Origin of the sequence: Mesorhizobium sp. ES1-4 (genome assembly GCF_020164745.1) — a bacterium.
In the GTDB taxonomy this organism is placed as follows: Bacteria; Pseudomonadota; Alphaproteobacteria; order Rhizobiales; family Rhizobiaceae; genus Mesorhizobium.
The window spans coordinates 1-434,691 of the sequence record NZ_JAIUGV010000005.1; the positions used below are offsets into that span (position 1 = coordinate 1).

Consider the following 434,691-nt stretch of genomic DNA (forward strand, 5'->3'; position numbering starts at 1 on the left):
TTGTCGCTCTTGATTGCCCTGCTTCAAATCCGGCCGAAGCCGGTCGCCGCTTAGGGCTCGGATTGTTCACGGTCGACGATTTGATGCGGTAGTCGCCTATGAGCGGTCAAAACGAACGCAGCTGGTTCGCCGATCGACCAAACGGCGAGCGCACTGTGCTTTGCTCAGACCGCCACCGAGTGCCTCGCCGTTCCCCCTTTGAAATATGTATCGAACTTGGCCGCGATGGTTCGAATGAAGGGGCGACTTTCAGTCCGTACGAGGAAACTGTCACCATCGAATTCAAGCGCTCGGGCAGGATCGTGGAGTGCGATGGACCTCGAGCGATGAAGGAGCTGCTCGCCGGCTTTGCCGAACCGCTCCACCAGGTCGACTGCCGAGAAGGCAAAATCACACATCAGCCGCTCGATGATCCAGCCACGGACGCGATCGTCGTCGGAAAGGGCAACGCCGCGGACGGCAGCCAACCCGCCATCCGCAACCATGCGCCCGTACCCGGCAGTCGAAGCCATGTTCTGCACGTAGCCTTGGCGAAAACGACCGATGGACGAAGGGCCAAGTCCGATCAGTGTCGGGCAGCGATCCTCAGTGTAGCCCTGAAAATTGCGATGCAAAACCCCTGCGCGGGCCGCTATGGCCAGCGCATCGTCGGGCTTCGCGAAATGATCGAGTCCTATTGCCTCATATCCCTTGGCGACAATTGCCCGCGCCGCGAGTTGAGATTGGGCGAAACGCTCAGTGGGACTCGGCAGCCATGCCTCGTCGATCATCGTCTGATGCTTCTTGAACCAGGGCACATGTGCGTAGCCGAACAGGGCCATCCGGTCTGGCTCCAAGGTCAGTGCCTGCGCCACCGTGGAACAGATCGTCTCGCGTGTCTGATTCGGGAGCCCGTAGAGCAGGTCCAGATTGACCGATTCGACGCCCCGCGAACGAACCCCGTCGACGACTGCCTTGGTCTGCAAAAAACTCTGCTCACGATTAATTGCTTTTTGCACTTGCGGATCGAAATCCTGCACGCCGAGGCTCGCCCGCGTTACGCCGATTTGAGCAAGTGCATCAAGGCGCGCCTTGTCCATGTCGTTGGTTTCGATTTCGATGCTGACCGTAGCATCCGGGAGAAGGTCGAAGCTGTCCCGCAAGGCCGCTCCAAGAGCAACCATATCATCGGGCCTCAGAATAGTTGGCGAACCGCCACCGAAGTGGATTGCACGGACATGTGCCTTGCCGCTCACCAGACCGGCAATCGTGACGATTTCGGCATTCAGCGAGCGCAGATAAGCGGCCACCGGCTCATATTGGTGCGTCTGCTTGGTGTGGCAGGCGCAGAACCAGCAGAGCTTGTCGCAGTAAGGAATGTGCAGGTACAGCGAGATTTCGTCGCCGCTTTCCAGCGTCTCCAACCAGCCACGGTAAATGGCAGCATCGATCCCCGAATGGAAATGCGGCGCCGTCGGATAGCTGGTGTAGCGTGGGACGTTCTCGCTGAGTTTGACAGCTATTTCCGATTGCATCTCGCGTTCACCGTGTTGCCCGCCGGAACACTGCACGCATCGCTGAAGCAGACCCTGATCTCGATCAGCCGCGCTCATGGACAAACCGCCGCAGGATTTCTCTACCCTGGATGGGTATCCTGCCGGCAGTTAGGATCGGGTAAGGCGAACGCATGACCTTTCGGCAAGACATTCATAGTTCCGGCATTCCTGTTCTTTGCTTCCCTTGCGAGGCACGGCGTCGCGGTGTCTGCGGTGCGCTCGATCCAGACAATTTGGTTGGGCTCGCCAAGACTTGCTCGCGTCGCCGGATCGAGTCAGGAATGGAGTTGACCGGCGAGGCACAGAACGTCGACAGCTACTCCAACGTGCTTTCAGGCGTGGTAAAGCTATCAAAGAGCCTGTCGGATGGGCGCCAGCAGATCGTCGGTCTCCAGTTTGCACCGGATTTTCTGGGACGTCCTTTCAAGGAGGAAAGCTCGATCAATGCGGAAGCGGCAACAGCAGTCACGCTGTGTTCGTTTCCGCGAGCGGCCGTCGAACGGATGATGAAGGCGTCACGGGAATTCGAGCATCGCCTGCTCAAACAGACGCTGAATGAACTCGATGAGGCGCGCGAGTGGATGGTGACGCTGGGGCGCAAGACAGCTCCGGAAAAGGTGGCGACTTTTCTCCTCATGATGGCCCGGAATATCGATTCCAGTCTCGATGCGGCTTCCGGGTCGGCCTCCTTCGATCTGCCGCTGACGCGTGCCGAAATGTCTGATTTCCTTGGAATCACCAGCGAGACCGTGAGCCGCCAACTGACGCGATTGCGGGCTGACGGGGTGATTCGGATTGAGAACGCACGCCATGTGACGGTGGACAGCATAAGCCGTCTGGAGAAGCGCTGTGGCGGCGGACGCGAGCGGCCCTAAGCGGCGAGGCCATGTCGCATGACTCCGGGGCGGGCCGTGTTTGCCTTTTAATGCGATGTCGCCGCGCCTTCGACGAAGCGGCGTCACGGTTGTCGAGACAAACAGCTTTCGGGCTTTGATAGGAACGTGACCAATCGCCAGGTGTGTTTCGGCACATACCGGCGAAGCATGGTCCTTAATCTGCCACGGCTCGGCGGAACGATCGCGTTCGTTTCCAATGGGATCCGAACAACGTTTGGCAGGGCATCGGCAATAGCATCCAACGCGCGCAGAGCCTCAGCTTTCGCCTCAGCGATCGCGTCTGCGCCCGCCCAACCCAGGGAACGCCTTCCATGAGGGAGTGAGCCCGCGCTGCGTTCCTCGTTCATTCGCCACCTGCTGATTGCGCCGCACAAAATCGTGCGGCCTGACATAGATCAGGGCGAGGGGGCGGCGGCTGCGCGATTAGTGCGCTGCGGATTTGGCATCCACCAGATTCGAGATCGGGATCTGCAATGAAATTCGGCACAGAGATCGTCCTTCTAAGCGTGTTCGCTTTTGCGGCCCTGGTGGCCGCCGGCTTCGGCGTGGATGAACCTTTCCGCCGACACATGTGGGTGTTGTTCTTCGCAGTGGCTGGTTTCACTGCGATCCTGTTGCGCAACACGGAGTTCAGGCCAGCAGCTCCGATTGACCCATCCGCTTACATGGATGGTCCGATCCGCTACGGCGCGATCGCCACCGTGTTCTGGGGTGTCGTCGGCATGCTGGTCGGCGTGGTGATCGCGCTGCAGCTCGCCTACCCCGATCTCAACATCCAGCCCTGGTTCAATTTCGGTCGTTTGCGGCCGTTGCACACATCCGGTGTCGTTTTCGCCTTCGGCGGCAACGCGCTGCTTTGCACGTCTCTGTATGTCGTGCAGCGCACCTGCCGCGCGCGCCTCTTCGGCCGTGATCTCGCCTGGTTCGTCTTCTGGGGCTACCAGCTGTTCATCGTCATGGCCGCGACCGGCTACCTGCTCGGCATCACCGAGGGCCGCGAGTACGCCGAACCCGAATGGTATGTGGATGTCTGGCTGACCATCGTCTGGGTCGCCTACCTCATTCTGTTCCTTGGCACGATCCTGAAGCGCAAGGAACCGCATATCTACGTGGCCAACTGGTTCTACCTGTCGTTCATCGTGACCATCGCGATGCTGCATGTGGTCAACAACCTGTCCATACCAGTCTCGTTCCCGGGCTCCAAGAGCTACTCCGCCTTTTCAGGGGTCCAGGACGCCTTGACGCAATGGTGGTACGGCCACAACGCGGTCGGCTTCTTTCTCACCGCCGGCTTCCTCGGCATGATGTATTATTTCGTGCCCAAGCAGGCGAACCGGCCAGTCTATTCGTACCGGCTGTCGATCGTCCATTTCTGGGCTATCATCTTTCTCTACATCTGGGCCGGGCCGCATCACCTGCACTACACCGCCTTGCCCGATTGGGCGCAGACGCTCGGCATGGTGTTCTCGATCATGCTGTGGATGCCGTCCTGGGGCGGCATGATCAACGGCCTGATGACGCTGTCCGGCGCCTGGGACAAGCTGCGCACCGATCCGATCATCCGCATGATGGTGATGGCCGTCGCCTTCTATGGCATGTCGACCTTCGAAGGCCCCATCATGGCGATCCGGGCGGTCAATTCGCTGTCGCATTATACCGACTGGACCATCGGGCACGTCCATTCGGGTGCGCTCGGCTGGGTCGGCATGATCTCGTTCGGCGCGATCTACTACATGGTCCCGAAGCTCTGGAACCGTCAACGGCTCTACTCGCTGAGGCTCGTCACCTGGCACTTCTGGCTGGCGACACTCGGGATCGTCGTCTACGCCGCGGTGATGTGGGTGTCCGGCATCATGCAGGGCCTGATGTGGCGCGAATATGGCGAGCAGGGCTTCCTGGTCTACTCCTTCGCCGAAACCGTCGCCGCCATGCACCCCTACTATGTCCTGCGCGCCATCGGCGGCGCCATGTACCTCTCCGGCGCCCTGATCATGGCCTGGAACATCACCAGGACCATCCTCGGCCACCAGCGCGAGGAGGAGCCGATGCCGAGCCCCGTCGCCATCCGACCTGCGCGATCAGGAGCCAGGTAATGGGCTTGATGGACAAACACGCAATCATCGAGAAGAACGCCACGCTTCTTCTCGTTGGCTCGCTGCTCGTGGTGACGGTCGGCGGCATCGTCGAGATCGCGCCTCTCTTCTATCTCGACAACACGATCGAGAAGGTGGAAGGCATGCGCCCCTATTCGCCGCTCGAACTTGTCGGGCGCAACATCTATATGCGCGAGGGCTGCTACCTCTGTCATAGCCAGATGATCAGGCCGTTCCGCGACGAAGTTGAGCGCTATGGCCACTACAGCCTGGCTGCCGAGTCCATGTACGATCACCCCTTCCAGTGGGGATCGAAGCGCACCGGGCCGGATCTCGCCAGAGTTGGCGACCGCTACTCGAATGCATGGCATGTCGCGCATCTTACCGACCCGCGCTCGGTGGTGCCGGAATCGATCATGCCGAGCTATGGGTTCCTGAAAGACACGCCGATCGACGTGAAGGATTTCTCGACGCATCTGGTCGCCAACAGGCTTGTAGCCGTCCCTTACACCGATGACATGATCGCCCACGCCAATGCGGATCTGGCGGCGCAGGCCGATCCCAATGCCGACACATCAGGCCTTGAGGCGCGTTACCCAAAAGCCAAGATCGGCGACTTCGACGGCAACCCGCAACAGGTCACCGAAATGGATGCCCTGCTCGCCTACCTGCAGATGCTTGGCACACTGGTCGACTTCAAAAATTACGACGAAGCCGCCGGCTACCGCTGAGGAGAACGCTGATGACCTACAATTTGATGCGGGCGTTTGCCGACAGCTGGGGCCTGGTTGCGATGGCGCTGTTCTTCGTGGGGTGCATCGCCTTTGCCCTACGCCCCGGCAGCCGAAGGCTGGCCGACGAAGCGGCCCGCATTCCGCTCGAGGACGAGTGATCATGAGCGACGAGCATATCGATGAAATCTCTGGCGTCTCGACCACCGGCCACGAATGGGATGGTATCCGGGAGCTGAACAACCCGCTTCCCAGATGGTGGGTTATCACTTTTTACGTCACCATTGTCTGGGCGATAGGCTACACCATTGCCTATCCAGCATGGCCTCTGTTGCACTCGGCGACAACGGGTGTGCTCGGCTATTCCAGCCGCAACGAGGTCAGGAACGAGCTGACCGCGGCTGAGGCCGCCAAGGGCAAATATATCTCGGCGGTGGAGTCCAAGAGCGTCTCGGAAATCGCCGCGGACGACGGCCTGCGCGAATTCGCAATCGCCGCCGGTGGCGCCGCTTTCAAGGTCAATTGCGTACAATGTCATGGCTCCGGCGCCCAGGGTTCCAAGGGCTTTCCCAATCTCAACGACGACGACTGGCTGTGGGGCGGCAAGGCCGAGCAGATCCAGCAGACGATTACGCACGGCATCCGCTTCGCATCCGATCCGGACACGCGCCTGTCGGAAATGCCGGCCTTCGGCGACATCATTACCGCCGACCAGATCGCACAAGTCAGCGCCTACGTGGCCAGCCTTTCCGGCAAGGTCCGCGATGCAAGTCTGATCCAACCCGGCGCCAAGGTCTTTGCCGAGAATTGCGTGGCCTGTCACGGCGACAATGCAAAAGGCAACAGGGAATTCGGCGCCCCCGACCTGACCGATGCGATCTGGCTCTATGGATCCGGTGAGACAGCCATCGCCGCACAGGTCCGTGCGCCAAAACAGGGCGTCATGCCGGCCTGGGTTGGCCGTCTCGGCGAGATCAAGGTCAAGGAACTTGCAGTTTATGTCCATTCGCTTGGCGGCGGAGAATAGGAATGGAAGGTCCTATTCTTCGGTCCCCCCTGCCAAGCGGACGAGGCCCGGCGTGAGCCGGGCCTCGACACCATCCCTAATGCGATCTGCACAACCCGGCAAGGCTATCCTACGGCGAGGCTTTACGACAGGTGCCCCTGACATTGGCTGGGAAAGTGGAGTTGCACATGCGTGACAAGACGCAGTTGACAGGGCTCGAAACAGAAACTGTCAATTCCGCCAAAACCCGCAAGCCGCTTTATGCCGCGCGTCAAAAGATCTTTCCGAAGCGCGCCTCGGGCAACTTTCGTCGCTTCAAATGGCTGGTGATGACGATCACACTTGGCATCTATTACCTGGCTGCGTGGCTGCCTTGGGCTCGCGGTCCATTTGCCCCGGACCAGGCAGTCCTGCTCGATCTCGCGAACCGGCGCTTCTACTTCTTCTTCATCGAGATATGGCCCCAGGAATTCTTCTATGTGGCCGGCCTCCTGGTCATGGCGGGCGTCGGTCTTTTCCTGATCACCTCGACTGTCGGCCGTGCCTGGTGCGGCTATGCATGCCCTCAGACGGTGTGGGTCGATCTGTTCCTCGTCGTCGAACGTGCGATAGAGGGCGACCGTAACGCTCGCATGAAACTCGATGCAGGCCCCTGGACCGCCCGCAAGCTGATGCTGCGCTTATCGAAGCACGCCGTCTGGCTGGTCATCGGTGCGGCGACCGGCGGCGCCTGGATTTTCTATTTTGCCGATGCGCCGACGCTGGTTGGCGAACTCTTCACCGGCACCGCGCCACCCGTCGCCTACATCACTGTCGCCGTGCTGACGGCTACCACCTACACGTTCGGCGGTCTGATGCGCGAGCAGGTCTGCACCTACATGTGCCCATGGCCGCGCATCCAGGCAGCGATGCTCGACGAAAGTTCTCTCACCGTCACCTACAATGACTGGCGCGGCGAACCGCGTTCTCGCCACGCCAAGAAGGTCCTTGCCGCAGGGCTGCCGGTCGGTGACTGCGTCGACTGCAATGCCTGCGTCGCGGTCTGCCCGATGGGGATCGACATCCGCGATGGCCAGCAGATGGAATGCATCACCTGCGCGCTGTGCATAGACGCCTGCGACGGGGTCATGGACAAGCTCGGCAAGGAGCGCGGGCTGATCTCCTATGCGACACTGTCCGACTACAACGCCAACATGATGCTGGCGACCGCGGGCGGCTCCAGTTCAGTCAACCCGTCGCAGGTCAGGACCGCTGATGGCCTGTTCTCCGACAAGGTGGCGCATTTCCATATCCGCAAGATCTTTCGGCCACGCACCTACGTCTACATGGGTATCTGGTCGCTGATCGGCCTGGGTCTGCTCTATTCGCTGCTGACGCGCGATCGGCTCGAAGTCAACGTGCTGCATGATCGCAATCCGCAATTTGTCACGCTGTCCGACGGCTCGATCCGCAACGGCTACACCGTCAAGCTGCTCAACATGATCCCCGAGCCAAGGACGATCGTTGTCGCGATTCAAGGCTTGCAGGGCGCCGAGATGAGCGTGGTCGGCGACGACATCCCGGAAGGCCGTTCTTTTGCCATTCCGGTCGAACCCGACCGCCTGAAAATGCTGAAGGTCTTCGTGCGCCAGCCGGCGGATCAAATCCAGGGCACAGCGCAGACCTTCAAGTTCCGTGTCGAGGACAAGGCGAGCTTCGAGGCGGACGAATACACCGCCACCTTCAACGCGCCGGAGACTGCCAGATGACCGCTAACGCTGAAAAACCCCGCGTATTCACCGGCAGGCACATGCTGGCCATCATCCTAGCCTTTTTCGGGGTGGTCATCGCGGTCAATCTGACGATGGCAACGCTCGCCAACACGAGCTGGACCGGCCTTGTCGTCGAAAACACCTATGTGGCGAGCCAGCAGTTCAACAAGAAGGCCGAGGAGGGGCGGGCGCAGGCAGCGCTCGGCTGGACCGGCAAGCTGACCATCGCATGGGGCGAGGTCCGCTATAGCCTTACCGACGCCGTCGGCAAGCCGATTGCCTTGCATGGCGTCAAGGTGCTGTTTCGCCATCCCGCCTACGAGAAAGAGGACAAGGCGGTCAACCTCGCCCTCGCCTCCGGCCAGGAATTCGCAGCCCAGCACATGCCGAAGGATGGCGTCTGGATCGTCGAAGTCGACGCTGACGCCGGTCTGGCCGAGCCCTACCGCGAAGTCCGCAGGATCATGATTTCCCATGGAGCGCTGAAATGAGTTGTTGTGCACCGGGCGCCGAAATGGCGCTTGATCTGGGCAGCACCACGTCGGTCCTGCCGTCTAGTCAAGAGATCAGGCTGGCGAGCCGATCGCTTGGAGATGATCTCCGCCAAACCGATCTTTCGGTGCCGAGCGTTCATTGCGCAGCTTGTATCCAGACGATCGAGACGGCGTTGGGAACGCTCGATCGCGTCGAGAGCGCCCGCGTCAACCTGTCGACGAAACGGGTCTCGGTCCGCTGGCGTGGCGACGAGGTTCCACCGTTCGTCGCCGCGCTTGGACGGCTCGGCTACCAGGCGCATCTCTTCGCCCCCGAGATTGATGAAAAGGACAGGACGCTTTCGGAGTTGATCCGCGCCGTCGCGGTTGCCGGGTTCGCGGCGGGCAATATCATGCTGCTTTCGGTCTCTGTCTGGTCCGGGGCCGAAGGGGCTACCCGCGACCTGTTTCACTGGGTCTCCGCATTGATCGCCATCCCAGCGCTCGCCTTCGCCGGCGGCATCTTCTTCCGCTCGGCCTGGAATGCACTGCGCCACGGCCGCATGAACATGGACGTGCCGATCGCGGTCGGAGTGTCGCTCGCTTACGCCATGAGCCTCTATGAGACGATCAACCATGGCGACCACGCCTATTTCGACGCGTCGGTTTCGCTGCTTTTTTTCCTTTTGATCGGCAGGACGCTGGATCACGTGATGCGCGAACGTGCCCGCACCGCGGTGAAAGGCCTGTCGCAGCTGGCCGCACGCGGCGCCATGGTGCTGCGCGGCGATGGCGCGCGCGACTATCTGCCGGTTGGCGAGATCGAACCGGGGATGCAGCTGCTGATCGCGGCCGGTGAAAGGATCCCCGTCGACGGCAAGATCATCCACGGAGCGTCTGATCTCGACTGCTCGCTGGCCTCAGGCGAAAGCGCGCCGAAAAACGTGGCGCCGGGCGAAGCCGTGCAGGCCGGCGTGCTCAATCTTACCGGCCCGCTGACGATCGAGGCGACCGCCGCCGCGAAGGATTCGTTCCTCGCCGAAATGGTTCGGCTGATGGAAGCCGCAGAGGGCGGTCGCGCGCACTATCGCCGCATCGCTGATCGCGTGTCGGCACTCTACGCGCCCGTGGTTCATCTCACCGCCTTCGTGACATTCCTGGGTTGGATGGCGGCGACGGGCGACTGGCACCGGGCGATGACGATCGCCATTGCCGTTCTGATCATCACCTGCCCGTGCGCGCTCGGCCTCGCCGTACCGATCGTTCAGGTGGTCGCCGCGCGGCGTCTGTTCGAGAACGGCATCATGGTCAAGGACGGTTCGGCCATGGAGCGCCTGGCGACGATTGATAACGCAGTGTTCGACAAGACCGGAACGCTCACGCTCGGACAACCCCGGCTCCTCAATGCATCGTCGATCGATCCGGCCATGCTGGCAATCGCGGCAGACATGGCCGCGCACTCGCGTCACCCGTTTTCAAAGGCCATAACCGGCTTTGCCGCTCCTGGCGGGCAACACAAATTCGATGCCGTCACAGAGCATCCGGGGTTCGGGATCGAAGCCACTGTCGCCGGAAGCATCTGGCGGCTGGGTCGACGCGGATGGGCTGGATGGAAGGCCCGGACCGGTGGTGAAGGCAACCATGGCTATGGCGGAACGGTGCTGACAAAAGACGGGTTCATTGTCGCGACCTTCGATTTCGAGGATGCGCTGCGCGCCGACGCGGCGGCGGCGATCAAGCGATTGAACGATACTGGGGTGTCGATGCAAATGCTGTCGGGCGATACCGCAGGTGCCTGCGGTGAAGTTGCAAGAATGCTGGGTGTCGAGGACTTCGTTCCGTGCCTGCTGCCGTCGGGCAAGGTCGAGCGCATCGAGACCCTGGCGAAAGACGGACACAAGGTTCTGATGGTTGGCGACGGCCTCAACGACACGCCGGCGCTGAGCGCGGCGCATGTCTCGATCGCTCCGGCCACCGCCGCCGACATTGGCCGCAATGCCGCCGACTTCGTATTCCTGCGCGAAAGCCTTCTGGCAGTGCCTCTCGCGCTGGACGTCTCGCGCAAGGCGGGACACCTGATCCGCCAGAACATCGCGATTGCGATCGTCTACAATGCCGTCGCCGTGCCGATCGCCATCCTGGGCCACGCCACGCCTTTGTTAGCGGCGATTGCCATGTCTGCCTCATCGGTGCTTGTTATTGGAAACGCATTGCGCTTGCACGGCTTCGGGGCGAATGCGACGCTGCAAGTTATTCAAAAAGTCGGACGCTCCGCAGTCAGCTATTCGGCATAATCCTCGTGACGACGTTGCTCTATCTCATACCAGTGGCCCTTTTTCTGGGTGCACTGGGTGTGTCCGGCTTCGTCTGGGCATTGCGAAGCGGTCAATACGAAGATCTCGACGGAGCCGCCGAGCGGATACTAATTGATCGGGACGACAAACCGGAACGCTGATTTCAATCCGCTGTGCATAAGATGCGCGGATCGCGCTCGTCAGTCGAGCCGGCTCGGTCGGGAACAAGCTGTCCATGCTCCATGCTCCATGCTCCATGCTCCATGCTCCATGACCATCTTGACCTAAGCTGCACACTACATTTGTGAAAAGCCTCTGTCGTGCGAAGGACTGCCTCCCATTGCACCCAGTATGAGGCGTGTGATGCCACGAGAGTACCTCGCGTGGCCGGACGAGAGCTTGGCAATGTGCGCACGGGTTCCAAAGTGGAACGTCACGGTCGATCACCTGACCGTGAACCGCCAGTGCCGATTGGTCATGTCTGGCTGATCCAGATCAGGGTCATACTCATCGGCGTGGTCTATTGACCAGTCTTCGACGGAGAAATGCATGACTTACGGAAAGATTGGTCGTCATTATCAGCACCTTCACGGTTCTGGGTTTTCTGTCGTGTGGTCGGCCATGCCTTGTGCTTACGGCGCAGCCATTAGCTGACCGGCGTCGTGTGTATCTCGCTTGCTGGCTGACCATCCGCGTGGCTTGCGCGGACAGGGGGCCGATCAACAGCTTTCGCCTTTGATGGGTTGTGTGCGTCGTTGCCGATCCATCCCGATTCCCGGCCCGCGCCTTGAGGCTATGCGACGGTACCGGAACCCAGCGCACGTCACGCGGTTCCGCGCGCGTGGTGTCCGCTCGTCACGACGATGAACGAACAAGCGGCTGGAGTACCATGAACACCGTACACATCATCGACTGCCACAATGCAAATGACTACTTCGCCGACAGGCAAGAGGGACCGATCGTGCAGCACTTGTTAAAGGCTGTCAACATCCGCGCGGAGCTCCAAATGGCGTTGAACCGAACGAAATTTGGTGAGGCTGTAGTACGAGCGATGGAGGCGGAGTGCGACGTGCTTCACATCGCCGGGCACGGCAATGGTGACGGGATCGCTTCGTCCAGTGGGCGAAGTGGCCTTCTTTGGGCTGACTTCGTAAAAATGTTCCAGGGCTCGCATCCAGCGCCGAAGATCCTCGTGATGTCAACGTGCTGCGGAGCATCATCGGGGTTGGGACGTGCGTTTTCGAAATCGATCAACCGTCCGAAGTTGATCATTGGTTCGAGTGACGCGCGCTATTTCGACGACTATGTCGCCGCGTGGGCTTTGCTCTATCGGCGACTGAATTGCAAGGACATCGACATCGAAGCCATGCAGCAGGTTCTTGATGAGATATGCGCGGTCGTGGATAAAAGTTTCCGCTACCTTGGCTGGGATGACGAGAGAGAGCGCTACGTTCGATACCCTCACCCTCGCAAGAGAGCCCGCTTCGACGTCGTGGAGCGTGAGTAGTATGCGCAAGGGTTCCAGGTGGAATGTGGCGATCGATGCGGCGCGGCCGTCGCTGACCAGCGTCGCGAGTGTCTCGCTTGCTGGCGGCGATCTGCGCGGCTGCGCGGCGAAAGGGCGGGATCGGTTAGCCGCATCCACCTCTGAGCGCTTTGAGTGCTTCGTTGCCGATCGATGCGAATCTCCCGGCCCAGCGCCTTTAGGCAATGCGGCGGGCACGGAGCTCATGTCACTCGGCTCAGTTCCACCGTTACACGAGGATAGGCGACCGGATGGCGGCACGCTGATGGGCTCTGACGATAATTTTGACATCGTTGTCGTTGGAGCCGGCCCGGTCGGCCTTTCGTTCGCTGCGTCGCTTGCCCAAAGCGAACTCAAGGTGGCAGTTGTTGAACAGAACACATTCGATAGTCTGGCGAATCCGGCTTTCGATGGTCGCGAAATCGCGCTGACCAACGCTTCGATCAGAACCCTTCGCGAGCTCGGCGCCTGGGATGTCATCCCGGCTTCGGACAAATCAGCACTTCAAGGCGCGCGCGTGCTCAACGGCTCGAGCGCATTCGCTCTTCGTTTCGATCCTCCCAGCAACTCTGGAGAACCGCTGGGGGTTTTGGTTCCAAATTGCCGGATCCGCGAGGCGCTGTTCAAAATCGTCCGCTTGCAGGATCGCGCCCGGCTGTTGTGCGGCCACTCGGTCGTCGATGCAACAAACAGCCAAGAAGGAGCAGTCGTAACGCTCTCTAATGGCGCGCGTTTAACTGCTCGGCTGGTTGTTGCCGCGGATTCGCGTTTGTCCGCCACGCGTGATCTGCTAGGCATCGGCGCCGATATCAACCGGCTTGGCCACTCGATGCTGATTTGCCGAGTGAGGCACGAGCGCGCCCACCACCAGATCGCCATCGAATGGTTCGATCACCATCAGACGATAGCGATATTGCCCCTCGCGGAGGGCATGTCGTCGCTGCTGCTCACATTGCGCTCAAACGAGGCCTATAGACTGCTTGCCTTCGATGATGATTTGTTCCTGTCGGAGTTGACGAAACGGTGTCGAGGGCGCCTTGGAAAAATGACCTTGGCAAGCAAGCGCCACACCTATCCGCTGGTCACGACCTGGGCGCACAAATTCCGGGCGCCGAGCGCCGCACTCATCGGCGACGCTGCCATCGGCATGCACCCGGTGACCGCTCACGGATTCAACATCGGTCTCAGCAGCCAGAAGCAACTCGCCCGTGGAATCATGACTGCGTGCCGCGACGGCCGCAATGTTGGCGACCCCGACATGCTGCATATATACGAAAGGCGGCTGCGCCTGTCGGCGGCGCCGCTCTACCATGCAACGAACATATTGGTTGGACTCTACTCCAGAGACCACCTGGCGGCACGGCTTGCAAGGCATCTGGGGCTTCGCTTTGCCCAACATGTTCCCCTTGTCCGGCATGGGATTTCGGCGGAGCTCCAGCGGTGATACTGCACCAGCAGTCGCATTTTTGCGCGTGCTGGGCGAGCGATGAGAGAGTGCATGATGCACCGGAGTAATCCTGCTCCCCGACGCTGATCTCCGATTGAAGAATTAACCCGTCCTTCAGGGGGGCTGCATAGGCTGCGGACAAGCAGGAGTAAGCAAGCTGACCCGTCCAGCCTTGGAAAAAGAAGATCCGCTGGAGGCGAGAATCCTTCAGGACCAGCTCGCTGATCTGAGGGCAGGCCTTTTCGTCTCAATGCCGATAAGCATTGTGCTGTCCGGGCTGATTTTGACCGTGCAGGCCCTTTCCGGGAACGGTCTTGCTGGCGCGGCCTGGTTTTCGGTCGTTAATGCGATAAATGCCGCCCGCCTTGCACTCGCCCGTCATCAGCTGAAGGAACCCGGAGTCCAGGATGATCTGACACGGGTTTGGCTGCGGCTTCGCTGGTTTGGCAGGCTTGCTCTTCTGGCGGGATTCACCTGGTCATTCCTTGCCGTCCTAACGGCTGGATACACGACGTCTCAAGCATCGCTGCATCTAATAATTCTGGCGGGCATTTCAGCTGGCGCGGTCACGTACGGCAGCTCATATGCTGCGGCAGCGATATGCTTCATCACACCGCCACTCCTCATTGCCGCCGCATGTTTGCTGACGAAGGGAGCCCCGGAAAACTACATTCTGGCTTTTGCCGTCCTGCTTTTCGAGGGCGGCCTGGTTCGATCCTCGTTCGTTGGACAAGCGCGCTTCCGTGACGCGAGCCGCCTGAGACATCAAGCCGAGCGGCTTGCCGCGGAAATGGAGCGCAATTCCAGGGAGGACCATCTTACCGCGCTCCTCAACAGGCGGGGCCTCGAACATGCAATCGATCAGTTTGAGAACACCGATGGACCCTTTGTGGCCATGCTGATTGATCTGGACGGGTTCAAATCTGTCAACGATACCTACGGTCACAGAACGGGTGACGAGCTGCTTGCCAGGATCGCCCGCCGAATAGAGGAAGAAGCACCGGAGGGCTCAACGCTCGCCCGCATCGGTGGGGATGAATTCGTGCTGGTTTTTTCTTCGCGAAAGAATTCTCCTTCTCCCACCAATCTCGCGTCCAATCTCATAGCCAAGCTTGCTCGCCCCTATCCTGGGATCGCATCAGTCCGCATTGGAGCGTCTATAGGAATCTACTTGGCTGAAAACCCCGGACTAACGGAAATGTTGTTGCGGGCCGACATCGCCCTTTACACAGCTAAGCGCCGCGGCAGGAATGAATTTTGTCTGTTCGATGCCGAGCTAGCCCGGGAGTTGCAACGCCGCCAGTCAATCGAACGCGATCTTCATTCGGCGATAACGATGAGAAGCTTGGTCGCTTGGTTTCAGCCAATCGTAAGACTCGAAACTGAAGCCGTCGTCAGTTTTGAAGCCTTGCTAAGATGGTCTCACCCGCTTCACGGTCCCATTTCTCCGCCCGAGATCATGACAGCGGCACGCGAAACTGGAATGCTTCAGCTGCTAACTCAAACGGTATTCGCCGACTGTTGCGCTCTTATCGAGGGCTTGGTCAAAGCTGACCGTCGTGATGTTCGTGTGGCGATGAATGTTTCACCGTGCGAGTTGGAAGCTGGCGATATTGACGAGATGATTCTTAATGGTCTGGCGGCAAAAGACCTCCCTGCAACGATGTTCGACATCGAGATTACCGAAGAAGCCCCAGTGGATCCGGACAGAGTGGATGAAAAGCTCGCCCGGCTTTCACATGCTGGCATTTCTATCGCGCTCGATGACTTCGGCACCGGTTTTTCGACGTTGGCATCGCTCAAGGACAGTCGGATCAGGAAGGTGAAAATAGATCAGGGCTTCGTTCGCGGCTTAGCCAAGTCCCGGGAGAATCGGCTGCTTGTCAAAGCGGTGATTGATCTTGGTAGGACGCTCGGGATCGAGGTCATGGCCGAGGGCGTTGAAACAGAGGCAGATCGGCAAACTCTGTACAAGCTTGGCTGCAGAACCGCGCAGGGCTTCCTGTTCTCTAAGGCAGTGCCTCTCCATTTGGCACTTGATTCGGTAGTAAAAGAGCACGCGAAGGAGTTGTGACCGGCCTCTCCGTCCGTGCTGCTCGCGGAACTTTCATGTGGGGTGGACCTGACGCGCGAAAGCCGTTTCGGACGGTAGAGTTATTACGGGGGCGAAACTGAGCACGTGGTTTGGATAGCAGCAATCCGGTCCACCGGCGCACATGCAGCGGCTTCATACAAGCGTTCAAGTTGCGAGATGAGCTTGAGTGAACGACGTCGGAGAATTGCGTCCTTTGGACGCTGGTTTCGCGGTTCCCGTAGGATTCGATTACGGGAAGCGTTCTTGGCTGCTTCTCGGCTCAGCGCTCATCGGGATGAACAACGTACCCGCGGTCAAGGTCTTCGCGACCTCAACCCAGTCACCATCCCGCAACAGCAGCGGTCGGGTCCTGATCAAGCGCTCAGCCTCAGCACAGGTGCTGGAGCAACGGTAGAGCGCGGAAAACGTGTATCGGAATGCGCTGGCTCACCATAGGAAGCTGCCACGGCATGTCGAATGTCCCCAGGGGGCGGACCGTTCCCTTGCATTTGTCTCGATGACGGGCTCTCAAAGCTAAAGCCAAGAGAGCTTTATAAAAATCGCACCCGATCGGCTGCGCAACGACGACCAGCTGAGGCCCGATCGGGTGCTAAGGTCGTGCCAAAAAAGGCGCGTCACTGTCGCATTTCTAGCCGGCTTGCGATCGGACGTCATCTCTTGGCGATCGCTGCCCCTTCTCTCAAATGCGCTTAGCGGCGCCGATGGCGAATAGCGCAAGCTTTTCCACCCGTTTCTACTCCACTACCGAGACTCGTCACCAACCTCCTTTTATTCGCTTCCATATGGCCCATCCTGTCTCCAATCGAGGAGGAGCGCGAACATGGGCCAAGCCGTAGAACGTCTCAGTCTCGGGAATTCTTCTGCTCGCCAAACTGCCGTTGTCGCCGGCACCATATTTGGCAGGGTGACAGTGCACGACAAGATATCAGGCGTTCTTGTCTGGGCTGAACTATGCTTGCAAGCCATAACCCAAAAATCGCCGATCCCTTTGAATTCGAGCCGGATGAATGGGTGTTTCAAAATTTTTGGCGGTTTTAGGCAGAACCCTCCGATGGCCCGCGTACCGGTCAAGCTTCGTGAGCACTTTAGGTTCGTCGATCAGGCATAGGTTTCTTTCCCATGCCACATGCTGGCCGTTTGCCTAGTTCGGAAGCCCTCGAGAGGCGTTGCTCGTCTTGGTATGGCGTCGCCCCTTTTTCCGATCCATCGGCCACGGAGCTAGAATGGTGTCTAGCTGTTGCCGCCTACTTGGTCATCCGGCATGGAGATGCCTATATACCGACCTTCGAAAGGCTGGAATACGAGGTCGAACAAATGCGGCGGAAGCTCGGAAATCGCGAGCGAGCGCAGCGCGTGCTGGCCACGCTCAACCTAAATGGCTCGGACAGCTGGAGCCGTGAGGTTGGTTCTCAAGGCCTGGATGGCGCCGCAATCACATTCGCCCGGGCGGGGTAAAAGCGATTTTTTGGAGCCACTCGCGCTTTTGCGCTAACGAAGGTCCCGCGCCGTATTTGGGCCGGATCCATTTGTGGCCCATCAGAGAAGCAATTACCTTCTCCGGCGCCTCAACTGCCGTCAGCCGGTCCTCGAAAGTGTGTCGCAGGCTATAAAGACTATGCTCGGAAGTCGGCAGAAGTTCCTTGCTGGCGAGCACCTTGTTGACGAGCGCTGAAAGTGACGCGGCCTTGTCGCGATAACGAGGAAAGCCGTCCGGATGGAGCTTGATGGCTGCAAGTGCGCCGCCAACCAAGGGAATGTCACGGGCTGAATGACCGGTCTTCAAGCGACGGCCATTGGGGCGCACCCGCACATGCGGGATTTCTCGATCGAGGTGGATTGTTTCGGTGGTGAGGTTTGCCGCTTCAGAAAGCCTGAGTCCGGTATCGGCAATCACATAGATTAGATGGCGGGCTTCGTCATTGAGTCCGTCGAGCGCGCCTTCAGCGAGTATCTTCTCCTGAATGAACTCCGCTGTGAACGCAGCGCGTTGCCCGGGGACGGCGCCGGAAAGACGCAGGTTTCGAAAAACCGGCTCCAGCTTGAGCTGGTGAGTCAGATCGACGACGCGCAGCATTTTCGAAACATGGCCGATGTCCTTGTTGGCCGTACCGATATCAAGTCCATCCTCAACGATCCGCTTTTGCCACCACTCGCGGAACGCGATTGCGTCGTCCCGAGTGAGGCTTGCGATCTCCTTGTCGCCAATGACTCCAACCAGATTGGCAACTGCGCGCTTTTTGGGGTTACGCCATTTCTTGATTTGGTTGGGCGACATGGTCAGCAAGTTCTGTTGCTCGATCGTCTCGAATTCCTTGATAAGACCGCTCAGGCGGACCGCTGGCCGCTTCTCCCCACCCATGACGGCCGAGACGTCCTGCGCGTCCTCGATCGATTTTTTGTCGAGGAGCAGCTTGATACGGGCCATGAGTTCGTCGAGCGGCCCCGCTGCTAGTTCCTCGTTAGTGCGATAGGCCAATCCAAATGACCGCGCGCGCTTCCTCGCGGCTTCGAAACGCAGCCCCGCCTCGGCGGATTGGCCTTCCCGCAGTCTACGCCAATACGCCTCCAGCCCCGCGCCGAGGCTTTGCACTGCATCTCGCGCCCGTACACCGCGGGGATCGTCAGCCACGGCGACGCCCGTGGAAATGCGTACTAGGCAGCGGCGATCAAACGCCGCGAATTCCTTCGGCACCCTGCGGACGAGATACCAGATGCCTTCACGTTTATGCGGCTTTGGCGCTGCGGAACGTCGCATTATCTTTCTCTAATGTTACACAGTTTGTTACACAGTCTAAGATATGTTTCGCTTCGTGCTGGTCAAGCGCAACAAGGAAGCTTTTGAAAGGAAAGGATTTTTATGGAAGCTAAATGGCGGAGAGGGAGGGATTCGAACCCCCGATGGGCTTGCACCCATGCCGCATTTCGAGTGCGGTGCATTCGACCACTCTGCCACCTCTCCGCGGTCATGGTCGGCCGTTGCCGGCGCGGCGCACTAGATAACGGCTGAACGTGCAGGTTACAAGGCCAAATCCGCCGATATTTGGCTTGCCGGACAGACAGTGGGCGCCAGCCTGTGTCCGCCACTCATCGGCGGCTGCGGCGCAGGTGGCCAGCGCGCCAATAACCGCCTCGGCAACGGCTGTTTGCCTTGACTCCCGCGCAACCTTCGGTTAGGGACAGCGCGCAATCGGCGTGGAGGGGTCTTCCGCGCCGCTTGTTTTTTTGAACCCGCAGACTGACAAAAAGACGGCCGAACCGCCAGACGCGGTTCATCAAGGCCGACCGAACAGCGAAAGGCAAAAAATGTTCGCAGTCATTAAAACGGGCGGTAAGCAGTATCGCGTCGCCGCCAACGATCTCCTGAAGATCGAAAAAGTCGAAGCCAATGTCGGCGACATCGTCGAGATCGGCCACGTGCTCGCGCATGGCGAGGGCGAGAATGTCACGTTCGGCGCGCCGTTCGTCGATGGCGCCCTGGTCACGGCCGAAGTCGTCGAGCAGGGCAAGAACCGCACGGTCATCGCTTTCAAGAAGCGCCGCCGCCAGAATTCGCGCCGCAAGATCGGCCATCGCCAGCTTTTGACCACCGTGCGGATCTCCGAGATCCTGCTGGGTGGCGCCAAGCCGGCCAAGAAGGCCGCAGTGAAGGCGGAAGCCAAGGCCGAGGTTGCTCCCGAGGCCGCGCCGAAGGAAGCCAAGGCCAAGAAGGACGCCCCCCCCAAGGAAGAAGCGAAGGCCGAGGCCGCCGCGCCGCTGTTCAAGGCGCCGAAGGGCGAGCCGGACGACCTGACCGTGATCAAGGGCATCGGCCCGGTCGCCGCGAAGGATCTCGCCGAGCAGGGCATCATCACCTTCGCGCAGCTCGCCAAGCTCTCCGACAAGGATGTCGCCAAGATCGACGAGCACATGCCGTTCAGCGCCGACCAGATCAAGGACTGGCGCGATCAGGCCAAGGAACTGGCGAAGAAGTAATTTTTCCGGCGGGACATCAGCCGGATCGGACTTGAAACGGAACGCGAACGCGTTCATAAGGCCTTTCAGGCGCCTTGCGGCGCAACGGAGTTAGTTAGATGGCACACAAGAAAGCTGGCGGCTCGTCGCGCAACGGTCGCGACTCGCATTCCAAGCGTCTGGGCGTGAAGAAGTTCGGCGGCGAAGCCGTCATCCCGGGCAACATCATCATTCGTCAACGCGGCACCACCTGGCATCCCGGCGTCAATGTCGGCATGGGCACGGACCATACGCTTTTCGCGCTCGAAACCGGCGCCGTGACGTTCAACAAAAAAGCCAACGGCCGAATTTACGTATCGGTCAACCCGATTACCAAAGCCGCGGAGTAGCCGGTTCCGCACTAGAACACCGGCGCCCATCTCGGGAACCGGTGTCTGGCAAAACCAGGAAAAGGATCAGGGGAGATGGGTTTCCATCTCCCCTTTTTCTTGTGCCTGGAGGACTTTCAAATGGTTGCCGAAGCGGAAGACTCGGAAGACGAAAGTTACGCGATAGATTGCCCGGTGCTGGTGACCGAACGGCTGGTGATGCGCGCGCCCCATGAGCGCGATATCGCGCAACTGGTCGAGCTTGCCGACAACCGTCACGTCGCCGAGATGCTGGCGCGCATGCCGCATCCCTATGGCGAGGCCGAGGGGCGTGCTTTCCTGGCCATGACCAAGGCGCGCCGGGCCGGCATCGGCTATGCGCTGACGCTGGCCGGCACCGGCACCTTCGTCGGCTGCGCCGGGCTGAACACCACCGATCGCGGGCTGGAACTCGGCTACTGGATCGGCGAGCCCCACTGGAAGCGCGGCTATGCGACCGAAGCAGCCCACGCACTGGTCGACCTCGCCTTCCAGAAGACATCGATCCAGGTGCTGCACGCCTCGACCCGGGTCATCAACCCGGCCTCGCGCAGGGTGATCCACAAATGCGGCTTCCAGTATGCCGGCCAGGGCATGCTGAACTCCATCGTCGCCGGCCAGGTGCCGGTCGAGCGCTACAGGCTCGACAGGAAGACGTGGACCAGCCTGCGCAACTGGATCCACTTCTAGGTGCGTCGATATTCAGGTGAGGCCGGCCTGACCTGAATCTCGACACACCTCGGGGATGTAGCTTGATACCGACGGTTCCGGGCCGGACTGGGCTCAGCCCATTTCCGCCCAGACCGGCAGATGGTCCGAACCGGTCGCCTTGTGGTCGACCCACAGGCGCTTCAGGGATCTGGCTAGCGAAGCGCTGGTGAAGACGTAGTCGATGCGCTTGTGGCGGCTGGTGTCGGTGGGGTCCTTGGGGTCTACCCAGGAGACGAGATCGTCGCCGGCGGCATCGAGGCGCACGGCGGCATCGACGGCGAAGTCGGCGGTCAGCGGCATGCCGAATTCGTGGTCCGGCCGGCCGGCAAGTTCGACATATTCGGGCGAGCCGGCCAGCATGTTGAAATCGCCCATCCCGACAAAGGCTTCCGGATGCGGCAGTTCCGGCAGGCCGATCTCGGCAACGCCGGACAATGCGCCGCCTTCGAGCGCATAGTTCAGCAGGCGCTGGCGCAGGAACTGGATCTGGTTGGCGCGCTCGACCGGGCTGCGGTGATCGAGATGGATGGAATAGAAACGGATGAAACCAAGCGGCGTCTCGATCAGTGCTTCCAGCGCGCCGCGCTGGAAGTTCATCACCTCGAAGCTGCGGCTGCGCGGCAAAAGCAGGTTGCGCGACAGATGAATGGGAGTCTTCGACAGCACCATGTTGCCAAGCTGGAAGGTCGTGGTGATGGCGCGGCCATTCTCGACGCGCGAGCCGATATTGGCCTCGAAATTGCTGCCATAGACGGCGAAATAATCGGGCAGCGCCTCGCCGATCTCGGCGACCATGTCGCGGCCGCCGTTCCTGGGGTTGTTGCGGGTGACTTCCTGCAGCGCGATAACGTCGGCGCCGCGCACGGCGTCGGCGATGCGCGCGACATCGTACTGCCCGTCAAGGCCGATGCCGTACTGGATGTTGTAGGTTACAAGCTTCATTCCGCAATCTCTTTGGCCAAGCCCGCGCGGCCATCGTCACAAAACGGCCTCGCCCTTCGCCGCGCCTTGGGTTAGAGCAAGGCCTTAGGTTTAGAGCAATGCCGCAAGGCCAATAAAGAAACCGCGATCCCATGAAATTTCTCGATCAAGCCAAGGTCTATGTCCGCTCCGGCGACGGCGGCGCCGGTTCGGTGTCGTTCCGCCGCGAGAAGTTCATCGAGTTCGGCGGGCCGGATGGCGGCGACGGCGGCCGCGGCGGCGATGTCTGGCTGGAAGCGGTCGACGGCCTGAACACGCTGATCGATTACCGCTACCAGCAGCATTTCAAGGCCAAGACCGGCGTCCACGGCATGGGCCGCAACATGACTGGCGCCAAGGGTGCCGACGTCACGCTGAAAGTGCCGGCCGGAACGCAGGTCTTCGAGGAAGACAATGAAACCATGATCTGCGACATGACCGTCGTCGGGCAACGGTTCCTGCTGGCCAAGGGCGGCAATGGCGGCTTCGGCAACCAGCATTTCAAGACCTCGACCAACCAGGCGCCGCGCCGCGCCAATCCCGGCCTGCCGGGCGAAGAACTGAACATCTGGCTGAGGCTGAAGCTGATCGCCGATGCCGGACTGGTCGGGCTGCCCAATGCCGGCAAGTCGACGTTTCTCGCAGCCGTCACCGCGGCCAAGCCGAAGATCGCTGACTACCCCTTCACCACCCTGCATCCCGGCCTTGGCGTCGCCCGCATAGACGGCCGCGAATTCGTCATCGCCGATATACCGGGCCTGATTGAAGGCGCGCATGAAGGCGTCGGCATCGGCGACCGTTTCCTTGGCCATGTCGAACGCACGCGGGTGCTGCTGCATCTGGTTTCGGCGCAAGAGGAGAATCCGGGCAAGGCCTACAAAACGGTACGCGGCGAGCTCGAGGCCTATGGCCACGGCCTGACCGACAAGGCCGAAATCCTGGCGCTCAGTCAGGTCGACACGCTCGATGCCGATCAACGCAAGAAAAGGGTCGCCTCCTTGAAGCGCGCCGCCGGGCGTGCGCCGATGCTGTTGTCCGCAGTCACCGGCGAGGGCGTCGAGGCGGTGCAGCGCGCGCTGATGACGGTGATCGCCGAGGCGCGCGCACAAATTGCCGCCCCGGTCGAGACACGCTGGGAAAAGTAAGGCCATGCAGTCGCTCAGGAAATACCGGCGCATCACCGTCAAGATCGGCTCGGCGTTGCTCGTCGACCGCGCGGCAGGCTTGAAGCGCGACTGGCTGGACTCGCTCGCCGACGATATTGCCGTGCTCGCCCAGGGCGGCGCCGAAATCCTCGTCGTGTCCTCCGGCGCCATCGCGCTCGGCCGCACCATACTTGGCCTCGGCAAGCGGGCGCTGAAGCTCGAGGAAAGCCAGGCGGCGGCGGCCGTCGGTCAGATTGCGCTCGCCGGCGCCTGGTCGGACGCGCTCGGCAAGGGCGGCCTGAGATCGGGACAGATCCTTTTGACCCTCGGCGACACCGAGGAGCGCCGCCGCTACCTCAATGCCCGCGCGACGATCTCGACGCTGCTCAAGATGAAGGCGGTGCCGGTCATCAACGAGAACGACACGGTGGCGACCTCCGAAATCCGCTATGGCGACAACGACCGTCTGGCCGCGCGGGTGGCGACGATGATGGGCGCGGACCTTCTGGTGCTGCTGTCCGACATTGACGGGCTCTACACAGCGCCGCCGGCGCGCGATCCCGATGCCAAATTCATTCCCGTGGTCGACCGGATCACGCCTGACATCGAGGCGATGGCGGGAGCCGCCGCGTCCGAGCTGTCGCGCGGCGGCATGCGCACGAAACTCGATGCCGGCAAGATCGCCACCGCCGCCGGCACCGCGATGATCATCACCTCGGGCACCAGGCTGTCGCCGCTGATGGCGATCGAGCGCGGCGAGCGCGCCACTTTCTTCAAGCCCAGTGCCAATCCGGTCAAGGGTTACAAGACCTGGATCGCCGGCCAGCTCGAACCGGCCGGGCGGCTGACGGTCGATGCCGGCGCGGTCGGCGCGCTTGTTTCGGGCAAGTCGCTGCTGCCGGCCGGGGTGAAATTGGTCAGCGGCAATTTCTCGCGCGGCGATACGGTGGCGATCCTGTCGCCCGAGGGCCGCGAGATCGCGCGCGGGCTGGTTGCCTACGATGCCGCCGATGCCGTAAGGATCGCAGGCCTGAAGACGGCCGAGATCGAAACCGTGCTCGGCTACGAGGCGCGTTCGGCGATGATCCACCGCGACGACCTCGTGGTGAGTCGTTCTAGTCACGAAGTACGGGCTAGTGACGAAGTACGGGCTAGTGACGAAGTACGGGCCAGTGACGAAGTACGGGCTGGTGACGAAGTACGGGCTGGTGACGAAGGACGGGCTGGTGACCAGGCACGGGTCATTGACCAGCTGTTGGCCGGTGGCGACACAAGCGGAGGATGAGCCATGCTGAAGCTGCATGAAGGATCCGGGGATGACACCGTGGCACTGATGGCCGATATCGGCCGCCGCGCCCGTGCCGCCGCCCGGCCGCTGGCCATCGCCCCCGCCGCCGCCAAGAATGCAGCGCTGCTCGCCATGGCCGACGCGATCATCGCCCGCGAACAGGACATTCTCGACGCCAACGCCATCGACGTCCTGAACGGCAAGCAGTCGGGATTGTCCGTGTCCTTCATGGACCGGCTGAAACTCAATCCGGCGCGCATCCGCGCCATGGCGGACGGCATCCGTGAAGTTGCCGCGCTCAAGGATCCGGTTGGTGACGTCATCGCCGCGTGGGAGCGGCCGAACGGCTTGCATATCGAGCGCGTGCGGACGCCGCTTGGTGTCGTCGGCGTCATCTATGAAAGCCGGCCGAACGTGACGGCGGATGCCGGCGCGCTCTGCCTCAAGGCCGGCAATCCCGTCATCCTGCGCGGCGGCTCGGATTCACTCAATTCCTCCTCGGCGATCCACGCCTGCCTGGTCGAGGGACTGAAGGCGGCCGGCCTGCCCGAGGATGCCATCCAGTTGGTGCCGACCACCGACCGGGCCGCGGTCGGCGAAATGCTCAAGGGGCTTGGCGGCAATCTCGACGTCATCATTCCGCGCGGCGGCAAAAGCCTGGTCGGGCGGGTGCAGAGCGAGGCGCGAGTGCCGGTCTTTGCCCATCTCGAAGGCATCTGCCATCTCTATATCGATCGCTCCGCGGCGCTCGACATGGCGGTGCGGATCGCGGTCAACGCCAAGATGCGGCGCACCGGCGTCTGCGGTGCCGCCGAGACCCTGCTGGTCGACCGCGCGGTGGCATCCACCCATCTGGTGCCGATCCTCGACGCGCTGCGCACCGCCGGCTGCGAAATCCATGCCGATGCCGAAGTGATGAAAGTGTTCTTCGACGCCAAGCCGGCGACCGACGCCGACTGGGTGACGGAATATCTCGACGCCATCATCGCGGTGAAGCTGGTCGACGGTATCAATGGCGCGATCGACCATATCGAGACCTTTTCCTCGCATCATACCGAGGCGATCGTCGCCGAGGATGCGAAGACCGTCGAACGGTTCTTCAACGAGATCGATTCGGCGATCCTGCTGCACAATGCCTCGACGCAGTTCGCCGATGGCGGCGAGTTCGGCATGGGCGCCGAGATCGGCATCGCCACAGGCAAGATGCATGCGCGCGGGCCTGTCGGCGTCGAACAGCTGACCTCGTTCAAATACCGCGTGCGCGGGTCGGGGCAGGTGAGGCCTTGAAGCTGTTCGTCGCCAGAGCCTGAAGCGATGTTGGCTTCTTCCGAACCGGTAGCACCATCCCGCTATCTGAAGATGCCACATGCCGAGAAGGGGTTGGCCGTCGGCCTGTTCGGCGGGTCGTTCAACCCGCCGCATGCCGGCCATGCATTGGTTGCCGAAATCGCCTTGCGGCGCCTTGCGCTCGACCAGTTGTGGTGGATGGTGACGCCGGGCAATCCGTTGAAGAGCACCGGGGAATTGGCGCCGCTGGCCGAGCGGCTGCAGCTGTCGGAGCGGATCGCGAAAAACCCGAAGATCAAGGTCACCGCCTTCGAGGCGGCACATCACGTGCGCTACACCGCCGACACACTGGCTCTGGTCAAGGCGCGCAATCCCGGCGTCGACTTCGTCTGGATCATGGGCGCGGACAGTCTGCGCGATTTCCATCGCTGGCAGCGCTGGCGCGAGATCGTGCTGACCTTCCCGATCGCGGTCATCGACCGCCCGGGCGCCACGCTTTCGTTCCTGTCGTCGGTCGTTGCCAAGACCTTCGATTATGCCCGCATCGACGAGGGTGACGCGCCAAAGCTTGCGCGGATGAAGGCGCCGGCCTGGACCTTCATCCACGGTCCGCGTTCCTCGCTGTCGTCGAGTGCGATCCGCGAGATGGCGAAGGGATAGGCTTCTCCGCAGCGGCAAGAGCCAGCGCTTCAGACGCCCGACATGTCGCTTTTACAGCGGTGTTTTCCCAACCAATCAGCGATGCTGGCCGGACATGGCAATTCAAAGCAAAACCCAATCCAAAGTCGATCCCGAACCGGGCGGTGCACCCGCGCCGCTGATCGCGATTGCCAGCGTCATCGTGTCGATGGCGCTGATCGCCATCGGTAACGGGCTGATGTTCGCCTACATCCCCGTTCGGCTTGGGGTGGAGGGTTTCGACCCGACCTGGGCCGGGCTGATCGTCACCGGGCTTTCGGCCGGCGGCCTCGCGGGCTGTATACAGACCGGACCGCTGGTGCGCAGGGTCGGCCACGCACGCGCCTTCATGGTGCTGTCGGCGCTGATCGCGCTGTCCAATGCCGCCATCGGCGCCGGGCCGCACCCGCTGCTGTGGATCGCGGCGCGCGCGCTTTACGGCTTTGCCATATGCGGCCTGTTCATCGTCGCGCAGAGCTGGCTCAACGACGCGCTGCCGAACGCCATACGCGGCCGGGTGATGGCGGTGTTCTACGTCGCCTACATTGCCGGTCTTGGCGTCGGCTATGCCACGCTTGCCGTCATCGACATTCACACGGCGGCCGCGTCGCTGATCGGCATCACCTTTACCGCCCTGTCGATCCTGCCCGTCGGCATGACGCGCCTCGCCCAGCCGCCGGCGCCGCAGGCAGCCTCGGTGGCGTTGCGCCAGGCCTGGCGGATTTCGCCGGTCGGGGTCGCCGGCATGCTGGCGGTCGGCGGCCTGTCGATGATCATCTCGGGCTTCGCGCCTATCCACGCCACCGCCAAGGGCTATAGCCAGGCCGATGTCGCCCTGCTGCTGTCGGCAATGCCGGTCGGCACGCTGATCCTGCAGATACCGCTCGGCTGGCTTTCGGACCGCACCGACCGGCGCTACGTGCTTGCCGGCACCGCCGCGCTCGCGGTGGTCGCCAGCGTGCTCGCCGTCGTCTTCGACGGTGGTGCGCTGATGGGCCTGGTGGTGATCTACCTGATCTGGGACGGGGCGGCGGAATCGATCTACGCGCTCTCCAGCGCGCACGCCGCCGACCGCGCCAAGAAGGAAGAACTGCTTGCCCTGTCGAGCTCGATGCTGTTTGCCTGGTCGCTCGCCGGCTTCATCGTGCCCGGCATCGTCACGGCGCTTTCCGCCGTCTTCGGCACGGCAACCTTCATCTATGTCGGCATCGTCATCGCCTCGGCATTCTGCCTGTTCGTGCTGTGGCGCGTGACCGCGGCGGGGCGCGTTCCGGCGGCCGCCACCGGCAGTTTCGCGCCGATGTCGGCGCAAGCACCCCTGCCGGTGGAACTCGCCTTCGCGCCCGACCAGGAGGTCCGCCACGGAGGCGACTGATCATTGCTTGCGGGCCTCGGGCGATGGCGCTTCCGGTGGGGGCAGCGGAATGGAAATGCCCTCGCTGTCGAAAGCCTGCTTGGCGCGTTTGGTCATGTCGATATTCGTGGAGAAGTAGTCGGCCGCCGAGGTCCAGTAGCGCAAGGTGAGCGAAACGCTGGTGTCGCCGAGGCTGGCCACGAAGGCGATCGGCGCCGGTTCGCGACGGATGCGCTTCTCGGCACGGGCAATGGCAAGCAAGGTCTTCTGCGCGCCGTCGATGTCGTTCCACGAACCGATGCTGAGCGTGATGTCAGTGCGGCGCACGCCGTTGCGCGAAAAATTGCGCACCGGCTGGTTCCATAGTGTCGAGTTGGGCGCCAGGATGTAGACGCCGTCGGCGGTCCTGAGCTTCGTGGCAAAGAGGCCGATTTCCTCGATCGAACCTGATATGGAACCGACCTCGACGGATTCGCCGATGCGGAACGGCCGCAGCGCCAGAAGCATGATGCCGGCGGCGATGTTCTGCAACGTGCCTTGCAGCGCCAGCCCGATGGCGAGGCCGATGGCGCCGATCGCGGCGATGATCGAGGCGGTCTGCACGCCGAACTGGCCGAGCACCATGATGACGACGAGAATCAGGATGGCGTAGCGGACGATCTTCGAAAAGAAATGCCGCAATGTCTGGTCGAAACCGTGGATGTGGCCGAGGCCGGCAAAGATCGAACGCTCCGCGAGACCGGCGACGATGTAGCCGACCACCAGAAGGATGATGGCGCCGATGGCCGACAAGGAATAGGAGACGATCAGCGTGCTGAGCTGCGCGAGGCCCGCCTGGACGGTGAGGAGCGTGTTTTGCGGATCGATCGGCATGGCGGGATTCCGGTTGGTCGGTCAGCCGATAACCGCCGCGGGACGCGTGGGTTCCGATCTTTTTTTCCTGCCGCATGGAACAACCCGGCAATCAACGAGTTCGCGTGAGTCTGAGCTCCGTCTTGAAACTGCAACGGAACTCTGCCTATCTAAGTGGTGTCACCCGCTTTCAGGGTGATTTGGTTGTTCTTGCTGCGAAAGGAAATACACTGAGAACAGCACTGCGGAAGAAGGCCGATATCATGCCTTCGCCGGCCAGGATCAGCGTAGACGACGCCGTGTCCCGTGCCATCAAGACAGTCCTTGCCAGTCTGGAAGACTCCAAGGCCGAAAACATTGTCTCAATCGACATTCAGGGGAAATCGAGCCTCGGCGACTACATGGTCGTTGCGTCGGGCCGATCGCACCGTCATGTCGCGGCTGTCGCCGATCATCTCCTCAAGGCGCTCAAGGATGCCGGCCTCGGCACGGCGCGCGTCGAGGGGCTGTCAGGCGCCGACTGGGTCCTGATCGATTCTGGCGATATCATCGTCCATGTCTTCCGCCCCGAAGTCCGCGAGTTCTACAATCTCGAAAAGATGTGGCAGGCGCCGGATCTCGAGGAAGAGACCCTCCACTGAGCCGATTTTATCTTGATGCATGTCGTTGGCCAAAACCGGTTCCCGCCTGGTGACATGCATTAGCGGCTCATAGAGGCGAGGATGAAGATTTCAGTTCATGCCGTGGGCCGAATGAAATCCGGCCCCGAGCGGGAGTTGGCCGATCGCTATTTCGAGCGCTTCGCCAAGAGCGGGCCCGCGGTGGGGCTCGAATTCGCCGGGATAACCGAGATCGCCGAGGGGCGCGCGCAAAGCGCCACCGAGCGCCAGCGCGACGAAGGCTCGCGGCTCCAGGGGCAGCTGCAGCCAGGCACGGCCCTGATCCTGCTCGACGAAAGAGGCAAGAGCCTGTCCTCACAGGATTTCGCCGGCCGTATCGGACAGTTGCGCGATGGTGGACGCAAGGCGCTGGTGCTCGCCATTGGCGGCGCCGACGGCCACGATCCGACACTGCGCGACCACGCCGAACTGGTGATGTCGTTCGGGGCGCTCACCTGGCCGCATCAACTGGTGCGTGTGATGCTGGGTGAACAACTCTACAGGGTGGCGACGATCCTGTCGGGCCATCCCTATCACAGATGCTGAAACCCGCTGGTCGCACCGAATTTGGCCCCAATGCCACGTAAGATTCGCCGTGGGGCTGCTTTTGCTTTGCAACCCGTTATTGCGACCCCCTTGGGCGACGGGCGCTAACATGGCTGATGATTCGTTAACGAGCCGCGGATAGAATCGATCGCGGATGTCTGAAGGCTGGAAATCGACGACGAGCTCATCGACTGGGGGCTCCTGGCGCGCGCGCTGCGGCATCGCGGCGGCGGTGGTGCTTGTGTCGCTGCATGCGGTGCGGGCAGAGAACACGCTCGACACGGCGCCCGATCCGGATCAGAGCCGCGCCGAATACGAGCAGGTTTCCAAGCAAATAACGCTGTCGTCGGAACGGCTGGCGAAGCTCGCCGCCGAAATCGCCTCGGTCAAGAAGGATCACGCCTCGATCACCGCCGCGCTGATCCAGTCGGCGATGACCGAGCAGAAACTTGGCCAGGACATCGAGGATATTGGCGCCAAGCTGGAAGGGCTGAAGGGCCAGCAACAGAAGATACGCGCTTCGCTGGCCGCGCGGCGCGACGTGCTGGCCGAAGTGCTGGGCGCCCTGCAGCGCATGGGACTCAATCCGCCGCCGGCGATCCTTGTCAAGCCGGAGGACGCGCTGTCGTCGGTGCGCAGCGCCATCCTGCTCGGCGCCGTGGTGCCGGAACTGCGCCAGCAGACCGAGAGCCTGCTGGCCGACCTCAAGGAACAGACCCGGGTGACAGCCTCGATCGAGGCCGAACGGGCGCGGCTGACGGCAGCGGTCGGCGACCAGACGGCGGAAAAGAAGCGGCTCGGCATGCTGCTGGAAGCCAAGCAGAAGCTCGAGGCCGACACGCGCGCGCAGATGGCGGCCGAACAGCAGCGGTCCGAGCAGTTGGCGGCCAAGGCCAGCAGCCTTAAGGACCTGATCGCCTCGCTCGAAGCGCAGGCGGACAAGAACCGCAAGGCCGCGGATGCCGCGAAGGCCGCCGCCGCGGGCCAGGACGGCGGCACCGAAGCCAGTAGCGGCCAGACGGCATCGCTGCCGGTTCCCGAAGCCAATCGGTTGACCGCGGCGGCGCCTTTCTCGGCACTGCAGGGACAGGTCGCCTTGCCGGTCACCGGCCGCATCAAACGCCGGTTCGGCGCCGACGACGGTAACGGCGCCTTGATGCTTGGGGACATGGTTGCGACACAATCGGGAGCCATCGTTACCGCGCCGGCGGATGGGAATGTGCTTTATGCGGGGCCGTTTCGCTCCTATGGTCAGCTCTTGATCCTCAATGCCGGCGACGGTTATCATGTCGTCTTGGCTGGGATGAGCAGAATCAGTGTCGCAACTGGCCAGGCAGTGCTCGCAGGAGAGCCGGTCGGCGCGATGGGAGAAGCCCGGGTGGCAAGCACCTCGGTTTCGAAGAATGAAAATGCCACGCCGGAACTCTATGTAGAGTTCCGCAAGGATGGAAAACCCGTCGATCCGGCCCCATGGTGGGCGGACCGTTATTCTGGAAGGACGTGAAATGATGCGGAAACTGTCGCTTCTGTTTGCCGGTGCGCTGATGGGCGCGTCCGCCATGAGCCTTGTCTATGGCGCACCCGGCTCGGCGGCGAACGCCGCAGGGTCGGAGACCTACAAGCAACTGGCGATCTTCGGCGATATCTTCGAGCGTGTGCGGGCGCAGTATGTGACCCCGCCCGACGACAAGTCGCTGGTCGAGAACGCCATCAACGGCATGCTTTCCTCGCTCGACCCGCACTCTTCCTACATGAACGCCGAACAGGCGCAGGATATGCGCGTTCAGACCAAGGGCGAGTTCGGCGGCCTCGGCATCGAGGTCACCATGGAAAACGACCTGGTCAAGGTGATCACGCCGATCGACGACACACCGGCCGCCAAGGCGGGCGTGCTGGCCGGCGACTACATCGCCAAGATCGACGGCGAGGAGGTTCGCGGCCTGACACTGAACGACGCGGTCGACAAGATGCGCGGCCTGGTCAACACGCCGATCAAGCTGACCATCCTGCGCCAGGGCGCCGACAAGCCGATCGAGCTGACCGTCGTGCGCGACATCATCAAGGTCAAGGCAGTCAAGTTCCGGGTCGAGAACGACATCGGCTACATGAAGATCACTTCCTTCACCGAAAAGACCTATGACGACCTCGAGAACGCAATCGACACCATCAAGAAGCAGGTGCCGGACGACAAGCTCAAGGGCTATGTGCTCGACCTGCGCCTCAATCCGGGTGGTCTGCTCGACCAGGCGGTGAGCGTGTCCGACGCGTTCCTGAAGCGTGGCGAGATCGTGTCGACGCGCGGCCGCGACCCGAAGGACGTTACCCGTTTCGACGCCAAGCCCAAGCAGGTCGACGACATCAACGGCAAGCCGATGATCGTGCTTGTCAATGGCGGCTCGGCCAGTGCTTCTGAAATCGTCGCCGGCGCGCTGCAGGACCTGCGCCGCGTCACGGTTGTCGGCACGCAGTCCTTCGGCAAGGGTTCGGTGCAGACCATTATTCCGCTCGGCGAGAATGGCGCGCTCAGGCTGACGACGGCGCTCTATTACACGCCGTCGGGCAAGTCGATCCAGGGCAAGGGCATCACGCCCGATATCAAGGTAGACCAGCCGTTGCCGCCGGAACTGCAGGGCAGGGACCTGACGCGCGGTGAATCCGATCTCAAGGGCCATATCAAGGGTGCCGACGAGAGCAAGACCGGCTCCGGCTCCGCGGCCTATGTGCCGCCGGATCCCAAGGACGACCTGCAGCTCATCTATGCCGAGCAGCTGCTGCGCGGCCAGAAGACCGATCCGGCCTTCCCGCCCAATCCGGAAAAGGCCGTGCTCAACCAGTAAGGCCGGCAACCGGTCTGGCCGGTTGAAGGAAGCAATGCCATGCTGCCGGGACCGAAAGGTTCCGGCAGTTTGATTCGGGGGCAGGACCAGGCCTCCAGATACGGCGCCAAGGGCGCCAGGATTGATGAATTCGTGCATGTCTTCCCGAAGGAGATCGCCTTCGGACCATGCACCGGGGACAGGGCTTGGCTGATATCGGCAAGGACATCGAACGCCCGCTTGGACAGACTGTCCGGGTGCCGCGTGCGGCCGGCAAGGTCAGCGTGGGCGTGATCGCGGCGAGCGCGGTCGTGCTGGCCGTGGTCGGCGTCTCGGCGACGATCGCGCTCAGGGAAAAGCCGTTTCGAAAACCGCAGGAAGTCGCCGTTTCGACGCCGAAGGTGACCGCGGCGGCCGAGCCCGCCGCCTCGCCCCCCGCATTGGCCCCGGCAGCGACGCCAAAGGTGGAGACGCCGGCGAAGACGGGCGGTCCGCAGATCATCCATGTGCAGACGGAAGGGGGCGATGGCCCGCCCAGGGCGGCAATCGTCATTCGCGACCCGTCGACCGTCGGCCAGAATCTCAAGATCGCGCATATTCCCGACAGGGCGCTGATCGAAACCAGTGAGACCGGGCCCCTGCCGATACGCTCCGCCGATGGCCGCCGGCCGTTCGACGTCTATGCGCGGCCATGGTCCGGCACGCGTGGCGCACGTGTGGCGATCGTCATTGGCGGGCTCGCCGTTTCACAGACCGGCACCCAGGCGGCCATTGCCAAGCTGCCGGCGGAAGTGACGCTGGCCTTTGCGCCACAGGGCAACAGCATCGGCCGCTGGATGCAGGCCGCCAGGCAGAGCGGGCATGAGATCGTCATGCAGGTGCCGCTCGAACCGTTCGACTATCCCAATGTCAACCCCGGCCGCAACACGCTGACGGTTGCGGCCACCCCCGAAGAAAATTTGAAGAACCTGCGCTGGGCGCTGTCGCGGACGACGAACTATACCGGCGTCATGAATTATATGGGTGCGCGTTTTTCCTCCGACGCGGCGGCGATGCAGCCGTTCATGGCCGAGCTCGGCAAAAGGGGCCTCGCCTATATCGACGACGGCTCGTCGGCGCGCAGCCTGGCACCGGACATGGCGCTGAAGGATGGCGTGCCCTTCGTCGCCGGCGACACGGCGATCGACGCGTTGCAGGATCGCGGCGCCATCCTGAAGAAGCTCGACAGTCTCGAAGCGACGGCGCGTGCCAAGGGCACGGCCGTCGGCATCGGCTCGGCTTTCGACCTGACGGTCGACACGGTGTCGTCATGGGTGGCCGAGGCCAAGAAACGCGGCATCGAGATCGTGCCGATCTCGGCGGTGGCCGTGGATCCGCAAAAAGGCTAACAGCCATCTTGATAGTAGTTGCACTCCGGCGGGCATCTGGCGGCGCGTTCCGCGCTTCCAGTGCTCGCGTACTTTAAGTACGCTCCGCTCCGGTTCTCGAAATCACTCGCCGCCTGCCTCGCCAGAGCGAATTCTCAAAACGGCTGGAACCTCACCTATGGCCAAAAAAGTCGACCGTGAAACGATGCCCTACCGCCCCTGTGTCGGGCTGATGATCCTCAATGGCGAGGGCCTGGTCTGGGTCGGGCACCGCATTGCCGAACCCGACAGCGAATTCGCCGGCGCGACGCAGCTCTGGCAGATGCCGCAAGGTGGCATCGACAAGGGCGAGGAGCCGCTGCAGGCGGCGGAGCGTGAACTCTACGAGGAGACCGGCATGCGCAGTGTCTCGCTGCTGGCCGAGGCGCCGCATTGGATCAACTATGATTTACCCGACGAGGTCCTCGGCGTCGCCCTGAAGGGCAAGTATCGCGGCCAGACGCAGAAATGGTTCGCGTTCCGCTTCCATGGCGATACCAGCGAAATCCGGATCAATCCGCCGCCGGGCGGCCACACCGCCGAATTCGACACTTGGTCGTGGCGGCCGATGGGGGACCTGCCCGGCCTGATCGTGCCGTTCAAGCGCAAGGTCTATGAAGACGTGGTGGCGGCGTTCCGGCACCTGGTGCCATAGCCGCGTCGGGCGGGGTTCGGAGGGCCGCTGTTGCCGTGCCGGCCCGGCAGCCCTATTGATATCCATCCGCTACAAGGAGGGTCGCCATGAACGACGCCCCCACAAGGTCGCTACCCGATGATGCCGCTGCCGTAAGCGAGGCGGCCGCGGGGGCGGTCCTGACCATCGATCTCGGTGCGATCCGCGAAAACTACCGGCGACTGAAGGCAAGTCTCGGCGGTGTGCGCTGCGCCGGCGTGGTCAAGGCCGACGGTTACGGTCTCGGCGCGCGTCAGGTGGCACTGGCGCTGGCAAGGGAAGGCTGCGACATCTTCTTCGTCGCCCTGCTGGCCGAAGGCATCGCGCTCCGCAAGGCGATAGGGGACGGACCTGAGATCTACGTGCTGAACGGACTGCCGCCGGGCTCCGAGCCGGAAGCGGTCTCGTCCGGTCTTTGCGCGGTCGTCAACAGTGGCACGCAGTTGAAAGCCTGGCGCGCGGCTGCCCATAGCGTCGGGCGAAGGCTTCCAGCCGCCATCCAGGTCGACAGCGGCATGTCGCGGCTTGGCATGGCGCCTGCCGAGGTCGAGGCGATTGCTGCTGATGCCGCCGCGTTCGACGGTATCGGCATCAGGTATGTGATGAGCCACCTGGCCTGCGCCGACGAGCCGCGCCACCCCGCCAATGAACAGCAACGGCTGGCCTTCGAGCGGTTGCGCGCCATGCTGCCAGAGGCGCCCGCCTCGCTCGCCAACTCATCCGGCATTTTTCTCGGGCCGTCCTACCATTACGATCTCGCAAGGCCGGGGGCGGCGCTCTATGGCATCAATCCGACGCCTGACAAGCCCAATCCGATGCTGCCTGTCGTGCGGCTGCAGGCCAAGGTGGCGCAGACGCGCAGCGTCGGAAAAGGCGCCGGCATCGGCTATGGCCACACCTACCGCGCGGACGGCCCGCTCGGCCTGGCGACGATCTCGTTCGGCTATGCGGATGGTTGGCTGCGCCGGTCCGCGTCGGCCGCCTGGTTCGAGGGAACGCGCCTGCCCTTCCTCGGACGCGTATCGATGGATTCGATCATTCTCGACATTTCCGCCCTGCCGCCAGGCAGGCTCCGCGAAGGGGATCTCGTCGAACTGCTCGGCCCTTCGCAAAGCGTCGACGACGCCGCCGGCCATGCCGGCACCATCGGCTACGAAATCCTGGCCAGTCTCGGCTCGCGATTCCACCGGCACTATCTGCGCGGCTGAGCGGTTTGGCCGCGCTTGACAAGCGGACGTCTGTCGGCAAGGTTCGGGGCATGAGCAACCTCGCTTATATCAGAACCTTGTTCAGGGTCTGCCCGATCGCGGGATCGTAGCCCCGGCGCGGCCGCCTTCCGGCGTTCGTCCGTACCGGGGCATCCATACATCCACAATCGCCATCAAGCCGCACCGCCTCTCCGCGGTTGCCGGCTTTCATAAAGCCGCCGTCAGTACGGCGGCAGGCGCGCATCCGTGCGATGCGCCGATCCATGAGGTTTGCCATGCAACATGCAACGGGACTGCGTCGATCCGCCCATCTAATCAGCGACACCGACCATGACAGGTTGACCAGTCTGGCGAGGACCGTGCTCGACCGCGCACCCGAGATGGCCGAAGAGCTGCTCGCGGAACTGGACCGGGCGGTGATTGCCGAAGCAGCGGCAATGCCGGCAAGCGTGGTGCGAATGGGGTCTACGGTCACGGTCCGCAGTGAAGGCGGTGACATCAAGCGCATCACGCTGGTCTATCCCGGCGACGCCGACATTGCCGAAAACCGGATCTCGGTGCTGACGCCGATGGGAACGGCGCTTGTCGGCGTCAGCGTCGGGCAGATGGTGTGCTGGAGCGGCCGTGGCGGCCGCGAACTGTCGATGACCGTCGAGGCCGTCGATACGCTCGCCGGCGGCGAGCACTGATCGTGGAGGGGGTGATGAAAAACAGGAGCTGCCGCCTGACGACGAAGGACTTCGCCGTCCTGGAAGTGATGCTTGAGCGCCGGCGGGCATTCGCCGATCCGATGGTTCGGATGATCGAAGAGAAGCTTTCCAGTGCCGGCGTCGTGGCGATCGAGTCGATCGAACCGGATACCGTGACGCTGAACAGCAGAGTGGTGTTCTGCGTCGATGGCGGTGCGGCCGAGACGCGCACCCTGGTGCAGAACGAAGTGCGTGGACCGGTCGGCTCCAGCCTGTCGGTGGCAACCAGGCGCGGGTTGTGCCTGCTTGGCATGGCGCAAGGCCAGACGGCATGGCTCGAGCACCCCGACGGCAGGCGCGAGTCGATCCGGATCAAGGCGGTGCTCTATCAGCCGGAAGCCGCGCGGCGGGCAGCCCGGGAAAAAGCCGCCGCTGGCGGACCGCGGCCGCACGGGCTGACCCTCGTCTACAGCGCCGGCGCTTCGATCCGGCCTCTTGGCGAGACGGCGGGAATGCGGCAGACAGAGATAGATGACGATCCCGGTCCGTCGGCGGCGTGAACATCGCGCATGGTCGGAGATCGGAATCGATTTTCGGTGGGGATCGTGCGCAAATCGCGGATGCGGCCGTGTCCATCGGTGTGCCGAAGGACAGGGCGTAAGGAGTGAACGATGAAGATCATGGTGCTGGGCAGCGGCGTCATCGGGGTGACCACGGCCTACTATCTCGCCGAGGCCGGCCATGAGGTGACGGTGATCGACCGCCAGAAAGGTCCGGCGCTGGAAACCAGCTTTGCCAATGCCGGGGAAATTTCCCCCGGCTATGCCTCGCCCTGGGCAGGCCCGGGCATTCCGCTCAAGGCGATCAAGTGGCTTTTGATGAAGCATGGCCCGCTGGTGGTCCGACCGGCCTTCGACCCGCATATGTGGACATGGCTGGTCAAGATGCTGCGCAACTGCACCGCCGAGCGCTACGCCATCAACAAATCGCGCATGGTGCCGCTGGCGGAGTACAGCCGCGACACGCTGAAGGCGCTGCGCGAGGCGACGGGCATTGCCTATGACGAGCGGACCCAGGGCACGTTGCAGCTGTTTCGCACGCAAAAGCAGCTCGATGGCACCGGGGGCGATGTCGAGGTGTTGAAGAAATATGGCGTGCCCTATGAAGTCCTCGATCCCGAGGGCTGTATCGCGGCAGAGCCGGCGCTGGCCGGGGTGCGCGAGAAGTTCGTCGGCGGTCTCAGGCTGCCGCATGACGAGACCGGCGACTGCAAGATGTTCACCGACAGGCTGACCGAGCTTTGCGTGGCGCGCGGTGTCAAGTTCGAGTACGACGTGACGATCTGGCGCGTTATCCGCAGCCGCAATCGTGTTGCCAACCTGAGCACCAGCAAGGGTTGGAAGGTGGCGGATGCCTATGTCATGGCGCTGGGCAGCTATTCAGCGAACTTCATGCGCCGGATGAAGCGGTCGATCCCGGTCTATCCGGTCAAGGGCTATTCGATCACGGTGCCGATAAAGGATGCCGCCCTGGCGCCGGTGTCGACGGTGATGGACGAAACCTACAAGGTCGCGATCACCCGGCTCGGCGACCGCATCCGCGTTGGCGGCACGGCCGAGATTTCCGGCTTCGATCTCAGGCTGCATGAATCGCGGCGCCGCACCCTCGAATACTCGGTCGGTGACCTCTTTCCGGGCGCCGGCGCCATGCGCGACGCGACCTTCTGGTGCGGGCTGCGGCCGATGACGCCGGACGGACCGCCGCTGATCGGCCGCACCGAACTTTCCAACCTCTATCTCAACACCGGCCATGGCACGCTCGGCTGGACCATGGCCTGCGGCTCGGGGAAGGTGCTGGCCGACATCATCTCGAACCGGGTGCCCGACATCGATGTGCGCGCCCTGGCGCAGGAGCGCTATCTTAAATAGCCGCCCGCGCATCCGGCTGACGCGCTTTGTCTTTGCTTTGATGCATGTCGTTGCCCCAAAACCGGGGCCACTTTTGGGCGACATGCATCAGAACGCCTGCCTGACCCACGCCTCGTCGAACAGCAGCCGGTAGGCCCACGGGATCGTGACATTGGTGGAAACCGGGTTGGAGCGGGCGAGGTAGTCGTCATAGACCGGCTTCATCCTGGCGTAGAAGGCAGGGTCGAGCACCATCATGCCGTTCTCCGAATCGTGCAAGAAGCTGCGGTTGTTGAGGTTGACCGAGGAGATGGCGACCAGCCTTTCGTCGATCATCATGATCTTGGAATGCAATACCACGTCAGGCGCCTTGAATTCGCGGATGTCGATGCGGTCGCCATATTTCTCGACGAACAGCTTGTTGAGCGCTGTGAGGAATTTGCCGCCGATATCACCCTTGAGGTCGATGCGGCCGACAATGTCGATCTTGACGCCGCGCGCCAGCGCGCGGTCGAAGGCCAGGGCGAGGCTCGGCGTCAGATTGAGGTAGGGATTGACGATCTGGATATGGTGCTGGGCGGCGTCGACCAGTTCGACGAAATAGGCCTCCAGCGCATGGTCATCCTCATAGGGCACCGAGATGAAATGCCGGGCATTGCCTCGGGGGCGCCCGCCGCGGACCGGTATGGAGAAGGGGCGGGCCAGGTTTGTGTCGGCGTCGCGCAACCATATCGTCGACAGATGCGCGGCGAGCGTCTCGACCGTCGCCTGGTCGGCGAACTCGATGTCGAAGTCGCTCCAGTTCGAATAGTAGTTCAGCGAAAAGCCGTCGGTCTTGCCGTATTGCTCGAGGTCCGGGTAACGCGACAGGTCGATCGGCTGATGGAACAGGAAGCCGTCATGGATGTTGCGGCCGCCGATGATGACGCGCGAGCGCGCGGGGTCCCGCGCCAGCGTCGCCAGCATCTTGACGTGATGGACCTTGTGCAGTTGTGAAAGCTGCTCGTCGATCGGCGCGCCATGGTCCGCTCGCCAGCGATATTCCTGCAGCTCGACATTGGGGAATTCAGCCGCCAGGCGGTGCAGCATGTCGTCGTCCTTGTCGCGCTCCAGCACGTCGGTGACCATGATGCGCACCTTGGTGCCAAGCGCCGCATGGTGACGGATCAGCCGTTCGATGACGCGCCCGGAAAAGTCCGCCTTGAACTCGAGCGAGGACAGGTAGATCAGCTTCAGCCTTGGCGCCTTCGAGAAATCGAGCGGCAGCTCCGGATCGCCCTTGTCTATTGCCGCATCGGACAGCGGCGCGCCCATCAGCGCCTCGACCTTGGCGTTGAAACCATCGCGCGACTTGCGCAGCAGCCTGGGCTCGCCGATCGGGATGGCGCAAGTCTGCGACAGCCAGCGGCCGGCGTAGAAGGCGCGCTGGAGTGCATCGAGGCCGGCGCCGTTGGGGACCGGGCAGCGCTGATATCGGCTGTCCAGGCTGGCGAGCGCCGGATCGGCGGTCTCTTCGCGCCGGATGATGAGCGACGCGCCGTTGGGCGCAAGCCTGGAGCGGATCCTTGCCGTGCAGCGGTTCAGGCTGTCGCCGGGGAACAGGCTGACCGTGTCGGCCTCGCCCGACAGGCGGAAGTGGAATGCCGCGCCGGCGGCAACGGTGCGTGAGGCTCCGGCGGCGCGAAGCGCCAACGCGCCGTCGCAACTGCCTTCGATGTCGGCCGGCTCCTCGCCGGCCTGGCGCACGACGATCTCGGTGCTGCGCGCCTGCAAGCCGGAGAAATCGAAAACCTTGGGTGCCGAGGGCCGCGCCGCGGCGTCGATGTAGAGCGTCTGCTGCGACACCCGCCAGCGGCCGTAGAAATGGCCGTCGCCAGTGCTCCCGCCGGTTGGCGGCAGATGTGCGTTGGCGACCGGTCCGGCCAGTTGCCGCAGCGTCGAATATATCGCCTGGAAATCGCGGTTCTGGACGTCGCGGCGGTTGCGTCCGAACGGACCGGTGCCGTTGGCCCGGTCCATGGCGCCGAGCTGATTGTGGGCAAGCAGCGCCAGGAACCGTCTTTCGTAGTCGCTGTCGCCGGCTTTGCCGAAGAACTGCGCCGCCGCGACCTGCTCCCCCGGTGTGCTGGCCGACAACGAGGGCCGCGCGCAGGCCTCCTGCCCCGCCAGGAGGTCGCAGGCATTGTGGCCCGCACCGGCACAACCGGCAAGCGCGGCCAGCCCGAACAGGGCGAGGACGAATGCCGTGCGGACCTTCACCCCGTCGCTCCGGGCTTCATGGCACTCAGCTGCGCCGGGTCGCGCGGCGGCATGATACCCTGCGGAAAAACCTTGCAGACAGGGATGGCGAAGGTGGCGATCAGCAGTTCCGCCTCGCTTCGCATCTTGCGCGGCGCCGTCTTGTCGTCGCGGATTGCCCGCGCCGAGGCGACAAGGGCGCCATCGCAGCCGCAATGGTCGCGGCGGGCGATGTAGCAGATGTCATGGGTTCGGCAAACGGCGTCGAGGCGGTCGACCGGCCGGGCCGACAGATCGCCGGTGCGGGTGCCGGGACCGCAATAATTGCCGATGACGAACGGCGAGGGGCGCGCCATGACGTAGCGGATCGGTTTGGGCAATTCGGCTTCCGGCACCCTGGTCCAAGGATTGGCGCATGCGGAGACAAGAAGCAGCGGCAGGATGGCAAGAACGGCTCGCATGTCTATCCGCGCCAGCTTTCTGAAAGATTTCCCCACCCGGCCACCTGTCATCATGGCCGACAGCCGCACGCCTGATGCCACACTGGCTGGTTTTGTGGCAAGGAAAAGGCGGCGTGCGAGGGACCTGGCCGCGTTTTGCGGTGACTCGCTTCTACACGAACAGGCTCCGCTCCCGCTCCACCGCCTTGGTGATGAAGCTGGCGACGATCTGGACGCGACGCAGCGGCCTGACCGATTCGTGATAGACCAGCCAGTAGGCGCGGCGGATTGGCGCGACCACGTCGACGGCCATTAGTTCCGGCATCGAGCGCGCGACGAAGGTGTGCAGGATGCCGATACCGGCGCCCGAGCGCACCGCTTCGGCCTGGCCGAGCGCCGAGGAGATGGCGAAGCTGGTGCGCCAGTCCGCGCTGAATTCCGCGGCATAGTCAAGCGAGGGACTGACGATCAGGTCCGGCACGTAGCCGATGAGAGTGTGCCGGCCTAGTTCGACCGCGGTCTTCGGCAGGCCATTGGCTTCGGCGTAAGCGCGCGACGCGAACAGGCCGAGCGAATAGTCGACCAGCTTTCCCGCGACCAGTCGCCCCTCGACCGGCCGTTCGACGGTGATCGCGATATCGGCCTCCCGCCGCGACAGCGAGAAGGAACGCGGCACCGGCACGAGCTGGATGGTGAGTTCGCGATGAAGGGCGGTGAGTTCGCCCAGCCGTTTGGCCAGGAAGGCGACGCCGAAGCCGTCGGGTGCGCCGATCCGCACCGTGCCGGATACGTCATCTCCTTCGCCCGATATGATCGAGCGGGCGGCGATCATGTCGCCCTCCATGCGCTCGGCGATATCGAGGAAGCGCTCGCCGGCCGGGGTGAGCTCGCTGCCGGTGGTCAGCCGGCGGAAGAGCTTTGTCCGCAGTGCTTCCTCGAGGCCCGCGATGCGGCGCGAGACGGTGGCATGGTTGAGCTCCAGCCGCCGCGCCGCGCCAAGGATCTGGCCGGCGCGCGCCACGGCGAGGAAGATGCGGACGTCATCCCAGTTCATGGCGCTTCCCCAACAGCGAACACACCCGTCATTTGCGAGATTTGATGCTCTTCCGTCAATCGTTATCTATTTTCCGCACAACGGTTGCGTTCTCCCTCGCGTTGCCTTCGCCGCCGCAAAGGCGGACAATGCGCCCATCACAAACAAAGGGAGAGAAACCATGATCGACTACGGTCATTTCATCGGCGGCAAGCGTGTCGCCGGCACCAGCGGCCGCAAGCAGGACGTCATGCAGCCGATGGACGGCTCCGTGCGCGGCACGGTGGCACTGGCGTCGCAGGCGGAACTGCGCGCCGCAGTCGAGAATGCCAAGGCGGCACAGCCCAAATGGGCCGCGACCAACCCGCAGCGCCGCGTGCGCGTGCTGATGAAATTCCTCGAACTGGTCGCCCGCGACTATGACGAACTGGCCGACATCCTGGCGCGCGAACATGGCAAGACCATCGCCGACGCCAAGGGAGATATCCAGCGCGGCCTCGAAGTGGTCGAGGTCTGCATCGGCGCGCCGCATATGATGAAGGGTGAGTTCACCGACGGCGCCGGCCCCGGCATCGACGTCTATTCGATGCGCCAGCCGCTCGGCGTCGTCGCCGGCATCACGCCGTTCAATTTTCCCGCGATGATCCCGCTGTGGAAGATCGCGCCGGCCATCGCCTGCGGCAATGCCTTCATCCTGAAGCCTTCGGAGCGTGATCCGGGCGTGCCGATGCGCATTGCCGAACTGTTCATCGAGGCCGGCCTGCCTGCCGGCATCCTCAACGTCGTCAACGGCGACAAGGATGTCGTCGACGCCATCCTCGACGATCCCGACATCAAGGCCATCGGCTTCGTCGGCTCGACGCCGATCGCTCATTACATCTATTCGCGCGGTACCGCGGCGGGCAAGCGCGTGCAGTGCTTCGGCGGCGCCAAGAACCACATGATCATCATGCCCGATGCCGACATGGACCAGACCGTCGACGCGCTGATCGGCGCCGGCTACGGCTCGGCCGGCGAGCGCTGCATGGCGATCTCGGTGGCGGTCCCCGTCGGCAACGACACCGCCAACCGGCTGATGGAAAAGCTGATTCCGCGCGTCGAGAGCCTGAAGGTCGGTCCATCGACGGATTCGGCCGCGGATTTCGGCCCGCTGGTGACGGCGCAGGCGCTGGAGCGCGTCAAGGGTTACGTCGACACCGGCGTCAAGGAAGGCGCCAAGCTCGTCGTCGACGGCCGCGGTTTCAAGATGCAGGGGTACGAGGACGGCTATTACATGGGCGGCTGCCTGTTCGACAATGTCACCGCGGACATGCGCATCTACAAGGAAGAAATCTTCGGGCCGGTGCTCTCGGTGGTGCGCGCGCCGACCTACGAGAACGCCATCAAGCTCGCCAACGACCATGAGATGGGCAATGGCGTTGCCATCTTTACCCGCGACGGCGACGCGGCGCGTGACTTTGCTAGCCGCGTCCAGGTCGGCATGGTCGGCGTCAACGTGCCGATCCCGGTGCCGATCGCCTATTACACGTTCGGCGGCTGGAAGGCGTCTTCCTTCGGCGACCTCAACCAGCATGGGCCGGACGCATTCCGCTTCTACACCAAGACCAAGACGGTGACCTCGCGCTGGCCGTCCGGCATCAAGGACGGCGCCGAGTTCGTCATCCCGACGATGAACTAGCCGGACGCTTCTCTCGTCTGCGCGTCCTCGCCTTCGGCTGCGGGCGCGCGGGCGGGCATCAAGGACGGCGCGGAGTTCGTCATCCCGACGATGAACTAGCCGGACGTTTTTCTTTCGTTTGCGCGTCCTCGCCTTCGGCCGCGGGGCGCGCTGGCCGGCATCAAGAATGGCGCAGAGTTCGTCATCCCGACGATGAACCAGCCGGACGAGAAGACACGGTTTTTACTCAAGGCCTAAGTCCCGGACTTAGGCCTTTTGTTTTGCAAACGCTAATGTGATGGAACCGGCGGGGCTCGCGGGACTTAGAGCTGAAATCCCGCCGTGGAGGAGGCACGGCAGACAACCAGGGCGCCGACTACGGGCCGGTGGCATCGCATGGTCGGGCGCAAGGAGGTGTCAGATGACACGACGTCTTTTGGCGACAACGGTGATTGCGGCGATGGCGATGTGCTTGGGCGCCGCTCAGGTAAATGCGGCCGGCCAATGCGCGGCACGCGCCGATATCGTGAAGGCGCTCGGCGAGAACTTCCACGAAAGCGAAGCCGGGCGTGGCTTGATCAATCCCAATGTGGTCCTCGAAGTGTTCGTTTCCGACCAAGGCAGCTGGACGGTTCTGGCTTCCGACACGAAGGGCCGGAGTTGCATCCTGTCGGTCGGCGAAGGCTGGGACAGCCCAACGATCAAGGCAGCCTTGCCGGCCGCCTGAGCTATTTGACCTGGCCGTCAGCGTGTGGCGGCCACCTCGGCATGGCCGCGCAGCAGCGCCATCAGTTTTTTGGCGTCCTTGGCGGCGCTTTCCTCGTCCCCGTCCAGGATCGAGCGGATCAACGCGACATGATGCTCGGCGGATTCCGCAAGCCCGGTGTCGGCCTTGTAGCGAAACCAGAAGCGGCGGCTGTGGGTCTGCAAGGGGGCGGCCAGCCGGGCGGCGAAGGGGTTGTCGGCGGCCAGCGCCAACGCCTCGTCGAGCGCCTTGTCGGCCTGTATGAAGGCGAGAACATTGCCTGATATCACCGCTTTCTGCATGGCAAGCGCCGCTTCGTGAAACAGGTCGGCGGCCTCGCGGGTGACGAAGCGGGCGGCCGAACGGGCGAGCACGACCTCCACGCCGCGCCGGGCGTCCAGCACGCGCAGCCAATCACCGGGATGCAGCGGCGCGATCGCGATGCCGGCACGCGGGCGGACATCGAGCAATCCCTCCCAGGCCAGCCGCTGGATCGCCTCGCGCACCGGCGTGCGACCGAGCGCCAGCCGCTCGATCAGGGAGCCCTCGGTGACAAAACTCGCCGGGGCCAGTTCGAGCGTCACGATCATGTGTTCGAGGACACGGTAAGCCTTTGTCGCCGCGGGCTCGGACACGGTGCTTGCTTCGATGGATATCAAAGGCGGTCTCCTGATATATCTAAAATATATCATAACGAATTCCGCATTGACAGCGGCTTTCCCAACAGATATACGGCTGATATATCAGATGGAGAGATAGCCATGTGGACCGGAGTTTTCCCCGCCGTCACGACCAAATTCACCGCCGACGACCGGCTCGATCATGCCGAGATGGAACGTTGCTTCAACCTGCAGATGGAGGCCGGCTGCGACGGCATCATCGTCTGCGGTTCGCTCGGCGAAGGACCGATGCTGTCGCCTGACGAGAAGATCGAGGTGCTGAAGACCGCGCAGAAGGTCGCCGGCAAGAAGCCGGTGCTGCTGACCGTAAACGAGGCCGGCACCCGCGAGGCGGCAAGCATCGCCAGGCGCGCCGCCAAGGAAGGCGCCAACGGCCTGATGGTGGTGCCAAGCCCGATCTACCACACCAACGCGGAAGAGACGGTGGCGGCGTTGCGCGCCGTGGCCGAGGCCGGCGACCTGCCCGTGATGATCTACTCCAACCGGCTCGCCTATCGCGTCGACGTCACCGTCGACCAGATGGAGGAGCTTGCGTCGGACACGCGGTTCGTCGCCATCAAGGAATCTTCCGACGACATCCGCCGCTCGACCGAGATCATCAATCGTCTGGGCAGTCGCTACGATCTGTTCACCGGCGTCGACAATCTCGCCTTCGAGGCGCTGTCGGTGGGCGCCATCGGCTGGGTGGCCGGCCTGGTCACCGCCTTCCCGCGCGAGACCGTCGCCATCTACCAGCTGATGAAGCAGGGCCGCCGCGACGAGGCGCTCGCCATCTACCGCTGGTTCCGGCCCTTGCTCGATCTCGATGTCTCGACCTATCTGGTGCAGAACATCAAGCTTGCCGAAGTGTTCGCCATCGACACCAACGACCGCGTCCGCATGCCGCGCATGCCGCTGTCGGGAGAACGCCGCAAGGCGGTCGAGAAGATCGTCAAGGATGCGCTGGCGGTACGGCCGACGCTGCCGCGGTTCTGAGGAGAAGATGCCGGTAGCCAGGTGAGGGGCAGCGCCTACGTGACAGGACATTCCAGGTCGACTGCAGGGGAGCGCCGCCCCTCATCCGCCCATCGCGCACCTTCTCCCCGCGAACGGGGAGAAGGTGAAGACATCGCCATCGTCGGCGGCGGCATCATCGGCATCTGCGCGGCGGCCTTCCTTGCCGAGGCCGGGCTTGACGTCACGGTCTTCGACCGGACGGGCGTCTGCGAGGAGACGAGCTCCGGCAACGCCGCCGCCTTCGCCTTCTCCGATGTGCTGCCATTGGCGCACAAGGGCATGATCCGGCAGCTGCCAAAATGGCTCGCCGATCCGCTCGGTCCGCTCAGCATCCCGCCGGCCTACCTGCCGAAGCTGCTGCCTTGGCTGATCCGGTTCTGGCGCGCCGGCGAAATACGAGGCGAGCCTGGCGGCGCAGGCCGGCATGATGAAGCTTGCCGAGGCCCAATGGATGGGGCTGCTCGATCGTTCCGGAACACGGCCGATGCTGCGCGAGGACGGCTCGCTCGAACTCTACGAGAGCGAAGCGGAATTCCGCGCCTCGCTGTCCGGCTGGGCGGCGCGCGAGCGTTTCGGCATCGGCTTCCGTCATATCGAGGGCGAGGACCTGGCGGGCTTGCAGCCCGGGCTGTCACCGCGTTTCGTCAAGGGCACCTTCGTACCGGGATGGAAGACGGTCGCCGATCCAAAACTGCTCGGCAAGGCAGTATGGGCTTACGCGCAGTCCAAGGGCGCCCGCTTCGAGATGGCCCGCATAGACCGCGTCGCCGCGGATCAGGATGGCGCCGTGCTGACGCTGGCCGACGGCACTACGAGGCAAGCCGGGCGCCTTGTCGTCGCGGCCGGCGCCTGGTCGCACCTCCTGGCGCGGCAGCTCGGCGATCGCATTCCGCTGGAAACCGAACGCGGCTACAACACCACATTGCCCAGCAGTGCCTTCGACGTGAAGCGACAGCTGATCTTCTCCGGCCACGGCTTCGTCATCACGCCGCTCGATACGGGCCTGCGCGTTGGCGGTGCCGTCGAACTCGGTGGCATCGAGCGGCCGCCCAACTTCAACAGGTCGAAAGCGCTGCTGCGGAAGGCGCGACAGTTCCTGCCGGGGCTCGACGCTTCGGGCGGGCGCGAATGGATGGGGTTCCGGCCCTCGCTGCCGGACTCGGTGCCTGTCATCGGCAAGGCGCCGGGAGCCCCGTCGGTGGTGTATGCCTTCGGCCACGGCCATCTCGGCCTGACCCAGGCGGCGGCGACCGGGCGGTTGATCCGCGAACTCGTCCTGGGGCAGGATGCGTCTGTTGATCTGGCCCCTTTCAGCCCACAACGGTTTTGATCTTCGAGGAGCGACATGGCCAAGAAATCCTTCTTCTGCATCGACGGCCACACCTGCGGCAACCCGGTGCGGCTGGTCGCCGGCGGCGGGCCGCTGCTGCACGGCTCGACGATGATGGAACGGCGCGCGCATTTCCTCGCCGAATATGACTGGATCCGCACGGGCCTGATGTTCGAGCCGCGCGGCCACGACGTGATGTCGGGCTCGATCCTCTATCCGCCGACACGCGAGGATTGCGACATCGCCATCCTGTTCATCGAGACTTCCGGTTGCCTGCCCATGTGCGGCCACGGCACCATCGGCACGGTGACGATGGCCATCGAGCACGGGCTGATCAAGCCGAGGACGCCGGGCGTGCTGCGGCTCGACACGCCGGCGGGCCTGGTCATCGCCGAATACAAACACGTCGGCGAGTATGTCGAGGAGGTGCGCATCACCAATGTGCCGTCCTTCCTTTATGCCGAAGGCCTGACGGTGGAATGTCCCGGACTCGGCGAGATTACCGTCGATGTCGCCTATGGCGGCAATTTCTACGCCATCGTCGAACCGCAGGCGAACTATCGCGACATGGCCGATCATTCGGCCGGCGATCTCATCGCCTGGAGCCCCGTGGTGCGGCAGCGCCTCAATGAGAAATATTCCTTCGTGCATCCGGAGAATCCCGGCATCAACCGCCTCTCCCATATGCTGTGGACCGGCAAGCCCACCGTGGACGGGGCCGACGCCCGCAATGCCGTCTTCTACGGTGACAAGGCGATCGACCGTTCGCCTTGCGGCACCGGCACATCGGCGCGCATGGCGCAGCTTCATGCCAAGGGCAAGCTCGGCGAAGGCGACGCCTTCGTCCATGAATCGATCATCGGTTCGCTGTTCAAGGGCAAGGTCGAAAAGGAGGTAACAGTGGCTGGTAAGCCGGCAATCATCCCATCGATCGGCGGCTGGGCGAGAATGACCGGACTGAACACGATCTTCATCGACGACCGCGATCCGTTCGCACATGGTTTCGTGGTCAAGTAGGAGAATCTTGAGCTCGCGGAAAGGAGGGCGACGAAAAAGCGAACCGTGTCAGCAACGCAACGATTCTTCTCATCACCTAATTTTGACGGTGGTTTCTTCGAAACGGAGCGCATGATGCGGCTCAATCGTCAAAGACATTGCGTTATGCCAATGATAGGGTCCGCGATAGTCCAGGGGCGGGTGCGAAAAACGGGCGATCGGGAAGACGTGACTTGCAAACACGCGGAGCGGTCAAAAAAATCACGTTGCAATCCGGGCTCGAAACTTTACGACTAGGGGAAATACGAAAAGGAATGCGTCTGCATGGGCGACATTCCAGGGGAGCCATGTACACATGCAGTACTTTGTCCAGCAGCTTATCAATGGGCTGACGCTGGGATCGATCTATGGGTTGATCGCGATCGGCTACACGATGGTCTACGGCATCATCGGCATGATCAATTTCGCCCATGGCGACATCTTCATGGTGGGCGCTTTCACGGCGCTGATCGTCTTCCTCATCCTCGGCGCGCTGTTTTATTCGGTGCCCGTGGTCATCGCGCTGCTGGTCATGATGATCGTGGCGATGCTGCTCACCAGCCTCTACAACTGGACGATCGAGAAAGTGGCCTACCGGCCGCTGCGTGGTTCGTTCCGGCTGGCGCCGCTGATCACCGCCATCGGCATGTCGATCGCGCTGTCGAACTTCGTCCAGGTGACCCAGGGTCCGCGCAACAAGCCGATCCCGCCGATGGTCAGCCAGGTCTACAACATCAATGGCGTCAGCGTGTCGCTGAAGCAGATCATCATCGTCGTCGTCACAGCCCTGCTGTTGGCGTTGTTCTGGTACCTGGTCAACAAGACATCGCTTGGCCGGGCGCAACGCGCCTGCGAGCAGGACCGCAAGATGGCCGCACTGCTCGGCATCGACGTCGACCGCACCATCTCGATCACCTTCATCATGGGTGCGGCCCTTGCCGCCGTCGCCGGCACGCTGTTCCTGATGTATTACGGCGTCATCGCCTTCTCGGACGGCTTCGTACCAGGCGTGAAAGCCTTCACCGCCGCGGTGCTTGGCGGCATCGGCTCGCTTCCGGGCGCCGTGCTCGGCGGGCTGCTGATCGGCTTCATCGAGAGCATGTGGTCGGCCTATTTCTCGATCGACTACAAGGACGTCGCCGCCTTCTCCATCCTGGCGATCGTCCTGATCTTCCTGCCTTCCGGCATATTGGGCCGGCCAGAAGTCGAAAAGGTCTGAGACCATGGCCGTGACCGTTTCTCCAGAGCGCGACATTGTCGCCAGCCCCGTGCAGCGCGCGCTGCGCGAGGGCTTCTATGCCGGCGCCATCGCGCTTGGCCTGTTCGTGCTGTTCATCGGCCTCAAGACCGACCAGAACATTTCCAACGAACTGGTCCTCGTGCAGCGCTGGGGCCTGCTTGCCGCGGTGGTGATCGCCACCGCCGTCGGACGCTTCCTTTACGTTGCCTATGGCCAACCCTTCATTGCCAACCAGAAAATCACCGACGCGGCCACCGGCCTGTTGCCGGCCAGCGTGGCATCGCGCTTCTTCCAACTGCCCTGGTTCATCGGGGCAATCGTCGCCGCGGTGCTGTTGTTCGTGTTCAACGGCTCGCTTGAAGGATGGGTGGGCGCGGCGCCGGCAGGCTATCTGCAATTCCTGCGCGCCCTGGCGGTCATCTATGCGCTGGCCTGTGTGATCTATTATTACCGCGGCTTCATCCACGCCAACTTCACCAAGCTCGGCATTGCCGCCCTGGTGTTGTATCCGATCATCGTCGTCGTCGTGCTGTCACTGATGTCGTGGTCGTTCGTCGGCGGCCTGCAAGGGTCGCTGAAATGGGTCGACAATTTCGGCATCCAGATCCTGATCTATGTGATGCTGGCCTGGGGCCTCAACATCGTCGTCGGCCTCGCCGGCCTGCTCGACCTCGGTTACGTCGCCTTCTACGCGGTCGGCGCCTATGCCTATGCGCTGCTCGGCACGCATTTCGGGCTGTCGTTCTGGATCCTGCTGCCGGCGGCCGGCGCCATGGCCGCGTTCTGGGGCGTGCTGCTCGGCTTTCCGGTGCTGCGCCTGCGCGGCGACTATCTGGCGATCGTGACGCTCGCCTTCGGCGAGATCATCCGCCTGGTGATCATCAACTGGCGCGACGTGACCAACGGCTCGGCCGGCATTTCCGGCATCCCGAAGGTCACGTTCTTCGGCCTGATGAGCTTCAACGTCTCGGATCCGAATTACATCGGCAAGGTGCTGCACATCGCCACCTCGAGCGCCTACTACAAGATCTTCCTCTATTACCTGATCCTGGGGCTTTGCATGCTCACCGCCTTCGTCACCATCAGGTTGAGGCGCATGCCGGTCGGTCGTGCCTGGGAAGCGCTGCGCGAGGACGAGATCGCCTGCCGCTCGCTCGGCATCAACACCACCACGACCAAGCTCACCGCCTTTGCCACCGGCGCCATGTTCGGCGGTTTCGCCGGCTCCTTCTTCGCCGCCCGGCAAGGGTTTGTCAGCCCGGAATCCTTCGTCTTCCTGGAATCGGCCATTATCCTGGCCATCGTCGTGCTTGGCGGCATGGGATCGCTGGTCGGCATCGCCGTTGCCGCGATGGTGATGATCGGCGGCACCGAGGCGCTGCGCGAGCTCGACTTCCTCAAGCAGGTCTTCGGGCCCGATTTCACACCGGAACTCTACCGCATGCTTCTGTTCGGCATCGCGATGGTCGTCGTCATGCTGTGGAAGCCGCGCGGCTTTGTCGGCAGTCGTGAACCAACCGCCTTCCTCAAGGAGCGAAGGGCTGTCTCAAGCTCCTTCACCAAGGAGGGGCACGGCTGATGAATGCGAATCCGCAAATGAACGATGCCATCCTGCAGGTCGATCATCTGTCGATGAAGTTCGGCGGCCTGGTCGCCATCGGCGACCTCTCCTTCGCCGCCAGGCGCGGCGAGATCACCGCGCTGATCGGCCCCAACGGGGCCGGCAAGACCACCGTGTTCAACTGCATCACCGGCTTCTACAAGCCGTCGGAAGGCATGATCACGCTCAACCGGGCCGACGGCTCCAGCTACCTGCTGGAAAGGCTGCCCAACCATGAGATCCCGGCGCGCGCCAAGGTGGCGCGGACCTTCCAGAACATCCGCCTGTTCTCGGGCATGACGCTGCTGGAAAACCTGCTCGTCGCCCAGCACAACAAGCTGATGAAGGCATCCGGCTATACGATCCTGGGCCTGTTCGGCTTCAGCGGCTACCGCAAGGCCTCGGCCGAATCGGTGGAGCTTGCCAGGCACTGGCTGGAAAAGGCCGATCTCGTCGATCGTGCCGATGATCCGGCCGGCGACTTGCCCTACGGCGCGCAGCGGCGGCTCGAGATCGCGCGCGCCATGTGCACCGGTCCTGAGCTTCTGTGCCTCGACGAACCGGCGGCCGGGCTCAACCCGAAGGAATCGGCCGCGCTCAACGAACTGCTGATGGGAATCAAGCATACGACCGGCACCTCGATCCTCTTGATCGAGCACGACATGTCGGTGGTCATGCAGATTTCCGACCACGTCGTGGTGCTGGAATATGGCCGCAAGATCTCCGATGGAAATCCACAGTCGGTGCGCACCGACCCGCGCGTCATCGCCGCCTATCTCGGCGTCGACGACGAGGAGGTCGAGACCGTGCTCACCGAAGTCGGCGACGAGGACGTCATCGAACAGCTCGATACCGGGCCGGACGCAGCACACGGCCCGAGGAATTCCGCCTCGATGATGGCGGGGCCGGTTTCCGATAGTGTCGAGCACGCCGACGAGGGCGAGCGAGTCACGGTATCGAAGGGCGCCTCGAAAGCCGCTCAGGTCGACGCGCGCGCGGCGTCCGTGGCCGGCAAGCCTGTCGCGCCGCCTGCCAAGTCCGCCAAGCCGGCCGCCAAGGCAAGCGCCGCCAAGAAGCCGGCCGCCAGAGCGCCTGCCGCCAAGGCCGAAGGCGTTTCGAACCGCCTCGCCGCTCCCCGGGGCGGCAAGGCCGACAATCTGACCCGCATCAAGGGCATCGGTACGGTCAACGAGAAGAAGCTCAACGAACACGGCATCTTCCACTTCGACCAGATCGGCGCCTGGAAGAAGGCCGACGTCGAAGCGGTCGAGGCCTATCTCGCCTTTGACGGACGCATCGCGCGCGAGGAATGGGTGAAGCAGGCGAAGCTGCTCGGCCAGGGCAAGGACACGGAGTTCTCGCGCCGCGTCGATGCGGGCAAGGTGGCGACCAGCCATGTCTCCGGCAAGGCCGCAAGCACAGGCAAGCCCGCTCAGGGCAAGCGTGGAGGGGGCAAGTGATGGCCGCGACAACGCTGCTCGATATCAAGGGCGTGGAGACCTATTACGGCAACATCCGTGCCCTGAATGGCGTCAACGTCAGCGTCAAGCAAGGTGAGATCGTGGCGCTGATCGGCGCCAACGGCGCCGGCAAGTCGACGCTGATGATGACCATCTTCGGGGCCCCACGCGCCCGCACAGGCACCATCGCATTCGCCGGGACCGACATCACCCAGTTGCCGACGCACGAAATCGCACGCATGCGGATTGCGCAGTCACCCGAGGGCCGGCGCATCTTCCCGCGCATGACGGTGATGGAAAACCTGCAGATGGGCGCCAGCCTCGACAACCTCAAATACTATGGCGAGGATGTCGAGAAGGTGTTCACGCTGTTCCCCAGGCTGAAGGAGCGCATCGCCCAGCGTGGCGGTACGTTGTCGGGCGGCGAGCAGCAGATGCTGTCGATCGGACGCGCCTTGATGGCGAGGCCGAAACTGCTTCTGCTCGACGAGCCGTCGCTGGGTCTGGCGCCGCTGATCGTCAAGCAGATCTTCGACGCCATCCGCGAATTGAACCGCACCCAGGGGCTGACCGTGTTCCTGGTCGAGCAGAACGCGTTCGGCGCGCTCAAGCTCGCCACGCGCGGCTATGTCATGGTCAACGGCAATGTGACGATGAGCGGCACCGGCAAGGAGTTGCTCGCCAATCCGGAAGTGCGCGCCGCCTATCTCGAAGGCGGACATCACTGATCTCAGGAGTCTTCACCATGCAAGGCATTCTCTACGAGGAACCGTCGATCTGGCAGTTCTTCTTCGTCACCTGCCTGCTCGGCGGCTGGGCGGCCTGGATGACCGGCAAGGCCAGCGCCCAGACCTGGCGCAGCTTCGTCCACCTGTTTGCCTATCTGCTCGGGCTCGGCATCGGCATCCGCTTCATCCATCATGCGCTGTTCAACGGCACGATGTTCTCGCTGCATTACTATGTCGTCGACACAATCGTGCTGATGATACTGGGCTTTGTCGGCTATCAATACACACGAACCAACCAGATGGTCACACAATATAATTGGCTCTATGAAAGAGCTTCAATCTTGAGCTGGAAACCGAAAGGTTGAGGTTCATCATTAACGCCGCGTCAGGGATGAATCGGCGTGACAAGTGCCTGAAAATCGGCAAACTATGCTTTCTGCGATAAGGGTGGGCATCGCATGAAAGCTTCATTCACGCCCACTCCGTTAATGGGAGCGTTTAAATGAAAAAGTCACTTTTGTCCGCCGTGGCCCTGACCGCGCTCGTCGCGTTCAGCGGCAACGCGTGGGCTGATGTATTGTTCGGCGTCGCCGGTCCGATCACCGGCCCGAACGCGGCCTTCGGCGCACAGCTGCAGAAGGGCGCCGAGGCAGCCGTTGCCGCTATCAATGCCAAGGGCGGCATAAACGGCGAACAGATCAAGCTCGAAGTCGGCGACGACGTCTCCGATCCGAAGCAGGGCATCTCGGTTGCCAACAAGTTCGTCGGCGATGGCGTCAAGTTCGTGATCGGCCACTTCAACTCGGGCGTGTCGATCCCGGCCTCGGAAGTCTACGCCGAAAACAACATCGTCGAAATCACGCCGGCCGCGACCAATCCGAAGTTCACCGAGCGCGGCCTGTGGAACGTGTTCCGTACCTGCGGACGCGACGACCAGCAGGGCGCCATCGCCGGCGCATACATCGCGGCGAATTTCAAGGATGCCAAGGTTGCGGTCATCCATGACAAGACCCCTTATGGCCAGGGCCTCGCCGACGAAACCAAGAAGGCGATGAATGCCGCCGGCGTCACGGAAGTGATGTATGAAGGCGTCAATGTCGGCGACAAGGACTTCTCGGCGCTGATCGCCAAGATGAAGGAAGCCGGCGTCACCTTGATCTACTGGGGTGGCCTGCACACCGAAGCCGGCCTCATCATCCGCCAGTCGGCGGATCAGGGCCTCAAGGCAACGCTGATGTCGGGTGACGGCATCGTGACGGACGAACTCGCCGCGATCGCGGGTGACGCCGTCGCCGGCACACTCAACACGTTCGGCCCCGACCCGCGCCTGATCCCGGCCAACAAGGAACTCGTCGAGAAGTTCCGCGCGCAGGGCTTCGAGCCGGAAGCCTACACGCTCTACGCCTATGCCGCCGTGCAGGTGGTCGCCGAGGCGGCCGCCGCCGCCAAGACGAACGATCCGCAGGCCGTCGCCAAGGCGATGCATGAAAACGGCCCGTTCCCGACCGTTCTGGGCGACCTTGCCTATGACGCCAAGGGCGACCCGAAGCTGCCGGGCTACATCATGTACGAGTGGAAGAAGAAGGACGACGGAAAGTATTCCTGGTTCCCGAAATAAGCTGCTCGGACCATTTCGAGACCACGATGCCCGGCGCTCGCGCCGGGCATTTTTTTGCGCCGGCATGCTCCCGGATGGATCGCGAGGGCTGCGGCATGGCCGAGCTTTGACAGCGATCGATACCATTTGAGGAAGGCTTGATGCCATTGCGGCCGGCACCGTTTCACGCTTTCCCCAATTGGTTTAGCCGCGAAACGATCATGTCTTGAACGGTGGCACCGGCGCTTTGCCGTGCATTTGACCGGATGCGACCTGACTTGGCGCAAAGAATCGATTTCAACCGATTGAATCCTGCGTCAATTCTGTTTGCGCTGCAGCATTTTCACGCTAATCATTGCACCGATTTCCCGTTCCTTCCGCTGCTGGAGCCCAGTCCTTGGCCATCACGAAGATCCTCGTCGCCAACCGGTCAGAAATCGCCATCCGCGTCTTTCGCGCGGCCAACGAACTGGGCCTCAAAACCGTGGCGATCTGGGCTGAGGAGGACAAATACTCACTGCACCGCTTCAAGGCCGATGAGAGCTATCAGGTCGGGCGTGGCCCGCATCTCAACAAGGACATGGGGCCGATCGAGAGCTATCTGTCGATCGAGGAGGTGATCCGCGTCGCCAGGCTTTCAGGCGCCGACGCCATCCACCCGGGCTACGGGCTGTTGTCGGAAAGCCCCGAATTCGCCGAGGCCTGCGCGCAAGCAGGCATCACCTTCATCGGCCCGAAACCCGACACAATGCGCCGGCTGGGCAACAAGGTCGCCGCGCGCCATCTCGCCATCGAGGTGGGCGTGCCTGTGGTGCCGGCCACAGATCCGTTGCCGGACGACATGGAGGCTGTCAAGGAACTCGCCAAGACGGTCGGCTATCCGATCATGCTGAAGGCATCGTGGGGTGGCGGTGGCCGTGGCATGCGCGCCATTCGCTCGGAGGCCGATCTCGCCCGCGAGGTCATGGAAGGCAAGCGCGAGGCGAAAGCCGCCTTCGGCAAGGACGAGGTCTATCTCGAAAAGCTGATCGAGCGCGCCCGCCACGTCGAGGTGCAGGTGCTTGGCGACACGCATGGCAATGCCGTGCACCTGTTCGAACGCGACTGCTCGATCCAGCGCCGCAACCAGAAGGTCGTCGAGCGCGCGCCGGCGCCTTATCTCAGCGAGGACCTGCGCCAGGAGCTTTGCGGCTACGCACTGAAGATCGCGCGGGAGACCGGCTATATAGGTGCCGGCACCGTCGAATTCCTGCAGGACGCGGACAGCGGCAAGTTCTATTTCATCGAGGTCAATCCGCGCATCCAGGTCGAGCACACCGTCACCGAGATGGTGACCGGTATCGACATCGTGAAAGCGCAGATCCATATCCTCGACGGCTTCGCCATAGGCACGCCGGAATCGGGCGTGCCGGCGCAGAGGGACATCCGGCTGAACGGCCATGCCTTGCAGTGCCGCATCACCACGGAAGACCCCGAACACAATTTCATTCCGGACTATGGCCGTATCACCGCCTATCGCGGCGCCACCGGCTTCGGCATCCGCCTCGACGGCGGCACGGCCTATTCCGGCGCGGTCATCACCCGCTTCTACGATCCGCTGCTGGAGAAGGTCACGGCCTGGGCACCGACGCCGGCCGAAACGATCGCCCGCATGAACCGCGCCCTGCGCGAGTTCCGCATCCGCGGCGTCGCCACCAACCTCACCTTCCTCGAAGCGATCATCAATCATCCGAGCTTCGCCGACAATTCCTATACGACGAGGTTCATCGATACGACGCCGGAGCTGTTCCAGCAGGTCAAGCGCCAGGACCGCGCGACCAAGCTGCTCAACTACCTGGCCGACGTCAGCGTCAACGGCCACCCCGAGACGCGCGGCCGGCCGACGCCAAAGGCGGACGCGGCGGCGCCGGTGGTGCCCTATCTCAACGGCAATGTGCCCGGTGGCAGCAAGCAGAAGCTCGACGTGCTCGGGCCGGAGAAGTTCGCCGCCTGGATGCGCGAGCAGAAGGAAGTGCTGGTCACCGACACGACGATGCGCGACGGCCACCAGTCGCTGCTGGCGACCCGCGTGCGCACGCATGACATTGCCGGCATCGCCGGCACCTATGCACGCGCCCTGCCGCAGCTCCTGTCGCTCGAATGTTGGGGCGGCGCCACGTTCGACGTCGCCATGCGCTTCCTCACCGAGGATCCGTGGGAGCGGCTGTCCCTGGTGCGGGAAGCCGCCCCCAACCTGCTCCTGCAGATGCTGCTGCGCGGCGCCAACGGCGTCGGCTACACCAATTATCCCGACAACGTCGTGCAGCATTTCGTCAAGCAGGCGGCGGCGGGCGGCATCGACCTGTTCCGCGTCTTCGATTGCCTGAACTGGGTCGAGAATATGCGCGTCGCCATGGACGCCGTGGGCGCCGAGGGCAAGCTGGTCGAAGCGGCGATGTGCTATACCGGCGACATTCTCGATCCGGCGCGGGCCAAGTACGACCTGAAGTACTATGTCGGGCTTGCCACGGAATTGCAGGCAGCCGGCGCCCATATCATCGCGGTCAAGGACATGGCCGGCCTGTTGAAGCCATCTGCTGCCCGCGTGCTGTTCAAGGCGTTGCGCGAGGCGACCGACCTGCCGATCCATTTTCATACCCACGACACGTCGGGCCTGTCGGCGGCGACGGTGCTGGCGGCAGTAGAAAGCGGCGTCGACGCCATCGACGCGGCGATGGACGCCTTCTCAGGCAACACCTCGCAGCCATGTCTGGGTTCGATCGTCGAGGCGCTGAAGGGCACCGAACGCGATCCGGGCCTCGACCCGCAATGGATCCGCAAAATCTCGTTCTACTGGGAAGCCGTCCGCAACCAGTACGCCGCCTTCGAGAGCGACCTGAAAGGTCCGGCGTCCGAGGTCTATCTGCACGAAATGCCGGGCGGACAGTTCACGAACTTGAAGGAACAGGCCCGTTCGCTGGGGCTGGAGACGCGCTGGCACGAGGTGGCGCAGGCCTATCACGACGTCAACCTGATGTTCGGCGACATCGTCAAGGTGACGCCCTCCTCGAAGGTCGTCGGCGACATGGCGCTGATGATGGTGAGCCAGGAGCTGACGGTTGCCGATGTCGAGAATCCGGCCCGCGACATCGCCTTTCCGGACTCGGTCGTCTCGATGCTGCGCGGCGACCTCGGCCAGTCCCCGGGAGGTTGGCCGCAGGCGCTGCAGAAGAAGGCACTGAAGGGGGACAAGCCGATCACGGCGCGGCCGGGTTCGTTGCTGAAGCCGGCCGACCTCGGCAAGAGCCGCAAGGAGATCGAGGCCAAGGTCGAGCGCAAGCTGTCGGAATACGAGTTCGCCTCGTGGCTGATGTATCCGAAGGTGTTTTCCGACTTCGTCGTTGCGCAGGAGACCTACGGCCCGGTCAGCGTTCTGCCGACACCGACCTATTTCTACGGCATGAAGCCGGAAGACGAGATTTTCGTCGATATCGAGAAAGGCAAGACGCTGGTCGTGCGTTGCCTGGCCATCGGCGATGTCGACGAGAAGGGCATGGTCACCGTGTTCTTCGAGCTCAACGGCCAGCCGCGTCGCGTGAAAGTGCCCGACCGTGCGCATGGCGCCTCCGCCGCCAAGGCGCGCCGCAAGGCCGAACCCGGCAACGAGGCGCATGTCGGGGCGCCGATGCCTGGCGTGGTTTCGGCACTCGCGGTCGCCGCCGGCCAGGCTGTGAAGGCCGGCGACGTGCTGCTCTCCATCGAAGCGATGAAGATGGAGACGGCACTGCACGCCGAGCGCGACGGCACGGTCGCCGAGGTGCTGGTCAAGGCCGGCGACCAGATCGATGCCAAGGACTTGCTGATCGCCTTCAGCTAGGGCGCGAATAGCGTCGTCCTGCGCTTCCGGTGCTCACGAACTTTAAGTACGCTCCGCTGCGGTTCTCGGAAGCCACCATTCTCGGCTCGGCCTGAGGTGAATCTCGATAGGCCCAAGCCGATGTCGGCGAGATGGTTTTCGGCTTCTGTCGGCAGGCCCTTGGTGAGCTGTTCGATAACCGCTTGACCCCGTGCCCCCGGTCGGGCATCGAACCGCTGAAATTCGCCGCCGGCTGTTTTCCGAGTCGCGGCGCGGAGCCAATCCTTGGAGAAAAACATGGCCGACGATATTACCGAGACCAGCCAGACTGTTGCCGCCGGCCAGCTGCGTGCCCTCATCGAACGCATCGAGCGGCTCGAGGAAGAAAAGAAGACGATTTCCGACGACATCAAGGAAGTCTTCGCCGAGGCCAAGGGCACCGGTTTCGACACCAAGGCAATCCGCACCATCATCCGGTTGCGCAAGAAGGATCAGGCCGAGCGCCAGGAGGAGGATGCCATCCTCGACCTGTACATGGCGGCGCTCGGCATGGTGTAGCACTAACCGGCCCGGCGCCGACGTGGTTGCCGGAGATGCGCGGGTCGAACCCATATGAGTGAATTCGACTTCGGCGGCCGCCGCGCCTCGGAATTCCGCCATCGCGGCTTCTGGTCGCTGTTCGCTGAGCGGCATCCGGAAGAAAGAGCCCGGCTGGCGCGGCGTGGCCCCTGGTTCTGGCAGCGCGGGCTGCCGGACTTCGCCTTGGTCATTTCGATGTATGTCGCGCCGGCGCAGAACCATGTCGGGGTCTTCTTCGGCCGCAACGAGAAGTTCGGCGCCACGCAAAGCTGGTCCCGGCTGAAGCCGTTCCAGCCGGCGATCGAAGACAGGCTGAAGCTCCGGCCGGAACAAAGCTGCGAGGGTCTCGGTATCAACTCGATGTGGCGCGTCAACTGCTATGCCGAGGACAACTGGCCGGCGATCACCGACTGGCTGGTGACGGAATGCTCGCGTGTCGAGCGCGCCGTCATTGAGGTGCTGGGAGACGAAGGCCTGCCGCGAATCTGACGCGCTCCGCTCCTGCCTCGCCGCTCGGCTTCAGTTCGGCCGCTCATCTTGGCCAATTTCGTCCAGATGCTGCTGCAGAGCCAGTCGATCGAGCGATCCTATCGGCAGATTCACGAACAGCGCGATGCGGTTGCTCATCATGCGAAAGGCCTCGGCGAAGGCGAAATGCCGCTCGGCTTCGGTGCCGCCGGCCTTGGCCGGATCCGGCACCGCCCAAAGTGCAGTCATCGGATGACCGGGCCACACCGGGCAACTTTCATTCGCCGTGCTGTCGCAGACGGTGAAGACGAAGTTCATTTCCGGTGCGCCGGGTTTGGAAAACTCGTCCCAGCTCTTCGACCTGGCGAAGGACGTGTCGTAATTCAGGTTCTCCAGCAGCTGCAGCGTACGGGGATTGACGGTTCCCTTTGGCTGAGAGCCGGCGGAAAAGGCCTTGAAGCGGCCGGCGCCGAGACGATTGAGAAGTGCCTCGCCCATGATCGACCGGGCCGAGTTGGCGTTGCAGAGAAAGAGAACATTGTAGACATGGTCGCCCATTGCGAACTCCTCCGTGATGACTGTGCAATAAACAGAAACAACAAAGCTTCGGGAAAACGGTTGCCTTGATGGCAGATTTCCATGTCATGCTCGTGTCGCATTTCTGACCGGGGTCGCTTCGGCATATTATGGATGCCCCGCACTTGAAACTTGATCTCGTGGGCGAACCAAAGCCGGCGCACACGGTGATCCCGGCCGACTTCTCACGCGCCCTGGCGCGACGCGGTGCCGCTCGACCGCTTGTTCTGGCGCGACACGGTCGTCGGCGCCACATCAGCATCGCCTCATCGGTGGCGGCACTCGTCGTGCTCGGCCTGAAGCTGCCGTGTGGCGGACAGCCAAGAAAGCTGGCGGCGCCAAGGCTTCGCTTGTCATGCTGGGTTCGGCGCACTGCCTGATCGCGGCGGTCGTCGTCCGACGCGGCTGCCCGAAAATAAGAAAGGGCGGCCGGAGCCGCCCTTTGCAAGATGTGTCGACCGCGCCTCGTTCAGGCCGCCGGCTCGAATTTCAGCGCTACGCCGTTGATGCAGTAGCGCAGGCCGGTCGGCGGCGGGCCGTCCTCGAAGACATGGCCGAGATGGCTGCCGCAACGCGCGCAGTGGCATTCGGTCCGGACCATGCCATAGCTGCGGTCGACCGTGTTCTCGACCGAGCCCGGTACCGGATCGTTGAAGCTCGGCCAGCCGGTGCCGCTCTCGAACTTCAGCGTGGATTGGAACAGCGGCTGGTCGCAGCCGACGCAGGAAAAAGTGCCGGCACGCTTCTCATAGAGCAGCGCGCAACTTCCCGGCCGCTCGGTACCGTGATTGCGCATGACCGCGTATTGCTCCGGCGTCAGCCGGGCGCGCCATTCGGCGTCGGTTCGGGTGACGGGGTAAGTGTGGGTGTCCATCTGATCTCCTCAGCCTTGGCGGCTCGTTCTTGGTTGCAACGGGATATTCGCACAAACATAGGCATTTGTTACAGCGATATTCAGGTGAGGCCGGCCTGCAAATGGCGGCGTCCTCCGCTTCCGGTGCTCACGTACTTCAAGTACGTTCCGTTCCGGTTCTCGAACGCCACCTTTTTCGACTCGGCCTGACCTGAATCTCAGCCGCTCAGCCGGCAGATCAATGTTTTCTCGAAAGCTGCTTCGTCGCGCCTTCAAGCCCCGCCAGCGTCAGCGGGAACATGCGGCCGCCGAAGATGTCGCGGATCATGGCAATGGAATGGGTAAAGCCCCAGTTCTTTTCGCTCTCGGGGTTCAGCCACACCGCGTTCGGCCATTGCCGCAGGAGGCGGCCGAGCCAGACGCTGCCCGCCTCGGGGTTCCAGTGTTCCACCGAGCCGCCGGGGTGGGCGATCTCGTAAGGGCTCATCGAGGCGTCGCCGACGACGATGACCTTATAGTCGGGGCCATATTTGTGGAGGAGGTCGAAGGTCGGGATCGTCTCGGCATGCCGGCGGCGATTGTCCTTCCACACGCCTTCGTAGAGGCAGTTGTGGAAGTAGAAATATTCGAGCTGGCGGAATTCGGCGCGAGCCGCCGAAAACAGCTCTTCGACGCTTTTGATATGGTCGTCCATCGAGCCACCGACATCGAAGAACATCAGGAGCTTCACCGCATTGCGGCGCTCGGGCCGTGTCCGGACATCGAGATAGCCGTGCTCGGCCGTGGCGTGGATGGTTCCGGGCAGGTCGAACTCTTCCTCGGCGCCTTCCCGCACCCAGCGGCGCAGGCGCTTCAGCGCGATCTTGATGTTGCGGGTGCCGAGTTCGACGGCATCGTCGAAATTCCTGAACTCGCGCTTGTCCCATACCTTCACCGCGCGGCGGTTGCGGCTTTCGTGCTGGCCGATACGCACGCCTTCGGGATTGTAGCCATAGGCGCCGAACGGTGAGGTGCCGCCGGTGCCGATCCATTTCGAGCCGCCCTGATGGCGTCCCTTTTGTTCCTCCAGCCGCTGTTTCAGCGTCTCCATCAACTTGTCGAAACCGCCAAGCGCCTCGACCAGGTTTTTCTCCTCCTGGGTCAGGTGCTTTTCGGCGAGCCGGCGCAGCCACTCTTCGGGAATATTGGCGGCGTCTACCGCGTCAGGCCCACCCAGTGCCTCGATACCTTTGAAGACATGCGCGAACACCTGATCGAAGCGGTCGATATGACGCTCATCCTTCACCAGGGCGGAGCGGGAAAGGTAGTAAAATCCCTCGACGTCGTAGTCGACCAGTCCGGCTTCCAGTCCCTCCAGCAGCGACAGATATTCCCGCAGCGAAACGGGAACACGCGCTGCCTTCAGTTCGAGGAAGAAGGGGAGGAACATCTTCTATCTACAGCAGATCATACTCGATGAAACCCGTCCTGCGGGCGACATGGTCGTAGAGCTTGCGCGCGGTGGCGTTGGTCTCGTGCGTCATCCAGTAGACGTTCTTGACGCCGATCCTGGCCGCCTCATCCTGGACGGCCTTGATCAGGGCGGCGCCGATGCCCTTGCCGCGCACCTCGGGGTCGGCGAACAGGTCCTGCAGATAGCAGTTGTTTTTCTCCGACCAGCCGGAGCGGTGGTAGAGATAGTGGGTGAGGCCGACGGCCTTGCCGTCGAGGGTAGCGATAAAACCCTTCGGCTCGAATTCGCCGTCCGTGAACAGCCGCTTCCAGGTGACGGTGTAGACCTCTTCCGGCAGCTTCGTCTCGTAGAACGTCAGGTAGTCGGTCCACAGGCGGCGCCAGTCGGCATGGTCGGATTGAGCGAGCGGGCGGACAACGATCTCGGACATTTTTTATCTCCTCCGAAGGGTTCTGGCCGAAGCTGACGTGCTCTTCGGCCGGCGGCAACGGTCCACAGCCGGGGAAAGCGCTGCTGCTGGCCTCTATTGCTGTCTTCTGGCCATGAAGGCCAACCGCTCGAACAGATGCACATCCTGTTCGTTTTTGAGCAGCGCGCCGTGCAGCTTGGGCAGCGCGTTCTTGGGGTCGGCGCGCAGATCCTCGGGCGCGATGTCGTCAGCGACCAGAAGCCTTATCCAGTCCAGCGCCTCGGATGTCGACGGCTTCTTCTTCAGGCCGGGCACGTCGCGGATCTCGTAGAACTGGGTGAGGGCCGCACGCACCAGGTTCTGCTTGATGCCGGGATAGTGCACGTCGACGATCCTGTGCAGCGTGTCGACATCGGGGAAGCGGATGTAGTGGAAGAAACAACGGCGCAGGAAGGCGTCGGGCAGTTCCTTCTCGTTGTTTGAGGTGATGATGACGATCGGCCGGACGGCGGCGCGGATGGTCTCGCCGGTCTCGTAGACGAAGAACTCCATCCGATCGAGTTCCTGCAGCAGATCGTTGGGGAATTCGATGTCGGCCTTGTCGATCTCGTCGATCAAAAGCACGACCTTCTTGCCGGCCGCGAACGCCTCCCAAAGTTTGCCGCGTTTGATGTAGTTCTTGATGTCGTTGAACCTGCTATCGCCGAGCTGGCTGTCGCGCAGCCGCGACACCGCGTCGTACTCGTAAAGACCCTGCTGTGCCCGTGTCGTCGACTTGACGTGCCATTCGATGAGGTCGAGGCCGAGTGCCGCCGCCACCTGACGGGCAAGTTCCGTCTTGCCCGTGCCGGGCTCGCCCTTGACCAGCAAGGGCCGTTCCAGCGCGATGGCCGCATTGACCGCCACCATCAGATCCTTGTCGGCGACGTAGGCCGCCGTGCCTTCGAAACGCATTTTTGCTCCTCGGTTGGTGGTCGCGACCGTAAGGACGCTGCCGTGGCTGTGCAAGGGTGCGCCGGCTGCGACGAATGGCTTGAAACTCCGGACGGAAATATCCGTTTCCATGCGCGTGGTCACTCGGCGAGCCGAAGGGCGGTAGCACGAATAAGCAGACATCCGGGAAGACGGCGCTCCAGATCGTCGTCGGATATTGGCGGCAACGCCGGTCCTGGTGGGCATGGCAGGTATCGTGTCCGGCCCGGAATTCCTGCATGTCGCCGCTCCATGGCTTGTCGATCTCGACAGCCATTCCCCTTTCTGTCCGGGTTTTTCCTGGCCATTGGCCTCGCCTGGTACGGTTGCGTTCCCAGCATCGAAACCAAGACGGAACGGTTCCGGCTGCTTGCCGCCTGCACGTTTGCCGGTGGCTTGGCCCGGCTTGTCTCACTGCTGTCGGCCGGCACGCCATCGCCGGGTCACATCGCCGGTCTCTGCGTCGAATTGCTGGCGGTACCGGCACTGGTCTGGTGGCAGGGGCGCATTGCGAATAAAGCCATCGGAAAAAGCCAACTCTCTGGCGCTTGAGCCACCGGCGGCCTATATTGGCGATGACGGTCTGCGCTTCCCGGCAGGAGACACTTTTCCCCGGGGCCTTAACGATCCTTAGGGAGCTGTCCCTGGGAAGACCCGTGGGTTTTCTCACACGGCGCCCACCTACTTTGTAGGCACCCGGGATCGACCTCTCCACCGGTTGTGTGGATCGTCACTCATTGCCCATTTTCCGCGCATTCCGGCGGATGATGCGGTAGAAAACGTCGTTCCTAAAACGCCACCAAGATCTGACCTTTTCTATCGTCTTCGCATGACATCCTCAAAAGACCTGAAAAAACAGCTGCGCTTCGAGGCACTCGCGCGCCGCGACGCGCTCGATGAATTCTGGCGGGTGGAGGCGGCACTCGAAATGGCCGAGACGGCGCGCGATCATCTGCCCATCGAGCCTGGCCAGATCGTCTCCGGCTTCTGGCCGATGCGTTCCGAAGTCGACGTGCGGCCGTTGATGTTCGCCTTGCGCGAGAAGGGCGCACGGCTCTGCCTGCCCGCCATTCTCGACAAGACCACCATCGTCTTTCGCGAACTGGTTCGTGGCGCACCGATGGTCGACATGGGCTTTGGCACTGTCGGGCCGCACGCGGAGGCCGAAGTTCTCGACCCCTCCGTCATGCTGGTGCCGCTCGCCGCCTTCGATGCGCGCGGCCACCGCATCGGTTATGGCGCCGGCTATTACGATCGCGCGATCGCGAAGCTCGCCGACAAGGGGCATGCGCCCCGGCTGATCGGCATTGCCTTCGACTGCCAAGAAGTTTCGCAAGTTCCAGACGAGTCCCATGACGTGGTCATTGCGGAAATACTCACCGAGAGCGGGTTGCGCCGCTTCGCGCCGAAATTGTAGATAGTTCTTTGTAACGCATGATCTTTGCCGAAAAGTCATGCAACTTTTCGGGATCGGGCATAGATGAGACTTCTCTTCCTCGGGGACATGGTCGGCAAGACAGGCCGCACTGCGGTGTGGGAACAACTGCCTGGCCTGATCTCCGACTTCAAACTCGATTTCGTCATCGTCAATGGCGAGAACGCCGCTGGCGGCTTCGGGATCACCGAAGAGATCTTTCGCGACACGATCGCGGCGGGTTGCGATGTCGTGACCACCGGCAACCATGTCTGGGACCAGCGCGACGCACTGGCCTTCGCGCCGCGTGAGCAGCGTTTCCTGCGGCCCTCCAATTTTCCCAAAGGCACGCCCGGGCGCGGCTCCGGCGTCTACATCGCCAAAAATGGCGCGCGCGTGCTGGTCGCCAACATCATGGGCCGGGTGTTCATGCATCCCGAGCTCGACGACCCGTTCCAGGCGGGCGAGCGCGAGCTTGCCGCCTGTCCGCTCGGTGAACAGGCCGATGCCGTGGTCATCGATTTCCACGCCGAGGCAACTTCGGAGAAAATGTGCTTCGCGCATTTCGTCGATGGCCGCGCCAGCCTTGTTGTCGGCACCCACACGCACCAGCCCACGGCCGATCACCAGATCCTCAATGGCGGCACCGGCTACCTCTCCGACGCCGGCATGTGCGGTGACTATGATTCCTCGCTCGGCATGGACAAGGAAGAACCGCTCAACCGGTTTCTGTCGAAAGTGCCCAAAGGGCGTTTCGAAGCCGCGACGGGGCCGGCGACATTATGTGGCCTCGGCGTCACCATTTCCGACCGCACGGGCCTGACCGAGAAGATCGCGCCGTTTCGTCGCGGGCCACGGCTGGAAGAAACGGCTCCATCCTTCTGGGCATGACATTGATATGCCGAAGTATCATACCTAACTGGCGACGAAACTGCTCTAGATCGTAGAGGGGACGACCTCCATGCAGCTCGTTGAATTCCTGGCGCCGCATTTTCAATTCGTTTCTGATCCAACCGCCTGGGTGGCGCTATTGACGCTGGTGGTGCTCGAGATCGTGCTCGGCATCGACAATCTGATCTTCATCTCCATCCTGACCAACAAGCTGCCGGAAGCGCAGCGCGCCCGCGCCCGACGCCTCGGAATCTCCGCGGCGCTGATCATGCGGCTGGTGTTGCTCGCCACCATTTCCGTCATTGTCCAGTTGACGGCGCCGGTTTTCACCGCGTTCGGCCATGGTTTCTCCTGGCGTGACCTGATCCTGATCGCCGGCGGCCTGTTCCTGGTGTGGAAGGCGACCAAGGAAATCCATCACACCGTCGACCCCGTTGACCACCAGGACACGATGCTGGGCGAAACGCTCAAGATCTCGCTTGCCGGCGCGATCTTCCAGATCCTGCTGCTCGACCTCGTCTTCTCCATCGATTCCATCATCACCGCCGTCGGCATGACCGATGAGATCGTCATCATGTACATCGCGGTCATCGCGGCCGTCACGGTGATGATGCTGGCCGCCGGACCGTTGGCGGACTTCATCGCCAGGAACCCCAGCATCGTGATGCTGGCGCTGGGCTTCCTGCTGATGATCGGCATGACGCTGATCGCCGACGGCATGGGTTATCACGTGCCCAAGGGCTACATCTACGCGGCGATGGGTTTTTCGGCGCTGGTCGAGGGGCTCAACATGCTGGCGCGGAACCGGAAGAAATCGAAATCCGGCGAAGGGCACTGACAGCAAAAAGCTCAGCCGGGACAAACGCGATCAGTTAGCCAAGCTGGTCGTCTTGCCTGACGGGCGAAACGTCCGGCCCAGAATTGGAGCTAAGCCCGCCACGGCGCTCACCAGGCGTCGGGTTCGCGCACCATGTGAACGATGTTGGCCGGATTGGTGATCCAGCCACCACGGAAACCCTCGCCCAGCGGTTCGATGGCGTCGCAGCGTACGACACCGGCCTCGGCGAGATGCTCGGCGGCGCCCGGAAAATCCTGCGTGAAGAGTTCCAGCCAGACCTCGGCCTGGCTCATCGTCGGCGCCGCGTCGATCCATAGCCGGTTGGGGCCAAGTTCGAAGCCGATCGCCGGCGCCTTATCGGTGAATGGCTTGAGGCCGACGACGTCGCGGTAGAAGGCGACCGTCGCTTCGTACTGGTGGGTTGGCACCTTCATGGCGATGTTGATGCCGCCGGTGATCTTCGAAGTCATTGCGCACGTCCTTTGTCGCGGGAAGGTTGGGTTGTCAGCTTGCGTTCCGTCAGGGCAGATTGATCTGCCATGAGACACCGAACCTGTCGTTGAGCCAGGCAAAACGCCGGCTGAAGCCGTAATTGTCTGGCGGCATCAGAAACCCGCCGCCTCTGGAAAGCGTTTCGACGATGCGGTCCAGATCCTGTTCGGAGGAACAGTCAACGTAGAATGAGACCGAAGGTGTGAAGGTGAAAGCGTGGTGAACCGGGCTGTCGTAGACCATCACCTCCAGGCCGCTGATGGAGAGGCGCGCCAACTTGAGCGTTCCTTCAGGGCCGTCTTCGCCGGCGCCATAGCGTTTGACGTCAAGGACTCTGCTGCCCGGAATGGTCTCGCAATAAAGGGTCATCGCCTCTTCGGCTTTGTCTTCGAACATCAGGAATGGCGTTACTTTCGTCATTACGGGTTTCCCTCTTTCCTGTCGTCACTCAAACGTTGGTCTCGCTGGCGGGCTCGCCCTTCATCTCACTGCGGTAATAGCCGTCGCGCAGGTTGATGCCGTATTCGACATAGGCCTTCATGCAGGCCAGCATCTGCGACCATCCCTCGCAATTGAGATAGGACTTCTTCAGGCCGGCCGCGCCTTCCTGCCAGCCGCTCTCGGCGATGGTGACGAAGGTGCCGCCATCGTCGAGCGGCTCGAAATTCATCTCGATTCGGGTCTTGTAGGCCGGCTTTCCCTCGGCATCGGTGGCGTCCCAGCGCAACACGATGCGGCTGTCCTTGACCACCTCGTCGACCTCGACCGGCACCTTGCTCCACCAGACGACGCCCGAACCGGCGACCAGTGGCGCGCTGGCGCCGCCGATGGTGGTGAAATAACCGCTGAGCTTCTTAGGATTGACGACCGCGTCGAAGACTTCGGCGACCGGTTTGCCGATGCGGCCGGAAACCTTGAACCCAAGAGACATATCCACAGCTCCTTGCTTGATCGCACAAACGATATGTTATAGAAACATAACATGTCAAGCCGATCGAAGGACGACAATGTTTTCAAGGCGCTGGCCCATCCGCGCCGGCGTGAAATGCTCGATCAGTTAAAAGACGAGCCCAAGACCACCGGCATGCTGTGCGATGCCTTTCCCGATATCGACCGCTGCACCGTCATGCTGCATCTCAAGGTGCTGGAGGAGGCGGATCTGATTGTTGCGCGCCGTGACGGACGCGAGCGCTGGAACCATCTCAACGCGCTGCCGATCAAGCAGATCCACGACCGCTGGATCAGCCAGTATGCCGGCCATGCGCTGAGCATCATCGACCGGCTGAAATCCGATCTGGAAGCATAGGCACGGACGGGATCGCCGTAGCGCGGCGCGGCTGGACGAATTGAGCCGATTTATCTATAAGCCGGCCATTCCGACAGGAGCGCCGCGCGTCCACCCGGACGCATCAGGGACGTTCTGAAATTTTGAATTCGAGCCTTTTGCAAAGGCGAGATGACGCATCTCGCGGCAAGACGCTCTAGCCGAACACGACAGGGGTGCCATGGCTGGCCATTCACAGTTCAAGAACATCATGCACCGCAAGGGCCGACAGGATGCGGTGCGGTCGAAAATGTTTTCCAAGCTGGCGCGCGAAATCACCGTTGCCGCCAAGAGTGGGACGCCGGATCCATCGATGAACCCGCGCCTGCGCCTAGCGATCCAGAACGCCAAGGCGGTGTCGATGCCGAAGGACAATATCCAGCGCGCCATCAACAAGGCCTCGATGGGCGATGCCGAGAACTACGAAGCCGTGCGCTACGAAGGGTATGGGCCCGGTGGCGTCGCCGTGATCGTCGAGGCGCTGACCGACAACCGCAACCGTTCGGCATCCAATGTCCGCGCCGCCTTCACCAAGGCCGGCGGCGCGCTTGGCGAAACCGGATCGGTGTCGTTCATGTGGGATCGCGCCGGCGAAATCTACTATCCGGCCTCGGTCGGCGGTGCCGACAAGATCATGGACGCGGCGATCGAAGCCGGCGCCGACGATGTCGAATCGGATGAGGAAGGCCACACGATCTATTGCGCCTTCGAGAATCTCGGCGAAGTGTCCAAGGCGCTTGAAGCCTCGCTCGGCGAGGCCGAATCGGTCAAGACGATCTGGAAGCCGCAGAACAATGTCCCGGTCGACGAAGAGCGGGCGCAGTCGCTGATGAAGCTGGTTGCGACGCTCGAGGACGATGACGACGTGCAAAGCGTGTACGCCAACTTCGAAGTCGACGACGAGACCTTGGCCAAGCTCAGCGCGGCGTGAGTGACGCCCGATACGACATGAGCAAAGCTCAGTTGCCCGCCATCCGCATCACCTACTGCACGCAGTGCCAGTGGCTGCTGCGCGCCGGCTGGATGGCGCAGGAGCTGCTCTCCACCTTTGGTACCGATCTCGGCGAGGTGACGCTGGTGCCGGGCACTGGCGGCATCTTCACCATCTCGTGCAACGATGTGCTGGTCTGGGACCGCAAGCGCGACGGCGGGTTCCCGGACGCGGCCAAACTCAAGCAGCTGGTCCGCGACGTCCTCGATCCGGACCGTGACCTCGGTCACGCCGATCGCAAGGCGAAGAGCTGATATCCTCTCGCCAAAGCTGGACGGTCATTTGCCGCGCCTCTTTCCCAACACAGCCCCGATCCCGGCACCGATTGCTATGCCCATGCCGATGCCGACGGCTGGGTCATCCATCGCCGCGCCAAGGGCGGCGCCGAGGCCGACGCCGACCGCAATGCCCACTGCCATGGTCGAATAAGGATCATTCATGGCTCTTCTCCCGATAATGCTCGTGACCGCCGCGGTGCCCGGATGCGGCGACCCGGAAACCTGTCAACGCGCCGCGAACCAGAAGGATGCCATCGCCATGATGGCTGTGACGGTGCGGACATGGTTCCACATCACCCAGTCCCTGAGAAAGTCGGTCCAGACGCCGGCGCCATTGCTGCTGGCCGGATCGACGGCGGCCAGCGCGCCGTTGAGCGGCACGTTGAAGACCATGGTCACGATCGGGTTGCCGACGAGATAGATCAGTGCGCCGGCGAGAAGCCAGAGCGAACCCGGCTGACCCCAGCCGATGATGGCGCCGGCGATAAGCACGAGGCAGATCAGGCCGGTGCCGAAAAGGGCCGTCATGAACATTGGCGTGATGACGGCGACGTTGATCGAATTCATGGCGGCGATGCCGCCCGCCGCGGGCAGCCGGGCGAGCGCCGGCATGACGAAATTGGAGAAGGCGAAGAACACGCCGCCGACGACGCCGGCGCCGATCGCGGCGATAAAGGTGAGGGTGGGAAGAAATTTCGAGATCATGTCGAGTTCCTCCGTTGAAATATGAGTAATCCTCATATTTGTAAAACGTGATAAACTTTCGTATTTTACGAGTCAAGCCATTCGAGGCGATTTTGCCGAGCGCGATTGTTGAGACAGATTGTTGGAGACAGCCATGGAAGGCACGCGGGCCAACGAGCAGATCGCTTCGCCGCGCCGGGCACCGAGCCAGCAGCGCAGCCGCGAACGGGTCGAGCGCATGCTGGCCGCCGCCTCGGCGCTGATCGCCGAGCAAGGCAGCGATGCCATGCGCATGGGCGAAGTCGCCGAACGGGCTGAAGTGTCGATCGGGTCGCTCTACCAGTTCTTTCCGGACAAGCGGGCGATCGTCTGGGCGCTGGCCGAGCGTTATACCGTGGAAAGCCAGGCCTGCATCTCGGCGGCACTCAAGGATGTAACGGATGCAGAAGGGCTGCGGCGCGCGTTTTCAGAGCTGGTCGATATCTATTACAGGCTGTTCCTGGCCGAGCCGGTGATGCGCGACGTCTGGTCGGGCACACAGGCCGACAAGGCGTTGCGCCGGCTTGAACTCGCCGACAGCCGCGCCAACGCCGAATTCCTCGTCGCGGTGCTGAAGCGGCTACGTCCCGGCGCCGACCCCGTCTCACTGGAGACCACGGCGTTCCTCGTCTGGCAGATGGGCGAGGCGGCCATGCGGCTGGCGATCTCGGTCGAGCGGCAGGAGGGCGACAGGCTGGTCGCCGCCTACAAGCGCATGGCGCTGCGGGAATTGCTGGCGGAATAGGGACGCCTTGAGCTTCCGGTAGCGTTCACAGTTGGCGAAACCCGTCAGGGAACGGAGCCCCCTCTGCCCCTATAGAGACGGGGACAAAGGAGATGGTTTTGCGCAATAAAAAACCCGCCACGACGGCGGGTTTTTCAAATTCTGCAGGGGTGACTGGCCTTAGAGGCCGAAACCCTCGAAGCGCTTCTTGAACTTCGACAGGCGGCCGCCGCGGTCGAGCAGGGTCTGCTGGCCGCCGGTCCAGGCCGGGTGGGTGGTCGGGTCGATGTCGAGGTTCATCGTGTCGCCTTCCTTGCCCCAGGTCGAACGGGTCGTGTATTCGGTGCCGTCGGTCATGACGACCTTGATGGTGTGGTAGTCGGGATGAATAGCGCTCTTCATGGCTCGGTTCCTGGCTTGCTGGCGCGGCGGACGGGCATAAGCCTGCGTCGATGCGCCCCTTTTTAAAACTCGAAGCCGCAGCTATTGAGGAGCCACGGCTTCTAAAACGGTCGGCGTGCCTATACATCAGCCGGAATTGAATCACAAGCGGCGGCGAGCGCATATTGAGGCGCATATGCCGAGGCGGCCAGAGGAAACATCGAGATGGCGCAATCCAGCAGCGCAGACGAGCGCCGCCGCTCGCTCAAGCCGCTCAGACGCCTGTTCCCCTATATCGGGCACTATCGCACGCTGGTCGTCGGCGCCATCATCTCGCTGACCATCGCGGCGGCAACGACATTGACGCTGCCACTGGCCGTACGACGCATGATCGATCACGGTTTCTCGTCGTCCAGCACCACCTTCATCGCCGAATACTTCGCCGCGCTGGTGGTGATGGCCGCCGTGCTGGCGGCGGCATCGGCCGGCCGTTATTATTTCGTCATCACGCTCGGCGAGCGCGTCGTCGCCGACATCAGGCGCGATGTCTTTGCCCATGTGACGACGCTGTCGCCGGCCTTCTTCGACACCGCCCAGTCGGGCGAGATCGTGTCCCGGCTTGCCGCCGACACCACGCAGGTCAAGTCGGCGGTAGGCGCCACGGCCTCGGTCGCGCTGCGCAACGTCATCCTCGGCCTCGGCGCTGTCGGAATGATGGTCGTCACCAGCCCGAAACTGTCGGGGCTGGTCATAGCGGCCATTCCAATCATCGTGCTGCCGCTGGTCGCCTTCGGCCGCTCCGTGCGGCGCAAGTCAAGGCAGGCGCAGGACACGCTCGCGGAGGCGACAGCCTATGCCAGCGAGCAGATCGGCGCGGTGCGCACGCTGCAGGCCTTCACCAACGAGAAACTGGTCACCGGACGCTTCTCGGGCGCGGTGGAAGCCGCCTTCGATGCGGCGCGGGCCTCGATCTTCGCGCGCTCGTTCCTCACCTTCTTTGCCATCTTCACCATCTTCTCGTCCGTCGTGGCGGTGCTGTGGTTCGGCTCGCGCGACGTGCTCGACGGCACACTGTCACCCGGTACGCTTGGGCAGTTCCTGCTTTATTCGGTGTTCGCCGCCGGTGCGCTCGGCGCGCTGTCGGAGGTCTGGGGCGAACTTGCGCAAGCGGCGGGCGCGGCTGAGCGGCTGACCGAGATTCTTGCCGAGACGCCGGCGATCCGGGCGCCGGCCGAGCCGAAGCCGATGCCGGCGGCCGCCAAGGGCGCGATCGCCTTCGATGACGTCTCCTTCTCCTACCCGGCAAGGCCCGACCGCGCCGCCGTCCATGGCTTGAGTTTTTCCGTCAAGCCCGGCGAGACCGTGGCCATCGTCGGTCCCTCGGGTGCCGGCAAAACCACCGTCTTCTCGCTGATCCTGCGCTTCTACGATCCCGAAACCGGCAAGATCCTGATTGACGGCGTCGACGTCCGCGAAGCCGATCCAATTTCGGTCAGGCAGCGCATCGCCATCGTGCCGCAAGACGTCACCATCTTCGCGGCGAGCGCGCGCGACAATATCGGTTTTGGCCGGCCAGGCGCCAGCGAGGCCGAGATCGAGGCGGCTGCGAAGGATGCGCTGGCCGATCAATTCATCCTCAAGCTCGAGAAGGGCTACGACAGCGAGGTCGGCGAGCGCGGTGTGACACTGTCCGGCGGCCAGCGCCAGCGGGTGGCGATCGCCCGCGCCATCCTGCGCGATGCGCCGATCCTGCTGCTCGACGAGGCGACCTCGGCCCTCGACGCCGAAAGCGAGACACTGGTGCAGACGGCGCTCGAGCGGCTGATGCAGGGGCGCACCACCATCGTCATTGCCCACCGGCTGGCGACGGTGCTCAAGGCCGACCGGATCCTGGTCATGGATGGCGGCCGCATCGTCGAGGAGGGCACGCATCAGAGCCTGGTCGCCAAAGGCGGCATCTATGCGAGGCTGGCCAAACTGCAGTTCGAGACCGGCGCCAGCGCCTTCAGGGGCGCGGCGGAATAATCCGCGACCGCCTTACAAGAACGTCGCTATGTCCTTGAGCGGACGCTTTTCCAGCGCATGCGCCGGGATGGTCGCACCGTCCTTTGGGTAGCCGACAACCATCAGTATGTATGGCTTGTCATGCGGGTCGCGCCCGCAAATCTGGTTCAAGAAACTCATCGGATTGGGTGTGTGGGTGAGCATGACGAGGCCTGCCCGGTGCAGTGCCGCGATCAGGAAGCCGGTGGCGATGCTGACCGATTCCGGCACATAGTAATTCTTGCGCAGCACGCCGTCGGCCGAGCGGCTCTTGCGCTCGCCGAAGATGCAGATCAGCCACGGCGCTTCTTCCAGAAACGGCTTGTTCTCGTCCGTTCCGAGCGGGGCCAGGGCTGCAAGCCATTCCTCTCCGGCACGGCCGGCGTAAAAGGCGCGCTCCTCGGCTTCAGCCGCATCGCGAATCTTTTTCTTGATCGTCGGGTCGCCGATCACGGCGAAATGCCATGGTTGATGATTGGCGCCGTTCGGCGCGGTGCCCGCGGCCAGGATGCAGGTTTCGATAACATCGCGCGGCACCGGCCTGGATGAGAAATCGCGCACCGTGTGGCGGGCGCGCAGCTCGGCATAGAAGGCGTCGGCATTCGCGCGCATCGTCTCGAGCGGGAGTTCGCGATAGTCGGGCAGGGGGACAGGTGCGTAGGAGACGTTCATCGGAAACTCGCGGCTACGTTGTCCAACAATATTGTCGGACAATCCTATTGGATGCAAGCTGGAATGCGGGGTATGGACCGACAGGCCTGTCGGTCATGGCGGGCTAAAATGCTCGTCGGAAAGCGACTGGACCAGAAGGCGTGATGCATCGATGTGGTGGCGCATCGCGGCTTCGGCCGACGCAGCGTCACCGGTGAGGACCGCATCGACGATTCGCCGATGCTGGGTATTGCTCCGGAAGACGTTCTCGCGGTCGATCAGCAAGCGGAACTGCAACCAGTAGATCGAGTTGGAAAGACGCAGCAGTGACTGCGTCAGAAGTACGTTGTCGGCAATATGCGTAAACATGGCGTGGAAGCGGTGGTTCAGATTGGAGAAGGCGGTCATGTCGTTGGCTTCAACCGCCTGGTCCATCTCGTCCTGCAGGTCGAGCAGCCGGCGCGGGGCGGCTTGCAATGCCGGCACCGCCAGGCCAACCGCAAGCGCCTCCAGGGCGCCGCGAACCCGGAAGAGATCGTTGACCTCCTTGCGCGACAATTGGCGAACCACGACGCCGCGATGCGGCTCGAGGGTCAGCAGCCCGTCGGCGGCCAGCCGTTGGAAGGCTTCACGCACCGTTGAGCGCGACACGCGGTGACGGCGAACGAACTCGGCCTCGGTGAGGCGTTGGCCCGGCGCCAGATGACCGCCCCTGACGGCGGCGGTGATGGCGAACGCCACTTGCTGGACGGTTGAAGCGCTATCCTGGTCGGCCAATGGTTTCCCCCCCACCCGCACTCCGCATCACAAAGAGTTTCAGGCCGCGATGCATCTTGCCGGCGCCCGGCCTGGCTCAGTTCGCCTCGGTCTCGGCATAGGCGAAATTGTAACTCCAGAACGAGTTGTCGACCATCTTCCTGCGGGACTTCAGATAGGAGCCGATGTCCTTGGCCGGAACCCGATCGCCGATGGTCTTCAGAAACCAGTCGACCTGAAATTCGGTCGGCGTGCTCGACCAGCGCGCCTTGAAGGCGACATAGGGCGTGATCACGTCGTCGGATTTCTCGGGTCCGGCAAACTTCGCCTTCAGGTTCCTGACGATGCATTGATGACGCTTGAACATCGGGCTGCCGAGCCAGACCGGCCCGGTCCGGCCAACCATGTCCGGCTGCGGCAAATTGCCGATGCCGACATCCGCCTTCAGCGGAAAATCCTTGGCGAGATCATCCTCGTCGAGAGCCTCCGGCGGCAACTGGTAGGCTTCGACCGTCGTGACGATGTTGCCGTCGCGATCGTCCCGTGTCGCCAGCGGCGCCAGACTGGCCATCCCGGGATACTGGCGGTTGTAATACTGGAGATAGTCATCGGCGAGCTTGTTGGCCGATTGCGAAACCAGCCTGTAGCGCATGCTGTCGGCGTCCGCGTCCCGGTAGGTCGTGGTGACCGTCAGCTTCAGCGCCTCGCCCTTGCTTTGTGGGAAGTCTAACGCCTCGCTGACGAAGGTCGTCGGCTGGAAAAGCTCCTTACGTTCGATCCGTTCCATCCGCGCGCTGCCGGCGACGATCGGCAAGGCAAAGCCGTAGTCGGGCGGAACAAGATTCTCGGCCCTGCCGCCCTGCAGATAATTGGTCGCATCGATCCAGTATGTCTGGCTTCTGATCGAAGCCTTGACGATGACATGGTCGAAAGCGCGGATCGTCGGCAGCATGTCGCCAAGCGCCAATCCATCGTCGAGATCCGTCAGGGCCGGATCGGCCTGGACGCCGAGGCGGCGCAGGCTGGAGGCAAGGAGCAGGGCCTTGTCCTTGCAGTCGCCAAAGCCGCTGGCGATGACGGTGCCCGGGGAGCGGGGAATATAGGAGCCGCGGCCCATCGACAGGCTCACATAACGGATGCTGTCCTGAACCAGCCGCATCGCCTCGATCATCCGGTCTTCCGGCCTGGCGTATCTGGCGGCGATGTCATCGAGCTTGGCGGCGAAGGCGGCCGGCAATTCCTGATCGAGCCGGTAGTAAGGCAACATCGCGTCGACGACATCCTGCCACCTATCCGTCGAGGAAACCTGCACCGTCGGATAGGTGAGGAAATCCGCCGGCAGGTTCTCCTCGGGCTTGACCGGGAGAGGATTGATGCTTTGCCAGGTGTAGGTTTTGAACGCACCTTCGGTCTTGATATCCGGCTGGATGTCGGTGCGGACCTGGCGAATGTTCAGGGGCTGGCTTGCCGGCCAGATGACCTTTTCGCGGATCAGCGCGATAGGCTCGCCCCAAGCCACGGCGACCGAGTGGAAAAACAGATCCGCGCCGACGATCGGTGTCCTGATGGTGGTCTTGCCGTAGTCGATGATATCGCCGACGCGGACATCGTCGACATTGACATAAGCGGTGAGCCAGCCATCGAACAGGCCCTTCTCCGCATCCTTCTCGCGCCGGAACACATCGAAGCTGGCCCCTGGCAACCGCTCGATCACCACGCCGTCGCGGATGATGTTCAGCCAGTTCATCGTGACTTGCGACGTCGCCGGGTCGAATTCGAAATTGACGGCGGCGCCCTGCTCGAGCCCGGTGCGGTCGACTATTCTGTAGGCATAGTGGTCGAACGCCTCGATGCCATCAGGCCGATGACGGATCTGATACTCCGAGACAAGATTGGAGATGCCGCTCTTGATCTGGCTGTCGAAGCGCGGGTCGGCCCTGGGAAGCTCGATCCGCTCGATCCAGCCGCCGGCGGCGCCCTTGTGGATTTCGGCGTCCGCCATGGCCGGCGCGCAGAACATCGCGAAGGCAATCAGCAAGAAAAGCCGTGTGATCGCAGAAGATGACACCGGAAAGCACCCCGCCCGTATGATCCCAACGTCTTGCCAGATACCGTCGGATACCACCAGTGATAGAAAAATGGACGCGAGCTAGCAAGATCGCCGCCGTGCGGGAAGCCCGGCGGCGATCTTGGTTCGTCGGCAGCCGCCTGCGCCCAGATGAGGACGGCACGGCGGCCGGCCTCATCCACCGTAGCGCTGCTTCAGGTGATTGACGAAATAAACCGCATTGAGTTTTTCGCCGGTGGCGCGTTCGAGCAGGTCCGGCGTCGACCAGCGTGACCCCTGCGACCAGATCTTCCCGCGGCGCCATTCATTGATTGCCGCGAAATTCCCCTTCGCGAGATCGTCGTCGGCTGAAGGATGCTCGCGCGCCAGCGCGGCCCATTGCTGCGCCGCCATCATCGCGCCGAGCGTGTAGGAAGGGAAATAGCCGAAAGCGGCACCCGGCCAATGCACGTCCTGCATCGGCCCATCGGCCGGATTGTCAATGGTGGAGAGGCCGAGATAGTCGCGCATCTTGGCATCCCAGGCTTCGGGCAGATCAGCCACCTCCAGCCTGCCGGAGACCATCTGCTGCTCCAGTTCGTAGCGCAGGATGACATGCAGGGGATAGGTCACTTCGTCGGCGTCGACGCGGATCAGGCCGCGCTCGACGCGATGCACATGCGGCAGGATATCGTCGAGCGACCAGGCTTCGCCGAGATGCTTTTCCACCACCGGCAGTGCCCAGCGCCAGAAGGCAGGATTGCGGCCGATCTGCTTTTCGACGAACAGGCTCTGGCTCTCATGCACAGCCATGCCGCGGGCCTTGCCGAGCGGCCAGTGCGCCCATGCCTTGGGCAGGTTCTGCTCGTAGAGCGCGTGGCCGGTCTCGTGCAGCACCCCCATCAGCGCCGACAGGAAATCCGATGTCTTGTAGCGGGTGGTGATGCGCACGTCGCTGGGTACGCCGCCGCAGAACGGATGGTGCGACACCGACAGCGAGCCGTGCGTCAGGTCGAAGCCGACCGCGGCCATCATGGCAAGGCCGAGCTCGCGCTGGCGATCGATCGCATAGGTGCCCGAAAGCGGCTTCAGCGGATGCTTGCGCAGCCGCGCTTCCTGGATCGCCAGCGCTTCCGGCACGAAGCCTTTGAGGAAGGTCTTCAGATCGGCGAAGACAGGCGTGATCTCCGCCGTGCGGTTGCCGGGATCGAATTGCTCCATAAGCGCATCATAGGGTGCAAGGCCGAGCACGTCGGAACGCAGGGCGGCCTCTTCGCGCACCAGCGCCACCACGCCCTCGAGCGCCGGCTGGAAGCCGGCCCAGTCGTTCTTGGCGCGCAGGTCGCGCCATAGCTGCTCGCAACGCATGCGCGCCGTCGTCTGGCGCTCGACGAATTCGACCGGCAGGCAGGTCAGATTGGTATATTGCCGCCGCAGTTCGCCCGCCGCCGCGCGCTGCTCGTCGTCCAATGCCTCGCTTTCCGCAGCGGCGATCCAGTCCGAGATTTCCGGCGCGGTCGCCCTGGTATGATACATGCCGGCCAGTGCCGCCATCGCCTCGGCACGCTTCTCGCCGCCGCCGACCGCCATATGCGTTGCTTCGTCGGCGCCGAGGATGGCCAGCGCATGCTCAAGCGCTTCGAGCTTGTGGCCGAGGTCGTCGAGTTTTTTAAAGGACATGGCGGCTTCCGTGATTGAGGACGGCGCGAAAAGACACCAACGCAAAAGCGTTGGCAACCCTCGGATATCATCCGGCAGATGCAGCTTGCGCGGCCGAGGTCGAGCATGAAATGCTGCCGGCGACGCATGAAGGGGGAGCAGAATGATCGGCAACATCCTGGTCGGGCTGGTGGCCTTGATCCACGTTTACATCGTCTATCTCGAGATGGTCATTTGGGACACGCCGCGCGGGCACAAGACATTCCGCCTGACGCCGGAATTCGCCAGCGCCTCGAAAGTGCTCGCTGCCAATCAGGGTCTCTATAATGGATTTCTCGCCGCCGGCCTGATCTGGGGGCTTTACCTCGGCGCCGCCGGTTTCCAGGTCAAGGTCTTCTTCCTGTTGTGCGTGGCCATTGCCGGCCTCTATGGCGCCGCGACGGTCGGCCGCAAGATCCTGTTCATCCAGGCCGTTCCGGCGGTGGCCGCCCTGATCGCGGTCTGGCTCGGCTGGTAGGCGAGATGGGCCGGCAAGGCAAAAGGACGCCCGCGGGATTGGGGTCCCGAAGGCGCCAGTTGGTCCCTTCCTCTCGGACCTTTACAGGCGGGTGGCCTCAGCCGTTCGGATAGTTTCCGCCGTCGGCGCCGTCGCCCACCATGAAGCCGCTGCCGGTTTCGACCATCAAACGCTGATCGACATTGTCGAGCCGGCGCAGCAGCTCATGGTACCGCGCGGACGGTATCCTGCCGTGATCCGACGTGGCTATCGTCTCGGCGGCCTGACTGATGCGGGCGGTGCGCATTTCCAGGCGCTCCGCGGCGGCCGGGGTGATGGTGTTGGCGTCCCTGGCGTCCACGATACCCTGGTGGACGCCTTGAACCTGTTCAACGAGCGCCTCGACACGCGGTCCCGTCATGTCGGTCGGGTCGGTCGCGTCCATCGCGCCACCTTTGTGATGGCCCGCGGCATAAGCGCCGGCAAGCGGGGCGGCGATCAGAACCGCGGCAAGGGTTGCAGTCTTGAGAGATGCTGAAGAGCGCATGAAGGCGCCTCCTTTTGCTGGAAAGGGAGCGGGCTTGCCACTCCGCGTTCCGGATGTGAGCCGTCCGGTTCCGTCGCGTCGCGATGGGAGAGTCATCGCCGGCGGTTCTCGGCCCTGGGAGCAGGCTAGGAGCGCTCCGGCGCGAAGTGTAATTAAAAAAAGATAATCTTTTCAGGTCTTGCCGGCCACCCTCTGCGCCCTAGAGTTGAGCCGACAAACAATTTCGCGTGAGATCGCGTGATGACGGATCAACGTTCGGTGAGCTTCAGCTCAATGCGGCGGTTCTTGTTGCGCGCCTCGTCGGTGTCGGCGGGATCGAGCGGCTGGAACTCGCCGAAGCCGGCGGCGACCAGCCGATTGGCCGGTACGCCGTTCTCGATCAGGAACTTGACCACCGAGGTCGAGCGCGCCGTCGACAGTTCCCAATTGTCGCGGTAGCGGCCATTGCCGGACAGCGGCTTGTTGTCGGTGTGGCCGTCGACGCGCAGCACCCAGTTGATCTCCGGCGGAATCTCTTTCTGCAATTCGATGATGGCGTCGGCGAGCTTCTTCATCTCGACCTTGCCGGCGTCGTTGATCACTTCTGAGCCGGTCGGGAACAGCACTTCCGACTGGAACACGAAGCGGTCGCCGACAATGCGGATGTTCTCGCGGTCGGCGAGGATTTCGCGCAGGCGCCCGAAGAAATCGGAGCGGTAGCGGTTCAACTCCTGCACACGTTGCGCCAGCGCCACGTTGAGGCGACGGCCGAGATCGGCGATCTTGGTGTTGGAATCGCGGTCGCGCGTTTCTGATACGTTGAGGGCATCTTCGAGCGCGCCGATCTGCTTGCGCAAGGCCGCGATCTGCTGGTTGAGAATCTCGACCTGGCTCAGCGCCTGCTGGCTGATCTGGCGCTGGCTGTCGAGCTCGCCCGACAGGGCCGTCGCGCGCTGGTTGGCGGCGTCGCCGGCGCCGGCACCTTGCGCCAGCAACTGTTCAAGCCGGCTCTTTTCCGCCTGGGCCGCCGACAGGGACGCCTGCAGATTGGCGAGCGAATCCTCTTTGTCCTGCGCCGTCGAGCGCTCCAGCGCCAGAAGCTGGGTCAGTTCGTTGATCTGCGAATTGAGGCGCGACAGTGCCGTGTCCTTGCCGGAGATTTCGCGGCCGAGCAGGAACTGCGCCAGCACGAAAACGGTGAGCAGGAACATGATGGCGAGCAACAGCGTCGACAGCGCGTCGACGAAGCCTGGCCAATAGTCGATGCGGCGATCGGCGCGCCGGCTCCTGGCAAGCGCCATGCTAGTGCACCCCGGGCTTCTTCAGCGCGTCGGCGATCTTTTCCAGCGTGTTGCGCATCGCCTTCTGCTCGTCGGACTGGGCCTCGACCCAATCGCGCATGATCTGCTGCTCGGAACGCATGTTCTTGACCAGGCCGGAAATGCCGTCGGCGAGATTGGCCATGGCGGTGGCGACGCGCGGGTTGGAGCCGCCGCCATTCTCCTGCATGCTGCGCAACCGCTCCGACAACAGGCGGATTTCGTCGGAGGGTTCGGTCTTGGCCGGGTCGGAAACGACGATGTCGGACGACAGATCGGTGACCGAGGACAGCCAGTTTTCGAGTTCGGTGTAGAAGCGCGTCTGGGCGCGGCCGGCCTGCAGGTCGAGGAAGCCGAGCACGAGCGAACCGGAGAGGCCGAACAGCGACGACGAGAAGGCGGTGCCCATGCCGGCCAGCGGCGCCGACAGGCCCTGCTTCAGCGAGTCGAGCACCGCAGCTGCATCACCCGTGCCGGGATCGAGCGATCCGATGGTCTCGCGGATCGAGCCGATCGTATTCAAAAGGCCCCAGAAGGTGCCAAGCAGGCCGAGGAACACCAAAAGGCCCACCAGGTAGCGCGAGGTGTCGCGGCTTTCGTCAAGGCGCGTAGCGATGGAATCGAGCATGGTGCGCATCGATGAGGTCGAAAAGGCCATGGATGAGGAACGACCGATCATCGCCTTCATCGGCGCCAGCAGCACCGGTTCCGTGGTTTCCGAGCCGGCGCGGAAGGAGTTGACCCAGCGCACCTCCCGAAACAGCCGCCCGACCTGCGTGAAGGCCAGCAGGATGCCGACGACGAGCACGCCGACGATGAGGCCGTTGAGTCCGGGATTGGTGACGAACGCAGTCGAGACCTGCCGGGTCAGGATGGCGACGATGAAGGCGACGATGGCCAGGAAGATGACCATCGTCAGCAGGAAGACCTGCGGACTCGACAATTTATGCGGATCGTAGATCAGGACGTCGGAGCGCCTGCCCATGCCGAAGGATCTGAGAAAAGCCATCCGTGCCCCGTTTCCGATGCCGCTGCCGCCGATCACGTAGTCGGCGACTCTAAACGGAATTGTGACCAAATTGAATGGTGCTTGGCAATATTGCCACAGGCGGCCTTCGGAGCCTGCGCTTCAAAGGCGGTTGATAACCAGGCAATCGACCATGGCTGCCAGATGCAGGCCGGCGCCGGTGACGACGAAGCCGTGCCACAGGGCGTTGTGGAAGCGCAGCCCCTTCCAGGCGAAGAAAATCACGCCGCAGGAATAGACGACGCCGCCAGCGACGATGAGCATGATCGATGTGGTTGGCAGCGTCTCGACGAGGGGTTTGACAAGGACGATGCCGCTCCAGCCGATGGCAAGGTAGAACACGATCGCCAGCCGGTCGAAGCGGCCAGGGAAAAACACCTTGATGGCGATGCCTGTCGCGGCCGCGGCCCAGACCAGAAAGATCATCCAGCGCGCCAGCGGCGAGTTTCCCAACTGGGCGAGAAAGGGTGTGTAGGTGGCGGCGATCAAGAGATAGATCGCGGCATGATCGAAACGCCGCAAGATCCATTTCGCCGGCGAGGTCACCGGCCACAGATTGTAGGCCAGCGATACCGAGAGCACGGTGAGCAGCGAGGCGACATAGAAGACGGCGGCGACGTATTCGCCTGGCCCGACCCGGAAGGCTGCGAGCGCCAGCAGCGCGGAACCCGCCGCGATCGCCAGTACGATGCCCACCGCGTGGACGATCCCGTCGGCGATCATCTCGGCGCGCGAATAGTGCCAGCGTCCGATGAACGGAATCTCGATCTGTGGCGGCGTGTTGGTCATCTGTTGTCCTGCATCACCCCAATCTGGGTAACCGCCGGACAGTATTTCAAGCTTTGTTTGCGGTTTTGCGACTGCGGCGGTTCAGCGCGGCGGGAGCGGCTTTTTCACCGTCTTCAGGAGCGCGCGCTGGATAATCTCGTTGCCGGCCACCACCGAGCCGTTGTCCAGCATGTCCTGTCCGCCATCCATGTCGGAGACGAAGCCGCCGGCTTCGCGGATCAAGAGCAGGCCGGCGGCGATATCCCATGCCGACAGCCCGACTTCCCAGAACCCGTCCATGCGCCCGGCCGCGACATAGGCGAGATCGAGCGAGGCCGATCCCAGGCGCCGGACGCCGGAGACCTCGGCCATGACATGGCGCAGTTCGATCAGGAAGTTGCCGTGCTGGCCCCGTCCGAGATGCGGCACGCCGCAGCCGATGACGGTGTCGACGAGCTTGGCGCGGCCGGCGACGCGCAAGCGGCGGTCGTTGAGGAAGGCGCCGCCGCCGCGCTCGGCCGTGTAGAGTTCGTCCATGGCCGGATTGTAGATGACGCCGGCAACGATCTGGCCCTGGCGCTCGAGCGCGATCGAGACGGCGAAAAGCGGAATGCCGTGCAGGAAATTGGTGGTGCCGTCGAGCGGATCGACGATCCAGCGGTGCTGGCTGTCATCGCCGGCGACCGCGCCGCGTTCTTCCATCAGGAAGGCGTAGCCCGGGCGCGCCTTCGACAGTTCGGCAAAGACGATGTCCTCGGCCTTGCGGTCGGCCTGGCTGACATAGTCGCCGGGGCCCTTCATCGAGACCTGCAGGTTCTGGACCTCGCCGAAGTCGCGCGACAGCGAGCGGCCGGCCTTCATTGCGGCCTGGACCATGACGTTTAGGAGGGCGGAGCGTGCCATAGTGCTTCTTCCTGGTGCGGCGCTTCAGGTTCTGTCTCGATGCATGTCGGTGTACCCAGACCGGGTCACTTCCGCCGACATGCATCAGTCGGCGCGGCGCACGTAAGTGATTTCGTTGGTGTCGACGATGATGCGTTCGCCGGCGCCGATGAAGGGCGGCACCAGCACCCGAATGCCGTTTTCCAGCACCGCCGGCTTATAGGATGACGCCGCCGTCTGGCCCTTCACCACGGGATCCGCCTCGGTGATGGTCAGCGTCACGTAGTCGGGCAGGGAAATGCCGATCGGCCTCTCCTCGTAGAGCTGAACGGTCACCATCATGCCGTCCTGCAGGAACGCGGCGCGGTCGCCGACGAAATCCTTGTTCAGTTCGAGCTGCTCGTAGCTTTGGGTGTCCATGAACACCAGCGCGTCTTCCTGCTCGTAGAGGAAGGAAAAATCCTTCAGGTCGAGCCGGATCTGTTCGACCGTCTCCGCCGAGCGGAAGCGCTCGTTGAGCTTGGTGCCGTTGATGAGGTTCTTCAGTTCGACCTGGTTGTAGGCGCCGCCCTTGCCGGGCTTGACGGTGTTGGTCCTGACCGCCACCCAGAGGCCGCCATCGTGCTCGATGACGTAGCCGGGACGGATTTCGTTGCCATTGATCTTGGCCATGATTATGGGATCCGGGATGCTGCCAACAGCCAGCCGTTGGCATGGGATGTTCGCTGGGAAAGCGATTTCGGGCTCCCAAGACCACAAATCACCCGAAGAGGCAAGGGAGTGGGCAGGTTGGGCCGGGCGACGGAGCCGGCGCCGGTCGATTTCGCCAGCCGCCGTCAGGGCAACCGGTTCGCCTTCTGCAGGGCCTGCCTGGTCTGGTCGTCGCCCAGACCTTGCAGGAAATCGTCCATCTCCTGATCGATGAGGCCGGCGCGGCGGGCGACGATGTACCAGGCGCCGGCGAGCACGAGGTCCGGATCGGTGCCGATGCCTTGCATATAGAGCTTTGCCAGGCGGTTCTGGGCCGCGACATTGCCGCCTTCGGCGGCCTGCTTCGTCCAGGCGAAAGCCGATTTCAGGTCGCGCGGGCCGCCGCGGCCCTCGATCATCCAGGCGGCGAGATCGATCTGCGCGGTGTCGTAATTCTGACGGGCGGCCTGCGCCAGCAGCCGCCGTGCCTGCGCATCGTCGCGCGGCTTGCCGCCGACGCCGTTGGCATAGATCTGCGACATGGCGTACTGGGCGTCGGCGAGGCCGGTCGCGGCGGCGCGCTCATAATAGGGAACCGCCTTTGCCAGGCCCGCATCACCGGGGTCCTGCTGAACCAGCATCTGCGCGAAATTGAATTGCGCCAGCTGGTTGCCGGCTTCGGCGGCGGCCTGCATCAGGGCATAGGCGCCCTTCTCGTCCTTCTTGACGTAGCGGCCGTCGAGTAGCATCAGCGCATACTGGAACTGCGCTTCCGGCACGCCTTGCTCCGCGGCTAGCGCGTACCATTTCGCGGCCCCGGCCGCGTTCAACGGCACACCCAACCCATGCGACAGAATCTCGGCCACCAGCGTCTGCGCCGCCGGGTCGCCGTTCTGCGCACGGACCAGCGCCAGATTATAGGCCGTCTTGTAGAGCCCACGCTGGAAGGCGCCATAGGCGGCGTCCGCCGGCTTGGCGCCGAAGCGGTCGGGATTGATGGTGTCGGCCGACGGCAGCGGCGCGGGCTCGGACGTGGTGGCGGGCTGCGGCAGCTGCTTTTCGATCGGCTTGTCGGTATGCACGCCGGCTTCCGGCCTAGCCTGTGGCAAGGGTATGGTTTGAGCGGCGGCGGCCTGAATCATCGCCGCCGCAAGCAGGGCCTGAAGGGAAAGCCTTGCCAGGGACACGTCAATCCTCGAAGCGCGGCGCTGTTTCATCGAGCAGCGCATTGGCCCGGGCGATCGCCGCCTTCGGATCGACACCGTCGGCGAACACGGCGCTCGACAGCGCGACGAATTCGGCTTCGGTGGCGGCCACCGTTTCGACGGAGGCAAGATCGGAACCGGCCTCGACGATGCAAGGGATCTGGATCATCTGCGCCCACCATTGCCCCAACGACAGGTTGCGCGGATGCGGCTCGGGCTTGTTGTCGTAGCCGAAGCGGCCGAAGAAGATGTAGTCCGGCCGTGTCTCGCCAAGCTCGAGCGCGTCGTCGCGCGTCTTGGCGCCGCCAGCGCCGACCATCATCTTGGCCTGGAAATGCTCGATCGTCTCGGCAAGTTCGGCCTTGGAAACCTCGACATGGATGCCGTCGGCCTGGACCCGGCCCGCGATGCGGGTATCGCCGGCGATGATGACGGCGACGCCAGCGGCTTGCGCGGCCGGCACGATCTGTTCGGCAAAGGCCTGGAAGGAGGCCTCGTCCATGCCGTTCTCGGGAAGGATCAGCGAGGCGACGTCGCCGCCGTCGAACGCGGCCGCAATACGGGCAGCCGGCACGCCGGGCGGCGCGATCAGTACGATGCGGCAGCGGTTGGGAGGCGTTGCGTCATTCATGGTTCTTCGATCCCGGGTTTCGCCTATGCCGGGCGAAGATGGTTGGATTGCGGCATAGAGCAAACTGCCCGCTTTGAACAGGCGGGCAGCCATGGTCGATGGCCGCAACGGTCGGAAGACGGCAGCAAAGCCGTGTCATGGACCCCGCGGTGGCCGCCTCGCGGGCTTGACTTGGCATGGCCATGGTGGGAAGGCGCGGCCCCAGTGCACCAAACGAGCCTTCCGCCAGTTGCAGTCTGATGAGCGAGAAAAACATGGCGCAGAATATCTACGATCAACCGGATTTCTTCGCGGGCTACAGCCAGCTCGGCCGCTCGGTCAAAGGCCTGGACGGCGCCGCCGAATGGCCGGCGCTTCGCGCGATGCTGCCTGATGTCGCAGGCCTGAGGATCGTCGATCTCGGCTGCGGCTTCGGCTGGTTCTGCCGCTGGGCGCATGAACAAGGGGCGGGCGACGTCCTCGGGCTGGACTTGTCGGAAAAGATGCTGGCCGGGGCGAGAGCCGCCGGCCCCGATACCGGCATCACCTATGAAAGGGCCGACCTCGACCAGCTCAGCCTGCCGCGGGGAGGCTTCGATCTCGCCTACAGCTCGCTCGCCCTGCACTATGTCGAGGATGTTGAGCGCCTGTTCAGCACCGTGCACCAGGCCCTGTCGCCTCGCGGCCGTTTTGTCTTCTCGACGGAACATCCGATCTATATGGCGCCCACCAATCCGGGCTGGTCGATCGATGGGGAGGGGAGAAAGACCTGGCCTGTCGGCCGCTATCTGGTGGAAGGGCCGCGCAGGACCGACTGGCTGGCCAAGGGCGTGGTGAAACATCACCGCACCATCGGCACCACGCTCAACACGCTGATCCGCACGGGTTACACGATCGAGCATGTCGAGGAATTCCGCCCGACGGACGCGCAGATCGCGGCCCTGCCGGACCTCGCGGAAGAGCTCGAGCGGCCGATGTTTCTCCTGGTTTCGGCGCGCCGATAGGTTTTCGAAGCCGTCGGCCCGATAGGTTCGCGGGCAGCCCATATTCGCGGTCGCCGAGCAGGCGATTCTGGGCTATTCAGGGCACCGACGCGCTTTCCCTCCAGACCAGTCCCCACCCATGTCAGGCCTGCTTCTCGATCCGTGGTTCTACGCGGCCGCCGTCCCCGCGGTCATTCTGGTGGGCCTGTCCAAGGGCGGCTTTGGCGGCGCCATCGGCTTTGTCGGCGTGCCCCTGATGGCGCTGACCATGCCGCCGGTGCAGGCGGCTGCCATCCTGCTGCCCATCCTGTGCCTGATGGATATCGTCTCGGTGTGGACATGGTGGGGTGTCTATAACGGAAAGATGCTCGTCGACATGATGCCGGGTGCGGTCATCGGCATCGGGCTTGGCTGGCTGACGGCGGCATTCGTCACCGAGGAAGTAGTCCGGCTGATCATCGGCGCCGTTGCGATCATCTTCGTGCTGCGCTGGCTTTACCTGCAATTTCGCCATGGGTCCGACCACGCGGCCGCGCCCAATCGCGTGGCCGCAGCGGTATGGGGCACGGTCGCCGGGTTCACCAGCTTCGTCGCCCATGTCGGCGGCCCGCCCTTCCAGGTCTACGCCTTGCCGATCCGGCTCGACCCGAAGGTCCTGTCGGGCACTGCCGCGATCTTCTTCGCGGCCACCAACGCGCTGAAGCTCATCCCCTATTTCGCGCTCGGCCAGTTCGACACCGCCAATCTGACGGCGTCGGCCGTGCTGATGCCGCTGGCGCCACTGTCGACCATCGCCGGCGCGTGGCTGGTGCGGCGCATGCGGCCGGAGATTTTTTATCCCTTCACCTATGCGACCGTGGCGGTCGTGGCCGTGAAACTTCTGTGGGACGGGATTGCCGGCCTGATGTAGGCCGGCGCCTTTCAGCGATACGCTTTGATCAGGCGGCGCTGGGCGCCATGCGCCTTGCCCGGCCGAGCGCCATTGTGGCACCGGCGGCAAGGACCACCACCATGCCGGCGAGAACCGCGACGTCGTGCAGGGTCGGCTTCAGAACCATGTCGGTAATGATGACGAGCATGACCGCATAATCGAAGCGCGCCGCCAGCAGGATGCGCTGGCCATAGGCAAGTGCCGCGGGCGTCACGCCGTCCCTGGCGATCATCGCGGCCATGCGGTCGGCCGTCGGCTTGAAAACAAACATACCGATGCAGAAGGTCGTGGCGTAGCCGGCCAGGCCGATCAGGATCCAGAGGTCGGAGAAGCCGACCCAGAACCAGCACATGATCAATCCGAAGGCCAGTGTCAGCATCGACATCGGCGCGAAGAAGCGGTTGCCCAGTTCGCCGGTGGCGCGCATCGCCTGCAATGTTGCCTGCGTGTTGCCGGCACGATCCGCCAGCGTCGCCAGCACCATCAGCGTAAAGCCACCGCCGACCCAAAGCGTCGCCGAAAGGATGTGCAGCAATTTGACGATGGAATACAAATCCATGGCTCTTCTCCCCGATGCCCAATGGTTGCTGGCGAGGGCGGGCCATTGCCGGTCCGCCGCTTCGCCGCCGCAGCGTTTAGCGCCGCGGCTGTTTCGGAACGATGTCGTGGAAAAGCCCGCTGTGTTTCAGAGTGCCCGAAAACGAGGAGCGACTAATATGATGAACGCACCGCCAATTTTCTGCTATGTCGGCAGTGTCGGGAGGCGTGACATCGTCTGGAAACAATGTCGATGCTAGTGCCGTCGCCGGAAGTCCGGCGACGAGAGGGCTCGCCTGGCAATCAACCCATTCCCAGCTTGGGAAAAGGCAATTCGGGGGACTAATATGCAAGGGGTAGCACGGAATTTCTTTACGTTGGCGATCATCTATGCGCTGTGCGGCATGGCACTCGGCATCCACATGGCCATCAGCCAGGACCATGGCCAGATGCCGACCCATGCCCACACGATGGTGGCTGGCTGGCTGATGTCGGCGGTCTTCGCATTTTTCTACCACCTGTTTCCGGCTGCCGGGCAAAAGACGCTGGCACTCGTCCATTTCTGGCTGACGGCAATCAGCGGTATCGGGCTCATGATCGGCCTTTATATACTGCTTGCCGGAAACCCGGGGATCGAGCCGTTGCTGGGGATATCCTCGATCGGCTTCTACGCGGGCATGCTGCTGTTCGCCTTCATCGCCTTGCCGGTGGTGTGGAAAAAGGCCTGAGTGAAGGCTGAAACCTGGCCTGTGCGGCTGTGCTGTTACGGCACAGAGCACGGCGTTGGGTTGAAAACTATCGGGAATGTTAAGGGTCTATTAAGCTTTACAGGCGTTTACTATGTCCATCCAGTGATCTGGATTCTTACCGAGTGGTTGGAGCCACTTTGTTTGACGCCTCCCTGTTAAACTCCTGAGAGCCGCCTTATCCGCGGCTCTTTTTTTGTCTGCATTCCGGCGGCATTCCGCACAGCCGGTCGCCGTTAACCTTCTGTTAAACATGTGCTTGCCTTCACCCCGGACGAAGCGCATTTTCAAGCTTCAGTCTTATAGGGTCCCGGGTGTATCGGCAGAGAGCCGAATCGGCCGGTTGCAAGTGCAGGGGCGTTATCCATGAACGAGCCTTCGAAGGGCATTGCGAAAACCGTCAAGCTGGCGGAGCGTCGGGTTTTTTCGCACTCCTTCAAACCGCTCTACCAGGAAGGCATGGGGCTCGTCGAACAGGCGGCGGAGTATCTCGACGGCAAGGGCCGGGCCGAAGCCAAGAAACTGTCGCGGCTGGCGGCAACGCTCTACGCGGCCGAATCGATGCGGCTGACGACCAGGCTGATGCAGGTTGCCTCGTGGCTGCTTTTGCAGCGCGCGGCGAACTCCGGCGAGATGACCCGCGACCAGGTGGCTTCGGAAAAGTCCAAGGTGCGCCTCGACACTGCTTCCGCTCATGAAGAGGCGGCGGGCTGGGCCGAACTGCCGAACGATTTCCTCGACCTCGTCAACCGGTCGCTACGCCTGCAGGCATTGGTGCGCCGCATGGACGAAGAGATCTATGGCGCCGGCGCCGTGGTCGACATGCAGCCCATGGCTCGCCGGCCCAATCCGGTTTCGGACCAGATCAGCCTGCTCAATACGGCGTTCGCCCGCAATTAGTCGGTCTCAAGATATTCTCCCGGCCTGGCAAGGCTGTCGTTTCCGGTTTGTTCACATTTCGCTGGCATCGCTGCCGGTGGAAGGTAGAGTGGCTGGATGGGGGACGCGATTCGCATCATTGGCATTGATCCGGGGCTCAGGCGCACCGGCTGGGGCATCGTCGAGAGCCTCGGCAATTCCTTGCGCTTCGTCGCGTCCGGCACCGTGCGCTCCGAGGACAAGGCGGCGCTGGCGACGCGGCTCTGCCAACTGCATGACGGGCTCGCCGAAATCCTCCATGAGGCCATGCCGCATGAGGCCGCGGTCGAACAGACCTTCGTCAACAAGGACGCCGTTGCGACGCTGAAGCTCGGCCAGGCGCGCGGCATCGCCATGCTGGTTCCGGCACGAGCGGGACTCGTCGTCGCCGAATATGCGCCCAATGCAGTGAAAAAGGCTGTCATTGGCGTCGGCCACGGCGACAAGAAGCAGATCCACATGATGGTGAAGGTGTTGCTGCCGAAAGCGATTTTCGACACCGAACATGCCGCCGACGCGCTGGCTATCGCGATTTGCCACGCGCATCACCGGCAGAGTGCTGCCTATCGGCTGGCGGCGTTGGCATCATGAGAGGCTGTCGGGGATGATCGGCAAGCTCAAGGGCACGCTCGACGAGGTCGACGAAGACTATTGTCTCGTCGATATCCACGGCGTCGGCTACGTCGCCTATTGTTCGGCACGCACGCTGGCCGCGCTGCCCTCGCTTGGCGAAGCGGTGGTGCTGTTCATCGAGACCTATGTGCGCGAGGACATGCTGCGACTCTATGGTTTCCAGTCGCAGCTTGAGCGCGAATGGTTTCGGTTGCTGATGAACAACGTGCCGGGTGTCGGCGCCAAGGTGGCGCTGGCCATCCTGTCGACGTTGGCGCCGGCCGACCTCGCCAATGCCATTGCCCTGCGCGACATCGCCATGGTTTCCCGCGCCCCTGGCGTTGGCAAGAAGGTGGCCGAGCGCATCGTCACCGAGTTGAAGAACAAGGCGCCGGCCTATGCGGGCACCGCCACCGGCACCATTGGGCTCAAGCAGGAACTCGGTGAGGGCGTAGCGCCGGCGCCGATCACCGACGCTGTCTCGGCCCTGGTCAATCTTGGCTACTCGCGCGACACCGCCGCAAATGCGGTGGCGGCGGCCCTAAAGACTGCAGGTGAGGGTGCGGATGCCTCGAAGCTGATCCGCTTCGGGCTGAAGGAACTGGCGCGGTGAGCCATTGCTTGTCCGGGGCGCTACCCTGTGCAAGGAAGGTCCCATGAGCCTTTCCCCCCGTCTCATTGCACCGGAAAAGCGCGGCGAGGATGCCGAGCAGACCTTGCGGCCGCAGACGCTTGACGATTTCGTCGGCCAGGCGGCGGTGCGGGCCAACCTCAAAGTCTTCATCGAGGCGGCCAAAGGCCGCAAGGAGGCGCTCGACCATGTGCTGTTCGTCGGGCCGCCGGGGCTGGGCAAGACGACGCTGGCGCAGATCATGGCGCGTGAACTCGGCGTCAATTTCCGCTCGACCTCCGGGCCGGTCATCGCCAAGGCAGGCGATCTCGCGGCACTGCTGACCAATCTCGAAGAAGGCGACGTGCTGTTCATCGACGAGATTCACAGGCTCAACCCGGCGGTGGAGGAGATCCTCTATCCGGCGATGGAGGATTTCCAGCTCGACCTGATCATCGGCGAGGGGCCGGCGGCGCGTTCGGTCAAGATCGACCTTGCCCGTTTCACGCTGGTGGCAGCCACCACGCGGCTCGGCCTGCTCACCAATCCGCTGCGCGACCGCTTCGGCATCCCGGTGCGGCTCAATTTTTACACGGTCGAGGAGTTGGAGCAGATCGTGCGGCGCGGCGCCCGCATCCTGCAGATGCCGCTTGGCGACGACGGCGCACTGGAAATCGCCCGGCGCGCACGCGGCACGCCACGCATTGCCGGGCGGCTGCTGCGGCGCGTGCGCGATTTCGCCTCGGTCGCCGGCGACGGCCATGTCGACCGCCTGGTCGCCGACGAGGCCTTGACCCGGCTCGAAGTCGACGCACTCGGGCTGGATGCGCTCGACCGCCGCTATCTGTCGATGATCGCGCGCAATTTCGGCGGTGGGCCGGTCGGCATCGAGACCATCGCCGCCGGCCTGTCCGAGCCACGCGACGCCATCGAGGACATCATCGAGCCTTATCTGATCCAGCAGGGCTTCATCCAGCGCACGCCGCGCGGCCGCATGCTGACCGCCAACGCCTGGCGCCACCTTGGCCTCGATGCGCCGAAGGATCTGGCGCAGCAGCAGATCAATCTGTTCCAGGAAGAGTAGCCCCGACGCGGCTTTTCACCCCGCCGATCAAGCATCAGTGAACGGACCTGCGCAAATTCTCCTCATCTTCGTCGGCTTGCGGGCGTATTCCTGGATTGTATCAGCTCGCTGCCTCCACGCATGTCGTCCTTCCAAACCGGAATCACTTTTGGGCTACAGGCATCAGCGCATGCCGAAATGAGGTGCCGGAGCCACTTTAATGATAAGCAGACGCGGATTCCTGCGCTTCATCGGCGGATCGTTCCTGTCGGTCGCCTCGTTCAGTGCCTACGCCGTCGGCATCGAGCCGATGTTACTGACGCATGTGAAGCGCTATGCGCTGACGCCACCGAATTGGCCGGCCGGATTGAAGCTGCGCATCGTCGCGCTCGCCGACATCCACGCCTGCCGGCCGTGGATGTCGCCCGAGCGGATTGCCTCGCTTGCCGAAGAGGCAAATGCACTGCAGCCGGACCTGATCGTGCTGCTCGGCGACTACATCTCCGGCATGCGCCTTGTGTCACGCAGGGTGACGCCACCGGAATGGGCCGGCGCCCTGTCTGGCCTGAAGGCTCCGCTCGGCGTGCTGTCGATCCTCGGCAATCACGACTGGTGGAACGATGGCTTCGCACAGCGTGCGGGAGTTGGCCCGACGATCGCGCGCAAGGCATTGGAGAAGGTCGGCATCCCGGTGCTGGAGAATGACGTCGTGCGGCTGGAAAAGGAGGGACATGGCGTCTGGATCGCCGGCCTTGCCGACCAACTGGCGCTGTTGCCGAAAGAAGAGGCCGACGGTTTCACGGGACTGGACGATCTCGATGGCACGCTGGGCAAGATCGGCGACGCCGCGCCCGTCATCCTGCTGGCGCACGAGCCGGACATCTTTCCGAAAGTGCCGTGGCGTGTGTCGTTGACCCTGTCGGGACACACCCATGGCGGACAGGTGCGGTTGTTCGGCTATTCGCCCGTCGTGCCGTCGCGTTACGGCAATCGCTATGTCTATGGCCATGTCGTCGAGAGCGACCGCAATCTGATCGTCTCGGGCGGACTTGGCTTCAGCAAGCTGCCCATCCGTTTCGGAATGCGCCCGGAAATCCTGTCGATCGACCTCGGCTGACCGCACTTCAGGGCAGGCTTCGGATTGCGTCCATCACGTCAGGCTCGGCCTTGTCGCCATTGAAGGACAGCACGACCGCCATCAAGGTCTTGATCATCGTGGCCAACAATGCCATCGGGTTCATGCGCCAAAAATACCTGCCGCGTCGGCATCCAAAAGGGAAGCGCAATGGGCGATCATGGTGAATCCGCGGCATTGCTGGCCGGGCTTTCCGGCGCGCTGACCGAGTTCGGCCACCGATTGATGGCGCGGGTCTATTATGCCGACACCGATTTCTCAGGCGTCGTCTATCACGCGCGCTATCTTGAATTCCTCGAGCGCGGCCGCTCCGACTATCTCAGGCTCACCGGAGTGCATCATACTGAACTCGCCGACGGCAAGCATGGCGAGAAGATCGTTTGGGTGGTGCGCCGCATGGAGATCGATTTCCGGATCCCCGCCCGGATCGATGACATCCTGACTGTCGATACCCGCACGCAGGACATCTCGGGTGCACGCATCTTCATGGCGCAGCAGCTCAAGCGCGACGACGATGTGCTGGTCGAGGCCAAGGTCGAGGCGGCGATCATCGGCGCGAACGGCCGGCCGCGGCGCTTCCCCCGGGAATGGGTCGCAGCCTTCATGCCTCGGGCACGCTGACGTCCTGGGGCAGGGCCCTGGACCGACGCCCTTGGGAGTTGGGCGCGGCAATGCGCCGCGCCTTATACACTAACCCATCCTTAACCATAACGGTTCATGAAGAGATTGGTGAAGATTGGCGTTATTCGACGCCTTCCTTTCACCAATATTTGCCCCGAAAAGGCCGCTAACGGCACGGTTTGGGGTGTCCGGTAGCTTCGTGCGCACCGACCACAAGGGATGCCATGGGCCAGCCGCCAGCTTCGCCCGGAAATCTTAAGGACGTAACGATGGAAAATATCGCACTCGCCGAACCGGGCGCGCAATTGTCGATTTGGGCCTTGTTCATGCAGGCCAGCTGGGTGGTCAAGCTGGTCATGATCGGGCTGCTCTGTGCCTCGGTGTGGACCTGGGCGATCATTGTCGACAAGCTGGTCGCCTATGGCCGCATGCGACTGGCGCTGAACCGCTTCGAGCAGGTTTTCTGGTCGGGGCAGTCGCTGGAGGAGCTCTACCGCACGCTCGCCGACCGCAAGACGACAGGCATGGGGGCCATTTTCGTCGCCGCCATGCGCGAATGGAAGAAGAGTTTCGAGAAAGGCGCCAAGTCGCCGCTCGGCCTGCAGACCCGCATCGACAAGGCCATGGACCTGGCGCTGACCCGGGAGATGGAGAAGCTGGAGGGGCGCCTCGGTTTCCTCGCCACCACCGGCTCGGCTGCACCCTTCATCGGCCTGTTCGGCACCGTCATCGGCATCATGACCTCGTTCCAGGCCATCGCCGGCTCCAAGAACACCAGCCTCGCGGTGGTCGCGCCCGGTATCGCCGAAGCGCTGCTGGCGACGGCCATCGGCCTGCTCGCCGCCATTCCGGCGGTCATCGCCTATAACAAGCTGTCATCGGATGCGAGCAAGATCGCGGTGCGCATGGAGGGGTTCTCGGACGAGTTCTCCGCCATACTCTCGCGCCAAATCGATGAAAAAGTCGCGCCGAAGGCCTGAGGAGTAACGAGATGGGTATGTCCGTAGGCATGGGCGGGAGAGGCGGGCGCGGCCACCGGCGGCGCGGCCGTCACCATGCGCTGATGTCGGAGATCAACGTCACGCCGATGGTCGACGTGATGCTGGTGCTGCTGATCATCTTCATGGTCGCCGCACCCATGCTGACGGTCGGCGTGCCGATCGACCTGCCCGACACGCAGGCCAAGGCGATGAATGCCGATACCCAGCCGATCACCGTCTCGATCGATGCGGCCGGCAAGATCTTCCTGCAGGAAACCGAGATCCCGATCGAGGAGCTGGTGGCCAAGCTGCAGGCGATTTCCAAGACCGGCTACGAAGAGCGCATCTTCATCCGTGGCGACAAGGCCACCGACTACGGCACGGCGATGAAGGTGATGGCCCGTATTTCAGCCGCGGGCTACAAGAACATCGGCCTGGTTTCGCTGCAGGAACAGGATCAATAAACGGAAGATGAAGACCGGCCTCACCACATCGGTGATCTTGCATGCGGCGGTGCTGGTCTTCGGCCTGTTCACCCTGTCGGCGCCGGCCGCGCTTCCGTCCGTTGACGTGGAGTCGGTCGCTGTCGACATCGTGCCGATGGAGGCCATCGCGCAGACCTTGCAGGGCGACAAGAAGGCCGTGATGCATGAAAAGCCGGCGCCGTTGCCGACGCAGCGTCCCGATATCGTGCCGAATGCGCAGAAGGTGGGCGAAAACAGCGTCGACACGGAAAAGCCGATAACGCCGGAAGCAAAGCCGAAACCGGTCGACACGACCTCGGCTCCGGCGCCGGCGCCGACCCCGAAGGAAATCTCGAAGACCGAGGACGTGCCGAAGCCGCGGGAAAAGCCGAAGCCCATCCCCGCGACGGAAGTGGCGCCCGCGCCGCAGCCCAAGGAAGACGTGAAGCCCGAGCCGGTCAAGCAGACGGAGCCCAAGCCGACGCCGGCCAAGCCGGCGCCGACTCCGCCGCCGCAGGACAAGACCGCGGCTATCGATCCGACGCCCGAGGTCAAGCCGGATGCCGTCGCCGAGGCCATTGCCAAGGAGCCGCCGCCCGAAGAGACCCCATTGCCGAGTTCAGCGCCGGCACCGGAAGCCCGGCCAAAGCCGCAGCAGGCACAGGCAGAAAGCGCCAAGGCGCCTGAACGCAAGGATGCCGACAAGCCGGTCAAGGAAGCGTCATCCAAGCCAAGGTCCGACGACAAGCAATTCAACGCCAATGAGATCTCGGCCCTGCTCGACAAGCAGAAGCCGTCCGGAGGCGGGGCCAAGCGCTCGACCCAGCAGGCGTCGCTCGGCGGCGACAAGGATCAGGGACAGAAGTTGTCGAAGTCGGAGCAGGGCGCCCTGGAAAGCCAGTTGGGCGGTTGCTGGACCTTGCCGGCAGGCCTGGAAGGTTCGGAGAATTTCGTCGTCGTGGTCCGTTTCACCCTGAACACGTCCGGCAAGCTCGACAGCCGCCCGTCCGTGGAGAAATCGAGCGGCAATCGGCAGTTCGATGAAAGCGCCGTGCGCGCCGTCCAGAAATGCGACATGGCGGGCCTGCAGGTTCCCGCCGGCAAGCAAGACATCTGGTCCGACATCCGGGTCACGTTCGACCCAAGGGAAATGCTCGGCCTCTAGGCCTGGCGTCCACCCAATCAAAGAAGAGAAGCGAGACGATATGCGATCTTTCCTCAAGCCGCTCCTGACGATTGCAGCCATGGCGCTGGGCATGACAGCCATCGTTCCGGTGCCTGCGTGGGCGCTGGTCGAACTCAACGTCAACAAGGGCAATGTCGAGCCGCTGCCGATCGCCATCACGGATTTCCAGGGCGGCGATGCGCTTGGCGCGCAAATTTCCCAGATCGTCGCCGCCGACCTGAAGCGCTCCGGCCTGTTCGCGCCGATCGACAAGAGCGCCTTCATCGAGAAGATCACCAACCCGGACGCAGCGCCCCGTTTCGACGACTGGAAGGTGATCAACGCGCAGGCGCTGGTCACCGGAAGCGTCAGCAAGGAAGCAGACGGACGCATCCGCGCGCAGTACCGGCTGTGGGACACCTTCGCCGGACAGCAGATGGCCGGCGAGCAGTTCTTCGCCAACGACGCCAATCAGCGCCGCGTCGCCCACATAATCGCAGACGCCATCTATGAGCGGCTGACCGGCGAGAAGGGCTATTTCGACACGCGGATCGTCTTCATCGACGAATCCGGCGCCAAGAACGCGCGCAAGAAGCGCCTTGCCATCATGGACCAGGACGGCGCCAATGTGCGCTACCTCTCGGATGGCCGGTCGATCGTGCTGACGCCACGCTTCTCGCCGAACCGTCAGGAAATCACCTACATGTCCTATGAAAGCGGCCAGCCGCGGGTCTATCTCCTGCAGATCGAGACCGGACAGCGCGAACTGGTCGGCAATTTCCCCGGCATGACGTTCGCGCCGCGCTTCTCGCCCGACGGCCAGAAGGTGATCATGAGCCTGCTGCGCGACGACGGCAATTCCAACATCTTCGCCATGGATCTGCGCAGCCGTTCGACCACGCGGCTGACCAACTCGACCGCCATCGACACCTCGCCCTCCTATTCGCCCGACGGCAGCAAGGTGGTGTTCACCTCCGACCGCGGCGGCCGCGCCCAGATCTATGTCATGGGCGCCGACGGCTCGGGCCAGACCCGCATCTCCTTCGGCGACGGCGTCTATTCGACGCCGGTGTGGTCGCCGCGCGGCGACCTCATCGCCTTCACCAAGCAGACCGGCGGCGAATTCCAGATCGGGGTCATGAAGACCGACGGCTCTGGCGAGCGCATCCTGTCCTCCGGCTTCCAGCAGGAAGGACCGACCTGGGCGCCGAACGGCCGCGTGCTCATGTTCTTCCGTGACTCGAATGGCGGCCCGAAACTGGTTTCCGTCGATCTCACCGGCCGCAACGAGCAGCCGATTCCAACCGCCAATTTCGCTTCCGATCCGGCCTGGTCGCCGCTACTGGAATAAGACGGATTTGGCGAATTGAAGAATTGACGAGATGGAGAAAGCAGAAGGCTACGTTAGGCGAGCAAAGGATCTGGAGGTCTACAAGCGCGCTTACGTAGTCTCTCTCGCGGTTCACAAGGCCACGCTCGCTTTCCCCAAAATAGAGCAATATGCGCTTGCCGATCAGCTGCGGCGTTCCAGCAAAGGGATTTGCGCCAATCTGGCCGAGGGCTTTGCCAAGCAGACCCACTCCAAAGCCGAATTCGCCCGGTTCATTTCAATGGCCATGGGGTCATGCAGCGAAGTGGAGACATGGATTTCGTACGCGTCCGACCTTGAATACATCGGGCACGGGCAACGCGACGAGTGGCTGCAATCTTATACCCATATCTATGGAATGCTGGTGAACTTGAGAGAGAAGCTGAGGTGATCTCTCACGTCAGTTCTCCAATTCATCAATTCTCCAATCCTGCAAATCTTCAATTCCGTTTTTCCATACCTTGGTCGCGTTTTGGCCGCATTTCCGCCTAGGGTCCGCGCCAACTGTGGCTTACGGCCAAACGGCTGCGGACGGGCAGTCTAAACCAAACTTTAACCGTGTTTCTTGAATGCCGGTTAACCCAAACGTGGTTACTGGGTGATCAACGAAATCACTCGAATACGAAGGAGAGGCGGCATGGGCCGTATCGCAGCACTTACCAGAAATCCGGTCATGATCGCGCTGGTGGCGATGCTCGCCGTTGCCGGGTGCGCCTCGAAGAAGACGCCGAACAGCGCGGCCGATCTCGGTCTCAACGGCGCGGGTGCCGCGACACCGGGCTCGGCGCAGGACTTCACCGTCAACATCGGCGACCGCATCTTCTTCGATACGGACTCGACCTCGATCCGTGCCGACGCCCAGACGACGCTTTCGCGCCAGGCACAGTGGCTGAACCAGTACAAGCAGTATGCCATCGTCATCGAAGGCCATGCCGACGAACGCGGCACGCGTGAATACAATCTGGCGCTTGGTGCCCGCCGCGCCGCTGCCACTCGCGACTTCCTGGTCTCCAAGGGCGTTGCGGCCAGCCGCCTCAAGACGATTTCCTACGGCAAGGAACGGCCGGTCGCCGTATGCGACGATATCTCCTGCTGGTCGCAGAACCGCCGCGCCGTCACCACGCTCAGCGGCGCCGGCTCCTGACGCACGACCGAAGATCAAATTCGGTCTTCGGAAACGATCATGCGCGGGTAACAAACGGCTGCGGCGTCCCGTTGCGCGTCCACCGACGCGGCGTCCGTAGGCGGCAAAAATACAACACCTCTTTGCGAAAGGCGGCCTGCGGGCCGCCTTTTTCATATCCTGAGGCCAGAAACAAAATTTGGCCGAAGTCTCGCGCCCTGCTATGAGCCGAGGGCGCTTGGCTGGTCTCAGATCGATTGGAAGGCGCAAACAAGCTAACGATTGGACGGCGAGAGGCACATGCATTTGAGATCGGTTCTGAGCGGCACGCTTGCGCTGCTGCTTTTATCAGGCGTAACCGCCTTGGCGAGCGGCACGGGGCAATCAACCGAGAGCGGTTTTTCCTTCCATCTGCCGACACTTGAGTTGCCCAGCCTTTTCGGTGAGAAGAAAAAGCAGGATCAGGTCCAGCTCGCGCAGTCGAGTGGTGCCGGCGGGACCGGGCTCGAGGACCAATTGCGCCAGTTGAACGGCAAGGTCGAGGAACTTAATTTCCAGGTCCTGCAGATGCAGGAACAGATCCGCAAACAGCAGGAAGACAACGAGTTTCGCTTCCAGCAGCTGGAAGGCGGCTCGCAAGGTGGACAGCCGCCGGCGCAGAAGAAATCGGATGCCACCACCGGAACCAGCACCGATGTGGCCTCGGCCCCGGCAACCCAGGCGCCGGCTGATGCCGGCGCCGCGTCCGGCAGCGATCAATCCGCGGGCGGCAAGACGGTCGAGGACGTCATCGTCGAATCACCCGATGGCGACCCCGGCAAGGTGATCCCCGGTAGGGGGGCGCCCGAAAAGACCTTTGGCTCCATCACCGTCGACAAGAATGGCAATGTGATCGACGCCGGTGGCAGCACGCAGTCGACCTCGGCGGCACAGGACACGGCGCCAGCCACTGGTGCACCCGCCAAGGCCGGCAAGTCCGCCGGCACGGTGGTCGCGGCTCTGCCCGCCACCAACAATCCCGAAGAGCTCTATCGAAATTCCTACCAGTTCATCCTCTCGGGCGATTACGGCACCGCCGAGCAGGGTTTCCGCGATCATATTTCCCGCTTCCCCAAGGACGCCAAGACGGCGGACGCGCATTATTGGCTCGGGGAATCGCTGCTAGGCCAGCAGAAGTACCGCGATGCGGCGGAAGTCTTCCTCGCCGCCAGCAAGGACTATCCCAAGGCCAAGAAAGCACCCGACATGCTGTTGAAGCTCGGCGTGTCGCTGGTCGGCCTCAAGCAGCATGATGTCGCCTGCGCCACCTTCAGCGAGGTCGGCAAGCGCTATCCCGACATTTCAAACACACTCAAGGAACGCGTCAAGCAGGAGAAGGCCCTGGCCGCGTGCTGATATTTCCCGGGCATGTCGTGGCCCCCAACCCCGGGCGACATGATGCCCGACGCCGAGCCTGATCTTTCGACAAGATTGTTTTCGCATATCGATTTTACCAACGGCGCCGTTGCGGCCGTCTCGGGCGGCAGTGACTCGACCGCGCTCCTTCTCCTTCTCAAACAGCATCTCGACCGAACCGAACCGTCCGCCAGGCTGCTGGCCGTTACGGTCGATCACGGCTTGCGGCCGGGTTCGGCTGCCGAGGCGCGTGCCGTGGCGAAGCTTTGCGCGGAACGCGGCGTCGCACACCGCGTCCTGGCCTGGTCGGGAGAAAAACCGTCGACCGGCCTGCCGGCGGCAGCGCGCGAGGCGCGCTACCGGCTGCTGGCCAGCGCCGCCCGGGCGGAAGGCATTGGCCTGATCGTGACCGGACACACATTGGACGACCAGGCCGAGACGGTGTTGATGCGGCGCGAGCGCAGCGATGCGGCCCGCGAAGAGGGGCGTGGCCTTGCCGGCATGGCACCCGCCACCTTGCATGACTGGCGCGACTGGATCGTGCGGCCGCTTCTTGGCGTGAGGCGCCATGCGCTGCGCGATTACCTGCGGCGCCAAAAGGTCGGCTGGGCCGAGGACCCGACCAATGCCGACGAAGCCTTCGAGCGGCCGCGCATGCGGGCAACCCTTGCCGGCGAGGCCGGCGCACAGCGCATGAACGACGCGCTGGCGTTGGCAGCACGGGAGGCCGACGTCCGCACGCGGCTTGGCGCCGAGGCCGCCTCTCTGGTCGAACGCTTCGCCAGCCAGCCGACGGCAGGCCTCATCCGTCTCGATCCGGCCCTGCTCAGCGCCGGCGACGACAGGGCGGCCGTCTACGCACTGCGCATTCTGCTGGCGACATCAGGGGGAATTGCCTTGCTGCCGGACCAGGCTCGCAGCGAGGCGCTGCTTGTCCGGCTGAAGGCCGGATTTCTTTGCGCCACATTGTCGCGGACGGTGGTCGATTTCAGGCGCGCCGGCATCTTTCTGCGCCGCGAGATGCGCAACCTGCCGGCGACAGTGGCAGCGGTCGACGCCGCCATCTGGGACGGTCGTCGCCAAATCACGTTGAACGACGCCAGCGGCACATTGTTGATCGCCCCGTTCGGGGCGGCGGCGGCGAAGCGGCGGGTTGTTGATCGGGGTGAAGCCCCGCCAAGCCTCGTTCGGGCGGCGTTGGCAGCTGAACCAGTCTCGCGGCAAGCCGTCGAGAAGACCGGCCCAGCGCCCGATTGGCCGACATCGCAAGGGTTCGCGGCCGTGCCGGTCGTTGCTCCCTTTGCCCGCTTCCTGCCGTCCTTCGATCTGGCCCCGGCGCGTGCCGTCGCCGCGCTAACCGGCGCGACGCCCCCACCTGCCTCGCCATTGCGTGGCCACAGTGCCGGTTGATGCTGCGCGAAAGCTTAACCCAGACATGCTGTTCTGCTTGGCAAGGGGGGACGCTCTCCCTATGTTAGGCCCAAGTTTCCTCTCATGATGCAGTCCGCTCGCGGGCTCCAACGGGACAATTGATGAATCCGAACTATCGCAACCTCGCGCTCTGGGCGATCATAGCGGTCCTGCTCATCGCCCTCTTCAATCTGTTCCAGACGCCGCAGACGCGCGGAGCTTCGAGCGATGTGCCTTATTCGCAGTTCCTGCAGGATGTCGCGGCCGGCCGGGTCAAGACGGTGACCATCGCGGGTGCCCGCATCACCGGCACCTATACCGACAATTCCAGCGGCTTCCAGACCTATTCGCCCGGCGATCCCCAACTGGTCTCGCGGCTGCAGGACAAGAACGTCACCATCAATGCGCGGCCCGAGACCGACGGCTCCAATTCGCTGTTCGGCTACCTGATCTCGTGGCTGCCGATGATCCTTATCCTCGGCGTGTGGATATTCTTCATGCGCCAGATGCAGTCCGGCTCCGGGCGCGCCATGGGCTTCGGCAAGTCGAAGGCCAAGCTGCTGACCGAGGCGCATGGCCGCGTCACCTTCCAGGACGTCGCCGGCGTCGACGAAGCCAAGGAAGATCTCGAAGAGATCGTCGAGTTCCTGCGCGATCCGCAGAAGTTCCAGCGCCTCGGCGGCAAAATTCCGCGCGGCGTGCTACTGGTCGGCCCTCCCGGCACCGGCAAGACGCTGCTTGCCCGCTCGGTCGCCGGCGAAGCCAACGTGCCGTTCTTCACCATTTCAGGTTCGGATTTCGTCGAGATGTTCGTCGGCGTCGGCGCCAGCCGCGTGCGCGACATGTTCGACCAGGCCAAGAAGAACGCGCCCTGCATCATCTTCATCGACGAAATCGATGCCGTCGGCCGCCATCGCGGCGCCGGCCTCGGCGGCGGCAACGACGAGCGCGAGCAAACGCTGAACCAGCTGCTCGTCGAGATGGACGGCTTCGAATCCAACGAAAGCATCATCCTTATCGCCGCCACCAACCGGCCCGACGTGCTCGACCCGGCGTTGCTGCGTCCAGGCCGTTTCGACCGCCAGGTGGTGGTGCCGAACCCCGACATCGTCGGCCGCGAAAAGATCCTCAAGGTGCATGTGCGTAACGTCCCGCTGGCGCCGAATGTCGACCTCAAGGTCGTCGCTCGTGGTACCCCCGGCTTCTCCGGCGCCGACCTGATGAACCTGGTCAACGAATCCGCGCTGATGGCGGCGCGGCGCAACAAGCGCCTCGTCACCATGGCCGAGTTCGAGGACGCCAAGGACAAGATCATGATGGGCGCCGAGCGCCGCTCGTCGGCCATGACCCAGGCCGAGAAGGAGCTGACCGCCTATCACGAGGCCGGCCACGCCATCCTGGCGCTCAACGTGCCCTCGGCCGATCCGCTGCACAAGGCGACGATCATCCCGCGCGGCCGTGCGCTCGGCATGGTCATGCAGTTGCCGGAAGGCGACCGCTACTCCATGAGCTACAAATACATGGTCTCACGCCTTGCCATCATGATGGGCGGGCGGGTCGCCGAGGAGTTCAAGTTCGGGAAGGAGAACATCACCTCGGGCGCTTCCTCCGACATCGAGCAGGCGACCAAGCTGGCTCGCGCCATGGTCACGCGCTGGGGCTTCTCCGACAAGCTCGGCCATGTCGCCTATGGCGACAACCAGGAGGAAGTGTTCCTCGGCCATTCGGTGGCGCGTACGCAGAACATCTCGGAAGAGACCGCGCAGATCATCGACGGCGAAGTGCGCCGCCTGATCGACGAGGCCTATTCCACGGCGAAGGCGGTGCTGACCAAAAAGAAGAAGGAATGGATCGCGCTGGCGCAAGGCCTGCTCGAGTACGAGACGCTGTCCGGTGACGAGATCAAGCAGCTGATCGCGGGTGGGAAGCCCGCGCGCGACCTTGGCGACGACACGCCGCCGAGCCGTGGTTCGGCCGTGCCGAAGTCCGGCGGCCGCCGCAAGAAGGGCCCCGAGCCCGAAGGCGGCATGGAGCCGCAACCGCAAGGCTAGAGCGGTTCAGCGTTTGATAGAATCGCTGCACCGCTCTAACTCTTTGTTTTCACGCAATTCCGGACGGAAAACCGCTACGCACTTTTCCTGGAATTGCTCTAGGTATCGAACGTACGTAGGAGCATCATCCTCGGGCTTGACCCACTGCTGTCCAATCCGCTTAACCGGACAGCAGTGGAATAAGCCCGAGGATGACGACTCGCCGTCTGCGGGCGGTGAATAGCCGTATCCGCCGTGTTCGATCGTTATGACTCAGCTTTCAGCCGCGCATTGCAGAGGCTGTAATAGCCGCCGCCCTTCTGGATCCAGCGAAGGCCGTTCAGCGTACCTGCGTCCTTGTTGCCGTGGTAACCCTGCAGGCAGGTCTTCATCCGCGCCTTCGCGGGTTTTTCGGTCTTGAACTCCGCGGCGAGGGTGGTCGGGAATGTCACGCCCGCCGGCGCTACCGTGGGGGCGACCGCCGCGCTGGCTTCCTTTTTCGGCTGCGGCTCAGTCTTGATCGTATCCGCGCTGACACTGTCTGTAGCGGGCGTCGCGCATTTCTCCTTGCGGAAAGCGGCCCAGTCCATGCCGTCCAGAGTGCCGCCTTCCTTAGCTGCCCTGTAGGTCTCTCCGCATTCCTTCATAGTCAGTGCGCTTGCAGGGGCGACGCCCCAAGCGATCAATGCGGTCACACCCAATATCGCCAACTTCAAACTGGACATAAATCCTCCTGATTGCTACGAGTCCGATGTCTTTTTGTATACTGTTTGTTCCTTATATGTTCAATCGGAATCTTTGCGAGCTACTTATAGGCCCGGCGGAGGGAAGTGGGTTGATGATGCCGGTCGCTCCCGCCAGATGCCGATGCGAGCAGGGGCCGCGGCATCTTCGCGAGCAACAAAAAGGCCCGCGCACGTCACGGTGCACGGGCCTTCCTTCTTCGAACAATTAGGCGATCAGCCCTTCAGCTTGGCATTGCAGAGGCTGTAGAAGCCGCCGCCCTTCTGGATCCACTTCAGGCCGCCGAGCGCATTGGCGTCCTTGAGGACATAGTACTGGTCGAGGCAGGTGTGCATGCGGCCCTTTCCGGGGGTCTCGCTGGCATACTTGGCCGAGATCGCGGACGGGAAGGTGACGCCCTTGGGCGCTACGGTCGTCGGCTTCGCCGGTTCCTTGGTGTAGTTCGCCTCGCTCGGAGCGGGCACGCTGTCGTCTTCCGAGGCGCTGGCGCCGCATTCGCTCTTGCGGAAGTCGTTCCACTTCATGCCCTTCAGCGTGTTCGCCGTCTTGGCCGCCTGGTACTTGGTGCTGCACTCGGCCATGCTCAGACCCTTGCCTGTGGCGGCCGGTGTGGTGGTGGTCGCAGCCTTGGTGGTCGCCGGCTTGGTGGTGTCGGCTGCGGCTGCGCCAGCGGCGCATTCGGCTTTGCGGAAGTCGTTCCACTTCATGCCGTTCAGCGTGCCGGCCGCCTTGGCCGCCTGGTACTTGGTGCTGCATTCCTTGGCGGTTAGGCCCTTGGCCGTGCTGTCGGCAGCTGCGGCGGCAGCCTTGGTTGTCGTGGCAGGCTTCGTCTCGGCCGCCTTGGTTGTGGCTGCCTTGGTTGTGGCTGCCTTGGTTGTGGCCGCCTTGGTGTCCGTGGTGGCCGCGGCGTCGGTACCGCATTGCGCCTTGCGGAACTGGTTCCAAGTCGCCCCGGCAAGTGTCCCCGCGTCCTTGGCGGCGTTATACTTCGTGCTGCACTCGGCCATCGTCAGCGCGTTGGCTGGCGCGGCCAGGAACAACGTCGCGACGGCTAGGCCGGTCAGAGTGGCAATTCGGTGGATGAGCATAGCGTTTCTCCATGGCTGCAGCCCATTGTACGTCCCGGCAAATCAATAACGCTCAACGGTCGGTTGCGCCAGATGCCAAGTGGCGTATATATCACCGAAAGTCGTGTTCTAACGACAAGGTGATGAAATCATTCGGCCTTACGGCCTTCGGGACAAGAATTTCCGGTGTGCAACCGCGGCGCACGGCTCGCAAAACTGGTATATGTGGCGCAACAGTGTCCCATGAACGGCTGCGGCCATGTTGTGCGCATTGCACAACAATGATTTTCTAAGGATTGGTAACATACAATCACACAATGTGATCAATGCGCGGCCGCCAATTGTGGCAAGACGTGCCGGCTAAGGACAATCGGGGATACTGGCTAGAATGGCAGGAAATTACTTCGGCACGGACGGCATTCGCGGGCGCGCCAACAAGTTTCCGATGACCGCCGAAATCGCCATGCGGGTCGGCATGGCCGCCGGCCTTTCGTTCCAGCGCGGCAGCCACCGCCACCGCGTCGTGCTCGGCAAGGACACCAGGCTTTCCGGCTACATGATCGAGAACGCGATGGTGGCCGGCCTTTGCGCCGCCGGCATGGACGTATTCCTGCTTGGCCCGATCCCGACGCCGGCGGTGGCCATGCTGGTGCGTTCGCTGCGCGCCGACATCGGCGTCATGATCTCTGCCTCGCACAATCCCTACTACGACAACGGCATCAAGCTGTTCGGGCCCGACGGCTATAAGCTCTCCGACGAGATCGAAGAACGCATCGAGAGCATGCTCGACAAGGACATCGAACTGGCGCTCGCCGATTCCGACGGGCTTGGCCGCGCCAAGCGCGTCGACGGCGTGCATGACCGCTACATCGAATTCGCCAAGCGCACCTTGCCGCGCTCGATGTCGCTTTCGGGCCTGAGGATCGTCGTCGACTGCGCCAATGGCGCGGCCTACAAGGTGGCGCCCGAGGCGCTGTGGGAACTCGGCGCCGAGGTCGTGGCCATCAATGTCGAGCCCAACGGCTTCAACATCAACAGGGAATGCGGCTCGACCCATCCGGCCGGGCTGCAGAAGAAGGTCCACGAAGTGCGCGCCGACATCGGCATCGCGCTCGACGGCGATGCCGACCGCGTCGTCATCGTCGACGAGAACGGGGCTATCGTCGACGGCGACCAGATCATGGCGCTGATTGCCGAGTCGTGGCACCAGAGCGGGCGGCTGGCTGGCGGGGGCGTCGTTTCGACGGTCATGTCCAATCTCGGCCTCGAACGCTTTCTCGGCGACATGAAGTTGCAATTGCACCGCACCAAGGTCGGCGACCGCTATGTCGTGGAGCATATGCGCGCGCATGGGCTCAATGTCGGCGGCGAGCAGTCGGGCCACATCGTGCTGTCTGACTTTTCGACCACAGGCGACGGTCTGGTCTCCGCACTGCAGGTGCTGGCCTGCATCAAGCGGCAGGGCCGCCCGGTCAGCGAACTGTCGAAGAAGTTCGAGCCGGTTCCGCAACTTTTGAAGAACGTTCGCATCGCCGGCGGCAAGCCGCTGGAGGAAGCCCAGGTCAAGGCCGCGATCGAAGACGCCCGCCACCGTCTCGGCAAGGCCGGGCGGCTGGTCATCCGTCCATCCGGCACCGAGCCGCTGATCCGTGTCATGGCCGAGGGCGACGATCCGCAACTGGTCGAGGCTGTCGTCAACGACATCGTCGGGGTCATCTCGGAAACCCGCAGCGCCGCCTGATCTCCGCTTCGACCCGAAGACGTCGCGCCAGCGCGCGCTGGTTGCATCGAAGCCCGCCCCCCGCGGGCTTTTTTGTTGGCCGGAGAGCCGGTCGCCTTCTATCGAAAATATCGCCGATCCCTGGAATTTTAAAGATTCGTGGTTAATCGACAGGGTTAAACGCCTTTTAACCTTTGCGATTCATTATCCACGCCTGAAAGCCAATCTCAGTCGGGCGCGATCGCGTCCCGAGGGTTCTTAGGGGTGACAAGCATGTTCAATACAGCAAGAAAGGCCCTGTTCGCCGCACTGTTCGCGGGACTGGCGTGGCCGGTGTTCGCAGCCGACCTTCCGGAGCCGCAGGTCGAAGAGGCGCCGCCGCCGGTCTATGAGCAACCCGTCGATGTCGGCGGCTGGTATATCCGTGGCGATATCGACTATCACAAGTCCGATGTGCGCGGCATCGACTACATGACCTACACCGTCGATCCCTGCAACTGTTCGGTCACGCCGGGCAGCAAGAGTTTCGACTACGGCAAGCTCAAGGGCGGCTTCTCGCTCGGTGGCGGTGTCGGCTACAAGATCAACGATCATTTCCGCACCGACCTGACCGCCGACTACTGGTTCAAGTCGAATTTCAACGGTGGCACCTCGGATCTCACCACGACCTCGACCGAAGTGTCGAAGATGAGCGCTTTGCTGCTGCTGGCCAACGCCTATGTCGATATCGGCACCTGGCACGGCATCACGCCCTATGTCGGCGCCGGTATCGGCGGCGCGCGCGTCAAGTGGGATACTGTCTACGATCCGAACACCACCGAGACCAATCCTGGCGCGTCCAACTGGCGCTTCGCCTACGCGCTCATGGCCGGTGCCTCCTACTGCCTGACCGACAAGATCATCCTCGATGCAGGGTACCGCTTCTCCCATATCCAGGGCGGCCGTATGTTCGAGTGGGATGCGAGCAGCTCCGGACCAGGGTTCGACCGCGGCATCAACACACATGAAGTGCGTGGTGGCCTGCGCTACCAGTTCGGCGGCAACAATGGTTGCGCCGCACCGGTGGTGGCCTACCAGCCGGAACCCGAACCGATCTACACCAAGTAATCGCCTCGAAGTTCCAGGAATTCTTCGACCGCCCGGCATCAGCCGGGCGGTTTCGTTTTGAGATGATCTCCCGTTCGAAATCAATTCGCTAACGCCCTGTTAGCCTTAACCGGCACTTAACCACTATGGTTAACAATGCTCCTTGAAACGATGGCTGCCGCCGTGATCGCAGGTATCGCCAAATTCGGGAGTCGGGGATCATGACACTCATATCGCGCATTGCGTTGGCACTTGCCGGACTTGGCCTCCTGCCACTGACATCGGCACTCGCCGCCGACTACGATCCGCCGATCTATGTCGACCAGGCGCCGGACTATGTGCCGGTGGAAGTCGGCTCCGGATGGTATCTGCGCGGCGACGTCTCCTACCTGGTGGAGAAGAGCTTCAAGGACGATGATTTCGCTTTCACGCCGGCGAGCTTCGACGAGAAACAGGACCCGATCTTTGCCAGCATCGGCTTCGGCTACCACTTCAACGATTATCTACGCGCCGATCTCAATCTCGGCTATCTGCCAGGCAACAAGATCGGCATCGGCTATGACGATTCCGCGACCGTGACACTGCCGGCAACGGCGACCGTGGCGTCGGCGTCCTTGAAGAATTACGCGTACTCGCTGATGCTCAACGGCTATGTCGATCTCGGCACCTATGTGGGCATCACACCCTACCTCGGCGCTGGTCTGGGCGTGGTGCAGAGCAAGCGTCAGCTTTCGGCGAGCTATTTCACCGAGAACAGCGACCCTACCGACGATTTCACCCAGCAGGACAACAGGACCAAATACTCACTCGCCTACACGCTGAATGCAGGCTTTGCCTACCAGGTGTCGAAGAACGTTTCCATCGATCTGGGCTATCAGTATTTCTCGGCACCCGACGCCGAATACGTGACGGCCGAAAGCCTGACCTCCTATCCGGTCCACAAGGGGATCAGCAATCACCAGGTGAAGCTCGGGCTGCGCTACGACCTCTGGTAGGTCTGGGACAAATCAGGGTTTGACGGCGGATCCTCGTGGTCCGCCGTTTGCGTTTGAAGTTCACGCGATCCTGATCGCGGACAGTTCTTGTTTGAGGCATGTCGTTGTCCCAAAACCGTAGCGCACTTTTGGGCGACAGGCGTGCGGTATCCCGGCAGCGACAAAAACTTTCCTCTTGACGCCCGATGCCTGAACGCATATCGCCGTCCGTGGGCCACCCCTCCCCAACGAGGGGCCACTATCTGGAAGGATAGACCACGATGACGACTCCTACGAAGCCCGGACTCCGTCCGGCAAATCCCAATTTTTCCTCAGGTCCCTGCGCAAAACGTCCCGGCTGGTCGGTCGAGGTGTTGAAATCCGCCGCGCTTGGCCGTTCCCACCGCGCCAAGATCGGCAAGACCAAGCTCGAGCAGGCGATCGCGTTGACGCGCGAGATTCTCAAGGTCCCAGCCGACTACCGAATCGGCATCGTGCCAGCCTCGGATACGGGTGCTGTCGAAATGGCGATGTGGTCGCTGCTGGGCGAGCGCGGCGTCGACATGGTCGCCTGGGAAAGCTTCGGCTCGGGTTGGGTCACCGACGTGGTCAAGCAGCTGAAACTCGCCGATGTCCGCAAGATCGAGGCCGGCTACGGCGCGCTGCCTGACCTGACCAAGATAGATTTCGACCGCGATGTGGTCTTCACCTGGAACGGCACGACCTCGGGCGTGCGCGTGCCGGACGGCGACTTCATTCCCGCCGATCGCAACGGCCTGACCATCTGCGACGCCACGTCCGCGGCCTTCGCGCAACGGCTCGATTTCGAGAAACTCGACGTCGTGACCTTCTCCTGGCAGAAGGTGCTGGGCGGCGAGGGCGCGCATGGCATGCTGATCCTGTCGCCGCGTGCCGTCGCGCGGCTGGAGAGCTACAAGCCTTCATGGCCGCTGCCGAAAATCTTCCGCCTGACCTCCGGCGGCAAGCTGATCGAGGGCATCTTCAAGGGCGAGACCATCAACACGCCGTCGATGCTGTGCGTCGAGGACTATCTCGACGCGTTGAACTGGGCGAAGTCGATCGGCGGCCTCGATGCGCTGATCGCCAGAGCCGACGCCAATGCCGCCGTGCTCGACCGGTTCGTGGAAAGATCGTCCTGGCTCGGCCATCTCGCCGCCGAACCGGCGACGCGGTCGAACACCTCGGTCTGCCTCTCTTTCACTGATCCCGATATCGCGGCGCTCGATGCCGACGCGCAGGCGGCTTTCGCCAAGGGGCTGGTCTCGATGCTCGACAAGGAAGCCGTCGCCTACGATATCGGGTCCTATCGCGATGCGCCGCCAGGCCTGCGTATCTGGTGTGGTGCAACGGTCGAGACCTCCGATCTCGAAGCGCTGTTGCCCTGGCTCGACTGGGCCTTCGCCAGCCAGAAGGCATCGCTGAAAGCGGCTGCCTGAAATCTTGGTGGCGGCCCGCGGGCCGCCCATTCCCGGATCAATCCCATTTTCAAGGAGGCCGCCATGGCGCCCCGTGTTCTCGTCTCTGACAAACTTTCTCCCACTGCCGTGCAGATCTTCAAGGATCGCGGCGTCGAGGTCGACTACCTGCCCGATCTCGGCAAGGACAAGGAAAAGCTGCTCGAAGTGATCGGCCAGTATGACGGCCTCGCCATCCGTTCGGCGACCAAGGTTACCGAGAAGCTGATCAACGCCGCCACCAATCTCAAGGCTATCGGCCGCGCCGGCATCGGCGTCGACAATGTCGATATCCCGGCGGCGAGCCGCAAGGGTATCATCGTGATGAACACGCCCTTCGGCAATTCGATCACGACGGCCGAACACGCCGTGGCGATGATCTTCGCGCTCGCCCGCCAGATCCCGGAAGCCAACGCTTCGACCCATGCCGGCAAATGGGAGAAGAACCGCTTCATGGGCGTCGAGATCACCGGCAAGACGCTGGGCGTCATCGGCTGCGGCAACATCGGTTCCATCGTCGCCACGCGCGGCGTCGGGCTGAAGATGCATGTCGTCGCCTTCGACCCGTTCCTGTCGGACAAGCGCGCCGAGGAACTCGGCGTCGACAAGGTGGAACTGGACGAACTCTTCGCCCGCGCGGACTTCATCACGCTGCATACACCGCTGACCGACAAGACCCGCAACATCATCGATGCGGCGGCCATCGCCAAGATGAAGAATGGCGTGCGCATCATCAACTGCGCCCGTGGCGGGCTGGTGGTCGAGGCCGACCTGGTCGCGGCGCTGAAGAGCGGCAAGGTGGCGGGCGCCGGCATCGACGTGTTCGAGGTCGAACCCGCCGAACAGAACGCGCTGTTCGGCATGGAGAACGTGGTGGCGACACCACACCTTGGCGCCTCGACGGCGGAAGCGCAGGAGAACGTCGCGCTGCAGGTCGCCGAGCAGATGTCCGACTACCTGATCAAGGGCGCCGTCTCCAACGCCATCAACATGCCCTCGATCACGGCGGAAGAAGCGCCGCGACTGAAGCCGTTCGTCAAGCTCGCCGAAGTGCTCGGCGCCTTTGTCGGCCAGGTCACCGAGGATCCGATCAGCGAGGTCGAGATCCTGTTCGACGGCTCGACCGCGACGATGAACACGCGCGCGCTGATCAGTGCCGCGCTCGCCGGCCTGATCCGGCCTCAGGTCGCCGATGTCAACATGGTGTCGGCGCCGATCATGGTGAAGGAGCGCGGCATCATCGTGGCCGAGGTCAAGCGCGACAAGTCGGGCGTCTTCGACGGCTACATCAAGCTGACGGTCAAGACCGAGCACATGACGCGCTCGATCGCCGGCACCTGCTTTTCGGACGGCAAGCCACGCTTCATCCAGATCAAGGGCATCAACCTCGACGCCGAGGTCGGCCAGCACATGCTGTACACGACCAATGCCGACGCACCCGGCATCATCGGCTTGCTCGGCACGGTGTGCGGCGAGAACGGAGTTAACATCGCCAACTTCCAGCTTGGCCGCAACCGGCCGGGGGGCGACGCCATCGCGCTGCTCTATCTCGACGCGCCATTCCCGGAAAAAGTGCTGGAGCAGGTGCGGGACCACAAGTCGATCGACTCGGCAAAGCGGCTGCGGTTCGACGTGGGCGCAATCTGACCTGTCCGCCCGCATCTCGGCGGTGACAGGCAATGCCATTAGGACGCCCCGCTTGCCGGCACGCGCATGCTGGGCGTTGCCGTCGGCGCTGGAATGGCTCGGCGGATTGTGCCTCATTGGTTAGTCGCCAATACATTAGCGAATGACGATAAGAAGAGGGCTGGCCTAATCTAACGATTTTGTGATCCGCTTGACGATCCTGTTTTCTTTCCGCACGCTGACACCAGTTAGTGGACATGACTTAACTCAACCGATTTCGTCATGATTTTGCGCGCGACTTCCGGCGCGCCTCTGTTGCTGTCGGGGTGCCTTCGATGGATCGTCACAATACTGTCCGACTGAGCCGTCGTCTTTTCCTGTCTTCGGTAGCGATGTTTACGGTAACGGCGACATCGGCAAGCTTTGCCCGATCCTTGTCGGGCTCGCTGCCTTGGGCGCCGCTGTCGTCCGATCCGCCGACGCAGGTCGTGCCCGGTGGCTGGCAGTTCTTCACGCCTCGGGAGGCGGCGCTCGTCGAGGCCATCGTCGATCGCATCGTTCCCGCCGACGAACTCTCGATGGGCGGCAAGGAGGCCGGCTGCGCCGTCTATATAGATCGTCAGCTGACGGGTGCGTTCGGAACGTCGAGCCGGCTCTACACCAAAGGACCGTTCCTGCCCGCATTGCCCACGCAGGGTTACCAGGGCGAGGCAAATCCCGCCCAGCGCTACCGCTCCGGCCTTGCCGCCATCGACGCTTTCCTGAAGCAGCGCGACGGCAAGACATTCACCGAACTCCAGCCGGCCGACCAGGACGCGTTCCTGACCGCCATGGAAGCCGGAAAGGTCGAATTGCCCGATGGCGTCAAGGCTGCCGGCTTCTTCGGACTTCTGCTGCAGAACACGATGGAAGGGTTCTTTGCCGATCCGGTCTATGGCGGCAACAAGGACATGGTGTCGTGGCGCATGCTTGGTTTCCCCGGCGCGCGCTATGATTACCGGGACCACGTCAGCAAGCACAATCAACCCTATCCGCGGCCGCCCGTCTCCATCGAGGGCAGCCCGGAATGGCTCGTGAAAAGGAGCTGACCATGACGACGATACTACCTCGCAAGGATGTCGTGATCGTCGGCCTCGGCTGGACAGGGTCCATCCTCGCGCATGAACTGACCGATCAGGGCCTGGACGTGCTGGCCATCGAGCGCGGTCCGTGGCGCGACACGGCAACGGATTTCAACATCGGCTACGCACAGGACGAGTTGCGCTACAGCGTGCGGCGCGACCTGTTCCTGCAGCCTGCAGTGGAAACCCTGACCATGCGCAACGACCCCTCGCAGACGGCGCTGCCGATGCGCGATTTCGGCTCGTTCCTGCCCGGCAACGGTGTCGGTGGCGCCGGGGTGCACTGGAACGGCCACACCTGGCGGTTCTGGGATTCGGACTTCCAGATCAAGACCAACCTGACCAAGAGGTATGGCGCGGCGCGGATCGCCGATCTCCAGATCGAGGACTGGGGGCTGACCGGCGCCGAGATGGAGCCTTATTACGACCAGTTCGAATATCTGGCGGGAATCTCGGGCAAGGCCGGCAACATCAAGGGCAAGCTGCAGGAAGGCGGCAACCCGTTCGAGGATCCGAGATCGCGGGACTATCCGAACCCGCCGATGGAGATGACCTACGCGCCGACCCTGTTCGCCAACGCTGGCCGATCGATGGGGCTGCATCCGTTCCCGACGCCGTCCGCCAACATGTCGCGGACCTATGTCAATCCGCTCGGCATCACCATGGGGCAGTGCACCTATTGCGGATTCTGCGAGCGGTTCGGCTGCGCCAACTATTCCAAGTCCAGCGCACAGACGACCATCCTTCCGGTCCTGATGAAGAAGGCCAATTTCGAGGTCCGGACCGACAGCGAGGTGCTGCATGTCGATCTCGCCCCCGGCGGCAAGTCGGCGCGCGGCGTGACCTATGTCGATACGTCGGGACAGGAATTCTTCCAGCCGGCCGATCTCGTGCTTCTGTGCGCCTACGGCCTGCACAATGCCCGACTGATGATGCTGTCGGGCATCGGCAAGATCTACGATCCCGTTACCGGCGAGGGCACGGTCGGGCGTAACTATTGCTACCAGACCAATGCCGGCACGCAGGTGTTCTTCGACGACAAGAACTTCAATCCGTTCATTGCCGCGGGCGCGCTTGGCCAGACGATAGACGACTATAATGGCGACGCCTTCGATCACGGCGGGCTCGATTTCGTCGGTGGCGCGGGCATCAACTGCATCCCCACCAATGGACGTCCCATCGGGACAAGGCCGACCTTGCCCGGTACGCCGAAATGGGGCAGCGCCTGGAAGAAGGCAACCGTCGCGGGTTACAAGAGCACGCTTGGCTTCTCCTCGCAGGGCAGCAGCTACGCGACACGCACCAACTACCTCGACCTCGACCCGACCTACAAGGACCGCTTCGGCCGGCCGCTGATGCGCATGACCTTCGATTTTCCCGACAATGACATCCGGATGTCTAATTATGTCGGCGACCGGATGGAGGAGATCGCCAAGACGCTTGGCGGCAAGCAGTACAATGTTGGCCGCCGCAAGAAGGGCTGGGACAGCGTCCCTTATCAGAGCACCCATAATACGGGTGGCGCCATCATGGGAACGGACCCGAAGAAAAGCGCGGTGAACACCTTCCTGCAAAGCTGGGACGTCCCCAACGTCTTCGTCATCGGCGCGTCGGCCTTCCCACAGAACGCCGGCAAGAATCCGACGGGAACGGTCGGAGCGCTCGCCTACCGCGCCGCCGACGGTATCCGCAATCACTATCTGCGCAATCCGGGCGCGCCGCTGGTGCAGTCGTGAGGGCGCTCGCCGCCACCGCCGGCGCGGCCCTGCTGGCGATCACGCCGGCACTGGGCGCCGATCAAGCCGACCAGATCATGCATGGCCAATACCAGGCCGTGCTCGGCGATTGCGCCGGCTGTCACACGAGGCCGGGCGGCAAGCCGCTGGCCGGTGGCCTGCCGCTCGAAACGCCTTTCGGCGTTCTGGTGCCGCCCAACATCACGCCCGACCACGAGACGGGCATCGGCAACTGGTCAGAGACCGAGTTCCGCAACATGATGAAGACCGGTGTCGGGCACGATGGCGTGCGGCTCTATCCCGCCATGCCGTACCCCGCCTATACCCGGATGACCGAGCAGGACATCTCCGATCTGTGGGCCTATATGACCACGGTCGAGCCGGTCTCGAACAAGGTCGAGGCCAACCAGTTGCCGTTCCCCTTGAACATCCGGCTGGCGATGTGGGGTTGGAACCTCCTGAACTTCAGCGAGGCAAGCTTCCAGGCCGATCCGTCCAAGTCGGCGGAATGGAATCGCGGCGCCTACATCGTCCAGGGGGCCGGGCACTGCGGCACCTGCCACACGCCCAAATCCTTCCTGGGCGCCGATCAGGACAGCAGCTTCCTGCAAGGGGCGTCGCTGCAGGGCTGGTTTGCGCCCGACATCACCAACAATGCTCAATCCGGCCTCGGAAAATGGTCGCAGGAGGATGTGGTCGCCTACCTCAAGACCGGCGTCAACGCGCATTCGATCGCGTCCGGTCCGATGGCTGAAGCGGTCGAGAATTCGACCTCCAAAATGACGGATCCCGACCTCAAGGCCGTGGCCGTCTATCTCAAGAGCCTGGGGACCGACACCGGCAATGCGCAGGCGCCCAAGCCCGACGAGGCGCGGATGGTGGCGGGCGAGGCGATCTACCGTGACAATTGTTCGGCCTGCCATGGCGGCGATGGCGCCGGCGCCGGCGCGCTGTTTCCAACCCTTGTCGGCAATTCCATCGTCGCGCAGGGCAATCCCGAAACGCTTGCCCGCGTCGTCCTCGCCGGAAGCCAGGCCGTGCACACGGCCGGCGCGCCGACGACGCCCGCCATGCCCTCTCTGGCGTGGCGGCTGAAGGACCAGGAAATCGCCGACGTGCTGACCTATGTGCGCGGCAGCTGGGGCAATTCCGCTCCGGCGGTCTCATCCGACGATGTCGCGGCCGTGCGCAAGGAATTGGTGCAGTGATCCCGGCGCGCCAGTGTTGTCAGGGCCTGGAAGCTGTCTTGCGCCCGCTGTGCTCGGCGAGCCCGATGCCGCCCAGAACGAGTACCAGCGCCAGCGCCTGATAGAGCTGGAAGGTCTCGCCGACGATCAGCACCGAAAGCAGCGTGCCGAAGATCGGCACCAGATTGATGAACAGGCCGGCGCGGTTGGCGCCGATCAGCTCGTTGCCCCTGATGTAGAGGATCTGCGAGATGACCGAGGCGCCGATCGCGGTGTAGACGATGACAGCCCAGCCGCGCGCATCGGGCACGATCACCTTGCCGGCGGCTGCCTCCCACAGGAAGAAGGGCAGTGAGGTGACGAGTGCCGCGAACGACATGGCTAGCATCAGGCTCTGCCAGCGCATCACCGGCTTCAGCCGCAACCCGACCGAATAGCCGCTGTAGAGAACGACCGCGACCAGCATGATGGCGTCGCCGAAATTGAGCTCCAGCGTCAGCAGCCGGCGCGGATCGCCATGGCAGGCGGTCAGGATGACGCCGAAGATGGTCAGTGCCACGCCGGCGATCTGCGCCCAGTTCACGCGCAGACGGAAGAAGATGAAGTTGGCTGTCATGATCAGGATCGGCATCGCCGCCTGTTCGATCGAGACATTGATCGCCGTGGTGTAGTTGAGCGCGGTGTAGAAGATGGTGTTGAACAGAGTGAAGCCGCTGGCGCCAAGCGCCGCCAGCACGAACCAGTGCCTGCGCACGGCAGGCCAATCCTCCTGGATCGTGCGCCAGCCGATCGGCAGCAGGATCGCCACGGCCAGCAGCCAGCGCAGGAAGACCAGCGTCATCGGCGAGACGTGGCCGACCGCCAGCTTGCCGGCCACCGAATTGCCGCCCCACAGCAAGGTGGTGAGCAGCAGGAATATGTAGGCGCTTCGATGCATCGCGGGCTTCCGGCCGCGGGATGGGCCGCGGTGTTTGCCGGCCTATTGCCCCCGTCGGCCCAAGTAAATGATGTCAAAGCCGAAAATTGTTGTGCCTCGGGCCATTTTCGGCGGCAAAGAAAGGTCGCACTCGCGAGGTCTTGACGTTATAGAGGCCTGTCGTTTCGAACCATATCCAAGCCGCATGGCGGCGTCTCAAGGGAAAAGAAACATGGCCAATGTGGTGGTCGTCGGCTCGCAGTGGGGCGACGAAGGCAAGGGCAAGATCGTCGACTGGCTGTCGGAGCGCGCCGACGTGGTGGTGCGTTTCCAGGGCGGCCACAATGCCGGCCACACGCTGGTCGTCGACGGCAAGGTCTACAAGCTGTCGCTGTTGCCTTCGGGCGTCGTGCGGGAGGGCAAGCTGTCCATCATCGGCAATGGCGTGGTCTTCGATCCGCATGCTTTCGTCGCAGAAGTGGAGAAGCTTAAGGGCCAGGGCGTCGAAGTGACGCCGGATCGCCTGAAAATAGCCGAAAACACCGCGCTTATCCTGTCCGTGCACCGGGAGCTGGACGGATTCCGCGAGGATGCCGCTTCGAATTCCGGAACAAAGATTGGCACGACCCGACGCGGCATCGGCCCCGCCTACGAGGACAAGGTGGGCCGGCGCGCGGTTCGGGTGATGGATCTGGCGGATTTGGAAACTTTGCCCCTGAAGGTCGACAGGCTGCTCACGCACCACAATGCGCTGCGTCGCGGGCTCGGCCATGGCGAAGTCACGCATGACGCGATCATGCAGGAGCTGACCTCGGTCGCGAACAATATCCTGCCCTATATGGACCGCGTCTGGAAGGTGCTCGACGACAAGCGCCGGGCCGGCGAGCGCATCCTGTTCGAGGGCGCGCAAGGCACGCTGCTCGACATCGACCACGGCACCTATCCGTTCGTCACCTCGTCCAACACTGTCGCCGGGCAGGCCGCCGCCGGCTCCGGCGTCGGTCCGGGCGCCATCGGCTACGTGCTCGGCATCACCAAGGCCTACACGACGCGCGTCGGCGAAGGTCCGTTCCCGACCGAGCAGAAGAACGAGATCGGCGAGTTCCTCGGCACGCGTGGCCATGAATTCGGTGTCGTCACCGGGCGCAAGCGCCGCTGCGGCTGGTTCGATGCGGTGCTGGTGCGCCAGGCGGTCGCCGTCAATGGCATCAAGGGCATCGCGCTGACCAAGCTCGACGTGCTCGACGGGCTGGACGAGATCAAGGTCTGTACCGGCTACAGGCTCGATGGCGAGACGATCGACTATCTGCCGGCAAGCCAGGGCGCGCAGGCTCGCGTGGAACCCATCTACGAGACGCTGGAAGGCTGGAAAGGCACCACCGCCGGCGCACGCAGCTGGAACAATCTCCCGGCCCAGGCCGTCAAATATGTCCGATACATAGAAGAGTTGATCGGCGCGCCGGTCGCGCTCCTCTCCACCAGCCCGGAACGGGACGACACGATACTTGTGACCGATCCGTTTCAAGACTAGTTTCTGAAGCCTTTCCGGGCATAACGGCTGACTTGCGGGGGCCGGCGCGGAAGCAAAATACAGGTCGACTGAAGCATGGCAGATTTCGTTGCTGTTCTGAAAAACGCGTTCGAGAAGCATGGCGACGAGACGCCCGAGAAGCGTACGCGCATCTATAACAGCGTTCGTGCCATGCTGGGGAAGAAGCTTGCGGAGTATTCGCCGCCGCTGGCTCCCGAGGCCATCGACAAGCAGAAACGCTCGTTGGAGGACGCCATTGCCGGCGTCGAGCGGGACTATGTCAAGCGTGTGCCGGAGACGGATCCGCTCGCGGAACTGGAACACATCTTTTCCTCCATCGACCGCAACAAGAATCAGTCGAACCACGTCAAGCAGCCGGCCAAGGCGGAGGCTGCCGCCATTCCGGCTCCGTCCCCCTATCGGCCAGCCCCGGCCACAGGCACACCAGGGCCCTACACGCCGGCACCGCCCTTGCCAAAGCCCGAGCGTTACATACCCGTTCCAACCGCCAAGGCCGAGCCTGGCTGGCAAAGGCAGACGCCGGTGCAGCCCGCTCCGGATTTTTCGGAAAAGACCTTGCCGGGGATGGACGCGGATCGGGAAGCCGACCAGGACGACGTCTTTGCCGATGACGAAGCGCCGACCGCCGCCGACACTTTCGAGCGTTTGCGCCCGGCCGAACGCAAGCGCAGCTATGGCGGGTTGATCGCTGCCGTGGTCGCGTTGCTGGTCGTTGCCGGCGGCGGTTACGGCATCTGGCTGAACAAGGACGCCTTCGGCAAGATGCTTGGCCTGAACGGCAGCAAGGTTGTTGCCAAGGTCGAACCCGTGAAACCGGCGCCGGCCAAGCCGGCGACCGATGCCGCGGCCACGCCACCGGCGCCCGCGACAGGCGCCGAAGGCACGAAATTCACGCAGCGGCTGACGCCTGGAGGCGGCGAAACCGACCCCGGCCCGGCGGGCGGGCAGAGCGGCATAGGCGAGGGCGAGTCCGTCGCGGCGCTGACGACACGGCCAACGGCAGCGAATGCGCCGGCCACGGCAGCGCCGGCGGTTCCGGCGCCGGCTGCCAGTACTCCCGCTGCCAGTACGCCGGCTGCCAGTACGCCGGCTGCCGGTACGCCTGCGGCAGGCACCACGCCCGCGGCGGGCACCCCACTGGCGACATCTCCCGCCAACGGAACCGCGCCCGCGCCGACGGGTGCGGCCGCTGCCACACCGCCCGCACCGGCAGGCGCCGCGCCGGCAACTCCGGCCGCGGCTCCGGCGCAAACCTCGGTTCCGGTCGGCCAGAAGGCGATCTTCTATGAGGAGCGCACCAGCACCCAGCAAGGATCGGCCGAGCCCGGCAGCATCGTCTGGTCGCTGGTGCAGGAATCGCCCGGCGGCGACCTGCCGCCCGAGCCGGCGATCCGCGCCGAGGCCACCATTCCCGGCAAGGACATCCAGTTGCGCATGACCATCCGCCGCAACACCGACCAGACCCTACCGGCCAGCCATATCATCGAGATGATCTTCCTGACGCCTGACGGCTTCGAGGGCGGCGGCGTCGACAACATATTGCGCGTCGCCATGAAGAGTTCGGAACAGGATGCCGGCAGCCCGCTGATCGGCATCCCGGCCAAGATCGCGGATGGCTTCTTCCTCGTTGCGCTCAACGACACCAAGGCCGACGAGGACGCCAACATGACTCTCTTGCGCGGCCAGGACTGGATCGACGTGCCGGTCGTTTACAAGACCGGGCGACGGGCGCTGCTGACCATGGAAAAGGGCATTCCCGGCGAGAAGGTGTTCGACGAGGCGATCAAGGCCTGGCAGGCCAAGACGGCGGGTTGAGACGGGTGGCGTAACGGTCGACGCCGTTCAGAATCCCTGGAACAGCGTGTCGAGCGCGGCAGCGATGTCATCATGATGCTTCGCCAGGTTCAGCCGGCTTTCAACCAATTCGCTTGCCGGAACGGTGGCGATCAGGTGTGTCGCCATGACCAGCTTCCGTCCATTGATCTCGAAGATCGGATGAAGCTTTCGCATCGGCGGCGGCACCGTTGCGACCGGCAGAAGCGGGACGACAACCCGCGTCTTGAAATTGTCGAGCAGCTCGGATTGGACGTCGAGCACATAATTGCCTTCAACGCGACCGGCGAAGACATCATAGCGGGGCATCAGAACTGCCGATGTTCTTCCAACGGGATGCCGCTTTTGTCGATGTAGTCGTTCCACGCATCCATCGTGGCGCGGTTCTCAAGCTTCCACAGCCGCGTCTTTTCAGCTGCCACCGCCTCCGCGATGCCGGCCTCCGCAGCGCGCGAGACATTCACGTCAAGCCCCTTGGCTTCCCGCATGAGGTTCGAGTCGATCGACAGATTTGCTGGCTGACGGATCGCATTCAAGGCAATCTTACGCATAATGGCCTCCGCAACATGCGCATAATGTATGCGCATTCTGATACGGGGCAATGCTCAGGCAACTCTGGCGGCAGACGGCGCGCCCCGCAATGGCTGCGGGCATTCGTCGCTTCAATCGACAAATCGTTGTCGCTCGATCGGCCTACGGCCGACCGCTCCTCACCCTTCCATCTCTTCGCGCAACATCTCCAGTTCCAGCCATTCTTCCTCGAGCGCCGCCAATGTGGCGCGTTCCTTGTCGAGGGCGGCGATGGTCTTCTGGAAGGAGGCCGGATCGCGCTCGTAGTAAGCGGGATCGGCGATGTTGTTCTCCAGCCGCGAGATCGACGCAGTCACCGCCTCGATCTTCTTGGGTAAGGACTCCAACGCGAACTTCTGCTTGAACGACAATTTCTTCGCCGGCCCTTTTGGCGCCGCGGTTTCACCCTTGCCAGGCGCCGGCGCATCGGAGGCTTCGGTCCTGGCACGCGCCTTGTTGCGATCGTCGAGCCTTGTGCCGCCGCGCTGCGCCAGCATGTCGGAATAGCCGCCGGCATATTCGACCCAGCGGCCGCCGCCGTCCGGCGCGATGATGCTGGTGACGGTGCGATCGAGGAAGTCGCGGTCATGGCTGACCAGGATGACGGTGCCGGCAAAACCGGCGACCAGTTCCTGCAGCAGTTCCAGCGTCTCCATGTCGAGATCGTTGGTCGGCTCATCGAGCACCAGAAGGTTCGCCGGCCGCGCCAGCACGCGCGCCAGGATCAGTCGCGCCCGCTCACCGCCGGAAAGCTCGCGCACGGGAGTACGGGCCTGCTCCGGCTTGAACAGGAAATCCTTCATGTAGGAGACGACATGGCGCTGTTCGCCATTGATGACGAGGTTCTCACCACGGCCGTCGGTGAGATATTGCGCCAGTGTCTCCTGCGGATCGACCGCCTCGCGCTTCTGGTCGAGCGTGGCGATCTCCAGATTGGTGCCGAGCCGCACCGAGCCGGCATCCGGCGCCAACTCACCGGTCAGCATCTTCAGGAGCGTGGTCTTGCCGGCGCCGTTCGGCCCGACGAGGCCGACGCGGTCGCCACGCTGGATGCGGGTCGAGAACCCCTTGACCACGGTGAGATCGCCAAAGCTTTTCTCGATGTTTTTCGCCTCGATGACCAGCTTGCCGGATTCGGCGGCCTCGCTCGCCACCATCGTCGCTGAGCCCTCGGCGCCGCGATGGCCGCGAAAACGCTGGCGCATGGTCTGCAGTTCGCCCAACCGGCGCATGTTGCGCTTGCGCCGCGCCGTCACGCCATAGCGCAGCCAGTGCTCCTCGCGCACAATCTGGCGGCCGAGCTTGTGCTGCTCGCGCTCTTCCTCTTCCAGCACCAGGTCGCGCCATTCCTCGAAATGGCCAAATCCCTTGTCCAGCCTGCGGGTCTGGCCACGGTCGAGCCAGACGGTGGCGCGCGAAACGCGTTCGAGGAAGCGGCGGTCGTGCGAAATCACGATGAGCGCCGAAGAGGTCCGGACGAGCTCTTCTTCCAGCCATTCGATAACAGACAGATCGAGATGGTTAGTCGGCTCATCAAGCAGCAGGATATCGGGCTCGGGCGCCATGACGCGGGCAAGAGCGGCGCGCCGGGCCTCGCCGCCGGACAGGTCGCCCGGCCGTTCCTCGCCCGACAGGCCGAGATGCTCCATCAGGTAGCTGGCGCGGTAGGTGTCGTCGGCCGGCCCGAGCCCTGCCTCGACATAGGCGCGCACAGTGGCAAAGCCGTCCATGTCCGGCATTTGCGGCAGATAACGCACCGTTGCCGAAGGCTGGCGGAACACCTCGCCGTCCTGCGGTTCGATCAGGCCGGCGGCGATCTTGAGCAGCGTCGACTTGCCGGACCCGTTGCGGCCGACCAGTGCGATCTTGTCGCCGGCCGAAGCGGTCAAGGCGGCGCCGTCGAGCAGCGGCGTGCCGCCGAAGGTCAGTCTTATCCCGTCGAGATTGAGAAGAGGCGGGGCCATGTCAGCTTTCGGGCAATGGATGGGGATGGGCGAGCAGCAGCGCGCGGCCGTGGCCCAGCGCGATGTCGAGGCGGCCCTTGACCTCATTGGAAATGGTCAGCGACGAGCCGAAAGCCACCTTGACCCTGTCGAGCGGCCATTTGGCGCCGGTGACGGTCAGGCCGGAGAGTTCGGAAAAGCCGAGAATCGAAAACAGCGTGCCGTCGGGATAATCGAAGCCGGCCCTGCCTAGCAGCAAGGGGACGCCTTCCTGGGCGCCGCTGGTCAAAAGCACATCCGTTCCGGCCTCGGCCAGCCGCAGGCCAAGCGCCAGATGCAGGAAGGCGTGGTCGGCGCGCTTGCCGCCGAAGGCGCCCGCCAGCACAAGGCGGGTCGCGCCGCGCTCCAGTGCGGCTGCTATCGCCAGTTCGCCGTCGGTCTTGTCCTTTTCCGCCGGAAAGGTTTGGCGCGGCACGGCGGCGAGGTCGGCTGGGAGACCAGCCGGTACCGAATCGAAATCTCCGACCCAAAGTTCCGGCACAAGGCCAAGCAACCTTGCATGGCCGATGCCGGCGTCGGCGGCGATGACGCGCGAGCCTTCGACCTGGCGGTCGAGCCGGGGCGTGCGGATGAGATCGCCGCCAAGCAGAATGGTGAATGTGCTCATATCCCGTCGCCCTTACCAGCCCGGCACGGGAAACGGAAGGCGGCAAACTCCCACTTGCGCGGGTCATCGGCCCGGCTTATGTGTCGAAACGCTCTAACGGGGTGCCGGACGCGAATTTCGTGGACCGGCTGAGAGGCAGTCTCGCCAACCCGCTGAACCTGATCCGGTTTGTACCGGCGGAGGGATTAGACGTTTCGGACGATCCGACGCCTCAATTCCTTTCAACGCGAACGAAGGAGGCGCCGATGCGCACGTTTTTATATTCTCTCATCGCAGCCACGGTGGCGACCCTGTCCGGACCGGCTTTGGCCAAGGACAAGCTCACCATCTACACTTATGAGAGTTTCACCGCCGACTGGGGTCCCGGTCCCGTGGTCAAGAAGGAATTCGAGGCCGAATGCGGCTGCGATGTCGCGTTCGTCTCGGTCGCCGATGGCGTGGCGCTGCTCAACCGCGTCAAGCTGGAGGGCGCCTCGACCAAGGCCGATATCGTGCTCGGCCTCGACACCAATCTCACCGCCGATGCAAAGGCCACCGGCCTGTTCGCACCGCATGGCGCGGTGAGCGACGTCACGGTGCCGGGCGGCTGGAGCGACGACACTTTCGTCCCCTTCGACTATGGCTATTTCGCCGTCGTCTACGACACCGAAAAGCTGAAGATGCCGCCGAAAAGCCTGAAGGAGCTGGTCGAGGGCAGTGCCGACGACAAGATCGTCATCCAGGATCCGCGCACCTCGACACCCGGCCTCGGCCTGCTGTTGTGGGTGAAGTCGGTCTATGGCGACAAGGCGCCGGAGGCCTGGGCCAAGCTCAAGACGAAGGTGCTGACCGTGACGCCGGGCTGGAGCGAGGCCTATGGACTGTTCACCAAGGGCGAGGCGCCGATGGTGCTGTCCTACACCACCTCGCCGGCCTACCACATGGTCGCCGAGAACACCGAACGCTACCAGGCCGCGTCCTTCGAGGAGGGCGAGTATCTGCAGATCGAGGTCGCCGGCATCACCACGACCGGAGCCAAGAATCCGCTGGCGCAAAAATTCATGACCTTCATGACCGGGCCGAAATTCCAGGATGCCATCCCGGAAACCAACTGGATGTTCCCGGCCGGCAAAACCGACAAGCCGCTCAACCCAGCCTTCGACAAACTGGTCAAGCCGACCAAGACCTTGCTGTTCAGCCCTGAAGTGGTCGCGGCCAACCGGAAAGCCTGGGTCGATGAATGGCTGGCGGTGATGAGCAAATAGGCAACGCGATGGCGCTGGCGCATCCCACGGACCCTCGTGTCGGCGCCGGCATCATGGCGCTTGCCGCAATCGCGCTGCTGATCGGCGGCGCGTTTGCCGGGCTGCTTGTCGAAGGCGCTGGCGACCTTTCCGGCGCCTGGGCAGCGTTCGATCCGTACCTCCTGCGCGTCGTGCGTTTCACGCTCTGGCAGGCGGCTCTGTCGACGCTGCTCTCGGTCGGGCCCGCCCTGTTCGTGGCACGCGCGCTGTCGCGGCATCCCCATTTCCCCGGCCGCGCCTTCATCCTGCAGCTCTTCGCCGTGCCGCTGGCGCTGCCGGCGATCGTCGCCGCGCTCAGCATCCTAGCGCTCTATGGCCGCGCCGGCTATTTCGCCGGCCTGTTCAGCGCGATTGGCGGCCAGGGCTGGCCCGGCATCTACGGCCTGTCCGGCATTCTCGTTGCCCATGTCTTCTTCAACCTGCCGTTGGCCACAAGATTGTTCCTGGAGGCACTGCAAACCATTCCCTCGGACCAGTGGCGGCTGGCGAGCCAGCTCGGCATGGGGGCGCGGCCGGCGTTCCGGCTGATCGAATGGCCGACGCTGCGCGCAGCCTTGCCTGGCGTCGCCGGACTTGTCTTCATGCTCTGCATCACATCCTTCACCATCGTGCTGACGCTCGGCGGCGGGCCGGCCGCGACCACGCTCGAAGTCGGCATTTACCAGGCATTGCGCTTCGATTTCGATCCGGCGAGGGCTGTCGCGCTGACATTGCTGCAGATCGGCTTGACCTTCATCGTGGTGCTGGCGCTGGCGCGGCTGGGCGCCAATGTCACCGGCGACGCCAGCCTGCCGGTCGCGCCGCGCCGCTATCTCTCCGTCGACAGGACCGAGGCCTCGCTGAACGCCACGCTCATCGTTCTGGCTTCGCTCTTCGTGGCCGGGCCGATGGCGGCGACCGTGGCGGCCGGATTGGGCGCCGATCTCGGCCGGCTGGCCGGCGAGGCCACGGTCCGGCAGGCGACGCTGACCAGCGCCGTGCTGGCCTTCCTGTCGGCGCTGCTTTCGGTGATGCTCTCGCTGGCGCTGACCGTGGCGCGCCGGGCGCTGGTGCTGAACCGCCGCTCCGGCCCGAGAACACTGCTCGAACATGCAACCGATACCGGCGCCGGCTTCGTGCTGGTGGTGCCGCCGATCGTCATCGGCGCCGGCTGGTTCCTGCTGCTGCGCCATGTCGGCGATGTCTTTGCCATCGCCCCGATCATGGTCGTCACGGTAAATGCCGTCATGGCGATGCCTTTCGCGCTGCGCGCCGTCCGTCCCGCCTACGATGCGGCAAGCGAGCGTCACGAACGGCTCTGCGCGCAGCTCGGCATTTCCGGCCTGGCAAGGTTGCGGCTTGTCGACTGGCCGTCGCTGCGGCGGCCGCTCGCCACGGCCTTTGCTTTCGCCATGGCGCTGTCGCTTGGCGATCTCGGCGTCATCGCCTTGTTCGGCAGTGATTCCGTGCAGACATTGCCCTATCTCCTCCTGGCGCGCATGGGCAGTTACCGCACGCAGGACGCCGCCGGCCTGGCGTTGTTGCTTGGCCTCGTCTGCCTGGCACTGGTGCTGGCCGCGGACCGACTGGGAAAGGGGATGGCCCGCGATGTCTGACAAGGCCGCCGACGGCAAGGGTGTTCCGGTGCGGCTGGACAAGGTTTCGTTTAGTTATGGCGAGGCATTGTTCGCCTTCGATGTCGAATTCGCCGCGGGAGAAATCACCGCCATCCTGGGGCCGAGCGGCTCGGGAAAGTCGACGCTGCTCAATCTGGTGGCCGGGTTCGAAACGCCGGGATCCGGCCGCGTGCTGATCGGCGGAGCCGATATCAGCGGCGAGCCGCCGGCCGTGCGGCCGGTGTCGATGGTGTTTCAGGAAAACAATCTTTTCGCCCATCTTTCCGTCGAGCAGAATGTCGGGCTCGGCCGTTCGCCATCGTTGCGGCTGGCCGATGCCGACCATGCCGATATCGCGGAGGCGCTTGCGCGCACCGGCCTTGCCGGCAAGGAGAAGCGGCTGCCGCGCGAACTCTCGGGCGGTGAGCGCCAGCGCGTCGCCCTGGCTCGCGTGCTGGTGCGTGACCGCCCGGTGCTGCTCCTCGACGAACCCTTCGCCTCGCTAGGGCCCGCCCTGCGCGACGACATGCTGGATCTGGTTTCCGGCCTTCATGCCGAGCGTGGCATGACGGTGCTGTTCGTCACGCACCAGCCGCAGGATGCCCGCCGCGTCGGCCAGAAGGTGGTGTTTCTGGACAACGGCGCCGTCGCCGCCACCGGCACCACGGACGATTTCTTTGCCGGGGCTGGTCCGGAGGCGTTCCGGCGCTACATCGGTGCGGGTGCTGGGGATGCCTTATCACGAGATATTGCCCGGAAGCGGACATAATTTACGCTCAAACCGGCCCGAGGCGATGTGGCGCTTGCTTGCCATGACTGGAGTAGTGTGGCTAGGTCCGCTCGAAACCGGTCCGGCGCAGTCCGTGATTTGCCTACAGCATCCGCCGTACGCCGAGGGTCGCGTACGGAAGTCGTAGCAGTTTATTTGCGCTTGACGTGGTCACGCGCAGGACCTGAAAGGAAGCCGTCCTGACGATAGGCGTTGACAAGCTACGAATGAATCCGCTGGCGCGCTTTCTGGCGCTGGCGGGTTTTGCCGTGGCGCTGGCAAGCTGCCAGATGTTCACACCTCCGGAGATCCAGGAATCCGGCTTCCAGCCGTCCGACAAGCCGATCACGGTCGACAATGTCGCCGCCAACAACAAGCTCGCGGAACTCGCCAAGGCACAGCATCCGCGCATCCTGGCGACCTATGGCGGCGAGTATTCCGATCCCAAGCTCGAGCGCATGGTCGCCAAGGTCGTCGGCAACCTGACCGTGGTCTCGGCGAACCCGACCCAGACTTATCGCATCACCATCCTCAATTCGCCCAACGTCAACGCCTTCGCGCTGCCGGGCGGCTATCTCTACATAACGCGCGGCCTCTTGGCGCTGGCTAATGATTCGTCCGAGCTTGCCGCCGTCATCGCGCACGAGATGGGCCACGTCACGGCCAATCATGGCTTGCAGCGCCAGCAACTGGAAGCCGAGGAGGGCCTGGCGACGAAGGTGGTCTCGGATGTGCTTGGCGACAGCCCGACAGCCAAGGCGGCGCTTATCCGTGGCAAGCTCCGGCTGGCGCAGTTCTCGCGAAACCAGGAACTGGAGGCGGACGCCATCGGCATCAAGTCGATCGGCGAGGCCGGCTATGACCCTTATGCCGCCGGCCGCTTTCTGCAGTCGATGTCGGCCTACACCGATTTCCGCTCGATCAGCGGCGCCACGGACCCCAGCCTCGACTTCCTGGCCACGCATCCCAGCACGCCCCAGCGCATTGATCTGGCGCAGCGCCACGCCCGCCAGTTCGGCGCGCCCGGCGTGGGCACGCGCGACCGCGATTCCTTCCTCGCCGGCATAGACGGCCTGCTCTATGGCGACACGCCCGATGAAGGCTATGTGCGCGGCGAGACCTTCTTGCATCCGCGCCTTGGCGTGTCGTTCACGGTGCCGGACGGTTTCGTCATCGACAATTCGGCGGCGGCGGTTACGGCAACCGGGCCCGGCGACATCGCCATCCGCTTTGACGGCGTGTCGATCGACAAGAACCGTGCCTTGACCGACTATATCAGAAGCGGCTGGGTGGCTGGCCTCGACGACAGCACCGTCAAGCAGGAAACGATCAACGGCAACGAGGCTGCGACGGCGCATGCAGGCGCGTCAGGCTGGCAGTTCGACATCGCGGTGATCCGCGCCGGCGGCCAGGTCTACCGGTTGCTGACCGCGGCCCCCTCCGCCAGCACTTCGCTGGACACGGTGGCGCGCTCGGTCAGCGGCTCCTTCCGCATCCTGAGCCCGGCTGAAAAAGCGGCGCTGAAGCCACTGCATATTCGTGTGCTCACCGTGCAGCCGGGACAGACCATGGGCTCGCTTGCCGCGCAGATGGTGGGCGTCGACCGCAAGCTCGACCTGTTCCGGGTGCTCAACGCGCTGTCGCCGGGGGCCGCTGTTTCGGCCGGCGACAAGGTCAAGATCGTTACCGACAAATAAGTGCTGTTACGGGATTAGGCGGCAGTCGCCATGAATTCCGGGTTCTGCTTCACCAGCGCGACCTTGAGCTTTTCCATGGCACGCACCTCGATCTGGCGGACGCGTTCCTTGGAAATGCCGAGCGTCTCGCCAAGTGCCTCCAGCGTTGCGCCCTCGTCGGTCAGCCGGCGTTCCTCGATGATGCGGAGTTCGCGGGCGTTGAGAGCGGCGAGAGCTGCTTTCAACCATAGCGCACGGCGCGCGACGTCGATCTTGTTGCCGACAATCTCGTCGGGCAGGGGATCGTCCGAGACCAGGAAGTCCATCCGCTCGGTGGCACCCGCATCGTCGGCAAGCGGCACGTTGAGCGAGGAGTCGGGGGCCGAAAGCCGTGAATCCATCATCTCTACATCAGCTTCGGAAACCCCGAGTGCAACCGACACCTCGCGGTAGAGCGTCTCGTTGGAGAGCGGTTCGGCCCCGTTCGCGAGCCGGGCACGCAAGCGCCGGAGATTGAAAAACAGGGCCTTTTGCGCCGAACTGGTGCCTCCGCGCACGATCGACCAGTTGCGCAGGATGTAATCCTGCATCGAAGCGCGAATCCACCACGTCGCGTAAGTCGAAAACCGCACCTCGCGCTCGGGCTCGAAGCGGGCGGCGGCCTCCAGCAGACCGACATGGCCTTCCTGGATCAGGTCGCCGAGCGGCAGGCCGTAATGACGAAATTTCGAGGCCATTGAAATGACCAGGCGCATATGGGCGACAGTAATGCTGTGCAACGCGTTCTGGTCGTTGTCCTCTTTCCAGAGCAATGCCAGCCGGTGCTCCTCGTCGCGCTCGAGATACGGAGCCCTCATTGCCGCGCGGACCATGACCCGACCTGCCGTGTCTTCCATCATAAGGCGCTCCTGGTTCAGGCGGTGCGGATGACAGGCCCGGCTTGAAATGACGGCGCCGCGCCCTACAACAGCCAAACTGCCATGCGCGGGAAAGGTTCCGCTGGCGCGGGCGGGCGGTCTACGACGACCGGGCAATTACGGTACGACTGCCCGGAAGGGTAATGCGGCAAGATTGCTCCTGCTGGAGTATTTGATTTCTGAAAACAGCCCTGTTTGGAATGTAATTCCTTATTTTTCCGAGCTGCATCTGTCATTTTCCACCCTCACAGCATGCCTGATGATCAGGCCAAGGACGGGATCACATAAAAATGAAATGGCTCAAGTCGCTTATCATCGCCGGAACGCTGCAGGCCCTGGCGGTCGCATCGGGCCATGCCGGCGCCAATCTCGACCAGATCAAGCAGGCCGGCGTCATCAAGATCGGTACGGAAGGCACCTACGCGCCCTTCACCTACCATGATGCCTCCGGAGCGCTGGTCGGCTTCGACGTCGAAATCGCCAAGGCGATCGCCGACAAGCTCGGCGTCAAGGCGGAGTTCCTCGAAGGCAAGTGGGACGGCCTGATCGCCGGCCTCGACGTCAAGCGATATGACGCCGTCATCAACGAAGTCGGCATCACGGATGCCCGCAAGGCCAAGTACGCTTTCTCCGATCCCTACATCGCCTCCAAGGCGGTGCTGATCGTGCGCGGCGACAACACCGACATCAAGAGCTTCGCCGACCTCAAGGGCAAGAAGGCGGCGCAGTCGCTGACCTCCAATTTCGGCAAGCTGGCCGAATCGAATGGCGCCGAATTGGTCGGCACCGATGGCTTCGACCAGTCGATCCAGCTGCTTTTGACCGGCCGTGCCGACGCCACCATCAACGACAGCCTGTCGTTCCTCGACTTCAAGAAGCACAAGCCTGACGCCAATGTGAAGATCGCCGCCCAGGAAGAGAATGCCGATTATTCCGGGGTCATCGTGCGCAAGGGCGATCCGGAGCTGGTCGCGGCGATCAACAAGGCGCTGGCCGACATCAAGGCCGACGGCACCTACCAGAAGATCGCGGACACCTATTTCGGCCAGGACGTCTCGAAGTAATTTCAGGAAGAGGGCCGGCTGCCGGTCCTCGCAATATCGAGCGGCGAGCGTCTTTGACGGCTCGCCGCTTTTGTCGTGATATGGCTGACGCATTCGCGCTTCGATGACGCCGCTCGTCCATCCGGAGGATACTTCGTGCCGCACTGGCTGCAACTGATGCTGGATTCGCTGCCCTCGCTGCTGTGGGCCGCGTTGATCTTCACCGTGCCACTGACGCTACTGTCTTTCGTGCTTGGGCTGACGGTGGGGCTGGGCGCGGCGCTCGGCCGGTTGTTTGGCCCGAAGCCCGTGGTGGCGCTCGTGCGCTTCTATGTGTGGATATTCCGCGGCACGCCGCTGCTGGTGCAACTGTTCCTGATCTTCTACGGCCTGCCTTCGGTCGGCATCCTGCTCGACGCCTTTACCGCTGCGCTGATCGGCTTCACGCTCAACATCGGCGCCTACACGTCGGAGATCATCCGCGCGGCGATAGGCTCGGTGCCGAAAGGCCAGTGGGAAGCCGCCTATTCGATCGGCATGACCTGGAGCCAGGCGATGCGGCGCACCATCCTGCCGCAAGCCGGCCGGGTGGCGGTGCCGCCGCTCTCGAACACCTTCATCTCGCTGGTCAAGGACACGTCGCTGGCCGCCGCGATAACCGTGCCGGAGATGTTCCAGGCGGCGCAGCGCATTGTCGCCACCACCTATGAGCCATTGATCCTCTATGTCGAGGCGGCGATCCTCTATCTGGCGATGAGCTCGGTGCTTTCGGCCTTGCAGACGCGGCTGGAGGGGCGGCTTAACCGCTATGGCGGCTTCCTGGAGGCACGCTCATGATCGGCCTTGCCAACATCGGAAAGCGCTTTGGCGACAATCTCGTGCTGAAGGGCGTGACGGTCGCCATCGCCGAGGGCAGCGTCACCGCGCTGGTCGGACCCTCGGGTGGAGGAAAAAGCACGCTGCTGCGCTGCATCAACCTCTTGGAAATCCCGACCTCGGGCACAGTGCGGATCGGTGACGAAACCCTCGAGTTCCGCCCGGGCGTGAGGGTGCCCACGGCGGACATCAGGCGCCTGCGGCTGCAGACCGGCATGGTGTTCCAGAATTTCCAGCTGTTTCCGCATCGCACCGCCATCGAAAATGTCATGGAAGGCCTGGTCACCGTGCTCGGTTGGTCATCCCAGAAGGCGCATGAACGGGCGCTCGCGCTGCTGGAGAAGGTCGGCATGGCGCACAAGGCGGATGCCTGGCCGGCCACGTTGTCGGGCGGCCAGCAGCAGCGCGTGGCGATCGCCCGGGCGCTGGCGCCGTCGCCGAAGGTGCTGTTGTGCGACGAACCGACCTCGGCGCTCGACCCGGAGCTGGCGCAGGAGGTGGTCGATGTGCTGGGTCAACTCGCCAGCGAGGGAACGACCATGGTGATGGCGACACATGATCTGCGCCTGGCCTCCAAGATCGCCCAGGAAGCGGTGTTCCTCGATGCCGGCGTCATCGTCGAGCAGGGGCCATCCGCCACGCTGTTCGGCAATCCGGAGCGCGAGCGGACCAAGCGGTTCATCGCCACGCTGAAACAGGAGGCCGCGGACAAGGAGGCCGGCGCATAGAGCGGTAATCCGCGGCACTCCCCAGAAACGAAAAACCCGGCGCGTGGCCGGGTTTCGTTAACGCGTGAAGGCGAAAAGCTCAGGCAGCTTCTTCCTGCTCGGCTTCCTCGTTGTCGGCCTTGGCGCCGCGCTTGGGGCCTTTGTTGAGGTTGACCTCGATCAAGCGCACGGCTTCGGTTTCCGACATGCGGTTGACCGCCGCGATCTCGCGGGCCATGCGGTCGAGAGCCGCCTCGTAGAGCTGGCGTTCGGAATAGGACTGCTCGGGCTGGTTGTCGGCGCGGTAGAGGTCGCGCACGACTTCCGAGATCGAGATCAGGTCGCCCGAATTGATCTTCGCGTCATATTCCTGGGCGCGGCGCGACCACATGGTGCGCTTGACGCGGGCGCGACCCTGCACGACCTTCAGCGCGCGCTCGACATAGTCTTCCTCCGACAGCTTGCGCATGCCGATGGAGGTCGCCTTGGCGACCGGCACCTTCAGGCGCATCTTGTCCTTCTGGAAGTCGATGACGAACAGTTCCAGCTTGTGGCCCGCCACTTCCTGCTCATCGATAGAAACGATCTGGCCGACGCCATGCGCCGGATAGACGATGTACTCGCCGGTCTTGAAACCGTGACGCGCGGCTGTGGACTTCTTCTGCGGGGTTATCGTTGCCATTACGCCCTGAACTCCTTGTTGTGGGCCGGCGGCGGTGCCGGCTGAACTCACGTGATCGGGGTCACCGATCATTAGCCGCACAACAGATGAACCCACCGGAAAAGCCGGACCGGCAAACCGCATGAATTGCGACCGCCTGGCCCAGATCGCTCTGGTCCGGAATGGGATTTTCACCTTTCAGTGATTTGGGGCGTCTGCGCCATAAATCGACGTTGTGTCACCGGCATGTTTCGTTGATGTAACACAAAAAGTCGGAAGAATCAAGGTTTTGCTGCGTAAGCGGAGGCCATAACCGATCGCCGCCTGTCAAGGCGGTTAATCCGACCTACCTGTTACGCTGCGTCATACAAACCTTTACAGCGGCGTTGTCAATCACCTTCGCCGGGCTCGGCGGAGAAGTATTTCTCGAACTTGCCGGCCTCGCCATCATAGGTCTTGGCGTCGGCCGGTGGCTCCTTTTTGGCGGTGATGTTGGGCCATTTCTCGGCATATTCGGTGTTGATCTGCAGCCATTTGTCGAGGCCGGACTCGGTGTCGGGCTTGATCGCGTCGGCCGGGCATTCCGGTTCGCAGACGCCGCAGTCGATGCACTCGTCGGGATGGATGACGAGCATGTTCTCGCCTTCGTAGAAACAGTCGACCGGACAGACCTCGATGCAGTCCATATATTTGCATTTGATGCAGTTGTCGGTCACGACATAGGTCATCGGTCGGCTCCGGACGTCCCGTTTTTGTTGGCTTTTTCCGTGAGGTAACGCCTTTATCGGTCGCTTGCAAGGGTAGCAATTCCCGGTAGTGTCGGCGTTTGAGAATGGAATTCCAGATGGACGATGCCGCAAACGCCCGGCATGCCTCGCGGATCGTCCCGTTCGCCGGTCCGGTTTTGCTTTTTGTGTCCCGTTGCCCCCGGCAAATACAAACCGCATTGGTCGAGAGGGCTTCAATCTTCGTCACGCAATCGGTCGGTCTGGCGACGCTCTTTTTTGGTCGGGCGGCCGCTGCCCGCCTCACGCAGCGCCGGAATAGCATCGGGAAGCACGTCGCCCTTCGGTGCGGGCGGCGGCGACATGTCTTCATAAAGCGTACGGGCTTCTTCGGCGGGGCCGCGCCTTACACCCGCGCCGAGCACCTTCCAGACGAAGATGCGCCGGTCGAGCGTGATGGTCAGCACGTCGCCCGGCTTGACCAGATCGGAAGCCTGCGCTGCTTTGTCGCGATTGATGCGGACGCGGCCCGCTACCACCAACTTGGCCGCCAGCGAGCGCGACTTCACCGCGCGCGTGAAGAACAGCCATTTGTCGACGCGCTGGCGGCCTTCAGCAACCATCGACCCGAGCCGGACCTAAAGCGTGTCGCGTCTGCGACGCGCTTCAGGTCCTTGTCCGATGCATGCCGTTGTCGCAAACCCGGGTCTACCATTGGGTGACATGCATTACTTCTTCAACTGGTCGCGCAAGGCGGCGAGCTTGGCGAACGGCGAGTCCGGGTCGAAACGCACCGGGCGCTCCTCACGCGGCTTGGGCTGGAAGGCGGGCTTTCCGCCTCCCTTTTCACGATCGGCCCCCTTGCCTTCCGGCCTGCCGCCCTTCCAGTCTGGCCGGCCTTCGCGGCGCTCGGGGCGATCGCCCTGCGGGCGGCCGTCGCGGCGCTGCTCGCCTTCACCTTGCGGCTTGGGTTTGAACTTGGAGCGGTCGAAACGCGGCTTGCCCGTGCCGTCGCGGCGTCCCTCATGGGCGGGGCGGTCTGCGGGCGTGCCTGTCGCCTGTTCGCCGCCGGCATCTGCCGATGCGTTGCTTCGGCCGCGCGCTTGTCCGTTTTGGGGGCGGTTGTTGCGGCCGTCGCGATGGCGCGGACGTTGGTCAAAGCGACCTTGGCGCCACAACAGGATCGGCTTTGGCGCTTCGGCTTCCGGCGCGGGTTCGCCGGCGACTTCCTGCACTGCAACCGGTTCGGCGGCATCCGTCGGCGCGGAGGCCTCGACGGTTGGCTCGGTCGCCACGGCTGCCTGCGTGGGCGTGGCGTCAGTCTCGGCTTCAGGTTCGGCCGTTGGTTCAACCGGCGCCGACTCGGCGGGTTCAACAGCGGCTTCGGCTACAGGCGCTTCTTCATCCGCGACTTCAGCCGTGGCTTCCGTCTGCTCCTGCACGACAGCTTCCGCTGGCGCGTCCGCCACGATTTCGGCTGGCGCGTCTGCCGCGACTTCGGCTGGCGCGTCTGCCGCGACTTCGGCTGGCGCGTCTGCCACGACTTCGGCTGGCGCGTCTGCAGCGACCTCGGCTGCAACCTCCGTCTGCGCGGCGGTTGCCGCGTCCGGCACCAGTTCCGATTCCTCGGCGGCCGGCGATGCTGCCTCTTGCGCTGCCCTGGCCTGTTCCGCGCGGGCTGTCTCTTCGGCTGCCTGCCTGGCCGCGGCGGCTTCCCGCGCGGCGGTGTCCTGCGCTTCCAGCCGTGCCTTGACTTCCACCGCCGGCTTCGGCTCCGCGCGATAGCCGAGACCCTTGAGGATCTCTTCCATGTCGTCGGCGGTGGCGCCGAGGATCGACATCATCGGCGGCGTCACCATGAAGGACTGGCCGTCATAGGCGCCGTCCGGGCGCTGGCCGAGGCCGGGCTTCCAGTTGGTCGCCGGGCGGATCAGGTCGGCCAGCCGCTCGAGAATGTCGATGCGCACGGCGCGGCGGCCGAGATTGCGGTAGCCGGCAAGCTTGTAGAACGCCTTGTCGAAGGCCGGATCGATGACCACCGAGGTACGGCCCGATGCCAGCGCATGGACGACGTCGCCGAAGCCGGGCTTGTCCTTGCCATCGTTCTTCAGCGCCCACAGCAAGGTCACCAGTCCGGCGGGGGCCGGCTTGATCAGCGCCGGTACGAAGACGTGGTAGGCACCGAAGCGCACGCCGAGCCGGCGAAGTGCCGCGCGGCCTTCCTGGTCGAGCGACTTCATTTCCTCGGCGATGTCGCGACGGTTGAGGAGGCCGAAATTCTCGACGAGCTGGAAGGCGATGCCGCGCCCGATGCCGGAAATCTGCTCGGCATTCTTCAGGTCGACCAGCGGCTTCAGCAGGGATTCGATCTGGAAATTGACAAAACGTTCGGCGCGCGCGGCGACCTTGTCGCGGGCCGGGCCGGTAAGCTGTTCGTCGGCCAAAAGCACCAGGCGTGGCTTCAGCGCATCCTCGCCCGAAACCAGCGTGCCGATCGGCGCACCGATCCAGCGCAGCGTGCCGTCGGAACCGAGCGCGAGATCGCCATTGGCGCAGGCGCCGAAGCGCTCCGCACGTGCATCGAATTCGGCGGCCAGCGCCTTTTGCGCGGCCGTGCGCACGGCCTTGGCGTCCTCGCCGCCGGCGGTCTGGTCGGCGGTGAAGCGGAACCCCTGCAACTCGCCGACGTGATGGCCTTCGACAAGGACGGTTCCGGTAGGGCTGATTTCGGCTTCAGGCATGGTATTTTCTCTAAGGCGCCGCATGAGGACGGAAGTCCTGCGGTCTACGAAGCGTTTCGTCAACCGCTCATGCAGCGCATCCGACAATCTGTCTTCGATTTCGCGCGTCTTTTCCTGCCAGTGTGCCTGATCGGCCAGCCAACCGGGCCGGTTCGACACGAATGTCCAGGTGCGGATCTGGGCGATGCGGTGCGACAGCGTGTCGATGTCGCCCTCGGTGGTGTCGGCGCGGCGCACCTGCTCGGCCATGTAGTTCTCGTCGACATGGCCATGCCGGGCGAGGTCCATATAGATCGAGGCGATGAGGTCGGCATGCTGGGCGGGCGCAATCTTGCGATAGTCCGGCAGCGCGCAGGCTTCCCACAGCAGCGCCACGCGCTTGGCGTTCGTCGCCAGCGCGCGGATGCCTTCGTCGCGAGACAGATGCTCGAGCGCTTGTGCATCGACAGCCGGCAGCGCGCGCGTCAGGCCCTCGACCGGAGCGTTGGTTTCGATAGAGCGCTTCAGGGCATCGAGGCTGGCGAAATCGAATCGGGCGGTACGCCACTGCAGCACCTTCACCGGGTCGAATTCATGGCTCTCGATCTTCTGGACCAGATCCTCGTCCAGCGGATCGACCTGGCCGGTGACGCCGAACGTGCCGTCGCGCAGATGCCGGCCGGCGCGGCCGGCGATCTGGCCGAGCTCGGCGGCCGTCAAGTTACGGTACTGGTAGCCGTCGAACTTCCGGTTCTGGGCAAAGGCGACATGGTCGAGATCGAGGTTGAGCCCCATGCCGATCGCGTCGGTGGCAATGAGATAGTCGACATCGCCCGACTGGAACAGCGCCACCTGGGCATTGCGGGTACGGGGCGACAGCGCCCCGAGAACCACCGCCGCACCACCCTGCTGGCGGCGGATGAGCTCGGCGATGGCGTAGACCTCATCGGCGGAGAAGGCGACGATCGCGGTGCGCCGCGGCAGGCGGGTCAGTTTCTTGGAGCCGGCATAGGCCAGATGCGACAGCCGCGGCCGCGTCACCACCGAAACGCCCTTCAACAATCGCTGGAGAATGCCGTGCATGGTGGCCGCGCCGAGCAGCAGCGTTTCCTGGCGGCCACGCAGATGCAGGATGCGGTCGGTGAAGATATGGCCGCGCTCGAGGTCTCCGGCCAATTGCACCTCGTCGATGGCGACGAAGGCGGCGTCGGTCTCGCGCGGCATGGCTTCGACGGTGCAGACCGAATATCTGGCGCCCGGCGGCTGGATCTTCTCCTCGCCGGTGATCAGCGCCACCTTGTGGGCGCCGACCTTCTCGCAGACGCGCGTGTAGACCTCCCGGGCCAGCAGTCTCAGCGGCAGGCCGATGACGCCGGTTTCGTGCGCCACCATGCGCTCGATGGCGAGATGGGTCTTGCCCGTGTTGGTCGGGCCAAGCACGGCAGTCACGTCGCGGCCCGACAGGATCAGCGGCTCGGTGTGTTTGTGCTGGATGTTCATCGGCTCGGAAATAAGGCTTTCTGGCCTCTCGTTGTCGGGAGCGTGCCTGGACGGCGCGTGTGACAGCCGACACATAGGGATTTCGGGCGCGAAGCGAAAGCGGAATGTTCCAGCCGGGTTCCGACGACGCCGTGTCAAGCCGCGGATCAGTCCCAGTTTAACAGTTGGAACGAGTCTGGAACGAATCGGCGACGAATCGCTGACTCCGGCAGATTCAGCTTTTGTTCACGGCTAGATATGGATTTTGAGACCGTGAGTCTCACCACATGCTGAATCGCCGAACTGGCCCGTTTTATGCTAGGGAGCCTTGCCGTTAACTTTTGCCGGAAAACGAGGGGAACGGTCCGGTACGCTCCGCTCAAGATTATGAAATTGTTAATCTTTCTGAATCGGGGGTAAAGAAATTGCAGGCGATTCCTGCTCATTAACGTTAAGTTCCGCTCAAAGCCGGAACGAATCGGCGACGAAACAGCGCCAACCGCATTTTCCCTTTTTGTTCCGCCGATATCATTGTTGTGAACAGCTTATCCACCGAGAATCCACAGGCTTACTCACAGGTTCCCGGACAGGCTTCACCCACGCCCCCTTCAACCTTGCGCGCCGGATGGGGCATCGCGCCACAGCTAAGCCTTGCGAGGCTTCACGCGTCATTTTGAGCGGACCAGTTTACCGGTCCGCCTGTCACAGGGCACGAGTCGATCCTCAATCCCGGCCCGGGGTGAGAAGAAGACGCCTCAGGCCAGGTACTGGCCGCCGTTTGCCGTGAGGGTCGAGCCGGTGATGAAGCCGGCATCATCGGAAGCGAGGAAGACGACGCAGCGCGCGATCTCTTCCGGCTCGCCGAGGCGGCCGACCGGGATCTGCGGGATGATGCGCTCGTTGAGCACCTTCTCGTCGATTGCCTTGACCATCTCGGTGGCGATGTAGCCTGGGCAGATGACGTTGACGGTGATGCCCGCGCGGGCGCCTTCCTGGGCAAGCGCCTTCGAGAAGCCGATGTCGCCGGCCTTGGCCGCGGAGTAATTGACCTGACCCGCCTGGCCCTTCTGGCCGTTGATCGAGGAGATGGTGATGACGCGGCCGAACTTGCGGTCGCGCATGCCGCCCCACAGCGGATGCGTCATGTTGAAGACACCGGACAGATTGGTATCGATGACCTCTTTCCACTGCTCGCGCGTCAACTTGTGGAACATGGCGTCGCGGGTGATGCCGGCATTGTTGACCAGCACCGAGACCGGGCCGAGGTCGGCCTCGACCTGCTTGATGCCGGCGGCGCAAGCGTCATAGTCGGCGACCGACCATTTGTAGACCGGAATGCCGGTCTCGGCCTTGAACTTCGCCGCCGCGTCGTCGTTGCCGGCGTAGTTCGCGGCAACCGAATAACCGGCATTCTTCAAAGCGATCGAGATCGCCGCGCCGATACCGCGCGATCCACCCGTGACGATTGCAACCTTGGTCATGCGTTTCCCCTTTTGATATCGCCCTGTTGTCGGGCTTGGCAGGCACTGGATGTGAAACGGGCGGCCCAGCCGCCCGTTCAGTCTTCTTTGTCAGAGCGCTTCGATGCACATTGCGACGCCCATGCCGCCACCGATGCACAGGGTGGCCAACCCTTTCTTGGCACCGCGTCGACGCATCTCGAAGACAAGCGTGTTGAAGATGCGGGCGCCGGAGGCGCCGATCGGATGGCCGATGGCGATGGCACCGCCATTGACGTTGACGATCGAGGGATCCCAGCCCATGTCCTTGTTGACGGCGCAGGCCTGTGCGGCGAAGGCTTCGTTGGCCTCGACCAGGTCGAGATCACCGACCGACCATCCGGCCTTTTCCAGAGCGCGCCTCGAGGCCGGGATCGGCCCGGTGCCCATGATCGCCGGGTCGACGCCGGCGGTCGCCCAGGATGCGATGCGCGCCAGCGGGGCGATACCGCGCCTGGCGGCTTCCTCCTCGCTCATCAGCAGCGCGCCGGCCGCACCGTCATTGATGCCGGAGGCGTTGGCGGCGGTCACCGTGCCGTCCTTGTCGAAGGCCGGCTTCAGCTTGATCATGGCATCGATCGTGGCGCCGTGGCGGATGTATTCGTCCTGGTCGACAACCGTATCGCCCTTCTTGCCCTTTATGGTGAAGGCGACGATCTCGTCCTTGAACTTGCCGGCCTTCTGCGCGGCCTCGGCCTTGTTCTGCGAGGCCAGCGCGAACTGATCCTGATCATCGCGGGTGATCTGGAACTGGCGGGCGACGTTCTCGGCGGTGTTGCCCATGTGGTAGCCATTGAAGGCGTCCCACAGCCCGTCCTTGATCATGGTGTCGATCATCTTGTAGTCGCCCATCTTGACGCCGGCGCGCAGGTGCTCGGCGTGCGGCGACAGCGACATGGATTCCTGGCCGCCGGCGATGATCACCTTGGCGTCACCGGTGGCGATCTGCTGCATGCCGAGCGCGATGGCGCGCAGGCCCGAACCGCAAACCTGGTTGAGGCCCCAGGCGGTGGTCTCCTTGGGCAGTCCGGCAAGGATCGAGGCCTGCCGGGCCGGGTTCTGGCCTTGCGCGGCGGTCAGCACCTGGCCGAGGATGACCTCATCGACCTCGGCCGGTTCGACGCCGGCACGCGACAGCAATTCCTTGATGACGACTGCGCCAAGTTCATGCGCGGGCGTGGCGGCGAAGGCGCCGTTGAAGGAGCCGACGGCCGTGCGCGCGGCGCTGGCAATGACGATGGAATCGGACATTTTCTTCTCCAGACTTCAAGGGTGTTGTTGAGCCGTTGAGGACTTTTCTTGCCCTTTCCCAACCCCAAGTCAAACCGGAAATCGGCATGGCGCGCATGCGCCGCAAGCAGGGCATGCATCGTGGTGCCGGCGGTCTGGCCGGTGCTGCGCAGCATATTTAGCCTGCCATGCAGCATTATATGATCCCGCACTGCACAAACTGCTTGGAATTATGAGGCTTTTGCGCATATCCTCAAAAAAGGCGCAATCGTTACCGGCTGCTTACTCAAGCGCGCCGGTGTCCGGGGAGGATGCAGATGGCCGCAAAAGACGACCCGATCATTATCAAGAAATACGCCAACCGCCGCCTCTACAATACGGGGACGAGCACCTATGTGACGCTCGAGGATCTGGCCGAGATGGTCAAGAAGGGCGAGGAGTTCACGGTTCAGGACGCCAAGACCGGTGACGACATCACCCATCCAGTGCTGACCCAGATCATTTTCGAACTGGAGAACAAGGAGGGGCAGAACATGCTGCCGATCCCGTTCCTGCGCCAGCTGATCGCCTTTTACGGCGACCAGATGCAGATGATCGTCCCGAGTTTCCTCGAACAGTCGATGATCGCCTTCTCGAAGGAGCAGGAGCGGTTCCGCGAGCAAATGAAGGGCGCCATCGGCAAGTCGCCGCTGGATGTAATGAAGATGGCGACGCCGATGAAGGCGCTGGAAGAGCAGACCCGCCGCAACATGGAAATGTTCCAGAATGCGATGCGGCTGTTCACGCCATTTCCGCCGGCCGGCTCCGCACCCGCCGCTGCTCCTGCCGAGCCGGCCAGGAAGGAAACGCCGGAAAAGCAGGACGATCTGCAACAGTTGAAGGACCAGATCGCGGCCATGCAGCGCAAGCTCGACACGATGTCGTAAGCGCACGGCGCTCACGCAATCTATGGCAACAACCCCTCGTAGCGGCCGCGCGGCCGGATGACGCTGCCGCTTACGATCTGTTCGACCATGTGCGCGGCCCAACCGATGCTGCGCCCGAGTGCGAACAGGAGGAACGGCGCATCGCGCGGCAGGCCGAGGACGCGCGTCAGAACGGCCAACGCAAAATCTATGTTCGGTTGGGCGCCGGTCGCGGCAATGGCGGCGGTTTGCAGTGACCGCAATGTCTCGTCGGTGTTCCCGATGGCTGCCAGAAGTGCCGTGGCCCGGGGATCACCCTCGGGATAGAGCTGGTGGCCGAAGCCCGGCAGTGGCCGGTCGTGGCCTAGCCAGCGCCGGATCGCGGCATCGGCGCCGTGCCGCGCCGCATCCTCGGCGAGTTGCATCACCGCCTCGCCTGCGCCGCCGTGCCGTGGGCCGGACAGTGTCGCCAGGCCGGCAAGCAGACACGCGGCGGGCGAGGCTCCTGTCGAAGCCGCGACGCGGGCCGCGAAGGTCGATGCGTTAAGTTCGTGATCGGCGAGCAGGACGAGGGCGCGGCGGATTGCTTCCGCGCCGCGGTCATCGACCGACCAGCCCCGCGCCAATCGCTGGTGCACCGGGTCCGATCCCGCCGCGGCACCGAGGGCGCCAGCCAGCACGCCGATCGCGTGCGAGGCATCGGTGCAAAGCGAGGCGGCACTTCGTCCAAGAGAAGGCCGCGCATGGCCGGCAAGCAAGGCGAGTTGCGCAAAGGCCGGGGCGCGGCCGATCTGGGGCGATGCATCTGGTGGCGCTTCGAAACGGACCGGCTCAGGCAAGGCCCAGAGCAGGCCGGCTGTCCCTTCCAGCGTAGCATGGTCGGACAGGGCAACGGCGTCCCGGCCCCGATAGACGAGACGGCCGTGCCAGACGGTCGAGATCGCTGTGACAATCGACGGCTCGCCCCAGGCGATCGCGCTTTCGGCGATGGCCGAGGGGCTGCGCCCGCGCGCCCTTCGCGTCGCCAGTGCCGCGATGTCGTCGGCGCGGTACTGGCTGCGGCGCGGATCGTCCCGGTCCGGACGCATGCCGATGCGCCCGCGACTGACATAGGCATAGAGCGTCTGCGGCCTCACCCGGAGCCTTTGCAGCGCCTCTTCACGCGACAACCATTCGGACATGTCGGTCCTTATATTGATTTAGTTGATCAAGATTGATGCCTATGTTGCCCACCCTTATCTCTCAGGGCGAAAAGCTTCAAGGAGACAAGACCATGGCGAACGGGCTCGATAACGTTGTTGCGGCCGAAACCGTGCTGTCCGACGTCGACGGTCTGGGTGGCCGCCTGACGATCCGCGGCCATTCCTTGCCGGAACTGGCCGGGCGATGGAACTATGCCCAGATCGTCCAGCTGCTGCTGGACGGGTTCTTCGACGATCTGCCGGGGGACGCCGAAATGGCGGCAAGGCTGGGCGAGGCACGCGTCGAGGTCTTCGACCGACTCGCGCCTGCGCTGCCCTTGCTGGCACCGCTCGATGTCTACAGCGCCATGCGCGCCGGCATGGCCTTGCTGCCGGACGGCGAAACGTTGACGGACGCCTTGCGGCTGATCGCTGCGCCCGCGGTGCTGACGCCGGCCCTGCTGCGCCTGCAGCGCGGCGATCAGTCGATCGCCCCCGACGGCAAGGCAGATCATGCCGCCGACATGTTGAGGATGCTCAGGGGATCCGTTCCCTCACCGGCATTGGCAAAAGCGCTCGACACCTATCTGGTGACCGTCTGCGACCATGGCCTCAACGCCTCGACCTTCGCCACCCGCGTTGTCGCGTCGACCTTGGCCGGCCTGACATCCTCGGTGCTGGCGGGCCTCGGTGCGCTCAAGGGGCCGCTGCATGGCGGCGCGCCCGGTCCTGTCATCGAGATGCTCGACGCCATCGCCGTGCATGGCGACGCGGCCGGCTGGCTGCGCGAGGAGATCGCGCGTGGCGAACGCATCATGGGCTTCGGTCATCGCATCTACCGCGTGCGCGATCCGCGTGCCGATGTGCTGAAAGCGGTGGTGCGCGAGCTTGGCGGCGAGGGCGACACCGGCCGCCGGCTGGCTTTCGCCGAGACGGTCGAGCAGACCGCGCTCGAGGTGCTTCGGATCGCCAAGCCGCAGCGCCCGCTGCAGACCAATGTCGAGTTCTACACCGCGCTGGTGCTGGAGGCGGCGGGATTTGCGCCGCAGGCCTTCAGCAACGTCTTTGCCGCCGGGCGCGTTGCCGGCTGGGTCGCGCACGCACGCGAGCAGCAGACGACCGGACGGCTGATCCGTCCGCAATCGCGCTATGTCGGCCCCGTGCCGGACCTCGTCGCCTAGCTCCGCGCCTAATCAGAAAAGCCTCCGCGCTTACTGCTGCGGGGGCTTTTCGCATGGCCGAAATTTCATGTGATCACGCGACCGTGTTCGTGTTCTTGCCTTGGTCCATCCTTATATGCTGCACTGCAACATAAACTGCCGGCAACCGCTTCCTTCCGACGACGTTGGGGCAGGCCGGCGCATTGGTATGACAGGAACGCCATGACGAAGAACGACAAGGCGGAGGAAAAGAAGAAGATCAACATCGCTCTCCAGGGCGGCGGCTCGCACGGCGCCTTTTCCTGGGGCGTGCTCGATCGGTTGCTGGAAGACGGCAGGTTGGAGATCGCCGCGGTGTCCGGTACCAGCGCCGGCGCCATGAACGCGGTAGCATTGGCTGACGGTTTCGTGCGCGGCGGGGTCGAGGGGGCGCGCAAGAAGCTGGACGATTTCTGGCACGCGGTGGCGGCGAAGGGGCGGTTCAGCCCGGTGCAGCGCACGCCGTGGGATGTCGCCTGGGGCAACTGGTCGATCGAGAACACGCCGGGCTATCTCTTCTTCGACACCATGTCGCGGGTGTTTTCGCCCTATGTCGCCAACCCGCTCGGCCTCAACCCGTTGCGCGACGTGGTCGCCCGCGAGATCGATTTCGGGAATGTTCGCGCCTGCAAGTCGATGGAACTGTTCGTCTCCGCCACCAATGTCGAGACAGGCCAGTTGCGGGTTTTTTCCGATGGCGAGATCGATCTCGACACGGTGATGGCCTCGGCCTGCCTGCCGCAATTGTTCCGCGCCGTCGAGATCAAGGGCGTGCCCTACTGGGATGGCGGCTATGGCGGCAATCCGGCGCTCTATCCGTTCTTCAAGACGGCGGCGACCGAAGACGTGCTTCTGGTGCAGATCAATCCGGTCGTGCGCGAGGGAACACCAAGAAGCGCCAACGAGATCCAGAACCGCATCGACGAGATCACCTTCAATGCCGGCCTGCTGCGCGAGTTCCGCTCGATCGCCTTCGTCAAGGAACTGATCGCCGCCGGGCGACTGCCGCATGGCGAATATCGCGACATCCGCATGCACCGCATCGATGCCGACGAGGCGTTCAAGGATTTGTCGGCGTCGTCCAAGGTCAATGCCGAATGGGCGTTTCTCGCCTATCTGCGCGACCTCGGCCGCACCGCGGCCAGCGATTGGCTGGAGGAGAATTACGACGCCGTCGGCAGCCAAGCGACGCTCGATCTCTCGGGCGAACTCGACGACGGCTTCAAACCGGTACACGGTCCCGCACCCGGCCGCCGGGTGAAGGAGTTTCTCGCCGTTCGTAAGAATCCGCAGGCGGAGCGTCGACGAGCCTGAACCCGCCGACGCCGACTCCCGCAGGCGGCGCTGCCGGCAGTCATGAGCGGGTCTTCCTCCGGAGCGGCGCGCAGTCCAGCGCCGCCGGCACGACGGCAACCCTGGCGTGCGCAGGAGCCGTCATCATGCTGACGTCTGCTGCCACTGACGATCGGATGACGCCGATCCCGGGGCGTTCCGGGGCGTCGGCCGCGACGCTCGATATAGAATTGCGAATGGAACGATATAGCCCCGGTGTTCCCGCACCTGTCTCGCGCCGAGCCCGATGTCTCACGCGTCAGGACACGACGATCCGGACGAGCGCGTTGGTGGTTGAGCATTTGGTTTGGCGTCGGCGCATTGCGCTCGGCGCGCCTGAGCCGAAGGCGCTTCTATGGCTCTTTTCATAGCGATTCCAACATTTTGACCGAGTGTCGTGGCGCCGCTGCCATTGTCCCTTGCCGGTCGTATTGACGCGGATCGGTGGTCCGCGCCTGCGCTTCAATCAGCGAAGCGATGCGGATCGCGGCCATGTTCGGCAGGCGGTCCATGGCGAGGGGCTGGTCGCCCGTGACCGCTGTTTCAGCGTCAGATCGTGAGCCGGCGAGATGCTTCGTCGAGCAGCCCGGCAAGTCAGGAAGGGCCGCTCACGGCAGCCACGCCTTGCCCGGCCGCGCAATGCTGTTGCAACTTTCGGACTATATTGCGATGCAACTTTGATGTAGAAGCGCGCTCGCCTATCACGGCAATTTGAAGATGGTCAGGCGCGCACCCATATCGGCGACGCGCCAGCGCTACGAAGGCGCGGTGCTGGCCGAACCCGCAGTGGAAAAATGACGATGCCTAAAATCAGGTTTCACAAGCTTGCAGCCATTGTTGTGCTCATCGGTTTCGCCGCGTGGATGGGGACAGGCGAGTTCTCGTCCGTCGGCAGCGTAGCGGCCGACAAGGCCAAGGCCGCCGAGGTCGAACAGGGCAAGACACCGGACGCGGGCAAGCCGAAGACGGCGGAAGCCGAACCCAAGGCGCCGTTGCGCACCGTCGCGGTAGTGACACCGCCGCGCAAGACCTATGCGCGCGCGATCCGCATTTCCGGGTTGACCGAGGCCGACAAGCGCGCGGTGCTGGCAACCCGCGTCGCCGGCATCATCGACAAGCTGCCTGTCAAGCAAGGCGATCACGTCAAGACGGGCGATCTGGTGCTGATGCTGGCGGCGGAAGAAAAGCTCTCGATGGTCGACAACGCCAAGCAGCTTGTGGTGCAGCGCACGGCCGAGCTTGATGCCGCCGAGCGGCTGGCCAAGACCGGCAATTTGCCCAAGCTGCAACTCGATACCGCCCGTTCCAATCTGACCCTGGCGCAATCCCAGCTGGATACCGCGCAGGCAGAGCTCGACCGCAACGAAGTGAAGGCGCCTTTCGACGGCGTCATCGATCGGGTGCCGGTGGAACTGGGCAGCTCCATCATGCAGGGCGGCGAGGTGGCGACCATCCTCAAGCTCGATCCGGTGATCGCCCGCGGCGAGGTCAGCGAGCGCGACCTTGGCTATCTCAAGATCGGTGACAAGGCCAGCGTCCGGCTCGTCGGCGGCCAGACCGTCGAAGGCACCGTGCGCTATATCAGCCGCGACGCCTCGTCGGCGACCCGCACCTTCCGTATCGAGATCGCCATCCCCAATGCCGACGGCTCCGTGCCGGCCGGCATGACGGCGGAAATCGGGCTCAGCGCATTGCCGACCGACGCCGTCATGCTGCCGCGCTCGGTGGTGACGCTCGACGACAAGGGCGATCTGGGTATCCGCGCCGTCGGCAAGGACAACAAGGTGGCGTTCTTCCCGATCGACCTCGTCGACGACACGCCGACCGGTCTTGTGCTTGGCGGTATTCCTGCCGATGCGCGCATCATCGTCGCCGGCCAGGAACTGGTGAAGGAAGGCGATGAGGTCCAGCCGGTCGAGGCCGACCAGGCGACCATAAACAAGCTGATCGGCGAAGCCACCGCCGGCACGCAGTAGCGCAAGGGGCGCCGACGCCGGGCCTTGCCCGGCGACGTCGGTCCGTCGCCACTCCCGAAAGCAACAGCAGGCACAAGTCATGGATATCGTCAGACTCGCAATCAACAATGCCCGCCTGACCATCTCGGTCCTGGTCTTCCTGCTGATCGCAGGCTGGGTCGCTTATCAGTCGACGCCAAAGGAAGCGGAGCCCGACGTTCCGATTCCGATGATGTATGTCAGCCTGATCTATCAAGGCATTTCGCCGGAGGATTCGGAGCGTCTGCTGCTGCGACCGATGGAAAGCAAGCTGAAAAGCCTGAAAGGTCTCAAGGAGATGCGCTCGGCCGCCTTCCAGGGTGGCGGCTATGTGCTGGTCGAGTTCCAGCCGCAGACCAACCTGGCGACGGCGCTGCAGGATACACGCTCCAAGGTGCAGGACGGCAAGGCCGACCTGCCGCAGGCCGCCGAGGAACCCGTCGTCACCGAGGTCAATATTTCCGAGTTTCCGGTGCTCGTCGTCACTCTGTCCGGCGAACTGCCCGAGCGCGTGCTGGCGGCCGCGGCGCGCGAACTGCGCGACCGCATCGAGGAAGTGCCCGGCGTTCTGGAGGGCTCGCTGCAGGGCTCCCGCGACGATCTCGTCGAGGTCGTGATCGATCCGATGAAACTGTCGTCCTATGGCTTGCAACTCGACCAGCTGATCGGCGCCGTCGGCGCATCCAACAGCCTTGTCGCCGCCGGCAACATCGAAGGCTCGCAAGGCAAATACGCCGTCAAGGTGCCGTCGCTGATCGAGACGCCCGAGGACGTGGCGGCACTTCCCGTGGTCGCCGGTCCGAATGCCGTGGTGCAGGCCAAGGACATTGCGACGATCCGCTCGACCTTCGCCGACGCCACGACGATCACGCGTCTCAATGGCAAGCCGGCCATCGCCATCGAAGTCAAGAAGCGTATCGGCGCCAATCTGATCGACACGCTGACCAAGGTCAGGGAGGTGTCCGACACCTTCGTCAAGACCATGCCCGAGGGCATGCACGTCACCTACACGCAGGACAAGTCCGTCTTCGTCAATCAGCTGCTCGGCGATCTGCAGAACCACGTGATGATCGCCGTGATCCTGGTGTTCATCGTCATCCTCTACGCGCTGTCGGGGCGAGCCTCGCTGCTCATCGGCCTGGCCATTCCTTCATCCTTCCTGATCGGCATCCTGCTGCTGGCCATGATGGGCTACACGATCAACATGATCGTGCTGTTCAGCCTCATCCTGGCGGTCGGCATGCTGGTCGACGACGCCATCATCGTCACCGAGTTCGCCGAACGACGGATGAGCGAGGGGATGCCGAAGCAGGAAGCCTTCGCGCTTGCCGCCAAGCGCATGGCCGGTCCGGTCATCGCCGCGACGATGACGCGCATCGCGGCCTTCTCGCCGCTGCTGTTCTGGCCGGGCATCATCGGCGATTTCATGAAGTACATGCCGATCACGCTGATCGTCACGCTGTCGGCCTCGATGCTTTATGCGCTGGTCTTCGCACCGACGCTGGGTGCGATTTTCGCCAAGGCGCCACAGCATCACGAGGACGACAATCGCGACGGCTGGTACATGGCCGTCGTCAAGCAAGCGGTACGCTTCCCCATCACCGTGATGGTACTCACCGTGGTCTTGCTTGCGGGCATCTTCGTTGGCTATTCGAAGTATGGCGCGGGTGTCGAGTTCTTCCCGAGCGTCGAACCCGACTATGGCCTGCTCTATGTGCATGCCCGCGGCAACCTTTCGCTGGCCGAAATGGACACGGCGACCAGGATTGCCGAAAACCGGCTGCTCGGTTGGCCGGGCGTGAAATCGGTCTATACCCGCGTCGGCAAGTCCGACGGCGGCGGCCAGGACGTGCCCGAAGACGTCGTCGGCGTCATCCAGTACGAGTTCATCGACTGGCGCGAGCGCAAATCGGCGAACCAGATCCTCAACGACCTGCGCGGCGTCATGGCCGGCATTCCCGGCGTCGATGTCGAGGTTCGGGTGCCGGAAGCAGGTCCGCCGACCGGCAAGCCGATCCAGATCAGGCTTTCTGCAGTCGACCCCCAGGGGTTGGACGAGAAGGCGCGCGCCGTCGCCGCGCGCATCGCCAAGGTGCCCGGCGTCATCGACATTTCCGATGGCCTGCCGCCTCCCGGCGTCGACTGGGCACTCGAGGTCGACCGTGCCAAGGCTGCCCAGTATGGCATCAGCCCGACCTCGGTCGGGACGGTGGTGCAGCTCGTTACCAACGGCCTGAAGCTCTCGGAATACCGGCCTGCCGGGGCCGACAAGGCGGTCGATATCCGGCTGCGCCTGCCGGAGGACCGGCGCACGCTGTCGACGCTCGACGAGCTCAGGGTGCAGACCTCGCAGGGGTCGGTGCCGATCTCGAACTTCGTCGTGCGCAAGGCAAAACCGAGCGTCGGCGTCCTCAACCGTATCGACGGCGCCCGCACCGTGGTCGTGCAGGCCAATGTCGCAGCCGGTGCCCAGGTCGCCGCCATCCAGCAGGAGGTCACCAAGGCCGTTGCCGACATGAATCTCGGCAGCGGCATCCGCTGGAAGCTGGCCGGCTCGAACGAGGACAGCGCCGAAGCCAGTGCCTTTCTCAGCAAGGCCTTCGGTGCCGCGATCTTCCTGATCTTCCTGGTGCTGCTGGCGCAGTTCAACAAGTTCACCAGCGTCTGGCTGGTGCTGTCATGCGTGGTCATGGCGACGATCGGCGTGTTCCTCGGACTGCTGATAACGGGCGAGACATTCGGCATCGTCATGTCGGGCATCGGCGTCATCGCTCTGGCCGGCGTGGTGGTGAACAACAACATCGTGCTGATCGACACTTACGACCGGCTGCGCGAGGAAGGCTGGGACAAGATGGACGCGGTGCTGCAGACTTGCCGCGAGCGTGCGCGCCCCGTCGTGCTGACGGCGGTGTCGGCCATCCTCGGCGTGCTGCCGATCGCCTTCGGCCTTGGCCTGGAAATCTTCCATCACGAGACGACGATCAACGCGCCGTCGACGCAATGGTGGATTTCGCTGTCCTCGGCGATCGTCTTCGGCCTGTCCTTCGCCACGGTGCTGACGCTGGTGGTGACGCCGTCGATGCTGATGGTGTTCACGCGCGCCAAGATCAAGCCCGGAGCGCGGCGCGGCTGGTTCAGCCGGCTGTTCCGGCGCGGCAAGGGCGAGATCTTGTCGGACGCGCCGACAGCAAACGCAGGCGCCGAGCCGACGATCGCCTTCCCGAAAGCCGCCGAATAGACGGGCTTCCGATCCGACTGGCAAAGGCCGCCTGGAACAACCGGGCGGCCTTTTGCATTTTCCCCCATGAGCAACGCAAAGCGTTGTCTTGCAAGCAAACGCGGAGCGGGGACTCTCACATGCCGATCAGCACCATCGTCATCATCGTCCTGATACTTGTCCTCATCGGCGCGGTTCCGGCCTGGCCGCACTCGCGATCCTGGGGTTATGGACCTGCGGGCATCATCGGTGCGGTGCTGGTGATCGTCCTGGTGTTGCTGTTGATGGGGCGGATCTGAACGGTCAGCCCATCCACGGCCGCGACGAGCCTCAGGCAGCTTCCGCGGCGCCATTCACGGTAGCGATGCCGATGTCATCGAGCGCCTCGGCGACCGCCTGATCGAGCGGCGTGTGGGGGATTTCGCCAATAATGCTCTCCAGCCGCGTCGAAGCGAGCCGGTGCGGCTCGAAACGCAGGTATGACATCGAGACGATCTCGCGCCACATCGCCACGAACGGGCTGCCGGCGCGCAGCACCCACCAGGGCATCGCCGTCATTTTCAAGGCATGGCCGACGGCCTTTTCGGCGGCGGCCTTGATCTCAAGGTCGGTGACGGCATGGCCCGGGAAGTTCAGCGCCTCATAGAAGCCGAGCCTGTCGAGATTGCGGGCCAGCGCGACAAAGCCGACCGCGAAGTCCGGCAGATAGGCCCATTCATGCACGAGATCAGCCGGCCCAGGCGCGGTGTAGATGCCCTTGTTGATCTTGGCGGCGACGACCAAGTCGAACCATGAGCCGCTGCCGGTGCCGCCGAAGAAATCGCCGGCGCGCAGAAGGATGGTGCGCACCCGGCCGGCCTCGGCCTCGCGGCGGAACAATTCCTCCATGGCGCAGCGAATGCGGCCTTTTTCCGTGGTCGGGTGGAAAGGTGTGTCTTCCGTGATCACCGCCGGCATTGGCGAGCCGTAATTGTAGACGGTGCCGGGGAAGAGATGCAGCGCACCATTGGCATGGCAGGCGGCCATGACGTTCCGCGCCATCGGCAGGCACTTGCCCCAGTCGGTGTAGATCGGGTTCAGGCCGTTGAAGACGATGTCGACGCCTTGCGTGGCGCGGATGAGGGAAAGGCGGTCCAGTGCATCGCCGGCCACCGCGGTGGCGCCCGCAAGCTCAGCCGGCACCTTACCGGTGCGGGTGACGGTGCGGACGTCGAAGCCGGCGTCGATGAAGGCTTTGGCAACGACGCGGCCGAGCCGGCCGTTGGCGCCGAGGATTGCGATCTTGGTCATTTCAGGTCTCCTTGTTTGAAGCGATGGGTCGAGCCCACCGCTTTCAGGTTGTTGGAAGGACAGCCGTTCAGCGGCTGCCGAAGAGGTCGCGGTTGCTGCCCTTTACGACCGTCTGCTGGCTGCTGTCGGGTTTGCTGATCGACGCGGTCACCGACTGGTCGACGGTGGCAACGGGTCGATTGGCGCTGTCCGAGCCAAACTTGTCGCTCCCGGCGAAAGCGGTGCCGGCGGCGATGAGGAGGGCGGCGGTGGTGATAGCGATCCTGGTCATTTGAGTTTTCCTGATTTTGAGGGTTGGATTTGGCGTCGGTGTTGTGATCAGCGGCCGAAAAGGTTGCGGTCGGCGCCGTGGGGAGCCCGGGTGGTCTGTCCCGGCTTCGATGTGGATGCGGTGGTCGAGCGGTCGACCGTGGCGGCGGGTTGATTGGCAGCGTCCGAGCCAAACTTGTCGCTGCCGGCGAAAGCGGTGCTGGCGGCAATGAGCATGGCGGTGGCGGCGAGTGCGATCTTGGTCATGTCAGTTACTCCTGTTGGGTGTTTGCGGTTCGTGTCGGTGTTTGCAGGGCGAATATGATAGGCTCATCGATGAATTAAAATTGACCATGCACGTAGTTTTGATATTCATTCTTGAATGAGCGAAATCGACTGGAATCTGATCAAGAGCTTCGTCACGGTGGCGGAAACCGGCAGCCTGTCGGCCGCCGCGCGAAAGCTGTCGGCCAGCCAGCCGACGCTTGGCCGTCACATCGGCGAGCTGGAGCAGGCGCTCGGTGTCACGCTGTTCAGGCGCGGGCGGAGCGGCTACGCGCTGACCGAAGCCGGAGCCACGCTGTTTGAACGCGGCAAGGCTGTCAGCGAGCAGGCGAGCGCCTTTTCACGGCTGGCGCTGGGCTCGGTCGAGGCAATCGAGGGCACGGTGCGCATCGCCGCCAGCGAAGTGGTGGCGGCCTATGTGCTGCCGGCCATGATGGCCAGGCTTGGTATCGAGGAGCCCGGTATCGAGGTCGAGATCGTGGCCTCGAACCAGGTCGAGAACCTGCTGCGCCGCGACGCCGATATCGCCATCCGCATGGTCAAGCCAGCCCAGAATGAACTGGTCGCGCGCAAGGTCTGCGATATCCCGCTCTGCGCCTGCGCGGCCATATCCTATCTCGATCGGCGCGGCCGTCCGATGGGGCCGGCGGATCTCGTCGATCACGCGCTGGTAGGCTTCGATCGCAGTGACGAGATTATCCGGGGCTTTACGCAATTCGGTATCCCGGTCACCCGGGGCAGTTTCCGCTTCAGGGCCGACAACCAGATCGTGCTATGGGAAGCGGTGCGGGCGGGAAACGGCATTGGTCTCGGCCAGGAGCCGCTGGCCGACCGCGATCCGCTGGTGGAAAAGGTACTGTCCGGCCTGCCACTGCCTGCCCTTCCGGTGTGGCTGGCGATGCACCGCGACGTGCGCGGCAGCGTGCGCATCCGCCGCGTGGCCGACTTTCTCCATGAGGAACTGAAGCGCTATTCGGCAGGTGCCGCGTCGGGGGCGAATTCGGCGCGGTGAGCCAATCCGGCCATCAGAAGAACGAGGACCAGCAGGCCGGACATGGCGATGAAGATCGGGCCGAAGCTGAAATGCTCGGCGACGAAGCCGATCGCCGACGGTGCCACCAGAATGCCGGAATAACCCATGGTGGTGACGACGCTCATGCCGGTGCCCGACGACATGCCTTCCTGATTGCCGCCGGCCGAAAAGATGATCGGCACCATGTTGGCGATGCCGAAGCCGCACAGCGCGAAGGCGGCGATGGCCAGCCAGGGCGAGGGCGACAGGCCGGCGATCAGCATGCCGGCGGCGGCGACTACAGCCGATCCGCGCAGCGTCATCACCGCCCCGAAGCGGTTGCGGACGCCATCGCCAAAAAAGCGCATGATCGCCATGACGCCGGAGAAGGCGGCATAGGCAAGGCCGGCGACGGCGAGGTCGGCGCCGAGTTCCTGCCGCAGATACAGCGCCGCCCAGTCAAGCACCGCGCCCTCGGAAATCATCGTCAGCAGGGCCATCAGGCCGATCAGGTAGACCAATGGGTTTGCCGGCAAGGTGAGTTTGTGATGTTCGGCCGCCTGGGGCCTGTTTTCGGCCACGATATGGGGGACCGCCGCCGCGATTGCCGCGAAGGCAAGCGCGGTCACCACCAAGGCATGGGCGAGATGGCCATAGTTCTGGATGGCAAAGCCGCCGAGGGCGCCGCCGGCGAAACCGCCGAGGCTCCAGAAGCCGTGCGAGGAGGACATGATGGCGCGCCCCAGCCGCCGTTCCACCACCACGGCATTGGCATTCATGGCAACATCCATGCCGCCGATCGAGCCGCCGAAGACGAACATGGCGACGGCCGCCAGCGGCACGTCGGGCGCCAGCGCGACGACCAGCAGGCCGAGGCTGCCGCACAGGCCGAACCAGCGCAGCACGGTGCGCGATCCGTGTTTGGAGATCAGGTGGCCGCACCAGGTCATGGCGGTGACCGCGCCGGCGCCGAACAAAAGGATCAGCAGGCCGAGCGTGAATTTCGAGATGTCCAGCCGCGTCAGGAACACCGGGATCTGCGGCGCCCAGCTGCCGGTCAGGAAGCCATTGGCGAGGAAAATGGCCGCCACGGCCCATCGCCCTCGAATGGCGGTCTGCATGGCGTTCGAGGCGTTCATGGGCGGATCCGGTCAGAAAACGGCTTTGCGCGCCAAATTAGATCGATTCAATTTCTAGTCAAGAACCGCGATAGGAAAGTTCTTGGACCAAGGGCAAGCCTTCAAGGAAGCACTTGGAGATTAACGGAGATACTCCTCCAGTCGTCATCCACGGGCGGAGCAAGGAGCGCAGCGACGCGGCGCAGACCCGAGGATCCATGCCGTGACTTCGAGACATCGCAGCGATGCAGAACATTTCCCGGGTTGCGCCATTACGATCATATTCTGCACCGCCGTGTTCTTCGGCAGCCGTCACGGCATGGATTCTAGGGTCTTCTCGACGTCGCTTCGCGACTGCTTCGCCCTAGAATGACGACGTTGCAAAGGCCTCAGTGATCCGTGGGACGCCTAGCTTCGAATTCAGCCTTCTTGGCGTCCGACGCGTCAGTCTGGTTGAGCGCTTGCCATTCGGCATAGGGCATGCCGTAGACGATCTCGCGCGACTGGTCCTTGCCGAGGTCGACGCCCTCCGCATTGGCCGCCTCGCGGTACCAGTTGGACAGGCAGTTGCGGCAGAAGCCGGCGAGGTTCATCAGATCGATGTTCTGCACGTCGCTGCGTTCGCGCAAATGCGTCACCAGCCGGCGAAAGGCGGCTGCCTCGAAGTCGCGCTTCTGCTCGTCGCTGAGTTCGGTCATCGTAACATCCTTCCAGCCTTATAGCGGCCCGGTGCGCGAGCCGAATTGCTTGACCTCGTGTATATCGGCACGGCGGTCGATCGCGTCAACGATCGGGGCCAGCCGTCCGGCCCAGGCGAGAATGCCCTTCTGGTCCGCTATCAGATCCTGGCGGATTTCGATCAGCGCGTGGGCATAACCATTGACGATGGCATGCTTGAACATGGTGTCGCCGCGCAGGGCGCCGTCATAGGGCTCGTTGTCGCCGACGACGAGGCCGCCATCGGCGGCGAGCATATCGATCAATGGCCGGGCTACCCGATCGTCCATGTCCCAGAGGATGCCTACATGCCACGGCCGCTGCCTGCCCTGCATGGCAGGCGTGAAGGAGTGCACCGAGAAGATAAAGGGCGCCTTGCCGGTGGCTTGCGCCACCGACGCCAGCATGGCGCCGACCGCATCATGATAGGGACGGTAGAAGCGATCAAGCCGCCTTTCGCGCTCCTCCCGCGCCAGGGGGTAATTTCCCGGAATAATGGTGCCGTCGTAGAGCTGGCGGATGAGGGTTGGATCGTCCTCGCCGCGATTTGGATCGATCAGCAGCCGCGAGAAATTGGCGAGCACCGCCGGCACGTCCAGCAGGGCGGCCAGTTCGCGCGTCACCGCCTCGACGCCGATGTCATAGGCGATATGGCGGTCGAACTCGGCCGCCGGCAGCCCCAGGCTGCCATACTCCTCCGGCAGGTCGCGGCGGGCATGATCGGCCAGAAGCACGATGCCCCGCTTGCGGTCGCCCTCGACGATATCGAACGGCGCGAAAACTGTGGATCGGGTCATTGGCGGAAAATGGTCGTTCGCTGGCTTTCGGGGAGGGTGCTATCGTCATTCCACGAAGACGACGCGTGCGCAATGCCGTTGTTTGGCCAAGGTTTCCCGAGAAATCTGGCAAGGGGCGACGGGTCGTGCGCCGGGAGCCTTCCTAAATCGATTGGAATTGGACAAAACGGCGCGTTGACATGCGCACGGACTTTTCCGAAAAGGGGCGCAGAGAGATGCTGATGTGGTTCTTGAGGGCTTTTGGAATGGGTTGCGCCGGCAGGCAGGGCATGCGCTCTGCCTTTACCATGCCGCTCCTGGTCCTGGCCGTCGGCGTGTCTGCAATGGTCACGGCCTCGCCGGCGCGCGCCGATTTCCGCGTCTGCAATGCCACGCAAAACCTGGTCGGTGTGGGCATCGGCTATCGTGCCAAGGCCGGCTGGATCACCGAGGGCTGGTGGCACATCGAAGGATCGAGCTGCAAGACCTTGATCGAAGGGCCGCTGTCATCAAGGTTTTACTATCTTTATGCAGAAGACGCAGAGCGCGGCGGACGCTGGGACGGCCCGATCAACATGTGCGTGGCTGAAAAAGAGTTCAAGATCGCCGGTGTAAGCGACTGCGTAGCCCGGGGCTTCCAGCGCGCCGGATTCCAGGAATATGACACGGGCGAGCAGGCAAGCTGGATGGTCCAGCTCACCGACGAGCCCGCAACGGGAGGCGCTCCAGCCGCCCCGGGAACGAACAGTCAATGAGACGCAGCCGCAAGGTCAAGATCCTAGCCACCATCGGTCCGGCCTCCTCGTCCGAGGAGATGCTGAAGAAGCTGTTCGAGGCCGGTGCGGATGTCTTCCGCATCAATATGAGCCATACCGACCATGAGCTGATGCGCACGCTGGTCGGCCGCATCCGTTCCGTCGAGGAAAAAGTCGGCCGGCCGATCGGTATCCTGGCCGACCTGCAGGGCCCGAAGCTGCGCGTCGGCAAATTCGCCAACGGCAAGGAAGTGCTGACGCTTGGCCAGACTTTCACGCTCGACGACAACCCGGAGCCAGGCACCTCGACCAGGGTCTACCTGCCGCACCCGGAAATCCTGCGTTCGGTCGAAGCAGGCCATCGCCTCCTGATCGACGACGGCAAACTCGAGCTGAAGGCGGTGAAGAGCGACGGCAAGTCGATCGTCTGCACCGTCATTGCCGGCACGACCATTTCCGACAAGAAGGGCGTCAGCCTGCCCGATACCGACCTACCGGTCGGCGCGCTGACCGAGAAGGACCGGAGGGACCTCGACGCGGTGCTGGCCACGGGCGTGGATTGGGTCGCGCTGTCCTTCGTGCAGCGGCCGGAAGACCTGGCCGAAGCGCGCAAGATCGCTCGTGGCCGAGCGCTCATCATGGCCAAGATCGAAAAGCCGCAGGCCGTCGCCCGGCTGGCCGAGATCATCGAACTGTCCGATGCACTGATGGTCGCCCGCGGCGATCTCGGCGTCGAAATGCCGCTGGAGGCTGTGCCCGGTATCCAGAAGCAGATCACGCGCGCCGCGCGCCGCGCCGGCAAGCCTGTGGTGGTCGCCACGCAGATGCTGGAATCGATGATCACCGCCCCCGTGCCGACCCGCGCCGAGGTCTCAGACGTTTCGATCGCCGTCTTCGAAGGCGCCGACGCGGTCATGCTGTCGGCGGAATCGGCGGCGGGCGCCTATCCCGTCGAAGCCGTAGCGATGATGAACCGCATCGCCACCAAGGTCGAAACCGACCCCACCTATGCCGGGATCATCAACGCGCAGCGCTCCGAGCCGGAAGCGACGGGCGCCGACGCCATTTCGCTGGCAGCGCGCGAAATCGCCGAGACGCTGAAATTGTCGGCGATCATCACCTACACCGCGTCCGGCAACACCGGGCTGCGCGCCGCGCGCGAACGGCCGCAGGTGCCGATCGTGGCGCTGTCGCCGATCCTCAATACGGCGCGGCGACTGTCGCTTTTGTGGGGCACGCATTGCGTCGTCTCGCCCGATGCCACCGATCTCGACGACATGGTCAACCGCGCCTGCCGCATCGCGCTGGAAGAAGAATTCGGCAAGCCGGGTGACCGCGTGATCATCACCGCCGGCGTGCCGCTCAGGACGCCGGGATCGACCAACATGCTGCGCATCGCCTATGTCGGATCCGAAACTGCCGGCCGGTAAGCCGTTCGTTCCCCAGAGAACTGCGCGAGCCGAGGTGACCTGGGGCGACATGCGATCCTGAGCGCCCTTGCCGCGGCTTCCGCGTGGTCTATTCGCTGGAGCAACCGGCGCGCACGAAGCAAGGCGTCATGGAGGTACTGATCCGGGCCCAACATCTTTCGCCGATTCAATTCCGCTGTGTCGAGCAAGTCGAAATCGACTTTCGCGATCGTGCACTGCCAGCCGGCGCTGTGGGACGTCCATGCCCTTTGGTGGTGGTCCAGGAGGCGCTCGCGACCGGAGTAGCCGTGGTAGTCGAAGGCAACGTTGCCGTTCGTCACATAGACATGGTTTCCGGCAAAACCCTCAGCCGGGATGATCCGTTCTGCGTAAAATCCCTCCAGAGGCGGATGCTTGAGGAAGGTACCGGCGAGAATGGCGCACGCGCCGTGACCGAAAAAGACGCGGTCCGGCAGCGCCCATCGCTTTTCGGGGTTTCTCTTTATGCCATGTTTCAGGACGTACATGCTGCGCTGATCCCAATGGCGTCTTGCGATGACCGTTTTCGGATGGTCAGGTCGGCGCGAGTTCCGCTTCAGGTTCCTTGATGTCGGCGCATTTGCCCACGCCATAGGCGTCGGCGGCAATCCGTGCCTCCACCGTCCCTGCGATTGCTTCCAGGTCGATATCCTTGCCGGCGACTTTCTCGATGGCGCCGACGACTAGGTCGGGGGCGATCCAGTCGGGTTTGTGACCGAGATTGTGCACCCAGACGAGCTCGGCGCCTGATATGTCGCGCACCAGACCAACGGAATGGATATGCGCGTAGACGACCTTGTCGCGGTCGCCTGAGATGACCACGGTCGGCGCCGTGATCTCTTTGTAATGCGGTGCGGCACCAAGCGCATAGCGATAGAGCCCGGCGACGTCGGTGGCGTTGGCGCGAAAGGCCGATGGCCGCAGCAAAAGCGGGATCGAGGCCTCGGCGAGGTAATTGTCCGGCACTTTGTTGGGCGAGAAGACGCAGGTCGTCGCATCCGCCATCCGCAGCATTCCCGCGGGATAGCTCAGGGTCTCGGAGAACAGCCGGCCGATCACCGGAATGGTGGTCAGGTCGTAGTACCAGGATGTCGCGCCGCCCGGCCAGGGGTGGCTCGCCGGCGCCAGGAAGATGAGGCCGAGCGTCTTGTCGGCATGCTTTCGGCCGAAAGCCGCCGTCACCACGCCGCCGAAGGAATGACCGACAATGATGGCCTTGCCGATGCCGAGACGGTCCATCAGCACGGAGATGGTGTTGGCCTGCGCCGACGGATCCTCATTGTTGCCCAGGCCGCGTCCCGACCAGCCGGCTCCCGGCCGGTCGAAGAACACCATTTCGGCACGGCCTTCGAGCAACGGCCTGAGCGGCAGCATCTGGTCTTTCAAATTGGCGCTGGCACCATGGATGAAGACGATCGGAGGCAGGTCCGCGCCGGCTGGCGCGGGAATGTGGACATAGTGGATGCGAGCGCCGTCGATGTCGGCGAATTCGCCGATCGGCGGATCGCGGCGCTCGATCAGCCATGAGCCGACACGGGTCACGCCGACAAGGGCAAGGACAAGCGCCATCAGGAAGGCGAGCGCGGCATAGATCAGGTTCATGCGGGGATATACGGGCGTGAGGTGGGATTGGTTGTGGGGTAGGGAGTAGGCCAATGCCTATTCCCTACTGCCTATTCTTCAAATGCCTTCGCCGGCAAGCTCTTCCGACAGGGTGGCGACTTGGTTCTGGGCGCTGCGCATCATGGGATAGATGGCCAGCACCTTCTGCCAGGCCTCAAGCGCCGATTGCTTGTGGCCGGTTTCAGCCATGATCTGGGCCAGGCCCGAAAGCGCGCCGAAATGGCGTGGCTCGAGCTGCAGGGTGCGATCGATGTCGGCCATCGACTTGCCGTAGTTCTTCATCATGAAATGCACGGTGGCGCGGCGGTTCCAGCCTTCGGCGTAGGTTGGCTGCAAGGTCACCACCTGATCCAGGAAATCGAGCGCGACGTCGAACTTCTGGTCGTTCATCGCTTTTTGCGACCACTGCATCATCAGGTCGATCGAGGCGCTGCCGGACTGGAACCATTCGTTCCAGATATTGCCGGCGATGCGCTCGGCGGCCTTTTCGTTGCGCTCGCGCTTCAGGTCGGAGAACAGCTTGTCGAGCCGGGCCTGTTTCGTCATCGGCGCCGCCGGAGTGTCCGGGGCCGAGGGCTGGGCATCCGGGGGCGCCGGCTGACCATCCGCGGCTGCCACCGCGATCGGCCGATCACCGGCCTGCGTCGGCAGGGAGATGACGCCGGAAACAATGAAAGTCGTCAAAAATGCAAAAAGAATCCGCATCACCCGAGTTTAATCCCGGGCGGCGGAACATCAAAGTGATTTTAGCGTGAGAGGGTCGTCTGGCCGACAAGCATCAATGGGCGGAGGCAAAAAAGCCTCCGGCCGAAAACTCAGCCCTGGCGCGCCTTGTAGCGCGGGGCGGTCTTGTTGATGATGTAGACGCGGCCCTTGCGGCGAACCAGCTGGTTGTCGCGGTGACGCGCCTTCAGCGCCTTGAGCGAATTCTTGATCTTCATGGTCTTGCCTGTCGGTGTGGACCCGGTCGGGGTCGAAATTTTAAGGCGCGCCAGAAGACGCGCCTTTTGAACGGTGGGTGGCTCATAAACGAGGAGCCTTGCCCATGTCAACCGTAAGTCAGCCGCAAGCGTGCTTCGCGTCCTGATATCATCAAATATCCACCATGTCGGCCCCCGCGGCATTGCGCGACCCTGGGCGGGCTGGGATGATGCCGCAACAATCAGTGATTTGGGGGCAAAGATGCGCCGATTATTCCTGTCCGCCTGCCTTGCCGTCCTCGTGGCAAACGCGGCTGCCCGCGCGCAGGAATGCGACCGCTCCGACGATAGCCAGCAGATGATGAACATCTGTGCCGGCGAGGACTACCAGGCCGCCGACGCCAGGCTCAACAAGACTTATCAGGGCCTGATCAGCTCCGACGATGCAGATGAACGGAGGTTGCTGCAGGCGGCGCAGCGGGCCTGGATCGCCTTCCGCGACGCCGAGTGTACACATTCCACGGCCGCCAGCCAGGGCGGGTCCATCCATGCGATGGAGGTGTCGCAATGCCTGACCAAGCTGACCAATGATCGCATCAAGCAACTCGCCGCCTCGGCCAATTGCGAGGAGGGCGATGCGGGCTGCGCCAACTCCGGCGAGGACAGCGACGAGGTGCAATAGGCGCGCTTGCGATTAGCGTGGTTCAACGTTCGAGAGAATCGCCGACGCGCTCCAACCCTCTCGCTCCACCTCTTATTTCGCGCAATTCCGGACGGAAAACCGTCACACGCTTTTCCTGGAATCGCTCCAGTCGCGGCGGCTGGCGCGGGTGAAGTGGCCCATCTTGCGGCCGGGCCGGGCCTCGGCCTTGCCGTAGAGATGCAGCATCAGGTCCGGCTCGGCGAGCAGGGCTGGGACGCGCAACACGTCGTCGCCGATCAGGTTCTCCATCACGCAATCGGAATGGCGGTCGGGGCTGCCCAACGGCAGGCCGGCAATGGCGCGGATGTGCTGCTCGAACTGCGAAACGATACAGGCGGCCTCGGTCCAATGGCCTGAATTGTGGACGCGGGGCGCGATCTCGTTGGCCAGCAGCGAACCGTCGGCCAGCACGAAGAATTCGACACCGATGACGCCGATATAGTCGAGAGCCGACAGGATTTTCGTCGCCGCGGCCTTGGCGGCCCGCGCGGTCGCGGGCGCGACCCCGGCCGGCAAGGTCGATGTGTGTAGAATGCCGTCACGATGCACGTTTTCGGCCGGGTCGTAGGCGGCGACAGTGCCGTCCAGTCCCCGCGCGGCGATGACGGAAATCTCGCGCTCGAACGGCACGAAGCTTTCCAGGATCAGCGGCACATTGCCCATCGCCTCGCAGGTGCCGGCGAACCCGCCGGCTTCCATGTTGCGGAAGACGCGCTGGCCCTTGCCGTCATAGCCCATGCGCCGCGTCTTCAGGATGCCGCTGCCGCCGAATGCCTTCAGCGCCACCGTCAGGTCGTCGTCGGTATCGACCGGCCGGAAATCGGCGGTGGCGACGGCGATACCGTTGAGGAATGTCTTTTCGCTTACCCGGTCCTGCGCCACCTCAAGCGCGCGCGCCGGCGGACAGACCGGCACCTTGGCGGCAAGCGCGGTTGCAGCGGCCACCGGAACGTTTTCGAACTCGTAGGTGACGACGGCGCTTGCCGCCGCCAGTTCGGCAAGGGCGGCCGGGTCGTCGTAAGCAGCGGTGATCTGCCGGTTGGAGACCTGGGCGGCCGGGCAATCAGGCTGTGGCTCCAGCACGATGGTTCGGTAGCCGAGGCGGGCGGCGGCCATTGCCAGCATGCGGCCGAGCTGGCCGCCGCCAATGATGCCGATGATCGATCCGGCTGGCAGGCTCACGGCGTGTCCGTCGGTTCGGCGGCGACCTTGGCGGTCTGCGAGGCGCGCCAGGCATCGAGGCGCGCGGCCAGCTTGTCGTCGTTCAATGCCAGCACGGCTGCGGCCAGGAGGGCCGCATTGGCCGCACCGGCCTTGCCGATGGCCAGCGTCCCGACCGGGATGCCGGCCGGCATCTGGACGATCGAGAGCAGCGAATCCTGGCCGGACAGCGCCTTCGATTCCACCGGCACGCCGAACACCGGCAGTGGCGTCATCGCCGCCGTCATGCCAGGCAGATGCGCCGCGCCGCCGGCGCCGGCGATGATCACCTTGTAACCGGCCGCCTTGGCGCCCTTGGCGAAATCATAGAGCCGGTCGGGCGTGCGATGCGCGGAGATGATCAGCCGTTTGTGCGGGACGCCCAGTGCCTCCAGCGTTTCGGCCGCCTGGCGCATCGTTGCCCAATCGGACTGGCTGCCCATGATGATGGCGACGTCGGCGCGTTGATCGTTCAAGCTTCTGCTCCCCGGCGACAAAGGCGCGCCTTAGCGGAATTCGCGCGGGGCCGCAAGGACGGGGCTCCAGTCGTGACGGTTGCCCCGATGCTATCTTGCGCGGCCGAGCTGCGATATAGGCTAACCAATGTCGGCCGGGGGAAGCCGCGCTCGGGGGAAAATCGATGACGGCCTACACATTCAACGACAGGCTCTTTGCGTTCGAGGTTTTCGACGACGAGGTCGTGGTTCTTCATGTCACCGAGGGAACGTATTTTGCCTGCGGCGGCTGGGTGGTCGAGGCCTGGAGCGCGCTGACGACGGGGTGCTCGACGCAACGCATCGTCGATGCTGTCTCGGGGCACTATGGAATTGCCGCCAACGAGATCGAGCGCGAACTGACCGATCTCACCGCCCGGCTTGAGCAGGAGGCCATCTTTCTGAACGTCGAAGCGGGCGATGTCGATGAAGCGATCGTCACCTTCTCAGGCCGGCCTTTTCAATCGGCCTCGTTCGAAAAGCATGCCGACATGCAGGATCTGCTGACACTCGACCCGATCCACGACGTCGACCCGAAAAAAGGTTGGCCGATCTTGAGTTGAGACGATGCCGGTTGCGGAGCTGATCCGGGGGCCGGGGGCGGCGCTGGACTATTTCCTGGCATTCCTGTCGAGGTCGGAGCGTTGTCCGCCAGTTTCGAAGGCCGCAAGGTTCGGCCGTACGACGGTGATGACGATGTTCCACGGTTTCACGGCTGAGGCAGCCTATGCCGAAGCATTGCGGCCTGCCGATGCGTCCGGCTCGGCAGCGTTCACCATCCACGTCATCGACGGCGCCGCCTGCGGGCTGCAACGCCCGCGGCTGTCTTGGACGGCGGCCGATTTCGGCGAAAAGCGCGTCGTTCCCGCCTGGTCCGATGCCGACACAACCACTTATTTTCTTCGTGGCGAGGATGGATTCGCGGTTGCCGACTGGACCACGCGCCGAGCGTTCATCTGGCTGCCTTCATCGCGGGCCGTGCCCTGGTACGAACGGGCAGCGCCGTTTCGCTGGTTGTTCGATGGTCTTGCGGCGCGGCTCGGCATGTCGACGCTGCATGCGGCCGCGGTCGGGTTCGAGGGCCACGGCGTGCTGATCGCCGGGCGCGGCGGCGTCGGCAAGTCGACCATGGCGCTGGCCTGCCTGGGAGACGGGCTGGATTATGTCGGCGACGATTACTGCCTGTTCGACCATCACCAGGAGCCGCGCGTCCACGCGCTCTATTCGACGGCGAAATGGCGGCGGGGGGCTGCGGTGGTTCCAGCCTGGCTGAACGCGGTGCCAGCCGATGCCGCCGATATGGCGGAGCATAAGAACATCCTGTTTGTCGATCGCCTGAGACAGGATCAATTGGTCAAGGAATTGTCGATTGCCGCCATCGTCATCCCCGCGGTCGCCGGCCTGCCGGAACCGGTCTTGCAGCCCATCCCGCCGCAGGTCGCCTTGGCAAACCTTGCCGCCAGCACAATCGCGCAGTCCGAACATGACGGCGCAAAGGTAATGCGGGCGATTGCCCGCCTGGCGCGTGCCGTTCCAGCCTACCGCCTGCAGATGTCGCGCGATGCCGACGCTTCCGCGGCAGCGATCCGTTCGCTGCTGACGCAGCCGGGTTCGAAAAGCGGAGACGCGCCATGAGCGAAGCAGCCGTCCTTCCCTCGCTCAGCATCATCGTTCCGGTCCACAACAACCATCGCTATCTGCCGGCCGCGCTGGCCAGCATCCGGGCGCAGAATGCCGCGGGCTGCGAGGTCATCGTGGTCGATGACGGCTCGGAGCCGCCGATCGCGCCGCTGGTGGAGGCTGCGTTCCCCGAAGCGATACTCCTGCGGCAAGCCAATGCCGGGCCGTCGGCGGCCCGCAATCGGGGCCTGCGGCAGGCCGCCGGCGAATTCGTGGCGTTTCTCGACGCCGACGATCTGTGGCCGGAAAAAGCTCTTGCGTTGCTGGCCAAGGGCTTTCGCGACGCGCCCGGCGCCGATGTCGTGCAGGGTCATGTCAGGCGTTTCGGCGAGCCGGCAGAAGTCACTGCCGCGGCGCCGGGTATATTCGGATCGCCCTATCTCGGCTTCAATGTCGGGGCGCTTATGTCACGACGGGCAGCGTTGTTCGCGGCAGGGCTGTTCGATGAAAGCCTGCGGCAAAGCGAGGATGTGGTTCTGTTCATCCGCTTGCGCGAAACCGGCGCCCGCCACCTCATCATCCCCGACACGGTGCTGGAGTACCGCCGTCATCAGGACTCGCTGACCGTGACGCAGGAGCCGAAGGCTTTGAAGCACGGGGCGGCCGAGAATTGGATCCGGCTGGTGCGCAACAGCCGGCGGCGCACACCGGGCCCACGGGCATCAGCACCGGCAGCGGGCGGGCCGCGGGTTTCGGTCTTGCTGGTCGTTCGCGACGGCCGCAAATATCTTCCGTCGGCGTTGGCCAGCATCAGGGCGCAGACGCTGGCTGCCACGGAAATCATCGCGGTTGTCGGGCCCTCCTCCGACGGCACCGCCGACTATCTTCAGGCGCAGGACGATGTTCGCGTCGTTGCCCAGTCGGAAGAAGGACTGGCCACGGCGCGCAACCAGGCAGTCGCCGAGGCCGGCGAGCCATTGCTGGCATTTCTCGACCACGATGATCTGTGGCATGAGCGCAAGCTGGAAATGCAGGCGAAGGCTATAGAATTGTTCGTGATGTCGGCCGCCTGCATCAGCAATTTTCGTCTTGTCGACGACACCGGGTCGCCCGACCCGACTGTTGTCGACCGGTCGGGTAATACGCTGCCGCGACTGGGCTGGACACCCAGCGCGCTGCTTGTTCACCGCGGCGTCTTCGATCGCGTCGGCGGGTTCGATCCGGCGCTTGGCATGGGCTGCGATACCGATTGGTTCCGGCGCTTGCGACTATCCGGCACGCCAATAGGCGTCGCCTCTCAGGTGCTGATGGAAAAGCGCCTGCATGACAACAATCTCAGCCGCGAGAACGAACGAAACCGGCAAGCGATGTTCCGGATGCTGGGCAAACACCGCGCCGAACTGCGCGCCGCGCGCCTGGCTGGCGACGAGACATCCGAATAGGGCGGCAGGGATGCGTCACAGCTGCGCGGCTGCCTCCGGCGCGCCGAGACGCATCGCCTCTGCCATCTCCCGATCGGCTTCGTCGTGGCGATCATGGCGCTTCAGCCAGAGGGCCGTCCAAAAGCGCAGCAGCGGGTCTTCAGGGCATTCGTTGCGCCAATGCAGGATGCCGCCTTCCACCTGAAAGGCATCGTCGTCGAGTCCCTGCGCATAGGCTTCCAGAGCGGCGGTGCGGCCGGCATGCCAGTCGATGATGGCGTCCTGGGCCGCAGCCTCATTCCAGTCCTGCGACAGCAGAAACAGCAGCGATGGGGAGCGCGCCGGCATCGTTGGATCGCCACGATCCAGAAGCCGCCGCTTAGGCCGAGGCATCGTCGCTTCGATTGTCCGCATCAGCGTTGCGACATGGCGCTCCGCCGAGAACATCGCCAGTGCCGATTGGCGCGCCTCACGGCCAAGCGCCCTGCGTTTGTCCGGGTGACGATGGAGGTGTTGAATGGCTTCGACGAACTCGTCCTCGCTGCGTGCGACAATGCCGTTCCGGCCATCGATGACGAACCGGACGGGGCCGCCATGCGGCAGGATCACCGGCGGAACGCCTGCCAGCATCGCCTCCTGCAGGCTCTTGTCGCTCGTCGCGTAGGTCCGCTCGGCCAGCGGGTAGGCAAAGACATCGGATGTCTGCAGCACCGAGGCGATGTCCTCGACAAAGCCAAGGCATTCGAACCGCTCGGGCATCGGTGCGCCGCCAATGGCTGCGGCAATGCCCGGATCGAGCACTCCGCCGCAGATCCGCACCTTGAGATCGGCAATGTCCAGCCGCGCCATCATGTCAATGAAGCGCGGATGCATCTTTCCACGATTGGTCGTACCGATATAGTCGGCGTTGAAGCCGGCGTGCGGCCGTGGCGTTATCGCGCCAACGCGCTGGTTGTCGACAAGGCCGGGAACCACGCGCGCCGTTTCGAATTCGGTGGCGACCTCCGGCGGCGGCTTCGCCGTGAAGACCAGCTGCGCCATGTCGGCCAGAAGCCGCCGGTTGAACAACTGCGGCGCGTGCGCGCCGAGGACCTTCACCCAGAGCAGGTAGCGTGCCGCGGGCAGATCGCCGGCCAGCAGGCGCCAGAAGCGCGGCGTGCTCCAGAAATGCAGCAGCACGACATCGGCGTTGTCGATGCGGGCGATTGTCGTTTCGCGCCCGGATCCCCGCAGGATTTCGACACCCTGCCGCTTGAGTTCGAGCACGAGCGGCATGTAGTGGTCGGCGGATTGAAGCGTGACCACAACATGCCTGATGTCGGGATGGCTGATCCTGGACAGTTTGACGAAGGTGACAAGGCAGCGTGTCGGCCCGCCGGGACCGAGGTTGGGAATGACATGCAGGAGGTTCATCGGATCGCCGGGCGCAGTGATTGCAACCCGCTGAAGCGAGCTCGCTCTGCTATTTCACGAAAGCGCCGCGCGGGCAAACCGCGCCCGGATGATCAACGCTCCTTCTGAAGTCCGCCTAAACCGCCGCCTTGCGGAAGCGGGCGACGAAGTCGTCGAGTTCGGGCCGCTCCATGTCGGAGATCGCCCAATAGGAGAAGGCGCCGTCGCTCCAGTGCACCATCGAGAAGCCGCCGGATGAAAGATTGTCCGGTTGGATGATCTTGGCGCCCTGCCGCGGTTCGGCGACCAGCGTGATCAGGTGCTCGCGGTGGCGGTACACCAGCGCCGGTACCGGGCGGCCTGATATCACCTCTACCCGGCCGCCGACGAGGGCGAAACCGTCCTGGGCAAGGTCCGGCGCCGGCGGCGACACGCCGATGCGGGCGTCGAGCCACGGCTTGACCGTGTGGCGGTCGGAGGAAGCAATGTCGATCGCACTCGCGGCGAGCAGGCTGCGGCGATGGCCGCTGGCGACGGCGTCGGCGACGCCGTCTTCCGCGCCGTTGAACATCACCCATTGCGTCGCGCCGCTGGCCAGCACCGCGCTTATCATGATCGACGCGGCCATGGCCCGCCAGTCGAATGAGCCGAAGCGGCCTGTTCTTGGCGATGTCCGCGCCCAGGGGCGCATCTCGGCGGTTCGTCTCAGGCCCCTGCCAGCGTCCGCGATCAATCCCGGTGGCGCCGACGGTGCGCCCATCTGCGGCTCCGTTGCCTCGGCATGCTCCTGCTGCTCGGCGCCGGCCACGCCGATTGCCGCGATGCGGGCCAGAAAGGCGTCGCTGACGTCCGGGCGCGGCAAGCTGCCGACTGCGCCTCGCAAGGCAAGAATGCGGGCGTGCTCGGCGGCAAGCCGGGGATCGGCGGCGATGCGACGCTCCGCGGCAAGGGCGGCCGCCGCATCGAGTTCGCCATCGACAAGGGCATGGATCATCAGCCTGATACCTTCAGGATCATTGGGCAGTCCGTCGTCATGGCCGGTCATGGCGCTCTCCCCAGTTCAGATGCCAGCAGGCCGCGGGCACGCGCCAGCCTGGACATCACCGTACCCATCGGCACGTCGAGCATGGCGGCTATGTCACGATAGCCGAGGCCGTTGATGTCACGCAGCACCAGCGTTTCGCGAAACGGTCGCGGCAGGGCCGCAATCGCCGCCTGCAGCGCCGCCGTATCGGCCCTGGCAATCAGGCCCGCTTCCGGGCCGTCTTCGTCGGGCCGGCTGGTGCCATGGGCCGCGGCCATGTCGTCGAGATCGCCCAAGTCGCCGACAGCCATCACGGCGCGCGGCCGGTTGCGGGCCATCCAGGTGTAGGAGGTGTTGCGCACTATGGTCAGCAGCCAGGCACGGGCATTGCCGCCGGCATAACCTGATATGCCGGCATGAGCCTTGACGCAGGCGTCCTGCACGACGTCCTCGGCATCGGCTGCATTGCCGGTCAGCCAACGGGCAAGCGCCAATGCATCGGCGAGATGCGGCACCACCACCTGGTTGAAGCGCTCTGCCAGGGCCCTCTCGCTCAAAGCAGCACCATGATCCGATACTCCGGAGCGGACAGGCCGTGCCGCCTCAAGATGCGACGGCGACTTTGTCTTGCTTGCACGAGCAAAGCCTCCGGAAACGGGCGAAATCGCCTGCCGTGCTGAAAGTGAATTCATCCGCGTCACCAGTGTCAAGCGCCATCAAAAGGAAGCGCGCCACGGAGGAGGGACTGATGACGATCACGCTCGCCAGCGCGTGACGGCGGCTGGCGCCGTGGCCGCGCCCGCTGTGCTCGCGATGATGGGGCATGCCGATCTCCTCAACGCCAGCTTGGCGTATGTCGAGGAGACTTGTTGAGGGGTCGAATTATTCCCGCCTGGCCAAGTCCGGCTGTTCACAGTCGCGTGATCAACCGGTGGTTTCGGCACTGTTGGCCGGTTTTAGCGATCAATCCGGCCAGCGCGATACGCCCGAAGAATCCTTGCGGGCGACCTTCATTGCGTCGGCAGGACGGTCCTTCGCGGTCAATACGGCGCGCAAACGTTCGGCGACGATCTCGGCCTCGCCGGGATGTAGATTGCAAGGGTCGAGAAAGAAATGGCCGCGCTCGACCTCGTGGTTGCGCACGATGATCGGCGGCGAGCCGGCGGCCAGCGCCGAGGCGAGCCCGGCCGCGGTGAAGCGGCTCTCCGCCGAGACGAAGATTTGCAGCCGGTCGAGCGGATTGGCGGTCGGGTCTGGAATGATTTTCGCCGAGATGCCCGGCAATTCCCGCAAAGCGTCCTTCCAGAGATTGAGTGCCGCCTCCTCGCGCTGGCGGATGCCGGCGTGGTCGCGCTTCTCCCAGGCTTCGAGCGCCGCCATGGTGCCGGCGATGCTTTCCTTGCCGACCTTCATGGCGCGGGCGACGCCGCGGTTCTGCAGATAGGCGGCCCGCACAAGGTCCTTGCGGCCGGTGACGATGCCGCTGGTCGGCCCGCTCAAGAATTTGTGGCCGCTGTAGATGACGACGTCGGCGCCGCGCGCCAAAAAGCCGCGCAGATCATACTCGGACGCGGCATCGACGATCACCGGCACGCCCCTGGCGTGACAGATCTCGCAGAACTCCTCCAGTGAGAGCATGCCGTACTGCACGGTGTGATGGGCAACGACGTAGAGGCCCGCCGCCGTGCGCTCGTTGATCGCTTCGCGCACATGATAATCCTGCGTGACGCTGACCGTGCCGGCTGGCATCACCCTGGCGCCGGCGACGCGGACCGACTGGTCGATCGGCGCGCCGTAATTGACGATGTGGCCAAGCTGGATGACGACCTCCGATTTGAGTTCCCCGGTGTCGTCGGGCAGGCGCTCGATGGCGAGCAAGCTGGTTCCGGTCATCGCGCCGGCGATCGCCATGGTGATGCCGCTGGCGCAGCAGGCCGTGATGAAGCCGGCCTCGCCGCCGGTGAGGCGCGCGACGACGGTGCTCGCGGCGCGCTGCAGGTCGTCCATCTCTACCCATTGCGAGGCCATTTCGGCCATGGCGCTGATTGCTTCCGGGACGATGATCGACGCGCCAAGCGCGGTCATGGTGCCGGAGACGTTGATGATCGGTCGCAAGCCGAGCCGTTCGCGGATGGTGGTGTTGGAGCCGGTGTCGGAATAGGTTTTCATGTGAGCAGATCCCGTGGGTGGCAAGTCAGGTGGCGATCTCGACGACCGCTTCGATTTCGACGGTGATGTTTCCAGGCAGCGAGCCGACGCCGACCGCCGAGCGGGCGTGGCCGCCGATCTTGTCGAAGACATCGGCGAACAGGTCCGAGCAGCCATTGACCACCTTCGGATGGTCGCTGAAGGTCGGCGTCGCGTTGACGAAGCCGAGCAGCTTGACGACGCGTACGATGCGGCCGAGGTCACCGGCGGCGGCATGCATGACGGCAAGCAGGTTGAGCCCGGTGAGGCGGGCGTGCTGATAAGCCTGCTCGACCGTCACATCCTCGCCCACCTTGCCGGTGCAGAGCGTGCCGTCGGCGCGCAGCGGCCCCTGGCCGGAGAGGAAGATCAGCCGCCCGCTCTCGGCATGGGTGACGAAGTTGGCGATGGGCGTCGGCGGCTCGGGCAGTGTCAGGCCGAGTTCGGCGAGCCTGAGATAAGGGGTCATGGGTGAAGGCTCCTTGCGTCGGCCGTGCAATGTCAGAAATGCGAGGCGCGGAAGCGCGCCAGGAAAGTGCGCAGACGTTCGTTGCTGGTCTCCGCCGCGAGGATCTCCTTAGGTGGGCCGACGGCGCTGACTTCGCCATCGGCCATGAAGACGATGCGGCTCGAGGCGTCGCGGGCGAATGCCATCTCGTGGGTCACCATCAGCATCGTCATGCCGTCGTCGGCGAGGCTGCGCACCACGGCCAGCACCTCGCCGACCAGTTCGGGATCGAGGGCGGAGGTAATTTCGTCGAGCAGCAGGATCTTCGGTTCCATGGCCACGGCGCGGGCGATGCCGACGCGCTGCTGCTGGCCGCCGGAGAGTTCGGCCGGCAGGCTGTCGGCCTTGTGGGCGAGGCCAACACGGCCGAGCCAGTGTTCGGCGATCGATCGCGCCTCGGCCTCCTTCTTTCCCCGCACCTTGGTCAAGCCCAGCATGATGTTGCCTGCCGCGGTCAGGTGAGGGAACAGGTTGAAGCTCTGGAACACCATGCCGGTCTCGGCGCGCATGGCGGCCAGATCGCGCTCGCTGCGGCGCTGGCGCGTTGCGGTCTCGCGAAAGCCGACCTCCTTGCCGTCGATACGGATCGAGCCGCTGTCGTAGCTTTCCAGGAAATTGACGCAGCGCAGCAGCGTGGTCTTGCCGCTGCCGGAAGGCCCGATGACGGTCACCACCTCGCCGCGCTTCACCTGAAGGCTGACGGAGCGCAACACCTCGACGGCGCCGAAGGCCTTGGAGACGTCACGCATGTCGAGCAGCGCGGGACTGGCGTTTGGGGCTTCGGACATCGTGCTATTCCCGGATGAAGGAGAAACGCCGCTCGAGCCGCCGGCTGGCGAGCGAGAGTGCGTAGTTGACCGCGAAATAAATGAGCGCGCCCAGTATATAGAGCGGCATCGCTTCATAGGTGCGGCCGATGACCTGATTGATGGCCTGCATCAAATCGGTGATGCCGAGCAGCGACACCAGCGCGCTGCCCTTGACGGCGTCGGTGACGCCGTTGATCCAGGGCGGCAGGAAGCGCCTGAAGGCCTGCGGAAAGATGACGTAGGTGAGCCGCTGGCGGAAGGTCAGGCCGATCGCCATCGCTGCTTCGGACTGTCCTTTCGGGATCGAGCCGACCGCGCCCCTCAGATACTCGATGACTTGCGCCGTCTTGAACAAGGTGAGTGCGCAAACCGCGGCCCAGAACGACGGCAGGTGCAGCCCGATCGCAGGCAGGCCGTAATAGACGAAGAACATCAGCACCAGGATCGGAATGCCGCGAATGGTGTCCGAGAAGATCCGCACCGCCCACCGCAACGGGGCGGGACCATAGACCAGGCCGACACCCAGCAGCACGCCCGCGATGAGCGACAGGACCACAACCAGCAGCGAGACCCACAAGGTCACGGCGAAGCCTTGGGCAAGGAAAGGCACGGCATAGATGATCTGCCCAAGCATGTCAGCGCGCCGCCCTGAAGCGGCGCTCGACGAGCCGCAGCCCGAAAAGCATGATGTAACCCGTCACCAGATACATCGCGGTGGTGACCAGGTAGACCTCGACGATGCGGAAGGTGTTGAAGTTGATCCACTGGGCACCGAAGGTGAGTTCGGGCACCGAGATGACCGAGGCGATCGAGGTGTCCTTGAACAGCGAAATGAAGGTGTTGGACAGTGCCGGCAGCGTGATGCGCAGCATGGCGGGCAGGCGCACGTGCAGCAGCCTTTGCCAGGGCGTCAGGCCGATCGCCTTGCCGGCGTCGAGCTGGCCGCGCGGGACAGCATCCAGGCCGGAGCGAAACACCTCGACCAGATAGGCGCCGCTATAGACCGACAGGGTCAATACGAACGAGGTTGGAGCGCTGTAAGCCAGGTCGACCACGGTCGGAAGGCCGTAGAAGACGAGATAGACCAGCAGGATCAGCGGCACGTTGCGGATGAATTCGACATAGGCGGCGATTACCGCCCGCACCACGCGTCCGGCCGAGACGTACCAGACCGCGAGCACCAAACCGATGACGACGCCGACGGCGATCGAGATCACGGCAAGCTCGAGGCTGAGCAGCAGGCCGCCCCAGAGCTTGTCGAAATGGCGCCAGATCAGATTGAAGTTGAGGGCATAGCCCATGCGTCCGCCTCGGTGGGAAGGGCGTCTAGAGCGGTTCAGTGTTTGCTAGAATCGTTGAACCGCTCTAACTCGTTGTTTTTACGCAATTCCGGACGGAAAACCGCTACGCACTTTTCTTGGAATTGCTATAGTCGATTGCGGAAGGGCAACAATGCCGCCCTTCCGCAATCCGGGATCAGATGACCGGGAAGCCGGGGTGACGGGCCGGCGGTTCCTGGCCGAAATAGTCCTTGAAGGCCGCGTCGTAGAGCGCTGATTCATGGCCGAACATGGCGATGGTGAAGGTCTGGTCGACGAAGGTCAGCCAGTCGAGATCGCCTTGCCGAAGTGCCGCGCCATAAAGCATCGAATACCAGCTCTTGCCGGCATCGAAATATTTGTCGGGATTCCGCGAGGCGAGCCAGCGCACGGTGGACAGATCGACCGCGGCGGCGTCGGCCCGCTTCGATTCCAGCGCCTGCAGCACGTTGGCCTGGGTGTCGATCTGCAGCACCTGGGCCTGCGGCAGAGCGTAGTGGACGGAGCTTTCGGCATCGACATTCTGCAGGATGGAGATGCGCGTCGCCGAACCGGCGGCCAGCAGCTTGTCGAAGGTCTTGTTCTCGGCGGTCGGCAGCGTCAGCAAGGCAACGCCTTCGACATAGTAGGGCCTGGAGAAGTTGATCAGTTGCGAGCGCTGCGCCGTCATCGTCATGAACTGGATGGTGATGTCGACCTTGTTGGTGGTGACGTTGGGAATGCGCTGCGCCGGGTCCTGCATGACAAATTCGACCTTGGTCGGGTCGTCGAAAAGGCCCTTGGCCAGAATGCGTCCCATCGTGATGTCCATGCCGACCAGTTCGCCCGCATCGTTTTCGAAATGCCAGGGCGCGTTGGTGCTACCAGTTCCGACGATCAGCTTGCCGCGGTCGAGCACTGTGCGCAGCAAGCTGTCGGATGCGGCTTGCGCTGCCGCCCTCTGGGCGTCGACGGTTGCCAGCACGCCGGCCGTCGCAAGTCCCGCCATTCCCAATTTCAGAAAATCACGTCTTCCGGATGTGTCGTTCACGGCGACCTCCTTTCGTGTTGTGTTCCCCTTTGCACAGGCCATACACGCGACAGTGATTATCAAGATTGTCCCTTACAAAAGACACATGTATCCTGTACAAGACAGATACTAGCACCAGGAATCGACAATGCAAGATGGCAATGCCCCAGCGGTTTCGGCGGGCGAGAAGATGACGGCCTCCCGCGAGAAAGGCCTCAACCGCGTCCTGGAGATACTGGAGTTTCTTCACGCGACTCAGCGGGCGACGGGCATTGGCGATCTTGCCAAGGGGGTCAATGCGCCACGCTCGACCACCTACACGCTGGTGCGGTTGCTGGTCGATGCCGGCCTGCTGGAAATGGCCGGCGACGGCAACCGGGTCTATTTCGGCAAGAAGCTCTACCTCTACGGAATGGACTATGTCCGCGGCAACGATCTGTTGCGGCGTGGCCGCCAGGAGGTCGACCATCTGTCGCGCGAGACAGGCGAGACCTCGGAACTGTGCATGCTGCAGAGCGGCCGCTATACGATCGTTCATTCCAGCCCCGGCTCCAGGCCGTTCCGCATCAGTTCGGCCACCGGCCTGCAGATACCGCTGCCCTGGACCGCCTCGGGAAGGCTGCTGCTTGCGGGACTGGATAGAGCCGCGATCGAAGCCATGGTGTCGGACGACGACCTTGTGCTGCCCGACGGCCGCAAGCTGCGGCTCGACGATTTCATCGCCGACATCGCAAAGGCAGGAACGACCGGCTACTGCGTCACCTCGGGCCTGGTCGACGCCTATACGAAATGCCTTGCCGTACCGGTCTTTTCAGCGCCGGGCAAGGTGGAGGCGACGATGTGCCTGGTGGTGCCCATCGACACGTCGGAGAAGCGGACCGCCGATCTCATCGGCCTGCTGCGCGTCCGTGCGTCGGGGCTCTCGATCGGCGGATAGGCTACGGAATGGCGCCGAGCGCGAGCCGTCCAGGCCTCATGCGATGATGTCTGGAATGATCTTGTCTTCCAGTTTCATCAGCCGGTCCTTGAGAACCAGCTTCTTCTTTTTCATGCGCTGGATCTGCAGCGGGTCGCAGTTCGTGGCGATCATCGCGTTGATCGCGGCATCGAAATCGGCGTGTTCCTGTTTCAGCCGCGAAAATTCGAGGCGAGTATCGGCCTGTTCCTGATCGGACATTCTCTACCGTCTGCAAGTCTGCGGCGCCCAAAACTGGGCCTGGTTGGGCGGGGGCGGCCATTTACGCCGCCAGCGCGCAGCCCTTATCACATTTCACATTGTCGTGGAATGCTACCACGCAGCATTCGACATCGTTGGCGGAAGATGACACACTGTCATTGTGCCGTCACAGATGCGACCTGCGGTGGACGTGCTTGACGGCTGCAATCGAGGAAACCATGAAAGGGAGAACCAATCATGTCTCTTGCATCCCATCTTGATGAGTTGCAGCGGAAACACGGCGACATCGAACGTGAAATCGATGACGCGATGAACCACCCGTCGGTGGACGACCTGGAAATCGTGAATCTGAAGCGACGCAAGCTGGCACTCAAGGATGCGATTGAGAAACTGAGGGCGCAACCAACCACGCATTGACGCTCACCTGATATAGCCGCCCACTCCTGGCGGACTTCTTTGCCGGCGGCGCCGAGCCGCCGGTGCGGTGGCTTGATTTTCAGCGCTGCGCCATAAGCCGTCGCTAATGTCCCCCCCCCGGACATGGTTGCCACGCCCGTCGCCGGATCGCACTCGTTAGGCCCCGGGAGAGGATCAATTGCTGCCGGTGGCGACGTGTCGCCATTGACAAGCCATCTTTGCTCCTCCACCTCATGCCCGGACTTCAGCGCATCGGCCCGGCGCCTGCTTTGTGCGCCCACGGGGATGCATGGCGCTTCTGAGACAAAAGGCTGCCGGCATGACCGGATACTTCTCCTTTCCCTTCCCCCGCCGCACCTCGGTCGGCGTCGATGTCGGCGGCGTGCTCGTCGGCGGCGGTGCGCCCGTGGTCGTGCAGTCGATGACCAACACTGACACGGCCGACGTCGACCAGACGGTCGCGCAGGTCGCGGCGCTGCACCGTGCCGGCTCCGAGATCGTACGCATCACCGTCGACCGCGACGAGAGTGCGGCCGCCGTGCCGCGCATCCACGAGCGGCTTCAAAGGCTCGGCATCAATGTGCCGCTGGTGGGTGATTTTCACTATATCGGCCACAAGCTCCTGGCCGATCATCCGGCCTGCGCCGAGGCGCTGGCCAAGTACCGCATCAATCCCGGCAATGTCGGCTTCAAGGACAAGAAGGACCGGCAGTTCGGGGCGATTGTCGAAATGGCGATAAAGCACGACAAGCCGGTGCGCATCGGCGTCAACTGGGGATCGCTCGACCAGGAACTGCTGACCCGGCTGATGGACGACAACCAGGACAAGGGTTTCCCGCTGACGGCGCAGGAGGTGACGCGCGAGGCGATCGTGCAGTCGGCGATCCTGTCGGCCGAGATGGCGGAGGAGATCGGCCTTGCCCGCGAAAAGATCATCCTGTCGGCCAAGGTCAGCGGCGTGCAGGACCTGATCGCGGTCTATACCGAGCTTGCCACCCGTTCCAACCACGCGCTGCATCTCGGCCTCACCGAGGCCGGCATGGGGTCGAAAGGCATCGTCGCTTCCTCCGCCGCCATGGGCATCCTTTTGCAGCAAGGCATCGGCGACACCATCCGCATCTCGTTGACGCCGGAGCCCAATGGCGACCGCACCCGCGAGGTGCAGGTGTCGCAGGAACTGCTGCAGACCATGGGCTTCCGGCAGTTCGTGCCGATCGTCGCGGCCTGCCCCGGCTGCGGCCGCACCACCTCCACCGTGTTCCAGGAACTGGCCCAGGACATCCAGGCGGACCTGCGCAAGAACATGCCGGTGTGGCGCGAGAAATATCCCGGCGTCGAGAACCTCAAGGTCGCGGTGATGGGCTGCATCGTCAACGGCCCTGGTGAATCCAAGCATGCCGATATCGGCATTTCGCTGCCGGGCACCGGCGAGACGCCGACCGCGCCCGTCTTCGTCGACGGCAAGAAGGCGGCGACGCTGCGCGGGCCGTCGATCGCGGCGGATTTCGAGAAAATGGTCGCCGATTATATCGAACAGAGGTTCGGTCAGGGCGGCAAGGCTGCGGCAGAGTAGCCAGATGCGGCGTTTCCCGTGGGCGACGCTGATTTTCCTCTGCGGCATGGCCTGGTCGACGCTTGCCCAGGCCGATCCGCCGCAATCGGCCAAGCAGCGGCTGACCGACAAGGTCTGCGACCTGATCCAGGCGTATGCCGACCAGAACGGCCTGCCCAGGGACTTCTTCGCTCGCCTCATCTGGAAGGAAAGCCGTTTCGATCCCAATGCCGTGAGCCCTATGGGCGCCGAAGGCATCGCCCAGTTCATGCCCGGCACCGCCAAGATGCGGGGGCTAGCCGATTCCTTCGACATCAACCAGGCGATCCCGGCGTCGGCTAGATATCTCGCCGAAATGAGGACCAGCTATGGCAATCTCGGCCTGGCGGCCGCCGCCTACAATGCCGGTGAGAACCGGGTGTCGCGCTGGCTGAATGCCGGCGGCTTCCTGCCGATGGAGACAGAAAGCTATGTCTTCGACGTGATGGGCGAGCCGGTCGACAAGTTCGCCGACCGGGCCTATGCCGGAAAAGTCGAGCCACTCGATGCCAAGCTGGATTTCGCGGTCGCCTGCCGCAAACTGCCGGTGATCATGTCGAAGACCGTGGCGATGGCCTCGATCAACATCAAGCCATGGGGCGTCCAGGTGGCCGGCAATTTCCGCCGCAGCGCCGCGATCGGCCAATGGCTCAGGGTGCGGAGCCGATTTCCGGCCCTGCTTGCCGGGCATGATCCGGTGGTGAGCCGGGTGCGCACGCCGATCGGCCGGCGCGGCATCTACGCCGTCAGGATCGGGATCGACGACCGCGCCGCCGCCAATGTCATCTGCCAGAAACTGCAGAGTGTCGGCGGCGCCTGCGTGGTGGTGCGCAACCGCTAGCCGAGGGGCCGCTCCATGTTCGACGGATACATCATCTGCGGCACGCCCAGAACCGGCAGCACTCTGCTGTGCAAGCTGCTGGCGGCCACCGGAACGACCGGCGATCCCCACTCGTTCTACCGGCGGCAGGATGTGTCGGAGTGGGCCGAGGACTGGCGACTGCCCGCTCGCGGCACTATGGGTGAGCGTGACTTCGAATCTGCCTATCTCAACGCCGCGATCGGTGCCGGCAAGGGCGGTACTGAAATCTTCGGCATGCGCCTGATGCGGGAGAATCTGGACGAGCTTTCGACAATACTCGACCGGATTTTTCCCGGCCTTGCGTCGGACAAAGCCCGTTTCGAGAAGGCTTTTGGCCGTGTCCTCTACATACACCTGTCGCGCGAAAACAAGCTCGCGCAGGCTGTCTCCCTGGTCAAAGCACAGCAAACCGGTCTTTGGCATATCGCCCCGGACGGAAGCGAAATCGAAAGGGTGGGGCCTGCCAAGGAACCTCACTATGATTTCGAGCGCATCAAGGCTGAGCTCGAGGAGCTGGAAGCCTATGATGGAGCCTGGAATATCTGGTTCGCGCAACAGGGTATCGTTCCATTGCGGATCGGCTATGAGCGCCTTGCCGCCGAGCCGGCCGTGGAATTGCTGCGCATCTGCGAAGCGCTGAGCGTCCGTGCGCCGGATGCTGGGCATGTCAAGCCCGGCGTCGCCAAGCTCGCCGATGCGACAAGCCTGCACTGGATGCGCCGCTTTCATCAGGACGCAGACGTCTGAGGCGAGATGGGGTCAGGCCGTCTTGGCCACCACCGTCTCGCTGAGCCAGGTGCCGATCTTGGCACCGAGGCGATCGGGCGAAACGGGCTTGGGCAGGTAGTCGTCCATGCCGGCTGCGATGCATTTGTCGCGATCGCCCTTCAGCGCGTGCGCGGTGACGCCGATGATGGGGATGTGGTCGCCCGACGACGCCTCGATCGCCCGGATGGCGCGTGTCGCCTCATAGCCGTTCATTTCCGGCATCGAGACGTCCATCAGGACCAGCCTCGGATGCAGCGACCGGTACATCTCGACCGCGGTGCGGCCATTGCCGGCGATGCGGTAGCTCAGGCCGAGCCCATTGAGGATCTGGCCGAATACCATCTGGTTCACGTCATTGTCCTCGGCGATGAGGATGTCGATCGGGCTGTTCGCCGCAGCGGCCGATTCCGGCGCGGCGGCGACCGGCAGCGCCGGGCCGCGGATAACGGCGAAGGCGGCTGCCGTTGGCTGGGGCGACGACGGGACCGGCTCACGAATGAACCGCGCCTTGCCGACCTGCGAGCGCGCCTTCTGGATGACCGAGATGACCGTGCCGAGCAGGACCGCCGACCGCGCCGGCTTGGTCAGATGCGCCGATATGCCGAAGTCGATGATCATCTTGCCGAAATCGACCTGGTCGACGGAGGTCAGGATCACGACTGGGATGGCGGACAGCCGGCTGTCGGCGGCGATTGCGCGGGCAACATCGGCGCCGTTCATGCCAGGCATCTGATAGTCGAGGATGATGCAGTCGACGCTGGCGCCGAGTTGGCAAGCGCGATCGAGGAAGGCAAGGCCCATCGCACCGCTTTCGGCGGCGGCGCAGTCGAAGCTCCAGCTTCTGAGCTGCTCGAGCAGGATCTCTCGGTTGATCGGATTGTCGTCGATGACGAGCACGCGCGCGCCGGTGACATCCACCGGCACGATCGCGTCTCGCGCCTCGGCGCGGTGCACGGGCAGCGGCACGGCGAACCAGAAGACGGAACCGCGGCCGATCTCGCTCTCGACGCCGATCTTGCCGGCCATCAGGTCGACGAGACGAGCGGCGATGGCGAGCCCAAGGCCGGTGCCTTCGTGGCGACGGGTCGACGAGCCATCGACCTGGGCGAATTTCTCGAACACGTTCTGCAATTTCTCGGCCGGGATGCCGATGCCGGTGTCCTCGACGCGCAGCTTGAGCTGGACGACGTCGTTGACGGTTTCGCCGCCGACATCGATCAGCACATGGCCCTTCTCGGTGAATTTCACAGCGTTGCCGACCAGGTTGGTGACGATCTGCCGGAAGCGGCCGGCATCGCCGACGACATAGGCCGGCAGCCTGGGGTCGACACGCACGATGAGCTCCAGGTTCTTCTCGGCGACGCGCGCCGAGACGAGCGTCGCCACATCCTCCACCGCTTCCGAGAGGCGGAAAGGGGCAGGGTCGAGCGTCAGCTGCCCGGCATTGATCTTCGAGAAGTCGAGGATGTCGTTGATGATGGTGAGCAGCGCGTTGCCCGATTTGACGATGACGTCGGTGAAGGTCTTCTGGCGTGGGTTCAGCTCGGTCTTGGCCAGCAATTCGGCCATGCCGAGCACGCCGTTCATCGGCGTGCGAATCTCGTGGCTCATATTGGCCAGGAATTCCGACTTGGCACGGTCGGCGGCCTCGGCCTTGAACAAGGATTCGGCCGACTGGGCAAAGGCGCGACGGATCGCCAGTTCCATCGGCCGGAATATCCAGAAGGCGACGATGGCCAGGACGGCAAACAACAGGCCGCTCGCCCACAATAGCAGCCGGTCGCTGGAGGCGTCCGCCAGCTGGCGTTCATTGTCCATGGCGGTGCGGACACGCACCAGCATGGGCTGGACGAACAGGTCGTTCTGGTTGCGGATTTCGCGAGGGCTCCATTCATCGGTCTTCTGTGCCACCGACATCAGATTGAGGTTGCGAACCATGTCACGCGGCGACCAGAACAAGTCGCCATTGACGGAAGCGGCAGCGAGTTCGTCGATGGTGTTGGCGGACAGGCGGTCATGTATCGCGGCGAGTTGGGCGGTCAGTGTCTCGATCTCGCCGGTCAGACGCTCGGAATGGCCGCGCGCCGAAGCCGTCAGCGCACCGCGCGTCTCGATCCGCCAGGCGGAACTGGTTGTCTCGGCGAAGCTGGTGGCGTTGCGCAGGTCGCGGGTGAAAACGACGAGGTTGCTGCCCAGCGCGTCGATCTCATGGCGAAAGGAATTGACACGATTGAGCGCAACCATGACGGCGGCTGAAGCCAGCGCGAAAACCAGCAATCCTGAGAGATAACGTATCCGGACGGACCGAATGAAGGAAGAATATTCCGGCATGCGCAACCCCAACACATACGCAGTATTTTAACGGTCGGGATTACGCTTCATTTACATTAACATTTCGTTGGCACGACCACAGATGCACCGAGCAACCCTGTATCGCCCGCCGTCAGCTTTTACGGGTCGCCACGAAGGTCGCGGCGGCCTTCAGCAGGGCCGCCTTCTCGCCATAGGGTTCCAGCAGCGTGTGCGCCTGGCCGACGAGACCGTCGAGCTGCTTGCGCGCCCAGTTCGCGCCATGCAGCGCCACCAGCGTGCCCTTGCCGGCGGCGGCATCCTTGCCGGTCGCCTTGCCCATCTGGCTGGCGTTGGCGGTCAGGTCGAGCAGGTCGTCGGCAAGCTGGAAGGCAAGGCCGATCGCTGAGCCGAACTCGGCCAGCCTTTCGCGGTCATCCGATTGCGCGCCAGCCAGGATTGCACCCGCCTCGCAGGCGAAGCGGATCAGCGCGCCGGTCTTCATGGCCTGCAGCCGGATGATGCCGGCCTCGTCCGGTCGCGCCTGCTCGGCTTCGAGATCGAGCTTCTGACCGCCGACCATGCCACCGGCCCCGGCGGCGCGGGCAAGCGCCAGCACCAATGCGGCCCGGCGCTCCGCCGGCAGCGCGGTCGCTTCGCCGGCGAGAATATCGAAAGAAAGGGTCAGCAGTGCGTCGCCGGCCAGGATGGCGGTGGCCTCGTCGAAGGCCTTGTGCACGGTCGGCTGGCCGCGGCGCAGATCATCGTCGTCCATCGCCGGCAGGTCGTCGTGGATGAGCGAATAGCAATGCACGCATTCGAGCGCCGCCGCGACGCGCAGCGCCGCCTCGCCGTCGGCCGAAAACAGCGCCGCACTTTCCATCACCAGGAAGGGGCGCAGGCGCTTGCCGCCATTCAGCACACCATGGCGCATCGCCGCCATCAGGCGATCGGGCCGCGCGATCTCGCCCGAAAGCGGGCGGTCGTCGAGCAACCGGCGCAGCATCACCTCGACGGCGGCCGCGCGTCTGATGAGCGCCATTTCGAACGCCATTTCGTCGTCATTCGTCATGGCCGGGACCGGTAGCGGACACTCAGACGTTGCGCAAGAAGGCAAGCGCCATTATGCCGGAGCGGAAAGAGCCCGTTTGGAAACTCACCTCCTGCGGTCATCTGAAGGCGTTTTCCGGGGTTCCGGTGCTCACGTACTTGATGTGCGTTCCGCTCCGGTTCCCGAAAACACCATCATTTGGCTCGCTGGAACGAGTTTCGAAACGCGCTCCGTGGCACGGGTTGGGCGGCTTGGCGGAACCGATCGTCGATCATGAGACCGAAAAGCTGGACATGGCGACGAGATCGCGCGGCGTGAACCGCCGCGGTCTCAGGCGCTGGGTCCGGCGTGGCATCGTCGTGGCCGCCGTGCTGGCGCTTGTCCCGGTGGTGCTGACCTTTCTCTATCTGCCCTCCTTCGTGCATCCGGTGTCGACGTTGATGCTGAAGGATCTGGCGACCTTCTCCGGCTACGACCGGCGCTGGGTTTCCATCGATGACGTGGCGCCCGTGCTCGCGCATTCGGTGATCATGTCGGAGGACGGGCAGTTCTGCTTCCACCGCGGCGTCGACCTCGGCGAACTCAGGGGCGTCGTCGACGACGCGCTGGCCGGCGAGGCGACGCGCGGCGCCTCGACCATCACCATGCAGACGGTGAAGAACCTCTTCCTCTGGTCGCGGCCGCTGGCCTCGGTGCGCAAGGTCGTCGAACTGCCGCTGGCCGTCTATTTCGACGCGGTGATGTCGAAACGGCGCATCATGGAGATCTATCTCAACATCGCCGAATGGGGCCCGGGCATCTACGGCATCGAGGCGGCGGCGCAGCACCATTTCGGCATTTCGGCAAAGCAGTTGTCGCGCCGGCAGGCGGCCCTTCTCGCTGTCACCCTGCCCAATCCGATCGCCCGCAATCCGGCAAAACCCGGCCCTGGCCTCAGACGGCTCGCCAATCTGATCGAGCGGCGCGCCGGCCGCTCAGGGGCCTATGTCGGCTGCCTCGAATAGAGTGTGTCGATGTTCAGGCGATGCCGCCCTGCAAACGGCGGATATCCCCGCCTCCGGTGGTCACGGACGTTCCGCTCGGGTTCTCGGCATCCACCATTTCCGGCTCGGCCTGACCTGAACCTCAACGCAGTCCGGCATGGCCGCTGAAAAAAAATCACGGCAGTGCTGGCCAAAGCGGCGTCAGGCGTGTATAGGCACCCGACTTTCTCAGATTTAGGCCCCGACATGGCCCTTTCACGAGGGCGGGCGGGGCTTTTGACCATGTAGTGGAGCATATCCATGGCCGTTCCGAAACGCAAAACCTCTCCGTCCAAGCGCGGCATGCGCCGCTCGGCCGACGCCCTCAAGGCCCCGACCTATGTCGAGGACAAGAATTCCGGCGAAATGCGCCGCCCGCACCACATCGACCTGAAGACCGGCATGTATCGCGGTCGCCAGGTGCTGACGCCCAAGGAAAGCTGAGCCCAGCTTCCAAGGCTTTGAGTTGCAAAAGACCGGCCTCTGGCCGGTCTTTTTGCGTTTGGTGACGCCGTGCGTGCCGGCTATTTCAAGCGCTAAGCTTCTGTCTCTCGTTTTCCACGGCCGGGCAACCGGCTGACATGGTTGTTGCATCCGGTCTTCGACCGTGTTTGCGGCCGCGCACGAAAAATCTTGACGTCGCGCCTGCGGAGCCTTCTACAGAAGGTGCCCCCACATGGAGACGCCAGATGTTCGGTGCCGTCCCGCTTTTGATCGTGCCTTTCGTGCTCTACAATCTCGGCCTGCTCGGAATATTCGGCGGCGGCGACGATCCATGGGCGAGCGAGGTGTTCTCGTTCAGGATGATGTCGGGCGGGGTGTTCTCGATGACGCTCGGCGACCTGATGGTGCTGATCGGGCTGATCTTCCTGTTCCTCGAAATGGTGAAGTCGGCGCGTACGACCACGGCTTCGATCATGGACCATCTTCTGTCGACGCTCGTCTTCGTCGCTTTCCTGGTCGAATTCCTGCTGGTCAAGGGTGCGGCGCACTCCATCTTCTTCACGTTGATGATCATTGCGCTGTTCGACGTGCTGGCCGGGTTCGCCGTGTCGATGCGGTCGGCCAGCCGCGACATCAATTTCAATTAGGATGCGTTGATATTCAGGTGATGCCGGCCTGCGAACGGCGGTCTCCTGCGCTTCCGGTGCTCACGTACCCAAACGTACGCTCCGCTCCGGTTCTCGGAGCCCACCATTCTCGGCTCGGCCTGACCCGAATCTCAACACATCCTAGACCGAAGCCTCAGCCCGGATCGGCGGTGAAGCCGGCGGCCTCGATGCCGGCGATGGCGGCTGCCTCGTCATTGTCCGACGTGTCGCCGGAAATGCCGACGGCACCGACAACAGTGCCGTCCGTGTCCCGGATCAGCACGCCGCCGACGACCGGCAGCACGCGTCCCCCCGACACGTCGGAAATCCCGGCAACCAGATGCGGACGCTCCTTGGCGAAGGCCTCGACCTTGCGCGAGCCCATGCCGATGGCCAGCGCGCCGTAGGCCTTGCCGGCCGACATTTGCGGGCGCAGGAACGAAGCGCCGTCCTGGCGTTGGAAGGCGACAAGGTGCCCGCCGGCGTCGAGCACAGAGACGCCGAGGGGCTTGAGCTTGAGATCGGCGCCCCTGGCGAAGGCGGCATTGATGATCTCGACGGCTTTTTCGAGCGACAGCGCGGTCATGGCAATCTCCTGTTGAACAGCTCAATCATCGGCGGCCAGCCGGACGAGGCAATCCCGGTTTCGCATGAAAGTGCTTCCCGTGAAGGAGCGGGATGAAGGCGCGCCTATCCGCTGGTGCCACGACTTCTCGATTCAGAGTGAGGAATTGGCGGACAGGCCGGGGGCGTTACTTCTTCTTGGCGCGGGCCGGCTTCTTGGCGGGTGCGGCAGGCGTGTTGGCCAGATCTTCGGCTTCCTTGGCGAGCCGCAGCGCCCGCAGCTTGTCGGTCTTGGCCTTGCGCGCGTCGCTCTCGGCGACGTACTCGGCCATGGCCTTCTGACGGACTGTCGCCGCCTCTTCCTGCTTCTTGAAGCGCAGATCGGCACGCGCGCGGGCAGTGTCCCTAGAGTTCTCAACCAAGAGTCTATCCAATCCCGTCACGTGTGATTTCCGTCTCTTGTAGCAGAGCCGGCCTTTCAACGGGGAAAATAGTTGGTCAGGCGGCGGGGCTGACGTAAGCGGCCTTTTCGGCAACCACCGCTTCATAGGCGGCCCGCAGCGTCGCGCGAACAGAAGGGCCGCACGTTTCATCGAGGGGTGTACCGAGGTGCTCATGGCGCAACTCGGCCATGAATTTCTCCCACAGTGGCGGTCCGCCCTTTTCCAGGAGCTCCGCGCGGATCGAGAGTTCCTCGCTCGTCGGCAGCCAGATGCGGCCCCAGGCGCCGAGATGGGCCAGGATGGGAACCAGCGTGATGGCCATCTCGGTCAGGCTGTAGATCGCCTTCTGCTTGTGACTGGGGTCGTGCGCCTTGGTCAGCATGCCAAGCTCCATCAGCCGCTTCAACCGGTCGGCGAGAATGTTGGAGGCAATGCCTTCCATCGATCCATTGAGCAATTCGCGGAAATGGCGCCTGCCGCCGAAAATCATGTCGCGCAGGATGATCAGACTCCAGCGGTCGCCGAACACCTCGAGCGAGAGGTTGATCGGGCAGCCGGACCGGCGATCGAGGGGCATTCGCATCTCTCCACAAAACCAGTTGCATTATCGTATCGGTTTTACTATCGTGCAACCGATTGCGAAATGCAATCAGAAACGGGAGCCATGAAATGACCACCAGAGACAGTCCCGACATCGTATCTGAAACCCTGGGCGATCCGGCGAATCCCGCGCTGCTCCTGATCATGGGCGCGATGGCCTCGATGCTGTGGTGGCCGGAGGCGTTTTGCCGGAACCTGGCGGATGCCGGCCTCTACGTGATCCGATACGACAATCGCGACACCGGCCGGTCGACCAAATATCCGGTGGGACAGCCGCCCTACACTTTCGACGACATGGCCGACGACGCGATTGCCGTTCTCGACAGCCACGGCATCGGCAAGGCGCATGTCGCGGGCATGTCGATGGGCGGCATGATCGCGCAGCTCGTCGCGCTCAGGCATCCCTTACGCGTCGCTTCGCTGACCGTGATCAGCAGTTCGCCGGTGGGGATCGACACTTCGCATCTGCCGCGGACAACCGACGCCTATCTGGAGCATTCGGCAGACGGGGCCAAGGTCGACTGGGGGGACCGCCGTCAGGTCATCGACTTCATGGTCGGGGATGCGCGGGCGATCGCCAGCACAGCCCATTCGTTCGACGAGGCCAAGATGAGAGCGTTCATCGAACGGGATTATACCAGGTCCAACGGCTTCCTGAGCGCCACCAATCATTTCATGCTCGGGGGCACCGACCAGTGGACGGGTCGCCTGCACGAGATGAAAGCGCCGTTGCTGGTCATCCACGGCACGTCGGACCCGATCTTTCCGGTCGAGCATGGCGAGGCCCTGGCCCAAGCTATTGCCGGCGCGAAGCTTCTTCGTGTCGAAGGCGGCGGTCACGAACTGCATCCGGACGACTGGCCTGATCTGGAAGCCGCCATCGTCGCGCACGTCCGATCCAACCGAGACTTCGCTTGTGAGGCTTGACGAGCGAGGCTTGCCGAAATAGTTAAGTAAACGCTTCAGTGTTGGCACAAAAACAGACGAGCCCAAGAATGTCCCTGACCCTGCATTTCCACCCGCTGGCCTCCTTCTGCTGGAAGCCGCTGATCGCGCTCTACGAGAACGCCACGCCTTTCGCGCCTGTCATCGTCGATCTCGGCGACGAGCAATCGCGCGCGGCCTTCCTGGAGATTTCGCCGACCGGCAAGATGCCGGCGCTGCGCGACGAAGCGCGCGAGCGCACGGTGCTGGAATCGACCATAGTCGTGGAATACGTGGCGGCACACTATCCAGGACCGGTCGACCTCGTGCCGGCCGACATCGATCTGGCGCTGGCGGTCCGCCAGGCCGACCGCTTCTACGATTTCTACGTCCAGGAGCCGATGCAGAAGATCGTCGGCGACAGGTTGCGGCCGCAGGACAAGACCGACCCGTTCGGTGTCGAGCAGGCGCGGGCTCAGTTGCGCAATTCCTACGCCATCATCGAACAGGAGATGCAGTCGAGACAATGGGCTGTCGGCGATGCCTTCACCCTGGCCGATTGCGCGGCGTCCCCCGCACTCTTCTACGCCAACAAGGTCGAGCCTTTCGGCGAAAAATATCCGGTCGTGAAGCGCTATCACGACCGCCTGCTGCAGCGTTCCGCCTTTGCCCGCGTCATCGAGGAGGCGCAGCCCTACTTCAAGCTCTTTCCCTACAACAACGGCTGACCGCGATGCTGCACGATCCCGCCCAGCTCGACCTGATGTTCCAGGCGCTCGCCGATCCGGCGCGGCGGCAGATGGTCGACCGGCTGTCGCGTGGCCCTGCATCGGTCAGCCAGTTGGCCGAGCCGCTGGCGATGTCGCTGTCGGCCGTCGTCCAGCACCTCAACCTACTGGAGGCGAGCGGCCTGGTGCGCACGCGGAAGGTCGGACGGGTGCGCACCTGCCAGATCGAGCCGAAGGCGCTGCGAGCGGCCGAGCACTGGATCAACGAGCGGCGTCTCTCGTGGGAGCGCCGGCTGGATCGGCTCGGCGATTTCCTGGCCGAGGGCTAGAGAGGAAGCTTCCATGTCAAAGTCCAAATCCGAGTTGGTGCGCGGCTATTTCGCCGCCTTTCAGGCCGGTGACCGCGCCGTGATGGAAGCCGCGCTGGCCAACGATTTCACCTTCACCAGCCCCTATGACGACGCCATAGGCCGCGCCGCCTACTTCGTGCGCTGCTGGCCGAACGGCAAGCTGTTTCGTTCAATCACGGTCGAGCGGGTCTGCGAGGACGGCGACGCGGTCTTCGTCCTCTACCGTGGCGAGACATCGGACGGCAAAAGCTTCCGCAACACCGAACTCCACCGCTTCCTGGGCGACCAGCTACACAGTGTCGAGGTCTATTTCGGCGCCGCCTGGAAGGACGGCGTCTTCATCCCCCAGCAATAGCCGGATTCACGCATGATCCCGAAGACCGGCCTACAGTTTCGGGGTCACGCTCCGGGTAATTCAATCCACCGAGGAAGGTTTCATGACCGAACGATCCGTTGTCCATTCCACCTTTGTCGTCGAGAGGACCTATCCGGTGGCTCCGGCGAAAGTCTTCGCCGCGTTCAGCAACCCGGATTCCAAGCGGCGATGGTTCGTCGATCCCCATGACCCGACGCCCAGCCGGCATGAAATGGACTTCCGCGTCGGCGGCAGGGAGGTCAATGCCGGCTGCCCGAGCGATGGGCAAATGCATTTCTTCAACGCGGTCTATCAAGACATCGTGCCGGACCAGCGCATCGTCTACAGCTATGAGCTGCTGTTCGGCGAAACGCGCGTCTCGGTGTCGCTGGCGACAATCGAATTTATGGCGGAAGGCGGCGGCACGCGGCTGGTGATGACAGAGCAGGGCGCCTTCCTCGACGGCCACGACACCTCAGCCACGCGCGAGCACGGAACGGGCGAACTGCTCGACGCGCTCGGCGCCTTCGTGAATTCGCAGTCCTGACCGGCAGGTCGGCTGTCGCGGGGAGGAATGGTCAAGCTTCCCAGAATTGATCGAGCCAGATGTTGAGTTTCAGGAAGCCGGAATTGCTCACCCTATAGACACGCCGCGTGCCTTCAGCCTTGGCGTTGACCAGACCGGCGTCGAGCAAGACTTTCAGATGCTGCGACACGGCCGGACGGGAGACTGGCAGCCCGGCCGCCAATTCGTTGACGGTCTTCGGACCGCGTCGAAGTTCTTCCAGAAGATGGCGCCGATTGGGGTCGGCGATCGCCATGAAGGCGTCGGAAAACATCATATTTCATTTGTGAGGCAAAGTTTTTCAAATCTCAACTGTTTGCTTCTGCTTTTCTTCTCGGATCGAGCCGCAATGCTTCAGGGGTCACCGAACGGTCGGCCGGCTGCGTCTTGAAGGCGTCGCGATCCTCGATCGGCACGGGAGCGCGGCGGCTGATGCGCAGCAGCGTGTAGCCAGCCAGGGACAGATGCGCGAAGGCGGTCGCGAGGAACAGGCCCTCCGGGCGCATCCAGCCCATCAGGGCGGCGGCCAGCAACGGCCCGATCATAGTGCCGAAGCCGTAAAGCAGCAGCAGCCCGCCCGAGACCTTGACGAAATCCTCGGAACGCGCGTGGTCGTTGGCATGCGCCACGGCGATCGAATAGAGCGTATAGGCGAAAGCGCCGTAGGCGGCGGTGAAGACGAGGACGAAGACCGCGGAGCGCGGCTCGAACAGGAAGATGAGAAGCGCAAACAGTGCCGCGCCGAAGGCGGCACCGGCGAGCACGAAGCGGCGGTCGGTCTTGTCGGAGAGGCGCCCGGCCGGAAGCTGCATGGCGGCGCCGGCGACCACGACAAGGCTCATCATCAAGGCGATCTCAGCCGTGGAGATGCCGATGCGGGCACCGTAGACCGCGCCAAGCGTACCCCAGGCGCCGTTGGCGATGCCGATCAAGAGGCAGGCGATCGCCGACACCGGCGAGTTGGCGTACAGCCCCTTGACATCGAGCTTGACGTCCTGAAGCGGCTTCGGATGCGAGGCCGTCGAAACCGCGGTTGGGATCAGCGACAGGCAGAACAGGATGCCGGTGATCATGAACAGCGAGGCGGATTTCACATCGCCGCCGGCGACGATCATCTGTCCTCCCATGATCGAGGCATAGGTGACCATCATATAGAGGCCGAAGACAGTGCCACGGTTCTCATTGGTGGCCTTCTCGTTCAGCCAGCTCTCGATGACCATGAAGGCGCCGGCCATAGTGAAACCGGTGAAGGCGCGCAGCAGGATCCAGACATATTCGTCGATGACCAGACCCGTCAGCAGCGCCACGATGGCGCCGGACGCGGCAAAGGCGCCGAAGGCGCGCACATGCCCGGCGCGGCGCACGATGCGTGGCGCAAAGAAGCAGCCCGTGACGAAGCCGCCCGCCCACGCCGTGCCCATCAGGCCGAGCGAGGCGGTCGAGAACCCTTCCACCTGACCGCGCAAGGGCAACAGCAGCCCGTGCAGTCCCGATGCCGCCAGGAGGAAGGCGGTGCCGCGAAGCAGGGAAAGGATCGGTCGGTAGGCTGCGAGCATTTTTTGATCCGGCTGGACTGGAAGGGACGCAGGTTTGAAGACAGTCGCATTCGGGCTTTTCGGCGGCGGACGGTCGCCCGGCGAATTATCCGCGGCGGAACAGCGCCTCGGCAGCCGACTTGGTGTTGTCCTTGGTCTTGAGTTCGGCCTCCAGCCGGATGATCTCGTCGCGCAGGATGCCAATGCGCTCGGACAGATCTCCGACGGAAAGCAGCGACAGGTCTTGCCCGATCTCGTGCGGGCGCGCCTTCTTCTTGGGTTCGTCGTCGAAGATCGCCATTGCCGCTCCTCCTCCGCCAGACCAGATTGGCCATTTGCCTGATTTGGCAATCAGCATACATAGGGCAGGGGCATCGATGCAAACAGCCGATAGAGCCGGCGAGAAAAGACGGGAAACTTCATGGCGAGCGGACAGAGAATTCCGGCACGGATGGCGGCGATCGCGATCTCGGAGCCGGGCGGGCCCCGGGTGCTGAAGCCGGAAACGCGCGACGTTCCGGTGCCGAGTCCTGGCGAAATCCTGATCAAGGTCCATGCCGCCGGCGTCAATCGGCCCGACGTGCTGCAGCGCAAAGGCGCCTATCCGCCGCCGCCCGGCGCATCGGACCTGCCCGGTCTCGAGGTATCTGGAGAAGTGGCAGCCCTCGGCGACGGGATATCGCGCTGGCGCATTGGCGACAGGGTCTGTGCACTGACGCCGGGCGGCGGCTATGCCGAATATGCCAGGGTTCATGCAGGCAGCGTGCTGCCGCTGCCGGCGGGCTTCACCCACACGGAAGCGGCGGCGGTGCCGGAGAACTACTTCACGGTCTGGCACAATGTGTTCGAGCGCGGCGGGCTGAAGAAGGGTGAGACACTGCTCGTCCACGGCGGCTCGTCCGGCATCGGCACCACGGCGATCCAACTCGCCTCGGCCTTCGGCGCCTATGTCATCACCACCGCCGGCAGCAAAGAGAAATGCGACGCCTGCCTGAAGCTCGGCGCCGACCGCGCGATCAACTACCGCGAGCAGGATTTCGTCACGGCTGTGAAAGAGGCGACGGGCGGCAAGGGCGCCGACGTCATCCTCGACATGGTCGGCGGCGACTATGTCCAGCGAAACTACGAGGCCGCTGCGATCGAGGGCCGCATCGTGCAGATCGCGGTACAGGCAGGGGCTGTCGCGAGCGCCGATTTTTCCAGAATCATGGTCAAGCGGCTGACCCATACGGGTTCGACGCTGAGGCCGCGCACCGTCGAGTTCAAGGCGGCGATCGCGGCGGCACTGGAGGCGCAAGTGTGGCCCCTGCTGGGCTCGCGCAAGGTCGCTCCGGTCATGGACATGATCTATCCGCTCGCCGATGCCTGGCGGGCGCATGAACGCATGGAGGAGGGCGAGCATATCGGCAAGATCGTGCTCGACGTCGGCTAGGCCGCGTCGATTCGGGGTGAGGCCGGCCTGCAAACTGCCTCACCTCAATCTCGGCCGGTTGTGGGGCTTGCGCGCCCTGCCTAGAAGATGAACAGAGGCTTAATGGTGCAATGCAGCATTTGCATCATTGCTATGCAAAATCGGCCGTTCAAGTCCCGTTCGAAGATGACTATTTGAGCATCACCGAAACGAACCCAATTCAGGAGGACTACCATGAACCCGATCCGCGCTTTCCGTAACTGGCGCATGTACAACGAGACCGTTCGCGAACTGAACCGCCTCAACGCGCGTCAGCTCAGCGACCTCGGCATCAACCGCGGCGACATCGAGAGGATTGCCCGTCAGGCAATCTGATTGCAAGCGCGGCCTGCCGCAAGGCAGGGCCGCAATACAGAGCCGCCGCAGACGCTTGTCGTCGCCGGTTCCGAACCCGCTGGACCCTGTCCGGCGGGTTTTGTCTTTTTGGGGGCAGAATAGCGGCGGAGACAATCGCACCGTCCCGACCGGCGCCGGGCAGGCTGGCCTCTATTTCGGCAAGGCATCTTGGCGCCCGAGAGCGTTGCTCAAGAGCACGGAACCGTTCCGATAATCGCCGGTTCGCTGTTTCTGGCGGGCTTCTCCAAAAACATTGCGAAACAGCCAGGGAACGGTTATATAGGCCGCGAATTTCCCATTTTGGTGGCTCTAAACCACCGCCCGCGCGGGAACGCGGGCGAACGAGAAGGATTTTTGTACATGGCCAACACGCTGCTGATGCCCAAGGCGACCGCCGTCTGGCTGGTCGACAACACCGCGCTTTCCTTCGAGCAGATCGCACAGTTCTGCGGGCTGCATCCGCTCGAGGTCAAGGCGATCGCCGACGGCGAATCAGCGCAAGGCATCAAGGGCATGGACCCGATCATGACCGGCCAGCTGACCCGCGACGAGATCGCGCGCGCCGAGAAAGACCCGAACCAGCGCCTGAAGCTCTCCGACCCCAAGGTGCGGGTGCCGGAATCCAAGCGCAAGGGTCCGCGCTACACGCCGCTGTCGAAGCGTCAGGACCGGCCGAATGCGATCCTGTGGCTGGTGCGCAACCATCCCGAACTCAAGGACGCGCAGATTTCGCGCCTCGTCGGCACCACGAAGTCGACGATCGAGCAGATCCGCGAACGCAAGCACTGGAATTCGGCCAACCTGCAGCCGATGGACCCGGTGACGCTCGGCCTCGCCTCGCAGATCGACCTCGACATGGAAGTGAACCGCGCCTCGCGTGGCCGTGAGCAGGCGCCGCCGGTCGGCGACACGCTGCTTCCGGCGGCATTGACGGAGCGGCTGGTGCCGGCGCCAGAGAAACCGAAGGACGAGGACGCGGAACTCGACGCCAGCGCCGTGTTCGCCAAGCTGTCGGCCCTGAAGTCGAAGGATACCGACACGGGCGAGGAGGAATAGCATCGGCTCTTCCTTCTCCCCTTGGGGGAAGGAAGGACCGTCAGCTTCGCGCCGCGCGGTCCGGCGCCATGCCATAGTCCTCGCTGCGCTCCACCGCCCGGTAGAAATCGGCAAGCTGCTTGCCGCGTTCGGGCTTGAAGATGCGGCCGGCGATGACCACCGAGGCAATGCGGTCGATGCGGAAAGCGCGGAAATCATCGCGCATCTCGCACCAGGCGACCAGCGTCCACACCTTGCCCCAGAACCACAGGCCGAGCGGCCTGATGTCACGCGCGGTGCCGCGGCCGGCCTCGTCACAGTAGTCGATAGTCAATACCTGGCGTTTCTCGACCGCTCGCTCGATCAGGTCGATCGCCTCGCGGGCGGCGTCGCTGACCACCCACATGGGCGTGTGGATCTCGGTGCGGGCGATGCGGTCCTTTTCTGCATCGGGCAGAACGGCACCGATCTTGACCAGCGCCTCGTCGGCGGCCCGCGCCATGGCAGCGCCGCCAAAGGCGCGCACCATGCGGGCGCCGGCAACCAGCGCCACGATCTCGTCACGCGTGAACATCAGCGGCGGAAGGTCGAAACCCTCCCTCATCATGTAGCCAACGCCAGCCTCGCCGTCGATCGGCACGCCCGTCGACTGCAGGTCGGCTATGTCGCGGTAAATGGTTCGCTCGGAAACCTCGAGCCACGTGCCGAGCTTCTGGGCGGTAACCAGGCGGCCACCACGCAGATGCTGCACGATCTGAAAGAGCCTGTCGGCGCGGCGCATCGTTTGCTTCCCCAGTGTCTTTCCTACGCATGCCGTGGCTCCCGGACCGGATCCACTTCCACATGGCATGCATTATGGCTTCAGCCCCTCGCGCTTGCGCTGCGTGGCAACGAATTCCGCGCCGAAGGACAATTTACGCGTTGTCGGCGTCTTCGCATCGAGCACGCGCCAGAAAGGTGCGATGTCGCTCAGCGTCATGCCGCGCTCAAGGTCCTCCCTGGCGGCCTCGGCGACCGTGCGCAGATGATAGCCTATGGTGACCGGGCATGTCACTTCGGCGCCGTGCTCGATGGCAAGGGCGGTCCGTAGAGCGCGAACATCCATCTCGACGCCTTTGGGAATCGAGCGAATGAAATCGTCGACCTGGCGAGCGGTCGGCACCAGCATCGGCTGGCCCTCGATGACATCTCCCATCGTGCGCGGCGTTGGTTTCACGCCGTTGATGCCTGGTGTGTTCAGCCTGTCGTTCCAACTCTTCATAGATCGTCCTTTCGGCCGGCCGTGCGCAACATCCACCATCGCACGAGGCTCCTGACAACATACTGTCAGGAGCCTTCAGCATACCCCTTGGCGAACAACGCCCGCATCTGCGCGACATCGCTGCTTTTTCGGGATAGAGCGTCTGTAGAAAGGCAAGAGCGAATGTGCCGGGTGCCGAACCCGGCGCGGAAACGATCTTGCCGTCGGCCACGGCATGCGGCACGTCCTGATAATTGTTATCGCCAGCATAGCCGGCTTCGTGGCCATTGATCCAGTCACGGCCATTGCTGGTATGCCTGGCTTTTTCGAACAGCCCGGCCCGGGCCAGCGCCAGCGTCCCGGCGCAGATACCGCCTATGACGCCGCCGCGCGACGCGACTGCAGTGAGCAGTTCGGCCGCATCCGGCGGCGCCTTGCCAGCCCACTGATCCGAGCCGATGACGGCGACAGCATCGAGATCGGTGTTCTCACCGGCTTTCACCGAGCGGTCCGGCGCCAACCGAAAACCGCTAATTCCCGTCACCGGCTTGCCGTCAGGCGTCAGCGACACGGCTTGGGCGCCGAACCATTCGACCGCCGAGGCCGCCAGCAGCCCATATTCCCAATCAGCAAAACCTTCGATGAACAGGAAGCCGATTCTCTTCTGATCGGGCATAAGCTCGCTCCATCCCTCGCGCGCGGTCTCATTTCACGCGTGTCGTACCCCCGAAACGGGCCACTTTGGGCGACACGCATTGGTATCTGGGCGTTGACGCATCCGCATCCAACTGCTGCGTCGAATTTTTTATCTCAATTGCCGCGAAGGCGACGGTCGGCATACATGTCCGGCCAGCCGATATCCTTGCGGATGTCGGCGGGAAGCGAGTTCATGAAGCGCTGCGTGCGGATCTCATTGCGCATGGTCCGCACCTTGCCGACATAGTGCTGCATGCCGCGCAGAATGGTAAAACCGTTCATGGATATTCTCCTCTCTCTAACCGCAGGCAGTATCGCATACCCCTGCTGACAGCAGTCTGTCAGGAGGATGGGAGGGCGCGCGACGATGATCCGTTCGGCGTGTGTCCTGACGGAAAGCGTTGTTTTTCGCTGCATGGCGCGATGCCGCCGCGGCAGGTCCGACTGTCGCCAACTGTTCACCAGTAAGGCACCAATCCAGGCAGCATTGTTCATCGTGTGATGACGGACTGTTGGGATAATCGGCCTTCAGTGAAGGGACCGCACTTCTGATATGAAAGGAGAAAATTGTTCCCCAAAATAGCTAAAAAGGGAGGCGACCATGAGCTTGCAACTGACAGGAATCCACCATCTGACCGCAATCACCGCCAATGCACCGGGCAATCTTCATTTCTACACCAAGGTGCTGGGCCTGCGGCTGGTCAAGAAGACTGTGAACCAGGACGATACCTCGGCCTACCACCTCTTCTATGCCGACGGCGAGGCAACGCCGGGCACCGATCTCACCTTCTTCGACTGGCCGGTTGGCCGCGAACGGCGCGGCACCCACAGCATCGCGCGGACCAGCCTCCGGGTCGGCAGCCGGGAGAGCCTTGGCTGGTGGAAGCAGCATCTGGCCGGCGAGGGCGTCGTGACAGGGGAGATTGCCGATATAGGCGGCTACCCGTCACTGGATTTGGAAGATCCCGAAGGCCAGCGTCTGCGGCTCGTCAACGATGGCGGCGGGGGCGGTAGCCATCCCTGGGCGCAAAGCCCGGTGCCGGCCGAGCATCAGATTCGCGGGCTCGGGCCGATCGTCATCAGTGTCCCCGACATCACCAACACCGAGGCGGTGCTGACCAAGGTGATGAACATGCGCGAAGTCCGCGACTATGCCTCGCCGGATGGCGAGGGCCAGGTCCACGTCTTCGAGATGGGCGCGGGCGGGCCGGCAGCGGAGCTTCATGTTGCCGTCCAGCCTGGCCTGGCACCAGCGCGGCAAGGCGCCGGTGCGGTCCATCATGTTGCCTTCAGGGCGCCTGACCAGGAGACGCTGCATCAATGGACAGCGCGCCTGGCCGAATTCCGGCTGCCGTCGAGTGGCGAGGTCGAGCGCTATTACTTCCGCTCGCTCTATTTTCGCGAGCCGAACGGCATCCTGTTCGAGATCGCCACGGACGGGCCGGGGTTCACCGCCGACGAGCCGCTGGAGACGCTGGGCGAAAGCCTTGCCCTGCCGCCTTTCCTCGAAGCAAAACGCGCTTCGATCGAGGCCGGCCTCAAGCCGCTGAGGTAAATCGTTCCCTGGGAGGCAGCGCCGCGTTCCGGTTCGGGACACGGCGCTTGTTTGTTTCTCTGAGATCGAAGAAGGCGCTTTGACAGTTGGCCGCGTTGCTGGTCAAAGGCGGCATGACGAAACTCCTGGCCCTTGTCATTGTCGGGTTCATGCTGATTCAGATCATCAAGCCGCTTGGCTGGCCCGGGCTCAAGCGACGCGGCGATTTCTGGAAGCTGGCGCTTCTTGCCATGGCGGCGATCTCACTGGCGGCCGTGCTTGGGCATTTGGCATAGGCCCGCAACATTCGCCGTCGGGATTCAGTCACCAAGCACTGGTCCGACAAGGTGTTCCGCCCAGGCCCGGTAGCCGGCCTCCGAGGCATGAAAACCGTCGGAGGCAAAGCCGGCCTCCGGCTTGGTGATCGGCAGGCGTGGCGCCGGCACCGCGCCGCGCTCCAGGCAGAGGCGCTCGCCCATCCGGTTCATCGCGATGGCGCGGACCTCGAGGATCTTGCCGAGCAGCGACGGCATGGCGGGCGCCCGTGTGAACTCCAGCACCGGCGACCATACGACGCGTGCTTCCGGCCATTTGGCGCGCAGCGCATAAAGCAGGCCGCCGAACTCTTTCTTGAAGCGAGGCACGGAATGGAAATTCTTGGTGTCGTTGGTGCCGATGGCAAGCACGATATGCGTCCAAGGGTCAGCCGACAGATTGAGCAGGACATGGTCGCGGATCTGGCCCGATGTCGCCGAATTGAAGCCGGCCGCGCGCCAGATGGGAAAGGCGAGCCAGGTGAGAAGGGCCGGGAAACGCATGGCAATACCGTGCAACGAGCTGCGTCAGCCTTAGCGCAAGTTTCGGCGGGGGTGAACGCTCTTCAGTCGCAGCAGCCCGGATGCGCCGGCTGACGGTCCTGATATTCGTCATGCAGGCGGACCCAGTCCATCAGGCCATGATAGGGGCCATTTTCGTTGCGCCCCTTCGGCGTCATGTCGAGATAGGCATAGGTGCCGATCAGCGCCTCGCCGCCGCGGGCACGCGACAGGAAGGTGAGGAAGATGTCGCCATTCCCATCCCTGTAGAAGACGCTGGCGCCGGGAAGCTCCTTCGATGTCCGGGGCCGGGTCTCGAAATTATAGGTGGTGTCGCCGGCGGCGATCTGCCTGTCGGTGAAGGAAACCTGCATGTCGAAGTTGAAATCCGACGCATAGGACGACACCCAGTCGAATTTCCAGCCCATGCGCTGCTTGTAGGGCAGAAGTTCCGCCAGCGGCGCGCGCGAGACCACCACCAGCGACACGTCGTGATGACTGAGATGCAGATTGGCGCTGTCGATATGATCGGCGAGGAAGGAGCAGCCCTCGCAATGATGGGCGCAGCCTGGTCCAAACATGAAATGGTAGACGATCAGCTGGCTGTTGGCGCCGAACAGGTCGGCTAGCTTCTTCGGGCCTTGCCCGGTCTCGAAGACATAGTCCTTCCTGATCTTCAGCCAGGGCAATTCTCGCCGCTCGGCTGCGATGCGCTCGCGCAACCGAGTCAGTTCCTTCTCACGGGACAGATGCGCCTTGTGCGCCTGGAACCAGTCTTCGCGTGAAACGACCTTGTTGCGATGCATGTGTCTCTCCCTGTCTGCACCCCAAGGACGTTCGGGATGAGCGCAAACCGACATCGCCGCCAGTGACGCTGGAGAGGAAATAGGATTGGGACGAGCCTGGCCCAAGTCTCGGCAGATACGAACAAAAACCCGGGCACGTTGGCCCGGGTTCGCAGCAAGACGGACGAATTGCGATCAGGCGGCGTTTTCCAATGCCGGCTGCCATTTTCCGAGTGCCGCCAGATGGTTCATGTGGGCGCGGTGAGTAAAAGCGGCCTGGCCTGCGGCGACGTTCGAGGCCTTGCCGCTCCAGGCCTTCTGCGGCGCGGCCTGCAGGGCGCGGCCATAGGAGAAGGTCAGCTTCCACGGATGAGGACCGATGGCGTTTATGGCGTTGAGGTTGGCTGTCGCCTCCTCGTCCTCCTGGCCGCCGGAGAGGAAGGCGATGCCCGGCACCGCCGCCGGCACGGTCTCGCGGAACAGTTTTATGGTCTTTTCGGCAACTTCCTCGGGGCTGTTCGTCCTGCCTGACGCCTTGCCGGCGATGACCATGTTCGGCTTCAGGATCGAGCCTTCAAGCACCACGCGCGCGGCGTAGAGCTCCTCATAAAGCTTCATCAACGTCGCCTTGGTGATCTCGTAGCAGGTATCGATGTCATGGGCGCCGTCCATCAGCACTTCCGGCTCGACGATCGGCACGATGCCGGCCTCCTGGCACAGGGCGGCATAGCGGGCGAGCGCATGGGTGTTCGCACTGATGGCGGTGGCCGAAGGCACGCCCTTGGCCGCGTCGATGTCGATCACCGCGCGCCATTTGGCGAAGCGGGCGCCGAGCTTGTAGTAGTCGGCGAGCCGCTCGCGCAGGCCGTCGAGACCCTCGGTGATCGTGTCGCCAGGAAAGCCGGCCAAAGGCTTGGCGCCGGCATCGACCTTGATGCCGGGAATGGCGCCCGCTGCCTTGATGATGTCCACCAGCGGCGTGCCGTCGGCGGCCTTCTGGCGGATGGTCTCGTCATAGAGGATGACGCCGGAAATGTACCTGGTCATCGCGTCCTTGGTGCGGAACATCATTTCGCGGTAGTCGCGGCGGCTGTCGGCTGTCGATTCGACGCCGATGACGTCGAAGCGCTTCTTGATCGTGCCGGAGCTTTCATCGGCGGCCAGCAGGCCCTTGCCGTTGGCCACCATCGCGGCGGCAATGTCTTCGAGACGTTCGCTCATCATGCTTCTCCTGAAGGGGTTCGTTCCGCGCTTAACGGAAGTCTACCGCCAAAGGAATGGCGTCGGAAAGCTCGAATCGATTGAAAGTCTCAGGCGCTGGCGCCGGCACCACTTGAGGTGATCGGAATGCCTGTGAGCCGTCGGACGTCTCAGCGCTTCAGCACGTCGACGCCGGGTAACGGCTTGCCTTCCATCCACTCCAGGAAGGCGCCGCCGGCGGTCGAGACATAGGTGAAATCGTCGGCGACACCGGCATGGTTGAGGGCTGCTACCGTATCGCCGCCGCCGGCGACCGAAACCAGCTTTCCGGCCTTTGTACGCGCCGCCGCATGCTTGGCTGCCGCCACCGTGGCGTGATCGAAGGGCTCGATCTCGAAGGCGCCGAGGGGGCCGTTCCAGACCAGCGTCGCGGCGCGGTCGATCCATTCGCCGATCGCCGTCACGGTCTTGGCGCCGACATCGAGGATCATGCCATCGGCCGGCACGTCGGAGATGGCGACGGTCTCGCAGGCCGCACCCGCCTTGAATTCCCTGGCGACGACGCCGTCGACCGGCAGGATGATGGCGCAGCCGGCCTCGGCCGCCTCGATCATGATCTGCTTGGCGGTTGGTGCCAGATCATGTTCGCACAGCGACTTGCCGACATCGGTGCCGCGCGCGGCGAGGAAGGTGTTGGCCATGCCGCCGCCAATGACCAGAGCGTCGACCTTCTTGACCAGGTTCATCAACAGGTCGATCTTGGTCGAGACCTTGGCGCCGCCGACGATGGCAACGACCGGACGCACCGGGTTGCCCAGGCCTTTCTCGAGTGCCTCAAGCTCGGCCTGCATGGTGCGGCCGGCGAAGCAAGGCAACAGATGGGCCAGGCCCTCCGTCGAGGCATGTGCCCGATGAGCCGCCGAAAAGGCATCGTTGACGAAGATGTCGCCATTGGCCGCGAGCCGTTCGGCAAAGGCCGGATCGTTCTTCTCCTCGGCCTTGTAGAAGCGGGTGTTTTCCAGGAGCAGGACGTCGCCCTTGTCCATTGCGGCGACAGCGCTGCCTGCCGTGTCGCCGACGCAATCGCTGGCGAAGCCGACCGGACGGCCGAGGACCTCAGCCGTCGCCCTGGCGATAGGCTCAAGCGAGAATTCGGGCGAGGGGCCATCCTTGGGCCGGCCGAAATGGGCGAGCAGGATGACCTTGGCGCCCTTGCCGGACAATTCTGCGATGGTCGGCGCGATCCGCTCGATGCGGGTGGCGTCGGTGACCTTCCCGTCGGCGACGGGAACGTTGAGATCGACGCGCACCAGCACGCGCTTGCCGCTGATGTTGCCGATATCGTCCAGTGTCTTGAAGGCAGCCATGCCGGTCCCTTTCATCTGAAAATCGCCGGGACCATACCCCGCATCAGCGGCGATGCAAGGCTTTGGCTGCGGTCGGTGCGAAATTTTGAGGTGGCCACGGACATGGTGCGTGAAGACCGTCCGGCGTATGTCGGGTGCGTAAACGGCCGCCCTTGTCAGCTTTCGGTCGATGCCTTCTCGACCGGAGGCTCAGGGGCGTCTTCCACGTGCGTGGCCATCCGCGCCTCAGCCGGCTTGCGCCATTTGCGGATGAAGGCGCCGAGACGGTCGCCTATCTCGCCGGCGCTGAGGAAGATGGGCACGCGCGCCACCGGCGCGGTCGGCTCGAAGGAAAGGCCAAGACCCGTGATCCTGCCCTTGTCGTCGACATCCCTGACGATCAGCTCGATCGGGCCGAGCAGCACGCGGTCGGCATATTCGGCATTGCCGCCGAGCCGCGCCGTGACCAATGCGCCGACGGTTTGTCTCTGCTCGGCCTCGGTAAGGCCAGGGCCATAGGCGGCTTCCAGTTCGGCGGCGGAGCGTGCGGGGTCGACGGCGAAGGCGCCGAAGAAATCGGCATCCTCGGGCTCGACCACGGCGCGGCTGGCGAACAGCTTGTCCAGCAGGCGCGGATAGCGGTCGGGCACGAAGATATAGACCTGGTCGCCGGCGGCGAGACGGCCCATGTCCTGGAAACGCATCGAGCGGCCGTCACGCAGCACCAGCGAAGGCCGTGCCCAGCGCGGGATGCGCTCGCCGCGTGCCACCGGACTGCCGGGCGCGACGCGATAGGCGAGAAGCTCGTGATGGGCGGAACCGGGCAGTTCCAGCTCGACCTTGTCCAGAGGTCCGAGCCGCGCCGGCACGATGAGGCCCAGGCGCCGCGCCAGCGGGCCGACGGTCCAGCCCTGGATAACCAGCGACACCAGGACGATGATGAAGGCGGCGTTGAAGATGGTGCGGCCGTTCTCCAGCCCGCCGAGCAGCGGTGTGATGGCGAGCAGGATCGATACGGCGCCGCGCAGGCCGACCCAGGAGACGAAGGCGACTTCGGGACGCGGCAGGCGGAACGGAATCAGGCAGAGCCACACGGCGACGGGTCTGGCGATGAACATCAGGAACAGGCCGAGGGCTATCGCGGGCACCATGATCGCCGGGAATTGCGAAGGCGTCGCGAACAGGCCGAGGATCAGGAACATGATGATCTGCGCCAGCCATGACATACCGTCCTGGAAGCGCTTCAGGATGGTGACGGCGCGGATGTCGGAATTGCCTGCGATGAGCCCGGCGGTATAGACGGCCAGGAAGCCCGAGCCGCCAATCGCGCCGGCGGCGGCGAAGACCATCAGCGACAGGGTCAGCACGAAGATCGGCAGCAGGCCGTGGTCGAGGTTCAGCCGATCGACTAGGCGCACGATGGCGAGGCCGCCAAGCACGCCGACAATGGCGCCGAGGCCCATGTTGACGAGGAAGCCGAGGATCAGATTGGTGACCAGGACGTTGGCTTCCGGGTTAGCGTGGGCGGCGATGACCTCGACCAGGGTGATGGTCAGGAAGATGGCGATCGGATCGTTGGTGCCCGATTCCACTTCCAGCGTGGAGCGCACGCGCTCGCGCAGATTGATCTCGCCGGCGCGCAACAGAAAAAACACCGCCGCCGCGTCGGTCGAGGCGACGGCGGCGCCCAGCAGAAAGGATTCCAGCCAGCTGAGGTCGAGCAGGTAGTGGGCGGCGGCGCCGATAAGGCCGGTGGTGAGAAGCACGCCGAAGGTCGCCAGCGACAGCGCTGGTGCCGCCGCCTGCCGCAAGGCGTTGAGCGGCGTGCCGAAACCGGAATCGAACAGGATGACGGCCAGCGCCAGTGAGCCGGCAAAATAGGCGACGCGGGCATTGTCGAACTGGATGCCGAGGCCATCGGTTCCAGTGGCGAGCCCGATGCACAGAAACAGGAGCAGCAGCGGGGCGCCGAAGCGGAAGGCGATCAGGCTCGAAAACGCAGCGGCGACGACAAGGGCTGTGCCAACCAGCGTGATGAGATAGATCGCATGCTCCATCCGTGATTTGCCCCTCGAATTCCTCTGCCTCCCGGCATCGCGGCAGAGTGGGGCGAAGGCGTGACCAGTGCAAGGCGGGAGGGTGGTTTTTTGCCTTATGCCGCTGATTTTCGTGTTGCTGCTCCGGCAAACGAAAAGCGCCCGGACGAAGCCGGGCGTTTCGAGTGTCGGGAAGAAGGATATCCGATCAGGCGATGGTCTTGCCGAAAGCGACGGCGGTGTCGCTCATGCGGTTGGAGAAGCCCCATTCATTGTCGTACCACGACAGCACCGAAACGAAGTTGCCGTCCATGACCTTGGTCTGGTCGAGCGCCACGATCGAGGAACGCGGATCGTGGTTGAAGTCGATCGAGACGTTCGGGTGATGGGTGACGCCGAGGATACCCTTCAGCTTGCCGTTGGACGCTGCGATGACCGCCTCGTTGATTTCCTGCACGGTGGTCGAACGCTTGGCGATGAACTTGAAGTCGACGACCGAGACATTCGGCGTCGGCACGCGGATCGAGATGCCGTCGAGCTTGCCCTTGAGGTCGGGCAGGACGAGGCCGATTGCCTTGGCGGCACCGGTCGAGGTCGGGATCTGCGACAGCGCGGCGGCGCGGGCGCGGTAGAGATCCTTGTGCATGGTGTCCAGCGTCGGCTGGTCGCCGGTGTAGGAGTGGATCGTCGTCATCATGCCCTTTTCGATGCCGACCGTGTCGTGCAGGACAGCCGCGAGCGGCGCCAGGCAGTTGGTGGTGCAGGACGCATTCGAGATGACGATGTGGTCCTTCGTCAGCTTGTCGTGATTGATGCCGTAGACGACGGTCAAGTCGGCGCCGTCGGAGGGTGCCGAGACCAGCACGCGCTTGGCGCCGGCGGTCAGGTGCGCGGCCGCCTTGTCACGGGTGGTGAAGATACCGGTGCATTCGAGCGCGATGTCGACGCCAAGTTCCTTCCACGGCAGCTGCGTCGGGTCCTTGATCGCGGTGACCTTGAACTTTTCCTTGCCGACGGTGATCTGGTCGCCGTCGACCGACACTTCATGGGGGAAGCGGCCGTGCACGCTGTCAAAGCGCAGCAGGTGGGCGTTGGTCTCGACCGGGCCGAGATCGTTGACGGCGACGACATCGATGTCCTTGCGACCGGACTCGTGGATGGCACGCAGGATGTTGCGGCCGATGCGGCCAAATCCGTTGATGGCAACTCTGACGGTCATTTTTTCTCTCCCTGGGAGCTGGAAGTCGATTGGTCCGCAGCTTCATAGCGGCGGACGGGCGAAGAATCCAGCCGCAACCAGCCGGATTTAAATCGATTAGGTTGGGCCAGTCCGGCGAAGGGGCCTTTCATGCGACTTCGCCGGGGATTTTGTTTCGTGCATGTCGTATCCCAAAACCGCGATACACTTTTGGGCGACATGCCCGGGCCTCACTTGCCGTGCAGGCGCGCTTCCGCTGCCTTGGCCGCAGCCTCGGCGGTGATGCCGAAATGCGGATAGAGCTGCTCGATGGTGCCCGAGGCGCCGAAGCCAGTCATGCCGATGAAGATGCCATCGGAGCCGATGAGATGATCCCAGCCCTGGCGGATGCCGGCCTCGATCGCCATCTTGATCGGGGCCGAACCGATCGTCTTCTTGCGGTAATCGTCGCTCTGCTTGTCGAACAGTTCGAAGCAAGGCACCGAGACGACGCGGGTCGGGTGGCCATGCTTTTCCAGAAGGTCGCGGGCGCCAAGCGCGATCTCGACCTCGGAGCCGGTGGCGAAGATCGTCACCGCCGCCTCGCCGTTTGCGGCGGCGAGTTCATAGGCGCCCTGGCTGCTCAGGTTCTTTTCGGTGAACTCGGTGCGCACTGTCGGCAGGTTCTGACGGGTCAGCGCCAGCGTCGACGGCGTCTTTTCGGATTCGAGCGCGATCTGCCAGCATTCGGCGGTTTCCACCGCGTCGGCCGGGCGGAAGACATTGTGGTTGGGAATAGCGCGAAGGGCCGCCATTTGCTCGACCGGCTGGTGGGTCGGGCCGTCTTCGCCCAGACCAATGGAATCATGGGTCATGACGAAGATCGAGCGGATGCCCATCAGCGAGGCAAGCCGCATCGACGGACGGGCATAGTCGGAGAAGCACAGGAAGGTGCCGCCATAGGCGATGAGGCCGCCATGCAGCGTCAGGCCGTTGATCGCGGCAGCCATGCCGTGCTCGCGGATGCCGTAGTGGACATAGCGCTGGCCATAGTCATCGGGCGTGATGTTCTTGGTCTGGCTGGTCTTGGTGTTGTTCGAGCCGGTCAGATCGGCGGAGCCGCCGATGGTTTCGGGCACAGCGCCGTTGATGACCTCCAGCGCCATTTCCGACGATTTGCGGGTGGCGACCTTCGGCTTGTCGACGGACAGCTTCTTCTTGTAGTCGGCGATGACGGCGTCGAAGTTGGACGGCAGTTTGCCGGCGAGACGGCGCTCGAACTCGGCCTTCAGCTTGGCGTCGGCCTTGGCAAGGCGGCCTTCCCAGTCGGTGCGGGCCTTGACGCCAGCCTTGCCGGCGGTGCGCCAGGCGTCGAGGATATCGGCCGGGATTTCGAAGGGGGGCGAATCCCAGTTGAAGAACTTGCGCGCGCCGGCGATCTCGTCTGCGCCGAGCGGCGAGCCATGCGCCTTGTTGGTGCCGGCCTTTGTCGGGGCGCCGAATCCGATGGTCGTCTTGCAGGCGATCATCGTCGGCTTATCGGAATGGCGGGCGGCCTCGATCGCGTAGGCGATCGCTTCGGGATCGGTGCCGTCGACATGGCTGGCGTTCCAGCCGGAAGCCTGGAAGCGGGCAACCTGGTCGGTGTTGTCGGCGAGCGACACCGGGCCGTCGATCGAGATGTTGTTGTTGTCCCAGAAGACGATCAGCTTGTTGAGCTTCAGGTGGCCGGCAAGCGCGATGGCTTCCTGGGAAACGCCTTCCATCAGGCAGCCGTCGCCGGCCAGAACATAGGTGTAGTGGTCGACGATGTCGTTGCCGAAGGCGGCGTTCATGATGCGCTCGCCGAGCGCGAAGCCGACCGAATTGGCAAGGCCCTGGCCGAGCGGGCCGGTCGTGGTTTCGATGCCGGTGGCGTGGCCGTATTCGGGATGGCCCGCCGTTTTCGAGCCCAACTGCCGGAAATGCTTGATCTGGTCGATGGTCATGTCTTCGTAGCCGGTGAGATACAGCAACGAATAGAGCAGCATCGAACCGTGGCCCGCCGACAGGATGAAGCGGTCGCGGTCGGCCCAGTGCGGGGCCTTTGGGTCATATTTCAGGAAGCGGGTGAACAGCACCGTGGCGATGTCGGCGCAGCCCATGGGCAGGCCGGGATGGCCGGAATTCGCCTTCTCGACGGCGTCCATGGAGAGAAAACGGATCGCATTTGCCATCCGGTCATGTTGTTCGCGCGACGTCATGGTTCCTCCGGGGTGGGTTTGGGGGCTTGGGAGAGCCCTTGAAAAGGGTGCGCGACACATAGCAGGCGCGCGCTTTTAGTCAACAAATCGGGTGCGGATTTGCCGGGCTTGTGATGCCGTGGGAGGGGCAACATTAGCGTTAGCGGGGGACAGTCGCGAGAGCTTTGTTGACGTTGGCTTCACCCGGTGCCTAATGTTTCTCGGATAACGCGTTCTGAACGCGAACGATTCGGTGATGGGCAGGGCACAGGACGAGCCATGACCGGGGAAGCCACACTCAAGGAAGTCATCTCTCGGCTTGGCAAGGCCATCGAGGGGCTGGAAAATGCCGTCGCGGCCAAGCTCGAGCACGAGCGCGACTATTCGGAAGCCGAGGCCGAGGTCCAGCGCATGAACGCCGACCGCTCGCGCCTGGCGCAGGAACTCGACAATTCCGAAGCACGCGCCGAACGGCTGGAAGATGCCAACAAGGAAGTGTCGCGACGGCTGGTAACCGCGATGGAAACCATCCGCGCCGTGTTGGACAGGTAGGAGCTGGTCCGATGGCACAGGTCACGGTTTCAATCGACGGCAAGCAGTACCGCATGGCTTGCGACGAAGGCCAGGAAGAGCATCTGATCGATCTCGCCGAACGCTTCGACCGTTATGTCTCGCATCTGAAGGATTCTTTCGGCGAGATTGGCGACCAGCGGCTGACGGTCATGGCCGGTATCATGGTTATGGACGAGCTTTCCGAGATGCAGAAGCGCGTCAAGGGCATGGAAAGCGAAGTGCTGACCTTGCGCAAGACGCGCGACGAGGCGCTGACCAAGGCCGACAAAAACGACAGCGTGCTGACCAACGCGCTTGGCGCCCTGGCGCAGCGCATGGAAGACCTGGCGACGTCGCTGGCGATCAGCAAGGCCTGAGGCGCCTCGCGGATCGTCGGCGTTTGTCTCACGCCCGGTATCGTGCCTTATTTTGCCCTGATCGGCTGGTGCGGAAAAATTTTTGCCCGTCGGATGAACAGCTGTCATCTCCAGCGTTTAATCAGTCACGCTGTGGTGGTACGATTATGTGCCAGTGCCGGCCGGCGAAAAATGCCGGCTCCATTTTCACAAGGGTAGGGATAGGTCATGAGTCTTCGTATCAACGACATCGCGCCGGACTTCACTGCCGAGACCACGCAAGGGACGATCACCTTCCATGACTGGATCGGCGACGGCTGGGCGATCCTGTTCAGCCATCCGAAGAATTTCACGCCCGTCTGCACGACCGAGCTTGGCACGATGGCGGGGCTGGAAGGCGAGTTCAAGAAGCGCAACGTCAAGATCATCGGCATTTCGGTCGACCCGGTCGAAAGCCACGGCAAATGGCAGGACGACATCAAGACGGCGACCGGCCATTCGGTGCATTATCCGCTGATCGGCGACAAGGACCTCAAGGTCGCCAAGCTCTATGACATGCTGCCAGGCGGCGCCGGCGAAACTTCGGAAGGCCGCACGCCCGCCGACAACGCCACCGTACGCTCGGTCTATGTCATCGGGCCGGACAAGAAGATCAAGCTGGTGCTGACTTACCCGATGACGACGGGGCGCAACTTCGACGAGATCCTGCGCGCGGTCGATTCCATGCAACTCACCGCCAAGCATCAGGTGGCGACCCCGGCGAACTGGAAGCAAGGCGAGGACGTCATCATCACGGCCGCCGTTTCCAACGAGGATGCGATCAAGCGCTTCGGCGCCTATGAGACCATCCTGCCTTATCTCAGGAAGACCAAACAGCCTTCCGCCTGAAGCCAGGCCGGCGGAACGGTTTTTGGCCTTTCCGCTTCTGCAAGCAAAGTCATGCTTGACTGGTTCGCCGGAGAGGACAACCATGCTCCCCACGGGTGCCTGTAGAGAAAATCGTTCCTACCGGGCGTGGATTGAGGGAGCCGGGAGTGGATGTAGCTTTGGCCAGGCCTTTGGTCACCGGCTTCTATGACAAGCCGACCGGGGCCATCCAGTATGTCGTGGCAGACCCGGAGACGAAGCGATGCGCCATCATCGATCCGATCCTCGACTTTGACGAGAAATCAGGCGCGACCGGTACGCGGAACGCGGATGCCCTGCTCGATTTCGTCAGGGGAAACGGGCTGGAGCTCGAGTGGATCCTCGACACCCACCCGCACGCCGACCATTTCTCGGCGGCGCACTACCTGAAACAGAAGACAGGAGCGCCGACGGCGATCGGCGACAGGGTCGTCGACGTTCAGGCGCTGTGGAAAGTCATCTACAACTGGCCGGATTTTGCCGCCGATGGCACGCAGTGGGACAGGCTGTTCGCCGAGGGCGAGACTTTCCGGATCGGAACCCTTCCGGTCAAGGTGCTGTTCTCGCCCGGACATACGCTGGCCTCGATCACCTATGTGGTGGGGGATGCCGCGTTCGTGCATGACACGATGTTCATGCCCGACAGCGGCACGGCGAGGACGGATTTCCCCGGCGGCAGCGCCGCGCGGCTCTGGGGCTCGATCCAAGGCATCCTGGCGTTGCCCGACGAGACACGCATCTTCGTCGGGCACGACTATCAGGCCGGTGGCCGCGAACCCCTGTGGGAAAGCACGGTGGCGATCCAGAAATCCACCAACATCCATCTTGTCGCCGCGCGCTCCGAGGCTGAGTTCGTGGCCCTACGCGAGGCCCGCGACACGACCTTGCCGATGCCACGGCTGATCCTGCACGCGCTGCAGGTCAACATGAATGGCGGGCGGCTGCCGGAACCGGAAGCCAATGGCCGGCGGTACCTCAAATTTCCGCTTGATGGGCTTTGAGAGGATCGCTCTGGATTGCTTGGGCATAAAGAAGCGGCGCCAGTTTCCCGGCGCCGCTTTGGTATCTCCTGACCGAAGCCGGTTTTATGCCGCCGGCTGCGCCTCGATGGTGCGCAGTGCCTGCATCTGGCGCTTGGCGGCGGCCTTGACGGCATCCTGCACCTTCTCGAAGGCGCGCACTTCGATCTGGCGAACGCGCTCGCGGCTGATGTCGAACTCGGCCGACAGCTCTTCCAGGGTCAGCGGCTCCTCGGCGAGGCGACGCGCCTCGAAGATGCGCCGCTCGCGATCGTTGAGTACGGCCAAGGCGCCCGACAGCATGCCGCGGCGGTTTTCCAACTCGTCCTGCTCGATCAGCATTTCTTCCTGGCTTTCGTGGTCGTCGACCAGCCAGTCCTGCCATTCGCCGGACTCGCCTTCCGTCGCCCGGATCGGCGCGTTGAGTGAAGCGTCGCCGGACAGGCGGCGGTTCATCGACACCACTTCGGCCTCGGAAACGTTCAGCCGCGTGGCGATTTCGGCGATCTGGTCTGGCTTGAGGTCGCCGTCGTCCAGCGCCTGGATCTTGCCCTTCACCTTGCGCAGGTTGAAGAACAGGCGCTTCTGGTTGGCGGTCGTGCCCATCTTGACCAGGCTCCACGAGCGCAGGATGTACTCCTGGATCGAGGCCTTGATCCACCACATGGCGTAAGTCGCGAGGCGGAAACCGCGCTCGGGTTCGAATTTCTTGACGGCCTGCATCAGGCCGACATTGCCTTCCGAGATCACCTCGCCGATCGGCAGGCCGTAGCCGCGATAGCCCATGGCGATCTTGGCGACGAGCCGCAAATGGCTGGTGACGAGCTTGTGCGCGGCCGTGGTGTCTTCATGCTCGGCATAACGCTTGGCGAGCATGTACTCTTCCTGCGGCTGCAGCATGGGAAAGCGGCGGATTTCTTCCAGGTAGCGGCTGAGACCGCCTTCGCCGGAAACGATACTGGGTAATGACTGGGCCATGATAGCGCCCCCTCTCTATTGGAGTGATGCCCCCGAAACGCGGCGGGCATGTGACGCGAGCACCAAAGGCTCGCCCGCGACATCAGAACTTATACAGGAACAAAACCAGAAAAGACAGGCATTTGTTCAACACGAAACAGTGTGTCACGCTGAAGTGAACAATGCCACTCAGGTTTTTTGATGGCAGGTTCAGAGCTTGCGAAAGCCGCCAACGAGTTCCTCCATGTCCCCCGGTATCGGCGCTTCGAACCTCATCGTTAAATGGGTAGCGGGATGCCGAAATGCAAGGAGCCATGCATGCAAAGCTTGCCGGGAAAATGCCTTGACCCGGCTTTTCAGGGGCTCCGGCAGCCGGTTGGCCTTGGTGCGGAAGGCCTGCCCGTAGTCGGGGTCGCCAATGACGGGATGGCCGATATGGGCCATGTGAACGCGGATCTGGTGGGTGCGGCCGGTTTCCAGCCGGCATTCGACGAGGCTTGCGGTCGCGAATTCCCGCTGGGCCTCGCCGAAACGCTCCTGCACGGCAAAGCGGGTGACGGCGTGGCGCGCGTCGTCTCGGCCTTCCGGCACGACAGCGCGGCGCACCCGGTCGGCGGCGCGGCCAAGCGGCGCATCGATCGTTCCCGTCGGCCTTTGCGGTATGCCCCAGACCAGCGCTAGGTAGGCACGTTCGAGGTCGCCCGTCAGGCCATGGTCGGCGAAGGCCTCCGACAGCGCCTTGTGGGCGCGGTCGGTCTTGGCGACCACCATGACGCCGCTGGTCTCCTTGTCGAGGCGGTGGACGATGCCCGGGCGGCGCACCCCGCCAATGCCCGAGAGGCTGTCGCCGCAATGGTGGATCAGCGCATTGACCAGCGTGCCGGTCCAGTTGCCGGCGCCGGGGTGTACGACAAGCCCCGCCGGCTTGTTGATGACGATCAACTCGTCGTCTTCATAAAGCACGTCGAGCGCTATGTTCTCGCCCTGTGGCCGTGCCGGCTCCGGTTCCGGCATGGCGACCGATACGCTCTCGCCGGCAGCCATCTTGCGCTTGGTTTCCTCGATGACCTTGTCGTCGATGCGCACAGCGCCCTGCCTGATCAGCATCTGCACACGGCTGCGCGACATGTCCGGCCCAAGACTGGCGGCCAGCCACTGGTCGAGGCGCTGGCCGGCTGCATCCGGGCCGACGACCAGCACCGTCGGCGCAGCCATCGTGAACCGGTCCTCTATTAATTCAGGGGCCTCTTCGTTATGAGCGCTCATCGAAACCCGTCCGGAATATTTGCCATGACCCGGCCCGATGCCGACGAAGACCAGGAAAAGCCGCTCGACCCCGAGATTGCCAAGGTGCGGAGCAGGCTCATCCGCTTCATGGCTATCAATCTGGGTCTGCTTTTGCTGGCCCTTATGGTTGTGATCGCGGCGATTGTCTACAAATCACGCAAAGCAACGCCGGAGAGCCCGCCGCTGGCCGGCGACATCCAGGTGCCCGCCGGCGAACCGCTCAGCGGCGACATCGTGCTGCCGGTCGGTTCCAGGGTGATCAGCCAGTCGCTGTCGGGCAACCGCCTTTCCGTCGACGCCGAGCTAGCCGACGGCGGCCATGCGATCTTCGTATACGATATAGCCGAGCGGCGGATGATCGGCCGTTTTGCAATTCGAAACAAATAAGGCTCGGCAACAATGCAGCAAACAGGTTTGTCGCTGGAATGACCGGCTTCGCCGAACATCGCCGCGTCGCAACCGTGGCATTGATCGTCGCCGACTATGACGAAGCGATTGCCTGGTATGTCGGGCGGCTGGGCTTTCTGCTGCTCGAAGATGTCGATCTCGGCGACGGCAAGCGCTGGGTGACGGTGGCGCCGGCCAACGGGCAGGGCGCCAGGCTGCTGCTTGCCGAGGCGTCCGAAGAGGCGCAGAGAAAAAGCATCGGCAACCAGACCGGCGGCCGGGTCTTCCTGTTTCTCGAAACCGACGACTTTGCCCGCGACCATGCCGCCATGCTGGAGAACGGCGTCGAATTTCGCGAGGCGCCGCGTTCCGAACCCTATGGCACGGTCGCGGTTTTCGCCGATCTGCATGGCAATCTGTGGGACCTGATCCAGCCCAAACGCTGACGCGCGGGCTGTTTTTCATTCGATGCGGTAAAGCCGCCGGACCCCAGTTGCTTTTTCCCGGCCGCCAGCCTATATCGCCCCTTCTTGAACGCGCCCATCGTCTAGCGGTCAGGACACCGCCCTCTCACGGCGGGAACAGGGGTTCGATTCCCCTTGGGCGTACCAAACAACGTCGTTGATCTTCAGCCAGTCAACCGATTTCGGACCGGTGCCCGCATGGGCTATGCATGCTCGAAGGGTGCAATGCCCTGCGAGGGCTCTGACGCCCTGTGCCCGAATCTCCCCAATTTAAGTCAGGCCGCGGCGCTTGAAAGCACTGCGATCTCTGATACTTGCGGTGCGGGGTAGCTTCCGTGGCAACGCGGATTTGGGTCGGGTAAGAGTCGGAATGACCTCTGTGAAGACGATATGCACGCGCTGCCATGGCGGCGGCAAGGTTTTCGACTGCTCCAGATGGCGTGCGTCAAATGGACATTGCTGCCCGCAAGGGACCCATCGAAGTGGTTGTCCTGGGAAGACCGTGGCGTGCACGCAGTGTGCCGGCCTCGGGACGATACCAGAAGCCGAATTCAGAGCCGTAGCATAGTCTTTCCACCGCAACGGCGGCGGCCTCGCGGCTAGCTGTTTGGAGCGTTGGGAAAGTCGTTAAGGTTTTGTTTACCAACAGCCTGTCTACTAGAGACAATTCGCTTCGGCTCGCGACCACGGATGTACTGGCGCGGCTATCGGGGCGGAAGGAAAGGTCGGCTCAGTGCCGGCCTTTTTGTTTTCCGCGCCTTTTTTCGCGCCATGGGCCAACATTTTCTGGCAAGGACATCGTCATTGTCGACACATCAATGGCTCATACGCCGTACCTGCGCATGCCGTGCCAAATCCGGCGTCTCAAAGACGTAGTCGCTCCAAGCCGACTCCGGTATCTGCCCGGCCAGATAGCACTCGAGCAAAAGGTTTTGTTCGGGATTGAGCGCCCGTGGGCCACGCTCGTAATCCAGCCCGAGAGAGTGAAAAAGGTTTCTTGTCAGTTCCGATACCGTGAAATGGATCGACATCCGCGTTCTCCTTCGCCCCTCAACGCAGCGGCACGATCAAAGGTTTCAAGGCCAGGCACCGGTAACGCCGGATTGATCGCGTGTTCGCCAGAAGGGGGCGGCCGCTAGCAGTTCTGCGTTGGATAGAATCGCCGAACCGCTCTAACTCTTTGTTTCACGCAATTCCGGACGGAAAAACCGCAACCCACTTTCCTGGAATTGCTCTACTCGCAGACCATGCGGACTCTTTGGCCGGGCGCGCTTACATTCCGGCATGCCAATTGTTTTACGGGGGCTCCGGGCGGGGAAGGCGGCGGCGACACGCTGGTCCGATATGGTTTGTGCGGCGCGGGTTTCCCAATCCTGCGCTCTGAAAACCGTCCGGGCTGCTGAGGCGGCCGCGGAAAGGCGCCGTTGTCGGCCTGGGGCTGGTAGTCGACATTGGGCGGCGGCCGCTCCCATATCCGCCTGGCGTCGAGCGGCCTCGGGATGATGACCGTACCGTCGTAACTGCGGGAGCAGCCGCCGCCGAAAAGCAGCGCCGCGCCCAGCAAGAAAGGCCCAATCCGTCCATACATTAGCAACACCCCTGCCCATGCTTATAGCGCGGGCTTGCTCCACGCGACAACGGGACGGAATAACGCAGCAGCAACAGGCCGGTTGCGCCATTAAGGTTAGCGGATCGTTAATGCTTCTGCGGCACATTCCGCCGACGGACCGCGGAGGGAGGGTTCGGCCTTGAATTTCGGGGTGGGGACAGCATGGCGGAAGTGGACGAAGCAATCGGCGCGCGCGGCAAGCGCGAACCCGGCAAGGCAGCCGCGCAGGGCGGCGATGGATCGTCCCGCGGCGACATGGATTGCGCCGGCGCGCTTCGCCAACTCGTCGAGGCGGGCTCGGACTGGATCTGGGAAACCGACGCGGAACTTCGCTTTTCGTGGCTCTCACAAGACTACCAGACCGCGACGGGCATCGATCCGGCCGATGTGCTTGGCCGGTTCCGCTTCGATTTTCTCAATCAGGTGTTGAAGGGCAACCCCGGCGCGGCGGCCCATCTGGAGGATTTGCAGGCGCGTCGGCCGTTCCGCGACTTCGTCTACGAACTGAAGGGTGCCCGGCCCGACTGCCGCTGGGTGCTGACGTCAGGCTTCCCGCGTTTCGACAGCGAAGGAAGATTTGCCGGCTATCGCGGCATAGGCCGCAACATCACCGCGCTGGCCAGCGCCTTCGAGGGCATGGCACCCCCGGCTGGCGGCGAGTCCGTCGAGCATCTTGCCGATCTCGAGCGGACGATGGATGCCATGCATATGGGCGTCGTACTTCTGGACGCCAGACTCGACACACTGATCGTCAACAAAGCCTATCGCGCTCTCTCCGGGATTCCGGATGGGGCCGTCACCGTCGGCGCGCCGTTCAGCCTGTTGATGGAACTCAACCGCCGCTATGGCATCTATGGCGATATCGATGAGCAGCAGTGGCAGCGCTATCTCGCCACTCGCATCGAGGAGATCAGGGCCGGCACCGTCGCGCCTCGGGAATTTGTCCGCGCCGACGGGCGGACCATGATATTCTCCGTCACGGCTCTGTCGGGAGGCAAACGCCTGCTGACCTACTATGAGGTCACCGAGGTCAAGCGTCGTGACGCCGAGATCGAGAATGCCAACGCCAAGATCGCCGAGACTTTCGCCAATCTGCGCACCATGGTCGATCAGATGCCGATCGGCGTTCTCGTCCTCGATGCCGACATGCGTGCCGAGGTCGTCAACCGCGCCTTTTACGATTTCTGGCAGATCGACGCCCAGCGCGCCGGAATCGGCTGCAGCTTCCACGATCTGATGGATGCGAGCCGCGACATCGACCCGTGTGGTTCGGACGATGCGACATGGCAACGGCATATCGCCGAGCGCGAGGCCGAAATCAGAGCCGGCACGGCCGGATCGCGGCAGTTCCCGCGCAATGACGGCCGGACGCTGATCTCGTCGATGGCGCCTTTGGCCGGCGGCAAGCGGTTCATTTCCTATGTCGATGTCACCGACATGAAGGACCGCGAGGCCGAACTCGCCGAAGCGCTGGAAAAGGCGCGGCTGGCTGAAGCAGTGATCAACGGCGTCAAGGATCCGATCTTCGTCAAGGACGACAATCTGCGCTTCGTCTTCGTCAACGAGGCCTTCGCGGCGCTGTTCAAGCAGGCGCCGCAAGCCATGCTTGGCAAGCCGGGGGGCGATTTCCTCGGGCCGGCCGAGGTCGCCCTGTTCGAAAGCAGCGAACGTGAGGTGCTGGCCAGCGGGCAGCAATACGAAGTGGAAGAAACTTTCGAGGCCGGCGGCGCCAGCCGTTCGCGCATTGTCAGGAAGAACCGCGTCGGCGTGGCAGGCGGCCGCAACTATGTAGCCGGCTTTCTCTTCGACATCTCCGACATGAAGCGGCGCGAGACCGAAGCGCAGGATGCGCGCAAGCACCTCGCCAACGTGCTGGAATCGCTGCCGGCTGGCGTTATCATCTACGACCGTGACGACAAATTCGTCTTCGCCAACCACAGGCTGCAGGATGAGCTGCCGGCGCTGAAGCCCTTCTGGCAGCCCGGCCGCACTTTCCGCGAAGCGCTGGAATTCGGCCATTCGGTCGGCTATTTCCGTTCGAGTGGCGATCCTGGGATCGACAACCTGTACGAAGCCGATTCCGAACGCTGGCTCGACGGCATGCTGGCGCGTTACCGCCTCCCGAACTCCTCCTATGAGCGCCTCAACGCGGATGGGCACTGGCACCAGGTCTATGACATGCGCACCGATGACGGCACGTTCATCGGCGTGCGCGTCGACATCACCGACCTGAAGAGCCGCGAGGCGGCGCTTCGTGATTCAATGCGCCAGATCGATCTCTTCCGGCATGTCATGGACGAGTTGCCGGTGGCCGCCTTCATCAAGGCGCAGGACCTGAGCATCGAGTTCGTCAACAAGGCCTGGTGCGCGCTGACCGGTCTGGCCAAGGACGATGTCATCGGCCGGACCGACCGTCAGCTGTTCAGCGGCGAAGAAGCAGAGAGCTTCAGCCAGGACGACACCGATGTCGTGGCGAGCGGCGATGTGCGCGAGGTCGAGGAGCCCGTCACCCATCGTGACGGAACGGTGCGGCAGCTGATGACGCGCAAGAGCCGCCTGGTGGCCACGGACGGATCGGTGCATCTGGTCGGCTCCAGCACCGACATCACCGACGTCAAGGCACGCGAGCAGGCCCTGGAGGAGAGCATGCGCGAGAACGAGGTGTTCCGCAGCCTGATCGACAATGTACCGGTGTCGATCTACGCCAAGCGCTCCGATCTCAGGCAATTCTATGTCAACAAGGGCTGGTGCGATCTCACCGGCTTCAGCAAGCAGGAGGCGATCGGCAAGACCGACGTCGAGATCTTCGGGCCGGATGGCGAGGCCTTCGTGGCCGGCGATCTCGCCGTGCTGCGTACCGGCGAGACCCAGGAGATCGAGGAGACGGTGCGCCTTCCCGACGGCGGCGTCAGGCATCAGTTCGCCCGCAAGGGGGCAATGATCGCCTCCGACGGTTCGCTCTACCTCATCGGCTCGACCACGGACATCACGGAGCTCAAGCAGCGCGAGGCGGAGCTCGGCGAGGCGCGCCAGCGCGCCGTGCTCGCCGACCGCGCCAAGTCGGAATTCCTCGCCAATATGAGCCACGAGATCCGCACGCCGATGAATGGCGTGCTCGGCATGGCAGAACTCCTGGCCAAATCCAATCTCGACCCGAAGCAGAAGACGTTCACCGACATCATCGTCAAATCGGGCAACGCGCTTCTGACCATCATCAACGACATCCTGGATTTTTCCAAGATCGATGCCGGCCAGCTGGTGCTCGACCCGGCGCCGTTCAATCTCGCCGAGGCGATCGAGGACGTGGCGACGCTGGTGTCGACACGGGCCAAGGAAAAGGATCTCGAGCTCATCGTGCGCATCGAACCGGGGCTCGAAAGCCTGTTCATCGGCGATGTCGGCCGCATCCGGCAAATCGTCACCAACCTGCTCGGCAACGCGGTGAAGTTCACCGATGAAGGCCACGTGCTGGTCGACGTGACCGGCGAACGGGTTCCGACGGGAACCAGGCTGACGATCTCGGTCACCGACACCGGCATCGGCATCCCCGAGGAAAAACTGAAACTGGTGTTCGAGAAATTCAGCCAGGTCGACACGTCGTCGACAAGGCGCCACGAGGGCACCGGACTTGGCCTTGCCATCACCTCGCGGCTCGTCGACCTGATGGGTGGCGAGATCGGCGTCGAGAGCGCCGAGGGCAGGGGCTCGACCTTCTGGTTCACGGTGACGCTGCCTGGGGCCGCGCAGCAGAGCGGGCAGCGCGTCACGCCGGTGGACGTGACGGGCGCGCGTGTGCTGATCGTCGACGACAATGCCGTCAACCGGGCCATCCTGGCCGAGCAGATGACCTCGTGGACATTCGATTCCTGTGCGGCCGAAAGCGGCGCCGAAGGTCTCAAGGTGCTGATCGCCGCGGCGGCCTATGGCGTGGCGGTCGACTGCGTCGTGCTCGACTACCAGATGCCCGGGATGAGCGGCGCCGAAATGGCGCGCATCGTGCGCAACACCGAGGGCCTCGCGGACACGCCGATCATCATGCTGACCTCGGTAGACCAGTCGCTTGCCAACACCAGCTACCGCGATCTCGGCATCGACGCGCAGCTGATCAAGCCGGCGCGCTCCTCGGTGCTCCTGGAAACGCTGGTCGCGACCATCCAGCGCCATCGCCACGCCATCGGCGGCCACGCCGTTCAGCCGCCAGCCGACGACGCGATCGAGATTGCGCCGCCACCATCCCTGGCGCCAGCCGAGCAGCGCGCGCGGTTACAGCCGCCACCGGTTCGTCCCAGGCTGCCTGTCACGGGCGGAGGGCACAGGCTGGATATCCTGGTGGCCGAGGACAATGAGGTGAACCAGATGGTCTTCACCCAGATTCTTGGCGAGACCGGCTACGGTTTCGAGATCGTCGGCAATGGCCGCAAGGCGCTCGACGCTTTCGGCACGCTCAATCCGTGCATGATCCTGATGGATGTCTCGATGCCGGAGATGAGCGGTCTCGAAGCGACCGCCGCGATCCGGCGGCTGGAGCAGGAGACCGGCACGCATGTGCCGATCGTCGGCGTCACCGCGCATGCGCTCAAGGGCGATCGCGAACGCTGCCTGGAGGCAGGCATGGACGACTATCTGCCCAAGCCGATCAGCCCCAGGGCCTTGCTCGAGAAGGTCGAGCGCTGGTTGGGCGCCGCCCGTCAGGCCCAGCGCGACGCGGGATAGCAGCGCGCGGCGCCTGGATTTCAGGATCCGGCGAGGCAAATCGAGGGAATCACCAGGAGGCTTGCTGCTACTTCTGCGTGCAATGACTATGGTGCGATCGCACCATATCAAAGGCGGCGTCCAGCCGGAACAATAGAAATCGAATTCCGCTTCTCAGTTACGGGCGGGAGCAGCGACCGCCTGCAAGAGACAGTGTCACTCTACCCCAACGGACCTGTTTTTGGCGATGGCCCGGCCATGACCCGCTCTGGCTGCGAGCAACGCGCTCCCGTCCGGATTTTCTTCACTTGGGAAAGCCCCGCCGAATCCTGGGTGCTTCCAGCCGTCGGACGGCTCAAGCCCCTGATTCCGGCGGTAAACTCGGACCGCGCCGCAGGCGCACGGCATCATCGCTTTTGGCCATGCCGGCAACGCGTTACCGGGGTGACATGAAACTGTCATGCGACTGTAATAATCGAAGGCTATTGGCCTCAGCGGGCGCCGGCAAGAGGTGGCGCCGAGAGACCATCTTCCGAACAGGAGCAGGCCACATGAGACATTTTATCCGCTCGGCGGCCGTTGCGATTGCAATGGCTACGGCGTCCACCCTCACCATGTCCGCATCGTTTGCAGCTGACATCTCAGGCGCTGGCGCCACTTTCCCCTACCCGGTCTATGCCAAGTGGGCCGACGCCTACAAGAAGGAGACCGGCATCGGTCTCAACTACCAGTCGATCGGTTCCGGCGGTGGCATCAAGCAGATCAAGGCCAAGACCGTTACCTTCGGCGCTTCCGACGCGCCGCTGAAGGGTGAAGACCTCGATTCCACCGGTCTCGCCCAGTTCCCGATGGTGATGGGCGGTATCGTGCCTGTCGTCAATCTGGAAGGCATCAAGCCGGGCGAGCTCGTCCTCGACGGTTCGACGCTGGCCGACATCTTTGCCGGCAAAATCACCAAATGGAACGACGGGGCGATCAAGAAGCTCAACCCCAAAGCCAAGCTGCCCGACCAGGCTATTGCCGTTGTCCATCGTTCCGACGGCTCGGGCACCACGTTCAACTTCAGCTACTATCTGGCCGACGTCAACGCCGACTGGAAGTCGAAGGTCGGCGTCAACACCGCGCTCGAATGGCCGGTGGGCATCGGCGCCAAGGGCAATGAAGGCGTTGCCAACAACGTGTCGCAGACCGGCGGCGCGATCGGCTATGTCGAATACGCCTATGCCAAGCAGAACAAGCTGACCTATACCGACATGGTCAACAAGGACGGCAAGAAGGTCGAGCCGACCTCGGCCTCGTTCTCCGCGGCGGCGGCCAATGCCGACTGGAATTCGAAGCCGGGTTATGGAGTCATTCTCGCCAACCAGCCCGGTGCCCAATCATGGCCGATGACCTCCGCGACCTGGATCCTTCTGTATAAGAAGCCCGAGAACCCCGAGGCCACCAGCGAAGCCCTTAAGTTCTTTGCCTGGTCTTATGCCAAGGGCGACGACATGGCTGCTGCACTGGACTACGTTCCGATGCCCGACAAGGTCGTCAAGAGCGTCGAGGAGATGTGGAGCAAGGACATCGTCGGCACCGACGGCAAGTCGCTCTACGCTACCCAGTAACTCTCTTAGCCGGAGGAGGGCGCCTAAGGCGCCCTTCTCCTTTCTTTCGAGCGCGAGGGGCTAGATGACCATCGTTTCAGAAGCCACACCGTCGTCGGACTCCATGCGGTCCAGGGACGCGACGGTGCGACGTTTCGCCTTGACGGACACGGTGTTCCGGGAGTCGACACGATTTTCCGCCATTCTCGTCCTGCTCATCCTCGGCGGCGTTGCGATCTCGCTGTTTGCCGGCTCATGGGAGGCCCTGTCGAAGTTCGGCTTTTCCTTTCTGACGACCGAGTCATGGAACCCGGTCACCGAGAATTTCGGCGCCCTGTCGCCGATCTACGGCACCATCGTCACGTCAGGCATCGCAATTCTGATCGCCGTTCCCATCGGCATCGGGATCGCCGTCTTTCTCACGGAACTTTGCCCGCGACCGCTGCGGCGACCGATCGGCATAGCCGTGGAGCTTCTGGCCGGCATCCCCTCGATCATCTACGGCATCTGGGGTCTGTTCGTGTTCGCGCCGTTCCTGCAGACGACGATACAGCCGTTCATCATCAACCTCTTTCACGACGTGCCGGGGCTCTCCAGCCTGTTCGCCGGTCCGCCCTACGGCATCGGCCTGCTGACGTCGTCGCTCATCCTGGCCATCATGGTGCTGCCGTTCATCACCTCGATCACCAAGGACGTGTTCGACACGGTGCCGGCGGTGCTTAAGGAATCGGCCTACGGCATCGGCTGCACGACTTGGGAAGTCACGCGGCGCGTCGTCATCCCCTATACCCGCGTTGGCATCATGGGCGGCGTCATGCTCGGCCTTGGCCGTGCGCTCGGCGAGACCATGGCGGTGACCTTCGTCATCGGCAACGCGCACCGTATCAGCGCCTCGCTGTTTGCGCCGGCGACGACGATTTCCGCGACCATCGCCAATGAATTCACCGAAGCCGATGGCAGCCTCTACACCTCTTCGCTGGTTGCGCTTGGCCTGATCCTGTTCGTCATCACCTTTATTATCCTTGCCATCGCACGCTACATGCTGATGCGCATCGATGCCCGCACGGGAGCCTGACCGATGTCGACAGCCTCTTCGCTTCACCATAGCCGCAAGCGCAAGAACAGCGTGATGATGGTGCTGTGCGTCGTCGCCGCCGGCATCGGCCTTGCCTGGCTGGCGCTTATCCTCGGCGCGCTGATCTACAAGGGCCTGTCCGGCCTTTCGCTGGCCGTCTTCACCGAGATGACGCCGCCGCCCGGCGATGCCGGCGGTCTGCTCAACGCCATCTATGGCAGCGTGGTGATGACCGTCATCGGCGTCGTGGTCGGCACGCCCATCGGTGTCCTGGCCGGAACCTACATGGCCGAATACGGCCGCTTCTCGCGCCTGACCACGATCGTGCGCTTCATCAACGACATCCTGCTGTCGGCACCGTCGATCATCATCGGCCTGTTCGTCTATGAGCTGATGGTGCGGCCGATGGGGCACTTCTCGGCCATCGCCGGCGCTGTCGCGCTGGCCATCCTGGTTATCCCGGTCGTGGTGCGGACCACGGAAGACATGCTCAATCTGGTGCCGAACGCGTTGCGCGAAGCCGGCACAGCGATCGGTGCGCCGCGCTGGGTGGTGATCCGTTCAGTTGCCTACCGGGCGGCACTGTCCGGCATCGTCACCGGCATATTGCTGTCGATCGCCCGGATTTCCGGCGAGACGGCGCCGCTGCTCTTTACCGCGCTCAACAACCAGTTCTGGTCGAGCAATCTCAATGCGCCGATGGCCAGCCTGCCGGTGACCATCTTCCAGTTCGCTCTCAGCCCCTATGAGGAATGGCAGCAACTGGCGTGGACCGGCGCACTTATAATCACCCTGACGGTTCTCGGGCTGAGCATTTTCGCCCGCAGCCTTACCGGACGCAGAGAGGACAGATGAAACCGATGTTGTCCACCGAATTGAACACCCCTGACGCGGTCGTGGATAAGGCCAAGATCGAGGTCAAGAACCTCAACTTCTACTATGGCCAGTCGAAGGCGCTGAAGGATATCAGCCTGTCGCTGCCCGAGCGCAGCGTGACCGCCTTCATCGGCCCGTCGGGCTGCGGGAAGTCGACGCTGCTGCGCGTCTTCAACCGCATCTACGAGCTTTATCCGAAGCAGACCGCCGACGGCCAGGTGCTGCTCGACGGCCAGAACATCCTCGACCGTTCGCAGGACCTGAACCTCTTGCGGACCAAGATCGGCATGGTGTTCCAGAAGCCGACGCCGTTCCCGATGTCGATCTACGAGAACATCGCCTTCGGCGTCAGGCTCTACGAGAAGCTCAGCAAGGCCGAGATGGACGGCCGCGTCGAGCAGGCGCTGAAGCGTGCCGCGCTCTGGACCGAGGTCAAGGACAAGCTGAACGCCAGCGGCCTCAGCCTCTCCGGCGGCCAGCAGCAGCGCCTCTGCATCGCCCGCACCGTGGCGGTGAAGCCCGAAGTCATCCTTCTCGACGAGCCGGCCTCGGCGCTCGATCCGTTGTCGACCGCCAAGATCGAGGAATTGATCGACGAATTGCAGGCCGACTACACGATCGTCATCGTCACCCACAACATGCAGCAGGCGGCGCGCGTGTCGCGGCAGACGGCGTTCATGTATCTCGGAGAACTTATCGAGTTCGACCGGACGGAGAAGATCTTCACGTCGCCTCGCGAGAAGCGCACGCAGGACTACATCACCGGCCGCTTCGGCTGAGTTCATACGAGGACATAAATCATGGCCGAACATACTGTCGCTTCCTTCGACGAGGACCTCGGGCAGATCAGCCGGCTCATCCGTGACATGGGCGATCTAGCCGGATCCATGGTCGGCGCTTCGACCAGGGCCCTGCTCAATTCCGACAACGCGCTCGCTCAGCGCGTCGTCTCCGACGACGCCATCATGGACGCGCGCCAGCGCGAGCTCGACGACCGCGCCATCACGCTCATCGCCAAGCGGCAGCCGATGGCGGACGATCTGCGCCACGTGGTCGGCTCGATCCGCATGGCCGGCGACCTCGAGCGCATCGGCGACCTAGCCAAGAACATCGCCAAGCGCGTCGGCTCGGTCGGCGTCAGCGCCGCGCCGCGCGACCTTTCGCATTCCATCGACTCGATGGCACAGATGGTGCTGATCCAGGTCCAGGCGGTGATCGAGGAATATACCCTGGGCGATGCCACGGCGCTCGCCAAGCTCAGGAATGACGACGAGCGCATCGACGTCAAGTACACGTCCGTGTTCCGCGAGCTTCTGACCTACATGATGGAGGATCCGCGCAACATCACGGCTTGCACGCACCTGCTGTTCTGCGCCAAGAACCTGGAGCGTATCGGCGACCATGTCACCAATATCGCCGAGAATGCGTATTATGTGCTGACCGGTACGCAACTGCCCGCCAACCGTCCGAAGCAGGACGAGACGGCGATGTCGGCGCCGGCGGCTTGACGATAGGGTGACCTGCCGATGATCGCGCCACGCATCATGGTGGTGGAGGACGAGGAGCCGCTCGGTGTGCTCCTGCGCTACAATCTGGAATCGGAAGGTTACCAGGTCGAGGTGGTGACGCGCGGCGACGAAGCCGAGATACGCCTCCAGGAGAACGTGCCCGACCTCCTGGTGCTCGACTGGATGGTGCCGGCGGTTTCCGGCATCGAACTCTGTCGGCGCCTGCGCATGCGGCCCGAGACCGAGAGGCTGCCGATCATCATGCTGACGGCGCGCGGCGAGGAGAGCGACCGCGTGCGCGGCCTCTCGACCGGCGCCGACGACTATCTGGTCAAGCCGTTCTCGACGCCGGAATTCATGGCCCGCGTCAAGGCGCTGCTGCGCCGCGCCAAGCCGGAAGTGCTGTCCAGCGTGCTCAAGGTCGGCGACATCGTGCTCGACCGTGAATCGCACCGGGTCTATCGCAAGAAGAGCGAGATCCGGCTCGGGCCGACCGAGTTCCGGCTGCTGGAATTCATGATGCGCCATCCTGGCCGCGTGTTCTCGCGCAGCCAATTGCTCGACAATGTCTGGGGCGAGACGATCTATATCGACGAGCGCACCGTGGACGTGCATGTCGGCCGGCTGCGCAAGGCGGTCAACAATGGCCGCATGCCCGACGTGATCCGCACCATTCGCGGCGCGGGCTATGCGATCCGCGAGGACTGAACTCAGGCCACGTTCTTGCCGGATCTCGCCTGCCCGCCAGGCGCGAAGATCTCCTGGTCGACGAAGGTCAGTGCGCGCATGGCGCAGCCTTCGCGGATGAGCGGCAATTCGTTCGGCTCGGTGTCGAAGGAAATCGATTTCGAGTGCTGGCCGCCGGCGGTCTGGGCGATGGCCTCGCGCAAGGCCGGCTCGATCAGGTCGAAGGCGGCGGCACTGACGCCAACCATGGCCACGGGGGCGGGATCGATCAGCGCGAACAGGCTGCCCAGCCCATAGCCGAGCGCCTCGCCGGCCTTGCGATAGGCTTCGCGCTCCGGTCCGTCTTTCTCCCTTGCCGTCGCCGCCAGTGCCCGCATCTGCGCGTCGCTGACATCGGCGACCGGCTCGGTGTCCTCGCCAAGCTGCCTGGCGTTGCGCCAGATAGCGTAGTTGCCGGCATAGGCCTCGACGCAGCCGCGCCGTCCGCAGCGGCAGAGCGCGCCGCCCGGGCGATGGATCATGTGGCCGAACTCGCCTCCAGATGAATGCGTGCCGGTGAACAACTCGCCCTTCAGCACCAGGCCCATGCCGATGCCGTGCGAAAGCAGGATGGCGATGAAGTCGTCGCGGTAGCGTTCGGGGGCGCGCCAGCGCAGTGCCACCGCCATCATGTTGCAGTCGTTCTCCATGGTGGCGGGAATGCCGAACTCGGCTTCGAGTATGTCGGCGAAGGCAATATCGGTCCGCGGCGTGATCGGCGACCACAGCATGGTCCGCGCCTCGGTGTCGGTGATGCCCTGGATCGCCAGCGCGATGCGGGCAACACTGCTGACATCGAGATCGGGGTCCTCGAGGCGACGCCGCACTATTGCCGTACATTCGCCGATCAGCGCCTCGCGCGACATGGTGAGCGTGTCCAGCCGGCGCTGTTCCTCGGCGACCACCTGGCCGGCATAATCGATGACCGCGACGGACAGGAAATTCAGCGACAGCACCACGGTCATGACAGCCGCGGCCTCGGGATTGAGGCCGAGGCCAACCTGCGGCCGGCCGCGTTTCAGAGAGCCGGCCTCGTTCGGCTTGCCTTCGGTCAGGATACCCTCGCCGATCAGGTCGGCCGATATCGCCGATATGGTCGAGTGGCTGAGGCCGGTGGTGGCGGCGATCTCGGTGCGCGAAGGCTGACCAGCCCGACGCACGGCTCCGATCACCATTGCGCGGTTGCGCCGGCGCAGATCGTCGTGGCGGATTCCGACCGACATGTTTCCCTCCCCAGTCGCCGTGGCCCTTACGGCCCCTCGACACCTCCGACAACGGCGTGGAATAGTGGCAGAAGCGGCTGGAGCTGTCATTTATTTATTGCGAGCCTCGAAAAAAAGTCCCAAGCGCCTCAAAATCCATCAGAATCGATGTTGACAGTGTTTCGTCGATGGACCAGTATTTTTTCGAGGCCCGAAAAAATGGGGCCTTTGTGCCGGCCTTAGGGTCAGTTTGGTCGCGCCATACGCGGCGCAGGGAGGATAACATGAAGAGATTCACAGCCGCCATCCTGGCGGGTGTCGCCATGTCGCTGACGCTGGCTTCGGTCGCGCAGGCGAAGGACAAGGTCATCGGCGTATCGTGGTCCAATTTCCAGGAAGAGCGCTGGAAAACGGATGAGGCCGCCATGAAGAAGGCGATCGAGGCCGCGGGCGACAAGTACATTTCCGCCGATGCGCAGTCCAACCCCGGCAAGCAGCTGACCGATGTCGAGAGCCTGATTTCGCAGGGTGCCAATGCGCTGATCATCCTGGCGCAGGACGCTTCGGCCATCGGCCCGGCGGTGCAGAAGGCGCTCGACGAGGGGATCCCGGTTGTCGGCTATGACCGGCTGATCGAGAACAAGGACGTCTTCTACCTGACCTTCGACAACAAGGAAGTCGGCCGCATGCAGGCTCGTGCGGTGTTCAAGGTCAAGCCAGAAGGCAACTATGTCTTCATCAAGGGCTCGGGTGCCGATCCGAACGCCGATTTCCTGTTCTCGGGCTCGATGGAAGTGCTCAAGCCGGCAATCGACAGCGGCAAGATCAAGAATGTCGGCGAGGCCTATACGGACGGCTGGCTGCCCGCCAACGCCCAGAAGAACATGGAGCAGTTCCTGACCGCCAACGACAACAAGGTCGATGCCGTGGTCGCCGCCAATGACGGCACCGCCGGCGGTGTGGTCGCGGCGCTGACCGCGCAAGGCCTTGCCGGCACCGTGCCGGTTTCCGGCCAGGACGGCGACCACGCCGCGCTCAACCGTATCGCGCTCGGCACCCAGACCGTGTCGGTGTGGAAGGACGCGCGTGAGCTCGGCAAGAACGCCGCCGAGATCGCCTCCCAGCTCGCCGACGGCAAGAAGATGACCGACATCGCCGGCGTGAAGGACTTCACGACGCCTGGCGGCAATACCGTCAAGTCGCTGTTCCTGACCCCGGTCGCCATCACCAAGGACAATCTCAACGTCGTCATCGACGCCGGCTGGATCAAGAAGGACGAAGTCTGCGCGGGCGTCGCCGCAGGCAGTGTCCCGGCCTGCAACTGAGCTTGACCGGTTGAAGAAATGAAGGCGCCGCGGCCCCAAAAGCCGCGGCGTTTTCTCAAAGAATTTTGTGTTTCCGCATCACGCGGATAGCTTCTAGGCTGCGTTCGGCATCCGCGTCAGACGCCAAGCCGGCGGGAGGATTTCATGACCGACACGACCTCAAATGCGCAGGCGGATACCGCGCGCGCCTCGGAGCTCGGCGCGGTCGCCCGGTTCCTGAAGGCGACCGAGATCGACACCCGCATGCTCGGCATGATCGGCGCCCTGCTGTTGATCTGGATCGCCCTGCATGTGATTTCGAGCCTGCGTCTTGGCGTCAATCCGCTCGATTTCGACAGCCGCACCTTTCTCACGCCGCGCAACCTGTGGAACCTGTCGGTGCAGACGTCCGCGGTCGCCGTCATGGCCTGCGGCATGGTGCTGGTCATCGTCATGCGCAACATCGACCTGTCCGTCGGCTCCGCCGAGGGCCTGATCGGCATGGTCATGGGCTTCGCGCAAGTGCATTTCCTCGTTCGCTTCGTGGGGCTTGAACTCGGCAACCCGTGGATCTGGGTGCTGGCGCTGGTCATCGGCCTGGCGCTCGGCCTTTTGATCGGCGCCTTCCAGGGCTTCGTCATCGCCTATCTCGAAGTGCCGGCCTTCATCGTCACGCTGGGTGGCCTGCTGATCTGGCGCGGGGCTGCCTGGTGGGTCACCAGCGGCCAGACGGTGGCCCCCCTCGACGCCACCTTCCAGCTGATGGGAGGGGGACCGGCCGGATCGATCGGCGCCACCTGGAGCTGGATCGTGGGCATCGTCGCCTGTCTGGCCGTCGTGTTCGCGCTGTTCAACGGGCGGGTGCAGCGCAAGCGCTTCCGCTTCCCGCTGCGCCCTATCTGGGCGGAGGCGCTGCTCGGCGCCGTCACCTGCGCCGTCATCATGGGGGCGGTCTGGCTGGCCAACTCCTATCCGTGGCCAATCGGTATCGTGAACCGGTACGCGGCCGCCAACAACATCACCGTGCCCGAGGGCGGGCTGTTCATCGCCCACGGCATCGCCATACCGGTGCTGATGGCGATCGCCGTCGGTCTGATCATGACCTTCATCACCAACCGCACCCGTTTCGGCCGTTATGTCTTTGCCATCGGCGGCAATCCGGAAGCAGCCAATCTCGCCGGCATCAACACGCGCTGGATCACCGTGAAGGTGTTCATGATCATGGGCGTGCTGGCCACGATCGCAGCCGCGATTTCGTCGGCCCGGCAGAACTCGTCCACCAATGTGCTTGGAACACTGGACGAACTGCTCGTCATCGCCGCGGCCGTCATCGGCGGCACGTCGCTTGCCGGCGGTTCGGGAACGATCATCGGCGCCATGCTCGGCGCGTTGCTGATGCAGTCGTTGCAGTCGGGCATGGTGCTGCTTGGCGTCGACTCGCCCCTGCAGAGCATCGTCGTCGGCGCCGTTCTGGTCATCGCGGTATGGCTGGATACCGTCTATCGCAAGCGGGTTTAGGGATACGATCATGGCTCACAAAACCGCTTCCGCAACTGCCCCCACAACTGCCGCCACGGGCACCCCGCTGGTCGACATGCGCAACATCTCGATCGCTTTCGGCGGCATCCGCGCCGTCGACGACGCCTCGATCGATCTTTTTCCCGGCGAGGTCGTGGCGCTGCTCGGCCACAACGGCGCCGGCAAGTCGACGCTGATCAAGATCCTGTCCGGCGCCTACAAGCGCGACTCCGGCCAGATCTTCGTCAATGGCGAGCAGGTGGCGATCTCCAACCCGCGCGACGCCAAGAAATATGGCATCGAGACGATCTACCAGACGCTGGCGCTGGCCGACAATGTCGATGCCGCCGCCAATCTGTTCCTCGGCCGCGAGTTGATGACCGCCTGGGGCACGCTCGACGACGTCGCCATGGAGGCCGAGGCGCGCAAGGTGATGGGGCGGCTCAATCCCCGCTTCCAGCGCTTCAAGGAGCCGGTGATCAAACTGTCGGGCGGACAGCGGCAGTCGGTGGCGATCGCACGCGCCATCCTGTTCAACGCCCGCATCCTGATCATGGACGAGCCGACGGCGGCACTCGGCCCCCAGGAAACGGCACAGGTCGGCGAACTGGTCAGGCAGCTCAAGTCCGACGGCATCGGCATATTCCTGATCAGCCACGACATCCACGACGTGTTCGAGCTGGCCGACAGGGTCTGTGTGATGAAGAACGGCCAGGTCGTCGGCACGGCGCGCACCACGGATGTCACCCAGGACGAGGTGCTGGGCATGATCATCCTGGGCAAATGTCCTCCAGGCGCCATACCGGGGCCGGGTGCGCTGAAGGTCGCCGCCTGAGGCGGGACGCGGCCGGGCAGGCCGCGCGGCACGCCCGTTGCCGTTCACGTGATATGCCAGTGATCACTATGGCTTGGCCTGACCATTGTGTTGGCCCGGCGACTTGCCCATAAAGGTCCCGTTTTGCTCATGGACCGCATCATCCGTTGAAAAAGCTTTTTCCAATCGTTGCGTTCATCGCCGTTGCATTGATCAGCATGACCATGGCGGGATTTGCTTATTTTGCGACGCAGGAAGCCGCCCGCATCAAGTTCGAAGGGTCGGCCGATGACGCCCTCAACCGAATCGAGAGCCGCATCGACCTGCATCTGTCGCTGCTGCGCTCGATGCAGGCCCTGTTCGACGCGCGCAACGGTGATATTTCCCAGAACGAGTTCAAGGCCTTCTTCAAGGCGCTGGATGTCGACAACAATTTCGCCGGCCTGCGTGGCATCGGGTTCCTGCGGCTCGTCAAGACGGGCGACGAGGCAGCGGTCGAGCGCGACATCCTCCACGATTTCGGCGCCAGCCATCCGGTCTATCCGGACACAACGCAGCCCTGGCGCACGCCGATCACGCTTTTCGAGCCGCTGGATCCGTCCAACCAGGCCAGCATCGGCTACGACATGTTCAGCGAGCCGGTGCGGCGCGCGGCAATCGAAAAGGCGATGGCCGACGACCAGCAGCATGCAAGCGGGCTGGTGCAACTGGGCCAGGGCACGGGCGCTGGGCAGACCTTCACCGGCTTCCTGGTCTTCGTGCGGCTCAATGTCGAAACGGCGCCGGAGGTCATCAACGCATCGCGATCCTCGACCGCCGGCTTTCTCTATGCGGCCTTCCGGGCCCGCGACCTGTTCCAGGTCGCGCTGAGCCGTACGCCGCTGCTGCCAGTCAACACGGAGATTTATGACGGAGCGGTGAACGAGGACAATCTGTTGTTCCAGTCGGAGACGCCGCCGGTTTCATCCTTTGGCGACAGGCTGCTGGTCGCCCGCAAGATCACGGTAGCTGGGCGTCCGTGGACCGTGCTGTTCAGGCCGACCAGTGCGTTCTCGCAGCCGTCGTCGCGTGCCATCCCGGTGATGCTGGGGCTGTTCGGCTTGCTCCTGGCCGGCGCCATCGCGCTGGTGGCGCGCTACCAGGAGCGGGCCTATGACGCGGTGTCGGCCTTGCACGAGACAACGGAAAAGAGCCTGCTCGAAAAGGACCTGATGCTGCAGGAGATGAAGCATCGCATCAAGAACTCCATCACCAGGGTGCTGGCGATCGCGCGTCAGACGGCTTCGCGGGCAACCGACGTCAATGAGTTCTCCGCTTCCTTCGCGGCCAGGCTCCAGGCGATGGCCGCCTCGCAGGACATGTTGACGCGCTCGCGTTGGCAGAAAGCCGATCTTGCCGATCTCCTGCGCATCGAGCTTGGCCAAGTGTTCGGCAAGGAACTGCCGGAGGGGCTCCTGTCAGGCCCGGAGGTGCTGCTCGACGAAACCACGACGCAGGCGCTTGGCCTGACTTTTCATGAACTCGCAACCAATGCGCTGAAATACGGCGAGGTCGGCAATTCCGCCAATTCTTCCAAGGGAGACTGGGCGCTGAAAGTGGACTGGTCGCTGGAAGGGCGTGGGCGCGAGCGGACGCTGGCGCTCAACTGGCGGGAAGCTGGAAAAGAGAAAGTCGAGGCGCCAGCCGTGACCGGATTCGGCACCAAACTGATCGACCTCAACGTAACGCGCGAATTGCGCGGCACCATCAAGCGCGATTTCCAGGCTGACGGCCTGAAGGTGGAGATCAGAATTCCTTTGGTCGGCTAAACATCGTCATCGGCAGCGCGCACAAGATCCGGAGACCGCATATAGCCTCCGGATCTGTGTTTACAGAGCGGCTCAGTGGTTTGATGTAGCCACCGAGCCGCTCCTGGATTGCTCCAATCGCTGAATTAGTTGCAGCGGGCTTGGTAGGTCGTGCCGTTATGACGGCGATACACGCAGTAGCCGTTGCGCAGGTTGCGAACCAGCAAGCCGGACCCGGCACCGACAGCCGCGCCGATCAGCGCGCCCTTGCCGCCGCCGACCAACCCGCCCACGCCCGCACCGATCAAGCCGCCGCCGACCACGTCCTGCTCGGTCGTGGTACAGCCGCTGACGGCTACCACCGCAACCATGGCAATAAGTATTTTCCGCATTGAGTCGCTCCTCACTTGTGTCCACACTTTAGTAAGCTGCAACCGCCATTTAGCACGAAACGACGGCCTTTGCTGCTCCAATTATTGTTGGCTAGGGTAGTCCTTTTCTGGGCGGATCGCGTTCGATGCCATGACGACGTTGGAAATTGCCAACGAAGCGTCGAGGCTGCCGTCTGGCCGCACCTTCCAGACGATTTGATCGTAGTCGTCCTCCAATGCGGGATCGACGGCGAGACATTTGGCGACGACATGCGGCGCTTGCCCCTGCACGTCGCCCATGGCGAAGGGGCGCTCGGCGGTGCATTCGTCAGCAGTCGCAAAAACACTCACAGGCACTTGCAACTCCCGACATTCGCCCATCGTGTTCGAGCAGCCGATCACCAGCAACAACGCGGCTATGTGTTCCATGACAGGTGTCCTCTGGCCGCAATAACGGCCGACATCGTCAAAAAGTTCCTGTCATTCCAATGGTGTTACGCGAATACTTCGGAAAATCGCGGCTCCCTAGGTCGCATCGCTGCGACGTCGCCGACCGGGCGACTTAAACGGGCGGGGCAGTGAGGAGAGCAGGACTTAAGTCAGGCCAAATGCCAGAGAACGGCCAGCAATGTTATCGTGGCCAAGGCAAGAACGGTCCCCTTCATCAAGCCTTTGCCCGCTTCGGGGAGCGTTTCCACGGAGGATTCGGATTCCAGAAATTCGCCCATCGAAATGCGGGCGGCTTGTTCCAGTCTGTTGATGTCGGCAACCGTCAAGACCTTCCTCCCGTACCGCACTGCAAGCCTCGCCAACAAATGTCCGAAGACGGTGCGGGTTCCGGCGGTATCCGGGAAAAACAGCATCCGTCCTCGTGGTGAACAGCCGGTTAAGAATCGCTGCTTGCCGAGGCTCTTACTGCGTTTCGAAATTGCTGTGCGGAACGACAAGGTGGTATTCAAGGCGACCGCCGCCTATGTCGAGGTTCGCGGAGCCGTTCAAGGACGCTGGCACCACACGCTCCAACGCGACGCTGCCAAAGCGTCTTTGACCGACCCCGTCGCCGCTGGTTCCTGTCGTTTCGGCCCAAGTCAAGGACAGCGCGACCTCCCCCGAGGCGGCGGCGTTGAGGTCGGCGGTGACCTCCACGAAACCATCCGGCCGGGACAAGGCGCCGTAGCTGACGGAGTTGACGGCAAGTTCATGCATCGCCAGGCCGATATGCAGCGCGGCGTTGGGATTGAGGTAGGGATTGGCGCCACGGAAGCGAAGGCTCTGCGCCGGGTTTATCCCGTAGCGGCCGACCTGGCTCGCCACCAGTTCATGCAGGGCTGCCCCTCGCCAGTTGGAGGATGTCACCAGATCCTGGGAGGAGGCCAGCGACTGCAGCCGACCGCGGAAGCGCGTCAGGAAGTCGCCGATACCGTCGGAATAGCGACCGGTCTGAGTCGCGATGCTCTGGATGATCGCCAGCAGGTTCTTCGAGCGATGGCTGACTTCACGCAGCAGCGTCGTCAGTGTCTGTTCGCGCCGCTTCTGCTCGGTTGTCTCGACCATGGTGGTGACGACGCCATGCACATCGCCGTCGTCGCCTCGGTCGGCATCGATCCAGACCTGGAACCAACGAACGCCATTCTCGACCGGAACACTGATTTCAAGGCGCTGAGGATCGCCGGTCGCGACCACATCGCGCTTGGCGGCGCCGATACGGTCGGCCTGCGCCATCGATAGGATGCCATTACCCTCGGCTTCGTTAGAGACCCAGGGTGCGCGCATGTTGCGAGCCCATACGGTCTTCATCTCGCGATCCTGATAAAGGACCGAAATGCCTGCATTGTGAAGCGCATGAAGAAGAGCCCGCCCAAGCTGCATGCCGCTTTCAGCGGGATGCAGCGCGATGACTTCGTCGCTCCGTGTGCCTTCCGTTCTATCTGAAGTCCTGGAACCCATCGGTCAATCTGTCCACCCAACCCGGGCTGAACGGCTTACCCTCAAATGGTTTCCCTCTAAAGCGGTCCGCCGGACGGTATCCATTGAAGGACGCCGCCCGGCGGTGGCTGGAAACCGTTTGAGGGGTGCGGCTTCCAGTGTTCGCTCACGCCCGCCTGAACAGGCCGGCCAGTAGAGAAATGACCAGAAAGGCGAGGAAGATGAAGAACAATATCTGCGCGATGCCGGCGGATGTGCCGGCGATGCCGCCGAAGCCCAGAGCGCCGGCTATAATCGCCACGACGAGAAATACGAGCGCCCAGTAAAGCATGGTTCATCTCCTTCGAATGCTGCGGTAAAAACGTGGTTTGATGCGGTTTGTTCCACCATTCGCCGAAAAAGACGGTGCTTGCAAATCTTCCGGACGGCGCGGGCTGGAAATTCGCCGCCGGTCGATGCGGCATGTCAAAAGGCCGCCGGATGCATCGCATCCCGCGGCCTTTGATTTCCTTGTCCGGCTTGTGAACGCCGCGACCTATGCGGCAGCCTTGGCCTGCCGGTCGAAGAACAATGCCTGGCTGATCAGCGCCTTCACCATGTCGGGGTTGAACGGCTTGGTCACGAGGAAGGCTGGCTCGGGGCGCTCTCCGGTCAGGAGACGCTCGGGAAAGGCGGTGATGAAGATCACCGGCACCGATGTCGACGAGAGGATTTCGTTCACGGCCTCGATGCCTGAGCTGCCGTCGGCGAGCTGGATGTCGGCCAGCACCATCTTGGGCCGGGTCTTGCCAAACATCGTCACCGCTTCGGCATGAGTGCGCGCCGTCCCCACCACCCGGTGACCGAGGCTCTCGACCATCTCCTCTATGTCCATGGCAATCAGCGGTTCATCCTCGATGATCAGTATGTCGGTCGCCACCTGACGCGAAATCTCGTTGCTTGCCTGCGCGAGCAACTCGCTGAACTGCTCGTCACCGACATCGAGGATTTCAGCCGCTTCGTCCTCGCTGAAACCTTCGACGGCAACCAGCAGGAAAGCCTGCCGGGGAAGTGGCGCGATCGCATTGAGATTGGCGGCCGCGCGCTGCTCCCAGCCCGATTGTGTCTGCTCCTGCGGAACGCGGATGGCGACCGATGTGAAGAGCTTGGCGAACACCTTGTACAAGGCGATCCGGTCGCTCGACGCGTCCGGGAAAATGTCGATATCGGCAATGATGGCCTCAAGCATTGCGGCGACCAGCGCGTCGCCGCTCTCCTGCGATCCCGAGACGGCACGCGAAAAGCGCCGCAGGAAAGGAAGATGCGGAGCGATGGTGGCGGACAGGCTCATGGTGGACGTTTCCCTCAGATGACGCGATTGAAAAGATAGCGGCCTGCCGATTGCAAGCCCGGAGCAACAACGCGGCTTTTCGGAAAAAGTTCCGTTCGCATGGAACGAATCGGTGGCGGTTGCGTTTTAGCGTCGGGATGGGCAACCAGACGAGGGTGCCGCTTGCCTTGTGTTGTGTGATTAGCGGCTTGAGTTCTGGGAATATAAGGGCGAAATGAAGGACATGACAAAGAATATTCTGGCTGGCGCTGCGGGCAGGCGCCGGGACGGCGTCGGCGACCCGCTTGGGGCCAACTCCGAAATCGGACGCAAACTCAAACAATATTACGACGAGCTGGTCTCCGACAATGTGCCGGATCGCTTCGCCCGGTTGCTCAGCCAGCTGGAACAAGCCGAACCCGCACAGAAGAAGGACTGAGGCATGGCAGCGGTCTCCCAAGGCTTCAAGGCCGATCTGCTTGGGGCTATCCCCAGCTTGCGGGCCTTTGCCGTGTCGCTGACGCAAAATGCCGACAAGGCCGACGACCTCGTTCAGGAAACGCTGGTCAAGGCCTGGGACAAGCATGAGAGCTTTCAGCCCGGCACCAATCTCAAGGCATGGCTTTTCACAATCCTGCGCAACGAATTCTATTCGCAGATGCGCAAGCGCGGCCGCGAGGTTCAGGACAGCGACGGCATCATGACGGCTCGGCTTGCGGTGCATCCGGCCCAGCACGGCCAGCTCGACCTCAAGGATTTTCGCGGCGCTCTCGAGCAATTGCCGGAGGACCAGCGTGAAGCCATCATCCTGATCGGTGCATCGGGCTTCTCCTACGAGGAGGCCGCCGAAATCTGCGGCTGCGCGGTCGGGACCATCAAGAGCCGCGTCAGCAGGGCCCGCACACGCCTGCAGGAAATCCTGAAAATCTCCGGCGAGGACGAGTATGGTCCCGATGCTATCTCGGCCCAGGTCACGGCGGCGCATTGAGATGCGGGCCGGATGACGAAGGCAGTCGACCCTCGAGGCTTCAGGTCTGGCCTTGGGAGTCTCGACCGTAGGCCATCGCCACGGCTTCGACGAGGTCCGCTCCTGAATAGGGCTTGGTGACCAGCCTCACGCCGGGGAAAGATGCCTTGATCTCGTCCGCATCCGAATAGCCGGACGCAAATACGAACGGCACGCCGGTCTCACGCAGGCCCGCGGCGAATTCGAGCGTCGAGGCGCCGCCCAGCATCAGATCGACGATCGCGGCGTCGAAATCCGTCGCGACCTTGCGGCCATCGATTTCGGCCAGGTCGCGCGCGACCACGACTTCACCCGCACCGTGGTCGCGGCAGAGTTGCTCGACATCCATGGCTATGAGGAATTCGTCCTCCAAGACAAGAATGCGCAATCCGTCAAGTAATTGGGGCACAGGCAATCGCTCCTTGAAACGCCGGGATTCATGATCGCAATTTGGTGTGTTGTCATTTAAAAAAGACATGTGCTGGGGGTGAAAGGCCGATTTCGGTCAAGCGCGTAAAATGGACCTGCCGGCTGCGGGTCTTGCAAGAGAGGGGGGCGAAATGCCAAGCCAGATCGGGCGCGCTTTTGCAACCCGGCAGTACGCTTGCGAGCAGTGCCCGTTACGGCCCCTGCCGGCATTCCGGGAGTTCGAGAAACAGGAACTGGCCTTCATCAGCAAGTTCAAGAAAGGAGAACTCGCGGTCGACAAGGGTGCCACGGTCCTCGTGGAAGGAAGTCACAGCGCGCATCTTTACACGGTGTTGTCCGGCTGGGCGTTTCGCTACAAGCTGCTGCAGGACGGCCGCCGCCAGATCCTCAACTATCTTATGCCGGGCGACCTCATCGGCCTGCAAGGCAGCGTCATGGGGGAAATGCAGCATTCCGTGGAGGCAATGTCGCCAATGCTGCTTTGCGTGTTCGAACGTGATAACCTGCATGAACTCTACCGTAACCATCCGGGTCTCGCCTACGACATCACCTGGATCGCGTCGCGTGAAGAGCGGATGCTGGACGAGAACCTGCTCAGTCTCGGGCGCCGCAGCGCGATCGAGCGCGCCGCCTACCTCATCGCCTTCATCGCCAGCCGCGCCAAGGTCGTCGGGTTGAACGGCAAGCAGTCCATCCAGATACCGATCACGCAGCAGCACATCGCCGATACGCTTGGCCTGTCGCTGGTTCACACCAACAAGACCATCCGCAAGCTGATGGACCGCCGGTTGATCGTCTGGCGCGACGGCGGTTGCGGCGTCATCGACATTGAAGGCTTGAAGCAGCTTGCCGGCTGGGAAGGGCTGGGCGAGAGCCGCCGGCCATTGATCTGACGCGGCACTTCTTGCCGGGATGAGGCTGATCGGGTGCGCGTGGCCGGGTTTTCGGGTAGTTTGTAGCGGCATCGGAACCTTGAGACGCACGGCGCGTTTGAAATCGAGCAATCACAAGGAGTTAAGCAATGACAACCGCCGCAGGGAAGACCGTCAACGAAGCGCGGACGAATCCGGATCTCGAAGCCGATATCAGGCAGTTGAAGGCGGATATCGACAAGCTCACCAAACAACTGGCCAAGACTGGCGAACACGGCTACGGCACGGCGCGCCGGGCGGCGGCCGACGGCGTCGAGCAGTTGCGTGCCCAAGGCGAAGCGGCCTTCGACAGTCTGCGCGGCAACGCCAGGGACATCGAGGCGCAGATGGTGGCAAGCGTACGGGAAAAGCCGGTGACGTCGCTGGCAATCGCCGCTGGCGTGGGCTTCCTTTTCGCGCTGCTCGCGCGTCGCTAGTTCCGCCGAGATGGGACTGCTGGCTTCTCTGCTCTCGGGTCTCGCCTCGGGTGAAACAATCGCAGCCGTGCGGCGCGCGCGTAGGGCTGCGATCGCCTATGCGTTTGCCGCCCTGGCGACATTCTGCGGCCTCGGCTTTCTGGTCGGGGCGGCCTATATCTGGACATCGGCGCGCTATGGATCGCTCGCCGCCGCGATTGGTTTCGGTGTCGGCTTTCTGGTGATCGCCGGCCTCATTCTTCTGACCCACTGGCTGATGTCGGGCGTCCGCGTCCGTCGCGAGGCAAGGCGGCGCAAGGCCGACATGAAGGCGATCGGCATTACGGCGGCCCTCGCGGTGCTGCCGAGCTTGCTCAAGGCAACAGGTGGGCTCAAGGGAAAAGCTGGGCTCGGGGTTATTCTCGGTCCGGCCGTGGCACTCGTGGCTTATGCCATCTACCGTGAGAACGTGAAGTCCGACACCGACCATCCGGATGCCGGCGAGGGATAGCAGCGCCGGCGACCTGCCTCGTGTCACTTCGACAGATCTTCTAGCCCCATCGATATTTCGGCGAAGACCCCATCGCGCCGAAATTCATGGATTACTTCGCTCGAAATGACCTTGGCCAGACTGCGCCGGATGAGGGATCGAGCCGAAGCCCTGCCGCTCGGGTGGGGCAAGCGGATTGGCCTTGAAGCGCGGGTCGATGGTCGCATCGGCCACCTCCATCGGTTCGTCTCCCGCCGCGATCGCATGGGCGCAGAAAGAGATGTCGGTCGCCGTTGCGGTCTCGTTCAGGCCGACGCGGGACTTGAACTATTGCCGCTCGATATCGACGAGCGTAACCAGCGCGACGGGCACTTGCATCACGGCAGTGGCAACGCTGGTGACACGATCGAAATCCGGGTCGGCCGCGGTATCCAGCATCTCCAGCCCGTGCAGCACGGCGAGCCGGTCTTCATCCTTCACCGCGCGGACGACTTCGGCCGGCAGACGGCGCACTGTTTCAGCCTTGCTATTCACCCAAGTCCCCAATGCGTGGCCGTTTTGGCCCTGGCCCGCCCGGAACCATCCTAGCAAGGAACCGTTACCCGACGGTGATCTACCGACTGCGCTGGTTGGCGCATAACGAGACGAGGGCCGACCATGACCAAGACCATTCCTGAAAACAAAGCACGCCAGGGGCGTTGGGGTTGGCACGGCTTGCGTATCCTGATCGCGGCGCTGCTTCTAGCCTTCGTGGCTTGGGGTGTCGCTGAAATGTATGGCGAAACGGCAAAGACTCCGGCCACCGAGCAAGGAAATGCGCCGAACGGCGGCTAGATTTCCGGCCATCATCGCCACGGATTGCGTCAAGGCCAGGGTCCGCATCAGGCAGCTTTTGCCTCGGCAATGCGGGCGGGCACCAGGACGTTGAGCGCTCCGGGCCGGATTTCGATTATCGTCTTTGGATCGAGCCTGACCAGTTCGCCGTCCATGACGGCGCGAAACCTTCTGCCGCCGGAATGAATTTGTAGCACTGCACGGTCTGCCTGGTGGATTTCTACGTGCTCGTTGTCGCGCCATTTGCCGCGCGCCACGTCGAATAAGAACTTGACCAATTCGGCACGCTGCTTCGCCACCGTGACATAAATGCCAAGCACGCCGCCGGCTGGGTTGTCGGCGTACGGCAAATGGCCTTCGCCGAAAAGATTGTTGGTGACGGCGATCCCTGATACGCGCGCCGTCACCTCGGCATCGCCAATGCCGAGCGTGACGTTCATAGCCGGCGGGTTCTTGATCGTTTCCCAGGCCGCTTTGGCCGAAGCACCGATCTTGCCAAGGCGCGACCCGAATTCCATTCCCTGGCGCAACTGCACCATCCTGGCATGCATGCCGATCGAGAATTGGTGGACGAAAGGCTGGCCGTTGGCCGTGGCCATGTCGACCGCGATGATTTCGCCATCGGCGAAGGACTCCAGCGCTGCATCGAGCGACTGTGGAATGCCAAGGCTACGGGCAAACAGGTTCATCGTGCCGGCCGGCAGTATGGCGAGGGCCTTTTTCTTATTCATCAGCCTTGCCGCCGCCGCTGAGATGGTGCCGTCGCCGCCACCGGCCAGTACGACATCGACGGCGCGGCGCGATGCAGCCCTGTCGAGGGTTTCCGCGATCTCCTTGCCGGCAACGACTTCGATGCTGAGAGAGTGGCCCGCCGCTTCCAGCGTCTGACGCATCCGGTCGGAAAAAGCTGCCAGATCGGTGGTGCGCAAGGTGCCGCCGTCCCGGTTCAGCACCGCCGCGAATTTCATGCCCCGCTCCACTGCTCAATGAGGACTAGGCCGGGCCGCGCCCAGCCGAGGGCTGAAACGCTGCGAACCGCAGAAAGGTTCCTTTACGGGCCGAAACAGGGCCGGAGTCCAGGGTTTCGCCGACTGGCCGTCAGGTATCCGCTTCGTGGTTTTGGTTCCGGAATTCTTGCGGATTTTTGTCGGAACAACAGCATAGTCACGACGTTGTGAACCTGTAGAAGCGCCGCATCCGATCTCCCAGCAGTGGGGGAACGGCGTGCGGCACACGAAATCAGGCACGAGGAGATTACCATGATCCGCACCCTTTTAGCGACGACTGCCCTTGCGACAATGGTTGCAACCGGCGCCTTCGCGCAGAGCGCCGCGACCCCGGCCCCCGCGAACCAACCTGCTGCCCAGGAGCCGACTGCCGCGCCTGTTCAGCGCGCTGAAGGCAGCATCGTCACCAATATTATCGGCGCGTCGGTCTATAATGGCACCGGCGACAATGCCGAAAATATAGGTAAGGTGTCCGACGTCGTCTTCGACAAGGATGGCATGGCGAAATCCGTGATCATCGGCGTCGGCGGCTTCCTTGGCGTCGGGACCAAGAACGTCGCCTTCGACTATAACAAGCTGCAATGGGCCGAGAAGAACGGCGACCGCTGGCTTGTTGCGCAGACGACCAAGGACGAGCTGACCGCGCAGCCGGAGTTCGACAGCAAGGCTTATGCGCCGGCCCCTGCCACATCGGCGAGCACCCAGGCACCGGCCACGTCGACTGACACCGCCCAGAAGCCCGCCGACATGAATGCACAGCCGGTGAAACAGGCTGACGGCAACCTCGCCACAAACATCATCGGTGAAGACGTCTACAACGGCACCGGCAACGACGCGCAGAAGATCGGCGACGTCAACGACATCGTGCTGACCAAGGACGGCAAGGCTCAGTCGCTGATTATCGGTGTCGGCGGCTTCCTGGGCATGGGGGAAAAGAACGTCGCCTATGATTTTGCCAAGGCAAAGTGGGCACAGAAGGATGGTGAGCGCTGGCTGGTGGCTCAGACCACCAAGGAAGAGCTGCAGGCGCAGCCGGCCTTCGACCGCAAGGCCTACGACCCGATGCCGGCTACGACGGCATCGAACGAGCCGGCGGCAACCGCCCCCGCCACGGCACCTTCCGCAGCGACAGCTCCCGCTGCCGCTCCGGCGGACAAGACGGCGGCGGCGCCGGCTGACGCTACGGCACCCGACCAGACGCAGACCGCGGCCATCGACAAGTCGACGCTGACGGAAATGCCGCTTGGCGAGATCAGGGGCGAGGATCTGAAAGGCACGACCGTATACGGCGCCAACGACGCCAAGGTCGGCGAGATCGGCGACGTCGTGCTGATGCCCGACAAGAAACCCGATGCCGTCATCGTCGATGTCGGCGGCTTCCTCGGCATCGGGTCGAAGGAGGTCGCGATCGGCATGGACAACTTGAAGTTCATGACCGACAAGAACGGCAAGAAGTACCTTTATACGACCTTCACCAAGGAGCAGCTTGACAAGCAGCCGGCTTACGACAAGGGCTCCTACACCGCGAAGCGCGACGAGCAGCGTCTCGTTCAGTAGGCAATAATACGGGGCGGTAGGGAAATTCCCTACCGCCCCGCATGCGACGACCTGGCATATCCTGCGATTCCGTTTTCAGTGAGTTGCGAGAGCGCAAGTGACTGGTCGAGATGTTCGGCCCGCCAGGCAAGCAGCCTTTCGGCGAATTCCAGCCGGGTGGAACGATGTGCCGGACTGCCGGCGAGGTTCTTCAATTCGCCAGGGTCTGCCTCCATGTCGAAAAGCAGGGGCGGCAGGCCGCCGCCAAAATGCACGTATTTGAATTTCTTCGTGCGGATGACCGCGAGGTTGCACTGGCGCGAGGCAATGCCGAAGTGCCGTTCGGCTTCACCGTCGGCGATCGAGCGAAAGTCGAACTCCCAGTGCGCGGCGTCACGCCATGCGGCGGGGGTTCCGCCGCTCAGGAAGGGTTTCAGCGAGCACCCGTCGAGATGCGGTTCGGGAGCCACGCCGAGCAGATCGATGAGCGTAGGCAAAATATCCACCGCTTCGGTGAAGCGATCGACAGTGCTGCCGGCGGCCTTGCGGTGGCGTGGGTCGCGGACGATCAGCGGGATGTGGTAGCTGCCGTCGAAATAGCCGCCCTTGCCCAGCATGAAATGTTCGCCCATCATTTCAGCGTGGTCGGAGGTGAGCACGATGATGGTGTTGTCCCACGCGCCTTCGGCCCTCAGCGCCTGCCATAGGCGGCCAAGCTGCGCGTCGACCTCCGAGATCATGCCGTAATAGATTGCCCGGATGCGGCGGAAATCATCCTCGCTCCAGTCGTGTACCTTGCCCGTGGCGCCGGGGCGGAACTTTGCGCGTTCCTGCCGGCCAAGGTCATAGGCGATGTAAGGGTGGGCCTGAGATTCGGCGCGCCAGCTTTCCGCCCGATGAAAAGCGGGGCCGTCCGCCGGGTCGTACTGGGTGTTGTACGGTTCCGGCACGACGAAGGGCGGATGCGGGCTGATAAAGGAAAGATGCGCAAACCATGGCGCCGCCTCCTCTTGCTCACCCAGCCAGCGGATGAATTCGCCGGCAAGAAAGGCCGTTGGCGTCTGGTCCTTCGAGTAGACAGGCGGTGCTTCAGTCACCGCGCCGTCCGCCTCGCCCATGGGACGATGGATGTCAGGGCTTCCAGCGCTGGCGTCGATGCCCTGCTGCTTCAGCCAGGACAACCACTGCTTCTGATCTTCGGGCAGCAATTGGCGCACCGTGAAGCCGGGCAGCACGCCTTCATAGCTGCGCAACCGTGGATCGGCCGGCGCAAGCTGGCGCGGATCGAGCGACACATCGGTGTAGCCAAACAAGGTCGGGTCGTAACCGACGCTGCGTGCGGCAAGCGCGATATTGCCGTGGCGGGCATCAAGCGGCGTCCCGTTACGGCAGACACGGTTGTTCATCTGGTAGAGGCCCGTGTAGAGGCAGGCGCGCGCGGGCGAGCACGGGGCCGCGCCGCCGTAATGGCGCTTGAACAGCACGCCCTCGGCGGCCAGCGCATCGGCATTCGGCGTCTTCACCTGGGGATGGCCGGCAGCCGACAGGCAATCGCCGCGCCACTGGTCGCAGGTGATGAGGAGCACATTTGGCCGCCTGCCTTTTCCAGTCACTTGCGCTCCCCTTGCCAGCACGTTCGAATGCAGACATGGAACCGATTTCCATCAGCCGCGCAAGACCGGGCTGTTGGCCGAATGGTGAACGGATGTCTTCTTATTGTTCACTTTTAAAGCACAGTCCATTCTGTCTTTGCGGCCTTTGCCGCAATCAATCGCGTCCTCATATTGGCGTGGACAGCGGCGAGGGCCGCACAAACACCAAGGGAAGGAGCAAAAACCATGCTCGACCAGATCAAGGGCCTGCATCACGTCACCTCGATGGCCAGGGATGCACGGCAGAATAATGATTTCTTCACGCACAAGCTCGGTCTGCGCCGGGTCAAGAAGACAGTCAATTTCGACGCGCCCGACGTCTACCATCTCTATTATGGCGACGAGGCCGGCACACCGGGTTCGGTGATGACCTATTTTCCGTTTCCCAACATCGGCAAGGGCCGTCCCGGCGTCGGCGAGGTCGGCACCACGGTCTATTCCGTGCCGGAAGGCACGCTCGCCTATTGGGAAAAACGCTTTAGCGACGAAGGCGTGACCAACGTCTCGCGCCAGGAGAGCTTCGGCGAGATGCGGCTCGGATTTGCCGGCCCGGACGGTGACGGCTTCGCGCTCGTCGAGGACAAGGCCGACGGCAGAGCGCCCTGGTTGAAGGGCGGCATTCCCGCGGACGAGGCGATCCGCGGCTTTCACTCGGTTTCGCTCAGGCTGAAGGATGGCGGTGCCACCGAGGAGTTGTTGAAGTTCATGGGCTACGAGGAGGTCGACAGGTCGGGCAATGTCAGGCGGCTTGCCGTGAAGAATGGCAACGGTGCCAACGTCGTCGACATCGAATCGCTGCCGGCCGCTCCCTTCGCCGATCTCGGCGCCGGCTCCGTCCACCATGTCGCCTTCGCCGTCGAGAACCGCGCCAAGCAGCTCGAAGTGCGCAAGGCGCTGATCGACACAGGTTATGGCGTGACGCCGGTGATCGACCGCGATTATTTCTGGGCGATCTATTTCCGCACGCCAGGCGGCGTGCTGTTCGAAGTCGCCACCAACGAGCCGGGCTTCGACCGTGATGAGGACACCGCCCATCTGGGCGAGGCACTGAAGTTGCCCACGCAGCATCAGCACCTGCGGCCCTATCTTGAACAGCATCTGCAGAAGCTGGAGGGCTGAGGCGATGAGCACGGACGCTTTCATCCACAAGGTGCTGCCCGGTTCGCCGGGTGGTCCGCTGCTGTTCGTCTTCCACGGCACGGGCGGCGACGAGAGCCAGCTTGTATCGCTGGGGCGCGATCTCGTGCCCCAGGCGACCATCATCTCGCCCCGCGGCGACGTTTCCGAGCAAGGTGCCGCGCGCTTCTTCCGCCGCACCGGCGAGGGCGTCTACGACATGGACGACCTGGCGCGGGCGACGGGCAGGATGGCTGAATTCGTCAAGGCCCATGTCGAGGCGGCGAAGCCGTCGGCCGTGCTGGGTCTCGGCTATTCCAACGGCGCCAACATTCTGGCCTCGGTGGTGTTTGCCGCGCCGGCACTGTTCGATGCCACGGTGCTGATGCATCCGCTGATTCCGTTCGAGCCGGAGGTGAAAGGCAGCCTTGCTGGTCGTCACATCCTGGTGACCGCCGGCAGGCGCGATCCGATCTGCCCGCCGAACCTGACGGCGCGGCTGGAAGCCTATTTGCGTGCCGATGGCGCCGATGTCACAGTGGAGTGGCACGAAGGCGGGCACGAGGTGCGGCCAAACGAAATCGAGGCGGCGCGGCGGCTTTTTGCCGGCGTTGCCCAAGGAGTCTAGAGATGCCCGATCAACTGCCGGAGATAGAACTGGAAGATCGCGGCTCCAAGGGCCGCTACGTCCTGCGCGGCCCCGGCGGCGCCGAGGCCGAGATGACCTTCACCAAGATCGGCGAGCACCAGCTGATCATCGACCACACGGAAGTGCCGGACGCCTTTCGCGGCCAGGGCGCCGGGCTTCGGCTCGTCACCCGCGCCGTCGAGGACGCGCGGGCCGCGGGCAAGAAGATCATCCCGCTCTGCCCGTTCGCCAACGCCCAGTTTCGCCGCCATCCGGAATGGGCCGACGTGCTGAAGCAATAAGGTCGGACAGGCTTTGTCATTTGCGCGGGTAGCACATCTTGCCTAAGTGGGTATGATGTATCGCTCCCGCGCCGATGAACGAACCGAATGACCTCCCCATGACAGAATCCGACCTTGTACCCGTCTTCGACGGCCATAACGACACGTTGCTGAGGCTCTATCAGGCCAAGGACGGCGACGTCGAAAAGCTGTTCATCGAAGGAAAATCGGGCGGTCATATCGACCTGCCGCGCGCCAAGGCCGGCGGCTTTGCCGGCGGCATGTTCGCCATCTTCCCGCCTCCGGTCGAGAAAGCCAGGCGCAGCGCCGTGCCTTCGGCGCCGAGCGACAGCGAGCCGCTGCCCCCCGAGGTTCCGCGCGCCGATGCGCTCAACTCGACGATCGCGATGGCGTCCATCCTGTTCCGGCTGGAGCGCGCCGGCGCATTGGCGATCTGCCGCAGCGCGGGCGATGTGCGCGATGCCATGGCGCAAGGCACGATTGCCGCGGTGTTCCACATCGAGGGCGTCGAGGCGATCGATCCCGAACTCACCATGCTCGACGTTCTGCATGCCGCGGGCCTGCGTTCGCTCGGCATCGTCTGGAGCCGCCCGAATGCGTTCGGTCACGGCGTGCCGTTCCGCTTTCCGTCCTCGCCCGACACTGGACCCGGCCTGACCGATGCCGGCAAGGCGCTGGTCAAGGCCTGCAATGAACTGAAGATCATGATCGACCTTTCGCATCTCAACGAGAAAGGTTTTCGCGATGTCGCCGCGCTCAGCCAAGCACCGCTCGTCGCCACCCACTCCAACGTGCACGCGATCTGCGGCCATTCGCGCAATCTCACCGATTGGCAGCTCGGCGCGATCCGCGAGTCCGGTGGCATGGTCGGCCTCAACTTCGCCACTGGCTTCCTGCGCGAGGACGGCCGCATGAACGCCGACACCAGCCTCGACATCATGGTGCGCCATATCGATTCCCTGCTGCAGGCTCTGGGCGAGGACGGCGTCGGTCTCGGCTCGGATTTCGACGGCGCCATGATCCCGGCCGTCATCGGCGACGTCGCTGGCCTGCCAAAACTCATCGATGCGCTGGCGGCGCGCGGTTTCGGCCGTGCGCTCATCGAAAAGATCGCCTACCGCAACTGGCTGGGCATGCTGGAAAGAACGATTGGTTAGACGGCTTATTCGAAGCCCATGCGCTTCAGCCAGTCCTTGCCGACGCCACGATCGCGAATGATCGGAAGCGGATTTTCCGCATCGAGCCGCGCGCAGATTCGGTAGACTTCGAGCGTCTCTGCGCTCATCTCATCACGTTTGTAGAAGAACATGGCGGCGGCATAGCGCGTGCGGCCCGACCATTTCTCGCCGAGCGGCGTGTTGACCAGCTCCCACTGCTCGGCGGCTTCGCCCTCTTCCTGCTGCTTGCCCGCTTCCTCGGTCATACTCAGAAGTCCGCCGGCGGGTTGGCTGTGCGGCGGTCGAGCTTGATGAAGGGCCGCGCCACGACCTTGGCCCGTTTCATCAGCTTCTGGTACCGCAGCTCGCGCATCGCGTAGATCTCGACCCAGAGGTCTTCCACGACAGTATCACCATAGGGCCGCGCCAGCGAGGCGATGGCGATGTTGCGCTTGGCCATCGGCGACCACATGGCGGCGCTGACCAGGCCGATCTCCTGGCTCTTCTTGTGGTAGACGATCGCGTGCTCGGCCGGGATGTTGCCCTCGATCTCGAGCCCGACCAGCACGTGGCGAAGCTTGCGTTTCGCCCTCGCTTCGAGGATGGCACGGCGGCCATTGAAATGGTCCTTCTCCAGATCGATCATGAAGCCCAGCCCGATCTCGTCGGGCATGCGCGGGCGGTCGGCACGAATGGCGTGTTCGGCGGTGGTGAAATCCGCATTGGCGACGATCAGCCCTGCTTCGAGCCGGGCGCGGTTGAGCGCGGTATAGCCAATCGCCCTGACACCGCGCGGTTCACCCGCGCTCATCAGCTGGTCCCACAGGCTCAGCGCCTTGTCGGCCGGAACGAACAGTTCGTAGCCGAGATCTCCGGTAAACCCGGTGCGTGAAATGATGACCGTGCCGCCGTCATGCGGAAACTCGGCAAGGTCGAATATTCTCAGTTTCTCGACGCCGGCGAAACCGGCATCGCGCAGCACGGCGAAGGAGGTCGGGCCTTGCAAGGCGAGCCCGGCGACGGCCTCGGTCTCTTCCTCGACGGTGACGTCGAAACCAAGGGCACTGTCCAGCAGCCACGGCAGATGCCGTTCCTGGGAACACAAGCGGAAGCGTGTCGGCGAGAGACGGAACAACGTGCCGTCGTCCAAGACATAACCCTCGTCGTCGCACCACGCGGTGTAATGAACGCGTCCTGGCCTGAGCTTGGTGACATCGCGCAAGGTGACGCGGTCCAGCAGGGCTTCGGCGTCCGGGCCTTCGATCCGGTATTTGGTCATCGGCGAGATGTCGAACAGCGCCGCCTGGCTCCGGATGGCGAAATACTCCAGTTCCTCGTCCCACAGCGAATGCGGTGCACGGTAACCGGCCCAATTGTACCAGTCCTGGGTTTTGGCCAGCGCGTCGATGCGCGGCTGGAAGGGCGTGCCGAGGCGCAGCGTGCGGAAGTGTGATTGCGCCGCACTTCGCTCGGCGACAGCCGCATTGGCTGTCCTTGCGGCGGGCTTCTTGCTGGTCGCCTGTGCCATGACTTAGCCCTTCATCGCGATGATGCGCCGCGCGGCGTTCAAGCCGGGCGCACCCGAAACACCACCACCGGGATGCGAACCCGCACCGGCCAGGAACAGCCCGTCGAGCGGCGTGTCGTAGCCCGACCAGCCGGTGACCGGGCGCGAGATCAGCATTTGGTCGGCCTGCAATTCGCCATGGTGCCAGTGGCCGCCCGGCATGCGGTAGCGCTTCTCGATGTCATCGGGCGTCAGAAGCTCGGCATGGCGCACGGTTTTGCCGATGCCAGGCGCATAGGCTTCCAACTGAGCCATGATTGCCTCGAGGAATTTCGGCTTGCCGGCGCCCCAACCCTCTTTCAATTGATAGGGCGCGTATTGCACCACGGCCGATAGCACGCAGGCGCCGCCTGGTGCCAGCGACGGGTCGGCGAGGCTGGGCAAGGTGATTTCCATTACCGGCTCGCGCGAGAATTCACCATATTTGGACGGGTTGAAGGCACGCTCGACATGGTCGGTGGAGGGCGCGACGACGAGCCGCCCCTTGCTGCCGGCAGCATCGACCCCAGAGAATTGCGGCGTCCGGTCGAGCGCCAGATGAAGCTTGGCGGCATCGCCCTTCATGCGGATATTTTTCACCTTGCGCATGAAGCCGGTATCGGTTCCGCGCGGTCCGACAAGGTCGAGGAAGGTGGTCGCCGGGTTGATGGCGGAGACGATCGTCCTGGCGCGAAGCTCCTCGCCGTTATCGAGGACGACGCCGACGGCGCGGCCCTTCTCGACAATGATCCTTGCGACGGGCACCGATGTGCGGATCGTGACGCCAGCCTTTTCGGCAGCAGTGCGGATGGCGGCGACCACCGCGTCCATGCCGCCCTTCGGCAGCAATTGCGCTCCGGCCGCGCCGCCGATCTCTCCGGCCAGACGATAATAGAGGCCGAGCAGCGAGGTCGGCGAGCGCGGGCCGAGATGGCTGCCGAGCGTGGCGTCGAAGGCGAGCAAGCCTTTCAGCCTGTCATCGGCGAGCTGCTCGTCAAGCAGGTCGGCGACGTTCATCAAAAGCACGCGCAGGAAGTCGCGCATGTCTTCCTTGCCAAGCTTCTTCAGCGCCAGCGCGGTCCGGCCGAGCGAAGTGGTCTCCAGCATCGACATGGCGCCGAGATCAGGCGGGCGTCGGGAGAGGAAGGGTTTCAGGATGCCGGCATAGCGCAGGAGCTGCGCGCGCAATCCCTTCCAGGCGGACTGTTCAGACGAACTGGCGCCGGTCAGCACCTCGCCATAGGCGCCATGCAGGACAAGCGGGGGGCCATCCCTCGACAACGCGACTGAGGGGATGAAGTCGGCGCGGACGGTTCGCAGTCCGTGCTTTTCCAACTCCAGCGTCTTCATCACGTCGGGATGCAGCCGGTTCAGCACATGCGCGACTGACGAGACTCGAAAGCCAGGGGCGAATTCCTCGGTGCGCGCGGCGCCGCCGAGTTCAGCTCCGGCCTCCAGCACCAGCACCTTGCGGCCGGCCTTCGCCAGCGTGGCGGCAGCGACAAGCCCGTTATGGCCGCCGCCGATAACGATGGCATCAAATGACGTCATGGGCCGGGCTCATATGCGAGGTGGATTTTGCGAGATCGCGAAGGATCTCGGCGGCGGCGTTGCGGCCGGGCGCACCCATGACGCCGCCGCCGGGATGGGTCGAGGAGCCGCACATATAGAGGCCACCGAGCGGCGAACGGTACTGCGCGTAACCCGGCACCGGGCGGTTGAACAGCAGCTGGTCGAAGGTCAATTCGCCTTGAAAAATGTTGCCTTCGGTGAGGCCGACCTCAGCCTCGATTTCGCGCGGCGTGCGCACCTCCATGTGGACGATGCGGTCGCGGAAACCCGGCGAATATTCCGCGATCTGTGCGATCACGCTTTCGGCGAAGCCGTCGCGATCGGCGTCGGTCCACTCGCGACCAGCGATCTTGGGTGGTGCGTACTGCACGAAGCAGCTCATGAAATGTTTTCCCGGCGGCGCCATGGTCGGGTCGAGCGTCGTCGGGATGACCATGTCGAGGAAGGGGTCGGTGGACCAGCGGCCGGCCTTCCAGTCGTCATAGGCGCGCTCCATGCGCTCCATGGAATCGGTGAAGTGCATGTCGCCGCGATAGACCGGAGAATCCTTCGGCAGCGCCGGGAATTCCGGCAGCGAATCGAGCGCGATGTTGACCTTGCCGGACGACCCGCGAATCTTGAAGTTCTTGACCCGGCGCAGGAATATGTCGGGCAGTTCCTTCTCCTCGACCAGCTTCAGGAAGGTGCGCTTCACGTCGGCGTTGGAGACGACGAGCTTGCCGTGGATTTCCTCGCCGCCTGCCAGAACGACGCCTTTCGCCTTGCCGCGGCTCACCAGCACATGGTCGACTTCGGCGCCGGTGCGGATCGTGCCGCCGGACGCCCGGAAGGAGGCTGCCAGCGCCTTGGTCACCGCGCCCATGCCGCCGCGCGCATAGCCCCAGGCGCCGACCGATCCGTCGACCTCGCCCATATAATGGTGGAGCAGCACGTAAGCAGTGCCTGGCGACATCGGCCCGAGTGCTGTGCCGATGATGCCGGACAGCGCGAAATTCGCCTTGATGACGTCGGTCTCGAAATATTCGTCGAGGAACTCCGAGATCGACATGGTCCAGAAGCGCAACGTCAGCGCCATCTCCTCGGCGGACAGGCCAGCGAATTTCTTGCCGAGATAGAGCAGTTCACCAAGGTCGCGCGGCTTGAGGCTGGTGGGATCGGGCGCCGTGCGCATCAACAACGGCTGGATGAAGCGGCACTGCCGCGTCACGTCGCGAGCGTAGCGGTCATAGGCCTCGGCATCCCGCTTGGAGAAGCGCGCGAATTCGCGCCGGTGCGCGTCGTGGTCGCGGTAGTTGGCGAGATAGTCGCCATCTCGCGTAAACACCGCGCCGCCCTCATAGGAAATCACCTGCAGGCCGAAGCGCGGCAGTTCGAGGTCGCGCATGATCTCGGGTCGGAACAGCGAGCAGACATAGGAGCAGTTGGAATAGAGGAAGCCCGGCGTCAGCTCACGGCTGGTTGCCGCACCGCCGACCCAGCCGTTCTTCTCCACCACCAGCACGTCGAGACCGGCGCGCTGCAGATAGCAGGCATTGACCAGACCGTTGTGCCCGCCGCCGATGATGATCGCATCCCAAGCTTTCATTGTGGCCCAGTTCTCATGTGCGACCCGCTCTTCATTTTTGCGTGATCCGTCCCCGACTGCCTGGAATTTGGCACGGCATCAGCCATTGTGTCCAGCCATTCTGAATGAATGTTCAACAAATGATATTGCCTTTTTCCAGACATGGGTTACGCTTTGCCGGCGTTCGAAACAGGCATTCGTCGATTGGGGACCGAGGGCTGATGATCGAAACGGCAGATGCCGGGCCGGAGTATGACGACACCGCTATCCGCTTCCTCGAGGCGCTGTGGGGCGACGGCTACCTGTCGCCGGGCGGGCCTGAAGAGGTCGATCGGGTGGTCGAGGGGCTTTCGCTCGAAGGCAAGACGATCCTCGATATCGGCTGCGGGTCCGGGGGCATCGCGCTTCACCTGCTCGAACGCCATGGCGCTGCCCACGCCACCGGCTTTGATGTCGAACATCCAGTAATCGAGGCGGCAAGGCAGCGTGCCACAATGCGTGGGCTCGCGGAGAGGGCCAGCTTCATCCAGGGACAGCCGGGGCCGCTGCCCTTTGCCGATCGCTCCTTCGATGTCGTCTTTTCCAAGGACGCGCTGCTGCACGTGCCCGACAAGGACGCATTGTTCGCCGAAATCTTTCGCGTGCTGAAGCCGGGCGGTGTCTTTGCAGCCTCCAACTGGATGATCTCGCATGACGGCGAGCCGTCGGCCGAGATGAAAGCCTATGTGGCGGCGGAAGGGTTGTCTTTCGCCATGGCGTCGCCGGCGCGCTATGCGCAAGCGATGCGCAAGGCGGGCCTTGCCGATGTCATCGTCAGGGACCGCAACCCCTGGTACCGCGAGGTCGCGCGCGGGGAACTCGAAAGGCTGAAGGGGCCGCTCTACGGGGCCGTTGCCGACGTGGTCGGCGCGGCCTATGTCGACAAGAACATACGGACCTGGGAAGCCATGCAGAAGGTGCTTGACAGTGGCGAGCACCGTCCCACTCATCTTCGCGGGTGGAAGCCGGATGCAAAGGGATAGCCGGCGATGCTGGAGACCATCACAAGCATGAAAACGGCAGACGCCAGGGACGCGCTCCTTGAACCAGCACGCAAGGCCGAATCCGAAAAGCGCGGGCGCAAGGCCTCGAAGGAGGTCAGGCAGCTTCAGCTCATCGAGGCGACGATCGATTCACTCGCCAAGCGCGGCTATTCGGAAACGACGATGGCCGATGTCGCCGATGGCGCCGGCCTGTCGCGCGGCATCGTCAATTTCCATTTCGAGAGCAAGGAAAAGCTGCTCGTCGCGACCTTGAAGTACATGTATGACGAATACTCGGCGCATTGGCGCAATGCCTTGCAGAAGACAGGCGCCGATCCCGCCGACCAACTCCAGGCCCTGGTTGCGGCCGATTTCGATCGCTCGATCTGCAACAAGCGCAAGCTCGCCGCCTGGTGCGCCTTCTGGGGTGAGGCCAAGTCGCGGCCGACCTACCAGGCGCTGAGCAGCGCGCGGGATGCCGTATACCAAAACATCTTCATCGACCTTTGCGCGGCTCTGAAACAGGACGGCGGCTATGCCTACGAGCCGCAGGTCATGGCGCTGGCGCTCAACGCCATGCTGGAAGGCTTGTGGCTGCGGTTGATGATGGGCACCGAGGACACAACCCGCGAGACGGCCTTGCAGGCGGCGAACGAATTCCTGTCGGCGGCTTTTCCGAAGCACTATCCGCGTAAGGCCGCCGGCCCAACGAAATCATAAGAGAAGACGACACCATAAGAACCGCAGAGGATGGAACAGCAATGAAGACATTGACGAGACGCCTGACACTGACGCTCGCACTGGCCGGGACCCTGGCGGCTTCCGCAGCCGCCGTGGCGATCGCCGCCGACAAGGACCTGATCGTGTTCGACTGGTCCGGCTACGAGGATCCCGGATTCCACCCGAAATATGTCGAGAAGAACGGCGATTCACCGACCTTCGCCTTCTTCGGCGATGAGGACGAGGCGTTCGAGAAGGTCCGTTCCGGCTTCAAGGCCGATCTCGGCCATCCCTGCTCGCAGAGCGTGACGAAGTGGCGGGAGGCTGGCCTGCTGCAGCCGCTCGACACATCGAGGATCACGGGCTGGAAGGACCTCAATCCCGGCATCATGGCGATGAAAAATCTCGCCACGACCGATGACGGCAAGGCCTGGTTCATGCCCTGGGACTGGGGCAACACGCAGCTTACCTACAATTCCTCCAAGATCGACGAAAAGGACGTGCAGTCGCTGAAAGCGTTCGCCGATCCGAAGTTCAAGGGCCGGGTCTCGATCGGCGACAATGTCGACGATGCCTATGCGTTGGCGAGCCTCGCCATCGGCCTGAAGGACTGGACCAAGATGACTGACGACCAGTTCAAACAAGCGTCCGACTTCCTGCGCCAGGTGCACAAGAACGTGCGTTCGTACTGGACGGACACCACCGATGTCGTCCAGCTTCTGAGCGGCGGCGAAGTCGACCTCGCCTGGGCCTGGAACGATGCGACCGTGCAGTCGGTCGCGGCCGGCGTGCCGATCAAGTCGAAGAAGGACACGGCGGAAGGCATCTCGACCTGGGTCTGCGGCTATGTGCTGTTCAAGGACGCACCCGGCAATATCGACAAGGCTTATGATTATCTCAATGCAGTCAACGATCCGGAGATCGCCAAGGTGCTGGTCAAGGACTGGGGCTACGGCCAGGCCAACGCCAAGGGCATGGCCGGCGTCGATCAGGCGATCCTGAAGGAAAAGGGCTATGACGACGTGCAGAAATTCGTCGACAAGACGCTGTTCCAGCAGCCGTTGCCGCCCGATCTCAAGCTCAAGATGATCGCCGAGTTCGAGAAGATCAAGGCCGGCTATTGAACGAAAAGACCGAAAGAACCGACGTCGTTATCGTCGGCGCCGGTTTCACCGGCCTGTCGGCCGCGCTCGAGTTGAAGGCGGCCGGCACTGGTTTCCTGCTGCTTGAAGCACGTGACCGCGTCGGCGGCCGCGTCGAGGCGATCCGCAACGGACTTGGCGAGCGTATCGACGGCGGCGGCCAGTTCCTCTGTGAGGACATGCCGCAAGTGATGGCGCTCGCGAAGGGGCGCGGCAAGACATTCGTCGACACCTATGTCGAAGGCGAGTTCATTACTCATCCGTCGATGTCGCCCGGCGATGCCAAGCGGACCTATCACGGCGCCATGACGATCCGCGAACGCATGAACAGGATCGAGCCCAACGATCCTGCCATTACGGGATTGACCGTTGCCAACTGGCTGGAGAGTCGGGATGACGCGGGCGAGGCCAAGGCGGCCTTCCGGTCGATGATCGAGGGCCTGTGGTGCCTGGCGCTGGAGAAAGTGCCCCTCTGGTACCTGATCGACAATGATCGCCGCATCACCAACGAGGTGCCGGAGCTGCAATATTTCCTGCTTGAGACCATGCAGTCGTTGGCCGATGACCTAGCGCACGATCTCGGGGGCCGGGTGAGGCTCTGTGAACCGGTCACCCGCATCGAACACGGACAGCCGGGCGTTCGTGTCGTCTCAGCCAATGGCGTGATTGAAGCGCGCGAAGTCCTGGTGGCCGTGCCGCCGGCAACAGCCGCGAAACTCGATTTCACACCCGCCTTGCCAGCAGCCCTGGAAACGGCGCTCGGCGCTTGGGAAAGCGGGGCGGCGATCAAGATCCTGGTGCGTTATGCCAAGCCGTTCTGGCGCGAGCGGGACCTGAGCGGCATGGTGATGTGGCGCGACCTGCCTGGGCTGTTTGCCTGTGACGCCAGCAAGGACGCGGAGCATGCAGCGCTCGTCGTCTTCGTTGGCGGGCCGCTCGCGCTGAGTTGGAGGACGCTGGGCGAGGCGGAACTGCGTGCGGAAGTGACGGCCAGGCTTGCGGACGCGCTCGGTCCTGACGCGGCAGATATTGCCGACTTCAGTTGGCGTGACTGGATACATGACCGTTGGAGCGGCGGCGCCTACAGTGACCTCATCGTCGACGTGACTGCGAGGGACGCCGAGCGAACAATTCTTGCGGGTGCGGCGCCAGTTCATTTCGCCGCTTCGGAACTGTCGCCGTCATTTCCAGGCTACGTCGAAGGCGCGATCGTGGCGGGGCGCATCGCTGCCAGGAAGATCATTGACGGGCTACAGCTTCTTAGCCGAGCGTGATCTCCGCGGATATTGGCGTCATGTCGATCAACGAAGCGATTTTCCGCATATCCACCTGAGTCGCAGGATTGTAGACGACCATGCTGAGGTCCGGCCTGCCATCGACGGCGAAAGCGGAATACTCGAAGGCAAGCGGACCGAGCGTCGGGTGGCGTATGTGCTTGACTTCGCCATATGCGCCGCGAACGTCGTTGTCGTGCCACATCGCCCTGAAATCGGGACTAAGCCGGCAGAGTTCGTCAATAAGGGGTTCCGCCTCCGCTCCGGCCCCTGCACGCGCGGCGTCGACACGGAACATCCCGACCAAATGGCGCGCCATGCTGTCCCAGTCATCTTGTGCAGCGCGAATGCGCGGATCGAGGAAGATGATGCGCAGCATGTTGCGCTGATCCGGCGGCAATGAGCCGTAGTCGCCCAGCATAACGGTGGCAGCGCGATTCCAGGCAGCCACATCCCAGATCGCCGTTCGAATGAGTGCGGGGGTTGGGTCCAACGCTTCAAGGACACGCCGCAGTCGTGGCGTAACGCCTTGGTCCTTCTGATAGCGCATCTCGGGCGGGCGGCCGAGGCCAAGCAGAAAGAGGTGCTCCCGCTCGATGTTTGTCAGCATGAGCGCCCGTGCGATCCGGTTGAGCACGTCGGCCGAGGGGGCGCCGCCTCGCCCCTGTTCAAGGCATGTGTACCAGGTAGGACTGATATTGGCCCGTTGCGCCACCTCCTCGCGGCGCAGGCCGCTCGTGCGGCGGCGCTTCGCGGAAAAGCCGAGAGCGCCCGGATCGAGCCTGCTGCGGCGATCCCGAAGATACGCTCCAAGAAGGTTCCCCGCTGTCGGATGTCCTATCCAGTTAGTCATCTTACTACCATAATCTCCCTAATTTACTATCATAACCCGAGTGACGACATGTGTCTCCAGCGAAACTGGAGACATTGTTCATGCGTGTTTTTGTTACTGGCGCCACGGGATGGATCGGCTCGGCCGTCGTCAAAGAACTGATTTCCGCGGGACACCAGGTCACGGGACTGACCACCACGGCGGCCGGAGCACAGAGGCTGCAAAAGCTGGGAGCGCAGGCGCTAGTAGGAAGACTCGATGACCACGATCTACTTCGCGACGCGGCCTCGCAATCCGATGCGGTGATCCACACGGCTTTCATTCACGACCTGTCCCATATGAGCTTGACGACCCGCCTCCGCCTGTTCGGGGGCGCGCTCAACGGAGGTATCGTCGCGAGTTTCCTTCGGATTCTTGCTGAAACCGAGTCTGGGGCGATCCGGGCTCTGGGCTCAGGCTTGGAGGGTTCAGGGCGCACTCTCGTGGTGACGTCGGGAGTCGCCTTCCTGCCGCAAGGGCAGATTTCGACGGAAAGCGACGACCATGTGTCGAGCAGCCCGAATCGTTCTTTCTCCGAAGCGGCCGCCCTAGGCCTGATTGCGCGCGGCGTCCGTTCCTCCATCATCCGGCTGGCGCCGACTGTGCACGGCTTCGGCGACCGTGGATTTGCCGCGCAGATCGTCGCGGCCGCCCGTAAGAAGGGCGTCTCTCCCTATATTGATAATGGCGCCAACCGATGGGCTGCGGTGCATCGACTCGACGCAGCCAAACTGTTCCGCCTGGCCTTGGAAAAGGGAGCTAGCGGCGCAAAATATCATGGGGTTGGCGAGGTCGGCATCCCGTTTCGCGATATTGCCTCTTTGATCGCGACAAGGCTCCAGGTGCCTGCCGTCGGCATTCCCGCCGCCAAAGCAGCAAGGCATTTTGGAATTCTGAGCAATTTCGTAGGCCTCGATAACCCCGCATCCAGCGAGTGGACCCGCCAGACGCTTGGCTGGGTTCCCGAACAGGAGAACCTGCTCGCCGACATGGATGCCCATTATTTTACAGCGCCAGCGTCGTGACCTGCCGTCGAACGATCTCGCGTCACGCTTGGAAAGGCCCGAAAGCCCGGCCATAGCGCTGGTCACTGGCCTTGCCGGACTTGCAGGCCACTACCGCCAACGGAACCCTCAGGCCCGGGTCTCGGCCGACGAAACCAGCGCCATCCCGCCGACCGGCTGGACTAATCCGCCATAGCGACCAGGGCTTCCGGATCGTAGGCGAGACGGATCGGGGTGCCGACCGGGATGTCATCGGCGCCGAAATCATTGGTCTCGGTCACCGACAGCGGCTTTTCCAGACCGGGGATCTCGACGATCAGATGGGTGATCTCGCCGAAATAGTGGCGCTCCACCACCTTGCCAGCGACCTCGAATTTGGCCGTCGCATCGTCCCACAGCACGCGCAGCCGCTCGGGCCTGATGCCTAGCATGGCGCCGCCGCCATTGCGAACGAAAGCCTTCGGCTTGTCGGTCTTGATGCGGCCGAATCCGAGCGTGTCGACGATCAGCGAGGCGCCGTTCTCCTCGACGATCTCGGCCTGGACGAAATTCATGCCGCCAAGAAAGTCGGCGACCTGGCGGTTGACCGGGCGCTGGTAGATTTCCTTTGGGGAGGCGACCTGGGCGATCCTGCCGCCGAACATCACGGCGATGCGGTCGGACATGGCGAGCGCCTCATACTGATCGTGGGTGACCAGCACGAAGGTGATGCCGACGGCCTGTTGCAGGCGGCGCAGTTCCACCTGCATCTGCTCGCGCAGCTTCTTGTCGAGCGCCGACAGCGGTTCGTCGAGCAGCAGCACCTTTGGCCGCATCACCAGCGCACGGGCAAGCGCGACGCGCTGGCGCTGGCCGCCGGAAAGCTCCGTGGCAAGCCGCTTGCCGAGGCCGGTGAGCGAGACCTGCGCCAGTGCCTCCTCGACCCGGCGCTTCTCCTCACCGCCCTGCAGCTTCAGCCGCTTCAGTCCGTAGGCGACGTTCTGCTCGACATTGAGATGCGGGAAGATCGCATAGCTCTGGAACACCATGTTGGTCGGCCGGCGATTGGCCGGAATGCCTTCCATGGGCTGGCCGCCGACCGCGATCGAACCGCTGGTCGGGTTGTCGAAGCCGGCGATCATGCGCAAAAGCGTGGTCTTGCCGCAGCCGGACGGGCCGAGCAGCGAGAAGAACTCGCCTTCCTTGATGGTCAGGGAAGCGTCGTCAAGCGCCTTGAATGCGCCATAGCTGCGGGTGACGTCGCGGATCTCGATCATCGGTTTTTCGGATTGCATCCTGTCCGTGTCAGAGCGCTCGATCCCGGGCTGCTCAGGCATAGAGGCCTCCCTCGTTCTGGGTGCGTCTGGCCGCGCGGCGACGCAGGATTTCGGCAATTGTCATCAGCAGGAAGGATGCGATCAAAAGCAGCGTGCCCAGCGCCAGCACGCCGGGTAGTTTCGAGGCGAAACGCAACTGACCCCAGATGTAGATCGGCAGCGTCGCATCGGTGCCGGTGAGGAAGAAGGCGATGATGAATTCGTCCAGGGAGATGGTGAAGCAGACCAGCAGGCTGGAGATGATCGCCGGCGCCACCATGGGCAGCGTCACGCGCCGAAAGGTGCCGAACGCGCTTTCGCCGAGATCGGCGGAGGCTTCTTCGAGGCTGCGGTCGAAGCCTTCGAACCCGGAAGTCAGCACCGTCATCGAATAGGGAATGCAGATCAGGACGTGGCCGAGCACGACGGTGAACAGCGACAGGCTCAAGCCAAGCTGCAACATCACCAGCAGCATGGAGATGGCGACGATGACCTCGGGCAGCACCAGCGGCGCCATGATCAGCCCGTTGATGGCGCGGCGGCCGGGATAACGGTAGCGGGTGATGGAACGAGCGGCGAGAATGCCGAGCACGGTGGCGAGCAAGGAAGCCGACACGCCGACGATCAGGCTGTTCCATGCGGCGTCGAGCAGCGCCGGTGTGCGCGGCAGGTCCTCGTACCATTGCAAGGTGAAGCCGGTCAGCGGGAATTTCGGCGTCGCTGCCGTGTTGACCGAGAAGATCGGCAGGAAGATGACAGGCAAATAGAGGAAGACGACGTAGAGAAACGCGTAGACGGACAGCCAGCCGCCCGGCACGAGCCGCCGCGCCCTCATCGCGCCATCCTTTGCAAGGTGCGTATGATCAGCACCGTGGCGCCGGCCATCAGGGAGACGATCAGCATCGTGGTGACGGACAGCGCGGCGCCGAGCGGCCAGTTGGCGGCCTTGCCGAACTGCGCCTGAATGGCGTTGGCGATCATGACGCCATCCTTGCCGCCGACGAGCTTTGGCGTGACATAGTCGCCGACCGTCGGGATCATGACGATCAGTACGGCAGAGATGACGCCCGGCGCCGACAAGGGCAAGGTCACGCGCAGGAAGGAGCGCAAGGGACCATCGCCAAGGTCGGTGGCCGCTTCGACCAGTGTGCGGTCGACCTTCTCCAGGGACACGAAGATCGGCAGGATGGCGAAGGCCGCCCAGGCATGGGTCAGCGTGATGATGACGGCGCTCGAATTGTAGAGCAGGGCGGTCGACGGTTCGTCGATGACGCCGAGGCCCATGAGGGCGGAATTCAAGACGCCATTATAACCCAGGATGACCTTCCACGACATCACGCGCAAGAGATAGCTTGTCCAGAACGGGATGGTGATGAGGAATAGCCACAGGCTCTTGTGACGGCCGCCGTGGAAGGAAATGAAGTAGGCGATCGGGTAGGCGAGGAGGACGGTGAACAGGCTGACCGTCAGCGAGATGTAGAGCGAGCGCCATAACAGATCGCGGTAGATCGGCTCGGTGAGCGCGATGCGGTAGTTTTCCAGCGTGAAGGTGCGGTCGATGGTCAGGTAATGCTGCGTCCAGAAGGAGTGGGCGATGACCACCAGGATCGGCAGGACAAGCAGGACGAGGGCATACAGGAAGGTCGGGCTGATCAGGCCAAGGCCCTGTACGGGCTCGGATTGCAGAAGGGCATTTCGTCTGGCCCGCGTCATGCGCAACGGGGGCGCCCCTTCGGCGGCCACCGTCATTGGAGCGCTCCGGGTGTGATCTCGGTTGCTGGCCTGGTCTGTCCCGCCATACGGCATCCCATTGGGCTGGCGCCGACTGTTGTTCCCCTTGCCGGCTTTCTTTCATCATGCGCGCATCGTCGGATTGAAATCAAGCGCTAATTCTGCAATATTGATTGAACGGACATTCAAAATCGTGTGAGCAGGGCGACGATTTCCGCTGTAGCGAACCACATTGATGCCGGAAAATTCGATGGGATTGCGTGGAGGCGAGGATGGCGGCCGTGAGAGACCTGAAGGCGAGCGAAATGGCGAGCGCTGGAGATGATGATGCCGTTGAACTGGCCAAGCATCATCTTATCCAGCCTTGGCCCTATGCCGGCTCCGTCGGCGCCGAGGCACGCGCGCTGATCGGCGAGGGTGACGGCATCTACATTACCGACAGCACCGGCAAGCGGCTCATCGACGGCCCGGCCGGCATGTGGTGCGTCAATGTCGGCCATCGTCGGGAGGAACTCGCCAGTGTGATGTACGATCAGGCGATGGCGCTGTCCTACAACACGCCCTGGTACACGATGAACGCGCCATCGGCGGAGCTTGCCAGACGCATCGCCGGCCATGCCCCAGGCGACCTCAGCCATGTGTTCTACACAACGGGCGGCTCGTCAGCGGTCGAGACGGCGCTGCGCTTCATGCAGTTCTACAACAATGTGCGCGGCCGGCCGGAAAAGAAACTGATCCTGAGCCGTGGTGGTGCCTACCATGGCTCGACCTATCTGTCGGCCTCGCTCAATGGCCGTCCGCGCGATCGTGACTGGATGGACGGCGCCGACGAACTGGTGGTCAAGCTGTCGTCGCCCGATCCATTCCGGCGCCCGCAAGGCATGAGCCTTGCCGCCTTCACGGATTTCCTTGTCGACCAGTTCCGCGACACGGTCGCGCGCGTCGGCGCCGACAGGATCGGCGCGTTCGTTGGCGAACCCATACAGGCGTCGGGCGGCGTCGTCATTCCGCCGGACGGGTATCTCAAGCGCATTCGCGAGATCTGCCGCGACAACGACATCCTCTATGTCTCAGACGAGGTCGTGACGGGTTTCGGCCGGCTTGGCCATGTCTTTGCCTCCGGCGACGTGTTCGGCATCGACCCTGACATGATCACTTTCGCCAAGGGCGTCACATCAGGCTATTTCCCGCTCGGCGGCGTCATCATCTCGGAACGGCTGCTGGAGGAGCTGCGCCGCTCGAACCATCCCGACGCCATGTTCGGCCACGGCCTGACCTATACCAGCCATCCCGTCGGCTGTGCCGTGGCGTTGAAAAACCTCGATCTGCTGGAAGAAGGCGTGCTTGCGCACGCGCGGGCGGTCGAGCCCTATTTCCAGGCGCGATTGAAGACGCTGGAAGAGCTGCCGCTGGTCGGCGAGGTGCGTGGCGTTGGGCTGATGGGCTGCGTCGAATGCGTCGCCGATCGCGAAAGCAAGGATCCGCTGCAACTCGACAAGAATGTCGGAAAACGCATCGACGCGCACTGCCACGAGCTTGGCCTGCTGGTGCGCCCGCTGATCAACATGTGCGTGATGTCGCCGCCGCTCATCATCACCCGCGTGCAGATCGACGAGATGGTCGGCATCCTGCGCGAAGGCATTTCGCGGACTATGGACGATCTCAGGAAAGAAGGTGTGTGGAGGGGGTGACATTCTTTCCTTCTCCCCGTTCTACGGGGAGAAGGAGGGGTGCTACGACCGCGACCTCAGCGCGTCGTTCAGGTTCCACATGTCCTTTTCTTCCGGCGCTGTCTCCAGGCCGAGCACCGGAAGCTGCTTGCGCAGATGGTCATGGTGGGTGCGCACGCCATATTCGAGGTCGGAGAGGTAAAAACCCTCGAAGGCCTCGGACAGCATGGATTCGTTCGACCAGACCGAAAGCTGCACATCTTCCGACATGGTGTCGCGGTCGATGCGGAAGGAGAGGTAACGGGCGGCGGCCTGCTCGCGGCTTTCGTCGCGGTGCCGGTAGATCGCGCCACGCAGCAGTGTCTCGCCTGTCGACAGCGGAAACTCCTGATAGAACTGCACCGATTCCGGCATCACCGACAGGACCGCGTTGGGGAAGATGCCGTAATAGACCCAGGCCTTCCTGAGATGCTCTGGCAGATGCGTCGGCTCCGGCGCGATCTTGACGTAGTTCCTGACGCTCCAGCGGCGGCCGGCATGCGGGTTGTAGGTGGCGAAGGAGCGTGACACGCCGTTGACGAAAGGCTCGTCGAAATAGGTGGCGCCATAGAGATCCTGCAAGGCCGGATGCGCCATGGCGACATGATAGCCTTCATTGTCGACGTCGCGCACCGACTTCCAGTTGACCGGCGACCTCTGGGTCCAGATACCCCAGGAGGGCACCATGTCGGCGGCCCTGTAATGCGCGAATTCGGGTTCGATCGGCTTCAACAGTTCGGCCACGGAAGGCTGTGGCCCGCCATCGCGGAAGCGGATGAAGATGAAGCCCATCCAGACTTCGAGATCGAGCGGCATCAGGCCGAACTCGGTCTTGTCGAGGTCCGGGAAGGACCGCGGGCGTGCGGCGCCGCGCAGCGTACCGTCGAGATTGTAGACCCAGCCATGGAATGGGCAGACCAGCGCGTTCTTGCAATTGCCCTGGCTGTCAGCCACGACGCGGCTGCCGCGGTGGCGGCACATGTTGTTGAAGCCGCGCACGACGCCGTCCTTGCCGCGCACGATCAGAGCGCGCTCGCCAATGACATCCATGGTGAGGTAATCGCCGGCATTCGGTATGTCGCAGATATGCCCGGCAATCTGCCAATGATTGCGGAAGACATGCTCCTTCTCCAGTTCGAGAAGGGCGGCGGAATGGTAACTCCAGCCCGGTAGTCCCCGCCGGTCCCAATCGTTCGGGATTGCCACGTCACGGAGGTGCGGGTTCATAAAGCATCTCTTCTTTATATTGAATGTGCATTCAATATAATCATATTTCACATTGGAATGCAATGGCTTGTGGAAATACGCAGGTTCCGTGGCGAAAATGCCGGCCGCGGTTCTGACGGAATTATGCTCCGCGGCGAGCTCCGAAAACCTCGAAAAATCCGGGTGTTGGCCGGAGCTCCATAACCTCCCGGTCGCCGGCTCTCGCGCAAATTGCGTCCATCGGACACTATCTCCAGCCACCGTGAAAAAGCCCCGCCGTTCGCGTCGACGGTCGGGGTGCACGCCGGGGCAACCTGCCACCTCGATGGTGATGCCCGATTTTGACCGTTTCTGCCCGTATTGGCGTTTCGATCCTGTTACATTACCCGGCTCCCGTCACCTTCCTGTCGTTACAAGGCGCGGTTAAATTCGTTTTATCGCGAAAAGAAAATCAACGAAGGGGATGATGATGCATGCGAAAGTCCAGATTACCAGCGGCAACCGCTTTCAGGCTCCAGAACGTGCTGACCGTCGCCCGAAGCTGGCCCTCTGCCAGCGGGCCAGCGACCACCCGATGGCAATGTTCATGGCGTTGGCTGCTTGCGCCTTCGCCGGCATGGCGCTCACGCCGTCGGTCGGTCCAGCCTTCGCTTCGTTGAAGCCGCCCGCCAACATCGTCGAAGGTGCGCCGACCACGACCACGACCGCGCGCCTGCCGATGCCCGCGATCGATTTCGCCTGCAAGGGGCAGGCGTGGGGCACCGAGAGCGTGGATTGCCTGCGCGCCATTGCCGAGCAGTCCGGAATGCGCAGGGCCCGGGCGATCCGCATGATCGCCAACGCCGTGCCGCTGACCAGCACGCCGAACATCTTCTGATTTCTGTCTCCGGGTTCTGCCTGGGCATAATCCCGAAACCGGTTTCCGTTTGAGATCATGCCCTGACCTCCCCGAGCGCTTCCTCCAGCGCTCCTTTGGCTCCCGCCGCGTCGCCGGCCGGGGGCCTTTTTTATGCTTTCAACGCGGCCTGTTCGGCAATGATCGCAAGCACGCTGCGGACATCCAGCGTGCTGAACGGTTTTTCAAGGATCTGTGGCCGCTGCTGTGCCGGCAAGGCTTCGATTTCCGCCTTCGCGCCGATGAGGTCGCCGGTGACCAGCACGAAGCGCCGCGCCAGGTCAGGCCGCTCGGCGAGCAGTTCACGGTAGATCGAAATGCCGGATACGCCGGGCATGCGCAGATCCGAAAAGACGATGTCCGGCGGCATATGGCCGCTCAGGGTGGCGGCGCCCGATTCCCAAACCGGTGCGATTCGAGACTTGATGCCCATCAATTCGAGAATGTCGGACAAGGAACCGGCGACGTCAGGTTCGTCATCGATGATCAGGGCATGGCGCAGGCCGCTCGATCGCGGCTGGCTTTCGCCGGCGGCGGCGGTGCCTGCCGAGATAGCGGGCAACTGGACGACAAAACGCGCGCCTCTGGGCTGCACTTCCTCGAACCAGACATTGCCGTTGTGCCGCTCGACGATGGATTTCGAAATCGACAGGCCGATACCGGTGCCGACACCGACCGGCTTGGTGGTGAAATAGGATTCGAAAATGCGCGAACGGATGGCTTCGGGAATGCCAGGCCCGTTGTCCTCGACCGAGAAGCCGGGATTGCCCCGGTCGCCGCGGAAGCTCCGTACCTTGATCACCCGGTCGCCTGCAACGCCAGCCAGGGCATGCTGGCTGTTGATGAGGAAATTGGCCGCCACCTGCGTCACGTGGTCGGCGTCGGCCATGGCCAGAAGGGGACCCGGCGCGAAATCGGTATCGATGATGATGCCGCTCGAGCGTGCGCCGTAGGCGGTCACTTCGAGAGCGGCGCGGATCACCTGGTTGAGATCGGTCTCGGCTTGCGCCGCCGGATGGAGGCGGACCATCGACAGGAAGCTCTTGACGATGCGCCCGCAACGCTCGGCGGCGGCACGGACCTTTTCGGCACGGACCTTGGTCTGCGGATCGGTGGCGAATTCATGCAGCAGCGTCGACTGGGCGACGACCACGGCCAGCGGGTTGTTGAGCTCGTGCGAGACACCCGCCAGCAGCGAGCCCATCGCGGCCATCTTCTCGTTCTGATGCAGTTTTTCGCGCTGCCGGTTGATCTCTTCCTCGGCGCGCAACTTGTCGCGGAGGTCGCGGATGGAGCCGAAGATCAAGTGACGGTCGGCGACCCGCATTTCGGTCGCCGTCAGCTCGATCGGGAACACTTCCCCGGCAGCGTTCTGGGTCACCGTTTCCAGCCGCTGGCCGACCATCGGCGCGCCGCGGCCGGACATGTACTCGGCGCCCGAGGAATAGCCCTTGCGGTAATAGACCGGCACGATCGTGTCGAGCAGATCCTTGCCCAGGATGTCGCCGCGCAGGAAGCCGAACATCTTTTCCGCCGCGGGATTGAATTCGATGATCGAGCCGGTCTCGTCGATGACGACGATAGCGTCGAGCGAGGCCTGCAGCATGGTGCGGCGTATGACCTCGCTGGCATGGGCGTCGGAGGGGGAGCGTTCGATGGCGTCGCCAATTGCGAGCGCTATAATGTGCAGCGTGGCTTCTTCCTCGTCGGTCCACTCGCGCTCCTCGATGCAATCATTGACCGCCAGCGTGCCCCATAGATGGCCATGCGCGAAGACGGATACCGACAGGAACGACTTGATGTTCTGCTTCTCGAAATCGCCTCTCAGGAACCCTTCGAGATCGCGTGTATGGCCGGCAAAGATCTTGCCCTGCCGCTCGTCCTCGGCCAGCCGCTCCAGCAGCGGATCAGAGTTCACGATCGACTGCACGATGACGGTCGGAGAGGCCAGTTCGCCGCCGAAAGCGGGGTCGATCCAGTAAGCGGCGACCGACTGGGCGAACCCCTGGCCAGGCAATTCGCGCAGGCGGAACAGGATGCCGCGCTGGCACTCCATGGCGTGGCACAGCGTTGCCAGGATGGCGTCCATCTCGCGCTGCCAGTCGCCGGCCTCGCGCAGCCGGCGCACGACACGCACGGCGGCCATCGCCGCGCCTTGCCGTAAACCCTGCATGTCCGTGCTTGCCGTCTCGCCCGTCATTGTCAGTCGCCGTTCCAGAGCCACGCCAATTCGACCGGCTAGTAACGGCGGAGCGGAAACCCGTTGGTTGACGCTCAGTTGCCGTCGCCGGCCGGCAGCGAGAAGATATAGCCTTCGCCGCGCACGGTGCGCAGGAATTTCGGGTTGGCCGGGTCAGCCTCGATCTTCTTGCGCAGGCGCATGATGCGGATGTCGACGGCACGCGATGATTCCGGATCCTCGGTAAAGCCGATCGCTTCGGAGATCGCGGCCCTGGTCAGCAGCCGGTTGGCGCGGGTCAGGAAAATCTCCAGCACGTCGAATTCGCTCTTGGCCATGTCGATCACCGTGCCGTTGGCGCCGGTGACCAGCCTGCCGTCGAGATCGGCGTGGAAGGGACCGAAGGCGACAGTGCGCCGCTCCGTCCTGGCTTTCTTGTCCTGCGGCCCCGTCGGCTGCGGGACACGGCGCAGCACGCTGCGCACCCTGGCCAGCACTTCGCGCAATTCATACGGCTTGACGATATAGTCGTCGGCGCCGAGTTCCAGCCCGACGATGCGGTCGAGAGCGGTGCCGGCGGCGGTCGCATAGATGATGCCGATCGGCATTTTCGAGCGCAGCCAACGGCCGAGCGACAGGCCATCCTCGCCCGGCATGGCGATGTCGAGGATTGCCAGATGGAACGACTGCGTCTCGATCAGGCCGCGCGCGGCGGCTGCGTTTTCCGCGGTCGCAACATCATAGCCGGCGGCGCCGAGATATTCGGCGACCGCCTCCCTCAGGTCGGGCTCGTCCTCGACGATGACAATTCTTGCCCGCACGATGCCCTCGCTCCCACTTTCAGTGGAAAGTAGATTGGGTATAAACATCATGTCCAGCACTCATATCGGTTGCCAGGGAACGTTGGAAACATGGCCGCACGAGCCGTCATCGCACTTGTTTCCGTCGCCGACGTCGTGGCTGCCGAGCTTGCCGACCATCTCGAGCGGCGCGGTCATGACGTGCGCCAGGCGCGGCAGCCCTGGGAGGCGGAATCGCTGCTGGCTGGCGGGGGCATCGACGTTGTCGTTGTCGGAGACAGCCTCAGCCAGGCGGAAGGGCGGGATCTGCTCAGGCGCCATGGTGGCGAAGGTGGGGCTGTCCAGGGCGGCGGCGGCAAAGCCGGGGGCGGCGAGCATGGACCGGATTTCATCCTGATATGCCGGCCCGCCGATCTCCTCGACAAGGTGCTGGCGCTGGAGCTTGGCGCCGCCGACGTCGTCGAAAGTCCGCTCAATGTCAGGGAACTCGCCGCGCGTGTGGGCGGCCTGCTTTCGCGGCGCGGCAGGGGCAGCCAGGAACTGATCGTGCTGGAGAACGCGACCGTCGATCTGAGGTCGGCGATCGTCATGCATCGCTCCGGTACGCAGGAGCAACTCTCGCCCGGCCAGGTGGCGCTGCTCAGGTTGTTCCTGGCGAGCCCGCGCAAGGTGCTGACGCGTGACGACATCATCGCCGCAGCACCGGCCGAGAACGCCGACGCCTTCGATCGCTCGATCGATTCGCGCATCGTTCGGCTGCGCCGCAAGCTCGACACCGAGACCATCACCACCATACGCGGCGCCGGTTACAGGTTCGACCCGCCACGGCAGTTCGCCGACTGACGGCCGTGTTGTCCGGCTGGCTCCCCGGATGAGCATCGGACGTTCCATTTCCGCGCCGTTGCCCGCGAGGTTCAGCGCACCACCAGCAATGACGGGCCTGAGCCCATTTCGCCGGTGACGAATTCACTTGCGTGAGCGTGCTGCTTGAGCAGCACGGTGGCGAGTGCGGCAAAGCCGAGCAGGCCCTGCGCATAGACCAGTGCGGAAAGCACGGAGGCCGCGAATTTCGTTTTCATCGTCGGAATTCCCCAAAAAAGTAGATGTATCGTGGGTTGCATCAGGACACTCCCGAAGTGCCCGCGCCGCCCACGGAGCCCCCCGTCGCGGCGCGGGCCTTCGGTCCTCTCGGCAGCAAGTTGCCGGAGGGGCCGCGCAATGCCGTCAGCCGAAGGCCAACCCGCCAGAGGGCCTTCGACGGGGCGATGCGCAGGCTGGAAACGATCCAGACCGTGGCGCAAAAACAGGGCGACTGATCTTCACTCGAACTCACCGCCGCAAGCTTCGCCACGGGGGCTGCCCGCGAAGGTGCCGCCGCCGCCGAAGTCCGCCGCCGCGATGCCGATCCTGAAGAGCCAGGGCCGTGTTCGTTCTCGTTCCCGTGATCGTCGCCGTCTGTTTCGCTGCGTCAACTTTGCCTTCGGTCGGTATCCGGATCATGCCGTCCAAGCCGCGCTTTGTTGCAGTTTGGTTTCGAAGTTGGTCTAAATCTTTTCACATGGGAACAATTCGAACTTTCGTTCGATTAATGCCGGTGTGCGCCGTCCTCGATCGCGTGTCTCGGGATGCAGGCGCTGCCCGCCACGGCGGTTGGCTTACCAACTCGTCGAACGTTCGGCCCGCCGACACCAGCATCGCCATCGTCAAGCAGCAGGCGGGGTTGCAGCGTCGGCCATGTGGCGGAGTTGCCGGAGCGACCGCAAAAAAAGAGGCCGGAAAATCCGACCTCTTTTTGTTTCGTGCGCCTTGTGCCTCAACTCGGCAGCGTCGGCATCAGTTTCGGATCCGGCTTTTCAGCCAGATGCGGCAGGTCCTTGCTGGCGATGAAGGTGTAGAACATGGGCACGACGAACAGCGTGAACATGGTGCCGACCAGGATACCGGTGAAGATGACCAGGCCCATCGAATAGCGGGCCGCGGCACCGGCACCGCTGGAAACGATCAGCGGCACCACGCCCAGCGCCATCGCGGCCGTCGTCATCAGGATCGGCCGCAGGCGCACCTTGGCCGAGGCGATGATGGCATCACGCCGCCGCATGCCGTGGATTTCGCGCTGCTGGTTGGCGAATTCGACCAGCAGGATGCCGTGCTTGGTGATCAGGCCGATCAGCGTGATCAGGCCTACCTGGGTATAGATGTTGAGCGTGCCGAGGCCCAGATTGAGCGGCACGATCGCGCCGAAGATCGACAGTGGCACCGCCATCATGATGATCAGCGGATCGCGGAAGCTTTCAAACTGCGCCGCCAACACCAGGTAGATGACGATGACGGCCGCGCCGAAGGCGATCAGGATCGTGTTGCCCTGTTCCTTCTCCTGCCGGGATTGGCCGGAATAGTCGATGAAGAAAGTATCGGGCAGGCTCTCCTTGGCAATATCCTCGAGGACTTTCAGACCGTCGCCCGTGGTGACGCCGGGCAATGGCAGCGCCGAGATCGTCGACGAATTCAGCTGGTTGAACTGCTCGATTGCCGCCGGCGAGGCATTGGTCGAAATCTTCACCACGGCCGATAGCGGCACCATCTCGCCCGTTACGCTGCGCACGAAATATTGACCCAGCTTTTCGGGATTGTCGCGAAATTCCTGCGGCACCTGCGGGATGATGTCGTAGCTGTTGGAGTCGCGGTCGAACTGCGCCACTTCGGCGCCGCCGACCAGCAACGTCAGCGTCCGGCCGATATCGGCGATCGGCAGGTTGAGCGCGGCGGCGCGGTCGCGGTCGATGGTCACTGTCACCTGCGGCGCGTCATAGGCCATCGAATTCTGCACGACGATAAAGCGGCCCGAGGCTTGCGCCTTGTTCTTGATTTTCTCCGCTTCCTCGTAGACCTGAGCGGAATCGCCGGTCGAGCGCACCACCATGGAGATGGGCAAGCCGCCGCCGGAGCCCGGCAAGGTCGGCGGCGCGAAGACAAACGCCTGGACGCCCGCCACCTTGGAGATGCGAGCCGTGATGTCGGCCTGCAACTGCTTCGAATTGCGCTTGCGCTCCGACCAGTCCTTGAAGGCGAAGCCGACGAAGGCGCTGTTGGTCGTGCCGCCGAACGCGACGGCCGAGAACTGCGCCCGGGTTTCGGGAATGTCCTTCACCAGACCCAGGATCTGATTGACGTAGGTCTCGGTGTAATCGGAGGTCGCGTAGCGCGGCGCCGTCACCAGCGAGAGCAGGAAGCCCTGGTCTTCTTCCGGCGCCAGTTCGGTCGAGGTCTTGGTGAACATGAAGCCGGTCACGCCGACAAGCGCCAGCACGATGAGCAGGGTCAGCGGGCGATAGTTCAGAGAGCCGGTGACGGCGCGCTCATAGACGTGCTCGACACGCGAGAAGGTGCCGTCGACGATACGCTGGAAACGGCCGGCATTGCCGGGTTTCAGGAGGCGCGCCGACATCATCGGCGTGATGGTGATGGCAATGACGCCAGACAGCACCACCGATCCGGCGAGCGTCACCGCGAATTCGCGGAACAGGGCGCCAGTCAGGCCGCCGGTGAAGGCCAGCGGCGCGAAGACGGCGGCCAGCGTCATGGTCATGGCGACGATGGCCGATGCAATCTCGCGCATGCCGCTGAAGGCCGCCTGCATGGGCGGCATGTGGTCTTCTTCCATGTGGCGGTGGATGTTTTCCACCACCACGATGGCATCGTCGACGACAAGGCCGATCGCCAGCACCATGGCCAGCAGCGACAGAAGATTGATCGAATAGCCGACCGCGAACAAAAGGAAGCAGACGCCGATCAGCGACAGCGGGATGGTGATGATCGGCATCATCACCGAGCGGAACGAGCCGAGGAACAGCAAGATGACGACGACGACGATGGCAACCGCCTCGGCGATGGTCTTGAACACCTCGTCGATCGAAGCGCTGATCTGCCCGGTCGCGTCGTAGACGACCTCGATCGTCATGCCCTTCGGTAGCGTCTCCTGGATCTGCGGCACGAGCTTGGTGAGTGCCGCCGCTGTCGTCAGCGGATTGGCCGCCGGGGTCGGGAAGATGGCGAGGAAGGTGCCGGGCTTGCCGTTGAAGGAGACCCGGGTGTCGGTGTTCGCGGCAGCGAGTTCGACGCGAGCCACGTCGCGCAACCGCACGACATTGCCGTCGGTCGAGCGCAATGGTAGCTCGGCGAAGGCCTGTGGTGTCTGCAGCGTCGAACGCACGGTGATCGACGAAACGACATATTCGTTCTGGGTGTTGCCGGGTGCCGACAGGAAGTTGGAATTGTTGATCGCCGTCAGCACTTCGGCTGCCGTCACGCCGCGCGCGGCAAGCCTGACCGGATCGATCCAGACGCGCATCGAATATTCCTGGGCGCCGAAAATCTGCACGTCGGCGACGCCTTCGACCGTCGACATGCGGGGCCTGATGACGCGCTCGATATATTCGGTCAGCTGCTCCTTTGTCATGTTCGGATTCTGCATCGAGATGTACATCATCGCGAATTGCTGACCGGTGCCCTTGACGATGACCGGGTCCTTGGCGGCGTCCGGCAACGTGCCGCGCACGCCTTGGACCTTGGACAGCACTTCGGTCAAAGCCACGTCAGGATTGGAGCCGAGCTTCATCTGCACCGTCACGGTGCTGGAGGACGGACGGCTGGACGAGGTGACGTAGTCGATGTTCTCGGTCGAGGCGACGGCGCGCGCGATCGGGGCGGAAATAAAGCCCTGGATCAAGTCGGCGCTGGCGCCCGGATAGGCGGTCGTGATCGTGATCGCGGTCTCATCGACCTTCGGATACTGCCGGATCGACAGGTTGAAGATGCCCTGGAAACCGAGCAGCAGGATCATGCAGGCAAGGACCGTCGAAAGAACGGGCCGGCGGATGAAGAGATCGGAAAAACTCATTGCTGGTCGGCCTGCTTGTTCGCCGATTTGGTCGGATCGATCGTGTTGTCGACGTTGACGGACATGCCGTTGAAGAGGCGGTTCTGACCCGCGGTGACGACCTCATCGCCGGCCTTCACCCCTTGGACGATCTCGACCATGCCCTTATTGCGGCGGCCGGGTTTGACAAAGACCTGCGACAGCACCAGTGCGGGCTTCTCACCTTCGGCCGCAGGCTTGGCCGGTTCGGCCGCTGCCGGCTTGGCGGTATCTGAAGCGGCCTTGTCCGCGGGCTTCATGGCATCGGCTGCCGGCTTCATTGCGTTTGCCGGCTTGGCGTCCGCCGGCTTATCGGTGGCCGCCGCCGGTTTTTCTTCCGGCTTTGCTGGCTGCGCCGGGGCCGCCCCGGCGGGTTTCGCCGGCTGCACCACGAAGATGTAGTCGCCATAGAGGCTGGTGGTCAGCGCCGTCTGCGGCAGCGACAGCACGTTCTGTTCCTCGGGCAGTTCGACGCGCACCTGCACGAACTGGCCGGGGGTCAGCTTGCCCTCGGGATTGGCGACTTCCGCCCGGATGTTCACCAGCCGGCTGGAGGAGTCGATCTTGGGGTCGATGCCGCGAATGGTGCCGGCAAAGGGCATGTCGTCGCCGCCGCCAAGGCCGAGGCGGACCGTCTGGCCGATCTTGAGCAGCGGCAGCTGCTGTTCGGGGACCGAGAAGTCGACCCGCATCGTGTCGAGATCCTGCAGCGTCACCACCGCGGTGCCGGGGGCCAGGTATTGGCCGATATCGATCTTCGGGATGCCTGCTGTGCCGGCAAAGGGCGCGGTCAGCTGCTTCTGGTCGAGCACAGCCTGCAATCTGGTCACCTGCGAGGCCGATGCGCTCGCGGCCGCGCGGGCGGCATCCAGCGTCGCATCGGTGCCGACGCCGCGCCGCTGCAGTTCGATGGCGCGCGTGAATGCCGCCTGGTCGGAAGTGGCCTGTGCTTTCTGCGCCTCGAGATCAGCGCGCTCGACGGCGTCGTCGAGTTGCAGCAAGACCGCGTTGGCCGCCACCTTCTGGTTGGCGTGGAACAGGATCTCCTTGACGATGCCGGTGGTCTCGACGGTCAGATCGACACCGCGCACGGCCCGTACGGTACCGATCGCCTCGACGCCTGGCGTCCAGCTCGACGGTTCGACGATGGTCGTCGACACCGTCGCTGCCGGCGGCTTCATGGTGGCGAAATACTGCTTGATGCCGTTGTCCCGCAGGAAGTTGAAGCCGACGATGCCGCCGACCACGATGACGAGCACGGCAAGGACCGCAATAATGGTAAAGATACGGAGTATGCGCTTGAACAAGGAAGTCCCCTCAGTCGAAATCCGGCGCGAAGCGCGGACATCGGGACGCATATCGACTGCGGGTCCCGATTTCAAATAGTGGCCGGCCTTACTGTACCGTCTGGACGGTCTTGTCAATTGGGCCTAAGCTTGCGATGGGAGGCGCCATGAAAGCCCAACGACCGAACTCGCGCGAGAAGATACTCGCCGCGGCGGCTGATGTTGCCCGGGAATCCGGGCCCGGGAGCTTGTCGCTCGATGCCATCGCCAGCCGCGCCGGCGTGTCGAAGGGGGGGCTGCTTTATAATTTCCCGACCAAGGCCAAATTGATGCAGGGCCTCGTCGAAGGCTATCTGCGCGATTTCGAGCAAGCTCTGGAAACCGCGAACAGCAACGACAACGGCAAGAATCCTCTCGCCGTCTATATCAGACTGTCGGCCGAGGATTGCGAGGAAAAGCAGCCATCGGCGTCCTGGATATTTTCGGCGATCGCCGAGGATCCCGATTTCATGACGCCGATAAAGACATTCAAGCGGCAGCTTTTCGAGCGCCTGAAGGGCGAGGCTCCGGACCTCAAATCGCTGCTGGTCTGCTATCTCGCCATCGAAGGATTGCGCAGCATGAGCCTGTTCGATTCCGATGTGCTGTCGAAGGACGAACGGGAACTCCTGGTATCGTCACTTCTCGACATCGCCAAATAGCCGTGCGGGGCGGGAACGGCGGTGATTTCAGATCGCCGGCAGGGCCTTGCCTGTCGTGGGATCGAACAGGCGAAGCGCGGCGCCATCGAAGGTGAGGCTGCGCTTTTCGCCCTTGGCGGCCTGGGTCCGGGGCGGCAGGCAAGCTGTCAACCGCTGCGTCCCGATCCGAGCCGTGGTGACCAGTTCAGGGCCGGTCAGTTCGACGACCTCGATTTCCACGGGCAGTGACATATCCGTGGCGGCTCCGGTCGCCGCTCGAAGGGCTTCCGGCCTGATGCCGGCGACCACCTGTGCGCCTTCACGAGCAGACCGGGCATAGCCTGCTGGCAAGGGGACCCGCCCGTCGGACCCGGCAATCGCCAGCATCCCGCCGGTAACGGTGGCCTGAAGCATGTTCATCGACGGCGCGCCGACAAAGCCCGCGACATAGAGTGTTGCCGGCTCGTTGTAGATTTCTTCCGGGGTGCCGAGCTGCTCGATCCTGCCGTCACGCATGACGGCAATGCGGCTGGCCAGCGTCATCGCCTCGATCTGGTCGTGGGTCACGTAGACCACCGTGGTCCGCAGCATCTGGTGCAGGCGCTTCAACTCGGTGCGCATTTCCAGGCGCAATTTGGCATCGAGATTGGACAGCGGCTCGTCGAAGAGGAAGACCTGCGGTTTGCGCACCAACGCACGGCCGATGGCGACGCGCTGGCGCTGGCCACCGGAAAGCTGGCTCGGCTTGCGGTCGAGCAGGGCCTCGATCTGCAGCAACCTTGCCGCCTCGTTCACCGCCCTCTCGCGTTCGTCGGCGGCGACCCCGCGCATCTCAAGCCCGAAGCCGATGTTGCGGCGCACGGTCAGGTTCGGATAGAGCGCGTAGGATTGGAAGACCATGGCGATATCGCGGTTCTTGGGGTGCACGCCAAGGATCGAGCGGCCGCCGATCAGCACGTCGCCGCTGGTCGCCTCGGCCAGCCCCGCGATGATATTGAGAAGCGTCGACTTCCCACAGCCGGATGATCCCAGCAGCACCAGGAATTCGCCGCTCTGCAGCGCGATGTCGATGCCCTTCAGCGTTTCGACGCTGCCATAGCTCTTGCGGATGCCGCGGATTTCAAGCGCGCTCATGCATGGATTCCTCGAACTGCATCGGCCCGCCATAATTGCGGGGCATGGTGGAAATGGCGCGCGAGGCGACATGCGTCGCTGCACGGAGGCAGGCGGACAGCGGCTGTTCCTGCGCCAATGCGGCCAGGAAGGCGGCATTGAAGACATCGCCCGCGCCGATCGTGTCGACGACGCGGACATCGGGTGCGACGGCCTCAACAAGCGCGCCGTCCGGGCCGATGGCGATGGCGCCTCGCGGCCCGCGCTTGACGACGAAGGTCGCGCCTTGCTTCATGCTGGACCGGATTTCCCGGGCCGCTTCCTCCGGACTCGGCAACCCCGCCAGGGTCACGGTCTCGACTTCGTTGAACAGCGCCAGCGCGCAGCGCGAGAGCCACGCGCTTGTCGCGGCGCAATTGGCCTCGGTCCAGCCATCGATCGGCCAGCCGGTGTCGAGCGCCACCGATATGCCGTGGCTGTCGGTCCAGTCGAAAAACGCATCATAATCGCGCGTGAGGTCTTCAGTCAGGAAGGAGCCGGTGAGCAGCGCATAGCCACCGGAAAGCGCGCCGCCGTCGAGAACGGACAAGACATCGGCGAGGCCGAGGCGGGGCAGGTGGCCGCGGGTAGTCAAGAAAGTCCGTTCGCCATCGGGATGGGTCATGCCGACCGACAATGTCGTGCCTTCGGGACGGACCGCCCATTTTGCGGCGCGGGCTCCAAACGCTTCGCGAAGCCAGCGGCCGAACTGGTCGTCACCGACATTGGCGGCAATCGCGAAATCGATGCCCAACGCTTGCCAGGCGAGCCCGGTGTTGCCGGCCTGGCCGCCGACGCGCAATTCGTCATGATCGACCACGGTCTCGGTTCCCGCCTTCGGCCATGGCACGACCGGGCCGACAATCAGGTCGACATTGACGTTGCCGATCACCGCCAGCGGACGCATCATTCGCTCCTGGTGATCTTGGTGGTGCGCACGGGCGTGCCCGCATTGTCGACGCGGCTGTCGGCGAAGGCGATCATCAGGCGCTGCGCCACCGGCAGCATGGCGAAAATAGCGGCCATCCCCGATGCCGGTCTGAACGAGAGCGTGACGGCGCCGGCGACAGGCGGTTGCCCGGATGCGTCGAAGACGACCAGCGGCGCGCCGGCCTCGATCACGGAAATCGCCATGGCGCCGACAAGATCGGACGTGGGGTCATCACCGCGAAACAGGACGACACCGATTTTGGGGCCGAGCATCTCCATCGGTCCGTGCCGCAACTGGCCGCCTTCGAGCGAAAAGCAGGGCAGCCGTGACAGTTCGGTCAGGCCAAGCGCCAGGGCTTCGGCCACGCCTTGCAGGCGCCGGCCGGAGGTGACGATCGTGTCCACCTTGGCAAGCGCGGCGAGTGCGGGGGCGATATCGCAATCCCGCGGAGCCTCGAGCATAGCGAGGGCAGCGGCCGGGTCCTCGCCCAGAGCCGCCAGTATGGCCAGATGCAGGGCCAGGGTGACGGTCAGGCTGCGGGTCGCGGCGAAGGCCAGTTCAGTGCCGCCGGCGCCGACAAGGCAAGGCGCGGTGCGTGCGAGAAATGAACCGCGCTCGAGCGTCAGGCCGAAAATGTCCGGGCTGACGCCGGCCTGCCAAAACCATCTCACGACCTCGGCGCTCTCGCCCGATTGCGAGGTCACGATCACGGTACGGCTTTCGAGCGGCAACGGCTGGCCAAGCTGTTCGGACAGCGGCAGCGCCAGCGCGTCGACGCCCGCTGAGCGATAGAGCGGTTCAACGGCGCGTCCGACAGCATGCGAGCCGCCCATGCCAAGCAAGAGCAGGCGACCGGTCTTCCTGATCGAGGCGGCGACCTTTAGCGCAATAGCGGTGTTTTGTTCGAATGAAGCGCGCGCATCCGCGTGCTGGCGCTCCATTTCGCGGTCGATGGCGACCAGTCCGACCGGTCGAATTGCTGTTGCCGTCATTGTCATCCTTTCACACCGCCGCTGGTCAGGCCCGAGATCAGCGCCCGCTGCATGACGAGGCCGATCAGCACCGGCGGCAGCGCGGCCAGCACGCCAGCCGTGGCGATCAACCCATAGTCGGAGACACGGCCGCCGGCCAAATCGGCGATGGCGACGGTGAGCGTCTTGGCGCGCTGGTCGGAGGTGAACAGCAGCGCATAGAAGAATTCGTCCCAGGCAAGCAGCACGGCGAACAGCGCCGATGTCGCCATCACAGGCGCGGCCAGCGGCAACGTGATGATACGCAATGTCTGGAACAGGCCGGCGCCGTCGATCATCGCCGCCGCCTCGATCTCACGCGGGATGGAATCGAAGCCGGATTTCATCAGCCAGGTGGTGAAGGGCGCCAGGATGGTGAGATACACCAATGCCAGCCCGAACACATTGTTGAGCAGGCCGAGATGCGACAGGCCCATGTAGAGCGGAACGGCGAGCGCCACCGGCGGCAGCATGTAGGTGGCGATGACCATCGACAGCGACCAGCCGATCGCGGGTGTGCGCGACACTGCCCAGCCGGCAGGGATAGCCAGAGCAAGTGCCGCCAGCGTCGCCATGCCGGCGATCTCAAGACTGTTGCGCAGCGATGCGATGAAGGCGGCACCGGCGCTGTTTTCGGCCGTCGACAGCAATTGCTGGTAGCGGGAGAAGTCGGCTGCCCCCGGCCACCAGCGCAGCGGCTTGGCGGCAAGGTCGGCGGCCGGCGAAATGCTCATGATGAACAGCCAGGCGATAGGTGCCAGGATGATCGCGGCAAGCAGCAGCGCGCAGGCATAAATGAAGACGGTGAAGGCGGGGCTCTTGCGTTCCATCAGGCGGCGCTCCCGGCGGTCTTCCGCACCAGGGCCGCATAGGCGACGGCGAGCAGCGTGACGAGCAAGGTGACGATCAGCGCCAGCGACGCGCCCGAACCGGCGCGCTGGAACGAGAACGCTTCCTGATAGACCAGGATCGAGAGCGTTCGCGTCGTGTTTGCCGGCCCGCCGCGAGTCATCACCCAGATGAGGTCGAAGACCTTGAAAGCCTCGATGGTGCGCAACACCAGCGCCACCATCAGCGGCCCGGCGAGATAGGGAAGGATGACGAAGCGGAAGCGGTTGAACGGTCCCGCGCCGTCGACGAGCGAGGCGGCGGTGATGTCACGCGGCACCGCTTGGAGAGCGGCGAGCGCGATAAGCGCCACCAGCGGAAAGTTCTTCCAGCAGTCGGCGACGATGAGGGCCGCCAGCGCCGTTCCCGGCTCGCCGAGCCAGGACCGGTAGGCGTCGATGAGATGCAGTTGCGTCAGCGCGGCGTTCAGCGCGCCATATTCGGGATTGTAGATCAGCCGCCACAGCGTGGCATTGACCACCGTCGGCAACGCCCAGGGCAGGATCATCAGGGCGCGCAGGACGGCACGGCCACGGAATTCCTGATTGAGCAGCAGGGCCGCCAGGACGCCGATCACCATTTCGGCGGCAACCGAAATGATTGCGAACAATGTCGTGGTCACCAGCGTGCGCGAAAAGTTCGAGCTCGACAGCATGTTGGTATAGTTGTCGAAGCCGACGAAATTGCCGCCCGTGCCGACCAACTTGGCGTCGGTGAAGGAAAGGCCGACCGTGTCGACCAGCGGCCAGCCGATGACGGCGACCATGACCACGAGCAGTGGCAGCATCAGCAGCCACGCGCGGGTTGTCATCCAGGTGCTCGACATCAGAGCAGCCTCTCCCTAACTCATCTTGGCTTCAGACATAGCACGGGCGGCACTCACGCATGATCCCGGAGATCGGAAACCGATTTCCGGAAGGATCATGCGCAAGAACAGAAAGCGCTACGGCGTCCTTAGCCCGTCCAAAGGGGCGGGCGGCGCTGTAGTGCCGCCCGCGACCGGATAAAGTGCTCAGAGGCCGCTGTTCTGTGCTGCGGTCTTCAGCGCATCTTCCGGCGAGGCCGTGCCGAGCAGCGATTCCTGGATGGCCTGCTGCAGCGCGGTCGACAGTTCCTGGTACTTCGGCGTGGTCGGACGCGGATACATGGCCGCCAGGCCCAGCTTGGCGGCGGCGATCAGCTCCTCCTGGCCCTTGGTGACGGCCGGGTCGTCATAGGACGAGGCCCAGATCGGCAGCGAGAGCTTGGCATACTGGTTCTGCGTCGCCTGCGAGGTCATGAAGGTGATGTATTTCCAGGCCTCGTCCGGATGTTTGGAGACAGCGGTGACGCCAAGGCCCATCGAGCCGTTGACGGCCGACACTTCGCTGGTTCCGGCGACGCCCGGCGCCGGCACGACGCCGACCTTGCCGGCCACCTTCGAGTCTTTAGGGTCGTTGGCCATGTTGTACATGTAGGTCCAGTTCAGCGCGAAGGCGGCATCGCCGTTTTCGAAGACCTTGCGCACGTCCTCTTCCAGGAATTCCTTGGAATTGGGATTGGTGAGCCCCGACTTGTAGCTGTCGACCATGTATTTGAGGGCCTCGAGTCCGCCGCCATTCTGGAAGTCGGGCTTGCCGTCCTTGAGGAAGTCGCCGCCATAGGCGCTGACCAGCGTGGTGTAGTCGCAGATCGCGGCTTCGGCCTGCGACCAGCTCCAGGCGATCGGCGTTGCCAGCAGCCCTTTGTCCTTGATGGTCTTGGCCTGTTCGCTCAGTTCCTGCCAGGTCTTCGGCGGGGTCTTGATGCCGGCCTTTTCCAGGATATCCTTGTTGTAGAACAAGTATTTGGTGTCGAGGATCCACGGCATGCCATAATATTTGCCGTCATACTGAACCGTGGTCCAGGCGCCGGGCAGAACGCCCTTTTTCATGTCTTCGGTGATCTTCGAAGACACATCGACCAGCACCTTGTTCGTGGCGTATTCGGCCGGCCAGATGACGTCGAACAGGACGACGTCGTAGCCGCCGCCCGATCCTTGCGCGAGCACGGTCTTGTCGTGCAGGCCCTCATAGGGGACGAATTCGAGGTTGACCTTGACGTCCGGATTGGCCTTGGTGAAGGCATCCGTCATGGCGCGCACGTCGGCCTCGCTGTAGGCGGCCTGCGCCATGAACAACGCGTTGAGCGTCGTCTCGGCGAAAGCCTGGGGGACGAACAGTCCTCCGGCAAAGACCGCGCCGACCAGTGTCTTGGTGATTGTTTTAAGCATTTTCTTCTCCCATTTCCGGCGTTGATGGGTCGGCGATGCCTGCATTTCGCATCGTTTCCCCGGATTCATGTCGCGTGATCCAATGGTGCCGGGCTGGCCAGTGGCGACAGGCGGAGGCCTTGGCCATCTTGTTTTCGGCGCCCGGTTCCCATTAAGTCAATTCGCTTGACTTAATTAGTCGATCAATATCCTAATGGTGTCAAGAGGGGAAACGCCGATGGACGACATCAGCCCGATCCGCGCCAAGAGCGGGACCAACCAGGAAGGCACCAGCGCGCACAACCGCCGCGTCATGATCGAGGCGCTGCGTCTCAACGGCGCGCTGTCGCGGGCCGACCTGGCGCGCGCGACGCAGCTGACCAAGCAGGCGGTCTCCAATATTATCGAGGACCTGGAAAGCGACGGCCTGGTCATCGCGCTCGACGCGGTGCGCAAGGGCAGGGGCCAGCCGTCGACTCCCTACAGGCTGGTGCCCGAAGGCGCCTTCGCCATCGGCCTGCAGATCGACCGTCACCTGACGCGGGCGGTCGCGGTCGATCTGGTGGGCAGGGTGCTGGCGCGCGCCGAGGCGAACCTTCCGTTCGATGAACCGTCCAGGGGCGTCGAGGTGATCCTGGGCCTGATCGATGGCGTCCGGCGCGAGCTGTCCGGCATCTCCTCGCAGTCGGAAAAACGCCTCGTCGGTCTCGGCGTGGCCATGCCCGGCCCGTTCGGCCTGAAGAATTCGGATGACAAATGGATGATGCCGGCCTGGCAGAAGTTTCCGCTGCTGGACACGCTGGCCAAGGGCACGGGGCTGAATGTCGGCCTGCAGAACGATGCCGCGGCCTGCGCGACGGCCGAGCGCATCGTGGGTGCCGCGCATGGCGTCGACCACGCGGTGTGTCTTTATATAGGCTATGGCATTGGCGCCGGACTGATCCTCAACGGCGAGCTGTACAGCGGCGGCCATGGCAATGCCGGCGAAATCGGCATGGCGTTGCTGTCGCCGGCCGGTCCCGGCTCGACACCGCTCGAACATCGCGCATCGCTGGCCTCGCTTTACCAGCATCTTGGTCTCGATCCCGCCGACGAGGACCTCTACGCAAAGATCGGCGCGCTGGCCGCGGCCGGTGACGCGAAGATCATGGCCTGGATCGATGGCGCGGCCCATGACCTTCGCTGGAGCGTCCATCTCATCGAAACCATCTTCGATCCGCAGACAGTGATCCTGACCAGCGGCGCTCCGGAAACGCTGGCGTGCCGGCTTGTCGAGGCGATGCATCCGCTGCTGCCGTCGATCGCCGACCGGCCAGACCGAACCTTGCCGCGCCTGCAACTCGGCACCACCGACCCCTGGTCGATCGCGCTTGGCGCGGCCGCGGCGCCGATCAGCCGTGCCTTCGATCCGCTGTTCTCGGCGATCCTGAAGACGCGCTTCGGTCCCGCCTGAAAAGACCTCTGCGCAAGGCGGAGCCTCTCCCCGCGTCACATAGGGTTCATCGTCCACACATAGCGTCTTTTCCAGTTCTTTGCTGCGATGCAACAGGAGTGGGACATGGTGGACATAGTTTCTAGTGAGGCGGGCATTCCGAGGCCGGAGCATCCGCTGGACAGTTCGGGCGGCGCGAAGTGGTTCCTGCCGGCCTTCGGCGTGCTGGTGTTGGTCGGCGTGGTGTATGTCGGTTATGCGCTGAGCCAGGACCTGGCGGTGGCCAAGACGGTGCCGTGGATCCTGCTCGGCATCGCCTTGCTGATCGCGCTCGGCTTCGAGTTCGTCAACGGCTTTCACGACACTGCCAATGCGGTGGCGACCGTCATCTACACCCGCTCCCTGCCGGCCGAATTCGCCGTCATGTGGTCGGGCGTCTTCAATTTCCTCGGCGTGCTCACCTCCAGCGGCGCGGTCGCCTTCGGCATCCTGTCGCTGCTGCCGGTCGAGCTGATCCTGCAGGTTGGCTCCTCCTCCGGGTTTGCCATGGTGTTCGCGCTGTTGGTCGCGGCGATCCTCTGGAACCTCGGCACCTGGTTCCTCGGCCTGCCGGCCTCGAGCTCGCACACGATGGTCGGCTCGATCATCGGCGTCGGCCTCGCCAACCAGTTCATGGCGCCGGCCGGAAGCGCCACCAGCGGCGTCGACTGGGGGCAGGCGACCAATGTCGGCACCACCTTGCTGGTGTCGCCGATCGTCGGCTTCTTCGCCGCCGCCATCCTGCTCTATGTGATGAAGCTGCTGGTGCGCAACCCGGCCCTTTATGAAGCGCCGAAGGGCAATGCCCCACCGCCCTGGTGGATCCGCGCCTTGCTGATCTTCACCTGCACCGGCGTCAGCTTCGCGCACGGTTCCAATGACGGACAGAAAGGCATGGGCCTGATCATGCTGATCCTGATCGGCGTCGTGCCGACCGCCTACGCGCTCAACCGCACGCCCGACATCAACTATCTCGAAGCCTACAAGTCGGCTTCCGTCAACGTCGAGACGGCGCTCGGCAAATATATCAAGCCCGGCGTCACCGTCGCCGATGCCAATGCCGCCAAGGCAGCCGTGCAGGAAGCCGTGCGCAGCAAGACGTGGAACGATCAGACGACCGTTGCTCTGCAGACCTATATTCACAACACCACTGCCGAGCTGCAGCCTTACGCTTCGGTCGAAAAGGTGCCGACCGACCTCGTCAGCAACGCGCGCAACGATATCTACCTGATCGGCGAAGCGCTGAAGCTGATCGACAAGAAGAAGCTGCTGCCGATGAAGGACGACGACCTGAAGGCAGTCACCGACTACCACAAGGCCGTCGACAATGCGACGAAGTTCATTCCGCTGTGGGTGAAGGTGGCTGTCGCGCTGGCTCTCGGGCTCGGCACGATGGTCGGCTGGAAGCGCATCGTCGTCACCGTCGGCGAGAAGATCGGCAAGAGCCACCTGACCTACGGCCAGGGCGCCGCCGCCGAACTCGTCGCGATGGTCACCATCGGCATGGCCGACCGTCTGGGCCTGCCGGTGTCGACGACCCATGTGCTGTCATCCGGCGTCGCCGGCACGATGGCGGCGAACGGCTCGGGCCTGCAGTGGTCGACGGTGCGCAACCTGCTGCTCGCCTGGGTGCTGACCCTGCCGTGCTCGATCGCACTCGCCTTCCTGCTGTTCATCGTCTTCCGCCAGGTGTTCTGAGCGGGTGACTTAAGTGACGACAGTACCGACGGCGCCAAAATTGGCGCCGTCTCGTTTTCCGGGCCACGTTCGCTGCAATTTCGGACGGCAGTCATGAACGACGCATCGCATCTGGCCTTGCTTGCCGTCGACGACCAGCATCCGGCGCCTGGGCTGGTCTGGGCCTATCGCGGCACGCCAGGCAAACCGGCGGTGGCGCTTGCTCCGCGCGATATCGATGCGGCACTGGCGATGCAGGAAGGTTGGGTCTGGCTGCATGTCGATCTCGTCGACCAGCGCGCTCATTCCTGGGTCAGCCGCACCTGCGCCTTGCCGGCCTCGGCGCATGCGATCCTCGAAGGCCATGAAGACAGCCCGGCGCTGGCGCATGAGGACGGCGTCGTCCACGGCATTTCCGCCGATCTGCACAGCGAAATCGCGCGCCAGTCGACCACCATCGGCAGGTTGCGCTTCGCGGTCTCGGAGCGGTTGCTGGTTACCGGCCGCCGTCATTCGCTGGCAGCGGTAGAGGAGGTGCACGAGGCGCTGGCCAGGGAGCTGCGGCCCGCCACCGCCTTCGAACTTTTCGAGACGATCGTGATGGCCTTCTGCGGCGGCACCAGCCTGCGGCTCGCGGCCGCCACCAAGCGGCTCGACGAGGTGGAGGATCATCTGGTGACGGAGCGGCTTGCCGACGAAAGGCAGCGGCTGAAGGATGTGCGGCGTCTCGCGGTTTCGCTGCACCGCCCGATCTCGGCGCTGGCGGCACTCTTCCAGGACGAGGACCGCTCGGACTGGAAACTCTCAGAAGGAGCACACGAAACCTTGCGCCGGCTCACCACCCGTCTTGAACGGCTCGACCGGGAGGTCGTCATGGTCAACGACCGGGCGCGGCTGCTGCAGGAGGAAGTCGCCGCCGAACTTGCTGACGAGTCCAACCGCAGCCTGAAGGCGCTGGCGGTGATGAGCGCGCTGCTTTTGCCGGGCTCGCTGATCGTCGGCATGTTCGGCATGAACACCGCCGGCCTGCCGCTCACGCAAACGCCGGGAGGCTTCGAGCTGGCGCTGTTGATCGCGGCGGGGGCGACCGGCCTGTTCTACTGGCTCTTGCTGAGAGCCGGCGCCAATCTAAGATTCTGAGCCCGCTTCATCGTCCCGAGCAGGCGCTTTTCCGGCCTGAAAGCTCAGGTCGGATCTTCGCGATGCAGGTCGTGGACGGTGACGCCGTCAGCATTGGTCGGCAGCATCAGCCATTTCTTGTGACGCAGCGTGCGCTCGGTGTCCTCGAGGCCCATTTCCCAATGCTCGCGCATCGAGGTGCCCGAAAATTCGTAGTCCTTGGCGTGGCCCTCGTAGCCCTTGTGCTGGTAGATCAGGTGGACGATGTTGACGACACCGGCGTCGGAATAGTCCGCGATCAGCTCCTTCTCGCCTTCCTTGAGCTGCTCCGGCGGCACGCGCTTCAGCGCATCGAGCAGCTTCATCTTCAGCGCATGGATGCGCTGGAAATTGTCGGTGTTCTGCCGCGTGCGGCTCGAATACATGATGTCCTTGTGGCGCGACAGCACGTCGGCCATGCCGCGCGGCAGCACGCCGCGGGCGCTGAACAGATCCACCTGGAAGACCAGCGAGGAACGGTCCTCTTCCTGGTCGAGCAGATATTGCAGCGGTGTGTTGGAAACGATGCCGCCATCCCAGTAATACTCGCCCTCGATGCGTATCGAGGGGAAGGCCGGCGGCAGTGCGCCGCTCGCCATGATGTGCTCCGGCTCGATACGCACTTTCTCGGTGTCGAAATAGACGAAGTTGCCGGTCCTGACATTGACGGCGCCGACGCTCAGCCGCTTCTTGCCGTCGTTCAGCACGTCGAAGTCGATCAGGCTCTCCAGCGTGCCCTTCAACTCGGCGGTGTCGTAGAAGCTGGTGGCGCCATCGGCACCTGACAACTGGAACCAGGGATTAGGACTGCGCGGCTTGAAGAAGCCGGGCTGGCCCATTGTCATCGTCATCAACGACGAGGTCTGGTTGCGGATATCGCGGTAGATGTCACCTTCGGGCGTGTAGGACCAGATCTTGCGGCCAGAAACCGTCTGCCAGAACTGTTCCAGCCGCTGCAGCCGGCGGCTCGGTTCATTGCCGGCGATGATCGCGGCATTGATGGCGCCGATCGACACGCCGGATAGCCAGCTTGGTTCACAGCCGGCGTCGGCCAGCGCCTGATAGACGCCTGCCTGATAGGCGCCGAGCGCGCCGCCGCCCTGAAAGACCAGCGCGACACGGTCATACGCCGCCGTGATTTCCTCGATGGTGGCGGCGGCCGCCTTGTTGCGGTTACGCTCAAGCACTGACTTTCTCCAACTGCGATGCGCTGGCAGCGTATCGGCTGTGATCAGCGAGGTAATCATGCACGACTTCGCCCAGGCCGAGCGTCAGATCGGCTTTGAAGTGGACCGCCGACACGATGTCGAGCACGGGCAGCTTCGCCACGTCGGCCATGACGTGGGGCCGCAGATCGAGCGCGGCCGGAGCCGTCCAGGCTTCCTTCAGCGTGATGTCGGTGAGGTAGTAGCGGACCAACTCGCAGATGCGCGGGCGTGCCGTCGACATGCGGGATGATCTTGATGAGGAAGTTGGGCGCGGCGAGCGAAGCGAGCACCTGGTCATGATCGGCCTCGTGGTGCTTGTAGCCCATCGTGCCGGTGGCGCAGAGCACACTGCCATAGTGCAGCGTGCCGACGATCACCTCGCCTTCATGGACGATCTTGGGATTGGCGAGCTTCTTTGGGAACCCCCACAGCTCACGGCCACCGGCGATCGGCGCGTCGTCGTCGAGAAACATCGAATGCACATAGCCGCCATGCTGGCCCTTGTAGCGCACGGGAATGACCTGACCGGTCTCGGTGTAGTCGCCGAAGCCGGTCGAGTCCGGCATGCGGATGAACTCGTACTTGACCAGCGGCTCGTCGATCTCCAACGGCGCCGGCACGACGGCCTCGAGCGCTTCGCGCGTCGTGCGGTAGGTGATGATGATGTATTCGCGGTCGAAGAAACGGTAAGGGCCTGGCGGGAAGGAGGGATTGGTGAGCGGCATCGCATAGGCGCGCTTCACGACATCGGCGATTTCCATCCAGGTGCCCCAACGGTTCGAAAATGACCCCACGCGAATGCGCTGGCAAATATGTTGCATGGCAGCATGACAGTGCCGTGTCACCTCACAGACGTCCCCTCCGAAGCCGGCAAAAGGCCGTCGCGGGGCTGTAATCGAGCCGACACATGGTCGTGGCATTGTCGTGTTGCGTCGCACAAACTATTCTCATCAGTCCCTTCCACCTCTTGCGAGATCTCCCATGGGTTCCCTGTCTTCGAAGAATGCGCTTGTCACCGGCTCGACCAGCGGTATCGGCCTTGCCATCGCCCGCGCCTTCGCGGCCGAGGGCGCCAATGTCACCATAAACGGCCTTGGCGACGCCGTTGCCATCGAGCAGGAGCGCGCCGGCATCGAGAAGGATTTCGGCGTCAAGTGCCGCTATTCCGATGCCAACATGATGGATGGCGCCGCTGTCACCGCCATGGTCCATGACGCCGAAGAGGCATTCGGCAGCCTCGACATCCTGGTCAACAATGCCGGCATCCAGCATGTGGCGCCGATCGAGGAATTTCCCGACGACAAGTGGGAAGCCATCATCCGCATCAACCTTTTGGCCGCCTTCTACGCCATCAAGGCCGTGGTGCCGGGAATGAAGAGCCGCAAATGGGGCCGCATCATCAACACCGCCTCGGCGCATGCGCTGGTCGCCTCGCCGTTCAAGTCGGCCTATGTCTCGGCCAAGCATGGCATATCAGGCCTGACCAAGACCGTGGCGCTGGAAGTCGCCCAGAACGGCATCACCGTCAACGCGATCGCGCCTGGTTATGTCTGGACGCCGCTGGTCGAGAAGCAGATCCCCGACACGATGAAGGCGCGCGGCATGACCGAGGAACAGGTCAAGCACGATGTGTTGCTCGCCGCGCAGCCGACCAAGGAATTCGTCACCGTGGAAGAACTTGCGGCGCTGGCGCTTTTCCTGTGCTCGGACTCGGCCAAGCAGATCACCGGCACGACTTTGCCGATGGATGGCGGCTGGACGGCGCAGTAGAACTGGCCGAACCATATCGCCTTCAGGCCGGCGCCAGGGGCGCCGGCAGGAAGGCAGTGCGCTCACCATGAAAATCATCCAGCTTTCCGATCCGCATCTGACGATCCCGGGCGGCCGTCTCCATGGCTCCGATCCGCTCGCTCGGCTGGAGATCTGCCTGGCGGATATCGGCAGGAACCATGCCGATGCCGATCTGGTGGTGATTTCAGGCGACCTGACCAATGATGGCGAGCGCGCCGCCTACGCGGCGCTGAGGGAGGCGCTGGCGGGGTTTGGGCCGCCTTGCCGGCTGATGCTCGGCAACCACGACGACAGGGCGCTTTTCCTAGAGATGTTCCCGAAAGCGCCTGCCGAGCGCGGGTTCGTCCAGAGCTTTTTCGACGGCAGCGAGGGCCGGCTGATCCTGCTCGATACGCTGGACAGCGGACATGTCGAGGGCAGGCTGTGCGCGGCACGGCTGGACTGGCTGGACGAGAAGCTGCGGGAAGCGCGCGATCGGCCGGTCTACCTCTTCATGCACCATCCGCCGTTCCGGATCCATATGCCCGTGCTCGACGCGGTCAAACTCGCCGATGCCGATGCCTTCCATGACGTCCTGTCGCGCCATGGCAATGTCCGCCACATCTTCGCCGGTCATGTCCATAGGCTGATCGCCGGCAGCTGGCGGGGCATACCGGTCAGCACGTTGCGCGGCACCAACCACCAGACCGCGCTCGATTTTTCGGACAGTTGGCGGCTGGGTAACGAACCACCCGCCTATGCCGTCATCTTCGTCGACGCGGATGGGGTTATCGTGCATTTCCACGATGTTCCCAACGGCAGCGCCTAGCGCAAGCCCGCGCCGCCGGCGCCGCCATTCACACCGAGGCGCACACCTCGATGCCCTGCCATTCGCTCCAACATGGAGATTGGTGATCATGGGCAATGCTTTGAGCTTCATGCGGCGTTCCGAGCGATTTGCCGGCCTTCCGGCCTGAAAAATCGCCCCGCCGACCTCACCGGGAAAGTGCTGCAAAAGCACGCAGATTTGGACATTAGTCTTGACAGAAATACATATGTTCAATACCCGTCAGGTGATTGAACAAGCCTGCACTATGGGAGGAATGAGCGGTATGGCTTCCAATGTTTCGCTGACGGGCCTTGCCCGCGATCTCGAGGAACGCGGCAAATCGGGCAAGCCGATCCGCATCGGCCTGATCGGGTCGGGCGAGATGGGAACCGACATCGTCACCCGCGTCGCGCATATGTCCGGCATAGAGATCGGTGCGATCTCCGAACTGAACCTGCCCGCCGCCAGCAAGGCGGTGGACATCGCCTTCCAGGAAACCGGCCATGCCCGCGAAGTGTCGAACGCTTCGGCGATGACCGCCGCCATGGAGGCAGGCAAGGTGGCCGTCACCAGCGACGCCAGCCTGGTCATCAACAATGATCTCATCGACGTCGTCATCGACGCGACGGGCGTTCCCGCGGTCGGCGCCGAGATCGGTCTTCGCGCCATGGAACACGGCAAGCATCTGGTGATGATGAATGTCGAGGCCGATGTAACGATCGGCGCCTATCTCAAGAGCGAGGCCGATCGGCTCGGTGTCACCTATTCGCTGGGCGCCGGCGACGAGCCGTCCTCCTGCATGGAGCTGATCGAATTCGTTTCGGCGATGGGCCACCCTATCGTCGCCGCCGGCAAGGGCAAGAACAACCCGCTCAACATCGACGCCACGCCGCCCGCCTATGAGGAAGAGGCCGAGCGCCGGCATATGAATGTGCGCATGCTGGTCGAGTTCGTCGACGGCTCCAAGACCATGGTCGAGATGGCGGCGATCGCCAACGCCACCGGGCTGGTGCCCGACAAGGCCGGCATGCATGGCCCGTCCGCGACGCTTGGCGAATTGAACAAGGTCCTGGTGCCGCAGAAGGATGGCGGCGTGCTCTCCAGGGTCGGCGTCGTCGACTATTCGATCGGCAAGGGTGTCGCGCCCGGCGTCTTCGTCGTCGCCGATATGTCGCATCCGCGCATCTCGGAGCGCATGGAGGACCTGAAGATGGGCAAGGGTCCTTACTTCACCTTCCATCGCCCTTACCACCTGACCTCGCTCGAAGTGCCGCTGACCTGCGCCCGCGTCGTGCTCTACGGCAAGGCCGACATGGTGCCGCTGGCAAAGCCGGTGGCCGAAGTCTGCGCGGTGGCCAAGAAAGACATGCAGCCCGGCGAGAAGCTCGATGCGATCGGCGAATATTGCTACCGCGCGTGGATCATGACGGCGCCGGAAGCGCATGCCGCCAGGGCCATTCCCTGCGGCCTGCTGCAGGGCGGTTCGGTGACGGCGCCCATCAAGAAGGGCGAACTCATCACCTACGCCAATGCCGCCCCGGCCGCGGGCTCCAAGATCGCCGAACTGCGCGCCCGCCAGGACAAGCTCGTCTACGGAACCGTGGAGGCGTGATCATGGCCGGAGCCAGCAAAGCCATCGCGGACAGCCGTGCCAACCTGCCTTTCGTCTATCGCCAGTACAGCGCCGAGCAGCTCAAGCAGGTGCTCTACAAGATGTACCTCATCCGCCGTTTCGAAGAGGGCGCGGAAGAAAGCTACATGCGTGGCCTCATCCACGGCACCATGCATCTGTCGATCGGCCAGGAAGCCAGCGCCATGGGCATCTGCATGCCGCTCGGCGAGGATGACCAGATCACCTCGACCCACCGTGGCCATGGCCACTGCATCGCCAAGGGCGCCGAGGTAAAGCGCATGTTCGCCGAGTTCTTCGGCAAGACGACCGGCTACTGCAAGGGCCGTGGCGGCTCGATGCACATCGCAGACGTCGCCAAGGGCAATCTCGGCGCCAACGGCATCGTCGGCGGCGGCATTCCGATCGCGGTCGGCGCGGCGCTCTCCTCCAAGATGATGAAAACCGGCAAGGTCGTGGTGTCGTTCTTTGGCGACGGCGCCAACAATGAGGGCGCCTTCCACGAGGCGCTCAACATGGCGGCTGTCTGGAAGTTGCCGGTTATTTTCGTCTGCGAGAACAACGGCTACGGCATGTCGACCTCGACTGCTCGCTCGACCGCGGTCAAGAACATCGCCGATCGCGCCGCCGCCTATTCGATGCCGGGCGTCATCGTCAACGGCAACATCTTCTCCGAAGTCGCCGAGGCTTCGTACAAGGCCATCGAGCGGGCGCGGGCGGGCGAGGGGCCGACGCTGATCGAGTCCAAGACCTACCGGCATCGCGGCCACTCCAAAAGCGACCGCAACCGTTACCGCACTAAGGAAGAGATCGAGGACTGGATGTCGAACCGCGACCCGATCACGCTCTTCGAGGACGAGCTGAGGGACTTCGGCTTCATCGACGACAAGGGCATCGAGGCCATCCGCGACGCGGTGGCGCAGGAAATCGCCGACGGCATCGAGTTCGCCAAGGCGAGCCCGTCGCCTGACGTCAGCGAGACCGGGAATTACGTGTATACGGAGCAGGCGTGATGGACGCGATGGTGCGTGAACTGAGCTACGCCCAGGCGATCCAGGAAGCCATGGCGATCGCCATGGACATGGACGAGCGCGTCTTCCTGCTGGGCGAGGATATCGGCGTCTATGGCGGCGCCTTCCAGGTGACCGGCGATCTGGTCGAGCGTTTCGGCACGGAGCGCGTCATCGACACGCCGATTTCGGAGCTGGGCGGCGCGGGTGTCGCGGTGGGTGCGGCGCTTACCGGCATGCGGCCGATCTTCGAGTTCCAGTTTTCAGACTTTGCCACGCTCGCCATGGAGCAGATCGTCAACCAGGCCGCCAAGATGCGCTTCATGCTGGGCGGCGAGGTTTCCGTGCCCGTGGTTATGCGCTTCCCGGCCGGCTCCGGCACGGGCGCCGCGGCACAGCACAGCCAGAGCCTGGAAGCCTGGCTCGGCCATGTGCCGGGCCTCAAGGTCATCCAGCCGGCGACACCCTACGATGCCAAGGGCATGCTTCTGGCGGCCGTCGTCGATCCCGATCCGGTGATGATCTTCGAGCACAAGCTGCTCTACAAAATGAAGGGGCCGGTGCCGGAAGGCTATTACACCGTACCGATCGGCAAGGCCGATATCCGCCGCGAGGGCCGCGATCTCACCATCGTCGCCACCTCGATCATGGTGCAGAAGGCGCTCGAAGCCGCCGCCACGCTGGAGGCCGAAGGCATCGACGTCGAAGTCGTCGACCTCAGGACCATCCGGCCGATGGACAAGCAGACGGTCATCGACAGCGTCAAGAAGACCTCGCGGCTGATGTGCGTCTACGAAGCGGTCAAGACGCTGGGCATCGGCGCCGAGGTCAGCGCCATGATCGCCGAGAGCGAGGCGTTCGACTATCTCGACGCGCCGATCGTGCGGCTGGGCGGCGCGGAAACGCCGATCCCCTACAATCCGGAGCTGGAAAAGGCCACGGTGCCGCAGGTTCCCGACATCATCACCGCCGCGCGCGACCTCGTCAAAGGGGTGCGCTGAGACATGCCGACCGAAGTCATTCTTCCCAAGGTCGACATGGACATGGCGACCGGGCAGATCTCGCGCTGGTTCGCGACCGAGGGCGCGATGGTCAAGAAGGGCGACGTGCTGTTCGAGATCGAGACCGACAAGGCGGCGATGGAGATCGACGCACCGGCCAGCGGCGTGCTTCGCGATGTCACCGGCAAGGAAGGCGTCGACATCCCGGTCGGCGCGCCGGTTGCCTGGATCTATGCCGATGGCGAGGCTTATGGGGCCAAGCAGGAGACGGCGCCAATCTCCCCTCTCGAGGGGGAGATGTCGACGAAGTCGGCAGAGGGGGTCGCCGCAGGAGGCACCTCCCTGGCGCCGAGCCCTGCTATTGCGCCAAGCCCAGTCGAACCGACCCCACCCGACCGGCCTCTGGCCGGCCACCCTCCCCTCGAGGGGGAGGGGAGAACCCGCGCCACACCTTTGGCCCGTCGTCTTGCTCGCGAGGCGGGTTTGAGCCTCTCCGCCATATCAGGCACGGGCCCCTATGGCCGCGTAACGAAGACAGATGTCGAAGCGGCGATCTCCTCCCCCCTTGAGGGGGAGGTGTCCGCGAAGCGGGCGGAGGGGGTCGCCGCAGAAGGCACCTCCCTAGCGCCGAGCCCGGTCGAACCGACCCCACCCGACCGGCCTCTGGCCGGCCACCCTCCCCTCAGGGGGGAGGGGGACGTGCTGAAGCTGTTCGAGCAGGGCTCCTACGACCTCGTTCCGCACGACGCCATGCGCAAGACCATCGCGCGGCGCCTCGTCGAGGCCAAGACCACCATCCCGCATTTCTACCTGACGCTCGATTGCGAACTCGACGCGCTGCTGGCGCTGCGTTCGCAGCTCAATGCGGCGGCACCGGTGAAGAAGACGGACAAGCAGTCAAATGGGGGCGAAGCACCCGCCTACAAGCTGTCGGTCAACGACATGGTGATCAAGGCGATGGCGATGGCGCTGAAGGCGGTGCCGGATGCCAATGCCTCCTGGACCGAGAGCGCCATGGTCAAGCACAGGCATGCCGATGTCGGCGTCGCCGTCTCGATCCCCGGCGGCCTGATCACACCGATCATTCGCCGTGCGGACGAAAAGACGCTGTCGACCATCTCCAATGAGATGAAGGACCTGGCCAGCCGTGCGCGCAGCCGCAAGCTGAAGCCGGAAGAATACCAGGGCGGCACCACGGCGGTGTCGAACCTCGGCATGTTCGGCATCAAGGACTTCGCCGCGGTGATCAATCCGCCGCATGCGACGATCCTGGCGGTCGGCGCCGGCGAGGAGCGGGCGGTGGTCAGGAATGGCGAGATCAAGATCGCGACAGTGATGTCGGTGACGCTGTCGACCGACCACCGCGCCGTCGACGGCGCGCTCGGTGCCGAATTGCTGGTCGCCTTCAAGAAGTTGATCGAAAACCCGATGGGCATGCTGGTGTAGCATCGTCCGCGCGGCCTTACATGCGGCCCGCCCGGATTCATCCGGCTGAACCTTACGCAAGGTCGCCGCGAGTGAGGCTCGTGGAACGATGGTTCCACGGCCTCCCCCTCGCGGCTTTCTAGCGTCGCCGCGCTTCTGGCGCGAGAAAAGCCGAGGCGATGGCGCTGGCCGATCGCATCGCGGTGATGGATCATGGGCGCCTGGCGCAGCTTGCGATCCCGCGCGAGCTGTTTCATCAGCCGGCAAACGAAATGGTCGCGTCCTTCATTGCGCATGGCACCCTGCTTTCGGCGGACGTGCTGACGGGCGAGCAAAGCGGCTATTGCAAGGTCCGGGTTCTCGGAAGCGAGCTGGTGGTCCGCTGATGCTGGACTTGCTCGGTGGCGTGAGTCGCGACTCGGTAATACAGGCCCGCGCGTGATCATCCAGATCACCAAGCTGTCAGCGGCCAAATTGCACCAATCCGATTCCTATGCTTGAAGCCGCCGCTATTTCATTCCACATCGGTCAGGATGAACGAGGCACGAGAACGGCATCGGAATCTTTTGTGGGGTATCCCCGCATCGCTGATCCTGCACGTGCTTGTCGCGGCGCTCCTAGTATATGGCGTGCCCCCACGTCCCCAACAGCCGCAGGAGGAACAGCCGGTCAATGTCGCGATCGTGCCTCCGCCCGATCAGCCAAAGCCGAAACCTGTTCCCCCACAGCCAAAGCCGCCCAAAGCCGAAGAGCCGCCGGAAACCAAGGTTGAAAAACCGCCCGAGCAGCCTAAGCCGGTGAACACTCCGGTTTTGAAGCGCGTTTTTCAATATGGCGAAAAAGATACCGGGCCTGAGAAATCTCTCGACGGCGGCAGCGCTCAAGTCAATGCACCGTTGCCGGCCAAGGATGAGGCCGCGAAGCCGCCAGTCGAACCGAAGCCCGCGCCGACCCAATCCGCTCCGCCTGCAGATCCCGAGCAGCAGGCAGCCTCCAACAAGGCCGACGAGAAGCCGGCAACCGCCGTGCCGGATGAAAAACCCGCTCAAAGCGAGGAAAAGCAGGCGATTGTGGACACCGACAGACAGCAAGCGGCGCCGCAAACCGGTGAAAAGCAAGCGGTCGCGGCGCCAAAGCCATTGGCTGCCGAGACCGGCGACAAGCCGGCGCCTCCATCCTCGGAAGAAAAGGCAAAGCCCAAACCCGCAAAGCCGATAAAGTTCAAATCCGCAACGGCCTTCAAAGCCCCAGGTGGGAAGGCGAGAAGGTCAAATCCCACCAACACCGAGGCTGCGGGATCGCCGATCTACTCCGGCCTTCCGGGCGTCAGAAAGCTTTACTCGCAAGGCGCAACCGGCAATGCGCTGGCCACAAGCTCCATGGACAACGTGCCGCGCGATCAGCGCGTTGCCAACCTTTGCGGCAACGTTCTGGACCAAGAATTGCAAAGTGCCGATTATTCGCCCAAATGGGTGCCAACCATTCCGCTGAAGCTGGGCAACGTCCTTAACCCTCCGCAGGCCGCCTTCAGCACCAGAACCCAATGGTACAGTCTGAACTTCCGGTGCGAGGTCGACGCCGATGCGACGAGGGTCCTGTCTTTCAACTTCCGTGTTGGGTCATTGATCCCGCCCGGCGAATGGGCCAGCCGTGGATTCACTAAGTATCCGCTAAATTAGGCCGGACGCTAGGTCGGGACAATTGCCGGCTAACTTCTTGCCCGTCGGGCGGACGAAATCGGCACCAGCCGCCGTCGGCCGCGCTGCATGCTCGGCATAGCTGTGGCCGCCGCCAGAGTAGCCGATTGCCGTCATACCGGCATCAACCGCGCCCTGAATGCCGAAAGGCGAGCCCGATGACGACGCAGTCAGCCGGCGGTCCCATCCTGGCGGCGGCGAACTGGCTCATCCCAAGCATTATGGCGATCGTAGCCGCTCGTTGAGTCGCTCAGCGCCTTGGTCGAGCTGCCCTGCGCGGAGTCATCCGGATCGCCAAGCTGTCAGCGGTTAAATTGCGTCAACGCAGTGCCCGTGCTTGAAGCCGCCGCGATTTCATTCCACATCGAGAGGGATGAAGGACGAAGCACGAGAACGGCGTCGGAATATGGTGTGGGGCATCCCCGCATCGCTGATCCTGCACGTGCTTATCGCGGCGATCCTGATATATGGCCTGCCAGTTCCCCCCCAACAGCCGCGGGAGGAGCAGCCGGTCAATGTCGCGCTCGTGCCTCCGCCCGATCAGCCAAAGCCGAAACCTGTTCCGCCGCCACCGGAACCAAAGGTAGAAAAGCCGCCTGAGCAGAAGGTGGAGAAACAGCTTCCGTCGGAAAAGCAGGCGCGGAACCCTCCGCCAGTCGAGGTCCTGAAACCTGTTTTTCAGTTCGGCGACAAGGATACGGGGCCGAGGAAATCCCTCGATGGGGCCAGCGCTCAAGACAGCTCGCCATCCCCGGCCAAGAATGACGCTCCGAAGCCGCCGGTCGAACCGACGCCCGCGGAAAACCAGCCCGCCACGCCGCCAGACTCCGAGCTGCCGGCAGATCCAGCCAAGGCCGACGAGAAGCCGGCAACCGTGCCGACTGAGGCGAAGCCCACACGGGATGCGGAAAGGCAGGCGGCGCTCGACGCCGCCAAGCAACAGGGTGCGGTGCCGGCGCCTTTGGCTGCCGACGGCGAGATCGAGCTTCCCCAATCAGCCGAACCGCCTAAGCCCAAACCCGCGAATGTGCCGAAGTCCAACCCCTCCAAGATCTCGAAGTCTGCATCGCAGCGCGACTCGGGCCTTCCGGGTGTTCGCAGCCTCTTCTCCCAGGGCGCTACCGGCGATGCGCTGGCCACGACTTCGATGGGTGGTTTGCCGCGCGGTCAGCGGGCAGCCCAACTTTGTGCCAGCGTGTTGCAGCAGCAATTGCTGGACGCCTCTTACTTTCCCGACCTGATCCCAACTGTTCCACTTAGAGCGGGCAATGTTGTTGACGGCTCGGATGTAGCCTTCCGCACGACAACCACTTGGTATCATTTGGGTTTCCGGTGCGAGGTTGACAGCAATGCGACGAGGGTCCTGTCCTTTGATTTCCGTGTGGGGCCAGTGATCCCGCGCGACCAATGGGCCCGCCTTAGGCTTTACTAGCTACGCCGGTACGCCAAGCCCCGACAACTGCCGGCTAACTTCACTCCAGTCGGCGCAGATGAAATCGGCGCCGGCCGCCGTCAGCCGCGCGGCATGCTCCGCGTAAGTATGTCCGCCACCGGTGTAGCCGATCGCCGTCATGCCGGCGGCGACCGCACCCTGGATGCCGAAAGGCGAATCCTCGATGACGATGCAGTCGGCCGGGTTGGCGCCCATCCTTGCGGCGGCGAACAGGAAAATGTCGGGCGCGGGCTTGCCATTCTTGACCATCGAGGAGCTGTAGATCGCATCGCCGAAGAAGCGTGCCAACCCGGTGACGGCCAAGCTGTGGTTTATGCGTTCGACCGAGGACGACGAGGCAACACAGCGGTCGCCCTCAAGCTTCTCCAGGAATGCGGCGATTCCTGGTGTCGGCTTCAATTCCTCGGTGAACAGCGCCTTGGTCTCGGCCCAGATGTCGCCGTCGGCGGCGGCGGGAAACTGATGGCCGGTCAATTCCTTGATCCTGACGATGATGTCGGATTGCTTCATGCCGACACACTGGGCGATGATGCCGCCGTGAACGCCCGGCATGCCATGCTTGTCGTAGACACGCTCATAGGCCTTGGCGGCCAGGGGCTCGCTGTCGACGAGAACGCCGTCGCAATCGAAAATGATCAGTCTTGACGGCGCCACGCGCTTCTCCCGGCCTCTGTCAGAATTGGCACATCGCTATCGATAAAAAGTCAAATGTTCAATAGCGAGTACTCTCGGCCTTACGCAACACAGCGATAGTGGCCAATTCAGAGCTGGCGCAAGACGTCGCTGGCGCGGGAGGATCCCAGCGCCCGTTGCATCGCCTGCCGCGACTGTGCGCGGTCGGGGGTGATCCAGTTCGGTTCCGCGCCCAGAAAGCGGTCGAGAAAAGCCACGGCATAGGCCGGCATTTCGGTGACATTCTCGCGATAGGACCACCAGGTGCGCAAGTCGTCGGCGCATTTGTCGATACTGGGTGCCGAACCGAACTCCTGCTCGTAGATGGCCGAAATCGCCGACACGCAGTAGTTGGTGTAGAGAAACCCTTCCGGCCAGAAGCGGATGATGTCCAGCGTGCCGGCATTCTGATCCGTTTCGATGAGCTGGGTAAGGCCGGAGATTTCTTTCGCCGGCGCCTGCTTGATAAGTTCGCGCAGCACGAGGCCGGCGGCAAAGACGATGAAATCGGCGCGATCGACCGCGGCGAAGCGCTTCTGCGCCTCCATGACCTCGACCCAGTCGAGAAAAGCCCGGGTCAGCTTCGCCTCGTCGATTTCGAAGCGTACGCCAAATGTGTCCGAAACCACCTTGGCGCTGCCGCGGAAAGTGGCGCGGAACCAGCGCAACTGCCGCAACCGGTGGCGCAGGTCGGGCATGAGGGCCAGTTCGTCCCTGAAGGGCAGTTCCATTTCATGCATCCCGTTTCGTGACAGGCTAGCACAGCCGTGCCGCCGCCGAAATCACGCGGCAGCCCTGTGGATGACCATTGCCGAGGTCAATATCATACATATTGACATTCGCGGAAACAAATGTTCTCACTTTGCTGTTGTCGCGCATCGGTTCAAGGTGCGGTTCAACGAAGACTCGGGAGGAGAACCGAATGGCGATCTGGCAGTGGGGACTGCTTCTGCTGGTTATTGTGTGGGCGTTGCAGTCGCTCGGCGTCTGGCTGCAGATGCGGCACTATTCGGATGTCTTCCGGGGCGTCACCGACCAGTACAAGGACGGCTTTGTCGGCGCCGGCAATTTTCGCGGCCGATTTGCCAAGGGAACCATCGCGCTGGTCGTGGTGACGCCTGACCTGATCGTGCGCCGCATGATGGTGATGAGCGGTCGTTCCGTGTTCACCAAATTCAAACGACATGAAGAATTCGAGGGTGTTCCCCTCGATCGACTCCGGTCCAACCCTGCGATCATGGGGGAGGGGGAACCCGGTGTGGCCGAGGCCGTGAAGCGGGCGATCGAACAGATCGACAAAGCACGGTCGGAGCCGGGGAAGAAGCCGGGCCTGGCCGGCTTGAACGTAGCAAGGGCATAGAGGAGGCCGTGCGCCGACCGGGATAAACCGGCGGGCCGGCATAAGGAGGAGAAATGTCTGTATTTTCGTTGTTGGCGCAGCATGCCGACATGGCCGTGCACAACTTGCACGTCGCGGGTGCCATGGTTTCGGATGCTGCATTGCATGGCAAGCTTGCCGTCGAGCATGCTTCCGATCATCTCGTAGTCCTGGCACAGGCGCAGACCGACAGTGCGCCGGTCACCGCCGATCAGTTGAAGGAACAGCTGAAAAACGTGCAGCAGGAGGAGCAGCTTGGCTGGCTGACTGCCGTCGGCAAATACTTCATCGGCATCTTCCAGAAGGGCGGCGAGGTTTTCGCCGGCTTCGTCACCGGCATCATCCCGACGCTTGTCGTGCTTATGACAGCCTTCTACGCCGTCACCGAACTGGTCGGCGAAGAGCGTGTCCACGGCCTGGCGCGTGGTGCTGGCCGCATCGCGCTGACCCGCTATACCGTGCTGCCGGTGCTGGCGGTGTTCTTCCTCACCAACCCGATGGCCTACACCTTCGGCTCGTTCCTGGAAGAAAAGCACAAGCCGGCCTTCTACGACGCGGCCGTGTCCTACGTGCATCCGCCGCTCGGCCTCTTCCCGCACATCAACCCTGGCGAATATTTCGTCTGGGGCGGCATGCTCGTGGCCTTGCTCGACCTTGAGAAGCGGGGTGTCATCGCCCCCGGTTACCACGTCAAGGTGGCGATCTGGTACGCGATCGTCGGCCTCGTCGTCATTCTGTTCAAAGGCATGCTGACCGAGCGCATCACCGCCATCATGGCACGCCGCCAGGGCGTCGAGCTGTAAGGGCGGGGAGGACATCATGGCCAAGACATACAAAGCCGTACGCATCTCCCGGGGCAAAACCGGTTGGGGTGGTCCGCTCGTGATCGAGCCGACCGAACAGCGCAGCAAGGTCGTTTCCGTCACCGGTGGTGGCATTCACCCGGTGGCGCAGCTCATCGCCGACATGACCGGCGCCGAGGCCGTCGACGGTTTCAAGGCGCCGCCGATCGAAAGCGAAATGGCTGTCGTCGTCGTCGATTGCGGCGGCACCGCACGATGCGGCGTCTATCCGCGCAAGCGTATCCCGACCGTCAACCTGACGCCGGTCGGACAGTCTGGGCCGCTCGCCCAGTTCATCACCGAGGATATCTACGTTTCGGGCGTCAAGCCGGCCGACATCACGATGGCTGACGGGTCCGAGGCGGTCACGACTGCAGGGGGAGCAGCATCGATGAATTCGACCAATAACACTGCGATGCCGAAGGCGCTGCCCAGCGAGGGTGGCCTGATCGGTTTCATCAGCACGATCGGCCGCGCCATGGGTCGTGTCGTCGGCATTTTCTTCAATGCCGGTCGCCGCACCATCGACCAGGTGGTCCGCAACGTGCTGCCGTTCATGGCCTTCGTGACCATGCTCATCGGCCTGATCCTGTACACCGGCATTGGTGATGTGCTGGCGCAGCCGATGGGTCCGCTGGCCAACAACATCGTCGGCCTGCTGATCATCTCGGCCATCTGCGGCCTGCCGTTCCTGTCCCCCATTCTCGGGCCAGGCGCGGTCATCGCGCAGGTCATCGGTGTCGCCATCATCGGCCCGCAGATCGCCAACGGCACGATTTCGCCGGCAATGGCGCTGCCGGCGCTGTTTGCCTACAACACCCAGGTGGGCTGCGACTTCGTCCCCGTCGGCCTGGCGCTCGGTGAAGCCAAGCCCAAGACGATCGAAATCGGCGTGCCGGCGGTTCTCATCAGCCGCCAGATCATGGGGCCGATCTCGGTGCTGATCGCCTGGATCGTCTCCCTGATCGTGTTCTAAACACCAGAAACAACGAGGTTCGCCATATGTCGGTTCTTCTCAAGACACGGGTCACGGCAATAGGACCCGAAGTGGCGGACCTCGCCGAGGGCGGCGTGGTCATCCTGTTCGCGGACGGCTCGCCACCGGAGCTCGCCGAGGTCTCCGTGCTCCACAAGATGGAGCTCGGGCCCAGCGACGGCGCGCCTGAAAAGGGCGCGTCGATCACCCTTGGCCCGGTTTCTGCGGTCATAACCGCCGTCGGCTCCAGCGCCTGGAGCAAGGTCCTCGAAATGGGCCACGTCGTCATCTCGTTCAATGGCGCCGCCGAGGCCGAAAGGCCGGGTGAGATCTGCGCATCGCAGGTCGATACGCAAGCCCTCGTGGCGGCGCTGAAGACAGACGCGATCATCACCATCGCCGCCTGAAAGCATTCGCGCCGCGACCCGTCTGGTCTTGGCGCTGAAGCAATTTCCGGGAAAAATGTGAAGCGGCTTTTCCGTCCGGAATTGCGTTAAAACAAAGAGTTGGAGCGGTTCGCCATGAGACGACGAACTGCCGGAAAAGCAGAGTATTTGCCATGGAACGCTCGACCATCGTCAGAGTGCATGAAGGCTTGCACGCCCGTCCCGCCACGCGCTTCGTCAAGCTCGCCAAGGGTTTCGAATCCGACGTCGAACTGGTCAAGGACGGCAAGGCCGTCAGCGCCAAGAGCTCCGTCAAGCTGATGTTGCTCGCGGTCAAGGAAAACCAGGAAGTCACCGTGCGGGCGAACGGCGCCGACGCCATCGAAGCGATCGAGGCGCTGATCGGCTATCTTGAGAACCCCAAGGCGGGTCTCGACGACGAAGAAATCCACGCCCCGGCGAATGACGCAAGCAAGGCAGCGGCACCCGAGCCTCAATCCACGTCGACCGTATCTGACCAGGCAAACGGTTTGCGCGGTGTCGCCGCAAGCGAGGGCGTTGCCATCGGACCCGCCTTCGCACATTTTCCGCCTGACATTGCCGGACAGGGCCGGATGCTGCAGGCCGATGAGATCGCCGGCGAGATCGAGAGATTTCGCGCCGCCGTCGCCGCCGTCCAGGTCCGCATGGACAAGGTTTTGGCGCAGGACAATCTGTCGGCCGGTGACCGGGGTATCGTCGCTGCCCTTCGCGACATTGCCGCCGACGACAGCCTGACCAGCGAGGCCGAAGAGGCGATCAAGGGCGGCAATGACGCGGTCTCGGCCACGATCACCGCCGCTTCCACCATTGCCGCCGATTTCAGCGCCGTCGACGATCACTATCTCAATGCACGGGCGGACGATGTCCATGCGGTCGGGCGGCAGATCTGCCTGGTGCTGCTGGGGCAAGACGACGTCAGCCTCGAAAATATTCCGCAGGGTGCGATCCTGATCGCCGACGACATCGGCGCCTGGGATCTGGCGCGCGCGCCGCTGAAACGCATCGGCGGCGTGGTGTGCGGCCATGGCGGCGCCACCTCGCATATCGCCATCATCGCCCGTTCGCACGGCATTCCGGCGGTGCTGGGCCTCGGCGACCGGATCAATACCTTGCGCACCGCGCAAGAGGTGGCGCTCGACGGCAATAGCGGGCAGGTGATCATCGACCCCGATGCGGCGACGCGCGCCGATTTCGCCGGCCGTGTCGAAGCGGCGGCGAAGGAACGTGCCAGCCTGACCGCCTTCAAGACGGTGACGCCGAAGCTGGCGGACGGCAGGATTATCGAGGTCGCGGCCAATATCGGGTCGCTGGAGGAGATCGAGGCGGCGCAGGAGGCTGGCGCCATGGGTGTCGGCTTGTTCCGCACCGAGCTTCTGTTCATGCGCCACATGCACCTGCCGTCGGAAGACATGCAGGCCGAGACTTATGCGGCGCTGGCCAAGGCCTTCGCGCCCTATCCGGTCATCGTGCGCACGCTCGACATCGGCGGCGACAAGCCGATTGCCGGGATCGAGTTTCCCGATGAGGAAAATCCGTTCCTGGGGTGGCGCGGTATCCGCATGTGCCTCGACCGCCCCGATATCTTCAAGCGCCAACTCAGGGCGTTGCTCAGGGCTGCCGTACACGGCAACATAAAAGTGATGCTGCCGATGGTGTCCGATCTTGGCGAGGTGCGGCAGACGCGCGTTCTTGTCGATGAATGCGCCGCCGAACTCAAGGCCGAAGGCGTGCCGCACGCGACGTTCGATCTCGGCGTGATGATCGAGACCCCGGCCGCGGTGCTGATCGCGCCGGCACTGGCCAAGGAAGTGGCTTTCTTCTCGATCGGCACCAACGACCTGACCCAGTACATCATGGCCGCCGACAGGCTAAACCCGACCGTTGCGAAGCTCAACGATGTTACCAATCCGGCCGTCATGTCGGCGATCGAGCTGACAGCCAGGGCCGGCGTCGCCGCCGGCATCATGGTTGGCATGTGTGGCGAGGCTGCGGGCCGACCGGATCTCATTCCGGCTTTCCTGGAGATGGGTCTGACCGAACTTTCGATGAGTCCGGCCTCGATCCAACGCGCCAAGAAGGCGATCACGGCCATGGTGGCCGGGACGTAACCCCGCGCGGCCGCTTTGAACGCGCTGGGAGGCCTTACGGCAAATGCGCAAGCAAGGTGGCGAAGACAGGGGTCAGTTCATCGACCGGGTTCGCCTTGGCGCAGGCCTGGACGATGCGCTCGCGGCGGATGTCGGCGGCCAGGATCGCGATCTCCAGCATGTCGGGCTCCGGCGCGCCGTCGCGGCCGGTTGTCGCCAGGCCGCAGGCGAGCACGACCGGCGCCAGGCAGCTTGCGTCGAGCGCCCTGTCGCCGACCGCTTCCGGGGCGTCACCAAAACGGATCGGGCGCTGGCCGAGGCATTCGACGAGCAACGCCGAACACGTCGCCGCGATCGCCTGCAGTCCGGCACCGGGCGCGGCGAGGGCGGCCAGCAGGTCGCCATGGCGCTTTCGCATGGCTACGTGGACCGCGGCGAACCCGGCTTCATGGATACGGGCATGGTCGATCTTCAGCCCGGCAAGCACCGCCTTGGTCAGATAGTACATGTCGCGCCGGAACAGGCGCTCGGCGCTCAATTGCTGTTCTTCGTCCCCGGCCGGGAAATAGCTGCCCAGGCCTTTCACGGTCGTTCCGTCCACCCTTATGGGGCGTTCATGCGGAACGAAGGATTCGGCGATGGACAGCGCTTCGTCGACGGCGCTCGCGGCATGGCTGAGCAGGCCTTCGATGCCTCTGCCCGGAAACGGCGGCAGATGGCTGGTGGCTTCGCGCAGGACGCTTGCTTCGCCGCTGCCGTCATGACGGCTCTGGCGGATGATGTCGCGGACTTCCCGCAGCCGGTCCTTGAGGTTGACGCGGACGTCTTCGGAGATTTGTCGCAGCATCGCGGTTTGCCTCGAAAGTGCCGTGGGGCCACTCCAGCAAGGGGTCGGCCACGCACTCTACATTGTTCCTATCGATTGGTAGATCAATAGGCGATACTAGACCAGCATGCAGAATCGACGACGGCGCGCGTCCATCGCCGCGCGGGGGAGGAATGATTTGGCCAGGGGACGAGAAGCCGATGGAGGGCGGGCCGATGAAAGGCGGGCCAACGAGAGGGGGGCGGGCGCCGAAGCGGCCGAGCATGTCGTCAGCGAGAGCCGCACGGACCGCCTCCGAATCCGCGCCGCCTGGATGTATTTCGTCGAGCAGATGACGCAGAACGAGATCGCCGATGTGCTCGGCGTCGGCCGCGTCACCATCGTGCGCATGCTGGCGGAGGCGCGGTCGCGCAACGAGGTCAAGATCACCATCGAGAGCGAGCTTCTGGAGATCGTGCGGCTGGAACGCGCGCTCGAAAAGACCTTCGGGCTGCAGCAGGCGCTGGTGGCGCCGTTGACCGCAGCCAATGCCGACCCGATCCCGGCCATCGCCGCCAAGACCGGCATGTTCCTGTCGGACGCAATGAAATCCGGCATGCAGGTCGGCGTCGGCTGGGGCAACACGCTATTCCACACCTTGCCGTTCATCAGCGCCAAGTCACTGACGGATTTCAAGGTGATTTCGCTGCTTGGCGGCGTCGGCGTCGCGCGCCGGGTCAACCCGGCCGAGTTCGCCTGGCGCTTCGCCCAGATTTTTCAGGGCGACGGCTATCTGATGCCGACGCCGGCCGTCGTCGACAGCGTCGAGACCAAGATCGCGCTGATCGAACGCTGCGGCCTGCAGGAGGTTTTTGAGATGGCTGATTCGCTCGATGCCGTTCTGCTGAGTGTCGGCGGCATCGCTTCGGCAACCACCTTCTCGCGCGGCGGCTTTCTCAAGGAATCGGACCGCGAGGCGCTGCTGGCGCGCGGCGCCGTCGGCGATCTCCTGTTCCATTTCTACGACCGCAATGGCGATCTGGTCGACCATCCCGTCAACAACCATGTGATGTCGGTGGATGTCGACCGGCTGCGCAAGGCGCCGATCCGCATTCTGACTTCCGGCGGCGAAGAGAAGACGGAGGCGCTGCTCGGCGCCATGACGCTCGTCGCGCCGACGATCCTGATCACGGACGAGGAAAGCGCAAGGCGCATGCTGGACGCGGTCAGCGAAAGCTGAAGGACGAGTTCGTCTCGGCACGGCACAAGCCGTGGGCCTATCGTCGAGGCGGCATGTCTTGCGGCGTTGGCATTGCCCGTTGCCGACGCATCGGATATCTCACCGTCCAGGCAGATGACGCCAGCACAACGGACCAGACGGAGCCCCTGATATGACAGACCAGACGATCCTCAAATTCGGCCCCGTCGAGCACGCGGAAGCCGGCGATCTGCCCGGCTGGATCGCGGTCGAGGGCCAGCCGACCATGCAAACCGCCGTCCAGCACACGACTGCGGACGGCAAGGTGATATCGGGCACATGGCGGGCGTCGCCCGGCACCTATCATGCGACCTACACCGACTATGAGTTCGTGCACATGATCGCCGGCCGCATCATCATCACGCCCGACGGCGGCACGCCGGTCGAGGTTGGCCCCGGCGATGCCTTCGTGGTGGAAGCCGATTTCAAGGGCACCTGGAAGATCATCGAGCCAGTGACCAAACATTTTGTCGTCAGGGTTGGCTGAGTTAGGCTGATCGCGTTCCAGACATGGATTCGAGACCTGGGAAGCCCGTCATGGTTCGTCCTGGCGGGTTTCCGGTTGCCATATTGGCCCGTGGTCGGCGTTCAACGAGGTCATCCGGCCCGTCCCCAGACGATACGGTCAATCGCCTCGTCGTCCATGCTTGCGCATATCCTCGATCCAGCGCGCCCGCCTCGTTTGATCGGCATAGATGAGGCCATACAGGCTTTCGCGAATTGGTTTGATCCCGGCGAAGCTCAACATACTGCGCTCGAAAGCGCGCAGTCCGTAGGCGCCAAAATACCAACGATAGAGCAGCACCGGCATCCCCATGGTCACGACGATGCGAGCCGAACGGCCGGTGAGCAATCGCCTCGGGAAACGCTCCTTTCTGTACTCCATGGCAAATCCTGGCCTGAAGATGTGTTCGAGAAAGCCCTTGAATAGAGCCGGCATGGTTCCATGCCAGAGTGGAAACAGAACCACCCAGTGTTCCGACCAGCGCATGTCCTCCCGCGGCTGCACCAGAACCGGCGGCAACGCGCCGGTCTCGAAATCCACCTGCGTGCGCAGCAATGAAAACTCAAGCTTCCCGACCTCGACGCGGCGAACCTCATGCCCCGCAGCGGTTGCGGCTTCGGCATAGGCGTCGGCCATCGCGTGCAGCAGGTGATGCCCCGCCGGGTCCGGGTGGCCCTGGATGATTGCGATGCGCCTGGCCATTTGTCGCCTCCTGAAGCGGGCCATCCATAACGCGTTCCCTCGAGCGGTTTGTTGATCTTGCGCAAAGTCCGAAGGACGGAGTTCCTTCGACGTCCTTCGGAACCGGGGGCGAGTGGGAGCAAAATGTCGCCATGTCGCATTTAGCCTGAAACGCACGCCCCGCGAGAGCAGTGAGGCTTGTTCGCTGCCGGCCGAAAGCTCGAACACCTGAGTAGCTGGCCTGCTGCAGCTCGGCGGCCACGCGAAGGTTTCTGGGCTGCGATGCCGTTCACGGCATCAGCTTGTGTTCGCCCTGGTTCAAGGGATCGCGCGGCCGGGTAAATTGCTGAACGGGACGCTCGTAGCGGTATTTCCCAGTGGGCAATCCATCGGCTGGAGCAGCCGCCGATGGTTGGGGCAGGGGTGGTGGAGGCTTCGTGGCGATCGCCGTTCCTCCAAGGAGGAGCCCGATCGCGACCAGCCAACTGCCCAGGATGCGCGCGCCGATCATGAACCACGCAGGCGGGAAAATCCGCCCGATAAGGCCGACGGCGACTATGATCCAAAGGGCGATGATTGTCCCCGAGAGCGGTATTCGGAGATCGTTCAAAGTAGGGTCGGTGAGCTTTGTGACAACCGCCAGCAACGCGCCGATGAGACATGCTGCGACAGGGATCGTCCAAGTTCGGAAACGGCCAGAAGCAACAAGGACGACGCCGATTATCAGCATCGAAAGCGGCGCGGTGAGGAAAGCGTGAGTCGTCGCTCCCCGTACGCCGGCCATGACACCAAGGAATCGATCGTAGAGCAGAGCCCCGACCACCTCGCCCGACAAAAATGCCGCGAGTGTGAAAACGCCAAGCCTCAGGCTTATCAGAGCTGTTGCAAGGCCCAATCCGACCAGCGGCAAGACGCGTTCAGGAGAAAGGGCGCTGTTGAGGATCCACCAGGACGTCTGCGTCCTTTCGGTAGAGGTTGCAAGTACGCCGATCATGGCAACGCCGGCGACAGCTAAGACAGGCCCTGACCATCGTTGCAGGAGCTTGGCCGACCGCTTGGGATATGCTTCAGACGACAAGGAAATAAACGCCTCCCGCCGCGATCAATCCGCCCAGAGGCTGCGACAACCGTCCGCCGAAGGCCTTGCCCAGGAGAAGTCCGAATCCGATACCCAGCAAATGGATCAAGCCGGTGGCGATGACAAAGCCAATGGCATAATCGGCTGGATCAGCGGCATTCGGCAGTTCCGCGCCATGGGCGTATCCATGGCAAATGGCGAAAACCGCAATCATAAGCAACGCAACCCATTCCGCTGGACGCCAGGCGCAAGCGATGGCCAGCCCCAGGGCTACGATAGACAGCGCAATGCCAATCTCGACACCGGGCAGCGGCACTCCTGCTATTCCGGCGATCCCGCCCGCGACCATGATCAATGGGAACGCAACCGGCAGCGTCCAGATCGAACGTCCGCCGATCTGGGCGCCCCACAGGCCCACGGCAAACATAGCCAGGAAATGATCCAGTCCGGTCAGGGGATGTTCGAAGCCACTGCCAAACCCACCCGTCCCCGATTGAATGATATGCGCTTGCGCCATCGTGGAGCCGGCCGTCAGAGCTGTTGCTGTCGCCGCTACGCCACATGCAAGGTGGCCAAACCGGATTCGGCCACTGATCGACGGCAGCCCCGCTTTCTCTTCAAGAATCTGCACCACTCGCGAACCTGCCATGTTGCCAAACCGCCAAATTGGGTAGTGGGTCGGTTTGAAATTTGCCGCCTAAAACGCCGGTGTGATAGTACCAAGATTGGCGCCCCTCCCGCGACGTTGAGCGCCGGCAAGCCTGTCCCCGTAGCTGGGCCGATTTGGGCTTCGCGGCGCTCATCCAAGCACTGGTCAGAATTGTCCCCAATCTGGCGGCTCGAATAGACAGATCAACCCGAAGAGCGCAACCAACATTACCACGGCTACGACAACAGCGATTGTCGGCGCCCTGCTCATGGCAGCCAAGGTAGCAGCCATCGCCCGCCAGGCAACTCACGACATTGGCACGAGAAAAGCCCGTTGCAGCTGATGAGCGTAAGCGACGGGCTTCCTGCGATTTTCTCGGCGACTACGCCCCGGAGGGATCAGCGCGACGATGTCGCCAATCTCCCAAACGCTTGTCCGTCACGCCAGCAGCGATGGCCGGTGTAACCCGCAGCGTCTTATGGATGTGCACGAAATTGTAGTACAGCGCAACCGCGTGAGCGGGCGCTTCAATCTTCTTTGAGAAGCCGTTTGTCAGGCGAGTGAAGCGGCGCATATGCATCCGCATCGTCAGATTCCGGCGTTGCCAGGCAACGCCCGGAACGGAGTCGTGGCTCAAATCGATGCCGCGATGCCAGAACTCACCAGAATTGCCGGCATATCCCTGACCATGCTTGCTCCCTGTGGGCACGCACTGCCATTTACGGATTTCCCTCTTCGACCCCCGCCTTCAACGTCTCAAGACCGAACGAACCCGTCCTCCATGACGGAATAGCGACTCGATGACACCCGTCCAAACCTCGCATCTTTGTGCTTGATACGTTATACCATAACCGATTACAAGATTAAAAACCCACCCTCAACGGAGCCTTCCGCGATGCAGACCCAGACTCCCGTGACCGTGCTGACAGGCTATCTCGGCGCAGGCAAAACCACGCTGTTGAACCGCATTTTGTCCGAAAATCACGGGAAGAAATATGCCGTCATCGTCAACGAGTTCGGCGAGGTCGGCATCGACAACGACCTTATCGTCGACGCCGACGAAGAGGTGTTCGAGATGAACAATGGCTGTATCTGCTGTACGGTGCGCGGGGACCTGATCCGCATCATCGACAGCTTGATGCGCCGTCGCGACCGTTTCGACGCTATTTTGGTGGAAACGACCGGACTTGCCGACCCGGCGCCGGTCGCCCAGACGTTTTTCGTCGACGAGGACGTGCGTTCCAAGACCAGGCTCGATTCCATCGTGACCGTGGTCGACGCCAAGCATCTGCTCGGCGAGATAGACGAAGCGCACGAAGCCCAGGAGCAATTGGCATTCGCCGACACTGTGCTGCTGAACAAGACCGACCTCGTCTCTGCCGAAGACCTGGAGGAGGTCGAAAGCCGCATCCGGCGTATCAATCCCACCGTTTCCATCCACCGGACACAGCGTTGCGACGTCGACCTAGACAAGGTTCTCGGTCGCAATTCCTTCGACCTGGACCGTATCCTGGAAGTCGAGCCGGATTTCCTCGTCGAGTTCCACGAGCATGAGCACGATGACCATGTGACCAGCTTTGCGCTGGTCACCAGGGATCCGCTCGATGCGCGAAAATTCCTGCCATGGCTGCAGATGATCACCCAGAAGTTCGGCATGGATATGTTGCGCATGAAAGGCATTCTCGCCTTCAAGGAGGACGACGACCGCTTTGTGGTGCAGGCCGTCCATATGCTGCTCGAGGGCGATCATCAGCGGCCGTGGAAGGCCGATGAGGAACGGATCAGTCGTCTTGTCTTCATCGGCCGCAATCTGCCGAAGGACATCATCGAACGCGGCTTCATGGGTTGCCGGGCGTGACCTTTGATCACGAGAGGCTTGAAGCTGGTGAAATTCGTCAATCCGTTTGCGCCCAGGCGTGCGCCTTCATCATTGAATGCAGACAGGATCAAACAATGGATACGCAATGGGCTTGATCTGAAGGAAGAAGTCACAATCACCGTGACGGAGGTTCGCTGTCGCGAATCCGGCTGTCCTGACCTGGAAACAGTCATCAGCATATTCGAGGTGGAGCGGCCGATACGCTCCTTGCGCGTCGGCACGGCGGCGGCAATGATTGGCGAGCCCGACATCGTCCTCGCGCTGCAAATTGAGCAGCGGCTTTGCAACCAGAAGACGGGTTCACCCCAAAAGGTGAACGTCAAACAGCATTGAAGGCATGGATGGATCGAGGATCAAATTGAATGGAGCGCTGATGGCAAGAGGATGCGCCGCTGCGGCGGTAACGACTAGACGCAGCGGACGCAAATAGGTCCGGTCGAGCGATTTCGGCAGGTCAACTGAGGGGCGCTGGTTGCTGCGGCCATGAGACGGCCTGTCGACCCGCTTGTCTCAACCCCTAAACAGAGCCCTGAGCTTGGCAAGGACGCTGTCATTCATGGCGGCCCGCACACCAAGTGCGACCCATCCTGCCTTCATCGTCGCGCCGACATGACAATGGCAAACAATACGGTGCAATTGCCAGTTGGACAGTTCAAAAAAACGCCGCGCCGCGCCGTAGGTATCGTCTTGCAGGCCCTGCGCCCGCAGGATCGGATCTTCGAACGCGATGCTGATCGGCGATGCCAGGCAATGCGCTTCGTTGCGCTCCTTGGCGCTCATGTATTCGGTGCCTGGAAGGGCGCTCAGGCATCGTTCCGGTTGGCGTTCGAGGAGGTTTGCCCAGCGCTCCAGGCGCTGTTTGCGCGTCATTGTTGGAAATTCCGCGTTCACCTCTGCGACAACGTTCAGTTGTTCGAGTGTCTGATGTTTCATGGTCAAGCTCCTGTTGAGCCAGTTCTGTCCTCATTTTCCAGGATAACGACAGGCCCGGTCGCCATCGCTACGCCCCTGAACCCTGCTTTCTCGCCAAAGTTCCATGGTGTCGATAAATTGATGCCGCGATCAGTACTCGGGGATTTCCCTTGGCACTAAAAGGCTGTCGACGCCCGCATCGTCGGGCCGTCAGTTCTGGAAAGGGCAGGGTTCACCTTACCTCGGTAGCATATTGGTCAGGATGGCGAGCTCGACGAGCGAGCTGGTGTTTCGAGGGCGGTTGATCCCCAAAAATCGCAAACCGGTCCAGGCCTGTCTCAGCGGTGGAATTGATGTCGGTCGCTGCGGCCGGGTACGAGTGCGCCGGTGTAACGATGACTGCAATCGCGATCGGGTCCGAAACGGTCCCGGGCAGCAAACAAAAGCAGGGCTTTGGGAGCCTGTCGCTCAGGCGATGCTCGCTGGTGGCGAGACAGCGGTTTTTCCGCGAAACGAAACCCAGTTCGCGGAAATCTTGGGTGGGTAATCCTGATTACCGTGTTCCGAGAAGTTCCTCGACAAGGATTTGGCCTGTCGCCGACAGCAGAAGCCGCCGTACCGATCTGCAGAAAGGGTACGACCACATAAGCACCTTGAAATTGCTGGTGATCCCGACAGGAATCGAACCTGTGACCTACAGATTAGGAATCTGCCGCTCTATCCTACTGAGCTACGGGACCACGCGGCCCGAGACATAGCCGCTTCGGATCGTTTCGCCAAGAGGGCGGCCGCATGCAAATCGGCCGGCTCTTGGCGTCGCGGGCCCGTCAGGCGGCCAGCGCCGTCTCCGCCAGTTTCACCCAGTAGCTCATGCCGTGCGGGATGGCTTCATCGTTGAAGTCGTAAGCCGGGTTGTGGAGACCTGCGGTCTCGCCATTGCCGATGAAGATGAAGGCACCGGGCCGGGCTTCCAGCATATAGGAGAAATCCTCGCCGCCCATCACCGGCTGGATCGCGCGGTGCACCTGGGCATCGCCCGCCACGTCCGCGGCCACATCGCTGGCGAACACGGTTTCATCCGCATGGTTGAACGTCACCGGGTAGTTCGTGTCATAGTCGACGTCGATCGTCGCGCCATAGGCGGTGCCCAGCCCCGCGCAGATCGCGCGGATACGCTCCTCCGATTTTTTGGCCACTTCCTTCTTCAGTGTGCGCACCGTGCCGGCGATCTCGGCCGATTCGGGGATGATGTTGTAGGCATCGCCGGCGTGGAACTTGGTCACCGACACCACCACGGCCTCGACCGGATCGGTGCTGCGCGAGGCGATCGTCTGCAGGGCGCCGACGAGTTGGCTGGCGATGACGATCGGGTCGATGGTGCCGTGCGGCATCGCCGCATGGCCGCCTTTGCCTTTCACGGTGATGGTGAATTCGGCCGTTGCCGCCATGATCGGACCCGGCCGGATGGCGAACTCGCCGACCGGCAGGCCCGGCATGTTGTGCATGCCGAACACTTTCGCGATATCGAAGCGGTCCATCATGCCGTCCTTGACCATCTCGTTGCCGCCGCCGCCGCCTTCTTCCGCCGGCTGGAAGATCACCGCCACGGAGCCTGCGAAATTGCGCGTCTCGGCGAGATATTTCGCCGCGCCGAGCAGCATCGCGGTGTGGCCGTCATGGCCGCAGGCATGCATCTTGCCCGGAACAGTAGACGCATAGGGCTTACCGGTGATCTCCTTGAGCGGCAGTGCATCCATGTCGGCACGCAATCCGATTGTCGGACCGTCCCCCCGGTGGCCGCGGATGATGCCGACGACGCCTGTCTTGCCGAGGCCGGTCACCACATCGTCGCAGCCAAACTCTTTCAGCTTCTCAGTGACGAAGGCCGCCGTCTTGAAAACGTCGAAGTTCAGTTCCGGCGTCTGGTGCAGATGCTGGCGCCAGCCGGCAACTTCGTCCTGCATCTCGGAGGCGCGGTTCAGGATTGGCATGATGGTTCCATTTCATTGTTGGAGCAGCCGGCTTCAGCCCGATTTTGCCACTGCATGATGTTTTGCGACTATGCCTGGCGTTTTGCAATTGTGCCCGGTGCTTTGCAATTGTGATTGTCAGGCACTTTGCCATGTTGGCGTCACATAGGGTAAATAGCACCGCAACGATGCGGTCCGTTTTTGAGGGGCGGACCCATTTTGCTGGCGGTCACGTAACGAAATCTTACGGAGCCAGGGGCGATCAGGGCAAGAGGCGATTTCGGATTCGATCATGCGGCACAGGCATTTCCTCAAACTATTCCCGGCTGGCGCAATCATGCTGTCGGTCGTGGCCGGGCCGGCGCTGGCCAATCCGGTGATGGTCTTTGACCTGAAGAGCGGCCAGATCCTGCAGCATCACGATGCATTCAAGCGTTGGTATCCGGCCTCGCTCAGCAAGCTGATGACCGCCTATGTGACCTTCCGGGCGATCGCCGCCGGGGAAGTCCAGCTCGATTCGCCGATCAAAGTGACGAAACACTCCGCCGCCGAACCGCCAAGCAAGATGGGCTTCAAGCCCGGATCGGTGATGCGGCTCGACAACGCGCTGAAGATGATGCTGGTCAAATCGGCCAACGACATCGCCATGGCGGTCGGCGAGAATGTCGGCGGGTCACAGGCCGCCTTCGCGGAAAGAATGAACGCCGAAGCGGCCCGGCTTGGCATGAACGGTACCCATTTCGTCAATCCGAACGGGCTTTACTCGCCCGACCAGTACACGACGGCACGCGACCTTTCGATCCTGGTGATGGCGATCCGCACCGAGTTCCCCCAATATGCGCCGTGGTTCTCGATCGAGGGGCTTGCGGTCGGCAAGAAGGCCATACCGAACTACAATCTTTTGATCGGTCGCTATCCTGGCGCCGATGGCATGAAGACCGGCTTTGTCTGTCCGTCCGGTTTCAATATGATCGGTTCAGCGACACGCAACGGGCGCACCCTGGTGGCGGTCGTGCTCGGCGAGAAGTCGGCCGTCAGCCGAGCCGAAGCCGCCGCGAAACTGCTCGATGAGGGCTTTGATGCGCCGGCCGCCGGCTCGGCCACCGTCACCACGCTGGCGCCCTACGGCGATCTGGTCTCGCCCACCGACATGGGTGACGAAATCTGCAGGAAGACCCGGAAGGAGCAGTCCGAGGCGCCGCCGGCGGCCGCCAAGGACGTGCCGAAATCGCCCTACCAGGAGAAGCTTGACCATGTGCCGACACTGGTTGCCGTCGGCCTCGGCGGCGCCACCGGGCCGGCGCCGAAAGCGATCCTCGACCAGGCCGGGCAGGAATATGCCGACGTGCCGATCCCGACCTGGCGACCCGACAAGCCCGCGCCCGCCGGCACGGACGTGAAAGTCGTGGGTGCCGCGGCGCAAGGCGACCAGCCGGCCAAGATCGCGAACTGACCCGATGAGTGGTTTCCCGATTCCCGTATCGGTGCTGACCGGCTTCCTTGGCGCCGGCAAGACCACGCTGCTCAACCGGCTCCTGAAGGATCCGGCGCTGGCCGACACCGCGGTCATCATCAACGAGTATGGCGAGGTGGCGATCGACCATCTGCTGGTCGAGCAGGCGTCCGACGGCATCATCCAGCTTTCCGACGGCTGCCTGTGCTGCACGGTGCGCGGCGAACTTGTCGACACGCTGGCCGACCTGGTCGACCGGCTGCAGACCGGCCGTATCGCCCGACTCGCCCGCGTCATCGTCGAGACCACGGGATTGGCCGACCCGGCGCCGGTGCTGCAGTCCATCATGGCCCATCCGGCGCTGGTCCAGGCTTTTCGGCTCGACGGCGTCATCACCCTGATCGATGCCGTCAACGGCAATGCCACGCTCGATGCCCATGTCGAAGCGGTCAAGCAAGTCGCCGTGGCCGATCGCATCGTGCTCTCCAAGGCCGATCTGGTCGCGGATCCCGGCGATCTCGAAACGCTGCGGGCGCGCTTGCGGCAGATCAATCCCGGGGTCCGACTGCTCGATGTCGGGGAGACGAAAACCGGGGTGGCGGCACTGTTCGACTGCGGTCTCTACAACCCTGCGACCAAATCAGCCGACGTGCGGCGCTGGCTCGGCGAAGAGGCCGCGCACGACCACGACCACCATGACCACGACCATCATGGCCACGGGGAGCACGATCACGAGCATGCCCATCGCCACGATCAGCGCGTGCGGACCCATTCGCTGGTGCATGACGGGCCGGTGCCGTTTTCAGCCATCGAGATGTTCCTCGATCTCCTGCGTTCCACGCATGGCGAACGCCTGCTGCGAATGAAGGGCGTCATCGAATTGCAGGAGGATCCGTCGCGGCCGCTGGTCGTGCATGGCGTACAGAAGATCCTCCATCCCCCGGCTCGGTTGCCGTCCTGGCCGGACAGCCAGCGCGGCACGCGGCTGGTGCTGATCACGCTCGACATGCCGGACGACTATGTGCGCCGGCTGTTTGCCGCCTTCACCAACCGGCCGTCGGTCGACACGCCCGACCGGGCGGCGCTGGAAAACAATCCGTTGGCGATCGCCGGACGGTGAATCCTACGGACGCTGTTCGCCGCGTTCGACCAGAAAGCGATGGCCGCCGGACATCGCCGCTGTCTCGATCAACCGATGCCCGCCATCGGCGCAGAAGGCCGGAATATCGATGACGGCGAGAGGGTCGGTGGTCTCCAGCCAAAGCCTGCTGCCGGGTTGCATCCCGGCCAGACGCTTTTTGGCCTTCAATACCGGCAAGGGGCAATTCAGCCCTTTCAGGTCATAGACGGCGGCGTGTTTCAAGTCATGCATATCGTTGACCCGAAACGGCTAGGCACCCATGGGCGACATGCATTTCGGCGATATGCATTGGCCACTCAGCCGCCGAACATGCCGAGCAGTTTGTTCTTCAGCTTCGTCACGCGGCTCTCGTCGGCGCTCGCAGCCTGCGTCTCGGCAGCAGGTGCCGCCTCGGTGGAGGCAGCGATGGTCGCGGTGGCGACGGGAGCTTCCTTGGCCGCCTTGGCCGCTTCCTTTTCGGCCAGGGCCTTCTGCTTGGCGGCTTGCTTTTCAGCCAATGCCTGTGCCTTGGCCTGCTTGGCGGCTTCGATGGCCGCCAGCCTCTGCTCCTCGGCCTTCTGCTTGGCGGCTTTTTCGGCATCAAGCGCGGCCATCTTGCGGCCGGCCGGCGAATCGATGCGGCCCATGCGCGCCGTCTCGGTCACCGAACCGTCGGTGTTGAGCGACGGCGGATCGATCGGCACGCGCTCGCCACGAGCCCGGCGCTTCGACCAGTCGGACACGATGCTGGCTTCCTTGATGCCGGCAATCGTCGGCTTGGGTGGCGGCACACTGGCCTTGAGCGCGCTGTTGAAGGCCGCATCATACGTGCTTTGATAGGCGTTGTAGGCGCTCTTCAGCGAATCCGGCTGCGTCGTCGCCGGGCAGGGGCCGGTCGGATCGAACGTCTGGCCGTCGGCCGCGACCTGGTTGAAGACGTAGCGCTTCTCGCAGACGTCGACCTTGGGCGGCACTTTGGTGACCTCGAAATTGTCGTAGCCGACCTTCAGCATCTTCCAGAATTCGTAATTCGGGTCGTTGCGGTAGCGCGCCATGTTGGCGGCGGTCATGCGGAACGGAAAGGCCTCGACCTGGAATTCGGTCTGGCCGCCCTGGAAGGCATCGCGGCCGAAGGCATAGATCTGCTCGATCTGCGCATCGGTCATCGAATAGCAGCCCGATGACGAGCAGGCGCCATGCACCATCAGATTCTGGCCGGTGCGGCCATTGGCGCGGTCATAGGCGTTGGGAAAGCCGATGTTGAAGGACAGATGGTAGTTCGAGCGCGGGTTCATCTGCGCCGGGCGCACCGTGTAAAAACCTTCCGGCGCCTGGCGGTCGCCTTCGGTGTATTTCGGGCCGAGCTTGCCCGACCATTTGCAGATGTCGTAGCTCGCCACCATGTCGTAGCGGCCGTTGGTCTTGGCCTTCCAGATCTCGAGCTTGCCTTCTTCCTTGAAGATGCGCGCCATCACCGAAGAGGTGCGGACCATGCCCTTGGCTCTCATGTCGGCAAGGATCTTGTCGGGCAACGGCTTGTTGGCTTCCGGGGCAAAGTCCTTCATCGACGAATCATTGCAGCCCGCGACGGCTATCGAGGCGGCAAGGACTCCAGTAAGGGCAAACTTGGCATACATGGAAAAGCTATGTCTTTTTCTCGGACCAATGGCTTCGAACGGCCAGGCCCGCATGCTGAACACCCACGGACCGTAAGCCCGTTAACCTTGAAAATTCCTTACCGCAAGGCTCGACCAGTCCCTCACGACGGTTTCATTGAACCGAATGGGGCGGCATTTTTGTGGCGAAATTGCTCATCGCCGTCACATTGGTGCGGGCAAAGCGCCTCCGGTTGCCTGGTCCGCCGCCCAAGGGGGCGTCAGAGGGTGCGGCCCATCGCCAGGTATTTCTCGCGGCGCTGTTCGCGGAAATCGGTGTTGGCGCCGGCAAACTCCTTCATCGTCTTGGCGATGAGGTCGCCGGTCGCGGCGATCACCGTTTCAGGCGCGCGCTGGGCGCCGCCGATCGGCTCGGGGATGATGGCGTCGATGATCTTCAGTTCCAGCAGATCCTGGGCGGTGATCTTCATGTTGGTCGCCGCGTCCTTGGAGCGGGTCGTGTCGCGCCACAGGATGGAGGCGGCGCCCTCTGGCGAAATCACCGAATAGATGGCGTGTTCGAGCATGTAGACGCGGTTGGCGGTAGCGATCGCGATGGCGCCGCCCGAACCGCCTTCGCCGATCACGACCGAGATCGACGGTACTTTCAGGCCAAGGCAGGCCGAGGTCGAGCGGGCAATGGCTTCGGCTTGGCCGCGCTCCTCGGCACCAACGCCGGGATAGGCGCCGGCCGTGTCGACCAGCGTGAGCAGCGGGATCTTGAAGCGATCGGCAAGCTCCATCAGCCGCACCGCCTTGCGGTAGCCTTCGGGGCGGACCGAGCCGAAATTGTGCTTGAGGCGGCTCGCCGTGTCCGAACCCTTTTCCTGGCCAAGGATCGCGACAGGTTCGCCGCGGAAACGGGCAAAGCCGCCGACGATCGCCTGGTCCTCGCCGAAATTGCGGTCGCCGGCGAGCGGTGTGAAGTCGCTGAACAGGCCCTTGATGTAGTCGACGCAGTGCGGCCGGTCGGAGTGGCGCGCCACCTGCACCTTCTGCCACGGCGTCAGCGCTTTATAGAGCTCGCGCAGCGCGTCGCGCGAGCGTTTCTCGAGTCTGGCGATCTCATCGGCGACATCGACCGCCTCGCCGTTCTCGGCAAGCTTCTTGAGCTCGAGGATCTTGAGCTCAAGATCCTGCACCGGCTTTTCGAAATCGAGGTAATTGTACATGCTTGAGCGGACCGATACGTTCGGAAGGCAATGACCGCGGAACCGTTGAAACCAAGGCTCCGGGCGGTGAAATATCGTCCTCACATAGCGATATGAGGCCTAGTCGGCAAGCGGATGATGATCGTTGACCAGCCGCACCAGCCGCTCCTCCAGCACATGGGTGTAGATCTGTGTCGTCGATATGTCGGCATGACCGAGCAGTTGCTGCACGGCCCTGAGATCGGCGCCGTTCTGCAGGAGATGGCTGGCGAAGGCATGGCGAAGCACGTGCGGCGAGATCTTGGCCGAGGCGATGCCGGCGCGCGCAGCCAGCCCTTTCAAGTCACGGGCAAAGACCTGGCGCGAGAGATAGCCGCTGTCTGATGCCGCCGGAAACAGGAACGGGCTGTCGGCGAAGGCAGGCACCTTGGCCCGGGCGTCGAGCCAGTTCCGCATGGCGGTGCGCGCCTTGGCCGACAGCGGCACCATGCGTTCCTTGTCGCCCTTGCCGCGCACCATGAAGAAACGGTCGTCGCGCCGCGCTACCGTCACCGGCAGGCCGACCAGCTCGGAAACGCGCAGACCCGTGGCGTACAGCACTTCGACCAGCGCATGCAGGCGCAAGGCAGCCAGCCTGTCAGCGTAGCCGAGCCCGGCATCGCCGGCTTCCTGCGCGGCGCGGTCGATCAGCCGGCCGGTTTCAGTTTCGCTCATCGTCTTGGGCAGCGGCCGGCCCTTTTTCGGGCTGTCCAGAGTGCCGGTCGGGTCGTCGCCGCGCAGGCCCTCGGCATAGAGGAACTTGAAGAACTGGCGGATCGCAGACAGTTTACGCGCCTGCGAGGTCGGCGCGAAGCCACGCGCGGCAATGTCATCCAGATAGGCCCTGATGTCGGCGGCGCCGGCGCGGGCAAGTCCGCCATCGATCCCCTCGGAGGCATCCTCCAGATCGCGGCGATAGGACGAAAGCGTGTTCTCGGCCGCTCCCCGCTCGGCGCTCATCATTTCCAGAAAGGCCTCGATGCGGGCGGCGCTGTTCATTTCCTTCAAGCGGTTCCAGTTCGGTTTTTGAATTCAGTTTTTCCTGGGATTGAGCTTTTCCTGAGGGATACGCACGCTCATTTCCGTTTTTTTCGGGTCGACGAACATCACCAGCGCGAACATCGTACCGTAGGCAATGCCGGCCAGAATCGCGAGTGTCACGACAAAGCGAAACAGTGTCGGCATCAATTTTCGCTCGTCTTCTTGTTCTGCGTTTCCAAACCCTGTGCCCTTATGGGACGCCAACCCGGCCAATTCAAGGAAGAAGCGGCAGCCTGTCAGCAACTTCCGATGCAGGCGTGCGTCTGTCCATATCGAGCCCAAGGCACTCGCCACGCTTGACGCAAACCGGCTTTTCATGTCGATACGCCGGCAAAGAGGGCCCAAGAAACAGCTGATGAACGCGCTACAGGCAAATCCTCCAGGCGACACCCACGCCGCGCTGCTTGGCCGGCTGGGCGGCCGGTCCATTGTCTTTGTCGGACTGATGGGCGCCGGCAAGACGGCCATCGGCCGCAAAGTGGCGACCATGCTCTCGCTGCCCTTCATCGACAGCGACCAGGAGATCGAGAGCGTGTCGCGGATGACCGTTCCGGAGCTGTTCGAGCGTTATGGCGAGACCGAGTTCAGGGCCCTGGAACAGCGCGTCATCCTGCGCGTGCTTGAAAACGGCCCGCAGGTTCTCTCGACCGGCGGCGGTGCCTTCATGAACGCGCAGACGCGCGAGGCCATCGCCGCGCACGGCGTTTCTGTGTGGCTGAAGGCCGAGCTCGATCTTCTTATGGACCGCGTTTCCAAGAAGCAGAACCGGCCGCTTTTGAAAAGCGCCGATCCCCGCGCCGTGCTGGAGCGGCTGATGGGGGAGCGCTATCCGGTTTATGCCACCTCCGACGTCACCGTGCCGACGCGGGACGATCGCAAGGAGGTCATCGCCGCCGAGGTGCTCGATGCGCTGTGCCGGCATTTCGGCATCGATGCGATAGCCGCGACGGGCGAGGTAGAATCATGAGCGCGGAACAGCCAGTCACCGTCGAAGTCGGTCTCGGCGACCGGGCATACGACATATTGATCGGCTCCGGCCTGCTGAGGCGCGCCGGCGCGGAAATTTCGCGCCGGCTGCCCGGCACGCGCGCCGCTGTCGTTACCGACGAGAACGTCGCCGCCGCGCATCTCGACGCGCTGAAGGCCGGGCTCGAGAAGGGCGGCATCCAGCCGGCCGTCATCACAATGCCGCCCGGCGAGAAGACCAAGAGCTTTGCCCATCTCGAAGAGGTGGTGGACGGCGTTCTGGCAGCCAGGCTGGAGCGCGGCGACGTCGTCATCGCGCTTGGCGGCGGCGTCATCGGCGATCTCACCGGCTTTGCCGCCGGCATCGTGCGGCGTGGTATGAATTTCGTGCAGGTTCCGACCTCGCTGCTGGCGCAGGTCGATTCCTCGGTCGGCGGCAAGACCGGCATCAACAGTCCGCGCGGCAAGAACCTCGTCGGCGTCTTCCTCCAGCCCAAGCTGGTGTTGGCAGATACCGAAGTGCTCGACACGCTGCCGCTCCGCGAATTCCGCGCCGGCTATGCCGAGCTTGCCAAATATGGGTTGATCGACCGGCCGGAATTCTTCGCCTGGCTGGAAGCGAACTGGGAAAAGATATTCGCCGGCGGACCGGAGCGGGTCGAGGCCATTGCCGAGGCCTGCCGCGCCAAGGCCGATGTCGTTGCCCGCGACGAGTTCGAGACCGGTGACCGCGCTTTGCTCAATCTCGGGCACACGTTCGGACACGCGCTCGAAGCCGCCACGCAGTATGATGGAACCCGCCTCGTCCATGGCGAGGGGGTTGCCATCGGCATGGCGCTGGCGCACCGGTTCTCGTCGCGGCTCAATCTCTCCAGCCCCGACGACGCGGTCCGCGTCGAGGCGCATCTGCGCGCCGTTGGGCTGCCGTGGCGGATGGCCGATATTCCGGGCGATTTGCCCGATGCGGATTCGCTGCTTGCCTTCATCACCCAGGACAAGAAGGTATCGCGCGGCGCACTGACCTTCATTCTGACGCGCGGCATCGGCCAGGCCTTCGTCGCCAAGGATGTACCGGCCTCGGAAGTGCTGTCGTTCCTCAGGGAAAGCCATCCAGCCTGCCGGAAAGCCAGCTGAGATGGACAGTGGCTGGATCGTCGTCGCCGTCCTTGCCACGCTCGTCGTGGTGGTCGTCGTCGTGCGCACACGCCTGCTTGCCATCTTCGGCTATGAACTGTCGCGCATCGAGCCACAGCGATCGAGCCAGGATGAATTGCGCGGTGCGGTCGACGATTTCCGCCGCGATGGCCAGGTGGTGCGTGAGGACCGCGACCGCGTCGGCGGATTGTTCGATCTCGAAGAGCTCGAAGTTTCCGACGTCATGGTCCACCGCACCAACATGCGCTCGGTCAATGCCGACAACGCGCCGGAGGCCGTGGTGCGCGAGATCCTGCAGAGCCCGCACACCCGCATGCCGCTCTGGAAAGGCTCGCTCGACAACATCGTCGGCGTGCTGCACGCCAAGGATCTGCTGCGCGCGCTGAACGAAGTGGGCAACGATTTTTCGCAGATCGACGTGATGAAGATCGCCTCAAAACCCTGGTTCGTGCCCGACACGACGACCTTGCAGGAACAGCTCAACGCCTTCCTGCGCCGCAAGGCGCATTTCGCCGTCGTCGTCGACGAATATGGCGAGGTCGAGGGGCTGGTGACGCTGGAGGACATCATCGAGGAGATCGTCGGCGAGATCGCCGACGAGCATGATGTCGACATCCAGGGCGTCAAGCAGGAGGCGGACGGTTCCGTCGTGGTCGACGGCACTGTGCCGATCCGCGACCTCAACCGGGCGCTCGACTGGAACCTGCCGGACGAAGAGGCGACCACCATCGCCGGCCTCGTCATCCACGAGGCGCAATCGATCCCCGAGGAGAAGCAGGCTTTTACGTTCCACGGCAAGCGCTTCGTCGTCATGAAACGCGACAAGAACCGGATCGCCAGGGTCAGAATCAGACCGGCGGCCGACGCTTAGACCGCTACGCTCGCCCTCAGCAGTCCTTGGTCCAGCGCTCGCTCAGCGTCGCGCCTGTTTCGGCGTCGATTGCCGCCAGGCTGACTTCGTAACCCCAAAGATTTCGGATGTGTCGGAGGGTTGCGTCGCGGCTGTCGTTCTCGAGCGTGATGCCATTCTTGACCAGGTGCTGCAGCCGCAAATGCCTGTCGCCGAGCAGGGCCACGTCCACGACCTGGATATCCGGCCGGCTTGCACCCCAATCATAGCTCTGGGCCAGTGCTGCCCTTATCCTTTTGTAGCCGCGCTCGTCGTGGATGGAAGCAACTTCGTAGTGCGGTTTGTCAGCCCCGTCGCCCAGCACGAAGAACCGCCATTTCCGGATCAAGGTCGGACTGAGATATTGACGGATGAAGGATTCGTCGCGGTGATTGGCCCAGGCATCGAGCAAGGTGTCCAGCCAGTCGCCACGGCCGGCAATGTCCGGGAACCAGTCGCGATCCTCCGCTGTTGGCTCGGTCGAGATGCGTTGGATGTCCTGCATCATGTCCAAGCCCAGCGCATAGGGATTGATGCCGGAAAACCGCGGGTCGTCGAAAGAGGGCTGGAAGATCACATTCGAATGATTGCGCAGGATTTCGAGCATGGCGCCTTCGCTGATGCGACCACGGTCGAAAAGCGTGTTCATGAGCGTGTAGTGCACGAAAGTGGCGCAACCCTCGTTCATCACCTGGGTTTGCCGCTGCGGATAGAAATATTGGGCAATGACACGGACGATCCTGACAATTTCGCGCTGCCAGGGCTCAAGGACGAGGCTGTTTTTCTCAAGGAAGTACAGCAGGTTTTCCTCCGGCAGATTGAGCGACTTCTTGCGCTCCTCCATGCCGGGTTCGAGTGCTCCGGCCTTATCGGCCTCTTGCGAAGACGGCAGCGTACGCCACAAATCATTGTAGAAGCGCTCCTCGTATTCGAGGCGCTCACGAATCCCTTCGCGCTGCTGCTCCGATGACGGCTTCGGCGGCCGGTGATATCGGAAGACGCCCTGTTCCATCAATGCGTGGGCGGAATCCAGGATCGCCTCCACAGCGGCGAGGCCATGTCGTTCCTCGCATCGGGAAATATAGCCTTTGGCGAACTCCAGATAGCTCAGGATCCCGCCCGCGTCAGTCCATTGCCGGAAGAGATGATTGTTCTTGAAGAAATGGTTGTGCCCCAGCGCGGCATGGGCTGTCACCAGGGCCTGCAACGCCATGGTGTTTTCCTCCATGAGATAGACGATGCACGGATTCGAGTTGATGACCAATTCATAGGCCAGCCCACGTCTGCCTTTGCGGTAGAGAAGCTCGTTGTAAAGGAAATGCTTGCCGAACGACCAATGCTGATACATCAGTGGCATGCCTACGGAGGAATAGGCGTCGAGCATCTGCTCGGAGGAAATGACCTCCATCTGCACGGGGTAGATGTCGAGGCGAAGCTCTTCAACCCCAATCGCCTCGATCTCGTCGTACACCCGCGACAGTTTCTTGAAATCCCAGTCCGCCCCGGAAAAAAGCAATTCGGATTTCTGCGCTTGAGCGGTCATCCGCCTTGTCCTCACGCGCTCTTGCGAAGAGCCGGCTGCCTGGCGAAGAGCTCGCGAAAGACCGGATAGATATCGGCCGGAGCAGCAATGCGCTTCATCTGGAAATTGGGCCATTTTCCATCGACGGTGCTGTAGGCGCGCCAGAGCGAGGTTCCGTTTTCGGTCGAACCGAAAATATGGCTTTCGCGTTCGTCGATGATCTCGACATAGGCGAAATATTGGCACAGGCGCATGAGCTTGCCGCCGAGAAGCTCTATGCAGCGCTCGGAGTCGGTCGCGAAATTGTCGCCGTCGGACGCCTGGGCTGCATAGATGTTCCACTCCGTGGCCGGATAGCGCTGTTCGATGATGCGATGCATTTCCTCGAGTGCCGTGGAAACGACCGTGCCGCCGCTCTGGGTGTGATAGAAGAAGGTCTCTTCATCCACCTCCTTGGCCTCATGAGTGTGGCGAATGAAAACGATGTCTGTCCTCTCATAACGGCGGGTCAGGAACAGGTGCAGCAGCACGAAGAAGCGTTTGGCCAAATCTTTTTCGCGCTCTCCCATCGAGCCGGACACATCCATCAAGCAAAACATGACGGCGCTGGCATTGGGCTGTGGCTGCGGGTCGAAACGATTGAAGCGGATGTCGACCGGATCGACAAAGGCAATTCGCCTGCGGCGACGCTCCAGATGATCGAATTCCTCGCGCAAAGCCATGATCCGCTCGCGCATTGCCGTGTCGGGCGGTTGTGCTTCCAGTGCGGCGAGCTGCCGGGCGATTGCGTCCAACTGCGCCTGTTTGGGACGCCCAAGCGCGATACGGCGGCCATGGCTGTTGCGCATGGTGCGGCCGACATTGATGTTGGTCGGCGAGCCGCTGGCGGCAAAGCCCGCCCGCTTTGGCTTGAACGTCAGTATCTGCTTGAGATTCAGCTTTACCAGATCGGGCAGTTCCAGATCCTCGAAGAAGAGGTCGAGAACCTCTTCGCGCGACAACACGAAGCGAAAGTCGTCTTCGGACTCCTTGTTTCCGGGAGAGGAAGAGCCCATGCCGCCGCGCCCCGGCTTGGGGATCAGCTCCCCCGGAATGTAGGTTCTGTTCCCGGGCAGGACATGTTGGCGCCGGCCGCTGTCCCCGGCATCGCTGAACGTCGGCTCGGTGATGTCCTTGCGGGGCATGGGCACGGCATGCTCCCGGTCGACCTCGGCTATACGGCCCTCGCGGACCTGATTGCGGACGCTTCGCTTGAGTTCCGCGCGCGCGCGCTTGAGGAAGCGCTGGCGATTGCTCAGACTCTTGTCCTTCGGATTCAGGCGGCGGTCGATAAAGATCGGCATGGAGCGTTCGGGCTGCCTCAACCCGCCTTGTTCACGCGCATGTACCAGTCGACAAGCCGGCGCACCTGCCGCTCGGTGTAGCCGCGTTCCACCATGCGCTGCACGAATTCATTGTGGCGCTTTTCCGTGACGCTGTCCTGCTTGGACCCGAAGCTGATCACCGGCAGAAGGTCTTCAACCTGACCGAACATGCGCTTTTCGATGACTTCACGCAGTTTTTCGTAGCTTGTCCAGGACGGGTTGCGGCCATGATTGCGCGCCCGGGCCCGCAGCGTGAACTTGACCACCTCATTGCGGAAATCCTTGGGATTGGCGATGCCGGCGGGCTTCTCGACCTGCGACAGTTCCTTTTCCAGAACCTCACGGTTGAGGAGTTGTCCCGTGTCGGGGTCCTTGTAGTCCTGGTCCTCGATCCAGGCATCGGCATAGGCGATGTAGCGGTCGAAAAGGTTCTGACCATACTCGCTGTACGATTCCAGATAAGCCTTCTGGATTTCATGGCCGATGAACTCGGCATAGCGCGTCGCGAGTTCCGACTTGATGAATTCGAGATACGCAGCTTCCGTTTCCTTCGGGAACTGCTCGCGCTTGATCGCCTCTTGCAGAATATACATCAGGTGCACGGGGTCCGCCGCAACCTCGTTGGTGTCGTAGTTGAATGTCTGCGACAATATCTTGAAGGCGAAACGTGTGCTTACGCCGGTCATGCCCTCATCGACCCCAGCAGCGTCGCGATATTCCTGGACAGACTTGGCCCGGGGATCGACCTCCTTGAGGTTTTCACCGTCATAGGCGCGCATCTTGGTGTAGAGCGGTGAATTGTCATGCTCCGCAAGGCGGGTCGAGACCGTGAACCGGCTGAGAATGTCCAGCACTTCAGGCGCGCAGGGGCTACCGGCCAGTTCGCTCTCGCGCAACAGTTTCTCGTAGATATGCCGTTCTTCGGTGATGCGCAGGCAATAGGGCACCTTGACCACCAGAATGCGGTCGAGAAAGGCCTCGTTGTTCTTGTTGTTTTTAAACTGCTGCCACTCCGATTCGTTCGAATGGGCAATGATAATGCCCTGATAGGGGAAGGCGCCGAAATTCTCGGTGCCATTGTAGCTGCCTTCCTGGGTCGCTGTGAGCAGCGGATGCAGGACCTTGATGGGCGCCTTGAACATCTCGACGAATTCGAGCAGGCCTTGAGTGGTCCGGTTCAGGCCGCCGCTGTAGGAATAGGCATCCGGATCGGACTGGCTGAAATTTTCCAACTGTCTGATGTCGACCTTGCCGACCAGAGCCGAGACGTCCTGATTGTTCTCGTCGCCGGGCTCGGTCTTGGCGATTCCGATCTGGCGGAGCCTCGACGGCATCAGCTTGACGACGCTGAATTTGGAAATGTCACCGGACAGTTCGTCCAGCCGCTTGGCTGCCCAAGGCGAGATAAGTCCGTTGAGACGGCGCCGGGCTATCCCGTATTTGTCCTCCAGCAGGTCGCCCATGCGGTCAGGATGAAAAAGACCAAGCGGGGATTCGAAAATCGGACTGATCTGGTTGCCGACCTTCAGCGTGTAGATCGGTCGTTCTTCCATCAGTTTCTTCAGCCGCTCGGCAAGGGATGATTTGCCGCCGCCGACAGGGCCGAGCAGGTAGAGGATCTGTTTGCGCTCCTCCAGTCCCTGGGAGGCATAGCGGAAGTATCCGGCGATCCGCTCGATCGTATCTTCCATTCCGTAGAAGTCGGAGAAGGAGGGATAGACCTTGACGGTGCGGTTGGAGAAGATGCGGCCGAGCCGCTCATCCCTGCTGGTGTCGATAAGGTTCGGCTCGCCGATCGCCTCGACCATGCGCTCGGGCGCCGAGGCGTACATTGATTTGTCCTCGCGGCAGGCCAAAAGATATTGCTGGAGGCTGATCTCTTCCTGAGCCGCTTTGGTATAAATCTCTGAGAACAGATCGAAGACGTCGGACTGGTTCTCGCGCATGATGCTCGCCCTAAGAGCCGCACCTGGCTGTCGGACGGCTACCTCCTATTCAACTGCTAGAACGCATTGTTGTTCCCTTCTCATCAAGGGAGTGCGTACGATTGGACATGAAACCGGGGAGGCTGCCCATGCGTTGCAACGCTTGCCATGGAACAGGAGCGATGGCGGGAGCACGATGATCGACCGACGACGCTTTGTCCTGATGTCGGTGGCGACGATGTTGCCACGGCACGCGTCGGCGGCCTGGCGCCGTCCGGGGCCCGTGCCAACGACCTTCGACTACGGGCCGGCCAAGCTCGACATCTACGCGCCCGACGGCGCGAGGAACCTGCCGGTCGTCTTCTTCGTCCATGGCGGCGCGTGGCGGTTCGGCAAACGCAGCCAGGTCAACGCCAAGCCGGCCTTCCTGCTTGCCAACGGCTTTTGCTTCGTCTCCATCGATTACCGCATGCTGCCGCAGGCTGATGTCGCCACCCAGGCCGGCGACGTCGAAAGGGCCTATGCCTATATCAGGGCCAACATCGCCCAACATGGCGGCGACCCCAATCGCATCGTCGGCATGGGCCATTCGGCCGGCTGCCACCTGATTGCCCTGACCGGCATGCGCGGCGGACTGCCCGGCATCGCCGGGCTGCTTCTCGACGACACCAGGGCCTATGATCTCGCCGCGCTCGCCAAAAATGGTGGCATGGTGGGGGCCTATGAGCGTGTGTTTTCAGATCCCGCCCAATGGGCGGCGCTGTCGCCAGCAACCTACATCGAAGGCCGCAAGCACCCGCCGACCTTCATCGCCTATTCTCGCGCCGCCGGTCGCGGCGAACTGTCCGCGGCCTTTGCCGAGCGCCTGCGCGCCAGCGGCACGACGGTGACGCTGTTCGACGGCAGTGCCTATACGCACATGTCGATCAACCGCGATTTCGGCGAGGATGGCGACGCGTTGACCACCGCGGCGCTGACGTTCCTGAGATCGACGGTCCGCTGACCCTGCCGGCTTGCGCTCGCCGTTCCGTGGCTGGATCATGCCAAAAGCCGTGGCGGGATATTGCCGTACCGATATCAGCGGGTGCAATGGCTCCTGTCTGTTTTTGATGCAATTCCGATCGGGAAACCGCTTCACGGTTTTCCTGGAACTGCACCTGGCTGCGAATGGGAGAAAGTTTGCATGAATGGCGCCGATATCCTGTGCGACGTGCTTCTGGCCAATGACGTGAACGTGTGCTTTGCAAATCCCGGCACGTCCGAGATGCATTTCGTCGCGGCGCTCGACCGCAAGCCGGAGATGCGTTGCGTGCTCGGCCTCTTCGAGGGCGTCGTAACGGGTGCTGCTGACGGCTATGCACGCATGACCGACCGTCCTGCCGCGACGCTGCTGCATACCGGGCCGGGCCTCGCCAATGGGCTGGCCAACATGCACAATGCAAGGCGCGCGCTCAGCCCGATGATCAACATCGTCGGCGACCATGCCTCCTATCACCTGCCGCTCGATGCGCCGCTCACCAGCGATATCGAAGGCCTGGCGGCGCCGATGTCCAATTGGGTTCGTCGCATCGCAGGGCCGGCCGATGTCCAACCGGCGACGGAGGCGGCCTTTCGCGCCTCGCTGACACCGCCTGGTGTCACGACACTGATCCTGCCGGCCGATGCCGCCTGGGGCGACGCAGCCCCGGCCTCGGTGGGCAAGGTCACTCTTCCTGTGCCGCCGGCCGTCGACATGGACGCCGTGCGCAAGGTCGCCGCGGCGATCCGCGCGGCTCCAGGCCGCGTGGGCATGATCGTTCGCGGGCGGGCGGCGCGGGCCGATGCCCTTGAAATCGCGGGCCGGATCTCGACTGCCAATGGTGTTCGTCTGTTCAGCGACGTACTGATCGCCCGGATGCAGCGCGGGCGCGGACGTGTCGCGCCGACGCGAATCCCCTATCCGGTCGACGCGGCGACGGCGATGCTAAGGGACATCGATGTCCTTGTGCTGGTCGGCGCAAAGGAGCCGGTCGCCTTCTTCGCCTATCCGGGAAAGCCGGGACGGCTTGTCCGTGACGCCTGCCAGGTGCTGACGCTCGCCGGCCATGGGCAGGACCTGCATGCGGCGCTGGATGCGCTTCGCGATGAACTCGGTGTCAAACCGTCGCAACAGGCCTTGTTCGCAACCGCTTTTCCCGACGAGCCGACACCAAACGGCAGACTGACGGACGATGCCATCGCGCTGTCGGTGGCGCGCAAGCTGCCGGCCGATGCGATCGTCTGCGACGAGGCCGTCACCTCGGCGCGGCGTTTCTTCGCGCTGTCGGCCTTTGCCGCGCCGCACGATTACATGATGGGCACGGGCGGGTCGATCGGCGGCGGCATCCCGATGGCGACAGGGGCGGCGATCGCATGTCCCGGTCGCAAGGTGATCAATCTCGAGGCCGATGGCAGCGGCATGTACACGGTGCAGGGCCTGTGGACTCAGGCACGGGAAAATCTCGACGTGGTGACGATCGTCTTTTCCAACCGCGCCTACGCGATCCTGCATGGCGAGATGCACAATGTCGGCGTGAACGCGATCGGCGAGAATGCCCGCCGCATGCTCGATCTCGACGATCCGGCGCTGGATTGGGTTTCGCTGGCCAAAGGCATGGGTGTGGAAGCCGCGCGCGCCGACACATGCGAGCGGTTCGACGCGCTGCTCGACAGCGCCTTGTCACGGCGCGGGCCGTTCCTCATCGAAGCGGTGATTTGATCGCGCACGCGAAAGGGCGGGCGCCGGAACCGGCCTACCAGCGGGTCGTTTCGCCGGGCGCCGCGGGTTCGATCGCAAGCGCGTGAACGCCTGCCTTCAATTCGTCGGCCAGCAATTCGTTGATGGCGCGGTGGCGGTCGACGCGGCTCATACCGGCAAAGGCGGATGCGACGACGCGGACACGAAAATGCGTCTCGCCAGTGCCGTCATAGGCGCCGTGATGATCCGAGCCGTGATGGTGGTGGCCAGCGTGAAGATGGCTTTCGTTGATGATGACCAGCCGGTCCGGCGAAAATGCCTTGTTGAGCTTGTCTTCCATGGTCGCCTGTATGGACATCACCGTCTCCGTTCACCACATTTGCCTGGCGCATCAGCCTTGGAGGCCGCTGCCGCGCGACAAAATCGGTCATTCGCCCGTTTTTAAGCCGCGATTCAGCGGTTAGGGCGATCATCGCGAAAATGTCAATTCTTGTTTCGCATCTGCGAACGCCCCATAAATGGGTAAGATGAAGCCGTACCCCAAATATTTCGAGAAGATTCGCGTCCGCCCCGACAAGGACGCCGAGGTGAAGTCGCATTCGCCGATCTGCCAGTGGGACGGCTGCAAGGAGGCGGGCACGCATCGCGCGCCCGTCGGGCGCATGAAGGAGGGCGAGTATTTCCGCTTCTGCTTCGACCATGTGCGCGAGTACAACAAGGGCTTCAACTACTTCTCCGGCGTGCCGGACACCGAGGTGGCACGCTTCCAGAAGGAGGCGATGACCGGCCACCGGCCGACCTGGAAGATGGGCGTCAACGGCGCCTCGACACGCTCCGCACCCGGTATGGCCTCGCCTGACATGGCGCAGATGCGCTCGGGCCGCGCCGGCTACTACAATCGCATGCGCGACCCGTTCGACCTGTTCAAGGGGCCGAAGGATCCTCGCGAGACGCGCGAGCGCAAGGCCAAGCCCCTTGAGGCCAAGGCGCTGGAAACGCTTGGCCTTGATACAAAGGCGACTGGCAAGGATATCAAGGCGCGCTATAAGGAATTGGTGAAGCGTCACCATCCGGATGCGAATGGCGGCGACAGAGGTTCGGAAGACCGGTTCCGCGATGTGCTGCAAGCCTATCGCGTGCTCAAACAGGCAGGCTTGTGCTGAGCGACCCTACGGTTTGTGTCGTTTTCCAACTTTCATAAGGTTGGAAAAGGCTCTAAGACCGCCCCCGAACAAAATGGATTGCCGGCGAAACGGGACGTTTCGGCTGTGGAGACGTTGAGAGATATGAACAAGGTCGATCGCGATATCGCCAACCTGCCCGACACGACGGTGTCGGTGAAGGAGAAATTCGGCTTCGAGTCCAAGATGGTGGTGCCGGCCTATTCGGTGACATCGGAACATGTGCCCGACGTCGATCCGGACTATCTGTTCGACAAGGCGACGACCCTGGCGATCCTCGCCGGCTTTGCCTACAACCGCCGCGTCATGGTGTCGGGCTATCACGGCACCGGCAAATCGACCCATATCGAACAGGTCGCCGCCCGCCTCAACTGGCCCTGCGTGCGCGTCAACCTCGACAGCCATGTCAGCCGTATCGACCTCGTCGGCAAGGACGCGATCGTGGTCAAGGACGGGCTGCAGATCACCGAATTCCGCGACGGCATCCTGCCCTGGGCCTACCAGCACAATGTGGCGCTGTGCTTCGACGAGTATGATGCCGGCCGTCCGGACGTGATGTTCGTCATCCAGCGCGTGCTGGAATCGTCGGGCCGGCTGACGCTGCTCGACCAGAGCCGGGTCATCCGCCCGCATCCGGCGTTCCGGCTGTTCTCGACCGCCAATACGGTCGGGCTCGGCGACACCACCGGCCTCTATCACGGCACCCAGCAGATCAACCAGGCGCAGATGGATCGCTGGTCGATCGTCACCACGCTCAACTACCTCCCGCATGACAATGAAGTGAACATCGTGCTGGCCAAGGCCAAGCACTATCGCGACGGCAAGGGCAAGGACATCGTCAACAAGATGGTGCGCGTCGCCGACATGACGCGCTCGGCCTTCATCAATGGCGACCTGTCGACGGTGATGAGCCCGCGTACGGTCATCACCTGGGCCGAGAATGCCGAGATTTTCGGCGATGTCGGCATGGCGTTCCGGCTGACCTTCCTCAACAAGTGCGACGAACTGGAGCGGTCGGTGGTCGCCGAGTTCTACCAGCGCGCCTTCGGCCAGGATCTGCCGGAGAGCGCGGCGAATGTGGTGCTAGGCTAAGCAGAGCCTCGATGGCGGGTCCGGGCGACAATACGCGCAACAAGTCGAAGACGGGGTCTGAAGCCGACAGCTTCAAGCGCGCCGTCACCGTCTGCATGCGCGCCATCGCCGGCGACAAGGACATGGAAGTCGGCTTCGCCAAGGACAGGCCGGCGCTGGCCGGCAGCCGCGCGCGTTTGCCCGAACTGCCGAAGAAGGCATCGAAGACCGATATCGCCATCACCCGCGGGCTCGGCGATTCCATGGCGCTGAAGCGCGCCTGCCATGATGTGCGCATCCACAGCAAGCTGGCGCCGGAGGGCAAAGCCGCCCGCGCCATCTATGACGCGGTCGAGCAGGCCCGCGTCGAGGCGATCGGCAGCCGCGCCATGCAGGGCGTCGCCGACAATATCGGCTCGATGCTGGAGGACAAATACGCCAAGGCCAACCTCGTCGACGTCAAGGACAAGGCCGACGCGCCGATCGAGGAAGCCCTTGCGCTCATGGTGCGCGAAAAGCTGACCGGCCGGCCGGTGCCGAAGAGCGGCGAGCGGCTGGTGGAGCTCTGGCGGCCCTGGGTCGAGGAGAAGGCCAAGGCCGACCTCGACGGCCTGTCGGAAAAACTCGAGGACCAGCAGGCCTTCGCCCGCGTCGTGCGCGAGATGCTCGCCTCCATGGAAATGGCCGAGGAACTCGGCGACGACCAGGAGACCGAAGACTCCGAAGACAATGACGACAAGCAGCCGCAGGGCGAGGAACAGAGCGAGGAGGGCGGAGAAGACGATTCCGGCTCCGAGCAGTCGCAGTCCGAGGACGCCGAGGCATCGGCCGACGACGAGCAGTCGGCGGAGACGGAAGCCTCCGACGCGACGGCCGACGATCTGTCGGATGACGATGATGCCGATGCCGAGACGCCCGGGGAGGCGCGCCGCAACGACAATCCCTTCACCAATCTGCCAAAGGAAATCGACTACAAGGTGTACACCACCGCTTTCGACGAGACGGTCGGCGCGGAGGAGCTTTGCGAAGAGGAAGAGCTCGACCGGTTGCGCGCTTTCCTCGACAAGCAGCTTGCCAACCTCTCCGGCGTCGTCGGGCGGCTCGCCAATCGGCTGCAGCGCCGGCTGATGGCGCAGCAGAACCGGTCGTGGGATTTCGACCTGGAAGAAGGCTATCTCGATCCGGCCCGCCTGGTGCGCGTCGTCATCGATCCAATGCAGCCGCTGTCGTTCAAGCAGGAACGCGACACCAAGTTCCGCGACACGGTGGTGACGCTGGTGCTCGACAATTCGGGTTCCATGCGCGGCCGGCCGATCACGGTCGCCGCCACCTGCGCCGACATTCTGGCGCGCACGCTGGAGCGCTGCGGTGTCTCGGTCGAGATTCTCGGCTTCACCACGCGGGCGTGGAAAGGCGGGCAGGCGCGCGAGAAATGGCTGAAGGACGGCAAGCCGCCGAACCCGGGCCGGCTCAACGATCTGCGCCACATCATCTACAAATCCGCCGACCACCCGTGGCGGCGGGCGCGGCGCAATCTCGGCCTGATGATGCGCGAAGGCCTGCTCAAGGAAAACATCGACGGCGAGGCGCTGCTGTGGGCGCACAACCGGCTGATCGCCCGGCCCGAACAGCGCAAGATCCTGATGATGATCTCCGATGGCGCGCCGGTCGACGATTCGACGCTGTCGGTCAATCCGGGCAATTATCTGGAACGCCATCTGCGCGCCGTCATCGAACTGATCGAGACGCGCTCCCCGGTGGAACTGCTGGCCATCGGCATCGGCCATGACGTCACGCGCTATTACAGGCGCGCGGTCACCATCGTCGATGCCGAGGAACTGGCCGGCGCCATGACCGAGCAACTGGCCTCGCTGTTTGCCGAGGAAAGCGCGCGCGACACGCGGCGCGGCGGCGGCATGCGACGCGCCGGATGACCTTCTCGCGGGGTGGGTTTCGGCAAACGCTTTTCGCCGCCATCACCCTGCTCGCCGGCACGGCTTCGGCGTCAGCCGGCTCGATCGGCTCGGCTCCTGTAGAATCCCTCGAAGTCTCGGCACGCCCGATCAGCGAATTCCACATTGGCCGGACCGACAGGCAGTTTGGGCCGCTCGAATTCGTCGGCGGGCTGGAAATGACCTCGCCATCACGTGACTTCGGGGCGCTGTCGGCCTTCCGGTTTCTGAAAGCCGGCAGCGATTTCATCGGTGTGGCCGATACCGGTTACTGGTTCTTCGGCTCGGTGGCGCGCGACGCCGACAGGCGACCCATCGGCATCCAGAATTTCCGCATGCAGCAAATGGTCGACCAGAAAGGCCAGCCGAGCGACGAGAAATGGGAAGCCGACGCCGAGGGTCTCGCGGTCAAGGACGGCATCGCCACCGTCGGTTTCGAGCGCAACCACCGCGTCGCCCAGTTCAGGATCGACCCGGCGGACATGAAGGCGCCGTTCAGGCAACTGGATTTCCTCGTGCCGGCGCGGGAACTGCGGCAGAACCGCGGCTTCGAGACCGTCGCCCGTTCAAATGTCAATGGGCAGCATCGGGGCGGCCTGGTCGTGGTTTCGGAAAGAAGCCTGGACAAGGCCGGCAACATCTACGCCGCAATCATCGAAGGGCCGCGCAAGGGCGTCTTCACCGTCAAGCGCAACGGCGATTTCGACATCAGCGACGGCGCCTTTCTGCCGGATGGCGACCTTTTGCTGCTGGAGCGCAGTTTCACGATGGCGGGCGGCCTCAGGATGCGGCTGCGGCGTATCCATGGCGAGAGCGTCGAGAAGGGCGCTGTCGCCGACGGGCCGGTGCTGCTGGAAGCCGACATGGGCTACCAGATCGACAACATGGAAGGGCTCGACATCTGGACCCGCGAGGACGGCGCGCTGATGGTGTCGCTGATCTCCGACGACAATCACTCGATCCTGCAGCGCAATCTCTACCTGGAATTCATTCTGCACCAGGATTGAGCTGCGCACCTTTCCTCTCCCCCGCCGATCGGGGGAGAGGTCTCGAGCGTAGCTCGACGGAGTGGGGGGCGACGGTTCATCAGATCCGCCTAATTGCCCAGCTTGCCGGAGGTTGCGCACTCGCTTCGTTGTCCCTTTTTTGCGGCGTCGGCGCGTTTGACGCAGGGCTTCCCCCACTCCGTCGCTGCTTCGCAGCGCCACCTCTCCCCCCTCCGGAGGCAGAGGAAGGGAGCCTGGTTCTGGCGAACGCATACTTTCCTCTACCCCGTCGATCGGGGGAGAGGTGTCGAGCGGAGCTCGACGGAGTGGGGGTTGACTGTTTATCAAGAGAGTTACGAACGCGCTTTCAGTGTCACTGCCTGTTGGTGGCGATCCAGATGACGTGACGCGCGCCACGCTTGCCGTTGGCGCGCGTGTTGACCTCCTCGACCGCGAAACCTGCCTGTTTCAGCCGTCGCGCGAAGCCGGCATCCGGTCCCTGCGACCATACGGCAAGGACGCCGCCCGGTTTCAGGGCGGTGCGCGCCGCGCCAAGGCCGGCGGCGCTATAGAGGGCGTCATTGCCCTTGTGGACGATGCCTTCGGGGCCATTGTCGACATCGAGCAGGATCGCGTCCCAGGCACTAGGCGCGGACCGTATCAACCGGCCGACATCCATCTCGCGGATGGAGACGCGAGGGTCGTCGAGCGAGCCGGCGAAAATCTCGGTCATCGGGCCACGCGCCCAGGCGACGACGGCAGGCACGAGTTCCGCGACAACGATTTGCGCATTGTTGCCCAATTCGGTGAGGGCGGCGCGCAGCGTAAAGCCCATGCCAAGGCCGCCAATCAGTATCCTCGGCTGAAGATGGCCGGCAATCCTTTGGCACGATAGTTTCGCCAGCGCTTCCTCGGAGCCGCTCAGCCGGCTGTTCATCAGCTCGTTGGTGCCGAGCATGATCGAGAATTCGGAACCGCGCCTTTTGAGACGAAGCTCCTGCGAACCGTCCGGGGTCTTTGCCGAATCGAGCTGGACCCAGGGAATCATGGTTCAAGCCGCGACAGCCGGCTGGCTCCAGTGGGCGGCGAGCAGCCGATAAGGGATCAGTGCCACGACGGCGATGATCAGCTTCACGCTGAGGTCGCCGAGCGCCCAGGACACCCAGCGCATGGCGTCGATATGGAACAGGCCCATCAACGGGGTGCTTTCGAGCGCAAAGCCGTCGCTTGGGCCGGCGAAGGCAAAGGCTGCTGAAAAGGCCACACTGAAGAACACGACGGTGTCGAACACCGATCCGACCAGCGTGCCCAAGATTGGCGCGCGCCACCAGCTCTGCCGGCGCAGGCGGTTGAAAACAGTGACGTCGAGCAGCTGTGCGGTCAGAAAGGCAGCGCCGGAAGCGGCCGCGATGCGTACCAGCCGGTCAGCGGCGGTCTCGAATTCAATGAAGCCATGGCGGAACAGGAAGGGCGGGATAAGGATCGAGCACACCACCGCCGTCATGAAGCCGACAAAGACGATCCGGCGCGCCACGGCTGGCCCGTAGCGACGGTTGGCGAGGTCGGTGACCAGGAAGGAAAAGGGGTAGGTGAAAGCGCCCCAGGTGAGCAGGTCGGCCAGCGACAGGCCGCCGATCTGGCCCTGCATGGGGAACTGCACGAGGATGTTCGATGCCACGACGACAAGCGCCATGGCGGCCACAAAGGGCAGGTATCGCGAGAAGAAAGACATTTTTTTATCCTGGGTAATGGAACCAGCGGAGCATGATGCCATCAGGCAGCGCTCGCTTCGAAATCGAGCATCGGATTGCCGGACCTTGCGCATCCATCCGATGCCCATTGGCCAACGAGACGTTGGCCAAGGCGGTCGTCCCCCGCCTTTATCCGATGTTAAGCAGCGACCTGCTCGGCCAGCTTCTTGGCGATCTGCTTCTTCAAGAGGCGCGCGCGCTGCGACAGCTCCTTGACGTCGGCCTTGGCCAGGAAGGCATCCAATCCGCCACGATGTTCGACCGAACGCAGCGCGTTGGCCGAAATGCGCAGGCGCACGTTCTGGTTCAGCGCTTCCGAAATCAGCGTCACATTGACGAGGTTCGGCAGGAAACGACGCTTGGTCTTGTTGTTGGCGTGGCTCACATTGTTGCCGGTCTGGACTGCCTTGGCAGTGAGTTCGCAGGTGCGGGACATGGTTCTAACCTTCAATTCTCTCGTGACCTGCCAAACCTTTGTGCCCACGCCGGGTGGCGCGCGGTTCTGGTCAGGCGGCCTTATGGAAAAGTTGGCGTTCCATAGTTGCATTTCACCGGGGCGTCAAGCTCCGGCTCGCCCACGGAAGCGCCCGGCATTTCATATTAAGGCCGGATTTCATCCTAATAAGCGGTCTCATAGGGACATGCCAGACCGGAGCCGCCCGCCTCCGGCCGAAAATCAAGGATCCGCTCCCGCCATGCCTCGTTCGTCTCACGTGCTTGTTGCCGCGCTTGCCATCGCCCTGCCGTCCGCCGCGTCAGCTGCCTCGCCGCAATCGTTCAAGGGCGAATACACGGTGTCGTTCTTGGGTCTCTCGATCGCCAGGTCGACCTTCTCGAGCCACTATGAGAACGGTGCCTACGCGATCGAAGGCACCGTCAAGGCCGCTGGACTCGCCAGGCTGTTCGACGACACGCGTGGCACGATCTCGTCCAAAGGCACGATTTCAGGCAAGAAGATGGTGCCGCAGGCATTTCGTGCCGATTACACCTCGGGCAAGAAGGCATCCGTGGTCGACATCCGCTTCACCAATGGTGCCGTGACGTCGACGCAGGTCATCCCCGCCCCGGGCAAGCGCGACCCCAACAACTGGGTGCCGGTCGGCGCCCGCGACCTGGCCTCGGTGCTTGATCCGATGGCCGCCACGGTCATTCATGCCGACAGCCTCGACCAGGTCTGCGGCCGCAAGGTCAAGTTCTATGATGGCGAGATGCGTGCCGACCTGACGCTGACCTATGCCTCGAAAGGAACGATCTCGGTGCCGGGCTACAAGGGCGACACCGTCACCTGCCAAATGGGGTTCGAGCCGGTGGCCGGCTATCGCAAGGGCCGCAAGGCGCTCAACTATCTCAAGAACAAAAGCCGCATGATGGTGACGTTTGCACCGCTCGGCCAAACCGGCGTATATGCGCCGATACACGCCACGGTCGGAACGCAGATCGGCACCTTGACCATCAGCGCCGGGCGTTTCGAAGCGGTACAATAAGGCACGCCACCGGGGACAGAATGGGGCGCGCCACCTGGAGGCGGAATGGGGCGCGCAACACTGATCGGCTTTTCGGCGGTCGCCATATGGGCGTTGCTGACGGATGCGTCCGGCAAGATGCCATTCCTGTTGTCGGCGACTTTCTCGATCGCCGGAGCCCGGGCATGACGATGCCGTTTGCCGGCGGCATCGACGCCACCGCCAATGCAACGCTGATCTTTTCGGTGGTCGCGGCGGTGATCTATGCCTTTACGGCTGGCATGCCGCCGACACTGGCCCGCTCGGCGGCAAAGACGCTCGCCGTGACCATGCTCGCCGTGCTCGCCGGCATGCAGGGCGGTCCGCCGCTGCTGGTCGCCGCGCTTGCGCTCAGCGCCATTGGCGACGCCTTCCTTTCGCGCGACGGGGAAAAGGCATTTCTCGGCGGACTGGCGAGCTTTCTCGTCGCCCACATCGTCTATGTCGCGCTGTTCCTGCGTGGCGGCGGCGGGCTGGACGTGCTTGCGGCCGAGTCCTGGCGGGGCGCGATTGCACTGGCCATGGCGGTGTTCGCGATCGCAATGCTGGCGGCGCTCTGGCGCCGCGTTGGGTCTGGCCTGCGGGTTCCGATCGCCGTCTACGTCGCGGCCATCCTCGCCATGGGCATCTCGGCGCTGACGACGGGCAGCCCTTTGGTTGTCGGCGGTGCGGTGCTGTTCATGGCATCCGACGGGCTGCTCGCCACGGAGAAATTCCTGGTGGCGGCCATCTCGCCGCATCGTGCCTGGATGCGCCTTGCCGTCTGGGTGCTGTATTACGCCGCCCAGCTGGCAATCACCTTCGGCTTCCTGCTGGTTTAGGGCTGCCAGCCCGGTTCGGCCAGTTCGAATGCGGCGAAATCAAAGCCCGGCGCGACGGTACAGCCGACCAGCGTCCATTCGCCAAGGCTGCGCGCCGATTGCCACCAACCCGCCGGCACGACGATCTGCGGCCGTTCGCCGGCCGCGAGGTCGATGCCGAGGACCTGCTCGACAACGGCGCCGCCTTCATCCGACATGGACAGCGCCAGCGGGGCACCGGCATGGAAATGCCAGACCTCGGCCGCATCCTTGACCCGATGCCAGGCCGAAAGCTGATCCCGTTCCAGCAGAAAATAGATTGCGGTCGAATGGCCGCGCGCACCGCCGGCTGCGTCGCGAAAGGTTTCCGCGTACCAGCCGCCTTCCGGATGCCGCTTCAGTGCGAGTGTTGCTATGATTTCCGCGGAACGGGTCATTTGCAAAAAGTTGGCCTGGCGCTCAGAAATTGTCCTTGCGCTTGCGGATCTCGGCGAAGACCTCGGCATCCCCGGCCTTTTCCATGCCCAGATGCCTGCGGATTGCCGGATCGTGCCAGCGCAGGAAGGGATTGGTCGACAGTTCCTCGCCGATCGTCGTCGGCAGTGTCGGCTTGTTGTCGACCCGCAGTGTCTCGATCCGCGCGGCGCGCTCCTTCAATGCGGAATTGGTGGGGTCGACGCTCAACGCGAAACGGGCGTTGGCGAGCGTGTATTCGTGACCGCAATAGACCGTCGTCTCTGCCGGAAGGGCCGCGAGCTTCTTCAGCGATTCGTACATCACCGGCGGCTTGCATTCGAACAGCCGCCCGCAACCCAGCGCGAACAGCGTATCCGCGGTGAACGCCACTTTCGATGCCGGCAGATGGTAGGAGACATGGCCGGCGGTATGCCCAGGCGTGGCGATCACCTCGATGCGCTCACCGCCGAGATGAAGGACGGAGCCTTCTTCGACCGTTTCGTCGATGCCGGGGATCCTGGCCTTTTCCGCCTCCGGACCGACGATGCGCAGCTTGAAGCGCTCCTTGAGCGCCAGATTGGCCTCGACGTGGTCGAGATGGTGATGCGTGGTCAGTATCATGGTCGGCGTCCAGCCGGTGCGATTGATCGCGGCAAGGATCGGCGCTTCCTCGGGTGCGTCGATGATCGCGGTCTGTCCGCTTTTGGGGTCATGCACCAGCACGCCGAAATTGTCGGTGCGGCACATGAACTGTTCGATTTCGACCGGCATCGCATGTCTCCATTCTGTCGCCGCAGACATAGGGCGCCAGCGCGCGGATGTCATCACAGGGCGACGAATGTCGTCCGGGGCATGGCGATGACATGCGGACAAATCCGCAATCCCGGTCGCCTTGAGGGCTTTTGTTGAATCCGGCCGATATCGCGGCTACATCCCTGACATGCATTCCGACATCGTCGATCTCCGTTCCTTCTATTCGACAACGCTCGGCCGGTTCGCCGAGCGCTCGATCACCATGGCGCTGTCGTCGATATGGGCCGCGGTGCCCAATGAGCGGCTGGTCGGCCTCGGCTATACCTTGCCCTGGCTGGAGCGCTTCGGCACCGACGCCGAGCGGGTCTTCGCCTTCATGCCGGCCACCCAGGGCGCCGTGGTCTGGCCGGCGACGGGGCCGACGGCAACGGCACTGGTCTTCGACGAGGAACTGCCGCTGGTCGATTCCTGCATCGACCGCATGCTGCTCGTCCATTCGCTCGAACATGTCGAAAACCCGCGCGAGACGCTGAACGAGATCTGGCGGGTGCTGTCGCCGGCGGGGCGCGTCGTCATCGTCGTGCCCAACCGGCGCGGTGTCTGGGCGCGCTTCGAACATACGCCGTTCGGCAACGGGCGGCCTTTCTCGCGCGGACAGCTGACGGAATTGCTGCGCGAGGCGAATTTCACGCCGGCAGCATGGTCCGATGCGCTGTTTTTCCCGCCATCGCGGCGGCACTTCATGATGCGTTTCCACAATGTGCTGGAACGCGCCGGCCGGCGGCTGTGGCCGATCTTCTCGGGCGTCATCGTCGTCGAAGCGCAGAAGCGGCTTTACCAAGGCGTGCCGGTAGCCCAGCGCGCATCTCGCCGCGTCTTCGTGCCGGTGCTGTCGCCGCATGGCGCCACACGGCTCGGCCGCCGGGCCGAGGCGTCCTCGGCCCGGCAACTGACACCTTCGTGATCGCGATGGAAACTTGCATCGCGCGGCATCTTTCCGGCCTATCTGTCGTGCTGGCTCGCAGGATGGTCGAGGAGCTGCCGCCGTCGGCTCCCTTCATCCGGCTTCAGCTTCGCTACTGAACGCAGGGATCTCGGGTATGGCCGATCAACTGGACAATCAGGCCACCGTTCAGCCGGTCGCCGTGGCCAGCAGCCTGCGCGATCAGGTGGCGACGATCAAGCGGGCGCTGATCGAATCGCCGGTTCGCGAATGGTTGCTGTGGACGTCGGCAGGCATCATGGCCGTCATCGTCGCGACCTCGATCGGCCAGGTTCTGCTCAATCGCTGGAACCAGCCCTTTTACGACGCGCTCGCGCGCCGCGACATGGCGGCCTTCCTGCATCAGCTCCTTGTCTTTGCCATGATCGCCGGCGGGCTGCTGGTGCTCAACATCGGCCAGACGTGGCTCAACCAGATGATCCGGCTGAAGCTGCGCGAGGCGCTGACGCTGGATTTGATCGACCAATGGATGCGGCCGGCGCGTGCTTTCCGGCTGGCCAATGCCGGCGCCATTGGCGTCAACCCCGACCAGCGCATGCAGCAGGATGCCGCGCATCTGTCGGACCTGTCGACCGATCTAGGCGTCGGCCTGCTGCAGTCGTTCATCCTGCTGGTGTCGTTCGTCGGCGTGCTGTGGGAGCTGTCTTCGGGCTTCGTGTTCCACATTGGCGGCTGGTCGCTGGCGATCCCGGGCTACATGGTCTGGGCGGCGTTTCTCTATGCCGGGACCGCCTCCTGGCTGAGCTGGCTGGTCGGCCGGCCGCTCATCCGCCTCAACAGCGACCGGTATACGCGCGAAGCGGAGCTGCGCTCCTCGATGGTGCGGGTCAATGAGAATGTCGATGCCATCGCGCTGTACCGGGGCGAGGACGACGCCAAGCGACGGCTGGACCTCGACCTCGGCACGGTGTTGCGTGCCATGCGGCGCATCTACACCGCCCAGATCAACCTGTCCTGGGTGACCGACACCTATGGCTGGATCACAGTGGTGGCGCCGATCCTGGTTGCCTCGCCGGTCTATTTCTCGGGCGATATAAGCTTCGGCGGGCTGATGATGGCGGTCGGCGCCTTCAACCAGGTGCATTCGTCGTTGCGCTGGTTCATCAACAACATCGGCAGCATCGCCGACTGGCGTGCCACGCTGATGCGCGTCGCCGACTTCCGTATCGCGCTCGATGAAACCGACGTGCTGCACGACAAGGAGAAGCGTATCTCCTTCGGTGAAAACGCCAATGGCAGCCTGACGTTCGAGAAACTCCAGGTGGCCTCGCCGGAGGGCTGCACAAAACTCTCCGACCTGCATGTCGAAATCCGTGCCGGCGAGCGCGTGATGATCACCGGCGAGCCCGGCGCCGGCAAGACGCTGCTCTTCCGCGCCATTGCCGGCCTGTGGCCATGGGGAAGCGGGAAGATCGGCATGCCGGCGGGAGAAGTCCCCATCTTCGTGCCGCGTGTCCCGTATTTCCCGGCCGGTACGTTGCGCGAGGTCCTTGACCATCCCCTTGGCGCAGTCCCGGCAAGCGATGCCGATATTTCGGCGGTGCTTGCCGAAGTCGGCCTCGAGCGGCTGTCCTCCTCGCTCGACCGGTCGGCCCGCTGGGAGCGCGAGTTGGGCGATGACGAACAGCGATCGCTCGCCTTCGCCAGGCTTGCCTTGCGGAAACCGAAATGGGTGATCATCGATGAAGCGATGGATGCGTTCGACGGCCCGTCGCTGAGGCGTGTGCTGTCGCTGCTTGATAAGCATCTGACGGGCGCCGCGATCATCAATATTGGACGCGGCCTGCACAACAGCCAGTTCTTTCCGCGGTCCCTGACGATCGTGAAGGATACCGGCGCGCCCGCGCTGAAACCCGTCCACGTCAGGGCAGGTGCCATCGAACCGCCGCCGGTCGCCGCCCGGCGCAAGAAATAGCTGCTTTCGGAACTTGACCGGTGGGATTCGGGGACGTTTTGGGCACGTCCTTGCCCCAAATCCGCGGGTCCTTCCGGGCGAGAGGCAATCAGGCGGGCCGGGCGCCGAACTCGTTGCGGAATGAATTGAAGAGATCGCGGCGCCAGCGCCGGCCCCGGACATATCCGTTGACCAGTTCCGGCAAGGAGTAGCCAAGCGCCTTCGATGAGCGATTGGCCATGTAGCCCTCGAACGCCTCCGGTATCCGGCCCCTGAGAATATCGGCAATGATCTGCCGTGAGATCATGTAGGGTGGAATATGCGGGTAGGAGCGGGCGATATGCGGGTGTTTGCCCATCAGATTCGCGTAGGCTTCGACATAGCCTGTCCTGCGACCCGAAATCGAATTCTCCGAATTGTATTTCGTCCAGTCGATATCTCCCGACAGTTGCGCGCCGAACCGCTGCGCGAGGCGCAATAATAACTCGCGGTCCTGCATCCGGGTGATGTCGCTGTCGTAACCGCCAACCGCCAGCAAAGCGTCGCGGCGGGCCGATATCGCCGAGCCGGCGATGAAGATCGTCTGCGCCACAAGCGTCCGCTCCAGCATCATGGGGCTGACGAATGCCTCGGGATTGATGCAGTTGGTGGCGCGGCCGCTCTTCAGCGAGACATACGAGCTGAGCAAGACTTCGAGCGACGGATCATTATGGAACCGGGCCAGCGTACGCTCGAGCCGGTGCGGCAAGTAGACGTCGTCGGAATCGAGAAATGTCACCACGGGCGCCCGCGCACGCTCGATGCCGGCATTCCTGGCGGCGTTGGCACCGCGCCATTTCGCGCCGACATAGATCAGCCGGGGGTCATGTATGCGGGTGATCGCCTCCTCGGTTCCGTCGGTCGAGCCATCGTCGACGACGATATGCTCAAGCCGCGGCATGCTCTGGCAAAGCACGCTTTCGACGGCGCGGAGCACCGTTTCGCGCCGGTTGTGAGTCGGCGTGATGACCGTGATGAGGGGCGCCTGTTCCGTCTTGCCGATCATATCGCGTCAACCATCTTCCGCGCAAAACCGCGCGTCGCGCCGGATACTTCGATCTTCAGGATTGTCGAATGGATCGGACGTCCCCCCGGATGGCCCTCATCGGATTTAGCCTGACGCTACAAAAAAAGGCCGCCGATGTCATCCGTCGTGCCGATACTCAATCCATGTGGCATGACGAATTCCGTGCCGCGCGCTTCAAGTGCAACACCAGCGCAGCCAGCCATGCTCGCGAATCGACGATGCGATGATGTGCTGTCTGCCGTGATGCACCTCATGTTCCATGACGTCAGAGGGAGGTTTTGGGGTAGGGAGCTATACCGGTGGCTGTGTTGGTGCCGTCAGCCCTGGTCTAGGGCAGTTCAGTGTTTGATAAGTCCTTGTTTGCGCGCTGCGTTCATTCGCCGGCAAAGTCGGGTAGAACCTCAGTTTCGTCACCGATGAGACCTGCGGCCAAGCTGAACTGGCCCCAAAATGCCAAACTGTAGAACGCCAGCCCAACAAGCAGAGATAATGGAATTTGCCAGACCGGCATTCCTGTCTGCGGCGCATGCCGTATGACGCGTCGTATTGTACGCCACGACATGGTCAGCCACCGGCTGAGGGACTTCGCGATACGCTGGCCACGACGGGAGGATACCAACTCTCTAAACTTCCGGTCGGCATCGCGGCCGGTCACCAACGCGCGCCAGCGGAAGAAGCGCCAGCCACGCGGCGGATGATGATAGACACGTGCATTGGCGCTGACGAGTTCATGGCCGTCGCGCTTCAGCGAACGCATCAGCAGCGTACAGGAAACCTTGAAACCATTGTTTTTGGGAAAGGGATGATTGGTGATCCAGTCGCGGCGGAAGGCCACGTTGTTGGCATTTATCGCCCGCTTCGAAGCAAAGCGGGTATCCTTTTGCGCCATAGGGAAAAACCAGATGAGGGCAAATGTCCTCGACATGAAATCATCGTAATAAAGGTAGGTGTATCCATTTACGGCCATGGTCGCGGGATCTTGAAATGGAGCAAGCATGGCTGACAGCCATCCGGGTTCCACTACGGTATCGGAGTCCGTGAAAATGACGATGTCGCCATCGGTTGCCGGAACGCCGTTGTTCTTGAGATCGTAGTACCGCCCGCCTGGGCATGCGACGAAGATCAAGTCGGTGACCTGTTCCAGTTGCGACGTCGCGGGCGCTATATTGCTTCTCAGCAAAAGTGTGCCGGCGTCGTCCCCGCCATGAGAGATAACGATCTGTGGCCTGGCAAAACCCAGCGAGGAAACAGCAGCAATTTCATGCGCCAAGGCAGCCAGCCCAACGCTTAACTCATCCGGGTCGACAGACCTCGCGTTTTCCATCTCCATTACCAGGGAATAGCTCGGCATTCGCACGCTCTATGGTATCCGTTTGTAGCGCCAAGAATTCAGGCAACTCCCCAGGAGCACGAACAAGTCCAGATATCAACCATTATCGTCTCAATAAAAAAACCGCTTGCTGGCCAAAGAAATTCCAGAACCACCAAGGCATCGACAGGCCGATCTTCTGGCCGTTGGCATCGAGCGCGGTCGCTTTTTCGACCGTCGCGCCGAGCTCCTCGCACAGATTGACGAAGTCCCGGATGGTGCAAAAGTGGATGTTGGGCGTGTCGTACCAGGAATAGGGCAAATCCTTGGTCACCGGCATGCGGCCCTTGACGAACAGCGACAGGCGCACCCGCCAATGGCCAAAATTGGGGAAGGACACGATCGCCCGGTTGCCGATCCTGAGCAGTTCGTCCAGCACCAGCTTCGGGTTGCGGGTGGCCTGCAGGGTCTGCGACAGGACGACGAAGTCAAAACCCTTGTCGGGATAGAATTCGAGATCGGTGTCGGCATCGCCCTGGATGACCGAGAGGCCGCGCGCCACGCATTCGTTGACGCCGCGCTGCGACAGCTCGAGCCCGCGGCCGTCGACCTGCTTGGTGTCCTGCAGCAATTCGAGCAGGGAGCCGTCGCCCGAACCGACGTCGAGCACGCGCGACCGAGGCGGGATGAGGTTGGCGACGACCTCCAGGTCGACGCGCTGGCTGCCGTTGACGCTCATGGCTTCGCCTCCTGAGTGGCGCATGACCATGGTCCGAAAAGTCTGCAACTTTTCGGGGTCATGCGCTGAGTCCCCTGGCCCGCGCGGCCGAGCCGATGAAGCCGTTGATGGCTGCGAACAGTTCCGGTTCGTCGAGCAGGAAGGCGTCGTGGCCGCGGTCGGTCTCGATCTCGACGAAAGACACCGAGGCGCCCGCGGCGTTGAGCGCATGCACGATCGATCGGCTCTCCTCGGTCGGGAACAGCCAGTCGCTGGTGAAAGACACCAGGCAGAAGCGGGTTCTGGTGCCGGCGAACGCGTCGGCCAGCCTGCCGCCATGATCGGCGGCGAGGTCGAAATAATCCATCGACCGCGTCATGTAGAGGTAGGAGTTGGCGTCGAAGCGGTCGACGAAGGTCATGCCCTGATGGCGCAGGTAGCTCTCGATCTGGAAATCGGCGTCGAAGCCGAAGGTCAGCGCTTCGCGGTCCTGCAGATTGCGGCCGAATTTGCGGTGCAGGGCGGCTTCCGACAGATAGGTGATGTGGGCGGCCATGCGCGCCACCGCCAGCCCCTTTTCCGGGCGCTTGCCGTGCTCGAAATATTTGCCGCCATTCCAGTCCGGATCCGCCATCACGGCCTGCCGCCCGACTTCGTGGAAGGCGATGTTCTGTGACGAATGGCGCGCGCCTGTGGCGATCGGCAGCGCCGAAAAGACCCGCTCGGGATAGCTCGACGCCCATTGCAGCACCTGCATGCCGCCCATCGAGCCGCCCAGCACGCAAAACAGCTTCTCGATGCCGAAATGGTCGACCAGCATCTGCTGCGCGCGCACCATGTCGCGGATGGTGATGACCGGAAGGCCGAGCCCATAGGGCTTTCCCGTGGCGGGGTTGGTCGACGCCGGGCCCGTAGAGCCAAGGCAGCCGCCGATGACGTTGGAGCAGATGACGAAGAAACGGCTGGTGTCGATGATCTTGCCGGGACCGATCAGCACTTCCCACCACCCCGGCTTGCCAGTCACCGGATTGGTGTTGGCGACATGCTGGTCGCCGGTCAATGCGTGGCAGACGAGGATGGCATTGGAACGGGCGTCGTTCAGCGTGCCATAGGTCTGGTAGGCGATCTGGAACGGCGACAGCAGCGTGCCGGCATCGAGCTTGAGCGGCTTGTCGGGTCCGAAACGCAACACCGGGCTCGACGGATTGTCGACTTCGGTGTTGGTCCTTGCTGCGCGCGGAGCGGCCATTGCTAATCTCTCTTGCTGCATCGTTTCGTGCGAAAATCCCCGCTGATTTTCACGGCGCCGATGCGGTCGTCCGGCCGGCGGCGGACAATAAAAAACCGGCATTGCCTTCGCAAAGCCGGTTACGTCACGCAAACGGCCCTTTAGCGAATTGTTTAACGTGGCTGCAAGCCGACCGGCCAAATCACCACGGAACTGTCATGGTTCTTCTAGAACCCGCCCGCCTCGCCGTCAATGGCGGCCGCTGGCACCGCTGCCACCTCTCGACATTGCGTGCCGTGGCTTGTATTTCCGCAGCGGCTTCCGGATGGAGGCGTTTTCGACGGATTTTGCAAGACATGAACCAGACATCGGACAAGCCACGTCCAACGCCGCGCGCCGGCATCATGGACATCGAGGCCTATGTGCCCGGCAAGAGCGCGGCGCCGGCCGGTGTCGCCAAGGTCTACAAGCTGTCGTCGAACGAGAACCCGCTTGGTCCGTCGCCGAAGGCGATCGAGGCCGCGCGCGAAGTCGCCGGCAAACTCGACGTCTATCCCGACGGCACCGCCAGGCGGCTGCGGGAGGCGATCGCCGAGGTGCATGGGCTCAATGCGCAAAACATCGTCTGTTCGAACGGTTCGGACGAGATCCTTGGCCTGCTGGCGCAGACTTACCTCGCGCCCGGCGACGAGGCGATCTTCACCGAACATGCCTTCATGGTCTACAAGATCTACATCCAGTCGGCGGGCGCTACCCCGGTCGTGGTCGAGGAGACCGACGAGCGCGCCGACATCGATGCGATGCTGGCGGCTGTGACGCCGCGCACGAAAATCGTGTTCCTGGCCAATCCCAACAACCCGACCGGCACCTATGTGCCGTTCCAGGAGGTGCGCCGCCTGCATGCAGGCCTTCCCAAGCATGTGCTGCTGGTGCTCGACGCGGCCTATGCCGAATATGTCCGCCGCAACGATTATGAGGCCGGCATCGAGCTGGTCGGCGGCGCCGAGAACGTGGTGATGACCCGCACCTTCTCCAAGATCGGCCTCGGCGGCGCGCGCATCGGCTGGATGTACGGGCCGATGCACATCGTCGACGCCATCAACCGAGTGCGCGGTCCCTTCAACGTCAATGCGACGGCGATCGAGGCCGGTATCGCGGCCATTCGCGACCGCGCCCATGTCGAGCGCAGCGTGGCGCATAACGAGACCTGGCTCGCCTGGCTTAGCAAAGAGATGACCGGGCTCGGGCTGCGGGTGACGCCCAGCGTCGGCAATTTCCTGCTCATTCATTTTCCCGACGACCAGAAACATTCCGCGGCGGCGGCCGACGATTACCTGACCGCGCACGGCTATATATTGCGGCGCGTTTCCGGCTATGGTTTTCCCAACGCGCTGCGCATGACAGTCGGCACCGAAGAGGCCAATCGCGGCGTTGTCGCCGCGCTCACGACATTCCTGAGAACCTAGAACGCCTGAAAAGCCGGAACACCATGACATCACCGATGTTCGAAAAGATCGCGCTGGTCGGCATCGGCCTGATCGGCTCGTCGCTCGCCCGCGTCATCCGCCGCGAGGGGCTGGCTCGCCATGTCGCCATCTCGACGCGCAGCGCGGCCACGCTCGAGCGGGCCGAGGCACTTGGGCTCGGCGATTCCTACACCACGGACGCGAAGGAAGCGGTCCGCGACGCCGATCTGGTCATCGTCTCGGTGCCGGTCGGCTCATCCGGCGCGGTGGCGCAGGAAATCGCGCCGGCGCTGAAAAAAGGGGCCATCCTCACCGATGTCGGCTCGACCAAGGCCTCGGTCATCGCGCAGATGCAGCCGCATGTGCCTGGTGGCGTTCATTTCATTCCCGGCCATCCGCTGGCGGGTACCGAAAAATCCGGCCCGGACGCCGGGTTTGCCGACCTGTTCGACAATCGCTGGTGCATCTTCACGCCGGTACCGGGCACCGATCCGGAAGCGTTGGAACGGCTGTCGGAATTCTGGCGTCGCTGCGGCGCCAACATCGACACGATGGACCCGCAGCATCACGACATGACGCTGGCCATCGTCTCGCATCTGCCGCACATCATCGCCTACAACATCGTCGGCACCGCCGACGACCTGGAATCGGTGACCAAGACGGAAGTCATCAAATATTCCGCCTCCGGCTTCCGCGACTTCACGCGTCTGGCCGCCTCCGACCCGACCATGTGGCGGGACGTGTGCCTGCACAACAAGGATGCCATCCTGGAAATGCTGGCGCGCTTCTCGGAGGACCTGGCTTTCCTGCAGCGGGCGATCCGCTGGGGCGACGGCGACAAGCTCTTCGACCTGTTCACCCGCACCCGGGCCGTGCGCCGCTCGATCATCGAGGCTGGGCAGGACATCGACGTACCGGACTTTGGCCGCCAGGCGGTCGAGCATCCGGCAAAGAGCTAGGTCGGTTCAGCCGGCCAGGTCGCGGCCACCATGGCGAGCGTCTCGGCCCGGTCCGGCGCGCCCAGCCTGCCGCCGAAGCGCAGGCACTTCAGCGCGGCGGCCGCACTGGCAAAACGCAAGGCATGTTCGACCGGCATGGCTTCCGCCAGCCCGACCGCAAAGGCACCGTGAAAGACATCGCCGGCGGCCAGCGTGTCGACCGCCTTGATCCTCGGCGCCGCGACGTGCCGGGATGATCCGGCGCTTCGATCGAACCACCAGGTTCCCGCCGCGCCGCCGGTGACCGCGACGAACGCGTCGGTGCGGGAGGCGAGGTCCGCGCAAGCGGTCTCCAGGCCCAGTGCGTGGCCGCAGATGATACGGACCGCCGGCTCGGAAGCGACGATGTGCGAGGCCAGCGGCAACAGTTTCTCCAGCACCGCCAGCGGCGCGGTATCGGCATCGAGGATAGCCGGGCGGCCAGCGGCGCGCGCCGCCTTGAGGGCAAGTGCCGCGGCACCCGGCCAGCGCACGTCGGCCAGCACTGCATCGAACGCCGCGATGTCGGTGAAGGGTAAAGCCTCGGGATCAGTCTGGGCGCGGGTGTCGTAGAAAGGCACGACGATACGTTCGCCATGCGCATCGACCAGGATCGAGGCCAGTGCCGAGCGTGCGCCGCCGACGCGGCGCACATGGCTGCAATCGACGCCCTCGGCCTCGATCGATGCCACCAACTGATCGCCGACCGGATCGGCGCCGGTGCTCGCCCACAGCGACACCTTCGCACCGAGACGACGCGCGGCGCAGGCCGCGCTGGTGGCCATGCCGGAGGCGATCTGGACGCCGTCGGAAGCGATGAATTTTCCCTGATGGCGGGGCAATGTGTCGACCCGCAGGATCATGTCCAGCGTCAGCGCCCCGACACTCAGGAGCTTCACGGGTGTTGTCATGGCTGCGCTATTGCACTGGCTTGATCTTGCCCAGCGGGATGAAGCCGAGGGAGGCCTTGCCCTTGACGACTTTCAGCGGCATCGACGGTTCGCTGCCAAGCAGAGCGAGAGCGCCAAAACCCTGTTGGATCGCATTCTTCTGCTCGGGTATGGCGCCGGCAAGGATGGATGCGACAGCCTTGGGATCCTTGATCCGGATCATCAGATCGGCGTCGACCAGGCCCTCGCTATCGACCGACAGCGGTCCGGAAACGGTGACACGCGCCGTCCCCGACGACAGATCGAGGTTGCGGATTTCCAGTCTCTGGCCACGCAGGCTTTTCACCTGCGTGCCGACCAGCGCAACGCCGTTCTTCAATGTCACGTCGCCGCTGGCATCGAGCGCCGGCAGCACGCGCCCGCCGATAGCGTCGGGGTCAATCTCAAGATCGCCAAAGCTGCCGACATAGTCGAGATCGCCGCTATTCGGCTGCAACTGGCCTAATGCCTTGCCGGCACTGAACAGTTCGACCGGATCGGTGTCGTCGGCCGGGTCGGTCTGGCCCGACAGGCCCTCGGCTTGCAGTGATATACGCCGCGGCAGCGGGTACCAGAGTCTGACGTTGGCCTGCAGATTGTCCCAGTCGATCCAGAGCGGCATCATGCCAGGGACTGAGGTTCGGAGCGGACCGCGCAGATTGGCAACCGGCGACAAGGGCTGGACGATCTGGGCGGTGGCATTGAAACTACCGGCCGAGGCGGCAATGTTCTTGGCGTCATCCTCATAGGCGAGGTTGTCGCAGGAGACGGCAAAGGTCAGGGGATAGCCACTGACCTGGAGATTGGCGCAGCCGGCTTGGATGCCGCTCTTGTTGAGCGTGGCAACCGCCTTGTCGGCTTCAGTCCTGACCCTGCCGGCAAGGTAGAACCAGCCGGCGCTGTAAATGGCGAACAGCACGAGGATGAACGCCGCAAGCCACCATAGGCGGCGACCGGTACCCGGTTGGCGTTCGTCACTTGACGTCATGCTTTGGCTCTCAGTAACGCATGGATGGTGTGGACGGGTTCTTGATTCCGAACACTAGGTAGACAGAGACGGATGGAAAAAACACCGATTTCCGGTGCGGTGCTGCCATTCTTTTTGCAATCAGGCGCGGCGATATGGGCGATTTTTGGGTGTTCGGCTATGGTTCGCTGATCTGGCGGCCCGGTTTCGCGCATGTCGAGACACGGCGTGCCCATCTGCATGGCTATCGCCGTTCGCTCTGCGTCTATTCCTTCGTGCATCGCGGCACGCGGCAGCGCCCGGGACTGGTGCTTGGCCTCGACCGTGGCGGTTCCTGCGTCGGCCTCGCTTTCCGCGTGCCCGGCGAATTGCGCGACGAGGTCATTGCCTACCTGCGCGAGCGCGAGCTTGTCACCAGCGTCTATCTCGAGCGGACGCTTAAGGTTCGCCTCGATGGCGGCGGCGCGGTCGAAGCCGTGGCTTACATCGTCGACCGCAAGCATGAGCAATATGCCGGGGCGCTGGATGCGGCGAATGCGGCGGCCGTGGTGCGCGGCGCGGTCGGCCGATCCGGCAACAATGAGGATTATGTGCTGAGCACGCTGAAACATCTGGAGGCGCTCGATATCCGCGACCACTGGCTGGAGGATGTGGCGCGACGGATAGCGCCTTTGTGAAGCGCTGGATTTACGGAAAAGAGCGGCCAGGCCTTTGACCTCGATCTGGCAAGACCTAGGTTAGGCTCCGAACCCAGCCAGCGGGCGGCATCGCCCGGTCCCAATCATCACGGAGATCCGTCTTGCAGAAACGCCGTCTCGGTCGCACCGACCTTTCCATCGCGCCGCTGGTTCTGGGCGGCAATGTCTTCGGCTGGACCGCTGACGAGAAAACCTCTTTCGACCTGCTCGACCGCTTCGTCGGCGCGGGCCTCAATGCCATCGATACCGCCGACGCTTATTCGCGGTGGGTTCCCGGCAACAAAGGCGGCGAATCGGAAACCATCATCGGCAAATGGATGAAGGACCGGGGCAACCGCGACAAAGTGGTGGTGGTCACCAAGGTCGGCTCGGATATGGGCCAGGGCCACAGGGACCTGTCCGCCGCCTATATAGAAAAGGCCGTCGACGCGTCGCTGAAGCGGCTGCAGACCGAATTCATCGACCTTTACCTGTCGCACTGGCCGGACCCGACCACACCCTATGAGGAAACCCTCGGCGCTTATGAGAAGCTGCTCGCCAAGGGCAAGATCCGCTATGCCGGCTGTTCCAATCTCGACGCCGGCCAGTTGCGCGCTGCACTTGACGTGGCAAGCCTGCGCGGCCTGCCGCGCTACGAGGTGCTGCAGCCGGAATACAATCTCTACGACCGTTCCGCCTTCGACGGCCCGCTGCGCGACGTCTGCATGGCCGAGAATATCGGCGTCATCACCTATTTCAGCCTGGCCAAGGGTTTTCTCAGCGGCAAGTACCGCAGCGAGGCCGATCTCGGCCAAAGCGAGCGCGGGGAGGATGTCGGCAGCTATCTCAATCCACGCGGCATGCGCATTCTTGCGGCGCTCGATGCCGTATCCGCCAGGCATTCGGCCAGGCAGGCGGAAGTGGCGCTTGCCTGGGTTATCGCGCGGCCAGGCGTCACCGCGCCGATTGCCAGCGCCACCAAGCCGAGCCAGATGGACAGCCTGATCAAGGCGGTGTCATTGACGTTGAGCGCCGACGACATCGCCGAACTCGACAAGGCCAGCGCCTGAGGCCGCTGGCAAGGCGGGACGCACGAACGTCCAATACGATCCTCATGTCCTGTCATACCGTCCTTCGCGCAAGGAGTAGGGGGTGGAGGATCGGATGGCCGGACCGCTTGTTTGGCAGCCGGAGCTTTGGCGCCAATTGCTGGCGCTGCTGCTGGCAGCCACCGTCGTCATGGGCAGCCCGGGACCGGCGACGATAAGCGTCACCGCCGTTGGCGCCGCCTTCGGCTTGCGTCCTTCACTGCGCTATACCGGCGGGATCGTGCTGGGCACTATCGCCGTCCTGCTGGTCGTGGCGACCGGGGTCATGGCGGCTCTGGCCTCGATGCCGAAGCTGGCGCCATTGCTGGTCGTGGCGTCCGCGGCCTACCTCCTCTATCTGGCTTTCAGGATCGCCACCGCCCCGCCATTGGCTGAACGCGCCGCCAACGCGTCTCGCCCAACCTGGCTGGCTGGGTTTCTCCTGGCGGTCGCCAATCCCAAGGCCTATCTGGCGATCGCCGCCGTGTTCGCCGGCGCCTCGTCGAGCAAGGGCGGCGCCGAGCTCGGCGCGTGGACGAAACTGGCCGTTCTCGCGGTGATGATCGTTGTCATCCACGCCGCTTGGCTTCTTGCTGGTGCGGGGCTCGCGCGCTTTCTGCGCAGGCCTGTCGCCTCGCGGATCATCAATCTGGTCTTTGCCGCGATGCTGCTGCTGACCATGGTGCTGGCGGTATACGGTTGACGATCAGGCCGCGGAGCCGTCAAGCCTTCGCGCCGAGCTCCCGCAACCGCTTTACCGCCGTTGGCGGCAGGGCCGGCGGGTCGGGCGCGCGCGATGCCTCGATGAGAAGCTGGTCACAGGCAGCCTCGGTCTCGCCGATCAGCCGCGCCATGAACTCGTCCTTGCCCAGGCCAGGCGGTATGGGTGGCAGGAAGCGCGCCTTGATGGTGCCGGGATAGCGCAGGAACTTGCGGCGCGGCCAATAGAGGCCGGCGACATGGGCGACCGGCACCACCGGAACGCCAAGCTGCGTGTAGATTTCGACGATGCCGTATTTGTAGGCCGGCTCGTCGCCCGGCGCCCGGCGCGTGCCCTCGGGATAGATGATCAGCTGGCGCGGGTTGCGCGCCAGCTCTTCCTTGGTCGCCGCGACCACGGCCTTCAACGCCTTGGAGCGGCTGCCGCGATGCACCGGGATCATGCGCATCTTCAAAATGTACCAGCCGAAGAACGGGATCCAGGTCAGCTCGCGCTTCAGGATGTAAAGCGGGTCCTGGAGGAAAGGGAAGAAAGCGATCGCGTCCCAGAACGACTGGTGCTTGGGCGCCAGGATGAAGGAGCCCTCGGGCAGGTTTTCCTGCCCGGTGATGTCGTTCTTCGTTCCGGCGATCTTGTCATAGAGCCACATCGAGGTGCGCGACCAGAATTTCGGCACGAACCAGGCGCGGTGACGGGGCGAGAGGAAATAGTACGGAGTCCAGAGGATCATCTGGACGATCAGATTGACGTAGAAGACGAAATTGAACGCCAGCGATCTGACATAGAGCATGGGGGAGGTCCGGTGAGGAGATGTGCGTTGGTTACACCAAGCGCGGTGAAAAAGGAAATGGCCTAGGCCTGTCGCGACCGATGACGAAGCAAGGTCTGGTGAGGGTCGGGGCCGGTCACTACCCCAATCGCGCCAGCCGTTCCTTCAGGCGCGGCGCGGCGAAATCGAGAAAGGCACGCAGCTTGACCGGCAGCAGGCCGTGGCCCGCATGCACCAGGCTTACCGGCCACGGTTCCGGCTCGAATTCCTGCAACAGGATGCGCAACATGCCCGACCGCACCGCCGCATCGACCTGGTACGAGAGAACCTTCGTTGGCCCGATGCCGGCAATCGCGGCGTCGATCGCTGCTTCGGCGGTATTGACCTGAAGCCGCGAGCGGACCTGGAGCGTGACTTCCGTCCTGCTGCTGGCGAAGGTCCATTGGGCAGCGGAGGCAAACCCGTCGAAAGTGACGCAACTGTGAGCGTCCAGATCGTCCAAGGTCGTGGGCGTGCCATGCGCAGCCAGATAGGCCGGGCTTGCACAGACGACGCGGCGGATCGAGCCGACGCCAATGGCGACTAGGCTCGAGTCGGGCAATTGGCCGATGCGGAGGGCAAGGTCGAAATGGTCCTCGACCAACTGGGTTATGCGGTCCGCCAGGGTGAGGCGGATGCTGACGTCGGGATAGGCCGCCAGAAAGCCGGTGACGACCGGCAGCACGTGAAGGCGACCGAAGACGACCGGCGCGGTGATGGCCAGTTCCCCGGTCGGCGCGCTGTACTCGCCCGCCGCCGCGCGTTCCGCCTCGCCGACATCGTCGAGGATGCGGCGGCAGGCCGCAAGATAGGCCTGGCCGGCATTGGTCGGCGTCAGCCGGCGCGGCGAGCGGTTCAGGAGCCGTGTGTTCAGATGGCGCTCCAGATCTGAAACCTTGCGGCTGACGGTGGCCAGCGGAATGCCGAAGCGGCGGGCCGCGGCGGAAAGGCTGCCGGCCTCCACCACGGCGACAAACAGGGACATGGCCTCGAGACGATCCATTGCGGCTTCCAGAAAATGGAAGGATAGCTTGCAAACATGCCATCTGCATTAAAAAGGTGGAAGGCCCTACATCTGTCGGCGCGGCTCGCCTATGGCGGCCGTGATCGACGAGGGAACCGCCATGTCCGAGAACCGCCCGCCGCTTCCGCCGTTTACCGCCGAGACGTCAGCCCAGAAGGCGCGCATGGCCGAGGATGCCTGGAATTCGCGCGATCCGGCGCGGGTTGCGCTTGCCTATACGGCGGACAGCCGTTGGCGCAATCGCTCCGAATTCCTGCAAGGCCGCGATGCGATCCAGGCGTTCCTGACGCGCAAATGGAGCCGCGAGCTCGACTACCGGCTGATCAAGGAAGTCTGGGCCTTTCACGGCAATCGCATCGCGGTGCGGTTCGCCTATGAATGGCATGACGACAGCGGCTCCTGGTTCCGCAGCTACGGCAATGAGAACTGGGAGTTCGACGAGCACGGGCTGATGCGCCTGCGCATCGCCAGCATCAACGACCTGCCGATCGCCGAGGCCGAGCGCCGATATCACTGGCCGCTCGGCCGGCGGCCGGACGACCATCCATCCCTATCGGAACTCGGGCTTTAGAAACGTTTCCTGCAGGAGGTTTGGATGAACGCACACGCCTTTACGAGCGATGTCGCCTTCACACCGACGGTCAAGGCGATCCAGGCGCGCAAGGGTTCGCGCCAATCGTACGCCCGCGTAGAGGAGCATGGCGGCTGGCAGTCGGCGATCACACCGGACCTTGCCGCCTTCATCGCAATGCAGACCAGCGTCTTCCTGTCGACGGCCAATGGCGATGGCCAGCCCTACATCCAGCATCGCGGCGGCCCTGCCGGCTTTCTCAAGGTGCTCGACGAGAAGACGATCGGCTTCGCGGATTTTGCCGGCAACAGGCAGTTCATCACCCAGGGCAATCTGGCCGACAATTCGCGCGCCTTCCTGTTCCTGATCGACTACATGATGCGCCAGCGCATCAAGATCTGGGGTACGGCACGCGTCATCGAAAACGATGCCGAGTTGATGACGCGGCTGATGCCGCCGGACTACAAGGCGCGTCCCGAACAGATCATCCTGTTCACCATCTCGGCGTGGGATGCCAATTGCCCGCAACATATACCGCAGCGCTTCGAGGCTGCGGATGTGGCAGCGGCGCTTGGCGAGCGCGACAGGCGCATCCAGCAGCTTGAACAGGAGATCGCGCGCCTCAAGGGCGTGCCAGAGGGCGCAGCCAAGCAATGATGCCGGCTCAGCCGCCGCCGGCCGTGTCGGCCAACGCGATGCCATCCGGCGTCGGTTTCACCGGGATAATTCCGCGAGCCAGCGCCAGGAGGTATTTGGTATATTCGGTGAACAGCACGCGCAACGCCCGCGGCTTGGTCAGCCAGCCGCCATTGTCGAGGTTGGAATTGACCACCGGGTAAGGTTCAAGCTTGGCACCATGCAGCAGGCGGCCCATCTCCAACAGGCTGCGCGGCATGTGATAATTGTTGGTGACCAGGATCACCGTGCCATAGGCATGATTTTCCACCCATTTAGCGCTTTCCTCGGCATTGCCGATCGTGTCGAGCGCGGCACGATCGATGTCGACGCAGCAGGAAAACAGCTTCTTGTCACCACCGGTCGCCGCCTGCAGTTGGTGACGGCTGGCGGAGGGATGCACGCCACTGATCAGCAACCGCTCGCCCTTGCCGGATGCCAGCAACTCCATCGCCGCGTCGAGGCGCGATTGGCCGCCGGTCAACACGATGATGGCATCGGCCTTGGCCGGGTTGGCGGGCGTGGTCAGATGGCTGATCTTGTTGGCGAACCAGCCGAAGCCGCCGGCAAACAGTGTTGCAAGGATGAGCAGCGAGAGAAGGGAGAGGCGCAACGCAGCCCACAAACGGCCGGCCTTGCCGTGGCCGCGCGAACGAACAGCCACCACTGGTATTTGTCCAGCCGTCCCGGTCGAATCCCGCACGTCCATGGCCATATGGTTAATCCTGAAACGCGGCCTTTGGTAGATAAAAGACGCACTTTGCGTTACGCCCATTCTCCATCCGTGATCACTTTCATCCACGCCGTCCAACCAACCACAAGGCACTCATGCATCGGGCTGGCGGACGTCGATGTCGCTGAGATAGGCGACGACGGTGACGTGCGAGGTTGCGGCCGTCAGCGCGCCGATGACCAGCACCATCAGGACGACGCCGAGATAGCCCGCCGAGCCGATGGCGAAATTGCCGAACAGGGCGGTTGCCTGGTCGGCTTGCGGCGTTGCCATGTTGCGCGACGACCACCACGAAAAGACGATGAAGACGAGCACCGCGGCGGTCCCCCCCGCGGCGGCGCCCTTCATGCCGGTAATCAGGAAATGCCGGCGGAATTCGCGTGCGATGAACCGCGCCTCGGCGCCGACGAAGTGCAGCACCTCGATGATGTGACCGTTGCCGTCCATGGCGCCGCGGGTCGCGAACACCACGGTCAGCACCGTCGCCGACAGCATCAACGCCAGCACGGCGACGCCGATGGTCACCGTTGTGCGGGCCATGGCCACCAGCCGGTCGACCCAGGTGCGGTGGTCGTCGAGCGACGCGCTCGGCAGTTTCGGCGTGATCGCGGCGCGCATGGCGGCGAAATCGGGCGGACTGTTCTCGTCGATGGTGACGATGATCAGGCGCGGCACCGGCAGGTCGTCGATGTTGAGGCCCGAACCCAGCCAAGGCTCCAGCAGCCTGGCGGTCGCTTCGCGGTCGATGATCCGGGTCGACTTCACACCCGGGAATTCGCCGGCGATCCGCGACGCCTGGTTGAGGGCCGCCTCCATGTCGAGGCCGTCGGCCGGCTTGATCTGGATGGTCGCCTCGCGCGAAATCTGGTTTTCCCAGACCGAGGCGGTGTCGCGCACCAGCGTCACCGCGCCGAAGGTCAGGCAGGACAGGAAGGTCATGATGGCGATGACCAGCACCAGGGCGCGGCCGGCAATGTTCTGCGCCGGTACTATCGGCGCCATCTTGCGCTGGGCGCGCGGTCTTGCGGCGGCTGCCTCGGCATCGTGCTCCTCGAAATGGTCGGCGGACAGATCAGTCATAGATGTCCAGCCTTCCGCCGGCCAGGATCATGCGGCGCGCGTCGACCTGTTCCATCAGGCCAAGATCGTGGGTCGCGATCACCACGGCGGTGCCGAGGCGATTGAGCTCGATGAACAGCCTGAGCAGGCGCCGCGCCAGCGGCGGATCGACATTGCCGGTCGGCTCGTCGGCGAGCAGGATCTCGGGCTGCTCGATCAGGGCGCGGGCAATCGCGGCGCGCTGCTTCTCGCCGCCCGACAGGACCGGCGGCAGCACATGCATGCGCTCACCGAGACCCACCCATTTCAACAGCTCGGTGACATCGGTGCGGTAGCTCGCTTCCTCGCGCCCGCGCACGCGCAGCGGCAGCGCGACGTTCTCATAGGTAGTCATGTGGTCGAGCAGGCGAAAATCCTGGAACACCACGCCGATGCGGCGGCGCAGATGCGGCAGTTCGGTGCGCGAGATGCGAGAGCGGTCCTTGCCGAAGATGGTGATCAGTCCGCGTGTGGGCTTCAGCGACATGAACAGAAGGCGTAGCAGGGTCGTCTTGCCGGCGCCCGAAGGTCCGCTCAGGAACTGGAAGGAGCGCTCCGGTATGTGCAGGGAGATGTCGCGGAGGATTTCCGGACCCATGCCATAGCGGAGGCCGACATTTTCGAAGCGAATCAATTTCGGCGACCTGAAATTCCTAGAGCATGATGCCGAAAAGTGTGACGCGGTTTTCGGGCGACATCATGCTCTGTGTCTTCTAGGGCCGGCGGCGAGCCGGCCTGTTCTGCGAAAAGACCATCGGCCGGCATGGTTAACCGGCGGTTAATTCCTGGGCTGTTTCGGCGCGTCACGAGAGCTCCGGTGGGGAAGCGTTAACTATTTGTGTTTACGCAAAAGAAACGAAAAGCGAACAGGTGCAATTCTGGGCCATGATGGCTGACCAGCGAACCGCGCGCCCGGTTTCCGGCGAAATCATGACCGATCCACCGGCAATTGCCATGGCGGACCGGATCGTGCGCGGTCGGGCGGACGATATCGTTGATGCCGATTATGAAGTGATGCCGCGCTTTGCCTCTGCCGTGGAAAGCGATTCACCGCCGCCGCGCGCGATCGTCCCCCCGCCCATCGAGGGCATGGATATGTTGCGCAAGCCGGAAACGCCGGCGCAACGGCCACCGGCCTCGCGGGGCGGGCCAATCTTCTGGATCGCCGGCATCGGTGCCGCCCTTGCCGCGTTCTGGGTCTCCGGCGGACATGCGCTGATGCGCCAGGCGCCGTTCTTGTCCGGCGCGCAAGCGTCGGCGCTGACGATTTCAGGCGTCACCTCACGGGTCGATGCTTCGGGAGCCAATCCGGTGCTGTTCGTCGATGGGGAGGCCGCCAATGACGGGACGAGGCCGGCAACAATGCCGCCTCTGGAAATCCGGGTGACGGGCAATGACGGGCGCATGATCCGCTATAGGTTGGGGACATCGGGCCGCTCGCTGGCGTCGGGCGAAAGATTCGGCTTTGCCAGCCGGCTCGACGTGCCTAAGAACGGCGTAAGAACCGTTTTGGTTACTTTCGCCGAGTAGGCGATCACCGGGGAAGACCACCAGCATGCCAATCGTACGCGGCAAGGACATCGAAGTCCTGTTTTCGGCATCGGCGATCGCGCGGCGCAATCTCGAACTCGCCAAGGAGATCGCCGGGCACGACTATCACGATCTGCTGGTGATTTCGGTGCTGAAGGGCTCGTTCATCTTCGCCGCCGACCTGATCCGCGCCATGCACGATGTCGGCCTGTCGCCCGAGGTCGAGTTCATCTTCATCTCCAGTTATGGCGCCGGTACCACCAGCGGCGAGGTGAGGGTGCTGCGCGACATCGACAATGAGGTCGCCGGCCGCGACGTGCTGCTGATCGACGACATTCTGGAATCGGGCAAGACGCTGAGCTTCACCCGCGACCTGATGCTGTCGCGCGGTGCGAAAAGCTGTTCCATCGCCGTTCTGCTCGACAAGCGCATGCGCCGTCAGACCGCGCTCAATGCCGACTATGTCGGCTTCGACTGCCCCGATTATTTCGTCGTCGGCTACGGCATGGACGTCGCGCATGCCTTCCGCGAACTGCCGTTCGTGGGTGTCGTCAAGGGCGACGTCTGAGCGACCGCCAAAAAGACTTGCCGGCCGCTTCCGCTTTCAGGAAAAGTCAACTTTTCGCCGCCAAACATGCCGGCCATGGCAAAGCTTCTGATCGTCGAGGACGATGAGTCCGTCCGCACCCTGGCAGCCCGCGCGCTCGAACGCGCCGGCCACGCAATCGATATCGCCGCCGATGGCGCTCAAGGGCTTTCGTTGATCCGCGCCGCAAAGGGCGGTTACGATCTCGTCGTCTCGGACATTCGCATGCCGGAGATGGACGGTATCGAGATGGCGGTTGCCGCCGCCGCGCTTTTCCCGGCGATGAAGATCATGCTGATGACCGGCTATGCGGACCAGCGCGAGCGTGCCGAGGAATTGGACGGCATCATTCTCGACGTCGTGCAGAAGCCGTTCACGCTGGCCGAGATCCGTTCACGCGTGGACAAGGCGCTGATCTGCTTCGCCTGATCAGGCTGGATCCCCGGCGGCAAGCACGGGCATTGCGCTCTTGCGCCGCTCGGTCTTGAGCGCCAGCAGGCCTGCGCCGATGATGAGCGCCGCGCCGATCACGGTCGTCGAGCGCGGGATCTCGGCGAAGAACAGGAACCCCCACAGCGGCGACCACAGGATGCCAGTATATTCGAAGGTGGCGACGCGGTTGGCCGGCGCCAGCCGGTAGCCTTGCGAGAGCAGGATCATGCCGGCCGAGGCGACGAAGCCGCACGCCGCCATCTTGAGGAAATCCGGCAGTGTCGGCCAGAACCAAGGCCGCACCAGGAATTCAAGGCTCGGGTGGACGGCGTGGGTTATGCCGGCGAGGTGGAACATGCCGGCAACCACGGCCGCGCCGGTCAGATAGGCGCCGTTCTGGTAGAAGGCCATCACCGTGGAGGATTCGGTGTCGCCGATCTTGCGGGCCATCAATTGCGAAAAGCCGTAGAGCACGGCCGAGCCCAGCGACAGCAAGGCCGCCCAGTCGAACAGTCCGGCGCCGGGGCGCAGCATGACCAGGACACCAAACATGCCGATCAGAACCGTTGCCAGCGTCTGCCAGGAAACCCGCTCGCCGAGATAGGGACCGGCCATCGCCATGATGCAGAGCGGCGCCATGAAATAGAGCGCCACGGCGTCGGCAAGCGGCAGGGCGGCGATGGCCAGATAATAGATCGTGTAGGACGAGAACTGGATGAAGGCGCGCATCGTCAGCATGCCGAAGCGCCGCGAAAGGATGGCGCGGAGTCCGACATCGGCATGGACGAGAACAATCAGGATCGGCAGGGCGACGAACGAACGGATCGCCATTACCTCGGTCACGGGATAGCCGCTCGAAACGGCTTTGACGAGCGGGTCCTGCAGCGAAAAGACCAGCACGCCCAGGCACAGGCTCAGGATGCCGCGCACCATCCTATTCTGCATCCGCGTTCGGGCTCCCGCGCATAGATCCGGCGACCCTCTCCAGACCAAAAAGAACCCGCCACCGTTTTCGGGCAGCGGGTACGAGTGAGGACTCTCTGATCGGTCCGCAGCCGATTTCGCGGCTGCATATCCAATGGGTGAGGCGACTATCGGACAGCGTTTGACATGTTGCAAACGAATTGGAATGATGCCAGCAATCAAATTTGCTTATGATGGATTCCATGCGGCTAACCCTCGACAGCGATCTCCTGCGCACCTTCGTGGCCATCGCCGAGGCCGGCAATTTCACCAGGGCCGCCGAGCAGGCCGGTCGCACCCAGTCCGCCGTGTCGATGCAGATGAAGAAGCTCGAAGAGCTGGTTGGCGACAGCCTGTTCGAGCGTGGTTCACGCGGTGTCGCACTGACGCGGCGTGGCGGCGAACTCATCATCAATGCCCGCCGCATCGTCTCGCTGCTCGATGAAACGGCGGCGTCGATGGCGGCGGCGCCGCTCGGCGGGCCGGTGCGGATCGGCATTCCGGAAGAATATGGCCATGCCATCCTGTCGCGCGCGCTTGGCGCATTTTCGAAGCGCCATCCAAAGGTTGAAGTCACGGTGCGCTACGCCCATTCGTGGGCTCAAGTTGCGGCGCTCGCCGCCGGCGAACTCGATCTCGCGGTGGTCTTCGAATGGCAGGACCTTTCCGGCGGGGAGGTGCTGATGCACGACCCAACCGTGTGGGTGACGTCGAACCTGCATCACATGCACGAGGAACAGCCGCTGCCGATCGCGCTCTACAACCGCGCCGGCTGGTGCAAGGACTTCGCCATCAAATCGCTGGAGCAGCGCGGTCTCGCCTATCGCGTCGCCTATACCAGCGACACCAATGGCGGCCTGAAGCTTGCCGTCACCTCAGGCCTGGCTATCGCGCCGATTTCGCGCAGCAACATTCCGGCGGATTGCCGCGAACTCACTGCCGCGGACGGGTTCGGCGACATCGATTCCTCCAATGTGGTGATGCACCGCAACCCGACTGCGTCAGGCGAGGCGATCGACGGCATGCAGGAGGCGATCCGCGAGGCGTTCGTCAACAGATAGGTCCAACCCACCGCGTCATAGGCGTCGCCGGTTGCTTCCGCCGCTTACTATTTCAGCTCCAGCAGCCGTTCCAGATAGCTGCGTTCGATGTCCGGGCTGAGTGCATTGCCGAGCCGCTTGCGAATCGCTTCCAGGATCTGGCGGGCGCGCTGGACGTCGATCTCGTCGGGCACTTTCACCGAATCGCCGAAATCGGGGCCTTCGCTGGCGCGCGGCCGGCCGAGCGGGTCACGGTCGGCGTTCTGCTGACGACCGCCTTCCTGGCTGCCGCCCCGATCGCCCTGCATGGCCTGCATCTGCTTCATCATGTCCTTGGCGCCCTTGCGCAGCGCCTCGAGCGCGCGGCCCTGGTGGCCGACGGCCTCGTCGCCCTGACCTTCGCCAAGCGCCTGCTCGGCGCTGCCCATGGACTTGCCGGCCTCGCCAAATCCTTCATTGGGCTCCATGCCCATGCCTTCGAGACCCTTCTTCAGCTGTTCGAGATCGCTCTTCAGCTGGCCCTGGCCTTCCTGCAACTGCTTCAGCGCATCGGCGAATTCCTGCGGCGTCATCGGCTTCGGCCCGGCGAGCGGATCGCGGTCCTGCCCAGCGCCTGGCTTGTTCTGGTCGCCGCCGCCCTGGCCAAGCTGCTCGTCGCGGTTTTCGCCACGCTGGCGCTCGCCGCGCTGCATCTGGTCCATGCGGAAGGTGTCGTTCATCATCTCCTGCTGGCGCCGCAGGATCTCGCCGAGCTTGTCCATCTGCTGGCGCATCTGGCTGTCCTGCTCACCGCCCTGCTGCTGGCGGCCGGCCTGGAGGTTGTTCATCATGTCCTGCAACTGCGACAGCAATTGCTGGGCCTTGTCGCGATCACCCGACTTCGCCAGGTTCTCGATCTGGTCCATCATGCGGTCAATGTCGCTCTGGCGCAGTTCCTGGCCGTTCTGCTGCATCCGCGGCGCGTTCGGGTTCTGCTTGGCGCGTTCGGCGAATTCCCGCAGGAACTGGTTCATCGCCTCGCGCAGTTCCTTCATCGCCTTCTCGATCTCGGCGTCGCTGGCGCCGTTCTTGATCGCGTCCTGCAGCGCCTGTTGCGCCTGGCGCAGCCGCTTCTCGGCGGCCGAGAGGTTGCCCTCCTCGATGCCGAGCGCGATCTCCCAGAGATAGGCGACCTCGTCGCGCAACTGATCGTCGTTCCCGGCCAGCTTCAGCCGGCTCATCGCGCTCATGATGGCGAGGTAGTGGGCCATGTTGTCGAACGTGTCCTCGGGCCGCAGCGTGATGGCGTCCATCAAGTCGAGCACGCGCGGTTTGGCATTGGCATCGAGCGCAAGCAGGCGGCGCTGTTCGATGATCGCGCGCGCCAGCGGGTTGCCGAACGGCCGCTCGGGCATCACGAGCGTCTTGGTCTCGCTCGACGCGGTGTGTCCGGCGTCGTCGGTGGCGACCAGCGTCAGCTTGATGCTGTTGCCGGCCCAGACATGCTCGGTCAGATCCTTCGTGGTCCTGGCGGCATTCGACTTGCCGCCGCGGCGCGGCAGTGTCAGCGGCATGTCGGGCGCACCATAGAGCGGACGCGCACCGGGCGCCTGCGGATCGGCCAATGCGAAGACCGCCTTGGCGGTCGCGGCGCCGTAGTCGTCATCGATCTGGTAGTTGAGTTCGAAGGCGCCGTTGGCGGCGCGCTTGGGCTCGCCGACGAAGCGGATCCGCGGCGGCTTGTCAGGGCTCACGGCGAAGGCCCAGCGGCCAAGCTGATCCCCTCCCGATTTCAGCGTCAGCGTGCCGTCGCCGGTCAGCTTGCCGGTGAATTGGCGCACCTTGGACGGCGCCGGGCTCGCGGCCGGTTTGGCCACGGCGGCGGCTTGCGGGTCGGCCGGGTCGATGGCGCGCGTGTTGCCGTCCTTGTCGGCATAGGCAAGCGTTTCCTCGCCCGAACCTCCGGTGACACGCAAGGAGACGTCGCTACCCTCGGGGACCTGGAAAGTTGGCGTCGCCTGGTTGGCGTCCGCGGTCAGGAAGATCGGCGGCTTGCCGGTGTAGGTCGGCGGCGTCACCCAGGCGTCGATGCGCGGCGGCACGGTGTCGAGCATGCCGTGCGCGCGGAACCCATCGCTCAGCCTGCCACCGGTCGGCCCGAAGGAGAACGCAAAGGCGGTGACGAGCAGGAGTGCCGCTACGGCGCGCAGTCCCCAAGGGTCGCGCTCCGGCACGCGCGTGCGCGGCAGGTCGGCACCGAGGCTGTCGAGCTTTCCAGCCATGCGCTTCTGGTGCTCGCGCCAGAGCGCCTGCGAGAAACTGCTTTCCTGGCCGCTGGGCCGGTCGCTCTGCACCTGTACCGGGCTGTGCGGCAGTTTATTGGCGGCTTCGATGCGGCGATCGACCTCGGCGGCGCCGGGCATGCGGAAAAAGCGCAGCGGATAGAGCGCGGCCAGCCCTGCCAGGCCGAACACGGCGACAAGGCCGATGCGTGCCACATTCGGCAGCCGGGGGAAAATGCCGAACCAGGAGGCGCTGAGGAACAGGCAGGCGACAACAATGAGCGGGAGCAGCAGCGGCCAGCCGCGCTCGACCATCATAGAAATCCGCGTCGCCACCCGGCTCATGGCCAGGCGTCCGGCCAGGCCGCGAACGTCGCTGAAGATGGGTCGTTGCGTCATCGGCCCTTCCTAAAGCCTTTCCCATCCTGAAAGGATAGGATCGGCCTCATCTCTTTGAGTGAGGCGGGGCAGGATAGCCCAAGCCTCACGACTCGAAGAATACCAGCAAACACGGCAAAGGCGAGGCGGTTCGGGAAAACGTGAAGCCAGCCGAATGGTTGCAATCAGAAATTGGCGGGGTTCGCGTTGGCGCCACAGACCAGCACGGCGACCCGTTCGCCCGAAGCCGGCATGTAGCGGCCTGACAGGATCGCGGCGAAGGCGGCGGCACCGCCTGGTTCCGAGATGATGCGCACGCGGTTCCAGAGCGCCTTCTGGGCGGCGATGATGTCGTCGTCGCTGACCAGGATGGAACGCTCTACGAAGGCCTCGGCTATCGGGAACATCATCTCGCCGACGCGTTTTGGCGCCAGCGAATCCGCGGCGACCCCTTCCGCTGGCGCGTCGACGGGGTGACCGGCCTCCAAGGCGCGATGAAGCGTCGGCGCGCCTTCGGGTTCGACGGCGACGATGCGGATGCGGCCGGCATACCAGGCGGCGATGCCGCCGATCAGACCGCCGCCGCCGACGGCGATCAGCAGCGTATCGATGTCAGGCAGATCGCTTTCGATTTCGAGCCCGAGCGTGCCCTGGCCGACCAGCGTTTCCTCCTGGTTGAAGGCGTGAATCTGCAAGGCGCCGGTCTCCTCGGCGAAACGTTCGCTGGCAGCGAGCGCCTCGGCATAGCGGGCGCCGCCGACGACGAGGTCGGCGCCATAGCCGCGAATGCGGTCCAGCTTGGCTTGCGGGCTCACTTCGGGAACGAAGATGGTCGCCTTGTGGCCAAGCCGCATGGCGGCGTAGGCAACGGCGGCGCCATGGTTGCCGCCCGATGCGGCGACGACCCCGGCCTCGGGAACCGGCCGCTCCAAAAGATTGGTGAAGGCGCCGCGTGCCTTGAACGAGCCGGAATGCTGCAGGCATTCGAGCTTGAGGTCGACCGCCATTGGTGGCCGGTCGAAGTCGGCCATATCGACGCGCAGCACCGGCGTGTGCCTGATATAGGGGCGGATGCGCGGTTCCATCGCGGCGATGCGTTCGCGTGTGACGGATTTGCCCTGCGACATGACTTCGTCCCCGTATCGAGTTTGCGGCCTATGCAAGCCAGTCCGGCACCGAATCCAACCCGATCAGCTCGTCATAGGTCAGGCGCGAACGCACGACATGGAAACGGTCGCCGTCGACCAGCACCTCCGGCACCAGCAGGCGGGTGTTGTAGGTGCCGGCCTGGACCGCGCCATAAGCGCCGGCGGTGAAGACAGCAACTAGATCGCCCGCTTTCAGCCTGGGCAGGTCGCGGTCGAGGCCGAGATAATCGCCAGTCTCGCAGACCTGGCCGACCACGTCGACCGTCATGCGCGGCGTGTCGGCCGGTGGCTGCACGACCGGCTTGATCTCGTGGAAGGCATCGTAGAGCGTCGGCCGGATCAGGTCGTTCATTGCAGCGTCGACGACCAGAAAATTCTTGGCGTCGCCTTCCTTCACGAAAATCACTTCCGAGACCAGGATGCCGGCGTTGCCGACGATCAGCCGGCCCGGCTCGAACATCACTTTCAGTCCGAGCTTGGTGACATGCTTGCGCACGATCTGGGCATAGGCGTCAGGCAAGGGGGGCGGGTTGTTATCGACGCGGTAGGGAATGCCGAGGCCGCCGCCGAGATCGACATGCTCGATGGCATGGCCGTCGCCGCGCAGCGCGCCGACCAGGTCGACCAGCAGGGCGAAGGCGTCGTCGAAAGGCTGCAGTTCGGTGATCTGGCTGCCGATATGGGTGTCGATGCCTGTGACTTTGATGCCGGGAAGCGTTGCCGCGCGGGCATAGACCTGGCGCGCCCGCTGCCACGGAATACCGAACTTGTTCTCGGCCTTGCCGGTCGAGATCTTCTTGTGTGTCCTGGCGTCGACATCGGGATTGATGCGCAGCGAGACCGGCGCCACCTTGCCCAGGGCGGCGGCGCGGGCCGACAGGAGTTCGAGTTCCGGCTCGGACTCGACGTTGAAGCAAAGGATGCCGGCTTCGAGCGCAAAGTCCATTTCACGCGCCGTCTTGCCGACACCGGAAAACAGGATCTTGCCGGCCGGGACGCCGGCGGCCAGCGCCCGGCGCAACTCGCCTTCCGAGACCACGTCGGCGCCGGCGCCGAGCCTGGCCAAGGTCCGCAGCACCGCCTGGTTGGAATTGGCCTTCATGGCGTAGCAGACCAGCGCGTCGAGCCCGGCAAAGGCCTCGGCGAAGACACGGTAGTGCCTGGTCAGCGTCGCCGTCGAATAGCAGTAGAACGGCGTGCCGACCTGCTTCGCGATGTCGGGGATCGCGACGTCTTCGGCATGCAGCACGCCGTCGCGGTAGTCGAAATGGTTCACGAGAGTGATTCCGGAAGTTGGAGCACATTGAGATCGGATTTAGGAAACCAAACCCGGCCTCATCGGCTTTAGATCAGCGGATCGAGGATGAACTTCTTGTCCTTGACCGGTTTTTCCGGTTCTGGCGGCAAAGGCTGTTTCGCCTTTTCGGCATCCTTGCGCGCCTGGACGGCCGCCTCGTAGGGCGTGTCGAGACCGGCCTTGCGGCCGCAGGCGGTCACGGAGGCAAGCGCCGCAAGCAGCGTCAGCGTTACCAAAATCCTGCTTCCGGTCATCGATCCATCCGTCTGAAACTTTTGCCAGCCGCCGCTTTTAGCCGAGTTCTAAACCTATTGCACCCCGGATATTGCCGATCGCATTATCCGGGATATTGCTGATCGCAATATCCCGCGTCACGCCTTGGCGAGACGCTTTTTCCAAGAGCGTATCTGCTTGCGCACCTCCGACGGCGCGGTGCCGCCGAAGCTGGTGCGGCTCTTGATCGAATTCTGCACCGCAAGCACCGAGAAAATGTCGGACGTGATGCCGGGGTTGATCGATTGCAGATCCTCCAGCGAAAGCTTCTCCAGGCTGACCTTCTTGTCTTCCGCCAGTGCCACCGCGCGGCCGGTGACATGATGCGCCTCGCGGAACGGCAGGCCCAAAGTGCGCACCAGCCAGTCGGCGAGGTCGGTGGCGGTGGCGTGGCCGGAGCCGGCGGCCTTCTTCATGGCGGCCGCATTGACGGTCATGTCCGCGACCATGCCAGTCATCGCCGCCATCATCAGATCGAGCGTCTCGGCGGCGTCGAACACCGATTCCTTGTCTTCCTGCATGTCCTTGCCATAGGTCAAAGGCATGCCCTTCATCACCGTCAGCAGGCCGACCAGATGGCCGTTGACGCGTCCGGTCTTGCCGCGCACCAGTTCGGCGGCGTCGGGGTTCTTCTTCTGCGGCATGATCGAGGAGCCGGTGGAGAAACTATCCGACAGCCTGATGAAGCCGAATTGGGGCGTCGACCAGATGATGATCTCCTCGGCCAGCCGCGACAGGTGCGTGGCGCAGATCGCGGCCATGGCGAGGAACTCCAGCGCGAAATCGCGGTCGGAGACGCTGTCCAGCGAATTGCGCATCGGCTCGCGGAAGCCGAGGGCCCTGGCGGTCTGGTGGCGGTCGATCGGGAAGCTGGTGCCGGCAAGGGCGGCGGCGCCGAGCGGGCTCTCGTCCATGCGTTCGATCGCATCGCGCACGCGCGACAAGTCGCGCGAAAACATCTCGACATAGGCCATGCAATGATGGCCGAAGGTCACCGGCTGTGCCGCCTGCATATGGGTAAAGCCCGGCATGACGGTCGCCGCATGTTCCTCGGCCCGTTCAAGCAGCGCCGTCATCAAGCCTTTCAACGCCTCGGCGACGCGAAAGCACTCGTCCTTGACCCAGAGCCGCAGATCCACCGCGACCTGGTCGTTGCGCGAGCGGGCGGTGTGCAATCGGCCGGCGGCCGGGCCGATCAGGTCGGCAAGCCGAGCCTCGACATTCATGTGGATGTCTTCCAGCTTCGTCGAAAACTCCAAGCTGCCGGCTTCGATCTCTTTCAAGATCGTGTTCAGCCCGTGAGCGATTTTTTCTTGATCAGCCGCCGAAATAATGCCCGTTTGCGCCAGCATCTCGCTATGGGCGATCGAGCCTCTTATGTCCTGCGCATAGAGTTTGCGGTCGAACGAGATCGACGCGTTGATCGCTTCCATGATCGCGGCCGGACCCGAGGCAAATCGTCCGCCCCACATCTGGTTGCTGGTCTTCTTGTCGCTCATGGCTATAACCCGTGCTTCGGAGCAGTTTGAGAAAATGGCAGACGGAAACAGATTTTTCCCGGCATCGCGCCTGATCGTCGCCGCCCTGGTGGCGGGAGCGCTGGCCGGTGCGGTCGCGGTATATGTCAGCGAGAGCCGGTCTGGCAACAACGCCGCACCCCAGCTGGCGGCCGGCGAAAGCAAGGACGACGTCGCCTGCGCCGCCAAGAGCGACCGCGCCAAGAAGATCGCTGCCGCCGCCACCGGCGAGGTCGCAGCACTTTTGCCCGCCGATCCGCCGCAATCCATGAAGAGCCTCGCCTTCAATGGTCCGGACGGCAAGCCGATGACGGTCGCCGATCATGCCGGCAAGATGGTGTTGCTCAATCTGTGGGCGACATGGTGCGCGCCATGCCGTGCCGAAATGCCGGCGCTCGATGCGCTGCAGAAGGAGAAAGGCAGCGACGCCTTTCAGGTCGTCGCCGTCAACGTCGATGCCGGCGACGATGTGAAGCCGAAGAAGTTTCTCGCCGATACCGGCGTGCACACGCTCGGCTACTACCGGGATTCGACGATGACGCTGTTCAACGAGCTGAAGACGCGCGGCCTGGCGCTTGGTCTTCCCGTCACCATGCTGATCGATGGCGAAGGCTGCCTGATCGCTCACATGAACGGCCCCGCCGAATGGTCCGGGCCTGACGCCAAGCGGCTCGTCGACACGGCGCTCGGGTCGTGAGCCTAAAGCGCCGGTGTGACGTTTTCATGCCGGCGCAACCGCCGAGGGGAAGGCAAGCCCAGCTGTCCACAGGCCCGGGAGGCCACAACAGAACTGTCACATACCTTCTCTAAGAGAGCGGGCAAGGACTTGCGCAAGACCCTTGTCACCTGTCATTCAAGAGGGAAGAAATCATGACAATCATCAAGCGGGGCCTCACTGCCCTTGCCGCAGGCGCGCTCAGCACCGCGCTGGCGGTTCCTGCCTTCGCCGAGCCGGTAAAATTCGATTTCTGGTTCGGGCTCTCGGGCGACCTCGCCCGCGTCGTCGATACGATGTGCAAGAACTTCAACGCTTCGCAGACGGATTATGAAGTCGTATGCACCAGCCAGGGCAATTACGATGCCACGCTGCAGAACACCATCGCCGCGTTCCGCGCCGGCAAGCAGCCCGCCATCGTGCAGGTCTATGACGTCGGCACCGCCACGATGATGCTGTCGGGCGCCTACAAGCCCGCCGACAAGCTGATGGAAGAAAACGGCTACAAGATCGACTACGCCGACTATTTCCCCGGCATCGCGCGCTACTACGCGACCTCGAAGGGCGAGATGCTGTCCTTCCCGTTCAATTCCTCGACCGCGCTGATGTACTGGAACAAGGACGCCTTCGCCAAGATCGGCAAGACCGAGGCGCCCAAGACCTGGGAAGACGTCGGCGCCGACCTGCAGGCGATGAAGGACGCCGGCTATGAATGCCCGATGGCGATCAACATCTCCGCCAACGAAAGCTGGCAGTTGATGGAGCAGTTCTCGGCCATCCACAACCAGCCGATCGCCACCAAGAACAACGGCTATGACGGCCTCGACGCGCGTCTGGAAGTGAACAAGACCAAGTTCGTCCAGTACGTCACCGATCTCAAGAAGTGGTACGACGCCGGCCTGATCAAGATCAAGTCCAAGGACCTCGGCCAGGACATGGTCCAGGCGTTCGCTTCGGGCACCTGCCAGGTGATCATGACCTCGGTCGGCGACCACGGCACGGTCGGCAAGACGCAGAAGGAAGGCATGAACTGGGACGTCGCCGAACTGCCGGCCTATGCCGGCACCGAGCGCAAGAATTCGCTGGTCGGCGGCGCTTCGCTTTGGGTGCTCTCCGGCAAATCGGACGCTGAGTACAAGGGCGCGGCTGCGTTCCTCAATTTCATCCACGACCCCAAGACCGCTTTGTTCTGGTCGACCAATACCGGCTACATTCCGGTCACCAAGTCGGGCTTCGACTACATGAAGTCCACCGGCTTCTACGACAAGGCCCCCTACAAGGGCCGTGAAGTCGCCATCGCCAGCCTGACCGCGTCCGAGCCGACCGAAATCACCCGTGGTGTGCGCCTGGGCAACTTCACCCAGATCCGCGCCGAATTCGGCACGCAGATGCAGGCGATCTTCGCCAACAAGGTCAGCGTGCAGGAAGGTCTCGACACGCTGGTCAAGAATGGCGACGCCGTCCTCGATCGCTTCCAGCAGACCTATCCGGGCAAGACCCTGCCCTGATCACGGGAATTTCCCGGGCCGCCCGCCGACTCCATTTGAGCGACGGGCGGCCGTTTCATTATTGATCTCTCACTTGCATTAAGCCTGCGGCAACGGCGGACCGATGGAAAAACGCGTCACTTTCGCCAGTTGGACAATCGGCATCCTCTTCGCGGTGCCGCAGCTCCTGCTGATCTTCACGTTCTTCTACTGGCCCGCCGGCCAGGCCGTATACTGGTCGCTGACGCTGCAGCAGCCCTGGGGCGGCGGCAACATCTGGGTCGGGCTCGACAATTTCCGCTCGATCCTGGCCAACGCCGATTACTGGAACTCGATCACCGCCAGCCTTGTCTTTGCCGGGATCAGCACCGGGCTCGCGATGTTCATCGCGCTCGTGCTCGCCGCGCTCACCGACCGCCAGCTTGCCGGCTCGCGTCTTTATCGCGTGGTGCTGATCTGGCCTTACGGTATCGCCGCACCGGCCCTGGCGATGGCGTTCCGCTTCATCCTGGCACCGGAAGCCGGCTTCCTGGCCGTCGTCAACAAGGGCTGGCCCGGCTTCTGGGACCCCGGTCTCGACGGCGCCGACGCCATGGCTTCGATCATCATTGCCTTCTCGTGGAAATATGTCGGCTACAATTTCATCTTCTTCCTCGCGGCGTTCCAGGCCATTCCGCGTTCGCTCATCGAAGCCGCGGCGATGGACGGCTCCGGCGTCATCAGGCGCTTCTGGGACATCCAGTTCCCGCTGATCACGCCGACGATCTTCTTCCTGCTGGTCATCAACATCACCGAGAGCTTCCAGGATTCGTTCGGCATCGTCGACATCATGACGTCGGGCGGGCCGGCGAACGCCACCAATCTGATGGTCTACAAGATCTATTCCGATGGCTTCAAAGGCCTCGACTACTCGGGCGCCGCGGCGCAGAGCATCATCCTGATGGTGCTGATCGTCCTGCTCACCATCGTCCAGTTCCGCTTCATCGAGCGGCGCGTTCACTACAGGTGAAATGCCCATGGTCGAGCGCACCCCGATCCTCAATTTCTTCACCCATCTGATCCTGTTCATCGGCTTCGTCTTTTGCATCGCGCCGTTCGTCGTCGTGGCGATCGCCGCGTCGCACAACCTCAAGGATGTCAACGACGTGCCGATGTCGCTGCTACCGGGCAGCGATTTCTGGGTCAACATCAAGACGGCCTGGACGACGGCGGACCTCGGCCCCAAGCTGCTGAACAGCTTCATCGTCGCCGCGGGCGTTGCGGCCGGCAAGGTGATCATCTCGGCGCTCACGGCGTTCGCGATCGTCTATTTCCGCTTTCCTGGCCGGATATTCATCTTCTGGCTGATCTTCGTGACGTTGATGCTGCCGCTGGAAGTGCGCATCGTGCCGACCTATGCGGTCGTCGCCAACGTGCTGGCGCCCTACCAGGCCATTCTCGATGCGACAGGCTTGAGCTGGCTGATCGAGAAGGTGTCGGGCGTGCAGGTCTCGCTCAACCTCGGGCTGCTCAATTCCTACACCGGCCTGATCCTGCCGCTGGTCGCGACCGCCACCGGCACCTTCCTCTACCGGCAGTTCTTCCTCACTGTGCCGGATGAATTGACCGAGGCCGCGCGCATGGACGGCGCCGGGCCACTGCGCTTCTTCATCGATGTCCTTTTGCCGCTGTCGCGCAACAACATGGCAGCGCTCGGCACGATCATGTTCCTGTGGGCATGGAACCAGTATCTGTGGCCGCTGCTCATCACCACCGACCAGTCGCATGCGATGGCGGTAACCGAGCTCAAGTCCCTCATTCCCAATGTTGGCGGCACTCCGGAATGGCATATTGCCATGGCCGGCACGCTGATCGTCATGTTGCCACCGCTGATCGTCGTGGTCTTCATGCAGCGCTGGCTTGTGCGCGGCTTGATCGCCACCGAGAAATAACAGGAGACAAAAATGGCCTCCATCGCGATTCGCGACGTCAAGAAGAACTATGCCAAGACGCAGGTCGTGCATGGCGTCGATCTCGACTTCGCCTCCGGCGAATTCGTCGTCATCCTCGGCCCATCCGGCTGCGGCAAGTCCACGCTGCTCAGGATGATCGCCGGGCTGGAGGAGATTTCCGGCGGCACGATCGCCATCGACGGCACGGTCGTCAACAAGCTGGAGCCACGCCAGCGCGGCTGCGCCATGGTATTCCAGAACTACGCGCTCTATCCGCATATGAGCGTGGCCCAGAACATCGGCTATTCGCTCAAGGTTGCCGGCGTTCCTGCCGGCGAACGCAACCAGCGCATCCAGGCGGTGGCCCGCATGCTGGAGCTCGAGCACCTGCTCGAGCGCAAGCCGATGGCGCTTTCCGGCGGCCAGAGGCAGCGCGTCGCCATGGGCCGCGCCATGATCCGCGAGCCGAAAGTCTTCCTGTTCGACGAGCCGCTGTCCAACCTCGACGCCAAGCTGCGCGTGCAGATGCGTTCGGAAATCCGCAAGCTGCACCGCCGGCTGAATGCGACCTCGGTCTTCGTCACCCATGACCAGGTCGAGGCGATGACGCTGGCCGACCGGCTGGTGGTGATGAATGGCGGAAGGGTCGAACAGGTCGGCACGCCGGGTGAAATCTACACCCGCCCTGCCAGCCGCTTCGTCGCCACCTTTGTCGGCGCGCCGGCCATGAACATCCTTGAAGGCACCGTCGAACGCGACGGGCTGTCGCTGCTCGGCGGCAGCCGGCGCCTGGCCACGGCTCGCGTCGGCCTACCGGTCGGCACGAAGGTGGCGATGGGTATCCGGCCGGAAGCGGTCCGGCTGGTGGCGCCGGAGACGGCCGGCGCGCTCAAGGCCACTGTCGACCTCGTCGAGGAATTGGGCGCGGGGCGGGTCATCTACGTCGATCTCGATGGCGCCCCGTTTTCGGTAATGACGTCAGAGGCCGTGCATCCAGAGCCCGGCAGCACCGTCGGCTTGAAGATCTCGCCGGACGACATGCACTTCTTCTCGTCGGAGACAGGGACCCGTCTCGATGTCTTCAAGGCTTCCGTGCCCGAGCCGGCACTCTGATTTCCGACGCGCGCCGTTTCGCGCCTTCAGCAGTCGATCTCAAGCAAAGACGTGCGCCTTGCCCGATACGGTCAGCCGCACGATCTCGCCGACCGCCGGCGCGTCCATGCCGGATTTGCGCAGGATCAGCGGCGTGCCGCCGATCGCGGCGGCGTCCGGCGGATCGGAATTGTTCAGGAGCCGTACCGCGACCGTGCATGTCGAGCCGGCGAATTCCGATTCCGTTACCTCGCCGAACAGCATGTCGGGCGTCCCCGACATGCCCTCGTGCGAGGTGCGTTTCAGCCCGATCTGCTCCGGCCGCAGCATGATGCGGGCAATATCGCGGCTTTCCTTCGTGTCGACGGCGATGCGGCCCAGTGGCGAGTTGGCGAAGCCGCCCGAAATGCTCGCCGGCAGGATGATGGCATCGCCGAGGAACTCGGCGATCATCCTGTCCTTCGGCTTGAGATACAGTTCGCGCGGCGTGCCGACCTGGGAAAATCTTCCATCACGCATCACCGCCACCTGACTGGCGAAGGACAGCGCCTCGGCCTGGTCGTGCGTCACCAGGATGGTGGTGATGCCGGCCGTCTCCAGAAGTTCGGCCACCGCCTTGCGCATCGAGGCGCGCAGACCGGTATCCAAAGCCGAGAACGGCTCGTCGAGCAGCATCAGCCGAGGCTTCATCGCCATGGCGCGGGCCAGCGCCACGCGCTGCTGCTGGCCGCCGGAGAGCTGATGCGGGCGGCGTTGGAGGATCGCCTTGTCCAGTCCCACGATATAGGCAAGCTCGACGATGCGCTCGGCGCGCCTGTCGTCGTTTCGTCCCATGCCGAAGCCGATATTGTCCGAAATGGTCAGATGCGGGAACAGGGCGCCGTCCTGCGCCACCACGCCGATGCCGCGGCGATGCGCCGGCACAGCGGCGCCGCCATTGGCCAGCACCTGACCGTCGAGCACGATGCGGCCCTGGTCCGGGGCCTCGAAGCCGGCGATCAGCCGCAGCAAGGTCGTCTTGCCGCAGCCGGAAGGTCCAACGATCGCCGTGCGGCTGCCGCTGGCGACGTTCAGGTCGACGCCGGCAAGCGCGGAGACCGGGCCGTAACGCTTGTGCAGATTGCCGAGTTCGAGGAAGCTCATCGTCCCGCCATCCGTTTCGACTGGACGTAGAGCAGCCAGGTCAGGGGCAGCGACATCGCCACCATGATGAAGGCGTAGGGGGCCGCCGAGGCGTAGTCGATCTCGCCGCTGTAGGACCAGAACGCCATGGCCAGCGTGCGGGTGCCGTTCGGCGCCAGCATCTGGGTCGCGGTCAATTCGTTCATGATGCCGAGCGCCACCAGCGCCATGCCGGCCGCGGCACCGGGCGCCGACAGGCGGATTGTCGTCGACCACAGCGCGTTGAGCGGCCGCCGGCCGAGGCTGGACGCGGCGCGCTCGAGCTCGACCGGGGCCTGGGCTATCGAGGCACGCAGGCTGATCAGGGCACGCGGCAGGAACATCAGTGAATAGGCGACTAGGATGGTGAACAGGGTCTGGTAGAGCGGCAGTGCGATGCGCACGGTGATGGTCACCAGTGCCAGCGCGATGACGACACCCGGCAGCGAGCCGACAATGTAATTGCATCCCTCCAGCAGGCGCTGCAACGGACCCGGAGCGCGGATGGATATCCAGGCCATCGGCATTGCCGCGACAGTGGCAAGCAGCGCCCCGGCGAGCGACAGGAATAGCGTCTGGCCGAGTGCTAGGCCGATTTCATCGAAGCGCCAGACTTCGGCGCCGCCGGCGGCGAGCCAGCGCCCGATAATCACGAACGGCACGCCAAGCGCCAGCAATGTGGTGACGACGAGCAGCAGCAAGCCGGGCACAGTGGCGCGGCCGAGGCGCATCCGCTCCTGGTGTCGCGCGGCACCGGAGCCGACACGGGCATAACGCTCCTCGCCGCGCACCAGCACTTCGAGCCCGAGCAGCACGAAGCAGCACGTCACCAGCACACCGGCCAGCATGTTGGCGGCCGGACCGTTGAAGGTCGACTGGAACTGGTCGACGATCGCGGTCGTGAAGGTGTCGAAGCGGATGAAGACGTAGAGGCCATATTCGGCCAGCAGATGCAGGCCGACCAGCAGCGAGCCGCCGCATATTGCGAGCCTCAGCTGCGGCAGCACGACACGCCAGAACACGCGCCAGGGTCCGAGACCAAGTGCCGCGGCCGCATCCTCAAGGGCAGGATCGAGGCGGCGCAGCGCCGCCGACACAGGCAGATAGAGGAAGGGAAAATAGGCGATGACGGATACCAGCACGCCGGCCCACAGGCCGTGCAGCCCCGGCACCATGGTAATCCAGGCATAGGAATGCACGAAAGCGGGGATGGCGAGCGGCGCCACGCACAGCCAGGCCCAGAGCCGGGCACCGGGCAGGTCGCTGCGTTCGGTCAACCAGGCCAGCGTCACCGACAAGGTTATGGCGATCGGTACGGCCAGCAGCACCAGCAGGCCGGTGTTGACCAGCAGTTCGCCGACACGCGGCCGGAAGACCAGTGCCGAGACGGTCTCCCAGCCCGTCTGCACCGCGATCCAAATGATGAAGGCAAGCGGCACCAACGCCAGCAGTGAGACCGATACGGCTGCGGCGACCAGCCAAGGCGCCACGCGCCGCTGCGTCCTTCGGCGCATCTTCGGCGCTAGGCCAGGGTGCGCGAGATCGACCGCGGGCTGCATCGGCTCAAGCGCCATACCGTCGCGGCGCGGCGGCGGCAATCAGGGGACCACGGTCGCGGTCAGGAACGAAGCGTGTCGTCATGAACGAATGCATCTCGGAACAAAACGCTCCCGCGGAAGGTGGATTCCCGCAGGAGCACGGTTTGACGTCCTTATTAGGAAGAACGACGACTAAAGCAAGCCGGCCGTGGTCATCAGGTCGGTGACCTTCTTGGAGTTCAGGGTCGTGGCGTCGACCTTCGGCGCCTGCAGGTCGACCAGAGGCACGAGCTTCGGGTTGGACCCGGCACCCTTGCCGACTGCGTATTCGAAGGAGGTTCCGTTCTTCAGAACATCCTGGCCACCCTTGCCGGTCACCCATTTCAGAAAGGCCTGGGCTTCCTTGGGATGCTTGCTCGAGGCCAGCACGCCGCCGCCGGAGACCGACACGAAAGCGCCCGGATCCTGGTTCTTGAAATAGTGCAGCGCGACATTCTTCGAGTTTTCGCCGGTTTTGGCCTGATCGCCGAAATAGTAATAGTGGTAGATCAGGCCGCCTTCGATCTGGCCGGCATTGACCGCCTTCATCACGGTGCTGTTGCCCTTGTAGGCGGTGAAGTTCTCCTTCATCGCTTTCAGCCAATCGGCCGTGGCGGCCTCGCCCTTGAGCTGCAGCAGCGCGCTGACGATGGCCTGGAAATCGGCGCCCGAGGGCGAAGCAGCCCAGCGGCCCTTCCAGCTCGGGTCGGCGAGGTCGAGCATCGACTTGGGCAACTGATCGGCCTTGAGCTTGGTGGTGTTGTAGGCAAAGACGGTGCTGCGCGCGGCCACACCCACCCATTTGCCGCTCGCGGCCTGATAGTCCCGCGGCACCTGGGCCAGCGTGTCGGCGTCGACGGGGGCGAACAGGCCGGCATTCTCGACCAGCACCATGGCCGGCGAATTTTCCGTCAGGAACACGTCGGCGGGCGAGGAGGCGCCTTCGGCGACGATCTGGTTGGAGAAGTCGCTGTCGCCGCCATTGCGCAAGGTGACCTTGATGCCGGTTTCCTTGGTGAACCCTTCGGCCCAATCCTTGGCCAGGCTTTCATGCTGGGCGTTATAGACGATGATGCCGGCATCTTCGGCCGTGGCCGGACCAGCGGCCAGGCTGATTGCGAGCGCCGCTACGCTGGTCAGGGCAAGAAGGGGGGATTTCATCGGGTACTCCTCGGGTTGCCCGCATTGCGGGTGCGTCCGAGTATCAATTCATGAATGGGTTAGTCAAGATTAAAAGGCAATCGGCGCCATCACGATTTCGCGTGGCGGACGCGGCTGGCATCACCCGATATGTGGCGCTGGTGGCTGCTCCTGCGGGATGCAGCCATCGACCATCGGATGAATGGTCCAGCGCTGATCCAGCCCCTGCTGTGTTCGTTTGGTCTCCGGATCGAACGCTTCGTTCAGCATGGCGCACCAGGTTCGGCGCAGGTTCTCGCAACGTGTCCTGAACGCGGCGCTGCCAAGCCCGTCACGCATATCCTGCGCGATCAGGTCGGTCGCCTCGCCCGGCGGTTTGGGCGGGACCGCGCCGGCGTCGGGAAAGTCCGGGTCCCACTGAAGATAGTGTTTTGCGTCGACGGCGGCGACCGCATCGAATTTGACCACCGCCATCAGCGGATGAAACTCGTGCCAGCCCTTGTGATAGCCGTCATAAACATGTTCGCCGAGGACGGCGACATGATCGCCCATCCTGATGGGGCCGAGCGCCTTGTCGCCGACATTGGCGTCCTCGACATTACCGGGGTTCAAGTTGAACAATCCTTGCAGGACCGGCTTGACCCCGCCGAAATAGGACGCCGCTCCGCCAATGGCACCGCCGACGGCCGCCCCGACCAGTCCACCCAGGAACGAACCGATGGCGCAGCCCAGCGCGCCCAGGAAGAACGAGCCTATGGCGCAGCCGACAGCCGCGCCGACGCTGGCGCCGGCCGCCGCCGCGGCCACCGTGACCACCAGGGCCGCCGTCAGCAGGATGACGATGGCCGGCGCCCATTGGCGCATCTTGATCCAGAAGTCGCCCTCGGCCTCGCAGTGCAGCCCCCAGCGCGCATGATCGTCGGCGGTTGCGTAGCCCAGGTCCGTCTTCAGGTCATCGCGTGGCAACAGCAACTCATGACCCTGAAAGCCGTCGTTGAGGATGTCGTTCGCCGGATGGGCCGCAATGCTGTTGGCGAATTCCGCGACGACCGTGCCGTCGGCATTGTAGCGATTGGCGGCGGCCAAAGCCGCCTCGTTGGTTTCGGCGTTGAGGATTTCGGTCGTCGGATGCGGCATCAGTATGACGTCGAAATACTGGTCGTTGTCGAAAGCGCCGAGGTCGCTGCGGAACGGATTATAGGAGACGATGCCGACGGCGCATTTTGGGTTGTCCTTGTCGAGGCAGACCAGGCGATGGTTGAGCCATTCCCCGGCGGCCTTGTCGATCGTCGCAGTGGCGGACGCCAGAAAGGCGATCGCCGCTGCAAGTGCCGCGCCGACCGGGCCCAGCAACAAGCCGAAGACGGCAGCCAGTCCGGTGATGACGATGATCTGTAGCGCCTGGCCGGCGAGGAAAGCCAGTCGGTCGTCCTCGTTGTAGGGCTTGCCACCGGCCGGATAGAGAAAGCAACTCGTATAGTGCTTGTAGGCCATCGGCGCGCCTCAGCCTTTCGTGGCGGTGAGCGTCACACCGCCTGTGATGGCACGCGATCCGCTCTCGCCGATCGTGAAGACATGGACGTTGAAGGACTTTGAGCCACGGAAGGCGGCGTCCTTCGGTTCCATCTCGACAGCGATCTCGGTCATCTGGCGCGGCTGCAGCGAAAGCGTTCTCGGGACGATCCTGACCGACCAGTCGTCCGGAACGGGGAACCGGCCATAGGCCTGTTCCTCGAGGGCTCTGGCCCAGCGCGCCTTGCTCTCGGTGAGCCGCGGGATGTCCGTGCGCTCGTCCGGCCCTTGGCCGCGTGGCGGGACGCATGGCCGCAGCTTCGGCAGGGTGTAGCAGTCCGCCTCGATCTGGAAGCGGCGGACCACCGAGGCCTCGTTGCGCACGTTGAAAACGAACCTTGCCGGGGATTGCATCTCGGCAATGTTGACGTTCTTCTGGCCAAGGTTGTTGCTGGGGTTGGCGTCATCGCCCCAGGAGAGCTGTGCCTGCAGGCAATAGTGGCCGCCGGTGGCGGGCGTGGTCCAACTGAACTCGGCATAGGCGGGGCAATCGGCCGTGCCCTTGGCTCCGAGGTTGACGGCGGCGTTGGCGATCGGACGGGAAACGGTCTGCGCGCCGAAGGACAGGTAGGACAGCGCCACCCCGACGCCGACGGCCGGGGCATCGTAGGACCCGTTCCAGACACGCACGCGGACGCGATATGCATGTGATGGCTGGAGCGCGCCGCTGACTGGCGCGGCGCCGTCGAAAATGTCGATGTCGGGATTGTCCCAGGTGACCGCGAGCCCCTGCGCCATCAGATAGTACTGGGCATAGAGAAGAGGATCGGCGCGCTTGTAGACATCGGGCGGCAGCTGGATACAGCAGTCGTTCCGTGCCGGGCTTGGCGGCCGCTGGCCCTTGGCCAGCCGGCACAGCAGCATGCGAATGGTCGCAAACAGCACCTTCAGCCCGGCGGCTAGACGCTTCCAGAATTCCGCGGCGAACAACAGCAGCGCCGCGGTTCTGACGTGGTTGACCAGAGATCCCGCCATGTCGTGTTTCCCACGCTGAAAGGACGCAACGGTAATGTTTTCCTGGCGGGCGTGTCCCCGCCGGTTGTCCAGAGGCTATTTCTTCAGTGATCGTTGTCTTCTGTAGAAGTAGACGGCGGCGAAAAGGACTATGGCTGCAATGACAAGGCTGGCCTCGAAAGTACCCGAGCCATTGTCGGGAGAAAATCCAAAAAAGCGTTCAATGAAATCCATTTCGGCCGCCCTCCGATCCTTTGACGCTACAGAAAGCTTTACCTAACGTCAATCCAAGGACTGGGTCCGCGCTGTCCCTTCCGCCGGGGGCCGGGTACCGGGGACCCTGTCGGCGAATTTCGCGGGCGATCCAGCAAACTTTCGTGATTTGCGGGTAGATTGGCTTGGACATTATTTCGCCGGCCACGTAACAAATCAGTGCCGAGGCGCGAAGACCGGGGAGTGAACTCTTGTGAGCGGCAAGGACGAGGCCGAGCTTTCCCGGCTGATGCGGGCCGCGATCGCGGGAGATGAAAGGGCCTACGCCGACTTTCTCCACCGGATTGCCGCGCTGATCCGCGGCTTTGTCCGGCGCAAGATCGTGCAGGGCGGGGTCGATCCCGAGGACGTCGTGCAGGAAACCTTGCTGGCCATTCATGTGAAACGACATACCTGGCGCCAGGACGCGGCAGTGCTGCCCTGGGTCTATGCGATTGCTCGTTTCAAGCTCATCGATGCGTTCCGGCGGCGCGGACGGCGCATCGAGATCGATGTCGACGACATCGCCGAGACGTTCGCGGAACCGGAAACGGAAACCGTCAGCGAACGCGACATAAACCGGGCGCTCGACGGACTGCCGCCGGCACAGCGTTCCGTGGTTTCGGCCGTGTCCGTGGAGGGCCGCTCGATCGGCGAGACGGCGGCGAAGTTCGGCATCAGCGAGACGGCGGTGCGTGTGTCGCTGCACCGGGGACTTGCCGCCATAGCCAGGCGATTCGGACAGGGGCGGTTCGGACGGGAATGACATGAAGACCGACGATCTCATCAAGGCGCTCGACGCCGATGCCCGCAGCAAGGCGATGCCATTGCGCTCGGCCTGGTGGCTGGCCGCGGGTGCGGCCGCCGTCGTCGCGGCCGCGGTTTTCATGATGACGATCGGACCGCGCCCCGACTTCATGGCAGCCGCGCACACGATACGCTTCCTGTCCAAGTTTGCTTTCACCATCGTGCTCGCCGTCACTGCCTTTGCGCTGATCAGGGCGCTGTCGACGCCAGGTGCGGCGACAGGCCGGGCAATGGCGGCGATGATCATCGCGCCGCTGCTGGTCGCGGTGGCCGTGGTGCTGGAACTCTTCATGGTGCCGCAGGCGCTGTGGAGCACACGTCTGATCGGCTCGAACATGATGATCTGCATGAGCTTCATCCCGCTGATCGGTATCGGCCCGCTGGCCATCTTCCTGTGGATGCTGCGCTATGGCGCGCCGACACGGCCGGTTCTTGCCGGCGCGGTCGCGGGGCTGCTTGCCGGCGGCCTGGCGGCAACCTTCTATGCCGCGCACTGCTTCGACGACTCGCCGCTCTTCGTTGCCACCTGGTACACGATCGCCATCGCGGCTCTCACTTTGCTTGGTGCGCTCGGCGGGCGGCTTTTCGTGCGCTGGTAGCTGGATAACCGCGTCAACACCTTGTGAATACCGATCCTTAATCATGCCGGCAATTGTTTGCCGGTTGTCCATATCGCCGACCCCCCGACGCAACCTTTCCTTAAAATCGATCCTTCAGGGTTTTAACGGAAAAGGCGATTGCCCACGGGGGTGGCAAAAATCGTGAAGTTACGAGGACTCATCAGGCCTTGCGGACATGCGGCGCTGGCCTTGGCTGTAGCCGGCCTTGCCGCGGCGGTGGCCTCGATCGTGCTGCCGAGGCTGGACCTTGACGCCGAGGCGCTCGGGCTCTGCCTTCGGGTGTCGTTCGCATTGGCGGCCGGGGCGCTCCTGCTCGCCGCCGTGTTCATCACGCGCATTTCCGATGACCGGCGGCAGATCGCGGAAAGCGAGCAGCGGTTCCGCCGAGCCATGGAAGACTCGGCCATCGGCATCGCCATTGTCAGCCTCGACGGGCGTATTCTCCAGGCCAATCCAGCCTTCGCCTCCATGCTTGGCTACAGCCGCGAGGAAATCGAGGCGCTGACCTTCTTCCAGCTCACACATCCCGACGATCTGCAGATCGGCCAGGAAACCATGGAAAGCATGAGAGCTGGCGCGGTCAACGCCTTCCAATTCGAGAAGCGTTACCTCAAGAAGGATGGCACGCCCATTTGGGCCAACCTTGCCGGATCGGTCATTCGAAACCAGAAAAGCGACCGCCCTCTCTACCTCGTCTCACAGATCGAGGACATAGACGCGCGCAAGCAGGCCGAAGCGCGCATCGCCGAGGCGGAGACGCGCTGGAATTTCGCGCTGGCTAGCGCCGGTCAAGGTGTCTGGGACCTGGACATGCGCAAGGGCGGCACCACTTATTCCTCCACCTGGGTCAAGATGCTGGGCTACGGGGAGGGCGAACTCGATGGCGACCCCGACCGCTGGCTGACGATGATCCATCCAGACGACCGCGCCGCGGTCGAGGAGGCCGATCGCGCCCATCTGGACGGCAAGACGGAATTCTTCGAGGCCGAGTTCAGGATGCGCCACAAGGACGGCCGCTGGATCTGGATCCTCGACCGCGGCAAGGCCATCGAGCGCGATGCGGACGGACAACTGATCAGAGCGATCGGCAGCTTGACCGATATCACCCGGCGCAAGCAGGCCGAAGAACGGCTCACCATCTCGGCGGCGATGCTGGCCGACGAGAAGGAGCGGCTGAGGGTGACGCTGCAGTCCATCGGCGACGCGGTCATCTGCACCGATGCGGCGAACCGCGTCACCTTCATGAACCCGGTGGCCGAGACACTGACCGGCGTTTCCGGCGACGAGGCACTGGGCAAGACACTGAGCCATGTCTACTGGGCGGTCGACGAGGAGACCGGCCACAGGATCGGCACGACGCGGCCCGTGACGGGCGAAGAGGCGCCCTCCGACCAGAACAGCCGCGCGGTGCTCATCCGGCGCGACGACACACGCTGCAGCATCCGTCAGGTCGTGTCGCCGATCATCAACGAGCACAACGAATTCGGCGGACTGGTCATCGTCTTCCAGGACTTCACCGATGCTCGCGCCCTACAGCGCCAGCTTGTCCATGCGGCATCGCATGATGCGCTGACCGGCCTTGCCAACCGTTCGAGTTTCATCCGCGCCATGGAGGAACTGGTCGATCGGGCGCGCCAGGACGGCGCGGCGGCTGGGGACCGCCATCAGTTCATGTACGTCGACCTCGACCATTTCAAGCTGGTCAACGACACCGGCGGTCACGCCGCGGGAGACGCCTTGCTGAAGCGGGTCGCCGAGGCCGTGCGCGGGGTGCTTGGTCCTGAAGACATCGTCGCGCGGCTGGGTGGCGACGAATTCGCCGTCATCCTGAAATCGGGTTCGACGATCGGCGCCAGGATCGCGGCGCGCTCCATCATCGATGCGATAGCGGGTCTCAACTTCACCTGGGATGGCCGGCCGCACGCGATCGGCGCCAGCGTCGGGCTGACGGCGATCCGCGCCAATTGCGGCGAAGCCGACGAGATCATCGCAAGGGCCGACGCCGCCTGCTATGCGGCCAAGGCGGCGGGCCGCGGATGCATTTCGGTGGCGCCGGGCGGCAAGATCAGCGACGACAGGTCGGAACCGCCAAAGCCGCTCGCCGCGGCGTCGTGAGCGGCAGCCGCATCCGCACGGTTCATCGTTTCACGGAAACGCCGAACCTTGTCCTGGAATTGCGTCAGCGCGTCGGGACCGGGTGCTCGCCGCGATAGTCGTAGAAGCCGCGTCCGGTCTTGCGGCCGAGCCAGCCGGCCTCGACATATTTGACCAGCAGCGGGCAGGGGCGGTACTTCGAATCCGACAGGCCGTCATGCAGCACCTGCATGATCGACAGGCAGGTGTCGAGGCCGATGAAATCGGCAAGCTGCAGCGGTCCCATCGGATGGTTGGCACCGAGCCGCATGGCGGTGTCGATGGCGTCAACCGAGCCGACGCCTTCATAGAGAGTGTAGATCGCCTCATTGATCATCGGCAAAAGGATGCGGTTGACGATGAAGGCCGGGAAATCCTCGGAGACCGTGATCGTCTTGTCGAGCTGCTTCACATAGGTCTTCGCCGCCTCGAAGGTCTGGTCCTCGGTGGCGATGCCGCGCACCAGTTCGACCAGCTTCATCAGCGGAACCGGGTTCATGAAATGTATGCCGATGAACCGCTCCGGCCGGTCAGTCTGCGCGGCCAGCCGTGTGATCGAAATCGACGAAGTGTTGGTCGCCAGGATCGCTTCGGGGTTGAGCTGCGGGCAGAGCTGCGCATAGATCTTGCGCTTGACGGTCTCGTCCTCGGTCGCCGCCTCGATCACCAGATCGGCGCCGGCAAGATCGGCCATCGCCGGTGCCGACGTGATGCGCCCCATGGCCTGGTTGCGGAGTTTCTCGTCGAGCTTGCCTGATCCCACCTGACGGGCCATGTTGCCGCTGATGGTGGCGATGCCCTTCTCGATGCGGTCCGGCGATACATCGTAGATCAGCACCTTATAGCCCGAAAGCGCTGAGACGTGGGCGATGCCGCCGCCCATCTGGCCCGCACCAATGATGCCGATCGTCTCGATCTTGCTCATTTTACCCGATCCCGTCCGGAGCGTTTTTCGCCAGAATCGCGAACCGCCCCATCTCTTTGTTTTTCCCGCAATTCCCGGCGCAAAAAACCTGCGCACTGCCGCTGGAATTGCTCTAAGCCCTAGTCACTGATTATTGTGCGGTGCAAACTAAAAGGGCGGGGCGACTTCGTCTACCCCGCCCCTAGCAATTTAATACGGTTTGCGCGGAAGCGTCAAAGCGCCTTCTGCAACTCCGGCAGGATGACGAAGAGGTCGCCGACGAGGCCGTAGTCGGCAACCTGGAAGATCGGTGCCTCCTCGTCCTTGTTGATGGCGACGATGACCTTCGAATCCTTCATGCCGGCCAGGTGCTGGATGGCACCGGAGATGCCGACCGCGATGTAGAGGTCGGGGGCGACGACCTTGCCGGTCTGGCCGACCTGCCAGTCGTTCGGGGCGTAGCCGGCATCGACGGCGGCGCGGGACGCGCCGACGGCGGCACCGAGCTTGTCGGCGACCGGCAGGATGACTTCCTGGAATTTTTCCGAGGAGCCGAGCGCGCGGCCACCCGAGATGATGATCTTGGCCGAGGTCAGCTCCGGGCGGTCGGTTTCAGACAGCTTGTTCTCGACGAAGGTGGACAGGCCTGGATTGGCCGCCGCCTGAACCGTCTCGACCGAAGCCGAGCCGCCGTCCGGTGCCGCCTGGAAAGAGGCGGTGCGCACGGTGATGACCTTCTTGGCGTCGCTCGACTGCACCGTCTGGATGGCGTTGCCGGCATAGATCGGCCGCTTGAAGGTGTCCGGCGAGACCACCTCGATGATCTCGGAGACCTGCGCCACATCGAGCAGGGCCGCCACGCGCGGCGCGATGTTCTTGCCGGCGGATGTCGCCGGCGCGATGATCGTGTCGTAGGCACCGGCCAGCGAGACGACCAGTGCCGCCGTCGGCTCGGCCAGGCGCTCGGCGAGTTCGTCGGCTTCGGCCAGCAGTACCTTGCTCACGCCTTTGAGCTTGGCAGCGGCATCCGCCGCACCCTTGGCGGCCTTGCCGGCGACCAGCACATGCACGTCCGAGCCGATCTGCAGGGCGGCCGAAAGCGCCTTGGCTGTCTGGTCGGAAAGGGTGGCATTGTCGTGTTCGGCGATGAGGAGAATTGCCATTGTTTATCCCTGACTTTCGTCTTCGAAGCTCCCTGAAATCCGGTCAGGCCGAGCCGAAAACGGTTGGTTTCGAGAACCGGAGCGGAGCGTACATCCGTACGTGAGCACCGGAAGCGCAGAAGCCAGCCGTTTGCAGGCCGGCCTCATCGGATTTCCTTACAGCACGCCGGCTTCGTTCTTGAGCTTGTCGACCAACTCGGCGACGCTCTTGACCTTGACGCCCGCCTTGCGGCCGCCGGGCTCCTCGGTCTTGATGACCTTGAGACGTGGTGTGACGTCGGCGCCGTAGTCGGCCGGGCTCTTCTCGTCGAGCGGCTTCTTCTTGGCCTTCATGATGTTGGGCAGCGAGGCATAGCGCGGCTGGTTGAGGCGAAGGTCGGCGGTCACGATCACCGGCATCTTCAGCTCCACCGTCTGCAGGCCGCCGTCGACCTCGCGCGTCACCTTGGCATGGTCGCCGTCGAGCACGACCTTGGAAGCGAAAGTGCCCTGCGCCCAGCCCAGAAGCGCCGCCAGCATCTGACCGGTCTGATTGGAGTCGTCGTCGATCGCCTGCTTGCCGAGGATGACAAGGCCGGGCTTTTCCGCCTCGACCACGCCCTTCAGCACCTTGGCGACGCCGAGCGGCTCGGTCTGCTCGTCGGTCTTGACCAGGATGGCGCGGTCGGCGCCCATTGCGAGCGCGGTGCGCAGCGTTTCCTGCGCCTGCTGCGGGCCTATCGACACGACGATGATCTCTTCGGCCTTGCCGGCTTCCTTGAGCCGGATCGCTTCCTCGACCGCGATCTCGTCGAACGGGTTCATCGCCATCTTGACGTTGGCGAGTTCCACTGCCGAACCATCAGCCTTCACGCGAACCTTCACATTCGCATCCACAACCCGCTTTACGGGCACAAGGATCTTCATTTGCCTTCACCTCTTCACGCTAGTTGGGCGCGCTATAGCAGCCTGCGCCTTTTCTGAGTTGTCGAAAGCCGACATCCAGGATGGAAATTCCGGTCTTTGACCGCCTTGGGCCTAGGCGGAGACGTTTCCGTAGTTGGGGCAACCCTGGACGTCAATACGCTGAAAGCGGCTCAAATCGGTTCAGTTTGGGCCGGAAGGGTTTCCTCGGCCCCAGCGCGCCGTGGTGGCCGGCGGCTCGGGCACCGCTGGCTCAGCGGCAACAGGCGGTTGGCCGGGAGCAGGGGCCGCGGTATCCTCGTCAGCGGCGGCAAAAAGCGGCACGCCGCGGCTGCGCAAAACCAGCACCAGAACCGCGCCCGCAATGATGCCGCCGATGTGGCAGGCCCAGGAGATCTGATCTTCACCGCCGGCCGCGAACATGACGACCTGGAACAGCACCCACAGGACGAGCGGGATGAAGGCCGGAATGCGCAAAGGGATCCGGGCAAAGGCAAGCACCCACACCTTCACCCTGGGATAGAGGATCAGGTAGGCGACGACCACGCCGGCAATGGCGCCGGAGGCACCGATCAGCGGCACCTGCGAGTCCCAGGCGACCAGTCCCTGGAAGGCGGCTCCGGCGGCGGCGCAAAGGAGATAGAAGATCAGGTAGCGGATGTGGCCGAGCGCGTCCTCGACATTGTCGCCGAACACCCAAAGGAACAGCATGTTGCCGCCGAGATGGAAAATGTCGGCGTGCAGGAAGGAGTAGCTGAGGTAGCTGAGGCTCTCGGGGATGATGACAAAGCGAGGGTCGAGCTCGGCTGTGTCGTGAACGACGGAGGGGATGAAGCCGAGCCCAAGCACCGCGGCATTGGTGAAGTTCTCGCCGCCGAGCGCGGTGGCGCAATAGACCACGGCGTTGGCGACGATCAGCCCGATCGTCACATATTGAAGCCTGATATGGCGCAGCCTGTTGGTGTCGTATAGCGGGATGAACATCTGTCGTCTGCCCCCTCCCGCCTTTCGGTCCGTTCAGCGGTTCTTGCCGGGAACCCATAGCACGTCGGCATTTCCATTGTCATTGACCGCCCGCGCGGCGACAAACAGGAAATCCGAGACGCGGTTGATGTATTTCAGCCCGTCGCGGTTGACATGTTCGGCCGGGTCCTGCGCCAGGGCCACCATCAGGCGCTCGGCTCGCCTGGCCACGGTGCGGGCGAGATGGAGAGCGGCCGCGGCCGGCGTGCCGCCGTTCAGCACGAAGGATTTGAGCGGCTGGAGGTCCTTGTTGAGAAGGTCGATGTCGTGCTCGACGCGGTCGGTCTGGACGGCAACGATGCGCAGCGGCTCGTAACCAAGCGGCTTGCCGTCATCAGGCACGGCGAGATCGGCGCCGAGGTCGAAAAGGTCGTTCTGGATGCGGGCCAGCATGGCGTCGATCGCCGGATGGCCCTGCGCGGTGTGCACGCGAGCCATGCCGATGCAGGCATTGGCTTCGTCGACCGTGCCATAGGCGTCGACCCTGAGATCGGATTTCAGCCGCCGCTCACCGGTGCCAAGGCCGGTTGTGCCGTCGTCTCCGGTGCGGGTGTAGATCTTGTTGAGCTTGACCACATCGCCTCCCGAAAGGCCTCACTTGCGGGTGAAATACACGGCCAGCAGGATCAGCGCCAGCGCCACGGCCTGCAGCAGAACGCGGGCCTGCATCAGCTTGTTGGAGGTCACACCGGAACCGCCACGCATCATGTTGACGAGGCCCCTGATCAGCACGACCACCACGGCGGCCATGACCAGAATGGCAAGGATGTTGAAGACGGTGCCCATTTTGCGTTCCAGTTCTTTTCTTGTTCAAGCGCGTTTGGCGAGCAGGCGGTGGAGCATCGATGCCGGCAGGATGCGTTTGAGCATGGCGCCGATTTTAGCTGACATTGTTACCACATAGTGCGGGCGTGGGCGCCGCGACAGAAGTGCATGGCGAAGCACCTTGTGGACCACTTCCGGCCCCGGCTTCAGTGCCGACTGGCTGCCGCCGGCGCGCATGCGCTCGAGTTGCGCGGCGTAGTCGGCGCGATGCACCGAATTCTCATGGTCGATATTCCTCAGGAACCAGGGCAGGCCATTGCTGGCGATCTTCGACTTCACCGGCCCCGGCTCGATCAGCGAGACATGGATGCCGCTGCCGGCCAGTTCCTGGTGCTGGCAGAGCATCAAGGCCTCCAAGGCATGCTTGGAGGCCGAATAGGCGCCGCGAAAGCGCACAGGCACGAGACCCAGGATCGATGAGCAATGGACGAGGCGGCCGTGGCCCTGGCGGCGCATCGCCGGAAGCAGACGGCGGGTCAGGTCGTGCCAGCCGAAGAAATTCGCCTCGAACTGCTCTTTGAGCGCTGCGACGGGCAGGTCCTCGACGGCACCCGCCTGCGCGTAGGCGCCGTTATTGAACAGCGCGTCGAGCCTGCCGCCGGTGCGATCGAGCACCGCTGTCACCAGCGCGGCGATCGATGCCGGTTCGGTGTAATCGAGATAAAAAGCCTCGATTCCGTCCGCTTCGAGTGCGGCGATATCTTGCGGCTTGCGCGCCGTCGCGAACACGCGCCAGCCCTCGGCCTTCAATGCACGGGCGCAATAGGCGCCTATGCCGGAAGATGCACCGGTGACGATGATGGTGCGCAACTCTGTTGCTTGCGAATTCGCGGTTTGACGAAGGGTTGCCATTTGCCGCATTCCCTTCCCATATTCGCGGCGTCGAGACAATCGAAGGGAGCGCGCGTTCTTGCTGCGGAAGATAGTCGCCCTGCGCCGCGTGCTCTACGACGCGATCGGCCATTTCAACACCGATGACGGTTGGGCTATGGCCAGCCATCTGGCGATCACGTCGCTGATGGCGCTGTTTCCGTTCCTGATCTTCGCCACGACGCTGGGCAGCTTCCTCGGCGCCGAGGCCTTTGCCGATACGGCGGTGCATCTGGTCTTCGATACATGGCCCGATCAGATCGCCAAGCCGATCGCGCGTGAGGTGCTGAACGTACTGACCGTCAGGCGCACCGATCTGTTGACCTATGGCGTGCTGCTTGCCGCCTATTTCGCGTCGAACGGCATCGAGGCGCTGCGCACGTCGCTCAACCGGGCCTATCGGGTCACGGAAACGCGCGGCATCATCTATCGCCGGGTGCAGAGCATCTTCTTCGTGCTGATCGCGACCGCGGGTTTCCTGGCGATCAGCGTGCTCCTGGTGTTCGCGCCCCTGCTGGCGCGGCTGGCGGAAGCCCATTTCATATGGATCAAACCTTATACGGGCACGATCACGTTGTGGCGTTACATCATTGCCTCGACCGTCATCATCGGCGGGCTGTTCGCCGTGCATTACTGGCTGCCGGCCGGCAAGCGTCGCTTCGTCTCGCTGGTGCCGGGCATCATCTTCACGCTGGTCGCGTGGCTTATCGGCTCGACAATGTTCGCCACCTATCTCGACCATTTCTCGTCCTATGTGACGACCTATGCCGGTCTCGCCTCCATCATGATCGCGGTGGTTTTCCTCTACATCGTCTCGGCGATCTTCATCCTCGGCGGCGAGCTCAACGCCGCGATCAGCCGTTATCTGGAGGCGCGTGCCCGCGTCGGTTGAGGCCTCGCGGGTCTCGCGGTTGCCAGGCCAACGCCGAAGGTCGTGATCGCCATGCCGACAATCTGCGGCGCGTTGAGCTGTTCGTTGAACAGGACCCAGGCGATGATGGCTGTCACCGCGGGCACCAGATAGAACAGCGAGGCCACCTTCGACATCTCGCCGTCGCGGATCATCACCATCAAAAGGAAGATGGCGCCGACCGACAGCACCAGCACAAGCCAGGCCATGGCGAAGATCAACTCGCCATTGATGACGACGGTATGCGTTTCGAAGGCAAGCGCGGCCAGGATCATCAGCGACGCTCCGCCGACATATTGCCACATGGTGGCCGCCACGAGGTCGCCGCCTGATGCAAAACGCTTCTGCCAGATGGTGCCGGCGGCCATGCCGAGCACGGAGACCAGCGAGGCGGTCAACGTCGCCGCCGTCACGCCGCCGCCGAGCGCACCGAGTTTCGGCCACAGAACGATGACGATGCCGATCAGGCCGATACCAAGGCCAAGCCAGTGGCGCGGCAGGATGGCTTCCCCGAGAAACTTGCCCGCGAGCACAGCGGTGATCAGCGGCTGCAGGCCGACAATCAGGGCGGAAAAACCGGCCGGCATGCCTCGGTGGATGGCCCAGAAAACCGCGCCGAGATAGACGCCATGCATCAGCATGCCGGCGCCGGCTGCATGAAGCGCCTCTTCACGTGTGGCTCGTTTCGAACCGAGTACCACCGTCAGGATGGCGAACAGGGCCGCCGCCAGCACGAAGCGCACGGCGAGGAACGTGAAGGGTTCCGCCCACGGCATGGCGTAACGCGCGCCGATGAAGCCCGTCGCCCAAAGGACGACGAAGGTGGCGGGGATGAACCGCTTGAGACTGCGCATGTTCCGAGACCGCCACGTTCATGAGGATTGATCGTCGCGATGCTCTAAGCCTGTTCAACCCGGCGCGCAAAACGAAACGATTGATCCATGCGTCACGAGAATTCAACGGGTGGCGCGTCCGGAGAGCGTTTTTCCTGACATTGCGCCGATCAAAGTCCAACCGTCCTCCTGACATCGTCCGGCGAAGCGCCTGCATCACGCAAGGCGGCGAGGCCGGTCGCCCTGAGGCTCTTCGACAGCTTTCGCCCGTCCGGCCCGAGGATCAGCCGATGATGGAAATAGGCGGGTGGCTGCAACCCCAGAATTTCCTGGAGCAGCCGCTGCACCCCGGTCGCGGAAAACAGGTCCTGTCCGCGCACGACATGACTGACCCCTTGCAGCGCGTCGTCCACGACGACAGCGAGGTGATAGCTGGTCGGGATGTCGCGGCGCGCCACGATCACGTCGCCCCAGTCCTGCGGACGGGCCTCGACCAAGTGCGTCGCTGATAATGTCTCATCGGTGAATTCGGTCCATGCGAGGTCCTTGCCGGCATGCGCCATGGCTGCTGTGACGTCCAGCCGCCAGGCGAAGGGAGCGTTCCCGGCGATGCGCCGTTTGCGTTCCTTCACCGGCAATGCCTTGTCCGCCGGTGGATAATGCGGCACCCCGTCGGGATCGCGCGGCCAGTCGCGCCCGCGCTTCTCTGTGTCGGCGATGAAAGCCCTGATCTCGCCGCGGCTCATGAAGGCGGGATAAACCAGTTCCTCGCGGATCAGCCGGTCCAGCACCGCCTCGTACCCGGCGAAATGCTCCGACTGGCGGCGCACCGGCTCTTCCCAGCCCAGGCCCAGCCACGTCAGGTCGGCAAGCATGTCGGCCTCGAAGCGCGGTGTGCAGCGCGCGGTGTCGATGTCTTCGACGCGCAGCAGCAGGCGGCCACCGCCGGCCTTTGCAAGCTTCTGGTTGAGCAGCGCCGAATAGGCGTGGCCCAGGTGAAGTTCGCCGTTGGGGCTGGGCGCGAAGCGGAATGTCAGGAGCGTCATGTCTCAGGCGGCAATCGGGTTGTGCTGCGGTTTTGGCCGTTGCTACTTTGTTGCACATTCGCGGACAAGGATACCATGCAGCGCATCGCGACACTGGACGACGTGGAGCGGGGGCTCGATGCGCTTTGCATCATCGACCCGCGCCTGGAAAGGGTGCGCGGCATGGCCGGCGAGGTTCCGCTCAGGCTTTCGGAACCGGACTTCAGGAGCCTGGCCTCGATCATCGTCTCGCAGCAAGTGTCCCGCGCCAGCGCCGACGCCATATTCGGCCGGCTGATCGCGCTGGTCGACCCGCTGACGCCGCAGGCGGTCCTGGCCGCGGGCGAGGACATGTTTCGCGAGGCCGGCCTGTCGCGGCCCAAGCAGCGCGGCCTGATCGCGGTTGCCCAGGCGGTAGCCGACGGGCTCGACCTCCATCACCTCTGCTCGCTCGACGCCGGGGAGGCGATCACCAGGATGACGGCCGTGCCCGGTATCGGTCCCTGGACGGCGGAAGTGTATCTGTTGTTTGCAGCCGGGCACCCCGACATTTTCCCGGCGCGCGACGTTGCTTTGCAGAGCGCCGTCGGCCACGCGCTGGGCATCGATCCACGTCCCGCGGAGAAAACACTGATCGCGTTGGCCGAATCATGGAGCCCGTGGCGAGGTGTCGCATCGCGGCTTTTCTGGTCCTATTATCGCGAAACCCGGGGCCGCGACGCCGCACCGCCGGCCTGAATCCGCAAAAAAGTATAAAAAACATGCATTTTTGGCGCTTCGCGCGAGCGACAATCCGCTTCACATCCCTGTCATGTCAGGCTTACAGTATCCGCGCCGAACGGTCGGGCTTTTGAAGCAGCGCGTGATCCATTCCGAAAGTCGAATTCGATTTTCGGGACCATGTGCGAACCAAGGAGGTCAACAAAGTGACGGTTGCCGTATCTCCGGATGGGCTTCCAGCGCTGGTGCTGAATGCGGATTACCGTCCGCTCAGCTATTACCCCTTGTCGCTCTGGTCCTGGCAGGATGCCATCAAGGCGGTGTTCCTCGACCGGGTGAACATTGTCGCCGAATACGAGCATGCGGTGTCCTCGCCGACCTTCTCGATGAAGCTGCCGAGCGTGGTCAGCCTGAAGGCCTATGTGAAGCCGTCCAGGCATCCGGCCTTCACTCGCTTCAACGTGTTCCTGCGCGACCGTTTCCAGTGCCAGTATTGCAGCACGCCCGACGACCTGACCTTCGACCATGTCATCCCTCGCCATCGCGGCGGCGCCACGACATGGGAGAATGTCGTCGCCGCCTGCTCGCCCTGTAATTTGAGGAAAGGCGGCATGATGCCGTCGCAAGCCAAGATGTGGCCGCTGCAGAAGCCGTACCAGCCGACCGTGCACGATCTGCACAACAATGGCCGGCTGTTCCCGCCGAACCATCTGCATGAAAGCTGGATGGATTATCTCTACTGGGATGTCGAACTCGAACCATAGAGTTCGGCAGAAATCCGCCATGCTGGCCGCCTGACGCAGCTTTCTGCGCTTCCGGTGCTCACGTACTTAAGTACGCTCCGGTCCGGTTCTCGAAAGCCGCGCCATTCGACTCAGCCTGCCGAATTTCTGGACGAACTCTGCGTCGCGCTGGTTCAATCGCGGGCCAGGGCGCCACGGAAGGCGACCGCGGCGAGGATCAGGCTGGCGATGGCGTTCCAGCCGGCCAGTGAGAGGCCAAGGATGCGCAGCGCCGCCTTGTCGCAGGAGGGCGGCACGAATTTGTCGAGCGCGTCGAGCACGCCCTTGCCGCCGGTGTCGACCGGGCCGGCGCCCGCCGTGCAATCGGCCGGGCCTTGCCACCAGCCCCATTCGACCCCGGAGTGATAGACGCCGAGATAGAGGCCGTAGAGCATCAGGAGGCCACCAATGGCCAGCAGGCCGCGCGTCAGCCATGCGGGAGCGCGCAGCATCGATGCAATCACCGCCAGCACCATCAAGGGCACGCCGATGTAATACGGCATGCGCTGTTCCAGACAGAGATGGCAGGGGATGTAGCCGCCAATGTGCTCGAAGCCGAGCGCCGAGCCAACGGTCGCCGCCATCGCGACCGCGAGAAACAAGGCCGCCCGTGTGCGTTGGCGTCCGGCATCGGCATTCATGGTCGCTGTCATTGGTCTCTTGTCCATCGTGTTTGCCGTCCGCCGGGTCTGCTTGCCGCGCTCCAAAACCATCACGCGGTCTAGAGAGAGCCTCAGAGGGCGTATTTGATCAGGATATAGAGCAAAATCAGGGCAACCGCGGCAGCGCCGGCGATCAAGCCCAGGCGCTTTTCGATGAATTCGCGGATTGGCTCGCCATAGCGGCGCAAAAGCCACGCCAGGAGCAGGAAGCGGCCGCCGCGCGCGATGATGGCGAGCACGATGAACAACGCCAGATTGACGCCAAGGGCGCCGGACAGGATCGTCACCACCTTGATGGGCGGCAGATGCGCCGCGCCCGATGTGACCAGCATCAGGACGATGAACTCGATGCTCACGCCCGCGGAGGAGCGCAATCGCTCGAACTCGTCATACTTGCCGTAGAATTCGAGGATCGGCCGCGCCACCGCGTCATAGGCGTAGTGGCCGATGAACCAGCCGGCAATGCCGCCCAACACCGAGGCGACGGTGGCGATCAGCGCGTAGCGATAGGCCCGGTCCGGCCGCGACAAAGCCATCGGCAGGTAGAGCACGTCGGCTGGCACCAGGAATACCGAGCTTTCGACGAAGGCGATGAAAGCCAGCCACCATTCGGCGGATTTGCGGGCCGCCAGCGACAAGGTCCAGTCGTACAGTCCGCGAAGCATCGGCTCTCCTATGGAACGGCCCGTCTGTCTAGAAAGGTTTTTCGCGCTGCACAATGGCCGCGGTCTTACAAATTGGAAAGGTGCCGTCTGGTCGCGGCTGTCAGCTGGTCTGCAAATTGGGCAGTTGACGAACAGGCCTCCGACCGTATAGTCCGCGCCCATCCAGGCCGCCCGGCCTGAGCCCCTATGGCGGAATTGGTAGACGCGCTCGACTCAAAATCGAGTTCCGCAAGGAGTGCTGGTTCGATCCCGGCTAGGGGCACCATTTTTCTGATCTCACGGCACTTACCTTCGCTCATGGCTCCGACGAGGCGGCCTGGCCGGCGAACAGGCAAGGGGCAGCCGAGAGGGTCGAGTGCTCAGGCTGGCGCTGCCGAGAATTCGTGTCGGGACATGCGTCGCCTACCGCCGTCTCAGCAGACTCTTCATCCGGTTGCGCAGCAGGCGCGCCATGTTGCGGGTCTCGCGATAGAGATGCAACTGCGAGGCGGCCTGGCGGGCGAGGCGGTCGGCATCCCTGGTCAACCCGATCACCAGCGTACCGATCGGCTTGCGCTCGCTCCATAGCCGGCTCATCACCGGGTGGTCGGGCACGGCGCAGGAATCGGTCATCATGATGTTGGGGTCGTCGAGATGCTGCCTGGTAACCTCGATCATCAACAGCGTGCCAGGCGAATAGACGGCCAGCGTCTCGTCATAGGCGGTCTTCCAGGTATAGGCGACGCCGGCCTCGACGAAGACGATCAGGCAAGCGATGGTGCGGCCGTCGAGCGTCAGCGAATGGATGCGGCACATATCCTGTTCGGCGAGCCGGTGCACGGCCTCGCGGGCGAAGGCGGCGCGGAAGCGGTCGATCGCCATGGCGGTGCGCTCGCGGCCCTTCCAGCCGGATGCTTCCAGCGTCAGGAAGTGTTCGATGGCGTGGCGGATCTCCTCGGGGCCGCGTGCCACGACATGCTCGAGCTTGCCGAGATCGCCAAGGCGCCTCTTCAAGCGGCGGAACTCGCGATGGTGATGCGCGCGCAACGAAGCCTTCAGATAATCGTCGCCTTCCAGTTCGCTCTCCAGCACGGGGCGTGAGGTCTGGCCCGTGGTGACCAGCATCAGGCCGCGCGTCTCGGCCACGGTGCCGATCAGGCTCGCCACCGGACCGTCGAGCCTGACGTCGGGCAGGACCAGGACTTTCGGCAGTTTCAGATGCGGGCGCGACAGCATCGAGAAGAAATCCTCGACCACGCCGACCGGATCGTCGCGGTCGATCAGCGGCGTGCCGAGCGGGCCGAACGGGCTCGACCATGTGCGCATGACCGGCACGCCGAGCGGCACCGCCGGTCGCTCGACCGAGATCGGCACCAGCAGGCGAAGCCGGTTGCGGTATTCATCGCCGTCGCGGATCACCGCAAGGCGCACCTCGCGGTCTTCGAGCCGGGGCATGGCCGGCGCCAGGAAGCGCGGGTTGAAGAAGACGTTCGGTTCGATCGTGCGGGCGCAGAGATAGTCCAGTTCTTCGACCAGGTCGAAGCCGGCCGACGCCGGATAGATGGCGAGTTTGCGCTCGGGCCGGTTGTTGGCGAGGATCTCGATATGGGCGGGATCGGCGTCTCGCGCCAGCCCGGCAAGGCCGGACACCATGGCGCCGGCGGGACCGCCGCTGGTTTCCTCGAGCAAGGGGATGGCGGCCATCAGGCGGCTCCTTTGACCGGCACGAAGATCGCCATGACGATGCCGAGCTTGCGCCAGACGGTGAAGGACAGCGCGCTGGCCTCGAAGATCATGGCGAAGGCGGTGGCCATGGCCGCGCCCCAAAGGCCGAAAAGCGGGATCAGCACCACGTTGAGGCCGATGTTGAAGGCCAGTGTGGTGGCATAGACGGCGGCGCAGACATTCTGGTTGCCGCTCATGGTGAGCAGGCTTTCGCAAGGGCCGACGGCGGCGCGCGCCACGACGCCGAAGACAAGCAGGAACAACAGCGGATAGCCGGACGTGAATTCCGGCCCGAACAGCACCAGCATCGGTTCACCCAGCGCCAGAACCAGGAACGCCATCAGCAGCGAGGGCCAGAAGGTCCACGACACGGTCTCGCGGGCGAAGGCGGCGAGCTTGCGCGGATCGCCATGGGTGAACTGCGCGTAGCGCTGAGCGACGCCGGCCTTGACGGCGAAATAGACGAAATGCACCAGCGCCAGCGTCTTGACCGTGGCGAAATAGACGGCGACGTCGTTGGGATCCATATAGGCGCCGACCATCAGCACATCGGCATTGGTGAGCAGGAAGAAGAAGCCCTCGACCAGGAAGATCGGCAGCGAGACGACGAACCATTGTGCGAAATGCACTTTCATCGGACCGGCCGGAATCTGCTTTTCCATGCGCTGGGTCACGCCGATGAGCTGGGTCAGCGTGGTGACATAGGTGGCGGCGATCGAGGCGAATATCGCCGTCCGCGCGTCGGGCGCGTAGCCCGCCCACAGCATCAGCGCCATGAACAGCAGGATCAGCACCGGCCGGACCAGGTAGGTCGGCGACAGCGCGAACAACGCCCATGAATTGGCGCGCGCCAGACCTTGCAGCAAATCCGACAGCGCGATCATCGGCAGGCAGATGACGCCGAGGATGAACGGTATCACGTAGTAGTTCTCGATCCAGGGCGCGGCCAGCCAGACGCCGAGGGCGCCGAGGCCCGCGATCAGTGTCGAGGCGATCAGCACGAACAGGCGGCTGGCCACGACGATGCCGCGCAATTCGTCCATCAGGCCCCGCTCGCGGTATTCGGGAATGAAGCGGATGACCGACGTGTGGAAGCCGAGGCAGGCGAGATTGCCGACGATGACCATCGTGACCCAGACCAGCACGAAGATACCGTACTCGAACGAGCCCATCCAGCGCGCCATAAGCACCTGGCTGATGAAGGCGATAACGGCGCTGACGATGCGGATGGAGAAGGCGATGACCGACATGCGGCCGGCCTCGCCGCGCTCATCGGCGGTGAACAGCACGGCGTCGATGCGGTCAAGCAGCGGCCCCACGCGCAGCGCCAAACGCTGCGGCAAGAACCGCCCGGCAGTCGTGGCCGCGGAAAAGCGCACCCCGATTTGTCTCCGTTTTCCGCCTCTTTTTCAGGCGTTGGTGTAGCGAAGACACCTTAAGAAAGCGTGGGTGGGCGTTGCCTTCTTCCCGTCCCTATACGGGGAGAAGGGAAGAGGCGCCCTTACGCGAACGTGCCGTGGCAGTGCTTGTATTTCTTGCCGGAGCCGCAGGGGCAGGCCTCGTTGCGGCCGACCTTGCCCCAGGTGGCGGGGTTTTTCGGGTCACGGTCTTCGGGGGCGACGATGGCGTTGCTCTCCTGGCGCACCAGAAGGGCCGTTTCGCCGCCTTCGAAATCGTTCTCGCCGGTGGTGCCGTCGATATGCGTGCCGAACATGTCGGGCGCTTCCGGCGGCGGGGCTTCGGCGGCCTGGCGGACCAGTTCGACGCGCATCAGCTGCGCAGTGACGGCCTGGCGCAGATTGCCGAGCATCGCCTGGAACAGCTCGAACGCCTCGCTCTTGTATTCCTGCAGCGGATCGCGCTGGGCGTAGCCGCGGAAGCCGACGACCGAGCGCAGATGATCGAGATTGACGATGTGCTCGCGCCATAGATGGTCGAGCGTCTGCAGCACCACCGAGCGCTCGACATAGGTCATCACCTCGGGGCCGAAACGGTCGGCGCGTTCCTTGGCGGCGTCGGCGGCGGCGGCGGCGATGCGTTCGCGGATGTCGTCCTCGGCGATGCCTTCTTCCTTCGCCCAATCCTCGACCGGCAGGTCGAGATTGAGGAATTCGGCGACCTCGGCCTTCAGGCCCGCGACGTTCCATTGCTCGGCATAGGCGTTTTCGGGAATGGCCTTGGCGACGATCTCGTCGATGACGCCTTCGCGCATCTCGGTGATGGTTTCCGACAGGCCTTCGCCGTCCATCAGTTCGATGCGCTGTTCGAACACCACCTTGCGCTGGTCGTTGGAGACGTCGTCATATTTCAACAGGTTCTTGCGGATGTCGAAGTTGCGCGCCTCGACCTTCTTCTGTGCCTTTTCCAGCGCCTTGTTGATCCACGGATGGATGATGGCTTCGTCTTCCTTGAGGCCGAGTTTCTGCAGCATGCCGTCCATGCGCTCGGAGCCGAAGATGCGCATCAGGTCGTCCTGCAGCGACAGGAAGAATTTCGAGCGGCCGGGGTCGCCCTGGCGGCCGGAACGGCCTCTGAGCTGATTGTCGATGCGGCGCGATTCATGGCGCTCGGTGGCGAGCACGTAGAGGCCGCCGGCGGCCAGCGCCTTTTCCTTCAGCCGCTCGACGTCGGCATTGATCTCCTGTTCGCGCGCCTCGCGCTCGGGCCCTTCGGGCATGTCGCCCAGTTCCTCGGCGATGCGCATCTCGGCATTGCCGCCGAGCTTGATGTCGGTGCCGCGGCCGGCCATGTTGGTGGCGATGGTGATGGCGCCGGGCTTGCCGGCCTGGGCGACGATCGCCGCCTCGCGCTCGTGATGGCGGGCGTTCAGCACCTCGAAATCCGTGAAGCCTTCCTTGCGCAGGCGCTCGGCCAATTGTTCGGATTTTTCGATCGAGGTCGTGCCGACCAGTGTCGGCTGGCCCTTGGCGCTGGCTTCGCGGATCTCCTTGACGATCGCCTTGTACTTCTCCTCGACCGTCCGGTAGACCTCGTCGTCCTCGTCCTTGCGGATCACGGGCAGGTTGGTCGGGATCTCGGTGACTTCGAGGCCGTAGATGTTGCCGAATTCCTCGGCTTCGGTCAGCGCCGTGCCGGTCATGCCGGAAAGCTTCTTGTAGAGGCGGAAATAGTTCTGGAAGGTGACGGAGGCGAGCGTCTGGTTCTCCGGCTGGATCGCCACATGCTCCTTGGCCTCGAGCGCCTGGTGCAGGCCTTCCGAATAGCGGCGGCCGGGCATCATGCGGCCGGTGAACTCGTCGATGATGACGATTTCGCCGTTGCGCACGATGTAGTCCTTGTCGCGCTGGAACAGCCGGTGCGCCTTCAGCGCGTTGTTGACATGATGGACGATGGCGACGTTCTCGACATCGTACAGCGACTCGCCCTTGAGCAGGCCGGCATCGCGCAGCATGTTCTCCAGCTTCTCGGTACCTTCCTCGGTGAAGATCGAGGTCTTCTGCTTTTCGTCGATCTCATAATCCTGCGGCTGCAGCTGGATGATGAAGGTGTCGATGGTGTTGTACATTTCCGAACGGTCCTCGAGCGGACCGGAAATGATCAGCGGCGTGCGCGCTTCGTCGACCAGGATGGAATCGACCTCGTCGACGATCGCGTAATTGTGACCGCGCTGCACCATCTGGGCGCGCTCGTATTTCATGTTGTCGCGCAGATAGTCGAAGCCGAGCTCGTTGTTGGTGGCGTAGGTGACATCGGCTTGGTAGGCAACGCGGCGCTCCTCGTCCGACAAGCCATGGACGATGACGCCGACCGACAGGCCGAGGAACTTGTAGACGCGGCCCATCCATTCGGAGTCACGGGTGGCGAGATAGTCGTTGACGGTAACGACGTGGACGCCGTTGCCGGCAAGGGCGTTGAGGTAGACTGGCAGCGTCGCGACCAGGGTTTTGCCTTCGCCGGTGCGCATCTCGGCAATGCCGCCATTGTGCAGCACCATGCCGCCGATCAGCTGGACGTCGAAGGGGCGCATGCCAAGCACGCGGCGCGCCGCCTCGCGGGCGGTCGCGAAGGCCGGGATCAGCAGGTCGTCAAGGCTGGCGCCGTTGGCGATGTCCCCGCGGAATTTTTCCGTGCGACCGGCAAGCTCGGCGTCGGAGAGCGCCCGCATCTCGTTTTCCATGGCGTTGATCGCCTCGACGCGGGGGCGGGTCGATTTGACCCGACGGTCGTTGGAGGAACCGAAAACCTTACGGGCGAGACCGCCGAGACTGACCATCCAATGGTCCTTTCGATAGAATTCTCAATCTTGAGACAGGCGCCGGCCGGCCCCATCACATCCACGTGAATGCACCGCCTGAATACGGGCAAACACAAAAAGCGCCCGGAAAACGGTTCTGGACGCCAAGTCGATGGACAGATAAGAGGGGGCTCAACTGATGTCAACGCCGCGCTGGCCCTGCCGGTCGCGCCAAATTCCGCCACAATCTGGCTGATCTGGAAGCCGCTCTCTTACAATCCCTCACCGGAGTCATCCTTATGTCCTTGTTGTTCAGCCGCGCGTCGCTTGCCAGCCTAGGCCTGGCCGTCGGCCTGTCGGCTCTTTGCCTGTCGCCATCGATGGCGCAGGAGACCGCTCCCGCACCAGCCGCCCCGGCGGATGCGGCGGCGCCGGCCGCAGCGCCGGTCGACCCGAATGCCGTGATCGCCACCGTCAACGGCCAGCCCTTGACCGAAGCGGATCTGGTGCTCGCCGAGGGCGAGCTGTCGCAGCAGTTCGCGCAGCTGCCGCCCGAGCAGCGCCGCGCCGCGGCGCTTTCGGCGGCCATTGAAATCCGGGTCATGGCCGCCAAGGCCGTTGCCGACGGCCTCGACAAGGATCCCGACTTCCAGCGCCGGATGGCCTTCCTGCAGCAGCGCGCGCTGCATGGCGAGATGGTCGAGAAAGGTGTCGTCGACAAGGTCACCGATGCCGAGGTCCGCGCCCGCTACGACCAGGAAATCGCCAACACGCCTCCGGTCAACGAGGTGCATGCCCGTCACATCCTCGTGAAGACGAAGGAAGAGGCCGAGGCAATCATCAAGCAGCTCGACGGCGGCGCCGACTTCCAGAAACTCGCCAACGAACACACCAGCGACCCGTCGGGCAAGTCCAATGGCGGCGACCTCGGCTGGTTCGGACCTGGCCAGATGGTGCCCGAGTTCGACAAGGCGGCCTTCGCGCTGGACGTCGGCAAGTACACCGAGCAGCCGGTTCAGTCCCAGTTCGGCTGGCATGTCATCAAGCTCGAGGACAAGCGCGCCAAGCAGCCGCCGGCCTTCGACGACGTCAAGGACCAGGCCAAGCAGGCCGTCATCCGCGACAAGTATTTCGCGCTGGTCAAGTCGCTGCGCGCCAACGCCAAGGTCGAGATTCCGGACGCCAACCTGAAGAAGGCCGTCGACACGCTGGAAAGCGCCAAGTAAGCCCGAACGGCTTCGAACAAGGGCGCGGGCAGCCGGAAGGCGCCGCGCCCTTTTTGTTGGCACGAGTTTGTCGGCACGGGCGAGGGTGCTACCTGCCGGGTGCCGCTATGCCCTGCAGGAGGTAACGGACCGCCTTGCGGATCGTCGCTTCGGGCTCGTCGAGCCGGTTGGTCAGGAGATGCCGCCACGCGTAGGAAGCCAGGAGGTCGGCGACCACGGCCGGATCGATATCCCCGGCGATCTCCCCCCTTGCCTGGGCCCGCTCGATGATCTGGCCGGTGTGGGCGCGGCGTCCTTCGGCATAACCGGCAAGGGCCGCGGCCGCGGTTTCATCGGACTGCGCTTCGGCGATCAGCGACCTGAACACGCTACCCGACGACGTCTCGCGCCAGTGCCTGAACAGATTCACCAGAAAGCCCGCGAGATCCTCGTCCAGTTTTCCCGTATCGGGCACGTCGACGCGTTTCTGGCGCTGGTAGACCTCCAGCAGCAGTGCCGCCTTGCTCGGCCACCAGCGGTAGATGGTCGGCTTGCCGGCGCGGGCGCGGCGCGCCACCGCTTCGATCGAGAAACCGGCATAACCGGCCTCGACAAGTACGGCCTCGGCGGCCTCCAGAATGGCATCCGCACTGTCGGGATTGCGCCGCGCACCGATCGATCTGCGCGCCGTATCCGCCTCCTCGGCCATTCGCGTCGTCCTCGTTTCAATTTGCCGGCAATGATAGAGGATGCGGCGATGGAACGAAACGGTCCGTTTTTTTGGAGCCGGGGCGCCGCCGTCATCAGGCGGTGGTCGTGATATCACCCGCGACGTCTCCGAGACTATGCGCCATCCATGGGAACGATCATGGTCCGGGTGGCGCCAATAGATTTGAAATGCAAGCCCAATCCTGAACGGGTTTGCCCCTGGCGGGAGCGACGAAAACGCGCTTGCGCCGGCGCGCCGTATCGGGCAAACCGGCCTTCCCTTGCGATTTTCCCGCCCGAGGTCCCCATGTCCACGACGATTTCGCCGCTCGCGCCGAAGAAATACCCGAAGATGCCTGAAATCGAGGGGGTGCGCATCGCCACCGCCGAAGCGGGAATAAAGTACAAGAACCGCACCGACCTGCTGGCCATGGTGTTCGATGCGGGCACGGCGGTCGCCGGTGTGTTCACCAAGTCGAAATGTCCCTCGGCGCCCGTCGATTTCTGCCGCCAGAACCTTGGCGCCGGCAAGGCGCGGGTGCTGGTGGTCAATTCCGGCAACGCCAACGCCTTCACCGGCAAGAAAGGCCGCGAATCCACCGCGCTGACGGGCGAAGCGGCGGCGAAGGCCGCGGGCTGTACGGCAGCCGAGGTTTTCCTGGCCTCGACCGGCGTTATCGGCGAACCGCTCGACACGACCAGGTTCAGCCATCTGCTTTCCGGCCTGGTCAGCAACGGCAAGCCGGACCTGTGGACCGAGGCGGCAAAGGCCATCATGACCACCGATACCTACCCGAAAGTGGCGACGGCGACGGTCAAGCTTGGCGACGCCGATGTCACCATCAACGGCATCTCCAAGGGCGCCGGCATGATCGCGCCCGACATGGCCACGATGCTCTCCTTCATCGCCACCGACGCGCCGATCGCGGCACCGGTCCTGCAGGACCTGCTGTCGCGCGGCACGGCCAAGACGTTCAATGCGGTGACCGTCGACAGCGACACCTCGACCAGCGACACGCTGCTGTTGTTCGCCACCGGCAAGGCGGCAAAGCGCGGCGCGCCTGAAATCACCGATCCCAAGGATGCCCGCCTTGGTCAGTTCCGCCGGGCGCTCGGCAAGGTGCTGAAGTCGCTGGCGCTGCAGGTGGTGCGCGACGGCGAGGGCGCCCGCAAGCAGGTCGAGGTCACCGTCACCGGGGCCAAATCGGCCCGCTCGGCCAAGCGCATCGCGCTGTCGATCGCCAATTCGCCGCTGGTCAAGACGGCGGTCGCCGGCGAGGACGCCAATTGGGGCCGTGTCGTCATGGCTGTCGGCAAGGCCGGCGAGCCCGCCGATCGCGACCTTCTGTCGATCTGGTTCGGCGACAACAGGCTGGCGCACGAAGGCGAACGCGATCCCGACTATTCGGAGGCCGCGACCTCGGCCTACATGAAGCGCGACGACATCCGCATCCGCGCCGATATCGGCATCGGCCGCGGCAAGGCGACGGTGTGGACCTGCGATCTCACCAAGGAATATGTCGCCATCAATGGCGACTACCGGAGCTGATCGCCTTGGTTTCGCGCCATCCGGCAAGCATGCTCGCGACCGTGCGCCGCTATGAGGCGGCCGGCTTTCGCGCCTGGCCCGCGGCCGCCGTCCACTATGACGGCACCTGGGTGGTGCGCCTGACCGCCGGCCATCCCGCCAAGCGGCTGAACTCGGTCAATCCGCTCGATCCCGGCGACATCCAGCACATGGCCGACCGCATTGGTCGCGCGAGCCGCCGTTTCGATGCCTACGGCCGGCCGTTGACGTTCCGCATGTCGCCACTGTCGGGTCCCGATCTTGCCAGCCATCTCGACAAGGAGGGCTGGAGCCGGTTCGACGAATCACTCGTCATGCGGCTGCCATTGGCCGACGCCCAGCTCGACGCCGCCATGGACCAGATTCCGCTCAAGGACATCAGCCGCTTCATCGGTGCATTGCTCAAGGTCAGCGGCTCCAACGTATCGCTGCGGCCGGGCCTGTCGGAGATCATCGGCGCCATCCAGCCCGAAGCCGGACTGTTTGCGCTCGAGAACGGGACGGAGCCGCTGGCGACACTGATCTGCGTGCATGACGGCGATCTCGCCGGCTTGTTCGAGGTCGCCACCGACAAGGCGGCACGCAACAAGGGGCACGGCCGCAATCTGATCCTGTCGGCGCTGAAATGGGCGAGACTGCGCGGCGCGCGGGAAGCCTGGCTGCAGGTCGAGGCCGGTAACGCGCCGGCGCTGGCGCTCTACCGTGCGCTCGGCTTCGAGGAAGTCTATCGCTATCACTACCGCCGGCCGCCCGGACATGAATGATCTGGCGTCCAGCGGCAAGCGCCTGCTCCTGGTCGCCGCTTGCGCGCTGGTCGACGCCGACGGCCGCGTGCTGCTGGCACAGCGGCCGCAAGGCAAACAGCTTGCCGGCCTGTGGGAATTTCCCGGCGGCAAGGTCGAAGCCGGCGAGACGCCCGAGCAATGTCTCGTCCGTGAACTGCATGAGGAGATCGGCGTCGAAACCGAGATCCCATGCCTGGCGCCGCTGACCTTCGCAAGTCACTCCTACGACGACTTCCATTTGCTGATGCCGCTGTTCGTCTGCCGTCGTTTCCGCGGCATCGCCCAGCCGAGGGAAGGCCAGGCGCTGAAATGGGTGCGGCCGAAACAGATGCGCGACTATCCGATGCCGCCAGCCGATGAGCCATTGATCCCGTTCCTGATCGATCTCCTCTGAGGATCGAGAGCTGATTGGACCACGATCCGCATCAGCCAGCGTTAATGGAAGATTTATCTTGGCGTGAAAAATTGATGCATGGCCGTTTTCGTGCGGTCGCCGCCACTCGCTGGGGAGCGATAGAATGAGCCTGGACAGAGATTGGGATTCGATTCGGCCCGATCGCGGTTTTCGTGCCGCCGATGCCGGCATGGGTGTCCTGCGGGTCACGCTGCTGTTCGGATCGGCCGCGGTGGCGCTGGCGCTGATCGCGGCCCCTTTCCTCGACAGCCAGACGCGCTCGCAAACGGCCCGCGATGATTTCCCCGGCCTCGACATGACCGCCACCGGTGCGATCAACCATCGCAGCACCTATACGGTGCGCCGCAGCGTATTGCAGGCCGAGCCCGGCGGGGTCTGCATTATCCGCTCCGATGGCAAAAGCAGCGGCGACTGCTGACGAAGGTTGAGACATCTCCGAAAGGCGGCGATTTCACCGCCTGTTAAGCCTGTGCCGTTAACCTTTCTTAACAGATCGGCGCTAAGGTCGTGGCAAGGGGAAATAAGGTGATGACAACAGTGCTGCTACGCTTTCTGAAGGACGAGAACGGCGCCACGGCAGTCGAATACGGCCTGATTGTGTGCGTGCTGTCGCTGACGATCATCGGCGGTATCGGCCAGGTCTTCAATTCGCTGACCTGGTTGTTCAGCGACAATACCAGCAGGCTTGCCAACGCCTTCGCGCCCTAGCCTTCTGCCCTCGAAAGGGTCAATGTCCCTCAGGCTTCTCCAAAATAGCCTTTAGCGAAACTTTGGCCGAACCCGGCTTCAGCGGCTTTTGCTGAGACGCGTCGGGCGCCCAGCCGGACATCCAGACAATCGAGAAGCTTGCCCTGATGCGACCATCGGGATCGGAAAAGCGCTCGGCGTAGATTTCCGCGGCGCGGGCGAACAACTTGCGTGAGCCCGGCCGCCGGCTGCGGTCGGCAAGCGCGCTGGTTTCGCCCATGGCACGCAGATCGGCCATCAGGGCAAACAGGTTGGCATAGCGTACCGTCACGGTCTCGACGTCGGCGACCGGCAGCGCGAAACCCGCGCGCTGCAGCAGTGCGCCGGCGTCGCGCACATCGGTGAATGGCGCGACACGCGGGCTGGCGCCACCGTAGAGCTCGGTCTCGGCGACAAGCAGGCTTTCCCGCAGTTCCGAAAGCGTCCCGGAGCCGGCGAAGGCGCCAAGGAAAAGTCCGTCCGGCCGCAGCGCGCGGCGGATCTGGATCAGCATGCCCGGGATGTCGTTCATCGTTTGCAGCGACAAAAGCGACACCACCAGATCGAGCCCCCGCGGCTCGAACGGCACGGTTTCCAGCGGTGCGATCATGCCGGCGGCACCATTCAGGAAAGCCGCGTCCGTCTCGACACGGGCGATATCGGCTACCTTGCCGCTCTGTGCAAGGACATCGGCCGCGGCCGAGGTCTGGCAAAACAGCACCGCCGCCTTGGCGAACCGGCGCTCGACGGCACCGAGCCGGTCGGCAAGATCTTCGGCGGCGCGATGCATGAGGAAGTCGGCACCGCCAACCGGATGGGTCAGCGCGCGCCGCTTGTGCGCCAGCCACAGAGAGGTATCCATTATAGGCTGCAAGGGATGGGTCCTTGTATGTCCGCGCCCCGATATGGTTGGTATGGTGGCGACGAGGAACTATTCAGGTGGCCGATCCGATGCCCAAGATCAAGTCCGACGAGATCGGGAAGCTGGCCAGGTCGGCAGCCCGATCGGCTCTGGGCTGGCCGGCGCGCATCCTGTTTCCACCGGTCTGCGCCGGTTGCCGCCGTCAGGTCTCGCAGCCCGGTGTGCTGTGTGGTGCCTGCTGGCCGCAGCTGCGGCTGCTGGAGCGGCCGTGGTGCCCGGTGATGGGCACGCCGTTCACCCACCACATGGGCGACGGGTTTCTGTCGGCGGAGGCGATCGCCGATCCGCCGCCCTTCGAACGGGCGCGGGCGGCGGTCGCCTATTCCGGGGTTGCGCGCCAGATGGTGCAGGGCCTGAAATACCAGGACCGTACGGATCTCGCTCCCTGGATGGCGCGCTGGATGGTACGTGTCGGCGCCGATCTCATCGCCGACGCGGACGTGGTGGTGCCGGTGCCGCTGCACTGGCGCCGTTTTTTCAGGCGGCGGTTCAACCAATCGGCGGAACTGGCGCGCGCGGTTTGCGATCTCAGCGGACTGTCGTTCGCGCCTTCCGCCATGGGGCGCGTGAAAATCACCCGCCAGCAGGTCGGGCTGGAGCGGCGGGAGCGTGAGGAGAACGTGCGCGCAGCCTTTCGCGTGCCCGCCGAGGCCGAGATCGAGATTGCCGGCCGGCGTGTGCTCTTGATCGACGATGTCTACACCACAGGCGCCACCGTGCGTGCCGCCACCAAGGCCCTGAAAAAGGGAGGTGCGGCCGCCGTCGACGTGCTGACCTTTGCCCGTGTGTTGCCGGGGGACTTCCGGGCGGACGAGTCCGCGACTATATAAGTCGGCAACGGAGCGGAATTCGTCATGGTCGATGTCACGATCTATACGCGTATGATGTGCGGTTACTGCACGGCGGCCAAGCGGCTGCTGGAGCGCAAGGGCGTCGCCTATACCGAGCGCGACGCTTCGTTTTCGCCGGAATTGCGCCAGGAGATGATGTCGCGGGCCCACGGGCGCACGACGTTTCCGCAGATTTTCATCGGCGACACGCATGTCGGCGGCTGCGACGACCTCCATGATCTGGATGCAGAAGGCCGGCTGGACAAGCTGCTCGCCAACGGCTCGTCGAATTGAGGGTATGACAATGGGTGTTTTCAAGGCGGCGGGTGTTTTCAAGGCGGCGGCAGTGCAGATGCGGTCAGGCGAGAGTCCCGAGCGCAACGCGGCCGACATGGAGCGGATGGTGCGCGAGGCGGCGGGCCAGGGTGCGACCTATATCCAGACGCCGGAAATGACCGGTGCGCTCATCCGCGACAAGCAAGCGCGTACCGCCTCTTTCACCTCGGAGGACAAGGACATCGTCGTCTCGACCGCGCGCGGGCTGGCGCGCGAACTCGGCGTGTTCCTGCATATCGGCTCGACCGCTATCCTGCGCGCTGACGGCAAGCTCGCCAACCGGGCGTTGCTGTTCGGTCCGGACGGCGCGACGCTCGCTACCTATGACAAGATCCACATGTTCGACGTCGATCTCGACAATGGCGAGAGCTGGCGTGAATCGGCCGCCTACGAGCCCGGCACGGAGGCCGTCGTCACCGGGATCGGGGAGGCGAAGCTCGGCTTTGCCGTCTGCTACGATCTGCGTTTTCCGCAATTGTTCCGCGCCGAGGCGATGGCCGGGGCCGACCTGCTTTCCGTGCCCGCGGCCTTCACCCGCCAGACCGGCGAGGCGCACTGGCATGTGTTGCTGAGGGCACGCGCCATCGAGAACGGCGCCTTCGTCGTCGCCGCGGCGCAGGGCGGCCTGCATGAGGACGGCCGCGAGACCTATGGGCATTCGCTGATTGTCGATCCGTGGGGCCGCATCATGGCGGAAGCCGCGCATGACGAACCGGCCGTGATTGTCGCCGAGATCGACCCGGCACAGTCGATTGCCGCGCGCAAGAAGATCCCCAATCTCCGGAATGCGCGGGATTTCACCATCGATGCCGGCGAGGCACCGCGTCTCAGGGGTGCCGCCTCTTGATCCGCTTTTCCCTGATCTGCGAAAACGAGCACGAGTTCGAGGGCTGGTTTCGCGGCAATGACGATTTCGACACCCAGAAGAAGCGCGGCTTTGTCGATTGCCCAAGCTGCGGCTCGCACAAGGTGCAAAAAGCCCTGATGGCGCCGGCCGTTTCCACGGCCCGCAAGCAGGAAACCATAGCGCTTGCCATGGGCGAGGCGCAGAAGCAGGCCATGGCGCAACTCAAGGCGATGGCCGAGAAGGTGCGCGAGAATGCCGACTATGTCGGCGACAAGTTCGCCGAGGAAGCGCGCAAGATCCACTTCGGCGAAACCGATGCGCGCGGCATCTATGGCGAGGCGACGCTGGAAGAGGCAAAGGGCCTTGCCGAGGACGGCGTCGATTTCATGCCGATACCGGTGTTTCCGGACGACCGCAACTGAGCGATCAGCTCACGCTGCCGATCAGTTTTTCCAGCAGACGCGAAAGCGTTTCTTTTTCGGTCTGCGTCAGACCCGACAGGATCTGGTGCTCGTTCGCCACATGGGCGGTGACAGCCTCGTCGATCAGCGCGAGGCCTTTTTCGGTCAGCCGAACGACGATGCCGCGCCGGTCGTTGGGGTGTGGCGCGCGCTGGATCAATCCGGATGCCTCGAGCCGATCCAGCCTGTTGGTCATGGCGCCGGAGGTGACCATGGTGGCTTCATAAAGCGCTGTCGGCGTCAACGCGTAAGGCGAGCCCGAGCGGCGCAGCGTTGCCAGCACATCGAACTCTCCGGCCTGCAGTCCGAAACGGGCAAAGAGCGGCGCAAGCCGCTCGCGCGCGATCAGCGAGGCGACCTCGTTCAAGCGCCCGATCACCGCCATGGGCGACACGTCGAGATCCGGACGCTCCCGCTGCCACTGCTCGATGGCTTTCCCAGCACGGTCCATCTGCTCACCATCATGTATCTTGACGTTAAGAATCTTTTCGTTATCTTACCTCAAGATGCAATGCCGGCCAAGGCCGCACGCGACAGGGCTCGACCATGAAATTTCTCTGGGATTCGGCGCTCGGCCTGCTGGTCGTCACCGGCGGCCTGCTTGGCCTGACGCTGCCTTTCGGCAAGCTCGCCACGGCGGCGGGCGTGCCAGCGATGGTCTGGGCCTTCGTCATCTCGCTCGGCGCCGGCGGCGTGCTTCTCGTCGTGTTACTGCTGCGCGGCCAGCGTATCCGCCTCACCGCGCACAAACTGCGTTATTTCTTCGTCACGGCGGCAGTGTCCTATGCCGTCCCCAATCTCCTGATGTTTTCGGCCATTCCGCATCTGGGCGCCGGCTATACCGGCATCATGTTCACGCTGTCGCCGGTCATCACGCTGGTGTTTTCGATCCTGCTCGGTGTCCGGCGCCCCAACATCGCCGGCATCGCCGGTATCGCCGTCGGATTCGTCGGCGCGGTCATGGTGGCGGTGACGCGCGGCGAGGCCGGCCAGCCTGCCGAAATCTTCTGGGTCGTCATGGGCCTGCTCATTCCAGTCAGCCTCGCCGCCGGCAACATCTACCGGACGATCGACTGGCCGGAAGCAACCGGGCCCATCGAACTCGCGGTCGGCAGCCACCTGGCCTCCGCGGCGATGCTGCTCGTCGGCATCCTGACCTTGCTTGGCGGCAAGGCTTTCACCCAACTCGGCACCGTACCGCTCATCGTCGTGGCGCAGATGGCCTCGGCATCGGCGATGTTTGCTTTCTTCTTCAGGCTGCAGGCGGTGGGCGGCCCGGTCTATCTCAGTCAGATCGGCTATGTCGCGGCGGCCGTCGGGCTGTTTGCCGGCACGATCTTCCTGGGCGAGCACTATCAGTTGCTGACCTGGGTCGGCGCCGCTATCATCACCGCCGGCGTGTTCATCACCACGAAGGCGCAGAGCCAGAAGGGCTGAGGCGCTGATTGCTGGCCTGGCGGCACCGGCCGCTCAATGCCGAATACCGAGAAAGCTCAGACCGATCCTTTTTCCGCCAGCACCATGTAGTTGACGTCCATATCCTTCGATCGCGACCAGCGGTCGGCAAGCGGATTGTAGGTGACGCCGGTGCGGTCGATGACGGTCAGGCCGGCGCCGCCTAGCGCCTTTTCCAACTCTTCCGGGCGCACCAGCTTGCCGAACTGATGGGTGCCGCGCGGCAGCCAGCGCAGGACGTATTCAGCGCCGATGATGGCGAGACCGAGCGCCTTCAGCGTGCGGTTGATGGTGGCCACGAACATGATGCCGCCGGGCCGGACCATCTGTCCGCATTTGGCGACGAACAGGTCGATGTCGGCGACATGCTCGACCACTTCCATGTTGAGAATGACGTCGAATGTCTCGCCGGCCTCGGCGAGATCTTCCGCCGTCGTGGCACGATAGTCGATATTCACATTACCTTCTGCGGCATGCAGTTTCGCCACCTCTATGTTTGTCTCGGAGGCGTCCGCTCCGACCACCTCGGCACCGAGCCGCGCCATCGGCTCGCACAAAAGGCCACCGCCGCAGCCGATGTCGAGAATACGCAAGCCCTCGAACGGCCGCGCCGCGCGCGGGTCGCGGCCGAAACGCGCCGCGATCTGGTCGCGGATGTAGGAAAGCCGGATCGGATTGAATTTGTGCAGCGGACGAAACTTGCCGTTCGGGTTCCACCATTCGGCGGCAAGAGCGGAAAAGCGTTCCACTTCTCCGGCATCGATCGTCGATCGTCGGGGCTCAGGCATCGGTTGGTCTCCTCGGACGCTAGGAAGTCGGGCGTGAGGCATCGAATGTCAAGGCGCCATTTTCCTCTGCTGACATCGCGGCGCTCCATGTCAGGCGATGAACCGGAGGCGTGCGCGATAACAGCGACGCCGTTTTCGATCCCGGCTATTTCGTGTCCAGCACGTCGCGCAGCTTTGCCGCCAGTTGCTCGATGGTGAACGGCTTGGCCAGGAAGTGCACGTCATGGTCGAGCACGCCGTTGTGGACCACGGCGTTCCTGGTGAAGCCGGTGGTGAAGACGACTTTCAGCCCGGGCCGGCGCGCGACCGCTTCCTCGGCGAGCTTGCGGCCGTTCATCACCGGCATGACGATATCCGTGAAAAGCAGGGCGATGTCTGGTGTCGCGGCGAGTTTCTCAAGGGCCTCTGGCCCGCTTGCCGCATGGATGACGGTGTAGCCGAGTTCGCGCATGATGTCCGTCGTGGAGGCCCGCACACGGGCGTCGTCCTCGACGACGAGGATCGTCTCGGTGACCTTGGAGGTGCTCTTGCCGCGCTCGGCGGACGCCGCCGGCTCTTCCGGTCCGAAAAACCGGGGCAGATAGATCTTGATCGTCGTGCCTACCCCGGGCTCGGAGTAGATCTTGACGTGGCCGCCCGACTGCTTGACGAAGCCGAACACCTGGCTCAATCCAAGTCCCGTGCCCTTGTTGACCGGCTTGGTCGTGAAGAAGGGCTCGAAGGCCTTGCTGATGATCTCGGGCGACATGCCCGCACCAGTGTCGGTCACCGCGATCATCACATATTGGCCAGGCGTGACTTCGGCGTGCGTCAATGCATAGGCCTCGTCGAGATGGCTGTTGACCGTCTCGATGGTCAGCTTGCCTTCGCTGTCCATGGCATCGCGGGCATTGACGGCCAGATTGAGGATCGCGTTCTCGATCTGGCTGGGATCGGCGTGGGTTTTCCACAGGCCGCCCGCCAGCACCGTTTCGATGCGAACGCCTTCACCCAAGGCACGGCGCAGAAGATCGGACATGCCGGTCAACAGCCGGTTGGTGTCGACAACCTGCGGCGCCAGAGGCTGCAGGCGGGAGAAGGCAAGCAGGCGGGAGGTCAGGTCGGCGGCACGGCTGGCCGCGTCCGTCGCGGCCTCGACGAGCTTTTCAATGTCATGTTCGCCCCGCTTCAGCTTGCGCTGGGCAAGGTTCATGGCGCTGAGGATGACCGCCAGCATGTTGTTGAAGTCGTGGGCGATGCCACCGGTCAGTTGCCCGACGGCTTCCATCTTCTGCATCTGGCGTATCTGGGATTCGGCCTTTTCACGCGTCTGGATTTCATTGCCGAGCTCGATGTTCTTGCGCATCAGCTCTTCCTGTGCGCCGGCCACCTCGCGGAAGCGGCGGCGGGATTGACGGACGGTGTAGGCGCCAAGCAGGAAGATCGCGATGAGGGCCGTCAGCGAACCGGCACGCAACCAGGCCTCGACCCGATCGGTATGCTCGTCGCGCATGGCCATGGCGGCGGCGCCGATCCGCCGGATCGTATCCATGCTGGCGCGGATTTCGTCCATGGCGGCCTTGCCCTGGCCGCCGCGGACCAGTTGCAGGGCCTTCGCCGCGTCGCCCCGGTCGTAGAGGGCGATCGTCTGGGACAGCTCGGCCTGTTTCCACGAAAGCGCGTCCTTGATGTGGCTGACCTGCTGGACGAATTGGTCGTCCGAAGGCGTCATGGCGTCGATCCGCGCCAGTTGTCCCGGAATTGCCTCGACGGCCTTCCGGTAAGGCTCCAGATAGGATCTTTCACCGGTCAACAGGTAGCCGCGCTGACCACTCTCGGCGTCTTGCGCCAATGAAAGCAGCCCGGATAGCTGCTGCTGGTACTCGATTGTGTCGCGCGCGGCGGCGCGATTGGCCCTTTGGCTCTCGACGAGCAGCGCACGGGTGCCGACGATCAACGCCAGCACCGCGAAGCCCACGACAGGCGGGAGCGATTGCAATCGCATGGCGCGCCGAAGACGAGCAATCATCCGTTATGCCGAACCAAAAGAAATTTCCCGCAGGCAGTATCTGGTAAGCGGCGCCGGCCCGGAAGGCAATATGCCGCTGTGCAATCCGCCGTCAGCCTTGCGAAACCTTGCTCATTTGGCTAAGGAGGCCGCGCATTCAGCGGCCGGCGCCAGCCGGGCGCTTTCTTCCGTTTCGGCTCAGGGCCGCCTCCAGTCAAAGGCATTTCGCTTCGATGGCGCGTATCGTGATGAAATTCGGCGGAACCTCCGTCGCCGACATCGCCCGCATCCGCAATGTGGCGCGTCACGTCAAACGCGAGGTCGACGCCGGCCACGAGGTGGCTGTGGTGGTCTCGGCGATGGCCGGCAAGACCAATGAGCTGGTCGGCTGGACGCGCGAGGCTTCGCCGATGCACGATGCGCGCGAATATGATGCCGTCGTCGCTTCCGGCGAGCAGGTGACGGCCGGCCTTCTGGCGATCACCTTGCAGAACATGGGCGTGCATGCGCGGTCCTGGCAGGGCTGGCAGATCCCGATCAAGACCGACAACGCGCATGGCGCGGCGCGCATCCTCGACATCGACGGTGCCTTCCTGGTCAAGCGCTTCGGCGAAGGGCAGGTGGCTGTGATCGCCGGTTTCCAGGGCATCGGGCCGGACAACCGCATCGCCACGCTTGGCCGCGGCGGATCCGACACCAGCGCCGTGGCCATCGCCGCCGCGGTCAAGGCCGACCGCTGCGACATCTACACCGACGTCGACGGGGTCTACACCACCGATCCGCGCATCGAGCCCAAGGCGCGCCGGCTGGCCAAGATATCGTTCGAGGAAATGCTCGAAATGGCCTCGCTCGGCGCCAAGGTTCTGCAGGTGCGTTCGGTCGAGCTTGCCATGGTGCACAGGGTGCGTACCTTCGTGCGGTCGTCCTTCGACGATCCCGACGCGCCCGGAATGGGGGATTTGCTCAATCCTCCGGGAACGCTCATTTGCGACGAGGAAGAGATCGTGGAACAGCAGGTCGTCACCGGAATTGCCTACGCCAAGGACGAGGCCCAGATTTCGCTGCGCCGTGTCGGCGACCGGCCAGGCGTCGCCGCCGGCATCTTCGGCCCGCTGGCCGAAGCCAACATCAATGTCGACATGATCGTCCAGAACATCTCCGAGGACGGCAAGCTGACCGACATGACCTTCACCGTGCCGTCGGGCGACGTCGATAAGGCACTGGCCGTGCTCGACCGGCTGAAAGCCGAGATCGGCTACGATGTCGTGCAGTCGGAAGCCGGCATGTCGAAGGTTTCGGTCATCGGCATCGGCATGAGGAGCCATGCCGGTGTTGCCGCCACCGCCTTCAAGGCGCTGGCGGACAAGGCGATCAATATCCGCGCCATCACCACCTCCGAGATCAAGATTTCGATACTGATCGACGGTCCGTATACGGAACTTGCGGTTCGCACTTTGCATTCCGTCTACGGTCTGGATAAGCAGTAGCAAGACTGAATCAGTTGTTGCGCACTTGCCGGGCGCGGCGGAAACTGCCCCGGCAAGAAGTCCATTGGAGAAGAAGCCGCGATGCGTGACACGGCCGTTGGCCCGCGCGTTCTGCTGAAACGGCTCCGCGAGCTCATGCAGGAGCCGCTGGAGCCGCAGGAGCGGCTCGACCGGATCGTGCGCGACATTGCTTCCAACATGGTCGCCGAAGTCTGCTCGCTGTACGTGCTGCGCGCCGATTCGGTGCTCGAGCTCTACGCCACCGAAGGTCTGAACCCGAACGCCGTCCACCTGGCGCAACTGCGGCTGGGGCAAGGCCTGGTCGGCACGATCGCGGCGAGTGCCAGGCCACTCAACCTGTCCAACGCGCAGGAACACCCGGCCTTCGCCTATCTGCCGGAGACCGGGGAGGAGATCTACAATTCCTTCCTCGGCGTGCCGGTGCTCAGGGCAGGGCGCACCCTGGGCGTCCTGGTCGTCCAGAACAAGACCATGCGCCACTACCGCGACGACGAGGTCGAGGCACTGGAAACGACGGCCATGGTGATCGCCGAGATGATCGCCACCGGCGATCTGGCCCGGCTGACCCGGCCAGGCCTCGAACTTGATCTGCGCCGGCCCGTCAGCTTCACCGGCCTGTCCTTCAACGAGGGCGTCGGGCTTGGCCATGTCGTGCTGCACGAGCCGCGCATCGTCGTCACCAATTTGTTCAACGAGGACAGCGAGGAAGAGGTCCGGCGACTCGAAGCCTCGCTCGGTTCGCTGAGGCTCTCGATCGACGACATGCTGGAGCGCCGCGATGTCGCTTTCGAGGGCGAGCATCGCCAGGTGCTGGAAGCCTACCGCATGTTCGCCAACGACCGCGGCTGGGTGAGGCGGCTGGAAGAGGCGATCCGCAACGGCCTGACGGCGGAAGCGGCGGTCGAAAAGGTGCAGAGCGACATGCGCGCCCGCATGCTGCACATGACCGATCCCTATCTGCGCGAGCGGATGAGCGATTTCGACGATCTGGCCAACCGGCTGTTGCGCCAGCTGATGGGGCGTGGACCCGAGGATGTCGCGGCCTCGCTGCCGAAGGACGCCATCATCGTCGCCCGCTCGATGGGTGCGGCTGAATTGCTCGACTATCCCCGCGACAAGCTGCGCGGGCTGGTGCTGGAGGATGGCGCGGCGACCAGCCATGTCGTCATCGTCGCCCGCGCCATGGGAATACCCGTCGCCGGCCAGATGAAGGGCGCCGTGTCGATGGCGGAAAACGGCGATGCCATCATCGTCGACGGCGAGGAGGGTGCGATCCATCTGCGGCCGCAGTCAGATCTGGAAGCCGCCTACGCCGAAAAAGTGCGGTTCCGGGCGCGCCGGCAGGAGGTATACCGCGAGCTGCGCAAGAAGCCTTCGACGACCAGGGACGGGGTCCAGGTCGACCTGCTGATGAATGCCGGGCTTGCCGTCGACCTGCCGCAGCTGGCGGAGGCGGGCGCGGCCGGCATTGGCCTGTTCCGCACGGAACTGCAGTTCATGGTCGCCTCGACTTTCCCGCGCGCCGAAGCCCAGGAAAAACTCTATCGCGACGTGCTCGAGGCCGCGCGCGGCAAGCCCGTCACCTTCCGCACCATCGACATCGGCGGTGACAAGGTGCTGCCCTATTTCAAGGGCGCGATCCAGGAAGAGAATCCGGCCCTCGGCTGGCGGGCGATCCGCCTGACGCTCGACCGGCCGGGCTTGCTGCGCACACAGATCCGCGCCTTGCTCAAGGCCAGCGGCGGGCGTGAGCTCAAGCTGATGCTGCCGATGGTGACCGAGCTTGGCGAAATCGCCCAGGCGCGCGAAATCATCGACCGCGAGGTGAGGCACCTCTCACGCTTCGCCCACCACCTGCCAACCAGTCTCAAGCTGGGCGCCATGCTGGAGGTGCCGTCGCTTCTGTTCCAGCTCGACGAACTGATGAAGGCGGTCGACTTCGTCTCGGTCGGGTCGAACGACCTGTTCCAGTTCGTCATGGCGGTCGACCGCGGCAACACGCAATTGGCCAACCGCTTCGATACGTTGTCGCCGCCGTTCCTGCGCGTGCTCAAGCAGGTCGCCGACGCCGGTGCCCGCAACCAGACACCGGTGACGCTGTGCGGCGAACTCGCCGGCAAGCCGATCTCGGCGATGGCGCTGATCGGCCTCGGTTTCCGCTCGATCTCGATGTCACCAGCCTCGATCGGGCCGGTCAAGGCGATGCTGACGGAGCTGCCGCTGGAAGAGCTGAAGGCCTTCTTCGACGACAATCTGATGGCGCCGGCGCAAGGGCTGCCGATGCGGGCGTTGCTGCAGGCCTTCGCCGACGACCGCTCGATCCCGCTGTAGCACCTCATCATGGTCAATCTGCCCCGCGATCGTATGGATCAAGTCGTCAAGCGTTTCGAGATGCTCGAAGCGCAGATGTCGGCCGGACCGGCGCCGGATGCCTATGTGAAGATGGCATCGGAATATGCCGAGTTGCAGGACATGGTGGCCAAGGTCAGGGAATTGCGCTCGGCCGAGCATGAGCAGGCCGACCTCGAAGCAATGCTCGCCGACAAGGGTACGGATGCCGAGATGCGGGCGCTGGCGGAAGCCGATCTGCCCGGCGTCGAGGACCGGATCGAGACGCTGCAGAAGGACATCCAGATCCTGCTCCTACCCAGGGATGCCGCCGACGACAAGAACGCCATTCTCGAAATCCGCGCCGGCACCGGCGGCGACGAGGCAGCACTTTTCGCCGGCGACCTGTTTCGCATGTACGAACGTTACGCCGCCGAGCGCGGCTGGCGGTTCGAAACGGTATCGGCGAGCGACGGCGATGCCGGCGGCTTCAAGGAAATCATCGCCACGATTTCAGGCAAGGGTGTGTTCGCCCATCTGAAGTTCGAGTCCGGCGTACACCGCGTCCAGCGCGTGCCGGCAACGGAGGCCAGCGGGCGCATTCACACTTCCGCCGCCACCGTCGCCGTGCTGCCGGAAGCGGAAGAGGTCGACATCGACATCAAGGCCGAGGACATCCGCATCGATACGATGCGTGCTTCCGGCTCCGGCGGCCAGCACGTCAACACCACCGATTCCGCGGTCCGCATCACCCATTTGCCGACCGGTATCATGGTGGTGCAGGCGGAGAAATCGCAGCACCAGAACCGGGCCAAGGCCATGCAGATCCTGCGTGCCCGGCTCTATGACATGGAACGCAGCAAGGCGGACGAGGAGCGGTCAGAATCGCGCAAGTCGCAGGTCGGCTCAGGCGACCGCTCGGAGCGCATCCGCACCTACAATTTTCCGCAAGGCCGGGTCACCGACCATCGCATCAACCTGACGCTCTACAAACTTGACCGGGTGATGATGGGTGAACTCGACGAAATCGTCGACGCGCTGATCGCCGATCACCAGTCGAAGTTGCTGGCCGATATCGGCCTCGATGGCTGACCATCCGCCCGAGGCGCTGGGGCCGTTGCTGCGGAAAGCGCGGGCAAGGCTTGCCGCGGCCGGCGTCGATGACCCCGCGTTCGATGCGCGGCTGATCGTCCAGCATTATTCCGGCACGACGCGCACGCAGGCCATTGCCGATCCCGAGCGCAAGATCGACGGGGATGCCATTGCCGCGATCGACGGCGCGCTGGGAAGGCGAGCCGGTGGCGAGCCGGTGCATCGTATCCTCGGCTATCGCGAATTCTACGGTTTGCGCCTGTCGCTATCGCCGGAGACACTGGAGCCGCGACCCGACACCGAAACGCTGGTCGATGCGGTGCTGCCCTTCGTCAAGGCAATGGTCGCGCGGGAGGGTGCGTGCCGCATCCTCGATCTCGGCACGGGGACGGGCGCCATCGCCCTGGCGCTGCTGAGCGTCGTGCCGGCCGCGACCGCCACCGGCGTCGACATTTCCGCCGGCGCACTGGCAATGGCGGCCCGCAATGCCGGGCAGCTGGGCCTCGGCGGCCGGTTCACGACGGTTCGGTCGGACTGGTTCGGAAAAGTTTCCGGCCGATACCATGTAATTGCCGCAAACCCTCCCTATATACCGTCTGGAGACATTGGAAATCTGCAGGACGAAGTCCGCGATTTCGACCCGCGCCTGGCCTTGGATGGCGGCGTGGATGGGCTGAACCCCTACAGGATCATCGCCGCCGAGGCGGCAAGGTTTCTGGAAGCCGAAGGCAGGATTGCGGTCGAGATCGGCCACACACAAAGCAACGACGTCGACGATATATTTCGCGCAGCCGGTTACGCGGGCGGCGACGTGTTTGGTGATCTCGGCGGAAACGACAGGGTTCTTGTTTTTCAACGGGCAACGTCTTGACGCAGCGCAAAAAAGCGCTTGGCAATGCCGGGGAATGCAGCTAGGGTCGCCTTACCGGATGAGACGAAGCAGGCAGTGCTCTTAGCGATTCGGTTTCCTTGGATATAGCTGCCTTCTTGCGCAAACGACGCCCAAGCTTCGTGCGGGAATCGTCCGGCAAGTGATGTAACCGGAACAGGATGGCACGTGGCGCCAACGCAATTGATGCGGGCGAACGCCGGTGAAGAAACGAAACGGCTGGCCGCATGAGCGCCTCCGTTCGTAACGAGTTTTCGAAAATTTCAAGATGAAGAGAGTCGAATGAGGCCACAACAGCAGAACAGGCGCATGCGCGGTCGCAACAACAATGGCGGCGGCGGTGGGAATAACAACAACAATAACAACAACCGCAAGGGCCCGAATCCGCTAACGCGCAATTACGAGAGCAATGGCCCGGACGTGAAGATCCGTGGATCGGCTCAGCAGATCGCCGAAAAATACGCCACCCTGGCCCGTGACGCGCAAAGCTCCGGCGACCGGGTGATGGCGGAGAATTATCTTCAACACGCCGAACACTACAACCGCATCATTGCCGCCGCGCAGGCGCAAATGCCGATCCAGAACGTCCAGCAGTCGCGCGACGAATTCGACGAGGACGGCGATGAGGATCGCGACGAGTTCGATAATGCCGGCAACAGCGGGGCTGGCAATAGTGGCGCTGGCAACAGCGGCAACGCCGGTTCCGATCCGCAAATTCCGGTAGTCAACCATGGCGCTGGCCCGCAGCCGGTAATCGAAGGCATGCCGGCGGAGGTTGCGCTGAACCGGGAAAACGGTCGCGACAACCGCGAAAGTGGCGGGCGCAACAACAGCGGCCGCGACAACAATGGCGGACGCCATCGCGATCGCCGTCCTAGTGGCGGCTACGGCCAGAGCGGTCAGCGCGACCATGTTTCGACTGAACAAGGCAGCCAGCAGCAGCGCAACGAGGCCTCGGGGCAGACAGAAGTTTCGGCAGAGTCCGCTTCGCCGCCCGGGACCGTCGAGGCAGCCGAGCCGGCTCCACGGTTCGAGAATTTTTCGCCAGCCGGCCTTGCGGCCCAGGCCGAACTCAACGAGGCGGCCGCTGAAAACAGCGCCGCCCGGCGCCCGCGCCGTCCACGCCGTCCGCGTGCCAATGTCGACCAGGCCGATAGCGGCAGCGACAGTGGCAATGCGGGCGAGACGGCGGCGGCTCCGGTCGATAGCGGTAGCGCCGAACCCGTGATCGCCGACATCGACAACTGATCGGACGGCACTGCAAGACATCGAACGGCGGGGAGAAATCTCCGCCGTTTTTGTTGGATGCCCGGGGAATAATATGGATTGACCGACATCAAGGCGTCTTGAGACAACCCGTCCCATACACCATATCTGCGCTGAACGGGATCCGGCTCGCATGGGCGGATTCGTCACCGCAATCTGATCCGGTGCCGCAAAGCGGGCCGGTGATGGAAGGAGACAAATATGGACCTTGAGAAATATTCCGAGCGCGTGCGCGGCTTTATCCAGTCGGCGCAAACGATGGCGCTATCTCGCAATCACCAGCAATTCACTCCTGAACACATTCTGAAAGTCCTCGTCGATGACGAGGAGGGCTTGGCGGCGTCGCTGATCGAGCGTGCCGGCGGCAATGTCCGCGACGTCAAGCTCGGCGTCGAGACCGCGCTTGAGGCGATGCCCAAGGTGGAGGGCGGCAATGGCCAGCTCTATCTGGCGCAGCCGTTGGCCAAGGTGTTCTCGACCGCCGAGGATCTGGCCAAGAAGGCCGGTGACAGTTTTGTCACCGTCGAGCGGCTGCTGCAGGCGCTCGCCATGGAGAAATCGGCAAAGACCGCTGAAATCCTCGCCAAGGCCGGCGTCACCGCGCAGGCGCTGAACCAGGTCATCAACGACGTCCGCAAGGGCCGCACCGCCGATTCGGCGAGTGCCGAACAGGGCTATGACGCGCTGAAGAAATATGCACGCGACCTGACTGCGGATGCCCGCGCCGGCAAACTCGATCCAGTCATCGGCCGCGACGACGAGATCCGCCGCACCATCCAGGTGCTGTCGCGCCGCACCAAGAACAACCCGGTGCTGATCGGCGAGCCGGGCGTCGGCAAGACGGCGATCGCCGAAGGCCTGGCGCTGCGAATCGTCAATGGCGACGTGCCGGAATCGCTGAAGGACAAGCAGTTGATGGCGCTCGACATGGGCGCGCTGATTGCCGGCGCCAAATATCGCGGCGAGTTCGAGGAGCGGCTGAAGGCGGTGCTTTCGGAAGTCACCTCGGCCAGTGGCAACATAATCCTGTTCATCGACGAGATGCACACACTGGTCGGTGCAGGCAAGGCCGATGGCGCCATGGATGCGTCGAACCTTCTGAAGCCGGCGCTGGCACGCGGCGAACTGCACTGCGTCGGCGCGACCACGCTCGATGAATACCGCAAGCATGTCGAGAAGGATCCCGCCCTTGCCCGCCGTTTCCAGCCCGTCTTCGTCGACGAGCCGACGGTGGAAGACACGGTCTCGATCCTGCGCGGCCTGAAGGAAAAATACGAACAGCACCACAAGGTGCGTATCTCCGACTCGGCGCTGGTGGCGGCGGCGACATTGTCCAACCGCTACATTGCCGACCGCTTTCTGCCGGATAAGGCGATCGACCTCGTCGACGAAGCCGCCTCGCGGCTTCGCATGCAGGTCGATTCCAAGCCCGAGTCGCTGGACGAGATCGACCGCCGCATCATGCAGCTCAAGATCGAGCGCGAGGCGCTGAAGGTCGAGACCGACGAGGCTTCGAAGGACCGGCTTGCCCGCCTGGAAAAGGAGTTGGTCGGCCTGGAGGAGGAATCAACCGAGATCACCGCCAAATGGCAGGCCGAAAAGCAGAAGCTCGGGTTGGCGGCCGACTTGAAAAAGCAGCTCGACGAAGCGCGCAACGACCTTGCCATTGCCCAGCGCAAGGGTGAGTTCCAACGCGCCGGGGAACTTGCGTATGGCAAGATCCCGGAATTGGAAAAGAAGCTGAAGGAGGCCGAAGCCCAGGACGGCAAGGCCGGCATGGTGGAGGAAGTGGTCACCCCCGATCACGTCGCCCATATCGTGTCGCGCTGGACCGGCATTCCGGTCGACAAGATGCTGCAGGGTGAGCGTGACAAGCTGTTGCGCATGGAAGACGAGATCGGCAAGCGGGTCGTCGGCCAGGGCGAGGCGGTGCAGGCCGTTTCCAAGGCGGTGCGGCGTGCCCGTGCGGGCCTGCAGGATCCGAACCGGCCGATCGGCTCGTTCATGTTCCTCGGGCCCACCGGCGTCGGCAAAACGGAGCTCACCAAGGCTTTGGCCAACTTCCTGTTCGACGACGAGACCGCGCTGGTGCGCATCGACATGTCCGAATACATGGAGAAGCATTCCGTCGCCCGGCTGATCGGTGCGCCTCCCGGCTATGTCGGCTATGAGGAAGGCGGCGCGCTGACCGAGGCGGTGCGGCGGCGGCCCTATCAGGTCGTGCTGTTCGACGAGATCGAGAAGGCGCATCCCGATGTCTTCAACGTTCTGTTGCAGGTGCTCGATGACGGACGGCTGACCGACGGGCAGGGCCGCACCGTCGACTTCCGCAACACGCTGATCATCATGACGTCGAATCTCGGCGCGGAATACCTGGTCAATCTCGGTGAGGACCAGGACGTCGACGCCGTGCGTGATGAGGTTATGGGCGTGGTCAGGGCGTCGTTCCGGCCGGAGTTTCTCAACCGCGTCGATGAGGTGATCCTATTCCACCGGCTGCGCCGCAAGGACATGGACCGTATCGTCGAGATCCAGCTCAAGCGGCTGGAGAGCCTGCTGACCGATCGGAAGATCACCCTGTCCCTGGATCCCGAGGCGATCGAGTGGCTGGCGGCCAAGGGTTACGACCCCGCTTATGGTGCCCGGCCGCTGAAGCGGGTAATGCAGAAGGAACTGCAGGATCCGTTGGCGGAAAAGATCCTGCTTGGCGAGATTCTGGACGGTTCGACGGTCAAGGTCACGGCCGGTTCCGATCGGCTGAATTTCCGCTCCAAGCCGACGATCGTCGCGGCCGAAGCCGCGGCCTGATCCATGCATGTCGCCCAAAAGTGTTTGGGACAGAGGACATGCATATCCTGAAGATCCAAAGCGCGCCGCGCTTTGGAGTGCCGCGTGTCCGGCGTGGGCGCGCGGCATATTCATATCATGGGGCGCCGATGACGCTGGACGACTATAACGGCTTCTGCGCCTCGCTGCCTGCAACGAATCACGTGGTACAGTGGGGCGGTGCCCATGTCTGGAAGGTCGGAACCAAGGTGTTTGCGATCGGTGGCTGGGATCAAGGGCAGCAGGTCTTCGTCACCTTCAAATGTTCCGACATCGCTTATGACGTGCTCAAGGAGCAGCCAGGGTTGCGGCCCGCGCCTTATCTTGCCTCCCGCGGCATGAAGTGGATCCAGCGTCAGACAAGCCAGAGCATGGATGATGGCGCGCTGCAGGACTATTTGCGCGAGAGCCATCGCCTTGTCGCCCTGAAGCTGACGAAGCAGGCGCGCAAGGAATTGGGGCTTGCCGCAGGCTAACGGATAATCCTCGACGCGCCGGAAACCGCCATCTTCATGCCCGGTTCATGTTGGAACCATATGGTGGGTAACTGGTTTGCTGGCGAAGGGTTCGCCGAACTGGACAATGCCGGGCGGCGGCACATACGGACCGGAGAGCTTCGCCACCATGCTGCGCACTATCTTCACCCTTTCGGCGCTTGTTGCGGGACTGGTGTGTTCCAACGCGTTCGCCGCGCCGACGCATGACGGCGCGGCCCAGCCTGTCCGGGCGGCCGAGAGCGGCGGCATTCTGCTCGCCCAGGACGGCAATCTCGATATCTATTACGATGCCAGGGGCAATCGCGTCATCGTCGACGCGGATACCGGCAAGGTGATCGCCATCCAGCCGCCGCAGACACGGCTTGACCGCCGCGCACTGCGCCGTGACACACGGCTGCGCGAGCTGGGGCGTGCCCCCGCCGGCGATGACCGGTACTATCTCGACGATCCCCAGGACATGGCACGCTTCCGCCGCAGACAACTGGAAGAGGAGGGCCGGGTCATTCCGCCGCCAGCCGACGAATACGATCCTTACGGAAACGGTTCGGTCGATGCCTATCCGCCGGCACCGCAGGATGACGGCAACTACGACAACAACTATCCCGATGCCCCGCGGCCGGCAAAGCCGGGCACCATCAAGCGCCTCCCGCTGAACGAGGCGTCTATAGACCCGGTCCAGCCGGCAGCTCCGCCGGAACAGACCGAGCCCATGGACCAGGCGGCATTGCCGCCAAGGGCTGCCGGGAAGACGTCAGTCGGTCCGTCGCTTTCGCTGGGCTCACGCCAGGACGTGGCAGCGCTACAGGTGCTGCTCGACCGTGGCGGTGCTTCGCCTGGTGTCATCGACGGGCGCTTCGGTTCGAACGTCGACAAGGCGCTGGCAGCCTACAACGAGATCAATGGCGGCAGCCTCAAATCGACCGACGCGGCCGGCATCCAGGCCGCACTCTCGCAATCCGGCGGCGACGCCTTCGCCAACTACACCATCACGGCGGAGGATGCCGCCGGTCCCTATGTCGCCTCCATCCCGGAAGACTACAGCCAGAAGGCGCAGCTCGACCGCATGGGCTACACGTCAGTGGCCGAGGCGCTGGCCGAGCGTTTCCACATGGACGAAAACTATCTCAAGGCGCTCAATCCGGGTGCCAACTTCAATCGTCCCGGCACGATCATCAAGGTCGCCAATTTCGGCAGACTGGTGTCGACGCCGGTAGCCCGCATCGTAGCCGACAAGGGCAAGAAGGAAGTCTTTGCCTATGACGCGTCGGGCAAGCTGGTCGCGGCCTATCCCGCCACGATCGGCTCATCGGACACGCCGTCCCCGACGGGCATCCACGCGGTATCCCGTGTCGCACTCGATCCGAACTACACCTACAATCCCAACATCAACTTCAAGCAGGGCGAGAACACCAAGGTCCTGACCATTCCGCCGGGACCCAATGGACCGGTCGGATCGGTGTGGATCGCCTTGGACAAGCCGACCTACGGCATCCACGGCACGCCGGAGCCGTCGAAAATCGGCAAGACCGAAAGCCATGGGTGTGTCCGGCTGACCAACTGGGACGCACGGGAACTGGCCAAGCTGGTCTCGCCCGGTGTGCCGGTGGAGTTCGTCGAATAGACCCGCGTCGACATGCCAGGGTGACGAAGTTCAGTTCGATTTTCAGCCGATGATTTTTCGCACCAGGGCGGCGCGCGGCGAAATCGCGTATACAAGCTGTACCACGAGCATAAAGCCGACGCTGAGCAGCGGGCTGATCAGGCAAAGTGCGGCGCCGACGGCCCAAAGGACCTGAGCCTTGACGATGCGCAGGTAAACCATGCGCTTCGTCTCCGCGTCGAGATCCTCCGCGGCAAAGCCGCTTTTGTCCGCATAATGCCAGCTGGCAGACAGCGTGACGCCGAGCATCAGCAGGTTGAGCCAGTAAACCAGCACCGCAGTCCTGAACTCGAGGAAATCGGCCAGAAGGTCGGTCGAGAACGGCAAGAGCGCGATAAAAGCGAGAAAGCACAGGTTCAGCGTGGCCAGCCGTCTGTCGGATCTGGCGATCAAACCATGTTGCGCCTGCTGGCCGAACCAGAAGATGGTCAGTGTCAGGAAGCTCAGGGCATAGGTGAGGAAGCGGGGTGCCAGTGCCGCGATGGCGGCAAGCAGATCGTGTTCGGAACGGATCGCCTCGTGCGCCGGCACCCTGATCTCGAGAACAATGAGGGTGAGCGCGATGGCGAAGACACCGTCGGTCAGGCCGACCACGCGGTGAAGCCCTGTCTGGGACGGTTCGAGCGGTCGCTTCATCGGTTGCATCCCTGGCCTGATCGCTTGTGAAGCTTAACATGGCATCCGCCGATTGCACCGGGCCCAGTGCGCTCCTGGCAATGTGGTCAGTCCAACCTGGGTTCAACGACATCGATGCACTGGCTGGTTGTTGCGGCCGCGCCGGCGGTTTAAGCAGATTGCATGCATTCCCCAAGCAAAGCCGCTGCCATTCCGCCGCCTACCGCAAACGGCACGTTCTGTCCGCAATCGCAGCGGCGTTATGTGTTGATCGCGGCCATCCTTGCTTCGGCGCTCGGCTTCATCGACGGGTCCATCCTAGCCATCGCCATGCCGGCGATCCGCGTCGATCTCGGAGCCGGCCTCGCCGAGGCGCAGTGGATTTCCAACGCCTATGCGCTGACGCTCTCGGCGCTGATCCTTGCCGGCGGTGCCGCAGGCGACCGGTTCGGGCTTCGCCGTGCCTTCGTGGCCGGCATTGCGCTGTTCGTCGCAGCCTCGCTTGCCTGCGCGCTGGCGCCGAACGCTGTCGTGCTGATCGCGTTTCGCGCGCTCCAGGGCATCGGCGCTGCCATCATGGTGCCGGGCAGCCTCGCCATCATCGCCAAGGCCTATCCGAAAAAAGAGCGCGGCAGGGCGATCGGCATCTGGGCGGCGGCCTCGGCATTGACCACGGCTCTCGGCCCCGTGCTCGGCGGCTTGGTGCTGTCGGCTTTCGGCGATGGCATCTGGCGAGCGATCTTCGCGGTCAACCTGCCGCTCGGCCTGATCTCGATCTATCTGCTGCTCGCCAAGATTCCGGCCGATGCGCCGACGGAGAAACGCAGCCTTGACCTTGCCGGCGGAGCGCTTGCGACGCTGGCCTTCGGCGCGCTCGCCTATGGGCTGACTTCGATGAGCGCCAGCGGCGAGAGCCACATGGCCGGCCCAAGCATTGCCGCCGGCGCCGTGCTGCTTGTCGTCTTCATTCTGTTCGAACGGCGGCAGCGCGAGCCGATGATCGACCTCAGCCTGTTTCGCATCGGTGCATTCGCCGGTGCCAATGCCGCGACTTTCTTCCTCTATTTCGCGCTGTCGGCCAATCTTTTTTACCTGCCGATGCTGCTGATCGCCGGCTGGGGGCTGAGCACGGCCGAGGTCGGCTTCATCTTCCTGCCGCTGTCGGCGTCGATCGCGCTTCTGTCTGGACCTGTCGGCAAGCTGTCGGACCGGATCGGGCCGCGCTTTCCCATTGCCTGCGGCAGCCTGATCGTGGCGATTGCCTTCGCCGGGCTTGCCTTGCTCGCCCATGCCGGCTTTCACCATTTCTGGACGGGCACCTTCCCTCTGATGGCGCTGATGGGGCTCGGAATGGCGTTGGTCGTGTCGCCATTGTCGACCGCGATCATGACGGCGGTGGAAGACAAGGACACCGGGGCGGCTTCCGGCATCAACAACGCCGTCTCACGCATCGGCGGCCTGATCGCGGTGGCGGCGATGGGGTCGCTCGCTGCCTGGATTTATGCCAATGCCCTGGAGGCCAATGCTGCGGGCGGGGTGCCCGGCTTCGGCGAACCGCCACCGACCGGACTTTCGCCGGCACTCGATGCGGCAAGAATCGCCGCCAGCGACGCTGCCTTTTCTGCCGTCTCCTCGGTGACCGCGCTGCTTTGCCTGCTTTCGGCCGTCATTGCATGGATGACGATTTCCGGCGAGGCGCTGCCGTGGTCGCGGCACGCAGAACCTAGGCAGGACTGAAGGCCAGCATAATTCCAGGAAAAGAGTTTAACAGCCTCCGTCCGGAATTGCGTGGAAACAAAGAGTTAGAGCAGTTCGGCGCGCGTTGCCCCGCTCTAACGCTCAGCCTTCGATCTTGGCGCTGGCGACCTTGAGCGAATTGCCATCTTCCTGCTTCAGCAGATCGTCGATGCGCTCACGCTCGCGTTTGAAGGCGACGAGGTCGTCGCCCTTCAGCACCTTGCCGACCGGCAGGCGGACACGCATCGGATCGACCTTGGTGCCGTTGACGATCAGCTCGTAGTGCAGGTGCGGGCCAGTGGCGAGGCCGGTCTGGCCGAGATAGCCGATGGTCTGGCCCTGACGGACGTGCACGCCGGGCTCGATGCCTTTGGCAAAGGCACTCTGGTGATTGTACGAGGTCTCGTAGCCATTGGCATGGCGGATGATGATCTGCTTCCCATAGCCGCCGGCCCAACCGACTTTTTCGATGGTGCCGTTGCCGGCGGCGATGATCGGCGTGCCGATCGGGGCCGCCCAGTCGACGCCGGTATGCATGCGGACATAACCAAGGATCGGATGTTTGCGGGGACCGAAACCGGAGCGGAATTTGCCGGCGGGCAGGGGATTGCGCAACAGGAACTGCCTGGCGCTCGATCCGTCCTCATCGAAATAGTCCGTGCTGCCGTCCTGCATCTGGAAACGATAGAAGTTGCGCGTCTGGCCGCCAAAGGTCGCCGAAACATACAGAAGTTCGGAATTGTCGGACGTCTGGTCGTCGCCGTCGGGCTGCGAGAACAGCACTTCAATACGATCGGCCGGGTTGAGGCGGGATTGGAAGTCGACATCGGATGCCAAGAGCTTGATCAGCCGCTGGGTCATCGCCTTGGACATGCCGTAGGAATAGGCGGCGCGGTAAATGCCGTCATAGACGTTGGGCAGATTGCCGCGCACCACCACCGGCGCCGACGAATCGTCGAACGCCGTCAGCAATTCCGGATTGGGCTCGGGCTCTTGCGCCGGCACGTACTGGCCACGATCGTCGAGCGCGATGGTCACGATATGCGTGGTCTTGTCGTAGACGCTGGTGCGCACGACCTTCGCGACATCGCCATGAACCTCGAGGCCAACACGCAGTACGGTTCCGGCCTTGAGCACCGGGGCGTTGAGCAGCTTGGCGATCGCTTCGGCCATGCCGGTGGCATCCTCGCCCGTGTAGCCCGAATCGGCAAAAGCCTCGGTGAGGTCGGTGTCCTTGGTGAAGGGGATGATTTCCTCGGCGAATGCCGGCGCCTGGTCGTCAGCGTTTGCACGTGGTGACACCGAGACGTTTTCCGGCACGATCTTGACGTCGTAGGAGCCAGCCATGCTCTCGGCAAAAGCTTCGCCGAATCGCTGCGGATCGACATAATGGAGTGAAGCCACCTGCACGGCGCCGTCGCTGAGGTCTGTTCCGGCTTCGCGCACCACCTTTTCAACTTCGTCGGCGGACAGGTCGCTCTTCTCGTCGAAGGAAGCCGTCTCGATGGGGAAATCGACGGTCTTCAGACTCATTTCGCTTTCGACCTTGGCGCCGTAGATCTGGCCGGAAGCGGCCGAGGCTGTCGCTGGCTGCGCTGATGTATCGTCGCCATCGTCGCCGAACACCTGCATGGGGTCGAAGGGCGGGTAAGCCCGGTTGGTGGTGTGGCCGGCAGCGAGTGCCATCTTGATCTGCACGAAAGGCATAGTGTGGATGACATCGCGGTCGCCGACCTTGGTGACCATCGACACTTCCATGCGACGACGGTCGTTGGCCTTGGCGATCTGGCGCGGCGCCACCAGCCTGGTGGTCTTGGCCACTTCGCCGGAATCGCCATTGCTGGCGAGGCCGATCAGTTCGGCGATCTCGGGTGGGGTGGCCAGTTGCTGGCGCCCGTCAAGGGCGGCAAACAGCGCGACGCCCATCAGAACGCTCGAGGTCACGCCCGTCAGAAAAGTTCCCGACAACCAGCGCGCGGAAACCTCACGCCGATCGGGCGGGCCGCTGCGGCCGTCCGCGATAAGCGGCGGCTCATTGCCGAGTTCGGCTATGACATCTTCCGTGTCTGGCATCCAGAAAGGCTGCTTCTTCCCCGGGCGGAACGGCTTGTCGCTCTTGTTGGGCCATGACATTTGCCTGTCACGGCAGGTTAAGTCAACGAAGCCCCAGGCCCCGGTCGAAATCCCCTCGTGCACTTCTTCTATAGAGCGCTGTGGAAAGCGCGCGGCGTGCCTTCGTCTGCAGGGCTTGTCGCACGCTTCCTTTACGAGGCGCATAAAGAGGCGATCGCTCGGCTGAACCTTTGCCTCTCTCGTTGGCCTTGGTGTCGACCGTCAATGCGGCGGCAATAGGGCTCGTTGGTGGCCGCCGCCTCCCGTTGCCGCGTGTTCCCTAGCGGCAGTCGGCTATCCACAGGCCCGCCCGAAGTTTCTGTCGCAAAAAGTTCAAAAACATCTGAGATCGGTGTTGACAGTTTTGGTTGGTGGCGACTATATACGCCTCACGAACGAGGGCGGTGCGCCGCTGGCGACGAAGAAG

General features: G+C 63.5%; 418 protein-coding genes, 4 tRNA genes, 1 other RNA gene, 12 pseudogenes and 2 riboswitches. Of the genes and pseudogenes, 241 read left to right on the forward strand and 194 right to left on the reverse strand.

All coding sequences use genetic code 11. The features are described from left to right. Positions 1–164: 164 nt before the first annotated feature. On the reverse strand, positions 165–1,514 hold the full coding sequence (gene hemN, locus LB556_RS10545; protein WP_063169226.1) for an oxygen-independent coproporphyrinogen III oxidase: 1,350 nt from the start codon (positions 1,512–1,514) through the stop codon (positions 165–167). Positions 1,515–1,666: 152 nt separating this feature from the next. On the opposite strand from hemN, the gene LB556_RS10550 reads away from it, so the two are divergent. From LB556_RS10550 to LB556_RS10605, 12 genes are all read left to right on the forward strand, one after another. Further along, positions 1,667–2,410: a Crp/Fnr family transcriptional regulator gene (locus LB556_RS10550; protein WP_024502861.1), complete on the forward strand. Its 744-nt coding sequence runs from the start codon at positions 1,667–1,669 to the stop codon at positions 2,408–2,410. 494 nt (positions 2,411–2,904) lie between these two features. Next, complete coding sequence (ccoN, locus tag LB556_RS10555; protein WP_063169225.1) at positions 2,905–4,524, forward strand: cytochrome-c oxidase, cbb3-type subunit I; 1,620 nt, start codon at positions 2,905–2,907, stop codon at positions 4,522–4,524. Beyond that, positions 4,524–5,255 carry a cytochrome-c oxidase, cbb3-type subunit II gene (ccoO, locus tag LB556_RS10560; protein WP_063169224.1) on the forward strand — a complete coding sequence of 244 codons (732 nt, stop codon included), beginning with the start codon at positions 4,524–4,526 and terminating at the stop codon, positions 5,253–5,255. The genes ccoN and ccoO overlap by 1 nt, the downstream gene beginning before the upstream one ends. Before the next feature lie 11 nt (positions 5,256–5,266). Then, a complete protein-coding gene (locus LB556_RS10565; protein ID WP_024502864.1) occupies positions 5,267–5,416 on the forward strand; it encodes a cbb3-type cytochrome c oxidase subunit 3 in 150 nt (49 codons plus the stop codon). Positions 5,417–5,418: 2 nt separating this feature from the next. Next, a complete protein-coding gene (gene ccoP, locus LB556_RS10570) occupies positions 5,419–6,282 on the forward strand; it encodes a cytochrome-c oxidase, cbb3-type subunit III (protein WP_063169223.1) in 864 nt (287 codons plus the stop codon). Between the two features lie 167 nt (positions 6,283–6,449). Next, positions 6,450–8,009 (forward strand): cytochrome c oxidase accessory protein CcoG, encoded by a 1,560-nt coding sequence (ccoG, locus tag LB556_RS10575; protein WP_063169222.1) that lies wholly within the window; start codon positions 6,450–6,452, stop codon positions 8,007–8,009. Further along, on the forward strand, positions 8,006–8,503 hold the full coding sequence (locus LB556_RS10580) for a FixH family protein (RefSeq protein ID WP_063169221.1): 498 nt from the start codon (positions 8,006–8,008) through the stop codon (positions 8,501–8,503). Before ccoG ends, LB556_RS10580 begins: the two co-directional genes overlap by 4 nt. After that, positions 8,500–10,779 carry a cation-translocating P-type ATPase gene (locus LB556_RS10585; RefSeq protein WP_063169220.1) on the forward strand — a complete coding sequence of 760 codons (2,280 nt, stop codon included), beginning with the start codon at positions 8,500–8,502 and terminating at the stop codon, positions 10,777–10,779. The genes LB556_RS10580 and LB556_RS10585 overlap by 4 nt, the downstream gene beginning before the upstream one ends. Positions 10,780–10,784: 5 nt before the next feature. Continuing rightward, on the forward strand, positions 10,785–10,940 hold the full coding sequence (gene ccoS / locus LB556_RS10590) for a cbb3-type cytochrome oxidase assembly protein CcoS (RefSeq protein ID WP_081714250.1): 156 nt from the start codon (positions 10,785–10,787) through the stop codon (positions 10,938–10,940). A gap of 728 nt (positions 10,941–11,668) precedes the next feature. After that, positions 11,669–12,286, forward strand: coding sequence for a hypothetical protein (locus LB556_RS10595; RefSeq protein ID WP_063169219.1), 618 nt, complete (start codon positions 11,669–11,671; stop codon positions 12,284–12,286). 283 nt (positions 12,287–12,569) lie between these two features. Further along, entirely contained in the window at positions 12,570–13,748 is a 1,179-nt protein-coding gene (ubiM, locus tag LB556_RS10600) for a 5-demethoxyubiquinol-8 5-hydroxylase UbiM (RefSeq protein WP_032899078.1), read from the forward strand. A gap of 175 nt (positions 13,749–13,923) precedes the next feature. Beyond that, positions 13,924–15,825, forward strand: coding sequence for a putative bifunctional diguanylate cyclase/phosphodiesterase (locus LB556_RS10605; protein WP_082826564.1), 1,902 nt, complete (start codon positions 13,924–13,926; stop codon positions 15,823–15,825). Between the two features lie 1,453 nt (positions 15,826–17,278). Here LB556_RS10605 and LB556_RS10610 read toward each other — a convergent pair. Together LB556_RS10610 and LB556_RS10615 are read right to left on the reverse strand one after the other, a co-directional pair. Further along, positions 17,279–18,601 (reverse strand): tyrosine-type recombinase/integrase, encoded by a 1,323-nt coding sequence (locus tag LB556_RS10610; RefSeq protein ID WP_063169217.1) that lies wholly within the window; start codon positions 18,599–18,601, stop codon positions 17,279–17,281. A gap of 114 nt (positions 18,602–18,715) precedes the next feature. After that, positions 18,716–18,805: transfer RNA gene (locus LB556_RS10615), tRNA-Ser, on the reverse strand. 344 nt (positions 18,806–19,149) lie between these two features. On the opposite strand from LB556_RS10615, the gene LB556_RS10620 reads away from it, so the two are divergent. The 3 genes from LB556_RS10620 (at position 19,150) to LB556_RS10630 (ending at position 20,894) form a co-directional block, all read left to right on the forward strand. Next, positions 19,150–19,818 (forward strand): 50S ribosomal protein L21, encoded by a 669-nt coding sequence (locus LB556_RS10620; protein ID WP_224566773.1) that lies wholly within the window; start codon positions 19,150–19,152, stop codon positions 19,816–19,818. Positions 19,819–19,916: 98 nt separating this feature from the next. Next, positions 19,917–20,186: a 50S ribosomal protein L27 gene (rpmA, locus tag LB556_RS10625; protein ID WP_224566775.1), complete on the forward strand. Its 270-nt coding sequence runs from the start codon at positions 19,917–19,919 to the stop codon at positions 20,184–20,186. 120 nt (positions 20,187–20,306) lie between these two features. Continuing rightward, the gene (locus LB556_RS10630) at positions 20,307–20,894 is read left to right on the forward strand and encodes a GNAT family N-acetyltransferase (RefSeq protein WP_224566777.1); all 588 of its coding nucleotides are present in this window, start codon (positions 20,307–20,309) and stop codon (positions 20,892–20,894) included. 93 nt (positions 20,895–20,987) lie between these two features. On the opposite strand, the gene LB556_RS10635 is transcribed toward LB556_RS10630, so the two are convergent. Further along, the gene (locus LB556_RS10635) at positions 20,988–21,857 is read right to left on the reverse strand and encodes an endonuclease/exonuclease/phosphatase family protein (protein ID WP_224566779.1); all 870 of its coding nucleotides are present in this window, start codon (positions 21,855–21,857) and stop codon (positions 20,988–20,990) included. A 131-nt stretch (positions 21,858–21,988) separates the two neighbouring features. Between LB556_RS10635 and obgE the strand changes: the two genes are divergently transcribed. The 5 genes and pseudogenes from obgE (at position 21,989) to LB556_RS10660 (ending at position 27,648) form a co-directional block, all read left to right on the forward strand. Next, positions 21,989–23,020, forward strand: a complete 1,032-nt coding sequence (gene obgE / locus LB556_RS10640) for a GTPase ObgE (RefSeq protein WP_224566781.1) — start codon at positions 21,989–21,991, stop codon at positions 23,018–23,020. A 4-nt stretch (positions 23,021–23,024) separates the two neighbouring features. Further along, positions 23,025–24,149, forward strand: a pseudogene (proB, locus tag LB556_RS10645) (glutamate 5-kinase); the annotation flags it as partial. A 159-nt stretch (positions 24,150–24,308) separates the two neighbouring features. Further along, a complete protein-coding gene (locus tag LB556_RS10650; protein WP_224566785.1) occupies positions 24,309–25,595 on the forward strand; it encodes a glutamate-5-semialdehyde dehydrogenase in 1,287 nt (428 codons plus the stop codon). Between the two features lie 72 nt (positions 25,596–25,667). Then, positions 25,668–26,255 (forward strand): nicotinate-nucleotide adenylyltransferase, encoded by a 588-nt coding sequence (locus LB556_RS10655; RefSeq protein ID WP_411908581.1) that lies wholly within the window; start codon positions 25,668–25,670, stop codon positions 26,253–26,255. Positions 26,256–26,349: 94 nt separating this feature from the next. Then, the gene (locus tag LB556_RS10660) at positions 26,350–27,648 is read left to right on the forward strand and encodes an MFS transporter (RefSeq protein ID WP_224566789.1); all 1,299 of its coding nucleotides are present in this window, start codon (positions 26,350–26,352) and stop codon (positions 27,646–27,648) included. Here the strand turns inward: LB556_RS10660 and LB556_RS10665 are convergent, their stop codons facing one another. Next, positions 27,649–28,500 carry a mechanosensitive ion channel family protein gene (locus LB556_RS10665; protein ID WP_224566791.1) on the reverse strand — a complete coding sequence of 284 codons (852 nt, stop codon included), beginning with the start codon at positions 28,498–28,500 and terminating at the stop codon, positions 27,649–27,651. A 242-nt stretch (positions 28,501–28,742) separates the two neighbouring features. On the opposite strand from LB556_RS10665, the gene rsfS reads away from it, so the two are divergent. From rsfS to LB556_RS10715, 10 genes are all read left to right on the forward strand, one after another. After that, positions 28,743–29,120, forward strand: a complete 378-nt coding sequence (gene rsfS / locus LB556_RS10670; RefSeq protein ID WP_015315198.1) for a ribosome silencing factor — start codon at positions 28,743–28,745, stop codon at positions 29,118–29,120. An 81-nt stretch (positions 29,121–29,201) separates the two neighbouring features. Further along, positions 29,202–29,684, forward strand: coding sequence for a 23S rRNA (pseudouridine(1915)-N(3))-methyltransferase RlmH (gene rlmH / locus LB556_RS10675; RefSeq protein ID WP_224566793.1), 483 nt, complete (start codon positions 29,202–29,204; stop codon positions 29,682–29,684). Positions 29,685–29,838: 154 nt separating this feature from the next. Continuing rightward, complete coding sequence (locus LB556_RS10680; RefSeq protein ID WP_224566795.1) at positions 29,839–31,188, forward strand: murein hydrolase activator EnvC family protein; 1,350 nt, start codon at positions 29,839–29,841, stop codon at positions 31,186–31,188. 1 nt (position 31,189) lies between these two features. Then, a complete protein-coding gene (locus tag LB556_RS10685) occupies positions 31,190–32,521 on the forward strand; it encodes a S41 family peptidase (RefSeq protein ID WP_224566798.1) in 1,332 nt (443 codons plus the stop codon). A 185-nt stretch (positions 32,522–32,706) separates the two neighbouring features. Further along, positions 32,707–33,888, forward strand: coding sequence for a divergent polysaccharide deacetylase family protein (locus LB556_RS10690; RefSeq protein WP_224566800.1), 1,182 nt, complete (start codon positions 32,707–32,709; stop codon positions 33,886–33,888). Between the two features lie 157 nt (positions 33,889–34,045). Further along, positions 34,046–34,561 carry an RNA pyrophosphohydrolase gene (locus tag LB556_RS10695; protein WP_224566802.1) on the forward strand — a complete coding sequence of 172 codons (516 nt, stop codon included), beginning with the start codon at positions 34,046–34,048 and terminating at the stop codon, positions 34,559–34,561. An 86-nt stretch (positions 34,562–34,647) separates the two neighbouring features. Beyond that, positions 34,648–35,787: an alanine racemase gene (gene alr, locus LB556_RS10700; RefSeq protein ID WP_224566804.1), complete on the forward strand. Its 1,140-nt coding sequence runs from the start codon at positions 34,648–34,650 to the stop codon at positions 35,785–35,787. Positions 35,788–36,062: 275 nt separating this feature from the next. Further along, the gene (rnk, locus tag LB556_RS10705; RefSeq protein ID WP_224566806.1) at positions 36,063–36,476 is read left to right on the forward strand and encodes a nucleoside diphosphate kinase regulator; all 414 of its coding nucleotides are present in this window, start codon (positions 36,063–36,065) and stop codon (positions 36,474–36,476) included. A 14-nt stretch (positions 36,477–36,490) separates the two neighbouring features. Further along, positions 36,491–37,036, forward strand: a complete 546-nt coding sequence (locus LB556_RS10710) for a nucleoside-diphosphate kinase (protein ID WP_224566808.1) — start codon at positions 36,491–36,493, stop codon at positions 37,034–37,036. Between the two features lie 111 nt (positions 37,037–37,147). Then, positions 37,148–38,404, forward strand: a complete 1,257-nt coding sequence (locus LB556_RS10715; RefSeq protein WP_224566810.1) for a D-amino acid dehydrogenase — start codon at positions 37,148–37,150, stop codon at positions 38,402–38,404. Between the two features lie 87 nt (positions 38,405–38,491). Here the strand turns inward: LB556_RS10715 and LB556_RS10720 are convergent, their stop codons facing one another. From LB556_RS10720 to LB556_RS10730, 3 genes are all read right to left on the reverse strand, one after another. After that, on the reverse strand, positions 38,492–40,642 hold the full coding sequence (locus LB556_RS10720; RefSeq protein WP_224566812.1) for a phospholipase D-like domain-containing protein: 2,151 nt from the start codon (positions 40,640–40,642) through the stop codon (positions 38,492–38,494). Further along, positions 40,639–41,082, reverse strand: a complete 444-nt coding sequence (locus LB556_RS10725) for a hypothetical protein (protein WP_224566814.1) — start codon at positions 41,080–41,082, stop codon at positions 40,639–40,641. Before LB556_RS10725 ends, LB556_RS10720 begins: the two co-directional genes overlap by 4 nt. A gap of 151 nt (positions 41,083–41,233) precedes the next feature. Beyond that, complete coding sequence (locus LB556_RS10730) at positions 41,234–42,115, reverse strand: LysR family transcriptional regulator (protein ID WP_224566816.1); 882 nt, start codon at positions 42,113–42,115, stop codon at positions 41,234–41,236. A 160-nt stretch (positions 42,116–42,275) separates the two neighbouring features. Here LB556_RS10730 and LB556_RS10735 point away from each other — a divergent pair, with 160 nt between their 5' ends. After that, a complete protein-coding gene (locus LB556_RS10735; protein WP_224566817.1) occupies positions 42,276–43,772 on the forward strand; it encodes a CoA-acylating methylmalonate-semialdehyde dehydrogenase in 1,497 nt (498 codons plus the stop codon). Positions 43,773–44,172: 400 nt separating this feature from the next. Beyond that, positions 44,173–44,478, forward strand: coding sequence for a hypothetical protein (locus LB556_RS10740; protein WP_224566819.1), 306 nt, complete (start codon positions 44,173–44,175; stop codon positions 44,476–44,478). A 17-nt stretch (positions 44,479–44,495) separates the two neighbouring features. Here LB556_RS10740 and LB556_RS10745 read toward each other — a convergent pair whose 3' ends face one another. Continuing rightward, on the reverse strand, positions 44,496–45,188 hold the full coding sequence (locus tag LB556_RS10745) for a GntR family transcriptional regulator (RefSeq protein WP_224566821.1): 693 nt from the start codon (positions 45,186–45,188) through the stop codon (positions 44,496–44,498). Positions 45,189–45,257: 69 nt separating this feature from the next. Here LB556_RS10745 and LB556_RS10750 point away from each other — a divergent pair, with 69 nt between their 5' ends. From LB556_RS10750 to LB556_RS10805, 12 genes and pseudogenes are all read left to right on the forward strand, one after another. Further along, positions 45,258–46,151 carry a dihydrodipicolinate synthase family protein gene (locus LB556_RS10750; RefSeq protein WP_224566823.1) on the forward strand — a complete coding sequence of 298 codons (894 nt, stop codon included), beginning with the start codon at positions 45,258–45,260 and terminating at the stop codon, positions 46,149–46,151. A gap of 132 nt (positions 46,152–46,283) precedes the next feature. Beyond that, positions 46,284–47,502 (forward strand): annotated as a pseudogene (locus LB556_RS10755) (NAD(P)/FAD-dependent oxidoreductase). A 15-nt stretch (positions 47,503–47,517) separates the two neighbouring features. After that, positions 47,518–48,519, forward strand: a complete 1,002-nt coding sequence (locus tag LB556_RS10760) for a 4-hydroxyproline epimerase (protein WP_224566826.1) — start codon at positions 47,518–47,520, stop codon at positions 48,517–48,519. A 334-nt stretch (positions 48,520–48,853) separates the two neighbouring features. Next, positions 48,854–49,756 (forward strand): branched-chain amino acid ABC transporter permease, encoded by a 903-nt coding sequence (locus LB556_RS10765; protein ID WP_224566827.1) that lies wholly within the window; start codon positions 48,854–48,856, stop codon positions 49,754–49,756. An 88-nt stretch (positions 49,757–49,844) separates the two neighbouring features. Beyond that, a pseudogene (gene livM, locus LB556_RS10770) lies at positions 49,845–51,356 on the forward strand (high-affinity branched-chain amino acid ABC transporter permease LivM); the annotation flags it as partial. Continuing rightward, entirely contained in the window at positions 51,356–52,837 is a 1,482-nt protein-coding gene (locus LB556_RS10775) for an ATP-binding cassette domain-containing protein (RefSeq protein ID WP_224566831.1), read from the forward strand. The pseudogene livM and the gene LB556_RS10775, both read left to right, overlap by 1 nt. Next, a complete protein-coding gene (locus tag LB556_RS10780; RefSeq protein WP_224567499.1) occupies positions 52,837–53,565 on the forward strand; it encodes an ABC transporter ATP-binding protein in 729 nt (242 codons plus the stop codon). The genes LB556_RS10775 and LB556_RS10780 overlap by 1 nt, the downstream gene beginning before the upstream one ends. Positions 53,566–53,582: 17 nt before the next feature. Continuing rightward, a complete protein-coding gene (locus LB556_RS10785; RefSeq protein ID WP_224566833.1) occupies positions 53,583–53,930 on the forward strand; it encodes a DUF6867 family protein in 348 nt (115 codons plus the stop codon). Between the two features lie 137 nt (positions 53,931–54,067). Beyond that, a complete protein-coding gene (locus LB556_RS10790) occupies positions 54,068–55,183 on the forward strand; it encodes a branched-chain amino acid ABC transporter substrate-binding protein (protein WP_224566835.1) in 1,116 nt (371 codons plus the stop codon). A 376-nt stretch (positions 55,184–55,559) separates the two neighbouring features. Then, positions 55,560–59,018, forward strand: coding sequence for a pyruvate carboxylase (gene pyc / locus LB556_RS10795; protein ID WP_224566837.1), 3,459 nt, complete (start codon positions 55,560–55,562; stop codon positions 59,016–59,018). 276 nt (positions 59,019–59,294) lie between these two features. Then, on the forward strand, positions 59,295–59,555 hold the full coding sequence (locus LB556_RS10800) for a DUF2312 domain-containing protein (protein ID WP_015315223.1): 261 nt from the start codon (positions 59,295–59,297) through the stop codon (positions 59,553–59,555). Between the two features lie 54 nt (positions 59,556–59,609). Further along, a complete protein-coding gene (locus LB556_RS10805; RefSeq protein ID WP_224566839.1) occupies positions 59,610–60,065 on the forward strand; it encodes a hypothetical protein in 456 nt (151 codons plus the stop codon). Positions 60,066–60,095: 30 nt separating this feature from the next. On the opposite strand, the gene LB556_RS10810 is transcribed toward LB556_RS10805, so the two are convergent. The 5 genes from LB556_RS10810 to LB556_RS10830 all read right to left on the reverse strand — a co-directional run bounded on the left by LB556_RS10810 (position 60,096) and on the right by LB556_RS10830 (position 64,289). After that, positions 60,096–60,602 (reverse strand): arsenate reductase ArsC, encoded by a 507-nt coding sequence (locus LB556_RS10810; protein ID WP_224566841.1) that lies wholly within the window; start codon positions 60,600–60,602, stop codon positions 60,096–60,098. Positions 60,603–61,089: 487 nt separating this feature from the next. Continuing rightward, complete coding sequence (msrB, locus tag LB556_RS10815) at positions 61,090–61,494, reverse strand: peptide-methionine (R)-S-oxide reductase MsrB (RefSeq protein ID WP_140793055.1); 405 nt, start codon at positions 61,492–61,494, stop codon at positions 61,090–61,092. A 217-nt stretch (positions 61,495–61,711) separates the two neighbouring features. Beyond that, positions 61,712–62,902 carry a vWA domain-containing protein gene (locus tag LB556_RS10820; protein WP_224566843.1) on the reverse strand — a complete coding sequence of 397 codons (1,191 nt, stop codon included), beginning with the start codon at positions 62,900–62,902 and terminating at the stop codon, positions 61,712–61,714. A gap of 7 nt (positions 62,903–62,909) precedes the next feature. Beyond that, on the reverse strand, positions 62,910–63,356 hold the full coding sequence (locus LB556_RS10825) for a GNAT family N-acetyltransferase (protein WP_224566845.1): 447 nt from the start codon (positions 63,354–63,356) through the stop codon (positions 62,910–62,912). Positions 63,357–63,449: 93 nt separating this feature from the next. Then, positions 63,450–64,289 carry an AAA family ATPase gene (locus LB556_RS10830; protein ID WP_224566848.1) on the reverse strand — a complete coding sequence of 280 codons (840 nt, stop codon included), beginning with the start codon at positions 64,287–64,289 and terminating at the stop codon, positions 63,450–63,452. A 270-nt stretch (positions 64,290–64,559) separates the two neighbouring features. On the opposite strand from LB556_RS10830, the gene LB556_RS10835 reads away from it, so the two are divergent. From LB556_RS10835 to LB556_RS10855, 5 genes are all read left to right on the forward strand, one after another. Continuing rightward, the gene (locus tag LB556_RS10835; RefSeq protein WP_224566850.1) at positions 64,560–64,859 is read left to right on the forward strand and encodes a DUF4345 domain-containing protein; all 300 of its coding nucleotides are present in this window, start codon (positions 64,560–64,562) and stop codon (positions 64,857–64,859) included. A 25-nt stretch (positions 64,860–64,884) separates the two neighbouring features. After that, a non-coding RNA gene (gene ssrS, locus LB556_RS10840) (6S RNA) lies at positions 64,885–65,040 on the forward strand. A gap of 96 nt (positions 65,041–65,136) precedes the next feature. Next, positions 65,137–65,724: a 5-formyltetrahydrofolate cyclo-ligase gene (locus LB556_RS10845; RefSeq protein ID WP_224566851.1), complete on the forward strand. Its 588-nt coding sequence runs from the start codon at positions 65,137–65,139 to the stop codon at positions 65,722–65,724. A gap of 63 nt (positions 65,725–65,787) precedes the next feature. After that, the gene (locus LB556_RS10850; protein WP_224566853.1) at positions 65,788–66,612 is read left to right on the forward strand and encodes a YmdB family metallophosphoesterase; all 825 of its coding nucleotides are present in this window, start codon (positions 65,788–65,790) and stop codon (positions 66,610–66,612) included. A gap of 70 nt (positions 66,613–66,682) precedes the next feature. Continuing rightward, positions 66,683–67,450: a TerC family protein gene (locus LB556_RS10855; RefSeq protein WP_224566855.1), complete on the forward strand. Its 768-nt coding sequence runs from the start codon at positions 66,683–66,685 to the stop codon at positions 67,448–67,450. Between the two features lie 107 nt (positions 67,451–67,557). On the opposite strand, the gene LB556_RS10860 is transcribed toward LB556_RS10855, so the two are convergent. The 3 genes from LB556_RS10860 to LB556_RS10870 are packed head-to-tail and all read right to left on the reverse strand — an operon-like array spanning position 67,558 to position 68,873. Continuing rightward, a complete protein-coding gene (locus LB556_RS10860) occupies positions 67,558–67,920 on the reverse strand; it encodes a VOC family protein (RefSeq protein ID WP_224566857.1) in 363 nt (120 codons plus the stop codon). 49 nt (positions 67,921–67,969) lie between these two features. Beyond that, positions 67,970–68,362, reverse strand: coding sequence for a VOC family protein (locus LB556_RS10865; RefSeq protein WP_224566859.1), 393 nt, complete (start codon positions 68,360–68,362; stop codon positions 67,970–67,972). 28 nt (positions 68,363–68,390) lie between these two features. Then, positions 68,391–68,873, reverse strand: coding sequence for an SRPBCC domain-containing protein (locus LB556_RS10870; protein WP_224566861.1), 483 nt, complete (start codon positions 68,871–68,873; stop codon positions 68,391–68,393). 51 nt (positions 68,874–68,924) lie between these two features. Here LB556_RS10870 and LB556_RS10875 point away from each other — a divergent pair, with 51 nt between their 5' ends. From LB556_RS10875 to LB556_RS10885, 3 genes are all read left to right on the forward strand, one after another. After that, on the forward strand, positions 68,925–69,248 hold the full coding sequence (locus LB556_RS10875) for an ArsR/SmtB family transcription factor (RefSeq protein WP_224566863.1): 324 nt from the start codon (positions 68,925–68,927) through the stop codon (positions 69,246–69,248). A gap of 199 nt (positions 69,249–69,447) precedes the next feature. Further along, positions 69,448–70,197 (forward strand): YebC/PmpR family DNA-binding transcriptional regulator, encoded by a 750-nt coding sequence (locus LB556_RS10880; protein ID WP_224566865.1) that lies wholly within the window; start codon positions 69,448–69,450, stop codon positions 70,195–70,197. A gap of 17 nt (positions 70,198–70,214) precedes the next feature. Further along, positions 70,215–70,511 (forward strand): SelT/SelW/SelH family protein, encoded by a 297-nt coding sequence (locus tag LB556_RS10885; RefSeq protein ID WP_224566867.1) that lies wholly within the window; start codon positions 70,215–70,217, stop codon positions 70,509–70,511. 24 nt (positions 70,512–70,535) lie between these two features. Here the strand turns inward: LB556_RS10885 and LB556_RS10890 are convergent, their stop codons facing one another. Together LB556_RS10890 and LB556_RS10895 are read right to left on the reverse strand one after the other, a co-directional pair. After that, positions 70,536–70,697, reverse strand: coding sequence for a hypothetical protein (locus LB556_RS10890; protein WP_224566868.1), 162 nt, complete (start codon positions 70,695–70,697; stop codon positions 70,536–70,538). 63 nt (positions 70,698–70,760) lie between these two features. Beyond that, entirely contained in the window at positions 70,761–71,240 is a 480-nt protein-coding gene (locus LB556_RS10895; RefSeq protein ID WP_224566869.1) for a DUF1772 domain-containing protein, read from the reverse strand. 133 nt (positions 71,241–71,373) lie between these two features. Here LB556_RS10895 and LB556_RS10900 point away from each other — a divergent pair, with 133 nt between their 5' ends. Continuing rightward, entirely contained in the window at positions 71,374–72,003 is a 630-nt protein-coding gene (locus LB556_RS10900) for a TetR/AcrR family transcriptional regulator (RefSeq protein WP_224566870.1), read from the forward strand. A 159-nt stretch (positions 72,004–72,162) separates the two neighbouring features. Here the strand turns inward: LB556_RS10900 and rpmE are convergent, their stop codons facing one another. Further along, complete coding sequence (rpmE, locus tag LB556_RS10905) at positions 72,163–72,384, reverse strand: 50S ribosomal protein L31 (RefSeq protein ID WP_010912060.1); 222 nt, start codon at positions 72,382–72,384, stop codon at positions 72,163–72,165. Positions 72,385–72,588: 204 nt separating this feature from the next. On the opposite strand from rpmE, the gene LB556_RS10910 reads away from it, so the two are divergent. Beyond that, positions 72,589–74,388: an ABC transporter transmembrane domain-containing protein gene (locus LB556_RS10910; protein ID WP_224566871.1), complete on the forward strand. Its 1,800-nt coding sequence runs from the start codon at positions 72,589–72,591 to the stop codon at positions 74,386–74,388. A gap of 12 nt (positions 74,389–74,400) precedes the next feature. Here LB556_RS10910 and LB556_RS10915 read toward each other — a convergent pair whose 3' ends face one another. From LB556_RS10915 to LB556_RS10930, 4 genes are all read right to left on the reverse strand, one after another. Next, complete coding sequence (locus LB556_RS10915; RefSeq protein WP_224566872.1) at positions 74,401–75,078, reverse strand: nitroreductase family protein; 678 nt, start codon at positions 75,076–75,078, stop codon at positions 74,401–74,403. Between the two features lie 93 nt (positions 75,079–75,171). Continuing rightward, positions 75,172–75,798 (reverse strand): GntR family transcriptional regulator, encoded by a 627-nt coding sequence (locus LB556_RS10920; RefSeq protein WP_318011277.1) that lies wholly within the window; start codon positions 75,796–75,798, stop codon positions 75,172–75,174. Between the two features lie 112 nt (positions 75,799–75,910). After that, positions 75,911–77,881 (reverse strand): DUF3857 domain-containing protein, encoded by a 1,971-nt coding sequence (locus LB556_RS10925; RefSeq protein WP_224566875.1) that lies wholly within the window; start codon positions 77,879–77,881, stop codon positions 75,911–75,913. A gap of 174 nt (positions 77,882–78,055) precedes the next feature. Next, on the reverse strand, positions 78,056–79,540 hold the full coding sequence (locus LB556_RS10930) for a carboxypeptidase M32 (protein ID WP_224566877.1): 1,485 nt from the start codon (positions 79,538–79,540) through the stop codon (positions 78,056–78,058). Between the two features lie 142 nt (positions 79,541–79,682). Here LB556_RS10930 and LB556_RS10935 point away from each other — a divergent pair, with 142 nt between their 5' ends. Beyond that, positions 79,683–80,036 carry a DUF1304 domain-containing protein gene (locus LB556_RS10935; RefSeq protein WP_224566879.1) on the forward strand — a complete coding sequence of 118 codons (354 nt, stop codon included), beginning with the start codon at positions 79,683–79,685 and terminating at the stop codon, positions 80,034–80,036. A 97-nt stretch (positions 80,037–80,133) separates the two neighbouring features. Here the strand turns inward: LB556_RS10935 and LB556_RS10940 are convergent, their stop codons facing one another. The 8 genes from LB556_RS10940 to LB556_RS10975 all read right to left on the reverse strand — a co-directional run bounded on the left by LB556_RS10940 (position 80,134) and on the right by LB556_RS10975 (position 87,063). Continuing rightward, complete coding sequence (locus tag LB556_RS10940) at positions 80,134–80,562, reverse strand: hypothetical protein (protein WP_224566881.1); 429 nt, start codon at positions 80,560–80,562, stop codon at positions 80,134–80,136. A 248-nt stretch (positions 80,563–80,810) separates the two neighbouring features. Beyond that, on the reverse strand, positions 80,811–81,842 hold the full coding sequence (locus tag LB556_RS10945; RefSeq protein ID WP_224566882.1) for a peptidoglycan -binding protein: 1,032 nt from the start codon (positions 81,840–81,842) through the stop codon (positions 80,811–80,813). 1 nt (position 81,843) lies between these two features. After that, the gene (locus LB556_RS10950) at positions 81,844–82,869 is read right to left on the reverse strand and encodes a MotA/TolQ/ExbB proton channel family protein (RefSeq protein WP_224566883.1); all 1,026 of its coding nucleotides are present in this window, start codon (positions 82,867–82,869) and stop codon (positions 81,844–81,846) included. 120 nt (positions 82,870–82,989) lie between these two features. Then, complete coding sequence (gene trhA, locus LB556_RS10955; RefSeq protein ID WP_224566884.1) at positions 82,990–83,676, reverse strand: PAQR family membrane homeostasis protein TrhA; 687 nt, start codon at positions 83,674–83,676, stop codon at positions 82,990–82,992. A gap of 81 nt (positions 83,677–83,757) precedes the next feature. Continuing rightward, positions 83,758–84,558 (reverse strand): inositol monophosphatase family protein, encoded by an 801-nt coding sequence (locus LB556_RS10960; protein WP_224566885.1) that lies wholly within the window; start codon positions 84,556–84,558, stop codon positions 83,758–83,760. 84 nt (positions 84,559–84,642) lie between these two features. Next, positions 84,643–85,209 carry an elongation factor P gene (efp, locus tag LB556_RS10965; protein ID WP_027141779.1) on the reverse strand — a complete coding sequence of 189 codons (567 nt, stop codon included), beginning with the start codon at positions 85,207–85,209 and terminating at the stop codon, positions 84,643–84,645. Between the two features lie 164 nt (positions 85,210–85,373). After that, the gene (locus LB556_RS10970) at positions 85,374–86,444 is read right to left on the reverse strand and encodes a tetratricopeptide repeat protein (protein WP_263485223.1); all 1,071 of its coding nucleotides are present in this window, start codon (positions 86,442–86,444) and stop codon (positions 85,374–85,376) included. Beyond that, positions 86,416–87,063, reverse strand: coding sequence for a thiamine phosphate synthase (locus tag LB556_RS10975; protein WP_224566887.1), 648 nt, complete (start codon positions 87,061–87,063; stop codon positions 86,416–86,418). The genes LB556_RS10970 and LB556_RS10975 overlap by 29 nt, the downstream gene beginning before the upstream one ends. A gap of 254 nt (positions 87,064–87,317) precedes the next feature. Here LB556_RS10975 and LB556_RS10980 point away from each other — a divergent pair, with 254 nt between their 5' ends. Then, on the forward strand, positions 87,318–88,046 hold the full coding sequence (locus LB556_RS10980) for a class I SAM-dependent methyltransferase (protein ID WP_224567501.1): 729 nt from the start codon (positions 87,318–87,320) through the stop codon (positions 88,044–88,046). Between the two features lie 118 nt (positions 88,047–88,164). Then, entirely contained in the window at positions 88,165–88,935 is a 771-nt protein-coding gene (locus LB556_RS10985; RefSeq protein WP_224566888.1) for a sulfite exporter TauE/SafE family protein, read from the forward strand. A gap of 28 nt (positions 88,936–88,963) precedes the next feature. Here LB556_RS10985 and LB556_RS10990 read toward each other — a convergent pair whose 3' ends face one another. Continuing rightward, a complete protein-coding gene (locus LB556_RS10990) occupies positions 88,964–89,515 on the reverse strand; it encodes a DUF2269 family protein (RefSeq protein WP_224566889.1) in 552 nt (183 codons plus the stop codon). A gap of 325 nt (positions 89,516–89,840) precedes the next feature. Between LB556_RS10990 and LB556_RS10995 the strand changes: the two genes are divergently transcribed. The 16 genes from LB556_RS10995 (at position 89,841) to ftsH (ending at position 105,155) form a co-directional block, all read left to right on the forward strand. Then, on the forward strand, positions 89,841–90,221 hold the full coding sequence (locus tag LB556_RS10995) for a hypothetical protein (protein ID WP_224566890.1): 381 nt from the start codon (positions 89,841–89,843) through the stop codon (positions 90,219–90,221). A gap of 384 nt (positions 90,222–90,605) precedes the next feature. Continuing rightward, positions 90,606–91,139: a DUF1465 family protein gene (locus tag LB556_RS11000; RefSeq protein ID WP_224566892.1), complete on the forward strand. Its 534-nt coding sequence runs from the start codon at positions 90,606–90,608 to the stop codon at positions 91,137–91,139. 96 nt (positions 91,140–91,235) lie between these two features. Beyond that, positions 91,236–91,748: a crossover junction endodeoxyribonuclease RuvC gene (gene ruvC / locus LB556_RS11005; protein WP_224566894.1), complete on the forward strand. Its 513-nt coding sequence runs from the start codon at positions 91,236–91,238 to the stop codon at positions 91,746–91,748. A 13-nt stretch (positions 91,749–91,761) separates the two neighbouring features. Continuing rightward, positions 91,762–92,382 (forward strand): Holliday junction branch migration protein RuvA, encoded by a 621-nt coding sequence (ruvA, locus tag LB556_RS11010; protein WP_224566895.1) that lies wholly within the window; start codon positions 91,762–91,764, stop codon positions 92,380–92,382. Between the two features lie 43 nt (positions 92,383–92,425). Then, entirely contained in the window at positions 92,426–93,463 is a 1,038-nt protein-coding gene (gene ruvB / locus LB556_RS11015; protein WP_224566897.1) for a Holliday junction branch migration DNA helicase RuvB, read from the forward strand. 199 nt (positions 93,464–93,662) lie between these two features. Then, entirely contained in the window at positions 93,663–94,559 is an 897-nt protein-coding gene (locus LB556_RS11020; protein WP_224566899.1) for a metallophosphoesterase, read from the forward strand. A 168-nt stretch (positions 94,560–94,727) separates the two neighbouring features. Continuing rightward, complete coding sequence (ybgC, locus tag LB556_RS11025) at positions 94,728–95,198, forward strand: tol-pal system-associated acyl-CoA thioesterase (protein ID WP_224566901.1); 471 nt, start codon at positions 94,728–94,730, stop codon at positions 95,196–95,198. 269 nt (positions 95,199–95,467) lie between these two features. Then, positions 95,468–96,178: a protein TolQ gene (tolQ, locus tag LB556_RS11030; RefSeq protein ID WP_015315267.1), complete on the forward strand. Its 711-nt coding sequence runs from the start codon at positions 95,468–95,470 to the stop codon at positions 96,176–96,178. Positions 96,179–96,189: 11 nt separating this feature from the next. Then, positions 96,190–96,642, forward strand: a complete 453-nt coding sequence (gene tolR / locus LB556_RS11035) for a protein TolR (protein ID WP_224566903.1) — start codon at positions 96,190–96,192, stop codon at positions 96,640–96,642. Between the two features lie 7 nt (positions 96,643–96,649). Next, positions 96,650–97,807: a cell envelope integrity protein TolA gene (locus LB556_RS11040; RefSeq protein WP_224566905.1), complete on the forward strand. Its 1,158-nt coding sequence runs from the start codon at positions 96,650–96,652 to the stop codon at positions 97,805–97,807. A gap of 40 nt (positions 97,808–97,847) precedes the next feature. Continuing rightward, on the forward strand, positions 97,848–99,158 hold the full coding sequence (gene tolB / locus LB556_RS11045) for a Tol-Pal system beta propeller repeat protein TolB (protein WP_224566907.1): 1,311 nt from the start codon (positions 97,848–97,850) through the stop codon (positions 99,156–99,158). A 31-nt stretch (positions 99,159–99,189) separates the two neighbouring features. Next, on the forward strand, positions 99,190–99,567 hold the full coding sequence (locus LB556_RS11050; protein ID WP_224566909.1) for a four helix bundle protein: 378 nt from the start codon (positions 99,190–99,192) through the stop codon (positions 99,565–99,567). Positions 99,568–99,813: 246 nt separating this feature from the next. Beyond that, entirely contained in the window at positions 99,814–100,320 is a 507-nt protein-coding gene (gene pal, locus LB556_RS11055; RefSeq protein WP_224566912.1) for a peptidoglycan-associated lipoprotein Pal, read from the forward strand. Between the two features lie 279 nt (positions 100,321–100,599). Continuing rightward, entirely contained in the window at positions 100,600–101,694 is a 1,095-nt protein-coding gene (gene ybgF, locus LB556_RS11060) for a tol-pal system protein YbgF (protein ID WP_224566914.1), read from the forward strand. A 42-nt stretch (positions 101,695–101,736) separates the two neighbouring features. Continuing rightward, complete coding sequence (tilS, locus tag LB556_RS11065) at positions 101,737–103,104, forward strand: tRNA lysidine(34) synthetase TilS (protein WP_224567503.1); 1,368 nt, start codon at positions 101,737–101,739, stop codon at positions 103,102–103,104. Positions 103,105–103,226: 122 nt separating this feature from the next. Then, positions 103,227–105,155 (forward strand): ATP-dependent zinc metalloprotease FtsH, encoded by a 1,929-nt coding sequence (gene ftsH, locus LB556_RS11070; protein WP_224566916.1) that lies wholly within the window; start codon positions 103,227–103,229, stop codon positions 105,153–105,155. A 245-nt stretch (positions 105,156–105,400) separates the two neighbouring features. Here the strand turns inward: ftsH and LB556_RS11075 are convergent, their stop codons facing one another. Beyond that, complete coding sequence (locus LB556_RS11075) at positions 105,401–105,859, reverse strand: hypothetical protein (protein ID WP_224566918.1); 459 nt, start codon at positions 105,857–105,859, stop codon at positions 105,401–105,403. Positions 105,860–106,093: 234 nt separating this feature from the next. Further along, positions 106,094–106,966 carry a hypothetical protein gene (locus LB556_RS11080; RefSeq protein ID WP_224566919.1) on the reverse strand — a complete coding sequence of 291 codons (873 nt, stop codon included), beginning with the start codon at positions 106,964–106,966 and terminating at the stop codon, positions 106,094–106,096. A 367-nt stretch (positions 106,967–107,333) separates the two neighbouring features. On the opposite strand from LB556_RS11080, the gene glmM reads away from it, so the two are divergent. The 8 genes from glmM (at position 107,334) to LB556_RS11120 (ending at position 117,891) form a co-directional block, all read left to right on the forward strand. After that, positions 107,334–108,686, forward strand: coding sequence for a phosphoglucosamine mutase (glmM, locus tag LB556_RS11085; RefSeq protein WP_224566920.1), 1,353 nt, complete (start codon positions 107,334–107,336; stop codon positions 108,684–108,686). Between the two features lie 252 nt (positions 108,687–108,938). Beyond that, entirely contained in the window at positions 108,939–109,772 is an 834-nt protein-coding gene (locus LB556_RS11090; RefSeq protein WP_224566921.1) for an outer membrane protein, read from the forward strand. A 200-nt stretch (positions 109,773–109,972) separates the two neighbouring features. Then, on the forward strand, positions 109,973–110,746 hold the full coding sequence (locus LB556_RS11095; protein ID WP_224566922.1) for an outer membrane protein: 774 nt from the start codon (positions 109,973–109,975) through the stop codon (positions 110,744–110,746). Positions 110,747–111,006: 260 nt separating this feature from the next. Beyond that, positions 111,007–112,182, forward strand: a complete 1,176-nt coding sequence (locus LB556_RS11100; protein ID WP_224566923.1) for a phosphoserine transaminase — start codon at positions 111,007–111,009, stop codon at positions 112,180–112,182. Between the two features lie 63 nt (positions 112,183–112,245). After that, positions 112,246–113,847, forward strand: a complete 1,602-nt coding sequence (gene serA, locus LB556_RS11105; RefSeq protein WP_224566924.1) for a phosphoglycerate dehydrogenase — start codon at positions 112,246–112,248, stop codon at positions 113,845–113,847. Positions 113,848–114,161: 314 nt separating this feature from the next. Then, on the forward strand, positions 114,162–114,914 hold the full coding sequence (locus LB556_RS11110; RefSeq protein ID WP_224566925.1) for a gluconate 2-dehydrogenase subunit 3 family protein: 753 nt from the start codon (positions 114,162–114,164) through the stop codon (positions 114,912–114,914). Between the two features lie 2 nt (positions 114,915–114,916). Beyond that, positions 114,917–116,683, forward strand: coding sequence for a GMC family oxidoreductase (locus LB556_RS11115; RefSeq protein ID WP_224566926.1), 1,767 nt, complete (start codon positions 114,917–114,919; stop codon positions 116,681–116,683). Beyond that, complete coding sequence (locus LB556_RS11120; RefSeq protein WP_224566927.1) at positions 116,680–117,891, forward strand: c-type cytochrome; 1,212 nt, start codon at positions 116,680–116,682, stop codon at positions 117,889–117,891. Before LB556_RS11115 ends, LB556_RS11120 begins: the two co-directional genes overlap by 4 nt. 19 nt (positions 117,892–117,910) lie before the next feature. Here LB556_RS11120 and LB556_RS11125 read toward each other — a convergent pair whose 3' ends face one another. Further along, positions 117,911–118,807 carry a DMT family transporter gene (locus tag LB556_RS11125; protein ID WP_224566929.1) on the reverse strand — a complete coding sequence of 299 codons (897 nt, stop codon included), beginning with the start codon at positions 118,805–118,807 and terminating at the stop codon, positions 117,911–117,913. 211 nt (positions 118,808–119,018) lie between these two features. Here LB556_RS11125 and LB556_RS11130 point away from each other — a divergent pair, with 211 nt between their 5' ends. Further along, positions 119,019–120,317, forward strand: coding sequence for an adenylosuccinate synthase (locus LB556_RS11130; RefSeq protein WP_224566931.1), 1,299 nt, complete (start codon positions 119,019–119,021; stop codon positions 120,315–120,317). 75 nt (positions 120,318–120,392) lie between these two features. Beyond that, positions 120,393–122,153 carry a hypothetical protein gene (locus tag LB556_RS11135; RefSeq protein WP_224566933.1) on the forward strand — a complete coding sequence of 587 codons (1,761 nt, stop codon included), beginning with the start codon at positions 120,393–120,395 and terminating at the stop codon, positions 122,151–122,153. Positions 122,154–122,180: 27 nt separating this feature from the next. Here LB556_RS11135 and LB556_RS11140 read toward each other — a convergent pair whose 3' ends face one another. The 4 genes from LB556_RS11140 to LB556_RS11155 all read right to left on the reverse strand — a co-directional run bounded on the left by LB556_RS11140 (position 122,181) and on the right by LB556_RS11155 (position 125,351). Further along, on the reverse strand, positions 122,181–122,480 hold the full coding sequence (locus LB556_RS11140; protein ID WP_224566935.1) for a CcdB family protein: 300 nt from the start codon (positions 122,478–122,480) through the stop codon (positions 122,181–122,183). Beyond that, on the reverse strand, positions 122,480–122,722 hold the full coding sequence (locus LB556_RS11145; RefSeq protein ID WP_224567504.1) for a type II toxin-antitoxin system CcdA family antitoxin: 243 nt from the start codon (positions 122,720–122,722) through the stop codon (positions 122,480–122,482). The genes LB556_RS11140 and LB556_RS11145 overlap by 1 nt, the downstream gene beginning before the upstream one ends. A 159-nt stretch (positions 122,723–122,881) precedes the next feature. Then, complete coding sequence (locus LB556_RS11150; RefSeq protein ID WP_224566937.1) at positions 122,882–124,705, reverse strand: ABC-F family ATP-binding cassette domain-containing protein; 1,824 nt, start codon at positions 124,703–124,705, stop codon at positions 122,882–122,884. 1 nt (position 124,706) lies between these two features. Further along, positions 124,707–125,351, reverse strand: coding sequence for a thiamine diphosphokinase (locus LB556_RS11155; protein WP_224566940.1), 645 nt, complete (start codon positions 125,349–125,351; stop codon positions 124,707–124,709). An 87-nt stretch (positions 125,352–125,438) separates the two neighbouring features. Then, a riboswitch (TPP riboswitch) is annotated at positions 125,439–125,553 on the forward strand. A 43-nt stretch (positions 125,554–125,596) separates the two neighbouring features. On the opposite strand from LB556_RS11155, the gene thiB reads away from it, so the two are divergent. The 4 genes from thiB to LB556_RS11175 all read left to right on the forward strand — a co-directional run bounded on the left by thiB (position 125,597) and on the right by LB556_RS11175 (position 130,695). Then, positions 125,597–126,595 carry a thiamine ABC transporter substrate binding subunit gene (gene thiB, locus LB556_RS11160; protein ID WP_224566941.1) on the forward strand — a complete coding sequence of 333 codons (999 nt, stop codon included), beginning with the start codon at positions 125,597–125,599 and terminating at the stop codon, positions 126,593–126,595. 8 nt (positions 126,596–126,603) lie between these two features. Continuing rightward, positions 126,604–128,229 (forward strand): thiamine/thiamine pyrophosphate ABC transporter permease, encoded by a 1,626-nt coding sequence (gene thiP, locus LB556_RS11165; RefSeq protein ID WP_224567505.1) that lies wholly within the window; start codon positions 126,604–126,606, stop codon positions 128,227–128,229. Continuing rightward, complete coding sequence (gene thiQ / locus LB556_RS11170) at positions 128,222–128,998, forward strand: thiamine ABC transporter ATP-binding protein (RefSeq protein ID WP_224566944.1); 777 nt, start codon at positions 128,222–128,224, stop codon at positions 128,996–128,998. The genes thiP and thiQ overlap by 8 nt, the downstream gene beginning before the upstream one ends. 227 nt (positions 128,999–129,225) lie before the next feature. Further along, a complete protein-coding gene (locus tag LB556_RS11175; protein ID WP_224566946.1) occupies positions 129,226–130,695 on the forward strand; it encodes a M48 family metalloprotease in 1,470 nt (489 codons plus the stop codon). 14 nt (positions 130,696–130,709) lie between these two features. Here LB556_RS11175 and LB556_RS11180 read toward each other — a convergent pair whose 3' ends face one another. Further along, positions 130,710–131,573, reverse strand: a complete 864-nt coding sequence (locus LB556_RS11180; protein WP_224566948.1) for an RNA polymerase factor sigma-32 — start codon at positions 131,571–131,573, stop codon at positions 130,710–130,712. A gap of 308 nt (positions 131,574–131,881) precedes the next feature. Here LB556_RS11180 and LB556_RS11185 point away from each other — a divergent pair, with 308 nt between their 5' ends. The 3 genes from LB556_RS11185 to LB556_RS11195 all read left to right on the forward strand — a co-directional run bounded on the left by LB556_RS11185 (position 131,882) and on the right by LB556_RS11195 (position 134,238). Next, positions 131,882–132,655 (forward strand): amino acid ABC transporter substrate-binding protein, encoded by a 774-nt coding sequence (locus LB556_RS11185; RefSeq protein ID WP_224566950.1) that lies wholly within the window; start codon positions 131,882–131,884, stop codon positions 132,653–132,655. Positions 132,656–132,790: 135 nt separating this feature from the next. Next, positions 132,791–133,471, forward strand: a complete 681-nt coding sequence (locus tag LB556_RS11190) for an amino acid ABC transporter permease (RefSeq protein ID WP_224566952.1) — start codon at positions 132,791–132,793, stop codon at positions 133,469–133,471. After that, the gene (locus LB556_RS11195) at positions 133,468–134,238 is read left to right on the forward strand and encodes an amino acid ABC transporter ATP-binding protein (protein WP_224566954.1); all 771 of its coding nucleotides are present in this window, start codon (positions 133,468–133,470) and stop codon (positions 134,236–134,238) included. The genes LB556_RS11190 and LB556_RS11195 overlap by 4 nt, the downstream gene beginning before the upstream one ends. 79 nt (positions 134,239–134,317) lie before the next feature. Here the strand turns inward: LB556_RS11195 and LB556_RS11200 are convergent, their stop codons facing one another. From LB556_RS11200 to LB556_RS11225, 6 genes are all read right to left on the reverse strand, one after another. Next, a complete protein-coding gene (locus LB556_RS11200) occupies positions 134,318–134,899 on the reverse strand; it encodes a CarD family transcriptional regulator (RefSeq protein ID WP_006327799.1) in 582 nt (193 codons plus the stop codon). Positions 134,900–135,267: 368 nt separating this feature from the next. Then, a complete protein-coding gene (gene fdxA, locus LB556_RS11205) occupies positions 135,268–135,606 on the reverse strand; it encodes a ferredoxin FdxA (protein ID WP_224566956.1) in 339 nt (112 codons plus the stop codon). 233 nt (positions 135,607–135,839) lie between these two features. Further along, on the reverse strand, positions 135,840–136,226 hold the full coding sequence (locus LB556_RS11210) for an RNA-binding S4 domain-containing protein (protein ID WP_224566957.1): 387 nt from the start codon (positions 136,224–136,226) through the stop codon (positions 135,840–135,842). Positions 136,227–136,331: 105 nt separating this feature from the next. Beyond that, positions 136,332–139,823, reverse strand: coding sequence for a helicase-related protein (locus LB556_RS11215; protein ID WP_224566959.1), 3,492 nt, complete (start codon positions 139,821–139,823; stop codon positions 136,332–136,334). A 734-nt stretch (positions 139,824–140,557) separates the two neighbouring features. Beyond that, positions 140,558–141,283: an acetoacetyl-CoA reductase gene (gene phbB / locus LB556_RS11220; RefSeq protein ID WP_224566961.1), complete on the reverse strand. Its 726-nt coding sequence runs from the start codon at positions 141,281–141,283 to the stop codon at positions 140,558–140,560. A gap of 90 nt (positions 141,284–141,373) precedes the next feature. After that, complete coding sequence (locus LB556_RS11225; RefSeq protein WP_224566963.1) at positions 141,374–142,552, reverse strand: acetyl-CoA C-acetyltransferase; 1,179 nt, start codon at positions 142,550–142,552, stop codon at positions 141,374–141,376. A 296-nt stretch (positions 142,553–142,848) separates the two neighbouring features. Here LB556_RS11225 and phaR point away from each other — a divergent pair, with 296 nt between their 5' ends. Then, entirely contained in the window at positions 142,849–143,457 is a 609-nt protein-coding gene (gene phaR / locus LB556_RS11230) for a polyhydroxyalkanoate synthesis repressor PhaR (RefSeq protein WP_224566964.1), read from the forward strand. 20 nt (positions 143,458–143,477) lie between these two features. On the opposite strand, the gene LB556_RS11235 is transcribed toward phaR, so the two are convergent. Further along, positions 143,478–144,617, reverse strand: a complete 1,140-nt coding sequence (locus LB556_RS11235) for a citrate synthase (protein WP_224566966.1) — start codon at positions 144,615–144,617, stop codon at positions 143,478–143,480. A 92-nt stretch (positions 144,618–144,709) separates the two neighbouring features. Between LB556_RS11235 and LB556_RS11240 the strand changes: the two genes are divergently transcribed. Next, positions 144,710–145,798, forward strand: coding sequence for a citrate synthase/methylcitrate synthase (locus tag LB556_RS11240; RefSeq protein WP_224566968.1), 1,089 nt, complete (start codon positions 144,710–144,712; stop codon positions 145,796–145,798). A gap of 201 nt (positions 145,799–145,999) precedes the next feature. Then, positions 146,000–147,130 (forward strand): patatin-like phospholipase family protein, encoded by a 1,131-nt coding sequence (locus LB556_RS11245; RefSeq protein WP_224566970.1) that lies wholly within the window; start codon positions 146,000–146,002, stop codon positions 147,128–147,130. Between the two features lie 383 nt (positions 147,131–147,513). Here LB556_RS11245 and LB556_RS11250 read toward each other — a convergent pair whose 3' ends face one another. Next, a complete protein-coding gene (locus LB556_RS11250) occupies positions 147,514–147,660 on the reverse strand; it encodes a hypothetical protein (protein ID WP_224566972.1) in 147 nt (48 codons plus the stop codon). Positions 147,661–147,948: 288 nt separating this feature from the next. Between LB556_RS11250 and LB556_RS11255 the strand changes: the two genes are divergently transcribed. The 3 genes from LB556_RS11255 (at position 147,949) to LB556_RS11265 (ending at position 152,658) form a co-directional block, all read left to right on the forward strand. Next, positions 147,949–149,124, forward strand: coding sequence for an efflux RND transporter periplasmic adaptor subunit (locus LB556_RS11255; RefSeq protein WP_224566974.1), 1,176 nt, complete (start codon positions 147,949–147,951; stop codon positions 149,122–149,124). A 79-nt stretch (positions 149,125–149,203) separates the two neighbouring features. Then, positions 149,204–152,380 carry an efflux RND transporter permease subunit gene (locus tag LB556_RS11260; protein ID WP_224566976.1) on the forward strand — a complete coding sequence of 1,059 codons (3,177 nt, stop codon included), beginning with the start codon at positions 149,204–149,206 and terminating at the stop codon, positions 152,378–152,380. A gap of 119 nt (positions 152,381–152,499) precedes the next feature. Continuing rightward, entirely contained in the window at positions 152,500–152,658 is a 159-nt protein-coding gene (locus tag LB556_RS11265; protein ID WP_224566978.1) for a DUF3309 family protein, read from the forward strand. A 31-nt stretch (positions 152,659–152,689) separates the two neighbouring features. Here the strand turns inward: LB556_RS11265 and LB556_RS11270 are convergent, their stop codons facing one another. The 3 genes from LB556_RS11270 to LB556_RS11280 all read right to left on the reverse strand — a co-directional run bounded on the left by LB556_RS11270 (position 152,690) and on the right by LB556_RS11280 (position 154,165). Next, a complete protein-coding gene (locus LB556_RS11270) occupies positions 152,690–153,649 on the reverse strand; it encodes an SDR family oxidoreductase (RefSeq protein WP_224566980.1) in 960 nt (319 codons plus the stop codon). Positions 153,650–153,716: 67 nt separating this feature from the next. Beyond that, on the reverse strand, positions 153,717–153,920 hold the full coding sequence (locus tag LB556_RS11275) for a DUF680 domain-containing protein (protein ID WP_224566982.1): 204 nt from the start codon (positions 153,918–153,920) through the stop codon (positions 153,717–153,719). 47 nt (positions 153,921–153,967) lie between these two features. Next, on the reverse strand, positions 153,968–154,165 hold the full coding sequence (locus LB556_RS11280) for a DUF680 domain-containing protein (protein ID WP_224566984.1): 198 nt from the start codon (positions 154,163–154,165) through the stop codon (positions 153,968–153,970). Between the two features lie 115 nt (positions 154,166–154,280). Between LB556_RS11280 and LB556_RS11285 the strand changes: the two genes are divergently transcribed. Then, positions 154,281–155,195, forward strand: a complete 915-nt coding sequence (locus LB556_RS11285) for a LysR family transcriptional regulator (protein WP_224566986.1) — start codon at positions 154,281–154,283, stop codon at positions 155,193–155,195. On the opposite strand, the gene LB556_RS11290 is transcribed toward LB556_RS11285, so the two are convergent. The 3 genes from LB556_RS11290 to LB556_RS11300 all read right to left on the reverse strand — a co-directional run bounded on the left by LB556_RS11290 (position 155,153) and on the right by LB556_RS11300 (position 157,827). After that, a complete protein-coding gene (locus LB556_RS11290; RefSeq protein ID WP_224566988.1) occupies positions 155,153–156,334 on the reverse strand; it encodes an MFS transporter in 1,182 nt (393 codons plus the stop codon). The two genes, LB556_RS11285 and LB556_RS11290, sit on opposite strands and share 43 nt — an antisense overlap. Positions 156,335–156,702: 368 nt before the next feature. Beyond that, on the reverse strand, positions 156,703–157,011 hold the full coding sequence (locus LB556_RS11295; RefSeq protein WP_224566990.1) for a DUF1244 domain-containing protein: 309 nt from the start codon (positions 157,009–157,011) through the stop codon (positions 156,703–156,705). An 18-nt stretch (positions 157,012–157,029) separates the two neighbouring features. Continuing rightward, positions 157,030–157,827: an N-formylglutamate amidohydrolase gene (locus LB556_RS11300; protein WP_224566992.1), complete on the reverse strand. Its 798-nt coding sequence runs from the start codon at positions 157,825–157,827 to the stop codon at positions 157,030–157,032. Positions 157,828–158,114: 287 nt separating this feature from the next. Between LB556_RS11300 and LB556_RS11305 the strand changes: the two genes are divergently transcribed. The 3 genes from LB556_RS11305 to LB556_RS11315 all read left to right on the forward strand — a co-directional run bounded on the left by LB556_RS11305 (position 158,115) and on the right by LB556_RS11315 (position 160,578). Beyond that, positions 158,115–158,561, forward strand: coding sequence for a DUF1036 domain-containing protein (locus tag LB556_RS11305; protein WP_411908582.1), 447 nt, complete (start codon positions 158,115–158,117; stop codon positions 158,559–158,561). Continuing rightward, positions 158,558–159,991: a pyruvate kinase gene (gene pyk, locus LB556_RS11310; protein ID WP_224566994.1), complete on the forward strand. Its 1,434-nt coding sequence runs from the start codon at positions 158,558–158,560 to the stop codon at positions 159,989–159,991. Before LB556_RS11305 ends, pyk begins: the two co-directional genes overlap by 4 nt. An 83-nt stretch (positions 159,992–160,074) precedes the next feature. Beyond that, positions 160,075–160,578, forward strand: a complete 504-nt coding sequence (locus LB556_RS11315; RefSeq protein WP_224566996.1) for a hypothetical protein — start codon at positions 160,075–160,077, stop codon at positions 160,576–160,578. Here the strand turns inward: LB556_RS11315 and LB556_RS11320 are convergent. The 3 genes from LB556_RS11320 to ykgO form a co-directional block, all read right to left on the reverse strand. Then, positions 160,544–161,611, reverse strand: a complete 1,068-nt coding sequence (locus LB556_RS11320; RefSeq protein WP_224567507.1) for an alpha/beta fold hydrolase — start codon at positions 161,609–161,611, stop codon at positions 160,544–160,546. The genes LB556_RS11315 and LB556_RS11320 overlap by 35 nt on opposite strands. A 78-nt stretch (positions 161,612–161,689) precedes the next feature. After that, complete coding sequence (locus tag LB556_RS11325) at positions 161,690–162,337, reverse strand: tetratricopeptide repeat protein (protein WP_224566998.1); 648 nt, start codon at positions 162,335–162,337, stop codon at positions 161,690–161,692. A gap of 110 nt (positions 162,338–162,447) precedes the next feature. Continuing rightward, positions 162,448–162,573: a type B 50S ribosomal protein L36 gene (ykgO, locus tag LB556_RS11330; RefSeq protein ID WP_006327841.1), complete on the reverse strand. Its 126-nt coding sequence runs from the start codon at positions 162,571–162,573 to the stop codon at positions 162,448–162,450. A gap of 241 nt (positions 162,574–162,814) precedes the next feature. Between ykgO and LB556_RS11335 the strand changes: the two genes are divergently transcribed. After that, positions 162,815–163,234, forward strand: a complete 420-nt coding sequence (locus LB556_RS11335; protein ID WP_224566999.1) for a lysozyme inhibitor LprI family protein — start codon at positions 162,815–162,817, stop codon at positions 163,232–163,234. Positions 163,235–163,336: 102 nt separating this feature from the next. On the opposite strand, the gene LB556_RS11340 is transcribed toward LB556_RS11335, so the two are convergent. Together LB556_RS11340 and purE are read right to left on the reverse strand one after the other, a co-directional pair. Then, positions 163,337–164,437, reverse strand: a complete 1,101-nt coding sequence (locus LB556_RS11340; protein WP_224567002.1) for a 5-(carboxyamino)imidazole ribonucleotide synthase — start codon at positions 164,435–164,437, stop codon at positions 163,337–163,339. Next, positions 164,434–164,931, reverse strand: coding sequence for a 5-(carboxyamino)imidazole ribonucleotide mutase (gene purE, locus LB556_RS11345; RefSeq protein ID WP_224567004.1), 498 nt, complete (start codon positions 164,929–164,931; stop codon positions 164,434–164,436). Before purE ends, LB556_RS11340 begins: the two co-directional genes overlap by 4 nt. A gap of 164 nt (positions 164,932–165,095) precedes the next feature. On the opposite strand from purE, the gene LB556_RS11350 reads away from it, so the two are divergent. The 3 genes from LB556_RS11350 to LB556_RS11365 are packed head-to-tail and all read left to right on the forward strand — an operon-like array spanning position 165,096 to position 168,011. Continuing rightward, positions 165,096–165,512: a PqqD family protein gene (locus LB556_RS11350; protein WP_224567006.1), complete on the forward strand. Its 417-nt coding sequence runs from the start codon at positions 165,096–165,098 to the stop codon at positions 165,510–165,512. A 4-nt stretch (positions 165,513–165,516) separates the two neighbouring features. Then, entirely contained in the window at positions 165,517–166,584 is a 1,068-nt protein-coding gene (locus tag LB556_RS11355) for a hypothetical protein (RefSeq protein ID WP_224567008.1), read from the forward strand. Next, positions 166,581–168,011 (forward strand): glycosyltransferase family A protein, encoded by a 1,431-nt coding sequence (locus tag LB556_RS11365; RefSeq protein ID WP_318011278.1) that lies wholly within the window; start codon positions 166,581–166,583, stop codon positions 168,009–168,011. The genes LB556_RS11355 and LB556_RS11365 overlap by 4 nt, the downstream gene beginning before the upstream one ends. Positions 168,012–168,026: 15 nt before the next feature. Here the strand turns inward: LB556_RS11365 and LB556_RS11370 are convergent, their stop codons facing one another. The 10 genes from LB556_RS11370 to LB556_RS11415 all read right to left on the reverse strand — a co-directional run bounded on the left by LB556_RS11370 (position 168,027) and on the right by LB556_RS11415 (position 176,217). After that, a complete protein-coding gene (locus LB556_RS11370) occupies positions 168,027–169,403 on the reverse strand; it encodes a glycosyltransferase family 4 protein (RefSeq protein ID WP_224567010.1) in 1,377 nt (458 codons plus the stop codon). A gap of 115 nt (positions 169,404–169,518) precedes the next feature. After that, a complete protein-coding gene (locus tag LB556_RS11375) occupies positions 169,519–170,427 on the reverse strand; it encodes an anti-sigma factor family protein (protein ID WP_224567011.1) in 909 nt (302 codons plus the stop codon). Continuing rightward, on the reverse strand, positions 170,424–170,963 hold the full coding sequence (locus LB556_RS11380; RefSeq protein ID WP_224567012.1) for a sigma-70 family RNA polymerase sigma factor: 540 nt from the start codon (positions 170,961–170,963) through the stop codon (positions 170,424–170,426). The genes LB556_RS11375 and LB556_RS11380 overlap by 4 nt, the downstream gene beginning before the upstream one ends. Before the next feature lie 46 nt (positions 170,964–171,009). Beyond that, on the reverse strand, positions 171,010–171,231 hold the full coding sequence (locus LB556_RS11385; RefSeq protein WP_224567013.1) for a hypothetical protein: 222 nt from the start codon (positions 171,229–171,231) through the stop codon (positions 171,010–171,012). Positions 171,232–171,369: 138 nt separating this feature from the next. Continuing rightward, entirely contained in the window at positions 171,370–172,575 is a 1,206-nt protein-coding gene (locus tag LB556_RS11390) for an aminotransferase class V-fold PLP-dependent enzyme (RefSeq protein WP_224567014.1), read from the reverse strand. 25 nt (positions 172,576–172,600) lie between these two features. Beyond that, a complete protein-coding gene (locus LB556_RS11395; protein WP_224567015.1) occupies positions 172,601–173,062 on the reverse strand; it encodes a RidA family protein in 462 nt (153 codons plus the stop codon). Positions 173,063–173,094: 32 nt separating this feature from the next. Continuing rightward, on the reverse strand, positions 173,095–173,889 hold the full coding sequence (locus LB556_RS11400) for an amino acid ABC transporter ATP-binding protein (RefSeq protein WP_224567016.1): 795 nt from the start codon (positions 173,887–173,889) through the stop codon (positions 173,095–173,097). 4 nt (positions 173,890–173,893) lie between these two features. Further along, complete coding sequence (locus tag LB556_RS11405) at positions 173,894–174,544, reverse strand: amino acid ABC transporter permease (RefSeq protein ID WP_224567017.1); 651 nt, start codon at positions 174,542–174,544, stop codon at positions 173,894–173,896. A gap of 1 nt (position 174,545) precedes the next feature. Next, positions 174,546–175,211 carry an amino acid ABC transporter permease gene (locus LB556_RS11410; protein WP_224567018.1) on the reverse strand — a complete coding sequence of 222 codons (666 nt, stop codon included), beginning with the start codon at positions 175,209–175,211 and terminating at the stop codon, positions 174,546–174,548. A 175-nt stretch (positions 175,212–175,386) separates the two neighbouring features. After that, entirely contained in the window at positions 175,387–176,217 is an 831-nt protein-coding gene (locus LB556_RS11415) for a transporter substrate-binding domain-containing protein (protein ID WP_224567509.1), read from the reverse strand. Between the two features lie 169 nt (positions 176,218–176,386). Between LB556_RS11415 and LB556_RS11420 the strand changes: the two genes are divergently transcribed. Continuing rightward, a complete protein-coding gene (locus LB556_RS11420; RefSeq protein ID WP_224567020.1) occupies positions 176,387–177,175 on the forward strand; it encodes an IclR family transcriptional regulator in 789 nt (262 codons plus the stop codon). A gap of 36 nt (positions 177,176–177,211) precedes the next feature. Here the strand turns inward: LB556_RS11420 and LB556_RS11425 are convergent, their stop codons facing one another. Beyond that, on the reverse strand, positions 177,212–177,415 hold the full coding sequence (locus LB556_RS11425; protein WP_224567022.1) for a YdcH family protein: 204 nt from the start codon (positions 177,413–177,415) through the stop codon (positions 177,212–177,214). A gap of 237 nt (positions 177,416–177,652) precedes the next feature. Here LB556_RS11425 and LB556_RS11430 point away from each other — a divergent pair, with 237 nt between their 5' ends. The 4 genes from LB556_RS11430 (at position 177,653) to LB556_RS11445 (ending at position 181,032) form a co-directional block, all read left to right on the forward strand. Continuing rightward, entirely contained in the window at positions 177,653–177,832 is a 180-nt protein-coding gene (locus LB556_RS11430; RefSeq protein ID WP_127278461.1) for a YdcH family protein, read from the forward strand. 319 nt (positions 177,833–178,151) lie between these two features. Beyond that, complete coding sequence (gene ispG / locus LB556_RS11435) at positions 178,152–179,405, forward strand: flavodoxin-dependent (E)-4-hydroxy-3-methylbut-2-enyl-diphosphate synthase (protein WP_224567510.1); 1,254 nt, start codon at positions 178,152–178,154, stop codon at positions 179,403–179,405. 4 nt (positions 179,406–179,409) lie between these two features. After that, positions 179,410–180,264: a lytic transglycosylase domain-containing protein gene (locus LB556_RS11440; RefSeq protein WP_224567023.1), complete on the forward strand. Its 855-nt coding sequence runs from the start codon at positions 179,410–179,412 to the stop codon at positions 180,262–180,264. 15 nt (positions 180,265–180,279) lie between these two features. Then, positions 180,280–181,032 (forward strand): Stf0 family sulfotransferase, encoded by a 753-nt coding sequence (locus tag LB556_RS11445; RefSeq protein ID WP_224567025.1) that lies wholly within the window; start codon positions 180,280–180,282, stop codon positions 181,030–181,032. A 12-nt stretch (positions 181,033–181,044) separates the two neighbouring features. On the opposite strand, the gene LB556_RS11450 is transcribed toward LB556_RS11445, so the two are convergent. Further along, on the reverse strand, positions 181,045–183,384 hold the full coding sequence (locus tag LB556_RS11450) for a response regulator (protein WP_224567027.1): 2,340 nt from the start codon (positions 183,382–183,384) through the stop codon (positions 181,045–181,047). Between the two features lie 112 nt (positions 183,385–183,496). Further along, a complete protein-coding gene (locus LB556_RS11455) occupies positions 183,497–184,414 on the reverse strand; it encodes a polyprenyl synthetase family protein (protein WP_224567029.1) in 918 nt (305 codons plus the stop codon). A 221-nt stretch (positions 184,415–184,635) separates the two neighbouring features. On the opposite strand from LB556_RS11455, the gene LB556_RS11460 reads away from it, so the two are divergent. The 3 genes from LB556_RS11460 (at position 184,636) to LB556_RS11470 (ending at position 186,506) form a co-directional block, all read left to right on the forward strand. Continuing rightward, complete coding sequence (locus LB556_RS11460; RefSeq protein WP_224567031.1) at positions 184,636–185,397, forward strand: biosynthetic peptidoglycan transglycosylase; 762 nt, start codon at positions 184,636–184,638, stop codon at positions 185,395–185,397. Positions 185,398–185,676: 279 nt separating this feature from the next. Continuing rightward, positions 185,677–185,859, forward strand: a complete 183-nt coding sequence (gene rpmF, locus LB556_RS11465; protein ID WP_008834724.1) for a 50S ribosomal protein L32 — start codon at positions 185,677–185,679, stop codon at positions 185,857–185,859. A 245-nt stretch (positions 185,860–186,104) separates the two neighbouring features. Continuing rightward, positions 186,105–186,506 (forward strand): hypothetical protein, encoded by a 402-nt coding sequence (locus LB556_RS11470; RefSeq protein ID WP_224567033.1) that lies wholly within the window; start codon positions 186,105–186,107, stop codon positions 186,504–186,506. 154 nt (positions 186,507–186,660) lie between these two features. On the opposite strand, the gene LB556_RS11475 is transcribed toward LB556_RS11470, so the two are convergent. The 3 genes from LB556_RS11475 to LB556_RS11485 all read right to left on the reverse strand — a co-directional run bounded on the left by LB556_RS11475 (position 186,661) and on the right by LB556_RS11485 (position 188,090). Then, a complete protein-coding gene (locus LB556_RS11475; protein ID WP_224567035.1) occupies positions 186,661–187,092 on the reverse strand; it encodes a GlcG/HbpS family heme-binding protein in 432 nt (143 codons plus the stop codon). A gap of 166 nt (positions 187,093–187,258) precedes the next feature. Next, positions 187,259–187,492 carry a hypothetical protein gene (locus LB556_RS11480; RefSeq protein WP_135863133.1) on the reverse strand — a complete coding sequence of 78 codons (234 nt, stop codon included), beginning with the start codon at positions 187,490–187,492 and terminating at the stop codon, positions 187,259–187,261. Positions 187,493–187,568: 76 nt separating this feature from the next. Continuing rightward, on the reverse strand, positions 187,569–188,090 hold the full coding sequence (locus tag LB556_RS11485) for a winged helix-turn-helix transcriptional regulator (RefSeq protein ID WP_224567037.1): 522 nt from the start codon (positions 188,088–188,090) through the stop codon (positions 187,569–187,571). Positions 188,091–188,182: 92 nt separating this feature from the next. On the opposite strand from LB556_RS11485, the gene LB556_RS11490 reads away from it, so the two are divergent. The 5 genes from LB556_RS11490 (at position 188,183) to LB556_RS11510 (ending at position 191,017) form a co-directional block, all read left to right on the forward strand. Further along, on the forward strand, positions 188,183–189,040 hold the full coding sequence (locus LB556_RS11490) for an alpha/beta fold hydrolase (protein ID WP_224567039.1): 858 nt from the start codon (positions 188,183–188,185) through the stop codon (positions 189,038–189,040). Positions 189,041–189,108: 68 nt separating this feature from the next. Further along, positions 189,109–189,765: a glutathione S-transferase family protein gene (locus LB556_RS11495; protein WP_224567041.1), complete on the forward strand. Its 657-nt coding sequence runs from the start codon at positions 189,109–189,111 to the stop codon at positions 189,763–189,765. 5 nt (positions 189,766–189,770) lie between these two features. Further along, the gene (locus LB556_RS11500) at positions 189,771–190,094 is read left to right on the forward strand and encodes an ArsR/SmtB family transcription factor (RefSeq protein ID WP_224567043.1); all 324 of its coding nucleotides are present in this window, start codon (positions 189,771–189,773) and stop codon (positions 190,092–190,094) included. A 13-nt stretch (positions 190,095–190,107) separates the two neighbouring features. Further along, positions 190,108–190,470: a nuclear transport factor 2 family protein gene (locus tag LB556_RS11505; protein WP_224567045.1), complete on the forward strand. Its 363-nt coding sequence runs from the start codon at positions 190,108–190,110 to the stop codon at positions 190,468–190,470. Positions 190,471–190,552: 82 nt separating this feature from the next. Continuing rightward, positions 190,553–191,017 carry an SRPBCC family protein gene (locus LB556_RS11510; RefSeq protein ID WP_224567047.1) on the forward strand — a complete coding sequence of 155 codons (465 nt, stop codon included), beginning with the start codon at positions 190,553–190,555 and terminating at the stop codon, positions 191,015–191,017. A gap of 31 nt (positions 191,018–191,048) precedes the next feature. Here the strand turns inward: LB556_RS11510 and LB556_RS11515 are convergent, their stop codons facing one another. The 3 genes and pseudogenes from LB556_RS11515 to LB556_RS11525 all read right to left on the reverse strand — a co-directional run bounded on the left by LB556_RS11515 (position 191,049) and on the right by LB556_RS11525 (position 192,871). After that, the gene (locus tag LB556_RS11515) at positions 191,049–191,312 is read right to left on the reverse strand and encodes an ArsR/SmtB family transcription factor (protein WP_224567049.1); all 264 of its coding nucleotides are present in this window, start codon (positions 191,310–191,312) and stop codon (positions 191,049–191,051) included. A 31-nt stretch (positions 191,313–191,343) separates the two neighbouring features. After that, positions 191,344–192,603: pseudogene (locus tag LB556_RS11520) on the reverse strand (MFS transporter); the annotation flags it as partial. 73 nt (positions 192,604–192,676) lie between these two features. Continuing rightward, a complete protein-coding gene (locus LB556_RS11525; protein WP_224567051.1) occupies positions 192,677–192,871 on the reverse strand; it encodes a DUF1192 domain-containing protein in 195 nt (64 codons plus the stop codon). A gap of 120 nt (positions 192,872–192,991) precedes the next feature. On the opposite strand from LB556_RS11525, the gene LB556_RS11530 reads away from it, so the two are divergent. From LB556_RS11530 to LB556_RS11540, 3 genes are all read left to right on the forward strand, one after another. Further along, entirely contained in the window at positions 192,992–194,002 is a 1,011-nt protein-coding gene (locus LB556_RS11530) for an NAD(P)H-quinone oxidoreductase (RefSeq protein ID WP_224567054.1), read from the forward strand. A gap of 213 nt (positions 194,003–194,215) precedes the next feature. Further along, complete coding sequence (locus tag LB556_RS11535) at positions 194,216–194,356, forward strand: DUF1127 domain-containing protein (protein WP_013892619.1); 141 nt, start codon at positions 194,216–194,218, stop codon at positions 194,354–194,356. A gap of 381 nt (positions 194,357–194,737) precedes the next feature. After that, positions 194,738–195,433, forward strand: coding sequence for a DUF1013 domain-containing protein (locus tag LB556_RS11540; protein WP_224567056.1), 696 nt, complete (start codon positions 194,738–194,740; stop codon positions 195,431–195,433). A gap of 40 nt (positions 195,434–195,473) precedes the next feature. On the opposite strand, the gene LB556_RS11545 is transcribed toward LB556_RS11540, so the two are convergent. The 4 genes and pseudogenes from LB556_RS11545 to LB556_RS11560 all read right to left on the reverse strand — a co-directional run bounded on the left by LB556_RS11545 (position 195,474) and on the right by LB556_RS11560 (position 197,630). Further along, positions 195,474–196,193: a helix-turn-helix transcriptional regulator gene (locus LB556_RS11545; protein WP_140760859.1), complete on the reverse strand. Its 720-nt coding sequence runs from the start codon at positions 196,191–196,193 to the stop codon at positions 195,474–195,476. Positions 196,194–196,265: 72 nt separating this feature from the next. Then, on the reverse strand, positions 196,266–196,673 hold the full coding sequence (locus LB556_RS11550) for a hypothetical protein (RefSeq protein WP_224567058.1): 408 nt from the start codon (positions 196,671–196,673) through the stop codon (positions 196,266–196,268). 65 nt (positions 196,674–196,738) lie between these two features. After that, a pseudogene (locus LB556_RS11555) lies at positions 196,739–197,328 on the reverse strand (DJ-1/PfpI family protein). Positions 197,329–197,462: 134 nt separating this feature from the next. Then, entirely contained in the window at positions 197,463–197,630 is a 168-nt protein-coding gene (locus LB556_RS11560; RefSeq protein ID WP_140613532.1) for a hypothetical protein, read from the reverse strand. Positions 197,631–197,949: 319 nt separating this feature from the next. On the opposite strand from LB556_RS11560, the gene LB556_RS11565 reads away from it, so the two are divergent. Then, positions 197,950–198,903, forward strand: a complete 954-nt coding sequence (locus LB556_RS11565; protein ID WP_224567060.1) for a ring-cleaving dioxygenase — start codon at positions 197,950–197,952, stop codon at positions 198,901–198,903. 86 nt (positions 198,904–198,989) lie between these two features. Continuing rightward, positions 198,990–199,178, forward strand: a complete 189-nt coding sequence (locus LB556_RS11570; protein ID WP_224567538.1) for a hypothetical protein — start codon at positions 198,990–198,992, stop codon at positions 199,176–199,178. A gap of 24 nt (positions 199,179–199,202) precedes the next feature. On the opposite strand, the pseudogene LB556_RS11575 reads toward LB556_RS11570, so the two are convergent. The 7 genes and pseudogenes from LB556_RS11575 to tkt form a co-directional block, all read right to left on the reverse strand. After that, positions 199,203–199,658: pseudogene (locus LB556_RS11575) on the reverse strand (SGNH/GDSL hydrolase family protein); the annotation flags it as partial. A 104-nt stretch (positions 199,659–199,762) separates the two neighbouring features. After that, positions 199,763–200,503, reverse strand: a complete 741-nt coding sequence (locus LB556_RS11580) for a DUF899 domain-containing protein (protein WP_224567063.1) — start codon at positions 200,501–200,503, stop codon at positions 199,763–199,765. 174 nt (positions 200,504–200,677) lie between these two features. Then, on the reverse strand, positions 200,678–201,703 hold the full coding sequence (locus LB556_RS11585; RefSeq protein WP_224567512.1) for a class I fructose-bisphosphate aldolase: 1,026 nt from the start codon (positions 201,701–201,703) through the stop codon (positions 200,678–200,680). A 149-nt stretch (positions 201,704–201,852) separates the two neighbouring features. Then, entirely contained in the window at positions 201,853–203,049 is a 1,197-nt protein-coding gene (locus LB556_RS11590) for a phosphoglycerate kinase (RefSeq protein WP_224567513.1), read from the reverse strand. 155 nt (positions 203,050–203,204) lie between these two features. After that, positions 203,205–205,085 (reverse strand): potassium/proton antiporter, encoded by a 1,881-nt coding sequence (locus LB556_RS11595; RefSeq protein WP_224567064.1) that lies wholly within the window; start codon positions 205,083–205,085, stop codon positions 203,205–203,207. A 187-nt stretch (positions 205,086–205,272) separates the two neighbouring features. Further along, positions 205,273–206,283: a type I glyceraldehyde-3-phosphate dehydrogenase gene (gap, locus tag LB556_RS11600; RefSeq protein WP_224567065.1), complete on the reverse strand. Its 1,011-nt coding sequence runs from the start codon at positions 206,281–206,283 to the stop codon at positions 205,273–205,275. A gap of 209 nt (positions 206,284–206,492) precedes the next feature. Then, positions 206,493–208,484, reverse strand: a complete 1,992-nt coding sequence (tkt, locus tag LB556_RS11605) for a transketolase (protein ID WP_224567066.1) — start codon at positions 208,482–208,484, stop codon at positions 206,493–206,495. A 258-nt stretch (positions 208,485–208,742) separates the two neighbouring features. Between tkt and LB556_RS11610 the strand changes: the two genes are divergently transcribed. The 4 genes from LB556_RS11610 (at position 208,743) to LB556_RS11625 (ending at position 211,278) form a co-directional block, all read left to right on the forward strand. Continuing rightward, positions 208,743–209,015 carry a DUF4164 domain-containing protein gene (locus LB556_RS11610; protein ID WP_224567067.1) on the forward strand — a complete coding sequence of 91 codons (273 nt, stop codon included), beginning with the start codon at positions 208,743–208,745 and terminating at the stop codon, positions 209,013–209,015. Between the two features lie 11 nt (positions 209,016–209,026). Next, the gene (locus tag LB556_RS11615; protein WP_224567068.1) at positions 209,027–209,392 is read left to right on the forward strand and encodes a cell division protein ZapA; all 366 of its coding nucleotides are present in this window, start codon (positions 209,027–209,029) and stop codon (positions 209,390–209,392) included. A gap of 207 nt (positions 209,393–209,599) precedes the next feature. Further along, a complete protein-coding gene (locus LB556_RS11620; protein WP_224567069.1) occupies positions 209,600–210,259 on the forward strand; it encodes a peroxiredoxin in 660 nt (219 codons plus the stop codon). Positions 210,260–210,405: 146 nt separating this feature from the next. Continuing rightward, positions 210,406–211,278, forward strand: coding sequence for an MBL fold metallo-hydrolase (locus LB556_RS11625; RefSeq protein ID WP_224567070.1), 873 nt, complete (start codon positions 210,406–210,408; stop codon positions 211,276–211,278). Between the two features lie 84 nt (positions 211,279–211,362). Here the strand turns inward: LB556_RS11625 and rpoH are convergent, their stop codons facing one another. Both rpoH and LB556_RS11635 read right to left on the reverse strand, forming a co-directional pair. Continuing rightward, a complete protein-coding gene (gene rpoH / locus LB556_RS11630; protein ID WP_015315375.1) occupies positions 211,363–212,274 on the reverse strand; it encodes an RNA polymerase sigma factor RpoH in 912 nt (303 codons plus the stop codon). A 189-nt stretch (positions 212,275–212,463) separates the two neighbouring features. Continuing rightward, positions 212,464–213,468, reverse strand: coding sequence for an RluA family pseudouridine synthase (locus tag LB556_RS11635; protein WP_411908579.1), 1,005 nt, complete (start codon positions 213,466–213,468; stop codon positions 212,464–212,466). Positions 213,469–213,543: 75 nt separating this feature from the next. Between LB556_RS11635 and LB556_RS11640 the strand changes: the two genes are divergently transcribed. The 3 genes from LB556_RS11640 to LB556_RS11650 all read left to right on the forward strand — a co-directional run bounded on the left by LB556_RS11640 (position 213,544) and on the right by LB556_RS11650 (position 214,538). Next, positions 213,544–213,927 carry a fimbrial protein gene (locus tag LB556_RS11640; protein ID WP_224567074.1) on the forward strand — a complete coding sequence of 128 codons (384 nt, stop codon included), beginning with the start codon at positions 213,544–213,546 and terminating at the stop codon, positions 213,925–213,927. 38 nt (positions 213,928–213,965) lie between these two features. Beyond that, complete coding sequence (locus LB556_RS11645; protein WP_224567076.1) at positions 213,966–214,373, forward strand: VOC family protein; 408 nt, start codon at positions 213,966–213,968, stop codon at positions 214,371–214,373. Positions 214,374–214,463: 90 nt separating this feature from the next. Beyond that, positions 214,464–214,538: transfer RNA gene (locus LB556_RS11650), tRNA-Glu, on the forward strand. Between the two features lie 668 nt (positions 214,539–215,206). Here the strand turns inward: LB556_RS11650 and LB556_RS11655 are convergent. Continuing rightward, on the reverse strand, positions 215,207–215,422 hold the full coding sequence (locus LB556_RS11655) for a hypothetical protein (RefSeq protein WP_224567078.1): 216 nt from the start codon (positions 215,420–215,422) through the stop codon (positions 215,207–215,209). A 740-nt stretch (positions 215,423–216,162) separates the two neighbouring features. On the opposite strand from LB556_RS11655, the gene LB556_RS11660 reads away from it, so the two are divergent. The 7 genes from LB556_RS11660 (at position 216,163) to phoB (ending at position 226,448) form a co-directional block, all read left to right on the forward strand. Next, positions 216,163–220,713, forward strand: coding sequence for a PAS domain-containing protein (locus tag LB556_RS11660; protein WP_224567081.1), 4,551 nt, complete (start codon positions 216,163–216,165; stop codon positions 220,711–220,713). Between the two features lie 530 nt (positions 220,714–221,243). Beyond that, positions 221,244–222,302, forward strand: coding sequence for a phosphate ABC transporter substrate-binding protein PstS (gene pstS, locus LB556_RS11665; RefSeq protein WP_224567083.1), 1,059 nt, complete (start codon positions 221,244–221,246; stop codon positions 222,300–222,302). Between the two features lie 64 nt (positions 222,303–222,366). Continuing rightward, complete coding sequence (pstC, locus tag LB556_RS11670; RefSeq protein ID WP_224567085.1) at positions 222,367–223,356, forward strand: phosphate ABC transporter permease subunit PstC; 990 nt, start codon at positions 222,367–222,369, stop codon at positions 223,354–223,356. A gap of 3 nt (positions 223,357–223,359) precedes the next feature. Then, positions 223,360–224,211, forward strand: coding sequence for a phosphate ABC transporter permease PstA (gene pstA, locus LB556_RS11675; protein WP_224567087.1), 852 nt, complete (start codon positions 223,360–223,362; stop codon positions 224,209–224,211). Continuing rightward, positions 224,208–225,011, forward strand: coding sequence for a phosphate ABC transporter ATP-binding protein PstB (gene pstB, locus LB556_RS11680; RefSeq protein WP_224567089.1), 804 nt, complete (start codon positions 224,208–224,210; stop codon positions 225,009–225,011). Before pstA ends, pstB begins: the two co-directional genes overlap by 4 nt. Positions 225,012–225,032: 21 nt before the next feature. After that, positions 225,033–225,740, forward strand: a complete 708-nt coding sequence (phoU, locus tag LB556_RS11685; protein ID WP_224567091.1) for a phosphate signaling complex protein PhoU — start codon at positions 225,033–225,035, stop codon at positions 225,738–225,740. 18 nt (positions 225,741–225,758) lie between these two features. Continuing rightward, the gene (phoB, locus tag LB556_RS11690) at positions 225,759–226,448 is read left to right on the forward strand and encodes a phosphate regulon transcriptional regulator PhoB (RefSeq protein ID WP_010911896.1); all 690 of its coding nucleotides are present in this window, start codon (positions 225,759–225,761) and stop codon (positions 226,446–226,448) included. A gap of 2 nt (positions 226,449–226,450) precedes the next feature. On the opposite strand, the gene LB556_RS11695 is transcribed toward phoB, so the two are convergent. Continuing rightward, positions 226,451–227,689, reverse strand: a complete 1,239-nt coding sequence (locus LB556_RS11695) for an ROK family protein (RefSeq protein ID WP_224567093.1) — start codon at positions 227,687–227,689, stop codon at positions 226,451–226,453. Between the two features lie 263 nt (positions 227,690–227,952). Here LB556_RS11695 and xylF point away from each other — a divergent pair, with 263 nt between their 5' ends. From xylF to LB556_RS11715, 4 genes are all read left to right on the forward strand, one after another. Beyond that, complete coding sequence (gene xylF, locus LB556_RS11700; RefSeq protein WP_224567095.1) at positions 227,953–228,993, forward strand: D-xylose ABC transporter substrate-binding protein; 1,041 nt, start codon at positions 227,953–227,955, stop codon at positions 228,991–228,993. Between the two features lie 144 nt (positions 228,994–229,137). Next, positions 229,138–230,490 carry a sugar ABC transporter permease gene (locus LB556_RS11705; RefSeq protein WP_224567097.1) on the forward strand — a complete coding sequence of 451 codons (1,353 nt, stop codon included), beginning with the start codon at positions 229,138–229,140 and terminating at the stop codon, positions 230,488–230,490. Positions 230,491–230,500: 10 nt separating this feature from the next. After that, positions 230,501–231,325: an ATP-binding cassette domain-containing protein gene (locus LB556_RS11710; RefSeq protein ID WP_224567099.1), complete on the forward strand. Its 825-nt coding sequence runs from the start codon at positions 230,501–230,503 to the stop codon at positions 231,323–231,325. A gap of 146 nt (positions 231,326–231,471) precedes the next feature. After that, on the forward strand, positions 231,472–233,112 hold the full coding sequence (locus LB556_RS11715; RefSeq protein WP_224567101.1) for a CHASE domain-containing protein: 1,641 nt from the start codon (positions 231,472–231,474) through the stop codon (positions 233,110–233,112). A gap of 125 nt (positions 233,113–233,237) precedes the next feature. Here the strand turns inward: LB556_RS11715 and LB556_RS11720 are convergent, their stop codons facing one another. The 6 genes from LB556_RS11720 to LB556_RS11745 all read right to left on the reverse strand — a co-directional run bounded on the left by LB556_RS11720 (position 233,238) and on the right by LB556_RS11745 (position 236,718). Further along, entirely contained in the window at positions 233,238–233,483 is a 246-nt protein-coding gene (locus tag LB556_RS11720) for a YMGG-like glycine zipper-containing protein (RefSeq protein WP_224567102.1), read from the reverse strand. Between the two features lie 81 nt (positions 233,484–233,564). Further along, a complete protein-coding gene (locus tag LB556_RS11725; RefSeq protein ID WP_224567103.1) occupies positions 233,565–233,891 on the reverse strand; it encodes a hypothetical protein in 327 nt (108 codons plus the stop codon). Between the two features lie 170 nt (positions 233,892–234,061). Continuing rightward, complete coding sequence (locus tag LB556_RS11730; protein WP_224567104.1) at positions 234,062–234,238, reverse strand: hypothetical protein; 177 nt, start codon at positions 234,236–234,238, stop codon at positions 234,062–234,064. Positions 234,239–234,374: 136 nt separating this feature from the next. After that, positions 234,375–235,409: a sensor histidine kinase gene (locus LB556_RS11735; protein ID WP_224567105.1), complete on the reverse strand. Its 1,035-nt coding sequence runs from the start codon at positions 235,407–235,409 to the stop codon at positions 234,375–234,377. A gap of 145 nt (positions 235,410–235,554) precedes the next feature. Continuing rightward, positions 235,555–235,719, reverse strand: coding sequence for a DUF1328 domain-containing protein (locus tag LB556_RS11740; protein WP_010911886.1), 165 nt, complete (start codon positions 235,717–235,719; stop codon positions 235,555–235,557). Between the two features lie 204 nt (positions 235,720–235,923). Further along, positions 235,924–236,718, reverse strand: a complete 795-nt coding sequence (locus LB556_RS11745; protein WP_224567106.1) for a response regulator — start codon at positions 236,716–236,718, stop codon at positions 235,924–235,926. A gap of 214 nt (positions 236,719–236,932) precedes the next feature. On the opposite strand from LB556_RS11745, the gene LB556_RS11750 reads away from it, so the two are divergent. Both LB556_RS11750 and LB556_RS11755 read left to right on the forward strand, forming a co-directional pair. Continuing rightward, positions 236,933–237,136, forward strand: coding sequence for a NepR family anti-sigma factor (locus LB556_RS11750; protein ID WP_224567107.1), 204 nt, complete (start codon positions 236,933–236,935; stop codon positions 237,134–237,136). A gap of 3 nt (positions 237,137–237,139) precedes the next feature. After that, positions 237,140–237,685 (forward strand): sigma-70 family RNA polymerase sigma factor, encoded by a 546-nt coding sequence (locus LB556_RS11755; RefSeq protein ID WP_224567108.1) that lies wholly within the window; start codon positions 237,140–237,142, stop codon positions 237,683–237,685. Between the two features lie 40 nt (positions 237,686–237,725). Here LB556_RS11755 and LB556_RS11760 read toward each other — a convergent pair whose 3' ends face one another. Beyond that, positions 237,726–238,112 (reverse strand): response regulator, encoded by a 387-nt coding sequence (locus tag LB556_RS11760; protein ID WP_224567109.1) that lies wholly within the window; start codon positions 238,110–238,112, stop codon positions 237,726–237,728. 151 nt (positions 238,113–238,263) lie between these two features. On the opposite strand from LB556_RS11760, the gene LB556_RS11765 reads away from it, so the two are divergent. The 3 genes from LB556_RS11765 to LB556_RS11775 all read left to right on the forward strand — a co-directional run bounded on the left by LB556_RS11765 (position 238,264) and on the right by LB556_RS11775 (position 239,970). Next, positions 238,264–239,025, forward strand: a complete 762-nt coding sequence (locus LB556_RS11765) for a Crp/Fnr family transcriptional regulator (RefSeq protein WP_224567112.1) — start codon at positions 238,264–238,266, stop codon at positions 239,023–239,025. 128 nt (positions 239,026–239,153) lie between these two features. Further along, positions 239,154–239,480, forward strand: a complete 327-nt coding sequence (locus LB556_RS11770; protein WP_224567114.1) for a YqjD family protein — start codon at positions 239,154–239,156, stop codon at positions 239,478–239,480. Between the two features lie 10 nt (positions 239,481–239,490). Further along, positions 239,491–239,970 (forward strand): hypothetical protein, encoded by a 480-nt coding sequence (locus LB556_RS11775; protein ID WP_224567116.1) that lies wholly within the window; start codon positions 239,491–239,493, stop codon positions 239,968–239,970. A gap of 168 nt (positions 239,971–240,138) precedes the next feature. Here LB556_RS11775 and LB556_RS11780 read toward each other — a convergent pair. Next, positions 240,139–240,462, reverse strand: a pseudogene (locus tag LB556_RS11780) (histidine kinase); the annotation flags it as partial. Positions 240,463–240,606: 144 nt separating this feature from the next. Between LB556_RS11780 and LB556_RS11785 the strand changes: the two are divergent. Continuing rightward, entirely contained in the window at positions 240,607–240,783 is a 177-nt protein-coding gene (locus LB556_RS11785) for a hypothetical protein (RefSeq protein ID WP_224567119.1), read from the forward strand. Positions 240,784–240,830: 47 nt separating this feature from the next. On the opposite strand, the gene LB556_RS11790 is transcribed toward LB556_RS11785, so the two are convergent. Further along, entirely contained in the window at positions 240,831–241,751 is a 921-nt protein-coding gene (locus LB556_RS11790; protein WP_224567122.1) for a diacylglycerol/lipid kinase family protein, read from the reverse strand. 291 nt (positions 241,752–242,042) lie between these two features. Here LB556_RS11790 and LB556_RS11795 point away from each other — a divergent pair, with 291 nt between their 5' ends. Further along, entirely contained in the window at positions 242,043–243,347 is a 1,305-nt protein-coding gene (locus LB556_RS11795; protein WP_224567124.1) for a PRC-barrel domain-containing protein, read from the forward strand. A 29-nt stretch (positions 243,348–243,376) separates the two neighbouring features. Here the strand turns inward: LB556_RS11795 and LB556_RS11800 are convergent, their stop codons facing one another. Beyond that, entirely contained in the window at positions 243,377–244,939 is a 1,563-nt protein-coding gene (locus tag LB556_RS11800; RefSeq protein ID WP_224567127.1) for an alkaline phosphatase family protein, read from the reverse strand. A gap of 225 nt (positions 244,940–245,164) precedes the next feature. Here LB556_RS11800 and LB556_RS11805 point away from each other — a divergent pair, with 225 nt between their 5' ends. The 4 genes from LB556_RS11805 (at position 245,165) to LB556_RS11820 (ending at position 248,181) form a co-directional block, all read left to right on the forward strand. Further along, complete coding sequence (locus LB556_RS11805) at positions 245,165–246,097, forward strand: VOC family protein (protein ID WP_224567129.1); 933 nt, start codon at positions 245,165–245,167, stop codon at positions 246,095–246,097. A 4-nt stretch (positions 246,098–246,101) separates the two neighbouring features. Beyond that, positions 246,102–246,722 (forward strand): alpha/beta hydrolase, encoded by a 621-nt coding sequence (locus tag LB556_RS11810; protein ID WP_224567131.1) that lies wholly within the window; start codon positions 246,102–246,104, stop codon positions 246,720–246,722. Positions 246,723–246,724: 2 nt separating this feature from the next. Next, positions 246,725–247,024, forward strand: a complete 300-nt coding sequence (locus LB556_RS11815; protein ID WP_140708095.1) for a GNAT family N-acetyltransferase — start codon at positions 246,725–246,727, stop codon at positions 247,022–247,024. A 98-nt stretch (positions 247,025–247,122) separates the two neighbouring features. After that, complete coding sequence (locus tag LB556_RS11820; protein ID WP_224567133.1) at positions 247,123–248,181, forward strand: dipeptidase; 1,059 nt, start codon at positions 247,123–247,125, stop codon at positions 248,179–248,181. Positions 248,182–248,186: 5 nt separating this feature from the next. Here LB556_RS11820 and LB556_RS11825 read toward each other — a convergent pair whose 3' ends face one another. The 4 genes from LB556_RS11825 to LB556_RS11840 are packed head-to-tail and all read right to left on the reverse strand — an operon-like array spanning position 248,187 to position 252,884. Then, positions 248,187–248,447 (reverse strand): hypothetical protein, encoded by a 261-nt coding sequence (locus LB556_RS11825; RefSeq protein WP_224567136.1) that lies wholly within the window; start codon positions 248,445–248,447, stop codon positions 248,187–248,189. Positions 248,448–248,449: 2 nt separating this feature from the next. Next, on the reverse strand, positions 248,450–249,709 hold the full coding sequence (locus LB556_RS11830; RefSeq protein ID WP_224567139.1) for an aminomethyltransferase family protein: 1,260 nt from the start codon (positions 249,707–249,709) through the stop codon (positions 248,450–248,452). 3 nt (positions 249,710–249,712) lie between these two features. After that, positions 249,713–251,278: a phytoene desaturase family protein gene (locus tag LB556_RS11835; protein WP_224567142.1), complete on the reverse strand. Its 1,566-nt coding sequence runs from the start codon at positions 251,276–251,278 to the stop codon at positions 249,713–249,715. After that, the gene (locus LB556_RS11840; protein ID WP_224567145.1) at positions 251,265–252,884 is read right to left on the reverse strand and encodes a phytoene desaturase family protein; all 1,620 of its coding nucleotides are present in this window, start codon (positions 252,882–252,884) and stop codon (positions 251,265–251,267) included. The genes LB556_RS11835 and LB556_RS11840 overlap by 14 nt, the downstream gene beginning before the upstream one ends. Positions 252,885–253,084: 200 nt before the next feature. Here LB556_RS11840 and LB556_RS11845 point away from each other — a divergent pair, with 200 nt between their 5' ends. Genes LB556_RS11845 through LB556_RS11860 form a run of 4 tightly spaced genes read left to right on the forward strand, consistent with a single transcriptional unit; the run spans position 253,085 to position 257,021 of the window. Further along, entirely contained in the window at positions 253,085–253,885 is an 801-nt protein-coding gene (locus tag LB556_RS11845) for a class I SAM-dependent methyltransferase (protein ID WP_224567147.1), read from the forward strand. Between the two features lie 6 nt (positions 253,886–253,891). Further along, complete coding sequence (gene betI / locus LB556_RS11850) at positions 253,892–254,605, forward strand: transcriptional regulator BetI (RefSeq protein WP_411908580.1); 714 nt, start codon at positions 253,892–253,894, stop codon at positions 254,603–254,605. 41 nt (positions 254,606–254,646) lie between these two features. Next, a complete protein-coding gene (locus tag LB556_RS11855) occupies positions 254,647–255,729 on the forward strand; it encodes an ABC transporter substrate-binding protein (protein ID WP_224567152.1) in 1,083 nt (360 codons plus the stop codon). Further along, positions 255,726–257,021, forward strand: a complete 1,296-nt coding sequence (locus LB556_RS11860; RefSeq protein WP_224567155.1) for a flavin monoamine oxidase family protein — start codon at positions 255,726–255,728, stop codon at positions 257,019–257,021. The genes LB556_RS11855 and LB556_RS11860 overlap by 4 nt, the downstream gene beginning before the upstream one ends. Here the strand turns inward: LB556_RS11860 and LB556_RS11865 are convergent. Beyond that, positions 257,008–257,874 (reverse strand): helix-turn-helix transcriptional regulator, encoded by an 867-nt coding sequence (locus LB556_RS11865; protein WP_224567158.1) that lies wholly within the window; start codon positions 257,872–257,874, stop codon positions 257,008–257,010. The genes LB556_RS11860 and LB556_RS11865 overlap by 14 nt on opposite strands. Positions 257,875–257,954: 80 nt before the next feature. On the opposite strand from LB556_RS11865, the gene LB556_RS11870 reads away from it, so the two are divergent. Further along, positions 257,955–258,917: an SDR family oxidoreductase gene (locus LB556_RS11870; protein WP_224567160.1), complete on the forward strand. Its 963-nt coding sequence runs from the start codon at positions 257,955–257,957 to the stop codon at positions 258,915–258,917. Positions 258,918–259,078: 161 nt separating this feature from the next. On the opposite strand, the gene LB556_RS11875 is transcribed toward LB556_RS11870, so the two are convergent. The 3 genes from LB556_RS11875 to LB556_RS11885 are packed head-to-tail and all read right to left on the reverse strand — an operon-like array spanning position 259,079 to position 261,940. Beyond that, a complete protein-coding gene (locus LB556_RS11875) occupies positions 259,079–260,152 on the reverse strand; it encodes an ABC transporter ATP-binding protein (protein ID WP_224567515.1) in 1,074 nt (357 codons plus the stop codon). Between the two features lie 52 nt (positions 260,153–260,204). Then, entirely contained in the window at positions 260,205–261,026 is an 822-nt protein-coding gene (locus tag LB556_RS11880) for an ABC transporter permease (protein ID WP_224567162.1), read from the reverse strand. Then, positions 261,023–261,940 (reverse strand): ABC transporter permease, encoded by a 918-nt coding sequence (locus LB556_RS11885; RefSeq protein ID WP_224567165.1) that lies wholly within the window; start codon positions 261,938–261,940, stop codon positions 261,023–261,025. Before LB556_RS11885 ends, LB556_RS11880 begins: the two co-directional genes overlap by 4 nt. A 254-nt stretch (positions 261,941–262,194) precedes the next feature. Here LB556_RS11885 and LB556_RS11890 point away from each other — a divergent pair, with 254 nt between their 5' ends. Continuing rightward, the gene (locus LB556_RS11890) at positions 262,195–263,613 is read left to right on the forward strand and encodes an aminotransferase (protein ID WP_224567167.1); all 1,419 of its coding nucleotides are present in this window, start codon (positions 262,195–262,197) and stop codon (positions 263,611–263,613) included. 42 nt (positions 263,614–263,655) lie between these two features. Here the strand turns inward: LB556_RS11890 and LB556_RS11895 are convergent, their stop codons facing one another. Continuing rightward, positions 263,656–264,858, reverse strand: a complete 1,203-nt coding sequence (locus LB556_RS11895) for an aromatic ring-hydroxylating oxygenase subunit alpha (protein ID WP_224567170.1) — start codon at positions 264,856–264,858, stop codon at positions 263,656–263,658. A gap of 448 nt (positions 264,859–265,306) precedes the next feature. Here LB556_RS11895 and LB556_RS11900 point away from each other — a divergent pair, with 448 nt between their 5' ends. Further along, on the forward strand, positions 265,307–265,714 hold the full coding sequence (locus LB556_RS11900) for a hypothetical protein (protein WP_224567517.1): 408 nt from the start codon (positions 265,307–265,309) through the stop codon (positions 265,712–265,714). A 130-nt stretch (positions 265,715–265,844) separates the two neighbouring features. Here the strand turns inward: LB556_RS11900 and LB556_RS11905 are convergent, their stop codons facing one another. Both LB556_RS11905 and LB556_RS11910 read right to left on the reverse strand, forming a co-directional pair. Then, a complete protein-coding gene (locus tag LB556_RS11905) occupies positions 265,845–267,932 on the reverse strand; it encodes an ATP-binding protein (protein ID WP_224567173.1) in 2,088 nt (695 codons plus the stop codon). A gap of 74 nt (positions 267,933–268,006) precedes the next feature. Beyond that, positions 268,007–268,780 (reverse strand): response regulator, encoded by a 774-nt coding sequence (locus tag LB556_RS11910; RefSeq protein WP_224567519.1) that lies wholly within the window; start codon positions 268,778–268,780, stop codon positions 268,007–268,009. Between the two features lie 42 nt (positions 268,781–268,822). On the opposite strand from LB556_RS11910, the gene LB556_RS11915 reads away from it, so the two are divergent. Further along, the gene (locus LB556_RS11915) at positions 268,823–269,554 is read left to right on the forward strand and encodes a response regulator transcription factor (RefSeq protein ID WP_224567174.1); all 732 of its coding nucleotides are present in this window, start codon (positions 268,823–268,825) and stop codon (positions 269,552–269,554) included. A 71-nt stretch (positions 269,555–269,625) separates the two neighbouring features. Here the strand turns inward: LB556_RS11915 and LB556_RS11920 are convergent, their stop codons facing one another. The 3 genes from LB556_RS11920 to LB556_RS11930 form a co-directional block, all read right to left on the reverse strand. Further along, positions 269,626–269,790, reverse strand: coding sequence for a hypothetical protein (locus tag LB556_RS11920; RefSeq protein WP_224567177.1), 165 nt, complete (start codon positions 269,788–269,790; stop codon positions 269,626–269,628). A gap of 734 nt (positions 269,791–270,524) precedes the next feature. Then, positions 270,525–273,608 (reverse strand): efflux RND transporter permease subunit, encoded by a 3,084-nt coding sequence (locus tag LB556_RS11925; protein WP_224567178.1) that lies wholly within the window; start codon positions 273,606–273,608, stop codon positions 270,525–270,527. Next, entirely contained in the window at positions 273,605–274,933 is a 1,329-nt protein-coding gene (locus LB556_RS11930) for an efflux RND transporter periplasmic adaptor subunit (RefSeq protein ID WP_224567181.1), read from the reverse strand. Before LB556_RS11930 ends, LB556_RS11925 begins: the two co-directional genes overlap by 4 nt. Positions 274,934–275,079: 146 nt before the next feature. On the opposite strand from LB556_RS11930, the gene LB556_RS11935 reads away from it, so the two are divergent. Then, positions 275,080–275,613, forward strand: coding sequence for a TetR/AcrR family transcriptional regulator (locus LB556_RS11935; protein WP_224567183.1), 534 nt, complete (start codon positions 275,080–275,082; stop codon positions 275,611–275,613). A 27-nt stretch (positions 275,614–275,640) separates the two neighbouring features. Here LB556_RS11935 and LB556_RS11940 read toward each other — a convergent pair whose 3' ends face one another. The 6 genes from LB556_RS11940 to LB556_RS11965 all read right to left on the reverse strand — a co-directional run bounded on the left by LB556_RS11940 (position 275,641) and on the right by LB556_RS11965 (position 281,824). Continuing rightward, positions 275,641–276,726, reverse strand: coding sequence for an ABC transporter ATP-binding protein (locus LB556_RS11940; RefSeq protein ID WP_224567186.1), 1,086 nt, complete (start codon positions 276,724–276,726; stop codon positions 275,641–275,643). Then, a complete protein-coding gene (locus LB556_RS11945) occupies positions 276,713–277,651 on the reverse strand; it encodes a PfkB family carbohydrate kinase (RefSeq protein WP_224567521.1) in 939 nt (312 codons plus the stop codon). The genes LB556_RS11940 and LB556_RS11945 overlap by 14 nt, the downstream gene beginning before the upstream one ends. Further along, the gene (locus LB556_RS11950) at positions 277,651–278,673 is read right to left on the reverse strand and encodes an SIS domain-containing protein (RefSeq protein ID WP_224567188.1); all 1,023 of its coding nucleotides are present in this window, start codon (positions 278,671–278,673) and stop codon (positions 277,651–277,653) included. The genes LB556_RS11945 and LB556_RS11950 overlap by 1 nt, the downstream gene beginning before the upstream one ends. Then, on the reverse strand, positions 278,670–279,515 hold the full coding sequence (locus tag LB556_RS11955) for a carbohydrate ABC transporter permease (protein ID WP_224567190.1): 846 nt from the start codon (positions 279,513–279,515) through the stop codon (positions 278,670–278,672). Before LB556_RS11955 ends, LB556_RS11950 begins: the two co-directional genes overlap by 4 nt. Beyond that, positions 279,515–280,399, reverse strand: a complete 885-nt coding sequence (locus LB556_RS11960) for a carbohydrate ABC transporter permease (RefSeq protein ID WP_224567192.1) — start codon at positions 280,397–280,399, stop codon at positions 279,515–279,517. Before LB556_RS11960 ends, LB556_RS11955 begins: the two co-directional genes overlap by 1 nt. 186 nt (positions 280,400–280,585) lie before the next feature. Beyond that, positions 280,586–281,824 (reverse strand): extracellular solute-binding protein, encoded by a 1,239-nt coding sequence (locus LB556_RS11965; protein ID WP_224567194.1) that lies wholly within the window; start codon positions 281,822–281,824, stop codon positions 280,586–280,588. Positions 281,825–282,041: 217 nt separating this feature from the next. On the opposite strand from LB556_RS11965, the gene LB556_RS11970 reads away from it, so the two are divergent. The 3 genes from LB556_RS11970 (at position 282,042) to LB556_RS11980 (ending at position 286,091) form a co-directional block, all read left to right on the forward strand. Beyond that, positions 282,042–283,256 carry an ROK family transcriptional regulator gene (locus LB556_RS11970; protein WP_224567195.1) on the forward strand — a complete coding sequence of 405 codons (1,215 nt, stop codon included), beginning with the start codon at positions 282,042–282,044 and terminating at the stop codon, positions 283,254–283,256. Between the two features lie 105 nt (positions 283,257–283,361). Beyond that, positions 283,362–284,972, forward strand: a complete 1,611-nt coding sequence (locus LB556_RS11975) for an inorganic phosphate transporter (protein WP_224567198.1) — start codon at positions 283,362–283,364, stop codon at positions 284,970–284,972. Positions 284,973–285,065: 93 nt separating this feature from the next. Continuing rightward, a complete protein-coding gene (locus tag LB556_RS11980) occupies positions 285,066–286,091 on the forward strand; it encodes a transporter (protein ID WP_224567201.1) in 1,026 nt (341 codons plus the stop codon). A 44-nt stretch (positions 286,092–286,135) separates the two neighbouring features. On the opposite strand, the gene LB556_RS11985 is transcribed toward LB556_RS11980, so the two are convergent. Together LB556_RS11985 and LB556_RS11990 are read right to left on the reverse strand one after the other, a co-directional pair. Continuing rightward, the gene (locus tag LB556_RS11985; protein ID WP_224567203.1) at positions 286,136–287,296 is read right to left on the reverse strand and encodes a patatin-like phospholipase family protein; all 1,161 of its coding nucleotides are present in this window, start codon (positions 287,294–287,296) and stop codon (positions 286,136–286,138) included. Further along, a pseudogene (locus LB556_RS11990) lies at positions 287,289–288,237 on the reverse strand (acetoacetate decarboxylase). Before LB556_RS11990 ends, LB556_RS11985 begins: the two are co-directional and overlap by 8 nt. A gap of 61 nt (positions 288,238–288,298) precedes the next feature. Here LB556_RS11990 and LB556_RS11995 point away from each other — a divergent pair. The 8 genes and pseudogenes from LB556_RS11995 (at position 288,299) to LB556_RS12030 (ending at position 296,661) form a co-directional block, all read left to right on the forward strand. Next, on the forward strand, positions 288,299–289,087 hold the full coding sequence (locus LB556_RS11995) for a 3-hydroxybutyrate dehydrogenase (RefSeq protein ID WP_224567207.1): 789 nt from the start codon (positions 288,299–288,301) through the stop codon (positions 289,085–289,087). Positions 289,088–289,154: 67 nt separating this feature from the next. Beyond that, positions 289,155–289,916, forward strand: coding sequence for a phosphodiesterase (locus LB556_RS12000; protein WP_224567209.1), 762 nt, complete (start codon positions 289,155–289,157; stop codon positions 289,914–289,916). A 283-nt stretch (positions 289,917–290,199) separates the two neighbouring features. Further along, entirely contained in the window at positions 290,200–291,528 is a 1,329-nt protein-coding gene (locus LB556_RS12005; protein ID WP_224567212.1) for an NAD(P)H-dependent oxidoreductase, read from the forward strand. Between the two features lie 2 nt (positions 291,529–291,530). Beyond that, on the forward strand, positions 291,531–292,559 hold the full coding sequence (locus LB556_RS12010) for a thiamine pyrophosphate-dependent dehydrogenase E1 component subunit alpha (protein WP_224567214.1): 1,029 nt from the start codon (positions 291,531–291,533) through the stop codon (positions 292,557–292,559). Then, on the forward strand, positions 292,559–293,557 hold the full coding sequence (locus tag LB556_RS12015) for an alpha-ketoacid dehydrogenase subunit beta (protein ID WP_224567217.1): 999 nt from the start codon (positions 292,559–292,561) through the stop codon (positions 293,555–293,557). The genes LB556_RS12010 and LB556_RS12015 overlap by 1 nt, the downstream gene beginning before the upstream one ends. Before the next feature lie 3 nt (positions 293,558–293,560). Continuing rightward, positions 293,561–295,003 carry a pyruvate dehydrogenase complex dihydrolipoamide acetyltransferase gene (locus LB556_RS12020; RefSeq protein WP_224567220.1) on the forward strand — a complete coding sequence of 481 codons (1,443 nt, stop codon included), beginning with the start codon at positions 293,561–293,563 and terminating at the stop codon, positions 295,001–295,003. Between the two features lie 146 nt (positions 295,004–295,149). After that, positions 295,150–295,365, forward strand: a pseudogene (locus tag LB556_RS12025) (ABC transporter ATP-binding protein); the annotation flags it as partial. A 150-nt stretch (positions 295,366–295,515) separates the two neighbouring features. Continuing rightward, positions 295,516–296,661 carry a DUF930 domain-containing protein gene (locus tag LB556_RS12030; protein WP_224567523.1) on the forward strand — a complete coding sequence of 382 codons (1,146 nt, stop codon included), beginning with the start codon at positions 295,516–295,518 and terminating at the stop codon, positions 296,659–296,661. Here the strand turns inward: LB556_RS12030 and LB556_RS12035 are convergent. Then, positions 296,642–296,881 (reverse strand): annotated as a pseudogene (locus LB556_RS12035) (hypothetical protein); the annotation flags it as partial. The gene LB556_RS12030 and the pseudogene LB556_RS12035 overlap by 20 nt on opposite strands. A 171-nt stretch (positions 296,882–297,052) precedes the next feature. Here LB556_RS12035 and LB556_RS12040 point away from each other — a divergent pair. Then, positions 297,053–298,111 (forward strand): DUF930 domain-containing protein, encoded by a 1,059-nt coding sequence (locus tag LB556_RS12040; protein WP_224567222.1) that lies wholly within the window; start codon positions 297,053–297,055, stop codon positions 298,109–298,111. Here the strand turns inward: LB556_RS12040 and LB556_RS12045 are convergent, their stop codons facing one another. Both LB556_RS12045 and LB556_RS12050 read right to left on the reverse strand, forming a co-directional pair. Continuing rightward, positions 298,112–298,786 (reverse strand): HAD family hydrolase, encoded by a 675-nt coding sequence (locus tag LB556_RS12045; RefSeq protein WP_224567224.1) that lies wholly within the window; start codon positions 298,784–298,786, stop codon positions 298,112–298,114. 107 nt (positions 298,787–298,893) lie between these two features. After that, positions 298,894–299,535, reverse strand: coding sequence for a hypothetical protein (locus LB556_RS12050; protein ID WP_224567226.1), 642 nt, complete (start codon positions 299,533–299,535; stop codon positions 298,894–298,896). Positions 299,536–299,726: 191 nt separating this feature from the next. Between LB556_RS12050 and LB556_RS12055 the strand changes: the two genes are divergently transcribed. The 5 genes from LB556_RS12055 to ptsP (LB556_RS12075) all read left to right on the forward strand — a co-directional run bounded on the left by LB556_RS12055 (position 299,727) and on the right by ptsP (LB556_RS12075) (position 304,536). After that, positions 299,727–300,164: a transcriptional regulator GutM gene (locus LB556_RS12055; protein WP_015315467.1), complete on the forward strand. Its 438-nt coding sequence runs from the start codon at positions 299,727–299,729 to the stop codon at positions 300,162–300,164. 53 nt (positions 300,165–300,217) lie between these two features. Continuing rightward, the gene (locus tag LB556_RS12060; protein WP_224567228.1) at positions 300,218–300,985 is read left to right on the forward strand and encodes a PTS glucitol/sorbitol transporter subunit IIC; all 768 of its coding nucleotides are present in this window, start codon (positions 300,218–300,220) and stop codon (positions 300,983–300,985) included. A gap of 16 nt (positions 300,986–301,001) precedes the next feature. Further along, positions 301,002–302,000, forward strand: coding sequence for a PTS glucitol/sorbitol transporter subunit IIB (locus LB556_RS12065; protein WP_224567231.1), 999 nt, complete (start codon positions 301,002–301,004; stop codon positions 301,998–302,000). 26 nt (positions 302,001–302,026) lie between these two features. Beyond that, the gene (locus tag LB556_RS12070) at positions 302,027–302,407 is read left to right on the forward strand and encodes a PTS glucitol/sorbitol transporter subunit IIA (protein ID WP_224567233.1); all 381 of its coding nucleotides are present in this window, start codon (positions 302,027–302,029) and stop codon (positions 302,405–302,407) included. A 152-nt stretch (positions 302,408–302,559) separates the two neighbouring features. Then, a complete protein-coding gene (gene ptsP / locus LB556_RS12075; RefSeq protein ID WP_224567236.1) occupies positions 302,560–304,536 on the forward strand; it encodes a phosphoenolpyruvate--protein phosphotransferase in 1,977 nt (658 codons plus the stop codon). Positions 304,537–304,570: 34 nt separating this feature from the next. Here ptsP (LB556_RS12075) and LB556_RS12080 read toward each other — a convergent pair whose 3' ends face one another. After that, the gene (locus LB556_RS12080; protein WP_224567239.1) at positions 304,571–305,362 is read right to left on the reverse strand and encodes a hypothetical protein; all 792 of its coding nucleotides are present in this window, start codon (positions 305,360–305,362) and stop codon (positions 304,571–304,573) included. 292 nt (positions 305,363–305,654) lie between these two features. Between LB556_RS12080 and LB556_RS12085 the strand changes: the two genes are divergently transcribed. Both LB556_RS12085 and LB556_RS12090 read left to right on the forward strand, forming a co-directional pair. After that, the gene (locus tag LB556_RS12085) at positions 305,655–306,560 is read left to right on the forward strand and encodes a sugar-binding transcriptional regulator (RefSeq protein ID WP_411908583.1); all 906 of its coding nucleotides are present in this window, start codon (positions 305,655–305,657) and stop codon (positions 306,558–306,560) included. Between the two features lie 151 nt (positions 306,561–306,711). Continuing rightward, complete coding sequence (locus tag LB556_RS12090) at positions 306,712–307,065, forward strand: cupin domain-containing protein (protein WP_224567244.1); 354 nt, start codon at positions 306,712–306,714, stop codon at positions 307,063–307,065. Positions 307,066–307,203: 138 nt separating this feature from the next. Here the strand turns inward: LB556_RS12090 and LB556_RS12095 are convergent, their stop codons facing one another. From LB556_RS12095 to LB556_RS12110, 4 genes and pseudogenes are all read right to left on the reverse strand, one after another. After that, entirely contained in the window at positions 307,204–307,785 is a 582-nt protein-coding gene (locus LB556_RS12095; RefSeq protein ID WP_224567247.1) for an NAD(P)H-dependent oxidoreductase, read from the reverse strand. Between the two features lie 268 nt (positions 307,786–308,053). Next, entirely contained in the window at positions 308,054–308,758 is a 705-nt protein-coding gene (locus LB556_RS12100) for a hypothetical protein (RefSeq protein ID WP_224567250.1), read from the reverse strand. Between the two features lie 73 nt (positions 308,759–308,831). Continuing rightward, positions 308,832–309,476: a HupE/UreJ family protein gene (locus LB556_RS12105; RefSeq protein WP_224567253.1), complete on the reverse strand. Its 645-nt coding sequence runs from the start codon at positions 309,474–309,476 to the stop codon at positions 308,832–308,834. 321 nt (positions 309,477–309,797) lie between these two features. Then, a pseudogene (locus LB556_RS12110) lies at positions 309,798–310,095 on the reverse strand (IS1 family transposase); the annotation flags it as partial. Positions 310,096–310,386: 291 nt separating this feature from the next. Here LB556_RS12110 and LB556_RS12115 point away from each other — a divergent pair. Together LB556_RS12115 and LB556_RS12120 are read left to right on the forward strand one after the other, a co-directional pair. Further along, the gene (locus LB556_RS12115) at positions 310,387–311,349 is read left to right on the forward strand and encodes a CobW family GTP-binding protein (RefSeq protein ID WP_224567255.1); all 963 of its coding nucleotides are present in this window, start codon (positions 310,387–310,389) and stop codon (positions 311,347–311,349) included. Positions 311,350–311,367: 18 nt separating this feature from the next. Next, positions 311,368–311,703: a nitrate reductase gene (locus LB556_RS12120; protein WP_224567258.1), complete on the forward strand. Its 336-nt coding sequence runs from the start codon at positions 311,368–311,370 to the stop codon at positions 311,701–311,703. A gap of 177 nt (positions 311,704–311,880) precedes the next feature. Here the strand turns inward: LB556_RS12120 and LB556_RS12125 are convergent, their stop codons facing one another. From LB556_RS12125 to LB556_RS12135, 3 genes are all read right to left on the reverse strand, one after another. Next, the gene (locus LB556_RS12125; protein WP_224567260.1) at positions 311,881–312,303 is read right to left on the reverse strand and encodes a hypothetical protein; all 423 of its coding nucleotides are present in this window, start codon (positions 312,301–312,303) and stop codon (positions 311,881–311,883) included. 642 nt (positions 312,304–312,945) lie between these two features. Further along, positions 312,946–313,022, reverse strand: a tRNA-Arg gene (locus tag LB556_RS12130). 87 nt (positions 313,023–313,109) lie between these two features. Then, the gene (locus tag LB556_RS12135) at positions 313,110–314,273 is read right to left on the reverse strand and encodes a M20 aminoacylase family protein (RefSeq protein WP_224567263.1); all 1,164 of its coding nucleotides are present in this window, start codon (positions 314,271–314,273) and stop codon (positions 313,110–313,112) included. Between the two features lie 271 nt (positions 314,274–314,544). Here LB556_RS12135 and LB556_RS12140 point away from each other — a divergent pair, with 271 nt between their 5' ends. Together LB556_RS12140 and LB556_RS12145 are read left to right on the forward strand one after the other, a co-directional pair. Further along, the gene (locus LB556_RS12140; RefSeq protein WP_224567265.1) at positions 314,545–315,705 is read left to right on the forward strand and encodes a D-alanyl-D-alanine carboxypeptidase family protein; all 1,161 of its coding nucleotides are present in this window, start codon (positions 314,545–314,547) and stop codon (positions 315,703–315,705) included. Between the two features lie 4 nt (positions 315,706–315,709). After that, on the forward strand, positions 315,710–316,825 hold the full coding sequence (locus LB556_RS12145) for a CobW family GTP-binding protein (protein WP_224567267.1): 1,116 nt from the start codon (positions 315,710–315,712) through the stop codon (positions 316,823–316,825). A 3-nt stretch (positions 316,826–316,828) separates the two neighbouring features. Here the strand turns inward: LB556_RS12145 and LB556_RS12150 are convergent, their stop codons facing one another. From LB556_RS12150 to LB556_RS12170, 5 genes are all read right to left on the reverse strand, one after another. Next, entirely contained in the window at positions 316,829–317,077 is a 249-nt protein-coding gene (locus tag LB556_RS12150; RefSeq protein ID WP_224567269.1) for a sulfurtransferase TusA family protein, read from the reverse strand. A gap of 65 nt (positions 317,078–317,142) precedes the next feature. Next, positions 317,143–318,462, reverse strand: coding sequence for a murein L,D-transpeptidase family protein (locus tag LB556_RS12155; protein WP_224567273.1), 1,320 nt, complete (start codon positions 318,460–318,462; stop codon positions 317,143–317,145). A gap of 239 nt (positions 318,463–318,701) precedes the next feature. After that, positions 318,702–319,652: an acetyl-CoA carboxylase carboxyltransferase subunit alpha gene (locus LB556_RS12160; RefSeq protein WP_224567276.1), complete on the reverse strand. Its 951-nt coding sequence runs from the start codon at positions 319,650–319,652 to the stop codon at positions 318,702–318,704. A gap of 99 nt (positions 319,653–319,751) precedes the next feature. Beyond that, complete coding sequence (locus tag LB556_RS12165) at positions 319,752–320,669, reverse strand: site-specific tyrosine recombinase XerD (RefSeq protein WP_224567525.1); 918 nt, start codon at positions 320,667–320,669, stop codon at positions 319,752–319,754. Between the two features lie 33 nt (positions 320,670–320,702). Next, positions 320,703–320,855, reverse strand: a complete 153-nt coding sequence (locus tag LB556_RS12170; RefSeq protein WP_224567527.1) for a histidine kinase — start codon at positions 320,853–320,855, stop codon at positions 320,703–320,705. A gap of 211 nt (positions 320,856–321,066) precedes the next feature. Here LB556_RS12170 and LB556_RS12175 point away from each other — a divergent pair, with 211 nt between their 5' ends. The 3 genes from LB556_RS12175 to LB556_RS12185 are packed head-to-tail and all read left to right on the forward strand — an operon-like array spanning position 321,067 to position 323,703. Next, a complete protein-coding gene (locus LB556_RS12175; protein ID WP_224567279.1) occupies positions 321,067–321,678 on the forward strand; it encodes a shikimate kinase in 612 nt (203 codons plus the stop codon). Beyond that, positions 321,675–322,811, forward strand: coding sequence for a 3-dehydroquinate synthase (gene aroB, locus LB556_RS12180; protein ID WP_224567282.1), 1,137 nt, complete (start codon positions 321,675–321,677; stop codon positions 322,809–322,811). Before LB556_RS12175 ends, aroB begins: the two co-directional genes overlap by 4 nt. 1 nt (position 322,812) lies before the next feature. Continuing rightward, positions 322,813–323,703: an HlyC/CorC family transporter gene (locus tag LB556_RS12185; protein ID WP_224567284.1), complete on the forward strand. Its 891-nt coding sequence runs from the start codon at positions 322,813–322,815 to the stop codon at positions 323,701–323,703. Between the two features lie 16 nt (positions 323,704–323,719). Here LB556_RS12185 and LB556_RS12190 read toward each other — a convergent pair whose 3' ends face one another. The 3 genes from LB556_RS12190 to LB556_RS12200 are packed head-to-tail and all read right to left on the reverse strand — an operon-like array spanning position 323,720 to position 328,553. Continuing rightward, positions 323,720–325,264, reverse strand: a complete 1,545-nt coding sequence (locus tag LB556_RS12190) for a SpoVR family protein (protein WP_224567287.1) — start codon at positions 325,262–325,264, stop codon at positions 323,720–323,722. 11 nt (positions 325,265–325,275) lie between these two features. After that, complete coding sequence (locus LB556_RS12195) at positions 325,276–326,586, reverse strand: YeaH/YhbH family protein (protein ID WP_224567289.1); 1,311 nt, start codon at positions 326,584–326,586, stop codon at positions 325,276–325,278. Between the two features lie 17 nt (positions 326,587–326,603). After that, a complete protein-coding gene (locus tag LB556_RS12200; RefSeq protein WP_224567291.1) occupies positions 326,604–328,553 on the reverse strand; it encodes a PrkA family serine protein kinase in 1,950 nt (649 codons plus the stop codon). Between the two features lie 175 nt (positions 328,554–328,728). On the opposite strand from LB556_RS12200, the gene LB556_RS12205 reads away from it, so the two are divergent. Then, on the forward strand, positions 328,729–329,535 hold the full coding sequence (locus LB556_RS12205; protein WP_224567292.1) for an alpha/beta hydrolase: 807 nt from the start codon (positions 328,729–328,731) through the stop codon (positions 329,533–329,535). 180 nt (positions 329,536–329,715) lie between these two features. Beyond that, positions 329,716–331,269 (forward strand): acetolactate synthase large subunit, encoded by a 1,554-nt coding sequence (locus LB556_RS12210; RefSeq protein WP_224567294.1) that lies wholly within the window; start codon positions 329,716–329,718, stop codon positions 331,267–331,269. A 34-nt stretch (positions 331,270–331,303) separates the two neighbouring features. On the opposite strand, the gene LB556_RS12215 is transcribed toward LB556_RS12210, so the two are convergent. After that, on the reverse strand, positions 331,304–331,606 hold the full coding sequence (locus LB556_RS12215) for a BolA family protein (RefSeq protein WP_224567296.1): 303 nt from the start codon (positions 331,604–331,606) through the stop codon (positions 331,304–331,306). 160 nt (positions 331,607–331,766) lie between these two features. On the opposite strand from LB556_RS12215, the gene LB556_RS12220 reads away from it, so the two are divergent. From LB556_RS12220 to LB556_RS12235, 4 genes are all read left to right on the forward strand, one after another. Next, positions 331,767–332,411 (forward strand): J domain-containing protein, encoded by a 645-nt coding sequence (locus LB556_RS12220; RefSeq protein WP_224567297.1) that lies wholly within the window; start codon positions 331,767–331,769, stop codon positions 332,409–332,411. Between the two features lie 123 nt (positions 332,412–332,534). Continuing rightward, on the forward strand, positions 332,535–333,521 hold the full coding sequence (cobS, locus tag LB556_RS12225) for a cobaltochelatase subunit CobS (protein ID WP_224567299.1): 987 nt from the start codon (positions 332,535–332,537) through the stop codon (positions 333,519–333,521). Between the two features lie 11 nt (positions 333,522–333,532). Further along, a complete protein-coding gene (gene cobT / locus LB556_RS12230) occupies positions 333,533–335,434 on the forward strand; it encodes a cobaltochelatase subunit CobT (protein WP_224567301.1) in 1,902 nt (633 codons plus the stop codon). Next, positions 335,431–336,459: an esterase-like activity of phytase family protein gene (locus tag LB556_RS12235; protein ID WP_224567304.1), complete on the forward strand. Its 1,029-nt coding sequence runs from the start codon at positions 335,431–335,433 to the stop codon at positions 336,457–336,459. The genes cobT and LB556_RS12235 overlap by 4 nt, the downstream gene beginning before the upstream one ends. Before the next feature lie 352 nt (positions 336,460–336,811). Here the strand turns inward: LB556_RS12235 and LB556_RS12240 are convergent, their stop codons facing one another. The 3 genes from LB556_RS12240 to rpmB form a co-directional block, all read right to left on the reverse strand. Next, positions 336,812–337,486, reverse strand: coding sequence for a spermidine synthase (locus LB556_RS12240; RefSeq protein ID WP_224567306.1), 675 nt, complete (start codon positions 337,484–337,486; stop codon positions 336,812–336,814). A 3-nt stretch (positions 337,487–337,489) separates the two neighbouring features. After that, positions 337,490–338,170: a queuosine precursor transporter gene (locus tag LB556_RS12245; protein ID WP_224567309.1), complete on the reverse strand. Its 681-nt coding sequence runs from the start codon at positions 338,168–338,170 to the stop codon at positions 337,490–337,492. Between the two features lie 158 nt (positions 338,171–338,328). Further along, positions 338,329–338,625: a 50S ribosomal protein L28 gene (gene rpmB, locus LB556_RS12250; RefSeq protein ID WP_010911765.1), complete on the reverse strand. Its 297-nt coding sequence runs from the start codon at positions 338,623–338,625 to the stop codon at positions 338,329–338,331. Between the two features lie 259 nt (positions 338,626–338,884). Here rpmB and LB556_RS12255 point away from each other — a divergent pair, with 259 nt between their 5' ends. From LB556_RS12255 to LB556_RS12265, 3 genes and pseudogenes are all read left to right on the forward strand, one after another. After that, a complete protein-coding gene (locus LB556_RS12255; protein WP_224567312.1) occupies positions 338,885–339,673 on the forward strand; it encodes a DUF3108 domain-containing protein in 789 nt (262 codons plus the stop codon). Between the two features lie 45 nt (positions 339,674–339,718). Beyond that, positions 339,719–339,823, forward strand: a pseudogene (locus tag LB556_RS12260) (EamA family transporter); the annotation flags it as partial. A gap of 14 nt (positions 339,824–339,837) precedes the next feature. Further along, positions 339,838–340,512, forward strand: a complete 675-nt coding sequence (locus LB556_RS12265; protein WP_224567315.1) for a lysoplasmalogenase — start codon at positions 339,838–339,840, stop codon at positions 340,510–340,512. Here the strand turns inward: LB556_RS12265 and LB556_RS12270 are convergent. Both LB556_RS12270 and gloB read right to left on the reverse strand, forming a co-directional pair. Further along, positions 340,509–340,928, reverse strand: a complete 420-nt coding sequence (locus tag LB556_RS12270) for a cupin domain-containing protein (RefSeq protein WP_224567318.1) — start codon at positions 340,926–340,928, stop codon at positions 340,509–340,511. The two genes, LB556_RS12265 and LB556_RS12270, sit on opposite strands and share 4 nt — an antisense overlap. A 22-nt stretch (positions 340,929–340,950) precedes the next feature. Beyond that, positions 340,951–341,718 carry a hydroxyacylglutathione hydrolase gene (gene gloB, locus LB556_RS12275; RefSeq protein WP_224567319.1) on the reverse strand — a complete coding sequence of 256 codons (768 nt, stop codon included), beginning with the start codon at positions 341,716–341,718 and terminating at the stop codon, positions 340,951–340,953. A gap of 169 nt (positions 341,719–341,887) precedes the next feature. On the opposite strand from gloB, the gene LB556_RS12280 reads away from it, so the two are divergent. Both LB556_RS12280 and LB556_RS12285 read left to right on the forward strand, forming a co-directional pair. Further along, a complete protein-coding gene (locus LB556_RS12280; RefSeq protein ID WP_224567320.1) occupies positions 341,888–342,664 on the forward strand; it encodes a class I SAM-dependent methyltransferase in 777 nt (258 codons plus the stop codon). Positions 342,665–342,800: 136 nt separating this feature from the next. After that, positions 342,801–344,618, forward strand: coding sequence for an ABC transporter ATP-binding protein/permease (locus LB556_RS12285; RefSeq protein WP_224567321.1), 1,818 nt, complete (start codon positions 342,801–342,803; stop codon positions 344,616–344,618). An 88-nt stretch (positions 344,619–344,706) separates the two neighbouring features. Here the strand turns inward: LB556_RS12285 and LB556_RS12290 are convergent, their stop codons facing one another. Beyond that, positions 344,707–345,642, reverse strand: a complete 936-nt coding sequence (locus LB556_RS12290; RefSeq protein ID WP_224567322.1) for a glycosyltransferase family 2 protein — start codon at positions 345,640–345,642, stop codon at positions 344,707–344,709. A 68-nt stretch (positions 345,643–345,710) separates the two neighbouring features. Here LB556_RS12290 and LB556_RS12295 point away from each other — a divergent pair, with 68 nt between their 5' ends. Beyond that, entirely contained in the window at positions 345,711–345,890 is a 180-nt protein-coding gene (locus LB556_RS12295) for a hypothetical protein (RefSeq protein WP_224567323.1), read from the forward strand. Between the two features lie 146 nt (positions 345,891–346,036). Here the strand turns inward: LB556_RS12295 and LB556_RS12300 are convergent, their stop codons facing one another. The 3 genes from LB556_RS12300 to metX form a co-directional block, all read right to left on the reverse strand. Then, complete coding sequence (locus tag LB556_RS12300; protein WP_224567325.1) at positions 346,037–347,014, reverse strand: glycosyltransferase; 978 nt, start codon at positions 347,012–347,014, stop codon at positions 346,037–346,039. Between the two features lie 82 nt (positions 347,015–347,096). Next, positions 347,097–347,711: a methionine biosynthesis protein MetW gene (gene metW, locus LB556_RS12305; protein WP_224567330.1), complete on the reverse strand. Its 615-nt coding sequence runs from the start codon at positions 347,709–347,711 to the stop codon at positions 347,097–347,099. Positions 347,712–347,769: 58 nt separating this feature from the next. Beyond that, entirely contained in the window at positions 347,770–348,939 is a 1,170-nt protein-coding gene (metX, locus tag LB556_RS12310; protein ID WP_224567333.1) for a homoserine O-acetyltransferase MetX, read from the reverse strand. Between the two features lie 120 nt (positions 348,940–349,059). Then, a riboswitch (SAM riboswitch) is annotated at positions 349,060–349,137 on the reverse strand. Between the two features lie 137 nt (positions 349,138–349,274). On the opposite strand from metX, the gene hisC reads away from it, so the two are divergent. Further along, positions 349,275–350,384 (forward strand): histidinol-phosphate transaminase, encoded by a 1,110-nt coding sequence (gene hisC, locus LB556_RS12315; protein ID WP_224567335.1) that lies wholly within the window; start codon positions 349,275–349,277, stop codon positions 350,382–350,384. A 23-nt stretch (positions 350,385–350,407) separates the two neighbouring features. Continuing rightward, on the forward strand, positions 350,408–351,343 hold the full coding sequence (locus tag LB556_RS12320; protein ID WP_224567338.1) for a prephenate/arogenate dehydrogenase family protein: 936 nt from the start codon (positions 350,408–350,410) through the stop codon (positions 351,341–351,343). Here the strand turns inward: LB556_RS12320 and LB556_RS12325 are convergent. Further along, entirely contained in the window at positions 351,340–352,272 is a 933-nt protein-coding gene (locus LB556_RS12325) for a sugar kinase (RefSeq protein WP_224567340.1), read from the reverse strand. The genes LB556_RS12320 and LB556_RS12325 overlap by 4 nt on opposite strands. A 7-nt stretch (positions 352,273–352,279) precedes the next feature. Continuing rightward, positions 352,280–353,278: a DUF2125 domain-containing protein gene (locus LB556_RS12330; protein WP_224567342.1), complete on the reverse strand. Its 999-nt coding sequence runs from the start codon at positions 353,276–353,278 to the stop codon at positions 352,280–352,282. Positions 353,279–353,412: 134 nt separating this feature from the next. Between LB556_RS12330 and LB556_RS12335 the strand changes: the two genes are divergently transcribed. From LB556_RS12335 to LB556_RS12345, 3 genes are all read left to right on the forward strand, one after another. Next, a complete protein-coding gene (locus LB556_RS12335; protein WP_224567344.1) occupies positions 353,413–353,934 on the forward strand; it encodes a gamma-glutamylcyclotransferase in 522 nt (173 codons plus the stop codon). Between the two features lie 122 nt (positions 353,935–354,056). Then, positions 354,057–355,004, forward strand: coding sequence for an aldo/keto reductase (locus LB556_RS12340; RefSeq protein WP_224567347.1), 948 nt, complete (start codon positions 354,057–354,059; stop codon positions 355,002–355,004). A gap of 94 nt (positions 355,005–355,098) precedes the next feature. Then, the gene (locus LB556_RS12345; RefSeq protein ID WP_224567350.1) at positions 355,099–355,725 is read left to right on the forward strand and encodes a LysE family translocator; all 627 of its coding nucleotides are present in this window, start codon (positions 355,099–355,101) and stop codon (positions 355,723–355,725) included. 19 nt (positions 355,726–355,744) lie between these two features. On the opposite strand, the gene LB556_RS12350 is transcribed toward LB556_RS12345, so the two are convergent. Beyond that, entirely contained in the window at positions 355,745–356,533 is a 789-nt protein-coding gene (locus LB556_RS12350) for a lysophospholipid acyltransferase family protein (RefSeq protein ID WP_224567352.1), read from the reverse strand. Between the two features lie 118 nt (positions 356,534–356,651). Next, positions 356,652–357,554 carry a LysR family transcriptional regulator gene (locus LB556_RS12355; RefSeq protein WP_224567355.1) on the reverse strand — a complete coding sequence of 301 codons (903 nt, stop codon included), beginning with the start codon at positions 357,552–357,554 and terminating at the stop codon, positions 356,652–356,654. A gap of 121 nt (positions 357,555–357,675) precedes the next feature. Between LB556_RS12355 and LB556_RS12360 the strand changes: the two genes are divergently transcribed. Beyond that, positions 357,676–358,146, forward strand: coding sequence for a DUF1348 family protein (locus LB556_RS12360; RefSeq protein ID WP_224567358.1), 471 nt, complete (start codon positions 357,676–357,678; stop codon positions 358,144–358,146). A gap of 24 nt (positions 358,147–358,170) precedes the next feature. Then, the gene (locus tag LB556_RS12365) at positions 358,171–358,803 is read left to right on the forward strand and encodes a pyridoxamine 5'-phosphate oxidase family protein (RefSeq protein WP_224567361.1); all 633 of its coding nucleotides are present in this window, start codon (positions 358,171–358,173) and stop codon (positions 358,801–358,803) included. A 7-nt stretch (positions 358,804–358,810) separates the two neighbouring features. Here LB556_RS12365 and LB556_RS12370 read toward each other — a convergent pair whose 3' ends face one another. From LB556_RS12370 to ftsE, 3 genes are all read right to left on the reverse strand, one after another. Then, entirely contained in the window at positions 358,811–359,536 is a 726-nt protein-coding gene (locus tag LB556_RS12370; RefSeq protein ID WP_224567364.1) for a YdcF family protein, read from the reverse strand. 111 nt (positions 359,537–359,647) lie between these two features. Continuing rightward, positions 359,648–360,634 carry a cell division protein FtsX gene (locus tag LB556_RS12375; RefSeq protein ID WP_224567367.1) on the reverse strand — a complete coding sequence of 329 codons (987 nt, stop codon included), beginning with the start codon at positions 360,632–360,634 and terminating at the stop codon, positions 359,648–359,650. After that, a complete protein-coding gene (gene ftsE, locus LB556_RS12380) occupies positions 360,627–361,286 on the reverse strand; it encodes a cell division ATP-binding protein FtsE (RefSeq protein ID WP_010911739.1) in 660 nt (219 codons plus the stop codon). The genes LB556_RS12375 and ftsE overlap by 8 nt, the downstream gene beginning before the upstream one ends. A 251-nt stretch (positions 361,287–361,537) precedes the next feature. Here ftsE and LB556_RS12385 point away from each other — a divergent pair, with 251 nt between their 5' ends. The 3 genes from LB556_RS12385 (at position 361,538) to LB556_RS12395 (ending at position 363,197) form a co-directional block, all read left to right on the forward strand. Beyond that, positions 361,538–362,182, forward strand: a complete 645-nt coding sequence (locus tag LB556_RS12385) for a hypothetical protein (protein ID WP_224567369.1) — start codon at positions 361,538–361,540, stop codon at positions 362,180–362,182. Positions 362,183–362,207: 25 nt separating this feature from the next. After that, complete coding sequence (gene hpt, locus LB556_RS12390; RefSeq protein ID WP_056583612.1) at positions 362,208–362,750, forward strand: hypoxanthine phosphoribosyltransferase; 543 nt, start codon at positions 362,208–362,210, stop codon at positions 362,748–362,750. Positions 362,751–362,825: 75 nt separating this feature from the next. After that, the gene (locus tag LB556_RS12395; protein ID WP_224567372.1) at positions 362,826–363,197 is read left to right on the forward strand and encodes a response regulator; all 372 of its coding nucleotides are present in this window, start codon (positions 362,826–362,828) and stop codon (positions 363,195–363,197) included. Here LB556_RS12395 and LB556_RS12400 read toward each other — a convergent pair whose 3' ends face one another. Continuing rightward, positions 363,198–364,145 carry a DMT family transporter gene (locus LB556_RS12400; RefSeq protein ID WP_224567375.1) on the reverse strand — a complete coding sequence of 316 codons (948 nt, stop codon included), beginning with the start codon at positions 364,143–364,145 and terminating at the stop codon, positions 363,198–363,200. It abuts the gene before it with no gap. Between the two features lie 221 nt (positions 364,146–364,366). Between LB556_RS12400 and LB556_RS12405 the strand changes: the two genes are divergently transcribed. Then, positions 364,367–365,224 (forward strand): LysR family transcriptional regulator, encoded by an 858-nt coding sequence (locus LB556_RS12405; RefSeq protein ID WP_224567378.1) that lies wholly within the window; start codon positions 364,367–364,369, stop codon positions 365,222–365,224. A 47-nt stretch (positions 365,225–365,271) separates the two neighbouring features. Here the strand turns inward: LB556_RS12405 and LB556_RS12410 are convergent, their stop codons facing one another. The 5 genes from LB556_RS12410 to argH form a co-directional block, all read right to left on the reverse strand. Then, the gene (locus LB556_RS12410; protein ID WP_224567380.1) at positions 365,272–367,863 is read right to left on the reverse strand and encodes a TIGR02302 family protein; all 2,592 of its coding nucleotides are present in this window, start codon (positions 367,861–367,863) and stop codon (positions 365,272–365,274) included. A 164-nt stretch (positions 367,864–368,027) separates the two neighbouring features. Beyond that, positions 368,028–368,969, reverse strand: coding sequence for a threonine/serine dehydratase (locus LB556_RS12415; RefSeq protein ID WP_224567383.1), 942 nt, complete (start codon positions 368,967–368,969; stop codon positions 368,028–368,030). Between the two features lie 28 nt (positions 368,970–368,997). After that, positions 368,998–370,266 carry a diaminopimelate decarboxylase gene (gene lysA / locus LB556_RS12420; RefSeq protein ID WP_224567385.1) on the reverse strand — a complete coding sequence of 423 codons (1,269 nt, stop codon included), beginning with the start codon at positions 370,264–370,266 and terminating at the stop codon, positions 368,998–369,000. Between the two features lie 68 nt (positions 370,267–370,334). After that, positions 370,335–370,541 carry a lipoprotein gene (locus tag LB556_RS12425; RefSeq protein WP_224567388.1) on the reverse strand — a complete coding sequence of 69 codons (207 nt, stop codon included), beginning with the start codon at positions 370,539–370,541 and terminating at the stop codon, positions 370,335–370,337. 117 nt (positions 370,542–370,658) lie between these two features. Next, on the reverse strand, positions 370,659–372,059 hold the full coding sequence (gene argH, locus LB556_RS12430; RefSeq protein WP_224567391.1) for an argininosuccinate lyase: 1,401 nt from the start codon (positions 372,057–372,059) through the stop codon (positions 370,659–370,661). Between the two features lie 34 nt (positions 372,060–372,093). On the opposite strand from argH, the gene tlpA reads away from it, so the two are divergent. The 5 genes from tlpA (at position 372,094) to LB556_RS12455 (ending at position 377,323) form a co-directional block, all read left to right on the forward strand. Further along, positions 372,094–372,774 carry a thiol:disulfide interchange protein TlpA gene (gene tlpA / locus LB556_RS12435; protein ID WP_224567394.1) on the forward strand — a complete coding sequence of 227 codons (681 nt, stop codon included), beginning with the start codon at positions 372,094–372,096 and terminating at the stop codon, positions 372,772–372,774. A gap of 173 nt (positions 372,775–372,947) precedes the next feature. Continuing rightward, positions 372,948–374,300, forward strand: a complete 1,353-nt coding sequence (locus LB556_RS12440; protein WP_224567397.1) for an extracellular solute-binding protein — start codon at positions 372,948–372,950, stop codon at positions 374,298–374,300. Between the two features lie 103 nt (positions 374,301–374,403). After that, the gene (locus LB556_RS12445; protein ID WP_224567400.1) at positions 374,404–375,288 is read left to right on the forward strand and encodes an ABC transporter permease subunit; all 885 of its coding nucleotides are present in this window, start codon (positions 374,404–374,406) and stop codon (positions 375,286–375,288) included. A 7-nt stretch (positions 375,289–375,295) separates the two neighbouring features. After that, positions 375,296–376,210 (forward strand): ABC transporter permease subunit, encoded by a 915-nt coding sequence (locus tag LB556_RS12450; protein WP_224567402.1) that lies wholly within the window; start codon positions 375,296–375,298, stop codon positions 376,208–376,210. A gap of 12 nt (positions 376,211–376,222) precedes the next feature. Then, positions 376,223–377,323 (forward strand): sn-glycerol-3-phosphate import ATP-binding protein UgpC, encoded by a 1,101-nt coding sequence (locus tag LB556_RS12455; RefSeq protein WP_224567405.1) that lies wholly within the window; start codon positions 376,223–376,225, stop codon positions 377,321–377,323. A gap of 39 nt (positions 377,324–377,362) precedes the next feature. Here the strand turns inward: LB556_RS12455 and LB556_RS12460 are convergent, their stop codons facing one another. From LB556_RS12460 to LB556_RS12480, 5 genes are all read right to left on the reverse strand, one after another. Then, on the reverse strand, positions 377,363–378,445 hold the full coding sequence (locus LB556_RS12460) for an ABC transporter ATP-binding protein (RefSeq protein ID WP_224567408.1): 1,083 nt from the start codon (positions 378,443–378,445) through the stop codon (positions 377,363–377,365). Next, positions 378,442–380,022: an ABC transporter permease gene (locus LB556_RS12465; protein WP_224567529.1), complete on the reverse strand. Its 1,581-nt coding sequence runs from the start codon at positions 380,020–380,022 to the stop codon at positions 378,442–378,444. The genes LB556_RS12460 and LB556_RS12465 overlap by 4 nt, the downstream gene beginning before the upstream one ends. Positions 380,023–380,193: 171 nt before the next feature. Next, on the reverse strand, positions 380,194–381,201 hold the full coding sequence (locus LB556_RS12470; protein WP_224567411.1) for an iron ABC transporter substrate-binding protein: 1,008 nt from the start codon (positions 381,199–381,201) through the stop codon (positions 380,194–380,196). 120 nt (positions 381,202–381,321) lie between these two features. Further along, entirely contained in the window at positions 381,322–382,674 is a 1,353-nt protein-coding gene (locus tag LB556_RS12475; protein WP_224567414.1) for a hypothetical protein, read from the reverse strand. 9 nt (positions 382,675–382,683) lie between these two features. After that, on the reverse strand, positions 382,684–383,727 hold the full coding sequence (locus tag LB556_RS12480) for a hypothetical protein (RefSeq protein ID WP_224567416.1): 1,044 nt from the start codon (positions 383,725–383,727) through the stop codon (positions 382,684–382,686). Between the two features lie 445 nt (positions 383,728–384,172). Between LB556_RS12480 and LB556_RS12485 the strand changes: the two genes are divergently transcribed. From LB556_RS12485 to LB556_RS12495, 3 genes are all read left to right on the forward strand, one after another. Continuing rightward, the gene (locus LB556_RS12485) at positions 384,173–384,724 is read left to right on the forward strand and encodes a sigma-70 family RNA polymerase sigma factor (protein WP_224567417.1); all 552 of its coding nucleotides are present in this window, start codon (positions 384,173–384,175) and stop codon (positions 384,722–384,724) included. Between the two features lies 1 nt (position 384,725). Then, positions 384,726–385,364 carry an NrsF family protein gene (locus tag LB556_RS12490; RefSeq protein WP_224567419.1) on the forward strand — a complete coding sequence of 213 codons (639 nt, stop codon included), beginning with the start codon at positions 384,726–384,728 and terminating at the stop codon, positions 385,362–385,364. Between the two features lie 210 nt (positions 385,365–385,574). After that, positions 385,575–387,500, forward strand: coding sequence for a PAS domain S-box protein (locus tag LB556_RS12495; protein ID WP_224567421.1), 1,926 nt, complete (start codon positions 385,575–385,577; stop codon positions 387,498–387,500). Between the two features lie 64 nt (positions 387,501–387,564). On the opposite strand, the gene LB556_RS12500 is transcribed toward LB556_RS12495, so the two are convergent. From LB556_RS12500 to LB556_RS12530, 7 genes are all read right to left on the reverse strand, one after another. Next, complete coding sequence (locus LB556_RS12500) at positions 387,565–388,443, reverse strand: 3-hydroxybutyryl-CoA dehydrogenase (RefSeq protein ID WP_224567423.1); 879 nt, start codon at positions 388,441–388,443, stop codon at positions 387,565–387,567. A gap of 212 nt (positions 388,444–388,655) precedes the next feature. Further along, on the reverse strand, positions 388,656–389,585 hold the full coding sequence (locus LB556_RS12505) for an electron transfer flavoprotein subunit alpha/FixB family protein (RefSeq protein ID WP_224567425.1): 930 nt from the start codon (positions 389,583–389,585) through the stop codon (positions 388,656–388,658). A gap of 156 nt (positions 389,586–389,741) precedes the next feature. Further along, positions 389,742–390,491, reverse strand: coding sequence for an electron transfer flavoprotein subunit beta/FixA family protein (locus LB556_RS12510; RefSeq protein WP_224567427.1), 750 nt, complete (start codon positions 390,489–390,491; stop codon positions 389,742–389,744). 180 nt (positions 390,492–390,671) lie between these two features. Then, complete coding sequence (locus LB556_RS12515; protein WP_224567429.1) at positions 390,672–391,472, reverse strand: rhomboid family intramembrane serine protease; 801 nt, start codon at positions 391,470–391,472, stop codon at positions 390,672–390,674. Positions 391,473–391,505: 33 nt separating this feature from the next. Then, a complete protein-coding gene (locus tag LB556_RS12520) occupies positions 391,506–392,087 on the reverse strand; it encodes a cob(I)yrinic acid a,c-diamide adenosyltransferase (protein ID WP_224567431.1) in 582 nt (193 codons plus the stop codon). 18 nt (positions 392,088–392,105) lie between these two features. Then, positions 392,106–392,297 (reverse strand): twin transmembrane helix small protein, encoded by a 192-nt coding sequence (locus LB556_RS12525; RefSeq protein WP_224567434.1) that lies wholly within the window; start codon positions 392,295–392,297, stop codon positions 392,106–392,108. 24 nt (positions 392,298–392,321) lie between these two features. Beyond that, positions 392,322–393,188, reverse strand: a complete 867-nt coding sequence (locus tag LB556_RS12530) for an SDR family oxidoreductase (protein WP_224567435.1) — start codon at positions 393,186–393,188, stop codon at positions 392,322–392,324. 58 nt (positions 393,189–393,246) lie between these two features. Between LB556_RS12530 and LB556_RS12535 the strand changes: the two genes are divergently transcribed. Further along, complete coding sequence (locus LB556_RS12535; RefSeq protein WP_224567437.1) at positions 393,247–394,098, forward strand: YihY/virulence factor BrkB family protein; 852 nt, start codon at positions 393,247–393,249, stop codon at positions 394,096–394,098. On the opposite strand, the gene LB556_RS12540 is transcribed toward LB556_RS12535, so the two are convergent. Both LB556_RS12540 and gluQRS read right to left on the reverse strand, forming a co-directional pair. Beyond that, on the reverse strand, positions 394,068–394,970 hold the full coding sequence (locus LB556_RS12540) for a DMT family transporter (RefSeq protein WP_224567438.1): 903 nt from the start codon (positions 394,968–394,970) through the stop codon (positions 394,068–394,070). The two genes, LB556_RS12535 and LB556_RS12540, sit on opposite strands and share 31 nt — an antisense overlap. Positions 394,971–395,119: 149 nt before the next feature. Then, positions 395,120–395,995, reverse strand: coding sequence for a tRNA glutamyl-Q(34) synthetase GluQRS (gene gluQRS, locus LB556_RS12545; RefSeq protein ID WP_224567439.1), 876 nt, complete (start codon positions 395,993–395,995; stop codon positions 395,120–395,122). A 75-nt stretch (positions 395,996–396,070) separates the two neighbouring features. Between gluQRS and LB556_RS12550 the strand changes: the two genes are divergently transcribed. Then, on the forward strand, positions 396,071–396,712 hold the full coding sequence (locus LB556_RS12550) for a DNA-3-methyladenine glycosylase family protein (RefSeq protein WP_224567440.1): 642 nt from the start codon (positions 396,071–396,073) through the stop codon (positions 396,710–396,712). 188 nt (positions 396,713–396,900) lie between these two features. After that, entirely contained in the window at positions 396,901–397,458 is a 558-nt protein-coding gene (locus tag LB556_RS12555; protein ID WP_027143453.1) for an HNH endonuclease, read from the forward strand. A gap of 152 nt (positions 397,459–397,610) precedes the next feature. Here LB556_RS12555 and LB556_RS12560 read toward each other — a convergent pair whose 3' ends face one another. Further along, positions 397,611–398,129: a disulfide bond formation protein B gene (locus LB556_RS12560; protein WP_224567441.1), complete on the reverse strand. Its 519-nt coding sequence runs from the start codon at positions 398,127–398,129 to the stop codon at positions 397,611–397,613. Positions 398,130–398,209: 80 nt separating this feature from the next. Further along, the gene (locus tag LB556_RS12565; RefSeq protein ID WP_224567442.1) at positions 398,210–398,803 is read right to left on the reverse strand and encodes a YqaA family protein; all 594 of its coding nucleotides are present in this window, start codon (positions 398,801–398,803) and stop codon (positions 398,210–398,212) included. Positions 398,804–398,983: 180 nt separating this feature from the next. On the opposite strand from LB556_RS12565, the gene LB556_RS12570 reads away from it, so the two are divergent. Then, positions 398,984–399,068, forward strand: a tRNA-Leu gene (locus LB556_RS12570). Between the two features lie 137 nt (positions 399,069–399,205). On the opposite strand, the gene LB556_RS12575 is transcribed toward LB556_RS12570, so the two are convergent. The 3 genes from LB556_RS12575 to secA all read right to left on the reverse strand — a co-directional run bounded on the left by LB556_RS12575 (position 399,206) and on the right by secA (position 404,741). Continuing rightward, a complete protein-coding gene (locus LB556_RS12575) occupies positions 399,206–400,486 on the reverse strand; it encodes a GNAT family N-acetyltransferase (protein ID WP_224567444.1) in 1,281 nt (426 codons plus the stop codon). Then, positions 400,486–401,886, reverse strand: coding sequence for an oligosaccharide flippase family protein (locus LB556_RS12580; RefSeq protein WP_224567445.1), 1,401 nt, complete (start codon positions 401,884–401,886; stop codon positions 400,486–400,488). The genes LB556_RS12575 and LB556_RS12580 overlap by 1 nt, the downstream gene beginning before the upstream one ends. A gap of 122 nt (positions 401,887–402,008) precedes the next feature. Next, a complete protein-coding gene (gene secA / locus LB556_RS12585; RefSeq protein ID WP_224567447.1) occupies positions 402,009–404,741 on the reverse strand; it encodes a preprotein translocase subunit SecA in 2,733 nt (910 codons plus the stop codon). 260 nt (positions 404,742–405,001) lie between these two features. Here secA and LB556_RS12590 point away from each other — a divergent pair, with 260 nt between their 5' ends. Continuing rightward, positions 405,002–405,928: a peptidylprolyl isomerase gene (locus LB556_RS12590; RefSeq protein ID WP_224567450.1), complete on the forward strand. Its 927-nt coding sequence runs from the start codon at positions 405,002–405,004 to the stop codon at positions 405,926–405,928. An 88-nt stretch (positions 405,929–406,016) separates the two neighbouring features. Here LB556_RS12590 and LB556_RS12595 read toward each other — a convergent pair whose 3' ends face one another. Then, positions 406,017–406,616: a TetR/AcrR family transcriptional regulator gene (locus LB556_RS12595; protein WP_224567453.1), complete on the reverse strand. Its 600-nt coding sequence runs from the start codon at positions 406,614–406,616 to the stop codon at positions 406,017–406,019. Positions 406,617–406,922: 306 nt separating this feature from the next. On the opposite strand from LB556_RS12595, the gene argJ reads away from it, so the two are divergent. From argJ to LB556_RS12620, 5 genes are all read left to right on the forward strand, one after another. Next, on the forward strand, positions 406,923–408,164 hold the full coding sequence (gene argJ, locus LB556_RS12600) for a bifunctional glutamate N-acetyltransferase/amino-acid acetyltransferase ArgJ (protein WP_224567456.1): 1,242 nt from the start codon (positions 406,923–406,925) through the stop codon (positions 408,162–408,164). A gap of 29 nt (positions 408,165–408,193) precedes the next feature. Next, on the forward strand, positions 408,194–408,946 hold the full coding sequence (locus tag LB556_RS12605) for a GNAT family N-acetyltransferase (RefSeq protein ID WP_224567531.1): 753 nt from the start codon (positions 408,194–408,196) through the stop codon (positions 408,944–408,946). Beyond that, entirely contained in the window at positions 408,939–409,361 is a 423-nt protein-coding gene (locus LB556_RS12610) for a (deoxy)nucleoside triphosphate pyrophosphohydrolase (protein ID WP_224567459.1), read from the forward strand. Before LB556_RS12605 ends, LB556_RS12610 begins: the two co-directional genes overlap by 8 nt. A 124-nt stretch (positions 409,362–409,485) precedes the next feature. Continuing rightward, positions 409,486–409,800 (forward strand): hypothetical protein, encoded by a 315-nt coding sequence (locus tag LB556_RS12615; RefSeq protein WP_224567462.1) that lies wholly within the window; start codon positions 409,486–409,488, stop codon positions 409,798–409,800. Positions 409,801–409,910: 110 nt separating this feature from the next. Then, positions 409,911–410,090 (forward strand): Flp family type IVb pilin, encoded by a 180-nt coding sequence (locus LB556_RS12620; protein ID WP_224567465.1) that lies wholly within the window; start codon positions 409,911–409,913, stop codon positions 410,088–410,090. A 19-nt stretch (positions 410,091–410,109) separates the two neighbouring features. Here the strand turns inward: LB556_RS12620 and LB556_RS12625 are convergent, their stop codons facing one another. Further along, complete coding sequence (locus tag LB556_RS12625) at positions 410,110–410,982, reverse strand: methyltransferase domain-containing protein (RefSeq protein ID WP_224567468.1); 873 nt, start codon at positions 410,980–410,982, stop codon at positions 410,110–410,112. 77 nt (positions 410,983–411,059) lie between these two features. On the opposite strand from LB556_RS12625, the gene LB556_RS12630 reads away from it, so the two are divergent. The 4 genes from LB556_RS12630 to LB556_RS12645 are packed head-to-tail and all read left to right on the forward strand — an operon-like array spanning position 411,060 to position 413,465. Next, positions 411,060–411,860 carry a ComF family protein gene (locus tag LB556_RS12630; protein ID WP_263485231.1) on the forward strand — a complete coding sequence of 267 codons (801 nt, stop codon included), beginning with the start codon at positions 411,060–411,062 and terminating at the stop codon, positions 411,858–411,860. Between the two features lie 24 nt (positions 411,861–411,884). Further along, a complete protein-coding gene (gene grxC, locus LB556_RS12635) occupies positions 411,885–412,154 on the forward strand; it encodes a glutaredoxin 3 (RefSeq protein ID WP_224567474.1) in 270 nt (89 codons plus the stop codon). A gap of 10 nt (positions 412,155–412,164) precedes the next feature. Then, positions 412,165–413,043, forward strand: coding sequence for a carbon-nitrogen hydrolase family protein (locus LB556_RS12640; protein WP_224567477.1), 879 nt, complete (start codon positions 412,165–412,167; stop codon positions 413,041–413,043). Then, on the forward strand, positions 413,040–413,465 hold the full coding sequence (locus tag LB556_RS12645; protein ID WP_224567480.1) for a DUF1178 family protein: 426 nt from the start codon (positions 413,040–413,042) through the stop codon (positions 413,463–413,465). Before LB556_RS12640 ends, LB556_RS12645 begins: the two co-directional genes overlap by 4 nt. Before the next feature lie 4 nt (positions 413,466–413,469). On the opposite strand, the gene LB556_RS12650 is transcribed toward LB556_RS12645, so the two are convergent. Further along, positions 413,470–413,955, reverse strand: a complete 486-nt coding sequence (locus LB556_RS12650; RefSeq protein WP_224567483.1) for a MarR family winged helix-turn-helix transcriptional regulator — start codon at positions 413,953–413,955, stop codon at positions 413,470–413,472. Between the two features lie 95 nt (positions 413,956–414,050). On the opposite strand from LB556_RS12650, the gene LB556_RS12655 reads away from it, so the two are divergent. Beyond that, positions 414,051–414,941 (forward strand): DMT family transporter, encoded by an 891-nt coding sequence (locus LB556_RS12655; RefSeq protein WP_224567485.1) that lies wholly within the window; start codon positions 414,051–414,053, stop codon positions 414,939–414,941. A gap of 56 nt (positions 414,942–414,997) precedes the next feature. Here the strand turns inward: LB556_RS12655 and ubiG are convergent, their stop codons facing one another. Both ubiG and LB556_RS12665 read right to left on the reverse strand, forming a co-directional pair. After that, positions 414,998–415,747, reverse strand: coding sequence for a bifunctional 2-polyprenyl-6-hydroxyphenol methylase/3-demethylubiquinol 3-O-methyltransferase UbiG (ubiG, locus tag LB556_RS12660; protein WP_224567488.1), 750 nt, complete (start codon positions 415,745–415,747; stop codon positions 414,998–415,000). A gap of 145 nt (positions 415,748–415,892) precedes the next feature. Beyond that, positions 415,893–417,731, reverse strand: a complete 1,839-nt coding sequence (locus tag LB556_RS12665; protein WP_224567533.1) for a CHASE3 domain-containing protein — start codon at positions 417,729–417,731, stop codon at positions 415,893–415,895. 236 nt (positions 417,732–417,967) lie between these two features. Here LB556_RS12665 and LB556_RS12670 point away from each other — a divergent pair, with 236 nt between their 5' ends. The 8 genes from LB556_RS12670 (at position 417,968) to LB556_RS12705 (ending at position 429,761) form a co-directional block, all read left to right on the forward strand. Continuing rightward, positions 417,968–419,221 (forward strand): aspartate kinase, encoded by a 1,254-nt coding sequence (locus LB556_RS12670; RefSeq protein ID WP_015315600.1) that lies wholly within the window; start codon positions 417,968–417,970, stop codon positions 419,219–419,221. Positions 419,222–419,302: 81 nt separating this feature from the next. Beyond that, on the forward strand, positions 419,303–421,573 hold the full coding sequence (gene ptsP / locus LB556_RS12675; RefSeq protein WP_224567490.1) for a phosphoenolpyruvate--protein phosphotransferase: 2,271 nt from the start codon (positions 419,303–419,305) through the stop codon (positions 421,571–421,573). A 9-nt stretch (positions 421,574–421,582) separates the two neighbouring features. Next, on the forward strand, positions 421,583–422,662 hold the full coding sequence (prfA, locus tag LB556_RS12680) for a peptide chain release factor 1 (RefSeq protein ID WP_224567492.1): 1,080 nt from the start codon (positions 421,583–421,585) through the stop codon (positions 422,660–422,662). Beyond that, positions 422,655–423,533 carry a peptide chain release factor N(5)-glutamine methyltransferase gene (prmC, locus tag LB556_RS12685; protein ID WP_224567493.1) on the forward strand — a complete coding sequence of 293 codons (879 nt, stop codon included), beginning with the start codon at positions 422,655–422,657 and terminating at the stop codon, positions 423,531–423,533. The genes prfA and prmC overlap by 8 nt, the downstream gene beginning before the upstream one ends. A 300-nt stretch (positions 423,534–423,833) precedes the next feature. Next, positions 423,834–424,799, forward strand: coding sequence for a DUF4167 domain-containing protein (locus LB556_RS12690; RefSeq protein ID WP_224567494.1), 966 nt, complete (start codon positions 423,834–423,836; stop codon positions 424,797–424,799). Positions 424,800–425,018: 219 nt separating this feature from the next. Then, on the forward strand, positions 425,019–427,625 hold the full coding sequence (gene clpB / locus LB556_RS12695; protein WP_224567495.1) for an ATP-dependent chaperone ClpB: 2,607 nt from the start codon (positions 425,019–425,021) through the stop codon (positions 427,623–427,625). A gap of 128 nt (positions 427,626–427,753) precedes the next feature. Further along, positions 427,754–428,119, forward strand: a complete 366-nt coding sequence (locus tag LB556_RS12700) for an MmcQ/YjbR family DNA-binding protein (protein WP_224567535.1) — start codon at positions 427,754–427,756, stop codon at positions 428,117–428,119. Between the two features lie 148 nt (positions 428,120–428,267). Further along, positions 428,268–429,761, forward strand: a complete 1,494-nt coding sequence (locus tag LB556_RS12705) for a L,D-transpeptidase family protein (RefSeq protein WP_224567537.1) — start codon at positions 428,268–428,270, stop codon at positions 429,759–429,761. 42 nt (positions 429,762–429,803) lie between these two features. Here the strand turns inward: LB556_RS12705 and LB556_RS12710 are convergent, their stop codons facing one another. Further along, a complete protein-coding gene (locus LB556_RS12710; RefSeq protein WP_224567496.1) occupies positions 429,804–430,436 on the reverse strand; it encodes a TMEM175 family protein in 633 nt (210 codons plus the stop codon). 162 nt (positions 430,437–430,598) lie between these two features. Between LB556_RS12710 and LB556_RS12715 the strand changes: the two genes are divergently transcribed. Further along, positions 430,599–432,152 carry an MFS transporter gene (locus tag LB556_RS12715; RefSeq protein WP_224567497.1) on the forward strand — a complete coding sequence of 518 codons (1,554 nt, stop codon included), beginning with the start codon at positions 430,599–430,601 and terminating at the stop codon, positions 432,150–432,152. A gap of 102 nt (positions 432,153–432,254) precedes the next feature. Here LB556_RS12715 and LB556_RS12720 read toward each other — a convergent pair whose 3' ends face one another. Then, a complete protein-coding gene (locus tag LB556_RS12720) occupies positions 432,255–434,225 on the reverse strand; it encodes a M23 family metallopeptidase (RefSeq protein WP_224567498.1) in 1,971 nt (656 codons plus the stop codon). Positions 434,226–434,691 lie beyond the last annotated feature (466 nt).

What these genes read in the sequence shown, in the direction of transcription:
- LB556_RS11725 (WP_224567103.1), bottom strand. Translation starts at nt 233,891, where the DNA reads ATGGAACACATAGCCGCGTTGTTGCTGGTGATCGGCTGCTCGAACACG.
- LB556_RS11905 (WP_224567173.1), bottom strand. Translation starts at nt 267,932, where the DNA reads ATGACGGGCGAGACGGCAAGCACGGACATGCAGGGTTTACGGCAAGGC.
- LB556_RS12185 (WP_224567284.1), top strand. Translation starts at nt 322,813, where the DNA reads ATGGACAGTGGCTGGATCGTCGTCGCCGTCCTTGCCACGCTCGTCGTG.
- argH (WP_224567391.1), bottom strand. Translation starts at nt 372,059, where the DNA reads ATGAGCGACAAGAAGACCAGCAACCAGATGTGGGGCGGACGATTTGCC.
- LB556_RS11565 (WP_224567060.1), top strand. Translation starts at nt 197,950, where the DNA reads ATGAGCTTGCAACTGACAGGAATCCACCATCTGACCGCAATCACCGCC.
- tolB (WP_224566907.1), top strand. Translation starts at nt 97,848, where the DNA reads ATGCGATCTTTCCTCAAGCCGCTCCTGACGATTGCAGCCATGGCGCTG.
- LB556_RS10835 (WP_224566850.1), top strand. Translation starts at nt 64,560, where the DNA reads ATGGCTTGTCGATCTCGACAGCCATTCCCCTTTCTGTCCGGGTTTTTC.
- phbB (WP_224566961.1), bottom strand. Translation starts at nt 141,283, where the DNA reads ATGACCAAGGTTGCAATCGTCACGGGTGGATCGCGCGGTATCGGCGCG.
- LB556_RS12325 (WP_224567340.1), bottom strand. Translation starts at nt 352,272, where the DNA reads ATGACAACACCCGTGAAGCTCCTGAGTGTCGGGGCGCTGACGCTGGAC.
- LB556_RS12355 (WP_224567355.1), bottom strand. Translation starts at nt 357,554, where the DNA reads ATGGATCGTCTCGAGGCCATGTCCCTGTTTGTCGCCGTGGTGGAGGCC.
- LB556_RS12470 (WP_224567411.1), bottom strand. Translation starts at nt 381,201, where the DNA reads ATGAAATCCCCCCTTCTTGCCCTGACCAGCGTAGCGGCGCTCGCAATC.
- LB556_RS11300 (WP_224566992.1), bottom strand. Translation starts at nt 157,827, where the DNA reads ATGACCCGATCCACAGTTTTCGCGCCGTTCGATATCGTCGAGGGCGAC.
- LB556_RS10900 (WP_224566870.1), top strand. Translation starts at nt 71,374, where the DNA reads ATGGAAGGCACGCGGGCCAACGAGCAGATCGCTTCGCCGCGCCGGGCA.
- LB556_RS11615 (WP_224567068.1), top strand. Translation starts at nt 209,027, where the DNA reads ATGGCACAGGTCACGGTTTCAATCGACGGCAAGCAGTACCGCATGGCT.
- pal (WP_224566912.1), top strand. Translation starts at nt 99,814, where the DNA reads ATGGGCCGTATCGCAGCACTTACCAGAAATCCGGTCATGATCGCGCTG.
- LB556_RS12030 (WP_224567523.1), top strand. Translation starts at nt 295,516, where the DNA reads ATGAACGAGGCACGAGAACGGCATCGGAATCTTTTGTGGGGTATCCCC.
- secA (WP_224567447.1), bottom strand. Translation starts at nt 404,741, where the DNA reads ATGGTCAGTCTCGGCGGTCTCGCCCGTAAGGTTTTCGGTTCCTCCAAC.
- LB556_RS11250 (WP_224566972.1), bottom strand. Translation starts at nt 147,660, where the DNA reads ATGGACCGCCTGCCGAACATGGCCGCGATCCGCATCGCTTCGCTGATT.
- ruvA (WP_224566895.1), top strand. Translation starts at nt 91,762, where the DNA reads ATGATCGGCAAGCTCAAGGGCACGCTCGACGAGGTCGACGAAGACTAT.
- LB556_RS11980 (WP_224567201.1), top strand. Translation starts at nt 285,066, where the DNA reads ATGAACGACGCATCGCATCTGGCCTTGCTTGCCGTCGACGACCAGCAT.
- LB556_RS11000 (WP_224566892.1), top strand. Translation starts at nt 90,606, where the DNA reads ATGAACGAGCCTTCGAAGGGCATTGCGAAAACCGTCAAGCTGGCGGAG.
- LB556_RS10950 (WP_224566883.1), bottom strand. Translation starts at nt 82,869, where the DNA reads ATGGCTTTTCTCAGATCCTTCGGCATGGGCAGGCGCTCCGACGTCCTG.
- LB556_RS11115 (WP_224566926.1), top strand. Translation starts at nt 114,917, where the DNA reads ATGACGACGATACTACCTCGCAAGGATGTCGTGATCGTCGGCCTCGGC.
- LB556_RS12480 (WP_224567416.1), bottom strand. Translation starts at nt 383,727, where the DNA reads ATGGCGGGATCTCTGGTCAACCACGTCAGAACCGCGGCGCTGCTGTTG.
- LB556_RS12490 (WP_224567419.1), top strand. Translation starts at nt 384,726, where the DNA reads ATGAAGACCGACGATCTCATCAAGGCGCTCGACGCCGATGCCCGCAGC.
- ubiM (WP_032899078.1), top strand. Translation starts at nt 12,570, where the DNA reads ATGGGCTCTGACGATAATTTTGACATCGTTGTCGTTGGAGCCGGCCCG.
- ptsP (WP_224567490.1), top strand. Translation starts at nt 419,303, where the DNA reads ATGCGTGACACGGCCGTTGGCCCGCGCGTTCTGCTGAAACGGCTCCGC.
- rpmF (WP_008834724.1), top strand. Translation starts at nt 185,677, where the DNA reads ATGGCCGTTCCGAAACGCAAAACCTCTCCGTCCAAGCGCGGCATGCGC.
- LB556_RS12335 (WP_224567344.1), top strand. Translation starts at nt 353,413, where the DNA reads ATGGGCGATTTTTGGGTGTTCGGCTATGGTTCGCTGATCTGGCGGCCC.
- LB556_RS12550 (WP_224567440.1), top strand. Translation starts at nt 396,071, where the DNA reads ATGCAGCGCATCGCGACACTGGACGACGTGGAGCGGGGGCTCGATGCG.
- LB556_RS11790 (WP_224567122.1), bottom strand. Translation starts at nt 241,751, where the DNA reads ATGAAATTCGCGGCGGTGCTGAACCGGGACGGCGGCACCTTGCGCACC.
- LB556_RS12610 (WP_224567459.1), top strand. Translation starts at nt 408,939, where the DNA reads ATGAATGATCTGGCGTCCAGCGGCAAGCGCCTGCTCCTGGTCGCCGCT.
- LB556_RS11940 (WP_224567186.1), bottom strand. Translation starts at nt 276,726, where the DNA reads ATGAGCGCGCTTGAAATCCGCGGCATCCGCAAGAGCTATGGCAGCGTC.
- LB556_RS12375 (WP_224567367.1), bottom strand. Translation starts at nt 360,634, where the DNA reads ATGACTGATCTGTCCGCCGACCATTTCGAGGAGCACGATGCCGAGGCA.
- LB556_RS12515 (WP_224567429.1), bottom strand. Translation starts at nt 391,472, where the DNA reads ATGTTCATCCCGCTATACGACACCAACAGGCTGCGCCATATCAGGCTT.
- LB556_RS11290 (WP_224566988.1), bottom strand. Translation starts at nt 156,334, where the DNA reads ATGAACGCCTCGAACGCCATGCAGACCGCCATTCGAGGGCGATGGGCC.
- LB556_RS11765 (WP_224567112.1), top strand. Translation starts at nt 238,264, where the DNA reads ATGCCAAGCCAGATCGGGCGCGCTTTTGCAACCCGGCAGTACGCTTGC.
- LB556_RS11550 (WP_224567058.1), bottom strand. Translation starts at nt 196,673, where the DNA reads ATGAAGAGTTGGAACGACAGGCTGAACACACCAGGCATCAACGGCGTG.
- LB556_RS10650 (WP_224566785.1), top strand. Translation starts at nt 24,309, where the DNA reads ATGCTGAAGCTGCATGAAGGATCCGGGGATGACACCGTGGCACTGATG.
- thiB (WP_224566941.1), top strand. Translation starts at nt 125,597, where the DNA reads ATGCGCACGTTTTTATATTCTCTCATCGCAGCCACGGTGGCGACCCTG.
- LB556_RS10740 (WP_224566819.1), top strand. Translation starts at nt 44,173, where the DNA reads ATGACACGACGTCTTTTGGCGACAACGGTGATTGCGGCGATGGCGATG.
- LB556_RS10845 (WP_224566851.1), top strand. Translation starts at nt 65,137, where the DNA reads ATGACATCCTCAAAAGACCTGAAAAAACAGCTGCGCTTCGAGGCACTC.
- LB556_RS12020 (WP_224567220.1), top strand. Translation starts at nt 293,561, where the DNA reads ATGCCGACCGAAGTCATTCTTCCCAAGGTCGACATGGACATGGCGACC.
- tilS (WP_224567503.1), top strand. Translation starts at nt 101,737, where the DNA reads ATGCCCGACGCCGAGCCTGATCTTTCGACAAGATTGTTTTCGCATATC.
- pstC (WP_224567085.1), top strand. Translation starts at nt 222,367, where the DNA reads ATGACCATCGTTTCAGAAGCCACACCGTCGTCGGACTCCATGCGGTCC.
- pyk (WP_224566994.1), top strand. Translation starts at nt 158,558, where the DNA reads ATGAGACGCAGCCGCAAGGTCAAGATCCTAGCCACCATCGGTCCGGCC.
- LB556_RS12410 (WP_224567380.1), bottom strand. Translation starts at nt 367,863, where the DNA reads ATGACGCAACGACCCATCTTCAGCGACGTTCGCGGCCTGGCCGGACGC.
- LB556_RS11270 (WP_224566980.1), bottom strand. Translation starts at nt 153,649, where the DNA reads ATGACCAAGATCGCAATCCTCGGCGCCAACGGCCGGCTCGGCCGCGTC.
- LB556_RS12510 (WP_224567427.1), bottom strand. Translation starts at nt 390,491, where the DNA reads ATGAAGATCCTTGTGCCCGTAAAGCGGGTTGTGGATGCGAATGTGAAG.
- clpB (WP_224567495.1), top strand. Translation starts at nt 425,019, where the DNA reads ATGGACCTTGAGAAATATTCCGAGCGCGTGCGCGGCTTTATCCAGTCG.
- LB556_RS11185 (WP_224566950.1), top strand. Translation starts at nt 131,882, where the DNA reads ATGAAATGGCTCAAGTCGCTTATCATCGCCGGAACGCTGCAGGCCCTG.
- LB556_RS11815 (WP_140708095.1), top strand. Translation starts at nt 246,725, where the DNA reads ATGCCCGATCAACTGCCGGAGATAGAACTGGAAGATCGCGGCTCCAAG.
- LB556_RS10975 (WP_224566887.1), bottom strand. Translation starts at nt 87,063, where the DNA reads ATGAATGACGCAACGCCTCCCAACCGCTGCCGCATCGTACTGATCGCG.
- LB556_RS12720 (WP_224567498.1), bottom strand. Translation starts at nt 434,225, where the DNA reads ATGCCAGACACGGAAGATGTCATAGCCGAACTCGGCAATGAGCCGCCG.
- efp (WP_027141779.1), bottom strand. Translation starts at nt 85,209, where the DNA reads ATGGCCAAGATCAATGGCAACGAAATCCGTCCCGGCTACGTCATCGAG.
- LB556_RS12205 (WP_224567292.1), top strand. Translation starts at nt 328,729, where the DNA reads ATGATCGACCGACGACGCTTTGTCCTGATGTCGGTGGCGACGATGTTG.
- LB556_RS11505 (WP_224567045.1), top strand. Translation starts at nt 190,108, where the DNA reads ATGTCAAAGTCCAAATCCGAGTTGGTGCGCGGCTATTTCGCCGCCTTT.
- LB556_RS12595 (WP_224567453.1), bottom strand. Translation starts at nt 406,616, where the DNA reads ATGGCCGAGGAGGCGGATACGGCGCGCAGATCGATCGGTGCGCGGCGC.
- LB556_RS11350 (WP_224567006.1), top strand. Translation starts at nt 165,096, where the DNA reads ATGACGGCCTACACATTCAACGACAGGCTCTTTGCGTTCGAGGTTTTC.
- tolQ (WP_015315267.1), top strand. Translation starts at nt 95,468, where the DNA reads ATGGAAAATATCGCACTCGCCGAACCGGGCGCGCAATTGTCGATTTGG.
- LB556_RS10780 (WP_224567499.1), top strand. Translation starts at nt 52,837, where the DNA reads ATGGCCGCGACAACGCTGCTCGATATCAAGGGCGTGGAGACCTATTAC.
- LB556_RS10935 (WP_224566879.1), top strand. Translation starts at nt 79,683, where the DNA reads ATGATCGGCAACATCCTGGTCGGGCTGGTGGCCTTGATCCACGTTTAC.
- LB556_RS11975 (WP_224567198.1), top strand. Translation starts at nt 283,362, where the DNA reads ATGGTGGACATAGTTTCTAGTGAGGCGGGCATTCCGAGGCCGGAGCAT.
- LB556_RS12425 (WP_224567388.1), bottom strand. Translation starts at nt 370,541, where the DNA reads ATGACCGGAAGCAGGATTTTGGTAACGCTGACGCTGCTTGCGGCGCTT.
- LB556_RS11620 (WP_224567069.1), top strand. Translation starts at nt 209,600, where the DNA reads ATGAGTCTTCGTATCAACGACATCGCGCCGGACTTCACTGCCGAGACC.
- LB556_RS12370 (WP_224567364.1), bottom strand. Translation starts at nt 359,536, where the DNA reads ATGGCCATGGACGTGCGGGATTCGACCGGGACGGCTGGACAAATACCA.
- LB556_RS10880 (WP_224566865.1), top strand. Translation starts at nt 69,448, where the DNA reads ATGGCTGGCCATTCACAGTTCAAGAACATCATGCACCGCAAGGGCCGA.
- LB556_RS10680 (WP_224566795.1), top strand. Translation starts at nt 29,839, where the DNA reads ATGTCTGAAGGCTGGAAATCGACGACGAGCTCATCGACTGGGGGCTCC.
- LB556_RS12270 (WP_224567318.1), bottom strand. Translation starts at nt 340,928, where the DNA reads ATGACCCGTTCCGCGGAAATCATAGCAACACTCGCACTGAAGCGGCAT.
- LB556_RS12665 (WP_224567533.1), bottom strand. Translation starts at nt 417,731, where the DNA reads ATGCGATTGCAATCGCTCCCGCCTGTCGTGGGCTTCGCGGTGCTGGCG.
- LB556_RS11385 (WP_224567013.1), bottom strand. Translation starts at nt 171,231, where the DNA reads ATGCCCCATCATCGCGAGCACAGCGGGCGCGGCCACGGCGCCAGCCGC.
- pstA (WP_224567087.1), top strand. Translation starts at nt 223,360, where the DNA reads ATGTCGACAGCCTCTTCGCTTCACCATAGCCGCAAGCGCAAGAACAGC.
- LB556_RS10765 (WP_224566827.1), top strand. Translation starts at nt 48,854, where the DNA reads ATGCAGTACTTTGTCCAGCAGCTTATCAATGGGCTGACGCTGGGATCG.
- LB556_RS12160 (WP_224567276.1), bottom strand. Translation starts at nt 319,652, where the DNA reads ATGTACAATTACCTCGATTTCGAAAAGCCGGTGCAGGATCTTGAGCTC.
- betI (WP_411908580.1), top strand. Translation starts at nt 253,892, where the DNA reads ATGCTGGAGACCATCACAAGCATGAAAACGGCAGACGCCAGGGACGCG.
- LB556_RS11400 (WP_224567016.1), bottom strand. Translation starts at nt 173,889, where the DNA reads ATGTCCGAAGCCCCAAACGCCAGTCCCGCGCTGCTCGACATGCGTGAC.
- LB556_RS12125 (WP_224567260.1), bottom strand. Translation starts at nt 312,303, where the DNA reads ATGAAACATCAGACACTCGAACAACTGAACGTTGTCGCAGAGGTGAAC.
- LB556_RS10915 (WP_224566872.1), bottom strand. Translation starts at nt 75,078, where the DNA reads ATGAACGTCTCCTACGCACCTGTCCCCCTGCCCGACTATCGCGAACTC.
- LB556_RS11960 (WP_224567192.1), bottom strand. Translation starts at nt 280,399, where the DNA reads ATGTCGAGCACCTGGATGACAACCCGCGCGTGGCTGCTGATGCTGCCA.
- ftsH (WP_224566916.1), top strand. Translation starts at nt 103,227, where the DNA reads ATGAATCCGAACTATCGCAACCTCGCGCTCTGGGCGATCATAGCGGTC.
- LB556_RS12280 (WP_224567320.1), top strand. Translation starts at nt 341,888, where the DNA reads ATGCATTCCGACATCGTCGATCTCCGTTCCTTCTATTCGACAACGCTC.
- LB556_RS12115 (WP_224567255.1), top strand. Translation starts at nt 310,387, where the DNA reads ATGCAGACCCAGACTCCCGTGACCGTGCTGACAGGCTATCTCGGCGCA.
- phaR (WP_224566964.1), top strand. Translation starts at nt 142,849, where the DNA reads ATGGCCGCAAAAGACGACCCGATCATTATCAAGAAATACGCCAACCGC.
- LB556_RS12200 (WP_224567291.1), bottom strand. Translation starts at nt 328,553, where the DNA reads ATGCGCGAGAACCAGTCCGACGTCTTCGATCTGTTCTCAGAGATTTAT.
- LB556_RS10580 (WP_063169221.1), top strand. Translation starts at nt 8,006, where the DNA reads ATGACCGCTAACGCTGAAAAACCCCGCGTATTCACCGGCAGGCACATG.
- obgE (WP_224566781.1), top strand. Translation starts at nt 21,989, where the DNA reads ATGAAATTTCTCGATCAAGCCAAGGTCTATGTCCGCTCCGGCGACGGC.
- thiP (WP_224567505.1), top strand. Translation starts at nt 126,604, where the DNA reads ATGGCGCTGGCGCATCCCACGGACCCTCGTGTCGGCGCCGGCATCATG.
- LB556_RS11900 (WP_224567517.1), top strand. Translation starts at nt 265,307, where the DNA reads ATGCATGCGAAAGTCCAGATTACCAGCGGCAACCGCTTTCAGGCTCCA.
- LB556_RS11485 (WP_224567037.1), bottom strand. Translation starts at nt 188,090, where the DNA reads ATGCCCCTCGATCGCCGGTCCGGCTGCCCGATCAACCTCTCGCTCGAG.
- LB556_RS10550 (WP_024502861.1), top strand. Translation starts at nt 1,667, where the DNA reads ATGACCTTTCGGCAAGACATTCATAGTTCCGGCATTCCTGTTCTTTGC.
- LB556_RS11805 (WP_224567129.1), top strand. Translation starts at nt 245,165, where the DNA reads ATGCTCGACCAGATCAAGGGCCTGCATCACGTCACCTCGATGGCCAGG.
- fdxA (WP_224566956.1), bottom strand. Translation starts at nt 135,606, where the DNA reads ATGACCTATGTCGTGACCGACAACTGCATCAAATGCAAATATATGGAC.
- LB556_RS11450 (WP_224567027.1), bottom strand. Translation starts at nt 183,384, where the DNA reads ATGCCGGAATATTCTTCCTTCATTCGGTCCGTCCGGATACGTTATCTC.
- LB556_RS11175 (WP_224566946.1), top strand. Translation starts at nt 129,226, where the DNA reads ATGAATCCGCTGGCGCGCTTTCTGGCGCTGGCGGGTTTTGCCGTGGCG.
- LB556_RS12095 (WP_224567247.1), bottom strand. Translation starts at nt 307,785, where the DNA reads ATGGCCAGGCGCATCGCAATCATCCAGGGCCACCCGGACCCGGCGGGG.
- LB556_RS11970 (WP_224567195.1), top strand. Translation starts at nt 282,042, where the DNA reads ATGGACGACATCAGCCCGATCCGCGCCAAGAGCGGGACCAACCAGGAA.
- ccoG (WP_063169222.1), top strand. Translation starts at nt 6,450, where the DNA reads ATGCGTGACAAGACGCAGTTGACAGGGCTCGAAACAGAAACTGTCAAT.
- LB556_RS11955 (WP_224567190.1), bottom strand. Translation starts at nt 279,515, where the DNA reads ATGGAACGCAAGAGCCCCGCCTTCACCGTCTTCATTTATGCCTGCGCG.
- LB556_RS11075 (WP_224566918.1), bottom strand. Translation starts at nt 105,859, where the DNA reads ATGTCCAGTTTGAAGTTGGCGATATTGGGTGTGACCGCATTGATCGCT.
- LB556_RS11255 (WP_224566974.1), top strand. Translation starts at nt 147,949, where the DNA reads ATGCCTAAAATCAGGTTTCACAAGCTTGCAGCCATTGTTGTGCTCATC.
- LB556_RS12590 (WP_224567450.1), top strand. Translation starts at nt 405,002, where the DNA reads ATGTCCTTGTTGTTCAGCCGCGCGTCGCTTGCCAGCCTAGGCCTGGCC.
- alr (WP_224566804.1), top strand. Translation starts at nt 34,648, where the DNA reads ATGAACGACGCCCCCACAAGGTCGCTACCCGATGATGCCGCTGCCGTA.
- LB556_RS11775 (WP_224567116.1), top strand. Translation starts at nt 239,491, where the DNA reads ATGGGACTGCTGGCTTCTCTGCTCTCGGGTCTCGCCTCGGGTGAAACA.
- LB556_RS11110 (WP_224566925.1), top strand. Translation starts at nt 114,162, where the DNA reads ATGGATCGTCACAATACTGTCCGACTGAGCCGTCGTCTTTTCCTGTCT.
- LB556_RS12700 (WP_224567535.1), top strand. Translation starts at nt 427,754, where the DNA reads ATGACGCTGGACGACTATAACGGCTTCTGCGCCTCGCTGCCTGCAACG.
- rpmE (WP_010912060.1), bottom strand. Translation starts at nt 72,384, where the DNA reads ATGAAGAGCGCTATTCATCCCGACTACCACACCATCAAGGTCGTCATG.
- LB556_RS11795 (WP_224567124.1), top strand. Translation starts at nt 242,043, where the DNA reads ATGATCCGCACCCTTTTAGCGACGACTGCCCTTGCGACAATGGTTGCA.
- LB556_RS11370 (WP_224567010.1), bottom strand. Translation starts at nt 169,403, where the DNA reads ATGAACCTCCTGCATGTCATTCCCAACCTCGGTCCCGGCGGGCCGACA.
- ykgO (WP_006327841.1), bottom strand. Translation starts at nt 162,573, where the DNA reads ATGAAGATCAAGAATTCGCTCAAGGCGCTGAAGGCGCGTCACCGCGAC.
- LB556_RS11720 (WP_224567102.1), bottom strand. Translation starts at nt 233,483, where the DNA reads ATGCGGAAAATACTTATTGCCATGGTTGCGGTGGTAGCCGTCAGCGGC.
- LB556_RS12255 (WP_224567312.1), top strand. Translation starts at nt 338,885, where the DNA reads ATGCCTCGTTCGTCTCACGTGCTTGTTGCCGCGCTTGCCATCGCCCTG.
- LB556_RS10610 (WP_063169217.1), bottom strand. Translation starts at nt 18,601, where the DNA reads ATGCGACGTTCCGCAGCGCCAAAGCCGCATAAACGTGAAGGCATCTGG.
- ruvC (WP_224566894.1), top strand. Translation starts at nt 91,236, where the DNA reads ATGGGGGACGCGATTCGCATCATTGGCATTGATCCGGGGCTCAGGCGC.
- LB556_RS11155 (WP_224566940.1), bottom strand. Translation starts at nt 125,351, where the DNA reads ATGAGCACATTCACCATTCTGCTTGGCGGCGATCTCATCCGCACGCCC.
- LB556_RS11820 (WP_224567133.1), top strand. Translation starts at nt 247,123, where the DNA reads ATGACAGAATCCGACCTTGTACCCGTCTTCGACGGCCATAACGACACG.
- LB556_RS10980 (WP_224567501.1), top strand. Translation starts at nt 87,318, where the DNA reads ATGGCGCAGAATATCTACGATCAACCGGATTTCTTCGCGGGCTACAGC.
- LB556_RS12215 (WP_224567296.1), bottom strand. Translation starts at nt 331,606, where the DNA reads ATGTCCATACAGGCGACCATGGAAGACAAGCTCAACAAGGCATTTTCG.
- xylF (WP_224567095.1), top strand. Translation starts at nt 227,953, where the DNA reads ATGAAGAGATTCACAGCCGCCATCCTGGCGGGTGTCGCCATGTCGCTG.
- LB556_RS10685 (WP_224566798.1), top strand. Translation starts at nt 31,190, where the DNA reads ATGATGCGGAAACTGTCGCTTCTGTTTGCCGGTGCGCTGATGGGCGCG.
- LB556_RS11965 (WP_224567194.1), bottom strand. Translation starts at nt 281,824, where the DNA reads ATGCTTAAAACAATCACCAAGACACTGGTCGGCGCGGTCTTTGCCGGA.
- LB556_RS10750 (WP_224566823.1), top strand. Translation starts at nt 45,258, where the DNA reads ATGTGGACCGGAGTTTTCCCCGCCGTCACGACCAAATTCACCGCCGAC.
- LB556_RS12655 (WP_224567485.1), top strand. Translation starts at nt 414,051, where the DNA reads ATGAAATTTCTCTGGGATTCGGCGCTCGGCCTGCTGGTCGTCACCGGC.
- LB556_RS11895 (WP_224567170.1), bottom strand. Translation starts at nt 264,858, where the DNA reads ATGAACCCGCACCTCCGTGACGTGGCAATCCCGAACGATTGGGACCGG.
- LB556_RS10665 (WP_224566791.1), bottom strand. Translation starts at nt 28,500, where the DNA reads ATGCCGATCGATCCGCAAAACACGCTCCTCACCGTCCAGGCGGGCCTC.
- LB556_RS11880 (WP_224567162.1), bottom strand. Translation starts at nt 261,026, where the DNA reads ATGAGGGCGCGGCGGCTCGTGCCGGGCGGCTGGCTGTCCGTCTACGCG.
- LB556_RS12395 (WP_224567372.1), top strand. Translation starts at nt 362,826, where the DNA reads ATGGCAAAGCTTCTGATCGTCGAGGACGATGAGTCCGTCCGCACCCTG.
- LB556_RS12460 (WP_224567408.1), bottom strand. Translation starts at nt 378,445, where the DNA reads ATGAGCTTCCTCGAACTCGGCAATCTGCACAAGCGTTACGGCCCGGTC.
- LB556_RS10620 (WP_224566773.1), top strand. Translation starts at nt 19,150, where the DNA reads ATGTTCGCAGTCATTAAAACGGGCGGTAAGCAGTATCGCGTCGCCGCC.
- LB556_RS11295 (WP_224566990.1), bottom strand. Translation starts at nt 157,011, where the DNA reads ATGACCGAACTCAGCGACGAGCAGAAGCGCGACTTCGAGGCAGCCGCC.
- LB556_RS11100 (WP_224566923.1), top strand. Translation starts at nt 111,007, where the DNA reads ATGACGACTCCTACGAAGCCCGGACTCCGTCCGGCAAATCCCAATTTT.
- LB556_RS12015 (WP_224567217.1), top strand. Translation starts at nt 292,559, where the DNA reads ATGGACGCGATGGTGCGTGAACTGAGCTACGCCCAGGCGATCCAGGAA.
- LB556_RS11455 (WP_224567029.1), bottom strand. Translation starts at nt 184,414, where the DNA reads ATGACGAATGACGACGAAATGGCGTTCGAAATGGCGCTCATCAGACGC.
- LB556_RS12540 (WP_224567438.1), bottom strand. Translation starts at nt 394,970, where the DNA reads ATGCGCAGTCTCAAGCGGTTCATCCCCGCCACCTTCGTCGTCCTTTGG.
- LB556_RS11910 (WP_224567519.1), bottom strand. Translation starts at nt 268,780, where the DNA reads ATGTTTATACCCAATCTACTTTCCACTGAAAGTGGGAGCGAGGGCATC.
- LB556_RS11090 (WP_224566921.1), top strand. Translation starts at nt 108,939, where the DNA reads ATGTTCAATACAGCAAGAAAGGCCCTGTTCGCCGCACTGTTCGCGGGA.
- LB556_RS11530 (WP_224567054.1), top strand. Translation starts at nt 192,992, where the DNA reads ATGGCGAGCGGACAGAGAATTCCGGCACGGATGGCGGCGATCGCGATC.
- ccoP (WP_063169223.1), top strand. Translation starts at nt 5,419, where the DNA reads ATGAGCGACGAGCATATCGATGAAATCTCTGGCGTCTCGACCACCGGC.
- LB556_RS11215 (WP_224566959.1), bottom strand. Translation starts at nt 139,823, where the DNA reads ATGAACATCCAGCACAAACACACCGAGCCGCTGATCCTGTCGGGCCGC.
- phoB (WP_010911896.1), top strand. Translation starts at nt 225,759, where the DNA reads ATGATCGCGCCACGCATCATGGTGGTGGAGGACGAGGAGCCGCTCGGT.
- LB556_RS10885 (WP_224566867.1), top strand. Translation starts at nt 70,215, where the DNA reads ATGAGCAAAGCTCAGTTGCCCGCCATCCGCATCACCTACTGCACGCAG.
- LB556_RS10630 (WP_224566777.1), top strand. Translation starts at nt 20,307, where the DNA reads ATGGTTGCCGAAGCGGAAGACTCGGAAGACGAAAGTTACGCGATAGAT.
- LB556_RS10870 (WP_224566861.1), bottom strand. Translation starts at nt 68,873, where the DNA reads ATGTCTCTTGGGTTCAAGGTTTCCGGCCGCATCGGCAAACCGGTCGCC.
- phoU (WP_224567091.1), top strand. Translation starts at nt 225,033, where the DNA reads ATGGCCGAACATACTGTCGCTTCCTTCGACGAGGACCTCGGGCAGATC.
- ruvB (WP_224566897.1), top strand. Translation starts at nt 92,426, where the DNA reads ATGAGCCTTTCCCCCCGTCTCATTGCACCGGAAAAGCGCGGCGAGGAT.
- LB556_RS12440 (WP_224567397.1), top strand. Translation starts at nt 372,948, where the DNA reads ATGACAATCATCAAGCGGGGCCTCACTGCCCTTGCCGCAGGCGCGCTC.
- LB556_RS12560 (WP_224567441.1), bottom strand. Translation starts at nt 398,129, where the DNA reads ATGACAGCGACCATGAATGCCGATGCCGGACGCCAACGCACACGGGCG.
- LB556_RS11660 (WP_224567081.1), top strand. Translation starts at nt 216,163, where the DNA reads ATGGCGGAAGTGGACGAAGCAATCGGCGCGCGCGGCAAGCGCGAACCC.
- LB556_RS11320 (WP_224567507.1), bottom strand. Translation starts at nt 161,611, where the DNA reads ATGAACCTGATCTATGCCGCGCTCGCCTTCCTGATGGCGCTTGTCCTT.
- LB556_RS10985 (WP_224566888.1), top strand. Translation starts at nt 88,165, where the DNA reads ATGTCAGGCCTGCTTCTCGATCCGTGGTTCTACGCGGCCGCCGTCCCC.
- LB556_RS11240 (WP_224566968.1), top strand. Translation starts at nt 144,710, where the DNA reads ATGGCGAACGGGCTCGATAACGTTGTTGCGGCCGAAACCGTGCTGTCC.
- LB556_RS11510 (WP_224567047.1), top strand. Translation starts at nt 190,553, where the DNA reads ATGACCGAACGATCCGTTGTCCATTCCACCTTTGTCGTCGAGAGGACC.
- LB556_RS11755 (WP_224567108.1), top strand. Translation starts at nt 237,140, where the DNA reads ATGGCAGCGGTCTCCCAAGGCTTCAAGGCCGATCTGCTTGGGGCTATC.
- LB556_RS12505 (WP_224567425.1), bottom strand. Translation starts at nt 389,585, where the DNA reads ATGGCAATTCTCCTCATCGCCGAACACGACAATGCCACCCTTTCCGAC.
- LB556_RS11365 (WP_318011278.1), top strand. Translation starts at nt 166,581, where the DNA reads ATGAGCGAAGCAGCCGTCCTTCCCTCGCTCAGCATCATCGTTCCGGTC.
- LB556_RS11710 (WP_224567099.1), top strand. Translation starts at nt 230,501, where the DNA reads ATGGCTCACAAAACCGCTTCCGCAACTGCCCCCACAACTGCCGCCACG.
- LB556_RS11475 (WP_224567035.1), bottom strand. Translation starts at nt 187,092, where the DNA reads ATGACCGCGCTGTCGCTCGAAAAAGCCGTCGAGATCATCAATGCCGCC.
- LB556_RS12265 (WP_224567315.1), top strand. Translation starts at nt 339,838, where the DNA reads ATGACGATGCCGTTTGCCGGCGGCATCGACGCCACCGCCAATGCAACG.
- LB556_RS10725 (WP_224566814.1), bottom strand. Translation starts at nt 41,082, where the DNA reads ATGCGAGCCGTTCTTGCCATCCTGCCGCTGCTTCTTGTCTCCGCATGC.
- LB556_RS11735 (WP_224567105.1), bottom strand. Translation starts at nt 235,409, where the DNA reads ATGGGTTCCAGGACTTCAGATAGAACGGAAGGCACACGGAGCGACGAA.
- LB556_RS10895 (WP_224566869.1), bottom strand. Translation starts at nt 71,240, where the DNA reads ATGATCTCGAAATTTCTTCCCACCCTCACCTTTATCGCCGCGATCGGC.
- LB556_RS12050 (WP_224567226.1), bottom strand. Translation starts at nt 299,535, where the DNA reads ATGGAACTGCCCTTCAGGGACGAACTGGCCCTCATGCCCGACCTGCGC.
- LB556_RS11855 (WP_224567152.1), top strand. Translation starts at nt 254,647, where the DNA reads ATGAAGACATTGACGAGACGCCTGACACTGACGCTCGCACTGGCCGGG.
- metX (WP_224567333.1), bottom strand. Translation starts at nt 348,939, where the DNA reads ATGGCCGCTCCGCGCGCAGCAAGGACCAACACCGAAGTCGACAATCCG.
- LB556_RS11500 (WP_224567043.1), top strand. Translation starts at nt 189,771, where the DNA reads ATGCTGCACGATCCCGCCCAGCTCGACCTGATGTTCCAGGCGCTCGCC.
- LB556_RS12450 (WP_224567402.1), top strand. Translation starts at nt 375,296, where the DNA reads ATGGTCGAGCGCACCCCGATCCTCAATTTCTTCACCCATCTGATCCTG.
- LB556_RS10730 (WP_224566816.1), bottom strand. Translation starts at nt 42,115, where the DNA reads ATGAACTGGGATGACGTCCGCATCTTCCTCGCCGTGGCGCGCGCCGGC.
- gloB (WP_224567319.1), bottom strand. Translation starts at nt 341,718, where the DNA reads ATGCCGGTCGAAATCGAACAGTTCATGTGCCGCACCGACAATTTCGGC.
- pstS (WP_224567083.1), top strand. Translation starts at nt 221,244, where the DNA reads ATGAGACATTTTATCCGCTCGGCGGCCGTTGCGATTGCAATGGCTACG.
- LB556_RS10820 (WP_224566843.1), bottom strand. Translation starts at nt 62,902, where the DNA reads ATGTTCCTCCCCTTCTTCCTCGAACTGAAGGCAGCGCGTGTTCCCGTT.
- LB556_RS10860 (WP_224566857.1), bottom strand. Translation starts at nt 67,920, where the DNA reads ATGACTTCGAAGATCACCGGCGGCATCAACATCGCCATGAAGGTGCCA.
- thiQ (WP_224566944.1), top strand. Translation starts at nt 128,222, where the DNA reads ATGTCTGACAAGGCCGCCGACGGCAAGGGTGTTCCGGTGCGGCTGGAC.
- LB556_RS12300 (WP_224567325.1), bottom strand. Translation starts at nt 347,014, where the DNA reads ATGCCGAGCTATTCCCTGGTAATGGAGATGGAAAACGCGAGGTCTGTC.
- LB556_RS11420 (WP_224567020.1), top strand. Translation starts at nt 176,387, where the DNA reads ATGCAAGATGGCAATGCCCCAGCGGTTTCGGCGGGCGAGAAGATGACG.
- LB556_RS11610 (WP_224567067.1), top strand. Translation starts at nt 208,743, where the DNA reads ATGACCGGGGAAGCCACACTCAAGGAAGTCATCTCTCGGCTTGGCAAG.
- LB556_RS11415 (WP_224567509.1), bottom strand. Translation starts at nt 176,217, where the DNA reads ATGGCGGGACTTGCGACGGCCGGCGTGCTGGCAACCGTCGACGCCCAG.
- LB556_RS11425 (WP_224567022.1), bottom strand. Translation starts at nt 177,415, where the DNA reads ATGTCCGATCAGGAACAGGCCGATACTCGCCTCGAATTTTCGCGGCTG.
- LB556_RS11830 (WP_224567139.1), bottom strand. Translation starts at nt 249,709, where the DNA reads ATGGCACAGGCGACCAGCAAGAAGCCCGCCGCAAGGACAGCCAATGCG.
- LB556_RS11865 (WP_224567158.1), bottom strand. Translation starts at nt 257,874, where the DNA reads ATGACTAACTGGATAGGACATCCGACAGCGGGGAACCTTCTTGGAGCG.
- LB556_RS12530 (WP_224567435.1), bottom strand. Translation starts at nt 393,188, where the DNA reads ATGGCAACCCTTCGTCAAACCGCGAATTCGCAAGCAACAGAGTTGCGC.
- LB556_RS10595 (WP_063169219.1), top strand. Translation starts at nt 11,669, where the DNA reads ATGAACACCGTACACATCATCGACTGCCACAATGCAAATGACTACTTC.
- LB556_RS11545 (WP_140760859.1), bottom strand. Translation starts at nt 196,193, where the DNA reads ATGCGCCGCGCCGACAGGCTCTTTCAGATCGTGCAGCATCTGCGTGGT.
- rnk (WP_224566806.1), top strand. Translation starts at nt 36,063, where the DNA reads ATGCAACATGCAACGGGACTGCGTCGATCCGCCCATCTAATCAGCGAC.
- prfA (WP_224567492.1), top strand. Translation starts at nt 421,583, where the DNA reads ATGGTCAATCTGCCCCGCGATCGTATGGATCAAGTCGTCAAGCGTTTC.
- LB556_RS12615 (WP_224567462.1), top strand. Translation starts at nt 409,486, where the DNA reads ATGAGCCTGGACAGAGATTGGGATTCGATTCGGCCCGATCGCGGTTTT.
- LB556_RS11825 (WP_224567136.1), bottom strand. Translation starts at nt 248,447, where the DNA reads ATGACCGAGGAAGCGGGCAAGCAGCAGGAAGAGGGCGAAGCCGCCGAG.
- LB556_RS11280 (WP_224566984.1), bottom strand. Translation starts at nt 154,165, where the DNA reads ATGACCAAGATCGCACTCGCCGCCACCGCCATGCTCATTGCCGCCAGC.
- tolR (WP_224566903.1), top strand. Translation starts at nt 96,190, where the DNA reads ATGGGTATGTCCGTAGGCATGGGCGGGAGAGGCGGGCGCGGCCACCGG.
- LB556_RS11560 (WP_140613532.1), bottom strand. Translation starts at nt 197,630, where the DNA reads ATGAACGGTTTTACCATTCTGCGCGGCATGCAGCACTATGTCGGCAAG.
- LB556_RS11950 (WP_224567188.1), bottom strand. Translation starts at nt 278,673, where the DNA reads ATGACAATGACGGCAACAGCAATTCGACCGGTCGGACTGGTCGCCATC.
- LB556_RS10790 (WP_224566835.1), top strand. Translation starts at nt 54,068, where the DNA reads ATGAAAAAGTCACTTTTGTCCGCCGTGGCCCTGACCGCGCTCGTCGCG.
- LB556_RS11770 (WP_224567114.1), top strand. Translation starts at nt 239,154, where the DNA reads ATGACAACCGCCGCAGGGAAGACCGTCAACGAAGCGCGGACGAATCCG.
- LB556_RS11135 (WP_224566933.1), top strand. Translation starts at nt 120,393, where the DNA reads ATGGCAGATTTCGTTGCTGTTCTGAAAAACGCGTTCGAGAAGCATGGC.
- LB556_RS11150 (WP_224566937.1), bottom strand. Translation starts at nt 124,705, where the DNA reads ATGGCCCCGCCTCTTCTCAATCTCGACGGGATAAGACTGACCTTCGGC.
- LB556_RS11740 (WP_010911886.1), bottom strand. Translation starts at nt 235,719, where the DNA reads ATGCTTTACTGGGCGCTCGTATTTCTCGTCGTGGCGATTATAGCCGGC.
- LB556_RS12190 (WP_224567287.1), bottom strand. Translation starts at nt 325,264, where the DNA reads ATGACCGCTCAAGCGCAGAAATCCGAATTGCTTTTTTCCGGGGCGGAC.
- LB556_RS11945 (WP_224567521.1), bottom strand. Translation starts at nt 277,651, where the DNA reads ATGCGTCCGCTGGCGGTGATCGGCAACGTCAATGTCGACCTGATTGTC.
- LB556_RS11705 (WP_224567097.1), top strand. Translation starts at nt 229,138, where the DNA reads ATGACCGACACGACCTCAAATGCGCAGGCGGATACCGCGCGCGCCTCG.
- LB556_RS11140 (WP_224566935.1), bottom strand. Translation starts at nt 122,480, where the DNA reads ATGCCCCGCTATGATGTCTTCGCCGGTCGCGTTGAAGGCAATTATGTG.
- rpmB (WP_010911765.1), bottom strand. Translation starts at nt 338,625, where the DNA reads ATGTCCCGCACCTGCGAACTCACTGCCAAGGCAGTCCAGACCGGCAAC.
- LB556_RS12100 (WP_224567250.1), bottom strand. Translation starts at nt 308,758, where the DNA reads ATGATCGGCGTACTTGCAACCTCTACCGAAAGGACGCAGACGTCCTGG.
- aroB (WP_224567282.1), top strand. Translation starts at nt 321,675, where the DNA reads ATGAGCGCGGAACAGCCAGTCACCGTCGAAGTCGGTCTCGGCGACCGG.
- LB556_RS12670 (WP_015315600.1), top strand. Translation starts at nt 417,968, where the DNA reads ATGGCGCGTATCGTGATGAAATTCGGCGGAACCTCCGTCGCCGACATC.
- LB556_RS10800 (WP_015315223.1), top strand. Translation starts at nt 59,295, where the DNA reads ATGGCCGACGATATTACCGAGACCAGCCAGACTGTTGCCGCCGGCCAG.
- LB556_RS12005 (WP_224567212.1), top strand. Translation starts at nt 290,200, where the DNA reads ATGGCTTCCAATGTTTCGCTGACGGGCCTTGCCCGCGATCTCGAGGAA.
- LB556_RS11535 (WP_013892619.1), top strand. Translation starts at nt 194,216, where the DNA reads ATGAACCCGATCCGCGCTTTCCGTAACTGGCGCATGTACAACGAGACC.
- LB556_RS10960 (WP_224566885.1), bottom strand. Translation starts at nt 84,558, where the DNA reads ATGGCACGCTCCGCCCTCCTAAACGTCATGGTCCAGGCCGCAATGAAG.
- LB556_RS11750 (WP_224567107.1), top strand. Translation starts at nt 236,933, where the DNA reads ATGAAGGACATGACAAAGAATATTCTGGCTGGCGCTGCGGGCAGGCGC.
- gap (WP_224567065.1), bottom strand. Translation starts at nt 206,283, where the DNA reads ATGACCGTCAGAGTTGCCATCAACGGATTTGGCCGCATCGGCCGCAAC.
- msrB (WP_140793055.1), bottom strand. Translation starts at nt 61,494, where the DNA reads ATGGACACCCACACTTACCCCGTCACCCGAACCGACGCCGAATGGCGC.
- LB556_RS11200 (WP_006327799.1), bottom strand. Translation starts at nt 134,899, where the DNA reads ATGGCAACGATAACCCCGCAGAAGAAGTCCACAGCCGCGCGTCACGGT.
- LB556_RS11235 (WP_224566966.1), bottom strand. Translation starts at nt 144,617, where the DNA reads ATGTCCGAATGGTTGTCGCGTGAAGAGGCGCTGCAAAGGCTCCGGGTG.
- LB556_RS11265 (WP_224566978.1), top strand. Translation starts at nt 152,500, where the DNA reads ATGCCGATCAGCACCATCGTCATCATCGTCCTGATACTTGTCCTCATC.
- LB556_RS10655 (WP_411908581.1), top strand. Translation starts at nt 25,668, where the DNA reads ATGCCACATGCCGAGAAGGGGTTGGCCGTCGGCCTGTTCGGCGGGTCG.
- cobT (WP_224567301.1), top strand. Translation starts at nt 333,533, where the DNA reads ATGGCGGGTCCGGGCGACAATACGCGCAACAAGTCGAAGACGGGGTCT.
- LB556_RS11920 (WP_224567177.1), bottom strand. Translation starts at nt 269,790, where the DNA reads ATGAAAACGAAATTCGCGGCCTCCGTGCTTTCCGCACTGGTCTATGCG.
- LB556_RS11840 (WP_224567145.1), bottom strand. Translation starts at nt 252,884, where the DNA reads ATGAAAGCTTGGGATGCGATCATCATCGGCGGCGGGCACAACGGTCTG.
- LB556_RS12465 (WP_224567529.1), bottom strand. Translation starts at nt 380,022, where the DNA reads ATGCAGCCCGCGGTCGATCTCGCGCACCCTGGCCTAGCGCCGAAGATG.
- LB556_RS11845 (WP_224567147.1), top strand. Translation starts at nt 253,085, where the DNA reads ATGATCGAAACGGCAGATGCCGGGCCGGAGTATGACGACACCGCTATC.
- LB556_RS12155 (WP_224567273.1), bottom strand. Translation starts at nt 318,462, where the DNA reads ATGTATGCCAAGTTTGCCCTTACTGGAGTCCTTGCCGCCTCGATAGCC.
- LB556_RS10945 (WP_224566882.1), bottom strand. Translation starts at nt 81,842, where the DNA reads ATGGCGCTTGCCAGGAGCCGGCGCGCCGATCGCCGCATCGACTATTGG.
- pstB (WP_224567089.1), top strand. Translation starts at nt 224,208, where the DNA reads ATGAAACCGATGTTGTCCACCGAATTGAACACCCCTGACGCGGTCGTG.
- LB556_RS11145 (WP_224567504.1), bottom strand. Translation starts at nt 122,722, where the DNA reads ATGCGTAAGATTGCCTTGAATGCGATCCGTCAGCCAGCAAATCTGTCG.
- LB556_RS10810 (WP_224566841.1), bottom strand. Translation starts at nt 60,602, where the DNA reads ATGGGCGACCATGTCTACAATGTTCTCTTTCTCTGCAACGCCAACTCG.
- LB556_RS12235 (WP_224567304.1), top strand. Translation starts at nt 335,431, where the DNA reads ATGACCTTCTCGCGGGGTGGGTTTCGGCAAACGCTTTTCGCCGCCATC.
- LB556_RS12705 (WP_224567537.1), top strand. Translation starts at nt 428,268, where the DNA reads ATGCTGCGCACTATCTTCACCCTTTCGGCGCTTGTTGCGGGACTGGTG.
- LB556_RS11305 (WP_411908582.1), top strand. Translation starts at nt 158,115, where the DNA reads ATGCCGCTCCTGGTCCTGGCCGTCGGCGTGTCTGCAATGGTCACGGCC.
- LB556_RS11635 (WP_411908579.1), bottom strand. Translation starts at nt 213,468, where the DNA reads ATGGCTGCGCCGACGGTGCTGGTCGTCGGCCCGGATGCAGCCGGCCAG.
- LB556_RS12525 (WP_224567434.1), bottom strand. Translation starts at nt 392,297, where the DNA reads ATGGGCACCGTCTTCAACATCCTTGCCATTCTGGTCATGGCCGCCGTG.
- LB556_RS12210 (WP_224567294.1), top strand. Translation starts at nt 329,716, where the DNA reads ATGAATGGCGCCGATATCCTGTGCGACGTGCTTCTGGCCAATGACGTG.
- LB556_RS10745 (WP_224566821.1), bottom strand. Translation starts at nt 45,188, where the DNA reads ATGATATATTTTAGATATATCAGGAGACCGCCTTTGATATCCATCGAA.
- ispG (WP_224567510.1), top strand. Translation starts at nt 178,152, where the DNA reads ATGACCGGATACTTCTCCTTTCCCTTCCCCCGCCGCACCTCGGTCGGC.
- LB556_RS11885 (WP_224567165.1), bottom strand. Translation starts at nt 261,940, where the DNA reads ATGACGGTGGCCGCCGAAGGGGCGCCCCCGTTGCGCATGACGCGGGCC.
- metW (WP_224567330.1), bottom strand. Translation starts at nt 347,711, where the DNA reads ATGAGCGTCAACGGCAGCCAGCGCGTCGACCTGGAGGTCGTCGCCAAC.
- LB556_RS11395 (WP_224567015.1), bottom strand. Translation starts at nt 173,062, where the DNA reads ATGACCCCTTATCTCAGGCTCGCCGAACTCGGCCTGACACTGCCCGAG.
- ccoO (WP_063169224.1), top strand. Translation starts at nt 4,524, where the DNA reads ATGGGCTTGATGGACAAACACGCAATCATCGAGAAGAACGCCACGCTT.
- LB556_RS10775 (WP_224566831.1), top strand. Translation starts at nt 51,356, where the DNA reads ATGAATGCGAATCCGCAAATGAACGATGCCATCCTGCAGGTCGATCAT.
- LB556_RS11875 (WP_224567515.1), bottom strand. Translation starts at nt 260,152, where the DNA reads ATGATCGAGATCCGCGACGTCACCCGCAGCTATGGCGCATTCAAGGCG.
- LB556_RS10930 (WP_224566877.1), bottom strand. Translation starts at nt 79,540, where the DNA reads ATGTCCTTTAAAAAACTCGACGACCTCGGCCACAAGCTCGAAGCGCTT.
- LB556_RS10695 (WP_224566802.1), top strand. Translation starts at nt 34,046, where the DNA reads ATGGCCAAAAAAGTCGACCGTGAAACGATGCCCTACCGCCCCTGTGTC.
- LB556_RS10660 (WP_224566789.1), top strand. Translation starts at nt 26,350, where the DNA reads ATGGCAATTCAAAGCAAAACCCAATCCAAAGTCGATCCCGAACCGGGC.
- LB556_RS12320 (WP_224567338.1), top strand. Translation starts at nt 350,408, where the DNA reads ATGACATCACCGATGTTCGAAAAGATCGCGCTGGTCGGCATCGGCCTG.
- LB556_RS12630 (WP_263485231.1), top strand. Translation starts at nt 411,060, where the DNA reads ATGCCCAAGATCAAGTCCGACGAGATCGGGAAGCTGGCCAGGTCGGCA.
- rpmA (WP_224566775.1), top strand. Translation starts at nt 19,917, where the DNA reads ATGGCACACAAGAAAGCTGGCGGCTCGTCGCGCAACGGTCGCGACTCG.
- LB556_RS12715 (WP_224567497.1), top strand. Translation starts at nt 430,599, where the DNA reads ATGCATTCCCCAAGCAAAGCCGCTGCCATTCCGCCGCCTACCGCAAAC.
- LB556_RS12195 (WP_224567289.1), bottom strand. Translation starts at nt 326,586, where the DNA reads ATGCCGATCTTTATCGACCGCCGCCTGAATCCGAAGGACAAGAGTCTG.
- LB556_RS11430 (WP_127278461.1), top strand. Translation starts at nt 177,653, where the DNA reads ATGTCTCTTGCATCCCATCTTGATGAGTTGCAGCGGAAACACGGCGAC.
- LB556_RS12385 (WP_224567369.1), top strand. Translation starts at nt 361,538, where the DNA reads ATGATGGCTGACCAGCGAACCGCGCGCCCGGTTTCCGGCGAAATCATG.
- ubiG (WP_224567488.1), bottom strand. Translation starts at nt 415,747, where the DNA reads ATGCCTGAGCCCCGACGATCGACGATCGATGCCGGAGAAGTGGAACGC.
- LB556_RS11925 (WP_224567178.1), bottom strand. Translation starts at nt 273,608, where the DNA reads ATGAGTTTTTCCGATCTCTTCATCCGCCGGCCCGTTCTTTCGACGGTC.
- LB556_RS12295 (WP_224567323.1), top strand. Translation starts at nt 345,711, where the DNA reads ATGGATCGGACGTCCCCCCGGATGGCCCTCATCGGATTTAGCCTGACG.
- LB556_RS11915 (WP_224567174.1), top strand. Translation starts at nt 268,823, where the DNA reads ATGGCCGCACGAGCCGTCATCGCACTTGTTTCCGTCGCCGACGTCGTG.
- LB556_RS12640 (WP_224567477.1), top strand. Translation starts at nt 412,165, where the DNA reads ATGGGTGTTTTCAAGGCGGCGGGTGTTTTCAAGGCGGCGGCAGTGCAG.
- LB556_RS10585 (WP_063169220.1), top strand. Translation starts at nt 8,500, where the DNA reads ATGAGTTGTTGTGCACCGGGCGCCGAAATGGCGCTTGATCTGGGCAGC.
- LB556_RS11130 (WP_224566931.1), top strand. Translation starts at nt 119,019, where the DNA reads ATGGCCAATGTGGTGGTCGTCGGCTCGCAGTGGGGCGACGAAGGCAAG.
- ybgC (WP_224566901.1), top strand. Translation starts at nt 94,728, where the DNA reads ATGGGCGATCATGGTGAATCCGCGGCATTGCTGGCCGGGCTTTCCGGC.
- LB556_RS11405 (WP_224567017.1), bottom strand. Translation starts at nt 174,544, where the DNA reads ATGCTTGGGCAGATCATCTATGCCGTGCCTTTCCTTGCCCAAGGCTTC.
- LB556_RS11050 (WP_224566909.1), top strand. Translation starts at nt 99,190, where the DNA reads ATGGAGAAAGCAGAAGGCTACGTTAGGCGAGCAAAGGATCTGGAGGTC.
- LB556_RS11245 (WP_224566970.1), top strand. Translation starts at nt 146,000, where the DNA reads ATGACGAAGAACGACAAGGCGGAGGAAAAGAAGAAGATCAACATCGCT.
- LB556_RS11595 (WP_224567064.1), bottom strand. Translation starts at nt 205,085, where the DNA reads ATGGAGCATGCGATCTATCTCATCACGCTGGTTGGCACAGCCCTTGTC.
- LB556_RS11640 (WP_224567074.1), top strand. Translation starts at nt 213,544, where the DNA reads ATGACCCGGCCCGATGCCGACGAAGACCAGGAAAAGCCGCTCGACCCC.
- LB556_RS10995 (WP_224566890.1), top strand. Translation starts at nt 89,841, where the DNA reads ATGCAAGGGGTAGCACGGAATTTCTTTACGTTGGCGATCATCTATGCG.
- LB556_RS12445 (WP_224567400.1), top strand. Translation starts at nt 374,404, where the DNA reads ATGGAAAAACGCGTCACTTTCGCCAGTTGGACAATCGGCATCCTCTTC.
- trhA (WP_224566884.1), bottom strand. Translation starts at nt 83,676, where the DNA reads ATGACCAACACGCCGCCACAGATCGAGATTCCGTTCATCGGACGCTGG.
- LB556_RS12060 (WP_224567228.1), top strand. Translation starts at nt 300,218, where the DNA reads ATGTCTGTATTTTCGTTGTTGGCGCAGCATGCCGACATGGCCGTGCAC.
- LB556_RS10715 (WP_224566810.1), top strand. Translation starts at nt 37,148, where the DNA reads ATGAAGATCATGGTGCTGGGCAGCGGCGTCATCGGGGTGACCACGGCC.
- LB556_RS12140 (WP_224567265.1), top strand. Translation starts at nt 314,545, where the DNA reads ATGCGGCACAGGCATTTCCTCAAACTATTCCCGGCTGGCGCAATCATG.
- LB556_RS11745 (WP_224567106.1), bottom strand. Translation starts at nt 236,718, where the DNA reads ATGAGCCTGTCCGCCACCATCGCTCCGCATCTTCCTTTCCTGCGGCGC.
- LB556_RS11810 (WP_224567131.1), top strand. Translation starts at nt 246,102, where the DNA reads ATGAGCACGGACGCTTTCATCCACAAGGTGCTGCCCGGTTCGCCGGGT.
- prmC (WP_224567493.1), top strand. Translation starts at nt 422,655, where the DNA reads ATGGCTGACCATCCGCCCGAGGCGCTGGGGCCGTTGCTGCGGAAAGCG.
- LB556_RS11355 (WP_224567008.1), top strand. Translation starts at nt 165,517, where the DNA reads ATGCCGGTTGCGGAGCTGATCCGGGGGCCGGGGGCGGCGCTGGACTAT.
- LB556_RS12170 (WP_224567527.1), bottom strand. Translation starts at nt 320,855, where the DNA reads ATGCCGACACTGTTTCGCTTTGTCGTGACACTCGCGATTCTGGCCGGC.
- LB556_RS10910 (WP_224566871.1), top strand. Translation starts at nt 72,589, where the DNA reads ATGGCGCAATCCAGCAGCGCAGACGAGCGCCGCCGCTCGCTCAAGCCG.
- LB556_RS12650 (WP_224567483.1), bottom strand. Translation starts at nt 413,955, where the DNA reads ATGGACCGTGCTGGGAAAGCCATCGAGCAGTGGCAGCGGGAGCGTCCG.
- LB556_RS10865 (WP_224566859.1), bottom strand. Translation starts at nt 68,362, where the DNA reads ATGACGAAAGTAACGCCATTCCTGATGTTCGAAGACAAAGCCGAAGAG.
- LB556_RS11285 (WP_224566986.1), top strand. Translation starts at nt 154,281, where the DNA reads ATGAGCGAAATCGACTGGAATCTGATCAAGAGCTTCGTCACGGTGGCG.
- LB556_RS12055 (WP_015315467.1), top strand. Translation starts at nt 299,727, where the DNA reads ATGGCGATCTGGCAGTGGGGACTGCTTCTGCTGGTTATTGTGTGGGCG.
- LB556_RS12010 (WP_224567214.1), top strand. Translation starts at nt 291,531, where the DNA reads ATGGCCGGAGCCAGCAAAGCCATCGCGGACAGCCGTGCCAACCTGCCT.
- LB556_RS12365 (WP_224567361.1), top strand. Translation starts at nt 358,171, where the DNA reads ATGAACGCACACGCCTTTACGAGCGATGTCGCCTTCACACCGACGGTC.
- LB556_RS11525 (WP_224567051.1), bottom strand. Translation starts at nt 192,871, where the DNA reads ATGGCGATCTTCGACGACGAACCCAAGAAGAAGGCGCGCCCGCACGAG.
- LB556_RS12165 (WP_224567525.1), bottom strand. Translation starts at nt 320,669, where the DNA reads ATGAACAGCGCCGCCCGCATCGAGGCCTTTCTGGAAATGATGAGCGCC.
- LB556_RS12575 (WP_224567444.1), bottom strand. Translation starts at nt 400,486, where the DNA reads ATGGCCGCCATCCCCTTGCTCGAGGAAACCAGCGGCGGTCCCGCCGGC.
- serA (WP_224566924.1), top strand. Translation starts at nt 112,246, where the DNA reads ATGGCGCCCCGTGTTCTCGTCTCTGACAAACTTTCTCCCACTGCCGTG.
- LB556_RS10735 (WP_224566817.1), top strand. Translation starts at nt 42,276, where the DNA reads ATGATCGACTACGGTCATTTCATCGGCGGCAAGCGTGTCGCCGGCACC.
- LB556_RS10785 (WP_224566833.1), top strand. Translation starts at nt 53,583, where the DNA reads ATGCAAGGCATTCTCTACGAGGAACCGTCGATCTGGCAGTTCTTCTTC.
- LB556_RS12405 (WP_224567378.1), top strand. Translation starts at nt 364,367, where the DNA reads ATGCGGCTAACCCTCGACAGCGATCTCCTGCGCACCTTCGTGGCCATC.
- LB556_RS12150 (WP_224567269.1), bottom strand. Translation starts at nt 317,077, where the DNA reads ATGCATGACTTGAAACACGCCGCCGTCTATGACCTGAAAGGGCTGAAT.
- LB556_RS11195 (WP_224566954.1), top strand. Translation starts at nt 133,468, where the DNA reads ATGATCGGCCTTGCCAACATCGGAAAGCGCTTTGGCGACAATCTCGTG.
- LB556_RS11125 (WP_224566929.1), bottom strand. Translation starts at nt 118,807, where the DNA reads ATGCATCGAAGCGCCTACATATTCCTGCTGCTCACCACCTTGCTGTGG.
- rpoH (WP_015315375.1), bottom strand. Translation starts at nt 212,274, where the DNA reads ATGGCCCAGTCATTACCCAGTATCGTTTCCGGCGAAGGCGGTCTCAGC.
- LB556_RS11095 (WP_224566922.1), top strand. Translation starts at nt 109,973, where the DNA reads ATGACACTCATATCGCGCATTGCGTTGGCACTTGCCGGACTTGGCCTC.
- LB556_RS11275 (WP_224566982.1), bottom strand. Translation starts at nt 153,920, where the DNA reads ATGACCAGGATCGCTATCACCACCGCCGCCCTCCTCATCGCCGCCGGC.
- LB556_RS10565 (WP_024502864.1), top strand. Translation starts at nt 5,267, where the DNA reads ATGACCTACAATTTGATGCGGGCGTTTGCCGACAGCTGGGGCCTGGTT.
- LB556_RS11935 (WP_224567183.1), top strand. Translation starts at nt 275,080, where the DNA reads ATGAAAGCCCAACGACCGAACTCGCGCGAGAAGATACTCGCCGCGGCG.
- LB556_RS10970 (WP_263485223.1), bottom strand. Translation starts at nt 86,444, where the DNA reads ATGAAACAGCGCCGCGCTTCGAGGATTGACGTGTCCCTGGCAAGGCTT.
- LB556_RS12090 (WP_224567244.1), top strand. Translation starts at nt 306,712, where the DNA reads ATGACAGACCAGACGATCCTCAAATTCGGCCCCGTCGAGCACGCGGAA.
- LB556_RS12565 (WP_224567442.1), bottom strand. Translation starts at nt 398,803, where the DNA reads ATGCTTCGCGGACTGTACGACTGGACCTTGTCGCTGGCGGCCCGCAAA.
- glmM (WP_224566920.1), top strand. Translation starts at nt 107,334, where the DNA reads ATGGCAGGAAATTACTTCGGCACGGACGGCATTCGCGGGCGCGCCAAC.
- tkt (WP_224567066.1), bottom strand. Translation starts at nt 208,484, where the DNA reads ATGACGTCGCGCGAACAACATGACCGGATGGCAAATGCGATCCGTTTT.
- argJ (WP_224567456.1), top strand. Translation starts at nt 406,923, where the DNA reads ATGTCCACGACGATTTCGCCGCTCGCGCCGAAGAAATACCCGAAGATG.
- LB556_RS12240 (WP_224567306.1), bottom strand. Translation starts at nt 337,486, where the DNA reads ATGATTCCCTGGGTCCAGCTCGATTCGGCAAAGACCCCGGACGGTTCG.
- rlmH (WP_224566793.1), top strand. Translation starts at nt 29,202, where the DNA reads ATGAAGATTTCAGTTCATGCCGTGGGCCGAATGAAATCCGGCCCCGAG.
- LB556_RS11515 (WP_224567049.1), bottom strand. Translation starts at nt 191,312, where the DNA reads ATGATGTTTTCCGACGCCTTCATGGCGATCGCCGACCCCAATCGGCGC.
- rsfS (WP_015315198.1), top strand. Translation starts at nt 28,743, where the DNA reads ATGCCTTCGCCGGCCAGGATCAGCGTAGACGACGCCGTGTCCCGTGCC.
- LB556_RS12085 (WP_411908583.1), top strand. Translation starts at nt 305,655, where the DNA reads ATGTATTTCGTCGAGCAGATGACGCAGAACGAGATCGCCGATGTGCTC.
- LB556_RS12475 (WP_224567414.1), bottom strand. Translation starts at nt 382,674, where the DNA reads ATGGCCTACAAGCACTATACGAGTTGCTTTCTCTATCCGGCCGGTGGC.
- LB556_RS12080 (WP_224567239.1), bottom strand. Translation starts at nt 305,362, where the DNA reads ATGCTGCGACAAATCTCCGAAGACGTCCGCGTCAACCTCAAGGACCGG.
- LB556_RS11260 (WP_224566976.1), top strand. Translation starts at nt 149,204, where the DNA reads ATGGATATCGTCAGACTCGCAATCAACAATGCCCGCCTGACCATCTCG.
- LB556_RS12400 (WP_224567375.1), bottom strand. Translation starts at nt 364,145, where the DNA reads ATGCAGAATAGGATGGTGCGCGGCATCCTGAGCCTGTGCCTGGGCGTG.
- LB556_RS12290 (WP_224567322.1), bottom strand. Translation starts at nt 345,642, where the DNA reads ATGATCGGCAAGACGGAACAGGCGCCCCTCATCACGGTCATCACGCCG.
- LB556_RS10855 (WP_224566855.1), top strand. Translation starts at nt 66,683, where the DNA reads ATGCAGCTCGTTGAATTCCTGGCGCCGCATTTTCAATTCGTTTCTGAT.
- LB556_RS12605 (WP_224567531.1), top strand. Translation starts at nt 408,194, where the DNA reads ATGCTCGCGACCGTGCGCCGCTATGAGGCGGCCGGCTTTCGCGCCTGG.
- LB556_RS10890 (WP_224566868.1), bottom strand. Translation starts at nt 70,697, where the DNA reads ATGAATGATCCTTATTCGACCATGGCAGTGGGCATTGCGGTCGGCGTC.
- LB556_RS12065 (WP_224567231.1), top strand. Translation starts at nt 301,002, where the DNA reads ATGGCCAAGACATACAAAGCCGTACGCATCTCCCGGGGCAAAACCGGT.
- LB556_RS10805 (WP_224566839.1), top strand. Translation starts at nt 59,610, where the DNA reads ATGAGTGAATTCGACTTCGGCGGCCGCCGCGCCTCGGAATTCCGCCAT.
- LB556_RS12690 (WP_224567494.1), top strand. Translation starts at nt 423,834, where the DNA reads ATGAGGCCACAACAGCAGAACAGGCGCATGCGCGGTCGCAACAACAAT.
- LB556_RS10635 (WP_224566779.1), bottom strand. Translation starts at nt 21,857, where the DNA reads ATGAAGCTTGTAACCTACAACATCCAGTACGGCATCGGCCTTGACGGG.
- LB556_RS12135 (WP_224567263.1), bottom strand. Translation starts at nt 314,273, where the DNA reads ATGCCAATCCTGAACCGCGCCTCCGAGATGCAGGACGAAGTTGCCGGC.
- LB556_RS11655 (WP_224567078.1), bottom strand. Translation starts at nt 215,422, where the DNA reads ATGTCGATCCATTTCACGGTATCGGAACTGACAAGAAACCTTTTTCAC.
- LB556_RS11325 (WP_224566998.1), bottom strand. Translation starts at nt 162,337, where the DNA reads ATGCGGATTCTTTTTGCATTTTTGACGACTTTCATTGTTTCCGGCGTC.
- LB556_RS12620 (WP_224567465.1), top strand. Translation starts at nt 409,911, where the DNA reads ATGACAACAGTGCTGCTACGCTTTCTGAAGGACGAGAACGGCGCCACG.
- LB556_RS11335 (WP_224566999.1), top strand. Translation starts at nt 162,815, where the DNA reads ATGCGCCGATTATTCCTGTCCGCCTGCCTTGCCGTCCTCGTGGCAAAC.
- hemN (WP_063169226.1), bottom strand. Translation starts at nt 1,514, where the DNA reads ATGCAATCGGAAATAGCTGTCAAACTCAGCGAGAACGTCCCACGCTAC.
- LB556_RS11020 (WP_224566899.1), top strand. Translation starts at nt 93,663, where the DNA reads ATGATAAGCAGACGCGGATTCCTGCGCTTCATCGGCGGATCGTTCCTG.
- LB556_RS10760 (WP_224566826.1), top strand. Translation starts at nt 47,518, where the DNA reads ATGGCCAAGAAATCCTTCTTCTGCATCGACGGCCACACCTGCGGCAAC.
- LB556_RS11470 (WP_224567033.1), top strand. Translation starts at nt 186,105, where the DNA reads ATGTTCGGTGCCGTCCCGCTTTTGATCGTGCCTTTCGTGCTCTACAAT.
- LB556_RS12070 (WP_224567233.1), top strand. Translation starts at nt 302,027, where the DNA reads ATGTCGGTTCTTCTCAAGACACGGGTCACGGCAATAGGACCCGAAGTG.
- LB556_RS11645 (WP_224567076.1), top strand. Translation starts at nt 213,966, where the DNA reads ATGACCGGCTTCGCCGAACATCGCCGCGTCGCAACCGTGGCATTGATC.
- LB556_RS11835 (WP_224567142.1), bottom strand. Translation starts at nt 251,278, where the DNA reads ATGACGTCATTTGATGCCATCGTTATCGGCGGCGGCCATAACGGGCTT.
- LB556_RS11870 (WP_224567160.1), top strand. Translation starts at nt 257,955, where the DNA reads ATGCGTGTTTTTGTTACTGGCGCCACGGGATGGATCGGCTCGGCCGTC.
- ptsP (WP_224567236.1), top strand. Translation starts at nt 302,560, where the DNA reads ATGGAACGCTCGACCATCGTCAGAGTGCATGAAGGCTTGCACGCCCGT.
- hpt (WP_056583612.1), top strand. Translation starts at nt 362,208, where the DNA reads ATGCCAATCGTACGCGGCAAGGACATCGAAGTCCTGTTTTCGGCATCG.
- LB556_RS10830 (WP_224566848.1), bottom strand. Translation starts at nt 64,289, where the DNA reads ATGCGTTTCGAAGGCACGGCGGCCTACGTCGCCGACAAGGATCTGATG.
- LB556_RS12145 (WP_224567267.1), top strand. Translation starts at nt 315,710, where the DNA reads ATGAGTGGTTTCCCGATTCCCGTATCGGTGCTGACCGGCTTCCTTGGC.
- LB556_RS12360 (WP_224567358.1), top strand. Translation starts at nt 357,676, where the DNA reads ATGTCCGAGAACCGCCCGCCGCTTCCGCCGTTTACCGCCGAGACGTCA.
- ybgF (WP_224566914.1), top strand. Translation starts at nt 100,600, where the DNA reads ATGCATTTGAGATCGGTTCTGAGCGGCACGCTTGCGCTGCTGCTTTTA.
- tlpA (WP_224567394.1), top strand. Translation starts at nt 372,094, where the DNA reads ATGGCAGACGGAAACAGATTTTTCCCGGCATCGCGCCTGATCGTCGCC.
- LB556_RS11390 (WP_224567014.1), bottom strand. Translation starts at nt 172,575, where the DNA reads ATGAAAACCTATTCCGACACCGGCTCCAACACCACCATCCGCGAACGG.
- cobS (WP_224567299.1), top strand. Translation starts at nt 332,535, where the DNA reads ATGAACAAGGTCGATCGCGATATCGCCAACCTGCCCGACACGACGGTG.
- LB556_RS11040 (WP_224566905.1), top strand. Translation starts at nt 96,650, where the DNA reads ATGAAGACCGGCCTCACCACATCGGTGATCTTGCATGCGGCGGTGCTG.
- LB556_RS12175 (WP_224567279.1), top strand. Translation starts at nt 321,067, where the DNA reads ATGAACGCGCTACAGGCAAATCCTCCAGGCGACACCCACGCCGCGCTG.
- LB556_RS12500 (WP_224567423.1), bottom strand. Translation starts at nt 388,443, where the DNA reads ATGAGCAAGATCGAGACGATCGGCATCATTGGTGCGGGCCAGATGGGC.
- LB556_RS11210 (WP_224566957.1), bottom strand. Translation starts at nt 136,226, where the DNA reads ATGGTTGCTGAAGGCCGCCAGCGCGTCGACAAATGGCTGTTCTTCACG.
- LB556_RS10850 (WP_224566853.1), top strand. Translation starts at nt 65,788, where the DNA reads ATGAGACTTCTCTTCCTCGGGGACATGGTCGGCAAGACAGGCCGCACT.
- LB556_RS12345 (WP_224567350.1), top strand. Translation starts at nt 355,099, where the DNA reads ATGGCCGGACCGCTTGTTTGGCAGCCGGAGCTTTGGCGCCAATTGCTG.
- LB556_RS11080 (WP_224566919.1), bottom strand. Translation starts at nt 106,966, where the DNA reads ATGCTCATCCACCGAATTGCCACTCTGACCGGCCTAGCCGTCGCGACG.
- LB556_RS11445 (WP_224567025.1), top strand. Translation starts at nt 180,280, where the DNA reads ATGTTCGACGGATACATCATCTGCGGCACGCCCAGAACCGGCAGCACT.
- LB556_RS12000 (WP_224567209.1), top strand. Translation starts at nt 289,155, where the DNA reads ATGAAAATCATCCAGCTTTCCGATCCGCATCTGACGATCCCGGGCGGC.
- LB556_RS11410 (WP_224567018.1), bottom strand. Translation starts at nt 175,211, where the DNA reads ATGGGCTATGCCCTCAACTTCAATCTGATCTGGCGCCATTTCGACAAG.
- LB556_RS11540 (WP_224567056.1), top strand. Translation starts at nt 194,738, where the DNA reads ATGGCCAACACGCTGCTGATGCCCAAGGCGACCGCCGTCTGGCTGGTC.
- LB556_RS11585 (WP_224567512.1), bottom strand. Translation starts at nt 201,703, where the DNA reads ATGAGCGAACGTCTCGAAGACATTGCCGCCGCGATGGTGGCCAACGGC.
- LB556_RS11995 (WP_224567207.1), top strand. Translation starts at nt 288,299, where the DNA reads ATGGGTTCCCTGTCTTCGAAGAATGCGCTTGTCACCGGCTCGACCAGC.
- LB556_RS12710 (WP_224567496.1), bottom strand. Translation starts at nt 430,436, where the DNA reads ATGAAGCGACCGCTCGAACCGTCCCAGACAGGGCTTCACCGCGTGGTC.
- LB556_RS12245 (WP_224567309.1), bottom strand. Translation starts at nt 338,170, where the DNA reads ATGTCTTTCTTCTCGCGATACCTGCCCTTTGTGGCCGCCATGGCGCTT.
- LB556_RS11490 (WP_224567039.1), top strand. Translation starts at nt 188,183, where the DNA reads ATGACCACCAGAGACAGTCCCGACATCGTATCTGAAACCCTGGGCGAT.
- hisC (WP_224567335.1), top strand. Translation starts at nt 349,275, where the DNA reads ATGAACCAGACATCGGACAAGCCACGTCCAACGCCGCGCGCCGGCATC.
- LB556_RS10940 (WP_224566881.1), bottom strand. Translation starts at nt 80,562, where the DNA reads ATGCGCTCTTCAGCATCTCTCAAGACTGCAACCCTTGCCGCGGTTCTG.
- gluQRS (WP_224567439.1), bottom strand. Translation starts at nt 395,995, where the DNA reads ATGACGCTCCTGACATTCCGCTTCGCGCCCAGCCCCAACGGCGAACTT.
- grxC (WP_224567474.1), top strand. Translation starts at nt 411,885, where the DNA reads ATGGTCGATGTCACGATCTATACGCGTATGATGTGCGGTTACTGCACG.
- LB556_RS11495 (WP_224567041.1), top strand. Translation starts at nt 189,109, where the DNA reads ATGTCCCTGACCCTGCATTTCCACCCGCTGGCCTCCTTCTGCTGGAAG.
- LB556_RS11590 (WP_224567513.1), bottom strand. Translation starts at nt 203,049, where the DNA reads ATGGCTGCCTTCAAGACACTGGACGATATCGGCAACATCAGCGGCAAG.
- LB556_RS12285 (WP_224567321.1), top strand. Translation starts at nt 342,801, where the DNA reads ATGGCCGATCAACTGGACAATCAGGCCACCGTTCAGCCGGTCGCCGTG.
- LB556_RS11580 (WP_224567063.1), bottom strand. Translation starts at nt 200,503, where the DNA reads ATGCATCGCAACAAGGTCGTTTCACGCGAAGACTGGTTCCAGGCGCAC.
- LB556_RS12455 (WP_224567405.1), top strand. Translation starts at nt 376,223, where the DNA reads ATGGCCTCCATCGCGATTCGCGACGTCAAGAAGAACTATGCCAAGACG.
- LB556_RS10990 (WP_224566889.1), bottom strand. Translation starts at nt 89,515, where the DNA reads ATGGATTTGTATTCCATCGTCAAATTGCTGCACATCCTTTCGGCGACG.
- LB556_RS12040 (WP_224567222.1), top strand. Translation starts at nt 297,053, where the DNA reads ATGAAGGACGAAGCACGAGAACGGCGTCGGAATATGGTGTGGGGCATC.
- LB556_RS11375 (WP_224567011.1), bottom strand. Translation starts at nt 170,427, where the DNA reads ATGACCGGCCATGACGACGGACTGCCCAATGATCCTGAAGGTATCAGG.
- LB556_RS11225 (WP_224566963.1), bottom strand. Translation starts at nt 142,552, where the DNA reads ATGTCCGATTCCATCGTCATTGCCAGCGCCGCGCGCACGGCCGTCGGC.
- LB556_RS12220 (WP_224567297.1), top strand. Translation starts at nt 331,767, where the DNA reads ATGGGTAAGATGAAGCCGTACCCCAAATATTTCGAGAAGATTCGCGTC.
- LB556_RS12330 (WP_224567342.1), bottom strand. Translation starts at nt 353,278, where the DNA reads ATGACGTCAAGTGACGAACGCCAACCGGGTACCGGTCGCCGCCTATGG.
- LB556_RS11785 (WP_224567119.1), top strand. Translation starts at nt 240,607, where the DNA reads ATGACCAAGACCATTCCTGAAAACAAAGCACGCCAGGGGCGTTGGGGT.
- LB556_RS11440 (WP_224567023.1), top strand. Translation starts at nt 179,410, where the DNA reads ATGCGGCGTTTCCCGTGGGCGACGCTGATTTTCCTCTGCGGCATGGCC.
- LB556_RS12350 (WP_224567352.1), bottom strand. Translation starts at nt 356,533, where the DNA reads ATGCTCTATGTCAGATCGCTGGCGTTCAATTTCGTCTTCTACGTCAAT.
- ccoN (WP_063169225.1), top strand. Translation starts at nt 2,905, where the DNA reads ATGAAATTCGGCACAGAGATCGTCCTTCTAAGCGTGTTCGCTTTTGCG.
- LB556_RS12415 (WP_224567383.1), bottom strand. Translation starts at nt 368,969, where the DNA reads ATGTCGCAGGGCAAATCCGTCACACGCGAACGCATCGCCGCGATGGAA.
- LB556_RS11180 (WP_224566948.1), bottom strand. Translation starts at nt 131,573, where the DNA reads ATGATGGAAGACACGGCAGGTCGGGTCATGGTCCGCGCGGCAATGAGG.
- LB556_RS11890 (WP_224567167.1), top strand. Translation starts at nt 262,195, where the DNA reads ATGGCGGCCGTGAGAGACCTGAAGGCGAGCGAAATGGCGAGCGCTGGA.
- LB556_RS10875 (WP_224566863.1), top strand. Translation starts at nt 68,925, where the DNA reads ATGTCAAGCCGATCGAAGGACGACAATGTTTTCAAGGCGCTGGCCCAT.
- LB556_RS11695 (WP_224567093.1), bottom strand. Translation starts at nt 227,689, where the DNA reads ATGTCGGTCGGAATCCGCCACGACGATCTGCGCCGGCGCAACCGCGCA.
- LB556_RS10710 (WP_224566808.1), top strand. Translation starts at nt 36,491, where the DNA reads ATGAAAAACAGGAGCTGCCGCCTGACGACGAAGGACTTCGCCGTCCTG.
- LB556_RS10825 (WP_224566845.1), bottom strand. Translation starts at nt 63,356, where the DNA reads ATGTCCGAGATCGTTGTCCGCCCGCTCGCTCAATCCGACCATGCCGAC.